The sequence below is a fragment of the Peribacillus sp. TH16 genome, from assembly GCF_016651095.1.
GTDB classification, from domain to species: Bacteria; Bacillota; Bacilli; order Bacillales; family DSM-1321; genus Peribacillus; species Peribacillus butanolivorans.
Genome location: NZ_JAEKEM010000009.1, coordinates 173,014 through 634,386 on the forward strand (window position 1 = coordinate 173,014; position 461,373 = coordinate 634,386).

The 461,373-nt window shown below is 37.0% G+C and carries 399 protein-coding genes, 21 pseudogenes and 7 riboswitches (2 of these 427 cut by a window edge); of the genes and pseudogenes, 90 read left to right on the forward strand and 330 right to left on the reverse strand.

The features are described 5' to 3' along the window. Positions 1–1,380: the 5' portion of a GMC oxidoreductase gene (locus JFV29_RS14960; protein WP_201184907.1), read on the reverse strand. It extends 165 nt beyond the left edge of the window; only the first 1,380 of its 1,545 coding nucleotides appear in the window; it begins with the start codon at positions 1,378–1,380; its stop codon lies off the left edge, out of view. Between the two features lie 442 nt (positions 1,381–1,822). On the opposite strand from JFV29_RS14960, the gene JFV29_RS14965 reads away from it, so the two are divergent. Next, the gene (locus JFV29_RS14965; protein WP_201184909.1) at positions 1,823–2,851 is read left to right on the forward strand and encodes a LacI family DNA-binding transcriptional regulator; all 1,029 of its coding nucleotides are present in this window, start codon (positions 1,823–1,825) and stop codon (positions 2,849–2,851) included. A 103-nt stretch (positions 2,852–2,954) separates the two neighbouring features. Here JFV29_RS14965 and JFV29_RS14970 read toward each other — a convergent pair whose 3' ends face one another. Both JFV29_RS14970 and JFV29_RS14975 read right to left on the reverse strand, forming a co-directional pair. Continuing rightward, complete coding sequence (locus tag JFV29_RS14970; RefSeq protein ID WP_201184911.1) at positions 2,955–4,121, reverse strand: MFS transporter; 1,167 nt, start codon at positions 4,119–4,121, stop codon at positions 2,955–2,957. A 597-nt stretch (positions 4,122–4,718) separates the two neighbouring features. Continuing rightward, positions 4,719–5,603, reverse strand: coding sequence for a GNAT family N-acetyltransferase (locus JFV29_RS14975; RefSeq protein WP_242486886.1), 885 nt, complete (start codon positions 5,601–5,603; stop codon positions 4,719–4,721). Between the two features lie 347 nt (positions 5,604–5,950). Here JFV29_RS14975 and JFV29_RS14980 point away from each other — a divergent pair, with 347 nt between their 5' ends. Together JFV29_RS14980 and JFV29_RS30575 are read left to right on the forward strand one after the other, a co-directional pair. After that, positions 5,951–6,898 carry an IS110 family transposase gene (locus JFV29_RS14980; protein WP_242485239.1) on the forward strand — a complete coding sequence of 316 codons (948 nt, stop codon included), beginning with the start codon at positions 5,951–5,953 and terminating at the stop codon, positions 6,896–6,898. 5 nt (positions 6,899–6,903) lie between these two features. Continuing rightward, the gene (locus JFV29_RS30575) at positions 6,904–7,107 is read left to right on the forward strand and encodes a hypothetical protein (protein WP_242486887.1); all 204 of its coding nucleotides are present in this window, start codon (positions 6,904–6,906) and stop codon (positions 7,105–7,107) included. Positions 7,108–7,290: 183 nt separating this feature from the next. On the opposite strand, the gene JFV29_RS30580 is transcribed toward JFV29_RS30575, so the two are convergent. From JFV29_RS30580 to JFV29_RS15085, 22 genes and pseudogenes are all read right to left on the reverse strand, one after another. After that, the gene (locus JFV29_RS30580; protein WP_242486888.1) at positions 7,291–7,800 is read right to left on the reverse strand and encodes a hypothetical protein; all 510 of its coding nucleotides are present in this window, start codon (positions 7,798–7,800) and stop codon (positions 7,291–7,293) included. A 412-nt stretch (positions 7,801–8,212) separates the two neighbouring features. Then, on the reverse strand, positions 8,213–10,009 hold the full coding sequence (locus tag JFV29_RS14990; protein ID WP_201184913.1) for a M3 family oligoendopeptidase: 1,797 nt from the start codon (positions 10,007–10,009) through the stop codon (positions 8,213–8,215). Between the two features lie 324 nt (positions 10,010–10,333). Continuing rightward, positions 10,334–10,519: a hypothetical protein gene (locus tag JFV29_RS14995; RefSeq protein ID WP_201184915.1), complete on the reverse strand. Its 186-nt coding sequence runs from the start codon at positions 10,517–10,519 to the stop codon at positions 10,334–10,336. Positions 10,520–11,432: 913 nt separating this feature from the next. After that, positions 11,433–11,617, reverse strand: a pseudogene (locus JFV29_RS31730) (IS110 family transposase); the annotation flags it as partial. 454 nt (positions 11,618–12,071) lie between these two features. Next, positions 12,072–12,941, reverse strand: a complete 870-nt coding sequence (gene purU, locus JFV29_RS15000) for a formyltetrahydrofolate deformylase (protein WP_201184916.1) — start codon at positions 12,939–12,941, stop codon at positions 12,072–12,074. A 207-nt stretch (positions 12,942–13,148) separates the two neighbouring features. Beyond that, positions 13,149–14,546 (reverse strand): dihydrolipoyl dehydrogenase, encoded by a 1,398-nt coding sequence (lpdA, locus tag JFV29_RS15005; RefSeq protein WP_201184918.1) that lies wholly within the window; start codon positions 14,544–14,546, stop codon positions 13,149–13,151. Between the two features lie 108 nt (positions 14,547–14,654). Further along, positions 14,655–14,960, reverse strand: coding sequence for an iron-sulfur cluster biosynthesis family protein (locus JFV29_RS15010; protein ID WP_201184920.1), 306 nt, complete (start codon positions 14,958–14,960; stop codon positions 14,655–14,657). Positions 14,961–14,999: 39 nt separating this feature from the next. Then, the gene (gene lipA / locus JFV29_RS15015) at positions 15,000–15,878 is read right to left on the reverse strand and encodes a lipoyl synthase (RefSeq protein ID WP_201184922.1); all 879 of its coding nucleotides are present in this window, start codon (positions 15,876–15,878) and stop codon (positions 15,000–15,002) included. A gap of 48 nt (positions 15,879–15,926) precedes the next feature. Beyond that, the gene (locus JFV29_RS15020; protein ID WP_201184924.1) at positions 15,927–16,121 is read right to left on the reverse strand and encodes a hypothetical protein; all 195 of its coding nucleotides are present in this window, start codon (positions 16,119–16,121) and stop codon (positions 15,927–15,929) included. Between the two features lie 4 nt (positions 16,122–16,125). Beyond that, positions 16,126–17,610 carry an aminomethyl-transferring glycine dehydrogenase subunit GcvPB gene (gene gcvPB / locus JFV29_RS15025; protein WP_201184926.1) on the reverse strand — a complete coding sequence of 495 codons (1,485 nt, stop codon included), beginning with the start codon at positions 17,608–17,610 and terminating at the stop codon, positions 16,126–16,128. Continuing rightward, on the reverse strand, positions 17,603–18,955 hold the full coding sequence (gene gcvPA, locus JFV29_RS15030; protein ID WP_201184928.1) for an aminomethyl-transferring glycine dehydrogenase subunit GcvPA: 1,353 nt from the start codon (positions 18,953–18,955) through the stop codon (positions 17,603–17,605). Before gcvPA ends, gcvPB begins: the two co-directional genes overlap by 8 nt. A gap of 1 nt (position 18,956) precedes the next feature. Beyond that, positions 18,957–19,352, reverse strand: a complete 396-nt coding sequence (gcvH, locus tag JFV29_RS15035; RefSeq protein WP_201184930.1) for a glycine cleavage system protein GcvH — start codon at positions 19,350–19,352, stop codon at positions 18,957–18,959. Between the two features lie 153 nt (positions 19,353–19,505). Then, positions 19,506–20,615 (reverse strand): glycine cleavage system aminomethyltransferase GcvT, encoded by a 1,110-nt coding sequence (gene gcvT / locus JFV29_RS15040; protein WP_053346222.1) that lies wholly within the window; start codon positions 20,613–20,615, stop codon positions 19,506–19,508. 20 nt (positions 20,616–20,635) lie between these two features. Next, the gene (gene sdaAA, locus JFV29_RS15045) at positions 20,636–21,517 is read right to left on the reverse strand and encodes an L-serine ammonia-lyase, iron-sulfur-dependent, subunit alpha (protein ID WP_201187856.1); all 882 of its coding nucleotides are present in this window, start codon (positions 21,515–21,517) and stop codon (positions 20,636–20,638) included. Beyond that, entirely contained in the window at positions 21,517–22,029 is a 513-nt protein-coding gene (locus JFV29_RS15050) for a serine dehydratase beta chain (RefSeq protein WP_201184931.1), read from the reverse strand. Before JFV29_RS15050 ends, sdaAA begins: the two co-directional genes overlap by 1 nt. Positions 22,030–22,048: 19 nt before the next feature. Beyond that, positions 22,049–23,299: a serine hydroxymethyltransferase gene (gene glyA, locus JFV29_RS15055; RefSeq protein ID WP_201184933.1), complete on the reverse strand. Its 1,251-nt coding sequence runs from the start codon at positions 23,297–23,299 to the stop codon at positions 22,049–22,051. A 119-nt stretch (positions 23,300–23,418) separates the two neighbouring features. Continuing rightward, a riboswitch (glycine riboswitch) is annotated at positions 23,419–23,524 on the reverse strand. A 316-nt stretch (positions 23,525–23,840) separates the two neighbouring features. Beyond that, positions 23,841–25,229, reverse strand: coding sequence for an amino acid permease (locus tag JFV29_RS15060; RefSeq protein WP_201184935.1), 1,389 nt, complete (start codon positions 25,227–25,229; stop codon positions 23,841–23,843). A gap of 365 nt (positions 25,230–25,594) precedes the next feature. Then, positions 25,595–25,651: riboswitch (glycine riboswitch) on the reverse strand. A 3-nt stretch (positions 25,652–25,654) separates the two neighbouring features. Further along, positions 25,655–25,757, reverse strand: a riboswitch (glycine riboswitch). A gap of 447 nt (positions 25,758–26,204) precedes the next feature. Beyond that, a riboswitch (glycine riboswitch) is annotated at positions 26,205–26,298 on the reverse strand. After that, positions 26,299–26,399: riboswitch (glycine riboswitch) on the reverse strand. Positions 26,400–26,565: 166 nt separating this feature from the next. Further along, positions 26,566–27,567, reverse strand: coding sequence for an agmatinase (gene speB / locus JFV29_RS15065; RefSeq protein ID WP_053346235.1), 1,002 nt, complete (start codon positions 27,565–27,567; stop codon positions 26,566–26,568). A 439-nt stretch (positions 27,568–28,006) separates the two neighbouring features. Next, positions 28,007–29,479, reverse strand: a complete 1,473-nt coding sequence (locus JFV29_RS15070; protein ID WP_201184937.1) for an aldehyde dehydrogenase family protein — start codon at positions 29,477–29,479, stop codon at positions 28,007–28,009. A 188-nt stretch (positions 29,480–29,667) separates the two neighbouring features. After that, positions 29,668–30,849, reverse strand: a complete 1,182-nt coding sequence (locus JFV29_RS15075) for an iron-containing alcohol dehydrogenase (RefSeq protein WP_242486889.1) — start codon at positions 30,847–30,849, stop codon at positions 29,668–29,670. A gap of 115 nt (positions 30,850–30,964) precedes the next feature. After that, the gene (locus JFV29_RS15080) at positions 30,965–32,437 is read right to left on the reverse strand and encodes an aldehyde dehydrogenase family protein (RefSeq protein WP_201184938.1); all 1,473 of its coding nucleotides are present in this window, start codon (positions 32,435–32,437) and stop codon (positions 30,965–30,967) included. 137 nt (positions 32,438–32,574) lie between these two features. Then, entirely contained in the window at positions 32,575–33,969 is a 1,395-nt protein-coding gene (locus tag JFV29_RS15085; protein ID WP_201184940.1) for an APC family permease, read from the reverse strand. A 151-nt stretch (positions 33,970–34,120) separates the two neighbouring features. Between JFV29_RS15085 and JFV29_RS15090 the strand changes: the two genes are divergently transcribed. From JFV29_RS15090 to JFV29_RS15100, 3 genes and pseudogenes are all read left to right on the forward strand, one after another. Next, positions 34,121–34,924: a MerR family transcriptional regulator gene (locus tag JFV29_RS15090; RefSeq protein ID WP_201184942.1), complete on the forward strand. Its 804-nt coding sequence runs from the start codon at positions 34,121–34,123 to the stop codon at positions 34,922–34,924. Positions 34,925–35,111: 187 nt separating this feature from the next. After that, entirely contained in the window at positions 35,112–35,681 is a 570-nt protein-coding gene (locus tag JFV29_RS15095) for an SMI1/KNR4 family protein (RefSeq protein ID WP_201184944.1), read from the forward strand. A gap of 200 nt (positions 35,682–35,881) precedes the next feature. Beyond that, positions 35,882–36,877, forward strand: a pseudogene (locus JFV29_RS15100) (IS1595 family transposase). On the opposite strand, the gene JFV29_RS15105 reads toward JFV29_RS15100, so the two are convergent. The 9 genes and pseudogenes from JFV29_RS15105 to JFV29_RS15140 form a co-directional block, all read right to left on the reverse strand. Then, positions 36,848–37,456 carry a hypothetical protein gene (locus tag JFV29_RS15105; protein ID WP_201184946.1) on the reverse strand — a complete coding sequence of 203 codons (609 nt, stop codon included), beginning with the start codon at positions 37,454–37,456 and terminating at the stop codon, positions 36,848–36,850. The pseudogene JFV29_RS15100 and the gene JFV29_RS15105 overlap by 30 nt on opposite strands. Positions 37,457–38,881: 1,425 nt before the next feature. Further along, positions 38,882–39,493, reverse strand: coding sequence for a HutD/Ves family protein (locus JFV29_RS15110; protein ID WP_201184948.1), 612 nt, complete (start codon positions 39,491–39,493; stop codon positions 38,882–38,884). Between the two features lie 320 nt (positions 39,494–39,813). Continuing rightward, entirely contained in the window at positions 39,814–41,253 is a 1,440-nt protein-coding gene (locus tag JFV29_RS15115; protein WP_201184950.1) for an MFS transporter, read from the reverse strand. Positions 41,254–41,650: 397 nt separating this feature from the next. Beyond that, positions 41,651–41,776, reverse strand: a complete 126-nt coding sequence (locus JFV29_RS31150; protein ID WP_274606974.1) for a hypothetical protein — start codon at positions 41,774–41,776, stop codon at positions 41,651–41,653. Between the two features lie 203 nt (positions 41,777–41,979). Next, positions 41,980–43,056 (reverse strand): Ger(x)C family spore germination protein, encoded by a 1,077-nt coding sequence (locus JFV29_RS15120; RefSeq protein WP_201184952.1) that lies wholly within the window; start codon positions 43,054–43,056, stop codon positions 41,980–41,982. Then, positions 43,053–44,069: a GerAB/ArcD/ProY family transporter gene (locus JFV29_RS15125; RefSeq protein WP_242486890.1), complete on the reverse strand. Its 1,017-nt coding sequence runs from the start codon at positions 44,067–44,069 to the stop codon at positions 43,053–43,055. Before JFV29_RS15125 ends, JFV29_RS15120 begins: the two co-directional genes overlap by 4 nt. Then, on the reverse strand, positions 44,035–45,642 hold the full coding sequence (locus tag JFV29_RS15130) for a spore germination protein (RefSeq protein ID WP_201184956.1): 1,608 nt from the start codon (positions 45,640–45,642) through the stop codon (positions 44,035–44,037). Before JFV29_RS15130 ends, JFV29_RS15125 begins: the two co-directional genes overlap by 35 nt. Positions 45,643–45,857: 215 nt before the next feature. Then, positions 45,858–46,045: pseudogene (locus JFV29_RS30585) on the reverse strand (hypothetical protein); the annotation flags it as partial. Between the two features lie 290 nt (positions 46,046–46,335). Then, positions 46,336–48,711 carry a M14 family zinc carboxypeptidase gene (locus JFV29_RS15140; RefSeq protein WP_201184959.1) on the reverse strand — a complete coding sequence of 792 codons (2,376 nt, stop codon included), beginning with the start codon at positions 48,709–48,711 and terminating at the stop codon, positions 46,336–46,338. A 931-nt stretch (positions 48,712–49,642) separates the two neighbouring features. Here JFV29_RS15140 and JFV29_RS15145 point away from each other — a divergent pair. Further along, positions 49,643–50,350 (forward strand): DNA alkylation repair protein, encoded by a 708-nt coding sequence (locus tag JFV29_RS15145; protein WP_201184961.1) that lies wholly within the window; start codon positions 49,643–49,645, stop codon positions 50,348–50,350. 169 nt (positions 50,351–50,519) lie between these two features. Here JFV29_RS15145 and JFV29_RS15150 read toward each other — a convergent pair. Further along, a pseudogene (locus JFV29_RS15150) lies at positions 50,520–51,632 on the reverse strand (IS110 family transposase). A gap of 499 nt (positions 51,633–52,131) precedes the next feature. Here JFV29_RS15150 and JFV29_RS31415 point away from each other — a divergent pair. After that, positions 52,132–52,215: pseudogene (locus JFV29_RS31415) on the forward strand (leucine-rich repeat domain-containing protein); the annotation flags it as partial. 145 nt (positions 52,216–52,360) lie between these two features. Here the strand turns inward: JFV29_RS31415 and JFV29_RS15155 are convergent. Beyond that, the gene (locus JFV29_RS15155) at positions 52,361–53,674 is read right to left on the reverse strand and encodes a haloacid dehalogenase-like hydrolase (RefSeq protein ID WP_201184963.1); all 1,314 of its coding nucleotides are present in this window, start codon (positions 53,672–53,674) and stop codon (positions 52,361–52,363) included. A 782-nt stretch (positions 53,675–54,456) separates the two neighbouring features. Between JFV29_RS15155 and JFV29_RS31735 the strand changes: the two are divergent. After that, positions 54,457–54,870: pseudogene (locus JFV29_RS31735) on the forward strand (IS110 family transposase); the annotation flags it as partial. A 339-nt stretch (positions 54,871–55,209) separates the two neighbouring features. Here JFV29_RS31735 and JFV29_RS15165 read toward each other — a convergent pair. The 23 genes and pseudogenes from JFV29_RS15165 to JFV29_RS15270 form a co-directional block, all read right to left on the reverse strand. Then, positions 55,210–59,649, reverse strand: coding sequence for a discoidin domain-containing protein (locus JFV29_RS15165; RefSeq protein ID WP_242486891.1), 4,440 nt, complete (start codon positions 59,647–59,649; stop codon positions 55,210–55,212). Positions 59,650–59,806: 157 nt separating this feature from the next. Continuing rightward, positions 59,807–60,061: an HPr family phosphocarrier protein gene (locus JFV29_RS15170; protein ID WP_201187860.1), complete on the reverse strand. Its 255-nt coding sequence runs from the start codon at positions 60,059–60,061 to the stop codon at positions 59,807–59,809. A gap of 401 nt (positions 60,062–60,462) precedes the next feature. Continuing rightward, positions 60,463–61,332: a class II fructose-bisphosphate aldolase gene (locus JFV29_RS15175; RefSeq protein WP_201184967.1), complete on the reverse strand. Its 870-nt coding sequence runs from the start codon at positions 61,330–61,332 to the stop codon at positions 60,463–60,465. Between the two features lie 260 nt (positions 61,333–61,592). Next, positions 61,593–62,531, reverse strand: coding sequence for a hexose kinase (locus JFV29_RS15180; protein WP_201184970.1), 939 nt, complete (start codon positions 62,529–62,531; stop codon positions 61,593–61,595). 274 nt (positions 62,532–62,805) lie between these two features. Further along, positions 62,806–63,954 carry an N-acetylglucosamine-6-phosphate deacetylase gene (gene nagA / locus JFV29_RS15185; protein WP_201184972.1) on the reverse strand — a complete coding sequence of 383 codons (1,149 nt, stop codon included), beginning with the start codon at positions 63,952–63,954 and terminating at the stop codon, positions 62,806–62,808. A gap of 25 nt (positions 63,955–63,979) precedes the next feature. Further along, positions 63,980–64,396: a PTS sugar transporter subunit IIA gene (locus JFV29_RS15190; protein ID WP_201184974.1), complete on the reverse strand. Its 417-nt coding sequence runs from the start codon at positions 64,394–64,396 to the stop codon at positions 63,980–63,982. 46 nt (positions 64,397–64,442) lie between these two features. Then, the gene (locus tag JFV29_RS15195; protein WP_201184976.1) at positions 64,443–65,258 is read right to left on the reverse strand and encodes a PTS system mannose/fructose/sorbose family transporter subunit IID; all 816 of its coding nucleotides are present in this window, start codon (positions 65,256–65,258) and stop codon (positions 64,443–64,445) included. Then, positions 65,248–66,024 (reverse strand): PTS N-acetylgalactosamine transporter subunit IIC, encoded by a 777-nt coding sequence (agaW, locus tag JFV29_RS15200; protein ID WP_201184978.1) that lies wholly within the window; start codon positions 66,022–66,024, stop codon positions 65,248–65,250. Before agaW ends, JFV29_RS15195 begins: the two co-directional genes overlap by 11 nt. 193 nt (positions 66,025–66,217) lie before the next feature. Next, positions 66,218–66,697, reverse strand: coding sequence for a PTS N-acetylgalactosamine transporter subunit IIB (gene agaV / locus JFV29_RS15205; RefSeq protein ID WP_201184981.1), 480 nt, complete (start codon positions 66,695–66,697; stop codon positions 66,218–66,220). Between the two features lie 572 nt (positions 66,698–67,269). Continuing rightward, positions 67,270–67,497, reverse strand: coding sequence for a hypothetical protein (locus JFV29_RS15210; protein ID WP_201184983.1), 228 nt, complete (start codon positions 67,495–67,497; stop codon positions 67,270–67,272). A gap of 154 nt (positions 67,498–67,651) precedes the next feature. Further along, positions 67,652–68,641, reverse strand: a complete 990-nt coding sequence (gene lacD, locus JFV29_RS15215) for a tagatose-bisphosphate aldolase (RefSeq protein WP_201184986.1) — start codon at positions 68,639–68,641, stop codon at positions 67,652–67,654. A 13-nt stretch (positions 68,642–68,654) separates the two neighbouring features. Beyond that, a pseudogene (locus JFV29_RS15220) lies at positions 68,655–69,581 on the reverse strand (hexose kinase). A gap of 361 nt (positions 69,582–69,942) precedes the next feature. Continuing rightward, the gene (gene agaS / locus JFV29_RS15225; RefSeq protein ID WP_201184988.1) at positions 69,943–71,109 is read right to left on the reverse strand and encodes an SIS domain-containing protein; all 1,167 of its coding nucleotides are present in this window, start codon (positions 71,107–71,109) and stop codon (positions 69,943–69,945) included. Positions 71,110–71,128: 19 nt separating this feature from the next. Next, positions 71,129–72,034, reverse strand: coding sequence for an ROK family protein (locus tag JFV29_RS15230; protein ID WP_201184990.1), 906 nt, complete (start codon positions 72,032–72,034; stop codon positions 71,129–71,131). A gap of 380 nt (positions 72,035–72,414) precedes the next feature. Next, positions 72,415–73,173 (reverse strand): carbohydrate ABC transporter permease, encoded by a 759-nt coding sequence (locus JFV29_RS15235; protein ID WP_201187862.1) that lies wholly within the window; start codon positions 73,171–73,173, stop codon positions 72,415–72,417. A gap of 89 nt (positions 73,174–73,262) precedes the next feature. Continuing rightward, complete coding sequence (locus tag JFV29_RS15240) at positions 73,263–74,183, reverse strand: carbohydrate ABC transporter permease (RefSeq protein ID WP_342366593.1); 921 nt, start codon at positions 74,181–74,183, stop codon at positions 73,263–73,265. Positions 74,184–74,266: 83 nt separating this feature from the next. Continuing rightward, complete coding sequence (locus JFV29_RS15245) at positions 74,267–75,511, reverse strand: extracellular solute-binding protein (protein ID WP_201187866.1); 1,245 nt, start codon at positions 75,509–75,511, stop codon at positions 74,267–74,269. A 357-nt stretch (positions 75,512–75,868) separates the two neighbouring features. Then, positions 75,869–77,143, reverse strand: coding sequence for a Gfo/Idh/MocA family protein (locus tag JFV29_RS15250; protein WP_201184993.1), 1,275 nt, complete (start codon positions 77,141–77,143; stop codon positions 75,869–75,871). An 84-nt stretch (positions 77,144–77,227) separates the two neighbouring features. Next, positions 77,228–77,755 carry a substrate-binding domain-containing protein gene (locus tag JFV29_RS30590; RefSeq protein ID WP_242486893.1) on the reverse strand — a complete coding sequence of 176 codons (528 nt, stop codon included), beginning with the start codon at positions 77,753–77,755 and terminating at the stop codon, positions 77,228–77,230. A gap of 35 nt (positions 77,756–77,790) precedes the next feature. Beyond that, positions 77,791–78,276, reverse strand: a complete 486-nt coding sequence (locus tag JFV29_RS30595; RefSeq protein ID WP_342366304.1) for a LacI family DNA-binding transcriptional regulator — start codon at positions 78,274–78,276, stop codon at positions 77,791–77,793. Positions 78,277–78,677: 401 nt separating this feature from the next. Further along, a complete protein-coding gene (locus tag JFV29_RS31155) occupies positions 78,678–79,430 on the reverse strand; it encodes a GntR family transcriptional regulator (RefSeq protein ID WP_274606976.1) in 753 nt (250 codons plus the stop codon). 820 nt (positions 79,431–80,250) lie between these two features. Then, complete coding sequence (locus JFV29_RS30610) at positions 80,251–80,382, reverse strand: DUF6254 family protein (RefSeq protein WP_242486894.1); 132 nt, start codon at positions 80,380–80,382, stop codon at positions 80,251–80,253. 114 nt (positions 80,383–80,496) lie between these two features. After that, positions 80,497–80,679, reverse strand: a complete 183-nt coding sequence (locus JFV29_RS15270; protein ID WP_056524041.1) for a hypothetical protein — start codon at positions 80,677–80,679, stop codon at positions 80,497–80,499. A gap of 158 nt (positions 80,680–80,837) precedes the next feature. Here JFV29_RS15270 and JFV29_RS15275 point away from each other — a divergent pair, with 158 nt between their 5' ends. Then, the gene (locus tag JFV29_RS15275) at positions 80,838–81,107 is read left to right on the forward strand and encodes a hypothetical protein (RefSeq protein WP_207205216.1); all 270 of its coding nucleotides are present in this window, start codon (positions 80,838–80,840) and stop codon (positions 81,105–81,107) included. A gap of 362 nt (positions 81,108–81,469) precedes the next feature. Here the strand turns inward: JFV29_RS15275 and JFV29_RS15280 are convergent, their stop codons facing one another. From JFV29_RS15280 to JFV29_RS15290, 3 genes and pseudogenes are all read right to left on the reverse strand, one after another. Beyond that, positions 81,470–82,189: a DUF4386 domain-containing protein gene (locus JFV29_RS15280; RefSeq protein ID WP_201184998.1), complete on the reverse strand. Its 720-nt coding sequence runs from the start codon at positions 82,187–82,189 to the stop codon at positions 81,470–81,472. Positions 82,190–82,389: 200 nt separating this feature from the next. Beyond that, positions 82,390–83,130, reverse strand: a pseudogene (locus JFV29_RS15285) (VCBS repeat-containing protein). Positions 83,131–83,736: 606 nt separating this feature from the next. Then, entirely contained in the window at positions 83,737–83,955 is a 219-nt protein-coding gene (locus JFV29_RS15290) for a hypothetical protein (protein WP_201185001.1), read from the reverse strand. 442 nt (positions 83,956–84,397) lie between these two features. Between JFV29_RS15290 and JFV29_RS15295 the strand changes: the two are divergent. The 3 genes and pseudogenes from JFV29_RS15295 (at position 84,398) to JFV29_RS31430 (ending at position 86,010) form a co-directional block, all read left to right on the forward strand. Further along, positions 84,398–85,336: pseudogene (locus JFV29_RS15295) on the forward strand (IS110 family transposase). 5 nt (positions 85,337–85,341) lie between these two features. Then, positions 85,342–85,620 carry a hypothetical protein gene (locus JFV29_RS30615; protein WP_242486895.1) on the forward strand — a complete coding sequence of 93 codons (279 nt, stop codon included), beginning with the start codon at positions 85,342–85,344 and terminating at the stop codon, positions 85,618–85,620. Positions 85,621–85,824: 204 nt separating this feature from the next. Then, positions 85,825–86,010 carry a hypothetical protein gene (locus JFV29_RS31430; protein ID WP_342366564.1) on the forward strand — a complete coding sequence of 62 codons (186 nt, stop codon included), beginning with the start codon at positions 85,825–85,827 and terminating at the stop codon, positions 86,008–86,010. Between the two features lie 268 nt (positions 86,011–86,278). Here JFV29_RS31430 and JFV29_RS15305 read toward each other — a convergent pair whose 3' ends face one another. From JFV29_RS15305 to JFV29_RS15330, 6 genes and pseudogenes are all read right to left on the reverse strand, one after another. Beyond that, entirely contained in the window at positions 86,279–86,572 is a 294-nt protein-coding gene (locus JFV29_RS15305; RefSeq protein ID WP_201185003.1) for an antibiotic biosynthesis monooxygenase family protein, read from the reverse strand. A 274-nt stretch (positions 86,573–86,846) separates the two neighbouring features. Continuing rightward, on the reverse strand, positions 86,847–87,587 hold the full coding sequence (map, locus tag JFV29_RS15310) for a type I methionyl aminopeptidase (protein WP_201185005.1): 741 nt from the start codon (positions 87,585–87,587) through the stop codon (positions 86,847–86,849). Positions 87,588–87,834: 247 nt separating this feature from the next. Beyond that, positions 87,835–89,167: pseudogene (locus JFV29_RS15315) on the reverse strand (IS3 family transposase). Between the two features lie 102 nt (positions 89,168–89,269). Next, positions 89,270–89,893: an FMN-binding negative transcriptional regulator gene (locus JFV29_RS15320; RefSeq protein WP_201185006.1), complete on the reverse strand. Its 624-nt coding sequence runs from the start codon at positions 89,891–89,893 to the stop codon at positions 89,270–89,272. 23 nt (positions 89,894–89,916) lie between these two features. After that, positions 89,917–90,434: pseudogene (locus JFV29_RS15325) on the reverse strand (GNAT family N-acetyltransferase). 21 nt (positions 90,435–90,455) lie between these two features. After that, the gene (locus tag JFV29_RS15330) at positions 90,456–90,908 is read right to left on the reverse strand and encodes a MarR family winged helix-turn-helix transcriptional regulator (RefSeq protein WP_098177371.1); all 453 of its coding nucleotides are present in this window, start codon (positions 90,906–90,908) and stop codon (positions 90,456–90,458) included. Positions 90,909–91,029: 121 nt separating this feature from the next. On the opposite strand from JFV29_RS15330, the pseudogene JFV29_RS15335 reads away from it, so the two are divergent. Next, positions 91,030–91,663 (forward strand): annotated as a pseudogene (locus tag JFV29_RS15335) (YczE/YyaS/YitT family protein). A gap of 120 nt (positions 91,664–91,783) precedes the next feature. Here the strand turns inward: JFV29_RS15335 and JFV29_RS15340 are convergent. Further along, positions 91,784–92,266 carry a DinB family protein gene (locus tag JFV29_RS15340; RefSeq protein ID WP_309559279.1) on the reverse strand — a complete coding sequence of 161 codons (483 nt, stop codon included), beginning with the start codon at positions 92,264–92,266 and terminating at the stop codon, positions 91,784–91,786. Positions 92,267–93,040: 774 nt separating this feature from the next. Beyond that, complete coding sequence (locus JFV29_RS15345) at positions 93,041–94,201, reverse strand: CapA family protein (protein WP_201185011.1); 1,161 nt, start codon at positions 94,199–94,201, stop codon at positions 93,041–93,043. A 430-nt stretch (positions 94,202–94,631) separates the two neighbouring features. Here JFV29_RS15345 and JFV29_RS15350 point away from each other — a divergent pair, with 430 nt between their 5' ends. From JFV29_RS15350 to JFV29_RS15360, 3 genes are read left to right on the forward strand one after another with little or no spacing between them, the layout of a single operon-like run. Then, positions 94,632–94,796, forward strand: a complete 165-nt coding sequence (locus JFV29_RS15350) for a hypothetical protein (RefSeq protein ID WP_201185013.1) — start codon at positions 94,632–94,634, stop codon at positions 94,794–94,796. Continuing rightward, positions 94,796–95,014, forward strand: coding sequence for a hypothetical protein (locus JFV29_RS15355; RefSeq protein ID WP_201185015.1), 219 nt, complete (start codon positions 94,796–94,798; stop codon positions 95,012–95,014). Before JFV29_RS15350 ends, JFV29_RS15355 begins: the two co-directional genes overlap by 1 nt. A 9-nt stretch (positions 95,015–95,023) precedes the next feature. Beyond that, positions 95,024–95,266 carry a hypothetical protein gene (locus JFV29_RS15360; protein WP_201185016.1) on the forward strand — a complete coding sequence of 81 codons (243 nt, stop codon included), beginning with the start codon at positions 95,024–95,026 and terminating at the stop codon, positions 95,264–95,266. Between the two features lie 496 nt (positions 95,267–95,762). Here the strand turns inward: JFV29_RS15360 and JFV29_RS15365 are convergent, their stop codons facing one another. Next, positions 95,763–96,317, reverse strand: coding sequence for a cysteine hydrolase family protein (locus JFV29_RS15365; protein ID WP_201185017.1), 555 nt, complete (start codon positions 96,315–96,317; stop codon positions 95,763–95,765). A gap of 356 nt (positions 96,318–96,673) precedes the next feature. Continuing rightward, entirely contained in the window at positions 96,674–97,321 is a 648-nt protein-coding gene (sigH, locus tag JFV29_RS15370) for an RNA polymerase sporulation sigma factor SigH (protein WP_201185018.1), read from the reverse strand. A 686-nt stretch (positions 97,322–98,007) separates the two neighbouring features. Here sigH and JFV29_RS15375 point away from each other — a divergent pair. Both JFV29_RS15375 and JFV29_RS15380 read left to right on the forward strand, forming a co-directional pair. Beyond that, the gene (locus JFV29_RS15375) at positions 98,008–98,184 is read left to right on the forward strand and encodes a homing endonuclease associated repeat-containing protein (RefSeq protein ID WP_200949504.1); all 177 of its coding nucleotides are present in this window, start codon (positions 98,008–98,010) and stop codon (positions 98,182–98,184) included. A gap of 987 nt (positions 98,185–99,171) precedes the next feature. Beyond that, positions 99,172–100,290: an NAD(P)/FAD-dependent oxidoreductase gene (locus tag JFV29_RS15380; protein ID WP_201253581.1), complete on the forward strand. Its 1,119-nt coding sequence runs from the start codon at positions 99,172–99,174 to the stop codon at positions 100,288–100,290. Positions 100,291–100,851: 561 nt separating this feature from the next. On the opposite strand, the gene JFV29_RS15385 is transcribed toward JFV29_RS15380, so the two are convergent. The 4 genes from JFV29_RS15385 to JFV29_RS15400 all read right to left on the reverse strand — a co-directional run bounded on the left by JFV29_RS15385 (position 100,852) and on the right by JFV29_RS15400 (position 105,176). Continuing rightward, on the reverse strand, positions 100,852–102,243 hold the full coding sequence (locus tag JFV29_RS15385) for a purine-cytosine permease family protein (protein WP_201185020.1): 1,392 nt from the start codon (positions 102,241–102,243) through the stop codon (positions 100,852–100,854). A 130-nt stretch (positions 102,244–102,373) separates the two neighbouring features. Further along, a complete protein-coding gene (gene speB, locus JFV29_RS15390) occupies positions 102,374–103,360 on the reverse strand; it encodes an agmatinase (protein WP_201185021.1) in 987 nt (328 codons plus the stop codon). Between the two features lie 99 nt (positions 103,361–103,459). Continuing rightward, positions 103,460–104,824, reverse strand: a complete 1,365-nt coding sequence (locus tag JFV29_RS15395) for a sigma-54 interaction domain-containing protein (protein WP_201185022.1) — start codon at positions 104,822–104,824, stop codon at positions 103,460–103,462. Between the two features lie 208 nt (positions 104,825–105,032). Continuing rightward, on the reverse strand, positions 105,033–105,176 hold the full coding sequence (locus JFV29_RS15400; protein WP_201185023.1) for a hypothetical protein: 144 nt from the start codon (positions 105,174–105,176) through the stop codon (positions 105,033–105,035). A gap of 8 nt (positions 105,177–105,184) precedes the next feature. On the opposite strand from JFV29_RS15400, the gene JFV29_RS15405 reads away from it, so the two are divergent. Beyond that, positions 105,185–105,301, forward strand: coding sequence for a YjcZ family sporulation protein (locus JFV29_RS15405; RefSeq protein WP_201185024.1), 117 nt, complete (start codon positions 105,185–105,187; stop codon positions 105,299–105,301). Between the two features lie 7 nt (positions 105,302–105,308). After that, positions 105,309–105,452: a hypothetical protein gene (locus JFV29_RS15410; RefSeq protein WP_201185025.1), complete on the forward strand. Its 144-nt coding sequence runs from the start codon at positions 105,309–105,311 to the stop codon at positions 105,450–105,452. 888 nt (positions 105,453–106,340) lie between these two features. Here JFV29_RS15410 and JFV29_RS15415 read toward each other — a convergent pair. The 9 genes from JFV29_RS15415 to JFV29_RS15455 form a co-directional block, all read right to left on the reverse strand. Continuing rightward, positions 106,341–107,300 (reverse strand): D-2-hydroxyacid dehydrogenase, encoded by a 960-nt coding sequence (locus JFV29_RS15415; RefSeq protein ID WP_201185026.1) that lies wholly within the window; start codon positions 107,298–107,300, stop codon positions 106,341–106,343. Between the two features lie 96 nt (positions 107,301–107,396). Next, entirely contained in the window at positions 107,397–108,023 is a 627-nt protein-coding gene (locus JFV29_RS15420) for a fumarylacetoacetate hydrolase family protein (protein WP_056529834.1), read from the reverse strand. A gap of 447 nt (positions 108,024–108,470) precedes the next feature. Then, the gene (locus tag JFV29_RS15425) at positions 108,471–108,629 is read right to left on the reverse strand and encodes a hypothetical protein (RefSeq protein WP_201185027.1); all 159 of its coding nucleotides are present in this window, start codon (positions 108,627–108,629) and stop codon (positions 108,471–108,473) included. A gap of 351 nt (positions 108,630–108,980) precedes the next feature. Further along, positions 108,981–110,474 (reverse strand): aldehyde dehydrogenase family protein, encoded by a 1,494-nt coding sequence (locus tag JFV29_RS15430; protein WP_201185028.1) that lies wholly within the window; start codon positions 110,472–110,474, stop codon positions 108,981–108,983. Positions 110,475–110,526: 52 nt separating this feature from the next. Further along, a complete protein-coding gene (locus tag JFV29_RS15435; RefSeq protein WP_242486896.1) occupies positions 110,527–111,492 on the reverse strand; it encodes a PDR/VanB family oxidoreductase in 966 nt (321 codons plus the stop codon). A gap of 5 nt (positions 111,493–111,497) precedes the next feature. After that, the gene (locus JFV29_RS15440; protein ID WP_201185029.1) at positions 111,498–112,019 is read right to left on the reverse strand and encodes a hypothetical protein; all 522 of its coding nucleotides are present in this window, start codon (positions 112,017–112,019) and stop codon (positions 111,498–111,500) included. Between the two features lie 13 nt (positions 112,020–112,032). After that, positions 112,033–113,022, reverse strand: a complete 990-nt coding sequence (locus JFV29_RS15445; protein ID WP_201185031.1) for a heme-dependent oxidative N-demethylase family protein — start codon at positions 113,020–113,022, stop codon at positions 112,033–112,035. A 47-nt stretch (positions 113,023–113,069) separates the two neighbouring features. Continuing rightward, complete coding sequence (locus JFV29_RS15450; protein ID WP_201185032.1) at positions 113,070–114,482, reverse strand: purine-cytosine permease family protein; 1,413 nt, start codon at positions 114,480–114,482, stop codon at positions 113,070–113,072. Positions 114,483–114,567: 85 nt separating this feature from the next. Next, the gene (locus tag JFV29_RS15455; protein WP_201185033.1) at positions 114,568–114,771 is read right to left on the reverse strand and encodes a hypothetical protein; all 204 of its coding nucleotides are present in this window, start codon (positions 114,769–114,771) and stop codon (positions 114,568–114,570) included. 193 nt (positions 114,772–114,964) lie between these two features. Here JFV29_RS15455 and JFV29_RS15460 point away from each other — a divergent pair, with 193 nt between their 5' ends. Beyond that, positions 114,965–116,797 (forward strand): sigma 54-interacting transcriptional regulator, encoded by a 1,833-nt coding sequence (locus tag JFV29_RS15460; RefSeq protein WP_201185034.1) that lies wholly within the window; start codon positions 114,965–114,967, stop codon positions 116,795–116,797. A 315-nt stretch (positions 116,798–117,112) separates the two neighbouring features. Here the strand turns inward: JFV29_RS15460 and JFV29_RS15465 are convergent, their stop codons facing one another. The 3 genes from JFV29_RS15465 to JFV29_RS15475 form a co-directional block, all read right to left on the reverse strand. Further along, positions 117,113–117,358 (reverse strand): AbrB/MazE/SpoVT family DNA-binding domain-containing protein, encoded by a 246-nt coding sequence (locus tag JFV29_RS15465; protein WP_201185035.1) that lies wholly within the window; start codon positions 117,356–117,358, stop codon positions 117,113–117,115. A 150-nt stretch (positions 117,359–117,508) separates the two neighbouring features. Continuing rightward, a complete protein-coding gene (locus tag JFV29_RS15470; RefSeq protein ID WP_242486897.1) occupies positions 117,509–118,867 on the reverse strand; it encodes a LysM peptidoglycan-binding domain-containing protein in 1,359 nt (452 codons plus the stop codon). A 992-nt stretch (positions 118,868–119,859) separates the two neighbouring features. Further along, complete coding sequence (locus JFV29_RS15475; RefSeq protein WP_201185036.1) at positions 119,860–120,033, reverse strand: hypothetical protein; 174 nt, start codon at positions 120,031–120,033, stop codon at positions 119,860–119,862. A 271-nt stretch (positions 120,034–120,304) separates the two neighbouring features. On the opposite strand from JFV29_RS15475, the gene JFV29_RS15480 reads away from it, so the two are divergent. Continuing rightward, on the forward strand, positions 120,305–120,955 hold the full coding sequence (locus JFV29_RS15480; RefSeq protein ID WP_201185038.1) for a 2OG-Fe(II) oxygenase: 651 nt from the start codon (positions 120,305–120,307) through the stop codon (positions 120,953–120,955). 1,118 nt (positions 120,956–122,073) lie between these two features. Here JFV29_RS15480 and JFV29_RS15485 read toward each other — a convergent pair. The 9 genes and pseudogenes from JFV29_RS15485 to JFV29_RS15525 form a co-directional block, all read right to left on the reverse strand. Beyond that, entirely contained in the window at positions 122,074–122,643 is a 570-nt protein-coding gene (locus JFV29_RS15485; RefSeq protein WP_201185039.1) for a hypothetical protein, read from the reverse strand. A 189-nt stretch (positions 122,644–122,832) separates the two neighbouring features. Beyond that, positions 122,833–123,033 (reverse strand): cytochrome P450, encoded by a 201-nt coding sequence (locus JFV29_RS31435; RefSeq protein WP_309557761.1) that lies wholly within the window; start codon positions 123,031–123,033, stop codon positions 122,833–122,835. A 534-nt stretch (positions 123,034–123,567) separates the two neighbouring features. Then, a complete protein-coding gene (locus JFV29_RS15495; RefSeq protein ID WP_201185040.1) occupies positions 123,568–125,118 on the reverse strand; it encodes a class I adenylate-forming enzyme family protein in 1,551 nt (516 codons plus the stop codon). Between the two features lie 309 nt (positions 125,119–125,427). After that, positions 125,428–126,786, reverse strand: a complete 1,359-nt coding sequence (locus JFV29_RS15500) for an IS1182 family transposase (protein ID WP_201185041.1) — start codon at positions 126,784–126,786, stop codon at positions 125,428–125,430. Positions 126,787–127,378: 592 nt separating this feature from the next. Continuing rightward, complete coding sequence (locus JFV29_RS15505) at positions 127,379–128,308, reverse strand: nucleoside hydrolase (protein ID WP_201185044.1); 930 nt, start codon at positions 128,306–128,308, stop codon at positions 127,379–127,381. 23 nt (positions 128,309–128,331) lie between these two features. Then, entirely contained in the window at positions 128,332–129,513 is a 1,182-nt protein-coding gene (locus tag JFV29_RS15510) for a NupC/NupG family nucleoside CNT transporter (RefSeq protein ID WP_201185046.1), read from the reverse strand. A 128-nt stretch (positions 129,514–129,641) separates the two neighbouring features. Then, on the reverse strand, positions 129,642–130,571 hold the full coding sequence (locus JFV29_RS15515; RefSeq protein ID WP_201185049.1) for a pseudouridine-5'-phosphate glycosidase: 930 nt from the start codon (positions 130,569–130,571) through the stop codon (positions 129,642–129,644). Continuing rightward, positions 130,572–131,665 (reverse strand): annotated as a pseudogene (locus tag JFV29_RS15520) (carbohydrate kinase). Between the two features lie 158 nt (positions 131,666–131,823). Beyond that, positions 131,824–132,723, reverse strand: a complete 900-nt coding sequence (locus JFV29_RS15525) for an EamA family transporter (RefSeq protein WP_201187874.1) — start codon at positions 132,721–132,723, stop codon at positions 131,824–131,826. 413 nt (positions 132,724–133,136) lie between these two features. Between JFV29_RS15525 and JFV29_RS15530 the strand changes: the two genes are divergently transcribed. Continuing rightward, positions 133,137–134,228 (forward strand): carbohydrate kinase, encoded by a 1,092-nt coding sequence (locus tag JFV29_RS15530; RefSeq protein WP_201185052.1) that lies wholly within the window; start codon positions 133,137–133,139, stop codon positions 134,226–134,228. 956 nt (positions 134,229–135,184) lie between these two features. On the opposite strand, the gene JFV29_RS15535 is transcribed toward JFV29_RS15530, so the two are convergent. The 9 genes from JFV29_RS15535 to JFV29_RS15575 all read right to left on the reverse strand — a co-directional run bounded on the left by JFV29_RS15535 (position 135,185) and on the right by JFV29_RS15575 (position 145,250). Further along, complete coding sequence (locus JFV29_RS15535; RefSeq protein WP_201185054.1) at positions 135,185–136,459, reverse strand: MFS transporter; 1,275 nt, start codon at positions 136,457–136,459, stop codon at positions 135,185–135,187. Between the two features lie 66 nt (positions 136,460–136,525). Next, positions 136,526–138,001, reverse strand: coding sequence for an aldehyde dehydrogenase family protein (locus tag JFV29_RS15540; protein ID WP_201185055.1), 1,476 nt, complete (start codon positions 137,999–138,001; stop codon positions 136,526–136,528). Between the two features lie 35 nt (positions 138,002–138,036). Then, positions 138,037–139,203 (reverse strand): acyl-CoA dehydrogenase family protein, encoded by a 1,167-nt coding sequence (locus JFV29_RS15545; protein WP_201185057.1) that lies wholly within the window; start codon positions 139,201–139,203, stop codon positions 138,037–138,039. 22 nt (positions 139,204–139,225) lie between these two features. Further along, on the reverse strand, positions 139,226–140,422 hold the full coding sequence (locus JFV29_RS15550; RefSeq protein WP_201185060.1) for an acyl-CoA dehydrogenase family protein: 1,197 nt from the start codon (positions 140,420–140,422) through the stop codon (positions 139,226–139,228). A gap of 39 nt (positions 140,423–140,461) precedes the next feature. Continuing rightward, positions 140,462–140,878 carry a Zn-ribbon domain-containing OB-fold protein gene (locus JFV29_RS15555; RefSeq protein ID WP_201185063.1) on the reverse strand — a complete coding sequence of 139 codons (417 nt, stop codon included), beginning with the start codon at positions 140,876–140,878 and terminating at the stop codon, positions 140,462–140,464. Between the two features lie 11 nt (positions 140,879–140,889). Beyond that, a complete protein-coding gene (locus tag JFV29_RS15560; RefSeq protein WP_201185064.1) occupies positions 140,890–142,053 on the reverse strand; it encodes a thiolase C-terminal domain-containing protein in 1,164 nt (387 codons plus the stop codon). A gap of 35 nt (positions 142,054–142,088) precedes the next feature. Then, positions 142,089–142,505 carry a MaoC/PaaZ C-terminal domain-containing protein gene (locus tag JFV29_RS15565; RefSeq protein ID WP_201185069.1) on the reverse strand — a complete coding sequence of 139 codons (417 nt, stop codon included), beginning with the start codon at positions 142,503–142,505 and terminating at the stop codon, positions 142,089–142,091. 95 nt (positions 142,506–142,600) lie between these two features. Next, positions 142,601–143,059: a MaoC family dehydratase N-terminal domain-containing protein gene (locus JFV29_RS15570; protein ID WP_201185071.1), complete on the reverse strand. Its 459-nt coding sequence runs from the start codon at positions 143,057–143,059 to the stop codon at positions 142,601–142,603. A 7-nt stretch (positions 143,060–143,066) separates the two neighbouring features. After that, positions 143,067–145,250 carry an acetate--CoA ligase family protein gene (locus tag JFV29_RS15575; RefSeq protein WP_242486898.1) on the reverse strand — a complete coding sequence of 728 codons (2,184 nt, stop codon included), beginning with the start codon at positions 145,248–145,250 and terminating at the stop codon, positions 143,067–143,069. A gap of 671 nt (positions 145,251–145,921) precedes the next feature. Between JFV29_RS15575 and JFV29_RS15580 the strand changes: the two genes are divergently transcribed. Next, a complete protein-coding gene (locus JFV29_RS15580; RefSeq protein WP_201185073.1) occupies positions 145,922–147,280 on the forward strand; it encodes an IS1182 family transposase in 1,359 nt (452 codons plus the stop codon). 147 nt (positions 147,281–147,427) lie between these two features. Here JFV29_RS15580 and JFV29_RS15585 read toward each other — a convergent pair whose 3' ends face one another. Then, positions 147,428–149,506, reverse strand: a complete 2,079-nt coding sequence (locus JFV29_RS15585; protein WP_201185075.1) for a helix-turn-helix domain-containing protein — start codon at positions 149,504–149,506, stop codon at positions 147,428–147,430. Positions 149,507–150,064: 558 nt separating this feature from the next. Here JFV29_RS15585 and rocF point away from each other — a divergent pair. Continuing rightward, positions 150,065–151,018: an arginase gene (rocF, locus tag JFV29_RS15590; protein ID WP_201185076.1), complete on the forward strand. Its 954-nt coding sequence runs from the start codon at positions 150,065–150,067 to the stop codon at positions 151,016–151,018. Between the two features lie 395 nt (positions 151,019–151,413). Continuing rightward, entirely contained in the window at positions 151,414–152,850 is a 1,437-nt protein-coding gene (locus tag JFV29_RS15595) for an amino acid permease (protein WP_201185077.1), read from the forward strand. Between the two features lie 470 nt (positions 152,851–153,320). On the opposite strand, the gene JFV29_RS31160 is transcribed toward JFV29_RS15595, so the two are convergent. Then, on the reverse strand, positions 153,321–153,455 hold the full coding sequence (locus JFV29_RS31160) for a hypothetical protein (protein ID WP_274606979.1): 135 nt from the start codon (positions 153,453–153,455) through the stop codon (positions 153,321–153,323). 341 nt (positions 153,456–153,796) lie between these two features. On the opposite strand from JFV29_RS31160, the gene JFV29_RS15600 reads away from it, so the two are divergent. Continuing rightward, on the forward strand, positions 153,797–155,161 hold the full coding sequence (locus tag JFV29_RS15600; RefSeq protein ID WP_201185079.1) for a C40 family peptidase: 1,365 nt from the start codon (positions 153,797–153,799) through the stop codon (positions 155,159–155,161). A 396-nt stretch (positions 155,162–155,557) separates the two neighbouring features. On the opposite strand, the gene JFV29_RS15605 is transcribed toward JFV29_RS15600, so the two are convergent. Then, positions 155,558–155,824: a hypothetical protein gene (locus JFV29_RS15605; protein ID WP_201185081.1), complete on the reverse strand. Its 267-nt coding sequence runs from the start codon at positions 155,822–155,824 to the stop codon at positions 155,558–155,560. A gap of 453 nt (positions 155,825–156,277) precedes the next feature. Between JFV29_RS15605 and JFV29_RS15610 the strand changes: the two genes are divergently transcribed. Continuing rightward, positions 156,278–156,742, forward strand: a complete 465-nt coding sequence (locus tag JFV29_RS15610; protein WP_201185082.1) for a GNAT family N-acetyltransferase — start codon at positions 156,278–156,280, stop codon at positions 156,740–156,742. Between the two features lie 497 nt (positions 156,743–157,239). Then, positions 157,240–158,571 (forward strand): oligosaccharide flippase family protein, encoded by a 1,332-nt coding sequence (locus tag JFV29_RS15615; protein WP_201185083.1) that lies wholly within the window; start codon positions 157,240–157,242, stop codon positions 158,569–158,571. 805 nt (positions 158,572–159,376) lie between these two features. Here JFV29_RS15615 and JFV29_RS15620 read toward each other — a convergent pair. The 3 genes from JFV29_RS15620 to JFV29_RS15630 all read right to left on the reverse strand — a co-directional run bounded on the left by JFV29_RS15620 (position 159,377) and on the right by JFV29_RS15630 (position 164,101). Then, a complete protein-coding gene (locus JFV29_RS15620) occupies positions 159,377–161,002 on the reverse strand; it encodes an acyl-CoA synthetase (protein ID WP_201185084.1) in 1,626 nt (541 codons plus the stop codon). Between the two features lie 306 nt (positions 161,003–161,308). Further along, a complete protein-coding gene (locus tag JFV29_RS15625; RefSeq protein ID WP_201185085.1) occupies positions 161,309–162,541 on the reverse strand; it encodes an acyl-CoA dehydrogenase family protein in 1,233 nt (410 codons plus the stop codon). Between the two features lie 243 nt (positions 162,542–162,784). Continuing rightward, positions 162,785–164,101, reverse strand: coding sequence for an MFS transporter (locus JFV29_RS15630; protein WP_201185086.1), 1,317 nt, complete (start codon positions 164,099–164,101; stop codon positions 162,785–162,787). A 332-nt stretch (positions 164,102–164,433) separates the two neighbouring features. Between JFV29_RS15630 and JFV29_RS15635 the strand changes: the two genes are divergently transcribed. Then, positions 164,434–165,309: a LysR family transcriptional regulator gene (locus JFV29_RS15635; protein WP_201185088.1), complete on the forward strand. Its 876-nt coding sequence runs from the start codon at positions 164,434–164,436 to the stop codon at positions 165,307–165,309. Between the two features lie 514 nt (positions 165,310–165,823). After that, positions 165,824–166,015 carry a DUF3934 family protein gene (locus tag JFV29_RS15640; RefSeq protein WP_201185089.1) on the forward strand — a complete coding sequence of 64 codons (192 nt, stop codon included), beginning with the start codon at positions 165,824–165,826 and terminating at the stop codon, positions 166,013–166,015. A 557-nt stretch (positions 166,016–166,572) separates the two neighbouring features. Here the strand turns inward: JFV29_RS15640 and JFV29_RS15645 are convergent. From JFV29_RS15645 to JFV29_RS15660, 4 genes are all read right to left on the reverse strand, one after another. Beyond that, a complete protein-coding gene (locus JFV29_RS15645; RefSeq protein WP_201185091.1) occupies positions 166,573–167,496 on the reverse strand; it encodes a Gfo/Idh/MocA family protein in 924 nt (307 codons plus the stop codon). A 618-nt stretch (positions 167,497–168,114) separates the two neighbouring features. Then, positions 168,115–168,741 (reverse strand): metal-dependent hydrolase, encoded by a 627-nt coding sequence (locus JFV29_RS15650; RefSeq protein WP_201185093.1) that lies wholly within the window; start codon positions 168,739–168,741, stop codon positions 168,115–168,117. Between the two features lie 828 nt (positions 168,742–169,569). Then, positions 169,570–170,487 (reverse strand): hypothetical protein, encoded by a 918-nt coding sequence (locus tag JFV29_RS15655; RefSeq protein ID WP_056523624.1) that lies wholly within the window; start codon positions 170,485–170,487, stop codon positions 169,570–169,572. A gap of 477 nt (positions 170,488–170,964) precedes the next feature. After that, positions 170,965–171,858 carry a selenium metabolism-associated LysR family transcriptional regulator gene (locus JFV29_RS15660; RefSeq protein ID WP_201185095.1) on the reverse strand — a complete coding sequence of 298 codons (894 nt, stop codon included), beginning with the start codon at positions 171,856–171,858 and terminating at the stop codon, positions 170,965–170,967. 126 nt (positions 171,859–171,984) lie between these two features. On the opposite strand from JFV29_RS15660, the gene JFV29_RS15665 reads away from it, so the two are divergent. Continuing rightward, a complete protein-coding gene (locus JFV29_RS15665) occupies positions 171,985–173,010 on the forward strand; it encodes a YeiH family protein (RefSeq protein WP_201185096.1) in 1,026 nt (341 codons plus the stop codon). Positions 173,011–173,143: 133 nt separating this feature from the next. On the opposite strand, the gene JFV29_RS15670 is transcribed toward JFV29_RS15665, so the two are convergent. From JFV29_RS15670 to JFV29_RS15710, 9 genes and pseudogenes are all read right to left on the reverse strand, one after another. Next, complete coding sequence (locus JFV29_RS15670) at positions 173,144–174,307, reverse strand: IS1182 family transposase (protein WP_446728254.1); 1,164 nt, start codon at positions 174,305–174,307, stop codon at positions 173,144–173,146. 253 nt (positions 174,308–174,560) lie between these two features. After that, positions 174,561–175,397 carry an adenosylmethionine decarboxylase gene (gene speD / locus JFV29_RS15675; RefSeq protein WP_201185097.1) on the reverse strand — a complete coding sequence of 279 codons (837 nt, stop codon included), beginning with the start codon at positions 175,395–175,397 and terminating at the stop codon, positions 174,561–174,563. A gap of 235 nt (positions 175,398–175,632) precedes the next feature. After that, on the reverse strand, positions 175,633–176,991 hold the full coding sequence (locus JFV29_RS15680; RefSeq protein ID WP_201181938.1) for an IS1182 family transposase: 1,359 nt from the start codon (positions 176,989–176,991) through the stop codon (positions 175,633–175,635). A gap of 310 nt (positions 176,992–177,301) precedes the next feature. After that, positions 177,302–177,973, reverse strand: coding sequence for an ABC transporter permease (locus JFV29_RS15685; RefSeq protein WP_053346307.1), 672 nt, complete (start codon positions 177,971–177,973; stop codon positions 177,302–177,304). 17 nt (positions 177,974–177,990) lie between these two features. Then, a complete protein-coding gene (locus JFV29_RS15690) occupies positions 177,991–178,908 on the reverse strand; it encodes an osmoprotectant ABC transporter substrate-binding protein (RefSeq protein WP_201185098.1) in 918 nt (305 codons plus the stop codon). A gap of 11 nt (positions 178,909–178,919) precedes the next feature. Continuing rightward, positions 178,920–179,574 (reverse strand): annotated as a pseudogene (locus tag JFV29_RS15695) (ABC transporter permease). Between the two features lie 12 nt (positions 179,575–179,586). After that, positions 179,587–180,741, reverse strand: coding sequence for a betaine/proline/choline family ABC transporter ATP-binding protein (locus JFV29_RS15700; RefSeq protein WP_201185099.1), 1,155 nt, complete (start codon positions 180,739–180,741; stop codon positions 179,587–179,589). 209 nt (positions 180,742–180,950) lie between these two features. Further along, positions 180,951–182,126, reverse strand: coding sequence for an acyl-CoA dehydrogenase family protein (locus JFV29_RS15705; protein WP_201185100.1), 1,176 nt, complete (start codon positions 182,124–182,126; stop codon positions 180,951–180,953). Between the two features lie 889 nt (positions 182,127–183,015). Next, entirely contained in the window at positions 183,016–183,441 is a 426-nt protein-coding gene (locus JFV29_RS15710) for a VOC family protein (RefSeq protein ID WP_201185101.1), read from the reverse strand. Positions 183,442–183,612: 171 nt separating this feature from the next. Here JFV29_RS15710 and JFV29_RS15715 point away from each other — a divergent pair. Beyond that, positions 183,613–183,732 (forward strand): annotated as a pseudogene (locus JFV29_RS15715) (IS3 family transposase); the annotation flags it as partial. 124 nt (positions 183,733–183,856) lie between these two features. Here the strand turns inward: JFV29_RS15715 and JFV29_RS15720 are convergent. The 8 genes from JFV29_RS15720 to JFV29_RS31445 form a co-directional block, all read right to left on the reverse strand. Further along, a complete protein-coding gene (locus JFV29_RS15720) occupies positions 183,857–184,285 on the reverse strand; it encodes a DoxX family protein (protein ID WP_201185102.1) in 429 nt (142 codons plus the stop codon). A gap of 70 nt (positions 184,286–184,355) precedes the next feature. After that, complete coding sequence (locus JFV29_RS15725; RefSeq protein ID WP_201185104.1) at positions 184,356–185,210, reverse strand: M56 family metallopeptidase; 855 nt, start codon at positions 185,208–185,210, stop codon at positions 184,356–184,358. Next, on the reverse strand, positions 185,210–185,626 hold the full coding sequence (locus JFV29_RS15730) for a BlaI/MecI/CopY family transcriptional regulator (protein WP_201185106.1): 417 nt from the start codon (positions 185,624–185,626) through the stop codon (positions 185,210–185,212). Before JFV29_RS15730 ends, JFV29_RS15725 begins: the two co-directional genes overlap by 1 nt. 198 nt (positions 185,627–185,824) lie before the next feature. Further along, positions 185,825–186,094: a hypothetical protein gene (locus tag JFV29_RS15735; RefSeq protein WP_201185108.1), complete on the reverse strand. Its 270-nt coding sequence runs from the start codon at positions 186,092–186,094 to the stop codon at positions 185,825–185,827. Positions 186,095–186,181: 87 nt separating this feature from the next. Continuing rightward, positions 186,182–186,850, reverse strand: a complete 669-nt coding sequence (locus tag JFV29_RS15740; protein ID WP_201185110.1) for an NAD-dependent epimerase/dehydratase family protein — start codon at positions 186,848–186,850, stop codon at positions 186,182–186,184. A gap of 92 nt (positions 186,851–186,942) precedes the next feature. Further along, positions 186,943–187,512, reverse strand: coding sequence for a histidine phosphatase family protein (locus tag JFV29_RS15745; RefSeq protein WP_201187876.1), 570 nt, complete (start codon positions 187,510–187,512; stop codon positions 186,943–186,945). Between the two features lie 28 nt (positions 187,513–187,540). Further along, on the reverse strand, positions 187,541–187,723 hold the full coding sequence (locus JFV29_RS31440) for a hypothetical protein (RefSeq protein WP_342366565.1): 183 nt from the start codon (positions 187,721–187,723) through the stop codon (positions 187,541–187,543). Positions 187,724–187,737: 14 nt separating this feature from the next. Then, positions 187,738–187,884 (reverse strand): hypothetical protein, encoded by a 147-nt coding sequence (locus JFV29_RS31445; protein ID WP_342366566.1) that lies wholly within the window; start codon positions 187,882–187,884, stop codon positions 187,738–187,740. 247 nt (positions 187,885–188,131) lie between these two features. On the opposite strand from JFV29_RS31445, the gene JFV29_RS15755 reads away from it, so the two are divergent. Both JFV29_RS15755 and JFV29_RS15760 read left to right on the forward strand, forming a co-directional pair. Then, positions 188,132–188,653, forward strand: a complete 522-nt coding sequence (locus JFV29_RS15755; RefSeq protein WP_056527290.1) for a DUF2179 domain-containing protein — start codon at positions 188,132–188,134, stop codon at positions 188,651–188,653. Between the two features lie 326 nt (positions 188,654–188,979). After that, positions 188,980–190,338, forward strand: a complete 1,359-nt coding sequence (locus JFV29_RS15760; protein ID WP_201180977.1) for an IS1182 family transposase — start codon at positions 188,980–188,982, stop codon at positions 190,336–190,338. 294 nt (positions 190,339–190,632) lie between these two features. On the opposite strand, the gene JFV29_RS15765 is transcribed toward JFV29_RS15760, so the two are convergent. From JFV29_RS15765 to JFV29_RS15910, 31 genes and pseudogenes are all read right to left on the reverse strand, one after another. Continuing rightward, the gene (locus JFV29_RS15765) at positions 190,633–191,028 is read right to left on the reverse strand and encodes a cytosolic protein (RefSeq protein WP_201185112.1); all 396 of its coding nucleotides are present in this window, start codon (positions 191,026–191,028) and stop codon (positions 190,633–190,635) included. A gap of 65 nt (positions 191,029–191,093) precedes the next feature. Then, a complete protein-coding gene (locus tag JFV29_RS15770) occupies positions 191,094–191,849 on the reverse strand; it encodes an exodeoxyribonuclease III (protein ID WP_201185114.1) in 756 nt (251 codons plus the stop codon). A gap of 74 nt (positions 191,850–191,923) precedes the next feature. Next, positions 191,924–193,429, reverse strand: a complete 1,506-nt coding sequence (gene cls, locus JFV29_RS15775; protein ID WP_201185116.1) for a cardiolipin synthase — start codon at positions 193,427–193,429, stop codon at positions 191,924–191,926. A gap of 115 nt (positions 193,430–193,544) precedes the next feature. Next, positions 193,545–194,984, reverse strand: a complete 1,440-nt coding sequence (gene glgA / locus JFV29_RS15780) for a glycogen synthase GlgA (protein ID WP_201187880.1) — start codon at positions 194,982–194,984, stop codon at positions 193,545–193,547. A gap of 36 nt (positions 194,985–195,020) precedes the next feature. Beyond that, positions 195,021–196,106: pseudogene (gene glgD, locus JFV29_RS15785) on the reverse strand (glucose-1-phosphate adenylyltransferase subunit GlgD); the annotation flags it as partial. A 17-nt stretch (positions 196,107–196,123) separates the two neighbouring features. Next, on the reverse strand, positions 196,124–197,290 hold the full coding sequence (locus JFV29_RS15790; protein ID WP_201185117.1) for a glucose-1-phosphate adenylyltransferase: 1,167 nt from the start codon (positions 197,288–197,290) through the stop codon (positions 196,124–196,126). After that, positions 197,290–199,230: a 1,4-alpha-glucan branching protein GlgB gene (gene glgB / locus JFV29_RS15795; protein WP_201185119.1), complete on the reverse strand. Its 1,941-nt coding sequence runs from the start codon at positions 199,228–199,230 to the stop codon at positions 197,290–197,292. Before glgB ends, JFV29_RS15790 begins: the two co-directional genes overlap by 1 nt. A gap of 243 nt (positions 199,231–199,473) precedes the next feature. After that, a complete protein-coding gene (locus tag JFV29_RS15800; protein WP_201185121.1) occupies positions 199,474–200,487 on the reverse strand; it encodes a glycoside hydrolase family 15 protein in 1,014 nt (337 codons plus the stop codon). Between the two features lie 333 nt (positions 200,488–200,820). After that, positions 200,821–201,147, reverse strand: coding sequence for an AzlD domain-containing protein (locus tag JFV29_RS15805; RefSeq protein WP_201185123.1), 327 nt, complete (start codon positions 201,145–201,147; stop codon positions 200,821–200,823). Then, positions 201,138–201,878 (reverse strand): AzlC family ABC transporter permease, encoded by a 741-nt coding sequence (locus JFV29_RS15810; protein WP_056527315.1) that lies wholly within the window; start codon positions 201,876–201,878, stop codon positions 201,138–201,140. The genes JFV29_RS15805 and JFV29_RS15810 overlap by 10 nt, the downstream gene beginning before the upstream one ends. A 32-nt stretch (positions 201,879–201,910) precedes the next feature. After that, complete coding sequence (locus JFV29_RS15815) at positions 201,911–202,429, reverse strand: mismatch-specific DNA-glycosylase (RefSeq protein WP_201185125.1); 519 nt, start codon at positions 202,427–202,429, stop codon at positions 201,911–201,913. Positions 202,430–202,720: 291 nt separating this feature from the next. Next, positions 202,721–203,887 (reverse strand): MalY/PatB family protein, encoded by a 1,167-nt coding sequence (locus tag JFV29_RS15820; RefSeq protein WP_201185126.1) that lies wholly within the window; start codon positions 203,885–203,887, stop codon positions 202,721–202,723. A 761-nt stretch (positions 203,888–204,648) separates the two neighbouring features. Next, positions 204,649–205,323, reverse strand: coding sequence for a C40 family peptidase (locus tag JFV29_RS15825; protein WP_056527327.1), 675 nt, complete (start codon positions 205,321–205,323; stop codon positions 204,649–204,651). Between the two features lie 778 nt (positions 205,324–206,101). After that, positions 206,102–206,377 carry a hypothetical protein gene (locus JFV29_RS15830; RefSeq protein ID WP_242486032.1) on the reverse strand — a complete coding sequence of 92 codons (276 nt, stop codon included), beginning with the start codon at positions 206,375–206,377 and terminating at the stop codon, positions 206,102–206,104. Between the two features lie 64 nt (positions 206,378–206,441). Next, entirely contained in the window at positions 206,442–206,591 is a 150-nt protein-coding gene (locus JFV29_RS30625; RefSeq protein ID WP_242486899.1) for a hypothetical protein, read from the reverse strand. 173 nt (positions 206,592–206,764) lie between these two features. Then, positions 206,765–207,607, reverse strand: coding sequence for a YitT family protein (locus tag JFV29_RS15835; protein WP_098175024.1), 843 nt, complete (start codon positions 207,605–207,607; stop codon positions 206,765–206,767). Between the two features lie 472 nt (positions 207,608–208,079). Continuing rightward, positions 208,080–209,648 carry a class I adenylate-forming enzyme family protein gene (locus JFV29_RS15840; protein ID WP_201185128.1) on the reverse strand — a complete coding sequence of 523 codons (1,569 nt, stop codon included), beginning with the start codon at positions 209,646–209,648 and terminating at the stop codon, positions 208,080–208,082. 173 nt (positions 209,649–209,821) lie between these two features. Then, the gene (locus JFV29_RS15845) at positions 209,822–212,014 is read right to left on the reverse strand and encodes a helix-turn-helix domain-containing protein (RefSeq protein WP_201185130.1); all 2,193 of its coding nucleotides are present in this window, start codon (positions 212,012–212,014) and stop codon (positions 209,822–209,824) included. Between the two features lie 893 nt (positions 212,015–212,907). Continuing rightward, positions 212,908–213,807, reverse strand: a complete 900-nt coding sequence (locus JFV29_RS15850) for a sulfite exporter TauE/SafE family protein (RefSeq protein WP_201185132.1) — start codon at positions 213,805–213,807, stop codon at positions 212,908–212,910. A gap of 163 nt (positions 213,808–213,970) precedes the next feature. Then, positions 213,971–214,600, reverse strand: a complete 630-nt coding sequence (locus JFV29_RS15855; protein WP_201185134.1) for an NAD(P)-binding protein — start codon at positions 214,598–214,600, stop codon at positions 213,971–213,973. After that, on the reverse strand, positions 214,581–215,342 hold the full coding sequence (locus JFV29_RS15860) for a sirohydrochlorin chelatase (protein WP_201185136.1): 762 nt from the start codon (positions 215,340–215,342) through the stop codon (positions 214,581–214,583). Before JFV29_RS15860 ends, JFV29_RS15855 begins: the two co-directional genes overlap by 20 nt. Further along, on the reverse strand, positions 215,342–216,118 hold the full coding sequence (gene cobA / locus JFV29_RS15865; RefSeq protein WP_201185138.1) for a uroporphyrinogen-III C-methyltransferase: 777 nt from the start codon (positions 216,116–216,118) through the stop codon (positions 215,342–215,344). Before cobA ends, JFV29_RS15860 begins: the two co-directional genes overlap by 1 nt. 18 nt (positions 216,119–216,136) lie before the next feature. Beyond that, on the reverse strand, positions 216,137–216,352 hold the full coding sequence (locus tag JFV29_RS15870; protein ID WP_053346353.1) for a DUF3906 family protein: 216 nt from the start codon (positions 216,350–216,352) through the stop codon (positions 216,137–216,139). Between the two features lie 21 nt (positions 216,353–216,373). Beyond that, a complete protein-coding gene (locus tag JFV29_RS15875) occupies positions 216,374–217,999 on the reverse strand; it encodes a nitrite/sulfite reductase (protein WP_201185140.1) in 1,626 nt (541 codons plus the stop codon). Positions 218,000–218,016: 17 nt separating this feature from the next. Beyond that, on the reverse strand, positions 218,017–218,616 hold the full coding sequence (cysC, locus tag JFV29_RS15880) for an adenylyl-sulfate kinase (protein WP_201185142.1): 600 nt from the start codon (positions 218,614–218,616) through the stop codon (positions 218,017–218,019). Between the two features lie 41 nt (positions 218,617–218,657). Further along, positions 218,658–219,806, reverse strand: coding sequence for a sulfate adenylyltransferase (gene sat / locus JFV29_RS15885; protein WP_201185145.1), 1,149 nt, complete (start codon positions 219,804–219,806; stop codon positions 218,658–218,660). A 28-nt stretch (positions 219,807–219,834) separates the two neighbouring features. After that, positions 219,835–220,512, reverse strand: coding sequence for a phosphoadenylyl-sulfate reductase (locus JFV29_RS15890; protein WP_309559283.1), 678 nt, complete (start codon positions 220,510–220,512; stop codon positions 219,835–219,837). Between the two features lie 214 nt (positions 220,513–220,726). Further along, positions 220,727–220,870, reverse strand: coding sequence for a YezD family protein (locus tag JFV29_RS15895; RefSeq protein WP_082527691.1), 144 nt, complete (start codon positions 220,868–220,870; stop codon positions 220,727–220,729). A gap of 178 nt (positions 220,871–221,048) precedes the next feature. Then, a riboswitch (SAM riboswitch) is annotated at positions 221,049–221,157 on the reverse strand. 331 nt (positions 221,158–221,488) lie between these two features. After that, positions 221,489–222,025, reverse strand: coding sequence for an NADPH-dependent FMN reductase (gene ssuE / locus JFV29_RS15900; protein ID WP_201185148.1), 537 nt, complete (start codon positions 222,023–222,025; stop codon positions 221,489–221,491). A gap of 422 nt (positions 222,026–222,447) precedes the next feature. Continuing rightward, entirely contained in the window at positions 222,448–223,035 is a 588-nt protein-coding gene (locus JFV29_RS15905) for a TetR/AcrR family transcriptional regulator (protein WP_201185149.1), read from the reverse strand. A gap of 173 nt (positions 223,036–223,208) precedes the next feature. After that, entirely contained in the window at positions 223,209–223,955 is a 747-nt protein-coding gene (locus tag JFV29_RS15910; protein ID WP_201185150.1) for an SDR family NAD(P)-dependent oxidoreductase, read from the reverse strand. 364 nt (positions 223,956–224,319) lie between these two features. Between JFV29_RS15910 and JFV29_RS15915 the strand changes: the two genes are divergently transcribed. After that, complete coding sequence (locus JFV29_RS15915) at positions 224,320–225,678, forward strand: IS1182 family transposase (protein ID WP_201185151.1); 1,359 nt, start codon at positions 224,320–224,322, stop codon at positions 225,676–225,678. Between the two features lie 144 nt (positions 225,679–225,822). Here JFV29_RS15915 and pdxT read toward each other — a convergent pair whose 3' ends face one another. Then, entirely contained in the window at positions 225,823–226,422 is a 600-nt protein-coding gene (gene pdxT / locus JFV29_RS15920) for a pyridoxal 5'-phosphate synthase glutaminase subunit PdxT (RefSeq protein ID WP_201187884.1), read from the reverse strand. Between the two features lies 1 nt (position 226,423). Then, on the reverse strand, positions 226,424–227,311 hold the full coding sequence (pdxS, locus tag JFV29_RS15925; protein ID WP_053346361.1) for a pyridoxal 5'-phosphate synthase lyase subunit PdxS: 888 nt from the start codon (positions 227,309–227,311) through the stop codon (positions 226,424–226,426). A gap of 252 nt (positions 227,312–227,563) precedes the next feature. Here pdxS and pdxR point away from each other — a divergent pair, with 252 nt between their 5' ends. Continuing rightward, positions 227,564–228,961 (forward strand): MocR-like pyridoxine biosynthesis transcription factor PdxR, encoded by a 1,398-nt coding sequence (gene pdxR / locus JFV29_RS15930; protein WP_201185153.1) that lies wholly within the window; start codon positions 227,564–227,566, stop codon positions 228,959–228,961. On the opposite strand, the pseudogene JFV29_RS15935 reads toward pdxR, so the two are convergent. The 9 genes and pseudogenes from JFV29_RS15935 to JFV29_RS15970 form a co-directional block, all read right to left on the reverse strand. After that, positions 228,927–229,795, reverse strand: a pseudogene (locus tag JFV29_RS15935) (D-serine ammonia-lyase); the annotation flags it as partial. The gene pdxR and the pseudogene JFV29_RS15935 sit on opposite strands and share 35 nt — an antisense overlap. A gap of 236 nt (positions 229,796–230,031) precedes the next feature. After that, positions 230,032–231,777, reverse strand: a complete 1,746-nt coding sequence (gene pabB / locus JFV29_RS15940) for an aminodeoxychorismate synthase component I (protein ID WP_201185155.1) — start codon at positions 231,775–231,777, stop codon at positions 230,032–230,034. A gap of 105 nt (positions 231,778–231,882) precedes the next feature. Continuing rightward, positions 231,883–232,905, reverse strand: coding sequence for an LLM class flavin-dependent oxidoreductase (locus tag JFV29_RS15945; protein ID WP_201187887.1), 1,023 nt, complete (start codon positions 232,903–232,905; stop codon positions 231,883–231,885). 89 nt (positions 232,906–232,994) lie between these two features. Further along, positions 232,995–233,993, reverse strand: a complete 999-nt coding sequence (locus tag JFV29_RS15950; RefSeq protein WP_201185157.1) for an LLM class flavin-dependent oxidoreductase — start codon at positions 233,991–233,993, stop codon at positions 232,995–232,997. Between the two features lie 308 nt (positions 233,994–234,301). Next, positions 234,302–235,639 carry an AAA domain-containing protein gene (locus JFV29_RS30630; RefSeq protein ID WP_342366567.1) on the reverse strand — a complete coding sequence of 446 codons (1,338 nt, stop codon included), beginning with the start codon at positions 235,637–235,639 and terminating at the stop codon, positions 234,302–234,304. Positions 235,640–235,680: 41 nt separating this feature from the next. Continuing rightward, entirely contained in the window at positions 235,681–236,547 is an 867-nt protein-coding gene (locus tag JFV29_RS31165) for an AAA domain-containing protein (RefSeq protein ID WP_274606986.1), read from the reverse strand. 245 nt (positions 236,548–236,792) lie between these two features. Further along, positions 236,793–238,589, reverse strand: a complete 1,797-nt coding sequence (gene pepF / locus JFV29_RS15960; RefSeq protein ID WP_201185159.1) for an oligoendopeptidase F — start codon at positions 238,587–238,589, stop codon at positions 236,793–236,795. 120 nt (positions 238,590–238,709) lie between these two features. Next, on the reverse strand, positions 238,710–239,351 hold the full coding sequence (locus JFV29_RS15965; RefSeq protein WP_397329003.1) for an FMN-dependent NADH-azoreductase: 642 nt from the start codon (positions 239,349–239,351) through the stop codon (positions 238,710–238,712). A 299-nt stretch (positions 239,352–239,650) separates the two neighbouring features. Next, positions 239,651–240,382, reverse strand: coding sequence for a YqcI/YcgG family protein (locus tag JFV29_RS15970; protein ID WP_201185163.1), 732 nt, complete (start codon positions 240,380–240,382; stop codon positions 239,651–239,653). A 354-nt stretch (positions 240,383–240,736) separates the two neighbouring features. Here JFV29_RS15970 and JFV29_RS15975 point away from each other — a divergent pair, with 354 nt between their 5' ends. After that, entirely contained in the window at positions 240,737–240,994 is a 258-nt protein-coding gene (locus JFV29_RS15975; protein WP_053346373.1) for an alpha/beta-type small acid-soluble spore protein, read from the forward strand. 464 nt (positions 240,995–241,458) lie between these two features. Here JFV29_RS15975 and JFV29_RS15980 read toward each other — a convergent pair whose 3' ends face one another. Beyond that, positions 241,459–242,346: a R2-like ligand-binding oxidase gene (locus tag JFV29_RS15980; RefSeq protein ID WP_201185165.1), complete on the reverse strand. Its 888-nt coding sequence runs from the start codon at positions 242,344–242,346 to the stop codon at positions 241,459–241,461. Positions 242,347–242,488: 142 nt separating this feature from the next. Here JFV29_RS15980 and JFV29_RS15985 point away from each other — a divergent pair, with 142 nt between their 5' ends. Continuing rightward, complete coding sequence (locus JFV29_RS15985; RefSeq protein WP_201185167.1) at positions 242,489–243,175, forward strand: response regulator transcription factor; 687 nt, start codon at positions 242,489–242,491, stop codon at positions 243,173–243,175. A 228-nt stretch (positions 243,176–243,403) separates the two neighbouring features. Here JFV29_RS15985 and JFV29_RS15990 read toward each other — a convergent pair whose 3' ends face one another. Continuing rightward, positions 243,404–244,492: a branched-chain amino acid aminotransferase gene (locus JFV29_RS15990; protein WP_057218925.1), complete on the reverse strand. Its 1,089-nt coding sequence runs from the start codon at positions 244,490–244,492 to the stop codon at positions 243,404–243,406. A gap of 757 nt (positions 244,493–245,249) precedes the next feature. Here JFV29_RS15990 and JFV29_RS15995 point away from each other — a divergent pair. The 3 genes from JFV29_RS15995 to JFV29_RS16005 all read left to right on the forward strand — a co-directional run bounded on the left by JFV29_RS15995 (position 245,250) and on the right by JFV29_RS16005 (position 249,397). Continuing rightward, positions 245,250–246,518, forward strand: coding sequence for an L-lactate MFS transporter (locus JFV29_RS15995; RefSeq protein ID WP_116820574.1), 1,269 nt, complete (start codon positions 245,250–245,252; stop codon positions 246,516–246,518). A 605-nt stretch (positions 246,519–247,123) separates the two neighbouring features. Then, complete coding sequence (locus JFV29_RS16000; protein WP_201185168.1) at positions 247,124–247,936, forward strand: formate/nitrite transporter family protein; 813 nt, start codon at positions 247,124–247,126, stop codon at positions 247,934–247,936. Positions 247,937–248,329: 393 nt separating this feature from the next. Then, positions 248,330–249,397, forward strand: a complete 1,068-nt coding sequence (locus tag JFV29_RS16005; RefSeq protein WP_201185170.1) for an AI-2E family transporter — start codon at positions 248,330–248,332, stop codon at positions 249,395–249,397. A gap of 176 nt (positions 249,398–249,573) precedes the next feature. On the opposite strand, the gene JFV29_RS16010 is transcribed toward JFV29_RS16005, so the two are convergent. Further along, complete coding sequence (locus tag JFV29_RS16010) at positions 249,574–250,026, reverse strand: YueI family protein (RefSeq protein WP_082527393.1); 453 nt, start codon at positions 250,024–250,026, stop codon at positions 249,574–249,576. Positions 250,027–250,250: 224 nt separating this feature from the next. Here JFV29_RS16010 and JFV29_RS16015 point away from each other — a divergent pair, with 224 nt between their 5' ends. After that, positions 250,251–250,997, forward strand: a complete 747-nt coding sequence (locus JFV29_RS16015) for a L,D-transpeptidase family protein (protein ID WP_201185172.1) — start codon at positions 250,251–250,253, stop codon at positions 250,995–250,997. A gap of 418 nt (positions 250,998–251,415) precedes the next feature. Here JFV29_RS16015 and JFV29_RS31170 read toward each other — a convergent pair whose 3' ends face one another. From JFV29_RS31170 to JFV29_RS16060, 10 genes are all read right to left on the reverse strand, one after another. Further along, a complete protein-coding gene (locus JFV29_RS31170) occupies positions 251,416–251,538 on the reverse strand; it encodes a hypothetical protein (RefSeq protein WP_255264044.1) in 123 nt (40 codons plus the stop codon). 117 nt (positions 251,539–251,655) lie between these two features. After that, entirely contained in the window at positions 251,656–252,081 is a 426-nt protein-coding gene (locus tag JFV29_RS16020) for a nucleoside 2-deoxyribosyltransferase (RefSeq protein WP_201185174.1), read from the reverse strand. Positions 252,082–252,567: 486 nt separating this feature from the next. Further along, positions 252,568–252,888, reverse strand: coding sequence for a type II toxin-antitoxin system HicB family antitoxin (locus tag JFV29_RS16025; RefSeq protein WP_201185176.1), 321 nt, complete (start codon positions 252,886–252,888; stop codon positions 252,568–252,570). 108 nt (positions 252,889–252,996) lie between these two features. Beyond that, positions 252,997–253,278 carry a DUF4190 domain-containing protein gene (locus tag JFV29_RS16030; protein WP_201185178.1) on the reverse strand — a complete coding sequence of 94 codons (282 nt, stop codon included), beginning with the start codon at positions 253,276–253,278 and terminating at the stop codon, positions 252,997–252,999. Between the two features lie 174 nt (positions 253,279–253,452). After that, positions 253,453–254,103, reverse strand: a complete 651-nt coding sequence (locus JFV29_RS16035; protein WP_053346383.1) for an amino acid ABC transporter permease — start codon at positions 254,101–254,103, stop codon at positions 253,453–253,455. Between the two features lie 14 nt (positions 254,104–254,117). Then, positions 254,118–254,756, reverse strand: coding sequence for an amino acid ABC transporter permease (locus tag JFV29_RS16040; protein ID WP_201185179.1), 639 nt, complete (start codon positions 254,754–254,756; stop codon positions 254,118–254,120). A 126-nt stretch (positions 254,757–254,882) separates the two neighbouring features. After that, positions 254,883–255,710: a transporter substrate-binding domain-containing protein gene (locus JFV29_RS16045; protein WP_201185181.1), complete on the reverse strand. Its 828-nt coding sequence runs from the start codon at positions 255,708–255,710 to the stop codon at positions 254,883–254,885. 22 nt (positions 255,711–255,732) lie between these two features. Beyond that, the gene (locus JFV29_RS16050) at positions 255,733–256,461 is read right to left on the reverse strand and encodes an amino acid ABC transporter ATP-binding protein (RefSeq protein ID WP_053346386.1); all 729 of its coding nucleotides are present in this window, start codon (positions 256,459–256,461) and stop codon (positions 255,733–255,735) included. A gap of 505 nt (positions 256,462–256,966) precedes the next feature. Then, positions 256,967–257,377, reverse strand: a complete 411-nt coding sequence (locus tag JFV29_RS16055) for a hypothetical protein (protein WP_201185182.1) — start codon at positions 257,375–257,377, stop codon at positions 256,967–256,969. 304 nt (positions 257,378–257,681) lie between these two features. After that, positions 257,682–258,344, reverse strand: coding sequence for a DUF421 domain-containing protein (locus tag JFV29_RS16060; protein WP_201185183.1), 663 nt, complete (start codon positions 258,342–258,344; stop codon positions 257,682–257,684). A 477-nt stretch (positions 258,345–258,821) separates the two neighbouring features. Between JFV29_RS16060 and JFV29_RS31175 the strand changes: the two genes are divergently transcribed. Beyond that, positions 258,822–258,944, forward strand: a complete 123-nt coding sequence (locus tag JFV29_RS31175) for a hypothetical protein (protein WP_274606993.1) — start codon at positions 258,822–258,824, stop codon at positions 258,942–258,944. A 400-nt stretch (positions 258,945–259,344) separates the two neighbouring features. Here the strand turns inward: JFV29_RS31175 and JFV29_RS16065 are convergent, their stop codons facing one another. Both JFV29_RS16065 and JFV29_RS16070 read right to left on the reverse strand, forming a co-directional pair. Next, entirely contained in the window at positions 259,345–259,662 is a 318-nt protein-coding gene (locus JFV29_RS16065) for a hypothetical protein (RefSeq protein WP_201185184.1), read from the reverse strand. Between the two features lie 49 nt (positions 259,663–259,711). Further along, positions 259,712–260,614: an AEC family transporter gene (locus JFV29_RS16070; RefSeq protein ID WP_056520588.1), complete on the reverse strand. Its 903-nt coding sequence runs from the start codon at positions 260,612–260,614 to the stop codon at positions 259,712–259,714. A 265-nt stretch (positions 260,615–260,879) separates the two neighbouring features. Here JFV29_RS16070 and JFV29_RS16075 point away from each other — a divergent pair, with 265 nt between their 5' ends. From JFV29_RS16075 to JFV29_RS16085, 3 genes are all read left to right on the forward strand, one after another. Continuing rightward, a complete protein-coding gene (locus JFV29_RS16075) occupies positions 260,880–261,332 on the forward strand; it encodes a nucleoside deaminase (protein WP_446728267.1) in 453 nt (150 codons plus the stop codon). Between the two features lie 27 nt (positions 261,333–261,359). After that, on the forward strand, positions 261,360–263,114 hold the full coding sequence (ade, locus tag JFV29_RS16080) for an adenine deaminase (protein WP_201185186.1): 1,755 nt from the start codon (positions 261,360–261,362) through the stop codon (positions 263,112–263,114). 151 nt (positions 263,115–263,265) lie between these two features. Further along, a complete protein-coding gene (locus JFV29_RS16085; RefSeq protein ID WP_201185187.1) occupies positions 263,266–264,330 on the forward strand; it encodes a lactonase family protein in 1,065 nt (354 codons plus the stop codon). A 175-nt stretch (positions 264,331–264,505) separates the two neighbouring features. Here JFV29_RS16085 and JFV29_RS16090 read toward each other — a convergent pair whose 3' ends face one another. The 6 genes from JFV29_RS16090 to JFV29_RS16115 form a co-directional block, all read right to left on the reverse strand. Further along, positions 264,506–265,303, reverse strand: coding sequence for an endonuclease I family protein (locus JFV29_RS16090; RefSeq protein ID WP_201185188.1), 798 nt, complete (start codon positions 265,301–265,303; stop codon positions 264,506–264,508). A gap of 93 nt (positions 265,304–265,396) precedes the next feature. After that, positions 265,397–266,011 (reverse strand): NUDIX hydrolase, encoded by a 615-nt coding sequence (locus JFV29_RS16095; protein ID WP_201185190.1) that lies wholly within the window; start codon positions 266,009–266,011, stop codon positions 265,397–265,399. A 280-nt stretch (positions 266,012–266,291) separates the two neighbouring features. After that, positions 266,292–268,304 carry a bifunctional metallophosphatase/5'-nucleotidase gene (locus JFV29_RS16100; RefSeq protein ID WP_201185192.1) on the reverse strand — a complete coding sequence of 671 codons (2,013 nt, stop codon included), beginning with the start codon at positions 268,302–268,304 and terminating at the stop codon, positions 266,292–266,294. 506 nt (positions 268,305–268,810) lie between these two features. Beyond that, positions 268,811–270,151, reverse strand: coding sequence for an aspartate aminotransferase family protein (locus JFV29_RS16105; protein WP_201185193.1), 1,341 nt, complete (start codon positions 270,149–270,151; stop codon positions 268,811–268,813). A gap of 68 nt (positions 270,152–270,219) precedes the next feature. After that, positions 270,220–271,677 carry a CoA-acylating methylmalonate-semialdehyde dehydrogenase gene (locus JFV29_RS16110; RefSeq protein ID WP_201185194.1) on the reverse strand — a complete coding sequence of 486 codons (1,458 nt, stop codon included), beginning with the start codon at positions 271,675–271,677 and terminating at the stop codon, positions 270,220–270,222. A 377-nt stretch (positions 271,678–272,054) separates the two neighbouring features. Continuing rightward, a complete protein-coding gene (locus tag JFV29_RS16115; protein WP_201185196.1) occupies positions 272,055–272,603 on the reverse strand; it encodes a GNAT family N-acetyltransferase in 549 nt (182 codons plus the stop codon). 122 nt (positions 272,604–272,725) lie between these two features. On the opposite strand from JFV29_RS16115, the gene JFV29_RS16120 reads away from it, so the two are divergent. Together JFV29_RS16120 and JFV29_RS16125 are read left to right on the forward strand one after the other, a co-directional pair. Further along, the gene (locus JFV29_RS16120; RefSeq protein ID WP_201185198.1) at positions 272,726–273,688 is read left to right on the forward strand and encodes a D-2-hydroxyacid dehydrogenase; all 963 of its coding nucleotides are present in this window, start codon (positions 272,726–272,728) and stop codon (positions 273,686–273,688) included. A gap of 185 nt (positions 273,689–273,873) precedes the next feature. Next, complete coding sequence (locus JFV29_RS16125) at positions 273,874–274,074, forward strand: cold-shock protein (RefSeq protein WP_029714163.1); 201 nt, start codon at positions 273,874–273,876, stop codon at positions 274,072–274,074. Positions 274,075–274,320: 246 nt separating this feature from the next. On the opposite strand, the gene JFV29_RS16130 is transcribed toward JFV29_RS16125, so the two are convergent. The 10 genes and pseudogenes from JFV29_RS16130 to JFV29_RS16175 form a co-directional block, all read right to left on the reverse strand. Then, positions 274,321–275,175 carry a crotonase/enoyl-CoA hydratase family protein gene (locus tag JFV29_RS16130; RefSeq protein WP_201185200.1) on the reverse strand — a complete coding sequence of 285 codons (855 nt, stop codon included), beginning with the start codon at positions 275,173–275,175 and terminating at the stop codon, positions 274,321–274,323. Positions 275,176–275,407: 232 nt separating this feature from the next. Continuing rightward, positions 275,408–276,400, reverse strand: a complete 993-nt coding sequence (locus JFV29_RS16135; RefSeq protein ID WP_053346400.1) for an ABC transporter ATP-binding protein — start codon at positions 276,398–276,400, stop codon at positions 275,408–275,410. A 13-nt stretch (positions 276,401–276,413) separates the two neighbouring features. Next, positions 276,414–277,427, reverse strand: a complete 1,014-nt coding sequence (locus tag JFV29_RS16140) for an ABC transporter ATP-binding protein (protein WP_053346401.1) — start codon at positions 277,425–277,427, stop codon at positions 276,414–276,416. Between the two features lie 50 nt (positions 277,428–277,477). Next, positions 277,478–278,407 (reverse strand): ABC transporter permease, encoded by a 930-nt coding sequence (locus JFV29_RS16145; protein ID WP_053346402.1) that lies wholly within the window; start codon positions 278,405–278,407, stop codon positions 277,478–277,480. Beyond that, positions 278,407–279,336: an ABC transporter permease gene (locus JFV29_RS16150; protein WP_053346403.1), complete on the reverse strand. Its 930-nt coding sequence runs from the start codon at positions 279,334–279,336 to the stop codon at positions 278,407–278,409. The genes JFV29_RS16145 and JFV29_RS16150 overlap by 1 nt, the downstream gene beginning before the upstream one ends. A 128-nt stretch (positions 279,337–279,464) precedes the next feature. After that, positions 279,465–281,099 carry a peptide ABC transporter substrate-binding protein gene (locus tag JFV29_RS16155; protein ID WP_242485407.1) on the reverse strand — a complete coding sequence of 545 codons (1,635 nt, stop codon included), beginning with the start codon at positions 281,097–281,099 and terminating at the stop codon, positions 279,465–279,467. An 842-nt stretch (positions 281,100–281,941) separates the two neighbouring features. Further along, a pseudogene (locus JFV29_RS16160) lies at positions 281,942–282,126 on the reverse strand (DUF1572 family protein); the annotation flags it as partial. Between the two features lie 218 nt (positions 282,127–282,344). Beyond that, a complete protein-coding gene (locus JFV29_RS16165) occupies positions 282,345–282,485 on the reverse strand; it encodes a hypothetical protein (protein ID WP_201185202.1) in 141 nt (46 codons plus the stop codon). A gap of 53 nt (positions 282,486–282,538) precedes the next feature. Then, on the reverse strand, positions 282,539–282,973 hold the full coding sequence (locus JFV29_RS16170) for a DMT family transporter (RefSeq protein WP_053346404.1): 435 nt from the start codon (positions 282,971–282,973) through the stop codon (positions 282,539–282,541). Between the two features lie 245 nt (positions 282,974–283,218). Next, positions 283,219–283,755 carry a GNAT family N-acetyltransferase gene (locus tag JFV29_RS16175; protein WP_201185204.1) on the reverse strand — a complete coding sequence of 179 codons (537 nt, stop codon included), beginning with the start codon at positions 283,753–283,755 and terminating at the stop codon, positions 283,219–283,221. Between the two features lie 367 nt (positions 283,756–284,122). Here JFV29_RS16175 and JFV29_RS16180 point away from each other — a divergent pair, with 367 nt between their 5' ends. After that, positions 284,123–285,016, forward strand: a complete 894-nt coding sequence (locus JFV29_RS16180; RefSeq protein ID WP_201185206.1) for a helix-turn-helix domain-containing protein — start codon at positions 284,123–284,125, stop codon at positions 285,014–285,016. 388 nt (positions 285,017–285,404) lie between these two features. Further along, positions 285,405–286,004: an exonuclease domain-containing protein gene (locus JFV29_RS16185; RefSeq protein WP_053346408.1), complete on the forward strand. Its 600-nt coding sequence runs from the start codon at positions 285,405–285,407 to the stop codon at positions 286,002–286,004. 45 nt (positions 286,005–286,049) lie between these two features. On the opposite strand, the gene JFV29_RS16190 is transcribed toward JFV29_RS16185, so the two are convergent. From JFV29_RS16190 to JFV29_RS16230, 8 genes are all read right to left on the reverse strand, one after another. Next, a complete protein-coding gene (locus JFV29_RS16190) occupies positions 286,050–288,434 on the reverse strand; it encodes a YhgE/Pip domain-containing protein (RefSeq protein WP_342366568.1) in 2,385 nt (794 codons plus the stop codon). A gap of 417 nt (positions 288,435–288,851) precedes the next feature. Beyond that, positions 288,852–289,850, reverse strand: a complete 999-nt coding sequence (locus tag JFV29_RS16195) for an NAD(P)H-dependent flavin oxidoreductase (RefSeq protein ID WP_201185208.1) — start codon at positions 289,848–289,850, stop codon at positions 288,852–288,854. Between the two features lie 171 nt (positions 289,851–290,021). After that, on the reverse strand, positions 290,022–290,765 hold the full coding sequence (locus tag JFV29_RS16200) for a Cof-type HAD-IIB family hydrolase (RefSeq protein ID WP_201185210.1): 744 nt from the start codon (positions 290,763–290,765) through the stop codon (positions 290,022–290,024). A gap of 296 nt (positions 290,766–291,061) precedes the next feature. Continuing rightward, positions 291,062–292,054, reverse strand: coding sequence for a cation diffusion facilitator family transporter (locus tag JFV29_RS16205; protein WP_201185212.1), 993 nt, complete (start codon positions 292,052–292,054; stop codon positions 291,062–291,064). Positions 292,055–292,417: 363 nt separating this feature from the next. After that, positions 292,418–293,176 carry a hypothetical protein gene (locus tag JFV29_RS16210; protein WP_201185214.1) on the reverse strand — a complete coding sequence of 253 codons (759 nt, stop codon included), beginning with the start codon at positions 293,174–293,176 and terminating at the stop codon, positions 292,418–292,420. 454 nt (positions 293,177–293,630) lie between these two features. Next, positions 293,631–295,049 (reverse strand): amino acid permease, encoded by a 1,419-nt coding sequence (locus tag JFV29_RS16215; RefSeq protein WP_207205146.1) that lies wholly within the window; start codon positions 295,047–295,049, stop codon positions 293,631–293,633. Positions 295,050–296,475: 1,426 nt separating this feature from the next. Next, positions 296,476–297,600: a histidine kinase N-terminal domain-containing protein gene (locus tag JFV29_RS16225; protein ID WP_201185215.1), complete on the reverse strand. Its 1,125-nt coding sequence runs from the start codon at positions 297,598–297,600 to the stop codon at positions 296,476–296,478. Positions 297,601–297,990: 390 nt separating this feature from the next. After that, complete coding sequence (locus JFV29_RS16230; protein ID WP_201185216.1) at positions 297,991–299,841, reverse strand: sigma-54-dependent Fis family transcriptional regulator; 1,851 nt, start codon at positions 299,839–299,841, stop codon at positions 297,991–297,993. 907 nt (positions 299,842–300,748) lie between these two features. Here JFV29_RS16230 and JFV29_RS16235 point away from each other — a divergent pair. Continuing rightward, entirely contained in the window at positions 300,749–302,230 is a 1,482-nt protein-coding gene (locus JFV29_RS16235) for an aldehyde dehydrogenase family protein (RefSeq protein ID WP_201185217.1), read from the forward strand. Positions 302,231–302,433: 203 nt separating this feature from the next. Further along, complete coding sequence (locus tag JFV29_RS16240; RefSeq protein WP_201185218.1) at positions 302,434–302,994, forward strand: cysteine hydrolase family protein; 561 nt, start codon at positions 302,434–302,436, stop codon at positions 302,992–302,994. A 327-nt stretch (positions 302,995–303,321) separates the two neighbouring features. On the opposite strand, the gene JFV29_RS16245 is transcribed toward JFV29_RS16240, so the two are convergent. The 6 genes from JFV29_RS16245 to JFV29_RS16270 all read right to left on the reverse strand — a co-directional run bounded on the left by JFV29_RS16245 (position 303,322) and on the right by JFV29_RS16270 (position 310,006). Then, positions 303,322–303,801, reverse strand: a complete 480-nt coding sequence (locus tag JFV29_RS16245; RefSeq protein ID WP_201185219.1) for an SRPBCC family protein — start codon at positions 303,799–303,801, stop codon at positions 303,322–303,324. Then, a complete protein-coding gene (locus JFV29_RS16250) occupies positions 303,801–304,241 on the reverse strand; it encodes an SRPBCC domain-containing protein (protein WP_201185220.1) in 441 nt (146 codons plus the stop codon). The genes JFV29_RS16245 and JFV29_RS16250 overlap by 1 nt, the downstream gene beginning before the upstream one ends. Before the next feature lie 393 nt (positions 304,242–304,634). Beyond that, complete coding sequence (locus JFV29_RS16255; RefSeq protein ID WP_201185222.1) at positions 304,635–305,339, reverse strand: TerC family protein; 705 nt, start codon at positions 305,337–305,339, stop codon at positions 304,635–304,637. 491 nt (positions 305,340–305,830) lie between these two features. Then, positions 305,831–307,327, reverse strand: coding sequence for a tagaturonate reductase (locus JFV29_RS16260; RefSeq protein WP_201185224.1), 1,497 nt, complete (start codon positions 307,325–307,327; stop codon positions 305,831–305,833). Positions 307,328–307,426: 99 nt separating this feature from the next. Beyond that, positions 307,427–308,440 carry a zinc-binding alcohol dehydrogenase family protein gene (locus JFV29_RS16265; protein ID WP_201185226.1) on the reverse strand — a complete coding sequence of 338 codons (1,014 nt, stop codon included), beginning with the start codon at positions 308,438–308,440 and terminating at the stop codon, positions 307,427–307,429. 60 nt (positions 308,441–308,500) lie between these two features. Next, entirely contained in the window at positions 308,501–310,006 is a 1,506-nt protein-coding gene (locus JFV29_RS16270; RefSeq protein ID WP_201185228.1) for a UxaA family hydrolase, read from the reverse strand. Positions 310,007–310,205: 199 nt separating this feature from the next. Here JFV29_RS16270 and JFV29_RS16275 point away from each other — a divergent pair, with 199 nt between their 5' ends. Next, positions 310,206–311,075: an AraC family transcriptional regulator gene (locus JFV29_RS16275; protein ID WP_201185230.1), complete on the forward strand. Its 870-nt coding sequence runs from the start codon at positions 310,206–310,208 to the stop codon at positions 311,073–311,075. Positions 311,076–311,279: 204 nt separating this feature from the next. Here the strand turns inward: JFV29_RS16275 and JFV29_RS16280 are convergent, their stop codons facing one another. The 8 genes from JFV29_RS16280 to JFV29_RS16315 form a co-directional block, all read right to left on the reverse strand. After that, positions 311,280–312,521: an MFS transporter gene (locus JFV29_RS16280; protein ID WP_201185232.1), complete on the reverse strand. Its 1,242-nt coding sequence runs from the start codon at positions 312,519–312,521 to the stop codon at positions 311,280–311,282. A gap of 172 nt (positions 312,522–312,693) precedes the next feature. After that, positions 312,694–313,695, reverse strand: coding sequence for a LacI family DNA-binding transcriptional regulator (locus JFV29_RS16285; RefSeq protein ID WP_201185234.1), 1,002 nt, complete (start codon positions 313,693–313,695; stop codon positions 312,694–312,696). A 219-nt stretch (positions 313,696–313,914) separates the two neighbouring features. Next, a complete protein-coding gene (locus JFV29_RS16290) occupies positions 313,915–314,751 on the reverse strand; it encodes an SDR family oxidoreductase (protein WP_201185236.1) in 837 nt (278 codons plus the stop codon). Continuing rightward, positions 314,748–315,824, reverse strand: coding sequence for a mannonate dehydratase (gene uxuA / locus JFV29_RS16295; protein ID WP_201185238.1), 1,077 nt, complete (start codon positions 315,822–315,824; stop codon positions 314,748–314,750). Before uxuA ends, JFV29_RS16290 begins: the two co-directional genes overlap by 4 nt. A 12-nt stretch (positions 315,825–315,836) precedes the next feature. After that, positions 315,837–316,457 (reverse strand): bifunctional 2-keto-4-hydroxyglutarate aldolase/2-keto-3-deoxy-6-phosphogluconate aldolase, encoded by a 621-nt coding sequence (locus tag JFV29_RS16300; RefSeq protein WP_201185240.1) that lies wholly within the window; start codon positions 316,455–316,457, stop codon positions 315,837–315,839. Positions 316,458–316,470: 13 nt separating this feature from the next. Beyond that, positions 316,471–317,490 carry a zinc-binding alcohol dehydrogenase family protein gene (locus JFV29_RS16305; protein WP_201185242.1) on the reverse strand — a complete coding sequence of 340 codons (1,020 nt, stop codon included), beginning with the start codon at positions 317,488–317,490 and terminating at the stop codon, positions 316,471–316,473. A gap of 8 nt (positions 317,491–317,498) precedes the next feature. Next, positions 317,499–318,509: an ureidoglycolate dehydrogenase gene (allD, locus tag JFV29_RS16310; RefSeq protein ID WP_201185244.1), complete on the reverse strand. Its 1,011-nt coding sequence runs from the start codon at positions 318,507–318,509 to the stop codon at positions 317,499–317,501. Positions 318,510–318,624: 115 nt separating this feature from the next. Continuing rightward, positions 318,625–319,581, reverse strand: a complete 957-nt coding sequence (locus JFV29_RS16315) for a sugar kinase (protein WP_201185245.1) — start codon at positions 319,579–319,581, stop codon at positions 318,625–318,627. Between the two features lie 565 nt (positions 319,582–320,146). On the opposite strand from JFV29_RS16315, the gene JFV29_RS16320 reads away from it, so the two are divergent. Next, positions 320,147–321,064: a DMT family transporter gene (locus JFV29_RS16320; protein WP_201185246.1), complete on the forward strand. Its 918-nt coding sequence runs from the start codon at positions 320,147–320,149 to the stop codon at positions 321,062–321,064. A gap of 461 nt (positions 321,065–321,525) precedes the next feature. Here the strand turns inward: JFV29_RS16320 and JFV29_RS16325 are convergent, their stop codons facing one another. The 25 genes from JFV29_RS16325 to JFV29_RS16445 all read right to left on the reverse strand — a co-directional run bounded on the left by JFV29_RS16325 (position 321,526) and on the right by JFV29_RS16445 (position 348,681). After that, positions 321,526–322,287, reverse strand: a complete 762-nt coding sequence (locus JFV29_RS16325) for an SDR family oxidoreductase (protein ID WP_201185247.1) — start codon at positions 322,285–322,287, stop codon at positions 321,526–321,528. A gap of 652 nt (positions 322,288–322,939) precedes the next feature. Continuing rightward, positions 322,940–323,416 (reverse strand): nickel insertion protein, encoded by a 477-nt coding sequence (larC, locus tag JFV29_RS31180; RefSeq protein ID WP_201185248.1) that lies wholly within the window; start codon positions 323,414–323,416, stop codon positions 322,940–322,942. Beyond that, positions 323,413–324,294, reverse strand: coding sequence for a LarC family nickel insertion protein (locus tag JFV29_RS31185; RefSeq protein ID WP_201185249.1), 882 nt, complete (start codon positions 324,292–324,294; stop codon positions 323,413–323,415). Before JFV29_RS31185 ends, larC begins: the two co-directional genes overlap by 4 nt. Continuing rightward, positions 324,275–325,042, reverse strand: coding sequence for a nickel pincer cofactor biosynthesis protein LarB (gene larB / locus JFV29_RS16340; protein WP_201185250.1), 768 nt, complete (start codon positions 325,040–325,042; stop codon positions 324,275–324,277). The genes JFV29_RS31185 and larB overlap by 20 nt, the downstream gene beginning before the upstream one ends. Continuing rightward, positions 325,039–325,854 (reverse strand): ATP-dependent sacrificial sulfur transferase LarE, encoded by an 816-nt coding sequence (gene larE, locus JFV29_RS16345; protein WP_201185252.1) that lies wholly within the window; start codon positions 325,852–325,854, stop codon positions 325,039–325,041. The genes larB and larE overlap by 4 nt, the downstream gene beginning before the upstream one ends. Positions 325,855–326,078: 224 nt before the next feature. Further along, positions 326,079–326,711, reverse strand: coding sequence for a bifunctional 4-hydroxy-2-oxoglutarate aldolase/2-dehydro-3-deoxy-phosphogluconate aldolase (locus JFV29_RS16350; RefSeq protein WP_201185254.1), 633 nt, complete (start codon positions 326,709–326,711; stop codon positions 326,079–326,081). Positions 326,712–326,725: 14 nt separating this feature from the next. Then, entirely contained in the window at positions 326,726–327,682 is a 957-nt protein-coding gene (locus tag JFV29_RS16355) for a sugar kinase (protein WP_201185256.1), read from the reverse strand. A gap of 23 nt (positions 327,683–327,705) precedes the next feature. Then, the gene (locus tag JFV29_RS16360) at positions 327,706–328,569 is read right to left on the reverse strand and encodes a fumarylacetoacetate hydrolase family protein (protein ID WP_201185258.1); all 864 of its coding nucleotides are present in this window, start codon (positions 328,567–328,569) and stop codon (positions 327,706–327,708) included. A gap of 14 nt (positions 328,570–328,583) precedes the next feature. Then, on the reverse strand, positions 328,584–329,543 hold the full coding sequence (locus JFV29_RS16365; protein ID WP_201185259.1) for a C-terminal binding protein: 960 nt from the start codon (positions 329,541–329,543) through the stop codon (positions 328,584–328,586). A 75-nt stretch (positions 329,544–329,618) separates the two neighbouring features. Continuing rightward, a complete protein-coding gene (locus tag JFV29_RS16370) occupies positions 329,619–330,566 on the reverse strand; it encodes a U32 family peptidase (RefSeq protein WP_201185260.1) in 948 nt (315 codons plus the stop codon). Continuing rightward, entirely contained in the window at positions 330,566–331,474 is a 909-nt protein-coding gene (locus tag JFV29_RS16375) for a dihydrodipicolinate synthase family protein (protein WP_201185261.1), read from the reverse strand. The genes JFV29_RS16370 and JFV29_RS16375 overlap by 1 nt, the downstream gene beginning before the upstream one ends. Before the next feature lie 19 nt (positions 331,475–331,493). Then, on the reverse strand, positions 331,494–332,642 hold the full coding sequence (dgoD, locus tag JFV29_RS16380) for a galactonate dehydratase (protein ID WP_201185262.1): 1,149 nt from the start codon (positions 332,640–332,642) through the stop codon (positions 331,494–331,496). A 67-nt stretch (positions 332,643–332,709) separates the two neighbouring features. Further along, positions 332,710–334,179: an alpha-ketoglutaric semialdehyde dehydrogenase GucD gene (gucD, locus tag JFV29_RS16385; protein WP_201185263.1), complete on the reverse strand. Its 1,470-nt coding sequence runs from the start codon at positions 334,177–334,179 to the stop codon at positions 332,710–332,712. A 21-nt stretch (positions 334,180–334,200) separates the two neighbouring features. Continuing rightward, positions 334,201–335,358, reverse strand: coding sequence for a UxaA family hydrolase (locus tag JFV29_RS16390; protein ID WP_056520625.1), 1,158 nt, complete (start codon positions 335,356–335,358; stop codon positions 334,201–334,203). A gap of 4 nt (positions 335,359–335,362) precedes the next feature. After that, positions 335,363–335,668: a UxaA family hydrolase gene (locus tag JFV29_RS16395; protein WP_053346444.1), complete on the reverse strand. Its 306-nt coding sequence runs from the start codon at positions 335,666–335,668 to the stop codon at positions 335,363–335,365. Positions 335,669–335,679: 11 nt separating this feature from the next. Further along, complete coding sequence (locus JFV29_RS16400; RefSeq protein ID WP_098176416.1) at positions 335,680–336,567, reverse strand: fumarylacetoacetate hydrolase family protein; 888 nt, start codon at positions 336,565–336,567, stop codon at positions 335,680–335,682. Between the two features lie 31 nt (positions 336,568–336,598). Continuing rightward, positions 336,599–337,366: an IclR family transcriptional regulator gene (locus JFV29_RS16405; protein ID WP_098176415.1), complete on the reverse strand. Its 768-nt coding sequence runs from the start codon at positions 337,364–337,366 to the stop codon at positions 336,599–336,601. Between the two features lie 61 nt (positions 337,367–337,427). Continuing rightward, complete coding sequence (locus tag JFV29_RS16410; protein WP_201185264.1) at positions 337,428–339,632, reverse strand: dihydroxy-acid dehydratase domain-containing protein; 2,205 nt, start codon at positions 339,630–339,632, stop codon at positions 337,428–337,430. Between the two features lie 64 nt (positions 339,633–339,696). Beyond that, positions 339,697–340,947 carry a lactate racemase domain-containing protein gene (locus tag JFV29_RS16415; protein ID WP_201185265.1) on the reverse strand — a complete coding sequence of 417 codons (1,251 nt, stop codon included), beginning with the start codon at positions 340,945–340,947 and terminating at the stop codon, positions 339,697–339,699. A gap of 27 nt (positions 340,948–340,974) precedes the next feature. Beyond that, positions 340,975–342,015 (reverse strand): TRAP transporter substrate-binding protein, encoded by a 1,041-nt coding sequence (locus tag JFV29_RS16420; RefSeq protein WP_242486900.1) that lies wholly within the window; start codon positions 342,013–342,015, stop codon positions 340,975–340,977. A gap of 62 nt (positions 342,016–342,077) precedes the next feature. Next, a complete protein-coding gene (locus tag JFV29_RS16425) occupies positions 342,078–343,355 on the reverse strand; it encodes a TRAP transporter large permease subunit (RefSeq protein ID WP_201185269.1) in 1,278 nt (425 codons plus the stop codon). Next, the gene (locus JFV29_RS16430) at positions 343,352–343,927 is read right to left on the reverse strand and encodes a TRAP transporter small permease (protein WP_201185271.1); all 576 of its coding nucleotides are present in this window, start codon (positions 343,925–343,927) and stop codon (positions 343,352–343,354) included. The genes JFV29_RS16425 and JFV29_RS16430 overlap by 4 nt, the downstream gene beginning before the upstream one ends. Before the next feature lie 31 nt (positions 343,928–343,958). Continuing rightward, a complete protein-coding gene (locus JFV29_RS16435) occupies positions 343,959–344,981 on the reverse strand; it encodes a TRAP transporter substrate-binding protein (protein ID WP_201185273.1) in 1,023 nt (340 codons plus the stop codon). A 1,468-nt stretch (positions 344,982–346,449) separates the two neighbouring features. Continuing rightward, entirely contained in the window at positions 346,450–346,668 is a 219-nt protein-coding gene (locus JFV29_RS16440; protein WP_201185275.1) for a hypothetical protein, read from the reverse strand. A 297-nt stretch (positions 346,669–346,965) separates the two neighbouring features. Beyond that, a complete protein-coding gene (locus JFV29_RS16445; protein WP_201185276.1) occupies positions 346,966–348,681 on the reverse strand; it encodes an ABC transporter ATP-binding protein in 1,716 nt (571 codons plus the stop codon). A 221-nt stretch (positions 348,682–348,902) separates the two neighbouring features. Between JFV29_RS16445 and JFV29_RS16450 the strand changes: the two genes are divergently transcribed. Further along, positions 348,903–350,105: an MFS transporter gene (locus JFV29_RS16450; protein WP_201185277.1), complete on the forward strand. Its 1,203-nt coding sequence runs from the start codon at positions 348,903–348,905 to the stop codon at positions 350,103–350,105. A 259-nt stretch (positions 350,106–350,364) separates the two neighbouring features. Here JFV29_RS16450 and JFV29_RS16455 read toward each other — a convergent pair whose 3' ends face one another. From JFV29_RS16455 to JFV29_RS16500, 10 genes are all read right to left on the reverse strand, one after another. Then, positions 350,365–351,627, reverse strand: coding sequence for a glycosyl hydrolase family 18 protein (locus JFV29_RS16455; protein WP_201185278.1), 1,263 nt, complete (start codon positions 351,625–351,627; stop codon positions 350,365–350,367). A 545-nt stretch (positions 351,628–352,172) separates the two neighbouring features. Beyond that, positions 352,173–353,531 (reverse strand): IS1182 family transposase, encoded by a 1,359-nt coding sequence (locus JFV29_RS16460; protein WP_201185073.1) that lies wholly within the window; start codon positions 353,529–353,531, stop codon positions 352,173–352,175. A gap of 285 nt (positions 353,532–353,816) precedes the next feature. Continuing rightward, positions 353,817–354,566, reverse strand: a complete 750-nt coding sequence (locus tag JFV29_RS16465) for a (S)-benzoin forming benzil reductase (protein ID WP_201185279.1) — start codon at positions 354,564–354,566, stop codon at positions 353,817–353,819. A gap of 82 nt (positions 354,567–354,648) precedes the next feature. Then, positions 354,649–356,106, reverse strand: a complete 1,458-nt coding sequence (cls, locus tag JFV29_RS16470) for a cardiolipin synthase (RefSeq protein ID WP_056520642.1) — start codon at positions 356,104–356,106, stop codon at positions 354,649–354,651. A 248-nt stretch (positions 356,107–356,354) separates the two neighbouring features. Next, positions 356,355–356,618: a metal-sensitive transcriptional regulator gene (locus tag JFV29_RS16475; RefSeq protein ID WP_053346459.1), complete on the reverse strand. Its 264-nt coding sequence runs from the start codon at positions 356,616–356,618 to the stop codon at positions 356,355–356,357. A gap of 185 nt (positions 356,619–356,803) precedes the next feature. Continuing rightward, a complete protein-coding gene (locus JFV29_RS16480) occupies positions 356,804–357,247 on the reverse strand; it encodes a CoxG family protein (protein ID WP_201185280.1) in 444 nt (147 codons plus the stop codon). A gap of 412 nt (positions 357,248–357,659) precedes the next feature. Then, on the reverse strand, positions 357,660–358,268 hold the full coding sequence (locus JFV29_RS16485) for a flavin reductase family protein (RefSeq protein WP_053348102.1): 609 nt from the start codon (positions 358,266–358,268) through the stop codon (positions 357,660–357,662). Between the two features lie 14 nt (positions 358,269–358,282). Continuing rightward, on the reverse strand, positions 358,283–358,897 hold the full coding sequence (locus JFV29_RS16490) for an alpha/beta hydrolase (protein WP_201187902.1): 615 nt from the start codon (positions 358,895–358,897) through the stop codon (positions 358,283–358,285). A gap of 5 nt (positions 358,898–358,902) precedes the next feature. Next, positions 358,903–359,850 carry a ring-cleaving dioxygenase gene (locus tag JFV29_RS16495; RefSeq protein ID WP_201185281.1) on the reverse strand — a complete coding sequence of 316 codons (948 nt, stop codon included), beginning with the start codon at positions 359,848–359,850 and terminating at the stop codon, positions 358,903–358,905. Positions 359,851–359,874: 24 nt separating this feature from the next. Then, positions 359,875–360,852, reverse strand: a complete 978-nt coding sequence (locus JFV29_RS16500; protein WP_201185283.1) for a ring-cleaving dioxygenase — start codon at positions 360,850–360,852, stop codon at positions 359,875–359,877. Between the two features lie 446 nt (positions 360,853–361,298). Between JFV29_RS16500 and JFV29_RS31190 the strand changes: the two genes are divergently transcribed. Beyond that, the gene (locus JFV29_RS31190) at positions 361,299–361,421 is read left to right on the forward strand and encodes a hypothetical protein (protein WP_274607004.1); all 123 of its coding nucleotides are present in this window, start codon (positions 361,299–361,301) and stop codon (positions 361,419–361,421) included. Between the two features lie 189 nt (positions 361,422–361,610). On the opposite strand, the gene JFV29_RS16505 is transcribed toward JFV29_RS31190, so the two are convergent. From JFV29_RS16505 to JFV29_RS16515, 3 genes are read right to left on the reverse strand one after another with little or no spacing between them, the layout of a single operon-like run. Next, positions 361,611–362,666 carry an alpha/beta fold hydrolase gene (locus tag JFV29_RS16505; protein ID WP_242486901.1) on the reverse strand — a complete coding sequence of 352 codons (1,056 nt, stop codon included), beginning with the start codon at positions 362,664–362,666 and terminating at the stop codon, positions 361,611–361,613. After that, the gene (locus JFV29_RS16510) at positions 362,659–363,186 is read right to left on the reverse strand and encodes a hypothetical protein (RefSeq protein WP_201185285.1); all 528 of its coding nucleotides are present in this window, start codon (positions 363,184–363,186) and stop codon (positions 362,659–362,661) included. The genes JFV29_RS16505 and JFV29_RS16510 overlap by 8 nt, the downstream gene beginning before the upstream one ends. Before the next feature lie 24 nt (positions 363,187–363,210). Beyond that, positions 363,211–363,972 (reverse strand): SDR family oxidoreductase, encoded by a 762-nt coding sequence (locus JFV29_RS16515; protein ID WP_201187906.1) that lies wholly within the window; start codon positions 363,970–363,972, stop codon positions 363,211–363,213. Positions 363,973–364,238: 266 nt separating this feature from the next. Here JFV29_RS16515 and JFV29_RS16520 point away from each other — a divergent pair, with 266 nt between their 5' ends. After that, positions 364,239–364,691 (forward strand): OsmC family protein, encoded by a 453-nt coding sequence (locus JFV29_RS16520; protein ID WP_201185287.1) that lies wholly within the window; start codon positions 364,239–364,241, stop codon positions 364,689–364,691. Positions 364,692–364,737: 46 nt separating this feature from the next. Here the strand turns inward: JFV29_RS16520 and JFV29_RS16525 are convergent, their stop codons facing one another. Then, complete coding sequence (locus JFV29_RS16525; protein WP_056520657.1) at positions 364,738–364,989, reverse strand: YkuS family protein; 252 nt, start codon at positions 364,987–364,989, stop codon at positions 364,738–364,740. 98 nt (positions 364,990–365,087) lie between these two features. On the opposite strand from JFV29_RS16525, the gene JFV29_RS16530 reads away from it, so the two are divergent. Next, positions 365,088–365,222, forward strand: coding sequence for a YuzL family protein (locus tag JFV29_RS16530; RefSeq protein WP_201185289.1), 135 nt, complete (start codon positions 365,088–365,090; stop codon positions 365,220–365,222). Between the two features lie 36 nt (positions 365,223–365,258). Here the strand turns inward: JFV29_RS16530 and JFV29_RS16535 are convergent, their stop codons facing one another. Continuing rightward, the gene (locus JFV29_RS16535; RefSeq protein ID WP_201185290.1) at positions 365,259–365,456 is read right to left on the reverse strand and encodes a hypothetical protein; all 198 of its coding nucleotides are present in this window, start codon (positions 365,454–365,456) and stop codon (positions 365,259–365,261) included. A gap of 64 nt (positions 365,457–365,520) precedes the next feature. Here JFV29_RS16535 and JFV29_RS16540 point away from each other — a divergent pair, with 64 nt between their 5' ends. Continuing rightward, the gene (locus JFV29_RS16540) at positions 365,521–365,715 is read left to right on the forward strand and encodes a hypothetical protein (protein ID WP_201185291.1); all 195 of its coding nucleotides are present in this window, start codon (positions 365,521–365,523) and stop codon (positions 365,713–365,715) included. A gap of 31 nt (positions 365,716–365,746) precedes the next feature. Here the strand turns inward: JFV29_RS16540 and JFV29_RS16545 are convergent, their stop codons facing one another. The 3 genes from JFV29_RS16545 to JFV29_RS16555 form a co-directional block, all read right to left on the reverse strand. After that, positions 365,747–366,685 carry a magnesium transporter CorA family protein gene (locus JFV29_RS16545; protein WP_201185292.1) on the reverse strand — a complete coding sequence of 313 codons (939 nt, stop codon included), beginning with the start codon at positions 366,683–366,685 and terminating at the stop codon, positions 365,747–365,749. A gap of 346 nt (positions 366,686–367,031) precedes the next feature. Further along, entirely contained in the window at positions 367,032–367,301 is a 270-nt protein-coding gene (locus tag JFV29_RS16550) for a hypothetical protein (RefSeq protein ID WP_242486902.1), read from the reverse strand. Between the two features lie 62 nt (positions 367,302–367,363). Then, complete coding sequence (locus JFV29_RS16555) at positions 367,364–368,443, reverse strand: nitric oxide synthase oxygenase (RefSeq protein ID WP_201185294.1); 1,080 nt, start codon at positions 368,441–368,443, stop codon at positions 367,364–367,366. Between the two features lie 273 nt (positions 368,444–368,716). Here JFV29_RS16555 and JFV29_RS16560 point away from each other — a divergent pair, with 273 nt between their 5' ends. Together JFV29_RS16560 and JFV29_RS16565 are read left to right on the forward strand one after the other, a co-directional pair. Beyond that, complete coding sequence (locus JFV29_RS16560) at positions 368,717–369,040, forward strand: winged helix-turn-helix transcriptional regulator (protein ID WP_053346472.1); 324 nt, start codon at positions 368,717–368,719, stop codon at positions 369,038–369,040. A 145-nt stretch (positions 369,041–369,185) separates the two neighbouring features. After that, positions 369,186–370,106 (forward strand): NAD(P)/FAD-dependent oxidoreductase, encoded by a 921-nt coding sequence (locus JFV29_RS16565; protein WP_201185295.1) that lies wholly within the window; start codon positions 369,186–369,188, stop codon positions 370,104–370,106. 116 nt (positions 370,107–370,222) lie between these two features. Here JFV29_RS16565 and JFV29_RS16570 read toward each other — a convergent pair whose 3' ends face one another. Beyond that, complete coding sequence (locus JFV29_RS16570; protein WP_201185297.1) at positions 370,223–370,363, reverse strand: lmo0937 family membrane protein; 141 nt, start codon at positions 370,361–370,363, stop codon at positions 370,223–370,225. A gap of 298 nt (positions 370,364–370,661) precedes the next feature. Here JFV29_RS16570 and JFV29_RS16575 point away from each other — a divergent pair, with 298 nt between their 5' ends. Further along, positions 370,662–370,991 carry a YckD family protein gene (locus JFV29_RS16575; RefSeq protein ID WP_201185299.1) on the forward strand — a complete coding sequence of 110 codons (330 nt, stop codon included), beginning with the start codon at positions 370,662–370,664 and terminating at the stop codon, positions 370,989–370,991. Positions 370,992–371,183: 192 nt separating this feature from the next. After that, on the forward strand, positions 371,184–373,160 hold the full coding sequence (locus JFV29_RS16580; protein WP_201185300.1) for a S9 family peptidase: 1,977 nt from the start codon (positions 371,184–371,186) through the stop codon (positions 373,158–373,160). Positions 373,161–373,200: 40 nt separating this feature from the next. On the opposite strand, the gene JFV29_RS16585 is transcribed toward JFV29_RS16580, so the two are convergent. The 8 genes and pseudogenes from JFV29_RS16585 to JFV29_RS16610 form a co-directional block, all read right to left on the reverse strand. Next, entirely contained in the window at positions 373,201–373,632 is a 432-nt protein-coding gene (locus JFV29_RS16585) for a CBS domain-containing protein (protein ID WP_201185302.1), read from the reverse strand. Positions 373,633–373,959: 327 nt separating this feature from the next. After that, a complete protein-coding gene (locus JFV29_RS16590) occupies positions 373,960–374,940 on the reverse strand; it encodes an ABC transporter permease (protein ID WP_201185303.1) in 981 nt (326 codons plus the stop codon). Further along, positions 374,933–375,847, reverse strand: coding sequence for an ABC transporter ATP-binding protein (locus JFV29_RS16595; protein ID WP_201185305.1), 915 nt, complete (start codon positions 375,845–375,847; stop codon positions 374,933–374,935). Before JFV29_RS16595 ends, JFV29_RS16590 begins: the two co-directional genes overlap by 8 nt. Then, on the reverse strand, positions 375,847–376,635 hold the full coding sequence (locus JFV29_RS16600; protein WP_053346478.1) for a GDSL-type esterase/lipase family protein: 789 nt from the start codon (positions 376,633–376,635) through the stop codon (positions 375,847–375,849). The genes JFV29_RS16595 and JFV29_RS16600 overlap by 1 nt, the downstream gene beginning before the upstream one ends. 45 nt (positions 376,636–376,680) lie before the next feature. Continuing rightward, a pseudogene (locus JFV29_RS30645) lies at positions 376,681–376,871 on the reverse strand (hypothetical protein); the annotation flags it as partial. Positions 376,872–377,149: 278 nt separating this feature from the next. After that, positions 377,150–377,440, reverse strand: a complete 291-nt coding sequence (locus JFV29_RS31450) for an MFS transporter (protein ID WP_342366569.1) — start codon at positions 377,438–377,440, stop codon at positions 377,150–377,152. Further along, positions 377,385–378,329 (reverse strand): MFS transporter, encoded by a 945-nt coding sequence (locus tag JFV29_RS16605; protein ID WP_342366570.1) that lies wholly within the window; start codon positions 378,327–378,329, stop codon positions 377,385–377,387. The genes JFV29_RS31450 and JFV29_RS16605 overlap by 56 nt, the downstream gene beginning before the upstream one ends. 65 nt (positions 378,330–378,394) lie before the next feature. Then, positions 378,395–380,578: a PAS domain S-box protein gene (locus JFV29_RS16610; protein ID WP_201185307.1), complete on the reverse strand. Its 2,184-nt coding sequence runs from the start codon at positions 380,576–380,578 to the stop codon at positions 378,395–378,397. Between the two features lie 387 nt (positions 380,579–380,965). Here JFV29_RS16610 and JFV29_RS16615 point away from each other — a divergent pair, with 387 nt between their 5' ends. Then, a complete protein-coding gene (locus JFV29_RS16615) occupies positions 380,966–381,874 on the forward strand; it encodes a YitT family protein (RefSeq protein ID WP_053346480.1) in 909 nt (302 codons plus the stop codon). Between the two features lie 106 nt (positions 381,875–381,980). Here JFV29_RS16615 and JFV29_RS16620 read toward each other — a convergent pair whose 3' ends face one another. The 4 genes from JFV29_RS16620 to JFV29_RS16635 all read right to left on the reverse strand — a co-directional run bounded on the left by JFV29_RS16620 (position 381,981) and on the right by JFV29_RS16635 (position 386,646). Further along, entirely contained in the window at positions 381,981–382,175 is a 195-nt protein-coding gene (locus tag JFV29_RS16620) for a cold-shock protein (RefSeq protein ID WP_053346481.1), read from the reverse strand. A 997-nt stretch (positions 382,176–383,172) separates the two neighbouring features. Beyond that, a complete protein-coding gene (locus JFV29_RS16625; RefSeq protein ID WP_053346482.1) occupies positions 383,173–383,379 on the reverse strand; it encodes a cold-inducible protein YdjO-related protein in 207 nt (68 codons plus the stop codon). A 134-nt stretch (positions 383,380–383,513) separates the two neighbouring features. Beyond that, on the reverse strand, positions 383,514–385,634 hold the full coding sequence (recQ, locus tag JFV29_RS16630; RefSeq protein WP_201185308.1) for a DNA helicase RecQ: 2,121 nt from the start codon (positions 385,632–385,634) through the stop codon (positions 383,514–383,516). A gap of 145 nt (positions 385,635–385,779) precedes the next feature. Then, positions 385,780–386,646 carry a 3D domain-containing protein gene (locus JFV29_RS16635; protein WP_201185310.1) on the reverse strand — a complete coding sequence of 289 codons (867 nt, stop codon included), beginning with the start codon at positions 386,644–386,646 and terminating at the stop codon, positions 385,780–385,782. A gap of 254 nt (positions 386,647–386,900) precedes the next feature. On the opposite strand from JFV29_RS16635, the gene JFV29_RS16640 reads away from it, so the two are divergent. From JFV29_RS16640 to JFV29_RS16650, 3 genes are read left to right on the forward strand one after another with little or no spacing between them, the layout of a single operon-like run. Then, on the forward strand, positions 386,901–387,134 hold the full coding sequence (locus JFV29_RS16640; protein WP_053346484.1) for a spore coat associated protein CotJA: 234 nt from the start codon (positions 386,901–386,903) through the stop codon (positions 387,132–387,134). Continuing rightward, complete coding sequence (locus JFV29_RS16645) at positions 387,135–387,401, forward strand: spore coat protein CotJB (RefSeq protein WP_053346485.1); 267 nt, start codon at positions 387,135–387,137, stop codon at positions 387,399–387,401. It begins immediately after the preceding gene. Positions 387,402–387,413: 12 nt separating this feature from the next. Beyond that, a complete protein-coding gene (locus JFV29_RS16650) occupies positions 387,414–387,983 on the forward strand; it encodes a manganese catalase family protein (protein ID WP_053346486.1) in 570 nt (189 codons plus the stop codon). A gap of 47 nt (positions 387,984–388,030) precedes the next feature. On the opposite strand, the gene JFV29_RS16655 is transcribed toward JFV29_RS16650, so the two are convergent. Beyond that, positions 388,031–388,903: a CvfB family protein gene (locus tag JFV29_RS16655; protein ID WP_201185312.1), complete on the reverse strand. Its 873-nt coding sequence runs from the start codon at positions 388,901–388,903 to the stop codon at positions 388,031–388,033. Positions 388,904–389,304: 401 nt separating this feature from the next. On the opposite strand from JFV29_RS16655, the gene JFV29_RS16660 reads away from it, so the two are divergent. Further along, the gene (locus JFV29_RS16660; protein ID WP_201185314.1) at positions 389,305–390,498 is read left to right on the forward strand and encodes an alanyl-tRNA editing protein; all 1,194 of its coding nucleotides are present in this window, start codon (positions 389,305–389,307) and stop codon (positions 390,496–390,498) included. Positions 390,499–390,617: 119 nt separating this feature from the next. On the opposite strand, the gene JFV29_RS16665 is transcribed toward JFV29_RS16660, so the two are convergent. Both JFV29_RS16665 and JFV29_RS16670 read right to left on the reverse strand, forming a co-directional pair. Further along, complete coding sequence (locus tag JFV29_RS16665; RefSeq protein ID WP_201185316.1) at positions 390,618–391,031, reverse strand: hypothetical protein; 414 nt, start codon at positions 391,029–391,031, stop codon at positions 390,618–390,620. A gap of 77 nt (positions 391,032–391,108) precedes the next feature. Next, positions 391,109–391,300, reverse strand: coding sequence for a hypothetical protein (locus tag JFV29_RS16670; RefSeq protein WP_056520676.1), 192 nt, complete (start codon positions 391,298–391,300; stop codon positions 391,109–391,111). 141 nt (positions 391,301–391,441) lie between these two features. On the opposite strand from JFV29_RS16670, the gene JFV29_RS16675 reads away from it, so the two are divergent. Next, complete coding sequence (locus JFV29_RS16675; RefSeq protein ID WP_201185318.1) at positions 391,442–391,963, forward strand: GNAT family N-acetyltransferase; 522 nt, start codon at positions 391,442–391,444, stop codon at positions 391,961–391,963. 48 nt (positions 391,964–392,011) lie between these two features. Here JFV29_RS16675 and JFV29_RS16680 read toward each other — a convergent pair whose 3' ends face one another. Continuing rightward, a complete protein-coding gene (locus tag JFV29_RS16680; RefSeq protein ID WP_242486903.1) occupies positions 392,012–394,339 on the reverse strand; it encodes a HelD family protein in 2,328 nt (775 codons plus the stop codon). A gap of 452 nt (positions 394,340–394,791) precedes the next feature. On the opposite strand from JFV29_RS16680, the gene JFV29_RS16685 reads away from it, so the two are divergent. Further along, positions 394,792–394,965, forward strand: a complete 174-nt coding sequence (locus JFV29_RS16685; RefSeq protein WP_201185319.1) for a hypothetical protein — start codon at positions 394,792–394,794, stop codon at positions 394,963–394,965. A 92-nt stretch (positions 394,966–395,057) separates the two neighbouring features. Here JFV29_RS16685 and JFV29_RS16690 read toward each other — a convergent pair whose 3' ends face one another. Further along, the gene (locus JFV29_RS16690) at positions 395,058–395,201 is read right to left on the reverse strand and encodes a hypothetical protein (protein WP_201185320.1); all 144 of its coding nucleotides are present in this window, start codon (positions 395,199–395,201) and stop codon (positions 395,058–395,060) included. Positions 395,202–395,842: 641 nt separating this feature from the next. On the opposite strand from JFV29_RS16690, the gene JFV29_RS16695 reads away from it, so the two are divergent. Beyond that, positions 395,843–397,462, forward strand: a complete 1,620-nt coding sequence (locus tag JFV29_RS16695; RefSeq protein WP_056520681.1) for an ABC-F family ATP-binding cassette domain-containing protein — start codon at positions 395,843–395,845, stop codon at positions 397,460–397,462. 207 nt (positions 397,463–397,669) lie between these two features. Next, positions 397,670–397,942: a hypothetical protein gene (locus JFV29_RS16700; protein WP_201185321.1), complete on the forward strand. Its 273-nt coding sequence runs from the start codon at positions 397,670–397,672 to the stop codon at positions 397,940–397,942. Between the two features lie 246 nt (positions 397,943–398,188). Here the strand turns inward: JFV29_RS16700 and JFV29_RS16705 are convergent, their stop codons facing one another. Together JFV29_RS16705 and JFV29_RS16710 are read right to left on the reverse strand one after the other, a co-directional pair. Then, a complete protein-coding gene (locus JFV29_RS16705; RefSeq protein WP_201185322.1) occupies positions 398,189–399,496 on the reverse strand; it encodes an MFS transporter in 1,308 nt (435 codons plus the stop codon). Positions 399,497–399,605: 109 nt separating this feature from the next. After that, positions 399,606–401,180: an AMP-binding protein gene (locus tag JFV29_RS16710; RefSeq protein ID WP_201185323.1), complete on the reverse strand. Its 1,575-nt coding sequence runs from the start codon at positions 401,178–401,180 to the stop codon at positions 399,606–399,608. Positions 401,181–401,624: 444 nt separating this feature from the next. On the opposite strand from JFV29_RS16710, the gene JFV29_RS16715 reads away from it, so the two are divergent. From JFV29_RS16715 to JFV29_RS16725, 3 genes are all read left to right on the forward strand, one after another. Continuing rightward, complete coding sequence (locus JFV29_RS16715; protein ID WP_053346544.1) at positions 401,625–402,230, forward strand: TetR/AcrR family transcriptional regulator; 606 nt, start codon at positions 401,625–401,627, stop codon at positions 402,228–402,230. A gap of 449 nt (positions 402,231–402,679) precedes the next feature. After that, positions 402,680–404,038 (forward strand): IS1182 family transposase, encoded by a 1,359-nt coding sequence (locus JFV29_RS16720; RefSeq protein ID WP_201185324.1) that lies wholly within the window; start codon positions 402,680–402,682, stop codon positions 404,036–404,038. Positions 404,039–404,340: 302 nt separating this feature from the next. Then, positions 404,341–405,609, forward strand: a complete 1,269-nt coding sequence (locus JFV29_RS16725) for a hypothetical protein (protein ID WP_201185325.1) — start codon at positions 404,341–404,343, stop codon at positions 405,607–405,609. A gap of 966 nt (positions 405,610–406,575) precedes the next feature. Here JFV29_RS16725 and JFV29_RS16730 read toward each other — a convergent pair. The 3 genes and pseudogenes from JFV29_RS16730 to JFV29_RS16740 all read right to left on the reverse strand — a co-directional run. Beyond that, positions 406,576–406,788, reverse strand: a complete 213-nt coding sequence (locus tag JFV29_RS16730; RefSeq protein WP_207205147.1) for a DNA methyltransferase — start codon at positions 406,786–406,788, stop codon at positions 406,576–406,578. Positions 406,789–407,249: 461 nt separating this feature from the next. After that, a protein-coding gene (locus JFV29_RS16735) for an IS3 family transposase (RefSeq protein ID WP_201187912.1) occupies positions 407,250–408,349 on the reverse strand; the annotation gives its coding sequence in 2 pieces (ribosomal slippage) (positions 407,250–408,151 and positions 408,151–408,349; 1,101 coding nt in all). 639 nt (positions 408,350–408,988) lie between these two features. Further along, a pseudogene (locus JFV29_RS16740) lies at positions 408,989–409,126 on the reverse strand (hypothetical protein); the annotation flags it as partial. Positions 409,127–409,222: 96 nt separating this feature from the next. On the opposite strand from JFV29_RS16740, the gene JFV29_RS16745 reads away from it, so the two are divergent. From JFV29_RS16745 to JFV29_RS16755, 3 genes are all read left to right on the forward strand, one after another. Beyond that, positions 409,223–410,416 (forward strand): hypothetical protein, encoded by a 1,194-nt coding sequence (locus JFV29_RS16745; protein WP_201185327.1) that lies wholly within the window; start codon positions 409,223–409,225, stop codon positions 410,414–410,416. A 73-nt stretch (positions 410,417–410,489) separates the two neighbouring features. After that, complete coding sequence (locus tag JFV29_RS16750; RefSeq protein ID WP_201185329.1) at positions 410,490–410,975, forward strand: hypothetical protein; 486 nt, start codon at positions 410,490–410,492, stop codon at positions 410,973–410,975. After that, complete coding sequence (locus JFV29_RS16755; RefSeq protein ID WP_201185331.1) at positions 410,968–412,008, forward strand: hypothetical protein; 1,041 nt, start codon at positions 410,968–410,970, stop codon at positions 412,006–412,008. Before JFV29_RS16750 ends, JFV29_RS16755 begins: the two co-directional genes overlap by 8 nt. Positions 412,009–412,043: 35 nt before the next feature. Here JFV29_RS16755 and JFV29_RS16760 read toward each other — a convergent pair whose 3' ends face one another. From JFV29_RS16760 to JFV29_RS16770, 3 genes are all read right to left on the reverse strand, one after another. After that, complete coding sequence (locus JFV29_RS16760; RefSeq protein ID WP_201185333.1) at positions 412,044–412,337, reverse strand: hypothetical protein; 294 nt, start codon at positions 412,335–412,337, stop codon at positions 412,044–412,046. Positions 412,338–412,450: 113 nt separating this feature from the next. Continuing rightward, positions 412,451–413,983 (reverse strand): flotillin family protein, encoded by a 1,533-nt coding sequence (locus JFV29_RS16765; protein ID WP_201185335.1) that lies wholly within the window; start codon positions 413,981–413,983, stop codon positions 412,451–412,453. Positions 413,984–414,004: 21 nt separating this feature from the next. Then, positions 414,005–414,523: a hypothetical protein gene (locus JFV29_RS16770; protein WP_201185337.1), complete on the reverse strand. Its 519-nt coding sequence runs from the start codon at positions 414,521–414,523 to the stop codon at positions 414,005–414,007. Between the two features lie 359 nt (positions 414,524–414,882). Here JFV29_RS16770 and JFV29_RS16775 point away from each other — a divergent pair, with 359 nt between their 5' ends. Then, entirely contained in the window at positions 414,883–415,452 is a 570-nt protein-coding gene (locus tag JFV29_RS16775; protein WP_056520693.1) for a biotin transporter BioY, read from the forward strand. A 411-nt stretch (positions 415,453–415,863) separates the two neighbouring features. Here JFV29_RS16775 and JFV29_RS16780 read toward each other — a convergent pair whose 3' ends face one another. The 5 genes from JFV29_RS16780 to JFV29_RS16800 form a co-directional block, all read right to left on the reverse strand. Next, complete coding sequence (locus JFV29_RS16780; RefSeq protein ID WP_201185339.1) at positions 415,864–416,349, reverse strand: YusW family protein; 486 nt, start codon at positions 416,347–416,349, stop codon at positions 415,864–415,866. Positions 416,350–416,463: 114 nt separating this feature from the next. Next, complete coding sequence (gene trhA, locus JFV29_RS16785) at positions 416,464–417,108, reverse strand: PAQR family membrane homeostasis protein TrhA (RefSeq protein WP_056520697.1); 645 nt, start codon at positions 417,106–417,108, stop codon at positions 416,464–416,466. Between the two features lie 233 nt (positions 417,109–417,341). Then, entirely contained in the window at positions 417,342–417,941 is a 600-nt protein-coding gene (locus JFV29_RS16790; RefSeq protein WP_201185341.1) for a cell wall hydrolase, read from the reverse strand. Between the two features lie 133 nt (positions 417,942–418,074). After that, positions 418,075–418,653, reverse strand: a complete 579-nt coding sequence (locus tag JFV29_RS16795) for a GNAT family N-acetyltransferase (protein ID WP_201185342.1) — start codon at positions 418,651–418,653, stop codon at positions 418,075–418,077. 42 nt (positions 418,654–418,695) lie between these two features. Further along, positions 418,696–419,094 (reverse strand): secondary thiamine-phosphate synthase enzyme YjbQ, encoded by a 399-nt coding sequence (locus JFV29_RS16800; protein WP_201185343.1) that lies wholly within the window; start codon positions 419,092–419,094, stop codon positions 418,696–418,698. A gap of 196 nt (positions 419,095–419,290) precedes the next feature. Here JFV29_RS16800 and JFV29_RS16805 point away from each other — a divergent pair, with 196 nt between their 5' ends. Then, positions 419,291–419,659: a VOC family protein gene (locus JFV29_RS16805; RefSeq protein ID WP_201185344.1), complete on the forward strand. Its 369-nt coding sequence runs from the start codon at positions 419,291–419,293 to the stop codon at positions 419,657–419,659. Between the two features lie 44 nt (positions 419,660–419,703). Here JFV29_RS16805 and JFV29_RS16810 read toward each other — a convergent pair whose 3' ends face one another. The 11 genes from JFV29_RS16810 to ku all read right to left on the reverse strand — a co-directional run bounded on the left by JFV29_RS16810 (position 419,704) and on the right by ku (position 437,607). Beyond that, positions 419,704–421,602: a PTS fructose transporter subunit IIABC gene (locus tag JFV29_RS16810; protein WP_201185345.1), complete on the reverse strand. Its 1,899-nt coding sequence runs from the start codon at positions 421,600–421,602 to the stop codon at positions 419,704–419,706. 4 nt (positions 421,603–421,606) lie between these two features. Then, complete coding sequence (pfkB, locus tag JFV29_RS16815) at positions 421,607–422,527, reverse strand: 1-phosphofructokinase (protein ID WP_201185346.1); 921 nt, start codon at positions 422,525–422,527, stop codon at positions 421,607–421,609. Further along, complete coding sequence (locus JFV29_RS16820) at positions 422,527–423,339, reverse strand: DeoR/GlpR family DNA-binding transcription regulator (RefSeq protein ID WP_201185347.1); 813 nt, start codon at positions 423,337–423,339, stop codon at positions 422,527–422,529. Before JFV29_RS16820 ends, pfkB begins: the two co-directional genes overlap by 1 nt. 223 nt (positions 423,340–423,562) lie before the next feature. Then, on the reverse strand, positions 423,563–424,831 hold the full coding sequence (gene odhB, locus JFV29_RS16825) for a 2-oxoglutarate dehydrogenase complex dihydrolipoyllysine-residue succinyltransferase (protein WP_098176342.1): 1,269 nt from the start codon (positions 424,829–424,831) through the stop codon (positions 423,563–423,565). A 1-nt stretch (position 424,832) separates the two neighbouring features. Then, entirely contained in the window at positions 424,833–427,685 is a 2,853-nt protein-coding gene (gene sucA / locus JFV29_RS16830; RefSeq protein ID WP_098176341.1) for a 2-oxoglutarate dehydrogenase E1 component, read from the reverse strand. A 362-nt stretch (positions 427,686–428,047) separates the two neighbouring features. After that, positions 428,048–428,815: a dioxygenase family protein gene (locus JFV29_RS16835; protein WP_242486904.1), complete on the reverse strand. Its 768-nt coding sequence runs from the start codon at positions 428,813–428,815 to the stop codon at positions 428,048–428,050. A gap of 77 nt (positions 428,816–428,892) precedes the next feature. Then, positions 428,893–429,657, reverse strand: a complete 765-nt coding sequence (locus JFV29_RS16840; protein WP_201185349.1) for a polysaccharide deacetylase family protein — start codon at positions 429,655–429,657, stop codon at positions 428,893–428,895. Between the two features lie 99 nt (positions 429,658–429,756). After that, entirely contained in the window at positions 429,757–433,206 is a 3,450-nt protein-coding gene (gene metH, locus JFV29_RS16845; RefSeq protein ID WP_201185351.1) for a methionine synthase, read from the reverse strand. Further along, positions 433,199–435,046, reverse strand: coding sequence for a bifunctional homocysteine S-methyltransferase/methylenetetrahydrofolate reductase (locus JFV29_RS16850; protein ID WP_201185353.1), 1,848 nt, complete (start codon positions 435,044–435,046; stop codon positions 433,199–433,201). The genes metH and JFV29_RS16850 overlap by 8 nt, the downstream gene beginning before the upstream one ends. A 103-nt stretch (positions 435,047–435,149) precedes the next feature. Next, a riboswitch (SAM riboswitch) is annotated at positions 435,150–435,248 on the reverse strand. A gap of 125 nt (positions 435,249–435,373) precedes the next feature. Further along, on the reverse strand, positions 435,374–436,009 hold the full coding sequence (locus JFV29_RS16855) for an MOSC domain-containing protein (protein WP_201185355.1): 636 nt from the start codon (positions 436,007–436,009) through the stop codon (positions 435,374–435,376). Positions 436,010–436,761: 752 nt separating this feature from the next. Next, positions 436,762–437,607: a non-homologous end joining protein Ku gene (ku, locus tag JFV29_RS16860; RefSeq protein ID WP_201185357.1), complete on the reverse strand. Its 846-nt coding sequence runs from the start codon at positions 437,605–437,607 to the stop codon at positions 436,762–436,764. Positions 437,608–437,756: 149 nt separating this feature from the next. Between ku and JFV29_RS16865 the strand changes: the two genes are divergently transcribed. Further along, positions 437,757–439,604 (forward strand): DNA ligase D, encoded by a 1,848-nt coding sequence (locus JFV29_RS16865; protein ID WP_201185359.1) that lies wholly within the window; start codon positions 437,757–437,759, stop codon positions 439,602–439,604. An 11-nt stretch (positions 439,605–439,615) separates the two neighbouring features. Here the strand turns inward: JFV29_RS16865 and dapF are convergent, their stop codons facing one another. The 5 genes from dapF to JFV29_RS16890 all read right to left on the reverse strand — a co-directional run bounded on the left by dapF (position 439,616) and on the right by JFV29_RS16890 (position 444,351). Further along, positions 439,616–440,602 carry a diaminopimelate epimerase gene (gene dapF, locus JFV29_RS16870; protein ID WP_098176333.1) on the reverse strand — a complete coding sequence of 329 codons (987 nt, stop codon included), beginning with the start codon at positions 440,600–440,602 and terminating at the stop codon, positions 439,616–439,618. Between the two features lie 249 nt (positions 440,603–440,851). Beyond that, on the reverse strand, positions 440,852–442,153 hold the full coding sequence (locus JFV29_RS16875; protein WP_201185361.1) for an NCS2 family permease: 1,302 nt from the start codon (positions 442,151–442,153) through the stop codon (positions 440,852–440,854). A 163-nt stretch (positions 442,154–442,316) separates the two neighbouring features. Continuing rightward, complete coding sequence (locus JFV29_RS16880) at positions 442,317–442,892, reverse strand: beta-class carbonic anhydrase (protein ID WP_201185363.1); 576 nt, start codon at positions 442,890–442,892, stop codon at positions 442,317–442,319. A 77-nt stretch (positions 442,893–442,969) separates the two neighbouring features. Then, complete coding sequence (locus JFV29_RS16885; protein WP_056520734.1) at positions 442,970–443,764, reverse strand: hypothetical protein; 795 nt, start codon at positions 443,762–443,764, stop codon at positions 442,970–442,972. A gap of 266 nt (positions 443,765–444,030) precedes the next feature. Continuing rightward, positions 444,031–444,351, reverse strand: a complete 321-nt coding sequence (locus tag JFV29_RS16890) for a DUF4870 domain-containing protein (protein ID WP_056520737.1) — start codon at positions 444,349–444,351, stop codon at positions 444,031–444,033. Positions 444,352–444,573: 222 nt separating this feature from the next. On the opposite strand from JFV29_RS16890, the gene JFV29_RS16895 reads away from it, so the two are divergent. The 4 genes from JFV29_RS16895 to JFV29_RS16910 all read left to right on the forward strand — a co-directional run bounded on the left by JFV29_RS16895 (position 444,574) and on the right by JFV29_RS16910 (position 447,530). After that, on the forward strand, positions 444,574–445,356 hold the full coding sequence (locus tag JFV29_RS16895; RefSeq protein ID WP_201185365.1) for an undecaprenyl-diphosphate phosphatase: 783 nt from the start codon (positions 444,574–444,576) through the stop codon (positions 445,354–445,356). Positions 445,357–445,708: 352 nt separating this feature from the next. After that, positions 445,709–446,263 carry a GNAT family N-acetyltransferase gene (locus JFV29_RS16900; protein ID WP_201185367.1) on the forward strand — a complete coding sequence of 185 codons (555 nt, stop codon included), beginning with the start codon at positions 445,709–445,711 and terminating at the stop codon, positions 446,261–446,263. 216 nt (positions 446,264–446,479) lie between these two features. Beyond that, a complete protein-coding gene (locus JFV29_RS16905; RefSeq protein ID WP_053346572.1) occupies positions 446,480–446,872 on the forward strand; it encodes a CidA/LrgA family protein in 393 nt (130 codons plus the stop codon). Continuing rightward, positions 446,847–447,530 (forward strand): LrgB family protein, encoded by a 684-nt coding sequence (locus tag JFV29_RS16910; protein WP_201185369.1) that lies wholly within the window; start codon positions 446,847–446,849, stop codon positions 447,528–447,530. The genes JFV29_RS16905 and JFV29_RS16910 overlap by 26 nt, the downstream gene beginning before the upstream one ends. A gap of 75 nt (positions 447,531–447,605) precedes the next feature. Here JFV29_RS16910 and JFV29_RS16915 read toward each other — a convergent pair whose 3' ends face one another. The 6 genes from JFV29_RS16915 to JFV29_RS16940 all read right to left on the reverse strand — a co-directional run bounded on the left by JFV29_RS16915 (position 447,606) and on the right by JFV29_RS16940 (position 452,919). Next, positions 447,606–448,097 (reverse strand): Ger(x)C family spore germination C-terminal domain-containing protein, encoded by a 492-nt coding sequence (locus tag JFV29_RS16915; RefSeq protein WP_207205148.1) that lies wholly within the window; start codon positions 448,095–448,097, stop codon positions 447,606–447,608. Between the two features lie 17 nt (positions 448,098–448,114). Further along, positions 448,115–448,774 (reverse strand): Ger(x)C family spore germination protein, encoded by a 660-nt coding sequence (locus tag JFV29_RS16920; protein ID WP_201185373.1) that lies wholly within the window; start codon positions 448,772–448,774, stop codon positions 448,115–448,117. Positions 448,775–448,776: 2 nt separating this feature from the next. Next, positions 448,777–450,249 (reverse strand): spore germination protein, encoded by a 1,473-nt coding sequence (locus tag JFV29_RS16925; RefSeq protein ID WP_201185375.1) that lies wholly within the window; start codon positions 450,247–450,249, stop codon positions 448,777–448,779. Continuing rightward, positions 450,230–451,333, reverse strand: coding sequence for a GerAB/ArcD/ProY family transporter (locus JFV29_RS16930; RefSeq protein ID WP_201185377.1), 1,104 nt, complete (start codon positions 451,331–451,333; stop codon positions 450,230–450,232). Before JFV29_RS16930 ends, JFV29_RS16925 begins: the two co-directional genes overlap by 20 nt. 304 nt (positions 451,334–451,637) lie before the next feature. Beyond that, positions 451,638–451,787 (reverse strand): DUF2639 domain-containing protein, encoded by a 150-nt coding sequence (locus JFV29_RS16935; protein ID WP_082527397.1) that lies wholly within the window; start codon positions 451,785–451,787, stop codon positions 451,638–451,640. A gap of 52 nt (positions 451,788–451,839) precedes the next feature. Then, the gene (locus JFV29_RS16940; protein ID WP_201185379.1) at positions 451,840–452,919 is read right to left on the reverse strand and encodes an undecaprenyldiphospho-muramoylpentapeptide beta-N-acetylglucosaminyltransferase; all 1,080 of its coding nucleotides are present in this window, start codon (positions 452,917–452,919) and stop codon (positions 451,840–451,842) included. A 201-nt stretch (positions 452,920–453,120) separates the two neighbouring features. Here JFV29_RS16940 and JFV29_RS16945 point away from each other — a divergent pair, with 201 nt between their 5' ends. Together JFV29_RS16945 and JFV29_RS16950 are read left to right on the forward strand one after the other, a co-directional pair. Next, on the forward strand, positions 453,121–454,230 hold the full coding sequence (locus tag JFV29_RS16945) for a mechanosensitive ion channel family protein (RefSeq protein WP_207196109.1): 1,110 nt from the start codon (positions 453,121–453,123) through the stop codon (positions 454,228–454,230). Between the two features lie 129 nt (positions 454,231–454,359). Next, on the forward strand, positions 454,360–455,715 hold the full coding sequence (locus JFV29_RS16950) for an MATE family efflux transporter (protein ID WP_201185381.1): 1,356 nt from the start codon (positions 454,360–454,362) through the stop codon (positions 455,713–455,715). Positions 455,716–455,777: 62 nt separating this feature from the next. Here JFV29_RS16950 and JFV29_RS16955 read toward each other — a convergent pair whose 3' ends face one another. Then, a complete protein-coding gene (locus JFV29_RS16955; protein ID WP_053346579.1) occupies positions 455,778–456,551 on the reverse strand; it encodes an SDR family oxidoreductase in 774 nt (257 codons plus the stop codon). A gap of 158 nt (positions 456,552–456,709) precedes the next feature. Here JFV29_RS16955 and JFV29_RS16960 point away from each other — a divergent pair, with 158 nt between their 5' ends. Beyond that, positions 456,710–457,177: an Hsp20/alpha crystallin family protein gene (locus JFV29_RS16960; RefSeq protein WP_201185383.1), complete on the forward strand. Its 468-nt coding sequence runs from the start codon at positions 456,710–456,712 to the stop codon at positions 457,175–457,177. A 243-nt stretch (positions 457,178–457,420) separates the two neighbouring features. Here JFV29_RS16960 and JFV29_RS16965 read toward each other — a convergent pair. The 5 genes and pseudogenes from JFV29_RS16965 to JFV29_RS16985 form a co-directional block, all read right to left on the reverse strand. Beyond that, a pseudogene (locus JFV29_RS16965) lies at positions 457,421–458,186 on the reverse strand (CAP domain-containing protein). 491 nt (positions 458,187–458,677) lie between these two features. After that, entirely contained in the window at positions 458,678–459,118 is a 441-nt protein-coding gene (locus tag JFV29_RS16970) for a FixH family protein (protein ID WP_201185385.1), read from the reverse strand. A 17-nt stretch (positions 459,119–459,135) separates the two neighbouring features. Beyond that, positions 459,136–460,551 carry a sensor histidine kinase gene (locus JFV29_RS16975; protein ID WP_201185387.1) on the reverse strand — a complete coding sequence of 472 codons (1,416 nt, stop codon included), beginning with the start codon at positions 460,549–460,551 and terminating at the stop codon, positions 459,136–459,138. Continuing rightward, complete coding sequence (locus JFV29_RS16980) at positions 460,544–461,233, reverse strand: response regulator transcription factor (RefSeq protein ID WP_201185389.1); 690 nt, start codon at positions 461,231–461,233, stop codon at positions 460,544–460,546. Before JFV29_RS16980 ends, JFV29_RS16975 begins: the two co-directional genes overlap by 8 nt. 5 nt (positions 461,234–461,238) lie before the next feature. Next, positions 461,239–461,373, reverse strand: the 3' end of a protein-coding gene (locus tag JFV29_RS16985; RefSeq protein ID WP_201185391.1) for a YncE family protein. 828 nt of this gene lie beyond the right edge of the window; 135 of the gene's 963 nt are visible here — the last part of the coding sequence; the start codon falls outside the window, past its right edge; it ends in the stop codon at positions 461,239–461,241.

Here is a 461,373-nt window from a genome sequence, read left to right on the forward strand (position 1 = left end):
GGCTCGACAGTATTGATTAAGGACTGAGGTAGCAGGGTCATTACCAAAACGAATCGTACCGCACTGATGGGAATTTGTTTCTATTCCCCCCATCGGCTGAGCCACTAAGATTGGATATCCAGCCCTCTTAAGCATTTTTTTTGTCTCTTTAATTAATTCTTTATGAGCATTCATGTTATTCACTTTATATCGAACCTGAATCTTACCGTCTTCGGTTAAAGTCACGCGATTTTCATTATCTGGGAGGTCTTCGGACATAAGTAAGAAATCTATACTTCGCTTTGCAACACCGTTCAGAATTGGGTAAGGGATGAACGGCTTTTTATCTTTCATCATAGATCCTTGCAGTTTCCCAAGCATTTGTACATTTCCCATAGGGTAAGGGAAAGTAGAGCTACCAAAGTAAAAGTCATTAAGTGCAAATGTTTTTTGGAAGACAGTCGGATTTTCCTTAGGCTCCAAAGCAATGACCGCAGTGTTAATATGCATCATATAATTACCTCCAACTAAGCCCGATTGGTTTGCTAATCCTTCAGGATGCTTGGCATTCGCCGAACGTAAAAGTAAAGCAGCTGAATTTACAGCACCACATGAAGCCACAATAGTGTCAGCCACTGCTATAAAAATTTTTCCATCCTTCTCAAATTCGACTGCAGTAGCACGACTTCCACTTTCATCAGTCAAAATTCGGTGAGCATAAGCATTTGTAATCATAGTTACATTCTGAGATTTAAGTGCTGGCTGTATACAGCACACATCCGCATCGCCCTTCGCATGGATATTACATGGGAATCCATCACATGTTTTACAGCGTATACATTTCCCGCCCTCGTGTAAGTCAACAGCCATAGGAAGATGAAGAGGGTTCAGACCTTGTTTCTTCAACCTAGCTGCAATTTTTTCTAATGTCGGTTCATGAGGAACTTCTGGAAAAGGAAAAGGTGAAGACCGCGGTGGATCCGTTAAATCTTCTCCTGATTTACCATGTACAAGATAAAGTTCTTCAGCACGAGCATAGTAAGGTTCTAAGTCTTCATAGTCTATCGGCCAAGCTGGCGAAATACCGCCCTCATGTTTAATCTCCTTAAAGTCTTCTTTTCGTAATCGGTACATAACAGCACCATAAACTTTTGTATTACCTCCTACACAATAATTAGTTCCTGGCGAGAAAGGATTTCCCTGTTCGTCGTACCAGTATTCCTTCGTCTTATAGCGTTTTTCTGTGAATACTGCTTTCGTATTCCAATTTTCTGGTTCCTCTGGCAGATAGTCGCCACGCTCTAAAATCAGAATTTTCATTCCGCTGTCTTTTAATGCGTAAGCCAAAGTCCCACCACCAGCACCAGTACCGATTATAATGATGTCGTAGTGCTTTTCCATTTCTTTTATCCTCCCATTTTTTTAGGTGGATGCCAATTAGGATAATAAATTTCTGTTATCCTACTAACACTCAATTACTTACGATGTGCAAACCTTAATAGACATCCGGGGATAATTGTTTCCCATCCACCCTTTCAAAATCTTGCTAAAAACATTAACTTCATTTTTGTTGACCGGTTCACTTGATACAAGAGGCTCAAACTTTCCCCATCTGTTATCAGGCTCACCATTTACTTTTTTGTTTGTTAACCGGTTAACCTTTCATGTTTTTTTGTATTGAAAATATTTCTTAATAAAATTAACATCTAATTACTTTTTTGTAAAGAAAATATTGAGAAAATTAAATTTATTTAGAAAATTAAATCTAACCAGTTCTTTGTGTTGCATTAGAACCAACCTATCTTTATAATTTATATTAAGTTAACCGGTCAACGGAGGGATTATGGAAAAAAAAGTTACTATTCGCGATGTAGCAGCATATACAGGCGTATCACGTACAACCGTTTCTAATATAGTTAACGGTATAAACAAAACTTCGGAAGAAACAAAAGAAAAAGTATTGAAAGCAATTAAAGAGCTTAATTATCAACCTGATTTCACTGCAATCAGCTTGTCCAAGAAAAAATCAAATATTATAGGTGTCGTAATTCCTACATTTGATGATTCTCTTGCCCCTATTTTTAGAGAAAACCATTACTATACTGAAATTTTGGGTGGAATGGAGTATGTCTTTAAGAACCATAACTATGACCTTTTCATCTCTGGTATGATGAATCCTATTGAATTCAAAAATTGGATTCAAAAACGAAATTTAGATGGTCTCATTTTTTTAGGGTTATTTCCTGAGAGTGTTTATAACGAAATAAAAACGTTAGATATACCGATTGTTTTAATAGATAATTATGAAAAACATGGAGTAAACTATCCTAATATAAGAATTGATGATGAACTGGGCGGGTATATTGCTACAAAACATTTAATTGATATGGGTCATAAACGTATTAGTTTTATGGGACACGATTTAAAAACGATCTCAGTAGATGAAAAACGACTTAATGGGTATATTAAAGCACTACAGGAAGCTAATCTTTCTTTGAATGAGGACCTATTATTTGATGGTACAGGTAGTTTTTATGAGGTTGGCTTTCAAATGGGGTTAAAGCTATTAGAATTAGGAGATAAGGCAACAGCTATTTTTGCAACTTCAGATATTTTAGCGGTTGGTATAATTAAAGCACTACTAGAACATGGAAAGAAGGTTCCAAAAGATTATTCTATCGTTGGATTTGATGATCTAGTAATTAGTCGTTATTCAATACCCAGTTTGACGACAATTAGCCAGAATGTATTTAATAAAGGAGTCCTTTCAGCTCAAACTATTTTAAATATAATTGAACATGGAACGTCTGATCCAGTAAGTATTAACCTTCCTATTGAACTTATAGTAAGAAAGTCTACATCATTTTTATAAATATTCATATATAAGTTTCTTGTCACCTATGTAGTTTATAATCGACTTTTTATGCAAAACAATCCACCACTATGTTAATAGAGGTGGATTGTTTTAGATCGATTTATATATTTTTATACCTTTTCTTAACATTTATAAAATCCTTATAGACTAAAACAGCAACAACAATAAAACTTAGACTAACAACCCGGAAGATCATCTCTAAACTAATCCATTCAGCTAAAATACCTAATACAAATGCGCTAACTCCAACACCAACGTCAAAACTGGAAAAAAAGGTTGCGTTGGCTGCGCCACTTTTTTCATCACTTACCTTTTGAACCGTCCATGTTTGTAAACATGGCATAACAGTTCCATAACCTGCCCCAAATAAAATCGCAGCAATAATAAGATGAAGATCATTTGTCGCATAAGACAGCATAACAAGTGACAAAAATCCTAACACAGCTGATATAATGATGATAGACCAAGGTCCTTTTTTGTCATACCATTTTCCGGTAAACGGACGTAGTAAAGTTGCTACTGTTGCATTGATAAGGAAGAATAGAAAAATATGATCTAATCCCTTTTGTTTCCCAAAAAGAACTAAAAATGTAATAATCGCTCCAAAACCAAGTGTTGTAATAACCGTCAGTAAAGCTGGGAACCATACGTCTTTTTCAAAAATCATATCTAAAAATCGAAATGGTTGCTTCTCACACTTTACAGTAGTAGGTGAATATACAAATTGAAGCGCAATTACTGCCAATAGGCTGAGTACTACTGATGACCAAATTAAAATATCGAAGGAAAAAGAGTCATAGATAAGGATACCTATACTCGGTGCAATGATAGCCCCGACCGTTGTTGAAATAGAAAAATACCCCATTCCTTCTCCTAACCGTGTCTTAGGAATTAAATCGACTACTATTGTACTATTCGCTGTGGTTGATACCCCCCACGCTGCGCCATGGAAAAGTCGTAACAATAGAAAAAGCCATATAATATTAAGAAAAGGATACAGCATTGTAATAATCATTAAAGCTGCACTTGCACTAATAGCTAGACTTTTCCGTTGGTTATCAATTAAATAGTACCCTACAAAAGGTCTGATTAGAACAGCGCCTATCGTAAATAATGATGTCACTAAACCTACTTGAATGGAAGATGCATTCATGCTTAACAAATAGGCTGGCAAAATAGGGAGCAACATTTCAAACCCTATAAAAACTAAAAAGTTGCTTATAAATAAAAAAAGAAATGATTTATTAAAGATTCTTTGATTTTTCATATAATTATTCCTCGCTTCTAAATTATTTATTTTTTCTAAGTTAGAAGCGTTTGGAACACTGAAACGTTTTTCAATTGCCTAAGTTTTTTAGTCAATTGACTCACCCTCTCTAAAACTCCATAAAAATTTATCAAATCATTATATCAGAATTCCCCATTATAAACAAACGACTTTTTTAAACAACTATAATATAACTTAAATGGATTTATTGTAAATGTAACAACTTTATTGTCACTCTACACCATAGTTGAATAAAGAAAAAGCTACCTTAAAGATAGCTCTGATCTTCAGCTTACGCACCCGTTAGTTCAATAAGAATTGGGTTAGAATAAATTCAGTTATCTTTTCTTCGAAGTATCTTTATAATAAGTGCGAAAATAACTATACCAGTTAAAGAACCCACAGCGTATGACCAAGAAAAGTAATCAAAGATAAAGTAAATTATTAACATACAAGCAAAATATCCTGCTGAAAAACCTATTAAATATTTTATCAATTTCACTTCCCTCATCTCTCAAAATATTACATATACTTTATCATAAAACATGTGTTTCTTGTTCAACAATCCTGCCCCGTTTGTTCATTAAGAACTTCAGACTATTCATAAGGAATTACAACAGCATTACATGCTTTTTCATAAAATTCTATCGGTCCTGCTGCTCCGATAATTGCATACTCATAACCAACATCACTCATATCCTTTAAACAATTATGGAGTAGCGAATAGCCAATCCCACTAATCCTATTAGATACCGATACGCCCATAGGACCAAAATAACATTTCTTATTCTTATATATATCAAAACCTGCAAAACCGACTATTTCTCCTTTATTATCTAAAGCTATATATATCGAAGGTTCACTTAATAAAAATGCTTCTCTAATAGTTTGTGACCATTCTTTTGAAAAATTATTTTCAACAAAGGGAACAAGGTTGGTTGCATCGTTATTATTCACTTTACGAATTATGTGCGAATTTATTTTTGGGAATATGTAATTGCCAAGATGAGTAATCATATCTCGCGAAGTAGTACCGAGGGTTAAAATTATTTTCCTGTCTTCATCTGATAAGAAACTGTCAATAACATTAGTTGTTATTAAAGCTTTAAGCAAATGACCTTCGTTTATATAGGTTTGGTTATATTTTTTCATATAACTAATTGCAACTTCGAAAACCTTTATTACATCGTCGGTTACGCCAACGGTGAAAAAAATACTGTTTGTTGTATCTTGAGTTGAAGGATTATCTATATTCTTATTCAAAGCTCTCAGAGAAGTTCTTTCTATGGTACATTTTAAAGATATTTCCCCAAGTACTCCTGTTTTTTCATTTAAACAAGCTATAAGTAAGTGTACAGGCTGTAACACTTTAAGATTAGAAAATATAGCTGCTTCATTTTCTGCACTCCTCATTATTCTTAGCATTCTACTAGTGAAATTTATATTGGAATTATTCAGTTTTAACTCCTCCTTTCCAGCCATTCTACCATATTAAACCATATATAAAGAATTCCTTGTTCAACTAACCTGCCCCGATAGTTGCATAAGAAACTCCTATGGCGGCGCTCCTCGCCGCCACCATCTACCACGAAAACCTGCTCTTTATCCAAAATAAAGTCTAACCCATTAAACCCTTGACAATAATGGATGATAACAATACAACCAGGCTGAACTTTTTTTGGTGGATCTTAAGGAAGATACCCTGTATAAGAAACTGGTTGTGACAGTATTGAAGAACCATTTAGTGTACTACAAGTACGTATACAAAAATTTTTGTAACAAATCTCCTGTCATATGTATTGTTAATCTTTTATTGAGGTGATTCTCCTATGGAAGCAATGATTGAACGGTGTGCTGGCCTAGATGTACACCAAGAAACAGTAGTAGCCTGTGTATTATTTGGTCCATTAGATAAAAAGCCAAAAACCTCTATTGAAACGTTTTCAACTACAACAACGGGACTCTTGGCTTTAAGTGATTGGTTAACTACCCTTCAGGTATCCGATGTTGTAATGGAAAGTACCGGAGTCTACTGGAAACCAATATGGAATATTCTCGAAGATTCTTTTCACCTTGTTCTTGCCAATGCCAGGCATGTCAAAAATGTTCCAGGGCGTAAAACTGATGTGAAAGATGCCGAATGGCTTGCCAAGCTTCTAAGATGCGGACTTATTGAAAGCAATTTTGTTCCACCGGAGGATATTCGTGATTTACGGGATCTTACTCGTTATCGAAAAAAATTGATTCATCATCGCACATCCGAGCAGAATCGCATTCACAAAATTCTTCAAGATGCTAATATCAAGCTAACATCCGTACTATCAGACATTTTTGGTGTATCGGGACGCCGTATCCTTGAAGCGATTCTAAACGGTGAAAAAATAGAGACCGATGGTCTTCGAAAAATGGTGGATTGGCGAACAAAAGCTAGTATTACGGACATTGCCAGTGCAATTAATGGACGTATTCGCCGTCATCATCGTGATATGTTGCGTTACCATTGGGAGCATATGAGTTATTTAGAAAAAGCCATAGAAGAATTGGAAAAACAAATCGATCAACTCCTGTCCCCCTATCGTAAGGAAGTAGAATTATTGGATGGAATACCTGGTGTGAACAAAGCTGCCGCAGCTACTTTTATTGCAGAGATGGGCGTGGATATGTCCGTATTTAAGTCAGCTAAACATCTTGCCTCTTGGGCTGGTGTGAGTCCTGGAAATTACGAAAGTGCTGGTAAAAAAAAACGAGTAAAACCACACAAGGTAACAAAGCTTTGAAAACGATGGCTGTAGAATGTGTACTAGCGACATCAAGACAAAATAATCGAATTGCTTCACATCGAAAAAGGATTACCAAACGGCAGGGAAAAATGAAGGGACGAATCGCTTCTGCTCATTTACTACTAACGATTGCTTACAACATCTTAAAAACAGGGGAACCCTATCAAGAACTAGGCTCAAATTATCTTGAAGAAAAAACAAAATAACAAAGAATTAAAAATGATCGAATACCTAAAAAAGAAAGGCTATACAATCGATCCATCTGAACAACAAACTGCATAACCAGTTAAAATAACGACATAGTACATTTACGTCCTTCAAAAAAATTAGAATATGGTGGGCTTATTTAAGTATGGCCTTTCACTAAAGTGTTTTCATACAAAAAAGTCCTATTTATAAATTACTTCATAAAAATCCAAAACATCTTTTTCCGCGACTCCATTTGGCATAAACCCACCTATTAATTTAACTATTTTACTGTCTTCATCAATTTCAACCTTATATTTTTGCTCTTCGTATATTTCAATACGTGGAGTTACATCAAATTTGCTAACCTCTGAAAGCATATTGTTTTCATAGAAGTATTCTTCGTAGTAAAGGGTTGCGTACTCCTGTGTGCCACATACGCTACGTTCATACTTAACAATTTTCCCATTATCATAAGTACATTTGGACACCACTTCAATGTGACCCATATTATTAAACTCTACTCCAAGAACAATATCATCGGAGTAAATCAAGAATTCTTCATCAAAACGGCTAACTGGAGTGGTAAACTCATTTACACCTTTTACCCTTATCAATCTATTGTCTGCATCGAAGCCGTATTCATAAGAATATTTCCCAAAATCCGGTTTTCTTTTAAGTAGTTTACCTCTTTTAATATTTCCTACGATCAAATCAAGTACCAGACTTGGACAATAATATCCTCTGTGAAGTGTTTCTCCACCTTTTGAATACTCAAAAGTGACAATTTCCTTTTCTTTTGAATTCTGTAATTGGGAAAGTTTACTCGCAAACTCGTTTCTAATGCTTACTAACTCTGAGATAATATCTTTGAACGAGTTTAATTTATTTTTGTCGATTGAATATTTGAATTTTTCATTTGTCCCATCGCTGATTGTTGCAATTCATTCAGCATACGTTCAAAGTTATCCATTTTATCACCCTACAGTTCATTAATTGCCTTTATTATTATTTATTTACTTTTTGTTTGTTTTGTTGCTTATTAAACTATCCTGCCCCGTTAGTGCCATAAGAAAAAGGCTGCCTCAGCAACCTTACTTATTTTGAAGTAAAGTACCCGTAAACTTAAGAAGATGTTAAGGTAACAAATTCTTCGGCATCTTTAACGCATAATTCAATTCCTTTTTCCCAAAAGGCTTCTGATGTAATATCTTCCCCTAAATGCTTCATTACTAAATCTTCTGTGGACATACTTCCTGAATCACGAAGCAAGTCTAAATAATCTTTTTCAAATTCTTTTCCTTTTTCCTTTGCCTTTGCATAAATACTTAGAGAAAATAAGTATCCGAATGTATATGGGAAGTTGTAAAATGGAGATTTGGTCATATAATAATGTGGTGTCCAAATCCACGAATGGATAGAAGCATTATCAAGAGAACCTTCATACCCTTCATCTATTGCTTCTTGCATTAGTTCATTTAAACGTGATGATGAAACAATCCCCTCTTTACGTTCCTCGTAAAATTTCTTTTCAAACAAGAACCTAGAATGTATATTCATGAAATTCATCACACTACGTTTTAATTTTTCATCAAGCAGAAACAATTTTTCTTTAGTGGATTCAGCTTTTTCCATTGCAGCATCTAAGATGATCATTTCGGAAAATGTTGAAGCAGTTTCAGCAATACTCATTGGATATTGTTTATTCATTCCATTAACCGGTTTCATCGCATGGTTATGAAATGCATGACCTAATTCATGTGCCAAGGTTAAAACATTGGTAATTCTACCACCATATGTCATAAAAACTCTTGATTCTCCTGAAAGTGGGAACCCCGCACAAAACGCAACAGTTGATTTATTTGGACGATCTTCAGCCTCTATCCAACCTTTATCAAATGCCTGCCGAGAAAAACTTTCTAATTCCGTTCCAAATTGACTAAAATGCTCCAAAATAAAATCCACAGCATCTTCATATTTTATCTTTTGATTACCTTTTGTAACAGAAGCCCAAAAGTTATACGAATGCATTTTTTCATCGCCATTCATTTTTGCTTTTTGATTTAGGTAATTTGTAAAAGGTTTTTTGTATTTACTAACGGCTTTCCACATTGCATTCAGTGTTTCCTCTTTGATGCGATTTTCAATCAAAGGAACTTTTAGTATATTTTCTAATCCTCGTTTTTTGTACACTTGTAATCGGAAACCTGCGATATGATTCAGTATTTTGGCAAATAGTTCTTCTTGCTCGTTCCATTTATCTTCCAAAGCCCTATGAGACTCTTTGCGAACCTCTTCATCAGGGTGTGAACGTAAATTTATCGCTTGACCAACAGATAATTCACTTTTTTCTCCGTCGATTTGAACATTAACTCTAATACTATTAACAAGTGAATTATAAAACTGCCCCCAAGCATGATAACCATCTACCATCAGATCTGAAACTAAGCTTTCTTCTTCATCTGAAAGATGCATCTCGGCTTTTTTACGCCATTCATTAAGTATGAACTTATAGTTATTTAAAACCTCAGTATCTAGTATACCTTCCCACAAATGTTGATTTGTGTTTACAAGTACTTTTTGTACTTTTTTAAAAGCAGACTCAAAACGAGCATTTATAGAAGATGTTTTTCCTCGTAGTGTTGTAGCAGTTTGATCCTTTGGGTTTTGTGCAAGAAGACAGGTTATAAAAGAATTGGCTTGTGATAGGTTCATTCGAATGTCTATTATGTATTCAATAATATCTACAACTTTTAATGATTCATTTAATTCTTTTGGAGTATGAAAAAATTTTAATTTTTCTTCAAATTTAGAAACTTTGGTTTCCAATTGTTTTAAATGTTCACGAAATTGAGATGATTGGCTCCCATCTGGAAACAATTTATCCAAGTTCCATACTTGCAGATACTCTGTTTCTTTCATTTGTTTGCCCCCTAAAAATTTTAATACTACGGTTCCTTAATAAAACGTACATTCTCAGTTTATCAAACTAAGGAATATTATGGGGGTTCTTTAACTAATCTGCACCGATAGTTGCATAAAGAAAAAGCTGCCTTAAGACAGCCCCAATCTTCAACTAACGCACCCGTTAGTTCTACAAAAAGAAAAATATAGAAAGCTAGTTTACCTTTAACATGCATATTCCGTTAATTAGGCTATCTAGGAACGTTTAACTTTGTCGGTATTTTTGTTTTGATTATTAATCAAGGCTGAACCATAAATGATTCAGCCACTGTTTTATTTTTCTTATTGTCCGTTTTCATCTGTTTGTGAATCGTCTTCAGTACCTTCTGTTTCAGCTCCATCATCAGTTTGATTATCTTCCGTTTCTGTATCTTCTGTCTCTGTACCCACACTACTGCAACCTTCGACAACACCAACCAACATGAAAGACGCCATCAATACCATAAGCCATTTTTTAAGGTTCTTCATCCTTTTCTGCCTCCATGATTGTTCAAATTTAGTTACAAGACTATCATACAGGCATTTCAGAAAATCAGAATCTTATTTACCATTTTTTAACAAAAATTCGCAATTTCTTTAAAGTCCCTTAACATTTCTACTATTTGGAAATCCATTTATTATAGACACCTTTTTTCATTTCTTTAATAATGTTTTCTTTCATTTTTTCAAACAGAAAATGGTTGCCTGTATCGATGAGGCATATTCAAGGACGACATTTGACCTGATTAAATTCTGAGACAAGAGTCATCTAGATGACTTGTTTCCACTTTTTTAGAATAAGCACTTATTGAATTCCAAAGCATGAATTTGCTGCATATCTCGATCTTTATATTTTTCCAATGTTATAAAAAAACCAACCTTTGGTAAAGAGCAAATTAGCTTAAATACTCAATGAATCTCGAACCCTTTTATAAAGCCTTTATGTTCTCTTGATCCTATAGACATAAGCGTAACATGTCTTCCCTCTAGTCCACTGTGAGAATAAAGTAGATCAAATTTGAAAATTCCCTTGAAATTAGGCTCAACAATCGAGCTTCGATTGAATATCGAAACTCGATGGCTTCCTAAACTTTTTTAGATGCTGTCTACTTGACGGTGTAAGTCCGCTATCTATGTCTTCTTTTACTACCTTACCTTTTCAAACCCCCTTTAATTAATCCATCCTTTTCTTTTTAAAAAAACAAAAACAATCAATGTGATTATGCATATATCAAATAGACTTTCTATTTCTATTCCCAAGTCTTCAAAAAAATCCTTCAACATCCTTTTTCAAACTCCCTTAGTATGATAGCTATATCTCTCGAAAGCTCACTTACTCGCAGGATTTCATAACCCCTGAAATTAATTATAAGTTGTTTGAATCTTATAGTCTTTTAATCTATTCTAGTAATCTAGTGAATACCCTTTGGCTATTTTCAAAAGTAAGAGAATCACCAACGACGATTCCACGAAAATTTACAGCTCGTGACACTTTTAATAGTTGTGAAATATTCACACCGACAACGAGATGACGATCCGAAATTTGTTCAATAGCTGATTTTATTTTTTTTGCATTTTATACTTCATAGTAGAGCTTCCACCTTATGATGCGTGTTGTGATTATGTATACTTATCGCACTGATGGGCTCTTTTTCGAAGTTAAAATCTAGCGTTCTACAGGAATGCTCCCTGCCCAATAAGTTTTTTCACGTAATCCAAAGCGTGGTTCATCGCCAAGAGATGAACTACTGAAAAACCGGTATCTCCTAGGGGAGTAATGCCAGACATATAGTATTCTTTAATACTTAAAAAGAGGTGGACATGTTGGTATTGATATAGGGAATAGCTAGTCATGGGAGGCACAAACTAGTACTGGCATCGCATTTGTGATAGAACAAAATACTTCCAAGTCTAGTATTCTGTCTGTTCTAATAGTATCAGCAAAAATTTATTTTTGAAATATTGAAAAAATTAAATAAGTTACTCAATTATCTTTAAAATTTTTGTCTATCTCCTATCTTTGCAACGTGTTAATATGAACTTAATCAAACACGATTGTTTTATTACCATGAACAATAACTTTATCTTCAATATGCCAGGAAACAGCTTCGGCAAAAACTTGTCTTTCAACATGACTTCCGGCAACCTTTAATTCTTCTATTGTATGTCTATGATTAACCCGCTTTACATCTTGCTGAATAATGGGTCCTTCATCAAGATCATTCGTAACATAATGGGCAGTTGCTCCAATTAACTTAACACCTCGGTTATAGGCCCTGGCATAAGGGTTTGCTCCGACAAATGCCGGTAAGAAAGAATGATGAATATTAATAATTTGATTGGGAAACTCGGAAATAAATTTAGGGGAAAGGATTTGCATATATCTGGCCAAGGCAATAGAGTCTACTTTCCCTTTCAGTAGTTCTAGAGCTTTCTGTTCAGCTTGTTGTTTTGTTTCATGAGTTATAGGGATATGATAATAAGGGATACCATAACTCTCTACTACTTCTTTTAAATCAGGATGATTACTGATTACCATTGGAATTTCCACTAGAAGTTCATTCGATTTCCAACGCCATATAAGCTCCATTAGACAGTGATCCATTTTAGATACAAAAATGGCCATTCGTTTTCTTTTCTTATTACCGCTTAAGCTCCAATCCATTGAATAAGCCTGAGCCAGCATATGTAAGTCTTCCTCAAGTTTTTCATAGGAAACATCAAAATCATTTAAATCAAATTCGATCCTCATAAAAAACATACCTGTTTGTGGATCCGTCGTATGTTGATCAAAATGAACAACATTTGCTTTGTTTTCTAATAACAGATTAGATACAACCGAGATAATACCTGGCTTCTCTGGGCAAGATATTAATAATTTAGCCCGGTTAACATTCACTTCTTTAATCAAGGTTCTTTCACCATCCTATTGAATTGTAATTAAAGCACTAAAAAGCTGCGGATTCAAAACTGAATATACTACTATCGATGATTGAACAATCCCTGTAACTGCAATAACGAATCCTATCATTCTTGAAATACGGTGAGGATGGGCGAAAGAATTACAAAGAATTTTGCAATCACAACACATATTTTCAGTTTTCACTAGAATTTTTATCTAGGCATGTATTTCTTTACCATACACAGCCAGGGCTGCTTCCCCAATAGCTTCCGCTAATGTAGGGTGCGGGTGTATTGTATGAGCGATATCCATTGCAGTTGCATTTAATACCTGTGCAAGACCAACCTCTGTGATCATATCGGTTACATGTGGCCCAACCATATGCGCTCCTAATATCTTATTAGATTCTTCTTCAACAACAAGTTTGACAAAACCATCTGATTCACCAAAAACAAGAGCCTTTCCAATCGCACGGAATGAGAATTTGCCTGTTTTTACTTGATATCCTTTCTGCATTGCTTCTTCTTCTGTTAGACCGACACTCGCTACCTCTGGACTGCTATATACGCATTTTGAAACAAGTGTTGGATCAAGAGGCACAGGGTTTTCTCCTGCCATATGTTCGATCGCGATAATTCCTTCATGTGAAGCAACATGAGCAAGCTGCAATCCGCCAATCACATCTCCAATTGCATAAATGTTTGGCTCATTCGTTTGATAATACTCATTTGTTTGAATAAAACGTTCGAATTCAACTTTCGTATTTTCAAGATGAATGCCTTCTACGTTAGGTAATCTTCCGACGGATACTAATAATTTTTCTGCTGTAAATGTCGTTTCTTTCCCCTTATATTCCGCCTTAATAGAGACACCATCCCCTTTTTCTAACGATTCTGGAAGAACCTTTGCCCCTGTTACAATTTTCACACCTTTTTTCTTCATTAGTCGCTGTACTTCCTTTGAAATATCTTTATCTTCCGTCGGTAAAATGCGCTCGGCATACTCTATCACAGTCACTTCTAATCCAAAGTCAATAAGCATCGATGCCCATTCAATTCCAATAACACCGCCGCCGACAATAATGATGGAATTTGGGAGCTCTTTCATTTGCAGTGCTTCATCCGATGTCATCACATATTCGCTATCCGCTTCTAAACCGGGAAGTGTTCTCGGACGAGATCCTGTTGCTATTAAAATATTTCTGGGGGTTAATATCATTTCCCGTTCTTCATTATTCAATTTCACCAAAACATCTTTTGACTGTAAAATACTTCCTTTACCCTCGTACACATCTATTTTTCCTTTTTTCATTAAATGTTGTACACCTTTATATAAACGTTCTGTAATTTCTTCTTTCCTGGCCTGTACTTTTGAGAAATCCAGTCCTACTTCCGGGGCAATAACACCGAATTTATCTGCATTCTTTGCATTTGAATATACTTCTGCACTTCTTAATAAGGCTTTACTTGGAATACAACCTGCATGAAGGCATGTTCCACCAAGTTTACCTCGTTCAACTACCGCTGTTTTTAATCCTAATTGAGATGCACGAATGGCCGCAACATATCCACCGGTGCCGCCTCCGATGATAACAATGTCATATTCTTGATTCATCTAATACTTCCCCCTTTTGTTTTCATAAACTTGGATATTTGAATATTGTAAGAAAAAAACCTTTCTAAACAAGATCTTCTATATAATAGGTAAGCTGTAACGATTCTATTAATCTATTTCAATGGCACATGCACTGGATGCAAAGCTATCACCGACAATAAAGCCACGATCTTCTAAATAATCAATTTGTGTCTCCTCATCTAAATAGCGTTTAGTAAAAAGATCTAATCTAAGCTGAACTCCCTCATATTCAATAATTGTATCGTTTCTGCGGGGCTCGTCCAATACGAGGGAGAACTTCACCGACACCCCGCAGCCGCCGGCAATATCGGCATCAATACGAGGAATTTGTGCATCCTTACGAGCCATTTCCTTCAGCTTAATTATGGCTGCCACTGTTATTTTGACTACCATCTGATTCTCCCCTTTCTTACTAGGTTTATTTAAAAATGATTACGCATTAGCCTTTGCTGCACGGACTTGTTCATCTGCATGATAGGAGGAGCGAACAAGCGGACCGGCTTCGCAATGACTAAACCCTTTTGACAAGGCAATGTTTTTCAGTTCTTCAAACTCTTCTGGACTCCAATATTTTTGGACCTTCAAATGTCGTTTAGTAGGCTGTAAATATTGACCAATAGTCATAATCTCCACATTGTTAGCACGAAGGTCATCCATCGTCTCCATAATTTCTTCTTTTGTTTCTCCTAGACCAATCATAATGCTTGATTTCGTCGGGATAGTGGCATTCATTAGCTTTGCCCGCCTTAAAAACTCTAGTGAACGTTCGTATGTTGCACGAGCACGAACTTGTGGAGATAATCGTTTTACTGTTTCAATGTTATGATTCAAAATGTCTGGCCTTGTATCCATTAATGTTTTTAAGTTATCATATTCTCCATTCAAATCGGAGGGTAGAACTTCAATGGTGCAAAACGGATTTCGCCGCCTTACAGCCCTTACAGTTTCTGCAAATATCTTTGCTCCACCGTCTTTTAAATCATCACGAGCAACAGCGGTAATCACGACATGCTTTAAGCCCATTTGCTCTACTGATTCTGCGACACGTTCAGGCTCTTCCCAATCAAGCTCTGAAGGTAGCCCAGTTTGAACTGCACAGAACCTGCAAGCTCGCGTACATACACTTCCTAAAATCATGAAAGTTGCCGTTTTTCGGACAGCCCAGCATTCATGAATGTTAGGACATCTTGCTTCTTCACAAACAGTATGCAGCTTTTTTTCACGCATCATTTTCTTTAAGCCCGTATACTGTTCATTGGTATTTAATTTAATTTTAAGCCATTCTGGTTTACGAAGATTACTGATGAACATTTTATTTCTCACTCCTATGAGCAGATGTAATTTTTGTTTTAAGGTTGTTCAATAGTCTATAAAAAGACCAATTGAATTTCTCCATTGCTCTGTCTTTTTAATTCTAAAGAATATTTCTTCTCGCCCTTCTTGTCTCTTTTTGTCATCCTTTTTACACGCGTTTACATCAAACCACCATGAATGAAATAATGAGACTTTCCTTTTTCTCTTTATTTTCATCCCTGGTGGTTCATGTTCAAGCATTTATTTATGACTTTACCGTTTCTTCCTCTACTACTTCCTCTTTGGAATAACGCAAAATTGGTTGTCTAGCTGCTTGGACCTCATCCAATCGCCCTATGACCGTAGTATGTGGTGCGTCTAAAACAACCCCTGGGTTTTCTTCCACTTCTTTGGCAATTTGAATCATTACATCCGCAAAAGCATCGAGTGTTTCCTTCGACTCTGTTTCTGTCGGTTCAATCATCAAACATTCCTCAACATTTAACGGGAAATAAATGGTCGGCGGATGGTAGCCGAAATCTAGCAGACGTTTTGCCATATCAAGCGTTCTTACACCCAGCTTTTTCTGCCTAGAACCGGATAGGACAAATTCATGCTTACAAATTTGTGAAAATGGCGCTTCAAAATATGGCACTAATCTTTTGCGAAGGTAATTAGCATGAAGTACGGCACTTTCAGATACTTGGCGCAGCCCTTCAGGCCCCATCGTGCGAATATAAGTATACGCCCGCAAGAGAATTCCGAAGTTTCCATAATACCCTTTTACCCGTCCTATAGAGTGCGAATGATCAGAGTTCAGCACATATTTATCCCCGGATTTTTCTATTCGCGGAACTGGCAAGAAAGGAATAAGTTTCTCTTTCACACCGACAGGACCTGCCCCTGGACCGCCACCGCCATGAGGCGTCGTAAATGTTTTGTGAAGATTTAAGTGCACGATGTCAAAGCCCATTTGACCTGGTGTTGTTTTACCTAAAATGGCATTGGCATTCGCTCCATCATAGTATAATAAGCCGCCAGCTTCATGAACAACCTGAGCGATTTCCACAATTTCTTTTTCAAAAAGTCCAAGGGTATTTGGATTTGTCAACATTAGCGCAGCAGTATCAGGGCCTACATGTTTCTTTAATTCTTCTAGGTTAACTAATCCATTTTTATCGGATGGGATCGTGATCGTTTGAAAACCAGCAACACTTGCACTTGCAGGATTTGTACCGTGCGCGGAGTCTGGAACAAGTACTTTCGTTCTGGTTTCACCTTTTTGAGCATGGTACGCCTTAGCCATCATTAAACCTGTCCATTCCCCTTGAGCCCCTGCAGATGGCTGTAAAGTTACAGCATCCATTCCTGTGATGACAGCTAGCTCTTCTTGTAATTCATATAAAACCTCTAGTGCACCCTGTACAGTTTCAACCGGCTGATATGGATGAATGCGGCTAAATCCTTCCAAACGTGCCACATCTTCATTTATTTTCGGATTGTATTTCATCGTACAAGAACCCAGCGGATAGAACCCATTATCGATCCCATGGTTTTTATTAGAAAGCGCTGTATAATGGCGGACAAGTTGCAACTCTGATACTTCCGGGAGTTCTGCCGGTTCATCACGAATTAAATGCTTTGGAAATTTGTCATTTATATCAACACAGTCAACGTCACTTTCCGGAAGACTTGAGCCCACACGTCCTGGTCGACTTATTTCAAAAATTAACTCATTATATTCAACCATTTACAATCGCCTCCAAAACATCAATAAATTGATCAATTTCTTCTTTTGTTCGCTGCTCAGTCACAGCTAGCAACATTTGATTTACAAAGCCGTAATCACTTTTTAAATCAAATCCACCGATAATACCGGCCTTAAGAAGTTTTTCATTGACTTCCTTTACCGGTCGAGGAAGCCCGACAACAAACTCATTGAAGAATGGTGCTTCATTGATTATGGTAAAGCCCTTCTGTTCTAAAGTTTTCGCCATGTAATCAGCTTTCTCAATGTTTAGCTGTGCCATTTGACGAATCCCTTGCTTTCCAAGTGATGTCATACAAATAGAGGAGGCAAGAGCATTTAATGCCTGGTTGGAACAAATATTGGATGAGGCTTTATCACGGCGAATATGCTGTTCACGCGCTTGCAGTGTTAACACAAACCCACGTTGTCCTTTTTCATCTGCTGTTTGCCCTACAATACGTCCTGGGATTTTGCGCATGAGTTTCTTACTTACCGCAAAATAGCCGCAGTGTGGACCGCCAAAGGACATCGGGATTCCTAATGGCTGCATATCACCGATCACAATATCTGCCCCAAGTTTCCCAGGAGCCTGCAAGAGTGCTAGTGCAAGAGGATTGGCGCTTACGATTAAAAGGGCACCTTTTTCTTCCGCAATTTTCTTAATTGCTTTTAAATCCTCAATGGAACCGAAGAAATTTGGATATTGAACAATTACGGCAGCAGTGTCCTTATCGATTTGTTCTTGCAGATTCCCTAAATCTGTAACCTCATCAGCAAGATTTACTTCCTCAGCTGTGTATCCCGGACCTCCAGCTACTGTATGTAAAATAGCACGGGATTCAGGATGTACCGCTTTGGATACAAGTACTTTTGAACGTCTTGTAGATGCAACGGCAAGTGATGCAGCCTCTGCAAGCGATGTAAAACCATCGTACATGGAAGAGTTAGCCACATCCATTCCTGTCAACTCACAAACCATCGTTTGAAATTCAAAAATCGCTTGTAATTCACCTTGACTGATTTCCGGTTGGTAGGGTGTATAAGCTGTGTAAAATTCGGAACGTGAAATCATATGATTTACCACACTTGGAATATAGTGATCATAGGTACCTGCACCTAGAAAAGTTGGGTAATGATTTGCATTTTTGTTTTTTGTAGCAAGCTGATTCATTTTTTTCAAAAGAAGCGGTTCAGGAACCGCCTCTGGAATGTTTAGCTCATCCTGCAGGCTAATTTCAGCTGGAATATCTTCAAATAACTCATCTATAGAAGAAATATTTAGAAATTTGAGCATTTCCTCTTGGTCCTGTTTCGTATCAGGGAGGTATCTATAAGTGGCTGTCATATTATTCCTCTCCTTCATTAGTAAATGCTTGATATTCATCTTCGTTTAGAAGTGAATCTAATTCTTCTGGATTGGACATTTCTACTTCGACTAACCACCCTGCTTCCAATGGATGCTCGTTAATCGTCTCTGGAGCGCCTTCTAACTCTTCGTTTACGGTAACTACCGTACCTGAAACAGGTGAATAAAGTTCGGAAACTGCTTTAACTGACTCGATCGTTCCCATCGATTCATTGACAGTTACTTCATCATCAATCGCTGGATTTTCAACAAAGACGATATCACCTAACGCCTTTTGTGCATAATCAGAGATTCCAATACGTACACGATTTCCTTCTAATTGTTGCACCCACTCATGTTCTTTGCTATATCGTAAAATTGATGTTACTTTTGTCATTGTTTTTTCTCCCTCTCTGTTTTTTGATTTTTGTTATAATTCAGATAATAAAAGACCGATTTTACTCATAGCAGGTTGTCGATTTCGGGCTGCATGTAAAGTAGCGGAAATCGACTTAAAAACTACACGATAACTCTATTAAAATATTTCCACTTATCTTTTGTAGAATGGTGCATTAACAATAACAGCTTCAATCAGTTTATTACGAATTTCCACTTTTATCGGCGTCCCCACTTCAGCTTGGTCGGCTGATACCAAGGCAAGACCTAAGCTTTTCTTCAAAGATGGTGATTGTGTTCCGGATGTAACAATACCTATTTCCTCTCCACCTTGAGAAATTACCTTGTAACCATGACGCGGAATCCCTCTGCCTGTTACTTCAATCCCTACTAATTTTCGTTTTAATCCAGCTTCTTTTTGTTCTGTAAGAGCAGATTTTCCGATAAAGTCACTTTCTTTGTTCGTCTTTACGACAAAGCCGATTCCTGCTTCAAGCGGGCTGATATCGTTACTGAGTTCTTGGCCATAGAGTGCAAGACGTGCTTCAAGTCGAAGCGTGTCCCGTGCACCAAGTCCACATGGTTGTAATCCATTCGTAGTTCCTGCTTCTAAGAGCTTTTCCCAGAGTACTACCGCTTTGTCTGCTGCTAAATAAAGTTCATATCCATTTTCTCCTGTGTAACCTGTACGGGATACAAGTATGTCGGTAATCCCGGAGATGTTGACATGTTGGGCGAATTTAAAAGAGCCAATTTCTGATAAATCTATTTCCGTTAACTTTTGCAAAATGCTTTCTGCCTTTGGACCTTGGATGGCAAGCTGAGCGATGTCTTCCGAAATATTTTGGAGCGCCATCTCTCCTTTTACATGCTGCTTCATCCATTCGTAATCTTTCTCAATGTTTGCGGCATTAATAACGAGTAAATATTTTTCATTCCCTAATTTATAAACTAATAAATCATCGACCGTTCCGCCGTCTGGATAACACATTGCGGTATACTGTGCTTGATTGATGCTAAGCTTTGTTACATCATTTGTAACAAGGTAGTTAATATAACTCTCGGCATCTTTCCCTTCCACAAGTACTTCTCCCATATGAGAAACATCAAAAAGTCCTGCTTCTGTTCGAACAGCTTCATGCTCTTCTAAAATGCTGGAAAACTGAACTGGCAGAGCCCAGCCACCAAAATCAATAACTTTTGCTCCGTATTTTTTATATACTTCAAAAAGCGGTGTTTGCTTTAATGCTGTTTCAGTACCCATGATCTACCCCCGATTATGATTCATGATTTCCTACAAAAAAGACGTTCTTTCACCCGTTTACCGGTTTCTGTCATTGCCAAGCCACCAAGAGCCGTTTCTCGAAGGGTCCTTGGCATATCATTTCCAACCTTATACATGGCTTCAATTACCTCATCACAAGGTATGCGGCTTTCAATCCCAGCTAGAGACATGTCGGCCGCTGAAAATGCAATTGAGGTTCCAATCACATTCCGCTTGATGCAAGGAACTTCCACAAGTCCTGCGACTGGATCACAAACCAATCCTAAAAGTGACTTCATCGCAATGGCTGTCGCATTCACGGCTTGCAGTGGTGTTCCGCCTTTTAACTCAACGATTGTCCCCGCTGCCATGGCCGTTGCGGAGCCCACCTCTGCTTGACAGCCACCAGCAGCCCCCGAAATGAAAGAACGGTTCGCAATGACAAGCCCGAGCATACTTGCCGTGAATAACCCCATGACTAAATCTTTATAAGGCGTGCCATCATTTTTATGAAGCGAAAACAGTACCCCAGGCAAAATCCCTGCTGCACCCGCAGTTGGGGTAGCTACAATGACCCCCATTCGGGCGTTACTTTCAGAAGTTGCCAATGAAAAGCTCATTGCATTGCTTATATAGCTGCCTGACAAAGATTTACCTTGTTGAACGTAATCATTCATTTTCAAAGCATCTCCGCCAGAAATTCCACTCGGTGCGGTTGAGGCATCCTTTATACCGTTATCAACGGCTTCCTTCATTTTTATCAATCGTTCTTCCATCATACTGATAATAACTTGTTGGTCTCTTCCTGACTTTTCTGCTTCCATCATTAGCATGATTTCGCCAATGCTTTTTTCTTCTCTTTGACAAGCTTCATTTAGTTCTTTCATGGTCTGGATTTCCATCATATAGCCTTGTCCATTACTTTCTTTCTTGGATGATAAGAACTAGCAAGGGCTGAAAAGTCATCACCTGCACTGAGACGAATCGCTACCATATCGTCGTCTATCATGAAAATCTTGGATAAACCACCACCAAGTGATGCTCCGCCTACCTTTACTACACAATCGCCGTGTTTTGCTGTCACGATTGTTGTGTTAGGATGGTCAAAATACTCGCAGCAGCTTTCAAATTCAATTTCGTACTGCATTCCATTCTCTTTTGCCCATCCCAATGAGTTTTTAATGCGTGAATCATCGGTATCCATCCCAAGTAATCCGCCAAGCAGTGCTTTATCTGTTCCATGTCCTTGATAGGTTTCAGCAAATGAATCATAGAATACAATTTTGACTTCTTTTGGATAATCTCCTAACAGTTCATGGATGAATTTACCGATTGACACTACTCCGGCTGTGTGGGAACTTGACGGTCCTACCATGATTGGACCTATTATGTCAAAACAACTTTGAAATTCCATTGAGTCCCCCCCTTTTTTCTTACACAGTAATTGGTTGTTGAAATAACGGATAAATATCACAAATTCCTTTGGTTGTTTCTTTTGCTGTCTCCAGAACGTCTTTATCCCCTTTACTCTTTAGAACAGCTGAAATCACTTTACCGATTTTCACCATTTCATCCTGCTTCATGCCTCGTGTTGTTAATGCTGCTGTTCCCATTCGGATACCACTGGTAACAAATGGCTTTTCTGGATCATATGGAATCGTATTTTTATTAGCGGTGATGCCTGCTTCTTCTAATAATTTCTCTGCTTCTTTTCCTGTTAAATTCCACGGACGTAAATCTAAAAGGACAATATGATTATCTGTTCCGCCAGAAACAAGAGCTGCACCTTCATTTTTTAATGTTTCACTAAGTGTTGCAGCATTTTCAATGACTTGTTTCGCATAGTCCTTAAAGCTTGGTTGTAATGCTTCGTTGAAAGCAACCGCTTTTGCTGCAATAATATGCATGAGAGGGCCGCCCTGAATTCCTGGGAATACAGATTTATTTATCGATTTGATAATCTCTTCATCGTTTGTTAAAACGATACCCCCGCGAGGCCCTCTCAATGTTTTATGAGTAGTACTTGTCACAACATCTGCATATGGGATTGGGGATGGGTGAAGACCGGCCGCTACCAGCCCTGCAATATGAGCCATATCCACCATAAGTTTTGCTCCAACTTGATCAGCAATTTCTCTAAATCGTGCAAAATTAATGGTTCTTGGGTAGGCACTTGTCCCTGCAATAATCAATTTTGGTTTTTCTTTCATTGCGATAGCTTCCAACTCATCATAATCAATTAATTGGGTATCTTCTCTAACTCCATAAGACACTACTTCAAACCATTTTCCTGAAACACTGACTGGACTTCCATGAGTTAAGTGGCCGCCATGTGAAAGGTTCATTCCCATTACTTTATCACCAGGCTGAAGCAGTGCGAAAAATACTGCGAAATTTGCTTGTGCACCCGAGTGAGGCTGAACATTTGCATATTTGGCACCAAACAGCTTTGTTAAGCGCTCAATAGCTGCTTGTTCTGCCACATCGACAAATTCACATCCGCCATAATAACGTTTTCCTGGATATCCTTCTGCATATTTATTCGTCATTACACTTCCCATTGCTTCTAATACATCTTGGCTGACGAAGTTTTCTGATGCAATCAACTCTAAGGTTTGATGCTGACGATTTTGCTCGTTTCTGATAGCTTGAAAAATGATTGAATCATTTTGCTGTAAACTCATTTGTACTCCCCCTTGAAAATTTTTGAATTAAAGGTTTGTTGCATAGCTAGTGACTACGAAACACTACCCTTTTTTGCGCACAAAAAAGAACAGAGAAGGGTAGCTTAGTTTAGCTTTCTCTACCCTTCTCTGTCCTTTTACCTGAGAGTTTAACCCTTTTATATTAAAAGGGCCTTTCCCCTTTGGTGGCGTACTACTTTATACGCGCTCTCCAGAGGTGCGTCCAGTTGTGGTTCCATCTACCTGAGAGATTTGTTCCAAGGGTCTTTTTGGAACTTGCTCCTTCGGTGGCGTGTCGCATTGCACTCTCCCACAACCGTCATTCGCTCATATTTAATTTTATTATGTTTAGAATAATTGGTGGAAATAAGAATGTCAAGATTTTCTTGTAAGCGTTAACATTATTTTTTTGAAAATTCTTACTTTATGAATATCACATATGGTCATCCAGGTTACTCACGGCTGCTTGTATCATCGTTTTTTGCAAGTTGACTATTTTGATAAAGTTAATAGTAGGTCCCTGACTTTTGTCCGTAGCCTCTTAATTTTCCGCTACCTCTTTCTGATTCGCCTGATCCGCATGATTTGCCTTCGTTTTCTGCATCTTATAAATCGCAATCAGCGAAATAAACCAAACAGGAGTTACGAACAAGGCAACACGAGTATCTTCCGCAAGTGCAAGCACAACAAGTACGAAAGCTAGGAAAGCAAGGATCAAGTAATTAGAAATTGGATAAAGTGGTAATTTAAATTTGTTCATTTTCGCTAGATCTGGCCTTGTTTTGCGGTATTTCAAATGACTGATGACAGTAATTCCCCAAATAAAGATGAAACATACTGTAGAAATACTTGTAATTAACGTAAATACTCCTTCTGGCATTAAATAGTTCAAAACAACGGAAGTCAGAATGACGACAGTTGAAAAGGCCAGTGCATTGGAAGGTACTTTACGGGCATTAAGTTTTGCAAATGGCACAGGTGCATTTTTATCTTTGGCAAGTGAGTATACCATCCGGCTTGTACTGAAGATTGCGCTGTTGCATGCCGAAGCAGCCGATGTTAGGACGACAAAATTGACGATACCAGCAGCTGCAGCGATACCAACAGCCACGAATACTTGGACGAATGGGCTTTCCGATGGGATGATTGCATTCCACGGATAAACACTCATAATGACAATAAGTGCGCCAATGTAGAAAATTATAATCCGAATAGGAATATTATTAATTGCTTTTGGGATAACTTTCTCTGGATCTTCTGTTTCACCTGCTGTAAGTCCTACAAGTTCAATACCAACAAACGCAAACACTACCATCTGGAATGAGAGGATAAATCCATTTATTCCATTTGGGAACATACCTTCGTGGCTCCATAGATTCGTGAAACTGGCTGCGCCTGAATCTGTGGAAAAGCCTTTAATAATCATGAAAATACCGATAACTATAAGTGCTAGAATAGCGATAACTTTAATTAATGCGAACCAGAATTCCATTTCGCCAAAAAGTTTTACGGTTGCTAGATTCATAAATAGCAAAATGACAAGCGCAATTAAACCTGGCATCCACTGTGGTATGGAGGGAAACCAATACTGGGTATAAAGACCAACTGCTGTTAAGTCGGCCATTGCGATTGAAATCCAGCAAAACCAGTAGGTCCAACCGGTGATAAATGCTGCCATATTACCTAAATAGTCTTTTACAAAGTCAACAAAAGAATTATATTCCAAATTGGTTAAGAGTAGTTCTCCAAGAGCGCGCATGATTAAAAAGCAAATGACGCCTGTAATCATGTAAGCAAATAAAATCGATGGTCCTGCTAAGTGAATAGATTTTCCTGCACCGAGAAATAATCCCGTTCCAATTGCCCCGCCAATAGCGATTAGTTGTACGTGCCTGTTTTTTAGGCCTCTCGACAATTTTTGTTCCTGCATATGATTTCCCACTCCCTAATTTCCAGATAATTGAATAATAATATTCCGATAAAATTTTGACATATTATTATTCAACCCAACAAAGAAAACGCTTACAATTTTAATATAATATTACTCAATATGTTGCTGATAAATATTCTGGTTCTGGTGCAAACCTCGACATAATCTACCAAGCCTTTGAAAAGATAAAGGTATTGCATTCAACCTATTGCAGATTCTCTCTAAGGTAAAAGTTGTAGTCAGGAAAATTGAATAGAAAGACTCATTCTTTAATAAATTTCATAGCACAATCCTCCTTTTTTCGTTTGTGCTATCTTTCCCAGCATAAAAAGGGCATAGGAAAGATAGGTGTTCTCCTATCTTTCCTCTGTCCTTTTACCTGAGAGTTTAACTCCTTTGGTGGCTCATAGCTCTCTCCAGAGACGCGTCCTATTGTGGTCCTTTTACCTGAGAGATTCATACCCAATTTTTTTGGGAATTGCCCCTTCGGTGCTAAACAATGCGTTTAGTCTCTCCCACAATTATCATCCGCTGATATAAAATCGCATTAACAGTTGTATAATAAATGGTTCTAATGGAAATTTCAATAAATATCTGAAAAAACTTTATTTTCAGAATTTTAAATATAGAGATAGAGCTTTCTGACAGTTCATAAATTATATGCCCCTAGTACCCCAAGTGAATTGTGAATTGAATAGGAGTAGATTGCTTTTTACAGTCGATAAACACCGTTCATAATAGTGTACTTTTACAAACTACTTATACCTTTCAAATATACACTACAGAGGATGCTTTCTAGATAAAAGCATCCTCTGTTTACGTAATCATTATTATTGGAAATCATAAAGAAAAACCTCCAATTCAATACCGAAGTTATCTTTAATGTGCTTAATAGTTTTAGTCACCTAACTTCACTTGTTTTGGTGTACAATTCAAACCAGAACAAAAACATTTAAAGTGATAACGTTGGCAACATTCCCTTCTCTGTCCTTTTAACTGAGAGTTTAACTCTATGCTAAAAAGAGTCTTCCTCTTTGGTGGCGTTTTATAAACGCGCTCTCCAGAGTTGCGTCCCATTGTGGTTCTTATACCTGAGAGATTTGTTCCAAGGTTTTTTTGGAACTTGCTCCTTCGGTGGCTGTCTACATTGCACTCTCCCACAATCGTCAACCGCTATACGTTTTTTTGAAATACTCTAAATATTCTAAATGGATAATTATTTACATAAGTGTTTTTTATGATATCGCCTCTATTTTTATACATATTCAGGAAACTAAGAAAAGATAAAACGGAGGAAAATCACTTTATATCAGCAAACGCTTTCAAATTTAACAGACTAATGCTTCTTTATGAAGTTCTGCTCTTGATGATCGCTGATTGCATCCTGGTTTCTCTCTTTTTCTTTTAAAACATAACTAAGCAAGTCTAATGAGAGGCGCGCTGCCACTTGTCCAGTTATTCCCGTATGATCGTAAGGAGTAGCAACTTCTACCATATCAAAACCGATTACTTCTCCTCTTTTTGCAATTCCATGGAGTAATTCGTTGACTTCATCATAAAGCAGGCCTCCAGGAGAAGGTGTGCCTGTCGCAGGGGCGATCGATGGGTCGAGGCCATCAATGTCCATGGTAATATAATATTTTTCACCTGCTGGAATAAGTTCCAAAACCTGTTCAAATCCCATCTTTCTCATTTGGCGGGGAGACAAGATGACACTTCCGTATTCTCTGGCAGCATCGACATCTTCTTTTTTACTGCTGCTGATTCCACGAATGCCCAATTGGAAAATCTTTTGAACATGATTCATTTCAGATAAGCGGCGGATGCAGCTTCCATGTCCAACCCGCATTCCTGAACGGTGATCTGCCCAGTCTAAATGCGCATCAATCTGGATCACATGAAATGGCCCGAGTTCACCCAAGCCCTTTCCTACTGGAATTGTAATGGAATGATCTCCACCTAAAACAACCGGCATTGCACCTTTTGAAACGATTTTTCGAATGGCTTCTTCGGTATTATCATGGGATTGCATCATATCCCCATGTACTATGTCTACATCGCCGCAATCAACAACTTTCCATTTCGGGCCAAGATACATGATATCATTTTCAATATCATAGGCTCCATCTAACCCGAAACTATATAATGTAGAGCCTTCACGAATTCCTCTTGGACCCATTCTTGCGCCTGACTTCCATTGTGTTCCCATATCATTTGGAACTCCAATGACAGCTACATCTGCATCTAGCTGGTCTAGATCCGGACATACGGGATATTTCCCGAAAGTACAGATTCCGGTAAAAGGTAAATTAAGATGTTGTTTTTCATTATTCGACATGTACTTTGCCTCCCACTTGTATTACGTTCTCGTTAATATATATGCAAGCTTTATGCCAACCTATAAAACTAGGCAAAACGGAATTGTGTAGTCAATAATGACTATCAGGAACCAACATATTTTCTGATTACTCGATTCTCCTTAGTAAACGCCACAGAGAAAGAGCGCGGGAGAATATAATTCATATATAGTAAAATATTATTTTCGTTTTATTAGGTCTTAAAAAAGACAAATCTTGATGAACTGGCTTTTTACTCGTAAAATAAAACAATTAGGCTGACAGCTTTCTTTCTATTAAAGCCCATCTTCAGAATTAATATTTGAAAATTTTTAATTTTTAAAATATTGGTGAATTCAAAAAAGTGCATCCTCTATTATTAGTCAAAAATTTCTTCGATGTAAGCATTACTCACTCTCTTTTATCTCTACTTCTCCATTTTTAATGATCAAACCACTTGGTTGGCTCCACTTCTAAATTAATGTTGATTTGTTTTACCTCACTAAACTCATCTAAACCATAAGTTCCTAACCCCCGACCAATCCCGCTCTGCTTGTAGCCTCCCCATGGTGCTTCATTGTAGGCTAGATTGTAGGCATTAATCCATGTAATTCCGGCTCTTATTTTCTTAATCACTCTTAAAGCCTTCGCACCGTCTTGGGAAAATACACCTGCTGCGAGGCCGTATGGAGTATCATTGGCAAGCTGGATGGCTTCCGCTTCATCTTTAAACTTTTGTACAGTCAGTACTGGCCCAAATATTTCTTCCTGAACAATTCTCATGTCCGGTTTGGTATCAACAAATATTGTCGGCTCAACAAAATAGCCCTTTTCAAGTCCATTGCTTGTGATACGCTTGCCGCCGCAGGCTAATGTAGCCCCTTCTTCTATGCCATGTTGAATATATTGGAGTACCTCATTCATATGTGCTTCACTGACAAGGGCACCCATTTCTGTAGATGGTTGATCACCAGGGCCGACCCGGATCTTTTTCGCTTTCTCTATCAGTCTATCGATAAACTTGTCGTGAATGCTCTCTTCAAGCAGCAAACGCGATCCTGCATTACAAACTTGGCCGGCGTTGACAAAAATTCCATATAAAGCATAATCCACGGCCGACTCAAAGTCTGCGTCGGCAAAAACGATGTTAGGTGACTTGCCGCCTAATTCGAGTGCAATGTTTTTAATATTTCCAGCTGCTTTTTGCATGACGTTTCTTCCTGTTGACGTGCTGCCAGTAAACGAAACCATATCAACTTTATCGCTTTCCGCTAGTTCATTTCCTACTGTTCCCCCACCACCCATAACTAGGTTTGCAACACCATCTGGTATGCCAACTTCTTTGATAATCTCGAACAATTTAGTGGTGGTAACCGGAGTTATCCCGGCTGGTTTAAACACGACCGTATTTCCTGCAGCAAGGGCAGGGGCTATTTTCCAAGCTCCCGTCAGTAAAGGAAAATTCCACGGAGCGATCAGTCCACATACCCCTACCGGCTCTCGAACAACCATAGCCTGTACAGGACCAGAAACAGGATACGTTTGGCCGTCAGGTTTAGTGACTAAGCCGGCATAATAACGAAAACAATCCGCTGCGTCAGCAATGTCAAACTCTGACTCTTTAAGAGGTTTTCCGGTATTGGCTGTTTCAAGTTGGCTAAGCTCAGATACATGTTCTTCAATTTTCTCTGCTATTTTAAATAAATAGGAAGCCCGTTCCGAAGCCGGTAAGTCCGACCAAATCCCGGAATCAAATGCGGTTCGTGCCGCATCAATGGCCATCCGGGCATCTTCTGCATTTCCGTTAGGAGCCTCTGCAATGATCTTGCCGTTTGCCGGATTTACAATATTTTTCTTCTGTTTACTTAAAGAATCCATCCACTCACCGTTTATAAACATTTTCAACTTATGCAATTTGAAAAACCTCCAGTTCGTTATTCTTACTTTATAGCAATCTCATATCCATAAATAGCTAATTATGTACCCGCAGCAAGTGGGCATACGCATGTTTTCTGTAAACCATGGCGGCCGCCCAATTAAAACTCCCATTAAGCCGACCGCCGATTCAAAAATTCTAGATCAACATTAATCTAGTTAAATTTTTAAATTAATGTTGTGTTTTTCGCCTCATAAGTCTTTTGAAATAATTCCAAATAATCTGCTGGTGTCACTTTTCGTGAATTAGTCTGTGTACACAAATGAACGGATGCTCCTTCAGCAAGGAATGGGAAATCTTCAGGATTGATATTATTTAAATCTCGGAAATCAGGAATGCCAATTTTACGTGCAAGCTCTTTTAACAATACAACACCTTCATAGGCAGTTTCCTCTATTGTTTTACCTTCTTTATTTGCTCCAAGCTTTTCAGCTACAATTGAATGCTTTTCAGGGTTTGAAGGAATATTAAATTCAAACACATGTGGAAGAAAGATGGAATTCGCTACCCCATGTGGAGTATCATAAAGACCTCCAAGTGGTTCAGCCATAGCATGTACAGCACCAAGATCCGCGTGATTAAATGCCATACCTGCAATTAAACTGGCTACAAGCATATTTTTCCTTGCTTCTAAGTTGTTCCCATTTTCTACAGCTAACGGAAGGTACTTAGCAATTAATTCAATTGCATAAAGACTGAGAGCATCTGAAATCGGTTCAGCAATATTGCTGGTATAAGCCTCTATAGCGTGTGTAAGTGCATCCATTCCGGTAGCAGCAGTAATAGATTTAGGCAGAGTTAGAGTTAATTCAGGATCCAAAATTGCTAGTTTGGGAGCCAGTCTAATGTCAAGTATAGCCTCTTTCTGTTTTGTAACTGTATCTGTAATGACAGAACCTGTTGTAACCTCACTTCCAGTACCTGAAGTTGTAGGAATACAAATAAGTGGAGTGATTTCTCTCTCTAGTAAATTAAAACCGTAACGATCTCTAAGCTCTCCTCCATGGGTTAAAAGTGTACCAATTGCTTTTGCTGTATCCATCGAACTTCCGCCGCCAAGACCTATCAAAAGATCTATTTCCTCGTCTTTAAATTGTTGATAGGCTCTATGGCAATCTACATCTTTTGGATTAGGAGTAATTTCATCAAAAACAATATAATTGACACCTTCTTGGTCTAACGAATCGGTAACCTTTTGTAAAATTCCAGTTTGCGCCAGTCCTTTATCGGTAATTAGAAGTGCCTTTTTTCCTCCTAGCTCTTTTGCTCTTTTCCCAATATTTTTAACTTTTCCGTTCCCAAACTCTATAGAAGTAGGAAGATTGAAATTAAAATCCCAGATCATCATTAATGTCCCCTTTCAATTTTTCAAACAGTGTAATAGTACAGTGACTCACTCTCTTTTACTCTTTTACTCTTTTACTCTTTTACTCTTTTACTCTTTTATATCTACTTATCCATTTTTAATGATCAAACCACTTGGTTGGCTCCACTTCTAAATTAATGTTAATTTGTTTTACCTCACTAAACTCATCTAAACCAAAAGTTCCTAATCCACGGCCAATTCCGCTCTGTTTGTAGCCTCCCCACGGTGCTTCATTGTAGGCTAGATTATAAGCATTAATCCACGTAATTCCGGCTCTTATTTTCTTAGTCACTCTTAAAGCCTTCGCGCCGTCTTGTGAAAATACACCTGCTGCGAGGCCGTATGGAGTATCATTGGCAAGTTGGATGGCTTCCGCTTCATCTTTAAATTTTTGCACGGTAAGTACTGGCCCGAATATTTCTTCCAGAACAATTCTCATGTCCGGTTTGGTATCAACAAATATCGTCGGCTCAACAAAATAGCCCATTTCAAGTCCATTGCTTGTGATACGCTTGCCGCCGCAGGCTAATGTCGCCCCTTCTTCTATGCCAAGTTGAATATATTGGAGTACCTTATTCATATGTGCTTCACTGACAAGGGCACCCATTTGTGTAGACGGTTGATCACCAGGGCCGACCCGGATTTTTTTCGCTTTCTCTATCAGTCTATCGATAAACTTGTCGTGAATGCTCTCTTCCAGCAGCAAACGCGATCCTGCATTACAAATTTGGCCGGCGTTGACAAAAATTCCATATAAAGCATAATCCACGGCCGTCTCAAAGTCTGCGTCGGCAAAAACGATGTTAGGTGACTTGCCGCCTAATTCGAGTGCAATGTTTTTAATATTTCCAGCTGCTGCTTTCATGATGCTTCTGCCTGTCGATGTACTGCCAGTGAACGAAACCATATCAACTTTATCGCTTTCCGCTAGTTCATTTCCTACTGTTGCACCACCACCCATAACTAGATTTGCAACGCCATCTGGTATGCCAACCTCTTCGATAATCTCAAATAATTTAGTAGTCGTAATCGGAGTGACCTCGGATGTTTTAAATACAATCGTATTTCCTGCAGCAAGGGCAGGGGCTATTTTCCAAGCTCCAGTCAGTAAAGGGAAATTCCACGGAGCGATCAGTCCACATACCCCTACCGGCTCTCGAACAACCATGGCCTGTACAGGACCGGAAACAGGATACGTTTGGCCGTCCGGTTTAGTGACTAAGCCGGCATAATAACGAAAACAATCCGCTGCATCCGCAATGTCAAACTCTGCCTCTTTTAGAGGTTTTCCGGTATTGGCTGTTTCAAGTTGGCTAAGCTCAGAAGCATGTTCTTCAATTTTCTCTGCTATTTTAAATAAATAGGAAGCCCGTTCCGAAGCCGGTAAGTCCGACCAAATCCCGGAATCAAATGCGGTTCGTGCCGCATCAATGGCCATCCTGGCATCTTCTGCATTTCCGTTGGGAGCCTCCGCAATGATCTTGCCGTTTGCGGGGTTAACAACATTACTCGTTTGTTTACTCAAAGAATCCATCCACTCACCGTTTATAAACTTTTTCAGCTTCAACAATTTGAAAAAACCTCCTGTTCGTTATTCTTACTTTAACAATCCCGCTTTAAAAATAGGTAACGCTTTCATTTTTCTTTATTTTCAAAATATTCACACCTCCTTTAGTTACATATACTTACTTCAGTGTAAAAAACGGATTAAAAGTCTTCTACCTTTTGGGAAAGAATTTTTTCATTCATATCTTCTACCTCTTGAGGAATGATCTCCTCATCAAAATGAAACTCAGGAAGAGGCTTGCGGAAAAAATTTGTCATATAAAGAAGATATGCTAAGCCACATATCACCCAAATGCCTCCAAGAATCAATGCCTCTATTTCTAAATGTGACCATAACCACATAGTAAATACTGCGCCAATGAACGGTAAAAATAAATACCTTATGCAATCGTTAAAAGATCGTTTCTGATTTTTTATAAAATAATGGGCGATGACAGATAGATTAACAGATGTAAAAGCAATGAGCCCTCCAAAATTGATAAACTTGATGACTTGCTCCAGAGTTAACACGACGCCTAGTAAAGAAATTATTCCTATCACGATAATTCCGTGTGACGGTGTTTTAAATTTGGGATGAATATAACCAAATAGATTTTCAGGCAATACTGAATCCCGGCCCATTGCATATAACACACGTGATGCGCTTGTAATTGAAGCAACTCCTGAAGAAAAGTTACCAATAATTACCGCAGTAATAAATAATGATTTAAATACGTTTCCTCCAACAAGTATAGCGATTTCCATGGCTGCTGAATCAGTGTTTTCAAATGAAAAACCCGGATAGACCAATTGTGCTAAGTAGGAAGAGCCAATATACAAAACCCCTATTAATAGCAACATTATGATAATAGCTCTTGGGATGGTTTTTTCAGGATTGATTGTTTCCTCTGACAAGGTAGTAAGTGAGTCAAAACCAAGGAAACTAAAACAAAGAATTGAAGAGCCTGCTAAGATTACTGACAAGGGAACCTCTGAATTGAATAATGGTTTACTCGAGAAAAGAGTTCCTGTCCCAACTCCATCTAATAAATTTTTGACGGTTAATATCCAGAAAAAACATACGAAAATGATTTGAGCAATAACGAAAATTTTACTTGCGGATGCTGATGTCTTTACCCCTAGTATGCTTGGTACAACTATGATAGTAGTTAAAAGAATAATCCACACATAATGTGGAATCCCTGGAAACACTGCACTTAAAAAGACAGTGGACATCAAACACGTCACCATAGGTGTTAAAATATAATCAAGCATAATTGTCCAACCTACAAGAAACCCAACTTCAGAATTAATAGACTTTTGAGTAAATGTATAAGCTGAACCTGAGATAGGATATGCTTTTGCCATTTTTCCGTAGCTGAGCGCTGTAAACAGTATCGCTAGAAATGCAATAATGTACGCACCCGTAATTACACCATGTGAGGTTACGGTAGCTATTCCATAGGTATTAAAAAATACCATGGGGTTATTCCAAGCAATCCCTAAAAAAACAACCTGTGACAAAGTAAGTGTTCTAGCAAGTTTCTTCCGTTTCATAATCAGCTCCCTCACATTTATAAAGAATACTCAGAAGATTTAAATTATTGTGTATTTTGATTATAAAGGTTGTTGTAACACAAAGGTCAACACCTGTATTATATTTTTTAAGGGGGCGATTATACTGAAAGAAAAATTAACAATTGGTGAGATGGCAAAGTTACGAGGGATGACTACGGAGACCTTGCGCCATTATGATCGGATTAACTTATTCAAGCCGCAATATATCGATTCACATTCGGGATACCGCTACTATTCTATTTTCCAGTACGAGGTTTTAGGAACCATCAAAGAATTACGACAACTTGGAATGAGTACGGACGAAATAAAGGATTATTTCAATGAACGCAATTTTAGTAAGTCTTTGGACATTCTTAAAGCAAAGCACGCAGATCTTGTTTCAAAGCTGAACGAATTAACTGACTTGGAGGAAAATATCCGGGAAAAAATTGTATATTTGGATCACGTAGCAAGAGAAACGGAACTTCAAACGGTTATGTTTCGTGAATTAGGACGCAGGAAGTTAATTACATTGAATGAAAAAATCAATAATAATTTGGAACTCTGTTATGGTGTTATAAGGCTAGAAAATATGCTTGCTGAGAAGACACCAATTCTGGCCAGTAACAGACTAGGCATTCTCATCCAGGAAGCGGATCTTAGAACTAAACGTTTTGAAGAACCATCAGTCATTTTCGTTGTGGCAAAAAGTAAAGAAAAAATACCAAAACAGTACCAACGGATCGTTCCGGCTGGGTTATTTGCGTGTATCCGATATAACGGAGAATTACTATGGAACCGAAGCGAAAGCTTGAGTAAAATATTTGATTATCTTGATGAAGGTGGTTATCAAATTACCGGCGATGCGCTGCAAATTATGCATGTTGATATTACGATCACAGATAAACCAAACGAGATTACCTTTGAAATTCAAGTTCCCGTTCAAAAGATCTGACCTATTTGCGCAGGACAAATGTTTATTTGTATGGTTTAGACGAAAGATCTACCGAGATACATCACGTTATTCCAATAAAATACAGTGGAACTAACGCATTTCAAAATTTATTTCCGCTTCCTGTAAAAATACACCGTAATGAAGTTAACACTTGGTGGAAAAACTACTAATTAAGGAGATTAACTATATGCCATTTATTAATCAAACTTTAACAAGTTTTAAAAATAGATTAGATGAAGACTTAAGTATGATTATTTCAGGTCCCGAAGGAGAAAATTCGAATATTGTTTGTTCCTTTAATAATCCGGCTACTAGAGAACAAATAGAGGAATTTGAAAAGAAAACAGATTGGATTTTACCGGAAGACTACAAGGCTTTCTTATTTATTCATAACGGTTGTATGCTTTTTGAACATATAGACGAAGATGGTGACAATGTAGGCGGAGGATTATGGCTTCATTCTTTAGAAGAAATCGAGAGTGCATATAAAGATATGCAAGCGGATGAGCCAGATAATCCCCTACCTTTTATTCCTATAGGTAGCGTACTAGACGGAACTTTGGCTATAAGTATTAAAAAACTCAATGCTAAAGAACCAAATTATTTACTTAATTTCGACATACCTTCTGAAGAATTTTCCGAAGACGAAGACATTCAACTTAACTTCGAATTGTTTCTTGATCGATATATTATTTCTCAGGGGAATGATTTTTGGAACTGGACCACTTATACAGCTGAAAATTATTATAACCTATAGACAAAAAGCGGAGTGTTATTCACACTCTGCCTTTTATTTAGGCTGTTTTTTCAAAGGCTTAAAATAAAGCAACAAAAAAAGATAGTAAGTTTAACCCTTACTATCTTTACTTTTTTTTAGGCTGTATAGATTGTTGCTCCTTTGAAATTACTGATTATAGTTTAATATAATCTAATACAAGTTCAAGGAGGCGTTTGATAATGTGGAGATATGTGTATGAAGTGGTCAGTGAATTAAAGAAAGCAGATCAACAAGCCTTATTTAAGGCACTAGAACAAGATCTATATCCAAAAGAAGTAAATAAAACAGAGAAGTTACTTACAAAGATTAGGGAGACTCGCTTTTCTGCCGGTTTAGGTTGTATTCATTGTGGAAATATCAGTAAAAAGAAACGGTATGTATCGTTCCAGACAACGTTATTTATGTAAGGATTGCGGACAAACCTTTAATGATATGACAAACACCCCCTTTTCAGGTTCACGTTATCCAGGAAAGTGGTTGAATTACATTGAAATGATGATACACGGTGTTACATTACCTAAAATCGCTGATTATTAAACATTCATATATCTACCTCATTTTATTGGAGGCACAAGATTTTAAATGCTTTAGGAAGTCACGGGTTCAATCAATTATCTGGTATCGTTGAAAGTGATGAGACTTTCTTTCGTGAGTCATTAAAAGGTCGTAGATTTACACATCGAAAACCGAAAAAACGGGGAGAAAAAGATGAAAAACGAGGGATTTCAAATCAAAAAATTGCTGTAATTGTAGCACAAGTTCGATATCACAATATTATTGCAAGAATCGCGGGAAAGGGTCGTGTAAAAGCAGAAGAAATAGATGCAGCTATTGGGGACCATATAGCCCCCTCATCTTTGTTATGCACTGATGCAGCTACCAATTACAAAAAGTTTGCTGTATCCAAAAATATTAAGCACGAAACAGTTAATCTAAATCAAAATCAACGAGTAAAAAAAGGAATATACCACATACAATACGTTAATAATTTCCATCGTCGGTTGAAAGGAATGATGGAACGGTTTCAAGGCGTTGGTACGTATTATTTAGACAATTAACCCTATTGGTATTATTGGCTTGAATTACATAAAAACTATGCATTTGAAAAGCGAGTAGAGCAAATGCTTATTTCAGCTTGTCAAAAATCAAACTATTGCACACAGTTGAATCATTAAGAGAAAATGAAAAATGTCTATTTGAAGTAAAGATGAAAAAGAAGAAACGGCATAAAATATCACACCAATACCTATGAACATCAACATCATATTATTCTCTCTCAAATCGCCCGTTTCTTTTTGCATCTCTTTGTAATATTTTGTCGTCACAAACACACCAGACATCAATAACACGGCACAAGCGATATACGAAACGATGTCCGCTCCATCCATCTTACCTATGTCGATGGCTAGTATCGCTATACAGTTTATAAAAAACACAAATAAATAAAGTGCTTTTTCCTTCAATTGTAATTTTCTACTTTTCTTTTTCGCCACTTTATACCAATGCTTCACATCTTCTCGCGATACATACTGCGCAACAATAGCTTCTACTTGTTCCGCATATTTTTTTCGAACTTCGACTGTATAAAACGCTTCGTATACTTCATCGTTTTTTTTCGAGCGGAATCTTTCAGACGACCGCTTTAAAATATCTTTGATTCCTATTTCAAATGGAACGTTATTTTTCACTAAGTGTTCGATAATTGACAGGACAGCATCCTCTGAATGTCCAATCAATATATTCTTTTTAAACAAACTCAGCACCTCTTACGAAACAAGTTAAATTACGCTTAATTATACTATTCCATTCGACCCCATAATCCAAAATATAACATACTCTTTTAAATATCTGATGCTTTCGTTTAGCAACAATCTTTGAGAAAACAGCCAATTTTTAATATTCATCTTTTACCCTCCACTACGAATTGTATTGGAAAACCTTGCTAGAATCAGGTTTCATCCGGAAGATTAGATCTGAAGAATATCCGAATTTATGTATGGTGTACCGCCAACATTTTGATGTAAACCTACGTTAAGAGTTTATATGGAATTAAAAAGACGATTTGTCCTACTCTATGTGAAAAAGTTGTATTTTTGTTTCTTGTTAAACTCCCTCAGTTAATTAAACAGCAATAAAAACTCACAAAATAAAATTAGCACGATTGAGGGCTAAACATAAGTGAATAATACGATGAAAATAAACATTGAAATTTTTAGAGACATGGTTAATAAATCCAAGGTAACTAAAAAGCTTCAAAATTTTCTACGTGAAAATGGCGACCCTTATAAATTTCTGAATCGAAGTATTCCTTTTGCATCCAATGGATACCTCCTCTATCTACTTGTGAAATCCAAACTTTTTATCAATCATTTCTTCTTTAAATAACCTATCCCTTTAGCTCCATGAGAAAAAGAGCTGCTGAAGCAACTCCCTTTTTGAAGTAAAGCACCCGTTAGCCATCCATGTAGCGCAAAAATCAGCGCTTCACCACAGAGAATGAAAATTGGTTTCTAGGTCGATAATGTTTTAATGGCTGGCGAAGAAGGTCGTTGAACTATGGTGCCTTTGAGCCCATCCGTTAGTCTGACTCCGACGACCACGGTGTACCACCGACTGTCGAGCCCTTTATGGGTAGCACTCATGGGAGATTAATCCTTTTTTGGTCGTCGCGCTAGCCTCTACTTAATTTGCTATAATTGGAGGTTTTTCTTTAACGATTTACCAAACTCAATCAGATCACTCATAAGGTTCGGCCTTTTTAAAAAGTCATTTTCTGGGTCTATTTTTGTATGCTCTTTTTTGGTTTTAAGAATATTTTAATTTTCATGGGAGTGAAATAAATCTTAGAGAAAAATCACAATAAATAGTAAGCCTATACCAATAAGAACTCCACCAACCAACACATAGTTGCTTAACAAGAAGAACAATTTACTTTTGTTTTTAAAATCGAATGAAAGAATCCTTTTTCTTAGCCAAAATCCAAAAATGCCAATAAAAAGAAATGCGAAAAGAAGTAACATTGGAGTATTTTTAATATATCGTTCACTCCCCATTTTTTACACTACCAGTAATCACCAAATAATAATGATTGATTTATTTGGTTTAGCCTCTTAACCCACAATTCGAAAGAATACTATACTTCTAGTGAATATTTTTGCACTAGAACCAAAATATCTCTATCAATAAAAAATACTTGCCTTAATAATTTTTGCAATTGAGTCATTGTGATTGGATAACTTTATATTTAAATTGTTGCATGAATGATCCATGTTTAAGATTACTACGTCACCTTGATCTAAAACAAAAGTCTCTTTTTCATCTATGCTCATTTTACTTGTTCCTTTGACACAATAAAAGGCTTCGGATCTATTCGTAGATTCCCTATTATCCAACACTTCATGTTGGATCCCATTATTAATATGAATCATGTTAAGGTCTCCCTCGCATCCTTCTGCTAACATCAAATTAAAGTCCGTAACCCTCCCAATACTTCGGGTTGTCCAGCCGCCATCAAACCGATCCTGTTCAAATGGCTTTAAATGCACATGGTGCTTTCCTTTATGTTGAAGCAACATTTCTCCATCAAGGATCATGATAATTCTCTGAATGCCTGGAAGATGAGTAAATAAGGATTCGTCTACCTCAACATCTGCGGTGCTTAACCGCCATTTGAAATCACGCTTCGAGTAATCTCCATTTTCAGGATAAATAGCAAGTTGAGCTGTTTTACCACCTGACCAAAGGCTTGTTATTTGTTCACTTTTTCTTATTAATTTTAGTAAATATGACAACTAATTTCTCCCCTTTTATTATTACATTACTTAAGTTTAAACCACGCCCAATGTAGTTCAAAATTGGTGTTATGTCAATAGGATGGATACGATAAACAGAGAGGAATAGCTGAGCTTAGCTGGATTAGTTCTATTAAAAAAAGGCTGCCGCAGCAACCCCTGTTTTTGAAGTAATGCACCTGTTAGCGAAATAAGGGAGCAATTTGTTATCATCAATATCGCCCGCCTATATAAAGCCTTAATGTGATACCTTTAAAATCATACTTATGGTTGACGACATCTACAACAAAATCCTGTTCTTCTTCTATACCAATTTTTGGTTAATGACTTGGTTCTGGCTCAGTATTGTTCCTGTAATCTATTTTTGTTGCTTTTTCGTTTGTTGTTTTTCCAGTATCTTTTGGTACTAATGCTATTATAGAAATGATTGAAAGTATACCGAAGATTACGTTTGCGATAATACCACCTGTTGCAGCAACTTCGACACTACTAACAGCTGCAATGGCACCATAAACAGTAGCAGAAATCGCAACTCCGAACGCTCCACCTAGTGAGCTTGCCATTTTGTAAACCCCTGCTGCTGCTCCAACTTTATCAGGAGGTGAATTAGATACAGAAGTATCTGTAGAAGGGGTTGCGTATATTCCAAGTCCAAGACCGAATAAAGCAAATCCAATGAATACGGCAACAGTATAGGAAAAACCAGGTAAGAATGTTAAGCCCATTAGTGCACAACCAACTGTCGTTATTATAGCTCCCCAAATCATTGGAGATTTTGCCCCGGATTTTTGTAAAATTTTCTCACCAACACGAATCATTGCAAGTACTGCTATTAAATACCCGATTGATAACAATCCAGATTGGAAAGCCGTAAATCCGCGACCAACTTGAACATAAGTATTAGCAACCACTAGTGTTCCAGCTACAGCGTTTAACAAGAAATTGGAATATGTGGCTCCTGCGTATGGTTTATTTTTAAATAAAGAGAAGTCAATTAGAGCTATGTCATTATTTCTTTCCACTTTGACGAATACGATAATCCCAATGATTGTGATAACCGCACAGACTAATGTAATAGTACTTGTCCAACCCCAATCTGCTCCGCGAGTAATGAAAAGGTTTAATGCAAGCATCGTAATGATAAAAATAACTAATCCGGTATAGTCAAATTTAAAAGCACCAGTTGATTCTGCTTTACTTTCTGGAGTGTCTTTAATAAGCCACATCGCAAGAAGAGCGAAAATAATCGAAAAGATGAAAATCCATCTCCAGCCCATATATGTTGCTATGGCACCACCAGCAAGTGAACAAACACCTGAACCACCCCAAGAACCAATGGACCAGAAACTGAGGGCACGTTGGCGATCAGCCCCCTCATAATAAGCTTTCACTAAAGCAATTGTTGCTGGCATAATACATGCTGCTGAAATCCCTATGAGGATACGTCCGATAATTAATAATGCTGCGCCTTGAGTCAAAACAATAAGCAAGGAACCGATAATGCTTAAAATTAACCCTAAATACGTAATTTTTTTACGTCCAACCTTATCTGCAAGGCCACCAGCTGCAACGATAAACATACCTGAGAACAAAGCAGATAAACTAATTGCTATGTTTAATGTGCCAAGTGAAATGCCTAAATCTTTCTGAACGGCCGGAACAACATTGACCATAGACTGGGCAAAGAGCCAAAATGTGATGACCCCAAATACAATTCCTGTAATCATTTTATTTGTGCCTTTATAACTTGTTGTTTCCATAATTCCACCTCCATTATTAGCGTGTTTGTCAAGGACGATTGCATGGCCTTTCCACCCAATAAATAGAAAAGAACCTACACGCTCAGTTAGTTTTCATAGAACTTTTTACACTACCATTTTTATCCGACTAAAAACGTGATTGATTATTTATATGTTCCTGTTTAAATATTTGCAGATTAATTCTAAAATATTCTGCAAAGGATCATTCATCCATAACTATGCTAAAGTGAGAATTCCCTTTATTCGCAAATTCACTTGCTTTTATTATTGAATAATAAACAAAAAATAAGACACCTTCTTACTTAAGAAGTGCGCCCTTTAATGTATTAACTAAAATATAGCCTCAGTTGTTGGTTTGGAAAAAAGGTTGATTAAAAAGATGTTTCAAACACTGATTTTAATAGAAATAAAAAGAACCTATTTTGAATAAGCCTAACCAAGCACCTACGAAACCATTGATATTACCAATGGAGTATCGCGTCCGATAATCATACCTGCTAACCAGCCAATAATTAATGACCATTTTTCTTCCTCCTTTAAATTTCCTTTTGAAAGAAATCGATCCGTGATGTACTTTAACCTTTGAACTTTCGGCTAAGTAAGTTTTGAAATCACTCCTATGCAATAAATGGTACACGGAATTTACTTTTAAAAGCATAATCGTATAAGCCTTCAAACATTTTTTAATTATCCTTTTTGAGTCACTCCCTTTTTTGACGTCACTTTCTATTCGGTGATGCCGGTGTTCACAATACGAACCTTCATATCAAATTCAACAGGAACGGTTGGGTAGCGGTCTTTCCATGCTTCTTTATCAAAGTTCCGAAAATGGCTCCGGACTTTTTCGCCGATTCCGAGCGGATCAATCTTTAGCTCCTGAAATTTCCTCATCATCTTTTCCGCTCTTTTCGTGGTTTCTTTGCTCCATTCCTGCTCCACTTCTTTCATGGTGTTCCCTTTCATCAACACGCTGGAAGCATCTTTAACCTCTCCTATCAACGAGACATGAACCGACACCCGCGGATTGTCTTGGCTGCCGGACACTTTATATTTCACTTTGGATCGAATATTTTCAGTAGCAATGTACTTTTTATTTTTGAAGCTTATTTCATACGTGCCTGTTTTAGTCTTTTCGTAAAAGAGTTTAAATACATAACTGTCCTTATTGGAAAGCTCTCCTACGTAGAGATCATCCTTAAAAAGAGCGAGACCTTTATATTGAATATGATCGTCTTTTTTCCCGATAATAGGTAGAAAAGGATCTTGAGCGAACCCGTCATATTGATCCAGGAAAGCATGAACAGTTGGTTCAGGAACAATGTCTTTCAGATTTCTCTCCATGAAATCGGAAAGATATTGAGCAGATGTCGGCGCATTAGGATACTTAAAAGTTAACAGCTCCTCGACGCTGCCGTCGACGACCGCCATGTAAACATCTCTGCCAATATCGGTAGAGCGGCCGAGTGGATCAGTAAGCTCGGCGACTCCGTGTTTTGCCAGATCTTTACTAATCAAAAAATTCTGCAAACGTCCCGTGGCAAGTCTTCTTTGGGACTCCATCTGCTGCTTTTGTAAGATGTCTAGAACGGTATGGCCGACCGCCGTAAAGAAGGCATTGAGCGGCTGAACATCTAACCCCGCAGGATAAAAAGGAGCGGCGGCTGTTCCCTTCATCCGGTCCTCGTCCACATAGTCATAACCAATGGCGGAAACGTGCTGGATATCTTCAAGTATCTTTGTTTCAATCGAATAATTGAACAGCAGGATGAGCGTAAAAATGCTCCAAAAGAGGTACCTTTTCATGACGTTCGCCTCATTTTACTTTTAATTATTTGGTAAAAGAAGAGAAATGGAATGTAAGCATAAATGACATAAAGGCTCACCAAGCCCATTACTGTATTTAGCTGCTCGATCTGCTCGCGGTTTTTCAAGAGAACAGCCACCACAGCTGTCATGATGATAACGAAAATAAGGCTATGTTTTTGCTTCACGGTAAACAGCTGCTTTAGTCCTCTCGTGCCGGCCCAAATAAATATACAAACACTATTAAGAGCGTTAAACAGCCAAAGGGAGAGCCCCATAAACTCAAACCTTTCAAGAAAAGGAAAATCAGCAATTTTCCAAATAGTTAATGTCGGCCAAATCGACTCAAGTAATTGAGCCTTAGTAAAGTACATAAGGGAAACGATCATTATTACTAAATAACTAAAAGTACTGAACGCCGCTCCATAATGCACCCACTTTTGCGAGCTTGGAGCATTTTTTATAAAAGGATAAAAGAAAAAAAGTGTTTCAAATCCCGTTAAACTATACGTCATCTTTTTAGAGGCGGATAAGAACTCAACTGCGGTATGATCCAAAATAGGAAAAAGATGAGAAAAATGCACGTGCCGTAAAGGGAACTCTAACATTATAAAAAATATAGGAGTCGTTAAGATGAAACTGAGGAAGCAAATCCCAACAACGACTCGAAAGCCTCCGATTACATACACATAAACGAGCGAAGAGAGAATCAGGGCCATATACCATGTTTCCAATTGCGGAAAGATCCAGACTTGAATCAATTCGATATAACTACGGAACACAGAGACAGCCAAAGTCAGCAAATAAACAATCAAAGCCAAACTGAGGAGCCCTCCAAGCCCTTTTCCAAACAGTTCCTTGTGGATAACAGTAATATCATTCGTTCCTTTATTTAATATTTGATAAATCATCCACAAGACAATGTGAATCGAGAGACCGGCGATAATAACAGCGATCCAGGCATCATTGCCCACGGCTTTAACAATATACCGTTGAAAGCTGAAAACGCCCAAGCCAAATTGCGCCGCTACTATAAGATAAAAAACAAAGAAAGGAGAGACTTTCCGGCTCTCCGGCGGTAAGGGCAGCATACAGCACCTCCATATGCAAATTAGTCGTCAATATCCCATTCTTTTTTTGCGGAGCCTCTTGCTGAAATCTTACACGGTCTTTTGCTCTTATTTGGAGGGGACGGAGTGCTTGCTTACTGAACGGCAGTCGAATAATAGAGTCTTTGAAATCCTTCACGCGCAAAGGATAGATCGGCTCAAGAAAAGGACGACCGAGAGAAGTCAGCTTTAATAAATGAGACATAAGAAAAGCAAAGCAGACGGCGACTCCGACAAGGCCTAGCAGCTGGGCAAGCAGGATAAATGGAAAGCGGATCAGGCGGATCACGTTGCTAAGTTGGTAGATAGGCGTAGTGAAAGAAGCAAGCGCGCCCGTGGCCACAACAATGAGCAGTACATTGCTCGTCAAGCCTGCTTGAACGGCCGCTGTTCCGAGCACTATACCGCCGACAATCCCAATCGTTTGGCCAATCTTTGTCGGCAGCCGGGCGCCTGCTTCCCGCAAAAGCTCAATCGCCAATTCAAGGAGAACAGCTTCCAAAAAAGGTGGAAACGGAATACTTCCCCGTGATGTAATCAGCAAGCTGAGTACATCACGGGGAATCATTTCATAATGATAAGTTAATATGGCTACATAAGTCGATGTGGCTAATACAGAGAAAAGAACCGCAATGAGCCGGAGGAGCCGGAAAGCGGATGCGACATTCCAAATGGAAAGATAGTCTTCAAATGCCGTGAAAAATGTAATGAGTGACACGGGACCTGATATCGCAGTGGGCGATCCGTCCGAAAAGATGGCAACTTTCCCTTCGGCGAGTAAGGCGGCCAGTCGATCAGGCCTCTCTGTGTCGACTAACTGTGGGAATGGCGAGTTTTTATTATCGGTAATCATTTGGCTGAGAAACGAACTGTCGGCAATTTCATCGTATTCAATCCCTTGAATCCGCTGGATGACCGTATTCACGTTGTCCGAGTCAGCGATTCCTTTCACGTAGACGACCGCGATCCGGGTTTTTGATAACTTTCCGACCATCAGTTCTTTTACCTGCAGTTCTGGAATCGGCAGACGTTTGCGCACGAGATTTAAATTTGTATCGAGTGATTCAACAAAGGCTTCCTTCGGACCAACGACTGAGTATTCCGTTTCCGGAGTGGCTACTTGCCGTTTTTCGACGGCTGGTGCCGGAACAGCCAGGCAGGCAGGCTTCCCTTCTTTCTTGTAAAAAATCAAGTTTCCGGTCATTAATTTATCTTGAATATCCGGTATATTGTCCGTAATAGAAAGGTCCTCGATCAACAGCTTTTCTTTTATTTCTTCTAAAGTAGAAAGCTCTTCTTTAACTATAGGGAGAATATCGTGGTGAATAATCTCTGGTTTAACTAAAGTTTTAAAATAGGCAATGAAGAAGGGCGAGTTTTCATAAAGACTGAAAGTAAGAAAGTCTGCTGACTCTCCGCACGCTGTTAAAAGCTTGGCAAGCTCGCTTTTTTGAAAAGCTGAATCGTTTTTCGGCATTGGAAATTTCACCTCCCTTTGCTATTACTCTGGGGAAAAGTAAATTCAATAATTTTAATATGGGTATAGCAAACAAAACTTATACACATTATCAATGTTGAATAACAATAAAATTGTTTTATTTAAATAAAGGGGTTTTACAAAATCCCCATCTAGCTAAGCGTCCATTTTTGTGTTAATTTAAAGTGTATTCTCTTTATTTTGCTACATTAATACTAAAATTGCGCATGACAAAAAAACCCATTAAATAGAGTTTTTAAATAATATTGGGCAACTTTGAGTTTTTGTGACATCGAATGATCATAGACAACACCTAGATATCAAAGACTGTTTTCTTGTTATAACGATGACATTTCCGTCCGTTTTTCTCCAAAAGGTAATACAGACGAAGAAAAGTCTTTGATATACGTTTTTATGGTTGGATGGAGGAGCTTTACCAGGTTTAGACTTCCAATTTTTTAATTTTTTTTCAAGTAATCCTTTAAAATGGTAGAAAACGCCTTTCAATCTGCTAAACAACCAATTCTTGATAATAATCGTCCTTCAGCGGTTTTTGCAACAGATGATTTAAAAGTAATGAGTATTTATATAGCAGTTGCTGAGATAATTGTTCAAAACTCAGTAGCAAGCGTTTAGCATTTTTCAAATAGCCAAAGCCGGATTCATTGCTGAATCCGGCTTTGGCTATTTCTACTATTTTTCGAAAATTGCATTTGATAGAAGACGGAACAAGTAATCCGGGTGGTCGCGGAAACCTGCTTCTAACCCAATAAGAGTTACATCTTTATTCTGTTCTTTTACGATTACGGCTTGGCCCTTGGCGGTAATGCTATTTTTCCAGTGACCAGCTACGAAGAAATTATCTGAATCTGCAAGGGTCGCGACGACTTCATCATTATCCGTACCCGTGAACCATGTTGGACGATAGACAAAGCCGATATCATCCTCTCCATATCCTGCTGTTAAACCGGTTCCCTCATAATCGACTTTTACGATACCATTACTGTTGGAACCTCCTACATTAATGATGTCGTCTGTAAGACCAAGTGTCTTAGTTGCTCTAGATGCACCAGCACCTACAGCTATATATTTGCCTCCTTCATTTAAGAAGCTTGTCACATTGTCTTTAAACGCATTAAGTTGCCCATCGTTCTGTAATCCAAATTCTTTATTAGCTTCAGATAGGTTGGTAGAAATGAGACTTTCCGTTCCACTATAGACAAAAATATCAAAACCGTTAAGGGTATTATTAGCCACTTCGACTGGCGTAACTTCTGTCACATCAAAACCTAGTCTTTTCAAAGCGAGCTTTGTTCCTGCGTGTGATTTCTGTTTACCCATACCTCCATCCTTTAATATAGCTACTTTTAAAGACGTAATAGCCACTGCATCTGCTGGTACCTTAGCAGTTCCAACCTGTAACCCAGATTCTTTCACCGCTGCTGACACCTGATTAGCTACTGCTTTTGCAAAGAAGTTGCCTTGTGCATCACGTACTATAGGTATTCCTTGCTTAAGCAATGCATTTACTAAATTTACCGATTGGACAGAGCTGTTCGGAATCAGAAACGGTCCTTTTCCTGAAACCGTTCCTTGACCTGTAATCTGTTTTACTTTCGTTGCATTGACTTTAATAGGCTTTTGTGTGGCTACTGCCTCGAATCCCCAAAGCTCCGGTAAACTCCATGCGGAAATGTCGTACATTGCTGGGGTATCGTTCGTGATGTCTTCCCCATCCCAGAGCATCGTGTTTGCTAATCCGGCTTTCGCCTGATCCATCTCAACGAGATAAGTTCCTTTTGGATATGACACTCCATCCGCTTCAAATGCATTCACAGCTTGAACAACTTCAATATCATTATTGATCAAATGATTTACTGCCTTATTCGTAACAGTAGGATCCATAGGGTCTAGTGGAAGTATGTAGTTTTTTGGAAATAACCCTTCCTTATGAAAAGGATGGTCAAAGTTAATTCCTCTTTTAAAAACTTCAATTTGATCAGTAATCATGGATTGCTTGTTAGCTGTTGCAAATTTCAGTGCCCCCATAATCGAATTATACATCCATCGTACGCCATCCCAATCATTTGTTGGAGCTTCTAATGTATGACCGTAAGCACCATGGTACATCGCATACATTGGTGTGAAAATTGGTGGGTAATCATCCCAGCCGGCGGAATCATCGCGCAGCGGAATATAGGTACCTTTCATGTTTTGATACAAGGATCCTGAATAGTTCTTATGATCCTTCATTATTTCCGCTTCCATCGCTTCTACCTGTTTATAGGCCCATTTTCCGTATAAGTCATACTCGTAATTAGGATTATGCGGTGGCGTACAAGGCTCAATTAACCCCTGCAGATTTGGCTGATAATTCTTCACATAACCATGAGTTTCAAGGAACACCATCGGGTTCCATTCTTTTATGAGCTCAACCATCTCTTTAGTTTCTGGCTGCGACTGGGTGATAAAGTCACGATTTATGTCAATTCCTTCGCCATTAAAACGGGTGGCATCAATACGTCCATCAGGGTTTTGTACGACATTGAAAATAAGAATATTATTCTCTAAAACGTCTTTGGTTGTTGCATCATTTCGGGTAGCAAAACGTTCAATTAATTGAAGGATTGCATCGCTTCCGACAAATTCAGTCCCATGAATAGAACCATTAATCATGATTGGAACTTTAAAGTCAGGATTATTGGCAACCCATTCTTGAGCTTTACCTGGATTCTTAAACATTTGCTTTCTAAGTGCCTTCACTTTTCCGAACTTCCCTTGCGTTGTTGGGTCAGCAATCGTGACAACGTAGAGTGGGTTTCCATCAGCTGATGTTCCACGGACTTCAACTTTCACACGGTTTGAAAGTTTTTCAATCTCTTTTAATTTGGAACCAATTTGTGAGAATTTCACAAAGTCATAGTTTTCGCTATTAAACTTGCTTCCGTCCTGTTCCTCATATGTATTCACATTTGTCCATTGAGGTTTCTCAGCATGTCCAGAACTCCACGGAATTACTGTTAGTAAACTCACAGCCATCAGGCCGGATAATGCTTTTTTCTTTTTCATCCTAAAACCTCCAGTATGTATATATAGTGATTTTTTTGTATATATTAATTTATTAATACATAGTTTAATTGAATACTAATGGGCGGAACAAATTCTATTGAAAGCGCTTTAATTTTATAACGTTGAACAAACCACATCGTTAAAAACATTCTGTATAAAATTTGATAAGCTCCCCCAGTAAGTAACGCTACCTAAAGTTGACCGTCCGAAACTAGTGCTGCAATAGGAGCGAATCCCAATAAAATAAACATTGAACGACTTGGTGGAAACGCAATACCTAAACCCGCATTCCCAGCGGCTACTGTAGCTGCTTTAATTCCTTTCTAGACTAATAAATTTCTCCTTTTCTGCATCCTACTAATATTTCCTTTTAAAAATAAATTTCCATACATGTTTAAGAGTATCGCCTCCTTATTAAGAAATAGTAACCCACAAACTTAAATAACTGTTTTATAATGTTATACACTTATTTTTGTGTAAATTAAGAATTTTTAGTTAATAAACAGCTGAATTTTTATCCTATTTTAATCACTTCAAAAGCAAATTAGTATTTATAAATAATTTCCATGCGCTTCTAAATCGGTAAAAAGCTCGTTTAACTGTTTTGTAGTTTGTCCCCAACGGTCAAGTTACATGGAAAAGCCCTCGAATTCTATGAAATTCATGGGCTTTTTGATTTCCTCTAATCTGTATTATGTGAACAAATGATCTCTTTTAGGTTTGCTTCATCCAAAAATCCTTGATATAAGGATAAATCTTTATAATCGAGTTTGAACTCACCAACATCCCATGTGTTTCCACTTACACTCTGCACATGTAGAGACTTTGGTTTTGCTGACAAATGTAAAGATTTGTTATAGGCTAATAGAGATGGATTTGAGGGTCTTAAATCTAGGGGGAAAAATCTCCAAAAGAAGGAAGTGCTAAAACGATGAATTTACAAATGGTTATGCAGGAGCTTGAAGTTCTCGGCAAGGAACGAACCAAGAAAATTTACGAATCCAATGGCGCGCACGAGCCGCTTTTTGGCGTGGCTACAGGCGCTATGAAACCGATCGCCAAGAAGATCAAAAAAAATCAACCTTTGGCTGAGCAGCTTTACGCCACAGGGAACTACGACGCAATGTACTTTGCAGGCATAATTGCAGATCCAAAAACAATGGCTGAGGCGGATTTTGAGCGTTGGATGGATGCGGCATATTTTTATATGCTGTCCGATTATGTGGTCGCAGTAACTTTAGCTGAAACAGATATTGCACAAGACGTTGCCGATAAATGGATCGCAAGCGGTGAAGAGCTGAGAATGTCAGCGGGCTGGAGTTGCTACTGCTGGCTTTTGGGAAATCGCCCGGACGGTGAATTTTCCGAAAGCAAGGTTTCCAATATGCTTGAAAATGTGGAAAATACGATTCACGATTCTCCAGAACGAACTAAATACGCTATGAATAATTTTATATACACAGTGGGGATTTCATATTTGCCGCTCCATGATAAGGCGGTCGAGACCGCAAAGGCAGTAGGCCCAGTAGAAGTCAAACGGGACAAGAAAAAAAGCAGTTTCCTACTCGCTTCCGAAAGTATTCAAAAGGAAGTAGATAAAGGGCAGCTTGGTTTCAAACGCAAAAATGTAAGATGTTAAATAATAGCCTTGCATCGCGAACTATCTTCAATTATCGGGCGCTTTAATAGAAGAAGGATCACAGAAATGATCAAACTTTTTTATTAAGCTACTTCTATTATTTTTGACCATGCCAAATATCCCTCCAAAAATTTTGGAAGGATTTTTCTCTGTTTCACAAAACCATTAATTAGGATAAATCTAGGAACGTTTCTTTTCTCTTTAATAAAGCGTAAATCCAATGAAGCAACTTATTAATACAGGCAACGATTGACACTTTGGCAGGTTTTCCTTCTGATTTTTTCTTATCATAGAATTCTTTAAGCTTTTTGTTCCTTGAACTTCTTATGCCGCATAGTACGGCAAGATACAGAGAATGACGTAGTCTGCTCGAACCTCTTTTAGTCATACGATTAATGGTTGCCGAGATAATCGTGGCTTCGATTTTTTCTCCTATACCGGGAATCGATTGGATGATCTTATATTTTTCCATTTCATTTGCCAGGGCCACTATACGATCTTCCAAATCAGAAAGGTGTCCCTGGTAATGAAAAAGCAACTCAATATACATACGAAGATTGATTACGTGACTTTCATATACGATTTTTTGAAATGGATTTCTATATGCGGAATCCATTATTTTTTTGCTTTTCCCCATGCCCATTCACCTGATCGGCTAGAACAGAACTCTATAACACTCTCCGCTAGCCTACTTTCTCCGGCTGTTAATACCGCCTCTGAAGTGGGATATTCCTTTAACATCAATAAAGAAACCTTCGAATATGGATCCCCAAAAATCTTCCGGTATTCAGGAAACACCTGATCTAAAATGGTGTGAAACTGAAGTCTAGCTTTCGCATACATATTCGTTACGATTTCCTGTTCCTGTTGTCTTGACAAATTCCGCAGATCTAAAAGCTTAATTCCTCTAATTTTATGAGGTTCAAAATCCTCTTTATAATACAGCACACACAACTGATACACATCGATTGCTTCTGTGTTTACCTTTCGTAAACTGGTCTTCTTTGCCTGATAAGAAATAATCGGATTTAGTAAGATATATAGAATCCCTTGTTTCTCCAAGTATTGAATAACAGGAGTATGGTAATGCCCTGTAGATTCTAAAATGACCATAGGCATCTGCCCTGTCACCTCTTCAATCTCTTTTAAAAAGTCTAAAAAATGATCTAATTCCTCTTTGATGCTTCATTGAAAAGCTCTTCCCATACGGTTTAGATTGATCTAAAAATGCCTGAACTTGACTCTCTCCCTTTGCCACATCCAGACCAACAACTGGATTCATTGTTTTTTCCTCCTCTACTTACTAACTTACTTACTTACTTACTTACTTACTTACTTACTTACTTACTTACCAGTACCCCTAGTCCTCCATGTAGTGTCATAGCCTCGCTTGTTATACGAGATCTACGTCCCAACCAGCCTCAAACATGTTTCTACAAATAGGGGGCGGACAGTTTAGTTCACGGGATCAAGTCCCATGCACCCGTACGTCCAACCCTGGCTACTGATATAATAGATTTTATAAGGTCAACCAGTAATTTTTACTGGTCGACCTTATAATACGAACGCACCCGTTAGCATTCCTGTAGATCGTTAAATATCAGGTTTAAAAAAAATAGAGCCCCCCCACATTCTCCACCAATATTAATATCCAGTTTTGTTTGTAAGTCTTATTCCATTAAATGGCCCTTAAATGTCAAAATGAGCGCTATCCTTCTTGCAGGAAAGCGCCCTTTTCTTGAATTTCAATTACTTTTATATAAATACTTTTGTTTGCTACCGAATTTGATTTAATTCTTCAATATATAAAACCCAAAATACTTTATGTTTACGAAATGAGAGTAGAAGATTTATCTTCATTTAAAATGGCTTAATGGGAATAGGGTGCATGATTTACACTGATTTTGGTTATGTTTTGGTAACTTGAATGTATAAAAGCGAGTCTAAGATGTCATCATCAATCTTTATTTTATACTCCGAGTGTGAGTGAATCTCCTGGGACGAATCTTTTTATGGATTCGCCAACAATTTTTCTTCATTTGACCCAAGCTTGATCGTGTATTCAGTCGGTATCCATAAGCCTGTATTCTCATTTCTTCCTTGGAGAACATATTTCGGGTTGTTTTTGCCCATCCGTTCTGTAGCTTTTTTCGCAAGCTTGCCGATATCACCTGTTTTGAGGCGGTTGATAATTAAACCGAGTTTCAAACTCTTAATTGTCAGCATTTCATAATCTGTGCTGCTGTCTCCCGCTACGAATATCGGACCGTATCCGCCCCGCGTTTTGGAGATGGCGTGTTCGATCACTTCCACCTTACCTTCTCGAGCAGTGATCGGCCAATTGTCTTCATATTCTGCTTGAGTAATTCCTTCCTTCTTTTTTAATCTCATCCCAAAGACATTTTCCTTAGGAAGGTTATAGCCATATTTTGGATTTGACGAAAATACCTCCACCACCTCTTCCATCGAAGCCGAAATAACATAAACGTCAATCCCATTCTCCATAAAAGTATGCATTAAGTTCGCGATTTCCGAGGCCAGACGCAGTCCTGTTGTATAGGTAACTTGAACAGTACCGGCTTTTCCTAACATGGCCCCAGGACTTATAAGCGTCACCGATGCCATTTCCGCCCCTAAATTATAATCATTTGAAGCCTCTGCAAGCTGCTGAACTTCTTCGGTCGACATGTTGGCAAATAAATAAAGCACCCATGGATATCCGATTTCAACACCGTATGTTTCCCCAATGGCTTCATACAGAAAGTACATTTTCGCTTTAAAATCTTTAAATTGATCAGTTGAATGAAGCGTTTCTAACCGCTCTTTTCCATTCATCCCATTATAGTTGGAATAAAGAAATTCGTAATCGCGCTTCAGATCCTCGGCAATTTCCTTGAGAGTGACCGCATCTCCTTGAAGGTTTTTAAACTCGTGTGAAAAGGGTCCATTTGGCACATTCTTTTTGATCACTTCATAAAACTCATGCGGTTGCATGTTATATGCCAAGTGATCGATTTGATAAAGAAAGAGGGCCTCCTCCGTATCATTCATGATGCTCGTATGATCCCAATCAAAAACAACATAAGGTTTTCGCTTTGGATCGTATCCTGTACTTCCAGCACCATGCTTATCAATTAGGTTTTGAACAGACTTATAGGTGTCAGGAGCCCATTTCCCTTTATCCAACACTTGAATACAATGGCCCTCCCTTTTTTGCGGAGTCGAAACTGCTTTTCCGCTTGCAGCCGCTCCTAAGGAAGCATACAAAAACAAGCAAATAACGATCATGCCAAATAAAGCTTTTAATTTGGTTCTATTATTCATATTATCCCCCCTGAAAAATGCAAAAGACGCCTGCCCAATAGCTCGTTATTAGCTATTGAAACAGGCGCCATTGCCGATTCATTCTTTTATGCGTAAATATTATCAAGAATTTTCAAAATAGTCAAATATTTATTCGTGGTTCTTTTCTTAACAATTGTAACTTTATAAAAAAGATTGATCATTTCTGTGATCCTTATTCAATTAAGCGCCCGTTTTGCTCAAAAATCACAAAAGAGCTACATTAATAAGATTTTTAAAATTATGGACGATAAAGTAATATTTAGCTGAATTATCCAAAGAAAAAATTTTATATATTTCACTCTATTTCTTTAATTAAATAAAAAAATATCACCTAAACAGTGGGATGATTATAAACAATTTAGATTAACTCATATAGTTTCCCTAAATGCCCTTGCCCTGGCTGGGAACACTATTATTTCAGAAAACTATAACTTTTCGTCTAATCAATTGAACACTACTAAAATTTCTAAGAATTTAAGTATATACAAAACATCGATTGGTCAAGTGAAGGAAGTTTAAAATATTTGAAAGTAGTAAGTGGTTCTAAACTCTTAGCGGAGGATTTATACTGATTCTATGGCTGGGTGAGGAAGGTCGATGAACTATGGTGCCATTAGAGCCCATCCGTTAGTCTGACTCCAACGACCTCGGTGCATCACAGACTGTCGCTCCCTTACGGGAAGCACTCATGGTAGATTAATTCTATTCTTTCTGGTTTTTGCACCAGCCTCTAATTTTTCGCCATAGGAAGGATGGTTTAAATGGAAGTTATCAGTGAACGAGTATGCGGAATGGATGTGCATAAAAACAACATTACCGCCTGCATTATGACCCCTGAAGGAAAGGAGATTCAAACATTTTCTACAAAAACGGTGTTTTTAATTCAACTGATGGATTGGATTTAATCACATGGTTGCACTAACGTCGCTATGGAAAGCACAGGTGTGTTTTGGAAGCCTATCGTGAACTTAATTGAGGCTGAAGAAATTTAATTTTTAGTTGTTAAACCACAACATATGAAAGCAGTCCCTAGTCGAAAAACAGATGCCAGGATGCTGAGTGGATTGCTCAACTTCTTCCGTCATGGGTTGTTGAAGGCAAGCTTTATCCCTGATAGAAATCAGCGAGAATTGCGTGAGCTTGTTCGGTATCGCAGAAGTATTATTAAAGATCGGCTAGTTTTTTTTCAAATGTAGAATATTTTACGTTTTTTTTGGACGGTGTGTGGAGGGCTGGGGATCCGAGAATTGCGGATACATAAGATCAGTTTAGAGGGTTAGAAATTGCCGGATATATCGGTATTATGCTTGCTGGAGCGTTTCCACTGGCCGAAAGTGTAATTAGTGTATTTGACTTTGCATACTAACTAATTAATTAAAAATAGCCACCCCCTTAAAGCTTAGAGAAGTGGCTGGTACACATTATTATTTATTTAATATCTTTTATCTGATTCATTTTAGGTGCCGCTCTTTGCTTATTGCCTCGGTCTCTTTTATTTTGCAATTCTAATGCCATTATTCCACATAAGCACTATTCTTAGCTGTAAATTGAACTTCAGCAACAGATAGCATAAGAGGACCGCTATGTGATTCCTCAAAAACAATACCTACCTTTGTAAGCTTAGTACCTTTTGGGATTTGTGTCTTAGCTTCAGCGATATTGAATGTTATAGATTTATCCTCTTTAGTAACCTCTTTAGTACCTAAATCATAAACTTTTCCAGCTTCATCATATGCTTTGGCACTTAACTTCTTGATTTTACCATTAGTGTATTGTGGACGGTTAAAAACTTCAAATCTAGTAATTTCTTGTGATTTATTAAAGTTAAACTCCACATTTAAAGGTAGTGAAATTCCATCTTCAGATGTTATGCTCCATTTCAATTCGGCCAATGAACCCTCGCTTAGATCTCCATCTATAAGCTTGTCAAAAGCCGCAGCTCCCCCTTGCATTTTTTCTGCTTCTCCTGTAACAGTCAGATCCCTTTTCGTTAATAATAATTCCTTTGGCTCTTCAGGTTGGTCTATCTCACCTGGTTCTTCACCTGAATTTAATACTTCTCCAATTTTATCAATTGTGTCAAAATCTGTATTAACCAGCAATGATCTTGTTATTGGCATATCAAAATCAATATCTTTCTTAGCCTTGAGCCTTATGGTGGCTAATGTATTTTTACCCTCTAATGTTTGTTGAGATCCTTTGTTGGAAAATGCCGCCATAATCCGTTGTTCAGTATTTCCTATACCTGCAAGTATAGAGTAATTTAACATACCCTTAGTTACATTGGTTGGTTGAACAATACTTGAATCACATTTACCATCTGGTTGACATTCTTTAACCAATTCATACTTATTCGGATCTAACTTCAACTCTAAATTAAAGGCATTGATATCCTTTAATCCTACTCCAATTATTTCTACTAAAAATTCTTCTCCTGCCTTTAACTGTTGTTTATTAGGTCTAATATCTAGTAAACCAGCAGTTGGCCTACCTGTTGCTTTAAGTGGTGTTTTTCCTAATTGTCCTGCTACATACATTAAATCATAAGCATCAATTACCCCATTGTAATTAATATCAACCTTTGATACCTGATCCCATGCTGTATCTGTGTTATCAACACCCATGTAGCTAGCAAAGAATAGTAAATCTTCATCATCAATTGCACCATTTGGTATATTTTCTCCCACAACAGTTCCTACTGTTTTATCTTTTTTATATGGTCTAAATTCTTGAGCAGAACCAAATCTTCCTACAGCATCAGTAATTGTCAACTTAATGTATCTAGCTGTCACGTTATCGTTAAAGGAAATGGTTTTAACATCTTTATTTCTTTCGAATGTTCCATTAGTGATAATATTTTTGTAAGTTTTACCATCTAAACTGACATCTAAATTATATTTTAAGATGGTTCCATTTCCAGCATCAGGTCTTGGAAGATACTCTAACTTATCTAATTGATAAGCTAACTTCATATCAATTTCAAAGGTATGAGGTAATACATTCCCATCTGACCATTTAGTATGCCATAAAGTATTATCATCACCATCTACAGCTTTAGATCCTTCGCTGCCTGGTTGTTCACTACTTGCTTTTGCTGTCATATTCTTAGGAACGTTTCTATATCGATCAAGCTTTGTTCTAACTTTAACTTCATCACTCCAGGATGATACTCCCTTTGAGTTTGCTGCTCTAACTTTGTAGGAATATTCTGTATCGGCTGTTAATCCTGAATGAACATAGAAAGGTACTTGTTCATTATCGGTTGCCTTAAACACATTTGTATAAATTACACCATTAATCAATAAATCATAAGTATTCTTACCATCAACTTTATCCCAATTTAATTTGATACTTTTATCCGTAATATTTGCATCTTTTGCTCCCAGGCCTGTTGGAACATTTGGTACTGCTTCATCTACTACATCCTTAACTTGGGTATTATTGAAACCATCTACCATTAATTTAATAGTATTTGCTGTAACATCCGTTTTCCCAACCTTAACATAGAGCTTAGGTGATGCAGTAACCTTAGTTTTTTCAAATTCTGAACCCGCTGTAGAATATTTATTTAAGTTTGGATTTTCATTAAAGAAATAAACATTATTAGAATTTTTGTATTCCTTTTCAGTTGTGACCTTTCTTAATACAACATCTTTGCCTCCAACCTTAATAGAAACTTTCTTTGGATTTTTACGTGTATTTACTATAAATTCTGTACCTCTTTTCTTAACCATGCCATTGTAGCCTTTTCCTTTTGCCTTCCCTACTGTTATAACAACTCTTTCACTTTTAACATCTGAAGTAATCTTGGTTTTAGTGTTTTTATCCTTTTTATATTCATTGGTTTTCCCATCATCTTCATATAATGTGAATTTCGACTTACCCGATGGGTACACGTCAAATACTCTATTTTCAGATCCATCTAATTGATTAATAGAATTGTTTTCAGGTGCCATTGGAATAATAGCTCCAGCCTTAACAAATACAGGGGTCTTCCATAATGGGGCACTAAAATTATTAATAACTGAACCACCCTTATACTGGTCACCTGTAAAATAATCGATCCAAACTTGATTTTCATCAGGAAGGTAAATTCCGTTTCTTACACCTGCTGTATGATCATTTTCATTATATACTGGTGCCACTAATAAATTAGGTCCCCACATATATTGATATTGTGTTTCTGTACCATACGTATATGGGTCATTAGGATATTCTAACATCATCCCTCTAATCATAGGCATTGATTTTGATGTTGATTCTTCTGCAATTGTATAAATATACGGCATCATTTGAGCTTTCAATTTTAGATACATTCTATTAATGGATGCATAGGGTTCTCCATAATTCCAAGGATTTTTCGATTTACTATAATCGTTACCTGAAGATGCCCATCCATCCATATCTATTTGAATAGGAGTGAATGCCTTCCATTGGTAATCACGTGTCTGAATGACCTTATCTCCTCCAAATATACCATCCATATCTGAACCAACATTTGGATTTCCTGATAAGCCTGCTCCAATGTAAGTTGGGATATGCATTCTTATATATTCCCAATCTCCGCCATATTGGTCACCAGACCACAATGACGCATAACGTTGCGTGCCTGCCCATCCATCAAGAGAAATGACGAAAGGACGTGCTCCTTGAGAGTTTTCTGCTTTTTGTATTCCTTCTGCTGCTTGACGTGTTGCATTTAAAGCCATTGAATAACCTTGTCCAACCCATGCAACATCAGTCTTTATTGCTCTTACACCAGCTTGAACTTCTCCGTCAAGGTCTCTGCGTAAAGGGCTATCCTCTGGTAAACTAGGATCTGGATATAGATTACTTTGTGTCCATAAGCCTACCTCAACATCTTTCGTATTAGCTTCATCGACAAAACTCTTTAAATTGTCTAATCCTCCATAACCGCACCCATACCCATCATTTGGTAAAAACCAACCTAGAGGCATATCATTATTGCCGTATTCATTTAAGCTTTTTAGTCCATTATTTAGTAGTGTTCTTTGGTCCTTATGACCATTATGAGTTCCATTATAGCAATCAGCCTTTCCTAAATAAAACCCATATTTCGGCATAAGAGCAGCTTTACCGGTTAATTCGGTATATTCACCAATGATCTCTGGAATTGAATCTTCTACAAAATAATAAGCATCAAATCTTTTTTCATTATGAGAAAAGGTAGCTGTCTTAGAGAAATTATAGACTCCTGGCTTAAATGTATTACGCATCACACCATAGCCTTCTGTACTTAAATAAAATGGAATTGGACTAGAAGCAGCACCTGCATCCCAACCACCACCAATCGCAATATTTATTGAAGTATTTCTATGCGAATAGTATCCGTTTTGTTGTCCGCCACCATAAAAATATTCATTCTCTTTTGTATCTAGAGTTTGCAATGTTTTTTCATTATTATATTTAAGTGGCACTTTTTCACTCCAAAGTACCTTGGATTTAGTTTTATCATATAAGCTCATCTTTGAAGTAGCTTTTTCAATTCTTAGCTCTACAGATTTTGTAGAAATCTTATAAAAATTAGCATCGCTTTTATTAACCTTTACATTTATTTTTCCGTATTTTTTATTGTAATCGCTCTCATTTTTGTCAATTATCTTTGTGACGTGATCAGGTTTATTAGGAGTCGGATATTCTGGAAAATCACCTGATGGGTCCAAGTGTAATCTAAATAGGTTATCCTTAAGGAAACTAATTTTTATTTTTTCACCTGTTGAAAAATCAAGATATACATTATTTCCGTCTTTTATGATTTTAGTTACTATGCCAATTTCTTTAAACGTTTCATTAGCAACAGCCGAATTATTTACACTATTATCCTCCAAGGCTTTACCAGTTAAAGGAACTACTGTTAACCATAGGATGACTAATACAAACAAGCTTGTAAGCTTTTTAAGATTATTAGAAATCTTTTTCTTTCTTTTTAACAAAATACTACACCTCCAAAAAATATTAATTATTCCCTTAAGCATTATTTTGCTTTTTTGCGACAAAACACTACTAAACTCTTTTCATAATACCCCTCCCTTCAAAAAATGTGATGCAACAATTTCCTAGATTGTCGGTGTACTTCGATTGTGTTTGCCTTTATTCCCCAAGCCCTTCTGTTTGCATTACTTGATTTACACATTTCAACACTTCCTCTTCATCGTCACCTTTAGCAATTACTTTTACTTGTGCACCTTCTGGAATGCCAAGTGACATAACACCCATAATTGATTTTAAGTTAACTTGTTTGTCTTTATACTCAATGAAAACTTCTGATGTAACTGCTTTAACCGCCCCCACTAATACTGTCCCAGGTCGAGCGTGGATACCTGAGTGACTTGTGAATATATAGATTTTTCAACCATAAGTAATCCTCCATTCTTATTAACATCTTTTTACCATTACGAAATCAATATTCTTTTTCTTATGGTCCAACATGTTCTAATCAGCTTCTCTTCTAAACGAGAAGAATGAAATTAATGGACCGATTTTTAATAACTAATCGATGACCCAACAAAGTTGGGGTTATCGAAACAGTTCTGGTGAAAAACTTGAAACTCTATCAAGAAACAACTAAAACTATCACCTAAATTCCGAACATTATATTAACATTAACCCTAATGGTAGTAATTACGAATAAAAGATCCCTTTTTATTAGTTAAGCTTCATGTTGGTATTTCTATTTTGATTATTTTTGCTCCAGAACCACCAATTATAAGTAAGTTAAGTTGTATTACGGAAATTAAGACTTTAGCTCATACAAACGATGGTACAACCTTCCCTTCGCTGCCTACCATTCTAATTTTAGATTTAGCCATCTCTTTGGCAGCCTCTTTTGCTTTTTGTAAGTAAGCACGTGGGTCAAGACTTTCCGACTCATCCTCAAAATGCTTACGAATTGCTTCTGAGTAGGCATTTTTCAATTCTGTTGATACGTTGACTTTCGCCATACCTAGAGATACACAGCGATATACGTCTTCGTCAGGAATCGCAGAGCCACCGTGTAGAACGAGTGGAACGTCTACAAGTTGCGCAATCTGGGCAATTCTCTCAAAATCAATCTCTGGCTTGCCCTTGTAAATACCATGTGCAGTGCCAATTGCTGGTGCAAGTGTTAGTACACCTGTCAATTCAACAAATTGTTTACATTCTTCTGGTACGGCTTTTTGAGCATCTTCCTCCGCTACCACGATATCGTCCTCTACGCCTCCTACTTTGCCAAGTTCAGCTTCAACATTAACGCCAAGTGACTTAGCGAGATTCATCACTTCTTTTGTTTTTTCGACGTTTTCTTCAAACGGATACATAGATGCATCAATCATGACCGATGTATAGCCAGCTTGAATGGCTTCTTTAATCACTTCAAAGTCCGTGCAATGGTCAAGATGCAAACCAGTTGGAATATGGTAGTGTTCGGAAGCAGCTTTCGCGACCTGAACAATGTTTTTAGCACCGAGTGATTTAACCGTACTAACCGTTGTTTGTAAAATAACAGGTGATTTTAGTTCAGCAGCAGCTTCTAGCACCCAAAAGATGCTATCAAATGAGTGAACATTGAACGCGACAATACCGTGCATATCTTGTTTTGCTTTCTCAAGCATTGGTGTCGTTGATATAAGTGTCATTATTAGTTTTCCTCCTAAATTGTGATTGCATTTTCATAAGTACAGCAATGGATTCCTTAGTTTTTGCATCGAGTAGTTCTTGTCGCTTGTTATCTTTTGACGTAAAATCTATGTTTAGGAACTTACTGGTAATTGAATACGTGTATTTTCTTACTCTAAGAGTGTTAAACTTACAAATACCCTTCATCTAACATTTCAGTAAAACCCTTAACCCTACTATTAAAGGAATCGACATTATTTATATAATTTAGTAGTGATCATCAATATAATAATATTTCTTCTACATGTATCTGCTCGATACACCAATTAATGTTTTCAGGATTAATATGTCCGGTGTTTTCTTCTAGTGCATTCAGTACTCCCATTGCTAGTCCAAATTTTATTAAATCTTCACCTTTGAGCTTACGGGATAGCCCAGCTGCGAAACCCGCAATTACGGAGTCCCCCGATCCAACTGGATTTACTGCTTTAACTTTAGGTATTTGCACACGATAAACATTTGCATTACTCTTGATCATTGCCCCGTCTACACCTAACGTGACAACAATCCATGGCACACCTTCAAACATAGGTGACTTTAGAGCTTCAATAATTTGATCCTCATTTTCAAATTTTCCACCTAGTAAATCGGCTAATTCTTCCTGATTTGGTTTAATTAAGAAAGGTTTATTTTTACTATTTAATGCATTTTCAAGCAACTCACCCTTTGTATCAAGTAAAACTAATGTGCTATTTGCCCCGGCAATTTTAAGCAAATCATCATAAAAATCATTAGGCAAACCTATCGGCAAACTTCCGGAAATTGTAATAATTTCAACCTGCTGAACATAGGAAGTAAAACTTTCTAAAAAGGAAGTAGCTTCTTCATTCTTAATTTCAGGGCCACCTTCCAAGATTTCTGTTTGATTACCTTCATGAATTACAGCAATACAGTTACGAGTGTCGCCAGTAACCCCTACAAAAAAGTCTTGGATCCCAAGCATAGAAATTTCATTTCGTATAAAATCCCCCAAATTCCCGCCTAAAAACCCAGTTGCAGCAACTTCTTCCTCAAGCTGATGTAATACCCTAGTAACATTTAGCCCCTTTCCACCTGCTGTTTTCGAAACATCATTAACTCGGTTAACTGTATCAAGTGAAAATTTATCAAGTTTATAACTAATGTCCACAGAAGGATTCATTGTAACCGTCAAAATCACTTATATCACCCCCTAATAGGTTTTTAGTAATGATATTGAATGTTAAACGAAAAAGGCCAGAGTGATCTTATTTCAATTGCATCTTCAATGACAGTTTGAATGGTTTCTAAGTTATAATGTTAAAGGCCGGTACAGCATAACCTTCCTTTCTAACTTTACTCCCACGATACTTTCTCATCATATGAAAATAGATTTTAGCTTTCTAGTTTTACAGGAAAATGAATATCACTATTATCCTAAATTTCTATCGGACGTTTATATACGTCACATCACTTCAATCTCTTCTATACCTAACTTCACCATTAACAGCTGTGGCTTGGACAATTAACTCCTCATCCAGGACTACGTAATCAGCTATTTTTCCACTTGATATGCTACCAAACTTCGTATCTTTTCCTATGCTTGCTGCTGGTGATAATGAGGCACTGTGCCATATTTTATACAATGGTTTATTGCTCCAACCTTGTAAATTCTTTACTCCATCAATAAGTTTCAGAGTACTACCTGCTAATGACCCTGTTTCTGTTCGGGCCATACCATCCTTCATTACAACAGTGAATTCTCCTAGTTGATATTCTCCATTGGGCATTAACCCTGCACGCATGCAGTCCGTAATTAGTACAAGCTTGTCCCCTTTAACACGTAATGCCAATGTTGCAATGTCTGGATGTACATGAAAGCCATCACAAATTAATTCCGAAAATGTGCGTGTATCCATTAATGCCGCACCCACCGCACCTGGGTTACGATGATGTAATCCTGACATACCGTTAAATAAATGAACAAAGTTTTGGGCACCCGCAGTAATTGCACTCTTACAGCATTCATAACTTGCTTCAGTATGTGCGATGGTGACAAATACACCATCTTTACTAACTTTCTCAATAAAATTTAAAGTGTTTTCTCGTTCAGGAGCTAGAGCAATTTTTATAATTTGCCCCTCCGAAAGCGATTGCCATTCTCGGAACTCTGAATAATCTGGATCTCGAAAATAAATAGGATTCTGTGCTCCTTTATGTTGTTCAGAAAAGTAGGGGCCTTCCAAAAAAATACCTTCTGATTGTGCGCCAGGTAGTCCTTGTCTGACCGCTTCTGTTATCGCGAAAATAGTTTGATCCAAATCTGTTTTAGACGATGTCAATGTTGTTGGTAAAAAACGCGTAACACCAAGTTGTAAGATTGCTTTCGAGATTTCATGAACTGCTTCCGTAGTTCCGTCCATTATGTCATATCCTTTAATTCCATGAATATGGGTGTCAAATAAACCAGGGGCAATTATATGTCCACTCCAATCAACCACTAAGGAACCTAATGGAATAGTCTCGGCAAATTCGCCGAATATTCCATTAATTATTTTCAAATATCCACCCGATTTTTCTTCATTTTCAAGTAAAAATCGATTTGCTTTTATATAGTATTCCATCTAGTATACGCTTCCTTTTTTCCACTTATATTCCAGCCACATCTTCTTCTGTTTGTTTTTGTTTTAATATAAATTCCTTAATATTTTCCCTACCATCTTTTAACATTTTATCGATAAACGTATCAAGACTGAGTTCTCGTTGAAATAAAGCACTTAACAACATTGGGGCATTTGTTCCACCTATCACTCGAACATTTTCTTTACCCGAAGCAATCTTGGAGCACACATTAAATGGTGTTCCACCCGCTAAGTCGGTAAAACATACAACACCTGCTCCTGTTTCAACATTGTCGATCGCTTTTACGACAATTTGCTTTAATTTTTCTACATCTTCTTCAAACGGAATAACCTCAACTTGCTTTATATCTCCTGCAATTAACTTAACTGACTCAAGCATACCAGTTGGAAAAGAACCGTGTCCTGTTATCACAATTCCAATCATTTACCTCATCCTCTCGCATCAACGATTTCTGTTTTTGTTATGAAATTTATAAAATATTAAAGAATGATCCAATCAAACCGACTACTACAGTTAGGCCAATCAACATTAAAGGTGAACGACCTTTTTTAAGTAACCAATACATTAATAACGTATATGCTAACGGAAGCATTGCTGGCATAATTTGGTCTAATACACCTGTTTGTATGTTTAATTTTGCCTCTCCAGATTTCCAAACATAATCAACTTTAAACGATACATATGTTGCAATTAATCCACCAACTACTGTTAAACCTACGATAGATGCAGCGCGGGATACAAATTTTGTACCTTCTTTTAACTTTGCAATTGCATTAACACCTGTTTTATATCCATACTTCATTAATCCAAACCGGACACCAAAGTGAATAATATTAAATGCGATTAAAAATACGAATGGTCCAAGGGGATTCCCCTCTACTGCTAATGAAGCACCAATACCCGCTGTAATCGGTAGTAAAGTAAGGTAAAACATTGCATCCCCAATACCACCAAGAGGGCCCATCATTGCAACACGAATTCCACGAATAGCCTCTCTATCTTCTTTCTTTTGTTCCATAGCTAAAATTACACCCATAATAAATGTTACTAAAAACGGATGGGTATTAAAGAATTCCATATGGTCTTTCATTGATTTACTTAAATCTTTTTTATTTTTATGAATGTGACGTAGACCTGGCAAAATGGAGTAAAGCCATCCAGCCGATTGCATACGTTCATAGTTAAAAGAAGCCTGCAATAGTAGAGAGCGCCATGCTAGGGTTCGTAATTGTTTCGGTTGTAAATCTGGGGCTTCAGTTACTTCTTCATATTGATTAGATGCCATCGGTAATCTCCTCCTCGCCAGGCTGATATTTATTTGGACCTTGTTTTTCTTTATTTTGGTAAAAATCATACAATGCGATTGCCAAACCGATTAATGCAATTGCCAGAATAGGCATTTTTAAATAAGCAGCTACTACAAATCCGATAATAAAGAACATGATATATTCGACTTTCATCATAATTTTCAATAACATTGCAAACCCAATCGCTGGCATTATGCCCCCAGCAATGGACAAACCACCAATAATCCATTGTGGTATTGTTTCAACAAATCCTGCTGCTTTTTCTGCCCCAAAGAAAATTGGTAAAAACGCAATTACAGCATAAAATGTAAACAGAATCGCCAAGCCTAAATAATTTATTCGCTCAATACCTTTATAATTTCCTTCAAGTGCAAATTGATCGGCTTTGTGCATCATTGGTGCAAATGCTGTAAAAAATAAAGTGATTAACCCTTGTACTGCTACAGCAAAAGGAATTGCTACCCCAACTGCAACGGTAGGATCCTGACCAGCAATAATACCAAATGCGGTTCCAATTACTCCACCAATAACAACGTTAGGAGGTTGTGCACCAGCAAGTGGCACCATCCCCATCCAAATTAACTCCAAAGTTCCCCCAACCATTAATCCAGTCTGGACGTCCCCTAAAATAAGACCAACTACAAGCCCCGTAACTACCGGACGGTGAATATGTGTCAACCCATTAAATAGATCGACACCGATAATCCCAGCCCATAAAGCAATTAATAATGCTTCAATTAACATAGGTTTACTCTCCCTTGTAAAAATATAGGTGATTTAATGTTATCCACGATGTTCTTGGTGGCACTAGAAAAGACGGGACCTCGCTAGAGATTGAAGGATCTTTGCTAAATTTATTGCTGATCCTACACATACCTAAAAATGCGGACATCCCGTTGTTCACACACCAGACTTTTCTACTTTAATCCAATTATTTTTAAAATAAATCTAATATATTCTGTCCCTTTTCGCTTGGTACTCTTCTTAAATCTAACTTCACACCTAGTTCGTCCAGACGTTTAAATGCAGCCATATCTTTTTCATCAACAGATACAGTAGATGAAATCTGTTTTTTTCCTTCTTCATAATGCATGTTTCCAATATTCAACTGATCGATTGGCACTCCACCTTCTTTTAGTGCCAATGCATCATGCACATCTTTTACAACTAAGAATATTTTTTGACGAGGAGACGCTTTATGAATGACGTCAATCGTTTTTTGTATTGAAAAATAGCGTGATTGAATAACATCAGGCAATACCATATCCATTAAATTTTGTTGAACTTCATCTGTGGATACCTTGTCATTCGCAACGACAATTAAGTTTGCCCCCAAATGGTTGACCCATGTAACCCCCACTTGTCCATGTATTAAACGATTATCAATTCTGGTTAATAAAATATTTGGAGCTGACATAAAAATTCTTCCTTTCATAAATGAAATTTTTTTCTGACATTTTAAGATTTGAATTTCAACTTGGATTTAAAGTACGAATATTCCATTATTTAAAGTCATGAATTGTTACACCCTTAACAACATGATTTATCCGACCATTTGGACTTGGATTATCTGGAGTAACACCGAGTTGAATTGACTTTTTCATAGCCAGCGCTTAAGCGAAAATAATATTAACAGCACAATGTGAAAATCACAAAGTTTACTGAAACCTGATTGTTCTGCAGCTAATTCTCTTAATCTATCAATCTTGTGACATAAATAATTCATTTACAATTGATATCGGACCATTACGAAAACCTAGTGATGAATCATGAATCGTGACAACTTGACTTGCAGATAGTTCAAGCATCTTCAATGCTGCTTCGTATGAAAGCTGCCCTAGTATTCCTGAAAGACAAATTCTAAAATTGCCTCAATACTCCCTGTTATAGAATCGACTAACCACTCAGCATTACAAATAATCCCCCCTCTTATTCGAAAGCGCTTCCATACCAAATAAAGAAAAGGCAGTCAATGAACTCATAGATATACTAGGTTGCAGACGCCGGATTCTGTTGAGGTTTTTCATAAAAAAACTGATTAACTGATGAAGGAATAGCGGCCAGAAAGTTCACAATTTTGCTTGAATAAATTTCTTTTTCATCAAAATAATCTTCTATAATCCCTGAGCACGCATGTTCAATCATTTCCTCCAGTAACTCAGGGATTTCACGGTAAGCACCCCCTCCCCCGGCAGCTTCCACTTCGTAAAAATACATGCAGGACGATAGGATTTGATTGAGGGCATTGAATCTTACCTCTCAATTAGCTGAGTGACAACCGCTTGATTCATTAATTGTTGAACCAGTTGATGAATCGCTTTTTTTACCTCTAATTCCTGTCTTCATTAAAAGACACAGCGCTTAAATTGAATTATTTTTTTACTTTCTCGAACCAGGAACTGGCTGTCTCTTTCAATACTACATTCAGTTCTTCAATATTTCTTTTACCTGTATCTTGTAACCAGGCACGTCCTGCTTGTTCTCCATTTATAGCAAATGATGCCACACCATCTTTCCAGGTTGCCCGGCCACATAACACACCGTTAAAGGTAGAACCGGATTCTTTGGCAAATTTCAATGTTTCTTGGAATAGTTTTGCACTTACCCCTGCACTTAAGAAGATAAACGGCAGTTCTGTTGCTTCACTCTGTTCTTTGAAAAGAAATGCAGCTTCTTCTTTACTGTAAACAATTTCGCCTTCCGCATAACCTTCCACAAAGTACATATCTACCGGAACTTCAACTTTCAACACATCAACTTGATATTGAGGTTTGGAGAACTCCTTCATGGCCCTGATCACTTTATTCGGTTTCACTTTTGCGTACTCTTTACTTTTCACATCATTATTTCCAGCATCATAAGAGACTATTTCCAAGAAAAATGGAATATCTTCAGCCGCACACTCGGATCCAACCCGTTCCATATAGACATGCTTATAGTTATTGATTTTCTCTTCTTCATCTACATCATAATAAAGTAAGAATTTGATAGCATCAGCGCCGGCTTCCTTCAAACGTTTTACTGAACATTCCGGTAATAAATCAGGCAACCGGCCCACTTCTGACGCATCGTAACCGGTTTTTTCATAGGCCACTAATAAACCTGCGTTCTTGTCGCGGACCTTTGCTGCCGGTAAACCATATTCTGGGTCCAATAGAATAGCAGTTGCAAGCGGTGTTAATTCCTCAGAAACCAATTCTTTGAAACGGATGATACCTTCATCTCCCACTTGATTTGCATCCCCAGACGCAATCATTTTTTTCAATGAGCCACGTTGATCAATGGCTAATGCTCCAATCACGCCATTTTCATCCGATAAACGTTTAAGAGCTTCTAATTTATTTTTGGTGAGATCTAACATTTGCATTCTCCTATCAATCTATTTTTTCAACTTTTACTAAATCAAAGTACTGTTTAAATTTGTTTATATTAATAAAACCGGTTACGGCTTCCATGGTATTTAACATTCCTGTGGTCATAGCCGTTTTCAGTACAGACTCCACCGTTTGATTTCGGTTCAGTGCCACAGCTAACCCAGCAACGTTCGCATCTCCGGACCCTACAGGATTGACCACATCTATTTTTGGAATCGTAACCTGATAATAATCGTCCCAATGCCTGACAAAGGCGCCTTTATCACCCATGGACACGACAACCCCTTTAAAAATCTCATGGTTTAACATTTGTTTCAAATCGATGATTCCAGCCTCAGCTTCGAAGCCCAACAGCTGAGACAATTCCGCAGTATTCGGCTTGATGGCAAATGGTTTTTTCTCATGTATCAAGACTTGTTATAACGATTCCCCTGACGAATCAACTATCACGGGCTTTCCCTTATTACGACTGATTTCAACCATTTTACGGTAATAGTGAGTTGGTAACCCTTTCGGTAAAATTCCTGAAATCGTAACAAGTGAAGCGGTTGTAAGCAGGCATTCGAATTTTTCTAAAAAAGCTGTCCCTTCTTCTTTGGATAACGTCGGTCCAGATTCTAAAATCTCTGTTTGCATTCCCTCATGAATAATAGCAATACAATTTCTTGATTCATTTTTGATTTTCAAAAAGTCATTGGGAATATTACTTTTATTTAATTCCTGAACAATGTAATCACCAATCGTTCCGCCTAACACACCTGTCGACAAGACCTCTTCTTCCATCTGTGCGATCACTCGGGCAACATTCAAGCCTTTTCCACCAGCCCTTTTTCGTACCGTTTCTACCCGGTTGACATCGTCAAACTTGAATCGATCAACCGGATAAGAAATATCGGCCGATGGGTTCATTGTTACAGCTAAAATCATCGAAATACTCTTTCTGGTTGTGTTTAGGTTTGATAACGACAAACACCATTCATGTAAGTCGCGATTAAATCAGCTCAGGATTAAACACAATATAGTCAGCAATTTTTCCCACATTCATTATCGAACTGAACACTCTTAGCAAGTGCAGTACATGCCATATAAATGGTTTCTGCGGCAGTGGCAATACCTCATTGCTGATCCATCGGGTCTATTTTCTTAATAAATATCGAATTCTCCATCTTTAATTTCCAGAAAACCAGGAACTACCACCTTCAAGAAAAACTTATCTGCGAAAATAAATGTTGACATGCTTCTTTCCCTTTATTCTATAAAACTACTTAAGCGTTCAAGTACATTCTATTTACTCATATTCGTATACGGTTACGCCTTTAACTACACGATTAACCGTTCCGGTCGGTGAAGGTGTATCCGGTTTATTACCGACTTTTACGGAAGCTAGTAGTGAGACAGTTTGCCCAATCATGACAAAAGGTAATGCCAGGTAAGCATCCGGTACGGATTGAGCATCTCTGCCGAATAAAAACGTGTTCCCAACAAATCTGGTTTTGCCTTCGACTTCAATGGCACAAATGTAGTTGGCAATGTTATCTCGCTGCAATTCATTTAACATATCCATATCATATTGACGTGTATAAGGATGATTGGAAACAAAAACAAAAACCAACGCCTTTTCATTGACAAATGATTTAGGACCGTGTCGGAATCCCAATGGCGAATCAAATGCGGTAACAATTTTACCAGCTGTTAGCTCTAATACCTTTAACTGCGATTCTCTAGCTAAGCCTTCTAAACTTCCTGAGCCCAGATAAATGATCCGTTCAAAATCACGATCGATGATTTTTTGGATATCCTTTTCTCTACGAATAACACTTTCACCCATTTGGCGAATCGTTTGGACAATTGGCCCTTTTTCCTCCAATGGAAGCGGATCAAAAACGAGTAATGTTGTTAGCGCCATGCATGAGTAGCTTCCGGTCATAGCAAATCCTTGATCATTGGCTCTTTCGGGCATCAATAACAAAAGATTGTGTTCATCACCTTTTGCCCTTATCGCTAACTCGCCATCATTTGCACAAGTAATCGTTAACTGGTAGAAGTTCGTTACGATTTGTTCAGCTAATTTTACGGCAGCCACACTTTCGGGGCTATTGCCACTTCGAGCAAATGAAACCAACAAGGTTGGGAAATTTGCTTTTAAAAATTCATAGGGGTTAGACACCAAATGGGTAGTCGGTACACTCAGCAATTCCCACTTTTTTTCATCCACTTTTCCTTTTAAATAAGGTGTGACCGTATCACCGACATAGGCAGAAGTTCCAGCACCTGTAAAAATGACACGAATTCGTTCATGTTGCTCAGCCAGTTTTTGCAAAAATGCTTGAATCTCTACGTGTTTCTTTGTATACAATGAATAGGTTTCATCCCATAAAACAGGTTGTTGCTTGATTTCCTCTGTTGTAATCGATGCACCTAACGATACTAATTTTTCTTTATCAAGTGTAAACATCTCCGACACTCCTCTTTTTTTATAATCTCTCGAATACTCGCAATCCTGCACCAACGACGCCATTGTCTTGCTTCAATGTGCTGATGCTCATTTGGCCTAAAATATGGTGTTGTTCAGGTAATTGGTAGCTTTTTAGCTTTTCTTTCATTAACTTAAGCAGAAAAGGATTGTTTACGATGACACTGCCTCCGAAAACCATTCTATGTGGATCCAATAAACAGGAAATCGTATAAAGTCCTTGAGCTAAGTTGTCAGTTACTTCTTCAATGATGGGTAGATATTCCCCAGTCCCATTTGCATAGCCTGCAAAGACTTCTTTAGTGGAAATTTTTTCAACTTGCAATTCCTTTTCTGCCAACTTTTCGATGGCAGGTCCAGCAGCCACTTTTTCCAATCGCTTATTTCCCTTATTGTCTGCCTTCGAAAGTACCGGTATCAACCCAAGTTCCCCGGCGAATCCGGCCCCCCTGAAAAATGAACCATTTTGAATGATGGAACATGAGATTCCGGTACTAATAGTCACATAGACAAATGTCTCATTCCGCTTTACCTGAGCAGCCTTCCACTCGGCAAATGCCGCCATATAGACATCATTGTCAATACTAATCTGCTCGAGTCCGAATTGCTCCCGTAAACGAGCAGTGATGGGGAACTGTTTCCACGGTAAATTATTTTGAAAAATAGCGATGCCATTTTCACAATCCACTTTACCTGGTACACCCACACCGATGCCCTCTATGTCAGCTAAGGAAAAAGATGATTTTTCAAGAACTTGTTCCACCGCTTCTATGACTCTAGCAAACATATTTTCCCGGTCTGAAGGATCACTTTTTACATCCTCGCGCTTTAGCAATTCTCCCGATTCCGTAATGATACCCGCTGCAATTTTTGTCCCTCCAATGTCAATGCCGATTGCCTTTTTCATTTTCCTGCACCTCTTATTCCTATCCATCGTCTACTTTGTGAACAAGCGATTCTCAACACTTCATAAACTTTTTCCCACTTCCACAAAGAAAATAGTCAATTCTTTCAGACTTTTTATATCCTCTTTACATAGTTGGGTTGTTGGTACAAGTTATATTTAATAAAAACTCATAGCCAAAATACTATGAGTTTTTTAAAACGTAAATTCAGTATAAAAGTGTCTACAATAAGCCTGCCTTCCAAAAACCATACTTACCATCTATACTTATTTATTTTATACCATCACTACTTGTTGGGTCAACCCAACATATTGCAATATTCTAGAAATATTTTAGATTTAGTTTAAAAGTTAGCCCTATTGAAGCATGTATATTTTTCTATTTATTTTCCGCCTGTTACTGCAATTCCTTCAATAAATTGTTTTTGCAAGATGATAAATAAAATCAGCATTGGCATTATCGCTAAAAAGGAGCCTGCCATAAGTATAGGATAGTTTGTTAAATATTGACCTTGGAGCGATGACAATCCGACAGAAAGTGTCATTGCTTCAGGAGAACTATTCACAATCATTGGCCACATCAATTCATTCCAGCTCCAAAGAGTAGTGAAAATACCCAAAGCAATCAAACCAGGTTTGGCGAGGGGAAGCATTATTTTCCAATAAATTTGGAAATGGTTACAGCCATCAAGTCTGGCTGCCTCTTCTAGTTCTTTTGGAAGCCCCATAAAGAATTGCCTTAGCAGGAACGTACCGAATGCACTAAACAGACCTGGGACTATTACCGCCTGTAATGTGTTTAACCAGCCAAGTTCCACCATAATCATATATTGCGGGAGTAAAAACACTTGGCCTGGTACCATTAATACCGATAAAGCTAACATAAACAGAATATTCCTGCCTGGAAATTCAATCCGAGCGAATGCATAGGCGGCTAACGAACACAAAAATAGCTGCCCTGCTGTCCGGACGACCGTAATTATAAAGGTATTAAACATAAATTTGAAAAAGGGCAGAAGTCCAAAAACCTCTATATAGTTCCCCCATTGGAAATCCTTCGGAATTATAACAGGCGGAACATGAATAGACTCAGCATAAGTTTTTAATGAGGTTAAGATCATCCATAAAAAAGGCATGACCATTGCCACAGATCCAACAATAAGGACGAAATGGATAAGGAATGTCTTACTTGTTACAAACTGTCTCGTTCTTTCCAATGGTTCTCCCTCCTTTAGTCATAATGAACCCATTTTTTCTGTAAGACCATTTGGATTGCAGTGATAATCAGGATTACTATTAATAATAGAACAGCGATTGCTGCTGCATATCCCTTATCGTTTAAAACGAAAGCGTGCTGATAGAATAAATAAACAACCGATTGTGTGCTTTCCAAGGCTGTACTACTTTTTCCAATCATCATGTAAATTAAATCAAACACCTGAAAAGCTCCAATTAAAGAAGTGATGCTTACAAAGAAAATAACAGGAGAGAGCAGTGGCAGTGTAATTTTAAAGAACACACTGATTGGACCCGCTCCATCCATTTCCGCTGCTTCATAATAGGACTTTGGAATTCCTTGTAGTCCGGAAAGGAAAATGACCATGTTATAACCAATTCCACTCCAGATTGCTACCACAATAATCGAATATAAGGCAATTTTCGGATCACTTACCCACTGTGGACCCTTGATCCCAAATAAAGACAAAAGATAGTTTAGCAGTCCGTAATCAGAATTATAAAGCCATTTCCAAACCATTGCGATGGCAGCAGGCATAGTAATTACGGGTAAGAAATATAATGTGCGATAAACGGATTTCCCTTTAATTTTCTGATTCAGGAGTACCGCTATTAGAATAGATAAGAAAATCCCAATTGGAACAGTAAAAATAATATAAATCCCCGTATTCTTAAACGATTTTATAAGGTTAGCATCCTCGAGCATCCGCTTATAGTTATCTAATCCCGTCCACTCATAATGACCAAATGCTCCCCATTCAGTGAAACTAAAGTAAAAGGTCTGAATGATAGGCCACAGGTAAAAAATGAACAAGCCTAACATGGTAGGAGCAATCATGACATAAGCCCAAAAGAAGTCTGAACTTTTCCTTGTCTTCGTTAAGTTAGAAACCTTAAGTTTTGTATTCGTTTTCACTTCAACCTGTAGAGGATGTTCCTTCACTGTATTCACTCCTTTTAAGGAAAGAAGAGAAGAAACATCTTCTCTTCTTCATTTTTCTATTTCTTAGATAGCGCCTCATTTGCCTTTTCTGTTAACTCTTTTACGGCATCTTCTACACTTTCTTCTTCGCTCCAAACCTTTTTAAGAACGTCCGTTTCATACTGCCATATTTCTCCTGTGCTTTTCACACTAGGCAGTGGAACAGAATAATCAACACCTTCAATAAAGGCTTGAAGATTAATATTTGGAACGGCTTGTATCCAAGCATCTTGTGTACCATTATAAGCTGGGATAACCGTCCCTGTTTTCGCAAATATCTCTGCTGCTTCTTTAGAGCCTAGGAACTGGACAAACTTCCATGCAGCATCTTTATGCTTTGTGTTAGCCGCAATAACATTGGCTAGCCCATGAATAGCAACCGCGCGCTGTTTTCCTTTTGGTACTACAGCAACATTTATATCAGGATTATTCTTATACTCTTGTACCATCCAAGGACCATCAAACATCATAGCTACTTTTCCTGAAGAGAATAATTCAGAAGCGGCTGTTTCTGTCATTTGAGCTTGTGTTGGAGATAATCCCTCCTTAATGAAACTAATATTATAATTAAGTGCATCAATGGCCTCCGGTTGATCAAAACCTACGGACTTGCCATCGTCAGAAATAATATAACCGCCATTTTGCCAAATGAAATCATAATAGCCACCTTGGTTACCCATTAATGCAGCATAGCCCCAAATACTTTTATCTTTATCTGTCAGTTTTTTAGCGACTTCCTTTAACTTATTCCAATCCCAAGTGTCATCTGGATATGGCACACCTGCTTCATCAAAAATTTTTTTGTTATACCATAAGCCTGTTGTATCAAAGTCTTTTGGAATACCAAATATTTCTCCTTTAACAGTATAAAGATCAATCAAAGATTTCGGATAATTATCTAAGCTAAGGTTTTCTTTTTTTGCAAGGTTAGTAAGTGGGAGGATTACCTTTCCTTCTGCATATTGGTCAACATGGGCACCATTCATCCACATAACATCTGGCAACGCCGCGCCAGTTGCAGCAGTTTCAAGTTTTTGGAAATACTGACCATAAGGAGTAATTTCCGTTTTCACTTTAATGTTCGGATATTTTTCGTTAAATAATTTGATAACTTCATCTATGGCAGTGACTTGCTTCTTATCCCAAAATCCATAAGTAATTTCAACCTTTCCGTCCCCTGATGCAGTGTCATCCTTACTACATCCGGCTAATCCTATTAATCCTAAAATTGCGGTTAAAAGCATTATTAGCCATTTTTTCATCATGTTACCCTTCTTTCAAATAAAGTTTAGTAGATTTCTAACAAAATACTCCTAGAACATGAATGGTTTTATGACAAGTTCCCCCATTATAGCCCTTACATTTATTTCATCCATTAAAACTTTTACTACTACATAACTGAGAAATAAGACGAATGCTGATTTGTATAACGCTTACCACCTCCACTAAATAAAATAGTCTCGGGAAATAATTTTTTTAATTTTTTAAAATACTTTAGTCATAAGACGATGGCTTTATTGTGTCAACCAGAACCCGGGATGTGAACAAACTTTCTTTATATTGAATTTACACTCCAAAGAAGATGGGAGATGGTACTTTTCTCTTAATATAGGGAACATTTATCTCTTGGTATTTTCTTCTAAACTATTAGAATAATCGTCAATATTAATGGATTGACCCTGTTTTAACCTTGACTCTTCAGCAGCAAATGCCATTAGGTGACTTCTTACTGAAGCGAATGCGGAAGAAACGCTATCTTGTTTATTTCCATTTTGAATTTCTCTCAAGAAAGTTCTAATGATGCTGTTATCTCCACCACCATGTCCACCAATGGGATTGTCAAATTTTATTACCGTTTCATGCTTGGTAAGAAAATTAAAGATCGAAATACTATTTTCCTCCATATTTCCACGTATTTCTCCTTTTGTTCCCATTATTTGAACAATACGTGTTTGCTCCTTTGTGAATCCGCACATACTAAACGTCGCTGTTGCTCCACCCTCGAATTCCATATTTACAACTTGATGATCCACCACATTATTATCTGAGCGATATACGCATTTTCCAAATGGAGTTTCATTTAATGCTTTTATGATTCCTTCATTCGTATAGTCTTCTGTAAATTTCCTTGCCCATCCTTTTCCTTCACCAAGATAATACCTTCCAGCATGAAATGGACATTCATGTTCAACAGGACAGCCGTCTAAACATCTCTTCGGCGCTCCAATTGGTGCATTATCTTCCTTAAAATGCATAAGCGAACCATATGAACTGACACGTTTACACGCCTTGCCTATCACAAAAGAAATAATATCCATATCATGACATGATTTTTGCAGAATCATCGGACTTGTTCTTTCTTTATTATTCCAATTACCACGAACAAAGCTATGCGACATATGCATCACTTCTACATTTTCATTTAATTGAAGAGATACTACCTCTCCAATTTCCCCTTTGGAAATAACCTTTTTAATCGTTGCCCAAAATTCTGTATACCTCAATACATGGCATATTGTAAGATGTCGATTATACTTTTGGGCTGCTTTTTCCATCGCTATGCATTCCATTGGATCTGGGGACATAGGTTTTTCCAACAGAACATGATAACCCAGTTCCAATGCTTTCATGGTCGGTTTAAAGTGATTGCGATCAAGTGTACATATAATAGCAATATCTGCAATTTTTCTTTCTAGATTGAATACATCTTCCCACGACTCATAACAATTTTCATTGGAAATATTATGTTCTAGTTGAAATTTAGTTCTTCTTTCTTTACACGGCTCAGCCACACCTGTGATCTTTAATTCATTAGGATAATCTAAGGCATAAGGTGCATAAGCTCTTACCCCTCTGTCACCTGCTCCGATAATTATTGCTGTCATTTGTTTCATGGTATACTCCCCTATCTTCCATTTTCCGAATGTTTTCCTGATTTACTCCAAACGTTTTCCAACAAGTTTCAAAAAAAGAACCGCTTAGGTTCGTTTAATGTTAGATGATTCCCGAAGGACTAATTCAAATGGCAATATGATTTTTATCGGAAGTTTAATTTTCCCTTCTACCATTTCCATAATGGTTTTAGCTGCAATTCTTCCCATTTCATATTTAGGGATTTCTACCGTCGACAGCTGTGGAGACGAATATTTGCCCATTTCAATATTATCGACCCCAAAGAAAGCGATATCCTCTGGAATTCTAAGTTTATTCTCTCTGACAGCTCTCATGGCAGGGATGGCCATCAAGTCACTCGCGCAAACCATTGCTGTTGGCAAATGCAATGGATCTCTTTTAATCAAACTTTTCATTTCCTCATAGCTAGTTTCCATTTTCCACTGTGTATTCTTTACCCATTCAGGTTGGATAGCTAGTCCGGCTTCTTCCATGGCATGTTGAAAACCTTTAAAACGATGTTCAGCATACATATCTTCAAAAGTTTCATTAACACCTCCACCAATAAACCCTATGTCCTTGTGACCTTGCTTAACCAAATACTGAACCACCATTTTAATAGATGCCTCGCGATCGTAGTCTACGATTGCTATATTTTTATCTGTATAAAAAAGTCCAATCCTAATAGAGGTATATTTTGTTGAATATATTCGATAATGCTATCATTAATCTTATCGATAAGAAGCAGTCCTTCAATCCCCGAATCATGTATAGTTTTAAGAAGTAGCGCCTCGTTTTCAAGTTCATCCCTGGTAATACTAATCAAGTTGTAATCATTAATTGTTAATTCATCACGAATACCTGTATAAATATTTGCAAAGTAAGGGTTAATTTCCGCTTGTTTTGGATTGGCTACCCATCCAATTTTCATTGTTCTTATGTTACTCTTTTCTTGCTTGTTAGCAACTAAATTTCGAGCATGCCGATTTGGTATATACCCTAACTCCTTAACAGCCTCCCAAATTTTCGCTTTTGTTTCCTGGTTAACATTTCGAGTCTGATCATTTTGAATTACTCTCGAAACAGTAGAAATAGAAACGCCTACATGTTCTGCAATATCCTTTAATCTTGTCACTAATAAAACACCTCTTAATTATGTACTTAAGCGCTTTCTTAAATAGGATAACAAATTTTTATCCTATTTAAGTAATACTTTTTGAATTTTTATAATGTTTTTAAGAGTAGTTTTACTTCGTTCAGCATACTCCTTTTCACTTAATAGTTAATGGGTTGTAGGTTCAACATTGATTAAAAAAAGTTTCCAAGCTCCGAGTTATTGACAGAAAATTATAACTAATACAAATATATACTTCTGCATGTTAACCTGTCAACCCAACAACTAAAAAAATAAAAAAACAAAATTTGATTCCTTTATACTGTAATATACTATTTTCTCGTATCTTTCATGTTAGCGGGTTTTGGGTATGAGTTGAACTAAAAAAACTCATAGACACAATGCTATGAGTGATTCAACCTTTACGTTAGTTCGGTGTAAAAGCGGCAGCGATCGCCCCGTACAATGGATATACAAAATTCAACAGGCATTCCATTGATATCATAGGCTGTTCGTTCAAGCAACAGTGCCGGACGGCCTTCTTCCGTTTGAAGGTACTCACTTTCTTCAGCACGAATGAGGACGGGTTCAAATGCCTCTTTTGCTTTGGTTACTACGATATTAAATTGTTGTGAAAATAAATCATATAATGAAATTTCGCCAACTTTTTTAAGTTGATCCGTATCAGAAACTACGTTTTTCGGAATGAACGATGATTCCAAAATATACGGCTCATCGTTGGCACAACGAAGGCGCTTCATTTCAATGACATTCTCATCTTCTCCAAGCAGCAACGCTTCCCTGATTTTTGCAGTTGGTTTAACTTCCTCTATTTTTAGAATGATATCTGTGGGGTTCATTCCTTTTTCTTTTAATACTTTGCTAAAGCTGTAAAACCCCATCAATGACTGTTGCAATTTTGGTTTTGCCACGAATGTACCTTTTCCTTGAATTCGGTAAAGGATGCCTTCCTGTACTAGTTCCTCAATTGCTTTTTTTGCTGTGTTCCGGCTCACACCGAATTGGTCCATTAATTGATTTTCAGATGGGATTTTATCACCAAGCGTCCAATTCCCCTCTTCAATAGAACCCTTCAGCCTCTCCATTAATTGGTGATAAAGTGGAATTACACTTTCGTGCTGCAGTGGTTTCATTAAAATAAGCCTACCTTCCATCCATACTTACATTCTTTTAACAAATTATATCATCGGCACTTATAGTGTCAACCCAACAAGTACAGATGGCTAAGGAATTGGATCTTCATTAAGCAGATATTTGAAGAGAAACAACGATAATCTTATCTGGATTGCAACCCAACTTATTATTAATCCTGATAGCCCTTTTTACAGCATCGGGCCTCTTATTGGTAAGAGAAATAAAGAAAAGCATATCACACTACAAAACATCCATAATTTTTTAAAATTATTGACAAGAAAGTTAGATTTAGCTGAATTACACTAAGAAAAAAATTTTATATATTTCACTCTATTACTTTAATGATATAAAAAATATATTGCCTAACCAATGGAGCGATTACAAAAAATATAGACTAACTCATATAGTTTGTTTAAATGCTCTATCCATCGCTGGAAATCACATTATTTCAGACAACTATAATTTTTCATCTAATCAATTGAACAATACTGAAATTTCTATGAGTTTAACCAATATTCAAAACATTGATTGGTCAAGTGAAGGAAGTTTAAAATATTTGAAAGGAGTAAGTGGCTCTAATCTCTTAGCAGCAGATATAATTACCTCATTTAAAAATTAATTGTTAAAGGTTGGTTTGATATGGAATTACCATTAATGAACTATAGGCCCGCTTGAAAGCATTCCGAACACTTGCCCGTTATGGGGGTTACTCGTAAGGTTAATCAGCTCACTAAAAAAAGAACAAACCCTGTAAAAGGAAGAGAGGGTACCCCAAGGGAGTGACCTCACTATTATGTGGGGCTCTGACCCTTTGGGATAGCCTCTCATTCTTAAACAGTTTTACTTAGTTTCAGATTCATTTTTGCCCATATCTTCAGCTAATTGTTCAAATGATCTGACCTTACCATGTGGAATCTGCGATTGTTTACGATCTTTCCATTGGCGTTCTTGTTGTCGCTTAGATTGAGTCATCTAAATAAGCTCCTTTACTTAAAGTTCAGTAAACAGTTTGAAGCATGATAAGCCTCCACCCTTTGTACTCGGTGCAGGTATCACTTATCATAAGTCGAGTCTGGCAAGTATTAATTAATGCATGCCTTTCCACTCACCTTGATTTTTAGAAGCTTTTTCTTTTTTTGCTTTATTTTTATGTGCTTGATTAGCGTTTGCACTGCCAAATTCTTGAGAGAATTCTGAATCAGTTTTGCTTGAATCAAATCCTTGTTTGTTCTTTTGGTCTGCATCATTTTTCTTTGTTCGTTTTGCCATGGATACCCCTCCTTCTTATCTTTAGTATGAGATCAGAAAGAAGAAATATACCCCGAATTAAAACCGATAGTAACTTGAATCTGTCATGTAATTCGGGTAAAAAACAAAGTGAATAATAAGTTCCAGTTCGGTTATTTTATAAGTTATTACCTACAATGTTGCCGTTTGTACATAAGATGTTTGAAATTAACTTAACACCAGAATTTCTTGACTTGGATTTCTACGAAACAATGGATACCCTAATGCACGAGATGGTTCACTTGTATAATCGGATACATGATGTTCAAGACGTTAGCATGAGTGGGACATATAAGGAATCCAAACTCATTTCCACTGCCAAAGTGTCAATCGTTGCCTGTATTAATAAGTTGCTTCATTGGATTTACGCTTTATTAAAGAGAAAAGAAACTTTCCTAGATTTAGCCTGATTAACGGTTTTGTGTAACAGAGGGAAATCCCTCCAAAAGGATTCTGGAGGGTTATTTGACATGGCCAAATAGTATATCATAAGGGAAATGAAAATTTTAGAGAAAGATATTGACATCCTATTAGCTGGTTTAGTTCTAAAAGGAATAACAAGGAGTGAGGTTTTCCTTCTGTATTCTATCTCATTTCTTGTTCAACAATCCTCCCCCGATAGTTGATAAAAGAAAAAGCTGCCTTAAAGGCAGCTCGGATCTTAAACTAACGCACCGTTAAGTTTAATAATAAGCAATCCCCGAAGTCGTCAGCTATAAAAGCAAATTCTTGCTCAACAACAGCAATTGATAGCCCTCCTTTTTTTGGATAACTATCGCCTCTGTTGAACCTTTACACCCTTAATCAAAAGCCAGAATGCTAATGAAAGCTCTCCAATCACACCGGGTACGGCTACAACCAGTAAGAATATCGTTTTGTAGTCGGTGTAGTTGGGTAGAAGAAAATGTGCAAAACTATCTATTAAATATCCAGCAGATGCAATGACCAAGAAGAACCCAATCATTCTTGGTATGTAGCCTCCTGACTTGATTATTAAATAACCAACGACAAACAAATGAAATCCAAAAAATACTAATCCAATAATCCATCCATTGTTAAAAGCATCGATTAGTAACATCACCTGAGCTTGTAACTGATTTGTTGTGAATACCGTCAAATATTCAGTACCACTTAGAAGTTGTAAAACATTCAAAAAATTATGCAAAGCGATACCAAAAATGGCGGTGTATACCAATCTAAACCACGCGGCGAGCATCGCAAGATTCTTATTAACGGGTTTGAGTAGAACATACAGTGCCCATGCTAACAGCACATCAAGAATAAGCACGATGACAAAGCTAATAAATCCACTTCTAAATAACATCTCATTAGTTATGATGTTATTAGCAGTTGTTGCTGCATCATCCGATATAATAAGACCATTAAAAACAGAAAAGTTAGAAAACATAGCAAGGATAGCCATAAGTAGAAGCCCGAACCCTGCGACTCTAGAATAATAAAGTGGTGAAGCTTCATTGTTACGGTTTGTCATTTCTAACTCCTCCTAATTTTTAACTATACATGAAGCTCTTGATACATTCGTAATTTCACAAATTCGATATGCCGATCGTTCTGACTCGAAATCAAATTCAGATATTGTAGACCGAAATTCAAATTGCGATGAAATATCGCCTATTAATCTCGTACACATGAAGAAGTTTCTTTAGATACCAAAAATAATGATTCCAGCTGCTATATTTCCCCGCCAAAGATTGCCACATTCTGCCGGTCAGGACCAAACACATGCCCGTTCCATTTCAATACGGTCTGTACAAATCCGAGTGAGTCAGCATTGTACCTCCCTGCTATCCTCTGATAGGCTTCGAGCTCATAAGTGCCGTCCTTGTTAAAATCGACCGGATATAAACCGGACAAAGGATTGACCCAGCCTTCTATCGATGCCTTCAAAATACCATTCTTATTATAAATTTCAGTTAAATATTCATTTCACTTGTAAGTAAGTTCAAGAATGTACTTTTCTTTTAGTTTATGACTAATCACAGTCGCTTTGTATTGATCTTGATAGGTCACACTGTACTTATAATCTTCATTGAATGCATCAGAATTAAAAATCTGCCTCATTTGACCGTTAATATAAGAAAATACATACGTATAAATCGTACCGGAGCTTCCTCCTGTATCCATGACTACTAAAATATCATCCACCTTGTTGTCTGTAAAATCACCAAGAAAGAGTGTGGGGTTGTATCCGAGGTTATCCTTTAAGGGGAATTGCTGATAGTGATTTGTTCGCCCATTTTGGATGACAAGAGTTATATTTTGCCATAGTGGACTATCAGGAGTTTTATTTGCTGTAAGAAGGACATTATCAATTATACCGTCTCCGTCAATATCTACCCGCTTTTCAGTTACAATTGAAGGGTTGTTCTGATTTATTTCTCTTGAAAGAAAATACTGGAGCTTCACCTTCATTTCCAGTAGCTCTTGCTTTGAAGGATACGGATTTGGGAACGACAAGGCGTTATCAATTGTTTCCAGTGCTTCGTCTGTTAATCCCACTCTTACCTGCGCATCAGCCAGAAAGAACCAATAATAAGGATCATTCGTTTCTTGTATTTTTGTTTGATAGTAATGGATCGCTTTTCTGAGATCATACATGTCCATATTCAGCCCACCTTCCTTTTTATCAATATAAAATTATATGCAGGAATTTGCGGCTATAGCCTTAAGATCTTTTTTATTGCACTATGAATGTACTACCCTAAATAAATAAAAAGCCAATCTTGCCTGATATGGTTAAAATCGCTCCGTTATTAATGATATGGTTCTCCGTAATGAATCTAAGTGTAGATGTTTATTTTTTCGCCGATAGACTTAGTGCGAATTTAAAGAAATGTCCAACAATCTGGCTCAATTGTTGAATAAAGGTCAAACAACACTCTTCAAGTATCCTGGCCCTTTAGTTCCACAAGAAAAAAAGGTTGCCGCAGCAACCCTTGTTATTGAAGTAAAGCACTGTTAGTGTAAGAAAACACAATCAGTACATAATCTGCCACAATGCAATTGCAAAAGAAAGATTTACATGCCCCTACTTAATAGGGCTTTTTCATGAATACAGGTCAGGTATTTTCGGGATACAGCATTAAAATATCCTACATCAATAATTGCTATTTCTCCTTTATTCGGGCATTGAATATGCGTCAGCTGAAGTGATTCATTGATTATGACCAAGTCAATTGCGTCCAATTCTTTTTTGCACGCCGAACATTTTACAGGTAGTAAGTTTTCTTTTTCCATTAAAGAAGCCCCCTTTTGATAATAGGTATTCTCTATGTCTAGTTGCTAATCCTACCTGTTCACATAACCGTCAAAAATCCCTTTTTCCATTACATATTAATTTTGGTGTCTACATAGCTTGATAAACTTACCTGCCCTTTTTGTTCCATAAGAAACTCCTATGGCGGCGCTCCTCGCCGCCACCATCTACCACGAAAACCTGCTCTTTACCCAAAATAAAGTCTAACCCATTAAACCCTTGACAATAATGGATGATAACAATACAACCAGGCTGAACTTTTTTTGGTGGATCTTAAGGAAGATACCCTGTATAAGAAACTGGTTGTGACAGTATTGAAGAACCATTTAGTGTACTACAAGTACGTATACAAAAAATTTTGTAACAAATCTCCTGTCATATGTATTGTTAATCTTTTATTGAGGTGATTCTCCTATGGAAGCAATGATTGAACGGTGTGCTGGCCTAGATGTACACCAAGAAACAGTAGTAGCCTGTGTATTATTTGGTCCATTAGATAAAAAGCCAAAAACCTCTATTGAAACGTTTTCAACTACAACAACGGGACTCTTGGCTTTAAGTGATTGGTTAACTACCCTTCAGGTATCCGATGTTGTGATGGAAAGTACCGGAGTCTATTGGAAACCAATATGGAATATACTTGAAGGTTCTTTTCACCTTGTTCTTGCCAATGCCAGACATGTCAAAAATGTTCCAGGGCGTTAAACTGATGTGAAAGATGCCGAATGGCTTGCCAAGCTTCTAAGATGTGGACTTATTGAAAGCAATTTTGTTCCACCGGAGGATATTCGTGATTTACGAGATCTTACTCGTTATCGAAAAAAATTGATTCATCATCGCACTTCAGAGCAGAATCGCATTCACAAAATTCTTCAAGATGCTAATATCAAGCTAACATCCGTACTATCAGACATTTTTGGTGTATCGGGACGCCGTATCCTTGAAGCGATTCTAAACGGTGAAAAAATAGAGACCGATGGTCTTCGAAAAATGGTGGATTGGCGAACAAAAGCAAGTATTACGGACATTGCCAGTGCAATTAATGGTCGTATTCGCCGTCATCATCGTGATATGTTGCGTTACCATTGGGAGCATATGAGTTATTTAGAAAAAGCCATAGAAGAATTGGAAAAACAAATCGATCAACTCCTGTCCCCCTATCGTAAGGAAGTAGAATTATTGGATGGAATACCTGGTGTGAACAAAGCTGCCGTAGCTACTTTTATTGCAGAGATGGGCGTTGATATGTCCGTATTTAAGTCAGCTAAACATCTTGCCTCTTGGGCTGGTGTGAGTCCCGGAAATTACGAAAGTGCTGGTAAAAAAAAACGAGTAAAACCACACAAGGTAACAAAGCATTAAAAACGATGGCCGTAGAGTGTGTACTGGCAACCTCAAGGCAAATTAATCGAATTGCTTCACATCGAAAAAGGATTACCAAACGACAGGGAAAAATGAAGGGCCGAATTGCTTCTGCTCATTTACTATTGACGATTGCTTACAACATCTTAAAAACAGGAGAACCCTATCATGAACTAGGCTCAAATTACCTTGAAGAAAAACAAATGAACAAAGAATTAAAAATGATCGAATACCTAAAAAAGAAAGGCTATACAATCGATCCATCAGAACAACAAACTGCATAACCAGTTAAAATAACGACATAGTACATTTACGTCCTTCAAAAAAATTAGAATTTGGTGGGCTTATTTAAGCATGGCCTTTCACTAAAGTGTTTTCATACAAAAAAAAGGTGCCAAAGCAACTCCCTTATTGAAGTAAAGCACCTGTTAGTAGAAGAGAAAAGATATAATTAAAATAGACAATGGGTCAAAAGGGAGGTAAAGAAATTGTTAAATCAAGATTTAGAGAAGATTTTAAGCAGATTTAAAGCACTCGAAACTAATGAGATTGAAATAAATTTTAAGAGCGTAGAAGAGGAAACGATCTCCGTTTCTTTTCATCTGTTTTCCAAAGATGAATTTGAAGAAGGACAACTAGGATATAGAGAAGATAGGAAGGTAACTCCTTTGTAGGCAATAACGAAGGCGATTGGAAAGAAAGTTGGTTTGTTATAGGTTACGATGAAGGTTTAGGAGACTCAATATTTGTGGATATACATAATAAAAATTATTCTATTCTGACTGCTAAACACGGCATGGGCGAATGGGAACCATCTGTATTTTATGATTCCTTAGAAGAATTCTTAAAGGATATTAAATAATCATCCGTTCGCCCATAAAAAAAGTTGTCGTAGCAACTCTTGTTCTAAAACTAAAGCACCTGTTAGTTCAAGAACAGCTATTAAAGTTTAACCTTCTCAAAATGTTCAACTGTTGGAAATGGGTCATAAAAATTATGTAATTTCTTTTTCCATTCTTGATACTCGTTGGATTGTCTAAATCCAATTGTATGGTCTTCTAATGTTTCCCACTGCACCAGTAGTAAATATTTCCCCTCAACTTCAATACAACGCTGTAATTCGTGAGATATGTACCCTTTCATTGAAGAAATAATTTCTGATGCCCCACGAAATGCTTCTTCATATTCTGCATCCAAACCTTCCTTAACTTGTAGCATAACAGCTTCCAATATCATTTAATTTCCCCCTTTTCAAAAGTATAACATTACTCTTTTTTAATGACTTTTTGTTGAACTAACCTGCCCCTTTAGCTCCATAAGAAAAGAGCTGCCACATCAACTCCCTTATTTAAGTGGGTTGATGTGGGATACACCAATCGAATCCTTCTTTTTTTAGATGCGAGTAACATTCTTTAAAAGTGTTACGAATTTATATGTTACTCCATTTTAGTTTCCTACACGGTAAGCGAACTACTTATATTTATACGAGTCTTTTCCGTCTATGCTTGAATTAAAGTGTGACAATAATCGGACCATTTTTAGTAAGGATAATCGTATGTTCCAATTGTGCTACATAGCTTTTTTCTGTAGCATAGGTCCAACCGTCTTCTTTTTGGAATACTTCTTCTTCAAAGGTTGAAATAAATGGTTCGAATGCGATAACCATCCCTTCCTTTAATATTTCATTATCCCATGGATCATTATAATTACAAATATGGTCAGGTGCTTCGTGTATTCTACGTCCAACACCATGTCCTGTAAGGTTTTTGATAACAGTGAATCCATGCTGTCTCGCTGTTTCGAATACTGCTTTTCCGATTCTGCTTTTTTTGGAACCGGGTTTTGCTTTCTTAAGACCTGCTTCAAATGCCTTTTTAGCAACGTCGCATATTTTCGTTAATACTTCTTCTCCTTCTCCTACTACAAATGAGATTCCTGTATCTGCGAAATAACCGTTCTTTGAAGCAGATATATCTATATTTACTAGATCCCCTTCATGAATAACCCGATGACCCGGAATACCATGTGCCACTTCTTCATTAAGACTAATGCAAGTATAGCCAGGAAAATCATATTCACCTTTTGGAGCTGAAACTGCACCTGCTTTTTCTAAAAGTTCTCCGGCTATATCATCAAGTTCTTTGGTCGTTATGCCAGGAATTGTTCTTTGTACCAATTCATCTCTAATGGAGGCAATAATTTTGCCAATTTCCTTCAAACCATTAAAATCTTCTTCTGTTTTTGCAATCATTTTTTTCCTACCTCATTATCTTTTATTATCAATAAACTATATAAGTATTAATTGTACCTTTATTTTCTCGAAAAATAAAAGCAATGTAAATTATTTGGTACAATACCCCTCAGCTGAATTTTTCTTCGATCAAGAAATAGACCACAAAAAGGATCTAGTACATATGACTATACTATTAATTGGATTTAGCTCCATAAGAAAAGAGCTGATCGTGAAGTGAATCCAAAAAGTTAGACACTTTATTTAATTAGGCAGCCTTGAGGGCATGAACCCGGAATTCTACCGGGCTCATGCCTTTTAATTTTACCTTGATTCGTTGATGATTGTAGTAATGGATATATTCTTCTAATTCTTGTTTGAAATTTCTTGAAGATAAAGTAACTCTGATTTTAATAGGCCAAAGAAGTTTTCTATGACCGCATTATCGAGACAATTCCCTTTACGGGACATGCTTTGTGTAATGTTATGTCTTTTCAAATCATGCGAATATTGTTTCATCTGGTAATGCCAGCCCTGATATGAATGAAGAATGGGTGAATCTTTCGATTCCAAGCGGTCAAAGGTTTTCTCCAGCGTTTTGGAAACGAGGGGATAAACAGGCCGAGATTCGACATTATAGGCGATGATTTCTCCATTAAACAGATCAAGAATGGCCGATAAGTATAGTTTCTCCCCAGCTAGATGGAATTCTGTGACGTCTGTCACCCATTTTTCATTTGAGTTTGTTGCCTTGAAATCACGTGCTAGAATGTTGGGTGCAATCTTGCCGATTTTCCCTTTGTACGAACGGTATTTCTTCATGCGAACTAAAGACTTCAATCCTAGTTCATTCATCAATCGGAGAACTGTTTTATGATTGATGCGAGCACCTCTGTTACGTAATTCTAGGGTGATACGCCGATACCCATAGCGCCCTTTATGCGTATGGAAAATCTCTTCGATAAGGGATTTCATTTCTGTGTATTTATCCTCACGCCCGAAGGCGTTTACCCAATAATAGTATGTACTCCGTGCCATGTTAGAAATGGATAGAAGCAGATTTAAATCAAATTGTTTCCTTAGTTCATGGACTACTTTCGCTTTGTCTTTCTTTGTAGGGCTTCCTTTTCTTGAACTAAGGCATTCAACTTTTTTAGATAGGCATTCTCTGCACGTAAGTATTCTAATTCGGCAAGAAGTGCTTCTTGAGAGCCTTTAGCTGGTGATGTTTTTTTGGTTTCTTTTTTCATGGATAGACGCCCCTTTTTCTTTGGTTTAAGGGCGTCTATACCTCCTTCCTTCAACTGATTTGACCATTTCAAAAGTGTAGAATCGGAAGGAAGATTATAGTGTACAGCGGTCTCGCTGATCGATGCCCCATATTCGTTCATATAATTAAGTACCTCTAGTTTAAAGGGCAGAGTGTAATTTGTATAGGATGAAGCAATTCCTTCCATCCCATGTTCTAGATAGCGAGCGACCCATCTCTTCAGAGGGGATAAACCTACATTTCTTTCTTGTGCGATGGATTTATAGGATTTTTTCCCTTTCATGTACTCTAAAACTGCATGTAATTTTTCGTCTATCGTATATTTAGTCAAAAAAACTGCACCTCCAATTGTTAGATGTTGTCTAACAATTGGGGTGCAGTTCATCGTCACAGCTCTTTAATTCTTGCATCTGAGGGTTGAATAAAAATTGTGTTATATGTGATTTTTTAATCTCTTTTCCATTAGTTCTGCCATTTGTTTCGAATTTGGATTTCCTTCATTTTGTAATTTATCAATGATGTTAATATAATCTGTTTCATTTCGGTTCTGACTTAATTTATCAGCAGCCTGAATTTCTCCCACCTTAATCTTAAATCCAACTATACCTTTCAGTTCACTTTCTAAGAGATAAGGAGAAAGTTTATCCCATAAAACAGGATTTTCACGATTTTCTTCATATTTTTCCAGCATTATTGTTAATTCTTCTATTAATTCATCTTTCTCTAAAATGCTTGCTTTACCATATACATGGACGGCTTGATAATTCCATGTTGGAACTTCTTCATGCCCATACCAAGAAGAAGAAATGTAAGCGTTCGATCCCTGAAACATTACAAGCACATCTTCACAGGTTTCAAATGTTCTCCACTGAGGATTTCCATATGCCATATGCCCAGTAATATAGTAATCATCACCTTTTTTATTTAACCCCAAAGGCAAATGAGTGGCAATTGGTTTCCCTTGTTCTGTTGTGACAATCGTGCCAAAAGAGTTTTTTTGAACAAAACCCCAAATTTCATCAACATTTTTGACCTTATAATATTTTGGAATATACATAATAATCCACCTTTCAAAAAAAGTTATATGAGTGTTTTGGTCATTATAAAGTCCATTTGTCTTTCATCACCCATATAAAAAGAGTGGGCTCCAGTTTGAACAAACCCCAGTTTCTTATAAAAAGCAATAGCATTTTCATTTTTTTCCCATACGCCTAGCCAGATTTTCTTTTTATTACGTTCCATCGCAATTTCCATAGCTTTATTTAGCAGATATTTACCAAGCCCATGTTTTTGAAATTTTTTCTTTATATAAATCCTCTCGATTTCAAGTGATTCAGCACCCATTTCTTCAGACTGAGCATCATTGGTATTGACCTTTAAATATCCAGCGACTACATTATCAAAATAAACAAAAAGAATTGCGAAGAAATATTGGATAATTCTTTTTCTAATTGTTTTAAGTTAAATGCCCTTTCCAAATAGACATTCATATTTTCGGGTGAATTCTGATGCTTAAATGTCTCATTAAATGTTTCATAACTAATTTCTTGAAGTTTGCGTGAATCTTCAAGCGTACACTTTTTTATATTTATAGTCATATATGCCGCTCCTTTATATAATCAATAATTTCTCTTGTTTCCCTTTTTTACAAATTCCCAGTCTTTTTCTATATTTTTTCTTACTCTTTGAAGAAGATTGAAAATGGTTTCTACTTCTCTTTCGGAAAATCCCTCTAATGCAACGATATTGGAATAATCATTTTCTCTTTTTATAAAAGGATAAACATTTTTCCCTTTCTCTGTTGGAAAGAGTTTTTTAATTTTTTTGTTATGTTTATCTTCTTTCTTTTCAATAAAGCCATTAATTTCAAGTTTTTTTATAGCACGAGCTGCTGTTGTTCGATCTACTTTTATCATCTCAGCTAACTTTTCTTGAATGATTCCTGGGTTTTCACAAATTCGCACAAGGTACAAATACTGCCCTTTTGTAAGGTCATATTCTTTAAATTCTATATTACTTATAGAATCTAATGCCCTTGCAATCATTCCAATTTCACGAAGAATTTCATTCATAATTAACTCCTTAGTACATATTTTTGTTGCAAATGCAATAAAAATAACATATATTAAATTTAACCTAACTTTGTTGCGTTTGCAACAAAAAAATAATAATAAAGAGGTCTAGTAAAGTGAAATATGTTTTTATTTATTAGGAATTTTAATATTAACCCTTGGTATTTCTTTCACTATACAATCAGACCTTGGAACTTCACCTTTTGATGCACTTTTAGGACTGTCTATAAATGTGAGGCTTACTGTGGGAAGTTGGGAAATAATAATAGCTTTAATATTGATATGTTGTAATTCATTTTTAAAAAGACAAAGACCATAAGTTTTGGGGTTGTTAACGGCATTTATAACGGGTCTTGGTATTGATATGTGGCTTTTTTATTGCACAATTTGATAACACCTGAACTATGGTACAGCAAAGATGTTTGTTTTGGAATCGGTTTAGTTGTTATAGGATTAGGAACTGCAACATATTTACATACAAATTTTGCACCGATTCCAGTTGTCCGATTAACATTAATCATACAAGAATTAACTAGAGCAAATATTTTTTTCGAGAACATTCATTTACCTCGTATTCTTGATAATGGCAATGATTTTAAATGGACCAATTGGCGTTGGAACATTATTAACCGTTTGTTAAAGGGGGGCTAATACTTATTTACTTTATGCCATTTACTGAAAAAGTATTAGACCGCATATTAACACACTCTAGTACATCACCAAATTATGATAAAGGTAAAAACCATTCAATATAGAATGCTTTTTATTTTTCTTGTTCAACTAACCTGCCCCTTTAGCTCTACAAGAAAAAACGACACTTCGTTATTGAAGTATCGCACTTTTTAGTTGAACAACAGAAATGTTTAATTCCATAACTACCTGTTTTTATTTTCATAGACTGGCCATGCACCTTGTAATTTTCGATTTACTATGATTTGCCCCGCATGATGAGCGTCATGACGGATTACACCATTAATATGTTTCCATAGGGGATGTTTAGATATATCATTTTCTAAATCTGTTATACTCAATTTTTGAACGTGCTCATATATTTCTTGATTGACTTGATGCATTCTTCTTATTAAAGCATCCCAATCTTCTTGAGAATCTCCCTCAAATGCAAAGGTATCATGGTTATTTGAAGTGTACTCTGCATTTTTTCCTTGTAACCGCAATAACAACCGCTCTTTGTAATATAGCAAGTGAACAGTAGTTTCCCAAATAGAATTTATTGTCTTGTTTTTAGGCTTCCATACTGCCTGCTCAACAGTCAGGTCATTTATTACAAGTTTTAATGGTGAGTACCAGTTATCTTGACTATAAGTATGTTCTATTTCATAAATTATCAGATTAATCACATTCAATGTTTTTCCCCCCTCTTAATAAACTCAATTTAATTTTTGGTCAAAGCAACATTAAATAAGAGCAAATAAACTACCACTTTTTGTTACACAAGTATATGTTTCTAGCATTTTAGAGAAAACCCTTCTTGAATAACCTGCCCCGATAGTTGTATAACAAAAAGCTACCTTAAAGACAGCTCTGATTTTCCTCCTCTTACTTACTTACTTACTTACTTACTTACTTACTTACCAGTACCCCTAGTCCTCCATATAGTGTCATAGCTTCGCTTGTTATACGAGATCTACGTCCCAACAACAGCCTCAAACATGTTTCTACAAGTAGGGGGCGGACAGTTTAGTTCACGGGATCATGTCCCCCGCACCCGTACGTCCTACCCTGGCTGCTGATATAATAGATTCTATTAAAAAAAGGTCAGCCAGTAATTTTTACTGGTCGACCTTATAATACGAACGCACCTATTAGTTGAACAAAGGGGTTAATATCTTGTTTTTTCTTATTTCTTAATAATACGGACTATGTTATCTAAATCCCACCACTTTCAACTTTAGATATAAGAGAAATAACCTCATATGACAGTTTTTCGTATATGTTTTGCGGAATAGGTTCTTTGTCAATGAGTCGTGTTCGTCTGTTGGTTCAAGCCGTTTAGCTGGAACAATAGTGTTTACCTTATTAGGAGGAATATGCGGTCCACCGGCTACATAGCCGGTGGCTTTTTCATTATGTAAAACAATTAGTTTTTTCCAAGTCCAAAGACTGTACCTTCATTAAAAATCAAATGACAGTTCAGGCATGAATTGATTCATATGTTTTTGGATTTCGTTATATTTGTCGGACTGATCACTCAAGGCTTTCATTGGAATGATCTCATATGGCCGGTTGACCCAGGTTGGCAGGAATTTTGGATTTTGTAGTTCGATTTTCACATCATCCCCGGTTTGGATTTTTTTTACGCCAATTTGCATAATACCGCCGATGTCTTTGTAATCTCCCTGCTGGCCGGATAAGAAATTCCCAAGTGAATAAGCAACAAATGCCCGTTCGCCGTTTGGTTTTGTAAGCCATGAAACAGGCTGCAAAACGTGTGGGTGGTGGCCAATAATAATATCAGCACCTGCATTAGCTGTCGTTTGAGCAAGCAGCTTTTGTTCATCATTAGGCAACCGTTCATACTCTTTACCGAAATGCAGACTGACCACAACGACATCTGAAACTTTCTCTGCTTCTTTAACTTCCGCCTGGATTCTCGAGGTATCAATTAAATTCACAAGATGCGGTTTCCCCGCAGGAACAGGAATCCCGTTCGTTCCATACGTATAGCTGAGAAACGAAAAGGTAATATCGTTTCTTTTTAATACCCGAATGATCTGCTGGTCTTCAGACGATTGATAAGCTCCTGTATAAGGCATCCCAATACTGTTCCAATGGTTAATCGCATTCAAAATGGCCTTTTCTCCCCGGTCAAGTGTATGGTTATTGGCGATTGTCACGAGATCAACCCCGTTTGACTTTAGAGCATCTCCCACCTCTACTGGTGAATTAAAGGAAGGATATGAGGAAAGCCCTATTTCTTTCCCGCCAATCATCGTTTCCTGATTAGCCACCGTAATATCCGTTTTTCCCAGATAGGGCTTCACAAATCGGAACATCGGATTAAAGTCATACGAGCCGTTTGACTTGCGGGCGGGTATATACACCCTATCGTGAATTAAAATATCTCCCACAGCGCCTATGGTTGCTGCCGTTACTTTTTGTTTCGGAACAGGTGTATGAGCGTGAGATGAAGCGTTTTCGGCTTTAAGTTTCTTTTTATTTTCAGCCTTTGTTTCCGATACTTTTGGTTCCTCTTGAAATTGACCTTTTACAAATGGTGCAAGGATCCATAACAAACACATAAATGTAGCTAGAAACACTAGTATTCTTTTCATGGCAAATGCTACCTCCCTACTATTATAGTAGAGTGTTTTTAGGAAATAACAACAAAAATATCTATTTGATATTTAAAATGAACACTTCATTCGTTTGAAACAGAGTACGAAATAGGAAAAAAAGTTAGGCATATCATGTGTTGCTATATCAGATGTGCTTGCTATCTCTGATATGCCTACTGTATCTGAAAACACTTGTATGTCACTTTAGGCGGTAATTTGCGTATATTTTAAGTACTATTTTGCACGCTAGATACATTCAAAAGCTTTAGTACGTTTGTTTGAAACTAAGCCGAGACTAATTAATTAGTCTCGGCTTTTGATATTTACGATAGAATAGAAGTAATAATATTTGCCTATAAGTTTCAGTGGATGAATCTTTAACACTAGGCAGAAAATTTTAAAACGAAGTGAGCAGGGAGGCAAATAGGTGAAGAAATGGATCATAATTTTAGTGGTGATTATAGCGCTAGGAACGTATTTCGCTTGGCCTAAAACGCATTTAAAAGAGCCAGTTGTCATGTCGGTTCAATTTGACGAAGCTCCTAAAACTCTAGCAGTCTCCTATATAGTTGAGCAAGATGATAGTATGTAATGGAAATTGCACACGATACAAAAGGTTTTTATCCGCCTCGTTCGAACGGTAATGGGGATGGGGAAACGGATTATACACAAGTATTAGCAAAGCAAAATGGCTATGAGCTGCGAGAAGATATTGTTGAACTGACAGACGATCAACTCGAGTATTTTCTATCTCTAGATGGACGTGCAGTACCCGTTGACATTTCGTTTGAAGCCTATTCACCAATTTAGACAATACTCGTGCTTTTATTGAAAGATGAGGGTGTTGAGGTAACAAAGCAAGATGAAGCACTTCTCTATACATATACAGCACCCGAAGATAAAACGATTGATTCGATTGGCCACTATGACAGCGTAGCGACGATTTCCTTTGAAGAAGCTGTGTTCCCCTTAACTCTTAAAAGAGGACAATCAGTCGATGTCTTCATATATGGCTTACCGTACCAAGTCCATCCAATTTCCAATCGCTTATTATTAAACTGAATATGTCCAAACCTTGTTGAACCAGCAATTTCATTGGTTCTTTTATCAATCACTATAAAAGGATATGAATAGCCCAACATTCTTTGATTAACGGTTTCATCTATGTACTTGTTGAGTTCTGCATCATTCTTACACTCTATTGTAGAGTAAACCTCTTCATCATAAATGATATTTTTTTACTGCTCTTTGTATTTTTCTTCAAATGGAATTAACTTAACAAGATGATTTTCTAAAATTATTTGGCTTTAATAAAATTCATTCACCACGTTTAACATTTCCCCTTAACCTTACATTTTGATTATTCCAAATTATAGCACATGCGACTTTATTCTTAATAAACCTATCCTGCCCCGTTATTGCCATAAGAAAAAGGCTGCCTCAGCAATCTTCCTTATTGAAGTAAAGCATCTGTTAATTCTATAAGAAAAGCGATTCTTATTAAAGAATCGCGCCCAATTGCTGAAGAACCCTAAATGAAAGGTTACTAGTCTATCCCTTATTTGGGGTTTACTTCATTTTTTATCCAGTCAAGATCTAGTGATTTTTCCAAAGTTATTGTTGCATTTGGACTCCAAAAATTCTTTAACGTTACATGGGTATGTTCGATAATGCGGGGGGCTGATAGGTGATCTGCATCACTCGTGGTATGAGCATCTGTGATGAGGGTGACGTTATAATCTAAATCAAAGGCTCCTCGACATGTAGAATCAACACAGAATTCCGTCTGTGCCCCACAAATGTAGATGTGCGTTGCGTCTAGCTTGTCGAGTGTTTGTTTTAAAGGTGTGTGAGTAAATGAATTTGGTACGGTTTTATAGATGGTAACCTCTTGATGGAGGGGCTTCTCAAGTCGCGGGTGAAACTGCCATCCAGGTTCGCCCTTACTCATCGGACCTTCTGGATATTCGTGTTGAATATATATAATCGGTATCTGTTGCTCTCTTGCACAACGAATTAATCGGTTGATTTTGTCAATTGTCTTATCGCGTTTATACCCGTGTTCAACAACGGCCGTTTGCACATCAATGACAACTAATACTTTCTTTTCCAACCGTAAACACCTCCTTATTTCACTTATTTTTATAGTAACAAAACTCTTATTCGTTAAATATTAAGAAGTGATTTTATTCATAGTTTATTTAGCTATACTGCCTAAATATACCTTAAATGACCTTAACATAAAGAAAGAACACAATTCTTGCTACAGAATTGCGCCCATTGCGGGAATAAGTAAAGCACAATTTCTTTGTTTGTCTATTTAACATAAAATTTCTTATGGGCAATGAAAAAACCACAGAAACTGCCTATGCCCTCCAAGTAACTTCTGGGGTTGAAAATAACGACGTTTTTAATTTTCACAAAAACAAATGGAACTATATATCAATTTGGGAAATTTAAACGAAGTTATCAGATAGCCATCCTTATCCCCAGATGCCGTTCAAGTTTTCTTTTTACTCGTTGGAGAGCATTATCAATCGACTTTACATGCGTGTTTAGTTCTTCAGAAATTTCCACATATGATTGTCCATCCATATATAAGGCCAACACTCTTCTTTCCAAATCACTAAGCAATTCTGATATTTTTAGTTCTATATCATCAGCTTTTTCTTGGTTAATGATTAATGCTTCGGGATTCGTTATTTTTTCTCCGGATATCATATCCATAAGTGTATAGTTAGATTCTTCATCATAAAGAGGCTTGTCAAGAGAAACATACGAATTTAGAGGTGCATGCTTTTGACGAGTAGCCGTTTTAATCGCGGTTATAATCTGTCTAGTGATACAAAGTTCAGCAAAAGCTTTAAAAGAAGTCATCCTGTCCTCTCTAAAGTCACGAATAGCTTTATATAGACCAATCATTCCCTCTTGAACAAGATCTTCTTTATCTGCGCCAATTAAAAAGTATGGGGTTGTCTTCGCACGAACAAAATTCTGATATTTATTAATTAAAAAAGCCAATGACTCGCTATCTCCACTATGAACCATCTTTACCAAAACTTTATCTTCTAATTTAGCATAATTTTCAATCTGCTGTACTCCGATGTTTACCCTCACTCATATCCCTCCGCCAAACTTAATTGAGTTCTGATGTTTAATATACTGATAGATTGTCTTTTCCTTAAGGCAACTAAACCAATATAGAAATAATGTATTCATTATGAAACTAGCGCTTGTTTAATCCACTTTAATATCTCTTGATCATTTCTCTATCAAATTAAAAGTATAAAGGACAACAAATGAAAACGCTGTCGAAATATGAAAAAGTTAAAAATGTTATTGATCTAAGTTAAGATTGATTAAACATTTTTGTTAAGATTCTTTTCTTATGCTAAAGGACGGCTTTAGTTTCATAACACATAGTGTATTGTTAAATGATCAAACACTTTTATAAACCAACATCATTTCTAGTAGGGGTAGGGCTTGTATATTCTTTTAGAGTGTGCTTTCTTACCTTCAAGCAAAATATCGATTGAATCCATTTCATCATTGCTAGTACTAGCTTCAGTCTTTGCTTTAGCTTTTTGTTTCAATCGTACGAGTTAAAGCAATTTCACTTTTACTTTTATTTATGGAGCAATACAGTTAGCAGTAATGCCATATTGACCAGGTTCAAGAGCAATCGATTTTGTAAATCCAATGACGCCTTCGTTTCGAACTGGGCAGTTCAGATAGAAAAAATGTATTATTTTTCTTTAATAGGAAAATATATATATAACTAAATCTCGAGAAGGAGGATACATATGGAAGTAAGTATGAGTGTTGAAGAAGTCGTGAATCAAATTTCTGAATTAGTAGAAAAAGAAGGAAAGCCACCTCGGAAGAAAGAGGTAAAGAAGTCAGATCCAGAGTTAATGAAAAATGCATTGTATTATTTTCCCAGTTGGGATAATGCAGTAGAACATAGCATTGGAACTTAACCATAAACGATACATAAACATTTATTTTCCAAATTGGGGTATAATTCTTTCGCTTTTGTAAAAATTACAAATGTGTTGAAACCAACCACAGAAGCTACCTGAGTTGAAAAGGCAGTTTTTGTGGTTTTTTATATTTGTTCATAAGATAATTAAAGCTCTTTTTTTGATCTGACAAATATCGGTGGCCGCATTAACGTTCATTATTTCCCAATTCCCTGTCCATTTGAATAGCGCTTGGTATCATGACAGGCTAAATCTCTTTGGATACGCAAACCATGTTTGGGGTAATACTATAATTCGAAACATCTATGGTTTACTGCAATTGCCTCTGTTACCAGCCTTAAAAAGTTGGGCAGGGGTTATTTTGTTTTTGCGTTAGTACTGCCCCTAGTACCCCAAGTGAATAGTGATTAGTGATTTGAATGGGAGTAGATTGCTTTTTACAGTCGATAAACACCGTTCATAATAGTGTACTTTTACGGAAAGTAGCAATAATGCTATACCGCCCTTTTCGGAAATTTTATACGCTAAGAGAATCCCAACAAAGTAGCCGTTTCGGCTGCTCTCCTTTTGTCTTTTATTCTTTTGATCTTTCAATCCTGATTTTCCGGTTTTCGGCTCGTTGGTATGGTGGCCTTAGCCGTAAATGGAACAGGAACCTACGGAATGTAGGCGTGAGCCGTACAGTCCGTGGTTATCGGTCCGAAGCGACACATTCGGAATGACAGAAAGATGCTTTTTTTATCAAGACCTAAATTGTAAAAAGTTATAAAAATAAAGGGTGATACATATTAGACATGTTTAATATGTATCACCCTTTAACTTCTTGTTCGACTAAAGCGCACGATTATTGAATATTAAAAAATCTAAGAGCTACAACAAATAAGTTATAAAACGCCTTAAATATATTTAAACGTGTAGAAATAAAACATAAATAGGCATGGTTTAGAAAAAACTAAAGAAAAAAGTGGAAGTGAAGTGAATGCGATGCGTATCGTTGTTATTGGTAGTGGATTTGGAGGGTTAAATGCTGCTGTTGAGATTAGAAAAAAATTAAAACATTCTCAACATGAGATCACCGTTATTTCTGATAAGGAAGAATTTATTTTTCGTCCATCCCTAATTTGGCTTCCATTTCACAAACATAGTATTAAAAAGCTCTCCTTTCCACTTCGTCCAACATTTGAAAAGATCGGTGTTAGGTTCATTGAAAAAAGTGTCAAATCACTTATGCCAAAACAAAATTATGTGATATGTAATGATGATGTAATCATTGAGTACGATTATTTAATACTTGCATCAGGCGCTTCTCCTGACTGGGCAAGAATAAAAGGATTAGAAGGGAAAAGTGCATCTATCTATGATGTATCATCTGCTCTTAAAACAAGAAAAAAGCTTGAAGAAATGGAAGAAGGTGAACCAATTGTTATAGGAGTTGCGCAGGAGAATCCGAACCAAGGTATTTCTTATGAGTTTTTATTTGAGTTGGATGCATATCTCAAAGAGCGTCGTATCAAATGCCCCATGACGTTTTTCACATATGAAAAAGAGCTATTTGACGGAAATGGAAAAGAGCCGACAGAGAAGCTTGAAGTATTAATGGCGGAAAAACAGATACCGTACTACTGTAATGTTTCTATTGAACAGGTTGATGATGGAAAGGTCTATTTGAATAACGGAGAACGACTTCCTTATTCATTTTTACTCGTTTTGCCTCCTTATAAAGGAAAGGAATGTATTCTATCATCGAAAGATTTTGAGCATGAAAATGGCATCCTACCTGTTCATGAAACTCTCCAATCCGTTCAATGGGAAAATATTTATGTTGTTGGTGATGCAAATAATATCAAAGGAACAAAAACAGGGCGTGCTGCTGAGCTCCAGGGCGAACTTGCTGTTGAAAATATTGTCAAACAAATGCATCATGAACCACTTCGATCATTCCAACACGAAACACTTTATTTTATGGAGCTTGGAAAAGAAGGTGCTATGTTTATTATGAATAAACCGTCTAAACAAGGAACATTAACATGCACAACGAGTGGCATTATGCCACATATGATGAAGCGAGCGTTTGAAAGTTATTACTTACTTAAATTCAGCTAACTTTATTATTATCTTTCTGTCAATCGTATCTGATTTTTATACATCGTTAATAAATCAATATTACAGGACACTCTGGTACTCCTGATGGCTGTATAAAAAGTGGGGTTTTATCCAACCTATTATTCCATTAAATGGCCCTTTAATGAAATAATATGACTAACGTTTTTAAACAACATATTAATAATGTGTAGCAACTTTATTTACTGGTTTAAACATCTTTATTGCCATTTAACAACAGTAATTTAATGTTTAATGTATTTTTCATGTTGTAGCTACTGTCAAAAGAAAACTTAATGACACGTTGGAAAACAGGTAATATTCCGTGTGTCATTAAGTATGTTTTTTCATTTTGAAACATTTCATATTATTGATATACTTTTTGACATAGATTAATAGTTTTTGGAGGGAGTGGCTATTTTTGCATCCAGATCCCCTTAACGTTGTATATCCGCGTTTTGCTGACGGTACCCCCATAAGAAAAAGAGTTGCCGAAGCAACTCCCATAATGAAATAAAGGACTTAACTAAAATGTGTCCATGAAACTATGCTTACTCCACTGTATTACCTAAGAAGATTTGTAGTTTTGCTCTCACTGAGTGAAACTTTTGGTGAATGATATAATTTTCTTTTCATCATTACATAGTAGAGTAAAGATGGAACAATCAGCCCTACAATCCATGCAAGATCAGCACCCCCTAAAGATTGGGCAATCGGGCCGACATAGATAGATGTATTGATAAAAGGTATTTCAACGATGATGGATATTAAAAATGAAAAGGTTGTAATCCAATTTACCTTTCCATACTGCCCGTTTAAATCAAACATGTCCTTAATATTGTACTCTCCTCTTCGAAGTACATAATAATCAACGAGATTTATGGCCGTCCAAGGGATTAAAAAGTAACTGATCAACAAAATAAAGTTGGTGAAATACTCCAAGAAATTCCCTTTTCCGATTATTGTTAATAAAGTTCCAATAATAGTGATACCTAAGACAAAAAACATTCTTACTTTTGGAGATACCTTTAATTTTGTAAAAGGCTCAATCGTTGATACTGTTGACATGAAAGAACCGTACAAATTAAACACGTTGATAGAGAGTTGGCCTAAAAAAATGGCCAGAAGCATAATAAACACAAATCGATTACCAAGCAATTGAGACAAATAAGTCCCGGAGTTTTCAAGGTAACCAGGAATGGCAACAGCTAAAAGGACTCCTAATAGCATCATCCATACGGTTCCTATGACTGATCCTGCGTACGTATACCAGAATGTTTTAGCTGGAGGGGTGTCAATCGGTAAATACCTCGAGTAGTCTGCAACATACGGAGCAAATGAGAGCTGCCAGGTAGCTACAATACTAACGCATAACATGAAAGTTGAAAATTCAAATCCAGCCGGAGACCAGCTTTCTGCTGGTATTGGCAAATTGAATACGACTATTGTCGCAGCTAAGAATATGATAAAAAAGAACCATGATAAATATTTCTGCATTTTATGAATTAAGTCATGACCTATCATCGTAACGATGAAAGTGATGCCATTCATAATAATAATACTCCATGTCAAATCAATTGATAATGAGTTGCTCAAGACTTGAGCACCTAGCAAACCGCTGCTCGCAAAGAATCCTAAGTACATAAATATGACAAGTATTAAGGGAATCACAGCACCAATAACACCAAATTGCGCCCGGCTTTGTATCATTTGAGGAATACCAAGTTTTGGTCCTTGCGCGGAGTGCGAGGCCATAAAAATGGCTCCGAGTAAATTTCCAGTAATAATTGCCATTACACTCCAGAAAAGATTTAATCCAAAACTAATGCATAAGGCTCCTGTAACTAGAGTGGTCAAATGCATTTGGGCACCAAACCAAACTGGGAATAGCCCTCTTGCTTTCCCATGCCGTTCATTTTCGGGAATATACTCAATGCTCCTTGTCTCTACTTTCATAGACACCCCTCCGGTTCTTTTTTGTAAGTTCCCTGTGATACGTCCGTCGAATCGATTGAAAAGATTTACATAGAAAGTCGTTTTCTATGTAAATCTAAGAGCCAAATAAACCAATGACATATTTTCTAAGTCATAAGGAAATTTTTTCTGTTTTAGTAGCACTCACTATTTCTCTTTCTTTTAAAATAAAACTCATTAAGTCTAAAGTAAGCCGTGCTGCTACTTGTCCAGTCATACCCGCATGGTCATATGGAGGTGCTACTTCGACCATATCAAACCCAATGACCTGCCCCCTTTTCGCAATCCCTTCGAGTAATTCATTTACTTCATCATAAATGAGACCGCCTGGAGAAGGGGTTCCCGTTGCAGGAGCTATCGAAGGATCCAAACCATCAATATCAATGGTAATGAAATAGCGTTCCCCGGCTGGAATTTGTTCTAAAACGCTTTCTATTCCCATTTTTCTCATTTGACGCGGTGATAATATAACACTTCCATATTCTCTTGCAGCATCGACATCTTCCTTTTTGCTGCTACTGATTCCTCGAATACCAAACTGAAAAATCTTATCCACATGATCCATTTCAGACAAACGACGTATGCAGCTTCCATGACCATACCGTTGCCCTGAGCGATGATCTGCCCAATCCAAATGAGCATCTATTTGAATAACATGGAAAGGTCCCGCTTCAGCTAATCCCTTTCCTACTGGAATCGTAATAGAGTGATCGCCACCTAAAATAACCGGCATCGCCCCTTTTGAAACGATTTTTTTTATTGCTTCTTCTGTATTCTCCATACACTGCAGTAAATCTCCATGTACCATATCCACATCGCCACAATCAACAACTTTCCAATCAGGACCTAAATACATAATATCTTTTTCGATATCATAGGCACCGTCTAATCCGAAGCTATATAATGTAGATCCTTCACGTATTCCACGCGGCCCCATTCTCGCTCCTGATTTCCATTGTGTACCCATATCATTTGGAACACCAATGACAGCTACATCTGCATCAAGTTGATCGAGGTCAGTACAAATCGGGTATTTTCCAAACGTACAGATTCCTGTAAAGGGAAGATTAAGAAAATCTTTTTCTTTTCTATTAGACATGTTAATTGCCTCCTTCAAAATGTAATTACACTCAAATAAAAGCAATTTCCATGCCATTTTGAAAAGTCAGTATTCATGAGAGGATATAGTCAAAAGTGACTAGCGCTCTTCTATGTACTTTTGTATCTTTCTATTTGCTGTAGACTGGCTAATATTCAATTTTTCTGCAAGCTTAATACTACTTGGGTATTTTTGATACATGCGCATAATAAACTCCTTTTCGATAGATTCCATATACGTTTGCAAAGTGGTTTCTTTCATTCTCTTTTCTGAAAATTGTTCAAAATCTTCACCATCAATCTCGAGGTCAATCTCATCTTCGCCCGAGGTGATAACTGCTTTTTCAATAAAATTACGCAACTCTCTAATATTACCCTTCCATTCTTGTTGACCGAGCCAGGCAAGCATGGCTGGTGTAAACCGTTTATTCATGTCATATTTCTTATTCATTTCTTTCGTTATATCGAAAATCAAGGATAGGATTTCGTCCTTTCTCTCCCTAAGAGGAGGGATAATAATTTTAACAATATTTATACGATAATAAAGATCTTCCCTGAACTGCTTTGCATTTACAAGTTCTTCTAAATTTTGATTCGTGGCACAAATTATTCTGCAAGAAAGCTGAACAGATTTATTCCCGCCTATTCTCATCAATGATTTGTTTTGTAAAACAGACAATAATTTCACTTGAAGGTTCATTGGGAGCTCTCCAATTTCATCTAAGATTAACGTCCCTTCCCCCGCAGCTTCAAAATACCCTTGTTTTCCACCCTTTTTTGCACCTGTAAAAGCACCTTCTTCGTATCCGAATAATTCAGACTCAATTAATGATTCCGGTATGGCACCACAGTTTACTTCAATAAAAGGGTGAATGCTTCTTTTGGACATTTCATGAATCATTCGTGCGATTCGGTTTTTACCGACCCCCGACTCGCCAACTAACAAAACAGTTACATCCAAATCTGTTACTTTTGAAATGACATCAAGTACTTTTCCCATTTTTTCATTATTAGGAAAATATGTGTTAATAGCCTGTTTTTTTAATTTTTCAATTTCTTTTTTGTATAATTGCACAGCTTTTGCAACCTGTTCGTTTTCATTTTTTAAGTATTCAAATTCTGTTATGTCCCTTGAGAAACTAAGTGCTCCAATCAAAATTCCTTTGTCATCATAGATAGGATAGCCAGAGATGATAGTTTTCCTATTATGTATAGTTTCTTGAATAAGGGTTTCTTTTCTTGCGCTTCTCAATACATTCGCAATGACGGAGGGAGAAAACACGCCATCTTTTTCGAGGTCAAAGATATTTTGATGCATTTTTGGTTTACATGAAATTCCAAACATTTTTTCGGTGGTTTGACTTGTGTATAAAATATTACCCAATGCGTCAGCAATAAAGATTTCATCAAAAGAATGTTCCAAAATATGTTTTAAAAGTATAGAAACGTCTTCTCTTAAATCCATGGTTTACCTCCTAGTCATTTCTGATTATCCATTATTCATAATTGACTGATAATTAAATCTATTCTTATACTAGCACAAAAATTAAATAAGCATTAATAACAGGTTACATCAGATAGTTCCCTACATTGCAAAGCAATAGAGTCGGTCTTTTATTAATGGAAAACCTTTTTTTAATGGGCTTCGGCGTCTCTGCATCGTAAGGGGGTTGTTAAGATCCACCAGTAGAGTGTGGGACATCTGAGATTGTGCCGGATGGGGGCGGATGTAGCTTTGAAACAAATACTTTCAAAAGGCCGCCTTTCCGATCTTCTGCTAACGCACCTGTCAGCTCATTAAGAGGTACCTCCAACATTTTATCCTATGAACAGAGGTGGAGGTTTTGCCTTTATAGTCATGTTGTTTATACTCTTGATCATTGTTGGAGCTAGCTTTGTTGGTGGATGCGACGGCGGTTACGGATATCGCGCCTTTTGTTAAAAATAGTATGAAAAAAATTGAAGTTGGACAAAAGCTTCGTGTACTAAGCAGTAAATCGGTAACTGCTCTTTTCTTCTATATTGGAAGAAAATTCCGTCCAGATTTTGGAGTATTAATTGATTGCTTCGTATTTTTACTAGCGGAGGCTTGAGTTGAAGATCCGGCTACTATTGGCCGGAATTGTTCGTCTGGGGAAAAGCGATTAAAAACTATGATGCGTAGCTGCGAGAAAAGGTAAAATCGCTCTTACTAGATGTTCATAAAGCGATGAATCAAGAATGTAGATATGCCGATGAAAAAATTTTTTTAGAAATTTTCAGATAGGAAAAATAGTGTCTGAAGATGTAGATTAGTCTACAAATCTACTCGTCTACATGTAGATTAAAAAATTAGAAAACAAAAAAATCCTTTTTGAATAAAGATTTTAAGAGGTCTATAATCGTCAGTAATTATTGTTTCGCACAAATAAAAAAGCCATTCCCTAATGTTTTAAGGGACAGGAATGGCTCTCAACAAAATATAGCTGCTCAGTTGTCTGGTAAACAACAAAGCAATGTTAAAGTAAATGCCGTTCTACGAAAAAGTAGAAAGACGTTGGTAATGTTGACCAAACTTCTATAAGGGGCCCCACCATCTTTTTGGCTAAAATGTACGCTAAGCGTTGAATCCTTGGTATAACAACAAAGTACCAATAACGTTCGTTTATGGTACTGTTCAAGATAAGCTTAATCCGGTATGGAAATTAGCTCCAAAAGTCATTTCAAAATCAAAGTGCCTTTATGGAACTGCCTTAGCGTTCGGAAATTCATCATTTTTATTGTCGAATAATACTTAGCGTACAGTATAACTTCTATCAAAATTTAGCCCATTTGAGTCTGATTATTTCTATTGTTGTGAATTCAAAGCAAGTGAAGTTTTTAACTTTGTCCTAGAAGTCTTTCTCAACGGTTGTTTAACAAAAGGAATATCTGAAGAGTTAATAGACGACATGAATAAACCGTTTGAATATTGATTCAAAGCGGTTTATTCATGCTTCTAGTTAATATCCTCGTTTCCGATCTACCATTCCATGTAACGGCTGTTCACTTAAAAATCGCTTTAAATTTCCAATAAAAAAACTGCTTACGCCTTCAATAGTACTCGGTCCTGACAGATGAGAAGTGACATATACATTCGGCATTGTCCAGAAGACATGGTCTTTAGGTAACGGTTCTGTCTCAAAAACATCAAGGATGGCTGTCTGAAGATGTCCTGATTGCATAATAGATATTAAATTCTCTTCATCAATTAATAATCCACGGCCAACATTGATAAGACAAGCTTTTGGTTTCATTGCTAAAAGGAGGTCCCTAGTCATAATATGATGTGTGGAATCCGTTAAAGGAAGGGTTAGGACCAAATAATCTAGATCTTTTACAAATTCACTCAATTGATCTGGAGTAAAGTGACAGTCCACTAATGATGCTTGTTTTCCGCTAAAGCTTAATCCATGTACATTCATATCAAACACTCGAGCTTTACGTACAATTTCGGCACCAATCGATCCGAGTCCGGCTACCCCGATTGTTTTCCCTTTCAGAGTTTCAGAAATGAAAGGATCCCATCTCCGTTCCATTTGTGATTGTCTCATACGGGGATTGTCTTTCACTATGTACAAGAGAAACGAAAATACATATTCAGAAATATAAGTACCAAATTGGTTGACAATTCGGGTTAATATAATGCTCTCAGGTATAGATTTGTCTTCAATTAAATCATTGACTCCGGCTCCCAATGACTGAAACCAGCGGACAGATGAGGCAATTGGTTTACTTAGTAGATGTGTGGGGAAGTTCCATCCCAAAATAACTTCAGTACCAGGTAAATATTTTTCAACTTCATCCAAAGTTGTAGCTGTCTTTACTGACATAAACCCATCATTGCGAATACTTTCAGCATAAGTCTCAACATCTGTTTGCATAGGGCTAAAGACAAGTATATTAGGTTGGATTATACTCATTAAATCGCTCCTTTTTAAATACAAATACGCCACACAGCGAGATCTAGAATCTCATATTATGATAAATTTAATAGTTAAAAATATAAGAAAACTGAATTAAGCTAATTTAATACAACATTCACCGAGAACTTTATTATCCCATACCAATGATAAATGATCTCCGTCTAAAACTGGTCCAACTCCTTCAGGTGTTCCCGTAAAGATTATGTCACCTTCACCCAATCCAAAGTGTAGGGCCGTGAAATCCACGATTGTCTGCAAATCAAAAATCATATTTTTAATATTTCCTTGCTGAACCTTCTCCCCATTTTTAATTAGCATGAAATCTACTTTTTTTATTTCTTCTATTCCTGGAAAAACAACGAATTCACTCACAATAGCCGAATTAGGGAACCCTTTTGCAAGTAACCATGGATGCCCCTTTTTCTTAAGTTCACTTTGAACTTCCCGTAAAGTAAAATCGATCCCAATCCCCATACTTTCTATCACTTCATCTACCTTCATGCCTACTTCATGTTGTCTTCCAATCTTTATGACAAGTTCAGTTTCGAAATGGACAGAACCACGATTGCCAGGCAGGTAAATCTCTTGACCATTTGCTTCCATGTAGGCATGGGTAGGCTTAGAAAATAGAAATGGGGAAGTAGGTACCTCATTATTTAATTCCTTTGCATGTGCTACGTAGTTTCGACCAACGCAATAAATATTTCTAATCTCATTCATGTTCTTTTCCCCTTTCTATAAATGTAGTGTTATAGCTTTTAATTCTAAAATGTTACTCTTTATCTAAGTTTCTCGTTAGAAAATAAGAGACAGTGTATGCCGATGTCTTTATTGTAACACACAAAAAAATCTAATAATTATGTGTAAAGACTACGAATAAGCGAATAGAAAACATGCATTGTTAAAGTCTTGAGCTCTGGCTACATGTTTGAATTTTGCGATACCGACACCGACAAAAAGTGTTTCAGAAGTAATTTAAGAGATTTTTTTATTTTGGTTATACTTCATATTTGGCCTCCTGGTTTTGATGTATTTATCCGTTTCGCTGGCGAGCTTTGGGACACTTCCATCATATCAAGAGGTCTTTTTGTGTTCAAATCTCATTTTCATTCATAACAGGAAAACTGCCCCTTTAATTGAAGAAATAAATTGTTTAGATTTCTTTTATCAATCGCCTATCCAAAAAAGGACTACCCCAGCTATAAAAAGAATAGGGAACATTATAGTTATCCCCCAAATGCTGTACTTCGATTTATTTGGTTTCTTGATACTTAGAAAAATAGCTATTATTATTCCAATTACTAAAATAATTACTGCGTATGTCATCTCTCATCCTCCTACCTTAACGTGAATTACCACGAAATCCCAATAGATTGTCGAACTATCCTGCCCCGATAGTTATATAAAGAAGTTAATGCCTTAAAGACAGCTCTAATCTTCAGGCCCGTTTGTGGAATAATTATCTTCTTAATAAGCTTATGTATGATTTTAAACTGAATCTAAAATACATATAGTTGCCCTCAGTTATTAATAAGATTAAGAAATATTAAGAACATCTTTAACTTCCTTTTTGAGGGCTTTAAAAGGTTTATCGACAATTTGAAAAAACCTAATCCGTATTTGGATTAGGTTTTTTGATTTGATTAAATTGATTGCTACTTCTCAAATTATATATACTTAATTTGGAAACCAGCCGACCGGCTTTACATCGAGATTAATGTTGATTTGTTTAATTTCTTGGTATTCGTCTAAGCCGTATTTTCCTAAACTGCGTCCAATCCCGCTCTGTTTGTAACCGCCCCATGGCGCCTCGACATATGTGGGATGATAATCATTTACCCATGTAATGCCTGCCCGTACTTTCTTGATCACACGAAGTCCTTTAGCCCCATCGTTAGAGAAAACGCCGCCTGCAAGACCGTAGTCTGTATCATTTGCAAGTTTAATAGCTTCTTCTTCATCTTTAAACTTTTGGATGACAACAACTGGACCAAAGATTTCCTCTTGTACGATGCGCATGTCAGGTGTTACATCGGTGAAGACAGTCGGTGCAATGAAGAATCCTTTGTCAAGGCCCTCATCAACAAGACGGCAACCGCCTGCTGCAAGTGTCGCACCTTCCTGTTTCCCGATTTCAATATAGTTCAAAATGCTATTCAATTGCGCTTCGCTGACAATTGCCCCCATATTGCTGTCTTCTGCAAGGCCAGGTCCAACTTTGATTTTATTTGCGCGTTCCACATAGCGTTTTACATATTCATCATAAATACTTTCTTCAACTAGAATTCGGCTACCTGATGAACATACTTGACCGGCACCGAAGAAGATGCCAAATAATCCGTAATCGACGGCTGTCTCTAAATCTGCATCTGCAAAAACGATGTTAGGCGATTTACCGCCAAGCTCAAGGGAAATTTTCTTTAAGTTGCCCGCGGCCGCTTTCATGATAGAGCGGCCAACATCCGTACTTCCTGTAAATGAAACAATGTCAACATCCTTACTTTCTGCAATGGTCTGACCGACAACAGTGCCGCGGCCCATCACCATATTAGCCACACCTTTAGGGATACCTACTTCCTCTAGGATTTCAAATAATTTCATTGCTGTTACAGGTGTCAATTCAGCCGGTTTATATACAATGGTGTTACCTGCCGCAAGGGCGGGTGCGATTTTCCAGACACTCATTAAAAGAGGGAAATTCCAAGGTACAATCAAACCGGCTACACCTACTGGCTCACGAACAACCATCGCTTGCACGGGACCGGGAACTTGGTAAGTTTCACCTTCTGGATGAAGGATTAAGCCAGCGTAGTAACGGAAACACGCGGCGGCATCGGCAATATCGAAGCCCGCCTCTGCTTTAAGTTTCCCGTTGTCCATTGTTTCAAGAATCGTTAACTCTTCCGCACGTTCATCAATTTTATCCGCAATTTTATATAGGTAGGAAGCACGCTCCTGTGCTGTTAGACCTGACCAGATTCCACTTTCAAAAGCTGCTTTCGCTACTGAGATTGCATTTTCTGTATCTTCCTTGGTAGCACGCGGAGCCCTTGCAATGACTTCCTGTGTTGCAGGATTAATTACCGGGATTACTTCATATGAAGATGAGGTCTGCCACTTACCGTCGATGTAATTTTTAAGCTCTAAAACTGCCGTTTCTAAAATTGTCATGTTTTATGCCTCCGGTTTTCATTATTTTTTAAATTTTACCTGTACGGAATCGTTAAAGTTTTAAGACAAGTCTGTCGTCCTTCGCACGTGAGCAGCAAGTCAGGATTGACTTGCGTGTTTGACGGTTTTCTTCGCTAAGGAAGTTATCCCGGTGATCCACTTCACCTTCTGCAACATCTATCTCACAACTTCCGCACCCGCCCACTTTACAAGAATAAGGTGCATCAATTCCTTCCCTTAAAAGCGCATCAAGCAGTGTTTCACCTTCATGAACGTGAATGGACCGATCGCTGTCTGTAAGATCGACAATGAAAGGTTCTTGCGGCCCATCATTTTTTGTCGCAAATAATTCGAAGTGGATCGCGTGTTCCGGATAACCATATGAACTGGCAGCTTTTCGATACTCTTGTACCATCTCGAGTGGTCCGCAAAAATATACATGTGTGCCAATGCGATGATCCATCATCGTCTCTGGTAACATTCTGCGTTTGTCTTCTGCCTGCGAAAAATAAAAGGTACATTGATCAGGATATTTGGCTTTCAGCAGATCATAAAAAGGACATAATTCCGGTGTGCGTGCTGCATAATGGAGTTCGAAGGTTTGCCCATCGGCAGCCATGTCTTCCATCATTGCCAGAAATGGGGTGATGCCAATTCCAGCTGCATAAAAAGCATGATGCTTAGCTCGAAAGCTGAGAGGGAAGTTGTTTTTAGGGAAACTGACTTCCAACCTGGAATCTACCTTTACATGTTCATGCCAGAAAGCAGAACCTCCGCGTGACGTCTCATCACGCCGAATGGAAATTGCATATTTTTTACGGTCCCTTGGGTTGCTGATAAGGGAATATTCTCTCTCGAAAATCGTATCCCCGGCCGGCATGAAAGTGGTCAAATGCGCACCGCCTGTAAATGCAGGCAACGGTTTTCCATCAACTGGAATTAACTCGAACTGTTTCACGAATGGAGTTTCTTGAATGATCTTATTTACTTTCATTTGAATATTTCCTACTACCCGCATGATGTTCAGCTCCCTACTTCTTCTTCTTTTCCGATTGGGATGAATGGGTAACCAATATAGCCTTCCCGTACGATTGAATAAAAAGGACCTATTTCAAGACTGGCTCTGCAATGGTCACATTCTGCAATCTCTGCTTCTTCTTCGACTTCCGACACTTCGAAACATTTCATGCAATATACGTAACGTCGTTTAGGCCCGATAATCACCGTCTGGATCTCAGCTTCAGATAGACCAGCTTCTACCCCCAGCGAGAAGACCATAACGGCATTGTTCCATGCAGCCGCAATATAAAATTGTGTGCCCATCTTTTGTGACAAGATGAATCTCTTAATCTCCTCTTTATCTTGCATTCCGTTAATAGAAAGATATTCGACAGGCACTGTACCTGCGATTTCAGAAGTGAAACTCTTAGCCTTTTCGTATCCGGCTTGATCTGAAATGACGACAAACTTTCTTCGTTCATTCCGAGGAGTAAATTGATTTACGATCGTAACAGATTTATCAAACAATACTGGACTATTGTACAAGGCCCTCTTCCTCCTACTTATTGTTTATTTTTGCTTTTTGTTCTTCATCAATGCGTCTCAAATATTCGACTGATTGCGGAAGAAACGGGGCGATCCCTTTGTATTCTGCCATAGGTTCTGGAATATCCTGCAGCACGCTATATGTCAGATCAAACCACTCCTTGCGCAATGTCAAATCTTCAAGTGGCAGGAACTGTGTGTTCAATACGAATAGAATGGCATTGCTTCGTGGCATGCGATAAAATTTTTGTTCTTCAACACGCAAACGAACCAGCTTTCCTGCATTTTCTGGTGTTATCTCAGAACGCTGCGGCTCCCACACATCCATCGTTTCATAGTTGACATCCCAACGGTTCGCCATCAGGTTCCAGTTGATGCGTGTCCATGGCTTTCCTGGCTCGATGGATAATAAAAACTTACGAACGCGATCTGCCAGTTCATCACCTTTCCGCGATACAAATGGAACAGGTGCATGGATTTCATCGAAAGACATGCCTTTATTCCAGTTAGCCGAGAAGAGTGCGGCGTATGAAACCTGCCCCACTTCCAAATAGAAATTACTATCGCGATGAACCATTAAAACAAAATCATTGTGGAAATGGCGGCCTATATAATCAAGCGGCTCATTTGGAAGTGTGCTGGCATCGCCATACACAAATGAATCGGATTCCCCGAAAATGTGGTTCTTGAAGGTCCAGTTGTCTCCATCTTTAATGACCTCGAAATGCTCCGGATAGCGATCAGTTGCCATGTCGATTAGCATTTCCAATACTTCCCATTGCATTTCTAATGTGTGTGAAAAAGATTGAAACCTTATATGCGGCTGTTCTTGAAGGAGACGACGCTTCGTTTCCACTTGGAGTTTGTATTCTGGTGTAACTTCAATACAGTTAATGTTTGAGAGTCTTTTCAAGTCGTTTGAATAACGATAGTTACCTGAAGTGAATGGAAATGGGAATGTATCTAAATCAGTTGTTTTGAAATCTAAACTTTGTGTAAACATTGAACAATCTCCTCTCGTTCCCTAGATTCTTTAAAGTGCGTTTTTTTCTATTTAGCTTCCTTTAATTCAACGGATGGACGCTCCATGTCAACTTCAAAACGGAAAATGTATTTAGATGAAACATAATAGGTGACTAAAGCGACAAAGTATGTTGGAATTCCGGCAGCCGTATAAAGGAAAAAGTCACTTGCTTCAAAAGTCAATGGATTATAGAGTGCCCAGTAAACGATCGTTCCTATGACCACCGTGAGAACGGCCGACGGGTTAATGCCTTTCCAATAGGTATAAGAGCCTTGCGTGTCATACAAATCCCTTATCGAAATGCGTTGGCGCTTTACAAAAAAGTAATCTGCAACGACAATGCCGCCAAGAACAGCCATAATAAAAGAAATGACAGCAATGAATGAACCAAATGCATCGTAGAACGTTGAGCTTAGAAGTAGGAATATAGTCGGTACCGTTGTACCCATCGCAATCATCCATGACTTTTTCGGGAATACAGTTTTAAAGCTGACAGCTTGTGAGTACATAAGGAAAATGGCTGCACCGACATTCCCTACCGAAAGTAAAATCAAGCCGATGAATCCGCCCCAACTTCCTGCAATTGAAAACATCCAGTCAGAAGGATTAAGTGATCCAGCGACTAATGCAGCAAGGGCCCCGACTAATGCAGCGATACAGACGATGATTCCAAAGCTGTAGAATCCTGCTTTAAATGCGCCTCCTTCTGTTTTAGATAAACGGCTGTATTGACCAAGGTACGGAAGCCATGAAAACCCGAGACCGATATTTAATTCCAGGGCTGTCGCGAATGATCGAGAAGTCATTTCAAACGGTTCAGAAGGAAGTATATTGGCAACTTTCGTGAATCCCTGTCCAAACAAGACTATTGCGAGAAGGCCAAACATGAGAACCATAAAAACCGGAACGGCTACTGCGGTATATTTTTGAATCGCTACCGGTCCCCTCACCGTTACAAGAAATGCACAGATAAAGAGTAAAATCGAGAAAAACGGCGCTCCCGTTGCTTGGCTTGAGAAAATGGCGGGCATCCCCATCCAATTAGCAGCCTCTGCTAAAGCCTGTCCAGACATAAAAAGCGCAATGGAAATGTAGCCGAGAGTTAAAATAAGAAAAACAAAGAAAAAGATATTGGATCCTAGATACCCTAGTGAACTTCGAAACCCTACAAAAGTGTCTATGCCATAACGCGCAAAATAAAGGGTAATGGGAACAATCAACAGCATAGGGAAGGCGTTACCGAATAAAATCGCTGCGAGTGACTGCTTCGCATCAAGCATTGTACCTGTGTATCCACCAGTTAACAGCCCAAAAGATGAGAGGCCAATAACAACCTGAACTAAAATTAAATCCCGAAGATTAAAAATCCGGTCATTTTTACTTGCCGGTAAAAAGCCAAAGGCCACATCCTTTGAAATGGAGGAATTCTCTTTACTCACACGCTTCTCTCCCAACTATAAAATAATGATTGTATTGCTTGTAAATAAGGCTGTTATTGTTTTGGGTGATCTAAACAAAACTACTTTAAACAAGTGAATAGATGAGGTAAACGATGATTAAAATCATGAAAAAAATAGAACCTGTCGCATCCTTCCATTTCATTTTGTCGATTTTCACGGCATCTTCCTGCTCATACGCATTGATCCGCTCATTCAAATCTGAATATAGGTTTTTAATAAAGGGATCTTCAGAATTGATATTCTGTTGAAACTGATTCTCTTTATTCAAAATAGTTCTCCCTCCTTTGCAAGCATGCATTTTAGTCCCTTCTCTTTACTTTATAGCAATTACCATGCCAATCAGAAACACTATGCTTACAGGGTTTTCAATAGGAAGAATATTCATTTTTGAAACTATTGAACAATTGTGAAATTTCTGTAATATAAAACTATGAAGTTTAATGAAAGGCAGGTAGACATAAATGGATCACTTCACCTCTGCACTCTTGTCTATTTACGATCAGCTTATTGTGACAGATAATAATGGCACCATACTGAAATCGATTGGAACAGGGAATTCATTATTCCATACAGTCAAATCCGCTAATGTCGGTGGTTCCATCAAGGATGTTGAACAAGATTTATTTTCTACAAGCTTGGCAGAAGAGGTAATGGGCAAAAATGAAAAAAGATCTTTCATGCAGCCCTCATGGCAGGGGCCAGAGATGCTGATGACGGCGTACCCGATTGAATTTGGGGCATGGGTCTGGGCCTACAAAGAAATTAAAGACTCTTATCCAGATACATCAATGAGGCAATCGGGGCCTTTGTTGGAATCAAAGAAGCCATCTTTTCCATTTGTGATCCGCAGTAAACCCATGCTTGATGTTCTTCATAAAATGCAAATGGTTTGTGATGTCAGCGCAACAGTCCTTTTATTGGGGGAATCCGGTGTAGGAAAGGAAATAGCCGCCAGGGCCATACATAATATGGGTAACAGAAGCGACGGTCCATTTATACCTGTCAATTGCGGCGCCATCCCGGAAAACCTGATTGAAAGCGAACTGTTTGGCTATGTAGAAGGGGCTTTTACCAGCGCACGGAAAGACGGCGCCAAAGGGAAATTCACACTGGCCCATAAGGGTATCTTATTCTTGGATGAAGTGGGCGAGTTACCGCTTAACGTACAGGTAAAACTGCTTCGCGTCCTTCAGGAACGCGTGGTCACACCAATAGGAAGTACGACCTCACACCCTGTTGATATTCAAGTGATTGCCGCAACAAATAAATCGCTCGAAAAAATGGTGAAAAAAGGTGAATTTCGAGAAGACTTATATTATCGTCTTCATGTCGTACCTATCCATCTTCCGCCGCTTAGGAATCGTGTAGATGAAATCCCTCACCTGGTTCAATTTTTTTTACAAAAGTACAATACACTGTACAATCGAAATGTAGCCGTCACCCCGGATGCAATCGACTTGCTATGTATCTATCAATGGCCCGGTAACGTGCGCGAACTTGAAAATACAGTTGAGAGGCTTGTGATTACAAGCGGAATACCGGAAGTGGATGTTGCTTTGGTTAAAGAGGTCCTCCCTTTTAAAGGGCCCAAACCCACTTCACTACCTGTTATCGATTTTCTAATGCCTTTGCAAGAAGCAGTCGAACTTGTGGAGGAACAACTGATCAACATGGCAATGGAACAATACAAATCATTAAAACTAGCGGCAAAGGTATTGGAAGTCAGCCAGCCGACGATGAGTAGGAAATATAAAAAATTACGTAATAAAATTGAAGAGGCACGCTTTTCACCAGTGAATAAACGGGCCATTTTGGAAGAACAAATAAATCAACGGCTTCGTTCCGTTGCCGCTGTAACCGCAGCTATCATTCCAGCTGAAGAGGTTATCAGTCTACAAAAAAATATGAACCGGCAAACTTCCTATTCCCAGAAATTAAAACAAAAGCTTACCATGATTCAAGAAAAGGAAGGCGTAATTGAATGGGTCTTTATATTTATCATGACGGAGGATGGACGTCTGATTCACCTCGTTGCAGACAAAGGCTTTGTAATTGAACCGGGGGAAGAATATATTGGTCCCCCGGAAATGGTTAATGTCGCTTACCAGGCGTTTAATGGTAAAGCGGGTGTTACTCCCATTTACGAAGACAGGTACGGTGAGTGGAAAACAAGCTTTGCGCCAATTATTGATGATGACGGCAATATCGTTGCTATTGTCGGATGTGATTACAGTAAAGCCTATTTTAATTCTGAAATGCAACGACTCCGTAAGCAACTCAATATACATGTTTGATTTCAGGATACAGTCATGTCGGAATTAATTCAAACTGGTTGGATGCTATAGCGAAAAAAGAAAAGCTGATTAAAGGAGCCGTCTTGACCGGGCTTTTGTAGTCAGCTTTTTCGTTATTAACATTCATATACAATATTAAGGGTATAAAGGAAATTAAGAGAGGTCTTAACAGTTTGTCTGGGTCTGCTCAATACAGAATCAAGGAAACCTGGATCTTTTACTCCGATTGATTCAGTAGGAGAATAAACTTTTATTGAATGGCATCGATAGCAATAATTTGATTAGTGGAAAAATAGATAATTATCCAACGTCATATTATCTATCCACCAATCCCTTGAATGCTTCGTCATGTCCTTTAATAACGTTTGGAAATATTTCCATAAATTCTACATCTACACCTTTAGGTAATTTCACATTTTTATTTTTCCTTAAAATGATTTCTTCACCCTTGAACTCAACTTCTAATTCGTCTCCAAAAGCTAAATTTGCAGTTTTCAACATTTCAACTGGAAACGTAATACCCAAGCTATTGGCGACTTTAGTTAATTTCCTAATGGCCATTATTCATTCCTCCTTCAAATTGTTTATACTACTTTTATCTGTAATTTGTTATTTTTAATTACACAAAAAAAGCTTGCAGATTTAGACCCTAAAAAGGACCGTATTCTACAAGCTGAACAGCCTCCATTATCCGAAGGTTTTTCTGTTACACTAATGATTAAAATGAAATACATCCCAAATGTCAGGTGTTTCTGATCCAATGTACCAAGCAGATACACCGCCTAAATGATTTTGTTTTACCAGATCAAGCCGAAGCTTCATCGATTTTTTATCTTCTATCCATATTTGATGCTTTTTCCCTTTGGAAGTATACTCCACGTAATTTTGTGATGTCTTTTTATCCCATACCTTTTTAAGTCCATGAGATGAAATGATTTTGTTGACCTCAGCCATGGTACGGTCATGACTTTTCACTTTATTGGTCGATAGATCGGTTACCCATTCTCTCGTATAAAATGGTACAGCCAATATTATCTTATGAGCAGGTACTTCTTTCATTAAAAGCTTAGTTCCTTCTTTGATCCAAGGTAACGAGGAAACGGACCCGGCTACTGGGCTCCCTCCCCAATGCTCGTCATAACCCATTATGATTATATAGTCTGCTATTTTGCCAAGTTCTTTCCTATCTAGACTTTTTGACCAAAAAGGGTCGTCATTTTCTCGAGTGACATCCACCGATAGTTTAATACCATGTGGTTTTAGGGCCTTTTTTAGTTCGCCTATGAAAAGTACAAAGTCCTTCTTATTTTTTGGATCGATGTTTTCAAAATCTACATTTATTCCATCACTTTTAGTTTTAACAAGTGAATCACGTAAAGCTGAAACTAATTTTTGACGTTTTTTTGTACTGCCTAGTATAGAACCAGTTAAAACAGGGTCAAATTTATTACCGATAAGTTGCCAAACTTGTTTTCCTTGTTTATGAGCGTATTGAACGTATTTTGTATCGACAGAAACGGATACGAAATTACCGGAATCCTTCAGCGTATAGGAACGAGGAGATACTACATTTAAATTGGGGTGTTTAAGTTGTTGGGTGTAGTTTTCTTTCGATCCATTATGCTTCCAGCCCATGACGATAAGGCTTTGCTTCTTTTTTTGAAGTAGAGATTTCTTTATCCATCCCTTTTTACCATCAAGCAGTTGAACCTGGTAGTAATAATCGGGAATCTTCAATTTTTGACCAACTTTAAGGGTAACTGTTCGTAAGTTATTTAATTTCGTCAAATCACTTGTGGTTACCTCATATTTAGTAGAAATCTTCCACAATGTATCTCCTGATACAACCTTATGGATCTTATACTTTTGGGGAATCTTCAGGTTTTGGCCAACATTAATTTCGGAAGAGGTTAATTTGTTTTCTTTCTGTAACTCACTTACTGAAACTCCATATTGATTTGCTACTTTCCATAATGTGTTTCCAGTCTTTACTTTATGTATAATAGGCTTCGTAGAATCTCCAACGACAGAAGAAATGATGGGAAACTCCTCACCTTTTTTTAAGGTCATTAGTATAGTGGAACCTAGTTTAGGAGAACTATAAACCTTTGTAGTACCCGCTTTAACAGAACCTATGTAAAGTGTATTACTTGATGCTTTACCACTGGTTGGAAAGAGACAAATACAAAGAAGGCAGAACATAATAAGACATCCAAAGAATTTTTTCACTATTATTTTATTCTCCTTAAATTTTGATAAATTTAACTTTACTAGTTTACTATGGAGAATAGTTATAAAATAGAGGTACTTTGTGGAAAAGTTATTTCCTATATTTTAAACTCTTTTTATTTACAATCCTGTACCGTTAGTACAAATAAAGAGCATTAACCGTTCTTGGATCAATGCCCCCATTTGTTTAAGATTCGAAGTTTCATAATCTATTACTATAAATTGGTCTACACATAATAAAAGCCACTATAGTACTTAACTCTATTTCTTTGAATTATGATTACTCTTTTAAAATTCGTATTTAAGGTTTTATAAATAAGGCAATTATTTTTCATAGAAGTATAGACTCCCCATTTTAAATTTCTTCGTGCATATGTTTACGGATAAAGAGTGAGAAAATTGTTGCAACAATAGCTAATCCAATTGTTACAAGTGAGGTATAGTTAATGGCATCCAGTAAAACTTGTTAGCCTGCTATTGCAGCATCCATTGTATGACTTAGTTCTGTCGTACGATCTGCAGCATACGTTGTCATTAATGTAACAAAAATAGCTGTACCGATTGCACCTGCTACTTGTTGTACCGTACTGTATACTGCTATTATTCAAGTTTGCTGTTTGCTGCGTCTTAAATACAATAAATTCAATAAAATAATGCCTTAGAGAATTAGAGTTCCTCACCACTTGGCCGGATTACATAAACAAAAATAATAGATAATATTCGGAAAGCAATTTAGAGTTATTACAAAGTTTTTTTCTTAACCAACTCTCCTTAAAAAACAAAGGATTTATGAGATTATTTACGAAACAATGGATTTCGAGATGCGGAGTCCATTATGTTTTTGCTAGTCTACTTTGCCCGGCTGTTAATCCGGCCTCTGAAGTGGGATATTCCTTTAATATCAATGTGCGAAAATGAAGTTTAGCTTCCACATACATATATTCGTTACGATTTTCTGTTGTCTTGACAAATTCCGAAGGTCTAAAGGTGAATTTCTCTAATTTCATGAGGGTCAAAATCCTCTTTGTAATAAAGCACACACAAATTAAACATCGCACGCACCCGTACGTCCTCCCCAGGATACTGATATCATAGAATCTATTAAAAAAAGGTCAACCAGTAATTTTTACTGGTCGACCTTATAATACGACGCACCCGTTAATTGAATAAGAAACAGTTATATAATGGGGTTCATGATATAATTATCATAGATAATCTCTTACAAACAAAACAAATTAATCATTCTGAAAATTAAATCTTTTAAGGAGTCGATGAAAGTTGACAATTGATAGTAAAAAATCAATTAGTAAAGAACAAACTATTTTTAATCACATTGGAAATAAAATCAAAACAGAAGATAGAGAAATTAATATAATTGCTAGATTAGAAGAACCACTAATAGTAATTTTAGGAAATGTTTTGAGTGACGAAGAATGTGACGAACTAATTAGATTGTCAAAAGACAAAATGCATCGTTCTAAAATTGGAGTTACACACGAAGTAAATGAGATAAGAACAAGTAGTAGTATGTATTTTCAAGATAATGAAAATGACATCATTACCAAAATTGAAAAAAGAGTATCATCTATTATGAATATACCCATTGAACATGGGGATGGTATTCAAATTCTTAAATATACTCCTGGTCAAGAGTATAAAGCTCATTTTGATTTTTTTACATCTTCAAGTAAAGCAACAAAAAATAATAGAATTAGCACAATCGTCATGTACTTAAATGATGTGGAGCATGGAGGAGAAACTTTTTTTCCTAAACTAAATCTTTCAGTATCCCCACGAAAAGGAATGGCGGTGTATTTCGAATATTTCTATACTGATAAAAACATAAACGAACTAACATTACATGGTGGAGCGCCAGTTATAACTGGCGAAAAATGGGTTGCAACACAATGGATGAGAAGACAAAAATAGTATATTTTTTACCTGAATTCTTTCGTTCCAAGACAGACACATCCTTTCAAAAATCATTGTAAGGACTAACTAAAATGTGTCCATGAAACAATATTAACTCTAAGTTTGTTGGGTATACACGAAACGATGGAAGGAAAGCCATAACCTACGGCGTGTCCTAGAGAAGTAAGTAAAGGTAACTCTTTACCATCAATATTTTCATTGAACGAAATTACATAACACTAGTTTCCTACACCATGTTTATTAGTAACTTGGAAAATTTCAATATGGTTTGAATTAGGTTTTGAAGTTTCAATCATATATTCTTCACAAAGCGTTTCTTTGAAATTATGGTTAAGTCAAAACAACTCAATCGAGAAGTAATGCGACTATACATCTAGAAAACTGGGCTTATATCTAAAAACCACAACCAACTTCTAGGGCGGCTGGTTGTAGTCTTCAGTTTTTGTTATCCCCAGCTAGAACTGACTCTTTACTTTATAGAGTCTCTTACTTTACGTAAGAATTCAATATGTTGATCAACAATACTCGAGTGAAGTAACTGGCTCTCTTTTAATAAACGAAAAAAAGGGTTTCTGATGCGAATTCTTCTTCTCATAAATAACACTCCTTTCATCTTTTCTTTATTTTATTAATGAATGTCCTTACTTGTAACGGCTAGTCCCTCAAGATGAAAAAAAAGTTAGTAATCTAGTTAATATTCCCTTACTTGTCCAACATCCATTTGTTTTAAATAAGACAAAACAACGCAAACACCTGTGAAGCCATCCCTAAGTCATGTGTTTCCAGCTGGATGATTCCATACCGGGTGAATAGATCAAGAACATTTTCCATCCCTACTTTTAAAACTAGGAAAACAGTAACCGGGGTTTCATTTCTTATTGGTGCCGACCTTTATGGGTATGAAGATGGATATACCAGCATGAATAACTATATTGTGGATTATATTCAAAAGGGCTACAGAAGTCGTTAAGGCATTCTAGAGCGGAAGAGATTCCTATTCTGGGATTCCTGTCTTGGAAGCCCAATGGCTGTCATCTATGCTTCATTTGCTAATGAACCGATAAAAAATCTTATGCTGTCAGCAGCACCATTTGATTGGGTCATTCCCCCCATCGTCAATCGAACCAACGCAACACAGGGCTTTTGAGATCCATGGTGAATAGGCCGTAATCAATGACAACCATTTCATTATCCTCGGAAAATGCGACATTATCTAACCGCAAATCTATTGGAATAATGCCGTATCTTAGGAATTTTAATTCCAACTCGATTAGTTTCGTATATTCCATGATTGCAAGTGGCACTTTTGTGCCCATCTTCTTCATAATAATCCAGCCAGACCCAAACTCCTTAACCGGACATAGGTACTTTTGGGCTTCCTCATTGCAGTTATAATAAATGTATGCTTCATTTGCGTTGCCTATTAATCCTACTTCACACAGTGCAATTTTTAAGATATAGCCATTATTGAGATCATAGACAATTCTGTTATAACCATATCCAATCATTTTATACTTGAATTTTAGAGTTTTTTTAGCAGTAACCATTTTTTGTTTTGCCGTTTTAAAAAATTGGTATTTTCCCATTTGAGATATCCAGGGTTCAATGGATTTTATCTCTTCACGGGACAACATAGAACTTTCATTAGACTGTATTCTTTCATTACCATTGTTAATTAGGCACATCCCCTAAACGTCTCCTTTTTTTAAAAATTTGTAACTATAGAATGATATTTCCAGGGATATTGAAAAACATATACTTAGAAGAGTCACTAAGTAAAAGATTGTGTTCTAGCTGTTTATATTGGAGCGTTGAGAAATTATTTATTTTGCTACTTGTTGATAGCCGACCGAATTCATTTCTTTTTTCTACGATCATGCGCAATCCTCGCTTGGCCTGAGGGTAATAGATGGATGGGGCTTTACTTCATGATGATTCGAAGCTACCCTTAGCTTGTACCGCTTTGCAATAGTCGCAAGCACAAGCACTGCTTTCATCAATGCAAAATTATTACCAATACAATCTCTCGGACCTTCGCAAAATGAAAAGTAGGCATATATCCGGATGGTTTCCACAAAATTAATTTCAATCGTTCAGGCTTAAAAGACTATATATTATAGAAATACTCGGGCTTTCGGTTCATTACATACTGGCTTACCAGGAACACATTCCTTTTTTTAATTGATACTTATTTATCTCCACCTCCTCTTCCACTTCACATCCAGTGACAAAGACAGGAGAAAAAAAAGCATCGATTCCTAGATGATTTTTTGAGTATAGGTAAATTTCATGAAATCCCCAGGCGAAAAAGGGCCGTAATATCGATCATATCCTGCCTTCTATACATGATATGACTTTTATATAAAATGGCTTGTATTGTAGTTGAGAAAAACTAGAGTTATTGACTAAAAAAATTCAACACTATAACTTTTTTTATAGGTGTTTATAAACTTATTTAACAGAATACTCCCCTTATCCTCTAAAACAGCCTTTTACTCACAAGGAGCAAAGGCTGTTATTTAAACCTATTAGCGATAGTCTATTTTATAAAAAAAGCAACTGCCTAATCAACGCAGTTGCTTTTCATCTTGTTTCGGTAATAGAAAAAATTAATTTATATGAAAGATTCCCTTTCTTTCGTTTGCAAAGGAATCCCGCAATGTTGTTTTTAATATTTTCCCCGATGGGTTTCGTGGGAGCTCATGTACAAAGTCTACTGATTTTGGTTTCTTATAGCCGGCTAATTTTCCTTCGCAGTAACCAATGATATCTTCTGCTATAAGATTAGCCCCTTCCCTTTGTACAACAATGGCTTTAACCGATTCCCCCCACACGGCATCAGGTACACCAATCACCGCAACATCGAGAATCCCGGGATGTGAATAAAGGACTTCCTCAATTTCACGCGGATAAATATTAACGCCGCCGCTGATCAGCATGTCTTTCTTTCGGTCCACAATATAGTAAAATCCATCCTCATCCTGTAGCGCCATATCTCCCACTGTAAAAAAACCATGATAAAACGAAGCGGCGTCAGCATCCGGATTGTTATAATAACCGTCTAAGTTGTACGGTGATTTAAAATATAGCTCCCCTACTTCACCGTTCGAAATCGGGTTCTTCTCGTCATCCAAAATTAAACATTCCACAAGAGGGAAAGGATGTCCCACTGAACGTTCCTTCCGGCGAATGTCACCTGGTTTAATGTTCAGTGTAATCGCACTTTCAGTCGAACCGTAAAATTCGTTCAAATCGGCATTTTTGAAAAAGTCCAGAATATCCAGTTTTGTTTGTGTCGGCAGCGGCGAGCCTGCTGAAACCAACACACGCATAGAGGAGATGTCATGCTTTGCTTTTATTTCTTCCTTCGTGTTGATCAAGAAATTGTACATCGTGGGTGCAAGGAACGTGTTTGTTATCTGGTATCGCTCAATGTCTTCAAGCACTTGTTCTGCATTAAATGATTCATGAATGACAAGGGTGCCACCCACGAGCAGCTGCATGACAAGAAAAATCCAAGGGGCTGCATGATATATGGGCCCTGCAACAAGGTGAATATCTGATTCGCCAATCTTGTATTCATAAGCTGCCGCCATTCCTGTCAGTATTCGGGACCGATGGGAAATGACCACTCCTTTTGGCTTTCCGGTCGTACCGGAAGTGTAGCCCAAATAGAAAGTATCTTTCTCATGAACCTCAATGTTCGGCTCCGCATCACAGCCTGAAGCAAGAAAATCTACATACCCTTCCAAAATTTCATTGGACGCACCGCCCACTACCAGTACGGTGTCTAATTGAGAGTTTCTTGGGAGCAACTCTTGTGCAATACCTTCATATTCTTCTGAAATAATGAATCCCCGGCTTTCAGAGTTTCTTAGTATATATTCTACTTCCTGTCCAACCAGGCGATAGTTTATCGGTACAATGATGACTCCGATTTTGGACAGCCCGGCAATGATCTCGACATAAGCAGCATGGTTCTTTAACATGACAGCTACTTTATCGCCTTTTTGAAAGCTACGATCCAAGAAAGCGTTTCCAAATTTGTTCGCGCGAATGTTTAACTCTTCATATGTATTGATCGTATTTTGAAAAATAACAGCCGGCTTATTTTTGTACTTACTTGCATTTTGCTTTATAACTGTACCAAATGTCAGCATACTCTCCACCAGTCCTTTTTTAAATAAATATAATTTTAAGAAAATTATATCATTTTTAAAAAAGATGGTAAAAAATATTTTTTTGGTAAAAATTAATTTTACCTCATATATATTATCGAGCATCTAATACCAACCATTATTTACTGAGACCCCTGCTTTAATTTAAAAACAGATAAAAAAAGCCTAATTTATAGGCTTTTCAGTTTGTAGACAAAAGGGGTTCGGAATGTTTTAATTCCGGACCCCTTTTGAAATTCCCTTTGAATTTTGCTCAAGATTAAGAGATTGGGCCTCTACGAGCCCACTTTATTAAGCCATTCTTGGACCTTGCCATGTCCAATTGGCTATCTTCTTTAAATTCATGGCAGCGAAAGTAAGCATCGCCTGCATCGACAATTTTTTAAGTCCCCTTAAAGTAGTCCAACGCATACCATGCTTTTCTTTTGCATCTGCGAATACACGCTCTATTGTTTCTTTACGTTTCGCATATATAGGTTTTACATCCTTGTGATGACGCAGATGATCTGCTTCTTCCATATAATTTTGCCAGATATGGCGTGTCACCACTTTTTGATGGTCTTTGCTTACTGTACACTGTGATAAAAATGAGCATGTCGCACAAGTGTGTTTGGGTGATTTGTACTCGCGATAGCCCTCTTTATTTGTTGTTGAGTACTTTAAAATCTCGCCCGATGGGCAGAGATAACAATCAAAATGTTCATCGTAAACATAGTCATGCTTGCGAAAGAACCCTTCTTTTGTTCGTGGACGTGTATAGGGTAAAGCTGGTGTGATTTCTTTCCCAAAAAGGTAGCTTGTAATGGCTGGTGTTTTGTAAGCTGCATCTGCGGCAACAGCTTCAGGTTTTCCAACTTTCTCAATCACTTGTTCAACAAGAGGCTCTAAGATATGACTATCATGCGTATTTCCCTTTGTTACAATCGTCCCCAGCACAAAACCGTTGCGGTCCGCAGCCGCATGAAATGAATAGGCAAACTGTTTTGTTCGTTCATCTTTTACATAGTAGCCACTCTCAGGGTCAGTTGTACTTTCTTTAATTTCTTTGGTTTCTTCTTTATCAAATTTATCCGGTGGAAAAGGCTTCTTTCCATTGTTTTCACGATCTTGATTTATTTCTTCTTGAAGGCGTCCTTGATATGCTCGTGTTTCCTTACGAACGATTTTCTTTTCGAATTTTCGCTTATTCGCACTGGCTTTCACATGTGTTGAATCAACGAATACGTGCTCTGCACTTATTAACTTTCTTTCTGAAGCTGTCATTAAGATACGATAAAAAATCCGTTCAAACAGGTCTGTATCTTTAAAGCGACGCTCATAATTTTTCCCGAACGTTGAGAAGTGAGGTACTTTATCATGGAAACCGTAACCTAAAAACCAACGGTAAGCCATATTCGTTTCAACTTCTTCAATCGTTTTACGCATCGAACGAATACCGAAGGTATATTGAATGAATGTCAATTTAACTAAAATAACTGGATCAATACTTGGGCGCCCTATCTCTGAATACATCTCTTTCACCAAGTCATAAATGAAAGTGAAGTCAATGGCCCCCTCAATTTTACGAACCAAATGGTTCGCTGGCACCAGTTGATCCAAAGTAATCATTTCAAGTTGATCTCGCTGAATAGAATTATGTTTCGAAAGCATCGTCATCACCTCAAGTTTTAATACTTCTATATTAAAACAAAAAGGACTGTAGGCAAAAGTGGTTATATATAATTGTTAAAACAAAGTTGATTGGAACGGAAGGTGCGAGACTCCTGCGGGAAATGCGTGTCCAAGGGAGACCCCACAGGCGCAAAGGCGCCGAGGAGGCTCCCTGACCGCCCGCGGAAAGCGAGTGCCTGGAGTGGAAATCAACGTCGAATTTTTACAACCCCTCAAAAAAACTGTAGACAAACTCGATTTTCATCGAGTTTGTCTACAGTCTGAAAAGCCTAATTTATAGGCTTTTCTACTGGATAATTGTCTACTTCTTCTTTTGAATATTAATTTCTTATTATTTCAAAACAATTTTAGCTGCTCATACTTTACTTTGAGTTGTTTTTGTTCCTTATGAATTTTTTTCAACGATGTTACTGGTACAATTTCATTTGCAAAGACTATCTGTTGAGCTGGGTGTATTTCTAAGATAGTTCTACCCGGGATAGTCACCGGGGTTTTTCTTTTGACTCTTATAATCTATCTAGGGTTTTATCATGAGATACTTCCGTTAATGTTTCAAGTACACCACTCAAATCTAGTATTTTTTAAGTGCTTCAATCATTAGCTTCCAAAAACCTTCTACATCAAGTTCTAATCCAAACTTAGCATTAACTTTTCTACCAGTGACCCCATGTAGATCAATTAACGTTGTTCCTGCAGTAAACTCTCCTTTAGTTTCCACTGTAATATTTACATCTTTCGTCTTAAACAATTCTGGTGCAACACAATATGCCACAGTTAATACATCGTGTACTGGTGCCCCATCAAAGTCGAACATCTCCTTATATGTTGATGCAAAAAACACTAATAATTCACCAACTATTTTAGCAACATTGTTATCAATTTTATTCACTTGATCGATAACTTCTCGTGTTGCTATGGCTTGATGTGTTATATCTAATCCCATAACTACTATTGGAATACCACTATCAAATACTTTTTTTGCAGCTTCTGGATCAACCCATATATTAAATTCAGCAGTTGGAGTCCAGTTACCAAATGTTCCACCACCCATAAGAACAATTTCTTCAATATTGTCCTTAATTTCTGGTGCTTTTGATAAAGCTAATGCAATATTTGTTAATGGTCCTGTTGGAAGAATTGTAACAGGCTCTTTTGACTCTTTTAACAGTCTTACGATTGTGTCAGCTCCATGCTCCTCACTCCAGCTACGAGAAGGTTCGGGCAATTCTGGACCATCCAGACCTGAATCTCCATGAATACCAGGTGCAGTTTCTCGTAATCGAATCAATGGCTCGCTTGCCCCTTTTGAAACAACAACATCCGTTAGTGAAACTAAATCACAAATTTTTAATGCATTCATAGTTGTTTTTTCAATTTCAGCATTCCCGGAAACTGTTGTAATCCCTAAAATTTCCAATTCTAGTTGTGCAGCAGCTAAAATAATTGCAATTGCGTCATCATGTCCTGGATCACAATCCATAATAATTCTTCTTTTAATCATCATATTTCACCTCTATCTAAAAATTACATGAAAATACCCATAATTGTAGCTGAAATTACAGATGCTAATGTCGCACCTAACAATAATTTCAATGAAAATTTTGCAACATAGCTCCCTTGTTTTTCACTGATTGATTTGATTGAACCTGAAACAATACCCACAGTTCCAAAATTTGCAAAACTAACTAAATAAACTGAAACAATAGCAACTGTTTTATCGGAAAGATGGTTTGAAATCTCACCAAAATTCAACATTGCAACAAATTCATTTGTAACTAGTTTTGTCGCCATTATTCCACCTGCTTGTACAGCTTCTGCCCAAGGAACACCTATTAAAAAAGCAATTGGTGCAAAAATATAACCAATAACCGTTTGGAAAGAAACATGAAATACACCTAGAAAAATCACATTGATCAATTCCATCAAGGAAATAAACCCTAATAGCATAGCAGCAACGATAATAACAATTTTAAATCCATCCATTACACTTTCTCCAACCATTTGGAAGAAAGGAACTCTTTCATTTTCTTCAATTTGAATTAGATCCTCATTATCGTCTAAATCATATGGGTTAATAATATTAGCAACTATGAGTGCACTAAAAATATTCAATACAACAGCAGTTACAACATATTTTGGCTCTAACATTGTCATATAAGCCCCAACCATCGCCATACTTACTGCACTCATTGCTGATGTACAAATTGTGTAAAGTCTTTTTGGAGATAAGAGTGGTATTTGCTTGATAATGGTTAAGAACACTTCTGGTTGTCCCAGCGCAGCTGTAGATACAGCAAAATAGCTTTCTAGTTTACCCATTCCTGTTATTTTACTTAAAACCAAACCGATATATTTGATTACGAATGGTAATACTTTTATATAATTAAGTATTCCTATTAAAACTGACATAAAAACCAGAGGTAATAACGCTACAAAGAAAAACGTTATTGCACCTTCATTCACCATTCCACCGAATACAAATTGAATTCCTGAATCAGCAATCGCCATTAATTTTTCAAAAAACACTCCTATTTTAGTAATCGCAATTAGCCCTATACTAGTATTCATAATGAAGTAAACTAAAATGATTTGCACAGCTAACATAATCAGAATACGTTTATATTGTATTTGTTTTCTATTGTTACTTACTAAAAAAGCAACAACAAAAACAAGTAAAATTCCTGTTATTAAGAAGATAAAATTCATTTTCAGGCTCTCCTTTTAAATGGAAACGTTTACATTTGTTATAAAAAACAACTTCTATAAAGTCTAGTTGTTAACAATAATCTGAGACATTTAACTTTATAGAAGTTGAGTTTATGCTAATTACGAACTCAGTTTAGTATTAGTTTAGTTTTGTTGTTGAAACTAACTGCTATTTCGGCTCCTACTTTAGCATTATGTTTTACTAATTCTATATTGGCATCAAGGCTTTTACCGCCGGTTAATTCTTTTATTTTTCCGAGCAGGAATGGTGTACTATCCTTACCAATAATATGATTTTCTTCTGCTTGCTTAATTGCTTGACTGATAATTTCATTGATATAATCTTCATCCATAGCAAATCTTTCAGGAATAGGATTAGCGATAACTGCTCCACCATTAAGATTTAATTCCCATTTCGTTTTTAATGTTTCAGCAATTTCATCGATTGAATCAGTGGAGAAGTTTAATAGATATTCACTATTTCTTGTGTAGAATGCTGGTAGGCACTCCGTTTCATATCCAATTACAGGCACCCCTTTTGTTTCAAGGTATTCTAGTGTAAGCGATAAATCTAGGATTGATTTAGCACCAGCACAAATTACCGCTACATTAGTTTGGGCTAATTCTTCAAGGTCAGCTGAGATATCCATAGTAGTTTCTGCACCTTTATGAACCCCACCAATACCACCTGTTACAAAGATTTTGATTTCTGCCAAATCAGCGCAAATCATCGTTGTAGCAACAGTCGTTGCTCCTAGTTGTTTTGTAGCAATAATTTGAGCTAAATCACGTCTTGATACTTTAGCAACATCTGAACTTTTACCAAATAATTCTAATTCATCTTCTGTTAAACCAATTTTAATTTTTCCATCAATGATAGCAATTGTTGCTGGAACAGCACCGTTATCACGAACAATTTGTTCAACTTCACGAGCCATTTTGACATTTTGAGGATAAGGCATACCATGTGAAATAATAGTAGATTCTAATGCAACGATTGCTTTTCCTTCCTCTTTTGCTTGTTGTACCTCTGCAGATAATTCAATATATTTTTTCATTTAAATTGCCTCCATATCTAACATTAATTGTTTTTTTGATAATTCTTGTCTAACTGTATACTTCGACATAATTGTTTTATGGGAATTGACCAAGCCAGCTTTTATTATGTAATCAATTTCTTTTTTTGTAACCAGGAATAAATAACGCCTGAACAAAATGAATCTCCAGCACCTGTAACATCAACAACAATTGGTGTTTCTATGGCAGGAAAATAATGAATCTCACCATTTTCACTACCTGTCATTACACCTTTTGAACCATTCGTTACAATAACATTTTTGACTCCTAAATCTAACCACTCTTTAACTGAATTTCCCCAATCTTCTTCATCATTGATTTTAATATTCATAAAAGTTTCTGTTTCATCTTTATTTACGATGAGCCAACTCACTGCATTCAAGGTTTTTGGAAGTCTATTCATTTTGGGAGACGAAACAGGAATAATGACTAATGGAATATTATGTTTAGATGTGAAAAAACAAAGAAAATCAATTGTTTCACTTGGACAATTTAAATCCACTACGATACATTTGGCTCTTCTAAGAATATTACTGTTTTTAATCAACAACTCAGGTGTAATATTCTCAAAAACGTCCATGTCTGCTAATGCAATTGATAAATCCCCATTCATATCTAAAACTGCTGTATAAGATCCTGTTGTCAAATTTTCATTTTGAGAGACATGTTCTAAATTCATAAAAGGTGACGATAAATCATAAATCTCTTTCCACTCTGAATCGAGACCACTTGCTGAAATTAATGTAACATCCTCACCTAATCTACCTAAATTTTCAGCAATATTTCTTGCTACTCCTCCAACCGATCTAGAAGATCTTACTGGATTAGATGTTTCATTAGTAATTTTATATTTTGTATAAAATTTCTTATCTACGTTAGCACCTCCTATGCAAACAATAGGAGCTATTTCATTTAAAACATAAGCCTTGCCAAAGACATACTCTTTCTTGATTAATCCAGAAATAATATTAGCAATAGACGACTTTGATATACCCACAATTTCCGATAACTCCTGTTGAGAAATAAAGGGATTTTCTCGAATCATATCTAATATCAACTCTTCTTTTTCATTAATATCATTAGCCATTTTTACACCTCACTTCTTTAAACAATTGTTTATTCTATGAACATACGTTTAGTATACGCTTACATTTTTAATTGTCAATAATATTTTAAATAATTATTCAATTACAAATGACACCATGTTATTTTATTGAAAATTTTATTTTGCGCCTAATGTTGTACTACTTTCTTTTTAATTAACAATATATTTCTATTAAGCATTGTTGGTAAGCTCATGCCTAGAAGAATGGTTACAATACCTACTATTTGCAGTGAAGTAACATTTTCACTTAACAATATGACTGACACCATCACTGCGATTGGCAATTCAATAGCACCCAATATTGATGACATACTCAATCCAACTTTAGGAACTGCAATAGTGAATAAGAAAACCGGAATAATCATCCCAAATAACCCCAATATCAAACCATAAATCCAAAGTCCTTCGCTAAACAAGGTTCCATTCCAAATAACTTCTGGAGACTGAAAAACAACCGACATCATAAAAGCAAAGAATGAAACCAATACTAAGCGATTAGTGGTATTCATATTTGTAGTTGCTCTACCGTTTACAAATAAAAATAGGGAATAACAAAGAGCAGCTGCAAAACCCCATAACCAACCTTGAAAAGGTATTTGAGATAAATCAACATCTATCAAACCCGCAGCTGGTATGGTCCCTGCAACCAATATTATTAGAGATATCAATTCAATTCGACTGGGAAATTTTCGTTTTGTTATACAAGAAATCAACATGCCTATCCATGTAAATTGAAACAATAGTACAACGGCCAAGGATGCAGGTAAATAGTTCAAAGAAAGACCATAAAAAATATTTGTCAACCCTGTAAATACTCCAGCTAAGATAAGAATTTTAACTCCATTAAAGCTAAATTTTGTTCGGTTTGTAAGAATGAAAATACACACTGCAATACAAAAACCGAAAAAAAATTGACTTGTAACAGCTTCAGATGCCGAAAAACCACTACGCATTGCTAGTTTTATGATAGTTGAAACTAAACCATAACTACTAGCTGCTATTACTACCAACAAGGGGTACAGATAAATCTTCATTATTCTAATTCCTCCTATCATTTTTTAATATTCATTGAGTTTTAAATATGATTTTTGAAAATCCAACAAAAAATCATAATCTTCAATATAAATCAAAGATAAACATTTTTACAATCTATTTTTTGTTTATTATTGATTGGCCAATCATTTGTCTGTAATATTTAGATAGCGTATAATTTATTTGTCGCTAGAAATGAGAATACTAAAAAATTTTAATATCTTTCAAAAAAATGAATTAATCCTATTGTTTTACTTGGGTTCGAAAAAAAGGGTATTTTGTATACTAAGAAATTTCGGCTATCTTGTAAACAAACAGAAGTTAAAGTTATTATGATTAATCTATTTAAACGTTTACAAACTTTTGTTTATATAATAAACTATCGTTTAATGAGAAGTGAGGCTACTTCATGGATAAAGAGAAACAAATTTTAGATTACATAAAAATAAATCCTTTCATATCACAGCAAGAATTAGCAAGTAAAGTTGGTTTATCACGACCTGCAGTTGCCAATTATATTGCTAACTTGACGAAACGTGGTGAAATAAAAGGACGCGCCTATATTCTCCGAGAAGAATCATCGATTGTCTGTATTGGAGGGGCAAACACAGACCGGAAAGCCCGATCAAATCAGGAGGTGCGTTTATATTCATCTAATCCAGTAAAAATTACTGAAGCTTGTGGCGGTATAGCACGCAACTTTGCCGAAAATTTAAGTCGACTCGGCTGTAGCACTACTCTAATGGCTTGTGTAGGGGACGACAAAGAAGGTAACTGGATACTGAATGAAACGAAAAGACAAGGAGTGGATGTTAGTCAAGTATGGGTTTTACCAACAGAGCGAACAGGGACTTTTACCACCTTATTAGATATTAATGGTGAAAGCATTGTCTCCATGGCTGATATGAATATATACGAAAAAATAACAACATCTATGTTTGAGGAAAAATGGTCCTATATCATTTCCTCCCAAGCTGTTTTTTTGGATACGAATATTCCTAAGGAATGTCTCAGTTATTTAATTAACCGCTGCCGTGATGAAAACATTCCTATGTACATTGACCCTGTATCTACAGCCAAAGCACGAAAACTTCCATTTCGTCTTGACGGTGTAGAACTGCTGATGCCTAACCGAGAAGAAGCAGAGATACTTGCTGAAATAAAAATCGAATCAATCAAGGATTGCCAATTAGCCTGTGAAAAAATTAGACAGCGTGGCGTTCAAAAAGTTATTATCACACTTGGTGATCAGGGGGTTTATTATTTTTCTACAGAGGAATCTGGACACTTGCCTCCTTTCAAAACTGACGTAGTTGATGTCACAGGGGCTGGTGAAGCATTTTCTTCATGTGCAATCTACGGAATCCTGAACGAAGAATCGCTATTTAGTGCTTGCAAACTAGGTCTTGCTGGTGCTGCTCTTACCATTCAAACTGAAGAATCTATATCATCATTTTTGAAACCTGAAAAAATTCATGAAATAGTAAAGAATTTTTCGTGATGAAATCATATTCTCACCTTAGAAATACTCCATTTCGTTACTTAAGGATGATTATTTCGTTGTGAATGTCATATCCACAAAAAATTAGTCCCCTTTTCTTGAAAGAGCATCTGCCTTTTCCTTAGCAGATGCTCTTTTTAGACGAGTTTCTTCTATATATAATCATCCTTTTTACATCTCTTTCGTATTCTTATGCCAACTTATAAAATGTCAGCTTTTTAACGTCTAATTCTCCCATCGCTTTAAGTTATTCAACCCTCCTGTTTTCCAACAATCAACATATTTTGAGTTCGATTACGGATATTAATATAGATATTGATACTGCGATGACGATTTTTGTGTTCGATATGCCTATTCAGCCTTAGTCTTTAGCTATACTAAAATAAATTAGGAGGTATAATCCATCGTTACAAGGATAATCAACCTTTACATAGAAAAAGCAGCCCGGCATACTTATGGTATTGTTCACAAATCCATGTTCGATAAAGATTTGTGTATGTATTTCCCATACAGATTCTCTTTTACTACTTCCACCTAAAAGTTTGATGATAAGGACGAACGACCTGATACTTTTTTCAGAATTGTTGGCGGATAATCGGACCTCCACGCTCTTTGGACATCAAGGTAATCGCTGTCACCTGCCACTGTGATACTCTCTGGATCCATGCCCTGTAATTGGATCCGATATTAAGGGACAAAAATCCCCTTCACAAATAATCCTAAACAGACACATGAATATTCTTAATATTTCTTGGATATTCTCATAAATGATGAATTTGATTACTAATTGACAAAATAGAGAATAACTCACCTTGGTTATGGATAAGAAAAAAGACACTACTCGTAAAGTTAGTGTCTTTTTTTAGAAAACATTCATTTAATAGGAATGGTACATTTTAAGTTGAAATGTCGTAGCAGTGATATTTCTTAGGATCTATTAACATGATTCAACAACTTTATATAATTTTTTGATTGGAAGTGTTTTTGAATTTTTCTTTCGTTGTTTTTTTCATACTGTTTGCTACTAACACACAGACCATACTGAAGATGAATAAACAAAGGAAGAAAATCCAAGCTACACGGTAGCTTTGAGTCACATCATAGATTAAACCAGAAACTATTACCCCAAAGGAACCTGCCGCTACAAAGAAAACTTGCACTATACCAAAAATAGATCCAAAATCTTTCTTTCCAAAGATATCATTAGTCATAAAAGGCGGACCTAATGTGGAAATGACAATACTAAAGCCAAATGCAATTGCAAATAAGAAAGCGAATGCTTGTGTCTTAGCTAACAGAAGCGCTACCATAGCAGTCGTCATACAAAATCCAACATAAATTGCACCACCTGCAGTACCGAACTTATCAAATACTGCACCTAAAATCAACTTCCCTACCGTATTTGCAAGGGAAAGAATACCAAAAATTGTGCCGGCAAAGATGGCTGGATGTCCGATATCCATTAGATAGGCTGGAATATGCATTTGAACGCCGCCTGCAACTAATGCAAAGCAAACGATTCCTAGGACAAAAATCCAAAACATAGCTGTCTTCTTTGCTTCTCCCATGGTTAGGCCACTCTGTTCAGACTCTAAATTCTCCGCAGATTCCATCTTGTCTGCTCCCAGTGGAACTAGTCCTTTTTCTGCAGGACTTTTCTTGGCAAATAGTAGTACTAAAGGCAACGTTAAAACAATGATAAGTGCACCAGCAATAACGTAGGCTGTTCTCCAACCGTAATTTGAGATTAATGTAGTTAAAATTGGACCTAACACTGCAGCTCCAATACCTGAACCCGCAAAGGCTAAACCCATTGCTTTTCCTTTTTTCTCATAAAACCAGTTGGTTACCATAATTGAAATTGGGATATTGGAGAATCCTGCCACACAGATACCTATCATAAATCCTACAATGCTAAAATATAGCGCTGAGTTTGCTAGTGAATATGACATAAATCCTACTCCGGCCATAATTACGCAAATTGACATAATCAATTTCATATTTCCTTTTGCTAACAGTTTACCCATGAATGGAGAAGCAACAGCCACTCCAAGGCCGGCAATCGAAAGTGCGATTGAAAAAGCGGTTCTGCTTATCCCTAAATCATCTGTAACAGGGACCATGAATAAACTATGTAAAGAATTTATTATAGAGAAGCCGGCGAACATAATAAAGAAGCCACACAACACAACATACCATCCATAAAAAACACCTTTAGACCCTTGTGCCATTTATTGAACCTCCAGTTTCTCTATTTACAACAAGTTCTTTACTAGCTAGATTACATAATGTGAGGTTCATCCGATTTCAATATAACAGGTCTTCTCACGGGTATATTCAAGGATGGAATCCGTTCCAAATCCACTGTCTTTTTGTCCTCCAAATGGAAGCTCTGGTCCAACTCTACGGAACAAGTTCACCCAGACATTTCCTGATTCTAATTGACGAATCATCCGGTGAGCTCGATCCAAATTCGATGTCCAAACGCCAGCTCCTAAACCAAATGCACTATCATTTGCAATGGCTATTGCTTCCTCTTCCGTATCGAATGGTATCACGGTTGCTACAGGACCAAAGATTTCCTCTTGGCAGATTCGAAGAGAATTACTATTGACCTTAATTAACGTAGGCTCAACCCAATAACCATCCGCTAATTGGGGATCGTCAGGTAATAGAGCGGCACCCCCATGACGACCGCCTATGATAACTTCTCCCCCCTCTTTTTTTCCTAATTCTATATACGAGCATACCTTGTCATATTGTGAGGAGTTAGCAATTGGTCCCATTGAGATTTTTGGATTCATTGGATCTCCTAATTGAATTTGCTGAGCTATTACTTCTTTCATTTTGATAATCATCTCATCAAAAATCGGCCTTTGAATAAGAATCCGTGATCCACCTACACAGAGTTGACCTGCGTTACCACTAAAGATTCCATAAATTGTAACTCCTTGTGCAGCTTTATCAAGATCAGCATCTGCAAAGACTATGTTTGGTGACTTCCCACCCAGTTCTAAAATCATCGGCTTTGGTTTCCGAGCTATTGATTGCGCAATCGCCCTAGCCGTTCCTCCAGATCCAGTTAGACTAATCTTATTTACTCCAGGATGACTGACTAATGTATCTCCTACTTCCACTCCATTTCCTGATACAACATTTAGAATTCCAGGTGGAAGGATCTTATTAATTAGTTCACCATATCGCAATGAAGCAATAGATGCCATTTCTGATGGTTTGATAATCACCGTATTTCCAGCAGCAAGCGCATAAGCTGCTTTAATAGAAAAAGTAAAAAGCGGGGAGTTCCATGGAAGAACACCTACTACGACCCCTAATGGTTCCCTCAATGTATATCCAACGCTTGTTGGACCCAATTGAACAGTTTTCCCCTTACTTCCAACAGCCGTTGCTCCTGCTGCATCATACCAAAGACTTGCTAAACTAGGGATTAGACCATAGCTCGTTTCTTTAATTACCCATCCATTATCTCTTGTTTCTAGTTCAGCTAACTCTTCACCATGTTGAATGATTAAGTCACCTATTTGTCTTAAAAAAGCAGCACGCTCCATAGCCGGTCGAGACGACCACTCCTCAAAAGCTGCTCGAGCTGCTTCTACTGCCGATTCAGCATCTTGGCTTGTGCTACAAGGAAATGTAGCCCAGACCTTTCCTGTTGAAGGATCAATACTCTCTATTCGGGTTCCCGAAGAAGAAGAAATCAGGTTTCCATTAATGATATTATGAAACTCTCTTATTTCATTTGCAGTTTTCAATGAAAATCTCCGCCCTTTCAAAATAAGTAAGCCTTTTAAACAGAAATAATAGCTTCATCTTTGTTAGACCAACCTAATGCTGTAGCCGCTTGATTATAATAATGCTCTGTACTGCCTAAATAATTTTCATAGAACCTAGCACGCTTGACAAAAAGATGGCAATCAATTTCTTCTGTAAATCCAATGCCGCCATGAATCTGAATATTATCGGAAGAAATACGGGTAAATGCGTCAGTTGCAAATAATCGAGCGCAAGAAATAGCCTGAACACGATCTTCTGCATTACTTTCCAAAGCCCAGTTTGCATAATAAGCTAAGGACCGAGCTGTCTCAAGATCCATTTTCATATCTACTATTCTATGTTTAATGGCTTGAAATCTTCCGATAGGCTGACCAAACTGTTCCCGAATTTTTGCATACTCTGCAGCCATCTCTACCACTTTCTCCATACTACCGACAATTACTGCGGAAAGAGCCGCATTGAAAGAGAGTAACCCTTCTTGAAGAGTTTTCCAGCCATGATGGAGAGGTCCAAGTATTTGATTCATTGGTATTTCAACATTAGTGAATGTTAGTTCTGCTAATCGTCGCGTTTCATCAATGTTTTTTTGCCTTTGGATAGTCATGTTTGTTGCTGTTCGATCAATAATAAATAATGAAATCCCTTCTTTACCATTACCAGTACTGGTGCGACCTAGTACAATATAATGATCAGCTAACTCCGCATCGGGAACTAATGATTTCACACCATTTAATACCAAATGGTTATTTTCTTCTTTTACTGCTAGATTAATACCAGATGGGTTATAACTTCCACCTGGTTCCAACCAAGCTAGAGAAAATAATTTTGTCCCATTCGAAATTTCAGACAAATATCTTTCTTTTTGTTCTTCCGTACCGAATTTCTCTAGTAATGGAACTGCAAGTGCATTCGTTTCTAAATATAAGCCTGGCAATAAAGAACGACCAGTTTCTTCAAGAACAGGTATTAAATCTAGAGGACCTAAACCCATTCCTCCGTAATTTTCCGAAATATTAATACTTGTACAACCTAATTCGGCCATACCAGTTAAAATTGATTGTAATGATTCTGTTTCACCTTTTATAAATTCACGGGCCGTTTTTGTTTGCCCGGCATCATCTAAATACTTTCGGACATATCCTCGAAACATCTCTTGCTCTTGATTTAAAGAAAAATCCATCTTTAATCACCCCTTTTTAGTCTTAACGTCCCATATCTTTCGGCAAACCTAGAATTCTTTCTCCAATTGTGTTTTTTTGTATTTCGCTCGTTCCTCCGCCAATTGTCTGGCCGAAGGAATAAAGATAATTATCTTGCCAGTATGAATTGGCAGTGATTGCATCTTCTTTCCACAAAACGCCTTGATGCCCCTGTAGAGATATCGATTGAGAAAGAAGCTCTTTGGTGAGTTCACTTACCATCAATTTATCCATTGAGCCTTCCGCTCCCGGGTGACCGTTTTTTAATGTTTTCGTTAAATTCCGATAATAATTTAATAGCGAACCACGGGTACGAGTATATAAATCTAGCATTTCTTTACGAACAAGCGGGTTAGCCATTAATGGCTGATCATCCTCTTTTAACTCTTTAGTCAAAGACACAAGCTCATTAAACTGCTGCTCTAGTGTAAAAACCTGTCCGCCGATTCCTGTTCTCTCGTGCATAAGCAGGGCGATTGTAACCTTCCAACCTTCATCCACTTCACCAACAATTTCAGCATCATACGCAATCGCATCATTTAAATACACTTCATTAAAATCATGCTGACCATCCATTTGAATGATAGGTCTAGTTTCTACTCCTGGTTGATTCATATCTAAAAGAAACACCGTTATTCCTTTATGCTTCTTATCGAAACGATTAGTTCGAGCTAGTAAAAAGCATCGATCCGCTAAATGACCAAAACTGGTCCATACCTTTTGACCATTTATTATCCAACGATCTCCATCTTTCACTGCGCTTGTTTGAATAGCTGATAAATCGGATCCTGCGTTTGGTTCGGAATATCCTTGACACCATACCTCTTCACCTGTGAGAATCTTTTGGATATACTTTGATTTTTGTTCTTCTGTCCCAATTTGCATTAGAGTCGGTGCTACCATATGAATGCCTACATAATTCACAAGTGCAGGCGCCTTAACACGAACCATTTCCTGTTGATAAACAATTTCCTCCATCAACGTTGCTTCTCGACCTCCATATTTTTCAGGCCAAGCAATCGCTGCCCAACCACCTTCATATAATTTTCTTTGCCAGTTTCTCAAAAAAATAGCATACTCACCTTCATTTTTAGATATTTTGCTAGTTCCATCTAACCAACCTTCAGGTAAATTTTCTTCAAGCCAGGTTCTCAATTCATGTCGGAATTCTTCTTCTTTTGTTGTAAATGAAAAATCCATAGTTTTCTTTCCTCCTTTTAGCTAAACAAAATTATTTTTCTACACTTGAGCCCATTGCGGAAGTGAGCGGTCTTCCATAATTTCTTTCCAAACCATCTTAACAGGCATTCCTATTTCAATATCATCAGGTGAACATTGAAGAATATTTCCGATTAATTTGACCTGTGGCAACTTATTTAATTCAACAATCGCAATAATGAGCGGTAAATCATCTTGAAACCCTGGAAGAAAAGGACGATAAGAAACAATATACGAATAGACTTTTCCATTTATATCACTGCCTTGGCTTTCCCAGCTTAGTTCAGTACTGCCGCATTTTGCACAACTCGGACCTGGAGGATGTGAATATTCATTACAACTTTTACATTTTTGTAGAATCAGTTCATGACGGTCTGCTCCATCCCAATACGGACTATTATCTTGTGTTTTCAGCGGAATTGGTTTTTGGAATTCCATTTTGTCCCCTCCTAATTTCTAAGAATCATAGCTCCAGCCATATCAGGACCAGCCCAGCCAGTACATATGCCTATTTCGCAATTTTCTACTTGACGATCTGATCCTTTATATTCGTGCCGAACTTGCCTAACAATTTCCAATACGTTATTCATCCCATGTGTATAGCCTTCTGACAGCATTCCTCCTGCTGTATTTGAAGGTAATTTTCCATCCATACGCAAGTTTCCTTCGGCTACAAAATTCCCTACTTCACCTCGTGGAGCAAATCCATATGCCTCTAACTGACGAAGGACAACCCAGCTATAACAGTCATAAATAGAAGCAACATTAATATCTTCAGGTTTTACACCAGCCATTTTATATACTTCAGGGGCAACATAGTCTGCTGCCACTTCAGATAAATCATTCCAATAATGTGCATGTGACACACACTGTCTAGCTGATAAACCCATGATGTATACTGGTTTGGATTTGCAATCTTTAGCTCGGTCTGCTGATGTAACAATAATCGCATTTGCTTCATCAGATTCCAGACAGAAGTCATGTTTTTTAAACGGATAACTTAAATATGGTGTTTTCTGATATTCCTCCATCGTTAAAGGTTTTCCGTAAAAGTAAGCTTTAGGATTCCGTTGAGCATGTTCATAAAAACTTAAGCAAACATGTCCAAGATGCTCCTGGGTAAGCCCAGTTTCATGCATATGACGAGTTGCAAAAAGTCCGAACCATTGAGCTGGACTACCAGCTCCGTAAGGAATGATAAAGCTTCCACCTTCAATGGCTGATTGAAGCATATTTACATCCCATCCGCCTCCGCCCATGCGCACACCAGAACGACCATTCATAGAACGATAAATCAACACTGTATTTAATTGGCCTGTTTCAATAAGTCCAACGGCATCAGCAATCAACATTTCCGTACTGCTTCCTCCACCCATAATATCTTTTACATATTTCGGACGGACCCCTAAATATGTTGCTAACTGATGTGATGTACAAGAATCATTTTCTGAATAACTCATAAAACCATCAATATCTTTCGCTTGAAGACCAGCATCATTCAATGCAGCTCGTGCTGCATCCAATGCCAAATGTAACGGAGTTGTGCCCGAATTCTTGGAACGCTCGCTTTCTCCTACACCAACTATGGCATAGCGATCTTTCATGCTTCCCATAAAAAATACCTCCCCTTTGATTGCTTAGAAACTACTTACTGAAACTGTAAAACTACTTGGCCTGAACCTACTACCTGCTCTGGTTCCTTTTCAGCAATAAGGTCAAGTCTGACAAACCGCTGACCTTTTTCTTCATACACATTATTTACAAACGCAGAACAAGTAATTTGGTCTCCTGGTATAGTTACAGCGCCAAATCTCATTCTAAAGTTAGACGGCACCGCTGTATCACCAGCTAGTTTCATTACATATTCACCTAAAAATCCCATTACCAGCATTCCGTGAGCAATCACACCTTGCATTCCGATTTCCTTTGCGAAGGCATCATCTGTATGTAGCGGGTTAAAATCTCCTGAAGCACCTGCATATTTGACTAGTTGCACCTTTGTTACTGCCGGCTTGATGAGGGACATAAGCTTTTGACCTTCATATAAACCTTCATAAATCAACATTTTCAATTCCTCCTTTCAGTGGCAAATTATCCTTCTGTCTTGGATGATTATTCCTCTCTTATTAATTTGCTTCTCACTTATAATTGATGATGTTTTCAAACAGGCGAATGACTGCCCCTTAAAGGACGGTAAATAATATTCGTTCTGCTAATAACAACCAACTCTCCAGATTCATCTTTCATTTCTGTATCAAGTACCAAGAACTGCATGGGTCCTTTTCTGCCTTCACGTTCGTACACATTAGATACTTTCATCTGGCAATATAAGATATCCCCGGGTCGAATTGGACGATTATAAATAAACTCCTGTTCCCCATGCAGCATTCTTTTTTGATCGAGACCCAAGTCAAGGCTTTCTCCACTATCTTGTCCAATTGCTATAGGGAAGGTTGGTGGTGCAATAATGCCGCCATATGACGTTTTTGCAGCATACTCTTCATCCACGTATAAAGGATTAAGGTCGCCTATCGCTTCTGCGAATTGACGTATATGCCTTTTTTCGACTTCAAATATAAATTCTGATCCCGTTAAACCGTTTAAATTTTCCAAATCCATTTGCTTTCTACCCCCTAATGGTTGCTTTTTCATCGACTTTGTTTCCTACTACAATCATGGCATCTGCCGCTTTGATCCCATTTTCGTAAACTATTAAAGGATTAATATCCAACTCTTCGATGGAGTCTTTATAATCAGTAACCAGAGCAGAAACCTTTAATAACACATCAATGATGGCTTCAATATCAATTGAAGATTTTCCGCGCGCCCCTTTTAGAATTGCATTTCCTTTAATATCTTCAATCATTTCAAGCGCATCTTTTCTCGTTAGAGGGGCTATTCTAAACGAAATATCTTTGTAAATCTCAACAAATATTCCGCCTAAACCAAACATAATAACTGGTCCAAATACAGGATCGTTACTCGCACCAACAATAACTTCAACGCCATCTGGTAACATTTCCTGAACAGAAATTCCATTGATTTTTGCATCTGGTTTATAATTTAGTGCATTACGTTTTATCTCATTAAATGCTTTCTTTACTTCTTGATCATTTTTTAGATTCAATCGAATGGCATCTGCCTCCGTTTTATGAGGAATATCTGGAGAATCAACCTTTAGCACAACCGGGTAACCGATTTTGTTTGCATGTTGGGAAGCTTTTTCTGCATTTTCAGCTATTACCCGCTTTGTTGTCGGAATCTGATAGCGTTCTAAAATATCACTTGCTTGAGATTCACTTAATGTAGTACCGGGTTCCAACAAGTTTTGTAATCTTTGTTTCTCTATTTTCTTTGAGGAATTGAAAACGTTTGCTTCCTGATTTTTCCGATAGTATTCACTGTACTCCACTAATTTAGCTAATCCTCTAATCGGATTTAGATTACCTGGTATAACTGGAATACCATTTTTTACAAGCTCTGGAGTTCCCGGAGGAAGGGACATACCATCTAACGGGAATGTTGTAATAAATACAAATTTATTTGAACGGCTACAAATATCTATAAACTCTTGCAATAATGGATTTTCAGCGGTCCAACTGAACGGAAATTCTGTGAAAATGATGTTATCGACATCTGGATCCTCAATAAGTGCTCGTAATGGAGCTATAAATAATTCTGGATTTGAAACTGATGCAGCAGCTGTTAAATCAACAGGGTTGGAAGCGCTTGCAAAGTTAGGTAAAAAGCGCTTAATCTCTGTTGTTGTCTTCGAACTTAGCGGTATGATATTAAGACCATAGGCCTCACAACGATCTGCTTCATTTATACCCCTGCCACCAGAACTAGTGATTATTACCGTATTCCTTCCATTTGGAAGTTTCTTGGAAAGGAAAAGCTTAGAAAAAGAAATGATATCTTCATAATCGTCGGCTCTAACCATGCCTGATTGTTTAAAAAAGGCATCATATACCTTATCTGATCCGGCAAGTGATCCTGTATGAGATGCAGCAGCTCTGCTACCGGCTATACTTCGTCCTGTTTTCATGACAACAATTGGTTTATTTCTATCCAACGCTTCTTTAGCTAAGCTTCTTAATTTATCTGGGTTTTTAGCTCCTTCTAAGTAGCCACTTATTACACTTGTTTTTGGATCATGAATCATATATTCAATAATATCTGATAATTCAGTTTCCATTTCATTTCCTACACTCACGAAGTAATTAAAGCTTAGCCCATTCTGCGCTGCTGCCATATAAGTTAATACACCAAACGCTCCACTTTGTGAAACATACCCCACACCTCTTTGATCATTTAAAGGTACAGATAGAATAGCAGGTGAAAAAGTACCTATTAAACCATTAGACAAATTCACTAAACCAACGCAGTTAGGTCCCACTATCCGTATGCCATTCTTTCTAGCAAGTTCAGTAAGTGTCTCCTGTTGTTTGACACCTTCTTCCCCGGTTTCAGAAAAACCTGCAGCAAAAATGATCGCTGCTTTTACTTTCTTTTGCGCACAGTCCTCTAAAGCTTGCTGTACCTGTTCAGCACCTAGGCAAAAAATAGCTAAATCAATATCGTTTGGGATATCTGATAAAGATGGGTAACATTTTAAACCCTCGATTTCTTTTGCTTTACGATTGATTGGATATATCTCTCCACTAAACTGGCCATCTAAAAGAGCTTTAACTTGTAAATATCCGATTTTGTATTTACTCTCAGAAGCACCTAGGATTGCGACAGATTTAGGATTAAATAATGGCTCAAGAGTTTCATAAGAATTATTTAACTTATTATCTTTTGTCAAAAATCTTCCCCCCACATATACAGAAAATATCTTTGTTGTAATCTTACCTGGAAGGCAATAAAAATCTTTAAAAATCACATTTGTTAAATTCATTTAAACATTAGGGTGTTAATAATTAAAAAATGCTGCAAAAAACTATATGCAGCAAGGTTTTCGAAAATCCTATTAAAAATAAATGTTCTCGATTACCCCGACTTTACGCACCGATAACCCCGACATTGGAACAAGATAAGCGCCATACTATTTTTCAGAGAACCATATATGGGAAATTCTTAAAATTAAAAAGTATAACAAAATATGAAAAATACATTCAGGATTTTTCCTTATCAAGAGTTCATGAATCTAGAAGAACATTCACATTTAATAACGAAAAAACCTCTTCCATATAGATGAAGAGGTTTCAGACTGTAGACAAACTCGATGAAAATCGAGTTTGTCTACAGTTTTTTTGAGGGGGTGTAAAAATTCGAACGTTGATTTCCACTCCAGGCACTCGCTTTCCGCGGGCGGTCAGGGAGCCTCCTCGGCGCCTTTGCGCCTGTGGGGCTTTTCCCGCAGGAGTCTCGCACCTTCCGTTCCAATCAACTTTGTTTTAACAATTAGAAATAAACACTTTTTCCTACAGTCTTTTTTGTTTTAATATAGGAGTATTAAAACTTGAGGTGATGACGATGCTTTCGAAACATAATTCTATTCAGCGAGATCAACTTGAAATGATTACTTTGGATCAACTGGTGCCAGCGAACCATTTGGTTCGTAAAATTGAGGGGGCCATTGACTTCACTTTCATTTATGACTTGGTGAAAGAGATGTATTCAGAGATAGGCCGCCCAAGTATTGATCCAGTTATTTTAGTTAAATTGACATTCATTCAATATACCTTCGGTATTCGTTCGATGCGTAAAACGATTGAAGAAGTTGAAACGAATATGGCTTACCGTTGGTTTTTAGGTTACGGTTTCCATGATAAAGTACCTCACTTCTCAACGTTCGGGAAAAATTATGAGCGTCGCTTTAAAGATACAGACCTGTTTGAACAGATTTTTTATCGTATCTTAATGACAGCCTCAGAAAGAAAGTTAATTAGTGCAGAGCACGTATTCGTTGATTCAACACATGTGAAAGCCAGTGCGAATAAGCGGAAATTCGAAAAGAAAATCGTTCGTAAGGAAACACGAGCATATCAAGGACGCCTTCAAGAAGAAATAAATCAAGATCGTGAAAACAATGGAAAGAAGCCTTTTCCACCGGATAAATTTGATAAAGAAGAAACCAAAGAAATTAAAGAAAGTTCAACTGACCCTGAGAGTGGCTACTATGTAAAAGATGAACGAACAAAACAGTTTGCCTATTCATTTCATGCGGCTGCAGACCGCAACGGTTTTGTGCTGGGGACGATTGTAACACCAGGAAATACGCATGATAGTCATATCTTAGAGCCTCTTGTTGAACAAGTGATTGAGAAAGTTGGAAAACCTGAAGCTGTTGCCGCAGATGCAGCTTACAAAACACCAGCCATTACAAGCTACCTTTTTGGGAAAGAAATCACACCAGCTTTACCCTATACACGTCCACGAACAAAAGAAGGGTTCTTTCGCAAGCATGACTATGTTTACGATGAACATTTTAATTGTTATCTCTGCCCATCGGGCGAGATTTTAAAGTACTCAACAACAAATAAAGAGGGCTATCGCGAGTACAAATCACCCAAACACACTTGTGCGACATGCTCATTTTTATCACAGTGTACAGTAAGCAAAGACCATCAAAAAGTGGTGACACGCCATATCTGGCAAAATTATATGGAAGAAGCAGATCATCTGCGTCACCACAAGGATGTAAAACCTATATATGCGAAACGCAAAGAAACAATAGAGCGTGTATTCGCAGATGCAAAAGAAAAGCATGGTATGCGTTGGACTACTTTAAGGGGACTTAAAAAATTGTCGATGCAGGCGATGCTTACATTCGCTGCCATGAATTTAAAGAAGATTGCCAATTGGACATGGCAAGGTCCAATAATGGCTTAATAAAGTGGGCTCGTAGAGGCCCAATCTCTTAATCTTGATCAAAATTCAAAGGGAATTTCAAAAGGGGTCCAGAATTAAAACATTCTGGACCCCTTTTGTCTACAAACTGAAACCTCTTCCATATAGATGAAGAGGTTTAGTATAATGCTATGATTTATTTTTATGTTCCTGTTTTTCCAGCCATTTTATCATTTTCGTTCGAATTTTATGTGATGGCCTTTTGATTCCTCTCTCAATGTTACTCACGTAAGGAGCAGATATTTCTAGTTCTTCTGCTAATTGATATAAAGAAAGATTAAGAATTTTTCTAGTGATTCTTATTTGTTCACCAATATTTTCACTTCTCTTTTGACTATTAGAATCCTGTTGTGAATGCCGAATGTCACTTCGAACTTTTTGTTTTTTTTCAATTGAACGATATTGGTCCTTAATAATCTCCGGTGGCTCAATTAAAATCATAGAATTCAACCAAATACTAGCCCATCCTTTATAATCCGCAATAGATTCATCCCATTTTTCATAATGCCATGACGCGATGACACCATCTTCTAATAATGTATCCATAGCTTTTTCAAAACGCTCTCTAGTACGAGAAGGTGTGCGATTATTCATTTTTTCGCCGATTGATTCCAATAGTGTACTTGTTTTATTTGGCTGTAAAAAGTCTCCTTTTCTAGCTTGAGTCCTCCAACGCCAGCTTAAATACCTTGTAAGTCTTTTCTCCCAAATTTGTCTATAAGGATTATATTGCAATGCCTTAATTGAAAGAAGAGCAACTTGCCTTGCAGAACCATTTAGATACTTAGCAAACACTTTATCAATTGTAAACGTTATCTTTTTTCTACATGTTTCTTCTGAAATACCATATTCTTCTCCCATATAATCTTTAAAAATGAACGTCCGCCCCTGGAGTGTTGTCTGAACAGGTTTACCTTTTTCATAGATGACAGCTTTGTTAATGTTAATCCATATGCTTTGAATATTTGTAAGCGATTTCAAAATTTGTTCGCGTTGTCTTGCTTCATATCCACCTCGACGCCCGTCTCCTCCAAGTTTAGGCTTTAACCCTCTAATTGATAGTAGGTCATTCAAATAGATTTCTACTATTTCTTCATTATGTCTTGCCTTGGATAAAAAAAGGCTGCAAAGTGCATCAAAAACATCCACATCCACATCAGACAATAATTGTACTCGGTTCCATGCTTCTTTAACAATTGCATGCTCAATAATTGATGTGTGATTGTTCTCTATAGGGATAATTTGTATAAAACCTTCTGTATTACCTTTTTGAATAGGTGTTGCAGGCCAAGGGATATCCCCATCATTTCCGAAATTTTTTTTATAGATTGCGTCTCTAACTGATTGGTACGGGGCGCTATTCATCACAAGCAGATGGTCTTGAATAGTTAAGTTGAAAGAAAAATCTCTTATTGTGGATAATAATAAATCTGATGTTTGAAAAGAATCTTTTTTAAAACAAAGAAGATTTTCTATTTTTTCAATCGTACTGGTTTCTAAATTAAATTCAAAAATAATTTTATCAACCCACTCTTGGGTATACCCATTTACTATATATGTTATTTTCGAAACAAATTCTTTGTTTTCAGCAAAATTTTTAGTGATAAAATGATAAAATAATTTATTCAATTCTTGAACATCAAGTCTTTCCATTTCATTAAAGCCAATTGATATGGCTATTTCTTCAAGGATACATTCTTTTATTTGAAGTCTAAACCAGCTATTGAATTCATCCCAAACAGGTTTTTCAACCAAAAATGTATCCTTTTTCAAAATTTTCTCCATTTGATATATTGAATCTTCTATTAACTGTTTTTCTTTTAAAATAGCATGACTTTTAGAAGAAATTCTTTCATATTCAGATAAAAGGTAAAACACAACATTTTGAGCTATTTGTGATATCGTTTCGTTTCTCGCCGTTAGCCTCAACTTGGCAAACAGTTCTTCATTTTCTTTATATGCATTCTCCCAAATAACAAAGCTTTTATTATTTAATCCATCTTTAAACGTTAGAAAACCTGTCGAACCCTCCAGCTTATATGATTTGAATACCTTATTGAAATCATGATATTGATTGTTTTGTTCATAAATGCAGAGTACCAAAAAATTATTAATTTTACTTGACCAACGATTCGATAGATACTCAATACTATCATTCGCTTCGCTACGATTCATTGTTTCACTGTGTTTATTATTACTTTTCTGCATAAATACCTCCTAGACAATACCTAAATCGATATACAAAAACACTCAATGTTTTAGATGATATATATGTAGTGAAATATGATTATTTTAACTATGTGAAATAAAAATCAGAATAATATACTATTAGAAATTTTTCTTATGCTGAAAAAAACTGTCTACCTAATATATTCAATATGAAGATATAAAATCCTTCCTTGGTTTATATTAGTAACTGCTCTAATTCCTGCTTGTATATTGATTTGTTCAAGGTATTTATTACTCCAGAAATCAATCATCTCTTCACTAGGAAGTCTAATTTGAAAGAACTGCCCCCTCTCATTAATGAGGTTTGCAGCTCTGTAAGCATCGTGATTATGTACTAATTTAAAACACTGTATTTAAACATAACATATAACCTCGTTAGAAAAGGTTTTGCATGATTCACGGATTGTCAATAGGATTTTTTTACCATGCCTTTCTCTCTATTCTCAATCGTATAAATATTCAAAAAAATGTCGAGTTGAGTCATCTATCCTTTTACCCTTATACTAGGGAAGAAAAATTGAAGGGGGAGAATTATACATGAAGAAAGAAATTTCAATTATTGGTGTTCCAATGGATCTTGGTCAAACTAGAAGAGGAGTAGATATGGGTCCAAGTGCTATCAGATATGCAGGTTTGAGTGAAAGACTTGAAAACATTGGCTATACTGTCCATGATGAAGGTGATATTAAAGTAGAGATACGAGAGAGAGCACAAAGTGATGCAGATACTAATTTAAAGAATTTACAGGATGTAGCAGAAGGCAATGAAAAATTAAGTCAAAAAGTTGCTGAAGTCACTCAATTAAATCGATTTCCTTTAGTTTTAGGTGGAGATCATAGTATAGCTATCGGAACATTATCAGGTTTAGCACAGCAATCTGAGAACTTAGGGGTAATTTGGTATGATGCGCATGGCGATTTAAACACAGCCGAAACTTCTCCTTCAGGAAATATACATGGTATGTCTCTAGCGGTAAGTTTGGGACTTGGCCATCCTGCACTGACTAACATTGGTGGATATACACCAAAAATAAAACCAGAGAATATTGTTATTATTGGTGCCCGTTCCTTGGACCAAGGTGAGAAAGAGTTAATTAGAGAAAAGGGTATTAAAGTATATACAATGCATGAGATTGATAGATTGGGAATGACAAGAGTAATGGATGAATCGATTGCCTATCTTAAAGAACGTACAGATCTTGTTCATTTATCCCTTGACCTTGATGGTCTTGATCCAGACGATGCACCGGGAGTAGGAACGCCTGTCATGGGAGGTATTAGTTACCGTGAGAGCCATCTTGCCATGGAAATGCTAGCTGAAGCCAATATCATTACATCCGCAGAGTTTGTAGAGATAAATCCAATTTTGGACGAGCATAATAAAACAGCTGAAGTTGCTGTCGCATTAATGGGCTCTTTGTTTGGAGAAAAATTACTTTATGGAGCGGACGATCACCTTATCACTCCTAATTTACTGGCTGATGTTAAATAGTCGAACTTTTTTTGAGTAACTGTTATTGATAGAAATATAGAGCGATTTTATTAATCTCAAATTTTTAAAAAGATGGTCCATTGAAAAAAGCCCATATTGTCATCTGCGGGCTTCTTCCCCATTGACGGATGGCCACATGAATCAATTTATATCCATAGTTTCCAGACGTTTGGCTTCTTTTTCTTTCTTAAGAGACGTCATCGAAATTATTTTTGCATTGGTACCTATGTTAACTCCTGTTTCTCTACATGCAGAAGCAATCTCTTATTCAAGGGATAATATCACCTAAGATTGAAATCAAAGCATAAAACTTGTTAATGGAGAAACATTAATTCCCTAAAAACGTCCTAACATAAATGAAACCGTTTGCACCCATCAGGTAAAGGAGTTTTTCAATGAAAACAGTAGAAAATCAACCAAATGAATTAAAACGGAGCATGAAAGCAAGACATTTATTTATGATTTCAATAGGGGGATGTATTGGTACAGGCTTTTTCATTGGTTCAGGCTACACCATTCATGAAGCAGGGGCCATCGGTGCTATTCTCTCTTACATAGTTGGCGGTTTTATCATGTATTTAACGATGCTTTGTCTCGGTGAACTATCGGTTGCCATGCCTGTTTCCGGTTCGTTTCAGACATATGCGACAAAATTCATTGGTCCTGGAACCGGCTTTGCCATTGGATGGCTATACTGGTTAGGGTGGGCAGTTACAGTTGCCTTAGAGTTTTTGGCAGCGGGACAACTTATGCAAAGATGGTTTCCTGAATCACCCGTTTGGATGTGGTGTGCAATCTTTGCTTTTCTCATCTTTTTACTAAACGCTTTATCAGCAAAGGCATTTGGCGAATCGGAGTTTGTGTTTTCAAGCATTAAAGTATTGGCTATTATACTGTTTATCGTAGTTGGCGGTGCTGCTATGTTTGGTATTATTGATATGAAAGGCGGACAGGAGGCACCGTTTTTCTCCAACTTTTTCAGTGAAGGCCTCTTTCCAAATGGGATATCGGCCCTACTTATTACAATGATTACAGTGAACTTTTCATTCCAGGGCACAGAGTTAATCGGAATTGCAGCAGGAGAAAGTGAAAACCCAGAAAAGGTCATACCTAAATCTATCAAACAAACAGTTTGGCGAACTCTTTTCTTCTTTGTGCTTTCAGTCTCTGTACTCTCAGCATTGATTCCAAGGGAAAAAGCAGGAATCGCTGAAAGTCCATTCGTTGTTGTACTAGATAGCATAGGAGTGCCTTATGCAGCGGACATTATGAACTTTATCATTCTCACGGCTTTGTTGTCAGTTGCAAACTCCGGCCTTTATGCGGCGACACGAATGCTGTACTCGCTTTCTAGAGAAGGAATGGCAAGTCCAAAGCTCGGTATGGTAAATAAGAGAGGAATTCCACTAAATGCATTACTTATCACTCTTGCAATAGCCGGGTTGTCTTTACTTTCAAGTGTAGTAGCTGCAAAAACAGTGTTTGTTTTTCTTCTCTCCCTTGCAGGATTAGGAGCACAAATTGGCTGGATTGCCATTGCGGCCTCTCTTCTTGCTTTTAGAAGATCATATATCCGTAAGGGTGGAAAGGTAGAAAATTTAAAATTCAAAGTACCACTATATCCATTCATTCCCATTCTTGCCTTAATAGCAAACTGCATCGTCATGATTAGTCTAGCATTTGTTCCTGAACAGCGGATGGCCCTTTATTGCGGCGGATCGTTCTTCCTTGGTTGTTATGCTGTTTATCACTTTAAGGTGAAGAAAAACAAGCAAGTAAATACACCTCAACAGGAAGTGGAATTAAATTCTGGTAAAAAAATGGTCATTTAATCTTGTCCAGATTATCTAGAGAAGAAAGTAAAGTAATGAAAAGCAATCTTTGTTAAATAAGATTGCTTTTCATACTGGGCATTACATAAAATCAACGCGAGAGTATTTACATAAAGAAAAAATACTCTGGAGATATCTCATTTCCAGAGTATTTTTACACTAAACAACTATTAAACAACTTCTTTTTTCCTTACCTGCTTTAAAAGCAGGAAATTTGTGGTTAAAATGAGAACCGATGATTCATACTACCTTTACTATGGTAACCCAGGTGTCTGAAAGATTGTCCTTTGCTGCAGTCATTACTGAGCGACTATAAATTCTCTTCGCCAAATTCTTTTTATCCATAAACGAAATACATAACTACGGCGTATAACATGACTGTCCATGCAAGATTAAATCTGCAGATCTTTTCCTTCCTCGAATAACAAGAGACTTTCACCCCATGAGTGTCCTTCCGCAAAATAGAGTTTCTATCCCAGCTTTGCGAATAGTGAAATCCCATCAGATGCAGAGGTGGTTGAAAAAGTTATCCCCAGGACCATTGTGAATACTACCAAACCAGTAAGTAATTTCTTCATTGTTCCATCTCCCTCTTTTTTGAGCATCCAAACCACCTTACTAGTTCCCCTCAGATTTTATATTCTCTATGCTTTATACCTCTTTTTAAAAGGTATTATTATCAACTTTATTTCTAAAACCCTTCAAAAGGATCTATCTCTACCGAAAATTACTATATTATCAATAGAAGAAACCTATAGATAACTATCATTGATACACACCAATTGTCCTAAAACACGACATCTAGCAATGAAACTGTAACATTAGAAATTATTTTGTAATCTTAGAAACACTTTTTTATTCTATTTGTCATGGTTTTTATATATTTCATAGCCCTATAATATAAAGGTTAAATATTTTTTTACCACATCAGGAGGAACTTTCCTATATGAAGAATTCGAAAAACTCTTTTATTCTCGCGGGAACTATTATAGGTACCCTATTTGCCAGCACTTCTGCTTATGCAAGTTCTTATCAAGTTAAATCGGGTGACACCCTAGACGAAATTTCTAAAGCGCATAATACAACTGTCCAAAAATTAAAATCTGAAAACAATTTGACTAGTAATCTTATTTTGCCAGGTCAAGTTTTAAAGATTAATGAATTCAACTATAATAAAAGTACAGATACAAAGGAAAAATATGTAGTTAAACTTGGGGATTCTTTATCTACAATTGCTAAAAGATATAATCTTTCTCTTAGTACATTGATTAAATTAAACCCTGAGATTTCTAATTCAGATCGTATTCATATTGGCCAATCTATCCGTGTATCTGGACAAGCCCCTACATCTAGTTCAACGGCTAGCAAAGGTAGTTCAAGTGATACCTATAAAGTCAAATCAGGTGACACCCTAGACAAAATTGCTAAAACACATAATACGACTGTCCAAAAATTAAAATCTAAAAACAATTTGACTAGTAATCTTATTTTTCCAGGTCAAGTTTTAAAGATTAATGAATTCAACAAATATACGAATAACACTACTAATACAACAGAAAAATATGTGGTTAAACTTGGGGATTCTTTATCTACAATTGCTAAAAGATATAATCTATCTCTTAGTGCATTAATTAAATTAAATCCTAATATTTCTAATTCAGATCGTATTCGTATTGGCCAATCTATCCGTGTATCTGGACAAGCCTCTACATCTAGTTCAACGGCTAGCAAAAGTAGTTCAAGTAAAACCTATACAGTCAAATCAGGTGACACCCTAGACAAAATTGCTAAAGCACATAATACAACTGTAAATTCTTTACTTTCTTTAAATCCAAGCATTTCAAATGCAAATACTCTTCATATTGGTCAGTCTATTAAACTTTCTGGAAAAGCTACATCATCTGTAGCTAAAAAAGAGTCCATATCAACTAATTCAGCACAAGCTGATAAAATATTAGCTGCTGGTGCGAAATATTTAGGGGCTAGGTATGTTTATGGTGCAAGCACATCACGTACAGATATATTTGATTGCTCTTCATTCACATTGAAAGCATTCCAAGCTGTAGGTATTTCCTTACCACGAACTTCATCGGCTCAATCCCAGGTTGGGAAACTTGTATCTTCGAACACCCTGCAAAAAGGAGATTTAGTATTTTTTGATACCAATAATGATGGAGTAATTAATCACGTAGGAATTTATGCCGGTAACGGTCAAATGCTTAATGCTTCAACATCTAAAGGTGTATCTTATGCAAACATTAACAGTTCTTACTGGGAACCTCGCTTTGTAAAAGCAGTTCGTGTTCTTTAACTAAATTCATATGTATCAAATAATAATTGTTAGCTACACTAAGTCCCCATTTTGATTTTAAATGGGGACTTAGTGTAAGATTCCAATTTAATTTGTAGAGTCAATGGATGTTCGGAAACAGCTAGCCTTATCGAGTCAGTAAAGCAACAAGGCTAATAGTATTGTATTGTCCAAAAGAAACAAACTCTTAGTTTCAGATAAAAAAACTTCAAATCAGTAGCTAAAGGTTTAACTCGTTTACTAAAAGTTGAAAATTCGTTTGCTTCCAGCAATTGTAGACTTTGCATTAAAACGGAATCCCTTTACCATTTCACCCTCAAAAATAACAGCAGCTTTTAATTTAGGATAACAAATATGTAATTAATCAAAAAAATAAAATCATCTTAAACGATGATTTTATTTTTTTGCATATTCTTTTAACCGAGGTAGGATTGGCTCCAAAATTTCCTTGGCTATGTAATCTGTTTCTAATCCAATAAACTGTTTGCCTTCTAAATCGACTGATCTAGCCTTTTCCGGATCATTGCAAAAAATAAACGAGATTATTCCGTTATCTTCTGTCATATCTACATATTTGAATGTAATATCATGTTGTGTTAAACAACTTTCAAACGCAATGCATAATTCATCAATGTCTGACTTACTAATAGATGTAAATTTCATTTTGATCATCTCCTCTGAATACAGAATAGCAAAATATAGGCTGAATTACAAAGTGAATATATCCTCTAGTAGAAGGCCTTTACTATTTATCCGGCATTTCTAATCTAGTGGAAAATTGAAAAACCACTAAATTTTTTTAACTAAGTTCATCTGGTTTAGCCAAAACTTTTAATAATAAAACAAAGGTCACTTTAAGAGTGGACATCATGAGAATGAAATAATCAGCAAATATAGATAAAGCTTTGGTTTTTCCGCAAAATATGCGATGACTTGAATTAGAATTAATTTTTAAAAAAACTATGTTCTCTAAGCGTCTATTGTGGCTTTTGGATAAAGTCTCATCATTTATAAAAAAAGAGGAATTAACATTATTAAGCTAACAGGTATGCGATAGTTTTTTTAAAATATATTATGTTTAATAGAAGAATTATCAATATATTAGGAGGGAATTAAATGGTTACATTAAAACCTATTAAAAAAGAGGATTTTAAGCAATATATTATTCATGCAATTGATGACTATGCAAAAGACAAAGTTGCTTCTGGAAATTGGAGTGAAGATGAAGCAATGGATCTTTCTAGGAAAGAATTTACTCAACTTTTACCAAAAGGTGAAAAATCCGAGTTTAATTTTATATTCTCTATCTTTCACGACCAACACATAGTCGGAACGATTTGGATTGCACAAAAATCACCTAAAAATAATGACGAAGGCTTTATTTATGATTTTATTATCTTTGAGCAATATCAAGGGCTGGGATATGGTAAGAATGCAATGAAAGAAATTGAAATTATCGCTAAAGAATTAGGAATGAAGAAGATTTCACTTCACGTTTTTGGCCATAACAAAATTGCACGTGGATTATATGAAAAGTCGGGCTATGAAATTACGAATATCACGATGACAAAATCAATTTAAATAAACTATTGCATAGTGCATAAAGGTAACTTCCTATATAACGGAGAGTATTCGTCGTACTTAAACCCTGAAAATGATCAAACTTTATTCTAAAGTAACATCTATCTATACGCTCACCATACGATAATGTGCCATTAGCTGAAATCCTAGAAAAATCTATGGATTAAATCAATGTGCCCCAAATAAAACAAAGATGATTATCAACGATAAAAATGAAAATTCTTAGCAAAATCCAACAGGGTTTCGTTATTTTTATTTCCGTACTTTTTTCTGAACGATTTAAGGGGAAAAATATTAGTATGAAAAGATTAATGTGAAGGTTAAACTATGCTCACTTCCAATAAGGTAGTTCTTAAAAAAACTTATATTCTTAATCTATATTTTTTTAGTAAAACCATGATAAGTCAATAAGTACCTCCGCTTTATGTCCTTCCTTATGAATATTCCATGGCATGTCTCATATCTTATACAAACACCTTTGTTAGGAGTGTGCCAACATGAAATCTTTCTATAAAGGAACGCTCATTTTGATTGTCGCAGCGTTTTTTGGTGAATGTATCGAATTTTTAGTGAACATGATCCTAGCCAGGGAATTACAAGAAGAAGGCATGGGGCTCTATATGTCTATATTGCCGATTTTCTTTTTGATATATGTGATTGCCAGTCTTGAATTACATATTTCCATTTCAAAATTCGTGGCAGAAAATAAACACACATTGCATTATAATCTTGTGATACATGCACTTAAAATGGCTATGGTTGTAGTGCTGGTTATGTGTGTCGTCATGCCTTTTATTCTTACCTTTTCATCCATAATGGACAGATACCACCCATATATAAAATGGCTGCTTATTACCTTAATCCCTATAGTCGCCTTTTCGTCGATTGCAAGAGGATATTTTATGGGCGTTCAGCAGATGGGAAAGATTGCATTTTCCAACTTTTTAAAAGATATTATTCAATTTGGCTTGCTGTTCTTCATCTTTACCTTATTTAATTTTAACCAGGAAAAGTCCCTGCTGATGGCCTTCTTTGTTTTAATAGGCAGTGAGTTCCTCGTCTTCTTATACCTGATTAGCCTATTGATTCTTCAAATGCGTATTATGAAGCGTGGTACAAACTCGCGTACCTCTGGTAGATATGCACGTCAAAAGTTGCTGGAGGTTTCACTACCTACTATGGGACTAAGAATCTTTCACGCAATAACAAATGCGATTCAACCTTTTCTGATTCATGCTGCCCTTCTCTCAGCAGGATTCGGCGCGGTAATGGCTACTGAACATTTTGGGATGCTCACAGGAGTTGCGATGACTATCGGCTTCTTCCCTGCTTTTATTGCTCATTCACTAATGATAATGCTTATCCCTAATGTATCGAATGCTTACAAGAGACAGGATGAGGAAAAATTGAGAGTTTTATTACAAAAATCGATGTCTTTTACAATCTTGTATGGGGTTCCTGCAGTGGTCTTTATTTATCTCTTTGCGGAACCTTTGACCTCACTCTTTTTTTCCTCCACTTCAGCTGCTTATTATTTAAAATTATTATGTCCTTATTTTCTTTTTCACTTTTTTGTTATTCCGATGCAAGCCTATCTTATTGGCTTAGGCTTAGTTAAAGAGGCTTTTTTCCATACTGTGTGGTCACATATCGTCGCCTTTGTGATGATGTATATTCTCGGCTCCCAAGCCTCTCTTAACATGGGAGGCATCATCTTAGGCATGAATACAGGTGCTGTATTATTAACCCTTATGCATTACTTAACTATATGTAAAAAAATAGGGATAAGCATCTGGTTAACAAAATCGAGATCTATAATAATGAAGTAACCTGTACTTATCTAGATAGTTAGTGAGTTTTCAACCTAATTTGATTTTAGTCAAGAATATTCTTTAAAATATCATACAATATTAATGAAGTGATATCATAAATAAAGCTAAGGCTAAGACCGGATAAACGTACGGGCAAGAAAGGTAAAAAAACCGAACGATCAACATAACATATGTTGTTAGACGTTAAACACTCGAATGATTCAAAATGTCAACAATAATAACGGTGACAAAACTCAAAACCTTTTTAAAATATTCAAATAAAATGTGAAGAAAAAGACACTCCTCAATCAGGCTGTGTCTTTTCAATTCTTATGAGGTTAATTAATGTAGACTGCAACTTAAGGTAATTTATTGGATTGATTCTCGTTGTCGTTATATCTGTATTAAGGTCATTAGGTGCTTTTTAACCGTGCCTGTTACTCAATGAAAAATCACATACCAACAATTACACAAATCAAAAGCTTGATTTAGGGCAGTTCATCATTATTTTACCTTCTTTCCAATAAAAAGGAGGAATACTTATATTTACTTTTCGATATTCAGGAGGTAATACTAGGCCTTTTAATCTCTTCAAGACTTGGTTTTAGATTACTCATTAAAATACAAGGTGATTATTAAACTAGATGTGTCCACTCTACCGGTCTGTCCAATTTATAGTAACGCATGGTCTATGTGAAGCACCTCAGCTCCCCCTTGACATTAGCGAGCTCATTACTGTTTAAAAAATTATGTTAATATATGCTACGACTACGGAAACAACATTCACTATCATCATTATTATTAGAATTATTAATTCATAATATTATTCATCCTTAGGGACAGTTTGAGTTTTTATGTTTTCTATTTGTTTTCTTTGTTTTTCTAACTGACGTAATTTCCCTCTTTGAATCTTACCTGAGACGGTTTTGGGTAGTTCTGAAACAAATTCAATTTCTCTTGGATATTTATAAGGAGCTGTAATTGTTTTTACATAATTCTGTAATTTCTTTACTAGGTTATCTGACGGTATAACTTTTTTATCTATGACAATAAAAGCTTTTACAACGGCTCCTCTAACTGCATCAGGACTTGGTACAACAGCACATTCTTTCACATTTTCATAACTTAGCAGAGCCTCTTCTATTTCAGATGGTCCAATGGTGTAGCCAGAGCTTATTATGAGATCATCTGAACGACCTTCAAACCAAAAATATCCGTCTTGATCCATCTTCGCAAGATCACCAGTCATATACCAATCACCATGGAATACTGATTTCGTGCGTTCCGGATCATTATGATACTCTTTGAATAAACCTCGAACACTTCGGTGTACTGCAATCACTCCCACTTCCCCAAATGGTAATGGATTCCCATTATCATCATTAACTCTTACCAGATCACCCAGAGTTGATCTTCCTAGTGACCCTGGTTTTACATTCATGTCATTTAATGATGTAATTAGTAGAGTGTTTTCTGTTTGTCCATAACCATCTCCAACCTTCACGTTGAAGTGTCTCTTAAACTTATCGATAACTTGGTTATTAAGAGGTTCCCCTGAACTTAAAGCATTTTTTAGACTAGAAATTTTAAAACGATCTAATTGATCGACATTAGAAATTTTGCGATATTCAGTTGCGGTAGCACATAAAAAGTTTACATTGTATTTTTCTATCATTTGTAAATATTTCTCCCCATCAAGATGACCGTTATAAGCTAATCCTGTAGCACCAGACCCTAACGTGTTAATAAAGGCATTGTGTACCCACTTTATCCATGCTGGACTAACAGTGCTCCAAATCAGAGTACCCGGTCCACAGTTAAACCCAATTTTTACGGATAACGCTCGATGTGCATAAACCCATCCATGATCATGTATTACTCCCTTTGGATTCCCCGTCGCACCAGATGTATAGCAAAGGAAAGCGCTATCATCAGAACGGGTTGCAACAGGGTCAAATTTTGATGGCATTCCTTTGATTAAATTCTCGTAGTTTTGCCATCCTTCCACTTCGCCGCCAACCGTGAGATAATATCTAAGGCTCACCGTTTCTGAACTAATTTTATGGATCCGATCTGTTAATGTATGATAACAAATGATTGCTTTAGCTTGTGATTGATTAATTCTATATAAAAGATCCTTAGGCATAAGCATATCTGAACCGGGAGATATAACTAACCCTAACTTTAAAGCAGCAATATAAGCAATATATGTCTCAGGAATTCTTGGAAGGACAATTAAAATCTTATCCCCTTTTGTTAAACCAATGTTTTTTAAGACATTAGCAAATTTATTTGATAAATGGCGGAGCTCTTGGTAGGTTAAGGTCCTTGTGATTCCTATTGCATCTTCCCAATAAATAGCTACTTGGGGCTCCCCATCAGCATAGCCATCGATGTCCCAAGCAATGTTATAGTATTCTGGGACAATTAGATCAAAATTTGTACCCATTTCATACCTCCCCTTAAAAAAATTATTGATATATACCTTAACTATTCGATTTGAAACTAAGAGGGCATTTCATTAGGGGATGCCCTCTCCAAAAATACTGATATAGTATCTTACTGCTTAGTATGAATCAATAATTGAAAGACAGTCTGACACTTATGTTCACACCACCCACCTTGAAGAGGAAGTAGACTAAAGGTATATCTTGTATTTCAACTCACTCTCATTTAGGATTTTATTTCAATAAATTTTATTACTCTCTTAAATGTAAACGCTTACTAATTTTCGGATCTTTTTCTAAAAATAGAGTTAATTCAAAACAAATTCACTACCTGCTTTCATCAATTCACCGACTTTTACTTTTTCTTTCAGTAAATTAGTAGCGATTGAACGGCGGAGCATTTCATCTGAACCTTCAAAAATACGCCAAATTCTTACCTCACGATACCAGCGCTCTACAGGCGATTCTTTTGTATAACCTAAACCTCCATGAATTTGTAAAACGCGGTCAACTACTCGACTTATCATATTAGTCGAATATAACTTTGAGATTGAGGACTGATGGCGGAATTGAATGCTATCTTGCCCAGTTTTCCATGATCCTTCTTGTTCAGCCATCCACGCAGAACGGAGAAAAATCCATTTTGCTGCTTCAATTTCGGTAGCAGAATCAGCGATCATCCATTGAATTGCTTGACGTTCAGCAAGTGGCTCTCCGAATGAAACACGATTATTTGCCCATTCTATTGCCATATTTAATAAACGTTCAGCACCACCAATAGCCCAAGAAGGAATAACCCATCCACGATTATGGTTAATGAACACCATTGCATATTTAAAGCCATCTCCCACTTCTCCAATAACATTTTCTTCAGGAACACGTACATTATCAAAAACTAGCGTTGCAGGTTCATGATGACTTCCAGACATCACCGGAATTGGCTCAGAACGGTACCCCAGTTCGCGGTCAACTAGGAAACAAGTGATTCCCCCATTCATACCTTTCTGTCTATCTGTTACTGCAAATACGATGGCAAAGTCTGATTCACTACCATGAGTAATAAATATCTTTTCCCCATTAATAATCCACTCATTTCCTTGTTTCACAGCAGTTGTTTCCATATTTGAAGCATCTGAACCAGAACTTGATTCTGTCAATGCAAAGCAAGCAATTTTCTCTCCATCAACAACTGGCAATAAATACTTCTTTTTTTGTTCTTCATTAAGTACTATATATAAAAGATTTGGTGCATGTCCTCCAAAATCAAAAGGAACAATCGTTCTACCTAATTCCATTTGTATTAAACTACTCATTACAGGACCCAAGTCGGCTCCTCCATATTCCTCTGGAGAGTTAATTCCCCAAAAACCTATGTCCTTAGCTTTTAATTGAAGTTTACGTAATTCCTCCCTAGTAATTCCAGGTTTACCTTCACGTTCATTTCTTAACACTTGATTTTCGAGTGGCGCTAATTCTTTTTCAACAAAATCTCGAACTGTTTCTTGTACCATTCTTTGCTCATCAGTTAATCTAAAATCCATGTCTCTTCCCCTTTTCCATTTTAATTTTGGTGGCTTTTATATTTATCTGAATATTCTAAATTTATTTTATCTTAGGTGATTTTAAGTGTAAATCACTTAAATTTTAAGGTTACTTCAATTTTTCCTAAAGAAAGAGTGAAGCGTTCAAGATTACCTAAATCAAAACATATATTTTTTACACTTTTAAATTTTAAGTAACATTAGCAATTTGAATCGAATAGTTTTCAATTATACGAGCAATATTTACATACGAGCATTATTTACTATGACTTCTGATTGATTATTTTTTATTCCTGGTTTAACAAAAATCATCAGGATGAATCCAATTAAGCAAACCACTACTGCTGCAATAAACATCGCTGGATAACCATTAGTCATGACAAGATAACCAGTTAAGGTCGGAGCGACTATAGCAGCTGCGTTAATTATGAAATGGTTAACCCCTGTATATGCTCCAACTCTTGTAGGTGCAGTGTCCTGAATGACTACCCAAAACAAAGCACCACCTAAAAATGAAGAACCAGTCCCCAATGACATTAAGAGTAAAATGACTAATGGAGAATTAACAGTAAGAATGAGTGTAAAGAACAAACCTGTTAGGATAAATGAAATCATGCATAGTCCCGATCTTGCTATCCACAAGTTGTTCGTCCTTTTAAATAGAATATCTGAGATTTTTGGTCCCAGTAGAACAGTAATACAGGCTAATGTCCAAGGAATCATCCCTAGATAACCTAACGCTTTTAAATCGTAATTGAAGACGTCCTGCAGGTATTTTGGAGCCCAGGTTAAAATTAAAAAATTAATGTAGTTCGCACAAAAGTGAGCAATCGAATTTAACATTAATGTTGGACTTTTAAAAAAATGATACCAGGGGGAAATGGTCTTATCTCCACCTTCATTCTTTTTTATGTCATTAGAATAACGAATTACTTCTAGTTCTTCTTTTGAAACAAGGGGATGATCTTCAGGATAATCTGTAAATATTTTGCGCCATATAATCGCCCAAATTATACCAATCGCTCCCAATACGACAAACATCATTTTCCAACCTACTGTAGAAATTAAAAATACGGCAATTGGGGCCGTAATTAAAGCTCCAAATGGGACTCCTAATATACCTATTCCATTCAAAAATGCTCTTTCTTTTACAGGTGCCCAATTTGCCAACGTCCGGGCATTGCCTACAAGAGCAGGTCCTTCTGCTAATCCAAATAAGATTCGAAATACAGCAAATCCTGCAAGTGCAGAACCTCCAAAAACGGCAATACCAATATCCCCTGAAACCCCCATACCCAAAGCAAATATAGACCAAGTAACAGCCGAAAGCATCCACACAAATTTAGGACCTTTTTTATCGGCTAATAGTCCTCCAAAAAAACCGCCAAAAATATATCCGTATCCAAAAAAACCTAATACATGCCCCCATGATTTAGCATTTAATCCATATTCATTTATTATATACTCCTGTGCATAAGCCATTATAGAGCGATCAACATAATTAATAATTGTAATAAAGGTAATCATCATCATTAAGAAATAGCGGTATTTTCCACTCATCTGTTTCACCTCTTTTTAGTATTTTTGTAGAGTTTCTTATTCATCATTACTTAGTGAAATAAATTTAAAATCCAATCAATTTGTAAGGGCTTTCATTTCTAATCATTGCTTTCTTATGAAAAATTCATTTAAAATATCTGTTACCAGCACCATACTTTATTCGTTGTGTACTCTTTCCATAATCACCTCTCCTCCTCACAATCGTATATTTAGCTGATAAATTATAATTATTGAAATATTCTAAATTTATCCTATAATGAATTTTAATAGGAGTATATCAGTTATATATTAAGGTTACTTTAGGTTTTCCTAAAGAAAGGAGGGAATATGCTATGCAAATACAACAAATTGAATATATTATTGAAGTGGCAAAAACAGGTTCGATTACTGAGGCAGCAAATAACCTTCATGTTTCTGTAGCTACTATAAGTCAGTCTTTATCAAATTTCGAACAGAAATTTGGATTAAGCTTATTTAAAAGATCAAGGTTGGGAACCAAACCCACAGAACAAGGAAAAAGAATAATAGAAAAAGCATATAAAATTAGCGATTTGTTAGTAGACTTAGAAAGAGAAGCAAAATTTCAGAGCACAAATATCGATAAAGAACTTAGAATAGTTGCTAGCCCGAGTACTTTACTTACTTTTTTACCTAAAGCTATTTCCGCCTTTAATAAAAAATATCCAAACACAGAGATTATTATTGAGGAAAATCAGAATGTAATTAGGGAAATTTCAAACAATGAGCATGATCTAGGTTTCATCACGGTTGATGAAATGACTTGGATTAAGTGGGGAAATTCAAATAAAAATGTATTGCATTTTGATACATTATTTCAAGGAAGAATGTATATTTGTGTATGCGAAAATTCTCCTCTTGCTTTCAAAGAAAGTATTACACCTGAAGAATTACTAAATCAAAAATTAATTTTACATACCATAACCAAACCTATTTTAGATGATATAATACGCCAATATGGACCCCTTAAGGTTTTATTTGAATCTCCTAATACGGAAACGATAAAAAACTCGATAGCCGAAGGGATAGGGATTAGTTTCCTCTCTGAATTTACTGTAATTAATGATGAAAGAGTTATTAATGGTCAAATTATTATAATTCCCTTAGTTAATTATGAACGCTCCAATTTAACTTGTGGTTTTATCCGTTCAAAAAAAGATATTTTTCAACATCAGCAAGAGGTTTCTTAAAAATTATTAAGGAGCAAAATGGTAAGGGGATTTTTTAATTTATCATAATTCTTTCAATTAGGATCTTATTAATATCTCCATCAATAGGCTATAATCAACATTCATTACTATTAACTTCATAAAGTAAACTACAAATCCCTATAATTTTTGAATATTTTTAGTCCATTTCAGTAACCGCTTAAAAAAATCATTAGCTAAGATATTACACCGTACAGATGCATATGTAAGCTTTTGTACTATACTAAATAACTTTTTCACTTTTTAAAAAGATCTTCCCTTCTGTTCTCTCTTTGTTAGCATTATTTCTAATCAAAAAGTACCCCTTATTCAGTTTTTTATGTCTTATGTCAATATCGGATTCCCTTTGTATTTTGGTGAAAAAAATAAATCAATTTAAAATTTATTGAGCCTTTCTCTGTACTTATCTCCATAGTTGATGTATATTTCAACATACTTGGATAATAATCAAGTAAAATGGTTTAAACTAACCATACAATATTAATGGAGTGATTTCATGAGTAAAGCTAAGGCTAAAACTGGAACAGGTAAAGGTACAGGTACGGGAACGGGTAAGAAGGGTTGGAATCGTTGGAAAACTAGTGCCAACAAGAAAAAGAGCGCAAAACCTTATGTAAGTAAAGGCGTTAAACACGCGAATGACTCAAAGACAACTACCAATAATACTGGTGATAAGTCTGAAAGATAATCATTATGTAATTCCTATGAGTTAAATTAAAGGTTACTAAATTATGTTCCATATTCTCATACAGGGTATTTAAAAATCTGTATGAGAGAAATGGGTCAAATAGATTAATAACTCTAACTTCCTTCACTCTATAGCTATTGAATTAACCAAGAGCATTTATATATAATAAAGAAAAAGACACTCCCAAACCGGTAGTGTCTTTCGTGTTCATTTGAGGTTTTTTTAATTTATACAGATACAATCACGAAATGTTCATCTAATCTGACTTTTATGTTTGTTGTGTTAACTTTTTTCGATGATAACTTTATTGTAAAACCGTTTGTAGCCCTTTTTAACAGAGTTTGTTTCTGAATGTATGGCTTCACCAACAACTTGAGCAGATTCAATCAAAGGGGCTACATTATAAAAATGTACTATCTGTTTAGTTTTATTCATAAGCTAAGTAATTTTCGCCATAAGAAGGAACGAATTTTCTACTCTAAGAAATTTTGTCTCTTTTTTGCTAGACTCTTTGTAAAAAGTTAGAAAGCGCTCCAATATCATTAAATTGATATTATTTATTTGGCTACTGCTTTTAATAATTGATTGACTAACAATTGAGATTTCAGACCTTCTAGTCCATCAATCAGTGGTTTCTCATCATTTTGAATACAATTAATAAAATGTTGTACAGCATCTTCAAATCCTCTTTGCTTTAACGTTGTATCCCAAGATGGAGAAAATGAAGTTGAGTGGCTGTTATTAGAAGCAATTTCTAAAGTATTCATGTTCCTAACACTTAAAATTGCTCCATCTGTTAATAGTTCAAGCCTCTCAAGATTAGTACCTGCTTTTCGATGCATGTCTGTAAAGAAAGGTATACCCTCCTTGGATTTATAAACATGTCCTGCATAAACAAGGTAATTCTCACTACTGATATTTACTGTTCCATGCAGCACATCTAAATCACCATTAGCTAACCATCTTGCAGTATCAACTACATGTAAATAATCATCTAACATTCTAAAATCATAAGAATAAGGTCCCATACTATCTGTTCTATGTTTTTCTATACGAACTGATGCTATGTTTTGAGCTTGTTGTTTTGCTTGTACATACATAGGAGCAAAGCGGCGATTAAATCCAACCATAAGCTTTCTTCGTGATTTTTCACTTAACTCTACTAATTTTTCAGCTTCAGCAACAGTTGCAGCTAATGGTTTATCGACATAAACATCTATTCCTTTAGTTAATAGAGAAGATACGACTTCAAAATGTGAGCTAGTGGAACTATGTACGAAAACAGCATCACACTCTGCAGCGAGTGTTTGTAAGCTATTAAAATCTTGAATACGATACTGATTGCAAATCATTTTTCGTTTATCTTTACTTGGTGAAAAAGCACCTACAAATGACCAATCCGTTTCTTTAGTAAGGATTGGTAAATATGCTTTTTGAGCTATACTTCCTAAACCTATCATTCCAATACGAGGTTTTTTCATGTTTGACATCCTTTGCATTGATATTGTTAATAACAAAATTAGTTTACACTGTTTCAGTTGTAAAGCCAAATGAACAAATTATTTTTGCATGTGGTCGTGTAATAGGAGTATCAAGTGAACATACTCGAGTCTGTCAAATCCCTTTGTTATTTTGTAGTTCAGATTCAATGCTACTATTTAATCAAGAACCTGGGGCGTACTACCATTTCATGTATGGTATTAACATCAAAACTCTCTTTTTCAAAATCTACGAGAACGCGAATAATTTTCTCTATTTTTTCTCCTTCTTGTTGCGTTATAAACACCAAAAACGATTCTTCCATACACTCCATCAATTTTTATTCTTCCATTTTTATACTTTTTCACTTTGTTTGATTGCATACATTAATACGAATTCATGCAATCTCCACTATTCTATCTAAGCGTCTGTCCAAAAACTCTAACTGATCAAGAGTCGTATCATCTGAAAATGAGGAAGATAAGTTAAATTTACCCTATAATAGTTACCATTTCCTATTATTTTATATTTAATATTTTTTTACTTTATCAAAAAATACCATATCTCATGATGAATAGTAAAAGAAACAGTGGTTCTGACAGAACCACTGTTTCTTTTACTTAAAATTCCTTTGAGAAAAATGGCAAGAATAACTTTACTCCTCGTCTATTAAAAGGTAAAAATTTCATATCCGCAATTAAATGACTTATGTAGCCTAATATACAAGTAGTGAAAATCCCCTCTATCCCCAAAGATGATTCGAATTGATGAGCAATGACGCCAAAGAAAACGATGCCAGCAATCGAATGCGTATAACTTCTATGAGGTGTGAAAGATGCTAGAATTATATAGATACCTAACAGCCATAACCAGTTTTCCTGTAAAGATAGGCCGCCTCCTAATACCCCTAATCCTGTCAGGGTCAGCATATGCCTTTGCGTTATAAATGTAGATATTATAATAATGCCAATTCCTGCTCCTACACCAACCCACTTTTCCGTTTCAGAACCTTCCAAAACGCTATAAATAATCATGAGAATCCCGATGGTTTGTGCTAAAGTTCGGATGAACTTGTGTGAAAAGGTAATTCTATTGCTTAACTTTCCGTCAATATCCATGTCGGGCATTAGACCTGAAACACCCCCAACCCCAACTAAGAATAAAGTAGTGGTTGGATCGGTTTGAAGTGTGTTTGCTGTTAAAAATCCCACTGCTGCTCCTAATGCCATATGCGCTGTCCCGTTCACTGTCTCTCTCCTGTTCTTCTAAGAAGTTATCTTCCATATCACAATCGAATGTTTGTTCGAACACCTTGCTTTTTAACTATACAATATTTTTTACTGAATTTCTTTATTTCTTTTAAAAAAATGGGATTATTCCTTGATTTCAAAATAAGAAGAACCTTATTCCCTCTTTGTAATGTTCTTAGAATCCTTTGAATTTTGTTCACTCACTTCTAGTCGTATCACCATTTTCAGGTTAAATAGTGATTGGGCTATCCTACTCGTGAAAATCATGAAAAACGAAGAGGCAATAAGTGCTAAAATTCAAAATAAATCATGAACAATATTACAAAGTACACAAAGAGGAATTGAAATAAAGAATATGGAAGCTCATCCTGGTGTCGCTAAGCTCGATGCAATAAGGCAGATTTCTCTTTTGAGAAAGAAACTCATAATGCTTAAGTAAATATAGCTACACAAAGCTAACCAGAAATGTTAGAGCCAAGTAGACTTCGTCTTGACTTACTCTATAAAAATATTATATTGAAATTAACCTTATTAAAGGCTCGTATTTATATACAAAACCTTTAAAATTTTTTTCTAACGAGACTTTTTTATTAGAAACTTTATCAATAATATGAATATACTAATCTATAAGGGGAGTGATCCAAATAGCCTTTCTAAACGCCTTCAATAATTTTAAAAAAGGGAAAAAGTCTAAGAAAATAAAAAACATGGATTTTAGAGAGCAACACGTAAAGAAATCTTCTGAGCTTATTGGTAATAATGTAATCGTTCAAAATATAATTAACAATCACCTTACAAAAAAAATAACCACTTGTAGGGTGGTTTTTATTTATTGTATGAAATTTCTTCATTCTTCACCATCGTCAACGTTACATCATATATATAGTTATATTGTAGATAATAATCGTATATGACATTGTGTAGAATTTTTATTAGTGATTTATCGAAGGTATCGAATTCCGTTTGATAACTGCTTAAAACCGTGACAAATTTGCCGTCTAGGTTTTCATAATAATGCAAGAGAAAATTCTTATAATATTCACTGTCACTGTTGCTTTTATTCGTTATACATGGATCACCAGTTTGGATGGACTTATCAAGCATCGATTTGATGGATTTAGGTAGCTTAGCTTTTTTGAATTGATTTAAGTTATAAATTTCATAAGTAAAGTCAAGTCCTAATTGATTGGAATAAAACTCGATAGTACTATCCAATGTATAAATTAAGGGAGCTTTAAAATCCTTGCTATTTGCAATCTCCTCTGATATCTCCAGCTGAAATTCCTCAGATGTTAAATATGCTGCAAATTTCATTTTTGAACTGCTCACGCTAAACACCTCAAAAACAGCTGCATCTTGTTTTTCAATCTCAATTTCTATATTAAAAAACTTAAAGTGTTTTAGCCGGTAAAAAGCAATCGGTGCTAATAGAAAAAGTAGTATCCACACTAGGTAAAGAAATAATGTGTTGAAGATTATTTGATAAAACTCAGATGTTACAATCGGTTCTATGATTAACGTTATCAATGTATGTTCAAAGCCTTCAGAAATAGCTGGATTCTGTGTATTTACGGGATTGACGACTTTATCAGGCTCCTTCCACGTTTGGATTCCTAATAGGGCCATCGCAACCAGTGTATAAACAAAAATCAAAATAGTCCCAATCACATATAATTTTGGCATGAATCCTATAATTCTGTCGAAAACAGAAATTCGCTTATTTTTCTGCTCCTCTATAGCCAATGTGGACGCTCCTTTTACAAATTAATATAAAATAGAAAAAGTCAATAAAGGGACAAAAAAAGCATCCTAGTCTTTTCCTATTTAATAATATGTTTGTAATCAAGCGAACATACGTAAATGTTGGTTGAGGGTAACTGATTTCCTTTTTTCATCCATTCCGAAACAGATACCTTCCCGTTTGGCTTGATATTTACAGCCATTTCTAGTGTCATCTATGAAGTTTCACTTTCTAGTTTTATCCACACCAACATTATGACGTGGGTATTATCATATGTCCTAAATGTAACAGGATCTATGTACCTAGTGTCACGACGATTGCACCCCGAAATTCGTGAACTTCCCTTTTACTTGAAATTAAGGCTATTACGGGTTCTTAAAAAAAAGGAATAATTCGAAAGCGCTTTCGATTAAATCAAAAATGCCAGGCTCCTCAATCGTGTAAATGAGGAGGTCAGCTTTTATACATAGAATTCCGTATCATTTTAGTTGTCCTTTTATCGCAAATTCTCTCACTTTATTTAAAAACATCTCCAATGCTTTTGATGCTTCGAAATCTTTCTTTTTCACCACTGAAAAAGGTCTAATAAAGGCTTCATTTTTCAAATGAAAGGTCTTCAATTCACCGGTTTTCAGTTCTTTTTGCACGGTTAATCGGGATAACAGTGCAATGCCAAGACCAGCCATAACTGCTTCTTTCACTCCTTGAATACTGGTAAAAATAAAGCTTCGTTTTATGTTTAGATCTAGTTTGTTTATAAGTTTATCTGAATACGTACGAGTTCCCGACCCTTGCTCCCTAAGTACCCATGTTTGATCCTGAAGCATGGCACCATCTATGATTTCCATTTGTGAAAGTGGATGATCAGGCGGAACGACGACAATCATTTCATCATTCATGAATGAGTTAACATCAATATCTTTATAATCCGTTTCCCCTTCAATCAGACCTATATCAATCTGGTTAGAACGTACGCCTTGAATAACTTCATTAGAATTTGAAATAATAATTTGAATATCAACTAGAGGATATAGGACAGAATATTCCGCCAAAACTTTCGGAAGATAATATTCTCCTATTGTAAAACTAGCCCCAATTTTTAGAGTCCCACTTACCACGTTATTAAAATCATTAATTTCTCTTATTGCTGTCTCATAGTGATTCAGCATTTGCTTTGCATGCCTATATAAGATTTTTCCAGGCTCTGTTATTTGAACCTGTTTCGGAGAACGGTAAATCAGTTTCGTCCCCAATTCATTTTCCAGATTCCTTATATGAAGGCTAACTCCCGGCTGTGACAGATTAAGAATATCACCTGCTCTTGAGAAATTTTTCTGTTCGATTACGGTTACAAAAACCTTTAAAGGATCCATAGTTACCTCCTCTTTATAATTTATTTTACCATAAGTAAAAGTGATTATTACAATAGCAAATATATATTTCACTTATTTTTAATTTACCCTTAAAGTAAAGGAAACAATAAAGATGGAGTGTTCAACTTGGGAAAAACAGCAAGAGAAACAATAAAGCTTGGCTTTATTAAAGGGATAGTTTTAACCCTACTAATTGCTATTGCAGCAAAATTCTTGGCAGAGCTCCCCTTCCTTCATATAATGGGGCAGCTCGTCATAGCGATATTAATAGGGGTGTTTTGGAAATCCATAGTCGGCTTGCCTGATTATGTGGTTGCAGGGACCAATTATTCTAGTAAGGTTCTTTTGCGATTTGGTATCATTTTGTTAGGGATGCGTTTGAACTTAAAGGATATTTTTAATGCTGGACCAAAAACTTTTGCTGTCGGAGCTATTAGTCTTGTATTTGCTATATTAATAGTTTATGGATTGACCCGTCTTTTTAAGGTCGAAAAAAAGCTGGGTATTTTGACAGCCTGTGGAACAGGAATTTGTGGAGCTGCGGCTGTCCTTGCGATTTCCACACAAATTAAAGCAAAAGAAAAAGATACAGCGATTGCCGTGGCAACGGTTGCGGTATTGGGAACAACCTTTACATTTGGTTACACCATTCTTTACCCATTCCTAGGTTTATCAGATCAGGGATACGGAATTTTCTCGGGAGCTACACTGCATGAAATTGCTCATGTAATTGCCGCTTCAGCACCAGGTGGAAATGAGGCAGTAGATATGGCAGTCATGGTCAAGTTAACAAGGGTTGCCTTACTCATTCCTGTTGCAATTTTTATTGGATTCATAATGAATTTGAAAGAGAGAACAGCTAATCCTGGGAAGAAATTTTCATGGAAATCTATCCAGATTCCTTGGTTTATTTTAGGGTTTTTAGCAACTAGTGCACTTTATTCTACAGGAGTAGTACCAGAAGCTATTGCTGAATACATTGTTTCACTTTCTTATATCCTCATGGCAATGTCTATGGCGGGACTCGGATTAAATATAGATCTTGTAATATTCAAGAAATATGGTGGAAAACCATTTGTTGCTGGTCTATTCGGTTCAATCTTATTATCAATTCTTGGTTATGTATTGGTCCGCGTATTACAATTAAATTAATATTCACAAAACAAGCATTCCTTAATTGGAATGCTTGTTTCAGTTTGTAGACAAAAGGGGTTCGGAATGTTTTAATTCCGGACCCCTTTTGAAATCCCCTTTGAATTTTGCTCAAGATTAAGAGATTGGGCCTCTACGAGCCCACTTTATTAAGCCATTCTTGGACCTTGCCATTATGGCGTGTCATCACTTTTTGATGGTCTTTGCTTACTGTACACTGTGATAAAAATGAGCATGTCACACAAGTGTGTTTGGGTGATTTGTACTCGCGATAGCCCTCTTTATTTGTTGTTGAGTACTTTAAAATCTCGCCCGATGGGCAGAGGTAACTATCAAAATGTTCATCGTAAACATAGTCATGCTTGCGAAAGAACCCTTCTTTTGTTCGTGGACGTGTATAGGGTAAAGCTGGTGTGATTTCTTTCCCAAAAAGGTAGCTTGTAATAGCTGGTGTTTTGTAAGCTGCATCTGCGGCAACAGCTTCAGGTTTTCCAACTTTCTCAATCACTTGTTCAACAAGAGGCTCTAAGATATGACTATCATGCGTATTTCCCGGTGTTACAATCGTCCCCAGCACAAAACCGTTGCGGTCCGCAGCCGCATGAAATGAATAGGCAAACTGTTTTGTTCGTTCATCTTTTACATAGTAGCCACTCTCAGGGTCAGTTGTACTTTCTTTAATTTCTTTGGTTTCTTCTTTATCAAATTTATCCGGTGGAAAAGGCTTCTTTCCCTTGTTTTCACGATCTTGATTTATTTCTTCTTGAAGGCGTCCTTGATATGCTCGTGTTTCCTTACGAACGATTTTCTTTTCGAATTTTCGCTTATTCGCACTGGCTTTCACATGTGTTGAATCAACGAATACGTGCTCTGCACTTATTAACTTTCTTTCTGAAGCTGTCATTAAGATACGATAAAAAATCAGTTCAAACAGGTCTGTATCTTTAAAGCGACGCTCATAATTTTTCCCGAACGTTGAGAAGTGAGGTACTTTATCATGGAAACCGTAACCTAAAAACCAACGGTAAGCCATATTCGTTTCAACTTCTTCAATCGTTTTACGCATCGAACGAATACCGAAGGTATATTGAATGAATGTCAATTTAACTAAAATAACTGGATCAATACTTGGGCGCCCTATCTCTGAATACATATCTTTCACCAAGTCATAAATGAAAGTGAAGTCAATGTCCCCCTCAATTTTACGAACCAAATAGTTCGCTGGCACCAGTTGATCCAAAGTAATCATTTCAAGTTGATCTCGCTGAATAGAATTATGTTTCGAAAGCATCGTCATCACCTCAAGTTTTAATACTTCTATATTAAAACAAAAAGGACTGTAGGCAAAAGTGGTTATATCTAATTGTTAAAACAAAGTTGATTGGAACGGAAGGTGCGAGACTCCTGCGGGAAATGCGTGTCCAAGGGAGACCCCACAGGCGCAAAGGCGCCGAGGAGGCTCCCTGACCGCCCGCGGAAAGCGAGTGCCTGGAGTGGAAATCAACGTCGAATTTTTACAACCCCTCAAAAAAACTGTAGACAAGCATTCCTTAATTGGAATGCTTGTTTTTCTTTAATAGATGCGGAACGTTAGCTCCATAAAAGATTTCATCCATCTCTGTTTGTAGTCTTTCTATAATTTCCTGTCGTTCCTCTGAATTTAATTTTTCTTCTGTGAAGCCGAATAAATAATTATTTATATCGAATCTTTTCAACTTACATTTCGTATGAAATATATTTTCCTGATACACATTGACGTCTATCATATCATATAAACTCTTTACTTCATCAGGGATGTAATTTTGAATGGAATTTATATCATGATCAATGAATAATTTCCGTCCATTTTTATCCCGTGTAAATCCTCGGACACGGTAATCAATAGTAATTATGTCAGTATCAAAGGAATGTATAAGATAATTAAGTGCTTTTAGTGGAGAGATTTCTCCACAAGTAGATACATCGATATCAGCCCTGAATGTACTAATGCCTTCATTCGGATGAAACTCAGGGTATGTATGAACAGTAATGTGGCTTTTATCCAGTTGCATGACAACATTATTGGGTAATGGGCCAGGGGATTCCTCATAGGTACCAGTCGGAACTTCGACGACAGGTCCTTCGGAAACAAGCATCGTTACACTTGCACCCTGTGGAATATAGTCCTGTTTTGCCGTATTCAAAACGTGTGCTCCAATTAAATCCGATACGTTTTGCAAAATCTTCGAAAGCCTTTCTGCATTATACTGCTCATCGATATATTCTAGGTAGGCTTCGCGTTCTTTCTTTGTTTTTGTAAAACAAATATCATACATATTAAAACTTAATGATTTCGTAAGATTATTAAAACCATGGAGTTCAATTCGTTGTTCTGGTGTAAGTTTCATGTTTGATCGATTCCCCTTATTTTTTTACAACTGTTCTTATAGTTACCCTTTATTAGAAATAAAAAACTAAAGGGAAGAATTTATGGCTAATAACCTTAATAAAAAAAGAGCAGTTGCAACTGCTCTCAGTTTGTAGACAAAAGGGGTTCGGAATGTTTTAATTCCGGACCCCTTTTGAAATTCCCTTTGAATTTTGCTCAAGATTAAGAGATTGGGCCTCTACGAGCCCACTTTATTAAGCCATTCTTGGACCTTGCCATGTCCAATTGGCTATCTTCTTTAAATTCATGGCAGCGAAAGTAAGCATCGCCTGCATCGACAATTTTTTAAGTCCCCTTAAAGTAGTCCAACGCATACCATGCTTTTCTTTTGCATCTGCGAATACACGCTCTATTGTTTCTTTACGTTTCGCATATATAGGTTTTACATCCTTGTGATGACGCAGATGATCTGCTTCTTCCATATAATTTTGCCAGATATGGCGTGTCACCACTTTTTGATGGTCTTTGCTTACTGTACACTGTGATAAAAATGAGCATGTCGCACAAGTGTGTTTGGGTGATTTGTACTCGCGATAGCCCTCTTTATTTGTTGTTGAGTACTTTAAAATCTCGCCCGATGGGCAGAGATAACAATCAAAATGTTCATCGTAAACATAGTCATGCTTGCGAAAGAACCCTTCTTTTGTTCGTGGACGTGTATAGGGTAAAGCTGGTGTGATTTCTTTCCCAAAAAGGTAGCTTGTAATGGCTGGTGTTTTGTAAGCTGCATCTGCGGCAACAGCTTCAGGTTTTCCAACTTTCTCAATCACTTGTTCAACAAGAGGCTCTAAGATATGACTATCATGCGTATTTCCCGGTGTTACAATCGTCCCCAGCACAAAACCGTTGCGGTCCGCAGCCGCATGAAATGAATAGGCAAACTGTTTTGTTCGTTCATCTTTTACATAGTAGCCACTCTCAGGGTCAGTTGTACTTTCTTTAATTTCTTTGGTTTCTTCTTTATCAAATTTATCCGGTGGAAAAGGCTTCTTTCCATTGTTTTCACGATCTTGATTTATTTCTTCTTGAAGGCGTCCTTGATATGCTCGTGTTTCCTTACGAACGATTTTCTTTTCGAATTTTCGCTTATTCGCACTGGCTTTCACATGTGTTGAATCAACGAATACGTGCTCTGCACTTATTAACTTTCTTTCTGAAGCTGTCATTAAGATACGATAAAAAATCCGTTCAAACAGGTCTGTATCTTTAAAGCGACGCTCATAATTTTTCCCGAACGTTGAGAAGTGAGGTACTTTATCATGGAAACCGTAACCTAAAAACCAACGGTAAGCCATATTCGTTTCAACTTCTTCAATCGTTTTACGCATCGAACGAATACCGAAGGTATATTGAATGAATGTCAATTTAACTAAAATAACTGGATCAATACTTGGGCGCCCTATCTCTGAATACATCTCTTTCACCAAGTCATAAATGAAAGTGAAGTCAATGGCCCCCTCAATTTTACGAACCAAATGGTTCGCTGGCACCAGTTGATCCAAAGTAATCATTTCAAGTTGATCTCGCTGAATAGAATTATGTTTCGAAAGCATCGTCATCACCTCAAGTTTTAATACTTCTATATTAAAACAAAAAGGACTGTAGGCAAAAGTGGTTATATCTAATTGTTAAAACAAAGTTGATTGGAACGGAAGGTGCGAGACTCCTGCGGGAAATGCGTGTCCAAGGGAGACCCCACAGGCGCAAAGGCGCCGAGGAGGCTCCCTGACCGCCCGCGGAAAGCGAGTGCCTGGAGTGGAAATCAACGTCGAATTTTTACAACCCCTCAAAAAAACTGTAGACAAACTCGATTTTCATCGAGTTTGTCTACAGTCTGAGAGCAGTTGCAACTGCTCTTTTTCCCTATTTTGCTTCGGATTGTATTAATTTCTTTCTTTTAATTGGTGAAAGTGCACGTTCTAACCACCCTAATAAAATGTCAGCCAGAATAGCCATTAATGCTGTTGGTATAGCTCCTGCGAGAATAATTGCGGTACCATTCGAAGCATTGGTTCCCCTGACAATGATATCACCCAGTCCACCTGCACCGACGAATGTGCCGACTGCAGTTACACCAATCGCAACGACAAGTGCCGTTCGTAGACCAGCCATGATGACAGACAGGGATAATGGCAGTTCGACCATTCCTAGTAATTGGAACTTCGTCATCCCCATAGCCTTACCCGATTCTAAATAGGCATGATCAATGTTTGTAATTCCTACATACGTATTTCTTAGGATTGGTAGTAAAGAATATAAAAACAATGACAAAATAACTGTGTTTGTCCCCAGTCCCATTACTAACATAAGGAGAGCAAGCATTGCTAAGGCTGGTGTGGTTTGTATGACATTAGTTATCGAAAACACCCAATTACTCAACTTTTTATGCTTTGCGATGAATATACCTAGCGGGATAGCAATGATTGCGGCAAATAGAACTCCGTAAGCAGACATTAAAAAGTGGCGATAAAATTCAGTAAGTACGTACATCCAATTCTGGGAGTAATACGTTCCCAGTTGTTCCAAGGTTTCCATTAGATTGCACCTCCCATTTATTCAAAATAATTATGTGCTTCAAGGAACTCCGTTGCTACAATCGATGGTTCTTTCAAGTTTCCATCAACTTCATAGTTCAGTTCCTGCATCGTTTCGGTTGTGATTTCTCCAATTAACTTAGTTAGTTGATTTTCTATTTCCGGATATCGTTCTAACGCATCTTTCGTGACAACGGGTGAACAATCATAAGGAGGGAAATATTGTTTGTCATCTTCTAAAAGCTGCAAATTATTCACCTTAATCCGTCCATCTGAAGAGTATGCGAGGACAATGTCCATCTGACCATTTTTGACAGCGTCGTAAACTAGTCCAATTTGCATCGGATAGGTTTCTCCGAATTCTAATCCATAGGTGTCTACGAATTCCTTATAGCCGTCCCCTTTTCTTTTCAGCCAAGCACTATCGACACCTAATCTCAAATTCCCTGCATCTTTTTCCAAATCGGATATTTTTTTATAGCCTTTTTCCTCTGCCAATTCATTTGATATCGTAAATGCATAAGTATTATCAAATCCATAAGAATCGTAAAATTTGAATCCATATTGTTTTTTAAATTCCTTTTGAACAATTTCCATTGCCTTTACTGGATCTTTTTCAATATCCTGAGCTAAAACACTCGTTAAATCCGTCCCCGTATAACGAGTTGCGGCTACATCAATATCCCCACTCTCCATTGCTTGTTGCTGTACGAAATTCGAACCTAAATTCTTAATAATCTTCGTATCAAGGTCTGTATTTCGTTCAAGTAGTTGTGCTATCATGTTTGCCAAGATTTCGGATTCGGTCATACTCTGCGCACCAATTTTAACCGTTTTTTCAGAAGATGACCCCAACCCAGGCAACGAGCAGCCGCTGATGAATAATGAAAACAATAAAAGGGTAGTAAAACTTATTTTTCTTATTTTTTTATACATGGTATTCCTCCTCAAGCAACTTCCTTCATACCTTTTAATCCTTTTGGTACGACTTTTCGTTCAATGATCGAGAAAACATAATCCACCAGGATAGCCATGATGATTACCGGTACTGCACTATGCGATGATATATTCTGTTTGGTATAAATTCAAACCAATAAATATGTAATCCCCAAGTCCTCCGCCTCCAATAAAGGAAGCCAATGTTGCCCAGCCAATTAAATAAACGGAGGCAGTGCGAATCCCAGCCATAATGACGGAAAGTGCAAGTGGAAATTCAACTAGACGAATTCTCTCCCAACTCGTCATCCCGATGCCTCTACCAGATTCAAGTAAATTTTTATTTACACCTTTAATGCCTGTATACGTATTCCTGAGAATAGGTAAAACAGAATAGAAAAATAACGCAATAATAGCAGGTGTCTTCCCAACACCGAGGAATGGAATGAAAAATGCTAGTACTGCCAAGCTTGGCAACGTCTGCATGATGTTTGCAATTCCAATAATTATAGATGCGCTTTTTTTCATACGGGTCAACAAAATGCCAAGCGGTACAGCAACTAGTATTCCAAGGAATACAGCAATCATAGATATATATAAATGCTCCCACGCCTTGTAAAGCAACTCTAGCCAATTCGTTTGTAAAAAATCGAGCAATGTTTCCATCTCATTCACCTCCTAAAACATCTCAGCCATTTCAGCCACTAGATTATCTTCTTCCCCCCAGATGCTGTCGTACACGATGTCAACCAATGTAGCTCTAGTAACAATTCCGACCAAATGTTTATTTTGGTCAACGACCGGCACATATTTAAATCCGCGTTTTAAAATCTTCTGAACTGAATCACGGATTAATGAGTCTTGTTTCACAGAATAGACTTCAGTATTGATTACTTCACTAATAAATGTAGCTTTTTTACGATATTCACTAATCGTTTCAACATCTACAAATCCTTTTAATACATTCTCTTCATCTACCACGAGCAGAGAATCAACTCGTTTTTCTCTCATAATAGTGATAGCGTTAGTAAGAGACTTTTCCTCAGTAATTGAAATGGGATTACGACTCATGATTTGTTCGACCAATTGCACGTTCGGTCTTGTTTGAAGCAATCGTTCTTTACCGATAAATTCTTCAACAAATTCATTGGCTGGATTTCTGAGAATTTCATCCGGGGTTCCCACTTGAACAATTTCCCCAGCCTTTAAAATCACAATACGATCAGCAAGTTTAATCGCTTCATCCATATCATGGGTAACAAAAACAATTGTCTTATTAAGTGTGCGCTGCAGATTTTTAAATTCCTCCTGAAGAGCATCGCGGGTGATCGGATCTAGAGCACCAAAAGGTTCATCCATTAATATGAGTGGTGGATTAGAAGCTAGAGCCCTGAGAACGCCAATTCGCTGTTGCTGACCGCCGCTCAGTTCGTAGGGATACCGTTCTAAATATTCGGGACCCATATCAACGAGCTGCAGCAATTCTAGCGCACGTTCTTTTTTCTCTTGATCACTCCATTTAAGTAGTTTTGGAACGAGGGTGATATTTTCAAGAATCGTCATATGAGGGAAAAGACCAATTTGTTGAATTACATACCCGATCTGTCTTCTAAGCTTAACCGGATCCTTTTCCATTATATTTTCTCCATTTATGAGTATCTTACCTTCGGACGGTTCAATCAGGCGATTAATCATTTTCATTGTCGTTGTTTTCCCACAGCCACTCGGACCAATGAAACAGATGAACTCCCCTTTTTTTATATCAAGTGTTATATTCTTTACAGCTTTCTTCCCTCCCTTATAGACTTTCGATACATTTTCAATTTTTAACACGACAAGCACCTCCATCATTCGCATACAATTACAAATTTTACAAATTCATTTCACTTTTCATATGCACAGTCTCTTATACCCATACGAAAAAATATTAAACCTTTTATTAAAATAAACTAGTTCAATGTAATTACATTGAAGAAATGGAATGAAAAAAACTACCTCATTTTAATAAAGGTAGTTAATAGATTTAAGTTTTTAACATTGAATTAAAACCCGATATTTTTAGCGATGAGGGTTTTCACTATTTCATCTGACCCTGTATAGAATGTTGTCAAACGAATGTCTCGATGACGCCGGGCAATTTTATAATCACCCATATTTCCGTATCCATCATGTAACTGCATGCACTTTTCAGATATTCGCTTTGACATCTCCGTAATCCAATATTTAGCCATCGATACTTCAGTTATGATATTCTCCCCATTCATATGTTTACAGATCAAACCATCAACAAACGTTCTACCCAGCTGAATATCGGTCGCTATTTCAGCAATGGTAAACTGTGCCTTATTAAATTTACTTATTTTATTACCAAATGCTTTTCGTTCTTTTATAAAATTCATCGTTAAGTGGAGCATGTCCTTAGCTGCCATTAAAGACCCAATCGCACACATAAGTCTTTCCTGCTGCAGTTTTTGCATTATATATGATAGGCCCTTCCCTTCCTCCCCAAGGATGTTCCCAGCAGGAACTGAAGCATCATCGAAAAATAGTTCGGCTGTTTCTGAGCTATTCTGGCCTGCTTTTTCAAGCTTTCTGCCTCGTGTAAGCCCTGGCGTATCTTTATCAATAAGCAACAAACTGATTCCATCATTGGAAGGATTAGCATCAAGATCAGTTTTACATGCTACAATCAATAAGTCAGCTTTAAAGCCATTTGTGATAAACGTTTTGGCTCCATTGACAATATAATACCCTTCTTTCTTGATGGCTGTGGTTTGGATATTCGCTAATTCTGAATCCATTCCTGGCTCTGTCATTGCAAAAGCAGAAATCATTTCTCCTGAACTGAACTTGGGTAAATACTTTTGTTTTTGATCTATTGTTCCGAATGAAGCAATATACGGGGCTACAACATCAGAATGAATTGAAATGCCTACTAAGGCTGATCCAACCATTTCCAATTCCTCTGCCAGAACAACTGAATATCCAAAATCTGCTCCTACCCCACCGAATTCCACATCAAGCCATGGACATAAAAATCCGTTATCCCCAATCTTTTTCCAAAATGAGCGAGGTACTTCCCTCTCTTTTTCCCACTTATCATAAAAGGGGATAGCTTCCTTGTCGAGAAATTCACGAATTGATTGTTTAAATAATAAGTGTTCTTCTGTGAGGAAGGAACGTGAATCATTCTTATTGAACGCCATCGTGTTAACCATGGGTTAACCTCCATTCGCTAATGATTTTGTTGAGATACATCAATGTGAAATATCTTGTAATCCACAACCATAATCAAGATAAATAGGCTAAATATATAGATGTAAACGGTTACAATAATAAAAATCATCAAACTGTCAAAATGGCCCATAATATTCATGTTCAACAAAAGTATTGAATTCCCTTTTAAAAATCTATTTTTCACCATTTTAAATTCATTTTTGATTATATTATTTGAAAAGCTACATGATTTAAGAAAATGATGATTGATACTTAACTGCTTAAATATGGGTTAATCTTGTATTCTGCCGAGGTTATTTTTGTAATATTAGGGTATTTTGGGATTTAATAATTCCTCACTTTCCGAATGCCTACATATTGCACAAACGTGGTCTTCTCTTCCTCTGATACATGATATGATTACTTTAGGCATAAGAAAAGGCGACCCTTCTTAATGAAGAATCGCACCTATCATTCCATAAGGAGTACCTCAAGCAAAACGCAGAGTTACAACGTTAAGAATATTCCAGAATAAAAAAAATCCCAATCTCTCAGTGATATAAATGAGAAATTGAGATTTAATTATTCTTCACCATTGCGCCTTAAGTTAGTTACCTTGGAAACGTTTTTAACCAATCATTTCCCTATTAGTGGAAAATTCAGTTATAATCTTTTGCCCCATCATATTCAATCATTAAATAAATTTTTTCGCCTTGATTGTTTCTTATTGATCTCATTCAAAATAACCGCTATTTCGTGCGAATTTTCAATATGATGTTCCAATTTGGATTTATACAAGCTCAACTATTGATTATATGTTGGAACGGAAAAGTCACCAAATCAGCTGCTTTGGGCTTCATACATGGGGCTATTTTTTATACTAGAAAAAAATTATTGTTGACCCTCTGTGTAAATTTGAAAAGTTACACCGAATTTGTCCGATACAATCCCATAAGCAGGGCTAAAAAAAGCTTCCTGCAGCGGCATTTTTACTTGTCCATCTTGCGACAAGTATTCAAAAATTTGTTTTGATTTTTCGATATCGTTAGTTGAAATACAGATCGTAACCTGATCTCCAGTTTGACTAGTTTGACCTGGAAACATATCTGAAAACATGAGGTCCGTTTCTCCAACCTTTAACATTGCGTGTGACACAAGTTCCTTTGCTTCTTCTGGTATAGGAAATTCCGGGTTTTCTGGCATTTCTCCAAAAGTTTGATTAAAAAGGACTTTTGCACCCAATGCTTTTTCGTAAAATTGGATCGCTTCCTTCGCATTTCCGTTCATCATTAAATAGGGAGATAATCGTATTGTCATAATTAAATAGCTCCTTTGGTTCTAATTTCTTTACAAATCTTGAGTAACTTCCAAGCTTCCTTTTGAACTTGTCAGTGATAATAACTACTATACCATTATTACCCATGATTGTATTTTATAATAAAGAACGTATGTTCGTCAATATATATTACTTGAAGACTAACAATTTTTGAGCATTTCAAACAAGAACTAGAAGATTATATCCATTACTACAATCACCAACGCATCAAGGTGAAATTAAAAGGCATGAGCCCAGTAGATTACTCGGTTCATGCCCTCAAAGCTGCCTAACTAACTAAAAAAAATTGTCTAATTTCTTGGGTTCTCTTTAATTGATAAGCTCTTTTTTTGACTTTAGTCTACCGTTTCAATTTGGTGAGCATAAAACTTAACACTTTGATATTGTATATCCTTATTAACTCGCTATTATTTCTGAATCTTGTCCTTTTTTATGGTTTGGTAACTTAGAATCTATCGATAGGAATCGGCTTCCATTTAATACTAGGTGAAGTGCAATAATCATAAGAATGAGGTCTAATTCGAATCCTGCACCTTCTCCATTCCCCATAAAGCCTGCTGGAAATTTCACATAAACAATTGCACCAGCCATAATGAATATAAGGAGGGCAGAAATTATTCTTGTTCCAAGACCTAAAATTAAAGCAATTCCTCCAACCAATTCAATTGTACCAACTACATAGGCCATAAATCCCGGAATGCCTATACTTTGAAACCATCCAGAAATGTTATCCAATCCACTTTGGAATTTTGACAAACCATGCATCAAAAATGTAAGTCCCAACATTACTCTTAATAAAAAGGTACCGATTTCTTGTTTTTTCATGACACATCTCCTTTTATTATATTTCACACTACAAAGTGTAGTGTAATGATATAAAAAAATCAAGTGAAAGTCATCCGACAATCACTATAGTCATTCCCAATAGTATAATCAAAACATATATAGAAACAAAAATCGTGGTAATATCAGCCCTTAAAGGAATTCTACTTTTAGGATCAACTAATTCCTGAAGTCTATAGTTAACTGATTCATTCGAGAAGTGGACAAGGACGGGAGAGGATTTATCAGAGCAAGAATGTTTAATTAACTTCAACAAAGCAGCGCTTATGCCTAATTCAGTCCCCATTTTATTAATCGCATATTCATCGGCTAATAGTTCACTAATTATTTTGTAATTTTCATAACACCATTTTGTCAGTGGGACAAACCATAACGCCTGTGAGATCAACTGTAAAATAAAGATTACTAATGGATCATATTTTTTTTGGTGAAAGGCTTCATGCTCTACTACTGCTTCTAGCTCATCAAAGTCCAATAATTGAATTAAACCAGTACTAAACACAATGAAAGGGCGCCTGAAACCAAGCGTAAACGCAAGAGGTTGATCAGCATTCACAACTAAGATATCTTTGTTGGCCCGTTTGAATGTTTCGTTTATAGACCTTGTCTTTTCAACGTTTTTGTAGTTAAAAAGCTTTTGTTTAAACCTTCTGGAAAGGAGATATTGCTCTGCAATTTTGAATAGTGTGATCAAAATACTATAGGATATTACTATAATGAGCAGTGTGATGACGACAAAGTAGTATACTGAACCTTCTTTGAATAGACTAAAGCAAAATTTAAAAAAGTTGGCTTTAATATTTACTCCAAAAAAGATGTGTACCAAAAACGCTCCCATTTGGCTCCATACTACACCGGCAATTAAAAGACTAAGGCTTATCACAAAATAAGACTTTTTCTTCCACATTATAATTTATCCTTTTTTAACGATTGAATTTTTTGTTCCAATTTTTCAATTAAAGCTTGGTCAGCGTCTTTCATGGCATCAAGCATATGGCTTATGACAGCACCACCAAATTCATCTAGCAAATTCTCAGTCAGTTTCTTTGACTGCTCTTCTAAAAACTCCGCTTTAGATTGCACAGGGCGAAATAATGAAAGCCTTCCTTCAGACCACTTTTCAAGAATGCCTTTTTCGACTAGACGATTCATGACTGTCATTACAGTATTAAAGTTGATAGGCTTTTCAAGCTCCAATGATTGCTGCACCGCTTTAATACTCTGTTCATTTTTATCCCATAAATATTCCATGATACTAGCTTCCAAGGGACCAAAGAAACGATTCAGTCCAACTTCATCATATTTAAAATTTTTAATATTCATCTTTTACCCTCCCACTACGAATTGTAGTGGAAATTCTTGTTAGAATCAAGTTTCATCAGGAAGATTAGATCTGATGTATATCCAAATATCTTTATGGGCGGCACAATCGAATTTGTAACCCTTCTTGGATTATTAATTGTTAAGCTTAATTGAGTCGAGTAATGCATACAAGATTGAAGTATGGTTGGAAATAGCGTGTTAATTACATGATGCCGACCATCGAAATGATTTTTCATGACCTGACAACATTTGATTAATTGCTTTAATAGCTTTTCTAGCACCAATATGGCCTACCAAATGATTATTTTGCCATTCATTACCTCCAACACTGGCCTGGCTTTTTCCAGTACTTCTGGATCTCCACCTGCTATTACAGTCAAAATTCCTTTCAGCTCCAAATGTTCCCCTGCTAACAGGTACATCCAAAACCCGGATCCTTTTTTCCTGATAAGCAGAATGAATCTCCATAATAATTTGTTTTCACATTAAATCTCAGTTTTTGCTTCGAATTTTAAAGAAACGAGCCTAATGAAGGCTCGTTTCACTAATTAATGATTAACTCCTTGTTGTAAGTTTTTCTATTTCATCAGAATTATAGAAATGATACCCTAGTGTCGGCTTTTGGGCCGCACCATACATTGCAGCAGCTACTTTGTTTGCTTCTATGGCACGATATGGACGTAAAGGGCCAACTAAGAGAAATTTAGCAAAAGAACCAATCATACCAGAAATCTTTTCACCTGCCCTAAATTCCTTTCGTTCACCAAGAAGTAAGGACGGGCGAAATATATGTACAGAATTCAATTCTAGTTGTTGTAGTGTTCCTTCCACATCGCCTTTAACACGACTGTAGAAAAACTTGGATTTGGAATTGGCTCCCATGGCTGTTATGACGAGAAATTTCTCAACATTAGAGGCTTTCGCCATTTTCGCCGCTTCAATAACAAATTCATAATCAACTTTACGAAAAGCTTCTTTCGATTTGGCTTTCTTAATAGTTGTACCTAAACAAATAAAAACATCAGTGACATTGAATAAATCTGCATATCTGACTAAATTATCAAACTCCACAATATGGACTTCGCAATTAGGTTCTTTAGATTCTATTTCCCTTCTAGTTAGCAAGTGGATTTCCTTATAATTATTGCTGTTACTTAACTCTTTAACTAAATGGGTACCAACGACTCCAGTTGCACCTAAAATCAATGCAGTTTTTATAGTCATGATTTCCTTCTTTCCTTTATAAGCTACTAAATAGCAGCTATACTTTTATTTCATTTTTTCTTCCTAAAGAACTTTTTGAAAATCATAGAGTATTAGGATAGATGATTTACTTGATTAAAATCCTCAATAATCCAGGAATCCATCTCAAATTTAATCGTACTTAAACAAGCATTAAATAACCTCATTTGTTTTGATACGATTGTCTCATTTGACATCAATCGTAAAATAAAATGAATCACTGCGCCATGTGCAACAAGGATCACTTTCTTCTCAGGATACCCCTGCTGAATCTCTTGAAGTCCTTTTACCAGCCTACCACGTAAAGACTCCTGACTCTCCTGATTAGGATAGACTTTATCACTGAATGCAGACTCTCTTTCATGCGCTGTCATTCCTTCAGCAGAGCCAAAGTTCTTTTCTATGAATTCTAATTTTTCAATCACTGGCCTATCAATATAGAAGCTAATGATTTCGGCAGTTTCTTTAGCCCTTTTTAGAGGGCTTGTAATAATTACATCCCAATCTGCTTTAGACAAAAATTCACCACACTTCTGTGCTTGTATCTTTCCTTGTTCATTTAGAGGGATGTCAGTCTGTCCCTGCAGTTTTCCCAGTGCATTCCAATCAGTTTGACCATGACGTACTAGACAAATAGTAGTAATTGTCCCCAAACCTCTCTATGTAAAATCTTTATTTTTTCACTTCTTCAATGATGGAATGACCTTCACTCTGCTCGAGATCTAACCATTTCCACTTTTCATGCAATCGGACTCGTCCATCAGGCAACATTTCCGGCGTGGAAAGACAGCTACCTCCTCTAATTTCACCTTTTTCATTAATATGATTGTACCTAAATTCCAGTGACCCATCCATATTAACAATACCTATTAAAGTCCCTTTAATAATCTCTCCCCTTCATAACTTGCTGTAAGAATATTTCCTTCTTGTGAATAGTAAAAGAATGTATTTGCCGATACTTCTCCATTTTCCGAATTATCTTTAGCTATAAATGTTCTTCCGTTATAATTAAGCATAGACAATCCCCCAGATAAATTATTTAGGATAATGATACCAAATTAAAGCAAAAAAGAGTATTATGAAATTCTCAAACACATTAAATTATAGGATTTTCTATGATTAGAAATGCTGAGAATAAATACATAATATTTCCATTGAATTCATCCATTGTCTTATGATTAGATTATGGAAGATGTTTCATATGGGAGGGCGATTCTATATGAAATATCAAAGAAATTATAAAAAAATTGGTGAGGTGCTCAATTGAAAGAAATTCTGCTCATTTTATTATTGCAACTTATTTATGTTCCAATTTATACACTACGGACTATATTTTTAGTGAAAAATATAACCGTACTGGCATCTATATTAGGCATTGCAGAAATGTTAGTATACGTTTTTGGTTTATCTCTTGTATTTGGCGGTGACCAAAGCATAATCGCCATGGTTGTATATGCAGTTGGTTTTGGTATCGGGATTATTTTTGGAACGAAAATTGAGCAAAAACTCGCCATCGGTTATATAAATGTAACCGTTAATACTCAAGCAAAAAATGAATATTTGATTGATACTTTAAGAAACATTGGATTCGGTGTCACTCTTTATACCGGTGAAGGAAGGGACAGCAACCGTTATCGGATGGAAATTTTAACAAAACGAAACCGAGAGCAAGAATTAATTGCAACAGTTGAAAAGTTTGAACCAAAAGCCTTCATTATTTCTTATGAACCAAGGTATTTTAAAGGTGGGTTTTTACTGGATCGGTTGAAAAATAAAGCAAGCTGAATAAAAAGACTGCAAAAGCCCATCTTTTTCAAGATGGGCTTTCAGACTGTAGACAAACTCGATGAAAATCGAGTTTGTCTACAGTTTTTTTGAGGGGTTGTAAAAATTCGACGTTGATTTCCACTCCAGGCACTCGCTTTCCGCGGGCGGTCAGGGAGCCTCCTCGGCGCCTTTGCGCCTGTGGGGTCTCCCTTGGACACGCATTTCCCGCAGGAGTCTCGCACCTTCCGTTCCAATCAACTTTGTTTTAACAATTAGATATAGCCACTTTTGCCTACAGTCCTTTTTGTTTTAATATAGAAGTATTAAAACTTGAGGTGATGACGATGCTTTCGAAACATAATTCTATTCAGCGAGATCAACTTGAAATGATTACTTTGGATCAACTGGTGCCAGCGAACCATTTGGTTCGTAAAATTGAGGGAGCCATTGACTTCACTTTCATTTATGACTTGGTGAAAGATATGTATTCAGAGATAGGGCGCCCAAGTATTGATCCAGTTATTTTAGTTAAATTGACATTCATTCAATATACCTTCGGTATTCGTTCGATGCGTAAAACGATTGAAGAAGTTGAAACGAATATGGCTTACCGTTGGTTTTTAGGTTACGGTTTCCATGATAAAGTACCTCACTTCTCAACGTTCGGGAAAAATTATGAGCGTCGCTTTAAAGATACAGACCTGTTTGAACGGATTTTTTATCGTATCTTAATGACAGCTTCAGAAAGAAAGTTAATAAGTGCAGAGCACGTATTCGTTGATTCAACACATGTGAAAGCCAGTGCGAATAAGCGGAAATTCGAAAAGAAAATCGTTCGTAAGGAAACACGAGCATATCAAGGACGCCTTCAAGAAGAAATAAATCAAGATCGTGAAAACAATGGAAAGAAGCCTTTTCCACCGGATAAATTTGATAAAGAAGAAACCAAAGAAATTAAAGAAAGTACAACTGATCCTGAGAGTGGCTACTATGTAAAAGATGAACGAACAAAACAGTTTGCCTATTCATTTCATGCGGCTGCGGACCGCAACGGTTTTGTGCTGGGGACGATTGTAACACCGGGAAATACGCATGATAGTCATATCTTAGAGCCTCTTGTTGAACAAGTGATTGAGAAAGTTGGAAAACCTGAAGTTGTTGCCGCAGATGCAGCTTACAAAACACCAGCCATTACAAGCTACCTTTTTGGGAAAGAAATCACACCAGCTTTACCCTATACACGTCCACGAACAAAAGAAGGGTTCTTTCGCAAGCATGACTATGTTTACGATGAACATTTTGATTGTTATCTCTGCCCATCGGGCGAGATTTTAAAGTACTCAACAACAAATAAAGAGGGCTATCGCGAGTACAAATCACCCAAACACACTTGTGCGACATGCTCATTTTTATCACAGTGTACAGTAAGCAAAGACCATCAAAAAGTGGTGACACGCCATATCTGGCAAAATTATATGGAAGAAGCAGATCATCTGCGTCATCACAAGGATGTAAAACCTATATATGCGAAACGTAAAGAAACAATAGAGCGTGTATTCGCAGATGCAAAAGAAAAGCATGGTATGCGTTGGACTACTTTAAGGGGACTTAAAAAATTGTCGATGCAGGCGATGCTTACTTTCGCTGCCATGAATTTAAAGAAGATAGCCAATTGGACATGGCAAGGTCCAAGAATGGCTTAATAAAGTGGGCTCGTAGAGGCCCAATCTCTTAATCTTGAGCAAAATTCAAAGGGAATTTCAAAAGGGGTCCGGAATTAAAACATTCCGAACCCCTTTTGTCTACAAACTGAAAGCCCATCTTTTTCAAGATGGGCTTTTCCTTACGTTATATTATTTTTTGGCTATCTCACGATTTGAATACAAGACGTGAATTTGTTTATGACACGATTTATAGAGAAGAACACGATCTTCCTAGGTGTTAATTGATAGTTGATCAAGCTCACAAGTACCTCACAGACCATAATCTAAAATCGGTTACGGTTTAACGGACTTTCCTTCTTCAACTACATGAAACATCAAGTGTGCAAGATGATGAATTGGTCCATAATCTTCATCCTCTTCCTCTTCCTCTTCCATTTCATCCATGCCTTGTAAATAAAGGGCCATGAATTCATAAAAATCATTTTTGGAGAACGAGTAACAATCACTAGGATCCTGACTATCTTCTTCATATTGTAGAACAAGATGTGATAAATCTCCTTCATCATCCTCTGCATCAAAAAAGACGAAAGATCCCATATTTGTATCCAGTTCAAATAACCTGCGGAATCCACGTGATGCTGATTTTTCAAATTCTGCGGTCGTCAATTTTTGTACCTGCATGCTGTCAACATTATCTTCTTGATGGAAACTCACAATAAATGTGTTCATAACGTTTTACCTCCTGTTGAGTATGGATAACCCATAGTATCCCCATTTTACCGAATTTATCCGAGTTAAAGAGCTGTTTCCAAAACAACCGGACAATGATCACTGCCCATAATATCGCAATGAATATTGGCCTCTATTAAAGAATCCACGAGACGTTGGGAAACAATAAAATAATCGATTCTCCATCCGATATTCCTCTCCCTTACCTTACTCATATATGACCACCAGGTATAAGCACCTTCCTGGTCAGGATAAAAATGGCGGAACGTATCAACAAACCCTGCATCAAGTAAATCAGTCATTTTACCTCGTTCTTCTAATGTGAAACCAGAATTCCCAACATTTGGTTTAGGGTTTTTCAAGTCTATTTCCTGATGTGCTACATTTAGATCGCCACAATAAATAACTGGTTTTACTAAGTCTAGCTCTCTCAGATAATTACGATTTTCATCTTCCCATTCAAGACGGTAATCAAGTCTTGATAAATCTCTTTTAGCATTTGGCGTATAAACATTAACCATATAAAATTTCTCATACTCGAGTGTTATGATTCTGCCTTCCGGTTCCTCACCTCGTTCCCCTACACCATATTTGACTGAAAGCGGTTTTTCCTTCGTGAAGATGGCTGTACCTGAATAACCTTTTTTCAAAGCATAATTCCAATATTGATGATACCCCTCTAGTTCAAGTGAAATCTGCCCTTCTTGAAGTTTAGTTTCTTGAAGACAAAAAATATCTGCGTCCACATCTTTAAAGTAATCTAAAAATCCTTTTTTTACACAAGCTCGAATTCCATTTACGTTCCAAGAAACCAATTTCATATTCTTTTACAATCTCCTTATAGCAAACTTTTCTTTTCTATCACAACTATACTATTGATTTGATTTTTTGCCCATCAGAGTACATTGGAAAATAACCGGGCAAAAGATTCTTTTGAACGTTCCAGCAAACCTCGATTATTATAACTTAATGGATCTAGTTTTTCGCTATCCTTCATATCCTCTTGATAATGAGTGACTAGATCGTTAATGGAACTGCTACCCATAAGGAAGACATTCACCTCGAAATTAAGATGGAAACTCCTCATATCCATGTTTGCCGTTCCAATTGAAGCAATATCACCATCCACAATGATAAGTTTTTGATGCAAGAAACCCTTTTTGTACGAGTAAACTTCTACACCAAATTGAAGAAGTTCACCGAAATAAGAACGACTCCCATATTGGGTTAAAAAACCATCATTTACCGCAGGAACCATAAGTCGGACTTGTATCCCTTTTAAGGCAGCATGCTTAATCGCTGCTTTGATCGCTTGATTCGGTACAAAGTATGGACTTGCAATCCAGATTGATTTTGTTGCACAAGTTATCAGAGAATAGTAAAAATCACTCATGATTCCCTGCTGTGTATCAGGGCCACTAGCAACAACCTGAACCGCTCCATCTCCTTTTTCAACTCTGGTATTGATCTCCGGACGTTCTTCTAAAACATCTTCTCCACTTACATATTCCCAATCTAACAGGAATACCGTATGAAGCATGTAAACGGCTTCCCCTTCAAGGACCATATGCGTATCACGCCAAAATCCAATGTTTTTATTTCTTCCTAAATACTCCTCACCAATGTTCAAACCACCCACAAAACCAATTTCCCCATCTATGATGATGATTTTTCGGTGATTCCTAAAATTAAACTTTTGATTGAAAAATCCGTGCTTTAACGGCGAAAATGGGTATGCTTTAACACCTGCCTTTTTCATCCGCTTAACTTCATTATTTGAAAGACTTAAACTACCTGCAGCATCAAAAATAAATAAAACTTCTACACCTTTTTTTGCCTTTTCAATTAGAATATCTATAATTTCTGTTCCAAGTCTGTCTGAACGGAAAATATAATACTCAATATGAATGAATTTTTCCGCTTTCTTTAACTGTTTAATGATTTCTGAAAACGTTTCATTTCCATTTTTCAACACTTCCGTTTTTGAAGCTGTACTTATAGTCGTCTCAGAAGCATTCTTGGCAAAAGCTGCAAAGGACTTCTGATGATTGTTCAAGAACGTAAGGTCTGGTGAAGATACATGAGTGACAAGACTTTTCCATTCTTCCCGGTCTTTTTTTCTTTTACTTTGGAACAAATACCCCTTTAAATAAAGTTGGCCCGAAAACAAGTAAAAGACATAGCCAAATACAGGGAAAAATAAAAGCACATACATCCATAGAAGAGTATCATGCGCAAATCTATTTTCTAGCATCAGTGAGTATATTGTAATAAACATAACAAAAACATATAACCCAATAAAAAATAGCCTCGTGTTGAAGCTAACCTGACTAAAAACGATCATATAAACCGATACGAGTAAAATAAATAAAAATACAAATTCCATTCTTCTTCTTCTCATTTTTTCATTCTCCTACACTGCAATATTTTATATATCTGTCATATACCCATATTTCATTGCAAAAGAAACAAAAACACTTACGAAGACAAATTTCGTAAGTGTTTTATCTTTTTCTTTATCTGATTTTTACAGGAATTAAGCTTTCATACAGGTCAAGATATTTTACGGATGACGAAGCCCAACTAAAATCTAGTTTCATTGTATTTTCAACCAACTTCTTCCACCTTTTCGGCTGGAATTTATACATTCCTACTGATTGCTCAATTGTATGAAGCATATCGTGTGCATTATAATTCGTAAAACTAAAACCATTTCCCTCGTCAGTAAATTGATTGTATGGAATCACCGTATCCCGAAGCCCACCGGTCTCCCTTACTATCGGTAATGTACCATACCTCATCGCCAAGAGTTGCCCGATTCCACATGGTTCGAATTGAGAAGGCATTAAAAATAAATCAGATCCAGCATAAATCCGTCTTGCCAATCCTTCATCAAAGTATGTATTCACCGAAACTTGATTTGGATATTGATCAGCCAGATTACGGAAGACCGATTCATATTGTTCATCACCGGTACCTAGTAGAATGAATTGAATTCCTTGGTTTATCATTTCATGAAAAACATGAAGAATAAGGTCAATTCCTTTTTGATCAACCAGCCTGGTTACCATTGATATAACAGGGATGCCATCATTGACTGGGAGATTCAATGATTCCTGTAACTGACGTTTATTTTCCATCTTTCCATTATAGGTGTTAAAGGGAATCGAAAGGAATTCATCTGTGACAGGATTATATTCTTCATAATCAATCCCATTAATAATTCCTCTAAGATCGCCACTTCGTTTACTCAAGAAACCATTCAAATTCTCACCATAATATGCAGTCTGAATTTCTTCTGCATAACTTGGGCTTACAGTTGTGATAATGTTTGAGAAAGCAATACCTGCTTTCAGATAACTGACATTTCCATGGAATTCTAGTCCGTCGATATTAAAATACAATTCACTCAAATCCAATAATTCTGCTAGAACAGTTTTTGAATAAACTCCTTGGTAGCGTAAATTATGTATCGTAAATACTGTTTTAATATCTTGGTAGAAAGGATGATTGTGATAATGAGCTTTCTTCAGGACACTGACCAGGCCAGTTTGCCAATCATGACAGTGAATGATGTCCGGCTTTTCTTCTAAATAAGGTAGAGCTTCTAAAATGGCACGGGAGAAAAAGGCAAATCTCTCACCATCATCGAAAAACCCATAACTTCCATGTCTTTTGAAATAATATTCATTATCAAGAAAATAATATGTAATTCCATTTGCAACAAGCTTTTCAATTCCGCAAAATTGCTGACGCCATCCAACAGGAACTTCGATACTCGTAATATGTCTCATATCCTGTTTAAAATGAAAAGGAAGATCCTCAAATTTTGGAAGAATAACACTTACATGGACTCCCTGTTTTTTTAGCGCTTTCGGGAGCGCACCTATTACGTCTCCTAGCCCTCCCGTTTTTATAAAAGGGGCGCATTCTGAAGCAGCAAATAAAACATTCATTGCCGCACCTCCTCTATTAAATAATTTCTGCTTTTTTATTACAGTCGGTTGTTTTATACCAATAACTGTTTTCTCACTAGTAATTTTTACTTCTTTGTCAGTAATAATATTTTCTACGATTGCCCCTTCTTCTATCTCACCTTTTTGCATGATGATACTATTCCTTATGATAGCACCTTTTTTTACCTTTACCCCACGAAAAAGTATACTGTTTTCGACAGTCCCCTCAATAACACAACCGTTGGCTATTAAAGAATTGGTAACCTTAGAGGATCCTGAATATTTGGTAGGTGCTTCATGTTTAATTTTTGTATAAACATCCCATGTATCACCGAAGAAAGAGCGGATAACTGAGGGATTCAAAAAATTCATATTGCTTGAATGAAAACTTTCAATCGAGTGGATAAATGGCATATCTCCGGTGAAATTGTAACCTTTAACATTAAAACGATGAAGGTTAGCTTTTACAGCATCTTTCAAGAAGTCATTTTCCCCACTAGCTACACAGCCTTTGATCAATTTCACCAAAAGGGTTTTACTAATAATGAAGGTTTCTAGACACACATGGTCTCCAGGTCTAGGGATCGTATAAAAGCTAATGTCCGTGATATCTTCATCTGAATCAACTGAGCAGGTGTGATAAATTGGTTTTTCTATCAATTCCCCTACATAATCTTTATAGACGACTGTGATATCTGCTTTATGTTTTTTATGATAAGCAAGTACTTCATTAAAATCTATTTTGCATACATGACTTCCAGGAGAAATGATAACTGTTTCTGCATCAGCCCTCTCAAAAAAGCTGAGATGATCATAAAACTGTTTCATATCACCTGTCACAGTTTCATCTGGATGGATAGGAGGCAAGATGAACAACCCTCCTGAACGCCGATCCAAATTCCATTCTTTCCCCGACCCAAGATGATCCATAACAGAAAGATATTTTTCCTTTGGAAAAACGGCTACCTTCGATACATCTGCATTTATGAAGTTCGACATCGTAAAGTCAATTAGACGGTAACGTCCACCAAATGGCACAGATGCTACATTACGATGAGCAGTCAACTCTTTTAAATGTTGTCTTTCATTGATTAAGTTAATAATTCCCAACACGTTATCCATAACATCGTCCCCTTTTTCTAGTTAAGAGTAATCTTTTTTTTGTTTGGATTTGTAATGGTCTGATTTTCGCCTATCAAGGTAATTTCAGAATTAACGGCTGAATTGCCTACTACAGCACCATCTTCTATAACACAATTGCTGGCAATAATACTTCTTTCTATATGAACGTTTTTACCAATCGTAACATTAGGCATAATGACTGAATCTTTAATCGTTGATCCATATCCCACCTGTACATTATAGGATAAAACTGAGTGATCAATGTTTCCATGTATCATGCAGCCCTCATTAATAAGCGATTGGCTGACCTCTGCTTCTGATGATATATATTGTGGAGGGTGATTTGCATTTCGAGCAAAAATCTTCCACTGCTGATCATCCAACTGGAAATTTGGTGTTTCCTCCAATAAATCCATATGTGCCTGCCAAAGGCTCTCAACGGTTCCAACATCCTTCCAATAATCATTAAAACGATAGGCAAAAAGTTTTTTTCGATCTTCCAGCATCTTTGGAATAATGTTGCTGCCGAAATCATTGGATGAATTCACATCTTTTTCATCGTTAATTAAGTATTTCCTTAAGGTCTTCCAATTGAAAAGGTAAACACCCATAGAAGCCAGGTTACTCTTTGGATATTTTGGTTTCTCATCGAATTGGGTAACCCTATCGGCCTCATTCGTATTCATAATGCCAAAACGGCTTGCTTCCTGCCAAGGTACTTGAATGACAGCTATTGTGGCCTCTGCATTTTTTTCGATATGATAATCAAGCATTTTGCTGTAATCCATTTTATAAATATGGTCACCTGATAGGATCAACACGTGTTCCGGATCATAGTTATCAATGTATTGGATATTTTGATAAACAGCATTGGCTGTTCCTTTATACCACTCGCCGCCTTCTTTCCCTTGATATGGAGGAAGAACAGAAACCCCGCCAACATCTAGATCTAAATCCCAAGCTTTACCGTTACCCACATAATCATTAAGTATCAAAGGCTGATATTGGGTCAGTACCCCAACAGTATCAATACCAGAATGAGTGCAGTTACTCAATGGAAAATCGATGATTCTATATTTACCCCCGAACGGAACAGCTGGTTTTGCCAGCCCAATAGTTAATTCACCTAATCTTGAACCCTGCCCTCCTGCCAATAACATTGCAATCCATTTTTTCGCTCCCATTAATCGTTCACTCTCCCGCGTCTTTTTTTGGTTTGCTTCATGTAAATCGATACGCCTAATGGAGGTACTGTTATTTCCATACTGAATAGTTGATTATGATAAGGCTCTTTTTTTACATTTATGGGTTCTTTATTAACCTGACCTGACCCTCCGAAAGCTACAGAATCACTATTAAAGACCTCTATATATTTCCCCTGAGATGGTACACCGATTTTATAATGATTATGAGTCTGAGCAGAAAAATTACAGACTACAATACAATAATCGCCTTTGCGTTTACCTTTTCTCATAAAGGTAAGAATACTCTGACTACTATTGTTAGGATCTATCCATTCAAAACCCTCCTGATCATGATCTAGTCTCCATAGGCAAGATGTTTCTCTATATAATTCTTGGAGGCTACGGAAGTAATGTGCTAGCTTTGTGTGTGATTCATATTCCAATAGCAGCCAATCTAATTGCTCCTCATCTTTCCACTCAATAAACTGACCAAATTCCCCACCCATAAAGAGAAGTTTCTTTCCAGGATGAGTCATAAAATAACCCAAGAGTAAACGCAAATTCGCAAATTTCTGCCAATAGTCACCTGGCATCTTATTCAATAAAGACCTTTTGCCATGAACTACTTCATCATGTGAAAAGGGTAATACGAAATTCTCTGAAAAAGCATAGAAAAATGAAAAGGTTAAAAGGCTGTGATGATTTGGCCTTTCACTCGTATCAAGTTTCATATATCGAAGAATATCGTTAGTCCATCCCATATTCCACTTATAATTAAAACCTAGACCGCCTATATCGGTAGGAGAAGTTATAAGTGGCCGGTCTGTTGCTTCTTCAGCCATCATTAAGGCGTTTGGATACTTCTTAAAAACCACTTCATTAAGTTTTTGCAAAAATTGTATTGCCTCAATGTTTTCTTCACCGCCATTTTGGTTTTTTAACTTTACCGGCAAAGGGTTATCATGATTTAAATACACCATAGAAGATACCGCATCGACACGAACCCCGTCGATATGGTAAACGTCCATCCAAAACAACACATTTGATATGAGAAAACTAATTACCTCTGGTTTAGTAAAATCGAAATTGTATGTTCCCCATATTGGGCGATCAGCTCTAGTATAGTCAATTGGTTCATAGAGAGGTGTTCCATCAAATCGGGCAAGACCATGCGCATCTTTACAAAAATGGGCGGGAACCCAGTCAAGAATTACACCAATACCATTTTGATGGCAGCGGTTTATAAAATACTTGAAATCTTCTGGTGAGCCATAACGGCTATTTACTGAATAATATCCAGTAACCTGATATCCCCAAGATTTATCGAATGGGTGTTCCAATATGGCCATGATTTCCACGTGTGTAAAACTATTATCAATCACATAGTCAACTAATCTATCAGCCAGTTCACGGTACGAATAAAATTCCCCGTCCTCTGTCTGTTTCCATGTTCCCGGATGAACTTCATATATCGACATAGGTTTATGATAAATATTTTCTTTTTTCCTATCGGCTATCCATTTCGAATCTTGCCATTCAAAATTATCCAACCTTTTAATGATAGAGGCTGTATTTGGTCTTATTTCCGAATAAAAAGCATAAGGATCGGCCTTTAGGATACGTTTATTTCCGGGTGTATGTATTTCGTATTTGTATAGCTCTCCTTCTTGTAATCCTGGTACAAACAACACCCAGATACCTGAACGCTCAATCCGCTCCATAGCATGATCATTTCCATCCCAATTATTAAAATTACCGACTACTGAAACTTGCTTGGCATGGGGTGCCCAAACGGCAAATCTGACTCCTGTTTTACCTGATGATGTAACAAAGTGTGCCCCAAGCATTTTATAACTTTCATAAAGGGTTCCTTCATGAAATAAATACAAATCAAATTCGCTTGGATAAATCTCTTGTAGCTGGTCGATAATTGTATTCAAATTTTACCCCTCCATCAACATGAACTCGATAGCATTTTTCCCTTCCTTCCCCAGATATTATATATATTCGATGGAAATTATATTAATCCTTCAAATGGAGGTGAAGTTATTGTAATTAATGCCCTTTTTTTAAATTTTAAAACATTTTTCGTAAAATATAACCATTTTATGTAAAAATAAAGTACAAAATTAAAGCCCTTCCCATATTTTAGGAAGAGCTCTAAGTAGCCATGTACGAAAACTTCATGTTACTTGTTCAGTACGTATCATTTTAGTTTTTGTTAAGAATAAATAAGATAAAGAAACGGACCATGCCAGAGGAGTATTTCCGTTAGGAATATTACTGCCTCCGATATATAATTCAGGAACTTCCCAGTTCTCTGGTATTATATTTTTTGTTTTCTCTATATATTCCTTTGCCTTGTTCATCATACCTAGTTCATGATAGCATAATCCCAGCCACGGAAGTCCGAAACACCACTCTGCTTCTTGACCTTCATTATAATAAAGGTCCCTTTCATACCGTATACAGCCGTTTGTTCTTTCAAGACGTTCTGAAACATTCTGCAATATTTTAAGGGCTGTATCTCGATCGACAAGCCGGTAAGGATAAATTAAAGATAGTAGGGCTAAGTCCGTCTCTTTCGTATAGCTTTCTCTTGGAAGCAAAAAACGAAGTGTTTCCTCACCCCTTTTAATTAATTCCTCTTTTACGTTGACCAGCATTTTAACGGAATTCAAACCAGCTACACAGGCACCGATACTGGAAGCGTGAATTTCTATATTTTCTTCCCACATGCCATTATCTTCTGATTGCCAATATTGAAGGCATTCCAAGTAGTTAACTAACTTTTGAACAATCCGTAAATCATGCTCATCTCTTAACACCTTTTTACCATGCCGATACCCTTCACCAACTCCCCATAAAAAGGCACCAATCGCATCATTTTGAGCATGCCCCCACTCTTCCGGAAGTTCTTTAAGATCAGTGGAATATCTAGAATGGATAAATTCAAAAAGATACTGGGGTTTCTGTTCAGTATGAATATCTATTTTCCATTCGTAGGTTCGAAATAACTCAAATAAAGCATGGTACGCTTTCTCATAACGATCGGATGTATCATTTAAAAAAGGCAATACTGTATATACGACATCCCGGATCCAGACATAATTATAATCATTGGAAACACTCGCTGTATACGCTCCATTGGAAAGACGCATACGATCAAGAACCTCTAGTGCACCGTTTACATTCATTAGTTATACACCTCCGAAGCTATTTGCTTATTCTCATTGTTGACAGCCTTCCATTTTCTAAACGTTTTGTCATTTATTTTAAATTAGAAGCGCTTTCAATTCAGTTATCAGAAACTACATTCTAGAAGTTCATTTACATTAGTTTATGTACTAAAGGTCTCTTTTGATAATCAAGCTTTCAATGTTCTCTAAAAAGCGTTATATGCCTATTTGATAAGAAAAAACTTTATATTTTTTGCTATTTATATATGAGCACAAAAAAACTAGTAATGATTACTCACTACTAGTAATATTGTCCTGTCGTTATAATGTTTAGTCTTTATTTTGCCTATTTTAAAAGAAAAATCTCATTACCATCAAAGATAGTACTCCTATTAGAACAGTTACTAATAAACTTCTAGTAAAAATGGCAACTATAAACGTCGGTATAGCCGCAGCTAAATTCAGTGCATTTTCCTTAATTGAAAAGACCTGCTCTGATAAAAGAAGTTCTTGTGCAAGCAAAGCAGCCATAACGGCTACTGGTACATGCTTTAACCAATTGATTCCCCACTCAGGAATCTCCATTTTGCTAAGCAGCATTAATGGAACGACTCTGGGGATGAAGGTTACAATTGAAGTACCTAAGATAACAAGAAGGATATATCCTGTTATTTCCATCTTTCAATCACCATCCCTATCGCTGAAGCTAATATTGTTGCAACTATAACGCCTGTACTTCCAGGAAAGATAAAACTTATAGCAACCACAATTAAAATGGCACTTAAAGCGACTACAAGATCTATGAAAAACTTTTTTTTACTTAGAATCTGTAAAACTAATAGACCAATAAACATAGCAGGCAAGGCAAAGTCCATCCCGTATTTTTCTGGATTCGGAATCCACTGGCCAAAATAACCCCCTGCCATGTTTGCAACAAACCAGTTTAAATAGGCTGCTAGATTCAGGCCTAACATCCATTTAAAATCAAGTTTTTTCTTTTTCTGCGCTTGGGTGACAGCCACTCCAAACGTTTCATCAGTTAATAAGGCTCCTGTTATCAGGTTTTGCCTCGAGGTTTGATGTCGGAAATAAGGTGCCAATGCTGCACTTAATAAAAGATGACGACTGTTAACGAAAAATATCGTGAAAATAATGGCCGATACCGGATGGCTTGCAGCAATCATACCTGCTGCTATAAATTGGCCGGATCCTGCATATAGTAAAAGAGACATAAGTGCCACTTCAATCATGCTTAATCCTGACGTTTTTTCGACTACCCCTGCTGCAAAACCAATGCTTAAGTATCCCAATAATGTCGGAATACAATCCTTAACGCCCTGCCAAAAGCCTTCACCTTCTTTAACATCGGAAAAAGTACCACTTTTCCATTCCGCACTATCCTGACTCATATAAAACTCCACCCTTGTTTTAGTATGTAACATTAACTATATTTTAAATTGTCGATAAGTACTGGCAACTCACTATATATTTCAATAATTTCTTCAATTCTCATTCTTACTAAACCGCTTGATGATGGAGCAACAAATTCCTTCGTCACGACATCGTCTGAATTTTTTTGGAGTCCCCATGCAATTTTTCGTATTTGCCGATATTCCTGATAGACACCCTTACCAACGAAACAGACTAGTAAAGGTTTGTATTTTTCAATTTTTTTCTTTAATTGTTTCCTGCCTTCTTTATACTCTTCTTTTGTGATTTCATCAGCAGCTTTGGTAGGCCTAGAAACGATATTTGTAAAACCATAGCCTAAATCTAGTAATGAAGAATCTTCAGTTGGGTGATATTTTCTAGGTGTAAGTCCAGATTCGAAGAGAATTTTCCAAAAGCGATTGTTGGGATTCGCATAATGATGACCTGTCTGTCCCGAACGGATACTTGGATTAAAGCCAACAAACAAAATATCTAGGTTTTCTTTCAAATGATCGGATATGCCTTCCATTGTAAAACCCCTTTTCCATTTTCTTATATATTATTGTACAAAACTGAAAAATATTTTCCTACCTTTTCCGACATTATTTTGCTGAAAATGTAATAGGTAACTAGGAGTGTTGGCGCCACCCATATAGTCCGAGGTTTTCGGGCCATATAATGCCGAATCGACACGCACCAGACTTTACAGAAAGGGTCTTTTCCTTTCTGGAAAGTCTGTAGTAACACCCGCCTAACACAATGGAAAGGTAGTGGATTTATTCATGAGTAAAATAAAGAAGAAACCTGCTAGCAAAAATCGTTAGCAGGTTTCTTCTTTTCCTTTTACTGCCGCTTTCATTCTAAGTAAAGCCTCAGTTAGAACCTCACGCGGACATGCAATATTTATACGTTCAAAACCATAGCCACCGCTACCGAACTTCATACCTTCATCGAGGCGAACTCTTACATTTTCTAAGAAGAACGAATGCAATTTGTCATGTGGAATTCCTAGATCTCGACAATCTAACCAAATCAAATGGGTTGCTTCTGGTTTCACAACTTTAATTGAAGGAATATATTCTTTTAAAAAGGAACAAACATATTTAAGATTCTCTTCCAAATACTCCTTTACTTCTTGTAGCCAAGGTAAACCTTTATAGTAGGCAGCAATCGTTCCCTCCACGGCAAAGGCATTTGGACGCATTAATCCATATCCTGTTAAAAGCGCCTCATACTTTTCTTTAACATCTCTATTCGGAATAATAAAAATAGAGCTTTGCATTCCCGCAATGTTAAATGTTTTACTCGGTGCAGCACATGTAATAGAAAATTTTAAATGGTTTGGATGAACCGTTGCAAATGGTATGTGTTTATAACCTGAGTAAGTTAAATCTCCATGCATTTCATCCGAAATAACAAAGACACCATGTTTATCACAAATTTCTCCTATTTTTCTCAATTCTTCAGGAGTCCACACTCTACCTACTGGATTGTGAGGGCTACACAAAATAAATACTTTCGTATTTGGCTGTGATGCTTTTTCCTCAAAATCTTCAAAATTCATTTCATAGGTACCATTCGAATAAATGAGAGAATTGTTTAAAATGGTACAACCTTGTGTTTCAATCGTAGAAAAGAACGGATAATATACGGGGTCTTGTACGATAACCCCATCACCCGGTTGTGTTAATGCTTTTAATAATAAATTAATTCCAGGAATGATTCCCGGGCTAAAAGAAATCCATTCTCGTTTTAACTCCCAATCGTATTGTGTTTTCCACCAATACTGAACAGCATCATAATAACGCTCACAAAACGTACTATACCCGTAAATTCCGTGCAGTGCCTTTTGACTTATGGCATTTACTATTTCTTCTGAAACTTGAAAATCCATATCGGCAATACATAATGGAATAATATCTTGATCTTCTATGTACCATTTAACCGAATGTGTTTTTCTTCGATCAATTAATTTTTCTAGATGCATGACTTTCTCTCCTATCTTTCATCCCCTATTGATAATCAATTCATATTATATAGGAGATTGAAGCACATATTTGGTATGACTTTGGCTTTAAATAAAGTCAGTTATTAACTTAGCAGCCTCGTCCATAAATCTCCTCCAACAAATAATAACATATCAAAAAATGCAGTAACTTTAAGAATAAAACTAAAAAAACAGGCATGCCAGTTAAGTAAGCGTCAATAACAAAGCCAGGAGTTTGTAGTGCCCAAAACATCCATATCTACTTAATTTTACTCGAAAAATTTATAACGCCTTAGATTAAACAACATAATTGATGATACTTAAAAACATACTACAGATCATAAACAAAATCCCTATTTTTTTGATGTCCCCATTTCAGAGCCCCTTCGAATTATTATTTGCTTCAATAACTGCATTAATAATTTTCACATCATACTCACTTTTTACTCTTTCTGACTTCCCACACCCTTTATCTTCCAAACACTAATCATTATGCTTCTAAACGGTCAATTCAGACTGGCGACGACTTTAGACTACCAGTAGACCTCATTTTCACAAGTTACGATGATGTTTACGAAAAAAGAGGAGCCGGCACGAACCTAAATATAAAAAAAGCAGAAAAAGAAGTTCATGAATTTTTCAATAAACCTAATGAAGTGGTCTATATAATAACCCTATTGTACTAAAAAAAGCAAAAGCCAGTCCTTTTTTAACAGAACTGGCCTTAAACTCTATATTTATATGTCAGAAAAGTAACCCTATCATTTATATGTTTTTGCTCCTATATATCTATCCGACCAATAACTATTATTCATCGAAGTAATTGATACACCTTTTGAGGAGGAGCTATGAATGAATTGGTTTCCACCGATATAAATCCCCATATGAGAGGCACCTGATTTATAGGTTTCAAAAAACACAAGATCCCCGGCTTTTGGGGAAGAAACCTTTTTCCCCTTCTTGTATACTTCCCCAACAGTTCGTGGCATAGTCACATTGGAACTTTCTTTAAAAACATATTTTACAAACCCACTGCAATCAAAACCTTTTGGCGAACTCCCTCCCCATACATAAGGGACATTCAAATGTTTTTTAGCGTTACTTACCAGCTTAGCAGATGAATAACTGTTTGCTTGTTGGGCGTTTTTTTTGGTTATCCCCAAAGCCTTATAGGTATTCGAACCGACAATACCATCTGCTTTTAGGCCTTTTCTTTTTTGAAATTTCACAACTGAGCTTTTCGTAACCGTCCCAAAATATGTAGTCGTGTTTTTACTAGTGAAGTATCCTTTTTTCTTCAGAACCCCTTGTAATTGTTTAACTTCGGTATGCGTCATTCCACTTTTCAACGTACGATCACCTAATGCAGCATTACTAACTAAAGGATTGGATAGCAACAAACCGGTCACAACACATGCAGCTATAATTTTTTTCATATTATATATTTTCCTCCAGAAAATCTCTTTTTTTAATTCTATCACTCATTCACGACACTTTTTTTTACAGTTTCATTACAAAATCATGCATATTTTGATCTTATATGACATAAACTACAAAACTTGGTAATATATTAGTAATTTTTGCTTACAGTCGAGAAAGTCAACAAATTGTGAACATACTATGTGGCTTTTTACCTTGTCTTTAGCAAAAATATCAAAATGACAAAAGGGGTGCTTCGTTAATTCTTCAAAATAAAAAAACACCAAATGGTAATAGGTGCTTTAATTTCTCTCTATTTTGACTATTTCTTAACGCCTAGATACATTTTTTCGCTCATTTCAATATAGGTCTGATTAGATTATAGTACTCTTGCCGATATTAACGAATGACGTCTCTGAACGATTAAATAAATAAATAAATAAATATAACGCTACTGATTTAGAGCTAAAAGTTGTATTTAACATATCATATCAATGCGCAAGATTTTCGCCAGCAACTTGTACTAATTCACCGGTCACAATTGGTGCAACTATACTTTAGTTAACATTTGCATCACTAACTTTTTTAGAAGTTTAAGAAGATTTATAATCTATCATAATAAAATCTGTGCCCTTTTCAGTATAAATAGTCAAAAAGAAATATTGGATATTAGAAACGTTGATTCCTTCATTTTTCTTCTTTTTGTTTCGGTTCAATGAGGTTTTTTCCGCAATTCCAAACGCCTCTCTCTTACCAGTGAATAGTATTTGCTTCCTTGAGCAAACCCTTCTTCTTTTATTGTCGAGTTTCTTTTATATATAAAATGCTCTTCTTAAAATCTTTTTCATATTCCTTAACCAACTTATAAAAAGTCGTCTTTATAATGTCTAGTTCTGACATGGCTTTAGCTTTACCAGCTGTCATCTCTTCTGCTTTCCAAAAATCATAGACTTCATTAAACTCTTCCGTTTCTTGAATTTTCGGTCGTCCGAATAGCACACCATTTTGCAAAGCCACATCAATTGCCCCATTCCGTAGTTTTCGAATACGGTCCTGTTCCACTTCCACCATCTAGGAATTGATTTGTAAAACAAGATCCGCAATGAATGTACCTTGGACCTTGGCTATCTTTAAATTAAGTAGTATCCAATAATGGAATATCCATGACAACGATATCCGCTTGGGTATTTTTTGTGATCTCATGCCAATCCTGAAGGATTTCTTCTTTGTTTCTGCCAAAACGATCTTGTGAATGAAAGTATAGAACATTCCTGTTCCCAATCATGGGCTTTAATAATTGATATTGAAATTACTTGAAATCCCCCTTTTTTTTCATAAATATGTCTCGTTCATTTAGTACTTTAACAAAAGGATAAAAAAACCATTTTATAAAAAAAGACCCATCCGCAAAGGTTTTACTTTTACGAACGGATCTACCCTTATATCTAATTCTTTTTTCTACCAGACATTTTTAAAATTACCAATGACTTTTTGAGCTGGCATGGCTGAAATAAATGCGTGATCATCTATACTTTGTACAGTTTGACATAATTCTGACCATTGAATATTCACAATCACACAAAGTATGACTTGTTTTTCACTATGTGAGTAGGCACCTAAAGCGTCCCAAGATGTAACACCGCGATGGAACGCTTGATTGAGAGCTTCAGATATCTCTTCTCCCTTATCCGTCACAATAATTACAGAACTTCTTTCCGCCATATTAAGTAAGGATTCATAAGTCTTAGCTCCAACATATAGCGAAAGAATGGTAAACATGGCTGCCTGTACATCAAAAATCACAGCAGAAATAGCAACAATAATCAGATTAACGATAAGACCAAATTTTGCAATGGACAGATTTTTGTGTTTAGCAATGATCCGTCCAAGAACATCTAATCCGCCATTTGAACCTCCTACACGAAGCATGATTGCTCCGCCAGCAAAAGAAATTATACCCCCGAAAATAGAAGCTAAAATAATATTATCCGTCCACATTAGACGAATGGGGATAAAATGAAGGAATATGGTGTCAGAAATGACAGCAAGAATTGTATAAAGGATAAATTTTTTCCCTAAATGGATATATCCTAATATTAATAGTGGGATATTATAGATAAAATATTGTACTCCCACTGACCAATGAAAAAAGTGGTACAAAATCATACAAATCCCTATGACACCTCCAGACAGTAAATTAGCTGGAAGTAACAATGTATTTGCACCAATAGCAATTAATAAGCTACCAAATATAATACTCAATATCTCAATAACAATCCGGTATTTTCCTTTATTTCTCATATTGTATCCCTTCTCCAATTGTTTGGTAAATTAGATTATTCTCATTCAGAATTATACAATAAAATTCGATTAAGCGTTTACTAATTTTAGGAAGAAACTCTTCAATAATCATGACTGTTTGATGCAAAATACGAAACCACTTCCTTTAAAAAAGCATCTGCTAGTCTGCAGACACTCCTTTTTGACTTGTTTCTTTTATTATTGAATATAAAGAAGCCTTGAGAATTAAATCTCTAGGCTTCCATTCAATAGAATACATCTTCCCATTCCCTTTAAGAGACACTTATATGACCGCTTTATACCATCAGTTTAGAAATCTTTTTTTATGACTATTTCAATGGTTTCTACATTTATTAGACCTGCTTCGTCCATGTATTTGCAACATTTTTACTGAGTTTAACTGAGCTCTTTTCAGTGTAGAAACAGGCAATAAAAATAATATTTAGTATCCACATCGAATAAGGAATTATATTTAGCGTAAAGTAGAATGCAATTTCGCTCTCAATTCTTCCTGTAACGCTAACTTTTTAATTTTCCCACTAGGGGTCATAGGCAGCTCATCTAAAAAGATAAAACGGTCAGGTACTTTATAATTTGCTATACGGTCTTCAATAAATTCCCGAATGGATTCCTCTGTTTCCTCTTTACCCGGTTTTAATTTGATAGCCGCACAGGCCACCTCACCCATAACAGTATCTGGCAGACCAATAATGGCCACTTCTAATACACTATGATGCTGATAAAGCAATTCTTCGACTTCTCGGGGATAGATATTATAACCTCCCCTAATAATCAGCTCTTTTTTCCTGCCTACGATTCGGAGGTTCCCCTGATCATCTATTGTTCCAAGATCCCCCGTATAAAACCAGCCATCTGAATCAACGGCTTCACTAGTTTTTTCAGGCATCTCAAAATAACCTTTCATGACCCCAGGGCTCCGACAGATTATCTCTCCAATTTCACCTGTAGGCATCTCTTTTCTGTTTGAATCAATAATTTTCACTTCTGAACCAGAAGTTGGCTTTCCAACTGTTTGAGAGCGGATTATATCATCATCTTCCAAGGATGTTACAGTAAGTGTAGAAGACGTCTCTGTAGAACCATAAGCAACAACAATATTACAACCCATTTCGATTCTTATTTTTTTAACAATTTCTTCGGGACATGGAGCTGCAGCAATAATCCCTGTTCTTAGTGAGGATAAGTCCATGTCTGCAAATTCAGGGTGATTAAGCTCCAAAATAAACATAGTTGGGACTCCTTGATGGACTGTTATTTTCTCTTGTTCTACTAGTCTTAAGGCTTTTAATGCTTTATACTCTTCCAACAAAACCATTTTTGCTCCAGCCTCAACGGCTGGCACAATCGATGCAGCCATCCCAAATATATGAAAGACAGGAACAGGAATTAAGAATACATCCTCCTTCGAACTTTCCAATGCTACATTGGTTAATTGAGCAGTTTTTAATACATTATAATGAGTCAGCATTACACCTTTTGGATTACCAGTCGTACCAGATGTATATAGAATCGAAAATATATCTTCTCGAGAATCAATCATGATTTTAGGGGTAGACTTTTCCCTACCTAGCTCGATTAATTCTTCTAAAGACCTATATCCTTCAGATTTACATCGAACCGTAAAGATTTGTTCAAGTCCTTTACTTACTGTTGTGTTATTTACTTTATTCTTAAAAATCTCTATATGATCATTATTGTCTATTAAAAACACTGCTTTTGACCTCGAATTTTCTAATATGTATGAGAGCTCATCTGCTTTATATCTTGTATTACAAGGAACAATGATCGCTCCTATTTTAGCAAGGCTGAATGTAATAGTGACGAATTCATGCCAATTTGGCAAGCAGACCATCACTCGATCTCCTTTTGTAATATTTAAATGAGCAAGCGCTGATGACAGATTTTCTACATCTGAATATAACTCCCTATAGGTAATTCTCCTATAACCATCGAATATAGCTTCCTTATCCGGTTCAGCCTTGTAAGCATTCTCAAGAATACTCTGTATGTCCTTCATCATATTAGCCCCTCCCTGTAACCGCTTTCATTTTTCTGTAAGTCTTATCACCAAACCTTTTAAAAACCACACTTGTTTTTTGTTTATTCTGTATTTTCATTATAAAAAAATAGGGCAGTCAAAAATACCTTGCACCGTGAAGGAAAAAGTATTTAGTTTTTCATCATCATGTCGAATTACAAATCAATGATGTCATTTAATTTAAATGCGAGCTGCAGATTAAATCGCTGTTCAGAACTAGTCAATTCGATATCCAACAGGCTCTGAATCTTTTCCATTCTGTACTGCAGTGTACTGCGATGAATGAAAAGTTCCTCAGAAGTTTCTTTAATGCTTCCATTATTATTTAAATAAGCTCGCAGTGTCTGAAAAAGGGTATTATTTTTGTCATCAGAGTCATTTAAAATAGGGCTTAGATATTTTTTTATGAACAATCGGGTCGATGTACTGTTCTTCAAATGATGAAATAAAGGGTATGCTCCTAAATCATCATAAAGAACAAAATTCGATTCTTTAAACTGGTTTATTATCACGTTTTGCGATTCCACAGCTTGTTGATAAGAAACAAAATAGTCACCGATTGCTGCTGTTTTTCCTCCTATACCTAAATAGAAGGGCTTTGCCAGTTCAGTCTTGCTCCACTTTTGGATATAGGTAAAGAGTTTAGTCCAAAATTCCCTCGGGTTATCTTTCTCTATTGAAATTGGGACGATTAATATAAATAATTCCCCTTTAGTTGCAAATAGAATTTCTTTATCAAATGCTGCAATCCACTCCCTCACCCGGTTAAATAACAAGGTTTTTTTCTCTTGAAACTCAATAATTCCATTTTCAGATTCAACTTTGTTTCCAAAATTAAAAGAAAGTACAGAAATACGGTGAGGTAAAAATAAATTCCAATTGAATACATTTGCATATTGAATGATTTCTTCTTCATTTATCAAATTAGGCACTAACAATTTATTGATAAAACCATCCTTAACCTGTTCTTTCGTATCAAACACAAGCTTTTGTTTAATAAATTGCAAATAGAATATATTTCTAGCGATATTGACACTGAGCTTAAAAAAGTCATCCATGTGATTTTGGTTTAGATGAATAGCCAAATGTCCGAGAAGATCTCCTCCGTGATTAATTGGCCAGATCATTAGTTTTTTTTCCGTGTCACCCATGGATGCCTGCCAAATTTCTTGATTACGCCCTTGAAATACCTGGTAAGTCGCCTGTTCAATAAGTAACTGAACGTCAGCGTTATCTAATGGATACATGGAATGGGCAATAGGTCTCATGAACCGATCAAAGAGTAAGACCGAACTAGAGAAAAGTTCGCTGACTGTATTGGTTATACCAATAAAACTATCTTGCTCAATCGTTTCTTTTACCAAAGCCTGCTGATAATCTAGCAGCATATGCAATCTTTGCTTATGCTCCTTTTCACTTTCAAATAATCGGATATTTTCAATTAATGCAGCCATATGTTGAGCCATTAATTTTAAAGTTTGTAAATCATCTGCTGTATATATTCCGTTGTTAGTTTCCTTCTCTTCTACGTGGAGCACACCAATCGTTTTTAAATTCATCGTTAAAGAAACTGTTAATGCTTTACCTCCCCATGCAGCAAGATATGGAAAGTAGTCGATAAGTTTATTATTCTGGGGAACGATTCTTTTTAGTGACAGTGGTTGGCCAAAGCATGGTTCTTGCAAAATGAAACTATTATCTTTTTCTATATATAAATAAACACAAGCTCTCTTTGATTGCGTTCCCTTTCCCGCTCTCTCTATTATTTTCCCAATAGTTTTTTCTATTGGCGAATTAACGGATAAACTTTCCGTAATCCACTCAATTCCAATTTTCTTTTGTTCTTCTCTTTGCTTTGCTAATTTGATTGCAACCGCAATATCTTTTCCAAAGTCAGTAAAAATCAATACCATTTCTTGATATAAAGGAACCAAATCTTTAAAACCAATTAAACAGACACCTGATACTCCGTAATCCCCTTTATAAGGAACAGTGAACCATGATTGTATCTTTTCTTTTCTAATCACATCCGAAAGTTCATGTATTTTCTCTACTTCCGAATCGGAAAACGCCAAGGGATATTCTAAAAGGTCAGAACTGTTATTCCTGATATTAATAGGGAAATTCTCTATGAATGAATCGGATTCACCGTTGAATACCTTTGGAATTAAATATCCATCTTCATTCAAAAGAATACAGACAAAGTCACAGTTTAAATCTGATTGAAACGAATCTATTAGAAACTTCAGCGTCTCTTCTTCTGTATCGAACATAATAAGTTGCCTAGCCGTTATACGAAGATGACGGTCAATTCTTCTTATCAATTTTTCTCTCTTTGTAAGCTCCAATCAATTTCTCCCCTTTTCATATACCTTTACAACAAAATCCTTTTATACCAATATTAACACATCACGATTTTACATTTTTCTAAATTAACAGAAATTTCAATTAATAACGAACCTCTTATTTGGAAGTTTTTCAGTTTAACGCCTTTTAATAATAATTATGTCGGCTCTTGTACCATGCCTAACTTGTTTGTTTCTATTCAGCATCATACTAATAAAGTTCTTGTAAGCAATACTTTACTTTTGAATACTACATCGAAAAAACTTGAAGATTGATAATTTATTGCGTTTAACGAACGGAATTCTGTCGATAAAGAGAAATCACTTTTTAGTTCACTCTGAAACTATCTGGAAAGCAGATTATGCAGCGGGGCTATAACATGGTTCATCAAATTCATTCGGTTGAAAGCAGTAAATAGAGATTGGAACGATATATTGGATCTATAATAAAGAATGGAATATTGAATGATGGAGAGTTGGGATGAGATTTTTATACATGTTCGTTTAATAATGTAGGAGCTGAATTATTCAATGAGGCGTTTAGCACGAACTCCAGAAATGGTCAAATCAGTCCTATAAAGTCTGAACAAGAATGAAACGTTAAGAACTCATCATGTCTGGTAGCCTTTTGGTTCGATAGTTTTAGTCGTGGTCTCTTTATTGCAAGGCGAATACGTCCCTTCCCTTTATTAATGAAAGAAGCCATTTCAATGTTTATTTACATTATTGCATTGTAACAGGTGTAAACTATACAGAAGAATACATAGGTAGATTTCATACTCAAAAACATATTGCTTTTATTAAAAGACCTTTCTCGTAGGTATTCTATGTACCTACGAGTTTTTCATTAGTTATTAAAACAAATCTGTAATATCAACTTCTGCCTTCTACCGCAATTAAGAAACATTCTGCTGTTGTTCCACGTAACCTTGTTTTTTCGCCGTAGACATCTTATTGATTGTAAAATAAATCCCTGCAATCCATCCAATGACAATAACTGCATAAATATAGATGTGTGCATCGTCTGGAACCCATGTAGATAAAAGGGTTCTTACATTAATTAAAATGATGAAACCACCTACTAAAACCCCCATTAATTGAGCAGGAAGCATACGAACAAGCCAGGCCGCAATCGGTGCGGCAATTACTCCACCGATAATCAGTGCTCCAACCCAAAGCCAATTAACCGCTTCCCATCCAAGAGAAATGATAAAACCAAGGCTACCAAAAAAAGCAATCGCAAACTCACTAGTATCAACTGTCCCGACAGCTTTCCTCGCAGTCATTCCTTTTTTGGACAATAGAACAGGCGTCGCTATCGGTCCCCATCCCCCTCCACCTGTTGCATCACAAAACCCTGCAAAAAGTCCTAGCGGGATAGATTGTTTCGCTGTTAATGGCTTTACGGTTTCATTTTCCTTAGACGGCTTGAAAATAAATAGAAAACGAAACAAAACGTATACTCCTAGGCCAAATAGAAAGATAGCAATATACGGTTTTGCTAATTCAGCTGGCAAATTGCTCAGAAAACATGCACCCACAAATGCTCCAACAGAACCTGGAATAATCAAACGATAGACCATATTCTTATCTACGTTCCCAAACTTGATATGAGATGCTCCAGAAACAGCTGTAGTTACTACTTCAGATAAGTGAACAGATGCTGATGCTACTGCAGGTACGATCCCGAATGTCAACAATAAGGAAGTTGAACTTACTCCATACCCCATTCCAAGTGAACCATCTATTAATTGGGCTAATAACCCGATAAAGGCTAAAACGATTAACTTTTTCATGACTTCCCCCTTTTTTTTACTTAGATAGAACCTAAATTACCCTCGACCCGACCTACATACAATTCTCTAGTAAATAGAACATTCAAAATTTATTTTCAGACACAAAGAGGCACCTAACCAAAATAATTGTTTCATTTTGATTAGGTGCCTTCAGTTTTTCTGATCAGCCCAATGATTTATATTCAGTTTCTACTGGCAAAAGCCTAGCTAAAAAACGATATCTTTCTTTAAGGGAATATTTATAAATATCCTCAATTGAATCTTTTAGTAACTGAGATTTTTCATCTTTTGATAATGAACTCTTTTTTATATGCATCCTTACTTCGAAAAGAAATTCAAGGTATTCTTCATATGACTCATCATAAACTTCCTGTAAATCATTTCGGATTTTTTTAGCGAGTTTTGGACTTGCCCCATTGGTAGAAACGCTAATTGTGAGCTTACCTCTATTCAATGTAGCTGGTATATGAAAGTTGCCCAGCTCTTGATTACTAATAACGTTAACAAGTTGGCTATGAGATGTGTTCTTATAGACTTGCTCGTTAATTTCTGAGGAGTTTGTTGCAGCTATGATTAAAAAAGCATCTTTATAGTCAGTTTCTTCTACTTCTTTAAGTAAAACATGGATTTTCCCTTCCTCTTGTAGCTTCTGGAAACCTTCGCATATTTCAGGACTTACAACAGTTACTTCAGCACCTGCTTCTAGTAAGGGGCCCGCTTTAAAGTAAGCTATTTTACCACCGCCGATAATGATACACTTTCTATTCTCAATATTAAGAGTAATTGGATACATAAGCACCCTCCTCAGACACTTCGTGAATTCGTTCTGATAATGCTTTTTCTATCTTCGGATGATAACCGAGATAACGGCAGAGAACAAAATTCTGTTTGCCTTTTTTCTGGATCTTTTTAATAGCTGTTTGGATGGATTGCATTAAAATACCAGTAAATAAAAGGTAAGGAATAATAAAAATTTGATCTGATTGGGAATCTTCAGCCATTTCCAATGCTTCTGCAAAAGTTGGTGAAGCAGCAGTCAGATAACAATCTTGTACTTGGCTTTTTGGTAACCTGCGCTTAAGTAAACCCGCTAATTGGCTTAAATCTCGTTTCACGTCGGGATCACTGCTGCCCCTTCCAACTAATAAAACTAGTGAATTCTCCGTTACCTTTTCGTTTGTCTCTTTCAATCTTTCTACTAAAATGTCAACCATTTTATCACTGACCCCTATGGGTCTTCCGTACTTCAACTCTACCTCTGGATACTGTTTTTTCATTTTACATAGAATTACTGGAATATCATATTTTGCATGTGCAGCAGTTAACAGAAGAACTGGAATAGCAATGATTTTCGTCGCTCCGCGTTGCACACATCGATCATAGGCATCTTCTATCGTAGGACTTTGTAATTCTAAAAAGCAATACTCCTGAATTGTGTTAGATTGTCCTTCCATGCATACATGAATAAAATCAATCGCTTGGGCAGATGCTTCTTTGACACGGCTTCCATGGCAAATATATAATATAGCTTCCATTAAAAGGCCTCATTTGCCAACAAATTTTCCGCTTGTTTTTGTTCAAACCATTTGATCTTCTCTCGTAAATTGACCACATCTCCTACAACTATCATGCAAGGATTGGAAATTTGCTCACTTTTGGCTGTTTCTACTACATTATCTAATGTACTGACAGCTGTCTTTTGTGTTTTTAACGTTCCCCAATGAATAAGAGCTACTGGAGTATTGGGATTTTTTCCATGCTCCAAAAGTTTCCCTTGAATATACGGTAGATTCTTCACTCCCATGTATATAGCTAATGTATCAATACCATTTGCAAGAGATCCCCACTTGATATTATCATCTTCGTCTTTTTTCCGATGGCCGGTAACAATGGCAAATGAAGAAGCATGATCTCGATGGGTCACTGGAATTCCAGCATAAGCTGTGGCAGCAATTCCAGCCGTAATGCCTGGCACAATTTCAAAACTTACGCCATTTTTTGCAAGGGCTTCAGCTTCCTCTCCGCCTCTTCCAAAAACAAAGGGATCGCCACCTTTTAATCGCGTAACAATTTTCCCCTTTTTTGCATATTTAACTAGAAATCGATTGATTGTATCTTGCTGCAACAAATGATAATCCGGCAGTTTACCGCAATTAATCAATTCGACTCCTTCTTTTGCATAATTCAACAGTTCTTTATTGACAAGACGGTCATATAAAATGACATCGGCTTCTTGAATGCACTTTAATCCTTTTATTGTAATTAAATCTGGATCTCCAGGACCGGCTCCTACTAGATATACTTTCCCCATTATGCAACCTGCCTTCCCTTAGAGAATTGTTTCGAATTCCGATAATACGTAACCTGTTCCATTATTAATTTTTCTTTTTTCGTATAATGATATATCATCCACTTCAGGCATTTTCAAAAAACGCTTTTCCAGCTCGATATCAACGAGCTGGAAGGCCTTTTCATCCGAATCTGCGGCGATGATGACATGAATTAGTTCTTCTTTAATAGTGACTTCAAAACGGTATAGATTCATATTCTTCTTACCTTCCGCTATTTAAACAGCAACCTCTGTTAAAATATTATCAAGTTTACTTTGTAATTCTGATTTTCCTACTCGCTCTACAAAATCCAAGAAAGTTTCAGACAATAGCTTTGTTTCTTTGAAAAACAGGATAAGCTCTTTTAATACGTCATAAAGCTTTTCAGCTTCCACTTTCCCTTTTAATTTTTCATTGAACTTCCCACCAGCATTAAGTGTTCCGCCTACGTATATTTCAAAAGCCTCGACCATTTTTTTGTCTTGGTTTTTCATTTTGATACCTTGCAACCCGATTTCAGCAATAGCTCGTTGACCACAGTTATTAGGGCAACCCACCATATGCATTCTTACCGGTACATCTAAATCAATTTCTTTATCCAGTTTTTCAGCAATAGTTTTCATCCGGTTTTTTGTTTCAACAAGTGCCAGGTTGCAATACTCAATGCCTGTGCAAGAAACGGAATATCCAATGAATTTTTTTGGTTGATATGGAAATCTTTCAAAAATTGATTCTTGTTTTAATTCTTCAAGTTTTGCATCCGGAACATTAGGAATAATTAGATTTTGCGAATTACAGTTGCGGATTTCACCATTTCCGTATTTTTTAGAAAGTTCAGCAAACTCAATAACTTCGTCTGGAGTTAAACGGCCAACTGGGATATTGACTCCAACATAGTTAAGTCCTTCTTGTTTTTGTTTATGGATACCATAGAAATAGCCAGCATTCCATTCCTTCAATGCACTTTCTCCCTTTTCTGGAAGTGGACCGGTGTATTCAAGCAATTTTTCCTTAAATTGCTCTGGACCCCAATCAGCAACAAGGAATTTCAAACGAGAGCGATGACGCTTTTCACGGTAACCGAAGTCACGGAAAATCGTTGTGATGGCGGCTGCCACTTCCACTGTTTTCTCCGGTAAAATGAATAAATCAAGTTCTTCTGCTAGCATAGGAACGGAGGATAATCCACCCCCTACTTTAACGTGAAAACCAACTTCTGTCTTTCCATCAATAACCTTCGTAGCTGGATTAAATGAAACGCAGTTAATTTCAGCATTGGCAGCATTATGAACATTAGCACTGACTGACATTTTATATTTCCTTGGAAGGTTTGAAAAATCTTCGTTAAGTCGGAAATACTCAAATACATTATAAAGGACGTCACGTGTATCAAAAAGTTCGTCAGGATCGATTCCAGCTAATGCATTTCCGATTATATTCCGTGTAATATCACCACATGCACCAGCAGTAGTCATCCCAACCTGTTCTAGACGGTTCAAAATATCAGGGACTTGTTCAATAGTCAACCAGTGAAACTGAATAGCTTGGCGAGTTGTGATGTCATAAACATCTCTACCGTAATCTTTCGCAATATTAGCAAGTGTGATTTGTTGGTCATAAGTAAGGATACCACCAGGAATAACGACACGCATCATCCAATAGCCCGCTTCTTTTGGTCGTTGCAAGTATAGACCTGCCCACTTGAACATATCCCACTTTTCTTTAGGAATGGATTCAAATCCATTTGCTGCATAATGAGGAATATCGTCAAAGATCTTCAAACCATCTTTTTCTAATTTCCAGACTTCAGTTTTGTTTTTAGCAATTACCGGATTTTCAGACCAAAACTTCTCATATACCACTACTTTTTCCTCCTCGATTAAATCGCTCTCTTAGTTGTCAAATAGTTGATTACCTGTTCGACGCACTCTTCAACACTATATTGGTTGGATTCTAAAACGATTTCCGGCTGTTCAGGTTCTTCATATGGAGAGTCAATCCCAGTAAAGTCTTTAATGATTCCCTTACGTGCCTTATCGTAAAGACCTTTTGGATCACGCACTTCACATTCTTCAATCGGACATTTTATGTAGACCTCAATAAACTCGCCTTCTTCAAGCAAATCGCGTACAATTTGACGGTCTGCTCGAAAAGGGGAAATAAATGCCGTTAATACGAACTGCCCGCTATCCACAAAAAGCTTGGAAACTTCACCGATCCGCCTAATATTCTCAGTCCGATCCTCTTCAGAAAAACCCAAATCTTTATTTAAGCCATGACGAATATTATCTCCATCCAAGACATAACTTCGAATATTTCGGTTATACAACTCTTTAGCGACTGCATTTGCAATCGTTGATTTTCCGGAGCCTGAGAGTCCTGTGAACCATAGAACTGTACTCTCATGTCCGTTTTGCTTACGACGGAGTTCCTTAGTCAAAGACGCTTCATGCCAAGTTACATTCGTGCTATTACTCATTATTATCCCCCTCTTACTACTTACATATATTTGAAACTAGTTTAGTTAAATACTTCATTCTTTTTCAGGCCTTCGATTAACACTTCGATGACTTCTTTACGACTGAAGGTAGCTGGTGGAATTTCACCATTACGCAACATTTCCCTAACCTTCGTTCCGGATAAGATAACATGATCTTCTTTACCATGCGGACATGTTTTAGCAGAAGCCATATTTCCACATGTTTTACAATAAAAGCTATGTTCAAAGAATAATAGCGTGATTCCTAACTCGTCAGGTTTGAAATTACCAAAGATTTTTTGTGCATCATAAGTGCCGTAATAATCGCCCACACCGGCATGGTCACGGCCAACAATAAAGTGGGTGCATCCGTAATTTTTACGAACCATGGCATGGAAAATGGCTTCTCTTGGCCCTGCATAACGCATGGCAGCAGGGAAAACTGCTAGGGAGACACGATCCTTAGGATAATATTTCTCTAGTAGTACTTTATAACTCTCCATCCGTACATCAGCTGGTATGTCATCTGATTTAGTAGCACCTACTAGCGGATTTAAAAATAAACCGTCTACAATCTCCAATGCAGTTTTTTGAATGTATTCATGTGCACGGTGAACAGGATTTCTTGTTTGGAATCCAACAACTGTTTTCCAGCCTTTTTCAGCAAAAGTTTTTCTTGTGTCAACAGGATCCAAATAATGATCTTGGAATAGTGGACGTTCGATTCGTTTAACTAATTTAATATCCCCGCCGACATATAATTCACCACGGTTATACAAATTTTTCACACCAGGATGTTTCTCATCATCCGTTTGATAAACTAATGTGGCTTCCAATTGTTTATCAGGTCTGAAGATATCAGAAACAATGAGAACTCCGTATGTTTCTCCTTCATGATTCAACTTTACTTCTTCTCCTAGAGTAAGAGCTTTTGCTACTTCATCAGTAATCGGCAAAGTAATCGGGATGCTCCAAACATGGCCGCTGCTAAGCCTCATATCCTTAACCACTGCTTGATAGTCATCTTTTGTAAAGAATCCTTTAATAGGACTATAGGCCCCAGTACCTATTAATTCCAGGTCACTTAAAGCAATCTCATCAATTTCGATTGAGTTGTTTATTTTAGTAATATCATAGTCTGGTTCCCAACGATTGATCAACGTTCCTCCGTGCGGTAAGCTAACTGTCATACTAATTTCCCCCTAAATTTTCTATTTATTAAGATAAATGTAATCCGCATTCTGTTTTTTGCGCGCCCTGCCAACGTCCTGAGCGTAAATCATCGGCATTGATAGCAGGTGCCGTACATGTTTTACAGCCAATACTAGGATATCCATTATCGTGAAGAACATTATATGGAAGTCCATTTTTATGGGCATAGCGCCATACATCTTTCCATGTCCAATGAATAAGCGGGCATATTTTAATTGATTTAAACTTATTATCTTGATTAATATATTCCGTTAATGCTCTTGTTTCGGATTGCTCCCTGCGTAGTCCCGAGAGCCAAGCAGTTGCCGTTGAAAGTACCTCAGTAAGCGGCGCGATCTTACGTATGCTGCAACATTTATTTGAATCACGGAGCCATAACTCATCTCCATATTCAGTTGCTTGTTCCTCGAGCGTCAATGCCGGCTTTTTCATTTCAATTGAAAGCTGCGGATAGCGCTTTTTAACTTGTTCAATTAATTTGTAAGTCTCTTCAAAATGAACATCCGTATCCAGAAAAACAATTTTGGCTGAAGGATTGACCTTTGCCAATAAATCCGTAAGTACTATTCCTTCAATGCCGAAACTACATGCATAAATGAGTTTGTTACCATATTGGGAATTTGCCCACTCAAGAACTTCTAAAGCACCTTTTGTCTCACTGTCCTCAGGAAATGCAGGCAAAATCTCTGTGTCGAAATTTTCATAGTTTACTAATGCAGACAATCTTAAAGCCCCCTCTAAAAACTTGCTAAATGTTTCACAGAATAGAGTAACTTGCGATTAATACTCGCTGTTGTTTTTTAACGCTTAAAAGACCCTAGAAAAAAGAGACGAATTTAACTAATACTCTCTTTTATATCAGTTAAATCCACCTCTAGTTTTCTAGTCAGCAGATACCTTATTTAATTCTCAGCTTTTCATTTCTTTCCATTTGAATAATTTTACCATCCTGGACGATAAGTGTTATGGATCCATATTTCATCGACTTAAGCATTTCTTGTAGGCGTTCAAATATTTCCTCCAGCTGATTCTCTTTTTCCAAGCCAGTTCCTCCTTTAAGAAAATCCGAGACTAGCTTATCGTATAGCTGACCCGTTTATAAAATGCATTTTCTTAAATTTATATATTCCAAAACATCTTACAATGCTATGGTTTGCAAACGAATTTTACAGAAATAAAAACCCTTCCATGATGGAAAGATTTTCAAGGTAATATTTTTTACCTTATCTTCCAAAATGATCAACATTTTGTTGGATGTAGCACCTTGCATCCATCATGCAGGTTGCTGGACTTCAAAGGGCCAATTCCCTCCGTCGCTCTGGATAAGTTTTATTATTTTAAATATTAACATATATTTATTCCTTGTCAATGGAGTTTTCTTATAAAATAACTTGGATTAATAAAATGGGTGAACTGTTATTATTATACACACTTTTCCTTGAACGGATATTGTATAAGTTAAATATGAAAATAGACTCATTTTCAAGAGAAACTCTTAAAAAAATGAGTCTATTTCATTACTTACCTCTTTTTACAATTGTTTAAGGCCTAATTGTTAAGGTTAATTAGTTTTAATGATTGTACATAAATAATCTTTAATCTCATGAAAATAAAAATAGTTCAAAACCTTAAGCCTTTACTTTTAGTCTATTAACAGCATTTAATTATTTCTTAATTGAATCGCTTCAACAAATTCTTGCACCTGACTTTGCACACGATCAACTAATTCGCCATCTTTAATTGGGCTTTCTGGATTCTGCTTATCTATTTCCTTATCTACAAAATATAAGCCCTGCAACGGCTCACCTTTTAAAATTGAAATTAAAGGTTTAAGTGCGTAATCAATCGCCAATAAATGCCTGTTACTTCCACCAATCATAATTGGCAGAACAGGCTTATTTTTAAATGCACCCTCAGGTAGCAAATCAATCAAAGCTTTTAACACGCCTGTGTAAGATGCCTTATATACTGGTGAACCAATAATGATACCTCTAGCTTCCTGAATTTTTTCTGAAAGCTTTATTATATCTTCACTATTATACCGGCCTTGGAATAGATCATCTGCGGAAAAATCCGTTATAGAGTAATAAGCAGTGGTAAACCCCACTTGTTCAACTAGTGATCGTACATGTTTTAAAGAGATGTCAGTTCTTGATGGACTCGCTGGACTGCCTGATAAAATTACGATTTCGCTCATATAAATTCCCTCCTATTATTTTCTTATCTGCGATAAGACTTGCTGATTCAATAAAAATCACTCAATCACTAATAAATCGGATAAGAACCCTGCCTAGGTAAAGTCATGTATCATATAATCATCGTAATATTCAGAAAAATAAAAGTCAAGTGTTTAACTCGGGATTAATATGAATAACCTATTCAGAAACTTTCATCAGTTATCCCCCTCTATTTTTCCTGAAATTTAAATCTGTTTCTTCCTTGACCTTTTAATTTTTGCATCTCCATAATAACAGGTATAGTTCCATTCTTCGGATTACACTAGTTTGCACAATGTATCGTCAAGTCTAGAGGTACAAGCTTGAATAACTAATACTAATAGTAGATAAAGCAACGGTCATATTTGCGGCTTGTTGACTCATACGCCTTATGACCGTTTATTTATGTATTATTGCTTTTTCCATGAATCCCATATACTAAAAGCTGAGCAATACTCTTTATTCGTTCCTCAGTAAAATACGGTTCCGTTTTCTGTTGATGAATCTCATAATGGGTCGATAAAGCTAATGTAAAAGAAATAATTCCTACATTAAATAAGATAATATCGGAAATATAGTGAATCTCTCCAGTATCAATTCTCTTCTGAAGTTCAATAAGCTTAGCATTTGGCTTGAAGATTTGCTCAACATATTGTTTAGAAATTTCTTGATCGTATTGAGTTTCTCGAAATAATATCGAATACTGTTCTTTATTTTCAAGAATTTTTTTTATCAATGTGATAACGTGATTCTCTACAAGCTCATCCGTAGAAAGGTGGCTAGTCTCAACTTCCGCATCTTCTTTTTCACTAGGAGTAATCGTAGCCAAAAGCAAATCTTTTTTGCTGTCAAAGTATTTGTAAATCGTAGCTTCGGAAACATTACAGGCAGAAGCGATTTCATTCGTTCTGGTCATGTCAAAACCTTTACTGGCAAAAAGAGTCCGGGCTACATTAATGATCCGTTCTTTTGTTTGCTGCCCTTTTTTCAAAAATATCAACCTTCTTTTAAAAAAGATAAGACCGGCTTGTCCGATCTATTTTCCATAATAGCCTGATGATACCAATCGGTCAATATAACCTTTGGTCTATGAGACTTGCATTAGTCATATAAGACATAAAAAGAAAACATCGTCGGATTAGGACGCTGTTTTCTTTTTCAAAATTATTTAAAAGATGCATAGCCATCATCAACCATAACAATACTGCCATTAATCGCATCAGCTTCATCTAATGATAGTAGATAAACAGCATTCGCAATTGCTTCCGGCATAATTAATTTGCCGCGCATTTGGCTTGCATTCAATTTATCGATGATTCCCATATCTTTATATCCTTGGATAATTGGAGTATCCACACCGCCTGGTGCGATACCTACTACTCGTATTCCATAAGCACCCAATTCCAAAGCCGCTGTTTGTGTCATCATTCTTACAGCGCCTTTAGAAGCCTGGTATGCGAAAGTCCCATGTGAAGCTAAATAGCCAAACACCGAAGCAGTATTTATAATAACTCCCTTACTTCCTAGTTCCTTCATTTTACGTCCGGCTGCCATGATGCCAAAAGCCACACCGTGTTGGTTTACTCCGATCGTTTTAAAGTACCCTTCCATATTTTGTTCAAGAATCATGCCACCCGCACCTATGCCAGCGTTATTGAACATTATATCAATTCTTCCATAAACATCTACAGCGATATTGACCAATGCTTCCACATCTTCTTGCTTTGAAACATCAGTTTTAACAAAAATAGCTTCTCCGCCTTCTGCCTTAATCAGTTCAACAGTTTCTTCTGCCATGGCCTCGTTAAAATCCGCAACAACGACTTTGTCCCCTTTTTTTGCAAATTTTAGACATGTTGCACGGCCTATTCCACTTGCTCCACCTGTAATAACTGCCACTCTTGCTGTCATATAAATTCGAAATGATGTTTTTTTAAAGTTCCCTTTATATCTTATTGCATACAAAAAGCTGCCCTATTAAAATAGGACAGCTCAGACTGTAGACAAACTCGATGAAAATCGAGTTTGTCTACAGTTTTTGAGGGGTGTAAAAATTCGAACGTTGATTTCCACTCCAGGCACTCGCTTTCCGCGGGCGGTCAGGGAGCCTCCTCGGCGCCTTTGCGCCTGTGGGGTCACCCTTGGACACGCTTTTCCCGCAGGAGTCTCGCACCTTCCGTTCCAATCAACTTTGTTTTAACAATTAGAAATAAACACTTTTTCCTACAGTCTTTTTTGTTTTAATATAGGAGTATTAAAACTTGAGGTGATGACGATGCTTTCGAAACATAATTCTATTCAGCGAGATCAACTTGAAATGATTACTTTGGATCAACTGGTGCCAGCGAACCATTTGGTTCGTAAAATTGAGGGGGCCATTGACTTCACTTTCATTTATGACTTGGTGAAAGAGATGTATTCAGAGATAGGCCGCCCAAGTATTGATCCAGTTATTTTAGTTAAATTGACATTCATTCAATATACCTTCGGTATTCGTTCGATGCGTAAAACGATTGAAGAAGTTGAAACGAATATGGCTTACCGTTGGTTTTTAGGTTACGGTTTCCATGATAAAGTACCTCACTTCTCAACGTTCGGGAAAAATTATGAGCGTCGCTTTAAAGATACAGACCTGTTTGAACAGATTTTTTATCGTATCTTAATGACAGCCTCAGAAAGAAAGTTAATTAGTGCAGAGCACGTATTCGTTGATTCAACACATGTGAAAGCCAGTGCGAATAAGCGGAAATTCGAAAAGAAAATCGTTCGTAAGGAAACACGAGCATATCAAGGACGCCTTCAAGAAGAAATAAATCAAGATCGTGAAAACAAGGGAAAGAAGCCTTTTCCACCGGATAAATTTGATAAAGAAGAAACCAAAGAAATTAAAGAAAGTTCAACTGACCCTGAGAGTGGCTACTATGTAAAAGATGAACGAACAAAACAGTTTGCCTATTCATTTCATGCGGCTGCAGACCGCAACGGTTTTGTGCTGGGGACGATTGTAACACCAGGAAATACGCATGATAGTCATATCTTAGAGCCTCTTGTTGAACAAGTGATTGAGAAAGTTGGAAAACCTGAAGCTGTTGCCGCAGATGCAGCTTACAAAACACCAGCCATTACAAGCTACCTTTTTGGGAAAGAAATCACACCAGCTTTACCCTATACACGTCCACGAACAAAAGAAGGGTTCTTTCGCAAGCATGACTATGTTTACGATGAACATTTTAATTGTTATCTCTGCCCATCGGGCGAGATTTTAAAGTACTCAACAACTAATAAAGAGGGCTATCGCGAGTACAAATCACCCAAACACACTTGTGCGACATGCTCATTTTTATCACAGTGTACAGTAAGCAAAGACCATCAAAAAGTGGTGACACGCCATATCTGGCAAAATTATATGGAAGAAGCAGATCATCTGCGTCACCACAAGGATGTAAAACCTATATATGCGAAACGCAAAGAAACAATAGAGCGTGTATTCGCAGATGCAAAAGAAAAGCATGGTATGCGTTGGACTACTTTAAGGGGACTTAAAAAATTGTCGATGCAGGCGATGCTTACATTCGCTGCCATGAATTTAAAGAAGATTGCCAATTGGACATGGCAAGGTCCAATAATGGCTTAATAAAGTGGGCTCGTAGAGGCCCAATCTCTTAATCTTGATCAAAATTCAAAGGGAATTTCAAAAGGGGTCCAGAATTAAAACATTCTGTACCCCTTTTGTCTACAAACTGAGCTGCCCTATTAAAATAGGACAGCTCATTAATATTTAGCACATTTTTACTTCAACTTTACTGATAGTTTCTTTCACCATTTCGATGAAGAGTTGTATAAAACGATTATCCCCTGTTAATTCTGGATGAAAAGCACTAACCAGGACATGTTCTTGTCTCGCAGCAACAACATGATCTTCATAAAGAGCTAATACCTCTACGTCTTCACCAATTTCTTCAGCGAATGGTGCCCGGATGAAGACAGTTGTAAATGGTTCTTCCATTCCTTTGATCGAGAGTTGTGCTTCAAAACTATCCCGCTGACGTCCAAATCCGTTCCTTTTCACGGAAATGTCCATTAATCCAAGATAAGCCTCTTCATCCCCAGTCAATTTCTTTGCGGCCAATACCATTCCCGCACATGTACCGAAGACAGGTTTTTTTAGTTCAAAAAAGGTTTTGATGGGTTCCATAAATCCGTAACGATCCATGAGCTTTCTCATCGTAGTGCTTTCTCCGCCTGGAATAATTAAGCCATCAATTTCTTTTAACTGTTCAGGTTTTTTAACAATTATAGCTTGTTCACCTGCAGCTTTAATTTGATTTAAATGTTCTTCAACAGCACCCTGTAAACCCAAAACACCGATGGTTATCATATTACCAGCCACGTTCCTGCATCCGTTCTGATGGAGCAAGCTTAGAAATATCAATACCTTTCATTGCACTGCCTAACTCTTTTGACAGCCGGCCAATCAATTCATAATCAGTATAATATGTAGTCGCTTGAACGATTGCAGTTGCAAATTTTTCAGGATTCTCTGATTTAAATATACCTGAACCCACAAATACGCCATCTGCGCCCAGTTCCATCATCAGTGCTGCATCTGCTGGAGTAGCAATTCCACCTGCTGCAAAGTTAACTACAGGCAATTTACCTGTCCGCTTAATTTCTCTTAGAATCTCATAAGGAGCACCTAAGATTTTTGCTTCTGTCATTAATTCATCGTCACTCATTACGCTCACTTTACGAATTTGGGACAAAACCTTTCTCATATGTCGAACAGCTTCCACAATATTTCCTGTTCCAGGTTCTCCTTTTGTACGAAGCATCGATGCTCCTTCACCAATCCTGCGTGCAGCTTCGCCTAAGTCACGGCATCCACATACAAAAGGTACTGTGAAATCGCTTTTTAACAAATGATATTCTTCATCAGCAGGCGTCAGCACTTCGCTTTCGTCAATATAATCAACACCCATTGATTCCAGAATCCTTGCTTCAACAATGTGACCAATCCTTGCTTTAGCCATGACCGGAATAGAAACAGCATTCAATACTTCCTCAACGATACGAGGATCTGCCATTCTTGCTACACCACCAGCTGCACGAATATCAGAAGGTACCCTTTCTAAAGCCATGACAGCAACAGCACCCGCTGCTTCGGCGATTTTTGCTTGTTCTGCATTAATGACGTCCATAATTACGCCACCCTTTTGCATCTGTGCCATTCCTCTTTTTACTGTGTCAGTTCCTAATAATTTTTCCATTACTTTTCCTCCTAATATTTGCATTTTTTAGATTTGTTAATTAGTATAAAAAATAGATGACCGTATTGAAAGTGTCAGTTTTCAATAATTTAATGGGGTCAGTTCCTAATAATTTTCCCTCTACTTCCCCCTAATATTTGCATTTTTTAGATTTGTTAATTAGTATAAAAAATAGATGACCGTATTGAAAGTATCAGTTTTCAATAATTTAATGGGGTCAGATACGAATTATTTAAAAAAGGCGGAAGCAAAATGAATATGTTAACCTGTAACTTAAATCGTATGAGTGAAGAACCATTATACGAACAATTATATTCGCATATTAAAAAAGAGATAATTGATGGACGTCTTCTCTTTGGAACGAAGCTGCCATCGAAGCGAAAATTAGCGGAGTTTCTGCAGATTAGTCAAAATACAGTCGAGACTGCCTATGAACAATTAACTGCTGAAGGATACGTTGAAGTTATTCCCAGAAAGGGATACTACATACAAACATTTGAGGATTTAGAGTATACTCAAACTGACAATGTTCCCTTAGAACAGAATGATAATAAAGTAAGGGAATTGCTCTATCATTTTCACCCAAGCCAAATTGATACTGAGAACTTTCCATTTGAAAAATGGCGAAAGTATATTAAAAATAAAATCGATGAATCTCATCAAGACCTTCTTTTACTGGGAGATTCTCAAGGTGAATATGAATTACGTTGTGAAATTGCCCACTATCTATATCATGCTCGTGGGGTCCAATGTGTCCCTGAACAGATTATCATTGGTGCGGGACTGGAAATTTTACTACAGCAGCTTGTTCTTCTTTTTGATAAAACCACCATATACGGAGTCGAAGATCCCGGTTATCACTTGATTTATCGTATTTTACGTAGCTATCCAAATGATGTATATCCATTAGAAGTTGATGAAGAAGGGGTGAAGGTCAACCCTATTGAGCAGTCTTCAATTGATGTAGTTTATGTAACCCCTTCCCATCACTTCCCCTATGGAACAATTCTGTCTGTTAACAGACGTACACGATTGTTGAATTGGGCCCAAGGGGCAGCAAATAGATATATTATCGAAGACGATTATGATAGTGAATTTCGTTATAGTGGAAAAACGATTCCTTCTTTACAAAGTATGGATGTTGGAGAAAAAGTGATTTACTTAGGATCGTTTTCCAAATCATTGATGCCTTCGATTCGTATCAGTTATATGGTTCTTCCAGCTCCGTTATTACAGAGGTATCAAGAGGAATTATCTTTCTACCATTCAACCGTATCAAGGATTGACCAACATGTTTTAACAGAGTTTATGAGGGAGGGAGATTTTGAAAAACATTTAAATCGTATGAGGAAAGTTTACCGCCGTAAATTAGAAAAAGTGATTGATTTGATTAAACCCTATCATCAACAAATATCAATCATTGGTGAACGATCAGGACTGCATATTGTTCTCACCGTGAAAAATGGGATGGATGAACAAACACTAATTCAAAAAGCGGCTGATGACGACATTAAAATATACGGACTTTCCACTTATTCCATTGAGAAAATAGATGAACATCCTCCTAAAATTATATTAGGCTTTGCAGGGATACCTGAAGCAGAATTAGAAAAAGCTATTCATCTTTTATTGAACTCCTGGGGGTTTTAAAAAGAAAAAGGAAGTTCACAAATGTAAACTTCCTTTTTCTTTTTAAACTTTTAGTTAAATATTCTTCCATCATGACCTTTGGTACCATACTGCCACCTGTAGCCCAAATAATATGTGTGGACTGTTTCATTTTTTCTTGAAGTTTTTGATCCTTGAGATATTGTTTTCCTCTTCGCTACTGAACAATTGAACTGGTCCATATACTCCTGCGAGGGCAGACGGCTCTAAATAATATCCTTCTGTCTCAGCCAACTCTCGAAGCAAGTCAAATAATCTTTTGTCCTGTATTGTATAGCTGCCGCTTAGAATTGATGTCATCATACTAGAAACTAATTCAGATGACCTTCCGACCGCTAGTCCATCTGCTTCCGTTTTGTTATCAATTCCAAAATCCTGTACCGAGACTTTGTCATGAAGTTCCGTTGCCAATCCAAGCAACATACACGGCGAATGTGTTGGCTCTGCAAAAAAGCAATGGACATCGTCTTCGAAGGCCAATTTTAGCCCATATGTTATACCGCCGGGGCCACCACCTACTCCGCATGGTAAGTAAACAAATAAAGGATGATCTTCGTCAACCGGGATCGACATTCCTTTTAATTGATTTTTCAGACGTGTTGCAGCTGTCGCATAGCCTAGCAACAAATCTTTTGAATTTTCATCATCAATAAAATGGCAATTTTGGTCAAGAGATGCTTCTTTTCGCCCTTCTTCGACGGCTTTACTGTAATCGTCTTCATATTCCTTTACAATGACACCAAGGTTTCTTAGTTTATCTTTTTTCCACTGCTTGGCATCTGCCGACATATGTACAGTAACCTTAAATCCAAGCGATTGAAATGCCCTGATTGCTTCCATAATTGGGATTCAACCAAAAAACTTCATCTGTCTTTATAAGTTTTTTTAGTAAAGGATATTTCTCTTTCCACTCTATCAAAGATAAATCATGCGATTTTTTGTTTCTCCATAGCATTTCCCTCCTAGTCATATGTAACAATATTTATCATCTACTATAACTTAGCAAATTGCTATGTACGAATACAGTACTCTTTTACTAGGACAATTTTGGTTTAAAATGTAAGATTCACTTTTAATCCCCTTCGCACACTATTAATAAACCAAACTTCCTCAGCATTATGAAGATCAGCCTTTGTTATTAATTTTTCTTTTATTTCTTTCTTCCTTAATAGCTCCTGACGGAAAGTCCCTGCAAGCAATCCTGATTCTACTGGAGGGGTGAACAGATCTCCATTTATCTTTACTACTACATTTCCGTTCGTGAACTCTGTAATATATCCTTGTTCATTCCAAAGTAAAACGTCATAGAACTCAGGGTGCCTAGTTTGAAATTTTTCATAAACTTCCCGGTTAGTCGTCTTATGATAGAGAAATGGATTTTCAGTTGATATTGGACTTTCGGCTATGATAGCTGAAATTTCTGCTTCCATTGTCTTGATTATTTGTCCTGAAACTTCAAAATCTCCATTTTCAAAAAGCAGAACCCGTACTTTTTGCATCGAATCATAATGTGAATCTGCATATTTTTGGAGCTTATTTCTAAGTTCTGTTTCAGAAAACGGATAGTCAAAGTATCCAGCTGACTGCATCATTCTATCAATATGCTCATCCAATAAAAAATACTGGCCACCTTCAAGCTTAATCGACTCTAACAGCTGATAGGTAGGTCTTTCCTCTGACAATAATTTAGCTTTTAAAAAGGCTTCGTCATACTCCTCAAGTAAGACAGAATCCCAGGTTATTCCCCCTCCTACCCCATATTCAGCTTTTCCTGTTTCCTTTTCGATAACAACCGTCCGAATAGGTACATTGAAAACTGCTTCACATTCCGGGGTAATAAAGCCGATTGCACCGCAATACACTTCACGTGGAGAATTCTCAAGTTCAGTGATAATTTTCATCGTTTTGATTTTCGGTGCTCCTGTTATCGATCCACAGGGAAAAAGCGCCTTGAATATATCAATAATCGTTGTTTTTGGTTTCGTTTTAGCTGTGATGGTTGATGTCATTTGCCACACAGTCGGGTACTTTTCAATTTCCTTAAGTTTCGGTACCTGAACGCTCCCTTGTTCAGCAATCATTCCTAGGTCATTCCTGAGCAAATCAACAATCATTAAATTCTCAGCCTGATTTTTTTCAGAACATGCTAACCAGTCCGCATTTGCCTGATCCGTTTTCACGGTAATCCCACGCTTGACTGTCCCTTTCATTGGACGAGTAATTAGCTGACCATCCTCCCAGCGGAAAAATAACTCGGGAGAAGCCGACAGAATTCGATGTGTCCCGATATTCAAATAAGCACTATAGTTCGATCGTTGTGCTCTCTTTAGCCGATCATAGAAAGCAAAGTCGTCCCCCTCGAACATAGATTGCAATCGCATCGTATAATTCACTTGATAGGTATTGCCTTTCTCGATTTCAGCTTTTATCGTTTGAAACCCAGAATGATATGTATGGGAATCCGTTTCTGATTCCCAATCATTTAATTGAAATGAACCAGTTATTTTTCCCGGGAACTCTTCCGGTTTCTCAAAGATACCGAACCACAATAACGGCATTTTTGCTCCTTCTTTTACTTTAAAAGACTTTTCAAAAGCAGGCGCCGCTTCATAAGATACATAGCCTGCTGCATAATATCCCTGCTCGATTGCTGCCTGGACCTTTTGGAATTGAGGGAGGACATCCTGTAAAGAATGGGCGATAAAAACTTCTTTCGGTTCCGTAAAATATAACGGTTTTTTAACATCTTGTTTATCTGTGAAGTGAAATAATAGTGATAAAGGTTCTTCCTGTTTCATGCTTCTCTCCTTACTTTATTTATAAGATTCTAAGTAATTAGATATGGTATGTAATTGAAAATGAGCTTGCAGACACATAATCTGCAAGCTCATTCACATTTACACTTATTTCATTCCAGTAACTTCTGCAATGATTTCATAGGAACGAAGGCGTGCGTTATGATCATAAATGGCAGAGTTAATAATCATTTCATCCGCCTGAGTCTCATCTAAAAAGGTCTGTAATTGTTCTTCAACTTCTTTCGGGTTTCCGACAATAGAAGCGTTCAGTTGTTTCATGACAATGGCTTTTTCATATTCTGTCCAAATACCTTCCATCGTATCAACTGGCGGAGCCATTTGTCCAGGTGTATTTCGAATCAAGTTTAAAAATTGCTGCTGATAAGAGGTAGCAATTCTTTGTGCTTCTTCAGTAGTATCCGCTGCAAATACATTGACACCGACCATCACATACGGCTTATCTAAAACTTCTGATGGCTGAAAATTATTACGATAACGTGCTAAAGCCGGTTGAGTATTTTCAGGTGAAAAATGGCTTGCAAATGAGAATGGTAATCCCAGCTGTGCTGATAGTGCCGCACTGAAGCCGCTTGAACCAAGCAGCCAAATCGGGATATCTTGCCCTTCACCAGGAATAGCACGGACTCGATTATGTTTTGAATCAGCATCTAAATAGCTGCGGAGTTGCGCTAACTGCTCAGGAAAATCTTGGCCATTATTACGGACATCGCCACGGAGAGCCATTGCAGTATATTGGTCACTTCCTGGAGCACGACCTAATCCTAAATCTATTCTACCAGGATACATAGCTTCTAACGTTCCAAATTGTTCTGCGATGACGAGTGGTGCATGATTTGGAAGCATTATGCCCCCAGAACCCACACGTATTTTTTCTGTCCTTCCAGCAACATAACCGATTAACACAGAGGTCGCAGAGCTAGCGATTCCAGGCATGCTATGGTGTTCTGCTACCCAGAAACGGTTATAATTCCATTTCTCCACATGCTGAGCTAAATCTACTGTATTTTTAAAGGCTGCTGATACTGTACCACCCTCGACAATAGAAGCTAGGTCCAGTACGGAAAAAGAAATGTCTCTAAGTTTTTTTGCAGGCTGATCAGCATTCATATCTTCAACTTCTTTCAATTATGATTAATTGGACGCAAAGTCATCATATAGAAAATGCAGATAAATTGCACACAAAATGCTCTACCTGATTATTTGAGCAGAAGTTCCTTAGCAATCAAACGATACGACTTCAGACGGTCCTCCAACTTATGAGTTATAGTAATAAGCATGATTTCATCTGCTTGATATTTCTCCTGTAACTCCAAGAGCTGGTGCTTTACTTTTGAAGGTGTGCCCATAATCATTTTTTTATCCATCTTTCCCTTCAGTTCTTTTTCTTTTGCATTCCATGCATACTCCCTCGCCTCTTCTATACTTGGGACCATTTTTCTTTCCCCAAAGCCACTTTGGATTTTCCAGAGTGTATTGCTTAGTGCTATCTCTTTCGCTTGTTCCTCGGTTTCGGCACAAAGGGCCGAAACCGTTAATATTGTTTTAGGCGCATTCAGGATCCCTTTTGCTTGAAAATGTTCACGATAATACTGAAGACTCTTAATCCCATCATTGTCGCTCATGAATTCACCGAATGCGTAAGAAACCCCATTTTCCGCCGCGAGTTTTGCACTTTTTTCACTTGTTCCAAGTACCCATGGTACAGGTGGAATTTTTGGGATTGGTGCAGCAGAAGTATTTTCAAAAAGGTGATCTTTTGGAAATTCCTCTCGAAGAAAATACAATAGTTCCTTTACGAGGTCAGGCATTTTGTATACATTTTGCAGATAATTATCGGATAATGCCATAGTCGCTTCTGCCGATCCTCCTGGAGCACGTCCTATGCCGATATCAATTCGGCCCGGAAAAAGTGTTGCAAGCATATTATAGGTCTCTGCAACGCGATATGGCTTGTAATGCGGAAGCAACACAGCCCCTGCTCCAATTCGAATGTTTTTTGTTTGCGCACCAATATAGCTTATCAACACCTCCGGAGCTGAACAGGCTAATCCTGGTAAATCATGATGTTCCGTAAACCAAACCCTGCTATAGCCAAGTCTATCTCCCTCTTGTGCGAGTAAAAGTGAATCGTTCAATGCCTGCTGCGCGGTTTGACCGGATGCGATTGGTGATTGATCTAAAATGCTTAGCTTCATTAGGGTTCCCTTCTTCCCATTTCTCTCTTAGTTATATAATCGTAAAACATTGAATATAAAATGTCGCCTAATACGCTTGTTGTTAGTTTAGTTTGTAACTCTTAGCTGAAATAATAAGTGGATATTCTGGATTGGTAAATAGGAGTGAATTGTAAATTCTAACGAGGTTATTTTTAAAATATACATTTTTTATTACTCTTATAGATGGAACCCGATTTGTTTTTACCATATATTCTAAAGAGATGTTTTAAGGAATATTTATTGAATAAAAAAATAGAAAGACCCTAAAATTGGGCCTTTCCTTTAAATTATTCATTTTTTTTAAACTGAGATAAGATTTCTTCTGCAATAATAGGTGAATCCAAGCGAGCCGCTACAAAGGGAGGTTGCACTCGATTATTCGATTCTACAGGCAATCCTAACCAGACAACATGACCATCGATGATAATAAAAGAGAAGGAAACTGGCATACAAATGAAATAATCTGTAAAAATTTCCGGATTTCTATTCCCTGAAATGATAGTCAATTTGACTTCAGGGTCTCTTTTCATTAGAATCAGCTTCCATTCCTCTGACAAATTTTTAAAATCTGGCACGGCCACAATAATTTCTTGTTTAGAGGAATCTATATCTGCTAATAAGTTGTCCAACTTACGGGCATGCATCCATTGCAGTCGGGGATGCTGAAGTTTCACCCATTTTCCAATATCTTTCCTTGCGACCATCTGACCGTTTTGGATTTGATGATCAACAAGCTGACGAAGTGTTTTGCTACGATAAACATGCTTATTAACAAAAGAAGTATCACAAACATGTACGAACTTCCCTTTGGTCCTTGTTATCGCCACATTTATTAGCCTTTCACTTTCTCTTCCGGTCAGCAACATTCCTGCACGATTTTGCGGATAACTATCAACCGTGTCAAAAATCATGACATCCCTTTCACTGCCTTGGAAACGATGTACAGTTGCAGCTATGATGTCTGCTGTTTGCCTTTCTTGACTATACAAGTCATCCAAAAGTTTTTCCATCAAGTTAGCCTGGGCACGATATGGAGCAACATAACCAATGGATCGAGCCCCGCCAACATACGATTCATGAATCAGCTGAAAGGACAAAAGCAACTGCCATGGATTCATTCTCGAATGGGATGTGCGTTCCGTCATGCAATATTCACCTGAAAAGCTAGTATCGACAAGTGCAGCTGCCTGATTTGCAAACGGTTCCGCTGATCTTATGCTATCTCTACTTGTCAAAACACTTTCATGGTCTCCAACAAAATTGTTATAGACCACACGATTCGTAAATGCCGAAATTTCTGGATGCATACGGCGCTGTTCTTTTAAGAGAAATAAATGAGGATGAAGTTCCCCCTCTTCTACTGATTGTGCAACCCCCGCGCGATGAAAGATGTCTTCTTTCAGCCAAAGTTTCACTAGAGAATCACGTGCAGAAGCAATTGGTGGCAATTGTTTGAAATCACCGCAAACGATAATATGTTTGGATAAGGCTGCCGCAAAAGCTACTTGCGGTACGTAAGCCATGCTGGCTTCGTCCAAAATGATTAGATCATATTCTTTTTGGTATACCGTTTCATCGCTAGCAGCTTTAGCCAAGGTCATTCCAATAATTTTAGCCTCTTTCACAAGTAGCATCTCTTTTTGACGAATTTTCTCTAATACTTTAGCTAATTTTTTTCTAATTCAATTAAATGATTGGTATCTCTTTTGCTAAATGAACCAGCTAAATCCTGCTTTAACAACCTCTTTTCTTCTGCAAGTTGCTCTTTTTCTTTCATCAAGTCCGGTTCATGCTTCCCTAATAGTTGACCTGTAACAATATCATCATGGATAGCTAGAGAATCACCTATTTGTGAACCATAGCGAAGCACATCCCCTTCATGGAAACGGTCTTTCTTTTTAATAAATGTAGAGATTTCAGCCATCAGTACATCGACAGCTTGATTGCTATGTGACAGCACCAGGATATTTTTATCTTGGAAATAATGATTTGCAACCGTACGTGCCAATGTATAAGTCTTTCCTGTTCCTGGAGGTCCCCAGACAAAAGTGACAGGATTAAATTTTGAACGTGCATATAATTCTTTTACACTGCTTTGTTTTTCATTTACCGGATGTTTTTGGGGCATAGATGGATCCATTAGACGCTTAATCCGTAGCCTTTTCTTTTTGCTTCTCTTGATTTCATCTAGACGGGTAATCAATTGTTCTAGTAATTCCCAGGGATCATGGTATAAAAAAGCTTCCCCGATTAAATCACCTAATGATCGTTCAAAAGCGATGATTATACTTTTCCCTTCAGATGATAAGACCCTCCCATCCTGTTTTATTCCTCCCCATTCCAATCGAATAATGGAACCTATAGGAATTTTTATCGAGGAGCTTGTTTCAAAATAGTAGGTGAAAGAACCATCACTTGTAAGTAAATGGCCATTCGAAACAAGGTATTTTGTGCTTCCGTATTTTTTCAAATGCAAAATTTCAAGTTGAAGTGCCTGTTGCCATTCTTTTATATAGTTAACCGTTGAATTCATTTTTCACTTTCCTCACAAAATATGCCTTTGGATGTATAAAGAACTGGCCCATTAGCTAGGCGCTATTGCGATGAATAACCAAGGCTCTAGGCTTTTTATGCAAAACCTGTCCCGTGACAATATCTCTTCTTTAACATATAAAATAAGGCCCAATCAAAAGATTGGGCCTCTCATTTGCCAATAGTCTTACTATAGCATTTTTTATTTCATCATACCATGGGCTCTTTTGGAAGAAATGGTTTACATTAGCCCTTTGTCAGCTCTGTGAATTGTTCTACTAAATCACTGAAAATCCTCATAGCATTTTCAATAGGCTCAGGTTTAGTTAAATCTACGCCTGTTTTCTTGAGCAGGTCTAACGGGAAATCAGAACTGCCGCTTTTCAAGAAGGTCAAATAACTTTCGAGGGTTTTTTGATCTCCGGAAAGAATTTTATCTGCAATTGTAATAGCTGAAACGTAACCTGTAGCATATTTATACACATAAAATGGACGATAAAAATGCGGAATGCGTGACCAGCCATACTTCACTTCTTCATCGAAAACTATTTCATCACCATTATATGTTCGGAAAATTGTTTCATAAGCTGTGTTAAACACCTCGGCATTTAGTGGTTCATCATTTTCTGCCTTCTCGTGAACGATCTTTTCAAATTCTGCGAACATCACCTGTGTGAAGAAAGTTCCCTTAAAGCTATCGATAAAATGGTTAAGTAAGTGCTTTTTCTTTTGATCGTCTTTTGTTGTATTAATTAAATGGCGAATCAGCAGAATTTCATTCACCGTAGAAGCAACTTCCGCTACAAAAATGGAATAGCCTGCTGTTATTTGCGGTTGATATTTTGAGCTATAGTATGAATGCATCCCATGGCCAGATTCATGCGCAAGTGTAAATACGCTGTCAAGATCATCACGGTGATTTAGTAAGATAAATGGATGAACACCATAAAGTCCTAAGTTGTAAGCCCCAGACCGTTTTCCAGGTGTTTCTCTGACATCAATATAGCGTTTTTCTTTAAAGGTTTTTAAGATAGAAGTATATTCTTCACCCAGCGGTTTCAACGCCTCAATCATTAAAGCAAAACTGTCATCATATGATATTTCTTCTTTTGCACCTTCGACCAATGGCACACTTAAATCGTATGCACGCAATTCATTTACACCCAAAAGCTCTTTCCGCAGCTGGATGTATTTATGCATCGGTCCTATATTTTGTTTAGTAGACATAATTAAGTTATCATATACCTCTTTTGGAACTTGATCACCGAACAATGATTTTTCTAATGCAGAAGGGTAGTTCCTTAGTTTAGAGAGATTCACGTTATTCTTGATTGCTGTTGAAAGTGTTGAAGCAATCGTATTTTTCAGTTGTACATATGGCTGATAATACGCAATGTATGCCTCTTTTCGAATATCACGATTGTCATCTTCAATCAATTTTGAATATAATCCTCGGGTCAGCTCTACTTTTTCGCCGTCTCCATTTGTCACTTCACCAAACTTAATGTCAGCATTGTTGATCATCCCGAATGTTTTTTGTGGTGCTGAAAAGGCTTCACCTATTTGGGAAAGGACCTCTTCCTGTTCTTTCGTTAACACATGGGTTTTATATCGATAAGAATCTAGTAAATCTTCTTCAAAATATTTCAAACCCTCGATTTCTTTTATGTACCCTTTTAGCGTTTTTTCTTCTAGGCTTAAAAGAAATGGCATGAAGAATGAAGAAGCATTGCTAATTTTCTGACCTAACTGACTTGCCCGATCAAGCAAAGCCTGTGATGAAGTAACCCTTGTATCCAAATCTGTTTGCAGCATTGCAAATACATAGAGTTTATTATAAATGTAACCAAGTTCCTCACTTGACCGTAAATACTCAAACAAGTCTTGAGCTGTCTGAATTTGTCCATCATAGGTTTTTAATTTTTCTGTCATCTTAAGGACTTCTTGATAATCCTTTTCCCATTTATCCTTGTTATCGTAAATATCATTTAGATTCCAAGTTTCTTCCTCTTTGATTTCGTCACGTGTTTTGTACGTTTGCATTTTATTGGCACTTCCTTTCATACTTATAGGCTTACCCTCTATTATAAGCGACTTTCAGAAAAACCTGCATAAAAAAACCAGTATGCTAAAAATACATACTGGTTATTACATAAAATATAATTAGAATTTAGCTGCAGCTTCTACAACTTTCGTCAATCCTTCAGCAATAATGTCTTGTGTGCGGTCTGGATATTGATTGTGCCCTTCGATAACAACTGTTTCTGGGTTCGTTATCCCCCATAGGTTTAGATTCATTGTTACAAATTTCACTGCCATTTCAGCAGCATCCATTCCTGGTAAAGCATAATCTGAACCACGAGCATTAAGTACAGCCACTTTTTTCTCTGGAATAAGACCAACTGGGCCTTCCGCAGTATATTTAAATGTTGTACCTGCTTGAGCAAGATAAGAAATATATGTTACAAGAGGAGCCGGTACCGTAGCGTTCCATAACGGGAATGCAAATACTACTTTATCAGCAGCAAGAAACTGGTTCAAGTATTGTTGCACGTTATCCGCTTCTTTTGATTCTTCTTCAGTCAATTCCATACCTTGGTTGCGTTTGAATATCGCTGTAATTGCTGTGTTTCCGTAATATGGTAAGTTGAGTTTGAATAAATCCAATTCAGTAATTTCATCGTTAGGATTTGCTTCTTTATATGTGCTTAAAAACGATTCATACATTTTCACGCTGATTGCTTGCTCTGCTGGACGGTCGTTTGCTTTGATTAATAATACTTTAGACATAGTTGGTTCCCCCAATTGTAATTAATATGTGTATGTGAATAGCACAGTTTAAACCGAAATATTTAATCAAGATATCTCGAAGTAACTGCAATTCCTACATACACATTATAATTGTGTTAATAAAATAAAACAAGATATATGTTTTTGGGGTTATATACTATATTTTGTGTTTTAGATACTTTTACAGACATATAAAGAAATAAATATCGGAGTTCTCGAGTTATGGTGAACTTTCTAAATCCCCTTTTTAACAGTTACAAGCATATAATATAGAAGAAAAGAGCAAATAAATAAACGAGAGCAAATACTCTCGTTTATAACTCTTTATGATTGAAAGGACATTTTCCTTTTATCGGTTCAATATCATCACCAATAAAAAATTGTTTCCATTCATTATGATTTACATCGCCAAAGTGGCTGATATCCGGATGTTTCGGGAGATTATCCCATTTTTCTACTCGTTCACGCACCTTTTCACGTGACATGATTCCGCCTTTTTCTGTACCTTCTAATCCTTCAAAGATCATTCGGGGTTGGAAGCCTAGTACAAGACTATTTCCTAAATCACGGGTTTTACGCTGTTTATATGCAGGTGCATTACCAAAGATAAAAATTGGTTCCCCTGCAAAATGGTAATCCCATAAATAATGATCCGGATCTTTTGGCTTTTCATTTGGCCAAGGTTTCTTATCATTTATATGAAGATACTGAAGGATTTCCCAAAATCGTTTTCGATATAATTCTAAATCTCCCTCTTGCTTTTCTGGCTCCATAAAAACAAACAAACCATGTCTGACATATGGAGGTTCCTGGAATAAGTCTAGAAAGCTTTCCACAGCTTTTGGGAGATTGGACCAATCTTCCTGTGTAATATATGCATAACGAAGCTCACCTTTTTTTTCCGCGTTCATACCAAAATAACAAGGAAATGTTTTATCCATCACTGTATTGTGGAAAGTTTGATATTCCTTGATTAACCATCGAGGTACTCGATCAGGATTTTTCATATCTTCTTTCGTTAACAAACATGAATTCGCAGTCAGCATCTCTTTTCTCCTTCAAATTGATATACTATCTTATACCCAGAATTTGATAAAGTAAACGTCCATAACAGCTAATTCTCTCGTCATATTAAAAGATGCTGCAATAGATTCAAATTTTTTTGATTTCATCTGTATCAGCCTGAGCTAGTCTGCAAAAAAAAGCAGAGTGAATCCAATCTCATGAATTATTATAATGGACTGGTCTGTGGCAAAAACTCCTAGAAATCAAACTAAAGCAAATCTCCCTATAATGTTAAGGTAAATACAAAGTAGAACCTAAATAAAAGATTAAAATAAAGAGGTTAATGATCATTTTCTATACTTTAGGATAACCTAAAAACTAAGGAGTGATTATATATGACAAGAAGAAATAAAATCCTAGTAGCGGGAGCTAGAAAAGGTCTTGATGATTTAAAAGCCAAAGTAGCTGGTACGAAGAATCATGAAGATGCAAAGTTTGAAGTTGCAAAAGAAGTTGGCGTACCACTGAAAAAAGACTATAACGGTCAACTGACATCAAAGCAAGCTGGAAAAATTGGTGGAAAGTTAGGAGGAGGTATGGTCAAGGAACTTATACAGATGGCTCAGGAAAACTTAGGAAAAAACAATAACTAATTCATTGAATCACGATTGCTTAACAAATATAAACTCAAATCTGTTTAACATATAGAAGGAGACGGACATTTCCTTATACCCGCCTCCTTTTTGCTCAAATTTCAAATATATAAATGATTTTCATAAATTTTAAGTTAAAAATTTATTCATTACATCTCGGTTTAGTTGATCATTAGTACCTGCAAAAACAACGGACCTTTTATCAAAATTGATCGACTAGAAGTATTGTCGTTCCTGCTGCCTTTAATTGTTTTATAATTTTAATGACTTATTGAACCATAATTGGAGACACCCTGTGGTTTATGTTAATAGATTAGACTTTAATGCTAAAAATAAAAAGCAGCCAGGAATGTTAAGATTCCCAAACTGCTTGAAAAATTATTGCGCCGTATATCCACCACCTATTTAAATGAATAAATTTCTTTACATCATCACGTACAGTCATATCCTATTTTTCATTCTTTTTACAAAACTCCATATTCCTTTTCGTTACTTTGATAGATTTCTTCAATTTTCTTACCCTTGGCCCGTGCCAATACTTCCATCCGAACAGCTAATTGTTTCATGGTGAAATCTAAAACAGCTTGTTTATCATTATCAAATGGATTGCCAAACCGATCATATCCTTCCATATTTAACGCGATGGCAAGTGGGGCAAGTTCTGCCATTCTTTTTTCAACTTGTCTAAAAATATGTTGATGCTCACTGATAATCCTCTGGAGCAAAAAAGTGCCATATGCAATATGGCGCGATTCATCTTTTTTCAAAAGGCCTACCCCTTTTAATAAACCAGGCATCATATTATTGTTTTCGAGTGTCTGATAAAACCCAAAATACCCGGTTTCAGCAAGTACTCCCTCGGTAAACATATTATATACAGTGGCCGCTTCCGCCAATGCTTCAGGAGACTGATCGTGTATTAGTTTCTCCATCGCCTCAGGCAGTATTTCGTAAAAAATAGATTTGTATGTTTCTGAATGATAAACTGTTAGATCACCTGTTTCACCAATTTGATCTAAAGTATAACGGAAAAATTCCATATGCTTTGCTTCCTCGAATAAGAAAGTTGTTAAGTACATTTCCTCTTCAATTCTACCTTCCTTTGCTATAGCCATAATAAGCGGAAGTAAATCCAATGTTACGGCTTCTTCTCCGCCCTGGAAAAGCGAAATAATCCGTAATAAAACTTCTCTTTCAATACTAGTAAACGACTTCCAATCTTCTATATCCTGACTGAAATTAATGTCACGCGGATTCCATACACCGAATTTTTTTGCCTTTTGATAGAGTTTAAACGGAAGGGTATCTTCTCTAAAACTTCGGCTGCTGGTCGTCAAATTCGTTCTTTTCATTTTTTATCCTCCTTAAAATAGAGAATCGTAAACTTGTAAACACTTAAGCATAGATAATCAAATTTGTAAGGCCCTACCTTATATTGTAAGATATTAGTAAGTTTTTACCTATCACTGAAAAAGTAGGGAGGAATAAAGTCGAATGCTTGAGGAAACCTTGTTGAATCATGTTAAAAATATTTCCATACAAAAAGATATGAGAAATAAATCCAAAATGATTGTAAAGGGCTGTGTAGATTTTTTTTCATTTCAACGTGCCTCTTTGTTCAGTTACTCTTGTTTAAGTGGTATGGGTGAAGGTATTTACTCATGCACAAGTAAAGAAACAATTTCGTTACATCATGTCAAAGAAAATATTCATGATATATACCCCATCCACCAAGCTCTCATAAATAACAAACCAGTATATTTAACAATTAAACATACGAAATCATCCATACCTGCAAAATACGTTAAAAGATTTGCAATCTCTTCATTAGCTGTAATTCCGGTTATGGTCAATGAAATGGTTATTGGTTTTGTTTTAGTTGACCCAATACAGACCAACGAACCTGTTACAAAGCATGATTTAATGAAGCTTTCCCATTATTTAGAACTGGCAGTCAGTACAACTTTAGAATCCTCCCCCCCCTCATACCTTCTTAGTAATCGTGAAGTCGAAGTCCTACAATATTTAGCTAATGGTCTAGGGTTAAAACAAATGGCACCAAAGATGAGGGTAAGTGAATACACTGTTAGGGATTATATTTCTTCTGCCATTAGGAAATTAGGAGTCAATCATCGTACAGAGGCTGTAGCTGTCGCTATCCGGCACAAGATAATTATTTAAAAGAATATAAAACAAAAAAACCTTCATAGAAGGTTTCAGAGTGTAGACAAACCCCTTTTCCCAAAGAATTGTTGGAGAAAAAGGGGGTTTTTATCTTTTAATTAGCATACTTAGTTGTAAATTTGAAAGAAGGACACAATATATTGTTGCTAAACTTTTTATAAAAAACAGCCGTCGACTTTGTCGACAGCCTGAAACCTTCATAGAAGGTTTTTTTGTTTTAAAATATTATTGAGTGACTTTTTCTTCAACTTTCGTAGTCCAGTTTAATTCATCTTCAACCTTACCTGTTTGGATACCAGTTAATGTATCATAAAGTTTTTTAGATAATTCACCAGTCTCTCCGTTTTGAACTATCATTTCTTCACCATTCCACAAGAATTCACCAATTGGAGAAATCACAGCAGCTGTACCAGTACCGAATGCCTCTTCTAATTGTCCTGATTTAAAGGCTTCATAGACTTCCTCCATAGAAATACGCCGTTCTGTTACTGGAAGATTCCAATGCTTTAACAATTCAATAATAGAATCCCGAGTAATTCCTGAAAGGATGCTACCATTTAATGCTGGAGTAATGATTTCACCATTGATTTTGAAGAAGACATTCATGCTTCCTACTTCTTCAATATATTTTTTTTCTACTCCGTCTAGCCAAAGCACTTGAGAATATCCCATCTTTTCAGATTCCTCTTGAGCTTTAAGGCTTGATGCATAATTACCACCTGTTTTAGCTTCTCCTGTACCACCATTTACGGCACGTGTAAAAGCTGATTCCACCGCTATTTTAACAGGGTGAATTCCCTCTTTATAATAAGAACCTACCGGTGACATAATGATGATAAATTGATAGCGATCTGATGGAGAAACTCCGAGATAAGGTTCAGTAGCTATAATGAAAGGTCGAATATATAAGGACGTCCCTTCTGCTCGAGGAATCCATTCTTTATCAACGCTAATTAAGGTTTTTAAGGCCTTTAACGCGAAATCCACATCAACATCTGGTATACATAGGCGACTATTTGAATTATTTAAGCGTTCAAAATTCTTTTTCGGGCGGAATAAAATAATTTCATCATCTGATGATACATATGCTTTTAATCCTTCAAAAACAGATTGGCCATAGTGAAAAATCATAGCTGACGGCTCTAATGCGAGCGGTTGATAAGGAACAATTCTTGGATCATGCCACCCTTGCCCTCGTGTGTAATCCATAATAAACATATGATCGGTAAATTTCTTACCGAACTCAAGCTGGTCCGCTTGTGGTTTTTCTTTCTTTGTTGTACTAAGCGTGATTTGCATGTCATGTTCCTTCATTACCAAAACCCCTTGTTGAATATTTTTACAAGATTTCACTTCCATAAAATCTATCTTAACTTAGTTTACTCCTATCAGGAATCATAGTTCAAGCCCTTATGACTAAATTTTCGGAATTTTTTCAAAATAATTTGATTTTTTTGATTACTTTACGTATGATTCCTGAAAAAAGACTCTAATATTCCTTTTTTGTAAGAAAAAAACTTTTATTATCCCTATTAAAATCCTCTAATACTAATGGCTTGATTGGAATTCTGAAGATTCTTTTATAAAGTCTTAAGTTAATTTTAACAAATATCATTGAATAATGCCAATGTGCATCTTTTCCGTTTGCCGTTGAAGATTACCATCTTGATTACATAAGACCTACAATAGCGAAGGGAAATCATTACCGATTCAAAATAGATAGAATGGAGCGAATTAAGGGCATTTGCCACATTCAAAATGCCAATCACATTCAAGATACAAGAGATTCTTATATAACATTCTACAGCTGCTAATTTATGCCTCTCATCTAAAATTGGCTTCCTATTCCCTATGTGAGTAAGATATAAAATAAATATTTTCCCTAAGCCGATTCGGATTTGTACAAGAATGTTATAGCAACATTTTTTTTAGTAAAATTTAATTTAGTAGTTTACTACTAAATAATAATCTTATATACTTATCCCACGAGATAGATAAAATGCATGCAACTCATATTATTATAGATAAAACGCATGCCACTCTCTTATAATTCACGAAAAGGGGTAACAATATGACAAAAAACAGGTGGTTAATTGCTTTATCAGCTATTGCTATTCACCTTTCCATTGGTGGTGCATACGCATATAGCGTATACAAGAAACCTTTAGTTGAGACTATGGGGTGGTCAGAAACTGAAGTAACTTTAGCATTTACAATTATGATGGCGCTTGCAGGAACCTCTGCAGCTTTCTTTGGGAAATTTGTTGAAAAGAATGGTCCAAGAAAATCAGCCTTAGTTGCTGCTGTATTATTCGGTTTAGGACAAGCCGGTTCTGGTTTGGCTGTCATGATCGATTCACTTCCACTTTACTTACTAACATATGGAGTATTAAGTGGTCTTGGTATGGGTATTGGATACATTTCACCAGTATCTACTCTTGTCAAATGGTTCCCTGATAGAAGAGGACTAGCAACAGGAATGGCTGTACTCGGTTTTGGTGCTGGAGCTCTTATTACAGCCCCAGTTGCAGCAAGCCTTATGGAATCCGTTGGAATTTATTCTACTTATTACATTTTAGGAGCAGGCTATTTCATTCTTATGTTTTTAGGTGCTTCATACATTGCACCACCAAAAGCGAATTGGATTCCTGAAGGTATGAAAAAAGATATTGAGTCAGGAAAAAAAGAAATTAAGAAAGATCTAAGACAATTAACTGCAAAAGAAGCGGTTAAAACAAAACATTTCTGGATGCTTTGGTCGATGAAATTAATTAATACTAGTGCAGGGATTATGATGATTTCTGTGGCTTCTCCTATGGCTCAAGACGTAGTTGGATTGTCTGTAGCTGGCGCAGCAACTCTGGTTGGTATCATGGGAATCTTCAATGGTGGAGGCAGACTTGGTTGGGCAGCAGCCTCTGATTATATTGGTCGCCCAAATGTTTTCGTCATTTTCTTTATTATTCAAATCGGAGCGTTCCTCTTACTTCCAACTACTACAAATTCGTTATTGTTCCAAGGTCTTATATTGTTAGTTGTTAGTTGTTATGGTGGAGGTTTCTCAAATCTTCCTGCATTTGCTGGAGATTTATTTGGAACAAAAGAAATTGGTGCTATCCATGGTTATCTTTTAACAACATGGTCTCTTGGAGGAGTTTGTGGACCAATGCTGGTTACCGCAATTAGAGAAAGTACAAACAGTTATATTCCAGTGTTCTATGTTTTCGCTGCATTAATTGCAATTGCTTTCTTGATTTCCATCTGGCTGCGTTTAGATATCAAAAAAATGCAAAGAGAACAGAAACAAGGATTTACTAATAAATTAAGTAAAATATCATAAATTTAGAGAGTAGTTTTTCTGACTATTTTGTTCGATAAATATACTAGATCAAGGCATTATCAAGGTAACTTCCTTATTGGGAATTTTCTTGTGATAATGCCTTTTTCATTTTATATTTTACTCTTTATTATATTTCATCAGAATTTACATTTTATAAAAATTGAAAACAATTACTGAATGGCACTTTTCAGGAACTTCAATATAAAACTTCTAGAAACCTCAGTAAATTCATAATCCCTCCCTTCCCTTTCATACATATTACTATCTACCCTACTCCCCCTATTGCACTCAAACTCAAAAGTATAAAATCGTTTTATCATATTTAAAAGGCAGTCTATAATTTACACTTTTAAAAATTCAGGCTTTATATTATTAGCATTTTCTTTTTGTATTATATATTTTTGAACCACCCTAAACTGTGATAAAGGCTTAGTTTTTTCTATAAAAAAATCCTAAATTAGTTATTTCGTTATAGCATATTTTTAAAACTAATGTATAATAACTGTTGGTAATCTTTGTTTAGTAAGTATTTTCAAGGGTTTTTACTACTAAATAAGTAACACATTCTAACAAATTTTTTTGAAACATCAACTAGGGGGAGCAATATGAGTTATTATAACCCGCAACAAATGGCGAAAATTGCAATCAAAGCAGGAACTAAGAAAGCAACATTGCCGCTAACTAGTCTAATAATACTAGGTTTCCTAGGTGGGGCCTTTATCGCTTTGGGCTATTTATTTAACATAAGGGTCACCGCAGGCTTACCACATGAGTGGGGTACACTGAATAACTTAATAGGTGGTTTAGTATTCCCGTTAGGTTTAATACTTACTGTAATTGCCGGCGGAGAATTATTAACTGGAAATATGATGGCTGTATCGATGGCTGCGCTTGCTAAAAAAGTATCTGTTAAACAATTATCAATAAACTGGATCTTAATTGCTATAACCAACTTCGCAGGTGCCATTTTTGTTGCTTACTTTTTCGGACATCTACTTGGATTGACCGAAACTGACATCTTTTTGAATAAAACGATAGCTGCAGCACAATCAAAGGTTGATGCCAATTTTATCGAAGCATTCATTTCAGCTGTCGGCTGTAATTGGCTGGTAGCCCTGGCTATTTGGATTACATACAGCGCTGAAGATACTACAGGAAAAATCATTGGATTGTTCTTGCCGATTTGTGCTTTCATTACACTTGGATTCCAGCATATTGTTGCCAATATGTTTGTCATTCCAGCAGGAATTTTCGTTGGTGCCGTTACTTGGGGTGAGTATTTTATGAACTTTATCCCAGTCTTCCTTGGAAATGCTGTTGGTGGTGCCATTCTCGTAGGCGGTCTGTATTACGGAGCTTATGCACGTCAGGACAAAAAAGTTGTAGAAGAAATAAAGTATATAAAAAAATCATCATAATTTTTTTAATACAAGGCCTTCATTTTCCAATGGAGGTTTGTTTTTCATTTTAACCAAAGAATTTTGGTATTTTAATATGAGGTTTCAGCTGCCTCTTACTTGAAATATATTGGTTTATTAAAGAACTTCAATGATTCTGTGAAGTAAATGAGATGAATGCATCTGCCCTAAATTAGAAATTACTTTAGAATACACCCTTTGTTCCGAATTACGAAATATTTGAATTCTAATTAAAGGTAGAATCAACATCTCGCTTGAAAACAGTCTGTACTTGAACCATCTAATGTCAAATTACATCTATTTCCCCCTAATCATTTATTACTGTTGGTATTATTGTTTAACTCTAAGCCTAACAAGGGTATTAAGTAGCAGATGAGATTTAGGGGGATTGTCTTGTGGATAAACAAACCATTTTTTAAGTATGCATGTGGAATTATCTTAATAATTTTAATTATTTTTTTGCTAGGCAAGATTGATTATATTCTTTTGCCGATTCAAAAAATCATTACAGCAATGTTTTTCCCAATCATTGTGGCTGGACTCTTATACTATATATTACGACCTGTCGTTAACTTTTTAACTAAATTTATACCAAGGACAGTCAGCATTTTCATTGTCTTCTTGGTTATATTTGGAATAATCGGGACAGGCAGCTACTTTGGAAGTCCTGTAGTCATGGATCAATTCCAAAATTTATCTGCTAACCTTCCAAGCAAAGTCAAGGAATTCTCTAAGGAATCTGAAGACATGATAGAACAAAATGATTTTGGTATGGTTAATATAAAAGACTTGAAAGCAAATGGCATATCTCATTTTAAAAATTATTCTGAAAAACTTATAGAAAATGTTAATACCATATTCTCTGCGATTACAAGTGTTCTAACTGTACTGGTTATTACACCATTTATCTTATTTTATTTCTTGAAGGATGGAGATAAGCTAAGACCGTTTTTATTAAAGTATATACCGAATGAAGTTGAACCAGAAGGGAACGCGATTTTAAAAGATGTAGATAAAACCCTTTCAACTTATATCATCGGCCAATTCATCGTTTCAATCGTAATAGGGGCTTTTATGTATGTGGGGTACCTAATTATTGGACTCGATTATGCACTCGTATTAGCCCTTTTCGCAATGATTTTTACCGTTGTACCCTTTCTAGGTCCATTAATCAGCGTTATTCCAGCCCTTTTCATAGCCTTACAGCAAGATGTAGGGTTGGCTGTAAAAGTACTCATTGTCCTTACTGTCGTTCAACAAGCAGAAGGCCACCTCGTTACTCCGAATATTATGGGGAAACGACTTAATATTCACCCATTAACCATTATCTTATTGCTACTTGCTGCCGGTTCAATATACGGATTCATTGGAATTCTTATAGCCATCCCTGCTTATTCTGTGGTTAAAACGATTATAGGAAACTTCAGAAAGTTTTATAGGTTAAGGAAGATGAATACATAATTAACAGATTTGCTATCTGATCAACTTTTCCAACTGATAAAACAAAAAGTGGCCTATACATAAAGCAGATAGGCATCCTTTTTATTTTATTTAGGTAATTGAATATAACTTCATTAATCACTCATGAATTTCAACAACCCTATAGGAGTTTACTAAAAAAACGCTGATTGAATTTTTCAGCGTTTTTTTATAAATTTTCTAACCAATTGTTTGATAAATGCTTTGACACTGTTTTTCTTTTTAACTTGATTGAACTGCTTCTTCTTCTCAATATAAATCTCTTCTTTATTTATGGCATTTTTTTCTGCTAGTACTAGGCCTAATTCGGAGTTATGGTCTTTGTTTAGGACAATTTTGTAAGGTATATTATGTCGATTAGCTAATTTAATATATTTCCCTAGGTATTGATAGTCCATTTGACCATTTAAAAACAAATTTGACAGAGGAAATTGCTTCATCATTTCCTCAATCTCTGGATATACATTTAGTTCAAATACTTGAGGTTTTTTTAGGACGACAATAACGCGCTCTCGTAATGTGCCAAGGAATTCCCTTCGTTCACCAGGCTTTATTTCTTTTGGACCGTACATTCCTTGTTCAAGGTAGTCCTCTACTTTTAAGCGTGACAATCTTTTCCCACCTCCGGTTTCACTTCAATAATGTATGTAATGTGACCACAAACAGTGCCCTGCTTTCTTTTTAGTAATTTTGCAACGATAAAAATCCGATTTGAGTAAATCCTTCTTATTTTAAGTTTACCTTTCCTTTGAAAAAATGTCACTTTAGCTTCACTTCGTGCATAGGATAGTATATGCGTGAATATGCAGGTACTTAAATAAGGGACGGGGAAAACATGAAAAAATTTATCGTATTTGTATTAATGTTCTTTTTTTGTTTTGGTGGATACAGTAATTCTTCAAATGCAGCATCAAAACAGCTGATTATCATCAATAAGTCCAATAATCAGCTTGCCTACTATGAAAATAATAAATTAGTGAGAGTATTTATTGTAGCGACTGGAAAAAAATCCTCCTACACTCCTGAAGGAAAGTTTAAGGTAGTTACAAAGATTGTCAATCGCCCCTATTATAAAGGTAAAATTAGAGGAGGAGATCCTAAAAATCCTCTAGGCAATCGATGGTTGGGGATTAATGCACGAAATACACCAGGAAATACGTATGCAATACATGGAAATAATGATTCAAAGTCCATTGGAAAATATATAAGTGCCGGCTGTGTTCGTATGTATAATGAAGATGTAAAGTGGTTATATGGTAAGGTTAATATGAACACAACCGTCATAATTACCAGTTCCAGTAAATCATTTGCTTCCATAGCGGCTACAAATGGATATAAGGTTAACGGATCAGAGAGTATCCCAGTGGGGAACACAATTTCAATTTTAAAGAAAGGAAGCAACGGACCACAAGTACGTGAACTTCAAAAAAGATTAACAACTCTTGGATATAGTACAAAGGGAATAGATGGGGTATTTGGAAATAATACAGAAATAGCTGTAAAGAAATTCCAGAAGAATAACAAACTAACACCTGATGGGGTAGTTGGACCAAAAACGAAGAAAGCCCTAGGAATTAAATAATCGATCATTGATATCATCTGTTATTGATGATATCTTTTTTTTGGCTAGATTTTAGTCTAAAATGTAACAATTATTACATTATCATACATTTCGGTTCCTTTTTCCCACCTTCACTTGTAAAATTTATGTTATAATTTATACATAAACAGCTAATCATAACCGCATTGTCTTTCATTACATACAAGGAGGGAATACAAATGTACGATGAACTACTCATAAATATAATTAAAGTAACTTTTGTTGCCGGTACTATATCAATGTTTGTGATTTTAGGATTCGTTAAAGGGCGCCATTTTTAATTTTTTTCCCACTTCTTAATATGAACTTCATTGCCTGATTACTTTATATTTCTTTTTATAATGGTAATCAGGTTAATTTTCCCACAGAAAAGAAGCATATCCTCTAGGCATGCTTTACTTTACCAGTTATCCGTTTTATCTAATAATTGATCAATGTCAAATGTATAGAGATGGAATGGAACTGACTCTTCGGCAATCTCTTCTGTAGCTAGCAACAATTGGTCGATATCTATAATAGCCAAAACAGTCTGCCTCCCTTTTAGTTTAAGTAACTTTTACCCTCATGTTTAATATATTAAACATTACGTTCAAAAGATATTTTATTTGAGGGTATCTTTACCTTTTTCTACATTTGAGATTTATTTAAGGTGCAGTGAACTTGTTTCATCTACTCCTTGTGAAGAAAGCGTATTTATCAATTTAACAAGCTTATATAACGTTCCACTACAGATAGTTACACCGGGTAGATTATGGAAAATTGATTTTTTATTAATGTGGTAATTGTCTTTCTCTGGAGAATATACAACAATTTTCTTATTTAAAGACAAAGCATATCCAAGCTCATAAAGATTTCCTTTACCTGCAGTAAGAAAAATTAGCATAAAATCTGCATCCTCAATTCCCTTTTTTTCGTACTCCCCTATACTATCTATAACTCCTTGTTTATCGTCGTTCTCGATTAAATTCCAGTCATTTACACATGTAAATCCCTTGGCATTCAATTTCTTTATCAACGATCTAACTTGCTTCAAATTTTTTTCGTCTGATGCTATATAATATTTCATTCATATACCTCCAAATCTTTAACTATTGATACTTTTTACCTAGATTACCTTTACTATACATATTCGTTATAGAGAACGCAATATCCTTTCCAAAAAAATATTAATTTTAATAAATAAGGATTATTTCTTTAAGTATTTGTTTTTCATGGTTTTATTTAATTTTAAAAAACAAAACCATCATTCCTCTATAGGTAATGATGGTTTTGTTTTCAATAGTCTCTTTCCCCTTTGCTCCCATACTATAACTCAATAATCGGATGCGCTCTCCATGCCTTCAGGAAAAAAGGTCTCATCTTATATCTCTTCATTTGCTATCATTGTTTTCCTGGTTTTGCGAAACAAGTAAGCCTTTTTAGGCTCGAAAATGCAAGACCCAATATCTTTGTAACGGTTTTTACATACCTTCCGTTTTTACAACTTCTAAAGGACTCATAGATGTTATTATTATCAAACAAAAAACCTTGTCTTCTACCAGGCAAGGTTTTTTTATTTCTCATATATGATATTTTCTATTTCAATGCGAAATGGAGCAGCCTCGCATATATTAATACCTCTATCTAAATTCACTTTTTCCATTTCACTGGCATCAGGGATTGTTTTTTTGTCGTGAATAAAATGTTCGACCATGGATTCTAACAGTTCTTGAGCACAAGCTAAAGCTTCGACCCGATTTCTGCCGCTAACGGTTGAGATAAATCCATTTCGCTTAAAATCTGGAAAACAAACTTGAACGGAAAATGAGTCTAATATTAAGGGGTGTTTTTCGTAATAAAAAACGGCTGGATACTCATAGATCTGAACGGTCAAAAATATCATCCCTCCTATGAATCTTTAGGTTTTTATGTTAATTATAGCACAAAATTCCACCTAAAATAGTTTCAACTTATTTTTCTTTGTCAAGTTTGCATTTGAAATTTAATAAACCATACTGTCCGTATTTACTGTGAAAAAAAATAACACTAGAAAAATAAGAATCATAATCACATTTAGGATTATTCCGATAATACTACATATTTTACCAGCAGTCACCAAACCATTTCCAGATTCCCCCGATTGGGCCATTTCTTTTTTACTCTTTGAAGCAAAAATCAAACCTAGAATACCTAATATAATTCCGATGAATGGAATAAGAAGAGATAAAATCCCCATAATTAATGATACAATTGCTTTACTATTACTTTGTTTAATTTCAGACAATTATTCCACCTACTTTCTTTTTTACTTATATATACGGTTTATGTCAGTAAAAGATTCATTTATTGAGTAATTCATTACAAACTACTTTTTGATACAATGCCAATTGAGTGGATTGAATCCTCCAAATAAAACATGAATGTTAAAAAAACCGACTCAAATAATGAGTCGGATTTTTTAAGTTCGTTTCAATTCAAGTCTCTGTGCTACTATAGACAAACTATAATTAACGACGAAATACATGAGAGCAACGAGAATTAAAATTGGTATTAAAAATTTTTGACTTTGCCCATAAATAATTTGGCCATGATGAGTTAGCTCCGGTAATGATATAACAACCGCTAAAGAGGTATCCTTTAATAAAGATATAAATTGACTGACAATAGGAGGTACCATGCGGCGCAAAGCCTGAGGGAGGATGATATGTATCAATGCCTGTACATAGCTCAAACCTGATGAACGCGCAGCCTCCATTTGGCCTTTATCAACGGATTTTAATCCACTTCGAATTACCTCAGAAAGCATGGCTGACTCAAAAATTGTCAAGGCAACGATAGCAGCCGGAATGATCTCTAATTTTATTCGTACCTCTGGTAAAGCAAAATACGTAAAAAATATAATTAATAGCAATGGTAAATTACGTACTGTTTCCACAATCATTGCTAATATTTGTGATAACACTGGCACTTTTGCATACCGGATTATTCCCACAAGCCCACCAATAATGAAACTCAAAATAATAGATACAAAGGCCACCTGTATTGTTACCCAAAAACCTTCTAATAAAAATTTGATATTATCTGGTGTATAGGCACCTGCAAAATCCATGTCTTATACCTCCCTCAATTACTCTTAGCCAGACGTTTTTCTAAATAACCAACGCCAAGACTTAAAGGAATGGTAAGAATTAAGTAAAAAGCTGCGACGAAAATATAGACATCGAATACAATAAATGTCCTTGAAGAAATCAAATCACCATGGTACATAAGATCAAGCCCAGCAACCACGGCTAAAATGGAAGAATTTTTAACAAGATTGATAAATTGGTTTCCGAGCGGGGGAATAACTATTTTTACTGCTTGTGGCAGAATGACAAGTCTCATTGCCTGCCCATAAGTCAGTCCTGATGAACGCGCAGCTTCCATTTGGCCCTTTGGTACAGAAAGTATACCAGCTCGAATGGCTTCTGCTATAAAAGATGACGTATAAATAGTTAAGGCTAAGGTTCCTGCGTATATTCCACTTAATTTAAGACCTAAAAAGAAGAAAAATGTAATAATCAATAACGGAATATTTCGAATAATCTCGACATAGGCGGTTCCAAACCAGTTTAGTGGCTTTAGCGGGGCTATCCGCATAATAGCAACAAGCACACCAAGAATCAAACTCGCTACTAACGCTATCAAACTCGACATGATTGTATTTTTGAAGCCTACTAAATACATATCTAGATTCTCTGTTAAAATGGAGAAATCAAGCACGGCATACACTCCCCTAACTAATCAGGATGAGTAATTTGCTCATCCTGACAGATGACAATGTTTAAACTTCAGAATTATTATAAAAATCCAATTTAAACTTATTCACCTTTTTAAAAGGTAAATGTATTAATGTTTAATCCATTTATCATGGATTTCATCATACTTGCCTGAATCTTTAAGAGATTTAAGTGCCTTATTCAATTCAGCCACAAAGTTTTCATTTCCTTTTTTAACAGCAATTCCATAAGGTTCGTCTGTAAATGTACCACCAACAAGCTCATAATTCGGATCTTCATCTGCCATTCCATAAAGGATGGAATCATCTGTAGTTAAGGCTTCGCCTTGGCCAGACTTAAGTGCAGCAAATGCTTCAGAATAGTTTTCAAATTCCAGTACTTGTGCGTCAGGAGCTTTTTCACGGATATTTATGGCTGAAGTAGAACCTTTTACAGCCAATACCTTTTTACCTTTTAAACTATCAATACCTTCAATATCGCTTCCTTTTTTAACAAGTAAAGATTGTCCAGCATCAAAGTATACATCAGTGAAATCAACTTCTTTTTTTCGATCATCTGTGATTGTCATAGTAGCTACAATCGCATCGATATCTCCATTATTCAATAATGCCATTCTTGTTTTCGAAGTTACTTCTTTGAATTCAACTTTCTTTTCGTCACCAAGAATCTCAGCTGCAAGAGCTTTAGCAATATCAATATCAAAGCCTTCTACCTCACCTGTACTCGGGTTTTTCAAGCCGAATAACCGTGTATCATTTTTTACGCCGAAAACAATCTTATCATTATCCTTTACCTGTGTTAGAACGTCTTTATCTTTGTCTTTGCTTCCGCTTTCTTTACCATTATTGGACACTTTGTCCCCGCCACAGCCAGCTAATAAAATTACAGCCAGTACTGAAAGCAATGATAATTGCAACCACTTTTTTTTCTTCAACATGTTATTCACCCCTGTTTTTTATTTAATGATTTAATATACGGCTAAGAAATAATCGAGCCCTCTCTTCACGAGGATTTGCGTAAAACTCAGCCGGTATTGCCTCTTCTAAAACCTTGCCCTCGTCCATGAAAACGATTCGATCTGCGACTTCACGGGCAAATCCCATTTCGTGCGTTACTACGACCATCGTCATTCCTTCATGGGCAAGTGCCTTCATTACATCCAGTACCTCGCCAATCATTTCTGGATCCAAGGCTGAGGTTGGTTCATCAAACAACATGATTTCCGGTCCCATAGCCAAGCCTCTGGCAATGGCTACCCGCTGCTGCTGTCCACCTGAAAGCTGCGAAGGAAAAGAATTTGCTTTATCTGCAATTCCCACCTTTTCCAAATACTTTTGCGCGATTTTTTTCGCTTCAGCATCTGTTTGTCCTAAAACCTTCTTAGGAGCAAGCATGATATTCTCAAGCACGGTTTTATGAGGATAGAGATGAAAATGTTGAAAAACCATACCAATATTTCGGCGCAGCTTGTTTATATCTGTTTTTTTATCCGCTACATTCAAACCGTTAACCGAAAGTGAACCTTCTGATATCGTCTCTAAGCGATTAATACAACGAAGCAGTGTACTTTTTCCAGAACCGGATGGACCAATGACAACAACTACTTCCCCTTTGTTAATTGTAAGATTAATATTTTTCAAAACATGAAAATCACCATAATACTTATTAACTTGATCAAAAACAATCATAATTAACCTCCCTAAGCCTATAAGATATGTAAAAGTGATTAAAGTCCGAAAATTAATAATAATCAGAATTCTAAATATATAAAGTTGCAATCTGTTGGGTAAAAAATCTTCTTTTTAATATCTATCTGAAATCATAAGTTAAAACTTCATCTTCTATTATTTCCCTTGAAACGATGAAAATATATAAGACGATTATTAAAGCTATATTAAACTAGTAATTTAAATATCATATTCTATCATTACATTTTTATTATATCTAATACTTCTTAAAATTACCATATAAACTTAAAATTGTTAAAAACCTCATTGTGTTTCATGATATTATTGCTATATTTCATAAATTTCACCTAATTAGGTCCATTTTACCACTCGTTTTTTTCCTCCATAATCAAAAAAGTATTTATTTCCCAAAATACCAGTCAGTGGTACGTACGTTTTAGCGGAAGACAGCAAATGTTAATAAAACAAGTAGACCAATAAAAAAGACAGCAATACGCTGTCTTTTTTATTCCTTTATAGCATCTTCAAACGGCGCTGAAAATAGACCTTTTGGTCCCAACATATCCGTTTCCGATTCACGACTTTCCCCATCCACAATATAATAACCTGCAGGAAAAAAATCAAACAAATTACTTTCCTTATGCAGCTTTAAGAAATACTCGTATAGATCATCCATAAGTTGTTGGTGTTCTTCTAACTTTATGATTTCACCACATTCATCAATTTCAAAATTTTCGTTAATCGCATCTTGAAGTTCTTCATGATTTGAAGCGGCGATATAAAGATCCACATCTCCACATTCCATACATAGCAGAAGTCTTTCTTCCCGCACCTCTTCATAGGAGTTTTGAACAATTTCTTTTAAAACGGAATCAATTTTGTCAGGATTAGCTAGTTGGATTTTAGTCTGAAACACAAAATCTCCTCCCCAGTTTTTTTAAAAATAATTGTATAGAAAATTATAAACTAGCTGCGCAGAAAATAAAAAAGTAAGCTCAGCTTTAAGATTTTATGCTAAATTCCACATGCCAGACTGCCCGATTTTTCTTTAGTTGAATCATTCCAATACACTATAGCTACGCATCCTGTAACAAGATCCTGCATCATTCCAAACTTCTCCAGGAAGTTTTCTTTTTTTATTTTTGAAGTTAAATTAGCATATAGGATTTTATGAATCTTGTGGTGTTAAAATATCCTGAATGCCGCATAATTATCTCCTATCAATTCATTACATAAAAAACTCCATTCCTGCCGACGACTCCATATCGAACATCCTTAGCCGTTATTTTGCGATCTTTGCATTGTTTCATAACCCATTCTTTGTTGTAGACAGAGGTTAAATTTTTTGTAATAATTACACCATTAAATATGAGTTCAATGGGAATTTCGGAAGATAATAGATCTTTATCTTTCTTCAATAATGGTTGGTATTCTTCTTTTTTTTGAATCGAAAGTTTACCACTAACTTCGAGTATTGCTGTTTCAATTTGATCTATCTTAAATACCCCTTGTTCCCTGATTTGCTGTTTTAAATCATCGATAGAATATTTAGCTTTTCTCATGTTGAACTCATTGATTTCCCCTTTTTCAATAATAATAATAGGCTGTCCTGATAAGTATTTTCGAAAACCTCTTTGTTTGAAAGAAAAAATAGAAGATAGAAAAAAGATAAAAATCAGTGTTAGAAAAGAAGCGAGTGTTGGAAAAAATTTAAGGTTTGTATCAAATCCCATATTTGCAATATAGGAGCCAACTGTTACGGATAAAGCAAAACTATAATAATTTAGTTGGGAATTCATGCGTTTACCAAACAAGTATGTAAAAACAAGTAAGACTATATAGGAAATACCTGTACGAATAATTGGTTGCATTAAGTCTTCCATGAAAAGCTCCTTTTAGTATGTTTCAAATTTCATTGAGATTTCTTATTCCAATAAATACAACAGATCTAAATTAAACCCGTATACTTTTCGTGGTTTTCTCCTTCCATATATAAAAAAATCCCCTCACTTTATTTGCTCTATAAACCATCATAATTATTATGTCCATTTTTTTCAAAGCCTTAATGATTGATAATAGCTGCATTTGTCATAGACAGCTTAATTCCTTAGTTTGAGTTGTTCTACTAATGCTATTTCTATTTACCCTTGCCGCTACTAAGTTCAGACAGAGTAATACCGTTACAATTATTAAGTAACTTTCCTAACTTAGGCCTTTTCTATTCTTTCCTACCCATAACTTTAAATCAGATCTCTTAGCTATTTTTCGTTCCCTATTATTGACTGATCTTTACGTCTTTATTCACCATCTATTATTTGGTTTTCGCAAAAATATTGTGAAATATGAAGAAGCATTTTCCATTGGCAATTACCCCATCCTTAATAAGCGTTATTCTCTTGAATCTTGCAGTTATGATTAATCCAGTCTTTATCGGAATCGCTGCAGGTCTTCTCCTAATTGCGCTAATTGGGGTACCGTTCTGAAAATGCGGTTTTACAACATTAAGTATATCTTTCTAACGATTCCCACCTATACAAAGAAGAAAAATGTATCATTGATGAACATATTCAAAAATAGTCATTGGGCAACCTTTTCTGAAATCCCTTTATAGTAAAATTAACATTTCGAAAGGATGGTTAACTTGATGCTAACTAAAGAGAAAAAAACTGTACTCACCCACTTATCTATCATCTATTATCGTTCTTAATTTCTTTTTGATGGGTATTTATTTATTAGGGTTTTTGTTTTTTTTCCATCTACTTGGATGGATGCATTGCTTTTTAATCCACGTATCTCTTATTGCATAATAGTAATTATCCTTATACACTTTTGCAATGTAAAAAAACTTGTACAGTTTATTCATGTACAAGTTTTTCACACATCTTATTCATGGCCAAGAGGTTTAATCAGATTTAATCTTGACGCCTTTTTCGCCGATAAAATATCAAATACAATTCCTATTGCAGAGAAAAAGAAGCTCCAAGAATATTCTGCCACAAAATAAGAAATGGCTGTACTATATATATACGTATTCATAGCGAATAAAGCTTGAAGCTCACTTCTGAATTTGCTATTTTTTTCAACAGTCATTAATACTTCAAGAGTAATAAAAACCGATATAATTGGGGACAAAATCCCTGTAATAATCAAAGTAATATTTCGGTTTGTTTTTTGTAGGTACGGAAAGATTTTAAGTTTCATAATAAACTAATGTTTCCTAATTAATTTTCATAAATATTAAAATATTCATCTATAATACAAAGAAAAAGACGATAGGAAGCGTAATCAAACTTAAGGATGTACTAATGAACGTGGCACTTGATACAAATTCAGGCTCCGTATTAAATTGAAGCGCGTACATCGTGGTGTTAGCTGCCGTCGGCATAGCAGCTACGATAATCATAATATGCCTGACCATATCATCTACCGGCAAAGCAAGTGATAATAGGAAAGCAATGGCTGGAGATATAGCAAGCTTTACCAGCAACGAGATAGAGAGCTTTTGTAGCGCGATTTTTTTTAGTGAGATGTTGGCAAGCTGCATTCCAAGTGTAATCATAATTGTCGGAATTGCCGCATTTGCAACAAGGTTGACGGCTTCCATAACCGAATTGCTTAAAGGAATGTTCACAAACTTAAAAACTACACCTGCAATTGCTCCGTACACAATCGGCATCCTACACACGGCTTTAAGTGCAGAATGTACTCCGTTACCTTCCGGACTTCCCTTTGCAGCAAAATATATACCTATTGTACACATGACTAACTGCTGGCCTACCATTAGAATGATGGCATAATCAAGTCCTGCTGCTCCAAATAGAAGGAAAATGACTGGTGTTCCGTAATTTCCATTATTCATGAATGCGGACGCTAAGATCATCCCACTCGTTTCCGTTACTGTATAATTACGAAAAAACGAAATGATATAGACAACTAAAATAAGAGAAAGACAGAGTACAATCGTGAATAAAAACAGATAAAAATAATTAACATTAAATTCAGCTGTATAAAACGTACGGAACACAAGAAAAGGTGACATTAAATATAATGCTGCCGTCGAAATGGATTTTGTATCAAGTTGAAACTTTTTCTGACCGACGAACCCTAAAACAAAAATACCGAATATCGGTAAAAGAACTCCCAAAAACCCCATACATTTCACCTTCATAATCTTAATGATTTTCTTCTAACAATATCAGTTTTAAAATAATTTGTAAAAATACTTCTCAATAATTTTAATATTATCGACGTTATATTTACTAACACAAAAGTATTTTTCATTATTTTCTGAAAATATTATTCAACTTTTATCCATATATGTTATATTATTTATTGTATTTACGTCATTAAATATCACACAAACTCTTTACTGTTTATCAAAAATCTTTTAAGGGGTGTTTTAATTGGATGTAAAATTCATGGAGATGGCAGTTCAACTTGCATATGAAAATGTATTGGCAAAGAACGGAGGACCATTTGGGGCTATTATTGTAAAAGATGGCGTGATTGTTGGAAGAGGTTGTAATAATGTGACAACAGCCAATGATCCGACCGCTCATGCTGAAGTACAAGCGATTCGTGATGCTTGCAGAAATCTTAACAGTTACCAGCTTACTGATTGTGAAATATACACAAGCTGCGAACCGTGTCCAATGTGTATCGGTGCTCTTTATTGGGCCCGTCCAAAAGTGATTTATTACGCTTGTACAAAAGAGGATGCTGCCTGTATCGGCTTCGATGATCATTTTATATACCAAGAACTCGCCCTACCAATGGAGAACCGTTCTATTAAAATGCAGCAAATACCTTTCAATAACCATGATTTACCGTTCCGTACATGGGAGACATATTCAGAAAAAGTGAATTACTAATCGGAAAGTTTTTTTGAAAAGGAGGGTATGATAATGAAAAAAAGTTTGCTTCAAAGGAGAATCGAAGTTGCGTCAGGAAGAAAGCCTGCTGATTGCGTCATTAAAAATGGTCGGATTATTGATGTATTTAATGGTAATACCTATACTGGCGACATCGCAATCGTGGACGGTTTTTTTGCCGGTATTGGAAGTTACGAGGGCAAATCAGAAATTGATGCCGCTGGTAAATATGTTTCACCCACCTTTATCGATGGTCATGTCCATATTGAATCCTCAATGGTTCGTCCTTCTGAACTAGCAAAAATACTGCTTTTACATGGAGTGACCTGCATTGTTGCAGATCCGCATGAAATTGCCAACGTTTCAGGAACAAAGGGCATTCAATACATGATCAAACAATCCAATGACCTTCCTTTTGACTTCTACTTTATGATGCCATCTTGTGTACCGGCGACAAAATTCGAACATTCAGGTGCTGTCTTAAATAGCGAAGATCTAACTTCATTCTATCAAAATCCAAGGGTGCTTGGTTTAGCCGAAGTGATGAATTTTCCAGCCGTCTCCAATACAGAAGAGGATATGCTGCAAAAATTAAACGATGCAATAAAACATGGCAAAAGCATTGATGGCCACGCCGCGGGCTTAACCGAACAACAGCTCAATATTTATATGTCTGCAGGTATTAAATCCGATCATGAATGCACAACAGCAAAAGAGGCAAAAGAGAGACTTCGTAAAGGAATGTATCTTATGATCAGGGAGGGAACTGTTGCAAAAGACTTAGTAAACCTGGTTCCAGCCATAAACGAGAGAAATTCCCGTCGTTGTTTATTTGTCACAGATGACCGACATCTGGATGATATTGTGTCAGAAGGAAGCATTGACCATAACGTTCGACTTTCCATAGAAAATGGCATTCCCCCTCTGACCGCAATTCAAATGGCGACCATTAACGCGGCCGAATGCTTTGGGTTAAAGGAACACGGGGCAATTGCACCTGGATATAGGGCAGACTTTCTTCTATTTGATGATCTTGTTTCTCTCCAAATTCACTCCGTATTTAAAGATGGAAATCTTATTGTACAAAATAATCAACTAATAAACTTTCCGGAAAGCAAGGAATGTATTATGGAAAATGATTTAAAACATTCTGTAAACCTTCATAAAATAACAGAGAAAGATTTATCCATTCAGCTCAAAAATAAATTGGCTAATATTATTGAAATAACACCAAACAGCTTGATTACAAAGCACCTTATTGAACCGGTTTATCTTAATAATGGCCTATTCCAGTTTTCTGAACGAAATGATCACATTAAGCTCGCAGTTATTGAACGGCATCATATGACAAAACAAATAGGGCTCGGAATTGTCAAAGGACTTGGCTTGCAATCAGGTGCGATTGCCACGACAGTCGCCCATGATTCACATAATTTAATCATTGCGGGCACGAATGATCAGGATATGCTCATAGCAGCAACGGAAATTAAAAAGATGCAGGGTGGATTAGTCGTAATCCAAGATGGAAGAACACTTGCTTCCCTTCCTCTCCCTATTTCCGGATTAATGAGCACAGGTACTTATAATGAAGTTGTTGATTCCTTAAAAAGGATCGACGAGGCGTTATTAACACTCGGTGCTAATCGCCATTTCAATCCTTTCCTGACTCTCGCCTTTTTAGCACTTCCTGTTATCCCGGAAATTAAACTGACAGACCAAGGCTTATTTTCGGTCTCCTCTTTTATGCACATCTCTATCGATGCAGTTTTACCAGTCAATTGAATGGAAATTAATTAATTCCCTACAAGGGGGATTTTTATTCATTCAAAACCTTTTACATAATAAAGATTCCAACCCCACATAAACCGGGAAAAAGGTATATATGTGCTTTCTATGTTAAAATAAACTCAAATCTTTCTTGGAGGGGATAAATATGGTAAAACAGAATCAACAAACCATTATAGGATATATAGGAACATACACAAAAGGAAACAGTAAGGGCATTTATCGTTTTACTCTCGATACAGTTGAAGGAAAAATAAGTACACCTGTACTTGCAGCAGAATTAACCGATCCAACATATATCACAATTAGCGAAGACAATAAGCATCTATATGCCATATTAAAGGAAGCAGGAAGCGGCGGTGTTTCTGCCTACTCCATCAATGAAGATTCAAGCGATCTTACTTACCTAGGCAAACAACTTACACCTAATGGGTCTTCTTGCCATATCAGTATTGATAGCGAGAAACACATTTTAGTTACTTCCAATTACGGAGACGGCATTATTGAAGCTTATCAACTTCAGAAAGATGCGACCCCCCTACCTGTATCATCCACTATCCGCCATGAAGGAAAAGGACCGAATAAGGATCGTCAGGAAAAAGCACATTCACACTTTGCAGGATTCACACCGGATGAAAAGTTCATAGCGGTAGTCGATCTCGGAATTGATAAAGTCATCACCTATAAAATACATAATGGAGTCTTGGAAGAAGTAAATAGTCTATCAGTAGCTCCCGGCAGCGGCCCCCGGCACCTGACCTTCCACCCTAATGGAAAATTTGCATTTGTGATGGCAGAGCTAGTACCCGAAGTTATTGTGTTAAGCTACGACAGCTTAAACGGGCGCTTTTCTGAATTACAAACAGTACGGACTGTTCCAGAAGATTTTAGTGAAAATAATCAAGGCAGTGCCATTCATATTTCAGCGGATGGACATTTCGTATATGCCGCAAACCGTGGACATGATAGTATTGCTGTTTTCCAAACTAATCATGCAACCGGTAATCTTACATTAGTTGAACTGGTATCAACCGAAGGCCACTGGCCACGGGACTTTGCAATAGATCCTAGCGGAAAATTCCTTGTTGCTTCTAATGAAGAATCAGGAAACTTGACACTATATTCTCGGAATGAAAGTACTGGAAAATTAACATTACTTCAAAAGGATGTTCAAGTTCCCTTCCCTGTATGTGTGAAATTTCTTCAAGGCTAATCTTATTGGTAATACCTAAAAAAGGATTGGAGCTAAACTACAGCTTCAATCCTTTTCTTTTTCAATAAACAAATGCATTATTATCTAATATATCCATTTGTAAAATTGATTTTTTTAATCTATTTTTACGACAGACTTTCAAATTTGATAATAATAAATGAATAAATTTATTTCTCTACTTCCATACCTCCGCCATTTCTGGGAAATCAATAAATGGATTTCGGTTACCCTGCACTTCAAATATAGCTTGGTTTCTATGCTTTTCATAAAGACTGACTGGAAAAAGCTGATGCCATTCTAACAATAGTTCCATGTTAACATTGGCGCTATCAATGATCCCCTCATATCGGAGTAAAAAATACAGAGTCGCCCTGGCCACAATACCTTTACCATATTCTGGCTCGAATTTTCCTTCCTCTGTCTTTCCGCAACCCTCTTTTATACCTCTAGATGATACCTCAGGCACATAATCCTTGAAGTCATGATATGGATAGTTCCCTCTGCTACTGTTACAAGTTGGTTCACAGGCAAATAAGTGATGCAAATCCCCCCTCATCGGTTCTTTTTTACTAAACCATGATTGAGGTACGACATGTTCGCAATTAACGATAATATTTTCAACATTTGATGTTTGAATGTCTTTTGTCAAAATTTCAAGGATACGAATATCTTCCTCAATGACCTGCACAGGGTCCATCCTTTTCCCGGAATACAAACTTTTCAGCTTGCCGTTTTCCTGTAAATCAACCCATGGATAAACATGACGATGTGGGGAGTAGTTCAGCTGGTTTTTGTGGGTGGTTACAAGCAGGTTGTTCAGTCTTTCTCTGTCCCAAGAGCCAGCCTGATAGTATTCTTCCTGAATTTTTCGATCTTTTTTTTCATCGTAGTATTCACGGTTTTCACTGAATTTCACAAGTTCAGCCAATGACAATTCTCGTTCCCTTTCAAGTAATTCCAAACTATTCTTCATCCACTCATCCCCCCGCCTTTTATTAAACCTAACTTTTACCATATTTAAAGTTTAATAGATTTCTATTCAGAATAAAAGGTGCTTTAGAAGTGTCTAACGTAGAATTTCAATAAAATGGGTAAGAATTTTCGCCGTCATTCCCCAGATTACTCGGCCGTTATACAAGTAGAAATATTCTTCCATTTGTCTAGGCTGCCATTTATAATTTTCCCCGCCAACTACTAATTTGTGGGGGAAGTTTTCGGGTGGTTCGACTCTATAGTTCACATGATAGATCTCTGGCGGTTTTTCCATAAAAAAAGACAGGGGTACCGTAAAAATTGTTTCCACTTCAGAAGGGTTAGGTGTTATTTGATGATGGTTACGGACAAATCCTGCATAGGGATAAACAATCATCCCAAACGGAGAAACCAGATAATCAATCGGAAAGACATTATATATATCTTCCTTTTTCAAACCAAGTTCTTCATGTGTTTCCCTGAGAGCTGCTGCCTGCTCATTACTATCCTGTTTATCGATTCTTCCGCCTGGAAAACAAATATCCCCTGGCTGCCTTCTTAGTTTGTGTGATCTCTCTTCAAAAAGAACATGTATGCCATCTTCTTTTTCTAAGAGAGGTAAAAGCACTGCATACTTTGAGAAATTCCCACTCCCTAAAATTTCGGGGTTATGTAAAGTTAATTTTTTGGTTATGTCTTCATTTTTCATGTCCCACACCTCTTTTGACTGATAATAATAAAGATGAGATCTTTTGTTCTCCAATCATTTATTATAATTCTATTTTCAAACATCTTGTATAACTAAGCAAGGAAAACGATTCCATTGTATTATCTTTAATATGTACAATGTTTATCATTCATTTAAACAATAAGGTAGCTATTCTTTTTAGTTTTAGTTGTTTTTCAGCATCCGTATGCTAAACAATATTTTTGACTGCCTGTATTTACGACTCGACCAAACTAAGCTTCTAGTAAAAGCAACCTCCTCTTTATTTCAGCTTGTTATTGTTTCTGGTAGTGCGCTGATTAAATTGATAGCTGCTGACATTGCCATATCCTTCAGATCCAAGACTTGAATTCATAATTGTGGAATCAATCAAATCATTTACATAAATATACGTTGATAATCCTTTAGATGAGAGAGCTATTGAATGTGGTCCTGATTTGATATGACCAATAGTCAAAATCCCTTTTTCATCTGTTTTCCCCTTAAATGCTTTCCCTTTATCAATCGTATACACCACTTCACTATTAGCGACAATCTCTCTGCCTTTTTTGATTGTAATAGCTGCAGTATAAGGATAGTACACATGAGAAGTAACTGCCCTTGACCTTCTTTTGCTTACCGGATAGTAAAAAACTCCATCCCCCGCTTTGGTCAACTTTGTAATGTACTCTTCAAATATTATATCCAATGAAGCACCTTCACCAATATTAGTTAGGCTTTTTAGCATTGTATAGCCATCTCCACCGGCTGTTTCAAAATTATTTGTAGCAAGTACGATTTTTGTCGTAGTGTCTGAACGATTTAATACTTCGCCATCTGACCCTTCTGCATCAAGTAAAATGATTTTAGTGACCCGTTCGCCTTTTGTAAACGGCTTTGTAGTGTCTTTCGTATTGGCAGCGGTTTTGGATGGATCAAATTCAAATCGCATTCCTGAAATTTGTGGATACCTTCCATCCACACCGGTAATAAACCCAGTTTTCGGATTAACGCTCTCTATTTTTGAAACACCATTTTCCAGTACATCATATAAAATAGCAGGACTAACTTCTTTGAGAAATAAAATATTACCAAAAGGGAGGATTGAAATGACTTGTCCTCGGTTAATAATACCCTCAGGTATCGAATCGCGTATGCCTCCCCCATTTATCAAGGAGACAATCGGCTGGTTTTCATAACTGGATTCTTTAACCTGTGACGCAGCAGACCAAACCATTGAATCCGCAATCAAATCTCCTAGGTTAGTTTCACTAATCCTGCCGATAGCAATCCCATTTACTGTCGCACCCCAAAGAGGGGTTTCAGTTCGGCCAACAACTTGATTAAAGCTCGTACCTTGTGATTCACTGATTTTTTTAGTGAAGTTAGCCACTTCGACTTCAGACTTGTAGGTCACAGATTCTGTTTTGGATATCAAGGTTTCTTTTGCTTCGACTATTTCATCATTTTTTAGAGTAATGTCCACTTTGCCTACATTTGCACTTGCACTGCCGGTTTGAGCAATCAACGTTCCATTCACATGCTCATTAATGAGAGTATGACTGTGACCATCTAATATAACATCAATTCCATCTACTTCAATTGCAATATCTTCACTTTTCAGTTTACTGGAAGTTTCATTGCCTAAATGAACAATACCGACAATAACATCTGCTCCTGCTTTTTCTAACTTGTCGACCTGATTTTGGGCAGTTTTTATAGGATTTTCAAATGTAACTCCCTTCACATTATTCGGGTTAGTTTTATACGCGGTTTCTTGAGTGGTAATTCCAAAGAACCCTACTTCTACACCATTAATTTCTTTAATGAAGAACTCCCCGTTATTTCCGTTTATACCTGCAAGAAGTGGTTTGCCCCTATATATCGTGTTGGCTGAGATAACAGGAAATTTAGCAAGTGCCACATTCTTTAACACTTGTTCCAAGCCAAAATCAAATTCATGATTCCCCAAAGTCATACCATCATAACCAGCTGCATTCATTAAGGTAATCACATCTTTACCTTTTCTTAAATTAGCAAAAGGAAGGCCTTGGGTTGCATCCCCAGCATCAATCAGCAGAGAATTCGACTCCATATTTTTCATACTTGCAATAATATCAATACCAATCTGATTCGAATTATTCAGCAAATGGCCATGCATGTCATTGGTGTGAAAAATCGTGATTTGCTTGTTTCCATTCTCTGCTGTTGCCACCAGCACATTATTTGGTAATAACGATAAAACGATTACCAATGAACTAAGCATAGATAAGGTGCACAAAATTGATAACTTCAACCCAGATCCTCCCCTTATTCACCATTACAGTTCATTAAAGAACAACCAACCATCTTAAATTAGGAATATTATTATTTATTGCCTTTAATTAAAAAAATAATAAGTTCTATAACAATAGGAAAATAATGTGAAACAGTGATGGTTTTCGTATTCTTGAAACATGCCTTGTTTGATTCCCTAAAGATAAGAGTTTCAAGGTCTAAGAACAATATCCGTCTAAAGATAGACAATAACAAAACCTCGCAGTACATCAGAAATACTTTGGGATTTTTTCGTAATTTGCCAAGGTTTTAAGGAAAAAAAAGAATCTGTAAAATTAGAGCGCTGATTGCATCTGAATTTCCTATAAATTGGTGATATAAATCATATAACCCTACAATCTTTAGTGCATTCTAGTTTTTCAGCACTCCTCTAGTACTTTTCAAGGAACGGAGTTAACATACTTTTATATACAAAAAAGGAACAGAAGAAAAATAGATTCTGTTCCCACTGTTTATTAATATTTATTACAGTTCAGCTAATACTTGCTTTACCGTCATTACAATAAAAGAAAAATCCTCTTCAGTAATACTTAACGGAGGTGCGAGCGTCAGGACATTATTGAAACCAGCTACGGTATCACCATTCTTGCCGATGATGAGTCCTTTATTTTTGCACGATGCAATTACTTTATTGATTTTGGAAATATCAATCGGTTGTTTTGTTTGTTTATCTTCCACAAGTTCAATTCCAACCAACAAACCTTTGCCACGGACATCTCCAACATTTGGATGAGACTTAATTTCATCTAATTCTTGTAGAAAACGAAGACCTAAATCTTTGGACCGTTCAATTAGTTTCTCCTTTTCATATATCTCCATATTTTTCAAAGCCAAGGCACAGGAAGCAGGATTGCCACCAAATGTATTTACGTGTCGGAAGCGGTCATATTCTTCGGAACCAGCGTACGCTTCATAAATTTCACGTTTTACAGCTGTAGCGGAAAGCGGCAGGTAAGCGCTAGTAATCCCTTTTGCCATTGTAATGATGTCTGGTTGAACATCATAATTCATAAATCCAAACTTCTTCCCAGTACGGCCAAAACCGCAAATAACCTCATCTGAAATAAGAAGAACTCCATTTTTCTCACAAATTTCTTTAACCCTTTTCATATATCCATCAGGAGGCATCAGAATCCCTCCGCCAGTAATAATCGGTTCCATAATAACTGCTGCTACCGTTTCACTTAATTCCCATGTTATGGCACGATCAATTTCCGCAGCACTTTTTTCACCGCTTTCGTCTTCTGGATTACGGTATAAATCAGGAGGTGAGACATGAAGAAACCCTGGCGCAAGCGGTTCGTATTTATACTTCCGTTGTGCCTGCCCAGTCGCTGCAAGCGCTCCCATTGAATTTCCATGATAAGCACGATAACGGGAAATGAATTTATAGCGTCCATGTTCACCCTTTTGCTGATGATACTGACGGGCAATTTTAAAAGCGGTTTCATTTGCTTCTGAACCACTGTTCGAGAAGAAAATTACATAATCTCCTCCCAGCCAATCATTTAACTTCTCTGCAAGCTTAATAGCGGGAATGTGACTGTTTGTTAAAGGAGAATAAGGAAGTTCCTTCAGCTGCTCATAAGCTGCTTCTGCTAGTTCTGTCCGTCCATAACCAACATTGACACACCATAATCCTGACATCCCGTCAAGATAACGATTTCCATCAACATCCGTGATCCATGCCCCTTCCCCTTTTTGAACGACCATTGTCCCAGGATTCGGTCCAGCTCCTTTCATATGATGCCAAACATATTTTTCATCTATTGTCTTAAGATCTTGACCTTGTTTTTCAACCTGCATAATCCCCACTCCTCTTATAATTGTATAAAGGAAGGCCGACCATAAATAGCGTCGACCTCCTTTCTATATCAGTATCTTGCTGTTAGCATTTTTTTCCTTGTGTAAAATTCTACGCCGTCTCTTCCATTTGCATGCAGGTCTCCATAAAATGAGCTTTTATAGCCGGAGAATGGAAAGAATGCCATCGGAGCAGGTACACCAAGATTCACCCCTAGCATTCCTGCATCAATTTCTTCACGGAATTCACGGACAGCTTTCGCGCTATCTGTATAGAGACAGGCACCATTAGCAAATTCGGATTGGTTAGTTAATTCAATTGCTTCCTCAAGTGTATTAACCCGCACTATTGATAAAACAGGAGCAAAAATTTCATCCTTCCAAATTTTCATATCTGTTTTAACATGATCAAATAATGTTGGTCCTACATAATAGCCGCTTTCCTGATCACCTTCATTTCGACCGTCACGAAGGAGAACAGCCCCTTCTTTTTCACCAATCTCAATATATTGTTCCGTCCTCTTTTTATGAGTATCACGAATGACTGGGCCAAGGAAAACTTCTTTATCCATTCCATTTCCAATCTTGATTTCATCAGCTGCTGCCTTTAATCTTTCTACAAGCAGATCTCCCACTTCTCCTACTGCAACAACTACTGAAGCGGCCATACAGCGCTCACCTGCAGATCCAAAAGCAGCGTTGGTAATGTTGGTTACTGCATTATCCAGATCTGCATCAGGCATTACAATTGAATGATTTTTTGCTCCTGATAAAGCCTGAACGCGTTTTTTATTAGCAGCTGCTGTTTTATATACATACTCAGCAACTGGCTGGGAGCCAACAAAAGATACTCCTTTAATGTCTTCATGCTCCAATATCCCATTCACCACATCGTGTGCCCCATGGACAATATTTACAACACCATCTGGAACACCTGCTTCTGTTAATAACTCAACAAGACGGTTGGCTAGAAGAGGCGTTCTTTCAGAAGGTTTTAGAATAAATGTGTTTCCACAGGCAATCGCAAGCGGGAACATCCAACATGGAACCATCATTGGGAAGTTAAATGGAGTAATGCCTGCTACTACTCCCATTGGATAACGGTACATGCCCGATTCAATACCCGGAGAAATATCCGGAAGCTGGCTGCCCATCATTAAGGTTGGCGCACCTGCAGCGAATTCCACACATTCTATGCCACGTTGAACTTCACCATATGCTTCTGTATAGCTTTTTCCATTTTCAATGGTGACGAGCTTCGCAAGCTCATCCCAGTGTTCAATCAACAATTGCTGGTAGCGGAATAAGAAGCGAGCTCTTTTAGGTACAGCTACCTTTTTCCATTCTTTATAAGCATTTTTTGCCACCCGAACTGCTTGATTGACATCTTCTTTTGTGGAAAGCGGTACAATCGCCAACACTTCTCCTGTTGCCGGATTAGGCACCTCTTCATGTTTTGACGTTGTGGATTCTACCCACTTGCCACCTATATAATTTTTCAACGTTTCTACATCATTAATAACTGCCATTAATACACCCTCCATTTCAACCCGATTTCATAGTTTTATTATATTTTTTAAACGGACTTTTTACATTAGACGTTTTGTATAGTTTTTGAATGATTATTTGCACATTTTGTTTGTTTTTAAATTTCATATCTTCATAGTGCCAGGGAATATTCCTCGTCAAAATTTGCGAGAGCTAAAAATGCAAATCGAAGGCTATCAGTTTCCTTTCTATTATTCTTGATAAAATGGGAAATGAGTGTTTTCCAGAATTTTCACATAGACGGAAACAGTGAGCTTAACCTAAGATTGGGTTTAACTTCTTCAACATTTATAAGTCCATCCCCTTAAAAGTACAGCAACCCTTATAGATTTTTCGTAATCCGTTCATTAATGTATGATCATTTGATAATTGAATATAATTTCAGGTCCTCATGCTTACCTTTAACAAACATACCTTTTCGCAAAATACCTTCAAAAGACATTCCAGACTTTTGCATGACCCGTTCTGAACCAAGATTATCCACAAAGCAGCGGGCCTGAATACGAACAAGATTCATATTTTCGAAACCAAACTCTATTACCTTTTTGGCAGCCTCCGTTATCATGCCATTTCCCCAATATTGTGGAGCAAGGACATACCCTATTTCAGCGATTTGATGATTCAAATGCCATGAAACAAAGTCGATAGTACCAATAAACTCACCATTGTCCTTGTATTCAATTCCCCATGGAGCAAGCTTATTATCTTCATAATTCTGTAACACGAATTGGATAAAATCTCTTGTATCAGATAGTGAACGATGCGGTTCCCACGTGACAAAACGAGATACTTCACTTTCGGAAGCATATGCATACATATCTTCAGCATCCTTCATAGTGATTTTCCTCATAATTAAACGTTCTGTTTCTAAAGTTGGTAACTGCCCATATATATCCTTCACCTTCATGATTACACCCCATCCTTGTTAGATATTTGTATTATATCAAGATTGCTTAGTAATCACTGTTTCCAATTGAATTATTCTCAAAACTTACGTATAATTCAGAAAAATGATAGAGGATGATGATTATGCCAAATAAAAAACTCATTATTACCCAAAACCTGAATGAACATTTATTGCAGCAAGTTAAAGGAGTGATTCCCGATTGGACTGTGATTACAGGAAGAGCCCCTGCAATATGGCAGGATCATATAAACGATGCAGAAATAATCGCTGGCTGGAAATCAGAAATGTACGAATCTATTTTATATGAAGCAAGTGAATTGAAATGGATCCAGACATGGAGTGCTGGAGTGAATGCTTTGCCACTGGAAAAGTTAGAACAAAAGAATGTGCAGATTACGACTGCAAATGGTGTCCACGCATATCCCATTTCAGAGACCATTTTCGCCCTAATGCTCGCCTTTACAAGAAAAATAGATACATATGTTAAGCAACAGCAGGAAAAGACTTGGCACCACGCTGATATGAAGCAGGAAATTCATGAAAAGACTATAGGCATCATTGGGGTTGGAAAAATCGGGAAGGAAACAGCTAAAATTGCCAAGGCTTTTGGAATGACCGTATTAGGGGTTCGTCATTCTGGTAAATCAGAAGAATATGTTGATGAGATGTTCACCCAGAAACAATTGAATGATCTTCTCCCTAAGTGTGATTATGTTGTCGTGACATTACCTTTGACTCCAGAAACACAGGATATGTTCGGCACAAACGAATTCAAGTTAATGAAGCCTTCCGCTTTTTTCATTAATATTGGAAGAGGATCTCTCGTTGTTCAAAATGAATTGATTCAAGCGCTTAAGGACCAGCAGATTGCAGGTGCAGGACTAGATGTGTTTGAAACTGAACCACTTCCGGAAAGTAGCCCTTTATGGGAAATGAACAATGTCATCATCACGCCACACACATCCGGAAACACTGAATATTACGACAAACGATTGATTGAAGATATTTTCATTCCCAATTTGAAGAACTATCTCAACGGTAAAAACCCTACAATAAATTTACTTAATTACAAGAAAGGATATTAACGAATCTTCATAGCAATTTCACAAAAAATAATCTTACTATGTTAGCTTGCAGATTCCGACATTATCTGTTATATTTAATAAGAATTATTTTTGTTCGGGAAGATTGATAAGTGAAACACTTTTCGTCTGAAGATTGAGCAAGGGTAGTAACACATTGTGTGGATTCACACTAGGAGGCAACAACAATGGAACAAGGTAAAGTGAAATGGTTTAACGCAGAAAAAGGATTTGGCTTCATCGAACGCGAAAACGGAGACGATGTATTCGTACATTTCTCAGCTATTCAAAGCGAAGGATTCAAATCATTAGACGAAGGTCAAGAAGTTACTTTTGAAGTTGAGCAAGGTCAACGTGGACCCCAAGCTACTAACGTTCAAAAAGCATAATTTTAAATACAATATATAACGGACTCTACTTGTAGAGTCTGTTTTTTTTTGAATAAAAATATTCTTTATAGAATATCTTTTTTTGAAAATAAAAAAACCCCTATTCACAAGGAATAGGGGAATATGAAACAAGTTTAGTAAATGGTAAACACAGTATAACACACTAAGAAAAGAAACCCTAATTTATCCGAAAAGTGAAAATTCTCACACAGTTCCTAAGAATGATTTCAATACAGAATTAATCATTTATTTTTTATCTGATTCGTATGTTCGATCCAGACCCCACGGGTAAAACGGCGGCATATCAGAGCTGCTCTTCATTGTAAATTCAGCTTTCCGTTTTTCTAAGAAAGCTTCGATTCCTTCTTGTGCATCAGCTTGCTTTCCGGTCCAATGAAGCATTTTCGATTCTATTTTATGTGAATCAACTGGATGATTTGCTCCAAGCATAGTCCACATTAGCTGCCGAGATAATGTCACAGATACGGAAGAGGTATTTTCCGCTATTTCAGATGCGATTTCCATTGCAGTTGGCATCAATTCATCAGGCTCTACAATCTTGTTAACTAGTCTCCCCTCATAGGCCTCCTTAGCTGAAATCATTCTTCCAGTAAAAATCCATTCGGATGCCTTCCCCATTCCGACAAGTCTAGGCAGGAACCAACCACTGCAAGCCTCCATTGTAATTCCTCGCCTTGCAAAAACAAACCCCATTTTCGCATCAGTTGAAGCAATTCTAATATCCATAGGCAAAGTCATAGTTATACCAATACCAACCGCTGCTCCATTAATGGCTGCTATTATAGGTTTCTTCATCTCAAAAATCCTTAATGATAAAACACCACCTGCATCACGGTACTCAACTAAAGGAGTGTGATCCATAAAAGTTTCTGCACCTTTTTCCAAATCCATGCCAGCACAGAAAGCCTTCCCTGCCCCAGTTAAAATAATGGCTCGTACGTCATCATTTTCATCCGCTTCATCAAAAGCACGAATCATTTCCTCACACATTTTTTCATTAAAGGCATTCATTCTTTCAGGACGGTTAAGTGTAATAATCATGACATGATCGACAATTTCACTAGTTATTGTGGAATACAACATTATTCCTCCTTATCTCACAAAATGAAGCCATTTCTGGGTAATTTTAATTTTACATATAATTACATTTTATATGTTTTATTTTCAAATTCCTAGATTTAATTATTATAAATCTATAAAAAATATTTTCTAAAAACCTAGTGGCATCTTTCCTGAAAATAAAAAGTTTTTTTAATGTGTATTTTCAAAAAAAGACCAGCCGCAGATTTTGCAACTGGCCTCATTATTTTATTTACCAATATAAATGACAAGCAACGTAGTGCCCAGGTTTTTGTTCTTTCCATTCAGGCACAGCGCTAGAACATATCTCCATCGCTTTCGGACAACGAGTACGGAATACACAGCCGCTCGGCGGATTGATCGGACTTGGTACATCGCCTTTTAGTACGATCCTTTCCCGTTTAATAGTGGGATCTGGTATCGGCACTGCAGAGAGCAAGGCTTGTGTGTATGGGTGAAGCGGATCCTTCGTTAAAGAATCACTATCTGAAAGTTCCATCATTCTCCCAAGATACATGACTAAAATACGATCTGAAATATACTTGACCATCGATAAATCATGGGCGATGAATAAATAAGTCAAGCCCATTTCTTTTTGTAACTCTTTTAATAAATTTACTACTTGAGCTTGGATTGAAACATCAAGTGCAGAAATTGGTTCATCACAAACAATGAATTTAGGATTCAAAGCCAGCGCCCTTGCAATTCCGATACGCTGACGTTGTCCGCCACTGAATTCATGCGGAAAACGAGTGATATGTTCCGGACTTAAACCAACCAGTTTTAACAGGTCTTCCACCCGTTTTCTTCTCTCTTTACCTTTTGAAATCCCATGAATGGCAAGTGGTTCACCAATTAATTCTTCTACCTTCATCCTTGGGTTTAAGGAAGCGTAAGGATCTTGGAAGATCATCTGGATTTCACGGCGAATATGTGACATTTCACCAGGTTTGTAATCAAAAATATTTTTCCCTTGAAAAAGAACTTCTCCTTCTGTCGGTTCATAAAGGCGGGTTATCGTACGCCCAGCAGTAGATTTTCCACAACCGCTTTCCCCAACAAGTCCGACAGTTTCCCCTGCGTAGATTTTGAGATCCAAACCATCTACCGCTTTCAACGACTGTGAACCAACAGGGAAATATTTCTTCAGATTCTTTATTTCAACAAGAGGAGAATTTTCGTTGACTGTCTTTTCTTTTACTGACTTATTCTTTAGTGAAACCATTGGTTCTCCTCCTTTAAACATTAGTCGGTGCTTGAACGCGTGTTGCTTTTGCCATTGGATGGTGAAGCCAGCATGCAGCTGTCTGTCCCTCTTCTACTACCTCAAGTTCCGGGTCATGTTCTTTGCACACTTTCATTGCAGATTCACATCTTGGATAAAATGGGCATCCTTTAGGCGGATCTAACAAATCAGGTGGTGATCCGATAATGGGTACCAACGGAGCCGTTTTTTCCATATCCAGCCTTGGCACCGTTTTAAGCAATCCTCTTGTATATGGGTGTTGCGGGTTTGCAAATATTGCTTCAACTGTACCTGTTTCCACAACTTTACCTGCATACATGACTACTACCCTTTCGCAAGTTTCCGCAACCACACCTAGATCATGAGTGATTAAAATGATGGAAGTATCCATTCTACGTTGGATATCTTTCATCAGTTCTAAAATTTGCGCTTGTATCGTTACATCCAATGCCGTTGTAGGTTCATCCGCAATTAACAATTTCGGTTCACAGGCTAGAGCCATCGCTATCATCGCCCGCTGGCGCATGCCCCCTGAAAACTCATGTGGATATTGCTGCATCCTTTTTTCCGGCTGAGGAATACCTACCAGTTTAAGCGTTTCTAACGCTCGTTCATATGCATCTTTTCGAGAGATATTATTATTATGCTTTAAAATACCCTCCATAATTTGGCTGCCGATTTTAGTCGTTGGATTGAGCGAAGTCATTGGATCCTGGAAAATCATACTGATTTCATTTCCACGAATCTTCTGCATTTCCTTTTCACTCATTTTAATAAGGTCTTTACCACCAAATGATATTGACCCTGTTCCATACTCTGCTGGAGGTGTTTCCAATAATCGCATGATCGATTTTGCAGTAACGCTTTTTCCGCATCCGGACTCTCCTACGATGGCGACTGCTTCCCCTTTTTTCACTTCAAAGTTCACGCCGCGAACAGCTTGTACTTTTCCTGCATACGTATGGAAGGTGATGTGTAAATCGTTAACTTCTAATAGGTTCTCCATCATCGTCCCTCCTATTCTAGTATTATCAAAATCTTTATGTTATGACTCATTTATTTCCGTAGTTTTGGATCTAGGGCATCCTGTAGTCCATCACCAGCCACATTAAACGCGAACATGGTTAATGAGATCAATATCGCCGGGATTAAAAGTTGATAGAAATTCCCTACCAAAATGCTTCCCAGAGCATCACTGGTCAATGTTCCCCAACTTGCCTGAGGTGCTGGCACACCCAGTCCCAAAAAGCTTAGAGTAGCTTCGGCAAAAATCGCCGTAGGTACAGTCAACGTTAAATTGACAAGGATCGGTCCCATTGTATTTGGAATCATGTGTTTTCTTAAAGTCCAGCTCGTATTAGCACCAGAGATGGTTGCAGCATGAATATATTCATTCTCTTTTAATTGTAAAACCTGCCCTCTTACCAGTCGGGCCATAGGAATCCATCCTGTAATCGACATGGCTATGATTATCGGCAATATACCAGGTTTTAATACAACCATCATCAAGATAACCATCAATAGGTAAGGGATCGCATAGATCACTTCAGCAAACCTCATCATTATATTATCGGTGCGTCCGCCACGAATAGCTGAAATCCCGCCATATAGGACACCAATTAAAAAGTCTATTAGCGCCGCCATCAAGCCAATGAACAAGGATATCCTTGCACCATACCAAGCTCGCGTAAATAAATCCCTTCCTGATGAATCCGTCCCAAACCAATGCTCGGCATTGGGGCTAAGATTCTTTTTCTCGAAATCTTGACCATAATAAGTATATCCATTAATATACGGACCAAAAATAGCCAGCAAGACCAACAGGATAATTAGAACAAACCCCGTCATTGCTAGTTTATTTTCTTTAAAGCGACGCCAGACGTCAGACCAATATGAAACCGTTGGCCTAGCAATTTTTTCAGCTTCCTTAAAGTTTCCTTCAGCGGGTAGGAACATATCTTCGGTTAAATGCACTTTATCTGCCATTATTTTTTCTCCCCCGTCACTTTAATTCTAGGATCAATCAACGTATAGGCTATATCAACGATGAATATCAATAGGATAAGCACTGCACTATACACAATTGTGGAACCAAGAATGACCGGATAGTCTCGATTGGATATTCCCTTTACAAACATATCTCCCATGCCCGGAATACCAAAAATACGTTCAATAATGAAGCTTCCTGTCACGATATTAGCCGTTAGGATACCAAGAATCGTGATAATCGGCAATAACGCATTTCGGATCGCATGTTTGATTATGACACCGCTACGTTTTAGCCCTTTTGCCTTTGCGGTCAAAATGTAATCTTGTCCCATTACTTCAAGCATGCTTGTCCGCATCAATCTGGCAATGAAAGCAAGAGGCATCATCGACAGGGCAATGGATGGTAATATGGTATGCTGCCATGTCGCCCATGTAGCAACAGGGAATATATGCCATTTTATTGCAAAATAATTGATTAAAATAGTCGCCAAAATAAAGTTCGGAACAGATATCCCGACGATAGCAATGACCATTGATAAATAGTCAGGCCATTTATTTCGTTTCAGTGATGCCACTACACCTAAAATGAGCCCAAAAAAGATGGCAATCACCAGTGCTTGCGCTCCTAAATGCAAGGACACTGGGAATCCCTTTAAAATGTAATCATTCACAGAAATGGATGAGGATTTCAAAGAGGGACCAAAATCAAATTGAACGACTTCCAACAAATAATTTCCATATTGGGTCAACAAAGGCTTGTCCAATCCATAGTGGACTTGAAGATTTTCATAAACAGCGGGAGGCATTGCTCCTTCTTTCGCAAATGGATTTCCCGGAATCGTATGCATTATGATGAACGTTAATGTAATAACCGCCCATAAAGTAATAATCGCCCATTTAAAACGATTTAATGTATATCTCAACATGGTAATCACCCCAATCATCGATTTTCTAAGGAGTTGAAAACGGAAATGAATTCATGAAATATTCAAATTCGCAATTGAAAAATGGGGTATGTCCATAATCGGACATACCTCCTATTTTCATCCTTCTTTTATTTTTTATCCGCGTAAATAAAGTTCGGATAAGCGTTTATTGGTGCATAAACCCCAGTAACATTCGATTTAACCATATATGGTTTTGTATAGAAGTAAACCGGGAGAATCGGCATTTCATCAATCAGAACTTCCTCTGCTTTATGCAAAGCAGCCATCCGTTCTTTTGGTTCCATTGTAGATTTCGCCTCTTTTAAATATTTATCATATTCTTTGTTGGACCAATCCGCATCATTATAGGCACCGTCTGTCTCCCAAAGCATGAATGTCATCGGATCTACATAGTCACCAACCCATCCTGCACGGGAAATCTCGAAGTCCCCAGCTTTTTCACGGTCAAGTTTAACTTGGAATTCAGCATTTTCAAGTGTAACTTCAACACCTAGGTTATCGCGCCACATTCCTTGAACGGCTTCAGCAATTTTTTTATGAGAATCTAATGTATTATATAAAATTGAAAAATCAGGAAGTTTTTTCATGCCTTCTTCAGCAAGTCCTTCTTTTAACAATTTCTTAGCTTCATCAACATTTTCCGCAAACAGATCTCCTGTATTTTCTTGGAAATCTCCAGTTGCATCAGGAATACCCGGCGGGATTACTCCAAATGCAGGCTTTTGACCACCTTGAGCAACATTATCCGTAATTTTTTTACGTTCGATAGCCATTGATAACGCTTTTCTTACTTTAGGATTATTGAAAGGTTTTACTTTAGTATTAAAGTTGTAATAGTAGACAGCAAGTTCTGCTCCATTTTTGAATTCTTTGTCGCCAGAATTAACCAATTGACCTTGTACATCTACTGGTAGTGGATAAGCGATGTCCAATTCGCCACTCTGATACATTTGCCATGCAGTATTTTCATCTTCAATTAGAGCAAAATTAACGGCATCCAATTTGATTTTGTCTTTATCATAGTAATTTTCATTCTTTTCGATTTTCAGACTTTCTTTATGTTTCCACTCCGTTAACTTGAATGGACCGTTTGATACATGTGTTTTGGCATCCAAAGCCCATTTCGGATTTTCTTCTTGTACCTTTTTATCGATCGGGTAGAAGGTATAGAAAGAAGTCAAATCAAGGAAATATGGTGTAGGCTGTTCCAATGTAACCTCTAACGTAAGGTCGTCTGTTGCTTTTACTCCTACATCCTCTTCCTTGCCTTTTTTACTGTTGTAAGCTTCCCCGCCTTTAAGATAATAAAGTTGGTAAGCATAATCAGCAGCTGTTTCTGGTTTCAGTGCGTATTTCCAAGCATATTCGAAATCATTCGCTGTAAGCGGATCTCCATTTGACCATTTTAATCCATCTTTCAATTTAAATGTCCATTTTAATCCATCTTCACTGATCTTCCATGATTCTGCAGCACCTGGTACGATTTTACCTTCTTCTGTTTTCTTGGTCAGTCCTTCAAACGTATGTTCAAGAATCCATGATTCATGAGTACCTTGCGCATTGGCAGGATGAAGCGAACCAGGTTCACTTGAGTTGTTTACGTTTAATACTTTTGATTTGGCTGAGTCACTCGAGCCACCTTCTTTTTCATTCGAAGTTTCCTTCGAACCGCTGTTACATGCTGCAAGCACAAGCATAATAGCCATTAGAAGCGCAAGCACTGAAAATTTAGACTTTTTCAAAAATATTCCCCCTCATCTTTAGTCTATTCTGGAGTATCCCTAGTTTAAGAGATTATCCTTCTGCCATCTATTAACTTCTGGTTTAGTACACTAAAATATTCTGCGAGGATAGTTAGAAGTATTCATAGCAGAAACTCACCAAAAATAACTAGCGAAGCGTTTGCATAAATTTACGTTTTTTCTCAAAAACCCAAAATCAGTAGTTTTATAGCTTAAAACCACCTTCCTTTCAACCTCGCAAAAGGGTACTATACTTTGAATTAAAGATGTTGAATATTAAGTATATTACGAATAAATTAAAAAATCAATAAACCAATGAGTACTTTTTCACAAGATAGGTATTAAACTCTAGTAATTTTGATTTATATAGTAGGTAAAAAGAATTGAAACATTAACTTATATCAATTTCAAACCCCTTCATTATGCGTTTCATTATAGACTCACAAGTACAAATCACTATATTTATATCAACTTGATTGGAAGCTATATTTGATCATCTTATTATACATATTTTTCTCATTATTCAGAAGAGGTTGAATTATTAAGTGACTCAACTTCCCAAGTTAACCACTTTTTATTAGATTCCATTTTTGAATAAGGGTCACAGAAGTGATCAAACTTTTTTCAAAACAAGCTCTTTCTATTTGTTATTTTTAAGGTCATTAGTATCATTTGAGCAAACTTTATTCTAAAACAACACCTGTGGTCTTTAGTACGTCTTAATGAACCAAGGTCGTTCACCCAAAAAAACACAATTCCTTGTAAAAGGATTGTGCCTGAATACTTAATTCACTTAATTCACTTAAAAAAGCCTCTATAAATGGTTAACTCAATAGCTGCTTTCACTTATGTTTTTTAAGCTTGTGTAGCAAGTATTCTTCCGATTTTCCTTTCTTGATAACTAAGGGGCTTCCCAATTCTCATCTTTTAATTGATTACCAATATAAAAAATTTGGCCTAATGTCTGTCTCTCTATTGCTCCAAGTACTGTATGACTTTCACCACGAATATAAATATTCTTTAATAAATCTAGTTCTCCTAAATTAGGGGGCGGACAATTTAGTTCACGGAATTATGTCCCACGCACCTGTACGTCGTCCTACCCTAGCTCCTGATATAATAGATTCTATTAAAAAAAGATCAACCAGTAAAAACCGGCTAATCATAAAATACGAACGCACCCGTTAGCTTAATAAACCAACTTGTACATAATAATGTCATCGACATATTCACTTTCATTACCCACTAGCTAATCAAATACAAAAATTGGATAATTAGAGAAATTATGATCGCACTGTTGATGTCAGTCACGCTGCCCCACAGGATCCATGTCCGAAGTTTAGTTGCTTTAATGACTAATCCGTGCTTCAAATGTCCAATATCCATTTTATGCCCTCATTAAAACATAATAATTCTAAGTATTTTATTTCTGTTCTACTTCACTTATGATTAAATAAATACAATGACACAAAGAGTAAACAAATACCTGCTATCTTTTTCGCATCCAATGGAATACGTACCCCACCCAATAAGCCAAAATGATCAATGACAGCTCCAATCAGTATTTGTCCTAAGATAACCCCAACTAAAGTAGGGGCCACTCCAATTTGAGGGACTACTAAGACGATGACTATGACATAAATAGCCCCTAAGAGACCACCTATCAGTTGCCATTTAGGTACAGAAGTGACAGCTGATATATTTCCATTTCCTGCAAACAAAACAATAAATAATAAAGCAAGTGTCCCGATTCCAAAAGAAATGAAAGAGGCTTCAATGACCCCTACTTTTTTTCCTAAACCGCCATTTATCTGTCCTTGAATTGCTATTGTAATGCCGCCTAGGACTGCAAGTAACGGAAATAAAATTTTCACAATAAATATGCTCCTTTTCATGTCCAATGGACGTGATGATGAATTCATTTAATTTTATCATGAAAAATATGTATAGATTCCCTTTTTTATCAAAACAAATAGTAATATGCAGATTCTTTCTTTATAAACAAAAAAAGGCCCAAATGGGCAGCCCCGATATACTTTTACATCTTTTTATTAAACTATTTATCAATGATTCTGCCTTATTTAATTGGGGAAACTGACTAAACTAGGTGATGTATAAGCTAAAACTCCGTATATAGCAAGGAAAATATCACGGCATCATGCGATTGATTACGAAGAAATATATAATTTCTAAGATTCCCCTCTTGCTTAAAACCAAATTTCTTTAAGAGGTTTGTTGATGCAATATTATCAGGGAAGGTTAATGCAGCGATTCGATGTAAGTTTAATTCTTCAAATGAATAACGTAATACTTCTCTGACAGCTTCCGATGTAAAGTGTTTCCTCCAATAATCCGGATGGATTTCATACCCGATTTCAGCACGTTTATTAGATATGCTCAAATGATTAAGGCCAACAGTACCAATAAATTTCCCGGAATCTTTCACCACTACTCCCCATCGAATCCCCCTTTTGTTTATATATGCACTTTTAAACGAGTCTATTAATCGACGAGCCTCTTCCACTCGAATTAAGCTTTCTATCCCATCATATTTAGTTACTTCATCTTTTGAGAGAATTTCAAACAGACTTTCCGTATGCTGGTGACCTATTTCGATTAAACGCAGCCTCTCTGTTTCTAACTCTTGAAATCTCATCCTACAATCCCCCCGTGGATTCACTATCTTCTTTATTCTATTTGTGAAAAAGAGATACCTGTATTAATGGACAAAACTTTTCAATAATTTCCTTTCCTTAAGGTATAATGCAGAATCGGGATGCCCGCCCTTAATAATCAAATCTCTAATAATTTGTGAGAGAATAACACTGTAAACCGTTCCGTTCCAACCATACCCGCCCGAGATGCGATAGTAAGCTTTCCCATTAAAAAGGAAGGATAGGGATTTCAAAGGATGCAGCAGTTTAAAAGTAGTTACATAATACTATCTTTTCAGTAATCATATTGAAAAAAAAAAATTATGTTACAATAGAAAATCTAGACATAGGTATAAAGGGGCAATTGCAATGAAAATAGAGGTTGGCTCTGTTATCAACGAATTAAGAATAAAACAAAATCTCACAAGAGAAGAATTAGCAAAAGATATTTGCGAGCCTATTACCTTGGTAGATTATGAAAGAAGCATCTCATCACCAACAATTGATGAGTTGGGACTATTAGCAGATAAACTTAAAGTTGATCTTTCGTATTTTTTCACTACCAAAAATGAACCGATTTATAATTACATAGAAACTATTAAATTATTAATAAACAGATATAAACGTACACGTAATTATGAAGCAATCTATGAAATCGTCCAAAAAGAAATGACAACGGCACCGGAAAAATCCATATCATTTTATCAATTCTTAAAATGGCATGAGGGTATGTCTTTTTTTTATTTGTTCAAGAATAAACAAATGGCTATTGATCTATTAAATGAGGCCATTCAGATTACAATGGGCAAACGGGTAATTCTTCATCAACAGGAAATAGAAGTTTTAAATAGTATTGGAATTATTCACTTTAAAACAAAGGATTACGATGAGGCTATAATCATCTTCAATGAAGCATTGGAATTTATCGAGAATATTCCTCATGTGAATCAGGAAGGTACAATTTTAGTAAAAATCATTCATGGATTAGCTCAAACCTTAACCGAACTTCATTGCTATCAAGAGTCATTAAATTATACGCTAAAAGGCATTAATATTTGTAATTCTATCGAATCTTTATATTTATTTGCAGAACTTCATTTTCTTACCGGGAAAAATCTGATTCATCTTCAACAACAGAATGAAGGACTGCAATATTTAAGTCACTCCAGAACCATATTCAGTATTCAAAAAAACGAAGAATATGTACAAATAATCGACCATGAATTAGAAAGAATCTTACAATCTATACTAGTCCTGAATTGAATTATACAAAGGTAGAGAGTGCTTTAAAAAGCATTTCTCCCCTTTTTTAGTTTCCTATTATTTCATATCAATAAGAAAGTGTTTGAAAGTGATCTTCTAATATTTAGTGATTAAGCATAGAAATTACACTAACAATCGTAGATCTAACTGAATTTTTTCGCATAAAAGTTAACCGATTACTCCGTCACCTCTATGCTTCCCATGAGCATCTTCAATAATTTTTCCTTTATTACTCAAATTCATATGTACCTAACTATAGTCTGTAAAATTTTAACAATAAATTAATTGAAATCTCAAAGGAACACTATCATTTAGAAATACGGCACTTTCAATAGGCAACCAAAATCAGATATAATAGATAAAAGTAGCCAAAATGGAGGAAAATTAATTGTCTAATAGATTAGGTTTAGTACTAGACGTAGAGACAACTGGATTGCGTCCTACTTCTGATGAAATTATCGAACTTGCCCTTATTCTTTTTACCTATAGCAGCGAAACCGGTGAAATTATTAACCTTGTTGATCAAGAATCGTTTTTAAGAGAGCCCCTCTCTTATCAAGCAAGAAGGAATTATGATCAAGCATACAGGGTTCATGGAATTCCATATAGCTCTGTCGAAGGAAAAAGCTTTCACGATGAAAAAATAAAATCTTTTATAGATCGTTCTGACTCAATTTTTGCCCATAATGCTTCATTCGACAGAAGTTTCCTCTACCATATGTATCCAGAAATCAATAACCATCAGTGGTTCTGTACAATGCGCAATGTCCCATGGAAACAATACGGTTTTGTAAATAGTAAACTCTTAACATTGCTGCGGGCTCATAACATCACAAATTTCCAAACACACCGGGCAATGGACGACATTTCTTATCTAATGGAGCTGCTGCGAAAACCTAGTCCTTCGGGCTATCCCTATTTAAAAGATGTTATTGCTAAAAATCCTATGAAAAAATATGCCCCTTCGTCTCAAAAATCTTGGGTATAATAGAAAAAAACAGCGAACCCTATTCGAGTCGCTGTTTTTTCATTATTATTTGCCTGCATCTTCCGTAAATACGTTTTTCATCTTTTTATATCTATAAATGAAGTATACGAAAGATAGTATTAATGCCACTACATGGAAAATGGCAAGTATACTAAGGTTATGCCACATGAATCCAAAGTCTCCAGTTGAGATTACTGCTCTAAAAGCATTAATCGAATACGTCATCGGTAAGAATGGCGTGAACCCTTGCAGGAAGCTAGGAACTAATTCATTTGGGAAAGTTCCGCCGCTGCTGGTCAGCTGTAGAATTAATATGAGTAACGCTATAAAACGACCTGGATTATCAAAGGCTGAACCAAGAAATAGAATGATAGCCATAAATGTGCAGCTAGCAAGAATGCTTACTACAAAAAATAATGGCAGACTAGTGACTTCAATTCCAAGTCCTAATATTAATATCAAATCCACCAATATAGCCTGACATATTCCTATTATAGCCATGACCCCGTATTTACTAATAAACCAGCTGAATCCATTTGCAGGAATAACAGCAGGATCTCTTAATGGGAAAATGATTGTCAGAACGATTGCCCCAATAAATAAACTCAATGAAATTAAATACGGTGCAAAGCTAGTTCCATAGTTTGGCACATTATTAATAGGCAATTTATCAACCTTTACTGGACTTGCAAACATGTCATAAACATCTTCATCGGCTTTTATATTACCTGCTTCGCTTGCTCCGTCTTTCAATTCGTCATGTAATTCTTCCGAACCATCTGAAAGTTTGGCGATTCCATCTTGAAGCTTAATAGCTCCATTCGCTAACTCTCCCATGCCACTTGTAAGACTTGATGTACCTTCTTTTAACTTATCTGTTCCAGTAATCAGACTTTTCGAACCTTCTGATAGCTGAGAAGTTCCATTTGATAATTGCTTCGACCCATCTTCTAATTGATCAAGCCCACTGACCAAATTATTGCTGCCTTCCGTTAATTGTCCAAGTCCACTCTGTGCTGAATCTATACTTTCGCCAAATGTTGTCAATCCAGCTACTAATTGACCCTGTCCGCTTTGCAGATCATTCGCTCCATTGGCAAGTTTATCTTGAGCTTGTTTTAATTGAGTAAAACCACCGCTGAGCGCATTGGTACCATTTCCTAACTGATTTGCCCCTTCACTAAGACTAGTGCCTCCCTTAGCAATTTCAGAAGCACTTGCGGATAGTTTTCCTACTCCTTCAGCTACTCCTTTACTTCCTTCACTAATTCCAGATAGAGAAGCAATTAATCCTTCTAAACGAGCTTTCTCTGAAGGATCATCTGCAGTTTGAGATTGTTGTTTTAAACCGGAAATAACTTCTTCCAATCCGGCCGCAACGTTCGATGCTCCTGCTTTTGCTTCACTCGTAGCAGCACTCCAATCGGACAAAGAACCTGAGAGCTGGCTGGCACCAGAAGCTACACCATTTGCCCCCTCGGTCAGAGTAGGAAGCTTTTCTTCAATCTGATTGAACCCTTCTAAAGATTGTTGCAGTCCTGAAGCTAATTCCCCAGAACCTGCTTCAGATTTTTTGGCTCCTTCTAAAAGTTTTGATTGCCCATCTTTCATTTGTCCAATCCCAGAACTAAATCTTTGCAAGCCTTGATTAAGTTCTTTCGAGCCAGAAGCTGCTGAACCCACTCCATCCGAAAAGGTCAAGGACTTTTCAGCTAATGTTTCCAGGTTTTTATGGATTTCAACTGAACCTGAATGTAGAGAACCAATTCCTTCATCTACTTTTTGTGAACCTTCTTTAGCAGAATTAATTCCCTCTCCTAGTTCGTTAGAACCGTCTTTCACCTTATCGGTCCCGTCTTTCAGTTCGCCTGCTCCATCACTGGCCGATCCAAGTCCATCAGCAACTTCTTTCAAATTATCAAACATTGACTCAGCATAGGTTTTTGTAACGGCCGCAGAAACCTCACCTTTAATTTTCTCGGAAGCTGCGTCACCTATCTTAGTAGAAATATAGTTATACCCTTCATTTGATGTATATATTAAATCAAGTTTTTCCGGATTTTCTTCTTGCAAGGTAGTTGCATTTTCCGAAAAGTTTTTCGGAATTTCAATCTTCATGTAATAGTCCTGGTTCGCCAGGCCTTCATTCGCTTCTTTTTGACTGACAAAATGCCAATCAAAGTCCTTTTTCTCCTTTAACTCTTTCACTAAGTCTTTCCCAATGGTAAGTTCTGATTCGTTAAGCTCGGCTCCTTCATCCATATTGACAATGGCAACCGGCAATTGATCGACCTTACCATACGGATCCCAAAATGCCCATAAAAATGTCCCGCTATAAAGTAAAGGAACACTAATAATTCCTAATATAGAAATGAGAATTATTGGTTTTTTTATAATAGCCAATAATTCTCCTTTCAGCGATTTTAACACACCTATCAAATCCTCCTATACGACAAACATGTCGTTTATTTACTCTACTTCGGTGTAAAGCGAATTGAAAATACATTCATGACTGTTTATCATCTAAAATATATATATTTTATTTCTTTATTATAAATATATATTTTCTTCTAGAAAAATTATGACTATATTGTTCATCCGGTCATTATCACGAAAAATAATATAACATTTCTACTGTTGGATATCAAATTTATTTACTTTATAAAATCACATAATTTTTCTTCTTATCTAGTATTTTTGAATGGTTATTTATACAAGATTATGTAATCCATTAAAATAATGTATTCTAAAATAGTATGTAGCACTAAAAAAAGGGTACCCATAATGGATACCCTCTTCAAACAAAAAAACAACAAATTTCGAACAACTTGATAAAGCGCTTTCAAATCACTTTGATATAATACCCTTTAATTTACCCGCCTGCTCGGTTAATCTCTCAAGGGATTCCTGATACTCTTTTTCTAGCTGTTTGATGATACCAGCAGTGGTATCTATTTGTTTTATCGCCCCTACTCCATGTCCCGCGGACCAAATATCACGCCATGCTTTAGAATCTGATGATTTAGACATGCTGTCAAAATCGACATTTTCTTTTTTTGCTAATTGATCTGGATCCATACCTGCCTTTTTAATACTTGGTTTCAACATATTACAATTAACCCCGGAAAATGCATCAGTCAAGATAATGTCATCATGATTCGACTCGACAAGCATTTCACGATATTCATCATTTGCCCTGCTCTCTTTTGCCACGATAAAACGTGTACCCATATAAGCAAGATCCGCTCCGGCAGCTTGAGCAGCTAAGATGCTGTGACCTGTACTAATGGATCCAGCAAGCAAAATGATTCCATCCCAGAACGTCCTTACACTGTCAACGAAAGCAAAACTATTTATCTCACCCGCATGTCCGCCAGCTCCTGAAGCAACTAAGATCAATCCATCCACACCTGACTCTGCAGCTTTTTTGGCAAATTCCACGCTGCTGACATCTGAAAAGACCAACCCACCATAGCTATGTACGACATCTACAACATGTTTTGGAGATCCAAGAGATGTAATAACGATGGGAGGTTGGTGCTTTTTGACTAATTCCAATTCTTCTTCAAGACGGCTATAAGTTCGGTGAACAACCATATTCATTGCCCATGGAGCAATTTTCTTGCTGGGTTCTTTATCTCTTGCTGCAATTAGTGTTTTTTTTATATCACCCATCCATTGATCCAGTACTTCTATCGGCCGAGCATTCGGTGCTGGAAAAGAGCCAATTACTCCATTCAAACAGCATTCTTTCACTAATTCAGGACCAGAAATTAAAAACATAGGCGCTGAGATAACTGGTAAAGATAATTGATTCCACCAGTGTTCAGGTACAGTTCTTCTCATCTATAAAACCTCCCATTTTTAATATATTACCAAAATATAACACTATAAGATTATCATACTTCTTAAAGACAAAATTTTCAAGAAATTATTTTCAGCGGCAAAATACCACTCTTAACGAGTTAAATTTAAATAAAAAGCTGTATATGGATTAAATCCACATACAGCTTTCAATTAATTGGAGAGCACCCATTTTTGGATTGCTTTAGCCACTCCATCTTCTTGGTTAGTTGCAGTGACCCAATCTGCTTTTTCCTTAACTATCTTTTGAGCGTTACCCATCGCTACACCCATCTTTGCTTCTTGAATCATGGCAAGGTCATTTAGACTATCTCCTACTGCCATTACATTATCCATTGTAATATTGAGCAATGAACAAACAACGTCAATTGCTTTCGCTTTATTGACTCCAAGTGCATTCACTTCAATATTCGTTGGACTTGAATTGCTTATTTCAAGATTTCCTTTTGATTTAAGTTCGTCCATAATAGTTTGGCGAATGGCTTCATCTTTTGTATCAAAGCCGAATTTAAGCCATTGCGAGTCATGAATTCGTTGAGGCATTTCAGCCCTATATATACTATCACAGCTAATTGCCCAAAAATGCGTACTATGCTTTTGGCTTAATTCCCACATCCACTGTATGGATTCACTATCGACTATATTTCTTTCCACCAATTTCCCTTGATTGTCGTAAATTTCACTACCATTAACCGTAATAAGATATGACTGCAGCTCCATTGACTTTGCAAAATCACTGCAAGTCGCATAGGATCTTCCAGTGCTTAGCACCACGAAAACCCCCTGATTTTCTGCTTCTTTAATTGCTTTCCGATTTTCCGCAGAAATCTCTCCCGCTTCATTTAGAAGTGTCCCATCCATGTCGAGCGCTACTAGTTTAATTTCTGGTTTATTCATTCTTATTCACCCTTTCTGAATTCTTCTCTATGTACATAATTCCATAATAGCGTATATTGCTTATCCAAGGAAAGAACGTGATTCAATGAACAGGTTTCAAGGTCACAAAAAATTTTGTGACCTTTTAGCATTTTATTTAGATTTATATTTTATTAATTTTAACTATTTTGCATAAATAAATGTTACTTTTTTATTTAATATTATCCTAAATCAAACCTAATTAAATTTTCTATTTTCAAAAGAAGCCCCTACACCAATTAGACAAGATTCACATTTTGGAGATATGACACTCCCTTCTATTTATCTTGTTTCCTTTCATTTAGTTCCTTATTAAGTCCACCTTCCCAATTAGCAACGCCGTCATTTTCATCAAATTCTATAATGACATCCGTTACCCCTCTTTCCTTGAAAATTTCATCAAAGAGCCGGTCTTTAATGTCATCAGCCTGGGCGATAGAAATGTGGGCATCAAGTTCTACCTCTAATTCCACATGAAAATCTTCTCCTTCTTTTAATACCGCCAGTTTTTGGATATCTCTCACATCCGGATCACTCATGACCATAGTTCCTATTTTCTGACGCATCTCAATATCAGCTTCACCAAGAGCTCCCGCTGCATTATCAAGAAAAACCCTTCCAACCACATAAAACATACCGAGACCAATCATGACAGAAGCAACACCTTCTGCTTGAATAAAGGGTGTGAAATTCGCCAACAATATGGCTACTAACGCCAGTATACCGCCACCTGTTGCGACCATATCTTCCATAAATACTAATTTCGTTGCTGGTTTTGCACGTTTTAAACCAGCGAAGCTTTTATAGATGACTGCAGTTCCTTTCGCCTCTATCCCCGCTTCATGTACTACTTCTTTCATCGCTTTAAATAATACATATGATTCCAACACAACCGCTAACGAGAGAACGGACAAATTAATTATCATCCCACTTGACTCTACTGGATGCAAGATGTGATGAAATCCTTCTTTTATCGTTTCATACGACATGATCCCAACAACCAACACAGCCCCTAAAAGAACTAGGTTAACCAGTCGTCCTAATCCATCTGGAAAACGATTTGTTGGTGACTTTTTACTTAATGCGGAACCAATGAAAACGAAAAACTGGTTCGCAGCATCCCCCAAGGTATGCAATGTTTCCGCAAACATAGCCACATTCCCCGTCATGAAATAAGCTATCCCCTTTAACACAGCGATAATACTATTCACACAAGCGGCAATAAATGCCGATTTATTGCCTTGTTTTAATAACCGGAATAATTCTTTCACAATAGAGGCCCCCTTTACTTTTAATAAGCTTTTATAATATTGTATTATCCCCAACGCTGTATTATATGAAACCAAAAAAGGGAAAAAGCTCTATCTATTTCAATTGAGTTCAACATTCTCGTCATGAATGAATTGCCAACGTACATTTCAAAAGTGCCCCTTCATCCTTCAGATCACTGATGAGTTCAGCAGTTCTCCATATTCATGATTTTATTCCACTTCTAAACATCAATTACTAAGATAAAAATCGAATCCCTCTGTACATTTTTTGCTATAAATACCTGTCACTTGGAGCAAACAATCCATACAAAAAGGCAGTAAGCAATAGCCTACTACCTATTTTACTAAGGTATAAAGTTAGAATTAAGCTTCCGTTTTTTTTAACTTTGATGGATTGTTCACTTTATAACGAATTTCTTTATCGTATTTCTTGTCAACCACTTTTCCGTCAAATTCTATTTCGTCGCCTTCTTCAAGTTCTGCCTTTTTTAATGTTTTGCTATATCCACACCAGGCATCACCAATGGAGAGTTCTGGATCTGTGGTCACTTTGACATTCTCTAACAGGATTACCTCATCTTCTTCACCGGTGAAATGGTTCATTTTTGCAGTAAATTCCTTGACGGTTGCTGTGAAATGGACTTTGTCTGCTGGTAAGTCCAGTTTAGGTTTCGCTGGTGCCTTTTTACTCTTTGACTTTGCCTTTTTTGGTGCTTCACTTAGCTGCTCAGGACTTTCTGTCACTTGGACAACTGTTACTTGTTCACCTTCAGTTAAAGGTGCTGATGCTTCAGCAACTGGCCCACTCAATAGCTCTTTACCGAAATTCGAACTTTGCATTTCCTTTAAATATGAAGGGTGAATGCAACTTAGCTTACCATTTTCAAATTCAACAACAATCGTATCAAGACCGTTACCATATTGTTCATAACCAGCCAATTTCACTTTTCCTTGATAGCTTCCGCTTTTATATAGTAGTTCTCTTTTTACTGAACGAGCAGTGAATAATTTCCATTCTAAACCTTTAGCGATATAATCCGCCTCATCTAAAAAAGAGATAAACTCTCCCTTTGGTTCAATATAGTGAATTAAATCCTTTACTTCAGCTGGAGTTTCAGCCACAGTCACCACTCCTATTTTTTTCTTTATGCTTATATTCTAGCAAAGGAATGCAAAGTTGCAAATGAATGAGCATAATTAAGTTTAATTCAACTGACCACTCCTAACTAACTCCTGCTAATTCCTATAAAAAATAATTATTCAGTTTTTACGTAGAAATGTAAGTAGTCTGCCATGATAGTAGTTACTATACCAAAGGATTGTAAAGATGTAGTCATTCCGCACACTTTTATCTGAAAATATCAACTCTACATCCTCCCTTTATTTATGGATACAGAATAAAGACTACTCATCAAGAGTAGCCTTTTTACATTAATCAATTTAAAAGCAATGAATAGATCTAAACGGATTTAAATAAGAATAATTTGTAATTTGTCTATAAAAGCTGCACTAAGAGCTAGAAACTACTGTAAGTATTTATATAAATATGTTATAAGTCATTCAGAAAAAGACTTCTTTACACTTTTTTAAAGAATTTTTTTAGTTTTTCTTCTTGCTTTGGAGTTATTACCTCTTTCTTATGATAAAACAGAAAGTAGGAACCTATAACGAGAATCGTGAGAAGAGAGGTGAGAAAGAATTGCAAGCGCATGGAATCAATGAAAGCCTGGGCAACAAAAATAGCAAATAATACTGCAATAGTTGCGTAGGTTAAATAAGGGAATAACCACATTTTCACTTTGAGTGTCCCTGGATTTTCTTTTTCAATCTTATTTCTTAAAAACAGATGAGAAAAAGCGATAAAAATATACATAATCATCGTAACTCCACCCGAGCTATTAGCTAGAAAAGCAAATAATTTATCAGGAGACACAAATTTAAATGTCGTGCACACATAAGCAAAGAAAACACTTGCCATTAACGCCCAAATTGGGATGCCTCTCTTATTCACACGGGATAAAATTCTAGGAGCATCTCCCTTTTTTGATAGGGAGTAAAGCATACGTGAACTTGTATATAGCCCTGAATTTAAAACAGAAAGCAATGATATGAAAATTACAATATTCATTACTTGACCAGCACCAGGAAGTCCTGCCATGTTAAATACGCTAGCATAGGGAGTTTTAAGTAAACCTTCAGCCCCCTGCGGGATTAGTATAACTAACACAGCTACCGAACCAACAAAGAATAGAAGAAGACGCCACACTACAGCGTTTATTGCTCTTATAATATTTTTTTCGGGATTTTCAGACTCTCCTGCTGCAATAGCCGCTACCTCACTCCCAGATAATGAAAAGGTAATAAATATTACACTAAGGAGTACAGGTAGAAAACCATTCGGAAAGAATCCGCCATTTCCAATAATATTAGAAAGACCTGGTGTTTCAAATCCAGGAACAAATCCAAAGATCATTGCTGCACCTAAGCATAGGAATATTACAATGGCAGCTACTTTAATAAAAGCTAACCAGTATTCAAATTCTCCATAAGCTTTGACAGAATAGATATTTGTAAGTGTCATCAAAATAGGGAATGATAAACTTGCTATCCACATAGGTATAGAAGGAAACCAATCATGAATCATAGTACCCAATAAAGTGGCTTCAATCGCAATAATGATTACCCAGTTAAACCAGTATAACCAGCCAATCGTGTAACCGGCCCAAGGACCAATCGCTTGATGTGCGTAAGTTGAAAAGGACCCACTATCAGGATTCACAACAGCCATTTCACCAAGCATGCGCATAATAAGAACGATCATTAATCCTGCGATTATATAAGATAAGATTGCACCAGGTCCTGCTGAATCAATAATATTCCCGCTCCCTATAAATAAGCCTGCACCGATAACCCCACCAATAGAAATCATTGTTACATGTCTAGTCTTGAGACCATGTTTCAGTTCATTTGGTTGATAAGCCACTATTGTCACCATCCCTTAAAAATTGTCACTGTTTTTAATAGCAGTAAAAAACTCAATTGCTGCATGTCCTTGTTCACGGGTAACGGAGCTGGACTCTTTCATTCCACCAATTATTTCTTCGGTTCATCCTCACCAGTTTCTCCATTAATTTGAACAAGTCCAAATTCACTGTTATTGATAAAATGAAAAGCCTTATCTAGATATGTTGCAAAAAGCGAAGCTCATAAACCATAAGTAGTATCATTCGCTTTTTCTAGTGCTTTTTCTAGTGCTTCTTCATAAACAGCCACCTTTTTATATCAGCAACTACTGATCCGGAAACTTACTCTTTAATAATCATCATCAGGCCTTAAACGAACCGCACAGATGGCACTATAAATCCGCCTTCTCCTTGCACTGGTTCCATAATAACGGCTCCAACTTCTTGGTGATGCCTTCCGCTATAAAGAAATCTCTTAATTTATTAAGAATTTGATCATCTAATTGATCAATAATCATGTTACCTTCACTGCGGTATAATTGAATTTAACAGACGGCTACTACTTACAAAGCGACGGCTTTTGATGTATAAATCATTATATATCTGACTCTATCAATACTCTCATTACCTCACCTTTTTTTATATAAAGCATCCTCTCTTAATGAAAATTTGTAATTATATATAAAAATAAAAGCAATATCCATGCCAAAAAAAGGATTGTTAGTATATAAGGATTTAAAGGTTTCATGACTTTTATTCGATTCAAAATTGAATCAAAATCTTAATTTTTGATTCATAAATTAATTATTAACACCTTTTGATTCATATTCGAATCACAAAATGACAATTTAATTGTTTTCTTTTAGAATTTCGACATAACTTTTATGGTGAACTTCTAAGTATATTGCATCCGTTCATTCCGGGTGAAAATGAATTGATCGTCATACCAGGACAATTTATTGAAAATGTCTAAAGATCTGACACTTGTAGTAAATGCTTAAATCCGTAAATATTCAAACATGTCCGTAGTGAAAAATATCAGACTAGAGGGTTAATAATTTAAATGAAAAGAAGATGCCTAAATTTCCATTACTAATTTAGGCATCTTCTTTAAATATTATTTTAAATTCTTAGGAAAGACGAAATCACCTTTATCCGATTAATCGCTTTCATCACTCCGCCGCCCTTAGAAATCATTCTTGCCCTGTAAACTCGTACACCTAAAACCTGTAAAAGTAAGAGAATCTTGATTTTCGGGGTATATTGGCCATACAGATTTTGGTCCTCTCCCTAAAAATAACCGTAAGTTTAGTGATGTGGCTTCAACTATTTAGCTAGATACAACACTACAGTTTCTGCTGTAAAATATGTGAATATGTATTAAGGAAACAATGGGTCTTTATATTCCTAAGATATGTATTAATCCCCATGAACTTGAACTTTTAGGTCACTAATAATTTAACTATTGGGGAAATGTATACTGAATGTTGTTAAATTGTCATTAGACACACAATTCATATAACCATCATTACTTTCTATAATCTTCTTACATACGTAAAGTCCAATTCCTGTACCTAACTCTTTTGTTGTGAAAAACGGCTCAAAAATTGATTCTATCATTTCACTTGCAATAGCAGGTCCATTATTTGATATTCTAATAACCCGTTCATTTGGCTCAGTCATTGTATGTATTTTTAATGTTCTAGGCTGGTCTTTCCCCTTTAAAGCATCAATTGAATTTATAAAAAGGTTAAGAAATACCTGCTTTAGTCCATCCTTGCTCGCTGTTATGACAAAGTTCGGATAAATATCTATTTCTACATTAACGCTAGCATCGACAATACTCGCATATGTTAGTTGTTGGATTTCTTCAAGTAATTCCAACACAGAAATTTCCTCTCTTTGTTCCTCGTTAAAATCAGATTTAGAGGTGTGGAGGAATTGGGTTATTCTAAAATTCAGCTGATTTAGTTCATAATCTATTATATCTAAATATTTTAGATTGGGGTTCTCCCTTATTAGTAATTTATTAAACCCCATAATAGCTGTAAGAGGATTTCTGAACTCATGTACAAAGCTTGATGATATTTGTCCCAATACCGCTAATTTATCTTTGTGATTTTCACTTATAAAAGATTGTTTTTCCTCAATCACTTCATTTGTTAGATTTGTATACCTCGTTACGGCATGATAACTGAATGTATCGAAGTGTGTGTTGATTTCATCAATAAACTTCTGTATATATTTAATGGGGATATTTGCCCCAAAAACATTTCTGACAATGATATTTCTACCTAAATTAATATTGTACAAAAAATCTCCAATATTAATATTTGCTTTAAGGCGTTCATTTGCTACCTGGTAAGCCAATTTTGTTAGCACGTCATTTGACAATGACCCATTAAAAATATTAATGACTAGGGAGTACATCCCATATCCATTTTCTTTTATTTTTTCTTTGTAGGGGTCGATTTCATTTACTTTGATGGTCTCGTTCCATTCATTTAAAAACAGTGATTGATTTTCTTCTAAATATTGAATCAATACTTTTTTATACTTCTTTTGTTCTGATAACAATTCCATACTATTGACCACCACATTCTCTTTCGGAATTTTAGTTTATTATATTAATAACATTATTCTATATGATGTTTTAATTTCCTGCACTTCACACGATATATATATATATAAGTACGATAAGCCTATCATTGTTTTATTCAAGATCTGTTAATCTTCTTATGATACGATTTTAGAATAGAAAAAACAAACTCCAAAAGGAACAAACACATGAAAAAACAGCTCGTAAAGTAGATGAAATGTTGATAGGTGACAGGGAAAATAGTCTGGAGACCACAAGTATGATTGGTGGATAACAAAGAAACCGACCAAAATAGGTCGGGGAAGTTGGTGATTGGTTAAAAAGTATCATCAGTTAAATACTTCAAAAACACTCTGAATCACCTACTTTTTGAGTTATCGCATGATTTTGTAGGTTCTCATCTTTCTATAAAGAGTATTACGGCCAATTTTAAGTTGTTTTGCTGCGTTGCTAATATTTCCATTTGTTCGTTCCAACGCTTTTTTTATAAGTTGGATTTCTTGATCTAGCATGCTTGTAGGTTCTTGCTCCTTTGTTTCTTCTACATTTCTTGACGGAGATGAAACTGGACAAAGTGAAACGAGCAAAGCCTTTGTAATCGGATTCTGATTGGCTAGAAAAGCAGCCTGCCCTAGCACGTTTTGTAATTCGCGGAAGTTTCCTGGCCATTCATATTCAAAAATAAATGTTTTAGCATCTTCTGTTAACTCTGTACTTTCATTTCTATATGGTAAATGCGATAAAACATGTTCAGCTAACATTAATAAATCTGTACGATTCTTTAATTTTGGAAGTTTTAAGGTTAACCCATTCAGACGAAAAAATAGATCCGCACGAAACTGTCCTGCTTCTATTTCTTTCTGTAAGTCTTTGTTAGTTGCTGCGATTATTCTCACATCGATGGGGCGCGAAGTATTACCGCCGACACGTGTAACACAACGTTCCTGAAGCACCCGAAGTAAAGTCGCTTGAGCAGTAAGCGGCATATCCCCGATTTCATCTAAAAACAAGGTTCCACCATTTGCCGCTTCAAACTTCCCCTTATGTCCACCGCTATTTGCACCAGTAAAGGCACCCTTTTCATACCCAAATAACTCACTTTCTAATAAATTTTCAGGTATTGCACTGCAATTAATCGCGATAAATGGTTTATCTCTTCTAAAGCTGACACCATGAATAGATTGAGCAAACAGCTCTTTGCCTGTGCCGCTTTCACCAGTGATAAGAAGACTAATATCAAGTTTCGCAGCCCTTTTTGCTATAGATATCGTTTGATTCATTTGAGAATCATTACTGATGATATCAGAAAAATGATAACGATTTGTTTGTTCATCTTTCTGTTTTAGTTTCTCTAACCGAAGAATCACATAGGACAGATGTTGGGTATCTTTAATAAGGGGCTGAGCTGTAAACTTCTGATTTTTTATTGCAACCTTTTGTTCTAGTCCTTTAATTAATGCAAGAGTATCTAGTCCTGATATTATACTCGATATCGGTTGCCCCGTTGTGGTTTGTTCTAAACTGCCAATAGCACGGGATGCTGCGATATTAAGACTTGTAACGTTACCTTCTTTATTAATAGTAAATAGAGGGTCAGGATGCTGATCATATATAAAATAAAGATTTTTCTCTCGTTTTTGTGTTTGGGCTAATAAGAGGGCTTGTTTAATACTATCTGCCACTCTTTGAACTAAACTTATAGAAAACGGATGATAATCCTGTTGATGACTGCTTAAGTTTAAAACACCAAGAAGATGTCCATCAGGATGATAAATGGGAGTTGCGGTACAAGTAAGGAAATGGTTATCCTGATAAAAATGTTGGCTGCCGTGAATAAGTACTGTTTTTTTCTCAACTATAGCTGTACCTATTGCATTTGTCCCTTTTGATTCCTCCAGCCAATTTGCCCCTTTTCTAAGGGCAACATTGTCAGCATGCCGAATAAATGATGGATCTCCGACAGTTTCAATGATGTATCCTTCAGGAGCAGCAAGTAATAGAATAGATTCCATGCCATGTATAGAGCTATACACGTCTTCTAAAATGGGTGAAGAATAATATAGGAGCTCTGCATATTGATCCTGGAATTCGGCCAGCTCAAATTCACCCAGCATATTTTCCTTGTCCATTATTCTAGGTTGTAGTCCTTTTGAATGGCAGCGCTTCCAGGATTCTTGAATGAAAGTAGGAATGGTTTCTTTAGGCGCGCTAATATTGACTGACATAGAATAACTCCTCCCATTTGTAAAATACTCTTTATGTAATTTTGTTGATTCACTATCTTAACTTTGAACACATAGAACAACAAAATTTTTATAGGATAAAAAGGGTTTGTCCATACAACTTCATTATAGCAGAAAATTCAGAAACTAAACCAACGAATTCTACCTTTCGTTCGATTTTGTTCTAATATGGAACATGTAATTGTTCCATACTAGAACAAAAACTATTTTTCTAAAAACTATCCAATCATTTTTTACGGTTTTCATAGGGTTTTTGTTATTGGCATGAGTCTTGCATTATAACCAGTTGAGTACCTTATTCCAATTTTTTTTAAAAGGAGGATTAAATAACCAGGAAAGATAGATAAATAGAAAGAATGAATGGCAGCACAAACCTGTTTTAAACATGAGTTGCATCCGAAAATTGGATAAAAAAACACAGATTCGTCACGAAGCATTGTGGTACTAACTGAACATCAACAGCTCTTGAAGGTCTTAAAAATGCCCGATTCAGCACTAGCTGCAGATGATTTGTCGTAGAAATTGCATGCAAGGATAAATATTTTTGTTGATTCGGTCTAAGTATCCCCTTTGTTATTGGACACAAATTTCGTGCAGTAATTGATGAAGTTGGTAGTCACGTGTTTATGAGTCATACTCTTAATCTCGCGAAGGAATTAGGTACTGCCGTTTCAATAAATGGTAAGGCTAAGAATTCTGAATAAAGGATAGTTGAATTAACAAAAGGTAGCGCACATATATCGATTGATAATCTAGGTATAACATCTATATGCCAAAATTCTAATAGCAAACTGAAGTTTGATAGGTTTCATGGATAGACTTTCATATTATCTGAGCGAATTTGCCAGAATAAACATTTACTTATACCAAATGAAAAGGGGTTTTATAAATGGAACAAACAATTCGACTTAATCCACGTGTACAAGAATTCTTAAAAGGTACTAAAAAGCTTTTGATTAATGGGGAATTGGTAGAAGCTACTTCTGGTCAAACTTTTGAGACCCTTGATCCTTCCAACGGGAAAGTTTTAGCAATTGTGAGCGAAGCCGGACCAGAAGATGTTGATAAAGCAGTCAAAGCAGCCCGCCAAGCATTTGACAATGGTCCTTGGAAAAAAATGAGTGCTTCTGAACGCAGTCGCCTCATTTATAAATTAGCGGATTTAATGGAAGCCCACAAAGAAGAGTTAGCACAATTGGATACACTAGATAACGGGAAGCCTATTGGTGAAACAACTAATGCGGACGTCCCTCTTGCCATTGATCACTTCCGTTATTATGCTGGGTGGACTACTAAGATTGTCGGTCAAACGATTCCTGTTGCAGGGAATTACTTCAACTATACTCGCCATGAAGCAGTAGGTGTAGTTGGACAAATTATTCCTTGGAATTTCCCTCTTCTTATGGCAGCGTGGAAATTAGGTGCAGCCCTTGCAACCGGATGTACAATCGTTTTAAAACCAGCAGAGCAAACACCACTTTCAGCATTGTATTTAGGTCAACTCGCACTCGAAGCCGGGTTTCCTCCTGGTGTTCTTAATGTTATACCAGGATTTGGTGAAACAGCAGGCTCACCACTTGTAGATCATCCGGATGTGGATAAAATTGCTTTTACAGGTTCTACCTCAGTAGGTAAAATGATTATGCGCCAAGCTTCAGGTACAGTGAAAAAGATTTCACTAGAACTGGGTGGGAAATCACCAAATATCATTTTACCAGATGCTGATATGACTAAAGCGATTCCCGGTGCTTTATCGGGCATTATGTTTAATCAAGGACAAGTTTGTTGTGCTGGCTCTCGCCTTTATATTCAGAAGAAGTCCTATGATAATGTGGTAGCTGATTTAGTTTCCCACGCAAAAAACATTAAACAAGGGGCTGGCCTTGATCCATCTACACAGATAGGGCCATTGGTATCTAATGAGCAACTAGAACGTGTGGGTAGTTATATTGAACAAGGAAAATCAGAAGGTGCAGAAGTGGTTACAGGCGGTAGTTATGGACAAGGCGATGGCTATTTTGTAGCACCTACAATATTTGCTGGTGTCAATGATGAAATGACTATTGCTAAAGAAGAAATCTTCGGACCTGTTGTAGCTGCCATGCCGTTTGACGATTTAGACGATGTGATTCGCCGTGCAAATAACACCGAATATGGATTAGCAGCAGGTTTATGGACACAAGATGTAAAAAAAGCCCATTATGTGGCCAATGAATTAAAAGCAGGTACAGTTTGGGTAAACTGCTATAACGCTTTTGATGCCGCTTCTCCTTTTGGAGGGTACAAACAAAGTGGAATTGGTCGAGAAATGGGAAGCTATGCGTTAGATAACTATACTGAAGTTAAAAGTGTATGGATTAACTTAAACTAATAAAACTTTATAAACCACTTAAAACAGGGGCATCTTTGTCCCTGTTTGCTTATATATTTTATTTATGTTACACGCAAATAAACTTAATTTGTAATTTATCCCTTCTATATTATTAAGAGATAGGTAGGATTTGCAGAATCCCTAAAACCAACACTTAATACTAACAGATTTTATCTAAATGGAAGAATAAGGAGAGAGATTAAATGGAAAAGACAGCTTTAATTCTTGTTGACGTTCAGAATGATTATTTTCCAAATGGTCGGATGGAGCTATTTGAACCTAATAGAGCAGCAAATAACTCCCGAAAGTTGCTAAATTTTTTCCGCAACCAAAACATGCCAATATTTCATATTCAGCATATATTCAATGATCACAACGCTCCATTTTTTGCTCCAGGAACAGAAGGTATCACGATTAACGAGGCTGTTACACCACTTGAAGGAGAAACTATCATTCAGAAGAATTATCCGAATAGCTTCCGAGAGACTCCCCTCCTTAATCAACTTCGTCAAGCTGGCACCGAGCATGTTGTCATATGTGGCATGATGAGCCACATGTGTATCGACGCAACTGCCCGTGCCGCCGTAGACTATGGGCTCACGTGCACCGTCATTGAAGATGCCTGCACATCTCCTGACCTATCTTTTCGCGGACGCAACATACAAGCCACCGATGTCCATGACGTATTTATGGCAGCGCTTGGAAGCCTCTACGCTACAATTGAAACAGCAACTGCTTATTTAGAAAAAGCAAAAGTAAAGTAAAAATAAGAGTGATCTAGACTTGATTTAGGTTAGGCTTTAAAAATGCCTTTCCAGTATGGTTTAAAGTTTGTTGATTTATCTGGCATTTTTCCAAATCAACAAACTTTCCATTTCTCTCTTACACATTCCTATTGTAATAGCCCGATAAAAGATTACGGAACCAGAATACATCTTTTAATTTTCAGATTTTTTACTCCATCTTCATTCCAAATTGCCATCCCTTTTTTGTGTGATCATTCATCGGAAACAAAAGCCGTTTTCTTAGACTGAAGAAGGGAGTATCGCTGCATTATTATGATATCTCCCTTTTACTAACGGGGCTATTCTTTATTCTTGGGTGGTACTTGCCCTCATTCGCTTGTCTAATTCTTCAAGCACAATCGGCCAAGCCTGTTCGTGCTGATTTCTCGACTCCTCATCTAGAAAGCCAGCATGAGTAAGACGCAAATGCGTACCGTTTGTGTAAGATTCTAGTTCAATCGTAACAACCGTTTCAGCTCCTCTTGTTCCCTCAGCCCCGGTAACCCACGTTAATTCGATGAGTCTATTGGGTTCAAGCCTAAGAAATCGGCCGTAATGGGGATGACGCTTTGCCTTTCTTTCGGTCTCGAATTCGTAGATTGTCTCAAAGAAGAAAACCGAGTTGACTTCTCCATTCATTAACACCGATCCTGGAGATGCAAACCAGAGGTCAAACTGTTTAGTCCACGCTAGGAAAAGAGCATCAGGCAATGAATCAATTATACGGTCCACCGTTAGAGAAAAAGGTCTTGATGAAAGGTCTGGTATTGAAATAGGCATTATCATCAATTTGTCTTTGATACCGAGCGTAAATTGATACCAAATTCAAGAAAAGCCTTCATACATAAGATCATATCAACCCAGCCTTGCGTCTGTTGTCCGTAACATTTTATTCCTTGTTCATTTCCTTCCCAGCCATCCTCACTCACCTTTACCAAGGTTGAGGTTGCGTCTAACCACTCTAGCTTGAATTCTACATTAGTTTCTACTCCACTAGCCGACCACAGAAATGTTATATAGTGCTCTTCTTCGCTTACTTTCTTAACAGTAATAGGAAACTCTGCACCAACATCGTCCCATCTCCAAGTAATAGTTTTATTGCTTTCAATGCGACTAGTCCCGCTAGATATAAAGTATTGAGACATTATTTCAGGATCAACAATTGCTTCAAAAACCTTGTCAATTGACTTAGAGATTTTTCTTTCAATTTCAACTTTTAGTTTCATCTACTAATTCTCCTGTTATAACATGTATTTGTATCCCATTGGTAATATACCTTAACGCAGTTTTTTTCTTCTCATATAAAATATTTCTGTTTTTCTTATGATATCCCTTTAATTTTTTTCTTGTTTAGTTACGATGCAACCACTATAGTATGACTCCCGATTTGTTATTTTATAATGGGTTTTCTCCCCTTCATTATTAAAAGGGGGCTAGTTATTTTCCAACTAAGGACCATTATCCGTTAAAATAAAAAAATATATACTAGTATAGTACATCAGCTGTCGACACACTCCATAATGGTTTCAAATTAAAACTCTGAAAGAATTAACTAGTACTGGCCAAATAGACGAAAAAAAGAGACCTTTCTTTTACGAAAAGTCTCTTTGGATTACCGTTTAACCATTCTGTTCGATTTGGATTTTATTTCTGATAGCTTTTTCTTTTTCTACTTTTTGTTGTCTAAGGTTACCCGCCACTAAAATCCCAATCACGACTATTGCTTCAAATCCGTATTTTACGAAGGGATTAGCAAAGTAGTTGTGCATGAAAGGTTCAGCTACGATCATCTTAGCAGCTGTCCAGCCTAGTATCCCGGCTCCAATTACTATGATGAATGGGTAGCGTTCAATCAGTTTCAGGATCAAAGTGCTTCCATACATCACTACTGGAATCGACACAAGCAATCCAATCACAACTAATGTGAAATTTCCATGTGATGCGCCAGCTACAGCTAGAACATTATCCAATCCCATTAAAGCATCTGCAATAATAATAGTTTTAATGGCAGCCCACATTGAGTCAGCGGGTTTCACATCATGTTCTTCCTCATCAATAAGAAGCTTATAAGCAATCCATACCAGCAGTAATCCTCCAATTAAATGAAGGCCAGGCACCTCTAAGATTACAACAACCAATAGCGTTGCAATAATCCTGATAACAATTGCCCCGACTGCTCCCCAAATGATCACCTTTTTTTGCTGATCTTTTGGAAGCTTTCTTGCAGCCAATCCAATAAGGATCGCATTATCTCCAGCAAGAACCAAATCTATCATAATGATTGCTAAAAGACCTGAAATAAATTCACCTGTTAAAAAATCCAACACATCTTCCTCCTTTTAAACAAAAATAAAGAGACCTCTGCCATAAATGGCAAAGGTCTCGCTAAGCACTAATTGATTAGGCCAATAAAGCCGGTGGAGAAATTCCACGTAATGACGACTTTATTTCAGGTAACACCTGACGCTACTCCCCTTCACGGGATAAGTATTATGAAATTTTTCCCTAAAATCTAAGTATCTTGCATTATAGAAAACTTAAAGAAATCTTATTGCAATTCTATTATACCAAATATATGAATAAAATAAAGTAAAAAATAATGATTAATTTTCTGGACTTTCCTAGGAAATAATTGGTTTATCAGCTTATAGATAGAATATATTGTCTTGGTCTATCTTCTGGCTTGGTATATTCATCATATTTCCGCTTAGTTTTTCTTTGTAAAGAGCTATTAAAATTCTACATCATACAAATACGATAAGGAAACTATTAGAGAAAACTTGATATCTTGCAACTGAGCCTGGGTTACCTAACCTTATTGTTTCCTAAGCATCACTTCTAAGTGGTAGCATAATTCGTCAACAAGAGCAGTGAACTTGTTCAAATCCTTCCCCCATAAATGTTGATTACCTAGAAAGGTCTCAACCAATTGTTTAAGTGAAATTTCTTCTGCCTCATAACGAAGCCACTGTTCTCTAAAAAATTCAATTGTTTTTACATCATCTTTTACAACATACTCTTTACCACCAAAGCTTTCCCCTACATAATTCCCTTTCACTTTCTGTACCTTATAAAATCTGATCAGACCAGCAAATGCTCGTACAACGCAAACAGGCAACCTATCTTTCTTCTCAAAATAATCTTCTATAGTCGGCAGAAGACGAACCTTAAACTTCGATACACTATTCAATGAAATGTCGGCCAGACGATGATGAACAAAAGGGTTCATAAAACGCTCCATAACGCTTTCTCCATATATTATCATCTCATTACGATCAAATGGTAATGAGGGAATTATTTCCTCATTAATTGCTTGTCGCAGAAATTGATTAAAATCAGGGTGATCGATTACCTGTTTCACTTCTTCCAATCCAGATAATATACCCAGAGGAGCCATTAACGTATGTGAGCCATTTAGAATACGTATCTTCCTCATTTGATAAGGAACTAAATCCTTTACCCAATGCACGTTTAAGCCTGATTGTTTCAAAGGAAGACGCTGGTCAAAAGAAGGGGCACCTTCTATAGCCCATAAATGATACGGCTCAGCTGTATTTAATAAAGAATCCTCATATTCCCACGATGCAAATAATTCATCCGCCTCTTTAGCAGGAAATCCTGTTACAATACGATCTACAAGGGAGTTAAGGAACAGATTATTTTGGTCTACCCAATCCATAAATGACTTCGGTAATTCCCAGTCCCTACTGTGCTGAAGGACACATTGCTTCAACATATCACCATTTCTCTCCAAAAGCTCACATGGTAACATGATGAGACCTTTTTCTGTTTCTCCGTTAAAATATAAATATCGCTGATATAAAAATGCTGTTAGTCTCCCCGGAAAAGATTCAATCGGTACTCCCTCTTCCCAGGGAATATGCTGGTATTTTAGCCCAGCCTCTGTCGTGTTAGAGACTACAAATTCCAATGTAGGGTTTTGGGACAACGCCAAAAACTCGTCCCATTCTTCATACGGATCAATTGCCTTCGAAAAAACGGAGATAATCTCTTTATTATCTACTTTCTCCCCATTCTTAAATCCCCGTATCATCAACGTATATAATCCATCTTGTTGCTTCAATTTCTCTATTTTTCCTTTTCCAGTGGGGCGAGGCTGGGTAACGACAATACTTCCCTGGAAATGCCCTTGTTTATTACATTCAGAAATCATCCAATCAAAGAAGCCACGCAGAAAATTCCCCTCTCCAATTTGCAGCACTTTTACTGGGTAATCCTGCATCATATGTCCAATTTGCACAGCTCCTGTTTCTTTACTTAGGCTCTTCACATGACTTTGATTTTTATTCATGATTATAAACTCCCTTTCATAACAGAAAATTTCTCTCTACAGAAGATGAACAAAGCAACCACATCACACGGTTGCTTTTATTAGACATGAAACCATCGTTTAAATTTCAACAATAGCCTTAATGACTTTAGCATCTGGAGTTAACCATCCTTCAAACTGTTGGATCATTTCATCCAAATGCGTACGGTGTGAAATATACAAACTTAAATCCACTCCACCATTTTTCACCGTATTCACTACATAATCAAAATCTTCTCGAGTAGCATTTCGGCTTCCCATTAGGGTAAGCTCTTTGCTATGGAAGTCAGGGTCATTAAAGGAAATATCAGACTTCACTAAACCTACATAGATCAGTCTTCCTCCGTGAGCAGGGTATTTAAACGCCTCCATCATCGACTTCGCATTACCAGTTGCGTCAAATACAACGGTAGGCATTTCTCCATTTGTCAACTCGGCTAATTTCTCTAATGGTTGATCCAAAACGTTCAACGAATAATCTGCCTTTGCCCATTTACCAGCAAACGCAAGGCGCTCATTGTTTACATCCATTGCAATTACTTTCGCTCCTTGTTCTTTAGCAAATGCCATAACTCCTAATCCTATTGGACCTGCACCAATAACGAGTGCAAACTCCCCTTCTTGAATCGCAGCACGTCTAACCGCGTGAGCCCCTATACTTAAAGGCTCTATCATAGCTGATTGATCAAGGGTAAGCCCTTCAGTTTTCACTAAATGATCATAAGGAACCGTAATCCATTCACGCATTCCACCTTCCATATGTACACCCAACACTTTCATACTCGTACAGCAGTTCGTTTTTCTGTTTTTACAAGCAATACATTTTCCACACTCCATATATGGAATGATCGAGACTTGATCACCAATTTTTAGTCCCGATGCATTCTCAGGGATGGATTCAATATGCCCAGATAGTTCATGACCAAGTATCCGTGGATAGCTAAAAAATGGTTGATTACCTCCATAGGCATGAATGTCCGTTCCACATATTCCAATGCGCTTCACACGAATTAAAGCTTCTCCTGAGTTTGGAACAGGTTGTTCAGCCTCTATCATTTTAAATTGATAAGGTTGCTCACAGACTATACTTTTCACAAAATAACACTCCTTTTTTTATATTTTTAATCTACTTAAAAGATGAGAAAATTACCTATTTTAAAGAATGACTCCCTCTTTAAAAATACTTATCTCCCTATAGCCGAATTTTTCATTATTGGTTTTCTTTTCACCAGATGCAAGCTCAAGAATGTAACGGAATAAATCATGCTTTAATTTATCTATGTTTTGACCTTCAATTAACTGTCCCGCATTATAATCAATCCAATGCTTTTTGCGTTTGGCTAAATCTGAGTTTGTCGCTATTTTCACAGTTGGCACCGGGCCGCCAAATGGTGTTCCTCTTCCTGTGGTAAATAGAACGATATGAGCCCCTGATGCTGCCAAAGCCGTAACCGATATCAAGTCATTACCAGGAGCATTGACCAAATTCAGTCCATGTTTAACTACTCGTTTGCCATATGGATTGACATCTACAACCGTAGCATGACCGCCTTTTTGCGTACATCCAAGTGATTTTTCCTCCAGTGTACTAATACCACCTTCTTTATTTCCCGGTGAGGGATTTTCATAAATTTCCTGATCATGCCGAATGAAATATTGTTTAAAATCATTAATAAGATGAACGATTTTATTAAATGTTTCTTCATCTTTTGCCCGGTTCATTAATATAGTTTCCGCTCCAAACATCTCTGGAACCTCTGTCAAAATTGTTGTCCCACCATTTTCAACAATAAGATCGGATACCGCTCCAACTAATGGATTGGCGGTAATACCTGAAAAACCATCAGATCCTCCACACTTTAATCCTATTTTCAACTTTGAAACCGGTATCGGCTGACGTTCAAATTGTTCCGCGTATCCCACTAATTCTTCCAATAATCGTAAGCCGCACTCTAATTCGTCATTAACCTCTTGGGCTTTGAGAAATTTAATACGATTCGGGGGATACTCGCCAATGACTTCTTTAAATGCTTCAATTTGATTATTCTCACATCCTAATCCCACAACCAACACTCCGGCTGCATTCGGGTGTTGAGCCAAGGATGCTAATAGCTTCTGTGTATTAGTCAAGTCATCCCCTAATTGAGAACAACCGTAGGGATGAGGAAAGTGATGAATTCCATCAATTTGTCGCTCCTTAAACTGCTCATTGCCCATTTTAGCAAGCACTTCACATGTTTTATTGATACAACCAACCGTATTGATAATCCATATTTCATTACGGATGCCCACATCCCCGTCTTCACGAATATATCCTTGGAATGTATGTTTTGAGTCTTCGACTTCTGTATTTTGAATGCTTGGTTGATAGGAATATTCCAATATCCCCTGCAAACCGGATCCTAGGTTATGAGTATGAACCCACTCCCCAGCATCCAGATCTTTTTTGGCTTTCCCAATCGAGTAGCCAAACTTAAGAACATCTGCCCCCTGCTTTACCGGGTTTACTAATATCTTATGTCCTTTCGGAATATCATCACGAGCCTTTATATTGATAATTTCATTGTCTCCCGATTGAATTTGAAGGCTCTCCCCTTTTCGGATCTCATGCAAGGAAATAACCACATCATCTTTTGAATGCAATTGAACAATCTTATTCATTTTGTCCCCTCCTATTTTGAGTGTTGGCGTACAACACCTAAACGGTAATTACTATTAGAAAACCCTTTCATTTTCAAGCATGAATTTATTTCCTTATGAATCTATTATCATTTTAACATCAAGAATTGAAATATAAATTGCATTTTTTGATATATATATACTCATTTTTGTTGTAATATACAATCAGGTGATGAGCGAAATGAAAAAATATCAAAAAGTGTCCAATCATGATTTACTGTTCCCTTTATCTTTTGTCTATCAAGATACTAAAAGTCCTCAGAAAGAACTATCTGATCATATGCATGATTATTATGAAATTGTTTATGTTTATAGCGGTAATGGGACCTTTTTTGTCGGTGATGTGTTTTATGATATGCAACAAGGAGATGTATTCCTAATCCCTAACGATACGATTCATAGAGCAATGCCGAATAAGGACGACCCTGTTACTTCTACGATTATCTTTTTCAGCCCCACATTAATATATAAGGACATTGTTGATGATTCTTTTTCATATTTAAATTTGTTTGACCTGACAAAAAAGAGTAAGAATTATAAAATATCCTTACCACCAAAGAAACAGGTAAAAATGGAAGAACAGCTTCTACACATTTATCAAGAAACATCAGAAAATGCATTAGGCGCAAGGCATGCCACTTTGCTGATTGTTCACCAGATTATGCTTGATTTATGCCGTATACGAATAAATAACGAACAGGATATGTCGGAGACTAATACCTATAGTTCAGTATGGATTAAAGATATTTTGGCATATATTAATGACCATTTAAGTGAACCATTAACCTTGACGATACTTGCTAATAAATCCTTGGTCAGTCCCTCTCATTTCAGTAGAGTCTTTAAAGAAACAACTGGAATCGGGTTAATCGTGTATCTGAATACGAAAAGAGTCATTAAAGCAAAGGAACTGTTATTGGAAACGAATCACACAGTTTCGCAGATTGCTGAAATGTGTGGTTTCGAAAGTATGCCCCATTTTCATCGTATCTTCAAAAAATACAATGATAGGACTCCAGCTAATTTTCGAAAAGCACACCATAAATCTTAGATTCAGAAAAATTGAGTAGGTGCATGATGATTCATACAGCTCCCTTGAACTCGTACAGATTACCGCATAATTCCTTATTTGGATAAAATATAAGCTAACTAAACTTTCGATATTGTGTAGTTGCAAAAATATGTATCCTATTAAAATAGAAGTGTCCCTCCATAGATAATTCCATTGGGGGGACACTTCTATTTTATTAATCTATTACGCGGGTTTAACTATCGGACGTACAAAGCGAATTACTGCAAGCGATGCAACAATAGCTAATCCACCTGCAAGCAAGAAAGCTACTGTGTATGTGCCTGATGTATCAACAATGTATCCTGTTAAAGTTGGTCCGATAATTCCTGCTGTATTTGCTAAGAAATGCATAAAACCACCAACTGATCCAACGTTATCTGGGTCTACGACATCATTAATAATCGCCCAGTATATTGCACCTGTTAAATATAGGAAGAACACAGAAAGTGCAACTAGAGTTACTGCACTTAATGTTGTCGATACAAGGCCGGCAAATCCGATACAAACAGCCGATAAGAACAAACAAGTAACAAGCACGAGCTTACGTGAGAATAAAACGCCTTTTTGTGCGAACTTTTTAAAGAAGAAATCCGACACGAAACCTCCCAAAGCAAGACCAATAAACCCAAATATCCACGGAATTACTGTGATGATACTCATATTTTCTACGCTTAGTCCGCGTGCATTTACCAAATAGCTTGGGAACCATGTTAAGAAAAAGAACAAGATATAGTTGTACGAAAAAAATGCAAGTGCTGTAAATAATACAGTTTTTTGTTTTAAATAGAAGGTGAATTTCAATTTTCCTTCCGATGCTGCTGCTACATATTCTTTTCCCATATTTTCCTGTTCAGTTGACTCTTCTGGTTTTTCTTTAGCAAATTTCCACCAGCACACAGCCCATATAAGACCAATCACCATGATAGCAATAAATGAAACTCTCCAACCATATGAGATTGCTATAAAGCCAACAATCGGTCCTGCAATGGCTCCACCAAGTGGTGTCCCGCTATTAGTCAAACCAACAACAGATGCCCGTTGATTAGAAGGAAACCAGTTATTTACCATTTTATTAATTGTTGAGGAGAGTGGACCTTCACCCATCCCGAACAAAATACGAATAACAATCATACTGACAAACCCGACAGCCAGTACAAGTGCACCACTGAATATAGACCAAACAATCATAGCAACGAAAAGTGTCAGCTTCGCACCATATTTATCGGATGCCATTCCTCCAAGAAAGTTAAATATCGCATATCCTACAGAAAAACTACTAAAAATAATCCCCATCTGTGTCGCTGTTAACGATAAATCATCTTGAATAAACGGCGCTGCTATAGACAATGCAGAACGGTCTAAATAATTTATTACACCTGCTAAGAACAAGAAAAGAATGATCATTCCTCTACCTTTTGTAAACATAAAGAACCCCCCTAGATGTTTCAATAAATGTAAAAGTACCTTTGAAAACGTTTCCAATTTATAACCAAGAACCAACACATATAAAATAAACCCCTAAAAAACATGAAAAAGTAAATCGGTTTAGTAAACTCTAGTAAAAAAAGCGCTTTCTTTTTCACTTAAAATCTTGCGTCTAGCAAGAATTTCTTGACAGCAAATTCGGTTTCAAACGATGCACGCTTGTGTCTTCTTTTCCAGTTTTATTTATCTGCCTAAGCAATAACTCTGCTGCCTGATTTGCCATTTCAATTGCTGGCTGATTAACCGTTGTTATAGTCGGTGTATAGAAGTTAGCGTACGGGACTTCATCAATTCCAATAACCGCAACATCCTCAGGAATATTCATATCGTGTTTTTTCATATATCGCAAAATTTCATTAAGTACGATATCATTTCCTGCTAATATGGCTTGAGGCGGTTTTTTTAATTCGAAAAATTCTGAAAGTGCATTCGGGATTTCTTCTGCATTCACTGTTTTAATATAATCTGCATTGAATTGTATTCCATGTGACGCGAGTGTATCTTTGTACCCTTGGATACGTTCAATTCGAGGACTGATATTATGGATTATAGAAGTGGTTATGATTGCAATTTTTTCATAACCTTTTTCTACAAACCGATCAACCGCTAACTTTGACGCAAGATGATTATCAAGCATAACAGTCGCAATATTTAATTCTTCTATCGTCCGATCCATAAATACAATTGGAAACTGATCACTCTTCATACGTTTATATAAATCAAGATTGTCCCCTGTGGGGAAAATGATGATTCCATCAACTTGCTTTGCTCTTAGCATTTCAATATAATTCTTTTCCTTCTCAGGATTATCATCTGCATTACATACAATAATATGAAACCCTTGTTTATAAAAGTAGTTTTCTATTGCACGTATAATTTGTGTGGAAAACGTGTGAAGAATATTGGCAACCACTACTCCAACCGTAAAAGTCGATTTTTGTTTTAAACTGCGCGCTATAATATTAGGTTGATAGTTCAACTCTTCAATAGTCTCTTCAATTTTTTTTCTAGTTTTTTCACTCATGTACTCGTATCGCTTATTCAAGTATTGGGAAACAGTGCTTTTCGATACTTTCGCATGTTTGGCGACATCAGTAATTGTAATAGTTTTCATTTCATTCATTCCTGTCTCGTGTTTTCATTTCTGTGCTTATCACCATTTAACAAAGTGGTTTATGATATATAAGAAATATTCTATTATATTAAGAACAGCTTTACAATCACCTTCTGTTATACCGAAAATGCACATCCCAATACCATCCCATAATCAGTGAGCTATCATAAAAAGACCAGTCGCCTGCATGGCTTCTTTATTTTAAAAAAAGAAATTTGTTCACACTCCTGAGTAGGCCATGAAACCGCCATCAACTGGCACCGTAATTCCTGTGACAAAACCCGAATAGGATTCATCAACAAGCCAAAGCAATGTACCAAGCAAATCTTCAGGTTGCCCAAAGCGTTTCATAGGTGTTGCTGTAATAATTTTATTGGACCTTGCCGTAAGACTACCATCTTCATTAAGCAAAAGGTCTCGATTTTGCTTCGTCAGAAAGAAACCTGGTGCAATAGCATTCACACGTAAGCCCTCTTCAGCAAAATGAACAGCCATCCACATTGTAAAGTTATTTATCGAAGCTTTGGCAGCACTATATGCTGGTACTTTAGTCATTGGAGCGTAAGAGCTCATGGAAGAAATATTTAATATAACTGGTGCTTCCACTTGTAATAACGCTTTCCCAAAAACCTGACTCGCCAAAAATGTACCTGTGAAATTACTGGCAAAAACTTGAGAAAAACCATTTTCATCTAAATCGAAAAATGACTTTCCATCTACATCTTCCCCATATTTCTCTGGAGCTGTAATGGCATCAGGGTGATTGCCTCCAGCACCATTTATTAATAGGTCCACTCGTCCGAACTTTTCCAGTATTTTCTCTCTTGCATTCTCTAATGAGATTCTATCCAAAACGTCTGTCGCGATGGATATTGCAGTTCCGCCTGTTTGGCCAATGATATCGACTATCTGTTGTCCTTTTTCAGCCGTTCTGTTCAATATAGCTATTTTGACACCATGACGGGCTAACTCTACAGCCATTTTGGAACACAATACACCACTGCCGCCGGTGATTACTGCCACCCTATTTGTTAAGTTTTCGTGGATAGGCATCATGATTGCTTACCAACTTTGGAGGCTTCATATGCATCCCACAATCCAAGTAAATACATAATACCTAATGCCCTGTCGTATAATCCGTAACCTGGGCGACAAACCTCTCCCCAAATGTGACGGCCGTGGTCAGGTCTTACATAGCCAGTATAATTTTGCTTGTTCAATTCTTCTACAACACCCTGCACATTAATGGATCCATCCTGTGTATAATGCGATGTTTCCACAAAGTCACCGTTTTCATAAATTTTCACATTACGGATATGCGAGAAAGGAGCACGGTAAGCATACTTTTTAGCTACTTGTACCATATCATTTTCAGGGTTCGCACCCATCGAGCCTGTACACATCGTAAACGCATTCGATGTCGAATCCGAAATGGCGATTAGTTTTTCATAACTTGATTCTCCCGTGATGATTCGTGGCAAGCCAAAAATGGACCATGGTGGATCATCCGGATGTATCGCCATTTTAATGCCGCATGCCTCGGCAACAGGTAATATTTCCTTAAGGAAAATTTCTAAATTCGCCCATAGCTGATCTTCATCTATACTTTTATATGCTTCGAATAATTCAGAAATCTGCTCCATCTTTTCTGGTTCCCAACCAGGCAATGTTAAATCTGAAGCTTCTGCTACCGTACGAATTAACTCTTGTGGATCTAACGTATCTACTTTTGCTTTTTCATAAAATAATGCAGTTGAACCATCTTCTAATGGATGGAACATTTCTGTTCGAGTCCAATCAAAAATCGGCATAAAATTATAACAAATGACTTTTACGCCAGCCTCTGAAAGGTTACGGATCGTCTCTTTGTATTTCTCGATATACATCATACGATCTTCATTTCCTAATTTAATCGATTCATGAACATTTACACTTTCAACAACATCTGTGTGAAAACCAAATGATTGGATATACTCAATTTCTTTTTTAATTTCTTCTTTTCCCCATACCTCACCAACAGGTTTTTGGTGCAATGCCCAGACAATCCCCTTAACTCCAGGGATTTGTTTAACCTGCTCCAATGTAACGGTATCATTGTCTTTCCCATACCATCTAAATGTAATATTCATTGTGCACCCCCATTATTCTGCAATTTTCTGCATGTATTCTCTACTTAATTCAACTACGGCTTCATAGCCACCGCTTCTATAGGCTTTGTTTAAGTCACTACCAATTCCTGCAGCTACTGCACCTGCATTCAGCCAGTCCTTCATATTGTCCAAATTAATTCCGCCGGTAGGCATAATCCTTACATTAGGTAGCGGACCATTAACGGACTTGATGAAAGAAGGTTCAAAGTGGTTTGCCGGAAATAGTTTCAGAACATCACAACCTGCTTCAAGTGCTGTAGCCATTTCTCGAATTGTCATACAACCAGGCATATATGGAATGCCATATCGATTACAAAGGATAGCAACTTCTTCAACAAAATAGGGACTTACAATAAAACTGGCACCAGCTAAAATGGCATGGCGAGCTGTTTCAGAATCCAATACCGAACCTGCTCCTATAAGTGCATCTGTATTTTGCAGTTCCTTGAAAGCTTCTTCAATTCGTGGTGTTGTATAAGTCAATTCGATTGACCGTATACCACCTTCAACAGCTGCTTTAGACAGTTGTGCCGCTTCCTCTGCATCCTGTCCCCGGATAACAGCTACAACTTTCGTTTCTGTTATTTGGTGAATTATTGAATGTTTATCCATTACGTCAACCCCCTTAATTAAATACGATGATCGCTTTTCGAACCTGTTCTGGATGGTTTTCAACAAAATTAAATGCCTCTTGTACATCATCAAGGGAAAATGTATGTGTAACTAAACCTTCATGTCGTAGATTACCTTCATTTAACAGTTTCACTACTTTTGGGAACTGGTTGGTTTGCAATCTAGAACCTTTCACCGAAACTTCCTTTTTAGTGATTGGAAGCTGGGAAACCGCTGCAGTTCGCTCATCAAAACCTAGCACGACTATCCGTCCTGCAGTAGAAACTACTTCAAAGGACAATTCAAAAGTCATGGGCAAACATACGGCATCAATGACAACATTGGCACCTTCGCCATTCGTCCATTCCTGTACACGCTTTTGAACATCTTCACTGCCCGCATGAACAGTAATATCAGCGCCATTTACTTTAGCAAAAGCCAAGCGCTCATCACTTAAATCCGTGATCATTACCGATGCCCCTTGAAGCTTGGCCATCTTTAATATACAAATCCCAATAGGACCTGCTCCTTGGATAAGTACTGTGTCCCCTTTCTCTACTTCTCCTCTCCAAACCGCTTGTGCACCGATTGTATAAGGTTCAGCTAATACTATTTCTTCCCAAGCTAAAGCGGAATCCACAACATGTAGTTGTTTTTCGGGAAGAACACACCATTCCCTCATCCCACCATCTTCATGTACACCAAAAACAGACAATGTTTCGCATACATTTTGGCGACCTTTACGGCAAGCATAACACTCTCCACAATAACTGATAGGCTCAATAACCACGTGGTCTCCCACTTTAATACCTGTGACATCTTGACCAATCTCCACAACTTCTCCAGCTACCTCATGCCCTACAACTCGGGGCAATGTAGCAAGAGGATTTGTACCATGGTAGATATGCATATCTGATCCACAAATCCCGACTCTTTTAACTTTAACAAGGACATCTGTTGAGTTCGAAATCTCGGGTTTTTCTACTTCTTGAATAACAAGTTCATGTGCTTTTCGTACTTGAACCGCTTTCATTTCTCCACCTACTTTGTAAGAAATTCATACACACTCGACGCTATCGTAATACCTTGTACTAGGTTTCTTTCTTCATGAAGCTGTTCTATTTCACCCGGTACATATACTCGGTCGAACCCTGGAGCTGGTTGAACCTGTTGAAGCTCTTCTATCATCCGATCCATCTGCTCCAAAAACAGGTCAGAATCAGTGAAGAACGAAGGATTAATTACACAGAAATAGTGACCAAGCTTTCTTTTCTTTTCAAGATCATCATACATTTTTCCAATGTGTGGACCAAATGCCGCACCTGCTAATAATCCAGAAAACACATCCACTATGACAGATAACCCATAGCCTTTTGGACCTCCAAAAGTGGAAAGGGAAACGACTTTGTTTGGATCTGTGACAGTAGCTCCATTTTCATCGACTCCCCAGCCTTCAGGGATTGCCTTTCCTTCTTCTCGTGCTTGAAGGATTTTGCCCAATGCTACATTGGATGTCGCCATGTCTAGGATAAAGGGTTTCTTTGTCTTTGTAGGTACTCCATAAGCAATAGGGTTTGTTCCAAGAAACGATGTCTTACCTCCAAAAGGAACCACGATTTTATCTGTATGTGACATCGCAATCCCGATTAGTTTTGCATCCGTAGCTTTTTGAACGAAATAGCTTAATGCTCCGCAATGGCTACTATTTACAACAGTCACCATACCCACTCCATTGTTACGAGCCATTTCGATTGCATGATCCATAGCTACTTCCCCGATAACATGCCCAAATCCATCATCCCCATCAACTACTCCCGTTACAGGTCCGCTCGATTGAAAGGAAATCTGCGCATCAGGGTTAATTCCTCCTGCCTGTAAACGGTTTATATAATGCTCTGTCCGCAATACCCCATGGGAATTCACATTTCTAAGGTCAGCATGGACCAATACCTCTGCGATTTTCCCTGCATGCCCTTCACCTAAACCCGCTTCTGTTAACTTCTTAATAACTAGTTGTTTAGCTTCCTCTGCTTGTATTGTTACTGTTGTCATTTTCTCCCCCCTACTCTACATTTGTATGTTTCGCTCTTAGTGTATCGTTTGTTTGACCCTCTGATAAACTATCTTTAATTGCATTGATTGACGGTAGACATGCTCCTTCTCCACCTTATCTTTCAATAACAGCTTCATTCTGTATGAAAGGCCATACCTCTTCCAAATAGGGTAACCCCTCATTATCTCCCGAAACGGTCGTTACAAGAGCTCCAACGCCATTTGCGAATTCCAATCGTTCTTCGATAGATAAACCATGAAGATATCCGTATATATAGCCGGCATCAAAGCCATCTCCCGCACCAACAGTGTCTATCGGGGTAACAGGGAATGCTTCTTTTTTATGCCAAACACTATTTGTATATAGTTTTGAGCCATGTTCCCCGTCCTTGATGACAAGCTGATCTATATTATTTACATTTGCGAATTCCGCCAATGATTCTTCAGAGTCAATCCCGATAATCAATCGTATTTCGTCTAGACCTGTTAGCAAAATATCAACAGATGGAAAAACTTCTAAATAAACAGATCTCGCTTCTTCGATAGACCATAGCTTTAGGCGGATATTCGGATCAAATGAGACAGGGATATCTTTTTGTTTAGCGATTTCTATAACCCTCTTAGCAATATCTACATTTTTAGGATCTATAGCCAAAAAAACACCAGTAAGATGGACAAGGTCAATATCTTCAAACATCCGATCTGTGATATCTTCCGGTTTTAGAGTTAATATGGGTGACTGATAGCGATAATAAAAAGTCTTTCCGGAACCATCCTCTCGAATTTCTTTGAAATTTAGGGATGTTGGATAACCATTTACAAAGGCAACATCACTCATATCCACCCCTTCCCCACGTGCAAAATTATAAATAACACGACCAAACTCATCCTTACCCAAACGGCTTAACCACTTTGCCCTCATACCAAGCCGAGCACAACCAATGGCAAAATTCAGTTCAGCCCCTCCTACTTTTCGCTCAAATCTGTTCACGAATCTTAAAGGCCCAGTTTCTTCTGGGTTTAACGTAATCATGGCGTCACCCAGTGTTAAAACACCAAATTTTGATGACAATACAGTACCTCCTTTTTTCGAACATTCACAAATAAAAGGTAATATATTTGATCATATCCAACATTTTTAAGGTAAATCGATTTAGTTTTTTACTAAACCGGTTTGGTAAATCATAAGGAAATTGTAATTGAAAACCCTACCAAAAACAATAGAAAAATTTAATAATTTGTAATTTTATTTCTATTCGTGAATTTCTCACACCATTAAACCTCACATATTACCAAATATACCTAAACATCCCCAATAATCTCTACATAAAAAGTTTAGTTCAATACTTTTCACTCCTCTTGGTAACTCTGCCAGAGGATCCATATGGATTTATTTTGGGACAATCTGAACAGGACAACTTAAGTTAGTATGTTTTAACACACTATCATTTCCATAATCTATAATCTTTTAACCATTCCCCCTTCACCACACATGTACTACATAGGTTCTAATTGATTAGCAGTTTCGATTTTCCCCTTCCCCCTTTTAGTATTATCAAAATTTACTTTTTTGCTATTAATTTGGGGATAGTTGTATAATATATCAATTGTTAAATTTGTTTGAAAGGTTGTTTTGAATGAGCTATTTAAAAATCTACATCTTACTTATCGGAATCATGATTACTTGGGGGTTAAACGTTTCTGTTATTAAAATTTTAGTTGAACATACCCAACCTGTGACAATTACCTCTTTAAGAATTTTTGCGGCTTCTTTAATAGTTTCCCTTATCCTCTACTTTCTTGGTCTAATACGTCTCCCTAAAAAAAACGAACTTTTTTACGTTTTCGGAGGCGCCCTTTTAAGTGTGGTTTTTCATCATTATTTTTTAGCGGAAGGGTTAACAAAAACGTCAGCTACAAATGCTGGATTGATTTTGGGAATGGGGCCAATTTTGACAGTCATATTATCAATGATATTTTTCCGTAAAAAGCCGACCATTATCCGATTTCTTGGTTTTGTTTGTGGTGCTCTTGGTGTGAGTTTTACCGTTTTGGCAGGAAGTGGTGGTATTCATTCTATTAATCTGGGAGATGTGGATATCTTACTCTCCATTCTTTCACAAGCGTTAAGTTTTATTTTAATTAATCAAGCTTCAAAAACAATGGATCCACGCTTATTAACCGGTTATATGATGTTAATAGGATCTTTTATTCTTTTCGCCATCAGCTTATGGAAGGAACCAGATGGCTTAGCATTACTAGCTTCTGCTCCACCTTCCATATGGGTAGCTTTCATTTTCTCAGCAGTGATTGCCACGGCACTTGGGCATCTGGGCTATAATTACGCCATTGGTAAGGTTGGTGCGGCCGAATCCTCTATATTTCTTAATTTAAACACCTTATTTTCTTTAGTCGGGGCAGCCATTTTTCTTAATGAAGCCATTGTTCCTGCACATTTCTTGGGTCTTATCTTCATTATTTCAGGAGTCCTGCTTGGATCGGGGGCATTAGAAATATGGATTCTTCAGAGAAAAAATAAAGGTATATCTGCATAGTTGCAATCAACTTAGATTGAAGATGTTGCTAGTCTATAATCCTTGAACAGACTTCGAACTTATACAAGAGGGGTCTGGGGGCTAACCTTATATATTGAGAGACCATTAACCTTCCAAAATAGTACAATAATAAAGTACATATATTGAAAGTTAATGGTCTCAAAATGTTTAATTCACCTTTACGTATTTTGTCCCCTCGACACTTAATATTTATTGCGGATTCATTCAGCAGGTAATTTCAATAATTTTTAATCTTAGGAAAATATACTGATTTTTGAGCCATCCTTCATTTACAAACCTTCTGGAAATATAACTTCATTTCAATAATATCCCTATTTTTTTGTTTTTGTAATTTAATTTCAACATCATAATTTTATTAGGATTCTAAAACGGGTTAAGCAAATACATAACTGTCTTTCTACTAAAATATAAATATTCGCCAGATATAACACATTTGAAGATTATCTGCCTAACCATCCACCATCAATAGATAATAAATGACCATGAACATAACCTGCTGCCTCCGAAGCTAAGAATACAACAGCCCCCTTAAAATCTTCCGAGTTTCCCCAGCGCCCCGCTGGAATTCGTTCAAGTATTTGCCTGTTTCTTGCAGCATCATTGATTAGAGCCTCATTCATATCTGTAGCTATATAACCTGGAACAATGGCATTTACATTCACATTGTATTGTGCCCATTCATTAGACAACGCTTTTGTTAGCTGTGCTACTCCGCCTTTTGCTGCTGCATACGCTGGGACGGTTAATCCCCCTTGAAAAGAGAGCAGAGAGGCCATATTAATAATCTTCCCTTTTCTTTGTGGTACCATATAGCGACCTGCCATCTGACATAAAAGCCAAACTGTTTTTAAATTCACCTGGATCACATCATCCCAATCGGATTCTGGAAAATCGACTGAAGGTGAGCGGCGCTGAATACCAGCATTATTAACTAAAATATCAATCTTTCCAAAATGCGCGACGACACTAGGAATTGCTTCCTTTACTTGATTTAAATCTTCTAAATCACAGGGAATAATCAAGCATTTTCTTCCTAATTTTTCAATTTCGTACTTTACATCAACTTGTTCAACCGAACGCTGAAGTAGTGCAATGTTTGCACCCGCTTCTGCTAATGCTATAGCCATAGAACGTCCTATTCCTCTAGTAGCCCCTGTCACCGCTGCAACTTTTCCCTCTAATCCAAATAAATTAACTACCATATCTTCACCTCTTTCGTTTAATCCGGCCAAATAATATCTTTAAAGATACATCCGGGATCTCCATTAATCCAAAATCCTGCACAATTTCTTCAAGCGGCAATTTCACTGAACTGAATGGCCTCAATCATTCCTTTTCCTATTAAGGGAATAGGCTTTTCAAAGTCCCCCCGACTGTAGCATCTTGTCGTCGTTCTGAACTCATGGCACATAGCACGAGGGGCTTTTGCTATTGGGTGCTTTCCAAAATAAATCACCGACGAGAAAACATCTTTACCTTGATGAGGGCTTCCCAGTAATGTTGTGTACTTATCGACAATCTTAATAAATAAATATAAAAAGAGACTGCCTGGACGTTACCGACAGTCTGTACTACCCTGGTTTCCTTTTTAAAGAGAAAACATGTTACTCATGCTCATGATCGTGCCTGATATTCTGACGGTATGCAAAAAAACAGCTTAGTCCAAATATTACTAGCCTAATACAAGGCAGGAACAGAGTACAAGTATGGCCGAATCCCCAATACACGCCCGTAAGTGTGGACCGCAATATTTTTTTCTTATTGCCTGCTGTAGTTGCCTCTGCAATAACATTCTCCGGTACTAACGCATGTTTTTTCCCTAATAAGAATCCAATGTAAGAATCGACACAAGACTCAATTTTCTTTCTCCTCCCCAAGACACTTCCATACTTCTTCATACACTTGTTTAAGTGGTATATTGTTCTCAACAGCAATTTTCCGACAGTCCTCAAATTCAGGTGCTTGTTGCACGAGCTGCCCGCCATATACCCCTTTTTTTACCGTTACCGCGCCCCATAGTGAATGTACTTTGGAAAATGAGCGTTCAAGCCTGTGCACCGTAAGCGGATAGTAGCGGATACCAAGAGTCGTTGTTTCAGCAAATAATATCTTTTTCATTTCGGGAATCATCTGTTGTGAACAGAGAAGCTGCAACAATACTCCCGGTCGATTTTTTTTCATAAAAATCGGCGTGTAAAAAACATCATTTGCCCCTGATTCAAACAGCAAATCCATTACATAGCCTAGCCATTCACCGGAAATATCATCTAGATTAATTTCCATTTTGATCATTTGGTCATCGATATGCTCGTGATTAGGTGGGTGGTTCATTGCATCTCTCCTATGATAATGCGAAGGACGTTCGGATGATTTTTAAATGTTTTTGTTCCTGCACCATAGCCGATTGATTCGACAGTCATGGTCGGGAGCGGACAAAATGATTCTGCTAAAACAGCTGCGATTGCAGCCCCTGTGGGCGTAGCCAATTCCGATCGAATGTCGCTTGCGGCAATCGGTACACCTTTTAATATTTCCAGTGTAGCAGGTGCAGGAACCGGGTATATACCGTGATCAATATGAATATGTCCAGACCCAGTTGGGATGGCTGATGAAAGTACCGATTGAACACCGAGTTGATTGATTAAAATTGCTGCTCCAATTATATCTATAATCGAATCAACCGCTCCTACTTCGTGAAAGTGAACTTTCTCGAGGGGAAGCCCGTGGATGTGCCCTTCAGCTTCACCAATCTTCTTAAAAATAGCAAGTGACATGTTCTTAACCGATGCATTAAAGTTAGCCTCATTGATTATCTCGACAATTTGTTTGTATGTGCGGTGATCATGATGGTGATGGTGTTCATGGCTATTACTGTTGGAGTGACTATGTTCATTGTGATCAAGAATATAACTTTTCTCGTGATTATGGCTATGGTCGTTGGAGTGACTATGTTCGTGATGGTGATGGTGTTCATGACTATGGATGTGTTCATGAAGGTGCTCCGGTTTTCTGGAAAGAATGACATCAAATTTTGTACTAGCAATACCATTTTTGACAACTTTTTCCCAGGACAGAGTATATTCTTCTTCTATATTTAGCTTTTTTAACTCTTCTTCCATTTGAAAAGGATCGGCACCTGCATCAATCAAAGCACCAATTATCATGTCGCCGCTTATGCCAGAAAAACAGTCAAAATATAATGTCCTCATCATTGACCTCCTTTTTATGTACGAGTTTGTAAATGAGCGCTGCGTTGTATGCCGCACCAAATCCATTATCAATGTTGACAACGCTTACACCTGATGCGCATGAATTGAGCATCGATAAAAGTGCCGATAATCCATTGAAATTCGCACCATATCCAACACTTGTTGGCACAGCAATAATCGGATTCATGACAAGGCCTCCTAGCACGCTCGGAAGCGCTCCCTCCATTCCCGCGACGCATACCGAAACAGTCGCATTTCGTATTTCGTCAATATTATCAAGAAGTCGGTGCAGCCCTGCGACACCCACATCGTAAATACGCCTGACTGGAATACCTAAAGTTTCGGCCGTGACAGCTGCTTCTTCCGCAACGGGCAAGTCCGATGTCCCAGCACACACAATCGCGATATATGAACCATTAGTTTTCTTCTTTTCTTTAACCCATGCGAGTGTCCGTGCAATCTCGTTGTACTCAAATTCCTCACATTCTTTTTGTACAAATAACGCTTTTTCTTGAGAAATACGTGTCACTAGTACAGAATCATTCCTTGCCCGTAACGATTGAACGATCGTTAAAATTTGTTCTGCTGTTTTCCCTTCTCCAAATACAATTTCGGGAAAGCCTTGTCTTTTTTTACGATGATGATCAATTTTTACAAAACCTAAATTTTCATAGGATGCAAGTTTTGTTTTTGCTTCCGCTGCTGTCAATGTACCATTTTGTACCTGCTCTAGAATATCGTCAATCATACCATTTCTTCCTTTTTAAGCGCTAAATTCATACTCCCGCTTGTATAGCCCGTGAGATCCAAAGAGACATATTTATAACCAAATTGCTTCAGACGTTTCGTAATTAAAACGTGATATTCAAGCACAAGTGGCATATCAGCAGGATCTACTTCTATACGGGCGGTATCCTCATGGGTCCGAACACGCACCTGGTGAATATCTAATGATTTTAAATAAGCCTCTGACTTATCTACTTTCGTCAATTTTTCTTTCGTAATGATTTCGCCGTAGGCTATACGTGATGATAGGCAGGCAAATGATGGTTTATCCCAAGTTGGCAATCCTACTTCTTTTGACAACACTCTTATTTCTTCTTTGAATAAATTCGCTTCTTGAAGAGGTCCCCGGATGCCTTTTTCTTTTGCTGCTTTCATGCCTGGACGAAATTCATTCGCATCATCAGCAATAACCCCATAAATAATATTATTAAATTCATAATCTTTAAGAATAGGAAGCAAGTGGTCAAATAAACTACTTTTACAAAAGTAACAGCGATTTTGGTTATTTTCTGTATATCCTGGAATGGCTAACTCTGATGTTTGAATGACACGATGGCTGGCACCGATCCATTTTGAGAGCATAATGGCTTCTTCCAACTCGCTCGACGGATAAGTTTCCGAATCCGCTGTAATGGCTAACACGCTGTCATATCCCAAAGTATCAATTGCAACTTTAAGCAAAAATGTGCTGTCTACCCCTCCTGAAAATGCGACCACAACAGTCTCCATCTTTACAAGAATATCCTGAAGTTTTTTGTATTTTTCTTGTATCATGCCAAATTGTTCTCCTTTCTTGATAAAACAATTCTAATTTTATCCTCCTGTACCGCTAACAGGAACACCTGTAAGGGCCACATAAAGATTGAACAGAAGCTCTACAGGAATTTTTTTAAGTTGCCAATGACAAAATGGGGAAGGTGGAAATGGCTCCAGTTTTTTATTCGTTTCATTTCATCCCTATTTCCCTATAAAGCCCCGCGTATTAGCTTCGGCATACTCTAATTATTTTGTACAATAGCAGAGAATTTTTTGGCTGTTTCTTCCAGATCAGTGTAATCTTCCTCTGAAAGCAATTTCTTTGGGTTGATTAAAGAACCGCCGATTCCCGCTGCAACCGCACCTGCCTTTAAAAAGGAACCGAGGTTATCCAAATTAACACCGCCAGTCGGCATTAAAGGGATGTGAGGCAGCGGACCTTTAAGATTTTTAAAGTAACCAACCCCAAGTGTATCTGCCGGAAATACTTTAATAACGTCGGCTCCATGCTCGTAAGCTGTCAAAATTTCTGTTGGTGTAAGCGCACCGGGGATGCTAATAATGCCATAGCGCTTTGCCATTTTAATCGTTTCAATATTGACGGTTGGCGAAAAGATAAATTCCGCTCCAGCCATGATGACCGAACGAGCCGTTTCTGGATCCAATACAGTACCGGCACCCACTATGATATCATCGCCGAACTCCTCTTTTACTTTATCAATTAACTCGCAAACTTTTGGTGTTTCTACTGTAATTTCGAGTGTTCGGATTCCACCTTCATTCAGGGCTCTAGCGATTGGTACAATTTGATCGGGACGTGCACCACGAATAACGGCGACTAGCTTCCCTTGTTTCAGCTCTTCTAGTTTAGTCATTCTTTTCCACCTTTCTACCTAGTCACATCTTCTTCTCCGCCACTCATAAATAAATCGAGGTCGTCACGTATCGGCAAACCCTCTACATCGCCATTTACCATCGTTACCATTGCTCCCATTGCATTTCCGCGCCGTGCAGCTTCTTCTAGCGCCAGTCCATCAAGAAGGCCGGAGAGTACACCAGATGCAAAAGCGTCCCCAGCACCGATTGGGTCTATGACACGATCTACAAAAAATCCTGGTACGTGTGTTTTCGGTACAGACGGGGATGAAATTAGAGAACCTTCTTTGCCCAATTTCAACAAAACTGTTTCGACACCGAGTTCATGAAAGTGATCGATAAACTGCTCCGGTGTGTAGGAACCGAATAAAAATTCAGCTTCGGACACACCCGGCATGACGATATCACTTTCCGATGCGTATTTTGTAATGAAGTGACGTGCTTCATTTTCATCCGTCCATATTTTCAACCGAATATTCGGATCGAAGACGATTTTTGTTCCGGTTTCCTTGGCAATGCGGATCGCTTTGTCTATGAGCAACTGGCACGACTCACCAAGTGCAGGAGTAATACCGGTAATGTGTAAGTAAACGGCGTCTTGAATCGCATGTTCCGGCAGTAATTCTGCTGTCATTTTGCTAGCCGCCGAATCTTTACGGTAGTAATAGACTCGCGTATCATTTAGCCGCCTGAATTCTTTGAAAAAGACTCCGGTCGGCGCATTAGCATCACGTGTTACATATGAGACATCTACACCTTCACCGCGAATAAACGAGTGCATCGCATCGCCAAATTCATCCTCACCGAGACGGCTTATCCAGCGTGACCTGTGACCGAGACGGCTTAACCCGATCGCGACATTGGATTCCGCACCGCCGAACTTCATTGAAAAAGAGCGGGCGTGGCGAAGGGGTCCTTCTTCATTCGGGGTAAATACTGTCATCGTTTCTCCGATTGTTACAACATCCATTTCATCAACTTCTTTCTCTCATGTTAGGCTTTAACGTGATTAGAAAGCGTACCGATTCTTTCAATACTGACGTTCATCCGGTCACCGTTTTTCAACCAGACTTTCGGATTACGTCCCATTCCAACGCCAGGTGGTGTACCAGTTGCAATCAAATCACCTGGCTTTAGCGTCATGGACTGTGATAAAAATGAGATGATTTGCGGAACGGTAAAAATTAAGTTACTTGTATTGGAATCCTGCATCATTTCTCCGTTTAATTCAAGGGAAATCGCCAGCTCATGGGGATCACCCACTTCATCATGTGTAACGACAACAGGACCTATTGGCGCAAATGTGTCCGCCGTTTTGCCGCGTGACCACTGGCCATCCTGAAATTGCAAATCCCGCGCGCTAATGTCATTCATAATTGTATAGCCAAAGACGTAGTCATTCGCCTCTTCTTCTGACACATTTTTCGCTTTTTTTCCAATGACAATCGCAAGCTCTGCTTCAAAATCGACTTCTTTTGAATTAATTGGGATTTCAATAACATCATTTTGACCGACAATCGCATTCGCATATTTTGAAAAAATGACCGGTGAAGCCGGCGGCTCCATCCCAGTTTCCGTGCAATGATCTATATAGTTCAGCCCGACGCAAATGATTTTTTCCGGCTGTGCGATCGGTGGGAGGAATTTTACTTCTGATAGTGAGAATTTTGCATCGTCATTACCCCGTTGCTCGATTAACTGTTCAGCACGTTTACGCAACTCGCTTCCTCGTTCTATAAACGTTTTCATACAAGCAGGAAAATCATCTGGACCGAGTGCCGTTAAACTTATGATTTGATCATCTTGTACGATGCCGATATGATGGTCGGATTTTACCGAAAAAGATGCTATTTTCATATTTTTATCCTTTCTTACGTCAACGCGTATGGTGTTTTTTCGCCGTTTAAGACCTGAACGATATTTTTCGCTGCTTTTTGACGAAGTTCAATCATCGCTTCCTCAGAATACCAGGCGCTGTGCGGTGTGATGATGACATTGTCCATTTTGAGAAGCGGGCTATCGATGCTGACCGGCTCATCTTCTGTAACATCAAGTGCGGCACCTGCAATTATCCCTTTTTCAAGTGCTTCAGCGAGTGCTTTTTCATCGATTATCGGCCCACGAGCTGTGTTAATGATGACCGCGTTTCTTTTCATTTGTTTTAAGCGCTCCTCATTGATCAGATGAAACGTATCATCAATTAGCGGTACATGTACTGACAAATAATCAGCTTCACTAATAATTTCTTCGAGATTCATTTTTTGAACGCCGACGGCTGCCATATCTTCTGCCGATACGAATGGATCGTATGCAGCCGTTTTAAAGCCGAGCGGTTTCACCTTTTCCACGAAACGACGCGGAATACGACCAAAACCAAGAACCCCAACCGTTTGCTCGTTAAAACGATGAATCGGCACACAAGCTTTAAAGTCCCAGTTACCTTTTTTTACCTCATTGTTTAACAGCGTTACTTTGCGCGCCCATGAAAGCAAAAGCGCCAATGCATGGTTCGAAACTTCTTCCATACCATAATCAGGTACATTGGCAACAGTAATCCCCTTTTCTTTCGCCGCATCGAGATCAATTGTATTGACCCCGACACCGTAGCGGGATATGATTTTTGTGTTTTCAAGTGATCCAATGACACGGCGTGAGACAGGAGCATATTGATTTAAAATCGCATCCACTTCTTTTGCCAACTCAATAACTTCTTCTTCTGTTTTGCATTGCGCTTTTATGAAATCAATGTCCAATCCGCTTTCTTTAAAAACGTCTTCTTCATATTGCAAATGCTCAAATTCATAATCCGTTAATAATATTTTAAAGGCCATTTAGACTCCACTCCCACATATGGTATTAAACCCCTTTAGGTCAGGGGGATTCCTCCCGTTTCAGGTGAAAATCATTTATTTCGCAGCTGCTTTTTCGACTTTCGCAATTCCGAGGCCTTCCGCACCAAGTTTCGATGTTTTCGCTTCTGGATAATATCGTTCAATCATTTGAATTCCAATTGCGGCACGGCGTACACGTTCATGTGCAAGTGAGATGTTCGTACTCTCCCATTGTTTCCCAGATGGGTATACATCAGGGTGATTACGAAGACCAAATTTGATGTAAACTGGCGCCAATACACGGATAATTTCCGGTATTTCATAATAGCGCAAAAAGCCGCCAAATGTATCCGGTACCTCGACATACAAATCAATTGGAATGTCTATTGCTTGACGAATCGCTGCAAGTTTAGAAAGCGTCAATGCAGGTGGCACGTTGTACGTATCCGCTCCGATGTCTTCCATTAATTTAACGGATACTGGATTGGCTGACCCCATTTGGACCGAAACTTTTACAACAAAATCTTCCGGCAACTGTCGGTGCTTTTTCATTTCTTTCGTTATAAGAAGAAGTCCTTCATCTGCAACTAACGCACCCCGTAGACCAAGAGCTGCTCCTCTTTTCAAATCTTCCATTGCATAAACAAGCTGGTCAGCACCTTCATGGCGTATCCCCTGTGATTTGCCCCCAGGTGTAAGCGGTCCCGCACTGACATCCCATGAACCTCGGGGACCGACAAACAAACTAAGCTCCATTCCACGTTCTGCTGTCATTTCACACATTTCTTTAATTTCTTCATCCGTTTGTAGCATGATGCCGCTTCCTTGAGATATTCTGTGAATCGTTAAGCCTAAGCGGTCAATTTCTTTCAATGTTTCTTTTAGTGCAACTGGACCTTCTACACTTGGAAGCTCAATGCGGTATTGCGCCCCGTCTGGAAATGTTTTCGTTGATGTCGGAAGTTCTTTAAGATCAGTTGATGGGTAGCCTAATTGCTCGAGCAAGTCGCGTGATTCTTTCATTATTGGACACCTTCTTTCATATCAATATTTTTTAAAAGAGCCGTTACTTTGTCACGCAAATCAGCCGGGAATACATCACACGGAGCACGGTGTCCAGCGGATACGTCAAACCAGCGCTGATGAACGGCTTCTTTCATGGCAGTAAAAAATGTCGGTCCGTACGTGTAGATATCCATCAGCTTTGAAATCATTTGATGATTTTTCTGTGCTTTTTCCAGATCACCTTTTTGATATGAATTATATAAATCAACGGATATTTCAGGTGCAAAAACAGCGCTTCCGTTAATGCTACCCGCTGCACCAATCATTTGAGCTGGAAGTAAATGCTCATCAAATGCAGAAAAGACACGGAAATCACTGCGAACTTTTTTCACTTCGGTCAGGACTTGCCGCAGGTGGCCGAAATCACTGACTGTTTCTTTAATACCGGCAATATTTGAATGATCTACTACTAATCTTTTAATCAATTCTACCGATATATTTTGTCCTGTTAAAAGTGGAATGTTATAAATGAACACTTGTAGATTTGTGTGATCAGCTACGCTGGAATAATAACGGTATAATTGTTCGTCAGACAGTTTCCAGTAATATGGGTTGACTACAAGAACCCCATCAGCTCCATGCTCTTCTGCATAAGAAGTTAATTCATGTACCTCTTTTAATGCGGTATGTCCAACGCCAACCATAACCGGCACTCGACCGTTAATGTGCTTAATCATTTCGCGTACGTATAGCTTTCGTTCTTCTGTTGTAAGTGATGAGAACTCACCTGAACTTCCCATCAATAAAATACCGTCAATATTCCGTGAAATTATTTGATCCATATAGCTTCTGTTCAGCTCTATATCTAAATTTCCCGCTTCGTCAAAAAGAGTGACTACCGGCGGAATGATTCCATGAAAATTCATTGTTTTGACCTCCTCTTTTTTACCATTCAGCGATACTTCCGTCTTCATGACGCCAAATTGGGTTTTTCCAATCATGTCCTATTTCTGCTGCCTGCTTCACTTTTTCTTCGTCAATTTCTAACCCAAGACCCGGTTTATCCGGAATGTTCACATAACCATTTTCATAGTCAAATATTTCAGAATTTTTAACATAATCGAGAATATCCATCCCTTTGTTGTAATGAATACCAAGGCTTTGCTCCTGAATAATGAAATTCGGCGTCGTAGCATCCAGATGAATCGATGAAGCGAGTGTCATTGGGCCGAGCGGACAGTGCGGCGCAATGGCTACATCATACGCTTCTGCCATCGCGGCAATTTTTTTCCCTTCTAAAATACCACCTGTGTGAGACAGATCCGGCTGAATAATATCGACATAGCCATCTTGAAGAAGCTGCTTAAAGCCCCAGCGAGTATACATCCTTTCACCCGTCGCAATCGGGCACGTCGTGTGCCAGGCAATCTCACGAAGTGCTTCATTATTTTCTGGCAGCACCGGCTCTTCAATGAACATTGGGCGGTATGGTTCGAGTTCTTTCACGATCGTTTTTGACATCGTTTTATGAATCCTCCCGTGAAAATCTACACCAATGCCAAAGTCTTTCCCTACCGCTTCCCGAATTGACGCTACGCGTTCAATGACCGCTTCTACTTTCGAAAAGCTGTCTATGTAGTTCATTTCTTCTGATGCGTTCATTTTGACAGCGTGAAAGCCCTCGTTCTGTTTTTCTTTTGCGGCAGCAACGACATCCACTGGACGATCGCCGCCGACCCACGAGTACACTTTAATTTTTTCACGTGCTTTGCCCCCGAGCATTTGGTATACAGGAATATTAAAGTATTTTCCTTTAATGTCCCATAATGCCTGCTCAATGCCAGAAATGGCACTCATTAAAATAGGGCCTCCTCGGTAAAATCCCCCTCGATAAAGCGTTTGCCAAATGTCTTCAATGTCGTTCGGGTTTCTCCCGATTAAATAATCGGTCAGTTCGTTAACTGCTGCTTTTACCGTTTCAGCACGGCCTTCAACGACAGGCTCCCCCCAGCCAGAAATGCCTTCATCCGTATCGATTTTTAAAAATAGCCAGCGGGGTGGAACTTTGAATAGAGAAATTTTTGTGATTTTCATTTGGCACCTCGCAATGTTTTTTTGGAAGTAGAGAGATCTTCAAATATGAAAACCTCTCTTTCTTTTGTTAAGAACCTTTAATAAAAACCGTTTTTAATGCTGTATAAAATTCTTTCGCCGCTTCACCTTGCTCTCGAGAACCTGTGCTTGATGCCTTCATGCCGCCGAAGGGTGCTTGCAACTCAACGCCTGCGCTTTCTGCGTTAATGCGGACAAGCCCTACTTCGATTTCATCGATGAATTCTAAAATTGAGCTAATATTTGAAGTAAAGATCGATGCACTCAATCCGTATTTCGTATTATTTGCCATGTCAATTGCTTCGACAAGATCGGTTGCTTTTATAAGTGCAATAACTGGTCCAAAAATTTCTTCCTGTGCAATCACCATATCCGTCGTGACGTCTTCAAAAATCGCTGGAGTAATGAAAAAGCCCCTATCGTAATCTCCGCCAGTTAATATCTCTCCGCCATGTATGAGTTTTGCGCCTTCCTGCTTGCCTTTTTCAATGTATTCTTTCACCGTATTAAACTGGCTTTCGCTTGCACACGGACCCATCCAAATACCCTCTTGTAGACCATTGCCAACGGTAATTTTTGCAGTTGCGTCTACAAGTTTTTGTTTAAATTCATCATAGACTTTTGATTCAACGACCACACGACTTGAAGCTGTACATTTTTGGCCAGAAGAACGAAATCCACCGCTGATGACTGCTTCGACTGCTTGATCGATGTTCGCATCTTTCGTCACGATAACTGGATTCTTGCCACCCATTTCAAGCTGATATTTAATGCCACGCGCGGAAGCTGACTTCGCTACACCTTGCCCGACACTTTCAGAACCGGTAAATGTGATTGCATTTAAAAGCGGATGATCGATGAGTCCTTGGCCGATGATAGATCCTGTACCGGTAATGAAGTTCACAACACCCTCTGGGAAGCCGGCTTTTGTGAAGCATTCCATCACTTTTGCTGCTGTAACAGCTCCCTCCGTAGCAGGTTTCCACACGATGGAATTGCCATATACAAGGGCCGGAGCCATTTTCCATATGGGAATCGCAACTGGGAAGTTCCATGGCGTGATAACGCCGACAACACCAAGTGGTGTACGTTTTGTAAACATAAGGGCATCTTTATCAGATGATGGAATAACATCGCCATCTTTGCGCATTCCTTCCCCTGCATAGTAACGTAAGATCGCAACACCTCGTGCCGTTTCGCCTTTTGCTTCGGGTAATGTTTTACCCATTTCGCGGGTCATTGTTTCAGCAATTTCATCGAGGTTTTCTTCTAAGATATTGGCCGTTTTGAAAAGAAGTTGGCCACGTGCAGACTGTCCAAGCTTACGCCAAGCTTTCTTCGCCTTATCCGCAGATACTACCGCTTTGTTCAAGTCATCTTCCGTTGAGCTCTGAACGTAGCCAACCGGTTCTTTATCCGCCGGATTAATGCTTTTAATCGTCTCCATAGAAGATGAGTTTACCCACTCATTGTTAATAAAATTTTTATATGTTTTCGTTGCAAATGTAGTTGATATCATTGTTTTTGGCTCCTTTTTAAATTAAAATGTTGGTCCAATTCTCCAAATCCCAAAGTCATGCTGCTTTAATATTTCTGCTTTTGTGAGTTTTCCGTTTGAAACGTGTTGAATTTCATCCATAATGCGCCGGCCCACTTCATCAACGGTTTCTATACCATCGACAATCGTACCTGCATTTAAATCCATATTTTCATTCATCCGCTCAAACATTGGCGTATTCGTTGAAATTTTAATAACAGGTGCAATCGGAGAACCAGTTGGCGTGCCTCGTCCACTTGTAAAGAGAACGATTTGGGCACCGCCTGCGACCATGCCCGTCAATTGCTCAATGTCGTGGCCAGGCGTATCCATCCATACGAGCCCTTTTTTCGTCGGTACCTGTGCATAATCAATGACTTCCTCCAGCCGGGTTGTACCTGATTTTGTCGCAGCCCCTAGTGATTTTTCTTCGAGTGAGCTGAGACCTCCCTCAATGTTGCCCGGACTTGGATTTCCGGTGCGAATGTCTACGCCCATTTGAATCGAGCGGTTTTCCATCATTTTAATAACCGCATAAGCTTTTTTAGCTACCTGGTCGTTTGCTGCCCGGTTAGCTATCAAATGCTCTGCTCCGATGAGTTCAGTCGTTTCTGCTAAAATAGCCGTTCCCCCCTGTTGGACAACCAAATCGCTCGTACGCCCGACTGCCGGGTTCGCCGATAATCCAGAGCATGCATCCGACCCACCGCATTCTGTGCCGACAATCAGCTCGCTAAAATCACATAATTCTCGTTGTACCATCGAGGCATCCTGTACCATTTTGACTGCAATTTTAGCTACTTCTGCAATGGTTTGAAGTGTGCCGCCATGATCCTGAATCGACACCGTTTCGACTGGTTTGCCGCATTTGGCAATCTCATCTCCAATTCGATGCGCCTGATGTGTTTCACAGCCAAGGCCAAGTACAATGACACCGTATACATTTGGATTCATACCCATTCCCGCATAAGTTCTGGCCGTTTGATCATAATCAGTGCCTACTTGCGCACAGCCATGCTGGTGAATAAATGTGACTGTTCCGCTTACCAGCTCTGTTACGCGCTGAGCTGTTTGCGTTGCGCAAGTAATCGTAGGTAAAATCAGAACATGATTCCGGACACCTACGCGTCCATCCTGACGGCGGTAGCCCCAAAACTGCATTTTTTCATTCAGCAATCTTGTCACCCCTTCCTCTTTTGCCTTCTAAATTGTGTACATGAACGTGTGCTCCAGCAGGAATAAAAGCGGAGGCAGCACCGATGACTTCACCGTATTTAATGATGTCTGCTCCATGTTCGATCGCTTTAACTGCGAACTTATGACCAAAGCGAATCGGTTCAAGAATGGTTACGGTTACAGCGAGGTCATCTTGACCTACTTTCACAACCACTGATGTCTTTTCAGGAATTTCAGATAAGGCAACAGCTACACTATCTTCCTTACTTAAATACAGGGTTTTATATTCGCTCATTTTGTCACTCCTTAAATTGTTTGTACGGCATTACTTTGGATGACGGGGTTATTCAAAATTCCAATGCCTGGAATTTCAATTTCAATCCGATCGTTGTCATACAATGTAAATTCATTCGGCGGAACCACACATGTACCTGTGAGCAGAACTGTTCCGTCAAAAATAATGTTATCTAACACTAAAAACTCCACAAGCTCTTCCAGTGTACGTTTCAGTTGGTTTACTTTTGCTTCTCCGTCAAATACCTTTTCTTCATTTCGATAGATACGGCACATTATTTTAAGGTCATATGGATCCGAAACAGCCTCTTTTAATAAGATGGCCGGTCCGATAGAGCAAGAATTTTTCCATACTTTTGCCTGTGGAAGATAAAGTGGATTCTCACCTTCAATGTCCCTGCAGCTCATATCATTACCTGCGATGTATCCGAGTATCGTCCCTTCTTTGTCGATGACAAGACCTAGTTCTGGCTCCGGGATTTGCCAGTGTGAATCTGAACGTAAGTAAACTGGATCATTCGGTCCTACGGTTCTTGCTGCAGTCGATTTAAAGAAAATCTCGGGACGCACTGCATCATAAACTTTGTCATAGAACGTTTGGCGGTCAAGCTTTCCTTGCGTTGCTTCGTAATTACGTGCTTCCTTGCTTTTTTTATACGTTACACCAGATGCCCATACTTCTGGTGCGTCGATGGGCGTTGTTAATTTAAGACCTTCTAATGGCTGTTTTTCTTCTTCTGCAACTATTTGTTTTACAATATCAAACGCAGTTTTGTTTTTCTGACGTGCCGTTTCAATCAACGACATAAAATCTATAAACGGAAGATCCACCACCTTGTTTTCGTTTGTCACGGCAGCAAGTTGTTTCTCGTTTTCTTTTACATAGCGAATAATTCTCATTTGCTAGTCCCTCCTAAATGGCAGTCACGTTTTATATTTTTTGATATTCATATCCAAGCTCCTGCGAAATTTTACTGCTGCATTCCTTTAAGATACGTACATAATACTCGTGTGTTTCTTCATTTACTTTCGATGAAGGCATCGATACGCTCATAGCGGCTATTACTTTGCCTGAATAATCTTTTATTGGCACAGCCAGACAGAAAATTCCTGGTTCGTTTTCTTCATTATCCATTGAATACCCAGCAATACGTGCTTTTTCGATTTCAACTAAGAACTGTTCTTTTGACCTTATTGATCTTTCAGTTGGTCCTGTATATACATAGCCGTCCAAGAGCAAATCTAGTTCACTATCGGTTTTAGTTGCCACTAGTGATTTACCTACTGCACTTGTATGTATCGGGACACGGCGGCCAATGCGAGAATACAAAACCGTAACCCCTCTGCCTTCCACTTTATCGATATATACACCTTCCTGCCCGTCTAATATGACGAGGTGGAGCGTTAAATTTGTGGTCTCGGAAAGCCATTCAAGATGCTTTCTTGCGACATTACGCAAATCGAGATGGGTCACCACCACGCTCCCCCTCTCTAATAGCTTTAAACCTAGAGAGTATTTGCCATTTTCTTCACCTTGTGAAATATATTGATGCAACTGTAAGGTTTTTAAAAGTGAATGAACCGTGCTTTTATGCAAATTCATTCGTTTGCTTATTTCTGTGATAGTTAATTCCCTGTCACGCTCGTCAAATAAATCCAATATTTTCAATGCGCGCTCCACTGATTGGATGATAGGCATTGTTCCTCACTCCTTCATTTTCTGTCTCTCTTTATTTTATCGGATTTATGACGAGCGTTCCTTACTTTATTACTATGTTTTTTTCCAGAAGCAAAATATCCTGTTCATAATCAAGTACAGCATCTTCTACGACGGCGATTGGTACAACCCCATTTGCCGCATCTGTATGTCCATACATCCGGTTGCTGGCCGCAACCATTTTTTGACGATTTTTCATTCGTTGTTTACGTTCCGTGACCAATGATTGTCTTTCTTCTTTTATATAATCCTCAAACTCATGCACAACCTTTCCGGTAAGAAGTTGAGCGGCATCGACAAAATCAATGCGGCCCTCGCGAAGCTGAAGGTGAACAACATCACCCGTTTGGAGGAAACCAATGCCTCCATCTTCATATGCTTCTGGGGTCATATGACCAATAGCGGCGCCGTAAGTGACACCCGAATAGCGGCCGTCGCTAATGATTGTTGCGAGTTTTTTCATAACACGGTTAGCATTAATATGTTGCATCGGTGTAAACATTTCTGGCATACCGAAAGCAATGGGACCTTGCCCTGCGATAATGACGGCAATTTTCAAAGTACCTTGATCAGCCATCTCGTCAAATAATTCCTCGTAAGGTGCATCTTTTATTCGTGACCATTCAGGCTCATTATTGTATTTAAGTGACGCAAGAAGATGATCATGCTCGAACAGCTTTTGCTCTTTTATTTTCGAGAGCAGGCTTGAATCAAGCAGGCTTCTATTGGCATCATCCTCATTTTCGTAATACAGAACAAATGCTAGCTTATCATCGAACTGATTAAGCTGCGGTGTCGGCATCCCGCTAATTTTCACAACAGCACTTTCAAAAAAGTTTCCTTTTAATACATCTACACCGCTGAATCCACGGCGTGGAGTGGATAAAATAACTTGATTATTCTTTACATTTACTGCCTGAAGGCTGCGTGTAATCGCAAGACGTTCTTTCCACGTTTTTGCGGCGACTGTTGGCGCATCCTGATCCATTGGTACACCATTTTCAATAAGTTCGTAAACAAGCGTTTCCATACCACGGCTTGTGCCACTGCAACACTGCATTGCAAGTGAATAAATGTCACGTCCTTCAGTCAAGCTGTAATCAAATAAATCAGGAATCGGATGTAAATGGTGAATGCGGTCAAGATCCCATAAGCTGAATTTGTATCCTGCATATAGCATGGCAGCTACGATATGCATCATTAAGTTCGTAGAACCACCCGAAGCGCTGTGAATGCGTATTGCATTTTTAATATTCGCCGCGACAATGTTGGCCACTCCGTATCGCTCGTCGTTAATCATTACAGAAAAGCTATCAAGCACGGCGTTAATCTGGCGCTGTGATGGTGGATCTGTTAATAGCTCAACTGCTGGATGAACGAGTCCCATGCCTGCAACTAGATGACGTGAACTATTGCCCGTTCCGTTAAAGGCACACACGCCTCCCTGACCATCACAAGTAGCTACAGCAAGCCTCATTTCAAAATATTTATGCTGTTCTTTCGTCAAGATGCCACGTTCATATGCACGTTCGAATACACCCTGAAATGCAGTATTCGATGAACATTGCAAGATATACGCCATCGTATCTCGTAAATCAACGGCTACATCAGCTGCACCTTCACTTTCGGCTTTTTTCGCCAGTGCTTCCAATTCTTCTATCACGTCAGCAGGAATCGAACCACCTTCTAATACGTGAGCAGGTGCGAATGTCGCGAAAAAGGGCGCTTCACCGCGGTTGCGACGCACACGGTCGACATGCGCAAGCGCGCTTACAACACCAAGAGGCTGTTTATCACACCCCTGAATAACGAATGCACCATGATAACTGTGAGCTTCAAGCTGATTGACAACCATTTGTGCAACCGCATTTCTGCTTTGCAGTGAGTAACTCATCCCTTGATTGCTTTGTGCAGTTCCATCACACATTACCGGTGTCGAGAAGTGAAACGGCACACCGCCATTTTGCCAGATGCGGATTGCTGCCCGTGCGGACGTTTGGTAATCCATAATGTGCGCCGGGTGATCGGATGAACCGCCGATAATCGCAATACGCGGCGCATTTCTTTCAAGCCGCATATAAATTTCTTCCAGCGTCCAGTCCGGCTTGCCACCTTCATAGGTAGAACCAAGTGTCAATTTGGAGCGGTCAAGCAGACCCGCGACCGTAATCGGTTCATTTGCTTTTCCCTGTACGTTATCTCGGTAAGGGTTAACTTCGTTATCAATGAGCGGATATAGGTGAGTCATTTAAAGCACTCCTTTTCACTATTTTCAAATGAAATCTATTAAAAGAAATAAAGAAGGGTATCTATTAGTCTAAAACCAAGTCTTCTAATTCTGACAAGATTTCTAACTTGCTATTTCTTTCAGCCTCTTCCATCATGCTTTCAGAAATCCAAATTTCACCGATCTCAAGTGTATTTTTTATTCTTACGACTCTTACTTGATTTAAATCGAAGGCATTGCACGTTTTAATTGCAGCTTTTACAGCCAATTCCTGAGTATCTAAAAACATAGGGAGCTTTACAACATCTGTCACGGTGCTTGTGAGTGCATTGGCATACCCTTTTTCCCATTCAATTTCATTCATGACCGCTTTCGTCGTCATATCAGCCATACCGATGCCGTTTGCATTCCCATGAGTTTTCTCGGTAAGTCCAAGGACAACGGTCCGTTTAACTTCTGGACCGCCAGAAGCATAAGGAGTGGCGAAGTTGCCCGTTATGTTTGGATCCATTCCATCTCCGGAAATGTCTTTTCCTAGTTCATTTACAATAAGTACATCCATCTTATCGAAATGAATCTTTGGCATTAACGATTTCGCTTCTATCAACAGTCCCGGCTCAACCTTTTCTAAATCCTCCGCCGGTACAGCTACGATTTTCGCAGGTTTATCGTAGGCATTCTCAATAGTCGCAATGCCGAATATAATCGGAGCTTTCGATAAGGAAATTTTCGCCATCTCAGGTACATGCTCAGCCATATACTTAAAACTATATGCATGAGCTGCTTCGGCTCCTTTTTGTTTACCTAAACCAATTGTGATCATTTTCATTAGACCACTTTCAACCGGCCCACGAAATGCAGTGTGTGGTTTTATCCGATTAATGACTATAATTTTGTCCGATTCATAGGCAAATTTATCGATATATATAGGGAGCCCATTAGGCAACTCATCCAGTTTCACCACTTCCATTGAAGACCTTATTGGCGCTCCAACCACTTCTTCTGTCACACCCAGCTGATGCAACACGTCAATTTGCCCTTCCGCTGTTGCTCCGCCATGGCTCCCCATTGCAGGTACAATAAATGGATTGCCTCCTGCATTCTTAACTGCAGCTGCTGTTTCTCTTACCAATATAGGGAGATCTGCTAGCCCCCTGCTTCCTACAGCAATAGCCACATTGTCATTTTCAATTATTCTTGATAAGACCCCAGCTTCTTTTATCGCCTTTTGCACCTCACCCGCTACATCAGCGAGTTGAGGTGCATGAAATACCTGCCGCACTTTGACCATTTTCGGTAATTGAATTTCTCGTAAAAGCTCAGTGATAATATTCATTATCATTCCTCCATACTGCAGTGCTGTTTAATTACCGCGCACTTTTTCAACTTCGGTCATCATTTCTTCAACAAGATCCGGGCCGAATTTTTGGGCAAACTTGTCCGTCACTGGTTGAATAACTTCCTTCATTTTTGCCATTTCTTCCGGCTTTACTTCGTTGATTTTCATTCCTTCTTCTTCTAGATATTTAAGTGCTTTCTCATTTTCCTTTCTATTAAGTGCCCGTTGGTACTCTCCAGCCTCTTGTGCAGCCTCACTCATGATTTTTTGTTCTTCTTCCGATAAGTCATCCCAGAACTTTTTGCTGACAAGGAATACAAATGGTGTATAAACATGCTTTGTAAGGCTTAAGTAGCCTTGTACTTCATTGTATTTTTGCGTTTGAATTGTCGCGAGAGGATTCTCTTGACCATCAACAGTGCCTGTTTCTAATGCGGTGAATACTTCAGAGAAAGCCATGGGAGATGGATTAGCCCCTAACTTTGAAAATGCATCTAAGTGCACTTCATTCTGCATAGTACGTATCTTAAGGCCCTTGAAATCATCAGCTGTTACAACTGGGTGTTTGCTGTTTGTTAAGTTTCGGAAGCCGTTTTCCCAATATCCCAGACCTACTAAATCATGTTCCGGTAATTTATCCAAAAGCTTTTTACCTATAGCACCATCAAGTACTGAATAGGCTTCTTCTTCATTATTAAAGACAAATGGAAAGTCATAGATTCCAAATTCCTTTATCATCCCCACAAGTGGAGAAGTTGAAGGAACTGTTACTTCCTGTAAGCCTCCTTGAAGAGCTTCTGTCATTTTTTGATCATCTCCAAGGGTGGCATCAAAGAAGTTTTGGACTTTCATTTTCCCTCCACTTTTTTCTTCAAGCAGTTCTTTAAATTTGACCATCCCCTGCCCTTGTGGGTGCATTTTACTATTTCCGATACCTGCTTTGATTGTTCTTTCCTGGATACCGTCTGTTGTAGCGCTTTCATTTTGTGCACTTCCACAAGCACTTAAAAGTAATATTCCTGGCAAAATCACACCAGCTGCCAAACGCTTAAGCCAATTATTCATCATATTTCCTCCTAAAATGTTATAACTCTGAGCATACAAATCCAATTACTGGTTTCATTCCATTAGGATGTAAACCATCCTAGGGGGGCTAACACTAAGGATGGGAACAAGATTAACAAAATCAAAACAATTACTTCAACGAGCAAGAAAGGCCATATCCCTTTCATGATGTCTTCCATACTGATTTTACTTATCCCACACATGACATTTAAAACGGTTCCAACCGGTGGTGTAAGCAAACCAATGGCATTATTCAGGATAAACAGGACACCAAAGTATACTGGGTCAATTCCTGCTGCTTCAACTAGCGGCATCAAAACAGGTGTGAGAATTAGGATCGTCGGCGTCATATCCATCGCTGTTCCAACTACAATAACTAGCAAGTTAATCATTATTAATAGAAGGAGTGGATGATCCAAAAATGGTTCCAACAAGCCAATTACCTGACCAGGTAAATCAGCTACAGTAATCAGCCAAGATGACACGAGTGCTGCTGCGACCAGAAACATGACCACACTTGTCATTTTTCCGGCATGAACAAAGACATCGTACAAATCTGTCACTTTCATTTCACGATAGATTACTAGACCGACAAATATTGCGTACACTGCAGCCACGACTGCAGCTTCAGTCGGTGTAAATAATCCGAATTTCAATCCCCCAATGATAATGACGGGTAGGAATAGAGCCCATATCCCTTGACGAAGTGAAATAAGTATTTCTTTTATAGAGGCACGAGGTTTAATGGCTACATTATCTTTGCGTGCTATAATGGCCCAGGTAATAGTAAGTCCGACCGCAAGCAGAATCCCCGGAACGATCCCTGCCATAAATAGCTTTGTAATGGACACACCACTGGCTACACCGAAAATAATAAAACCAATACTCGGTGGGATGATTGGGGCAATAATTCCACCAGATGCTATCAACCCGCTTGAACGGTTCACATTATAGCCTGCTTTTGTCATCATTGGTATTAAGATAGCACCAAGAGCTGCTGTATCAGCAACGGCTGAACCTGATAAACTTGCAAATAATACACTCGCAATTATTGCAACATAGCCAAGTCCTCCTTTGATATGCCCAACCATAGACATTGCCATCTCAACGATACGCCGTGACAATCCACCCCGATTCATTGCCTCCCCCGCCAACATAAAGAACGGAATCGCCATGAGTGGGAAATTATCAGCACCACTGATTAAGTTTTGCGCGATGATTTGACTGTCAAAAATACCAAGAGCGTACATTAACACTACGCTACTTACGAGTAAGGCAAAAGCAATAGGCATTCCCAAAGACATTGCTCCTAGTAAAGATCCGACAAATACACCTATCATCCTTGTTTCTCCTCCTTCCCTTCTATAATTCCTTCTGTTATAAATTCATCACCATGGAGAGAGATTAGCTCTTCAGACTCACTAATACTGACTAATTCTTCGTCCTTAATCTTATTGAAAAAGATCCTATATAAATTGTTAATGATCAATAAACCCATGGAAACACTAACAAGGATACCTGTCCCATATACAAATGCTAATGGCATACCAGTAGCAGGCGCTGTACTATCAATGTTAATCAAAGTCATTTTCCAGCTACCATCCAGGACAAGGAGAAGGACAAACAATATCATCAAATCACTAATAACGAGCACCACTTTTTTCATCTTATTTGGAAGCCTTTTAATGACCATGTCAACACCCAAGTGTTCTTTGTTTTTATAAGCACCAATGGCACCGAGGAACGTCAGCCAGATAAAAAGGTACCTTGACATTTCTTCTGACCAAGTGATACCTGAATTAAAGAAATATCGAAGAACTACATTGCCAAAGACGAGAACAACCATGATCGCTAATGCAGCAGCCATAACAATGTTCAAAGTATTTTCTAATAGTCTGGATATTTTACTCATCTTTACATCTCCCCCTTCCTATGACCTTGCTTTATTCTGCTTTAATTTTTCCAACTAGCTCTTTTGCCCAATCATTTTCTGCAAAGACTTCATCATATACAGGTTGAGACGCCTCTACCATTTCTTGGGTAAATCTTTCGTCAGGCGTAGTAAATTTGATTCCATTATCCTGGAGGAATTTTTTATCATCTTCATAGCTTTGTTCCAGTAATTCAAACTCATATGCTGCTGCTTCTTTTGCTGCTGTTTCAATAATCTTTTGTTGTTCCTTAGTCAAACCGTTAAAGAATTTGCTATTAATAATGTAAATATTAGGGCTAAACATATGCTTTGATTCTAGTACATCACTTTGTACTTCATTCCATCCTGAGGATCTAAGAGTAGCAATAGGGTTTTCTTGAGCATCTACTACCTTTTGTTCAAGAGCAGTAAATACTTCAGAAATAGGCAGTGGACTAACGTTTGTTCCGAGCGATTCACCTAGTTTTATGTAGTTTGGAATGTTGGGCATTCTAAGTCGAAGACCATCAAAGTCATCCATACTTTCTATCGTACGATTGCTCGAAAACATTCTAAATCCATTTGCACTCCATGCTAGTGGTGTTACTCCATGTTTTGGATTTAGGTCAGCTGTCAATTCTTCACCGATCGGGCCATTCAGTACCGATTTTACATGTTCGAAATCTCTAAATAGGAATGGCCATTCAGGAACCCCCATTTTAGGAATGTCAGCCTGCATTATTAGACCTGGGATACCCATTTCGATTGTTCCGTTTCTGACACCATCATAAAATTCTTTTTCCGCTCCTAATGTACTGTTAGCATAAATTTGGACCTCTAATTCTCCATTGCTTTCCTTTTCAACCTGTGTTTTGAATTTTTCTTTTAATGCAATATTTTGAGGATGATCTTCAGCAAAATAATGTGCAACTTTAATGGTTTTCTTTTCAATCCCACCGCTAGTCTTTTCTCCCTCACTTCCACATCCTGAAAGAAGTAATACCCCAGCAAGAGTTACGCTTGTGGCAAATCCATAAAACTTTCTTTTTTTCATTTAAAACACCCCCTATAGTTTTTGTAAGCGTTATCATTATAGACTGATATTAAGAACTTCCCCTTACTATTTCTTGTTAGTTTCACAGAATTTTGTTTTATAATATAAAACTCCGTTTTGTTTTAACCGGATAAAGGAAGATCATTTACCAATAAATACCTTTTTTAATTATTTCTGCAATTTTTAGACCTGAGTTTTTCTTCAGTATTAAAATGTAGATTAAATGTGTTCTATAATGTAAAACTCGGTTTCAAAATTAGAACTTACGTTGATTATAAGCTTCTGTTTTTATCCTTGTCAAACCATTTTTTGATTTTTTTAACAACTTAACAAAATACAATAGATACTCTTCTTTCTAGTCTATATTTAAACATATCCTAAAGGAAATAAAAGCATAATTCTGTTGCCCTATCTGTCATTTTCGGTTCGGTGGAGGAAGTTATTTCAACTGAGCCCAAGCACAAAGATTTTTACTCACAGGGGGAATAACAACATTCTGGAAATTTCACTAAATTAATTAAACAATAAATATTTAAACCATTTGAAGAATGAATGAATAGAAGTTTCATTTTTTCTATATTAGGATATTTTTAAGATTTCTTAAGACATTGATTAGTCGACATTAAAGTCGCTCTTTCCTACTCTCTTTAACAGAAACCTTCTTGACGTTATTTTTGTTGTCCATAGCATCAATCAATTCTCTAGCAGAATCCCATGTTTCTAAAAAGATGAAGTTTTGGTATATTCAGAATGTAGGCTGGGGAACATCCAGAACACATGTTTTGACAATCGTTTAAACCTCTTTCGACCTAAGCGTCTTGGAGAGGTAATGGGTTACTATAGGGTATGTCTGGTAATTATTCTCGCATTCGGACCTCCCCCCGAGTTAATTTTGGCGGAGATTGACATTATGATAATTTTTCATAATATATAGAGCTATCGGGGATTATCGGCATCCTCCTAGCCTTATCGATTCAAAAAAGTATTCCTATACCTGTTAGTAAGTTACGATTTATCGATCCATTCTTTTATTTTTCATTATGGTGACATTCGGAGGTACTTAACTTCACCTTCCTTCGCACTATTCCAATGAATCTGACATGGACGGAGTTTTCTTGAACTTTTTATATTTTACGATAGCTCTCATGCTTAATCGCCGGATTTTTGATGAAGCCATTTTAATAGTTAATCTTGCCTTCTGAATTCAGGGTTCCGGTTACTTAACACTTAACGCATGATACTTTACGTTTTTTAAGCACTAATATCGAAAAGTCAGTTTCTCTTTTAGGTATGCAACAATGCTCAGCAACTTGATGAAGTTTCCGCTACTTTCGATATGGCCTTAATCTTAGGCCTATAAAGCAAATCAAAAAGCATCAGTAACCCCTTTTATTCAAAGAGATTACTGATGCTTTTTTTACTTGCGGGAGATTCTTCTTTAAATAAATCTTGATATTTGAGCAAGCTATCATCCTTCCAATTGTTTCTGCACATGATTCTTCCATTTTTCAATTTCGATTTGCTCTTGCATAAAAAGTGAGTCCTTAAGGGTGTATAAAGTTGTTTGGAACCTTTTTGAGATATCCTCCTGAAATTGTACTTTATCAAACTCTTTATCCATTGCCCCCCATTTTCCCTCCATTTCATTCATGAAATCTTCCATTCTTTTAATGATATCCGTAACCAATCAACGCACCCCTACATGTTTATATAGTAAAAATTTATATTTCCCTTGCAAAGAAAGCAACTAAGAAACCGTTACTTTTATACTATAATGAATGTATAACAGCCCCTCAAACCATTCTTTATTACTTATATAATAACGGATTAAGTGATAATTTTCATGAATTTTAAATAAAATAGAACTTTTTTCCCGCAACTTTGTTATCATTAATTAAAATTACTTCAATAACTGAGGAATAATTCAAATAAATTAAAAAAGCTACATATCCTCAATGAATGGACATGTAGCTTTAGATCACTATTATTTTTGAAATTGTAATTTATGCAGATTAGCAAAGATACCACCTTGCTTAAGTAAGTCTTCATGGCGGCCCTCTTCAGCAATTCCTTCTTCTGTAACAACAATAATTTTGTCGGCGTTTCGAATCGTTGCTAATCGGTGGGCGATAATGAGTGTAGTTCTATTTTCAGCAAGTTCGGTAAGTGCCTGCTGGATGATTCTTTCGGTTTCAGTATCAAGCGCAGATGTTGCCTCATCGAGAATTAATATCGGCGGATTTTTTAAGAACATCCTGGCGATTGCAATTCTTTGTTTCTGTCCTCCCGATAACTTTAAACCTCGCTCACCTATTTGAGTTTCATATCCTTCTGGTAATCCTTCAATGAAAGCCTCTAGATGGGCTTTTCTTGCTGCTTCTTGAATTTGTTCATGCGTTGCATTAAGCAATCCGTATGAGATATTCTCTTTTAATGTTCCTGTAAAAAGAAACACATCTTGCTGGACTATGCCTATTTGTGACCGTAGTGATTTTTTTGTCATCTCTCGAATATCAATTCCATCAATAGAAATTGAACCGGAAATAACATCATAGAATCTAGGGATTAACGAACAGATAGTCGTTTTTCCAGCTCCGGATGGACCTACAAAAGCAATGGTTTCACCAGCTTTGATATTCAAATCAATGCCTTTTAAAACAGTTTTTTTGTCTTCATAATTAAAAGTGACATCATTAAAAGAAATATCACCTAAAAGAGCATTAACGGCAAATGCATTCTTTTTATCCTCGACATCTGGCTCTATATCCAGAAGTTCAGTAAAACGCTTAAATCCAGCCATCCCTTTCGGATATATTTCCATCAACGCACTGATTTTATCGATTGGCTTAAATAAAACGTTCACATATAAGACAAACGCGACTAGTTCCCCATATGAGAGCTGTCCATGAAAAGTAAGCCAAGCACCCATTACTAACACTGCGAGTGTCATAAACCTTGTCATCATGTAAATGCCTGATAAGCTGAAGGACATTACCTTATATCCAAGTAACTTCGCCTTACGGAATCTGCGATTATTCGTCGAAAATCGTTCCATTTCATATGTTTCATTAGTAAAAGACTGAACGACCCTAACACCTGAGACGCTGTCTTCCACACGTGCATTAACATCTGCAACTTCTTTGTACATTTGCTTCCATGCTTTATTCATCTTTAAATTACTTATAACAATTAGCAAAACAAGGAATGGCAATATACAAACGGATATGAGCGCCAACTTCACATTGATCGTCAACATAATCCAAAAAGCTCCAATAAAGGTCATAATAGCAATGAATAAATCTTCGGGACCATGGTGTGCTAGTTCTCCGATATCAAACAAATCATTCGTGATTCGGCTCATGATATGGCCAGTTTTTGTGTTATCGAAAAATCTAAAAGACTGTTTTTGAACATGTTCAAATAGCTCTTCGCGCATATCAGTTTCGATATTAATCCCCAGTTTATGCCCCCAGTAACCTACGATAAACTGCAAGAATGTACTAATAATATAGAGAAGTAATAAGCCCGCACTCACAGAAACAATTGCCGACCAATCGTCCCCCGGCAACAGTGTATCTATAAACCATTGAACAGCTAGCGGAAAAGCAAGTTCAAGCACAGCAACAACCACTGCACTGAAGAAATCAATAATGAATAACCGCTTATGTGGCAGGTAATATGAAGCAAAACGTCGAATCATCAAATTATTCTCCTTTTAAACATATATAAAGGAGTATAATTCCATATTCATTAATATTCAAGTATTTCGGATTACGAAGCTAAAATTATGGTAAAATTATCTATATTAAACAGCCACTAACCCGGCTCATAAACCTATTAATTTTAAGGAGTGAATCCAGTGTAATTTTAAAAATCCATTCTAATACCATATAACATTATTCATTCAAAAGGATGGTAATCATGAAGAACAAATCGTTTCGCCACCTTTGGATTGGTCAGGCGTTTGCTAATCTTGGAGATATATTTTATGTAGTCGGGTTGATTTCACTTATATATGCCTTAACAGGATCGGCTCTTTATTTGAGCTTGCTTCCGTTCACAACAACGATTTTTCGGTTTATCAGCAGTTTACTTGCACCTCTCATTATTGACAGATTTACTTTAAAACGAATCCTTGTACTATCACAATTGTGGAAAACTATCTTACTCATTATACTAGGAATCAATATAACTAATTTTAATCAAGCTTTTGCTGTGGTAGCTCTAATCTTTATCGCCATGATTTCATTATTAGATGGAGTAGCTGCCCCGGTAAGTGCAGCTTTGACTCCTCAATTAGTTCCAAAAGAAGAATTGATAAGGGCAAATGGTTTTTTGAATGTAATCACCCAGACAATCTTTGTCTCAGGGTGGCCACTTGGTTCTGTTTTATTAATATCCACCAACAGTAGCTTTATTATTTGGATGACAGTTATACTTTATGCCGTTTCAACAATCTGTACCATAAAAATTGAAATCACTGAACAAACAGCAGAAACCATTCTTTCATCAAGTCGGGATTCGATTAAATCCGGATGGGTGGCGATCCGAAAAAAACCAACTATCCGTACACTCATCTCCCTTGATTTTATAACAACTTTAGCATCTAGCGTCTGGATCGCTGCTATTATATATGTATATGTCGAACAGAACTTAAAACTAGGAGAGCAATGGTGGGGGTATATTAACACAAGCTACTTTATCGGCATGATTGTTAGTGGATTGCTTGTCATCCGTTTTGCAAAGTTACTAGAAAGATATATCTGCTTTTTCATTGTTTTCGGACTATTTCTCAGTGCCCTACTGACACTGCTATTCGGTGCCAACACTAATCCAGCAATTGCTTTGCTGCTAGCATGTCTGTACGGCCTCCCAGAACAAATTCGGGATGTATTTTACACCAAGCTTATCCAAGATCAAGCATCGGAAAAAACATTAGCAAAAATATATGCGGTTTGGGGAGCTGTTATCAATCTTACCTTTGCAAGTTCCGTTCTGCTTCTAGGCTATATAACGGAAACATACGGTGTCAAAACAACTTTCCAATTCTCTTCAATTTTAATATTCATTGCCTTTCTTTATGCGATTTGGAAAAGGAAGGACTTTCAAGGGAAAGAAATATAAAATCCTCACTGCAAGCCTTCTTGTCTGTGTAACTGTACCTCCATTTGTTTCTGTATTTGAAAGGAGCTTTCATTTCGTAGCTCCTTTCCCTTTTTATGACACCCAAGGCTGTGTTGATCATGATTGGCTGTCCTGTCCTCATATTTTTCCTCGGTAGGAACTTGCTTGGACCCGTTAACAGCATGCCAACAGAACGATCCAAAATTGCACGGTTGATCGATATTCTCTTTTTAATGCTCATTACTTACACCAAAACATTCTATTTTATAATTATAATATTCTGTTCCATATACGCCCAATTCTGCGGAAATTCCAAACCAATCTGCCAATAGGTGGCACCTATCAGTTCATAGGAATCAATCACTTCATATTTTGCGCTTATCGAACGGATATCTTCAAACCAAACGACATGATCCAAGTTTTCTTTTCTATAAGAATAGGTAGGTGATGCCGCTGACGTGTCGAAAGAGATTTCCGAGCCAGTCGCAATGGCAAGATTTTGTGCATTTTGCGCTGATAATGCCTTCGTCTCATTGCTTGGTACAATCCAATCGTATCCATACATAGGAAATGCCGACTGCAATTTATACGCAGGGATATTCGTTAAAGCGTAACGAAGAACCTCGACCATCCACCAAAGTGGAGAAATTGGTTCGGGTGGGCCCGTTGGATACCCAAAATCAATTGTCATCACGGCAACAAGGTCGGCTACCTCTCCAATTCCCCGATAATCATGACCGCCTACAATTCGATTGTCAGGATTATCTGAAGTTTTTGCATGTACGTTAACATGAAGAATTAGTTCGTTCAACCCCTCTTTTAATTCTTTTAAAAAAAGCACATAATCAGACCGTCTTGCAGGAGGGATGAATTCGATGTCCATACTGACCCCCCCATAGCCTTTCTCCCTTACGATATTCAGCATACTATTAATCAAATTCCCTCTGTAAATCGAACTAGTGAGAACTTCACCCGCCAAGTCAGCATCAAAATCACCGTCTTGAAAATTCCGGATCATCAATAGTGGCGTCACCCCGGTCTGTTCGCATTTCGCGATAAGAGGGAGATCATCACCATCAACGAATGCATAGCCTTCCTTGGTAAAGGAATAAGCTACAATTGCTAAATAGGATAACTTATCACCATTCTCCTCAAGCGTTTTAAACACTACTCCACCTGAAGTTGGGAAGGCAAACCCAAGCGTGATCAATTGATTTTTATAAGGAGACGGAATCAAAATTTCCGTGTCGACCTTAAGTGAGCTTGCAACAAGCCCTGGATTTGCTTTCATGATGGCCGCTATACTTGTTCCAAAACGTCGGGCAATTTCAGAGAGCGTATCACCATTTTTTATAAGATACGTTCGATTCACCACTTTGTCATCCGGGATATACAACGCCAGACCCGGAACCAGTGCTGTTGATTCCAATCCGTTAACTTCGACTATCCTCGATGGGTCAACCTTATTCATTTTAGCAATTTCCCATAGGCTAGCACCTTTTTTCACAATAACGATCGTCATTCAAAACCCTCCCACTCCCTCGAAAAAGTGTATGTTATTCGGGCATTTATATAGAACGAATTATCAAATTTTCATCGTGTTGCATATTCTGAATATATTGACACTCAGAGTCGCCATGTTATTAATCTATACTGATTGATTTGTAAATAAAACTTACAATATTCCAGTCTCCCCGCACTTTTATACATGACGCAAAAAAACAGTCATAGGAGGCTAATTTAAAGGAATTATCAAATTGTCAACAAAACCATTTCTATTGGTCTGGCTGCAAACTACTTACACTCTTTATGAAATGTACTTCGAAAATCATATGAAGCAAAGAAAATTGGTTTACATGGAGAGAACCTTGTCAAAATGGTAAAAAGTGTACAAAGAGAAAAATATATTATCATCACTGCTTTAAAATGAAAAGAGGCTGTCCAAAAGGACAACCTCTCAGTTTGTAGACAAAAGGGGTCCAGAATGTTTTAATTCTGGACCCCTTTTGAAATTCCCTTTGAATTTTGATCAAGATTAAGAGATTGGGCCTCTACGAGCCCACTTTATTAAGCCATTATTGGACCTTGCCATGTCCAATTGGCAATCTTCTTTAAATTCATGGCAGCGAATGTAAGCATCGCCTGCATCGACAATTTTTTAAGTCCCCTTAAAGTAGTCCAACGCATACCATGCTTTTCTTTTGCATCTGCGAATACACGCTCTATTGTTTCTTTGCGTTTCGCATATATAGGTTTTACATCCTTGTGGTGACGCAGATGATCTGCTTCTTCCATATAATTTTGCCAGATATGGCGTGTCACCACTTTTTGATGGTCTTTGCTTACTGTACACTGTGATAAAAATGAGCATGTCGCACAAGTGTGTTTGGGTGATTTGTACTCGCGATAGCCCTCTTTATTTGTTGTTGAGTACTTTAAAATCTCGCCCGATGGGCAGAGATAACAATTAAAATGTTCATCGTAAACATAGTCATGCTTGCGAAAGAACCCTTCTTTTGTTCGTGGACGTGTATAGGGTAAAGCTGGTGTGATTTCTTTCCCAAAAAGGTAGCTTGTAATGGCTGGTGTTTTGTAAGCTGCATCTGCGGCAACAGCTTCAGGTTTTCCAACTTTCTCAATCACTTGTTCAACAAGAGGCTCTAAGATATGACTATCATGCGTATTTCCTGGTGTTACAATCGTCCCCAGCACAAAACCGTTGCGGTCTGCAGCCGCATGAAATGAATAGGCAAACTGTTTTGTTCGTTCATCTTTTACATAGTAGCCACTCTCAGGGTCAGTTGAACTTTCTTTAATTTCTTTGGTTTCTTCTTTATCAAATTTATCCGGTGGAAAAGGCTTCTTTCCATTGTTTTCACGATCTTGATTTATTTCTTCTTGAAGGCGTCCTTGATATGCTCGTGTTTCCTTACGAACGATTTTCTTTTCGAATTTCCGCTTATTCGCACTGGCTTTCACATGTGTTGAATCAACGAATACGTGCTCTGCACTAATTAACTTTCTTTCTGAGGCTGTCATTAAGATACGATAAAAAATCTGTTCAAACAGGTCTGTATCTTTAAAGCGACGCTCATAATTTTTCCCGAACGTTGAGAAGTGAGGTACTTTATCATGGAAACCGTAACCTAAAAACCAACGGTAAGCCATATTCGTTTCAACTTCTTCAATCGTTTTACGCATCGAACGAATACCGAAGGTATATTGAATGAATGTCAATTTAACTAAAATAACTGGATCAATACTTGGGCGGCCTATCTCTGAATACATCTCTTTCACCAAGTCATAAATGAAAGTGAAGTCAATGGCCCCCTCAATTTTACGAACCAAATGGTTCGCTGGCACCAGTTGATCCAAAGTAATCATTTCAAGTTGATCTCGCTGAATAGAATTATGTTTCGAAAGCATCGTCATCACCTCAAGTTTTAATACTCCTATATTAAAACAAAAAAGACTGTAGGAAAAAGTGTTTATTTCTAATTGTTAAAACAAAGTTGATTGGAACGGAAGGTGCGAGACTCCTGCGGGAAAAGCGTGTCCAAGGGAGACCCCACAGGCGCAAAGGCGCCGAGGAGGCTCCCTGACCGCCCGCGGAAAGCGAGTGCCTGGAGTGGAAATCAACGTTCGAATTTTTACAGCCTCTTACTTTTAATACTATTTGCTAAGTTTCCATCCCAGCTTTTCTTCTATACCTCAAAGTAAACTTTTAATATCGTAAAACTTCCCATTTTCCAACTCATCCACTTCGAGTAGCTCCAATAGTTTTTCCGCAACGAATTCTGGGCTTCTTAGATTGCCTTTTTCTTTATAGTCATGAAATTTTTCCCTGTCGGAAAAGTCCTGTTCATTAGCTGAACGAATTGTTTCTTGCATCCCTGTGTCCATTACACCTGGTGAAAAAGATATGAGAGTCATAGGGAAAGGCGCCTTATCCTGTTCCAATCCTGCAACACGGGTGAACATTTCAAGTCCCGCCTTTGTACTACAGTAGGCAGCCCAGCCATGATAGGGATTTTTCGCTGCTCCTGAAGAAATGTTGACCATAACCTTCTTTCGGTCCCAATGGTTTGTTCGTTTAACGAATGCATCTGCTAATACTACTGGTGCCATAAAATTTACTCGCATGCTGGTTTCCAAACTTTCCTGTCCCAGATTTCCTACCGGCTTGATTGGTTCAATTACACCAGCATTATTAACAAAGTAAATCTCGCTTTTTTCATCGACCTCTTCAAGAATCTTATTGACTAACGAAGTAAGCTGCTCAATTTCAATTAAATCAACGGAAATAAAAGTAAGTTTTGTTCCGGATTGAGCAGCTATTTCCACCATTTCAGGATGAGCTGTACGGGATAATAAAATACAATGGTCACTTTTCTGCAAGCATTGCTTAGCAATAGCTGCACCTAATCCTCTCGAAGCTCCTGTGATTATAAAAGTCTTCACCACAATTCCTCCCTTTCATTGATTATTATTTATTGTACCAAAAGAAGCAGCCCGTATAGTGTTTGGCTGCTCCGAATAAAAATTATAAAATGGGTGATAACAGCCTTGCTATGGACTCTTTAAAACGAATCCACTTTGAACGTTTTTCAAACTCTTCAATTGTTAGTTGTCTACAAACTTCTACATCATTATAAAAATTTTTCGTCAGCGTTTCGGCCATTCCTTCATCATAAATAAAGGCATTGACTTCAAAATTCAATTTAAAACTCCGGACATCAATGTTAGCAGTACCGACCGAAGAGACCTCTTCGTCCACAACAATCATTTTCGCATGTATAAAACCGTTATCATAGATGTATACCTTAGCTCCCGCTCTTAATAACTGCCCTGCATTAAAGGTTGTTGCCCAATAAACGAAAAGATGATCAGGTTTATTTGGAATCATGATTTTCACATCCAGCCCTGACAAGCTGGCAATCCGGAGTGCATCCAATAAACTAGCATCCGGTATAAAGTAAGGTGTTTGAATCAGAATCGATTTCTTTGCTGAAGAAATTAATTTAATATAGCCATTTTTTATTTGTTCCCATTCAGAATCAGGACCACTTGTCACAATTTGCAAATCAATATTACCCTGAGGCTTCAAATTAGGAAAATAATGTGGCTGATAAATAATATCATGATTTTTTGAAGCCTGATTCCAATCAAGAATAAAACGAGTTTGAATGGCTTTGACCGCAGATCCCTTTATTCTAAGGTGTGTATCACGCCAATAACCGAACTTTGGATTAAGCCCCAAATATTCATCTCCGACATTAAAGCCCCCAACATACCCTACTTTTCCATCTATGATGACGAGCTTTCGATGATTACGGAAATTCAAACGTAAATTAATAAATTTTAACTTGGATGGAAAAAATGCTTCCACTCTGCCGCCTGCCTGCCTAAAGTCCTTGAAAAAACTTTTTGTCATTCCCCTTGACCCTAATTCATCATAAAGCAGGCGGACTTTGACACCTTCATTTGCTTTTTTCGTCAAAGCCTCAATGAACCGTTTTCCGAGACCGTCTCTTTGAATAATATAATATTGTATATGTATATGGTTTTCTGCCTCTTCGATATCTTTAAAAAGCTGTTCAAACTTCTTTCTTCCATCCGAAAAAATATCGACATGATTATCTTCCGTCAGAACTGCATCATTATTTCGAAGGTGCATATAAATCAAATCACGGTAATTGCTCGAAGAGGTATTTCGAAAAGGAAAGTGATCCGTAGAAAGCTCTTCCATCTGTTTATCAAGGATTTCTTCAATCCCAATTTTTTTCTTATCCTCCCATTGGAATAAGTGAGCGTGCCTCAAACTTGTTCCAAAAAGAAGATATAAAATAAAACCGACTACAGGTAAAAAATATAACACCAATAACCAAGCCCAGGTCGTGCTCGCTTCTCTTCTTTCAAAAAATATAACAATCGTTGCAAATAGAATATTAAGAATAATAACGAGGCCTAACAAAACCGATGTAACATGCGTAAATTCCATAGCATACCCTCACTCAACTTTTATCCCTTTAAGGATAACATGCAAATTCTTTATATCAAAGGATTTGCCTATTAGAAAAAAGAAAACAAAAATTCGCAAAAATAGGCCCCTTCCTGTAGGGGCCTATCTCTATTTAAGTATTTTCGAACCAACCCTTAAAACATCCATAACTGCCAGGGTGACTTTTAATCTTCTTATACAAACTTTCATTGCAATATACAGGATACATTGTATTTAACTCATTTATTTTATCGGCTTTTCACTAATAAATTAACTGCCTCTTTAACAAGTTCTTCAGGGTTCTTTTCACCTGTCTCATTAGCTTCCCGGACACATTCTACAAGATTGGAGCTCACAATTACACCAATTGTACGGTCGATTGCAGATCGAGTGGCAGATAACTGTGTTACGACATCTCTACAGTCTTTATTTTCTTCCATCATTTTCAAAATCCCTCGAAGCTGTCCTTCAATTCGTTTAACTCTATTTTTCATTTGCTTTTCATATTCCATGTGTGAGGTTGACCTCCTATCCCTTGTAACTTATTATTCTTATCAGGCATACCATCCAACGTTTAGTCCCATATGGAATGAATGTATAGAATAAATCTTATCGCCTTACAATTCATAATACATACCTCTCAGGTATACTTGTCAAGTATTTATATCAAATACCCCTTATTCGATAGGTAAATACTCTATTTTTGTACAAGGAGATTTTGTGCAATAGCCTCTGAAAATTCAATAGTCATTTGGGGAACGTAGGATTTTAACAAAGCATTTACAATCGGTGCTTTAGCTCCTTTAGCCATTATCGCAAGACAACCAGTCATCTTAGTCTGTCCTTTCCCGATCTGTTCAGCAAAAAAGTAACCATATCCATCAAATTTTTCATTTAATCCCCGAAGGTTAAATGTTACCTTATTAGGTTCGTTCCATTCTAATATATCAACTTCAAGTTTAATTTTCTTTTTCATTAATCCCAAATCGCTTTTAAACTCCCATACGAGTGTCTCATCATTTATTATCTCATGACTAATATATCCTGGGACCAGAGGCGCCCATAGATCAATGACACTGACAAACCCCCATACATTTTCAATTGAAACGGGTAAGATGATACTATGTAATCCTTCTGACAACTGAGTTCCCCCTTAATCATTTTACTTACATCTTTTTAATGTATTCATTGCAGCTTTTAGGTTAGACCTGATATTAGAAAAGAGTCCGAAACAAATTTCTCAATATCGCTTGCAATTTTGACCATTTAAAAAGAAGGACTGTAATGACAGATGATACGTCAAAAGATGAGCCTAAAATGAAAATGTTGATTTAACAGGGTTACTTGTTATTACAAAAGATATAAACGCACTTGCATTCAGCATCCCATTAGGTCCTGTCGGCATTAGGCATTAAGGGTCTACTTGCCCCACTAAGGGACAAACAAAAAATACATGTAACTACATGAATAAAGTCTTTATCTTAAAAAATAACAGTAAGAACAATGGCGACATCTAAAAAAGATGTCGCCATTGATTTATCCAAATGTGATTTTTAAGGACGTTCAAGATCAAATAACTCGCCTAGTTTAGTATACGTATGACCAGCTAACCGGGCTACAGGTTTGAGTCCATTCTGGTCAATTCGACCATTGTGATAGATGTCTTGCTTGATATGGTAGCACACTACTTTCCCTATCAACAAATCACAACCTGGTTTATCTGATGAACCTGCTAATGGTATAGCCCGTTCAAGTTTGCATTCAAGGCGTACCTTCGCTTCTCGTAACCCAGGAACCGCAACCTTATCACTAGCCGTCGTCGTGAAATTAGTTAGCCTTAATTCACTTTCCTCAGCTGGGAGTTCTGCTGCCGTTTGATTTGCATCTACAACATTGTCTTCATCAGTGATGTGAACAACAAATTCACCGGTTTCAATCGCATTTCGTGCAGTATCTTTTGACACTCCTTTTTTCCTTTGAACGGATACTGAAATCATTGGAGGATTAGAACTGACTATATTAAAAAAACTAAACGGCGCTATATTGAATACTCCAGTTTCAGATTGTGTGGTAACAAGGGCTACGGGTCTTGGAATAATACTTCCAGTCAAAAATTTATAATTTTCCCGTTCACTTAGACCTTCAGGATTTACTGAAATCATCTTCTCTCCCTCTTTCAATCTTTCAATAAATGTTTTTGAAACCATGAACTAGCTGCTTCGACCTCTGATCGTGTTAACTGATGTCCGTGATTTTCCCAGTGAATGTCGACTGTCGCACCTGCTTGCTGTAAGAGTTGCAAAAGTTCACCCGTTTCTTGAGCCGGGCAAATCGGATCGTTTTTCCCAGCGGCAATAAAGATAGGTACATCGGAAAGTGACGGCAAAGTCATCCCTCGTCTAGGAACCATTGGATGGTGAAGAATTGCCCCTTTTAATGCCCCTTCAAAATGAAACATCAAACTTGCAGCGATATTCGCACCATTAGAATAACCTAATGCTACCACATTCTCACGGTCAAAATCGTACTTTTCGGCTGCTATATCCAAGAAGTCATTAAGCTCTTTTGTACGAAAAATCAAATCCTCTTCATCAAAAATACCCTCAGCCAACCTTCGAAAAAAACGGGGCATACCGTTTTCAAGAACATTTCCGCGCACACTCAATACGGATGAACCTGGTGAAACCATTTCTACTAATGGTAAAAGGTCTGTTTCCGTTCCCCCTGTACCATGCAAAAGCAAAAGTAACGGAGCTCCTGGATTACTTCCTTTTTCAAAAATATGTTTCATTAACATTATATATCCTCCTTAAGAACCCTTGGTACAGCCGGAAGTAACGTTTTTTCCATAATTTCTCGCTTTTCTTCCAACCATTGTGGCAGCATTAATTTACTTCCCATTGTTTCCTTCGATTCATCGTGAGCAAATCCGGGTGGATCTGTGGCAACTTCAAAAAGAATGCCGCCTTCTTCACGGAAATAAATGGCATCGAAATATTGACGGTCCGTAAAAGGTGTCACTCCATAGCCAAAGCTTCCGATATGCTCTCTCCAATCCTTATGATCATCAAAATCATTCGCACGCCATGCGAGATGATGTACTGTCCCTACTCCTATTTTCCCAATTGGCATAATAGTTTTTTTGATATCAATCAAATTCCCGATGTCTGAATTGGATTTGAAGCGAATAAAGTCCCCTTCTTCTGCAATTCTCTTCAATCCCATCACTTCTTCTAATAGTTTCATCGTTTTGTCCGGTTTTGCCGTCAATAATATCGCGCCACCGAACCCTTTGACCGCCTTATCAGCAGGCACACCGCCAAATGACCACTCGCTATTTTTACCCTCTTTACGAGCGACAAGTTCAAGGTGCAAACCATGAGGATCGTTAAATTCGAGATATTCCTCTCCGAAACGGGTGGCTTTCTCGAATTCAATATTAAATTTGGATAAACGTAGTTCCCAGAATTCAATAGATCCTTCTGGAACGACATATGTCGTAATCCCTACTTGTCCGGAACCAATTCTTCCTTGGTATGCATCAGGCCACGGAAAGAAAGTGATGATGGAGCCAGGTGAACCTGATTCATCTCCGAAATATAAATGATAGGTACCTGGATCATCAAAATTCACAGTTTTTTTCACCATTCGCATTCCCAATACCCCTGCATAGAAATCCACATTCTCTTGCGGATTACCTACTATGGCGGTTATATGATGAATTCCTTTTGTCTGCTTTCGCATGGTGTCAACCACCTTTCAATTCAATTAAAATGTAGATTTTGTATTTAGTGGTTTTAAATTCGCCTCTATATCCGCTCTTTTTGATTCTAAAAAGGGTGGCAAGGCCAAAGACTCTCCTAGGTATTGCTCTTCTTCATCCGTTGCAAAACCAGGTCCGTCTGTTGCTAGTTCAAACAATATACCATTTGGTTCCCTAAAATAGAGGGAACGAAAGTAAAAACGGTCAATAAACCCAGAGTTTATTAAACTTGAATCATTTAATTTTTCTATCCATTTTCTCAGTTCTTCTTCGTTATCGACACGAAAGGCAACATGGTGTACGCCTCCCCTTCCTAGTCGTTCACGCGGCAAGTCATTCCGCTCTTCAATATGAATTTCTGCACCACTTCCACCTTTGCCTGTCTCATAAACGATAATCTTGCTTTGACCCCTTATAGATGATGAATAAGCGCCTGATTTCCTGAACCCCAACACCTCAGTAAGTACTCTTTCAGTCGGTTCAATATTAGGAACTGTAAGCTTAACTGGTCCTAATCCAAGGATAGAAAATTCCTTCGGTACCGGGCTCTTATCCCATGGCACTCCTCCGTGAACGCCTTTATTATCCTGATCGGAAACCAGTAGTAGTCTCTGCCCTTCTGGATCTTTAAATGCAAGTACCTGTCGTTGAAAACGAGTCGTTACTTCGTCGTGCTCAACATTATATTCTACAAACCGTTTTTTCCAAAAATCCAGCGCTTTATTATCTTTCACTCTTAGAGCAATTTCTGAAATACTATTGTTCCCCTCATGTGTACGGGCAGCCTGAGGTATTTCAAAAAACGTTAGTTCTGTCCCCGGAGAACCTGCCTCGTCTCCGTAAAATAAGTGATACACACGAATATCATCCTGATTCACCGTTTTTTTGATTAATCGCAACCCTAACGTTTTCGTGTAGAAATCAAAATTCCCACCCGCTCTCGCCGTAATCGCCGAAACGTGATGCAATCCTTTTAATTCCATCTGTACCACTCCTTTATATATATATCTCCCCTTTAGAGAGATAAATTAACCTGTGATTAATATCTCGACTTCGAGGTATCAGCATAAAGAACAATACTTTTAATCCAAATATCTTGATTTAAAGATAAACTAGAGTGATATTTTTGTCAACCATTCTTGCCTTTCACTTATAGAAAATACTATGAAAAAAATACGACCATTTATTTCTACTTATTATAAAAAAATTTCAGACAATCAGTAGATGAAAATGGATATGGTAAGTTTTTATTTGTTGATTATCAGGCTTTTATTAAAGGTCTTCAAGAGCCATTTAAATTGTATGCTGAAAACTTCCCGATTTGGTCCAACTAATCGTCAGGGATTTTTCAGTTTGTCGTTTGGACAGCCTTAGAAATTAAAGGGTTCAGAGCAGCCTTCAGCACTATAATCCCTAAATTAGTGTCGAAATGAGCAAGACATTGAACATTCATCAGAATTGGAAGCTGATTGCACCGATGCCATTTGGAAAACCCACTGCCTACCCAGGTGATAAAACCTTCTCCCTACTTGAAGATCGAGTAAAAATATAACTCATAACGTAGTAGGGCTGGCTCAACTTCCGAGCCAGCCCTACTATTTTCAACCGATATAATCTGGAATTGTTCCAAAAAATCTTGTGAATACTACAGGCGCATACCCTAAATAACCTATAATTGGCATAATTTTAAAATTTTCATATTCATTTACCACGTACATCATACATCTCCCTTCAAAAACTGTTAATTATTTATTGGAGAAGATCGCTTCGGAAGCCATTCCTTAAGGTAAAGTGGGAGTCCACTCACATACTCCTTGGAAGCATGTCCACTTGGTAGGAGAATGTACGTCTTATCCTTACAAGTCAAATGCTTCATAACCGGATTAATCATTTCCTGCGGTACCAGACGGTCATTTTCATTTGCTGATACTAATACACTAGCGTCAATATTGGATAGCCTAGCTTTTTTTCCTCTGATTCTTAAACTCCCCTTAACCAAACGATTGTTTATCACAAGATCTTCACCTATCTGTTTTGCAGTCGCTCCAGCTAAAGGCACGTGTCCATTTGTCCACGCATTGAATCGACGCCAATGTTGAACATATTCTTCATCATCAGCTTGATTTAATAAAGACAGATAGGGTGATATATAGATAGGTGATGTGATCAAGCGGATTCCATATTTAACCTCACTAGCTGGGATCGTTTTAAAAATGTCAATCGTCTCGTCAAAATCTGCGGTACCATCTTTTATTGCAGCTTGCCATTGATCAAAAGATTGGGAGGCACTAAAATCTATAGGTGTAACGGAGAGAATTAAATTCTTAACAGGCTCGTCTGCAATAGCCGCATACATAGCAGCTATTGTACCTCCAAGACAAAAACCCATCACAGTTATCTCTGACGCTCCGGAGTGTCGCAATGCGCGCTGGACTCCTTTTTGAATGTAATCGACGATATAATCATCAATCGAGATGTCCCCATCTTCATAGCCTGGACTTCCAAAATCAAGCAAATACACTTCAAACCCTTCATTTACAAAAGCTTCTATTAAACTATTACCTGGAGCTAAATCGAGAATTAACGGGGTATTGATGAGTGAATAAATTAGAAAAACCGGCACGTTATATTTTTTTTTTACCGCCGGATAATACCAAAGTGTAGATTTATTTTTTTTCCACACCGAAATTTTTGGTGTTAATCCCATTTCCGGCATAGGCTGATTGGGAATATCCGAAAAATGTTTCCATTTAGAAATCAATTCAGGTTGATTTTTTGGCACTTTTCGTTTAGACATTTCTATTCCCCTGTCCAACAAACTTTAAATCTTGTAATTGGTTTATTAAATCTAAAATCCTTTTTCTATTCTCTTCCTTTTTGTTAGATTCCCCTCTTGAGTTCATTTTTTTACTAACTTCCTTTTTATTAGATTCCTCTCTTGATTTCATTTTTTTACTACCTAATGAATAAACGACCCCTAAATCACTCAAAGAAGGTTGACTTCTAAGAAACCCATCCCTTTGTGGAATTACAGTGGAAAGTAGCTCTTCTAATTTGTCAATTTTTTCTTCGAGCTGGAGGACTAATTTCGCAATATTGGCTACATCTTTTTTTGTGGGATAATTCATGATAATGGACCTTCTTTCTGAGGCCTCCTGCATCTTTATTATCTCTGGAACCTGCATTTGTGAACTTCTACTAACTGATTCTATTAACTCCCTATTATTTATTAACTCCTGAATTTTACTATTCAACTGTTGCTCTTTTTGTTTGCCAAACACTTTTAGCTCTTTATATAAATCTGATTTTTCTGCCATATATATCGTTCCTCTCTTCTCGGATTATGCTAATGCTGCTATACCTCCGTCAACGATTAAAACATGTCCAACCAAATAATCGGACGCTTTCGAGGCTAAAAAAACGGCGGCTCCTTTTAAATCCTCTTCATTACCAAACCGGCCAGCCGGAGTTTGACCTACGATGTCAAAGTTGGATTCTTCAAGGATTTTTTTTGTGATTTTAGTCGGGAAAAAGCCTGGTGCTATCGCGTTGACTTGAATCCCGTGTCTAGCAAGTTTAACCCCTAGATCCTTAGTCATTGTTATCACAGCGCCCTTACTTGTGTTATAAGCAATGGTATCCAATACTTCAGGTATCGAACCGCCAAGACCCGACACAGATGCAATATTAATGATTTTACCGGACTTTTGCTGTAACATGACCTTTGCTACAGCTTGCGAAAACAAGAACGTACCCGTAACATTTACCTTCAACACTTTCTCCCATTTATCCTCAGGAACATCCAATAGCGGGCCTGACCAAGATGTACCGCTATTATTGACAAGAATATCAATGGCACCGAATTGAGAAACAGTTTCTTTTACAACGTGCTCGATGTCACTCTTATTGGTAATATCACATTCAAAGGCGATCGCTTTAATTCCTATTGATTGTAAGTGGTCACAAACCTCTTTACATACAGAAAGATTGCGTGAGGCAATAACAATATTAGCTCCTGCCTCTGCCAGCGCCAAAGCTATCTGTTTGCCTAGCCCTCTACCGCCTCCAGTAATAATAGCCGTTTTATTCGTTAAATCGAACATATTACTTAATGTTGTCAACTTATCAACCCTCCCGTAATGAAATATCTATCTTTTTATAAAGCGATTTATATTATTATAGAAAAGCCTATCCATTATGGTGCTTAAAATAGCCTAATGCCTCTGCCTTTTTGTTTCACTAGCTTTATTAATTTTTGCTTTCCATATGAATTCAATATGTATGAGATTACTTCCTGATTTACGAGCAAAATCGAATACATACCCTGTTTATTCGTTTACACTAAAAGAATATTAAGGAGGTTTTAGATATGACGATGCATCACTTTCATTTAAGCGCGGAATGGCCAGGCGGAAGAAATGATATCGGCACGATTCAATCGGGGAATCTTCAGACCCAAATAAGCGTGCCAACCGAAATGGAAGGACCTGGGATTGGAACTAATCCGGATGAAATGCTGCTCGGAGCAGCTTCGACTTGCTATATCATTACCTTTGCTGCCATGTTAGAGCGAAGTAAAATTGAAAAGGTCAGTTTGACTATGCAATCAGAAGCCTTAGTGGATGTTACGAATGGTGTATTCACTTACAAGAAAATCATTCATCGGCCAACTCTCGTATTAGCATCCATTACATCGGAAAAGGAGGCAGAAAAAGCCCGGAAACTTGCAGTAAAAGCGGAATCAAGTTGTATGATTTCCCGAGCCATCAAAGGCAATGTAGAAGTTGAATTAAACGCTGCTATTTCAATAGCTCAGCCCTGAACAGAAGAAGTGCCTAACCCTATAAGAGGGTTAGGCACTTTTTGTACTATTGAATAGAGTTAATTTTATTTTCAACCTCGCGGCACACTTCATCAGCCGATAAACCATTTGCCTCTATGATAGAAGCTTTAGATGAAGTATCGATTATTCCCATCACATTAGTTTCCAAACCTGTTACCACACAACAGTCCAAGTTTTTTGCGTCAGCTTCTTGTTTAATCTCCACAACATCAAAACCTTTTTCACGAAGTGCTTCCTGAATATTCGTTAATGATTCTTCAACACCGATTTTTGACATCAACACACACCTCCTCTACTTGCTAAGCTGTCCTTTTTACCTTCAATATATGTATAGGATGCAAAGGAAATAGGAAAAGTAATGTCGAGGTGATAAATATGAATGGAAAAAATAAAAAAGACGCATCGCAAACTCGTTTAGGTTCTTCACAAATAGAGGGACAAGGTACAACAACGAAAGAAACTGGTTCCTTTACCCGATCCTCATCACAAAAAAAGCAGAAACGTTCATAATAACAAAATGGGCCTAAAACTAGGCCCCTTTTGTTATTATATATTCTGATTCATGATTTCCTGTTGAATTTTCACATCATTCAATTGATCTTCATCAATGATCATTGTTTTCGATTTTGCTTTTACAGCTCTTTCTGGTTTTATATCAGTTGCCTTTAAATTATTATCAGGAGCTGCCTGCTCATTCCATGTAGTCATCATAATCTCCTCCTCTTGTTCTTTTATGATTTCCATCAACGAGCATATTCATGAATACATTGCATCATTTTTTGCAAAGATACAAGTGGAGGTGATTTTTTTGGAACCAAACAATCCCGGCAATAAGGAGTTACCAGATTTTAAGGACTTAAATGACCGTATCATTGCTCAATCATCACAAAGCCCCAGACTAGTCATTAAAACAAATTTAGATACAAAGAATGTAACGGATAAGAACCCCTATACCGATAGAATAAGCAGTGAAGGCTTTGAAGAATATTTTGAGGATTCATAACAAAACCGGCTTACGTGTAAGCCGGTTAACCTTAAAAATATTTCTTTTTCCAAAAAATAAATGCTGTTGTACCCGCTAAAGTAATAGCAATTAATAAAGTAAAGATAAATGCAAACGAACTATGTTCAAACGGGAGTTCTACATTCATTCCGTAAAAACTTGCCACCATGGTTGGGAGTGTTAATATTATCGTAACTGATGTTAGGAACTTCATAGCATTATTAACATTATTGGATATAATCGAAGCGAACGCATCCATCATCCCGCTAAGAATCGATAGATACACTTCTGCCATTTCAATAGCTTGTGCATTTTCGATAATTACGTCCTCTAGTAAATCTTTATCTTCCTCATACATTTTCAAATAATTAAAACGGAGAATTTTATCAAGAACAACCCTATTAGATTTCAATGATGTCGTAAAATAAACCAGGCTTTTTTCCAATGCTAAGAATGTATATAGTTCTTTGTTTTTCATTGACTGGTGCAATTCACGTTCCGCTTCATTAGTCATCTTGTTAATTTGTTTTAGATAACGTAAATAATAAGATGAAATTTCAAATAATAATTGCAAGGCAAACCTTGTCTTCTTGTTTGTAAAAAAACCTTTGATTTTATTGTTTTTAAAGTTTGTTAATATTGGGGTATCTTTTAATGATACTGTAATAAAACAGTCTTTGGTAAAGATCATCCCAATGGGAATCGTTTCATAGATAGGCAGGTTCGCTTCGTCTTGAGTCAAATAAGGAAAATCGACGATAATTAACACATTATCATCTTCTTTTTCGATTCGTGGCCGTTCCTCATCATCTAGCGGATCTTTCATGAAATTAATCGGTAATTGCAAAGTCGTACATATATATTCAATTTCGGCTTCTGTTGGTGCAACAATGTTCACCCAAGAACCTTTTGTCATTTCCCCGGTTTTATTCAGAATACGGTTTTCATTCGTCTTGTAGATTTCAATCATTTAGTTGACCTCCTCTTCTATAGAGAAAGCACTATTTACCTTCTTCGAGCAGATACTCAGGAAGAATAACAGTCTCGACGTCTAGCATCATATTGGCTTCCTCTTGCTTTCTGGGTTCAGGATCATAAGAACTGCTGCTCACTTGTATCCACTTCCTTTCGATTCTTTTATCTTAATCCTTATTCTAATAAAGCACAATAACGAATTTCCCACCTTGAAACTACCTAATATAAATTCAAAATTTTCTGATTGTTTACTTTAAAAAGCAAGAAATTTTATAAAAATGCCAAAGAATAATATCATAAAAAAATCGCTTGGGGACATCCCCAAGCGATTCTTCACTTAATTATCCATGCTTCGCATTATTATAGTAGTTCACACTGTACATAGCACCTTCGTCAACCATTTTATTATCTTCATGATCATATGGATCCGGGTGACCTGCCTTTTCAATTAAAGGATCCAAATCTGAATGTTTTTTTTGCCATAAGCTCATAGTCTTATCTTTTGCATTGGACCATATATCCTTCACTTTTCCTCTGTTCGTTTTTGTTGATAAAAACGAGACTCCGGCAACTCCGACTCCTAGCAATACTACGTTTCTTCCTAATGCCATCATTACCTTCCTCCTTACGTTGGATTAATATAAATATACCCAGTGTAAGTTAACGTAAACCTCTAATTATATGGAGGCTTTTGATAAAAGAAATTCGGCTTTATTATTTCATTGTTATACGGTTTATGAAAAACGTGTGTCGTAGCTGGTGAGACTGGGGGAATTAACCATGTCCAATCCCCCGTTACTTTTCGGTTACAAGAGGATTCTCTTTCCTCAAATTTCTTGAACTGTTTAGCGGCTGTATGGTGATCCACAATGCTAACGCCATATTTTTTAAAGGAATAAAGGACCGCTTCATTTAATTCAATCAAGGCTCGATCTTTCCATAGATTAGATTCTCGTTTAATATCCAAACCCATCTTCTCGCCTATTTTGGGAAGCATATTGTAGCGATCCTCATCTGCAAGGTTTCTCGCACCAATCTCCGTCCCCATATACCAGCCATTAAATGGTGCAGCAGTATATGTAATACCGCCGATTTCAAGTCTCATGCCTGAAATGATTGGAACTGCATACCATTTAATCTCAAGATCTGTGAACCAGGAAAATTCAGGATGGCTGATTGGAACTTCTTTAACTAGCTCTTTAGGAATTTCATAAAGTTTCGGTTCTTCTCCGTCCAACTGGACTACAAGTGGTAAAACATCGAAAGATCCAAATTTCCCTTCCCACCCTAATGCTTGGCATTGCTTCGTAAATTCTACTGAACTTGGATCTCCAATAACACCATGTTCTGTTTCATACCCTGCGTAGCGGATAAGCTGGTGATTCCAAATATCCACCTTTTTTTCATCATCTTTTTGTTTGAAAATCGTAATCACAGGTCTGATGTTTCCATTATTCGTAGCGTAACCAATATGTTCAAAAAGAGCGGATGAAATATCTTCTTCGCTTTGAAGCATCCTTTTATCAATCACTCTCAACGATTCCCAAAAAAAGCGACCAATGCAGCGATTGCTATTACGCCATGCTAATTTAGCACCATGTTCTAATTCTTCTAATGTATGTTCATATCTACCTGTATCTATAATTTCCTTTTTAATATGTTCAATTCTACTATTCGTTTCTTCTTCTGTTTTTACTAATTCTGAATAGCATTTCCTGATAAAGGATACGGCCTCTTGCAGTAAATCACTCATCTATCCCACGAATCCTTCCATTTACACAAACTTTTAGTTCACTAATAAAGTACCACATTTCTCATTTTATCTCTAAAGGAACTTCTTTTTGAATGATCATTTCTTTTAAAATGTGGCATTTTCGAGGCGAAAATTTTTCTAACATCTTATATTATACCTTAAGTAAGCTAATATATTTTTTATACTAAAACGTCTCTAGTAACTAAATAATATTCGGTAAAGTTGTTACAGAAGCGGTAAATGCATTATAATATATAATAATGGGGTGATATGATGAATAATACGACACTTTGTCCGCGATTTGAAAAAGGCATGCAAATCTTGAGTAAACGTTGGACTGGATTGATTGTCAATCAATTGCTTACTGGCCCTCAACGGTTTTGTAATATTGAATCTGCCTTCCCAATCAGTGGCAGGATTCTTTCTGAACGTTTAAAGGACTTGGAATTTGAAGGTATTGTAAAAAGAGACGTTTATCCAGAGACACCTGTCAGGATTGAATATTCTTTAACAGAAAAAGGCAAAGCTCTTGCGCCCGTAATGACTGAAATTCAACACTGGGCACAAGAATGGCTCGAACCAATACAGAATCAATAGCATATGCAAGAAAAAGAGGAAGGTCGCAAATGGCGATCATCCTCTTTTTATGTCTTCCAATAGTTTACCGATCTATGTCTGGTGGTATATTTTTTACAGAAAGAATAAAACTAGGTTTATTCCTAAAATTATGGGCGGTGAATTTATGAAGCAAGCAGACTGCATTATTATTGGCGGGGGAATCGCCGGTATCCAAGCAGCCATTCAGCTCGGTAGATATAAACATGATATTATCGTAATTGATTCTGCACACGGCCGATCTACAATAGCTAAGGCTTACCATAATATACTTGGATGGCCAGACGGAGTGAGCGGCAGCCAATTAAGACGTCTCGGCAGACAGCACGCAGAAAAATTCGGTGTCGAATTCTTTAATGATTCTGTGACATTACTGGAAAAAAGACAGGACAAGTTTTTCATTCGTACAGCGAATAGCCTGGAATACCAAGCAAAAACAATTTTTCTCGGAACAGGCATTACCGATAACATCCCTCCGATTAAAAACCTCTATCCCACTCTTGGAACATCCACCTATATTTGCCCCGACTGCGATGGTTATGAAATTATGAATAAGCAAACGGTGGTTCTCGGCGGGGGAAATGTGGGTGCAGGTATGGCCCTTACTCTATTATATTGGTCAAAAGATATCGTTTACGTAAATCACTTAAAATCAAAAATTGATGATAAGTATAGAAAAAAGCTGGAGGAAAATAAGATTCCTGTATACGAAGAAGAAGTACAAGAAGCAATTATTGATGCTAAACAACAGTTGACAGCGATTCAATTAGTAAATGGGAAAATAATTGAAGCTGAAAAGGCATTCACCGCTTTTAAAGGTAACAAACTGAATAATAATCTTGCCTTGCAATTAGGTGTGAAGGTAAATGATAGTAATCACGTCGTTATCCATCCACGTACAAAAGAAACTAATATTAACGGTGTCTGGGCTGGTGGCGACCTTGTTGCCCATTCCGAACAAGTCACCATTTCCATGGGAGACGGGACTCAGGCCGCAATATGGATACACAAAAGACTGATGGGTGAACCACCTCCTTACATGGATTAAAGCAAGTTAACTTATAGAAAACTCAAAAATGCGCCCTATATGCGAGGGCGCTCTTTGTATTTGTACACTTATAAATGCTATTGCGTATGACCATCGAATCGCAAGTAAATCTACACTCATCTTCTCCCTTGAAAAACCTTAACAAGTATAAGAATGACCGCTATGATAAGCAATATATGAATAAAGCCCGCGGCCACTTTAAACACTAAACCAAGTACCCATATTAATATTAATGCCCCTATTATCGTCCAAAACATTATAATCTTCCTTTCTTCTCAGTCATATTCATCATCTGACTCAATAAATTTCACTTCCGTGATGATGAGTTCCTGCAAAAGTTTCAACCTTAAATTTACATTACCCATTTCAGCCTCTTACAAACCATCTAGCGAATGAACAGAAAAATATTACATATATCTGTTAATGCTGTAAAAGATAAAAAGGTATAAAGTAATTCTTCCTGCAGCTGAGAAACCTATTAGAAGGCACAATAGTAAGTTTTTTAAATAGGTTCCACAGCTTTAATAAGACAAATAACAAAGGAGACGTTTATTCATGAAAAAGTTTTTAGTCATTTGTTTTGCCGTTTGTTCTCTATTCTTTTTAAGTTTGAATCACCCGGCTTCAGCAATGGATACTCAAAAATCTGATAAACCAGAAAGCGTACAATTCACCGATGCCCAAAAGGCAGAACTCGCAAAAATCCAACAGCAGATTCTGGCGGACAAAAAGAAATTAATTGAAAAATACGTAGAGTTCGGGGCACTTTCCAAGGAAGAAGCCGATAAAATGTTTTCACACTTTGAAAAGCATTATAAAATGATGGAAGAACACAATTTCCAAATTCCGCCTCACCGTCCACATACACAACACAAGTCTAATTAATCAAGGAAACAACCTATTAACAATTTATTTATCCATATATCTTGATCAATCCGTCCATTATAAAAAGGTCGGATTTTTTTCAAATCCTTCGTTTCTCAATAAATAATACTTAAGAGTTAAATATTTACTAAAGGGTTTATATTTCTCTTTAGCGAAATACATAACTATGAGAAACATGAAAGGGTGAAAAGCATGAACAAAATAGGAATAGCAGCAAAAGACTTATTCCACTTGAAATCAGCGACCGATCCAAAGTTATCACCTGATGGTAGCATGGCGGTTTATGTTCAAACAAGAATTGATGAAAAAACAGAAAAATACGTTTCCAACTTGTATATGTTCAGCTTGATTACGAATGAAACACAGCAATGGACATTTGGAGAAAACCGAGACACATCTCCATGCTGGTCCCCAGATGGAAAGAATATAGCCTTTATATCAGACCGGTCAGGAAAAAAACAAGTCCATTTAATCTCTACCGTTGGCGGGGAATCTCAACAAATAACCCATTTTATCAACGGAGCAACAAATCCGATTTGGTCCCCGTGCTCTACAAAGCTGTTACTTTCAACCGGGTTAAAGGAGGGTGAAGCCCTTTTTACTGTGGAAGAAGAAAAGGACCTGTCCAAAGAAGTTCAGCGCTATGACCAACTTAAGTATAAATGGGATGGCAGAGGCTATTTTGATCAGCTATATCAACAGCTTGTTATAGTAGATATAGAAAAAGACGAAACCATCTTGCTAACAAAAAATAACATCGATTATCGCCCAAATGCCTGGTCTCCTGACGGGAAGCAGATTGCTTACATATGCGGAGAAGCTGAAAAAAGCGATGACGATCTTTTCAGCGATATTTTTATCATGGATCTTGAAACAAAATCTTCAAAGAAAATAACGGGCAGTTCTGGTTTTTTTAAAGATCCGAAGTGGTCTCCAAATGGTCAGTATCTCTCCTTCATTGGTCATAACAAAGAGTTTGCCGGGGCTACCTTTTCAAAAATTTGGCTATACTCTATGTTTGATCAAACCATACAGTGCCTGACGGAAGGATGGGACGTTCAAATAGGAGATTCTGCAATCGGCGATTTCCAAATCGGGGCAGTAGACCCAGGAATTTTATGGACAAACGATAGCCAAGGCTTTTATTTTTTAATAAGCGATTATGGAAATACCGGAGTTTATTATGGATCGATTGAAGGAGCCATGTATCCATCAATCCTTGACCCACAGCATATATACGGTCTAACCATAGATCCTGAAAGTCACCGTGCCATTGTCGCCATCAGTACACCTGTTCATCCCGGTGACCTTTTTGTTTATAACCTTACGAATGGAGAAAAAGCACAAATCAGTTTTGTGAATGATGAATTTTTACAGCATAAATATTTATCACAACCTGAACCTATTTCTTTTCCATCTGTTGATGGGCTTACCATCCACGGCTGGATTATGAGACCGACCGAATTTAAAGACAACCAAAAGTATCCACTCATTTTAGAAATCCATGGCGGGCCACATATGATGTATGCTAATAGTTACGTTCACGAATTCCAGACATTGGCTAATGAAGGTTATACTGTCTTATTCACCAACCCACGTGGGAGTGTGGGATACGGTCAGGACTTTGTTAATGCATGTCGAGGAGATTATGGAGGAATGGATTATAAGGACTTAATGGCCGCTGTAGACTATACTCTAGCGACCTATGATTTTATAGACCATGAAAAATTAGGAGTATCCGGCGGCAGTTACGGAGGGTTCATGACAAACTGGATTGTCGGTCATACGAACCGTTTCAAGGCAGCTGTGACTCAGCGCTGCATCAGTAATTGGCTAAGCTTTTATGGCGTAAGCGACATTGGCTATTATTTTACGGAGTGGGAAATTGAGGGTGATATTTTTGACTCGGCGGATAAATTGTGGCAACACTCGCCCTTAAAGTATGTCTCTAATGTGAATACCCCTTTGCTTTTACTGCATGGCGAAAAGGATCATCGATGCCCAATTGAACAGAGCGAACAATTTTTTGTTGCTTTAAAACGACAAAAGAAAGAAGCTCAACTCGTTTCATTTCCAGGAGAAACCCATGAAGTATCGCGAAGCGGTTCTCCAAAGATGCGTCTTCAACATGTTGAAGAAATCAAAGGTTGGTTCAATAAATATTTTTAAAAACAAAACTCTGTTAGCAAAAGCTAACAGAGTTTTGTTTTTAGTGTTGAATTTGATCTCTGTCCTCGGAAATTGAACTTAAAGCATTTCCCGCAATTGAATTTGTCTGATGGTGTACAGCAAGATCACCTAATGCTACAACTCCGACCAGCTTGTCATTTTCAACTATAGGGAGCCTTCTGATTTGTTCATTCCCCATTAAATCCTCTGCTTCTTCTACAGACATATCAGGGGTGCCTGTTACAAGATCCGTGGAAATAACATCGGTTATTCTAGTTGAATTCGGCTTTTTCTCGGCAACACAACGGATAACGATATCCCTGTCTGTAATGACACCAATTAAATGGTTATTCTCCAATACAGGAATGACTCCAACATCAGCATCCTTCATTTTGACTGCTGCTTCATATATATTATCTTCCACAGTGCAACAGTCCACGTCTGTTGTCATAATTTCTCTTAGTGTAGTCATAGAAACCCCTCCATTTAGCAATAGTTGCTTGATTATTGTTGACAATTTAAAAGATATTATTCAAAACCCCAATAGCATTCAATTCACATACTTACCATAATCCGGTCTAGCTATTTTCATCTTTTGGGGAGCCTACAAAAATAATTTTAACAATTTGAATCGGGAGACAATAAATATCATCTTTAACAATTTTAACTTCTCACTGGAAACTGAAGTCATTGGAAGGAATTTTTCATTCAAATGAAGATCATCCATTTTATCTACTTAAAAGGATACCCTGTAAAAAAAAATAAAAGACAGCCTTGATTTTTACAAAGCTGTCCTTCCTTAATAAACATCCCTTCTGGTAAATACTGCAAAAGAAACAATCAAAGCAAGCGCCCACCAGACTAAAAGAGTAATGACGGAGGATAATAAGGTCATTCCCTCAATAGGTGGTGCTGTTCCGCTAACATAAGTGGTTAATTTTAAATTTACCATAAAGAAGTACTTCGCCGATTCCCATGACGACACCATATTGTTCAAAATAGCCCCTGATATGAGTGCCGCAAGCATTATGCCCATACCCGCAGGTGTACTTCGAACTAAAACCGATAACATGAAAGAGAGAGTCCCTACAACTACTGCTACCAGCCAGACAAGCCCCATATCCATTAATAGAAATCTCCATTGCTCAACTATTCTAACCTGACTGACATCCACATCGCTGCCATTCAATCCAAAACCGGTTATTACAGGGGCTTCCCATCCATGATACCCAAAAACAAGTCCCGATAAAAAATACGACAATAACGCTGTCATAGCCACGATAATAGAAACGGACAATAATAATGTCACATATTTGCTCATTAGTATTTTCCAGCGATTCACTGGTCTTGTAAGCAGAAGTTTAATCGTGCCCTGACTGTTTTCGAAAGAAACCATATCGCTTGCTACAATCATGACCAGCAGTGGGATGAACAAATCAATAGCATTTTCTAAAAACATACGCGTAAATGTCGTGGCCCCTGGTTCTGAAGGGTTAATGTCATGATCTAGGTAATATTGCTGCTGTTTTAAACTTACCTGGAGCTGTTCACGCCACTCATCTAGCATCCTGTTTGATCCTAACCGATTTTGGGTATCAATGATTTGCTGCTGAAGAGCTGCACGCCAATCATCAGTACCTAACTTCTCCTGTTGCTCTTTCACTTGTTTGTATTGCGCATATGTAAACATCAGCACTAAAACACCCACAATGATACCAATGATGACTAACCGTTTCTTTGCCAGAAGCTTCATCATTTCATTTTGGATCAGGTTATTCAATACCAGCACCTCCGCCACCGGTTATTTGTAAAAATAACTCTTCCAATCCCGGAAGCTTACGATTCATTTCATACACCTTTACACCAGCTTCGTTAAGTGCAGCATTCCACTTAGGCGTTTCATGTTCATTAAAAGCTGTAATGATATTGTCCTGATCTACGGTAATTTCCGTAAAACTGCTAAGAATTTCTTTTCCCTTTTCTAAAGGCCACACCCGCCAAATTAACCGCTCTTGAGTGGTTAATAAACTTTCCACCGTATCGGTTTGAATAATCTCTCCACTTTTAATGATGGCCACCCGGTCACATAGGAGCTGGATTTCACTTAATAAGTGGGAAGAAACCAGAACACTCATCCCTTCTTCTTCCGCAAGCTTTCTAATGAATTGGCGCATTTCACGAATTCCAGCAGGATCTAGGCCGTTAGTTGGTTCATCCAAGACCAATACCTTTGGACGGTTCAGCATTGCCTGAGCTATCCCTAGACGCTGCCTCATACCTAAGGAATAGGTTTTCACTTTATCGTAAATTCTCGATTGTAGACCGACGAGTTCCACTACCTCATTGATCCTTGACTCTTCAACATCAGGTAGCATTCGTGCAAAATGAAGCAAGTTATCCCAGCCGTTCAAAAAAGGATATAGCTCTGGATTTTCAACTATACATCCCAGATGTTGCATCGCTTTCGTGAAGTCCTGGCGCACATCATACCCACATATTTGAATGGATCCTGAAGTTGGCTTTATCAAACCGACCAACATGCGAATCGTCGTCGTTTTTCCAGCTCCATTCGGTCCAAGAAAACCAAAAACCTCTCCTTCATTTAACTCAAAATCTATTCCCTTAATAATTTCCCGTTTACCAATCCTTTTTTTCAGGCCCTTAACAGACAATGTCACATTACTCATTATTTCTCATCCTCCCATTGTATTAAAGGAGCAACCCTATCAGCAATTAAACGATATCCTGCCTTGTTTGGATGAAATTTGTCTGAATACAAATAGTCATTGACCGACAATTGAAACAAATCAAATGTAGGAACAAAAATAGCATTTTTATAAAGAGCCACCACTTCAGCGGTTTCATTATTCCAGTCCCGGACAATTCGGTTTGTATCAAAATCTTCATCCAACTCTATGAATGGATTATATAAGCCAATCAATAAAATGGCTGCCTTATCATTGACATTATTGATTTCTTTAAAAATGGTATTCAAGTTTTCCAGATAATTCTCTTGTAACTCAGAAGTCGCAGTAAGGTCATAATCAAACAGGGTTTGGCCTTGTTGAAATAAATCGTTCCCGCCAATAGTAATTAAAATAACATCAGCTGTATGCAATTGGCGTTTCACTTCCGTTTGTTTCACCTGCTGCACCAATTCTTGAGACACTTGTCCATTAATCCCAAGATTATGAATAAGCGGTTTGCTATTATATTTACTTTCCAAATCTTCCACGACAAGGCCGACATAGCCCTTCCCTGTTTCATCACCAGTTCCGCGCGTCAACGAATCCCCTAATGCAACTACTGTAAAGTCTTCGGGTAGGTTCTTTTCAATGGGGTTTGTTTCATTTAAACCTATATCAGAAGCCTTTTTTCCATAATAATCAATTATCGCCCATCCAAGACAAAATAAAAAAAACAGTCCGATAACTACTGATACAACGGTAACAGCGAGCACTTTGGTTTTGCTCAATAACACTCATCCTTCCATACATTCTCTTCCTTCCATTAAAACATATTATTTCCAAAAATAAAAAACTGAATGGGTCTCATTACAAAAACAGAGGAAATCACCACACCGTAATTCTGCTCTTTTTGACAAATACGTTGTAAGCAAGTGTTCGAAAATATTATGCCAGGCACTGAAGTTAGCCCTATAGGAACTGCAGCAAGAGGTGAAAAATGAGCAGTGGCCAACGCAACACCTAACTTCTTTTGTCCCCAGATTTACTTTTTCTTTAAAAATAAAATTAACGATAAGAACTAATTTCTTTATCTTTTTAATACTTTTTTTATTTTTCTTAGCTACATCAGACGCTGAATCAAATACACAATTATACATTAATAATCTCTATGGGATTTTCAGTAAAATACTAAACCTTTTTGCAATAAAATATTTCCACTGAAAATAGACCTATTCGCTATAACGAATAGGTCTATTTAATAAACAAAACAATATATAAAATACACCTTCATGCTGAACAAAATTATTTCCAAAAAATAGTTTTCATTCTTCCAGGTACTTTCTCAAGCCTCATGAGCCACACTGTTAGAAGCATCCCCATAAGTGTGAGCAAACTGTAAAATAAGTACACCATATAAATCCCTGATTTATCCAAGATTATTCCGCCGCTAAAGGTACTGAACCAGTTACCTAACCCATTACCTATTGCAGAATAAAGCGTTACTGCAGTAACTGTTATATGAGGTGGGACGACTTCTCTAATATATTGTAAAGCTGCAGGAATGAATAACCCCAGTGAAAAACCTTGGATCATGGAAGTCACATATACTATTGCCAAACTTGGTTCCGTAAAATAAAACAACCAACGAAGCAATTCCAGCTAATAATGTGATTGGCAGCAGGCCTAATTTATTTATCCAGCTGCCTGCCATTCTCATAAATGGTATTTCCGACAATACAGCTAGCAGGAACGCAATACCAATTCCTGTATATGTCCCGCCCCTTGCCTCAACAAATAGGCCATAATAGACATTATTAGCAAGGTTAGGGCCGAAGATTAGAAATGTTACAGCAAGAAAGATTAGGAAACGTTTCATTGTTAACAGTTCTTTCATCCCACTGAAAAGTTTTGCCTTTACTTGAGGAGGCTCTTCAGGCAAGCGTAAAGCTAGAAGTGCCGCAATTAATAGGCCGATAAAAAAGGCGTAAAATATAACAGAAGGACCAATAAATGATTCCGATAACTTTCCCATTACAAAAACAGCCACACCAAAACCAAGCGAACCGAATAAACGTATTTTTCCATAATTCGATTTGATTCTTGTTGTATATTGAAGGGTAATACTATCTGAAACCGGTATAATGGCACTTTGAAAGATTGCCAATACAACTGCGACAGATACTAAAAGTAAATAGGGTTCGAAGAGCAAGTATCCTAAGCCAAACAAACCAGCGAGCAACGATGTCATTGCAAGAATTTTAGCAGGTTTTCCGCTCCAATCACAGACAATACCCCAAATTGGCTGAAAAACGATCATTACTATCGGCCCGACAGACATAATAGTACCTATTTCAATTCCATTTAACCCTGCCTCATTTGCTAAATAAACACTTAAGAGCGGTGTTAAACTTCCCACAGCAAAAAACGAAAAAAGATAAAAAATCTTCAAACTTAAGATATTAGCTTGTTTTTGTTTTTCCAAATCCAGTATCCCCCATGCGGTCATCTTCTTCAAAATTATCATATACATGCATCAAATACCAGATATTATACAAGCCCCACTTTTTCGATTCCATCATTGGAAAAATCCTTTACTATTTCCATAGGAAGGACAATATTAAAAACTGTACCTTTGTTAACTTCGCTTTCTACAAATACTCGCCCTAGGTGGCTTTCAATGATTTTAAAGCTAATCATAAGTCCTAACCCATTACCGGATTTTTTCGTCGTGAAAAATGGTTCTCCAATCCTCCTGAGCTGATCGGGTGGCATACCAACTCCCGTGTCGATTATGGAGATATGTACTTTCTCTTCTTTAAGTTCTGTAACGACTTTTATTTCTCCCCCGTCAGGCATTGCTTCTATCCCATTTATAACAAAGTTCAATAAGACTTGTTTTAAACGATTCTCATCACATCGAATTAGGATTTCCTCGTGATAACAATCAAAGAAGAGAATAACATTCTTCTTCCGTGCATCAAACTCTGTTAGAGATAAAACATTTTGAATAATTGGTACTATATTCTTCGTTTCCAAAATCAGGGACTGCGGTTTGGATAGTTCTAAGAATTCTTCAACTATCTCATTTACACGGTTAATCTCATCCATAATAATTCCCAAATACTCAAGTCTATTTTCATCTTTTTCATCTAATTGTAAGTATTCAGTATACCCTTTCATCGAGGTAAGTGGATTCCGAATTTCATGTGCGACACCAGCAGCAAGCTGGCCGACTGCAGCTAGTTTATCCTGTCGATGAAGCATCTCTTCTGTTTGTTTACGCTCCGTTATATCATACCTAAGCGCCAAAAACTGAAATGGTTTACCTTCCACAGTGTAAAATGGAACGATTGTTGTATCGACCCAATAATAACTGCCATCTTTCGCTCTGTTTCTAATTTCACCATTCCATACTTTACGATTTTGAATGGTCTTCCACATATCATCGAAGAATTCCTTTGAGTGATATCCGGAATTAACCAATTGGTGAGTATGACCAATTAACTCACTTCTCTTGTACCCGGAAACTTCTGAGAATTTATCGTTTACATCGACAATGATCCCTTTCTCATCGGTAATCGCCACTATGGATGATTGGTTAATAGCATAATACATATCCTCTAATTCCTTAATTGAGACCCTTAGGTCGCTTTCCGCTCTTTTCCGACGGGAAATATCCGAACGAATTGAAATATATTGATATGGTTTTCCCTTTTTCATAAATGGTACGATTGTAGTATCCACCCAATAAATCTCGCCATCTTTTGCCCGATTACAGATTTCCCCATTCCACGTTTTTCCTTGTTTGATTGTGCACCAAAGGTCAGCGAAAAACTCTTGAGGATGATAACCCGAATTAATGATAGAATGACTTTTTCCAATCAGTTCATGTTCTTCATATTGTGAGATTTCTATAAATTTTTCGTTAACATATGTAATGAGTCCTTCTGCATCAGTTATAGCTACAATAGAAGATTGATCCAAAGCATAACGGATATCACTCACTGTGCTATCACTCTTTGCCAAACGCCTTCCAACAATCGTGCTAGAACCAATTAAACTGGCAAGGATAAATAACGAAACAAAACTGACTAGATATAAAATAAACGGGCTAAGTTGAACAAATTCATTTTTCTCCTTTTCTCCAGTAACCGGAAACACTCTCAAAAAAAGAAAATACCCTTCGATGATTGCCGCACTCATAATCAGTGTACTGACTGGCTTAAGGGAAGATTGACTTACTTTATTTATATAAAATAAGACTAACAGTGAGATTAAAAATAAGCTAAAAATAATGAGTAGCGTAATAACAAGTAACAAAGGGTTAAATTGCACAGAGTTGTTTAAAGCAAACATGCCCATTATATAATTCGACAAAATCGCCATGGTAAACATAAAACTGCAAAAAATCATTTGTAGTAACTGTTGTTTATAAGAAATAGCTAATAATCCTACCCCTGCAAGAACAACCCCTATTGCTAATGAAAGCATTATCGAAGCAAAATTGTACGATGCCATTCCCGTATTCTCAAAAGTAAAAATGACCACAAAATTAAGCGTCCAGATAGCTACTCCCATAGAGCAAATGCTCCCTACATACAAAAGACGTTTGTATTTTACTATTGTAATTAATGTTGTCAGTAAATCTAAGGCTGTATAACACGCCATAAATACCAACAGTACGGCAATCATAAAAAGGATAGGATTAAATGATACTATTGATTGTTCCATTGTTTACATTGTCACCTCTGTCATTCTATTCTCCTATATTGTAATGGAAATATGTTGTACCTTAAAGACTTTTATTTCCTAATACCTATCTATTTACATATACTATCTTCCTGCTCATCATTTTTCTAAAGAAAAAGAGAAGTTTTTTTAATAAATGCAGTAAAATGAGAAATACTATTCTTCTGTATAGAGTAAAATAGAAAGGGCTTGTGAATTGACAAGCATTCATATACGGTTTTTTATTGCATGAAACACTTAAATGTACAATTACACTGGTTATTATTTAAAAAGTATATTAATTAAGAATGTTAATTTCTTTATTTAATTATACCTATAGGTTTATAATTAAATAGTACATATATAGAGAGAAGGAGTGGGGGCATGATTATGTCAGACTTGGCAAATACAAATACAACAGAAATTATGCAAAAGAAGACCCAGCATAAAAAATTAACACTAAGGCAAATATTACAAAGAGGTCTTTTAATTACAATCGGTGCTGTTTTAATGGCTGTCGGCCTCGAGATTTTTTTAGTACCAAATAATGTAATAGATGGTGGTATAACAGGTATATCTATTATGCTATCTTATATCACGGGCTGGAAGCTCGGTATCTTTCTTTTTGTTTTGAATCTCCCTTTCTTTTTTATCGGTTATAAACAAATTGGAAAAACCTTCGCATTATCTACTCTATATGGGATTTTAGTCCTTTCCATAACCACTACATTGCTTCACCACGTACCAGCTTTCACTCAAGATATCCTCCTTGCGTCCGCTTTTGGCGGAATGATTCTTGGAATTGGTGTTGGAATGGTTATTCGATATGGCGGTTCTCTAGATGGAACAGAAATTCTAGCTATTCTAGCTAGCAAGAAGCTTCCTTTTTCTGTTGGAGAGATTGTCATGTTCTTTAATTTATTCATCCTTGGCAGTGCTGGCTTTGTTTTTTCATGGGACCGTGCCATGTATTCGATTATAGCGTATTTCGTAGCTTATAAAACGATGGATATTGTTATCGCTGGTTTGGATGAATCTAAATTTGTTTGGATTATCAGCGATGAGTTTGGAGATATCGGTGATGCAATTATGAGTCGGCTTGGTCGAGGTGTGACCTTTTTAGCTGGCGAAGGTGCTTATTCGGGAGACGATAAAAAGGTTATCTTTTGTGTAATAAATCGCCTTGAGGAAGCAAAGCTTAAAGATATAGTCAAAAGCTTTGATCCATCTGCCTTCCTTGCAGTCGGAGATATTGCTGAAGTTCGTGGGGGCCGGTTCAAGAAAAAGGATATTCACTAATCTTCCTTATCTTTAATTTTTCTGGCTTTTTGCTACATCTACTTAAATAAGCAAAAAGATAAAAAACGCTGAAGGGGAATCCCCCTTCAGCGTTTTTTATAAAGACTTAATAGTTTCTTGGATTGTTGATTGCTTGAAGCATTCTAGTGCCGGGTTTCATTTCGCTGCCACATAGTGGACAAACGTGCTCATCATTACTTGTAAAGTTATCGCGGATCCAGCCTTTACAATCTTCTGATGTACATTCCCACACCTTTGTTTCTTCAGGAATGATTTCTTCCGTATTATTTCTTCTATACATGTATCTCACTCCTTAGAATTGAATTGACTCCGTCCTGCATAACAGATCCCAAGCCATAAAGATAAAAGAAGAATAGATGGCGATTAATCTAAATAATTGTGAGTAAACACTCATTCACTTATCTAAGATTTGTTGTTATTCTATACACTCAAACTCATTGAGTGGAAAGAACTTGAGATCACAACCATGAATTTTTAGTATCCCAGAAACCATTATATCATATATATGCATATTATAATTGAGTAAAACTTCTTATGAAGAAATGAAAGCCATTATTCTTTATATCCTCGTATCCATAGATCAGATAATCATGAAACACAGTCTCTGATTTCCCTAAGGCAATCAAGACTGCGTTATTGAAGAATCAATTTCACATGATTCTTCCTGCTCATTCGAATGAATAGAATGCGAATTAAGCATGAGAGTAATTTTAGTGCCAAAACCTAAGGCAATCAAGACTGCGTTATTGAAGAATCAATTTCACATGATTCTTCCTGCTCATTCGAATGAATAGAATGCGAATTAAGCATGAGAGTAATTTTAGTGCCAAAACCTAAAACAATGAAAGCCCTGCCTCTCTCCCATCCATACGGTTCCTAGACCGTGCCTGATAGAATCAGATAAAAGCTTGTAAGTACATGTTTATTAATTAAAACCGTCCGTAATTCCAATTGGGAAACTTAAATTCCAAAAGATAAATGGTACATAGAAGTAAGTTAATGAAGAACAAAAATGGATCGAGGAAAATACTTGGTGATTAGACGTATTTCTTTTTCTAGATGTGTTTAACTTGATTCTACTCCATCATAAAGATGATGAAAAATATTTTATTAATAAAAATGTTACTTTAAATTACCCTCCAGTGTTTACTCTTAATAACACTGAATCTCTATCATACCACATATGATTTTATATGTAAAGGATGCGACTAAAACAGAACACCGCGTGATACTCATACTATAAAATAAAAAATAAAAGAGGCAATAATTCACCTCTTTTATTTAAACGCATTATATTCATTTTCAATTTTTGGCAGTTCCCTTACTTCTTCAACTAATTGACTGCCGCACATTGGACAATCATAGTTTTCAGAGGCAAAATCTTTCCTCATCCATCCATTACAATCTGCTGATCCGCATGCATATACAATTGTATCTTCCATAATGATTTCTGGTTCCTCTGAATTCTTTTTACCAAAATACATGAGCAACCTCCTCTTTTTTATATAAAGATTCTGATTAAAGGCACTGAGTTTTTTACCTTTTTTCATTCCTAGTATACGCATCAAATCAAATTCTTATTTATCCAATGAAAAAATTATCCAAAAACCTTATTCTATTAGTTTTTTAATCCTGCTTTTACCATGATTGCTTTTATCATAAAGTATGAAAAATGGTCAGGAAGGGCCTCTTTCAATGGTTTTAGTTTCTCAGAATCCAATTGTTTGGCTGTTTCCAGTACAAGGTCATACTCCTCATCTAAGAAAAACTCTTCCCACTTGATCTCCAAACGTTCTTCTGCACACTTTAATAGATGATTTTCAATGGAGATCGAAGACAGTCCTCTTAATGTCGCAATTTCTTTGAAGGATTTGCCTTCCTGATAGAAACGGTAGCTTTCTAGATGAGATGGTACCGTGGTTCGCTTTGTTGTTTCTTTTTTAACCATTGTATTCACTTCTATTTCAGGATGTGCTTGTAAATAATGAGAAATCACTTCTAAGAACACTGCTCCAAAGCGGTCGTATTTCTGAGTGCCTACACCCTTAACATCAAGGAATTCCTGTTCTGTTCTCGGCAGTTTTGCTGCCATATCTTTCAAGGATGCATCGGAAAAAATAATGAAAGGCGGTACATTTTCCTTGCTTGCGATTTCTTTTCTTAAATGTCTCAATTCTTCGAACAATCCATGATCGATACTAATGCTGCTTACTTGTTTTATTTCTTTTCGCAGGACTTTTTTCTGTCCTAAAAGCACTTCTCGTCCAGCATTGGTTACTTTAAGAACTGGATATTGCCCGCCTGTCATTTCGATATACTGTTTAGCAGTCAGGAAATCAATGAAGTCAGCAACATCCTTTGCCGATTGATTTTTGATAATTCCATAAGTTGAAATCTTTTGAAAGCCAAACTCTTCAATTTTCTTATTCCGGGAACCGGTGAGTACCTGACTAATCATCGTTTTGCCAAATCTTTCACCCATTCGTAACATACACGAAAGAACCATCTGTGCCTGAGTCGTTACTTCAACTGAGTCACGTTTATCTGTACAGTTTTCACAGTGGCCGCAATCTTCAGGATTCTCTTCTCCAAAGTATTGAAGAATATAGGCTTGTAAACAACCTTCAGTAAAGCAATAATCCTTCATTCTATTCAATTTCTTCAGTTCTTGTGCCTGCCACTCTTGCGAAGGGTTCGATTGATCGATTAGGAAGCGTTGTATCTGTATATCTTGAGGGGAGTATAAAAGAATACATTCGCTATCCAAACCATCTCGACCTGCACGACCTGCTTCTTGATAATAGCTCTCCATATTCTTAGGTGTTTGATAATGAATGACGTAACGAACATTCGACTTATCGATACCCATTCCAAAAGCTGATGTCGCTACTATCAAAGGAACATCATCACGAATAAATTGCTCCTGCTGTTCCGAACGGTCTTGTTCATTCATACCAGCGTGATATCTGCCTGTTTTGAAGCCAGCTTTATTAAGCTTGGCGTACAATGAATCGACTTCTTTCCTTGTTGCTGCATATATGATACCCGACTCATTTTTGTTTTTTTCAATATAGCGCATTAAAAACCGTCCGCGGTTCTCTTCCTTGACGACGGAAAAAAACAAATTATCTCTTGCAAATCCTGTTGATATTGTATGTTGTTCAGATATTCCAAGTGACTGACAAATGTCCTTCGTCACATGTGGTGTGGCTGTCGCCGTTAATGCTAGAACGGCCGGAGCTGAGGGCATTTCTTTCAACAAGTTTTTGATTTTTAAATAGCTTGGTCTGAAATCATGACCCCATTGCGAGATACAGTGAGCTTCATCAATGGCCACCAATGAAATATCAACATTAGCCAGTTCCCTCTGAAAAGCAGGGTTTTCCAATCGTTCAGGTGCCACATAAACAAGCTTGTACCTTCCCTGCTTAATATCGTTCATTCTATTGGAAGCTTCTATCCCTGAAATAGAGCTGTTAAGTAATGTGGCATCTATACCATTTTGTTCGAGGGCATCTACTTGGTCCTTCATCAAGGAAATAAGTGGGGATATGACGAGGGTGACACCAGGCAATAGAAGAGCTGGAATCTGATAGCATATTGATTTGCCTCCGCCAGTCGGCATGATTCCTGCTGTATTTATTCCTCCTAAAACTTGTTCAATTATCTGTTCCTGACCGGTACGGAATGACTCATATCCAAAATACTTTTGTAAATAATCACGTGCTTTTTCTATCAATGTACTACTCCTCCTATTTAACTTGTAAGGATTTATTACTTTCATTGTACCTGCTTTTTCCGTGAACCAAAAGGACAAAAAAAGTAGACACATGAAAACTCTGTGCCTACTTTTTCTATATATAAACATGTTTTACATGACTAAATTAGTTTAAGATTTGTAATTTAACGTTTTTAACGCCCCAATTAATAGCATCCTGCTCATTTGGAATAAAGATGTCTACTTTATTTCCCTTTATGGCACTGCCTGTATCAGCCGCTGTTGCGTAGCCATAACCCTCCACATAAACTTTTGAACCAAGTGGGATAACTGATGGGTCTACTGATATAACTTTTGTATCCGGATTTGCTTTTAAGTCGATTCCAGTAGCTGTAGTACCGCTACAACCTTGACAATCAGCAGTATATGCAGTTGCTCTTACAGTAATCTCTTTTTCTATGCCTGATTGATTCGTAGATTCACTGTTAGATACTGTATTTTCTTTTTCTGCTTTTTCAGCTGGTGCTGCTGGCTTTGCTTGCTCAGCTGGTGCTGCTGGTTTCGTTTGCTCAGCTGGTACTGCTGGTTTCGCTTGCTTAGTTGGCGCTGATGGTTTCGCTTGCTCAGCTGGCGCTGATGGCTGTTCAGGCTTAACGCTCGCTGCCTCATCTTTGTACGTCGCAGGTTTAATAACTAGTTCCTGCTTTGGATGGATTGTATCTGAATTTAAACCGTTCCAAGATTTAAGGTCATTTACTGATACATGATATTTGCCTGCAATTTCCCATAACGTGTCCCCGGACTTGACCTTATAATGCTTTTCTTGAGAAATATGTAATGTTTCTCCTGAATAAATCGTATCTGAAGACAAATGGTTCCAATCCTTAATATCTTCTATTGATACTTTATATGTTTGAGATATCCCCCATAATGTGTCTCCATCTTTCACATTGACATCTTCTGCTTGTACCGGAATAGTGAATGCACCGGATATTGCAGCCGCTGCCGCTAACGATAAGATTGATTTTTTCATATGTTGTTACCTCCTTGTGAGCTTTTTCATAAGCTAACGTTTTCAATATTACCATAGTTATTTCCTATACAAAGAACAAACAGATAAAGAATAGATGACAAACATCACAGTAAGATAACGAGCCGATAACAAATAGTCTGAATATTACAATGAATAATGGCTTGTATTTAACTGATCCCCCCCTTTTTGGGTCATATTTTTTTTATCCAAGCATAATTATTTAAGGATGTACCTTTTAAAAAGGAGGTTTCAACTTGACACGAGCAAAGACTTTCACCCTAATCAAGTCTTATAAACCGTTCCATAGCAAATTCGATCCCTGCCCACCGATTGGAAGAAAGTATTTCAGTACACCTCCACAATTGTATATAAATTTCCAGCCACCAAATCTAGAACAGTTCACACCAGAAGAGGCACTCAAATACGGTACCCTTTGGAAATTCTTTTACGATTTTTATGATAATCCTTATCGCGAAAGGGAGACGTAAATGAATAAGAAACTGGATGATGAATATTATCAGTTGCTTGAGCAAATACAGGCTGCAGATTTCGTACTTGTCGAACTAACCCATTATTTAGATACACATCCCACTGACCAGCAGGCACTGCAGCAATTCAATCAATTCCAACTGTACTCCAAACAATTGAAAGCAGTATTCGAGCCTAAATATGGGCCATTACTTGGATTCGGAAATAGTCCTGGAGGGGAAAATAAATGGGAATGGGGCCAAGGCCCTTGGCCATGGCAAGTATAAGGAGAGATATCTATGTGGGTTTATGAAAAAAAGCTACAATACCCAGTAAGGGTTAGCAACTGTAACCCCAGACTGGCAAAATATTTAATAGAACAATATGGGGGAGCTGATGGTGAGTTGGCTGCCGCACTCCGATACTTAAATCAACGCTATACAATACCTGATAAAGTCATCGGATTACTTACGGATATCGGAACAGAAGAATTCGCTCACTTAGAAATGATTGCCACAATGGTTTATAAGCTTACAAAGGACGCCACACCACAGCAGATGGTTGCAGCTGGTCTTGGCGAACATTATGCGAATCATGATGGTGCCCTTTTCTATCAAAATGCAGCAGGTGATCCATGGACAGCCACATACATCCAAGCTAAAGGCGATCCTATTGCTGATTTATATGAAGATATTGCCGCTGAAGAGAAAGCCCGTGCAACCTATCAATGGTTGATTGACATCTCGGATGACCCGGATATTAATGATTCACTAAGATTTTTAAGGGAAAGAGAGATTGTACATTCCATGAGGTTCAGAGAAGCTGTAGAAATTCTAAAAGAGGACAAAGGGAAAAAAAAGTTTTTTTAATAAAATCCATATAAAAAAGGCAACGGAAATTTCCCGCTGCCTTTTTGTCATTTTCGGTCTGAAGAATAGGTCCATCCATCTTCCTGATAAATCTTTTCTTCTTTCATCAGTTTGCCCAGAGCACGTTTGAATGCTCCCTTACTTAATCCGAAGTGGAACTGGATATCATCAGGTGGAGTCTTATCGCCATAAGGCATCGCGCCACCACGGTTCAATAAATAAGTGAAGATGACATCTGCATCTTCTTCCATTAAATCTTGCTTAAACGGAAATAAAGAAACATTGAGGGTACCATCTTCTTTACTATCAATGACACGCCCTTCAACTAATTCTCCTAAGCGGGGCTCCTGTTTGCGTTCACTTTCGTGAATAAAGCAGCGATACCCTTCTTGTGAAACAAAGAAAGAACCAACCATTAGCAAACGATAGACATTCCCTTTCACGGTCGTGTTACGGACTCCTTTTAAAGGAGCTTTAACAGCAATCTCTTGAATTACATCTTCTGTTGCAAGTTTACCGAACAACCGTTCATTACGATCGGTTTTCAGGGAAACATATAGTCGATCACCAACTTCAGGCCATAAATGGTCAATGTTTGGCAGATCATCCAGTGATACCAGAATATCTTTGGAAAGGCCGATGTTGACAAAGACCCCTAGTTTCTTTTTCACATTGACTACTTCTGCCCAGCCATACTGATCGATCTGAATTTCAGGAATTTTCATTGTTGCTGTCAACCTGGCTTGTTTATCATGATAGATAAATACCGTTACTTCATCACCAATTTCAAGCTCAGTTTCTTCATTCATTTCATTATGATGAAGTAAGACATCTTCCGAACCATCCGTCAAGAACCAACCGAAATCTGCCTTACGTTCTACTTCTAACTCTACAGCCAAACCGGCCTGAATTTTTTGCATGTATAAAAATCCTCCTGTAACTTACCTTTACCTACAATTGTACCCAATTATTTATTTTTCCAACATATTTGAATTTATCATTTTTTTGTTGTTCTGTATACCTATTACGGTTTTTTATTTTTTGCTCCTTGTCAACTTCCATGGTTGTTTGAGGAACTAAAATTTGAACTCGTTTTCCATTACCACAAAGTTTGCATAATGAATTTTGAAAAGTGACTGGGTTTGTATGGTTTAACTAGTGTTCCGAAATACCTTTTACGTCGTAATAGTCTTGGATTCGTCCAACTCTAACACACCTACTAACCATAAAAACCTTTGCCAATCTACAAACCTTGCTTTTTCATAAAAATGACTTGCGATGTTATAATTTAATGACCAACTGAAAGGGAAAGGAATTATTCATGACTAGAAAATTGTATTACACGTCATCAAAGACATCTCAATGGGATACAAAAATCCAGCAGATTTTCGAAGAAAATGGCTTTTATTACATCACTCTTGAAGAAACTGCTTTTTATCCAGAAGGAGGTGGTCAACCTTCCGATACAGGCAGTATAGAAGGAATCACTGTCCTTGACGTTACAAAAAGCGAGGATGGAAATATCCTTCACAAGCTTGAATGTAGGCCAGGTTCTGAATTTGTTCATTGTGAACTCAATTGGGAACGCCGCTTCGATCATATGCAACAGCATAGCGGTCAGCATCTACTCTCGGCTGTCTGCCGGGAACTGTTTGATGCGAATACTATCAGTTTTCATCTTGGAACGGAAAATATAACTATTGATATAATCGCGCCCCAATGGACCGAGGAACATACGATAGCTACTGAAAAGCAGGTTAATCAATATATCTATGAGAATCGCAAGCTTCTCACATATTTTGTGACAAAAGAGCAAATACAGGCACTTCCTGTCGTCAAAATGCCAAAGGTGTCAGAGAATATCCGTATTGTTGAAATTAAAGGGATTGAGTATAATCCTTGTGGCGGAACGCATGTAGAACAAACCGGGGAGATTGGCCTAATTAAAATCCTCAAAACGGAGAAACAAAAAGAACATACACGTCTATATTTCAAATGCGGATTAAGGGCATTGAACGATTTTTCTGATAGTCTTAATGTTCTTTCAGCATTATCAACTAAATTTAATACCGGACGAAAAGAAATAATCAACAGGGTGGAAAAACTAGAAGATGACTACAAACAACTAGCAGCAACACATGAAAAACTCAAACTTGAAAATGCAAAGTTCCTTGCTGATTCCCTGCTTGAAAATAATGGGGATGGGTTCATATCTCATATTTTCGAAGACAGCTCATTGAAAGAACTCCAATTTCTTTCAGCTACAATGGTTCAAAAAGAAAAAGTGCTCGTGTTATTTGCATCATATAAGGAACAAAAGATCCTGCTCGCGCACAATGGGTCCTCCTCCATTCATTGCGGACAATATTTTAAAGAAACACTCAGCTCGTATAATGGTAAAGGCGGGGGTAATGAAAAGTCTGCTCAAGCGGGGTTTGCTTCACAAAAAGATTTAATGGCTTTTTACGAATTCACAGCTGAACAAATCCGCTCAAAATTTGGTCATGATGAATAAAAAGCTTATGTGGTAAAAAAATCATTATAGTGGTGGAATTCATATTATTTTCACTTCGAAGTTATAGAACCGAAAATAAAGGAGAGAGGACAAATAATGCCCTCTCTCCCTTTCACCCCTTATTCTTCTATCTTTAGATTCTCTAACCCACGTTCTTCAATATGAAGGTGATATTTTTCTTCGAGTTCCATAATTCGTTTAAATGCTTCCTCTTGAGTATACTCTTGAAGGTTCGATTCCTTTGCAAACTCTTTTCTTGCCATATGATAGGCAAGCTTATCCCTGAAAACCCCTTCTTCATATTCATCTATAACTTCATGAAGTTTATTTTCCAAGTCATGACTTAAATCATATATTTCATATTCCTTCACAAAGTGGATTCCTTCCATGCCAAAATCCTTTGCATAGGAATTCAGGTATTGTTCTAAGTCACTAAACTCTTTATTATTTTCAATATCGGAAGCAACCCAATATCCATACTGAACCATTTTGAACAATGTTTCATATTGTTTTTTCGTAAAATTAATTTTCATTGTTTACTCCTTTTCAGGTCATCTCTACAACAAAAAGAATAAACCGTATTGGAACAAAAGTCCAATACGGTTTATAATCAATCCAATATTTCAGTTACAGAAAAATAAGCTGCTTTTTCAGTATCTACGACATAATGGCAATCGCCTTTAACTAAATTATAATAGCGGTGTTTTTGAATATTTGAAATCATTTGAGTTGAGTCATCGCCGTCTACCTCATGCTCTATTTCTTTGCCGCCCGGAAAATAAAAACTAACTTTCAATTTCATCTTTCTCATCCTTCCCTTCATCTGGTTGAATCACTCTCTTATTTCTTATCCTTTTTAGAGTAGTAATAAACATAAATTAAATGCTTATTCACTTTTTACATGATATTCTAGAAAAAATAACGAAATCAGAAGGTGATTTTTATGAAAATAAGGAAGGCTACAGAAAAAGATGTAACCGGAATAGCCTATGTACATATAAACAGTTGGCAATCGACGTATAAAGGAATCCTGCCGAATCAATATCTGACTTCTTTGAATCTAGAAACCAGAAAAAAAAATTGGCTAAGAAATTTAAAGATGCTGCATAATGCCACTTATGTAGCTGAAAATGGTGAAGGACAAATTATTGGTTTTGTAGCTGGTGGCCCCGAACAAACTAATGATTCCCATATTCAAGGAGAAGTATATGCCATCTATTTATTAAAAGAGTATCAAAGACAAGGAATTGGTCGAAAAATGATTAAAACGGTTGTTGATGAACTCATAGATAAAGAACATAAAAATTTAATTATCTGGGCTTTAAAAGATAATCCTTCATGCGGTTTTTACAAAGCTCTCGGTGGTCATGTAATCGCTGAAAAAACTGTTAAAATGGCCGGAATTGAGTTAATCGAAGTCGGTTATGGATGGGATGACATTCACGAAATTCTTTTGCATTTGTAAGAAAATCATGGCAATAGGAGGTAGATTAAAATTAAAATCCCCCTCCTATCATTTCCTCAGAAGGAAATCCTCTTTTTCACTTCCCAAAAAATAAAGCCGGTGTAATGGTCTTGTCATTGTGACGTAAAGTAGTTTAATATCGAGTTCATTCTTCCGACTATAAATTTCCTCCAGAGATATCGCAAAGACTACATCGAATTCTAGACCTTTTGCTTGATATGAGGGTACAATTAACGTTTTATCTTTCGGAATAATTCCTGCTTCATCTACTAAATGGAAGCCATTATGACATCTACTCAATTTCTCGTTTGCTAGCTTACAATCTTTCATCGTTTTGGCAATAACGGCAAACGTTTTGAAACCTTCTCCTTTTAATTCTTCGATATGTTTAATCAACTCTTCTCCCCAATCATCCTTATCGATAGAAATGAATTCTGGTTCTGTCCCATGGCGGACTACAGGCTCAACTTCTGGGAAATCATATTGTAACAATTGAAGAATTTGATTAGCCTGTTTCATTATTTCAACAGTCGTTCTGTAGCTTTTTTGTAGTTCTGTGTATGTCGCCCTCGGAAAAATACGACGATGGACCTCTTCCCATGTTTGAAGTCCTCGATATGAGTGGATACCTTGAGCAAGATCACCTACTAGAGTGAACATATCAGTATCTACTGCCGTTTTTAGCGCCTGCAATTGCATGAAGCTATAATCCTGAGCTTCATCTATGACGACATTTTTTGCTTTGTTATCTTTATCCACACCAAAAAGTAGCTCCTGTAAATATAATAATGCACCCAAGTCCTCCAATTCATAACTTTTCTCATGAATTAACTTTTGATTATAATTACATAAAGCACATGCATCTTCACGACTAAGTTTACCGCTACTGTACGAAGCCAGTTGCTCGGGATCTTGGTACAATTCCTGATAGTATTGAAGAAGGTTTTTATTTTTAAAATGCTTAAAATAGCCTTTTACAGAGGAACGGATTGCTTTTTTAATCTGTCCGATTCGTTCCTCCTTTTTATCGAGACATTTTGTTACAAATTCCTTGCGTATTACTGGATCAATATTCTTATAGAGGGCCTTTTCTATTTTGACGTCATAAAAATCCGTTACTCGTTCAAGCATTTTTTTCTTTTTCAGCTTCACTTCATTTTGTAAAATGGCCTTTAGCTTGTCGAGCCTGCTGTATAATGGTAAATACCAATAATCCTCTTCCAGTAGCCTAATGAACTTCTTCGCAGAATAGAGGCGATATTTGTCACAATAAAAATCTTCTTCCGGATGAAAACTCCTGAAAATATCCTTCACATATTCGTCCAAAATTAATTTAAATAATGGAGAACCCTTAAATCCAGATATCCAGATCGCTGCTTTTGTTTCTTCATCATCCTTTTCCAACAAACGTGTCAATTTATTATCAGCTACTAGCTTCAGTTGCTTTCCGATTGCTACCTGAACATACTCGGCGAATGTGAATTGTTTTACTTTTTCAACACCTAATTCCGGCAATGCTTCAGAAATGTAATCAATGAATACCCGGCTCGGGGCAAGAATCATCAACTGGCGTGGGTCAATCAAGTCTTTATAATGGTATATAAAATAAGAAATCCTATGTAAGGCTATTGTTGTTTTACCACTGCCCGCAGCTCCCTGAACAATGATTGGTTTATTTAAATCAGCTCGAATGATTCTATTTTGTTCTTCCTGTATCGTGGTAATGATATCGGTCAAACGATTGCTCGAACTTTTGGAAAGGGATTCCTGTAATAATTCATCCGTTGTTGTTAAATCAATGTCCCTGACCTCTTCTAACTCACCATCTTCTATCATTAACTGCCTCTTTAAAGTGATGTTCCCGCTAAATGTTTCCCCTTCTGCTTCATATTCAATTTCACCAATCCGACCCTCGTAATAAAGATTAGCTATTGGAGATCTCCAATCGACGATAATCTGTTCCTGGCTTTCCCTCTGATAAAGGGAAGTTTTCCCGAAATAAAGTACTTCGCCTAGATCACCATCATTTCGTTCAAAATCAACTCTTGCAAAATAAGGCTTTTTGCTTGCCTTGCGTAAGCTTTCCAGTTCAGACCTAGACATTTCAAAAAAGTTGGCAGTTGTCAACAACTGAGAATATAGGCCCGACTCAGACCAATCCGCATCACCAAAAGCCTCTTGCATATTCCGTTGAAATTGATCTTTGCTGGTTTCTGATGTTTTGATGACTACATCTATATAGCGCTTAGTGAAATCCAACCTCTGACGTTCTTGTTCAAAATCAGGATGTCTTACCAAAAGAACCATTCTCCTTCCTACATTTGATTGATTAAACGGGAGAAAAAATACCGATACAACGATGAAATGGACATTCATACTATCAGAAAACCAATGGGTTGACAAATCCCTTAACATAGATTTATTTTTCAAAACAAAAATCCCAGAATATTACCCAATATTTGAAGGATAAATGATATATTCCTGATTGAATTTTGTTTTTATATGTTGACTTATGAAAGAGCATCTAAATGCTCTCAGTAGGCAATTAATTGAATACCTTTCAGAAATTCAAGAGATAAATATATAAAAACTACATCCCAGGAAATTCATTACCATGTTGGGAGGCGGAAGTTTATTATTGTTTCCGTCCATTGTATATCTCTTTATCAGAAATTAGTGAACATCTTGCTTATCAAAAAGATGTTAAGCCAATCAAGCTTGAATTGTAACAGATAAACCCTTCCTTTCTTGCTTCCCTTCAAACTGCTTACGCGACTGCACAAAATTCCTTATTATTAGCAAGAAGACGAACTTACATTGTATACTATTTGGGAGCAACCATACCTACTGTATTACTTGCAGGAGATGTAGAAACGACAAAATTTAGCCGTCCAGATATAAAGACATTTTCGGATGCACAGTTAAGTCGTTCTTTAACAAGGTTGAAAAGGATATCTGGATTGACAGGTGCTTTTTTTCTCAAAGAATCGATTATGATTTAATCTATTAAAAAAGCACCCATTTATTCGGATGCCTACATACTAAATTCTCATCTGCAAACTCACCCATACTAGTTTAATAGCTTTTTTGTAAATTATAAGATAAATAGAAACGATTTTTTTATATTTGTGTTAGAATTTCCATTCCCATTTCCATTTAGATTTACATTTGTGCTCACTTTTACATTTGTGTTCGAATTCACAATGTATTTCAGGAAACCAAAACGGATTTTTTTCATCCTAACAACCTCCTTTATACTGTATATGTATATTTTGATAGAAGGTGTGGACAAGTATCTGTTTTCACTTAACTTCTCTTTTTGCAAAATATTATCTTCATATTTCCTTGCATTAATTTGTGTAGCTTAACTTCTAATTGCTCAGCAATTTCTTTATTTGCAGATTAGTTAACGCGCTAAAGTAATCTATTTGCGTGAAAGGAATAAACATATTAGAAATGATTATTTATTAACCTCATTTTATTTAACTTATTATGCATAATTCGGAAAGCATCCAACCTCATACCGACATCAAATATCTCTTCCACTACTACATAAAAATATAAAAAAGTGGCTACGATTTTCTCATGTCGATTGAATTTTGTGTGAATGACGAAAAATATACATGTATGTCAAAAATATTTGATGAAATTTTTCAAATTATATCTTAAAACAAAAATGCTCGTTAAATTTTTGCCCCTAAGCGTTTGTTTTTGCTAATCTAACTTTAATTTTCCTCTGAAATAAGATACAATCTAACGGACGGCAAAGTTTTAAAAATATACAAGTGTAAATTTCTGCTCATGTTATTCAGTGTCTTAAAAAAATAAAAAGTTGCTAAAAACGTTGATGCAAACATAGTTTTGGAGGAATGTAAATAAATGATTACTGTAAATAATGTTGGTTTACGCTATGGCGATCGTAAACTGTTTGAAGATGTTAATATAAAATTCACGCCTGGTAACTGCTACGGACTAATTGGGGCAAATGGTGCCGGTAAATCCACGTTCTTAAAAATTCTTTCCGGTGAAATTGAAGCACAATCCGGTGATGTTCATATGGGGCCTGGCGAGCGCCTAGCCGTTTTAAAACAAGATCACTTCGCTTTTGAAGAAGAGGAAGTTCTTAAAGTAGTTATAATGGGGCATGAAAGATTATATGAAGTCATGCAAGAAAAAGATGCAATCTATATGAAAGAAAACTTCACTGATGAAGACGGAATGAAAGCAGCCGAACTTGAAGGTGAATTTGCAGAATTAAACGGTTGGGAAGCTGAACCTGAAGCTTCGATCCTTTTGAAAGGCCTTGGTATTACTGAGGACCTTCATACAAAGAAAATGGCTGAATTAAACGGTGGCGACAAAGTTAAAGTATTACTTGCTCAAGCACTATTCGGAAAACCAGACGTTCTTTTACTAGATGAGCCTACCAACCATTTGGATTTAAAAGCGATTAAATGGTTGGAAGAGTTCTTAATCAACTTTGAAAACACAGTTATCGTAGTTTCCCATGATCGTTACTTCCTTAATAAAGTTTGTACGCATATCGCGGATCTTGATTTCGGTAAAATCAAAGTTTATATTGGTAACTATGACTTCTGGTATGAATCAAGCCAGCTTGCTCTTAAATTAACACAAGATGCCAATAAGAAAAAAGAAGAAAAAATCAAAGAACTTCAAAATTTCATCGCTCGATTCAGTGCCAATGCATCTAAATCGAGTCAGGCAACTTCCCGTAAGAAATTATTGGATAAAATCAGCTTAGATGATATTCAACCTTCTTCCCGCCGCTATCCATATGTTGGCTTTACACCGGAGCGTGAAATCGGAAACGACTTGCTTCGTGTAGATGGAATTACAAAAACAATTGATGGTATAAAAATATTGGAAAACGTCAGCTTCACGATGAATAAAGGTGACAAGATTGCTTTTGTCGGTAAAGATGAAATTGCAAAAACCACCATGTTCAAGATCTTAGCAGGTGAAATAGAGCCGGATAGCGGATCTTTCAAATGGGGTGTTACGACTTCTCAGGCATACTTCCCTAAAGATAACGCTGAATTCTTCGATGGTGTTGACTTAACTCTTGTCGATTGGCTGCGTCAATATTCTCCTAATGATCAGAGCGAAAGCTTCCTTCGCGGCTTCCTAGGCAGAATGTTATTCTCTGGTGATGAAGTTACGAAAAAGGCTAGTGTTCTTTCAGGGGGCGAAAAAGTCCGCTGCATGCTTTCTAAAATGATGCTAAGCGGTTCAAACGTTCTAATGCTTGACGAACCGACTAACCATCTTGACTTAGAGTCAATTACGGCATTGAATAATGGATTAATCAGCTTTAAAGGGTCTATGATTTTCTCTTCTCATGATCATCAATTTATTCAAACGGTAGCAAACCGAATTATTGAACTTACACCAAAAGGTACTATCGATAAGCAAATTAGTTACGATGAGTACCTTGAAGATACTCAATTGCAAAAACAAGTTGCTGAAATGTACAAATAATAGATTAATGAAAGCAGCACATCCTTTTATAATGGATGTGCTGTTTTCATTTCCTCAGTTCCCCTACCATACAGTTCTTTTTTTATCCTACGTATAGAAGATAAAAAACAATCTTCAATAATTATTAATCAATAGTAATCTTTTCCTTTTAGCACTGAATAATATTGAGAAGTAAAAGGTATATTGTTAAGAAAGGAGTGAGTAAAATTGGATGAGATTTCAGTAAAAAATGCTTTTGAGGAGACAGGCTATCTTTTTTTATATGATAAATTCAGTTATCAATTTTATGTAACCGGAATATTTGACCTAGTGGGTCAACAAGCTATTATTGTTGATTTTTTAAATTCCTATAGCTTTGATGATAAAGGTTCACTCTTTTTTGACGATTTTTCATTTTTCTTTAATTGTTTTCATTATTCCTATCAAAAACAGAAGTGGTCAACTTTCCTAAAACCCGATTATGATGAACATATTAGTTGAAATCAAAAAACCGGGTTATAGACCCGGCCATATAATTAACATTTAAAAAAAGATAGGAGATGGGGGAGTAAGGATAGGCTTATCCGTAGCCGCCAAAAGCAGGACCAATTAATAGGCCCGCAGGCAAACCTCCTAACAGTGTGCAAACATAAAGACGTCCAAAACCAATGCTGAAGCCCCCTGGTTCGAAAATAATGATTGTTAAAGAAATTGACACTATAGCTTTTACCAGTATTCAGATAATAATTAAATTTGAAGTGAATTATCTTTTTTAAACTTTTCTTTACTTTCTTCATATTGTGATATTTTTTTAGTGTTGGGAACAAACAGGCTTAATACCAAAGAAAGTGTAAGCCCTCCCATCATGAATCCTCCAAATACCCAATGCGATGGGCCAAATGAATCTACCATTGTTGTCCATAACATAGGACCAAAACCTACTATAGCTGCGGCCATTTGATAGCCGAAAGATAGCCCAGTATAACGAACTTTAGCTGGAAAGAGTTCAGAGAACAATGTTCCTTGTGTAGCGAAAATTGCCGCCCAAATTATACCGAGCATGGCAGCCTGCATATAGTACAACCAAGTCGCTCCTTGTTCAATCATGAAAAAGTAAGGTATTGCAAGAAGAAACATAAGTACCAATCCACTAATATAGATAACTTTCCTACCGATAAAGTCAGAAATATATCCCACCACTGGAATCGTAATAATCATCGTAGCACAGCCAATTGTTAGAGCCGTTAAGGCTATTTCGTTTGAATAACCCAAATAGGTAGTAGTATAGACGAGTACAAAAGACATAAGAAATACATTGAAGAACCCATCTCCAATTTTGAGTCCAATCACATGAAAGAGGCTTTTACGATGATTGCGGAATGTTTCTACAATAGGTACTTTCGCAATTTCTCCGCTTTCCTTCTGTTTTTGGAAAGCCGAAGTTTCCTCTATCCCCCCTCTGATCCAAAGAGCCAAAACGATTAGAACAGCACTAAAAAGGAAAGGAATCCGCCAACCCCAGGCTAAAAACTGGGCATCGGTAGTCAAGTAGGCTATAAGAGTAAGACTGAAAGAACCCGCTACCAAACCTAATGGAACCCCTAATTGTGGAACAGAACCGTAAAGTCCCCGACGACCCTTCGGTGCGGATTCGGTCGCCAGGAGGACTGCTCCTCCCCATTCTCCTCCTAAGGAGATTCCCTGAATAAGCCTTAGGACAACCAATAATATAGGTGCTAGCAGGCCAACTTGATTATACGTAGGGAGTAAACCAATAAGAAATGAACTACCTCCCATACCGATAAGAGTCCACATTAGTGTAGCTTTTCGTCCTATTCTATCTCCAAAGTGTCCAAAAATAATACTTCCTATTGGTCTCGCAGCATAACCTATCCCAAAGGTGGCGAATGCAAGAAGAAGGGCAATTGATGGATCTTGACCTGAAAAAAAGAGAGTTGAAAATACTAAGCCCGTAGCGGTACCGTACAAGTAAAAGTCATACCATTCAATAACTGAACCGGAAAGACTTGCCAATAGAACTCGATTCTTATTCATATAGAACATCCCCTTTTGACGACCTCTGTCTTTTTCAAATAACATTGACCCAATTCTATTAATTTATAAAATCTGTTGGTATTTAAGTTTCGTTATAATTAACAAATCTTTAGGAATGAGTTTTAAATCTTTGATTATGCATTTGTCTTAAGATGTGTTTCTGCACTTTTCCCACTGCAGTTCTAGGAAATTCATCAACAAATTCTATTGTATCAGGGACTTTAAATTTGGCTAAGCGTTTGCGACAGTAAAGAATAAGTTCATCTTCTCTAACATTGGAATTTTTATGTAAAATAACATATGCCTTAATAGCTTCGTCGCGCATCTCATCAGGAATGCTGATTACAGCAGCCTCATAAACCCCTTCATAATCTGCCAGAGCACTTTCAACCTCGTTTGCCGCAACATTTTCGCCTGCCCGTTTAATCATATCTTTAATTCGATCAACAAAATAAAAGTAACCATCATCCCCGATTCTGCCATTATCGCCTGTGTACAACCAACCATCTCTTAATGTTTCTTTCGTTGCCTCTAAATTTTTATAATACCCCTTCATTAATGAACGACCCGGAATCCCTTTAACTACGATTTGACCTGATTGTCCATTTTGTACTTCATTTCCTATTTCATCGACTATTTTTACTTCATAACCAATGGTAGGCTTTCCAATACTATTATTATTGCGAATCCCATCTAATGGATTCATTAGTGGTACTCCCACAGTTTCAGTCATCCCATACATCTGTAGTAAAGAGACATTATACTTCCCTTCAAAATCCTTTAATTGTTCTTCCGCAACCGACTGAGCAAACCAGATAACTCTTAAAGAATGATGAATATCAGTTTGGTCGAATTTCTGTGCAAGAATCATTCTTATAGGTGCAGCGAATAAGGAACCTACCGTTGCACCTAAGCTTTTGGCTTGTTTGAAATAACGCGAAGCACTAAATCGTTCGGTTATTGCAATACTGCCCCCTACTACTAGAGCAGACATTGTAGAATAATACTGTGCATTTCCATGAAACAATGGAAGAACGATTAATTGCCTATCATTCGGAGCTAAGCGAATTGATTTTGACATAACTTCCCCTGTGAATAGATAGTTCGCGTGTGTAATCTGAACCCCCTTTGGTTTTGATGTTGTACCTGATGTATAAAGTAATGCAGCCACATCCTCGGAATCTACATAAATATCCGGTAAATCAGATTTAGCTTTTGCTATTAAGTGCTTTAAGTCTTTATCCACATATTTCTCACTTTCACAACGAACTAGCAATATTTCCTGTAAATACGGTAGACTTTCACGTGTGTTTGTAAATTTGTCTAAATATTTCTCTTCCGTAATGAGAAGTATTGACTCCGAATGATTCAGTAGATATTCCATTTCATCTTTAGTAGATAAAATGTTGGTTGGGACCATAATAGCTCCGATATTAGCCAATGCAAACCACGAAGTCATAAACTCTAGACAATTTGGGAGATGCAATGTTACATGTTTACCTTTCGTTACACCTAAATCAATAAATACGTTACTTAAACGATTTACTGTATCAGCAAATTCACCATAAGTTAATTCAAATCTCTTCTGTTCTATATCTTCAAAAAGTAGAAACGTTTTATCTTTGTGCCTAGCTGCTTGCTCGTTTAATAACTCTTTCAATGTTCTATTTCCGACAATATCCATCCATTTTCCCCCTTTAAATCCCAGCATGTTTGACACACCCAAATAAAACGCTTACATTTCTCACCAAAGAATACAAAATAGAGACTATATCCACAAACTACAGTCTTCGATTTCATTATAATTATACATCGCATCACAGTCAATTAATTTTCAGAATATTTATAATTATATTATAATTATGATAATTCGATATTCCCAAGCTCTATTGTATCAAGGTATTTAAGAAATAAATAAAGAACATCTCCTCAAATCCTGTATAATTAACCTTATTAAAAAACTACCAACTGACTCGAGTGAGGCCCTATTCCTTATTATAGCGGCTGATAGATATAAATTAACAAAGTTGTTATTCATTGTAATCGCCAAAATAAAATGAGGTTTATAGTTATGAGAAGTTCTTCGAATGGCAATTTTTAAACCACCTTTTAAAAAGGAGAGATATAAATGGCACGTTCTACCCCAAGACAAATTAAATCCCAACAAACTAAAAAGAAAATTTTAGAAGTTGCTCTGGATCTTTTTAGCAAAAAAGGATTCAATCAGGTTTCAGTTGATGAAATTGTAAGTGTTAGCAATACATCAAAAGGTGCGTTCTACGTGCATTTTAAATCTAAGTATGAAATCTTCATTGAAAAGTTTAAAGAGATTGATGATTTTTATGCCTCTTTCACTAAATCAATACCTAAAGACCTTAGCTGTAGTGAGAAAATTCTTCTCTTAACCAAATCTCAAATGGTTTTTTTGAGAGATGACTTAGGAAAGGATTTGATGAGAACAGTTTACGTTAGTGCATTGATTCCAAATCAACCTAAATCTCTTTCAGACACAGATAGAACCCTATACAGAATCGTTCATTCATTTGTTCAAGAAGGACAAGATGCAGGAGAATTTAGAAAAGAGATTCCATCTGAAGAAATTACTATGCTGATCACACGTTGCATGCGAGGAACACTTTATGATTGGCTTATATTTGGAGGGGATTTTGATCTTGTAGAGGAAATTCAAAAATTTATTCGTACCATTTTAGTTGAAAACATATCGACAAAGTAATAGAAATTTCACACTTATTGTTAACATGTCATATTTTTACTAGCCTATTAAAAGCTAAATAAAACCACAGAAACCTATAAAACCTTTTAGACATATAGAAAGTGCGCTTAGACATCCTAACACCACTCCACAAAAAAAGGTAAGAGCATAATTATGCTCTTACCTCAGACTGTAGACAAACTCGATGAAAATCGAGTTTGTCTACAGTTTTTTTGAGGGGTTGTAAAAATTCGACGTTGATTTCCACTCCAGGCACTCGCTTTCCGCGGGCGGTCAGGGAGCCTCCTCGGCGCCTTTGCGCCTGTGGGGTCTCCCTTGGACACGCATTTCCCGCAGGAGTCTCGCACCTTCCGTTCCAATCAACTTTGTTTTAACAATTAGATATAACCACTTTTGCCTACAGTCCTTTTTGTTTTAATATAGAAGTATTAAAACTTGAGGTGATGACGATGCTTTCGAAACATAATTCTATTCAGCGAGATCAACTTGAAATGATTACTTTGGATCAACTGGTGCCAGCGAACCATTTGGTTCGTAAAATTGAGGGAGCCATTGACTTCACTTTCATTTATGACTTGGTGAAAGATATGTATTCAGAGATAGGGCGCCCAAGTATTGATCCAGTTATTTTAGTTAAATTGACATTCATTCAATATACCTTCGGTATTCGTTCGATGCGTAAAACGATTGAAGAAGTTGAAACGAATATGGCTTACCGTTGGTTTTTAGGTTACGGTTTCCATGATAAAGTACCTCACTTCTCAACGTTCGGGAAAAATTATGAGCGTCGCTTTAAAGATACAGACCTGTTTGAACGGATTTTTTATCGTATCTTAATGACAGCTTCAGAAAGAAAGTTAATAAGTGCAGAGCACGTATTCGTTGATTCAACACATGTGAAAGCCAGTGCGAATAAGCGGAAATTCGAAAAGAAAATCGTTCGTAAGGAAACACGAGCATATCAAGGACGCCTTCAAGAAGAAATAAATCAAGATCGTGAAAACAATGGAAAGAAGCCTTTTCCACCGGATAAATTTGATAAAGAAGAAACCAAAGAAATTAAAGAAAGTACAACTGACCCTGAGAGTGGCTACTATGTAAAAGATGAACGAACAAAACAGTTTGCCTATTCATTTCATGCGGCTGCGGACCGCAACGGTTTTGTGCTGGGGACGATTGTAACACCGGGAAATACGCATGATAGTCATATCTTAGAGCCTCTTGTTGAACAAGTGATTGAGAAAGTTGGAAAACCTGAAGCTGTTGCCGCAGATGCAGCTTACAAAACACCAGCCATTACAAGCTACCTTTTTGGGAAAGAAATCACACCAGCTTTACCCTATACACGTCCACGAACAAAAGAAGGGTTCTTTCGCAAGCATGACTATGTTTACGATGAACATTTTGATTGTTATCTCTGCCCATCGGGCGAGATTTTAAAGTACTCAACAACAAATAAAGAGGGCTATCGCGAGTACAAATCACCCAAACACACTTGTGCGACATGCTCATTTTTATCACAGTGTACAGTAAGCAAAGATCATCAAAAAGTGGTGACACGCCATATCTGGCAAAATTATATGGAAGAAGCAGATCATCTGCGTCATCACAAGGATGTAAAACCTATATATGCGAAACGTAAAGAAACAATAGAGCGTGTATTCGCAGATGCAAAAGAAAAGCATGGTATGCGTTGGACTACTTTAAGGAGACTTAAAAAATTGTCGATGCAGGCGATGCTTACTTTCGCTGCCATGAATTTAAAGAAGATAGCCAATTGGACATGGCAAGGTCCAAGAATGGCTTAATAAAGTGGGCTCGTAGAGGCCCAATCTCTTAATCTTGAGCAAAATTCAAAGGGAATTTCAAAAGGGGTCCGGAATTAAAACATTCCGAACCCCTTTTGTCTACAAACTGAAAGCTCTTCAATTTTGAAGAGCTTTATTTATTTATTTATTTATTTATTTATTTAACTAAAAAATAAAAAGTTCGAAACAACACTCGTTCTATATAATGGTGCTCTTCGAGGGGATAATTATTTCGAGTCACTTTAGAATATTAATCTTATGATATAGTTAATTTAAAAAAATAATTATAATAAGGAGGAAAAATGGATAAACAAGGACTTCTTAAAGCATGGGGGAAAGAGCAAGACGAATGGCTAATTTTATCTATAATATCTACATTATATTCCTTATTAATATCTCTAATTACTAAAATCAAATTTGACGAAAATACTGCTTCAATAATGTTCGGTGTTAGTGGCGGACTCCTCTCTTTAATGGGGCTTATTGCCATATTTGTTTCTTTGAATAGCCAACATAAAATTCAGAAATGCAGAGAACTACTTTGGGAACTTAGAAGTCTTACCCGAGAAGCAAATGACGCTGTTGCAGATAAATTAGTGGGCATTACCGCCTCAATTCAGAACAAATACAGAGATTATGCAATTGTATATCAGAGTGATGATGAATTTATTATCACTGTTACGAATATCTGTCAAAAAACAATTATTGCAATTTGCCTACTATGGGCAATATATATAGGTTTTACGGATATTTCTTGGAGGCAAAAATGGTATGTAATGATTATTGTCTATTCTGGCATTTTTATCTTACTACAGTTTCATAATATACTTGGACGATTAACTAACATAGGATCAATCGGGGGATTACCCGATGTTGCGAGTTTATTGGATACAAGGAATAGTAATGATGTTCAACCACTGTACTTGCTAATTAACGATACAAAAATCCGTGCGTACGATAGACTTGATCTAAATAGTAATTTTAAAGCACCTAATTTTATGGAAGTCGAATTTAAATTTCCTCCAGTTAATAATTTCTTGTTTTACATAGATAAAATAGAGGGATATCGTGTAGATACAAAACAGGCTGAAGTAATTAATGATTTACCTTTTGATGATATACCCTATTTCTTATTTGAAAAAGATGGTAGTGAAAGATTAAAAATAGTAGAAAAATGGACACAACATGGTTCCTACCATGTCCATCATCCTTGGTATATCATATGGTCTGACGAAAAGCGAGGAAAAGAGTTTTCTCACAAGGAAATTAAAAGTAGAATTCAAGATACAGAGAGAATTAATAAACTTCAAGAACATGGCGTATATCTTGGAGTACAAATTAGATTTGAACCTGATAACCCGATTATTTTTATTGATTCAAATAAATATTACAGACTTAAACTACACATAATTTTGTCAGATAACGTAAACAATATAATTGATAATAGTAATCTCTATAATTTCACTTGTGATATTTACAATGGTTCTCGCCCTTATAACCAGCTGGACTATAAAGGTACCTCTGACGAACTTAGTGGTTCCGTAAGGATTCCTCCTAATCCCAAAATTTAAATAAATACTCTGCTTAAATAGGATCAGATCCTGAATTTTCTTTCTACCGGGATTGGGACACTTTTAAAAAATCAAAATATTTTACATAAAGCTATCAAAGTCTATTGGGTAAGCATATTCCATAGGTTATAATTGAAGGTGTGTCGGACTAAGGACGAAGCAGAACCCAGATTATTTTAAATAATCTGGAGTGATGCACCTTGTTAATATATATATTAAATGAAAACTTAATAGTCTTTTGGATTGAGTTCTTTGTAATGTATTACATACTGGAAAATTACGTAAAACCTCGTTATAAGGCTTCTTGTAATTCTTATGTGAACGAGAAGACTACATTCGAGAATCATTTTAAAAAAGTTGTTCTACTTGTTGTGTGCCTACCTATCGTTTGGTTAGGCATGGATTACCTTCTTAAATTTTTGTACAGTTTTTTCGCGTAAACAAAGCTTCAAAGTTTGGGTTCTGATAATGCGATGATGAAGTAAGATACGGGCAGGGACCGACACCCCTACCGCGGATTTACCCTATTTTGGGGAGGTTGGCAATATGCCAACCTCTTTTTTATTTTCCATCACTAAACTGATTAATATTGAAAGGGGGATACAGTCATTTTATTTATCCCCAATCTTGATTTGCAACCTCCATTACAATTTCTTTATGTTCAGGTAAAATCAAAGCTGCCTGCCACTTTAGAATTCCTCTGTCACGAATTGACATATGAACATCTCTATTCATACTATAATTTTTATTATAGAACGAACGTTCTTGATTATACATAGGAATTTTTATCCTTAGTTACCTAACTTAACCACCTCATCTTTCTTATCCAAAATAAAAACACCGCGGGAAACGGTGTTTTACTCGAATCGTTAAGTTCGAGGTTAAAGTCTTGAGTAGCCAAGTTCGTAATTGTCACAAAAACGGGTAATCCGTCGTATTCAGGAGGTTTCAACAGAATAACATCATTTAACTTGCCGTACCTCTATGTAAAGCATTGGAAGCTTCGTTAAAGTAAGTCTTATCTAATTCAAAGCCAATGAAGTTCCGATTTAGATTTATAGTAGCTTGTCCTGTTGATCCTGAAGCCATAAAACAATCCAATACTGTTTCACCTTCATTCGTATGAGTTGCAATGATTTTTAGGGCGTTAACCGGAATGTCAGGTTGTGTAATGCACAAACCACGTAATATCACCGCTTTTAAATACCGCCAAATCCTACAACAACAAAGACACGCACAAGGATGACATGCGGATTACACACAAAAAAAAGAAAAAGCCTCATGCATCTACGAATAAAAATAAGTTTTTAACATTTCAATGTGAGAGGTGATATATGATTACAAATCTTTGTCCTTTTCTTGACCATTTAATTTATGTCATCATTCAATAAAAGCAGTTACAGTACAATCTGAATTTGCTTTTAAGCAGTTTTCCCTTTGAGTGCTATTTATTTCAAGACCCTAGACACTCCCATTTAAGCAAAAGTTTGGATTAGGTATTCATGATAGGTTCTATTATCTAATTTTAGTGCCATAAGAAAAAGAGCTGCTGAAAAGCTCCTGATATTGAAGTAACGCACCCGTTAGTTTAATAAAATAGTGGATTTGAGTCAATATTTTGGACACTAATAAGTTAAATCTTAAGCTGTATTCCTAATTCGATCTTCAATGGCTTGTGGGGTTTGATAGCCCAAGCTGCTGTGAATTCTTTTTCGGTTATACCAGCCTTCAATAAATTGGAACATTGCTAATTTAGCTGTTTGATAGTCTAGATATTGTACGTGGTTGACTTCTTCCTTTTTTAATAGCGCATGAAAGGATTCAATACAGGCATTATCGTACGGGCAACCTTTCTGACTAAAGGATTGCTTAATATGATGGTTTTGGATATGTTGAGTAAACTCACTGCTTGTATATTGTGAGCCAAGATCCGTATGAAGAACTAAGCCCTCCGAGGGCTTTTGTGATAAGTGTGCGTTATTGAAAGCTTTTATGACCAGTTCTGTCGTCATTGAACGAGAAAATGAATACCCTACTATTTTCTTAGAATTAAGGTCCAATACCGAAGCTAAATAACACCATCCGTCTTTTAACGTGTGGATATACGTAATATCTGCTACCCATTTCTCATTAATGGTTTGAGTAGTGAAATCTCGTTTTAGCAAATTATCCAGTTGAATAACCTTTTCTTTATATGGATAGGGACGGTATTTTTTCTTAGTAATAGAACGAATTCTCGCTTTGCTCATTAAACGTTGAACACGCTTAAGACTTAGGGAAAAACCCTTGGTTAATAAGCTTTCATGAATCTTTGGAGCCCCATACCGTCCCTTGCTTTCCAAGTAAATGAGATGAATTTCCTTCGTTAATTCTTTGTTTTCCTGTTCTCGATTTGATACGACTATTTGAAGGGACTGATAATGGCTGCTTCTTGGGATTTCTAATATTTCACACATTTTCTGTACGGGATATTGTTTCTTGTGTTCCTCAATAAATTCGGTAAGATCTGTCTCGGTTACTTTTTCGCGAATATGGCCATAGCCTTTTTTAAGATTTCAACTTCTTGCTTTAACCGAAGGTTTTCCTTCTGTATAGCTGCTAATTCCTTTGGAGTCATGGAATCTTCCCCTAAAACGATAGGAGTAAATTCCTTAACCCATTTATAAATGGTAACTTCTGATACGCCATATTCGCCGCTTAATTCTTTGACCGAATTACCCGAGTGATAAAGATCTACAATAGTCTTCTTTGAGAAACATTCATATCTCTAATCCAACTTATCGCTTTTTCGGCAGTCTTCTCTCCTGCTTACCATTGTTTGTACACTTCTTTAAACCTTCCCTAGGGACACACCATTTCTCAAATCCACTTAACTGTCACTTTGACTACTTTGACTGATAATTCCATATATTTTAAGTGTAATTTGCACATCCAACTTTTAAAACCCAGCTATCTTCACATGAGAAGATTTGCGGGGGTTCTTTATATTTACATCCAATCATCTTTCACATTCTATATTCAAATTAAATGCTGAAAGACAAAATTCTTTCTTCATGAATAAAAACATCTTCATCCCTTCCATTGTATTCACTTCGCGCTTTACCTCTTCGATAATAAACTCAAGGAACTGGTTGTGAAAAGATAAATTTGGTTTGCTTCTACGGTTAGAAGAAGATAATCGAATAAAACCAGCAGCATAATTGAGTTTGTCTCTCCAGTAGCCAGAAAAAATTCGTATAGTCAATTTGAGGATTTAATTAATAGTTTTATTCTATTACCCCAGACAGTGGACAAATTGGGATTGAAAAATAGGGCATACACCAGTATCCTCGCAATCTTTTAGTATTTAAACTTAATAAACCCCGACTATACCTATACAACCCTCAAGTACCTCACGTGCTTCCTGTTCACGATCATCCTTGGATTTACCAAGAAATTGCTCCGCTGCAGTGGCAATATCAGTGATTGAACCACCAATTTTTATTATTGATACACCATCAGCCATGACCGGAACACCATTACTAACAGTGTAGAACAAAAAAACAATAGTGATTTAACTGTTTTACTGATAAAATAGATGGTACAAAATGTTATTAAATCTAGGAGAATGACAATGAATCTTGAACGGTTTACAGATTATTATCAAAGGAAAATGAGATTTAATCTTCATATTAATAAACGTCTTGAGGCGGTATCAGACTATTTTCAAAATGAACATGAAACTTCAATTTCATTTAGTACTAAGGGTGATTGTTATACATATATTGTTAATTTCATTAACGAACGTGAAGATGATGCTGAGGAAATTTTGGAAGAACTATACTACGTTCTTGAACACTATTATTCTTCTCAAAATCCTTATTATATTAACAATCTAGAAACATCTGTTCATAAAAATGATTTTGCACGTAACATAGGAAGATTATTTGGTAATGAAATTAGATACGGGGATTTTACTTATCAACTAAGAGAAAACGTTGAGTACGATGCAAATGATGAAATTATTCAATGCAAGTTAGATTTTGAAGAATCAATGGTCGATTTTATTACTAATGAAAGAATAAGAAAGTCATTAGGTACAATAAAAATCACTTTCGATTTAAAGAACAAAAAATTCATTTCATCAGAATCACCCAATGAGAAAAGTCACAAGAATATTCTTGATTATCTTTCATCACAAGGCTACGCCATACGCCCTTACTATATATTAAAAAGGGCACTAAAAATTAAAAATAAAAACTTTACTGACTTTTCACCAACCACATTGCTAATTATAAACTTACTACTTGATACTCTACCTTCTTTGGAATATAGAATTACTTTAGATTCAATAAATTTTACCAATATTGATTCTCGAGACATTCAGAGAATGACATTAAATGGTACAGATTTATTGTCATCTAATGAGGTTCTTCAAAGAATACACAACGGAGATACAGTACATACTTTAAAAGTCTCACTTGCAAAAATTCATAACATACTTGGAAGTGAAGTACATCATGGCGCAAGCTTTAAAATTGACCTAAGGGGACGACTAGCCTTTATCTTTGGAGATGGGGAAGACGACGAAGTAAGAAATCGGGAAATATGTATTAATATTCAAAACAGTTTAATGGACCTTATCTACGAGGATGATACCGTTGAAAATGGATTAAGGTTAATAACTGAAAATTTACCAAAGCCAAAAACTTTACTAGAATTAGTTTCTAATATTCAAGCTGAATTATTAGAGATTATTGAAAATCAAGATGATAGAATTGCAATAAAAAAATATTTTATTGAAAAATATGCAATTGCTACCAAATAAAAATAAGGAGGAGTTTGATGTTCTTTTCTAACAGTGCGATAGTAATCCGCGTTAACAACATGACTGAAAAAAATTGAAAAACTTCTCCTTTTTTGAAAATAACAATACTGGGAATCTTTCAAGGAAATTCTATTCAATAAATTTTTACACCCCTGAAAATGATGTTGGAGAAATACATTATTCTAATTCATTTGAATATGGGAATATGAATGTAATAAATTTTATACGAAGATCAAATTTGTTCTTTTTATTTACCTCAAGTGTACAACATTCAAAATTCTTTAAAAAGACATTAAAGTTGCTTTTAGATGAAGAGGTCACTTTCGAGATCTTAAAAATTCCCATAAAAGAAAATTTAATACAAACAAATACAGGAAATAATCTAAACATAATTGAGGCTGATGAAATTTATGGAATTGTTGGTATGTTAAAGTTCAATGACGTTTCAAATCTAATAAAAATATATAATAATGGATTAATTACATTCCCCTTTACAAATAATATGGATTTAATAAAAGAAGTAATAAACTCTTTTTTAGAATTAATAAAAAATGATTAGAATATTTTATAATAAAATTTATTCATTTATTGATGGAATTACGATAACATCAATTAATTATCTCACTTGGACTTCTGCTGTAGTAGTAGCCCTGTTAGCATTAACTACCATAATATTTAGCCAATATAATGAAAGACAAATAATAAAATCCAATGATATATCAAGACAAATTAAAGAAGCAATAAAAGAAGTTACCACCCCAGAACTAACTATTCAAGAGTTGGTTAACGAACTGATATACGTCCTATCAAATCAAAATGTTTATAAGCTGACATTACGTTTCTTTTTTATAATATCTTATTTATCTGGTTTAACATGGCTAATATCAGGAATTGGTTACATTTTATTAAAAGATAAACTTAGTTCAGGTGATTTTATTGTTATTTTGTTATCTCTAATAACTATAGTAATTACATTTTTTATTTTACCTTTAATTTTGATTAAATTTAATAATAAACCCCCTATCGATATAGATACTAAAAACAGGGTTTCATATGGTGCGCTTATAAGATATTTAAAATCTATCACTTCTATTTCAGCGGATCAATTAATAAAAAAATATATCAATCCAACTATAGAATTTTCACTTAGTTACTCAAATAATTTAACGATAGCTTTAAAACAACAAATCCCTCTTAATAATATTTACTATGTATTTAAATTTGTAGGTGTAGATAATCAAGCTCAAATTATATGTATTAACAACTTAACAAATGATGATTATGTTGAGTATTCAATAATTTCTAAGGATAAGAATGAAAATAGTTTTCGTGGACTTTTAAATATGATTAGAAACAGTACACACCAACAATTATTTGTTTTTTCAAAGGATAAGACTCTGATTTCAACGTATAAGATGACATCGTCACAAATAAGTAATAACCAATTTTCTTTTAAAATTAATAGTTCAATGCAATTAAGTACAGATGATCAAATAGATAAAGTTTTAAGTGCATACAAATATAAGTTTAAAACATTTAGTAATAGCGAAACAAAAAACCAATATAAGCTTTTATTAAAAAATAAAAAATAAACAACCAATTAAGTTTCATCCTTGGTTGTTTATTTTTATTTAAACCCTATTAAACTCTCCAGCACTACTCTATTTTCAAATAAAACATCGATTAATGAGCCATATTGTTTTACCAAATTTAATAAATAATTATACCTTGGAATCTTTTGTTCTATTTCAACTTTTTCATTCAGTAATATATCAATTTTATTGGTCGATTGATATATATCTTTCTGAAAATGACTCTCTGTTATTTTATTCTCAATAAGTAAGTTCAATAACCATTCTGTATTGGTTTTGAGCTGCCTAATCTTAATCCAATTATTTGTTACTTGTTTTTTAATTTTCAATATTATTTATTTTATTTAAATACTGATTTGTCTTTTGCAGTACTTCTTGTTCTAATACATCAGCTTTAATTTTAAGTGATGAACAGTATGATTTCCTTTTATTTTCTTCACCGTTACTCTTCCTTACTTGCTGCCATATTCAGATTCGCTTCACCATTCTCCTGATTGATAGTGGATAATGGTAAATTACGCTTACCTGAGAAATTCTCAAGTAAGTCTTTGACATCAATGCCTGAAGAAGCCTTTAATGACTCCTGCAATGTTGCCATTAAATTTGTTGCATACCCAGTCACTTTATTCGCACCACCATTCGCACCACTTCCACCCGTATCCACTACGGTAATTTTGTCGATATTACTAAGTGGACCTGCTACTTGTTTAGCATATTCCGGTAGCATTTTCAAAATCATATCCATCACTGCCGCTTGCCCAAACTGTTCAAAGGCTTCAGCTATCTTCTGCTTAGCTTCCGCTTCTGCCACCCCTTTTAACCGGATAATTTCTGCTTCCGACGTACCTTGGGCCCTTTGTGCATCCGCTTTTGCAAGTCCATCCATTCTTACACGTTCTGCTTCTGCTTTCGCCATAGCTTCAATTTTATATTTATCGGCATCCGCTTCTGTAATCTGTTTCATCTTATTAGCAGAGGCTGCTTGCTCTACCGCATAGCGGTCAGCATCCGCCTTTTTCTTCACCTCAGAATCATATTGCTTTTCACGGCGGAGAATTTCTTTTTCTTCAAGCTCGATTTGCTTTTGCCGCTCGATGATTCTGATTTGCATTTCCTGTTCCGTAACTTCCTGTTTTGACCTTGCAGTTTCTAGGTCATAAGCTTGGTCAGCTCGGGCTTTGGCAATATCTTGCTCGCGTCGGAACTCGGCGACCTTTAGCTTGTTGATTTTTTCGGCTTCCGCTATTTCTGTAGCCCGTTCGACTTCAGCACGCTGGGCTTCCTTTGAAGCTTCTGCACGCTTGATTCGCGTTTCTTTCTCTGCCTCCGCTGTTGCAATATCTGCATCTCTCTTTACTTGTGCAATTCTTGGTTTACCAAGGGATTCAAGATATCCATTTTTATCTCGGACATCTTTAATTGTGAACGATACGATGATGAGTCCCATTTTCGCCAAATCTTGTGAAGCCACCCTCTGTACTTCCTGGGAAAATTTTTCGCGATTTTTATAAATCTCCTCGACTGTCATCGAGCCAAGAATGGAACGAAGATGTCCCTCAAGTACCTCACGTGCTTCCTGTTCACGATCATCCTTGGATTTTCCAAGAAATTGCTCTGCCGCAGTGGCAATATCAGTGATTGAACCACCAATTTTTATAATTGATACACCATCAGCCATGACCGGGACACCCTGCTCTGTGTACACTTCGGGAGTAGAGACTTCAAGTTTGCTTGACAGCAAGCTCAATGGCTCTGCTTGCTGGAACACTGGTAAAACGAATGCCCCTCCACCACGGACAATCTTAATTTTATTCCCTGATTCATCGATATGAACATTTTTGCTACCTAAGTAGCTTCCAGTTACGATCAATGCTTCATCAGGACCAGCCGTACGGTATTTCGTAACAAAGACAGCAATAAGTGCAATAAGTAAAAAAGCAACAATAGCAACAACAACCCAAATTAAACTAAACATAAACTACCTCCGAACCTTTTATTAATTTTGATGAGGCATCACATAGACAACCCCATTTTTGACTTCAATAATTAAGACTTTAGTATCTGATGCAATTCCTTCATTTTTAAAACTGGCAGCGGTCTTCGCAATGCTGCCACTAATACTCTCAATTAAGACTTCGCCAAACCCGTCAACTGGGATGGATGTCAGCACCCTTCCAACCCTTCCTCTCAGGTCATTATCATGAAATGCTAAACTTTCCTCTGCTGATGAGATGGGAATCAAAACAAATACATTCAATAAGGTGACAGTGGACAATGATATAAGCAAGGAAATCGCCGCAATCACTCCACCATTAAGAGCTGTAACCGATTCAAACAAAAAACCACTTGCAAAAAATACAGTTAAAAAACTAAAAATGAGAGTTGGATTAAATTGGTCCGGTAATTCTAATCCGGAAAATATATCATTAAACAAAATAAATAAAAAAGTTAGTACACCGGAAATAATTAATCCATATAAATAAATTGTTTCTAATGGAACCCCAAATAACTCCATCTCTTTCATCCTTTAAATTGGATTTTTTATGCCCCAATACCTAAACAGCTTGAAGTAAGCTTCTAACTGATTAGTTTATGTATTGTTCTAACCTATATATGCAAAAAAGTATTGTTATATTCCCCCTTTAAATACTTTCCCTACCAAATTATACGAATTAAAGCTTTAAAGGTTTCATTTTTTTATCATTCTCTTTTAAATCCGGACACTCCTTCTCAGTACATTTTAATACTTAATCTTTTAAAAACAGCTTTATAAAAAGAAAAATTCAAAATATTATTGACAGCGTTTACTTATCATATTAAAATTCTTATATGTTAACTTAACTAACGGATGGGTTTACAATAGGAGGCAACATTATGAAGGAAAGTCATGAAAAATTAAGAATGATGATGGTTACAGCCTTATTTGCAGCACTAATAGGAATATTCGCCCAAATTACTATCCCACTGCCTTTAGTTCCGATTACAGGTCAGACTCTGGCCATTGGACTGGCGGCTACTATACTTGGTTCACGTTATGGAACCTCTTCAGTTTTATTGTACTTGTTTATTGGGGCTGCAGGTGTACCGGTATTTGCTGAAATGTCTGGAGGACTTGCAAAAATATTCGGTCCGACTGGCGGTTATTTATTATCCTATATACCAACAGTCTATATTACCGGTCTGATTTTAGAAAAGACCCGTTTTACAGTTGCAATAGCTTTCCTTGCAAATATCATCGGGATGATTATTACCTTAATCATAGGGACGGTATGGCTAAAATATATGGCTTCATTAACATGGACAGCAGCCATAGCTAGTGGATTTGCTCCATTTGTAATTGTCGGTACCCTAAAAGCCTTCCTTGCCTCATGGCTTGGCATTACGATTCGTTCAAGGTTAGCATCTGCTAAACTGCTACCTAAAAAAAATGCAACAATCTCATAATATTTCTATCCAGGTAATCATAAGAGAGGATACCACAATTGTGGTATCCTCTCTTACATTTTAAAAAAGAATAATATCAACCCCTGAATTCTTGAAGTTCCTGTCTGTTATATCTCTATAAATACTATTTCAAGTAAGTCGCAAATAATCCATCTTGATCAAGTTTTTTTGAAGTTAAAGGAAGGAAAAAAAAAGACTCTTTCTGAAAAAGAATCTTTTTTTACAAGTAATTATTGCGGTCCTATCCCCATAAGTCCGAATATGAATAGCAAATGTATGTTAACCCCTTTGCTAACCGTAATCATTTTACTATAGTAATAGTGTTTTGACAACTATTGAAGGAACATGAATTCGCTACGATATTGGGCAAAAAAATACTATTTCATATAGGATTATGTAGCTGATATTGAATTATTTATTATACACTTTATATTCTTTTTTCGTACCATCATCGTAAGTCACTTCTAAGTCGAATTCTTCATAATCATCTTTCAAATTAAAAGCCTTTGTTACATCTTGAATGACCTCATCATCAGAAGAATCTTTGGTGAATGTCAACTTTTCTAATATCGGCGTTAGCTCTTCCAACGCTTCTTCACTGTGGACTTCGTGTTTATTTAGTTGGTCATCAATAGAGGCTTCTGTTTGGACTCCCATCGCATCATATTCTGCTTCATATTCGTTGTCATTACCTGCATAGTCAACTTCTAATTGAAAATCCTTAAAAGTAAAAGGCAGCTTTTTATTATTATCCGTTCCTGTTTCAGAATTGGTTTCTGCTTGGTTTTCATTTTCCTCAACCGGTCGATTCTTAACTTCATCGTTATCTTCCCCGCACCCAGCCATAACAAGCATGGCTGCAAATGGGAGTGATAGTACTTTTATTGTTTTTCTCATAAGTCATTTCCTTCCTTAGTCTGTATAGCTTATTTATTTCCTAAAAGAATGCAATTAAAACCTCTTCCAAGTGTCATAAGGTAGAGCAGATTAAAGAATAAAGTCCTTCTAGGATTAAAGGGGAATGATATAAAACAATACAGCAAAGAAGTGCGCGACAGAGCCTGCAAGCACAAATAGATGCCAAACAGCATGATGATAAGGGAAACCGCGCCAAACATAAAAGACAGCCCCAAACGTATAAAGCAATCCCCCTGCAACCAATAGCTGGATACCTGTTGAAGGCATTGCTGCTGATAGTGGCCCCCATGCAATAACAATCAACCACCCCATCGCGATATAAAGAATCGTAGAAAGGAAAAGAAACTTCTTCACAAAGAAAGCTTTGAATACAACGCCTATAACTGCCACTCCCCATACAATTCCAAGCAGTGTCCATCCTAGTGTCCCTTGGATTACAAGCAGCATGATAGGCGTGTACGTTCCTGCTATGAAGAGATAAATTGCTGAATGATCAAAGATTTCAAATAGGTCCTTCGTTTTCCCTGCTGGAAAGCTATGAACTAAAGTTGAAGAAACATATAAGAGTAGCATGGAAACCCCATAAATGACTGAAATCACTACATGCCAGGCCGACCCTTTCTGAACTGAGAAAATTATTAAAAACACAAGAGCGGCAATACTTAACAAGACACCTACTCCATGAGTAATTGCATTTACCACTTCTTCTTTTTTTGTATAAACATGTGTATTAGCCACGTTACAGCTCCTTAATCTAGGAAAAAATTATTGTTTTGAAATTCTTCTCAATTATACATCAGTTCTTCAAAGCAATATAGGAAAGTAATTTAATCTTTGACTTATATATATGTAATTATCAAGAAAAAGATTTTCCACCATGTCGTTCCACCACCAATTATCGTCTAACTGTAGCCGGTATAGAAAAAAGGACCGGCTCCATTAAATGGTGAGCCGGTCCTTGAGAATTTTAGTTAAATGGCAAAATGGTGGCCGCCAATAATTTTGATTACCTCCAATTGTTTCATCCATTCGCTGTCCGATATACTTGGGTTCCAGAAATACAAGGCATCATTTGTGTAGCCATGGATCGCTATAGCTTCATTTACAGCTCTCTTTGCATCAGCTCCTGCTGCTTTATTAATACTACCATCACCAACAGGGGAGAATTGATTTTTTTGATAAATCACTTCACGGATCGTATCGGGAAATTCATTGCTATCTAGGCGATTCAAAACAACTCCCGCAACCTCGACCTTTCCTCGGTATGGCTCTCCTTTTGCTTCAGCATGCACCAGCCTAGCTAATAGATCTTTATCATTTTCACTCATTACATGAGGAATAATCAATGTTTTACCTGGATCGGCAACATTATTTTCATTATGATTGACTTCTTTTAACGTACCAATTGGCACTCCGTATTGCTTCGCAATATCCCATATCGATTCACCTTGCTTAATGACATGTTTTTTTGCGCCATTAGAAGCTTTACTTATGGTTCCAAAAGGGAATGCTATTCCAAGTACGATGACGCTTAGAGTTATTATCACTGTTAATAATGCTGATAATTTCATCCTGTAACCTCCTTGTTAAGCATCTACCTAGGATAACAGACCCAATTGGAGAAAACAGTGCTAAATTATTTCCAAGGGAATCCAGGTAAAATATTACACACTTTGAATTTTTATTTAACTCTTTCAAATCCGCTTAATTATTTATTTTTTGAAGGGATTCCCATTCTTCACGTAAAATTCCCATCCTTATGGAATCGTAATAATAACCATCAAAATAACGGCATTTCCTCATTCTTCCTTCAAGTTGCATACCTACTTTTAATGCAACAGCCATCATCCGCTCATTTCCTGACCAGGTCGTCAGTCCAACCCGTTCGATTTCAATGTTTTCAAATAAATAGGTGATAAACAACTTTATGGCTTCCGTGCCATATCCGCCATTCCAATAATTGGTCTCAAAAATAGTAATACCGATTTCAAGCCAACGCGATGGTTCATGTTCCCAATAATATACAATTGATCCGATTATTTGATGATCCTTTTCCATTATTAACTCGGAGTATACTCCCATTTTCTCATCATAGTTCCGATGTTTCTCTTCTTTATCGATATACGTATTAAAATCAATGAGTTCGTGAGGATAATATGGTGCATCCCATTTTTTCCACTCTGGATTCTCTTCCCCATACTTTAAGCTCCACAAAAGTTTTAAATCATCTTTTTTTACGTTTCTCAATACTACATTTCTTCCTTTAATCCAAACATCATCCAATCTGATTCCTCCTATTTTACCCTTACCTGACTATTCCTAGCCTTAACTAGTCAATTTGATAAAGTACTGCCTCTCTCTAGGACCATCGAATTCACAAAAATAAAGACCCTGCCATGTACCCAGAATCAAACTTCCTTTATGAATAATCACTTGTTGTGACGAACCTACCGTACTTGATTTCAAATGGGCTGCAGTATTCCCTTCCATATGTAGATCTAGAGTATGATTCCATGGATATTGCTCGTCCAGCCTCCTTAGCATATCCTTTTTGACGTTTGGATCCGCATTTTCATTAATCGTGATTCCAGCAGTAGTATGTGAACAATATACAAGAGCTATGCCCTCTTGAATACCAGTTTCCGTGATAAATGCCTGCACTTCTGTTGTAACATCAATCATATCATCCCTTTTAGTAGTTTTTAATGAATTTTTCTTCAGCATGAACGTTCCACTCCTTTAATACCTTTTTATACACATACCCAAAAACATTTGAAAACATGCTTTTGTTCGTTTAATTATGCAGAATTAAATAGTAAAAATAAGAATAACTTATCGACATTAATAAATAGATTAATCTGTTCTTATTAACAGTATTGCATTAAAATTGGATATATAAGGAATGAGGAGGCGTATTAAGATGAGCTTTAATTTTATATCCATCGATCATTTCCAATTAGCATCTCCTAAAAATACAGAAGAGATAGCAAGGAAGTTTTTCACTAATGTATTAAAGTTTCAGGAAATTGATAAGCCTGAAACTTTAAAGTCCAATGGAGGAGTATGGTTTAAATCTGGATCGATCCAAATTCATATTGGAACCGAAGATCATTTTATTCCAGCACGGAAAGCCCATCCAGCTCTAGAAGTTGAAAATCTAGTAGACCTTAAACAACATCTAATAAGTAATCATATACCTTTTATTGAAGATAAAAAGCTACCAGGAGCAAATCGAATTTATGTATCCGACCCCTTTGGTAATCGAATTGAAATTTTAGAGTGGATATGAAAAAAGCGGGTTCAATGATTATTGAACCCGCCTTTTTTCGTGATTTATTTCTGTTTCTTTTTCCAGATTCCCAATATAAACGCAGTAATAAGAGAACCTATTAATATTGCCAGCATATAGCGAAATGGATGATTGACTAGCGGGATAACAAATATACCGCCATGTGGTGCCGGAAGAGTGACGTTAAAAGCCATCGACAGTGCACCAGCTGTTGCAGCCCCGATTACACTGCTTACGATAACTCGAAAAGGGTCAGCTGCCGCAAAAGGAATAGCTCCTTCTGTAATGAATGATGCACCCATAAAGTAATTAGTGAATCCAGATTTTCTTTCCATTTCACTGAATTTACTTTTAAAGAATGTAGTCGCAAAGGCAATTCCGAGAGGAGGTACCATTCCACCTGCCATTACGGCAGCATGAGGCCCGAAACTTTGTGCTTCAATAGCTGCAAGTCCGAAAGTGAAAGCGGCTTTATTCAGGGGTCCACCCATATCTACAGCCATCATACCTCCTAAAATCAATCCAAGCAAAATAGCATTCGTACCTGATAAACCTTGTAGCCAGTTGGTTAAGCCTATGTTTACTGCAGTTACTGGCTCATTTATTACAAATATCATGATTAAACCTGTAATTAACATGCCGAATACAGGATAAAGTAAAACTGGCTTAATCCCTTCGAAGTTCTGTGGCAACTTGGAAAACAATTTTTTCAATAATAAAACGACATATCCGGCAAGAAAACCAGCAATTAGACCACCTAGAAAACCAGCATTAGCTTGTGCTGCCAATAACCCTCCAACCATACCAGGAGCAAAACCTGGACGATCAGCGATACTTGAGGCAATGAAACCGGCTAGTACCGGGACAAGCAAGAAGAAGGCACCGCTAGCCCCTCCGCCAATATCACTTAATGCTTTGGCAATGGGATTAAATTCAGGCTTTGTTGGATCTGCTGCTTCAATTCCGAAAAAGAAAGAAAGCGCAACCAAGATTCCGCCTCCTACAACAAATGGAAGCATATTACTTACACCGTTCATTAAATGCTTGTAAATCCCAAGCCCTCCTTTTGATGAATCACCATCCTCACTTCTTTCATTCCCGGTTCCTTTATAAACTGGTGTATCCTGATTTATGGCCCGATTTAGCAGTTCTTCAGGCTTCCTAATACCATGGGCAACTGGGACGATAATGACATGTTTTCCATTAAAACGATCCATCTCGACCTGCTTATCCGCAGCAACAATAATCGCATCAGCATCTGCAATATCTCTAGCTGTTAACCCATTTTTGATTCCCGTTGAACCATTTGTCTCTACTTTGAAATCGATTCCCATTTCTTTTGCCTTCGCCTTCAAGGCATCGGCCGCCATATAAGTATGGGCAATCCCGGTTGGACAAGCTGTAACGGCAAGAACTTTTCCTTTGGTACTTATAGCAGTGGCACTTGTTCGTTGTTCTTCTTGTTCTTCTCTTTCTTCTTCATCCGCTTCCTGTTCTTTTTGATTGATTATGCCTAGCACTTCCTCTTTGGAAGTAGCAGAAATCAGACGGGACCTGAAGTTTGTATCCATTAGTAATGAAGAAAGCCGGGAGAGTGTCTCTAAGTGGTCTGTATTGGCCCCTTCGCTAGCTGCAATCATAAAAAATAGATGTGCTGGCTGACCGTCAAGCGACTCATAATCAATACCTGATACCGATTTACCGAAACAGATAGCCGGTGTTTTCACAGCACTTGTTTTTGCGTGTGGAATAGCTATTCCCTCACCAATCCCTGTGGTGCTTTGTTCTTCACGTTTTAAAATGGCTGCTTTGAAAGTATTTTCATCATTTAATTTGTCGGCTTTGGCTAACTTCCCAGACAATTCATCAATAACAGCTTGCTTTGTATCACTTTGTAAATCGATAATAATTGTATCTAATTTCAACAAGTCTGTAATTTTCATAGAGTTAGCCCCCAGTTATCTTATTTATTTCAATTTGCGGTAATAATTCTTCGATTTTATCCAATGTACAGAGATCGGATGAAAAGGCTGTAGCACTTCCTGATGCAAGACTGAAACAAAAAGAAGAGAAAATATCCTCTGTTTTTTCATATGTTCCAATAAACCCAGCCACCATGGAATCACCGGCACCCACCGAGTTTATAACTTTTCCTTTTGGAACATTAGTGGTATATGAATCGCCATCTGTGCAAAGTACAGCACCGCTTCCTGCCATTGAAACTATTACGTGCTGAGCACCGGATTCAACCAATTTAGATCCGTATTTGCTTGCATCCTCAACATTTTTAATTTTAGTAGAGAAAAGTTCACCAAGTTCATGATGATTAGGCTTAATAAGAAAGGGTCGATGTTGAAGTACGCTCAACAACTCTTTTCCGCTCGTATCCACTACTAATTTAATGCCATTATCTGAACACGTTTTAGCCATAGATTCGTATACATCAGAAGGAACGCTTGATGGAATGCTCCCTGATAAAACAAGAATATCGTTGTTTTTCAGCTGTTCGATTTGACTAAATAACTGTTGATAATTCGCCTTTGAAATAACTGGTCCTTGGCTATTAATTTCCGTCTCCATTCCCGTTTTCAACTTAATGTTGATTCTCGTATCTCCTGCTATCTCTGTAAAGTCCGTAAAAATCTCTTCTTGTCTTAAATACCTTTTTACAAACTCTCCAGTTTGTCCGCCAATGAAACCAAAAGCTGTTGTATCATTTCCAAGTCTTTTCAGCACCCGGGAAACATTAATTCCTTTCCCACCAGGAAATTTAACTTCATAGCTTGTTCGATTCACCTTGCCCATTTGAAAATTTTCCACCTCAACCAGATAATCGATGGATGGGTTGAGTGTTACTGTATAAATCATTAAATAGTCACGACCTTTATCTTGGGATTTTTTTTGAATTGAGCAATAGCATCTTCATTATTCCTATCAGTTAGGATTATGGCATCGCTTACATCCGCAACCTTAGCGAAAGTAGCTTCATTCAATTTAGAACTGTCAGCAAGCACGTAACTTTCGTTAGAGAGTCGCAATGCTATTTTCTTCAACAAAGCTTCCTCAGGGTCTGGAGTGGTGAAACCCATTTCTTGATGGATACCATTCATACCTAAGAAACATTTATCGAAGCGATATTCGTTTAGAAACTGTACAGCGGTGCTGCCTATAACTGCATTAGTGGAGAATTTAATCGTTCCACCTACTAAAACAGTTTTGATTTCTAACTCGATCAATTTTGGAATATGCATAAGGCCATTTGTTAAGACCGTTACATTTTTATCTTTTAAATAGGGAATCATTTCTGATATGGTCGTACCTGCATCAAGGTAAATACAATCATTCTTCTCAACAAATGATGAGCCTAACTTGGCTATACTTTGTTTTTCAACTATTGCTTTATTTTGCTTTTCCATTGTTGAAGGCTCCAGGCCTTTTCTTTGAAGCAATGCCGCTCCGCCATGCACACGTTTTAATGCCTTCATTTCTTCGAGCTGCACTAAATCTCTTCGAATGGTTGATTCTGATGCATGTAACAGATCTACAAGCTCCTGCAACTTAATCGTTCCTTGTTTCTTAAGAAGCGATATGATGAACTGGTGCCTTTCTGTTGTCAACAATTCGCCCACCTCCCGTTTAATACCATCATCATATATGAAAAAGATAGAATAATCAATCATAAACGTTTAAATTTATTCAATTTCATTCACTTTTCTCCATCCAATTCATTCAAAAACATTCATTTAAAGATTAAAATCAAAATCACTATTCATTTACCCTTTCAAGAATTTCATTTCCTATTACCCTGATTAGACGGTTCTTCCCTATGAAAATATGTATTTATTTTCCTGCATCAAAAAAACCCTCTGTCATGATGACAGAGGGTTTTAATAATTTTACTAATTAACCTTGAAGTAAAAGTTGTTCTGGATCTTCAAGCATATCCTTGATTGCTACTAAGAAACCAACTGCTTCTTTTCCATCAACGATACGGTGATCATATGATAATGCAAGATACATCATTGGTCTGTTTTCGATTTGATCTCCAACAGCGATTGGACGTGTCTTAATTGTATGCATCCCTAGGATACCAACTTGTGGAGCATTCAAAATTGGTGTAGATAAAAGGGAACCGAAAGTTCCACCGTTTGTGATAGTAAAAGTACCACCAGATAAATCTGAAAGTCCTAATTTGTTGTTACGCGCTTTAACAGCTAAATCCGAAATGTTTTGTTCGATTTCAGCAAAGCTTTTACGGTCAGCGTCTCTTACTACAGGAACAACTAATCCTTCATCAGTGGATACTGCTACACCGATATCATAGAAGTTCTTTTTCAGAATATGGTCGCCTTTGATTTCAGCATTCAATAATGGATACTTTTTCAAAGCTCCAATAACAGCTTTAGTAAAGAATGACATAAAACCAAGTTTAACATCATTAGCTTTAACGAAAGAATCTTTATGACGGCTACGTAATTCCATAACAGCAGAAAGGTCGACTTCGTTGAAAGTTGTAAGCATGGCAGCTTCAGATTGAACTTGAACTAGACGTTTAGCGATAGTTTGACGACGGCGAGTCATTTTCACTACTTCAATACGGTCATCGTTCACTTCAACAGGAGCTGCTGCTTGTTTAGCTGCAGGAGCTGCTTGCTTAGGTGCTGCTACAGGTGCAGGGGCATTACTTGCTGCTTCTACGTCTTGTACACGTACACGACCTAGTGGATCAACAACAGGCACTTGAGTTAAGTCAATTCCTTTTTCACGAGCCAATTTTCTTGCCGCTGGTGAAGCAATAACTTGCTGAGTTGAAGATGCTTCTTTCGTTTCTGCTTTAGGAGCTTCTTGTGCAGGAGCAGCTTGTTCCGCTTTAACTGGTTCTGCTTTCACTTCTTCAGTCTTAGGAGCTTCCGCCTTTGGCGCTGCTGCTGCTGTTCCATTTTCATCAACGATAGCGATAGATTGTCCAACTTGGACTGTATCGCCTTCTTCTGCTAAAAGTTCTGTAAGCGTACCAGTATAATCTGAAATGATTTCTACGTTTACTTTATCAGTTTCCAGTTCAAGGACATATTCACCTTTTTCAACACGGTCACCGGGTTGTTTTAACCATTGCGCAATAGATCCTTCAGAAATTGATTCTGCTAATTCAGGTACTTTTACTTCAGCCATTTTATTTCTCCCCCTCATTATTGCGTGTTATTGCTTGAGTCATAATCCGTTGTTGTTCGTTTTTATGGACTAGTGGATCTCCCTCAGCCGGACTGGATCTGCGTTTTCTGCCGATATATGTTACAGAAAGGTTACCTGGTGCCGCTGCATTTAAGCGAGGTTCAACAAATGTCCAAGCTCCCATGTTTTTCGGTTCTTCTTGTGCCCAGAAGATTTCTTTTAGGTTCGTATATTTTTTCAATGCTTCTTGAACGCCAGTGAACGGGAATGGATAAATCTCTTCGATACTGATGATTTGCAACCAATCCGTATTTTTTTCAGCTGCTGCTTTTTCACGAAGTTCAACAACCAATTTACCTGTTGCAAAAACAATGCGCTCTACTGCTTTTGGTTTTTTGCCCAATGCTTTTGTTTCAACGAATGATTCAAAACTACCTTCACTGAATTCTTCAGCTGTAGAAGCCATCACCTGATTACGAAGCATACTCTTCGGTGTCATGATGACAAGTGGACGTACTTGCTCTTGTTCCAGTATCTTAGCTTGTCTTCTAAGGATATGGAAGTATTGAGCTGCCGAACTTAAGTTAGCAACTGTCCAGTTGTTTTCAGCTGCTAATTGAAGGAAACGTTCCAAGCGGGCACTTGAATGCTCTGGTCCTTGTCCTTCATATCCGTGTGGAAGCAACATAACAAGACCTGATCTTTGACCCCATTTTGCACGGCCTGCCGCGATAAATTGGTCAAAGATTACTTGTGCTGTATTTGCAAAGTCACCGAATTGACCTTCCCAAAGAACAAGTGTTTCAGGTGCGAATACATTATAACCATATTCATACGCTAGAACTGCTGTTTCAGTAAGCGGGCTGTTATGAACAGCGAAAGAAGCTTTAGCAGTTTCAAGTGTGTGAAGTGGTGAATATGTTTTTCCATTAACACTGTCATGCAACATAATGTTACGCTGTGCGAATGTTCCACGCTCTGAATCTTGTCCAGTTAGACGAATTGGAGTACCGTCATTCAAAATGGATGCAAATGCAAGTGTTTCAGCATGCGCCCAGTCAATTTTACCGTCATCTCCAAATGAATCTAAGCGACGTGATAGGATTTTTCCTAATTTTTTATTAGGTGTAAATCCTTCTGGCCATTTAACAAGTTCTTCATTAATTGAAACAAGTTCTCCTTTTGATACAGCTGTTTCAATAGTAGGAAGTCCTTTTTCAATAATGCCCGGCGGGTTACATTCTTTAGTAGCTTCTGGTTTATTTCCAGAAATTCTCGCATAAGCATCTGCCAGTTTTGTATCTACTTGCTCTGCCACTGTTTTAACTTCATCTTCTGTGAACTCGCCAGATTGAATTAGTTTTTTAGCATAAAGTTCTTTAACTGTTGGATGCTTATGAATCAATGCATACATTTCAGGTTGAGTAACCAATGGCTCATCCATTTCATTATGACCGAAACGTCTGTAACCGATTAAATCGATCAAGAAATCTTTATTATATTTTTCGCGATATTGGTTAGCAAGGTTTACTGCAGCCATACATGCTTCTGGATCGTCAGCATTCACATGCACGATAGGCACTTCAAAGCCTTTAGCCAAATCACTAGCATATTTAGTTGAGCGTGAATCTTCACTTTCCGTTGTAAAACCAATCATGTTATTAGCGATGATATGAATAGCTCCGCCAACTTGGTAACCGCGCAGACGGCTTAAGTTAAACGTTTCCGGTACAATTCCTTCACCAGGGAATGCTGCATCACCATGAATCAGGATTGCAAGTGATTTTGAAATATCTTGAACCGGGAAGCCTTTTTCTGTACGGTCTTCTTGGGCCGCACGAGAATACCCTTCCACGATTGGACCAACTACTTCCAAGTGACTTGGGTTATTGGCAAGAGTAATTCTTGCTTTTTGTATATTTGCTTTAGTAATTTGTTTATCCAGACCTAAATGGTATTTAACATCTCCTGTCCATCCGTAATTAATGCCGGTTGAACCTTCGGAAGGAACTAAATCTTTATTAGGTGAATGTTGGAATTCTGAAAAAATAACCTCATATGGTTTTCCTAGAACATGTGCAAGTACATTTAAACGTCCTCGGTGAGCCATCGCAATATTTACATTTCCAGTTCCATTTTGAACAGTCTGTGAAATCATTTCATCTAAAATCGGTACTAAAGTATCTAGTCCTTCAATAGAGAAACGTTTTTGCCCTACATATGTGCGATGAAGGAATTTTTCGAAACCTTCAACTTCATTCAAGCGTTTAAGTAATAATGCTTTTTTCTCTTTAGCCACTTCCGGGAACATGTTTCCGGATTCGACCATATCAGTAAGCCATTGCTTTTCGTCCAGGTCATTAACATGGTGAAATTCAAAGGCTATCGTTTTTGTATAAAGTTGTTTTAGGTATTGTACGGCTTCGTATCCGTCTTTCACATCATTAGGTGATTCGGGACAAATAAAGTCAGCCGGGATTTTTCTTAAATCATCTGCAGTCAACCCATATTTTTCGAAGTGAATTTGTTCCGTGTCTAATGCTTCTTCTTTTAAAGGATAAATATTTGCAGCTAGATGTCCATATGCACGGATATTTTCCGCTAATTTTACTGCAGACATTATTTTCTTCATAGGAAGAACTTCTCCAGTTTGTACAGTTGGTGCATTTCCGATAGTTACTTCAGCCGATACATCTAATGAAGGAGGACCTGATACTTCAAAAAAGTTTCTCAGTTCCGGATCTACTTCTTCCGGATTGGCTTGAAATAGATCGTATTGCTCCATGACATACCCAAGGTTTGGACCTGAAAAAGTTTTCCATGGGTCGTATGCCTTAGCGTCCTTGATGGTCATTTTGTAAACCCCCAAATTTTTCTCATAATTTTTTTCATTTCGTTTTATCCATCCCCAAATTCTTACTTCTAAATTTTCCCCAAATATATAATATATAATAAACAAATTTGGTTATTGAATAATAAAATTTTAAAGGATAAAACGTTTTCAGATGTTATATTAACATGTTTTTGTCGAAATATCCAAAGGTTAAAACACTTTATTCACCCTTTTTGAAACTATTTTTCTGCTTAATTCGTCATATTACGCCTTTAACAGACTTTATTGCTCATTTAAGTCCTTTTTCGCTAAAAAAAGATTTTTGTATTTTTGCATTTTGATTATTACCAGGTATATTTTACCATACCAAAAACCCTTTAAAATCAGTCAAACTGCCAAGCTGTTAAACTCAGATTCCCATATTGGAAAGTCCGGTGTAACAGCTTTGGCTTTTTGTTGTCATCCCCTGATCCCATGGCGATGACTAATGGAATAAAATGCTCTTTTGTAGGTACAGCATCTTTACTATAAGGAGCCATTTGCTCATAGTTAACCAAAGTCTCCATATCCCAATTCATGATCCTTTCTTCTACCCACTCCTCAAAACTGATTGCCCATCCCTCTGCCACATGCATATCTTCCTGAATATGGTTAAAGTTATGGACAATTCCACCGCTCCCGATAATAAGGACATTACTTTTCTTAAGATCCCCCAATACTTTGCCGATCTCATATTGCTTCACAAATGGAAGATCGGGACTAATAGACAATGATACGATAGGGATATCGGCTTCAGGGTACATAATATGCAAAAGTCCCCATGCCCCGTGATCGAGCGGACGCCTATCATCTAGTTCCCCTAATACCCCTATTTTTGACAATAGGGTTAATATTTTATCGGATAACTCTAGACATCCAGAAGCGGGATATGTCACTTGATATATTTCTTCAGGAAAACCGGCAAAATCATAAATAACTTCATGTTTACTGACTGCTGAAATCAACTGCTCCTTACTTTCCCAATGTGCTGACAGGATAACAATTGCAGTTGGTTTATTCATAACTTTCATATATTCCTTTAAAAAAGAAGTGTAGCTGTTCTTTTCCAATGCTAATAGAGGTGTTCCATGTGATAAAAACAATGATGGCATCATAGAAACGATATATCCTTTCCCATGTAATCTCTTATCCCTATACCTTAATTTACTATATATAAACACTGAGTTCATCATTTAAATTGTATTTTAGGAGTTGTCTCATCAATCGTATCAAAGGTATACCCTTCTCTTTTTAGGTTTTCTATAATATCCGGCAATGCTTTTACCGTATTTTTCATACTATTGATATCATGTAATAAGATATTAACATGCTTTTGATCTTTCAATCCTCTTTTCACAGAGGTAATGATTTGTTGCTCACTTATCGACGGACTGATGCCATCTGTTGAATCGATGTTCCAATCAAAGTAAATATAACCTTTTTCTGATAATTGTTGAAGGATTCCATTAATGATTGGTCTAGTTGTAACCTGATGTCTAAGATGATTATTTGAACCACCCGGTATACGTACAATACGGCTCTTTACCCCATACTCTTTTTCAAGCATGGTTTCAAGCCTATTCAGATCTTGAAAAAAACTTTCCGTTGACCGATAAACAATAGAATAATCATGTGTATAGGAATGGAGGGCGATTTCATGACCCCGGGAAATCATTTCTTTATAGCATTGTTTTGCGTAAGGTTCTTCATTACCTTTTACAAAAAAGGTAGCTTTAACATGATATCGATCTAATATATCTAAAATATCCATCGTATTCGTAGACGGTCCATCATCGAATGTCAAATATGCAATTTTCTGATCTTCTTTACTTTTTACAAGCGGTGTTATTTCTTCCGGAATTGTTGCGTGTACTAGAACTGGCGGTTCACCTGTCATAACCAAGATAATGAAAGCACCCATTATGAAAAGATATAGTCGGAATAGACTCCTCATATAGTTGTATCCCCTTCCTTTTGACCATTAAGGTGTACTAATTCAGGGGTTTCATGCGCAATAAGACAGCGGTAAAAAATACCGCTGTCTCCTCACTGCTTATCGATCGACATTAAAGTAACGCGCTTCAGGATGAGCAAATACAATAGCTGAAACAGAAGCCTCTGGTTCCATCATGAATCCTTCAGTCAATTCTACTCCAATATCCTGCGGTTGTAACAAACGGAATAGCTTTTCTTGGTCTTCCAGATTTGGACAAGCTGGATAACCAAATGAAAACCTTTGACCGGTATACTTGGCTGCGAACCGCTCTTTCATTGACATTTCTATAGGATCGCTTATACCCAGGTCATCTCTCATCAATTGGTGGATTCTTTCTGCAAATCCTTCTGCAGTTTCAAGAGCCAGTGATTGAAGAGCATGGTTTTTCAAGAAATCACCTTCAAGTTTTAGTTGTTCTGCCCATTTTCTGATACCTCTACCAGCTGTAACGAGAAAGAAACCAACATAATCCATTTCCCCGGAAGAAACCGGCTTCGCAAAATCTGCCAAACAAAGGTGTGGACTTGTATCTTGTCTAGGAAAATCAAAAGTTTCCAATACTTCCTGATGATTATCCGGATTATAAATGAATAACTGGTCTCCATCACTTTGAGCAGGGAAAAATTGATAAATAGCATTTAACCCGTAGTCTGGTTCTGCCTTTAAGAATTCAATCAGCTCATCAACCAAATCATTCAGTTGAATTGCTTTTTCATTCCCTTCCTTCACCAGCTCAGCAACTTTACCTTTTAATCCTAAATGATGACCAATTAACATTTGCCTATTAATATATGGTTGGATGACATCTAATGGATAATTTTTCAAAACATGTCTTTTGATGTCACGCGGTTTTTGAACCTGGACATTGCTTAACGGAGCTGCTGGTGTTTGCTTGCGAACTGGTTTTTCCATGGTTGCTGCAATTGCCGCATTGGCTTTCGATTTTTCCCGTTTTGCAACTAACTCCTCTAAGTAGACAAACTTTTTGTTGGAATCATGTAAAATATTCGTGACAGCTAATCCATCCATAGCATCTTTGGAATATAAAACAGGACCGCCATATTCTGGTGAAATTTTGAAATCAGTGAATTTACGGGATAATGCTGCTCCCCCCACTAATATTGGAGTATCAATCCCTGCCTGTTTTAAATCCTGGGCAGTTAAAACCATTTGCTGTGCTGATTTTACAAGTAATCCAGACAGGCCTATGATAGTAGGCTCATGTTTTCGGACCTCTTCAATAATTTGTTGTGGTGCGACTTTAATTCCAAGGTCAATGACTTCATAGCCATTATTGGAAAGAATGATATCCACTAGGTTTTTACCAATATCATGTACGTCACCCTTGACAGTCGCTAAAAGGATCTTACCTTTCTTAGCACTATCTTCAGCATTTTCCATGAGTGGTTCAAGATGTGAGACAGCAGCCTTCATCGCCTCGGCACTTTGAAGTACTTCCGCGACAATGAGCTGATTATCATTAAATAACCTACCCACTTCACTCATCCCATCCATCAATGGTCCATTGATGATTTCTAATGGAGCGTCCCCACGCTCGATTGCTTTATTTAAATCTTCAATTAAGCCTTCTTTCGTTCCCTCAATAATATAGTTACCTAAACGTTCGTTTAACGGAAGGATAACACCATTATCTTTCTTCTCCGCTTTTTTTCCACGATAAAATTCAGTGAAGATAGCTAATGTTTCTGTGGAGGTATTAAACAGGAGTGCTTCGGCCAGTTTCACTTCCTCTTCCGGTATCAAAGCAAAACGTTCAAGTTTTTCCGTATTCACAATTGCGTAGTCAAGACCAGCCTTTGTACAGTGATATAAGAAAACGGCATTTAGAATTTCCCTTCCGCGTGATGGGAGGCCGAATGACACATTTGAAATTCCAAGAATCGTTAAGCATTCTGGAAATTTCTCTTTGATTGCCTTAATTCCTTTAACCGTTTCTAAAGCAGAGCCTATATATTGCTCATCTCCCGTACCTACAGGGAAAACAAGCGGATCAAAAATGAGGTCGCTTTCGTTTAGGCCATATTTATTTACTAGCAAGTCCACAGAGCGGGTAGCCACTTCAATTTTCCGTTCAGCATCAACGGCCATTCCAATCTCGTCAATTGTTCCTACCACAACGGCAGCACCGTATTGATGAACGAGTGGAACAATTTTTTCAAAGCGCTCTTCACCATCTTCAAGGTTGATAGAATTAATAATTGACTTTCCTTGAGAATGCTTTAAAGCCTGTTCAAGAACGGCTTCATCTGTAGTATCAATGACTAATGGTACTTTCACTTTTTTGACAACTTCTTCGACGAATTCCTTCATATCACCTAACTCATCACCATCAGGATCAGCAAGACAAATATCAATGACATGGGCGCCTTTCTTCACCTGAGCACGAGCAATTTCGGCAGCTGGCTCATAATGCTTCCCACGAATTAACTCCTTGAATTTACGAGATCCGATGACGTTCGTTCTCTCACCGACGAACAAGGGACGCATTGAATCATCATAAATAAGTGGCTCAATTCCTGATACGGCATGACCATGTGCTGATTCCTTCATTTCACGGGGCTGTACGCCTTCTAGAACCTTAGAAAGCTCTTTAATATGTTCTGGTGTTGTTCCACAGCAGCCCCCAATGATATTGACCCAGCCTTTTTCTGCAAATTGCTTCATTTTCTCTGCAAGGGAAGTCGGGGATTCATGATAATGACCTTCTTCATCAGGTAGGCCTGCATTCGGATAACAGCTAATGGCGCTGTTTGATATATCTGCAAGCGTCCGAATATGGTCTATCATGAACTCTGGTCCTGTCGCACAGTTCAAACCAACAGCCACAGGCTTCATATGTTCAACTGATAAATAGAACGCTTCAATGGACTGACCGGCTAGGGTCGTACCCATCGGTTCGATTGTCCCCGAAATGATGACAGGCACTTCTTTCCCTGTTTTAGCAAAGGCCGCTTTTATTCCAGAAAAGGCAGCCTTAACATTAAGCATATCCTGACAGGTTTCCACTAACAACAGGTCCACACCACCGTCTAATAGACCGAGTGCCTGTTCTTCATAAGAATCGGTTAAAATATCAAATGTGGTTCCTCCTGTAACAGAAAGTGTTTTTGTTGTTGGTCCCATTGAACCAGCAACATATCTTGGCCATTTATCATTTGAATATTTTTCACAAGCTTTCACGGCAAGTTCAGCTGAAATTTTATTAAGCTTATAAGCAATCGTACTTATTTGGTATTCCTCAAGAACGATGCTCGTGGCTCCGAAGGTATTTGTCTCAATAATATCGGCACCTGCTGCTAAGTATTTTTCATGGATGGTTTGGATGATTTCAGGTTGCGTCAGTGATAAATATTCATTACATCCCTCGAATTGTTCTCCCCCAAAGTCCTTTGCTGTTAAATTCTCAGCTTGTAGCATGGTTCCCATTGCACCATCAAGAAGGAGAATCTTAGACTTTAACTGTTCTTGAATCGCTTTTTTATTCATGTACTGCCACCTCTGATGTATGTTTACTATCGACTTCTCTAATATATTTTGTAAGTTCCGCAGTCATTTCATAGCGAAGGAATGGTGTAATTAAATAAATCCCCTTGAATTTTTCTCTTGCGGCGTCCACCAGTTCTCTGGCGATATTCACACCTTCCATTCTTGACTTTATCGGGTCATCCCCAGCTAAAGCCATAGCCCGCCTTACATTATCAGGTAATTTAATACCCGGTATTTCGTTATGGATAAATTCCGCATTTCGTGTGCTCGTTAACGGCATAATTCCGACGAAAATCGGAGTATCTATATGTTTTGTCGCTTCATAAACCTCTTCAATCTGATCAACTGAATAAATTGGTTGGGTCAAAAAGGACTGAGCACCGCAAGCAATCTTCTTTTCCATCCGCTGAACGGCCTTATTCAAATATTTCACATTTGGGTTAAAGGCAGCCGCAATTTTAAAATTTGCCCGTTGACCAAGACTTTGACCGGAATAGGAAAGACCTTCATTAAATTGTTTTACCATACTAATTAAGTCAAATGACGATAAATCATAGACTGAAGTTGCACCTGGGAAGTCCCCTATTTTTGAAGGATCACCAGTGATAATCAGAATCTCGTTCAACCCCACCGTTTGAAGCCCCATTAAATGTGATTGAAGGCCAATTAAGTTCCTATCACGGCACGTAATATGCACCATTGGATTTACATCTAATTGGTTTTTCAACAAATTGGCCAGCGCCTCATTAGATATCCTCGGCGAAGCAAGTGAATTATCAGCTAATGTAATCGAATCAACACCCGCATTTTTCAATGCCTCCGCACCAGCCATAAAACCTTCAATTCCTAATTTTTTCGGCGGATCAAGTTCAACAAGAATCGTTCTTTCAGTTTTGGCCTGCTCATGCAGGGGTAGTTCCAGTTCTCTATGATTCACTTCAATTATTTCGATTTCACGTGCTTTCGTCATTTTTTCTTCTACTGGAACTAAACTCCCAATCGCATTTTTCACAGATTGAATATGAAGTGGTGTTGTTCCACAACACCCACCGATTATCGTGGCACCCTGCTCACGAAGCTCAAGGGCACTTGAGCCAAAATATTCAGGCACTGCTTTATAAACTAGTCTTCCATCCACGTAATCCGGTAGGCTAGCATTTGGATAGATAGCGATAGCCGCATGCTTTGGCAAAGTCACTTCTTCCAAGGCGCGAATCATATGATGTGGACCTAGACGGCAATTCACACCAACAACATCAGCACCCAATTGCTCGAGTTTTTGAAATGCTTCATTTAAATGGATCCCATTTTGAAGATTACCTAATTCATGCATCGATACATTTGCAATAATTGGCAATTCCGTTTCTTTTTTAGCAATTTGCAACACGGTTTCAAGTTCTTCCAGATCATAAAATGTTTCAAGGAGAATCCCATCAGGATTTTCTATAAGCAGACTATATAGCTGCTCACGAAAACCTCGCTTAATTTCTTCCATGCTTAAATCCGATTTACGGATACTTCGCTGAGCCCCTATAGTACCAAATACAAATGCATTGCCTTTTGCAGCTTTTTTAGCAAGGATAACTCCCTGTCGGTTAATTCGGCTTACTTCATCTTCAAGACCATGCCTTTTCAATTTATTAAAGTTGGCTCCGTAAGTATTCGATTGTAGAATATCAGCACCTGCTTCTAAATAGGCACGATGAATGGATTCAATTTGATCAGGATTAGTGCAGTTTAATTCCTCATAACATTGATCGATTCCATATGAGTATAATAATGTTCCCATTGCTCCTTCTCCAACCAGCATTCTTTCTTTCAATTCTTTACGAAAATCCATATGTACACCCTCTCTCAAAAACAATTCTGTTTTTGTCGTTTTCTATGAGTATGAGAGAAAAGAAAAAAAACCTTCTCAAAGAAGAAGGTTTTTTGAAACATTCTCCTCATCTATCAAGCTCTGCTTGCTGGATTTAGCACCTTTGCCTAAGCTGGTTGCTGAGGTTTCCTCGGGCCAGTCCCTCCACCTCTCTCGATAAGATCCATTATAAAGTTTTCTTAACATTTCAAAATTTGTTTATATTTAATTTACATTAATAATCTGTCAATTTCAATAGTTTGATAGTCATTTTTTTCTTTTCTACTAAGATCATACATCCTTCAAAGTTTAAACTCTCTTTAATATCCTTTGTTTCCAGTCCTCCGCTAACGAATCTACAGAAAGTAGAGCATGAGCTCCATCCTGTCCGTCTCGATTATGCAGGATCACTTCAGTTGCATAATATACAGAGATGTTTTCTTGAAGTCGATCTAATAAAACAATTTCATCTTGTTTTTTAATAACTCCTTCTTGAATGACCTTTGCAAAATAACCAGTAAAACTTGTTTTCATCACTGATGTCAAAAACTTAGGTTCTTGGTTAAAATGAGAAATAGTCGAGCAAGGAATTCGTACTTGGGTGATCTGAACAATTGTCCCACCTATTTGATAGATATCACCGATATACGTTTGAGTTTCCATCATCCCAGCTACTGTTAAATTCTCACCAAAAGCAGGGATATCAAGCTGTTTAGAGAATTTTTCATTCCAAAATGAGTAATGCTCAAAAGGATAAATGCACAATGCACGGTCAGGGCCTCCATGGAACTTTAGATTCCCTACTCCGTCTCCAACTATTCCTGATTTTGTTACGGTCACATTATCCAAAGTTTTTTTATCCATAGCTGATAAAATCTTAACATTCGAAAACATTTCCTGTTTAGGCTTTCCGGCTTGAAGGGACACGATTTTTCCATTTTCCAATTAACATCTTCCAATCCTATTTACTTTATATCATCCTTATATAAATACATTATACTAAAAATTCATTTTATTCTGCATCTATTTTAATTACTTTACTATTTCAGAGAAGATAAAAACGTCTACTTCCGGGAGAAATGGTGGAAAATTACTGATTTTCAGAAAAATCGTACTATAGTTTCGGTAATTTGGTTGCTATTTCAGAATTAAATATGGTAGAATATGAACACAATATATAGTCGAAAAACAAAATTGGTCGCCTATATGTTGATTTCACGATTAATTTCCTCTTTGTCGCTCTTCAGGGAGCGAATTTTTTTGCCTTCTTCAAATCCACTACTCAATCCCTACAATAAAGATCAGCCATATATCGCCTTACTGAATGACACTATCATCTTCAGAATAATATTTTGCTCTGCTCAGAATCACTCCATTAAAACACATCAGCCTAAAACACTACCTTTTCTTTTTAAATTCTCAGCTTCTTCTCTGTCAAAAAGAACCATTTCGTTTTTCTTACTAAAAAAACCAAGGGTTTTAATTCACATTCTTCCTCTACCGCATAGATTAGTCCTACAAATATCTCCACGGGCAACCCAATTATCTATACAAAACACAAACTTTATTAATATGTATTCCGTTTAAACTCTTCAGCTATGTGTACCTCTTTAACCACTGTATTCACTTTGTTCCCCTTCTGAAAAAACAAAAAGAAGCTGAGAGACATTGGTTCGTCTTCCACTCAGCTTCTTTTTTTACGCTTGTTTCTTTTTTTTCGGTGCCGCTTTTTTCCGGGTCGTCGTTTTTTTCCCTTCCAGTTTATCAGGTTTCGTTCGATCAATGGATGCTTGTAAAGCTTCCATTAAATCGGTAACATTGTTGGACACTGTTACTTTTGTTTTGGCTGTAATCGTCTTCTGTCCTGTCTTCTTTGATTCAATCAGCTCAAGTAACGCCGTTCGATAATCATCATTGTATTTTGTCGGATCGAAAGTCGTCGTTAATTGATCTATTAATAAAATTGCCGTATCAATTTCTTTTTTTACAATTGTATCATTTGCAGGGATATTCGGAACATCTGCTGCGGAGCGTACTTCATCTGGATAATGAATCGTTTCCATCAACAAGGTGTTATCTACAACCCTTATAACCGCCATTTGTTCCTTTGAACGGATGATGATTTTTGCTAACCCAACTTTATTCGATTCCTTGAGTGCTTGCCGCAATAGGGAATAGGCTTTTATGCCACCATCATTTGGAGACATAAAATAACTACGGTTAAAATATATCGGATCTATTTCTTCAATTTTAACAAAATCCATGATTTCCACTGATTTTTCTTCATTTTGTTTTTTAAGTTCTTCTAGCTCATTGTCTTCTAATACAACAAACTTTCCTTTTGTATATTCAAAAGCACGAACAATGTCTTCCTTGCCTACTTCCTTCTGGCAGACCGGACAAACTTTTTCGTATTTAATTGGTGAGTGGCATTCCTTATGCAACGTTCGCAAGGATATGTCCTTATCTTCCGTTGCGGCATGAAGTTTTATCGGAATGTTCACCAAACCGAAAGAAATGCTTCCCTTCCAAATGGTATGCATATTCATCACCTCATAACTTTTTATAAATAGAAGTACAGGCTTATTATTCCCTCTTGTCTAAAATAATTCGAAAAAACATTTGCCAACTCTAACACCTCATTATTTTGGCAAAAATAATGTCAATCACTTATTGCGGAGGTACAAATAAAATGAAACCGATGCTGCCAACATATTACCCCGAAGCCCCGAAATCCACGGATTGGCGTTATGAAGTCAAATATGACGGTTTTCGTGCCATTTTAACAATAGATGCCCATACGGTAAAAATTACGAGTCGAAACGGGAAGGAATTATCTTCCCTTTTCCCAGAAATCAGTACATTTATTAATGACCTAGATCTTAAAAGTTTTCTACCACTGCAGTTAGATGGTGAATTAGTCTGGCTCACAAATGAAGCAAAAGCAGACTTTTTTGAGGTACAATGGCGTGGCCGCCTACGGAAACAATCCCTGATTTCTGAAAAAGCTAATTTTACCCCATGCCGGTTTATCGTGTTTGACCTGCTTAGGATCAACGGAAATGACCTTACCACTAATTCAATGTCAGAACGAAGGAAAATGATTAAAAACCTTGGAGAAATACTTGAATTGCCTATGCCTCCTAATCCAAATGATAAGGCTTTAATTCAATTGATTGAGAGTTATGTCGATTTAGATAAGGCAATAAATAAAGTCATCCTCTTAGATGGAGAAGGGATAGTCGCCAAGGAAATTCAAAGTACTTGGCAAGAAGGAAAACGTTCCACTTCCTGGATCAAAGTGAAAAATTGGAGGGCTGTTTCCTGCTTCATCACAGCTTTGAATAAAGAAAACGGATATGTTTCCCTCGCAGTATATAAAGGGAATGAAATCACGAAAATTGGTAGTGTCAAAAATGGGCTTAGCGCTCATGATAAAAGTATCTTACACGAACTGATAAAACAAAATGCTTCAGAAGAAGACGAACAATTCTTTTATATACATCCGTCCATTTGTATTGAAGTTCAATTTTTACATGTATACGAGGAAAATGAATTACGTGAACCTCAGTTTTCACAATGGCTTTTACAGACATCCCCCAATGAATGTACTTGGGAAAAATTCGTAATCAGCCAATTTACATTTCCAGATTCAATACAAATATCTTCCCGGGATAAACCACTTTGGATAATCGATGACAAACAGGTGATAAAAGTTGAATACCTTCAATATTTACGAGAGGTTTCTGCATTTTTCTTACCCTTTTTAAAGGATAAACTGCTAACAACGATTCGTTATCCCCATGGATCTATGGACAATGAAAAATTTTTCCAAAAAAACAAACCAGATTATGCGCCTGCATCTATTAAAACGTTCTGGGATGAGGATATTGAGTATATGTTGTGTAATGATATTGAAACATTGCTGTGGTTTGGCAACCAACTTGCACTAGAGTTTCATACTCCATTTCAGAAAGCGGGAAAAGTAAAACCTGATGAAATCGTCCTGGATTTAGATCCACCCTCGATTGAATTTTTTTCTTTAGCAATTAAAGCTGCACTTGAAATAAAGAAGGTAATGGATTCTTTAAATATCAAAGCATTTGTAAAAACTTCCGGAAACAAAGGACTGCAAATTCATATTCCACTACCGGAAGACATCTTTTCCTATCAAGAAACACGTATGTTCACCGATTTTCTCGGTCATTACTTAATAAGCTCTTACCCAGATGATTTTACAATGGAACGATTGAAGAAAAATCGGCAAAATCGACTCTACCTTGACTTTGTACAGCATAGTGAAGGGAAAACCATTATTGTCCCTTATTCCCCGCGCGGTAATCCGTTTGCTGGTGTTGCTACACCATTATATTGGGAAGAAGTGGGCGAAAGACTTCAGCTCAAAGACTTTACGATTGAAACCGTACCAAATAGAATTAAAAGATTGGGGTGTGCCTTTAAGGATTACAGACATGTCAATAATGGCCCTGCTTTTCTTGAGGTTTTGTCCTTTCTCAAACAAAAAAAGACCAACTCATAGTTGGTCTCGCTTTATAGCGTAGTTTTTAAATAGCTTTGTACTTCTGCCTGCAACTTAGCATACAGACTTGTTTCCGCGTCATAGTCATGTTTTTCAAGTAGTTCAAACTTTTCCGGCTGATTTAAGTCAATTTCAATCAACGCCTTATATTCATAGGTTGCGTTCCCGATTAAATCAATCGAATATTTTTTGCTTTCTTTATCATAATGCACAACACATTTAACTTTCCCGCCATTATTATAAACGGAAATTTCACTTTCTAATGAGTTTAGTCCAACAGAACATGTAATCAGACTAGAAGCCGACATCGCTGTTCCGCAGGCATTTGTGAATCCTACGCCTCGTTCAAATGTCCGTACATAAATACTACCTGGCTCCAGTTCTTTCACAAAACTGACATTGACACCATCAGGGAACAGCTCGTTCGGCTGATTGACCTTCATTGAAAGTTCTGCCTGCAATTCACTTTGCAGCACATCACTATCGACCAAAGTGATTAAATGTGGATTAGGAACTGCCAATGCCGAAAATAAAAGGGAATCATGTAGCTCCGGCAATGGTTCATTTTGCAATTGCTCCTTTTCAACGACAAGCGGAAGGTCCTTTACCTTAAAACTGACTGGGGAAATTTCCACCTTGAAAGTTGGAATCCCTTTATAGATATCTTCCGTTTTTTCAACGAGTAAATTTGCTTTCATCGTCTCCACAATCATTTTATCAAGCCCTAAAACGTCATTTGCATAACGAGCCACACAACGAAGTCCATTACCACACATTGATGCTTCCGACCCATCCGCATTAAAGACACGCATTCTTGCATCTGCATGTTCACTTTTCATTACAAATAAAATACCATCCGCTCCGAGCTTTTCCCTATTACAAAGAGTCTGGGCTAAATTTTTGCGCTCTTCTTCAGTAAACGTCAAGGTTGTTGTTAATTCATCAATGATTAAAAAATCATTGCCTGATCCATGGCTTTTTAAACCTTCAATAATCATCCTGTCACTTCCTCAATTTGCTGCTTTTATATATCATTATTTTAATATCTTTTATCATAGCATTTTCAGAACAGATGTGTCATTGCGAAATTTACAATAAATCGAAATTTCCTTCAGGAGTTTTTTTCATCTCACCTATTAAAGCCACAAAGTGTAAGCAACATTATAGTCCACTCCATTTTAGTTACTATATGCAATAAAGAGCGGCTAGAATAAGAAGTTTCTTATTCCAACCGCTCTTCCAAAATGTCAACCAATCATTCCGATAATAAAATAGACGATAAACAATCCCGCACTCACATACATCGGAGTTGAGACCTCTTTTGCTTTTCCAGTTACCAGTTTCAAGAACGGGTAAAGGATGAAACCAAAAGCCATTCCATCTGCAATACTGTAAGTAAATGGAATGATTGTGATAATTAAGATTGCCGGTATACTTTCGGTAAAATCGCTAAAATCTAGCTTTTTAATATTTTCTAGCATCAGAATGCCAATAATAATTAATATTGGAGCAATGGCACTGTCTGGGATCACTTTAATTACCGGTATAAATAATAGGGAAAGAATGAATAACAGACCTGTCACTACTGATGTCAAACCAGTTCTGCCTCCTGATGCGATTCCAGCTGCTGTTTCGACAGTTGCAACCGTAGGACTAGAACCGAAGATACCTGAAAGAAGAACGGAAACACTTGTAGCTTGCAGTGACTTTTTATAAGCTTCAGGACGGTTGATACTTTGTACATGTCCGTGTACAAGACCAATATTTTCAAAGACAAGGACCATTGTCATAGCAAAGACGCTTATCCAGAATTCTATTCTGCCTGCCTCAATGAACGATAATGAAAAGAAGAGATCACTGTAGGAGGCTGTGTCCAAACCTGAAAATTGGATATCCGAGAGTTGAACTGTACCAAACCAATAAGCAATAAGACTACCTGCTATGATGGTAATCATAAAATTACCAGGAACATTCTTGATAAATAACGTGATGGCCAGTAAAAATGTCAGCACCGTTGAAAGCACAGCTGGATCACCTAAATCTCCAAGGGCAACAATTGACGACGAACCGCCTGTTATAATCCCGCCCTTTTCGAGACCGATTAGCATCAAAAATAAACCTAGACCCACAGAGATGGCATCTTTTATCGAACTTGGGATTGAATCACTAATTAATTTCGAGTATTTTGTAAAAGCGATGACTACAAAAATAAACCCCGAGATAAAAACAGCACCAAGTGCCGATTGCCAAGACAGACCCATTCCTTGAACCATTGTATATGCAAAAAGGGCATTGACACCCATGCCTGGAACGATAAGGATTGGAACATTTGCCCAAATCCCTATCATGATACAGCTTAAAGCTGATAGAAGAATTGTCGCAATTACTGCACCATTAATCGGTATGCCCGCCTCTGATAAAATCAGAGAATTCACGACGAGAATATACACTATCGTAAAATAGCCGACAACTCCGGCGAGGATTTCACGTTTTCCATTCGTTTCATATTTAGAAAAATGAAAAAACGCTTCCAAGTTTTTTTTATTCATGTTGTATCCTTATTAAATTTATCCCTCACCCACCCGTTTGTATCTGTGACAAACTACACTTGGCGATTTTAACAAAAAAACTGATAAAAATAAATAGAATTTCTCAAACTTAAAAAAACTGTCGGAAATAATTCCGACAGTTTTTTCAACGAACCAATTGTTTTTATTGGTTTTCTTCTACCGCATAACCATCAACAACCAATTCTAATTTACCTGTATCCGGCGAAATAATCAGTCCATGTACAGGAATATTCTTTGGAATTAAAGGATGGCCTTTGATTACTTCCACGCTTTTTTTAACACTTTCATATACATCATCAAATCCGCGAAGCCAACTACGGATGTCTATTCCCGCAGCTCCAAGTGTATCAATGGTACTTTTCGGAATATCACGATCAATCATCTTTTCAACTACAGAATCAGCATCAACTGATGCCATTCCACAGTCATGATGAGGTATAACAAAAACTTCATCTGCTTTTAGCTCATAAATAGCTACAAGAATACTCCGCATGACGCTTCCAAATGGATGGGAGACGATTGCGCCAGCAGTTTTCAATATTTTCACATCGCCATTTTTGACATTCATAGATTTTGGCAATAACTCGACAAGCCGAGTATCCATACAACTAATAATGACCATACGTTTCTCAGGGAACTTATCAGTTGTGTACTTAACATATTCACCTTCTTCTACAAACTGTTCATTAAATTCAAGAATTTCATTAAGTAAACTCATAATTACCACCCTTTTTTCTATGTATTTCACTTTTATTATATCAAATATTTCGAAGATTGGTTAAAAAGATATTTTAGTCAATTAGAGCGATGGTTTAGAGTAGCTGCACAAAACCCAAATATGATGATCTTTGGACTTTCTTCAACGTTAGATGAAAAGGTAAGTATAGGTGTATTTGTCTTAAATCTTTTCCCCCACTCTAATGGCATCCACCCTTCTTGGTACGAAACAACCTTTTCTCCTTCTTTTGTCTTAATCTCAAAAGAAGTTAAACTTCCCGATGTTTGAACAGGCATCCATTCTGTCCCGTCAAACTTATAAATCATTCCATTAATTTTCACGAGTGACTTATTTTCTTGATAAAACCCAATAACCCCACCTTGATGATCCAAAATCGTAACCTTATTAAAAAGACCTCTTTTAATATAGTACTTAGCAAGTAAATGCCCCTCATGGTCGACCAATTCATATCGCTTAGGCAATAGCATCGATAAGAAATTCGGAACCATCCACATGAACCACTTCATATTTAAATCTCGAATTTCGCCCAAAAGAGACCCATTAGGCGCAAATAGGAGTAGCCGTAAAGTTGGAGCAGGCATAAAAGTCAGTAATACATGTTCAGTTTGTAATAAACCTGTATTCGTTTCAATTAGTTCGATAGGCAATTCCTTTATTCTATTTTCATAAATCCGATGACTTACAAATTGGGCAATACTTAAAAAAATAAATGGAGCCGTTATCAATAAAATGTTACCAGGAATTATTGTAAAAGCATGACAAATAAAAAAAACAATGGCCAATACAAGAGAGATCCAAGATGCATGAAAATTTGAATTGCTCGTTTTTTGATAATATTCGCGAATATTCATATTCTGCTCCTTACTCCTTATATAGAAGAATCACCGTCTGAATTGACAATTATCGGCAAGGTGTCAAGCAGCCTGTCATTCATTTCTCTTAAAGGTTATTGAAGGAAATATTATAATACTTTATTCGCTTTAATGTGACCTATTCCCTTTTTTAATAATAAGGCAATTATCGAACTAAACACAGCGTCGTAATTATTTTTCCTAACAAAGTAAATATTCCCAGATGATAAAAAGGGACTCGTGTATAACGAACCCCTTTTTACATTCTATAAAATTCTAAAAATTAGTGGAAAGCGATAGTCTGTTCCTTCATAGGCCCTGACTGCAGCAATGATAGTAAATACGATTAAAGCTATTCCGATAACCGGCAATAGTAAGAATCCAATCAGTACCAGTGACAGAATCCCTGCAACAATCGAATATACGGTGTAGGAAATAAAAAAGTTCAGATATTCCCTTCCGTGATAATCTACAAATTGTGACGAGTCCTTCTTAAGTAGCCAAATGACCAAAGGACCGACAAAAGCTGTAAAAAAGCTGATGACATATATAAGGGCAGCAAACACTCTTTCATCTTTAGTAGGCATAGTGTCTTCTCCTCCTCTCTCATATGAATAATTACGAATCAAATAACAAATAGTTTCATTTTCCTTTCATTATATTCGAAAAAAGTTGAAGAGGACTATCTTTTCCTTCACAAATCTTGTTGGTAATTTAATTTCCAAAAAATCTGAACATTTTCATCCTTCTTGTGCATACAGATAAAATAAAGGATTGTCCTAAAACACCTAGACTGGGGTGATGTTTTTTTGCTAAATCAATTTCAAGCCTTTATCCTTGGAATCATTCAAGGCTTGACTGAGTTTTTACCTATTTCAAGTACAGGACATTTATATTTAGGGCGGCATATATTCCATCTTGACGAGGCAGGCATTTTTCTGGATACCATGCTTCATATCGGAACCTTGCTTGCCTTATTAGTTGTCTACAAGGATGACATTATTTTCTTACTGAAAAACCCTTTCTCCAAAATGACGCTGCTCTTGATTGCAGGAACGTTCCCTGCTGTGGTTGCCGGCCTTTTACTAGGCGATTGGTTTGACGGCCTATCAAAAACAGGAGTGACAATCGGCTGGGAATTTTTAGTCACCGGACTGATTTTATGGTTAGCAGACGGGGTAAGAAAAGGGAGCAAATCGCTGAATGAAATTTCCATAAAAGATGCCCTTATTATCGGGACATTTCAAGCCGCTGCCATCATGCCTGCCCTATCACGTTCTGGATTGACCATCGCCGCTGGACTTTTCTGCAAGCTTGACAGAGCCACTGCCGCCTATTTTTCCTTTTTGTTATCGATTCCTGCAATTACAGGGGGCATCGTATTTCAGATGAAACCCATTTTTACAGGAGATGTTGAACGGCTTCCAATCACAGCCCTTTTTGTCGGTACCCTGGCCGCAGCAATCTTTGGCTATATCGCCGTTGTGTGGATGATTGATTTTTTAAAGAAGCGTTCACTGAAAATATTTTCTATTTATGTTTGGGCACTCGGTACGATCATTTTATTCATGCAAATTACAGGGAAATATTAATAAAAACAAAAGCATTTCTCAAAAATATAGGGAATAAAATCAATTTTTCTAAAGAAAAAAGCACGCGTTTGCCTTCCAATTTTAACCTTCATAAAAAAGTTGAAATTTGACGAAAAAAAAAGGCAAAAAACCTATTCCCAAACCGTTTTTTTTTTAGTATTATACCTTCGTAAGGTTCTTTAGATTTATATATTTTCAGACAATAAAAATAGGGAAGGCAAATGGTGCGCCACCGGTTTCCGGTTCTAGTGGGTTCGATTCCCACCCCGAAATTTTTTGACGAACGACTTAAAAAATTTCGAGGGTGGGCAGCGACTACGCATAAGAACTGCCCTCAAACGGAGGGACGGAAATGTTAAAAAAGAGAGATTTTACAGATTGTTTTTCTCTTTATGAACAAATGACGCATCCAGATGTCTTCCCTTTCGTGCGCCATAAAGTAGATTCATATGAAGAATATGTATTCGTTACTAAGCAAACGATCGAGGCCGAAGAAACTGGTGAACTCATTTCACGAACAATTTTAGATGAATGGGAAAACCCCATCGGTTGTATTTCTTTATACGATATTGAAAATGGTGCAGGTTTCCTTGGCACGTGGCTTGGCAAAACCTATCATGGTAAAGGATATAATGCCATCGCAAAAGATGCTTTCTTTAAAGAGCTTTTTTTCGAGCTCGGTATGGAAACAGTCTTCATGCGTATTCGCAAAAAAAATATCCGCTCTTTGAAAGCCGCTGAAAAGCTCCCCTATGCCGTCAATGCTAACGAAACAAGAAAGTCCCTTTATGATCAAATTAATCATGGTGAAGATATCTTTGATTTGTATGAAATTCCTAAAGATTTATACACCTTTCACATCCTTAGACAGAACGATGATGACGAACAGCAGTTACTTGAAGCATAAAAGAAATAACGCAAGTTAATATTCTTGGATAAGATAGGTTACTTATTATTCATATAAGATAGGAGCTTCCTAAATTGGAACGCTCCTTTTTCAATTTTTACAGGAAGTTATAAAAGAATGTTGCAATACCCTATTATTTTTAGGATTATTTTTTTATAATGAATACACTTGACCCATTCACAAATATATTCAAACCGTTTTTGAAAGGAACTAATCATGAAAAAATCATTTACTTTTATCATGCAACTTTTAATGTTGCTTATCCTTTGCAAGCTTGGCTATTATTTATCTGATCACCTTCAATTGCCTATTCCAGGTAATGTAATCGGCATGATTCTTTTATTCATTTTGTTACAGACAAGAATTCTAAAAGTCGAGTGGATTGAACTTACTTCAGGATTTCTGGTGAAGCACCTTGCCTTTTTCTTTATCCCTATTTCTATTAGCTTAATGACCATGGGGTGGCTTTTCATAAAATTTGGTCTGCCGTTAGCACTCACATTGGGCGTCAGTTTAATTTTTGGATTTATCGTTTCAGCCTGGACGGTTCAGAAGTTATCCCATAGAGGAGAGGTTAAACAGCATGACAACGCTCATTACCATTTATAGCATATTAATAACAATCCTTGCCTATTTTATTGGAAGGAAAATATATGCTAAACATCCATCACCCTTTACGACTCCCGTATTTTTTAGTACGGTAACAATTATTCTTGTGCTTCTGATCAGCGGTTTAGATTTCAATGATTATTCAACAGGTAAAGACATCATTACCTATTTCCTGGGCCCAGCTACCGTTGCCTTGGCCGTACCACTTTATAAAAATAGGACCATAATTGTTAAATATGGAATTCCTGCTATTAGCGGCATGCTTTTAGGGCTTACGGTAACATTAATTCTTGCCTTCGTCATCGCCAATGCCTTTTCTCTTCCACAGTTCATTCTTCAAGGATTAGCGGTTAAGTCAATTACAGTACCAATCGCTGTAGAAATCACCGAACTTTATGGAGGTAACCCTAATGTTTCAGCCGCCTTCGTTATTTTGACCGGAGTATTAGGTACGATGATTGCCCCTAGAATGATGGATAAACTTAACATTACTATGCCATTCGCTCGCGGCATTGCTTATGGTACTATTGCTCATGGTCTCGGTACTGCGCAAGCTACACAGGAAAGTGAATTTACTGGTGCTGTCGCAGGAGCAGCCATGGCTATCGCCGGTATCCTTATTTCCTGCTTCTTTCCTCTAATAGATAATTTTTTATAAAATAAAAGAACCGCAACGTCAAGAGACGTTGCGGTTCTTTTGAAACTGCCAGTCCCTGCTTTTTTAATGCTGAACTTAGTTATTAGGCAGTTTTTCATTTTTAAACGGATTGTATTCGAGAGTACCAGCATTGGCAAGGTTAACATTTATGTTAATTTGTTCGAAAGAATTTGCATGCAAATAATCCTTCGGTTCATTAATATTGTTGTTCTTCCAAAATCGCAAGTCTTTTCGGTACAATTTTTGGCCAAGACCAAGTGGATCCCCATTGCGTTTTAAGCCAATTTCAAATGTTTGTTCAATGTCTTTTTTTATATAATCTTGAACAAATTTTTCAAGGTTTTTCAAGCTATCGTTTGTTGATAATTCTAAAATACTCCCCTTAATGTCAACATCTAAGGTGAATTTAGCCTCATTATTTTTCACAATCGGTTTAATTTTTACATGAGGGTGAGTTAACGAAATATAAGTTGTCCCATTCGCTTTTGTGAATTCGATTGGTGTTCTATTCGTTTTCTTTGTAATCCAACGCGATCCTTTCAAGTCTTCAACTGAATACCAATTCATGGATTTTTTATAATAAATCACATAAGCCCCGTCAATTGTAAAGGTCTTCCGCTTTTTTTATCTTCAGTCCAATCATTGCCACTCCATGAAATAGTTGGGAGTGTTGTTGTGATAGATACATCCCTGTAGGTGGAAATAAAGGTTCTCAATGTAATCGGTTCAATATAGGAAAGGTTTTCATAGATAGGTTTTGGAAAATGCAACTCTGAGTATAAAGGGGTTAAATTAAAAAAACCTTTTATAGAAAACAATTCATCCAAAGGTTTTTTTGTCGCAAAAATATTACTTGAATACCTGATTAAATTAAACCTGAAGGCGGCATCCACTATATCATTAATATTATGCTCTATTGCTTTATCTGTGAGCACAAAAGTTGAAACTTGTCCAAGATATAATCGCTGTTGAGCTGTTTGATATAAGTGATTAATGGCTTCTGATATGGATTTTCCACTATGTTTGCCTATATAAACTTTTGTTGGTTCCGAACTTTTAGCTTCAGTTTTGGCAACAGCAGACAAATCAACAAGTTGCACATACACAACATACTTACCGTCTTCATAATCTACTCCTAAAGCAGTTACATAATGGATATCCTGAATGTCTTTATAATCCCAGCAACCTGTTAAAATGAACAAGACCGAAAAGATAAGGAAAAGCTTCGACAAACGTCGTGTCATTGTTACTCCCCCTTTTGCGTGCGATCAAGAGCACCTTCATTTTTTTTCTTTGAATACCACGGTCTTTTGAAAATAGCATCTGTGAGTTTTTGGAAATTAGGCGGTGAAAATTCATTCATATATGGAACTCCAAATGACTCAAGACAAGAGACCCAACAAGTAACAATTAAGAAACCAACAAGAAGACCATAGATGCCTAGGACAGAACCTAATATTAAGATAAATAAACGAAGCACAGAGACAGTCCCCGTTAAAGATTGATTAACTAATGTATAGGATGCGACTGATGTGACCGAAGCGATAACAAGCATCGTTGGGGACGTCAAACCGGCACGGATAGCTGCATCACCGACAATTAAACCACCTACAACCGCCACAGTTTGACCAACTGCTTGTGGCAGCCTTACTCCAGATTCTCGAAATAGCTCAAATAAACCGAGCATAAGGAACATTTCAATGGCAACAGAAACAGGAAGGCCCAACCTTGAGATGCTGACTGTTGCAAGTAAAGGAAAAGGCATCTGGTCAATGTTATATGCTGATAAAGCTACCCAAAACCCTGGAAGTAAAATAGAAAAAATCAAACCAAATACTCGAAGAAACCGTTCAAAAGAAACGAATAGAAAAGGAAGACTCGAATCTTCAGCTGCTTTAATCTGAAGCAATAAAGTGGTCGGGGCTATGATAACAGTAGGTGCACCGTTCATAAGTACTATAAACCTGCCTTGGGTTAATGATCCGACACAAAAATCGGGTCTGCTTGTATAATGAGTCAAAGGAAATAATTTGAATTTCCCTTTAGAGATGAGTTCCTCAAGCTGATGGCTACTAATTAACACATCAACATCTAGAGTATTCAGTCTTTCACGGACGAGCCTAACAAGTTCAGGATTGATGATGTCATCTATATACATCAGTGCTACTGTAGTTTGACTGCGATTCCCAATAATAAACTCTTCGTAAGAGAGGGAACCTGTTCTCAGCCGTTTACGAATGAGAGCAACGTTTGTCGAAAGGTCTTCAACAAATCCATCACGTGGTCCACGAAGGGATACTTCAAATGAAGATTCCTCTGGCTTCCGGTTGGGAACATCAGACAAAGGTAATGAAAATAGCTGTTGTGATAGTTGAAAGAAAATTAACACTTCGCCGCTAAAAATCCGTCTATTTACATCGTCGTTGTCAATTGGACTGCAAGAAATTTCTGTCAATGCTAATGAAGGATGAAATGCCGTTATCATATTTCTAATATTATCTTTCTTATCTAACATTGATTTGAGGTTTCGTAATACATTGCCATTCAACTCAAGAGTATCTACCATTCCAGGATAAAAAAATAAAGTGATTTTAGCTGTTTCGTCATTTTCACCTAATATCACCTTAAATGATACGTCCGGACTATTGCTGAAAAGCTGCCTGAAGAACTCTTCGTTATAAAATGACTGTTCAATTTGTTTATTTTTGAATAGTTTCATCAGAAACCTCCTTCCGTTTAGGTTGTATAACTGCGGTAACTGTAAACAAAAGAATTAGGATTACAAGGAAAAAGAAAGTTCCTTGAAAATAATAGTTCTTTAAAAAATCATAAAAAATGATATTACTAAGAGGAATAATAGTGATGATAACCATCATAATGGCAAGACTCATGAGTATCCCCTTTTTAATGAGCAGTGATTTGACTCTTAATAAATCAGGAATTAAAAACATGGCTATAGAAATTCGAATAAATGCGCCTGAAAGCCATTGATATATGGAAAAGAAGTCAGTATGGGCAATATATTTTCCAATTGTCAACAGTCGCCATTGTTCATAAGCCGGATAGCGCATTTCATTAGACAGGACGGGTCCAAACTCAACAATGGCACCAGTAAGCGGCCCGAGAATTAATATAGTTACAATAACCATCATTCCAATAACTGTTTTCAGCTTAATGGAATCCCCATTAGATAGGTGATGCTGGAACAATATAATGATAATCAACTCCAAATATCCATTTGCTATGTAGTACATTGACTTAATGCCATGAAAATAGCCTTGTTCGAATAGAGGAAATAGAAAATCATAATTTTTTTCGGGAATATTACCAGTGGCTACAAAGATACCAAGGATAATGACAAAAGGTAATAAAATAGCTGAATTAATAGCAATTGATCTAAGATTCGAGTAAGAAAGTGCAGCACATATCAACGCAAAAGGAATAATAATGGCAAATGGTGGTGTTTGATTTAAAGAAGTTGTATTGATCCAGTCAACCATATCTTTAGCTGTCGTCAAGATGATCGTAATCAAATAAATTACGAGGAAAAAGAATATCAGCTTGGTAAATCGTTTACCAATCCGATTTTCCAGCCAGGGAAAGAGGTGTTCTTTTTTTTTCTTTTTTAATATCCAATATAAAAGGAACCCCCAAGCTATTGATAAAAGTCCTGTAAGAGCGGCAAATAACCAAGCATCTCTTCCCGCTACCTCTAGTACGAGAGGAATAATCATAACGTGATTCAGCAATCCTACTGAAAGGACAACAATATTTAGTGAGGATTTGGAATTAATCTTTGTCATGTTTTAAACTCCGAACTTAAAGTATTTTATATAGGAACCAGCAACTGCTGTTTACTGTTTATTATTGAGGTTTATCTTTTGCTGAATATAGGGTTTATATCCAAGGATTATTTTTCATACAAAAAAAAGCCGATCCTCTAGTTAGAAATTCCCAAAAAGAGTCGGCTTCTTTATTATTTATTCTAGTTTCGTACTATTCTACTATTATAGACTTTTCACAAATTTTTTTAGGTTTACTAATCTCCTTACAAAAAGTTAACGAAGTTTAGAAAAAAGAACCGCAACGTACTAAGTTACGGTTCTTTTATGGTTTCTCTTTTTGCAGGTCTTCGTATAAACGTCTCAAAATATGGGTTTTATAAAGCTCCAGCTTTCTTCGCTCAATTGGATGGTATCTTATTTCTGCATCTTTTAATTGTTGAACGAACCAACCTTTGGAATATTTATAAGCCATACTACCCCCTCCTCTGTTCGAAAAAGATATGCTTTGAAGAGGGAATTGATACTTATTTTTTTGCTGTCATTACATCAATTAATAAATCATACATTTCAGCCGCCGTTTTGAATGGGCGCTTTTGACGCATTTTCGCTTGATACTCATCTGATTTATTCACTAAATCAGCTAATGTGCTATTAAAGATTAGATCATTTAAATCTTCTTCTTGAATGACTTTACAAAAACCTTGTTTTTCAAAGCTTGAAGCATTTAAAATTTGATCCCCACGAGATGCATTGGCACTTAGCGGAATGAGCAACATTGGCTTTTGCAGACCAAGGAATTCAAAGATTGAATTTGAACCAGCCCTTGAAACAACTACATCAGCCGCTGCTAAAAGGTCAAATAATTCTTCGTGGACATATTCAAAAGGAGCATACCCTCTTTGTTTCAATTCCGTTTGGACATTCCCTTTTCCACAAATATGAATAATCTGGTAGTCCTTCAATAATGGTTCAAGGTTTTCAGTAATCAATTTATTGATTTTTACAGCTCCAAGGCTGCCACCCATAACGAGTAACACTGGCTTGTTGTTCGTAAAACCACAAAATGCTTTTCCACTCGAAGCGTTTCCAGAAAAAATCCCATCCCGTAATACTGCTCCAAGATACATGGCCTTCTCTTTTGGCAAGTCCTTTTCTGTCTCCTGGAACGTGGTGAAAATTTTCGATGCAAGCGGCATTGCAATTTTATTAGCTAGGCCAGGTGTATAGTCCGATTCATGTATGGCAATCGGGATTCTCAGCATCCTTCCCGCCAATACGACTGGTACGGATACGAACCCGCCTTTTGAAAATATGAAATCAGGCTTTGTCTTTTTTAAAATTTTTCGTGCATCAAAAATCCCTTTAATGACTCGGAACGGATCTTTTAGGTTCTCCGCTGATAGGTATCGTCTGAATTTCCCAACTGAAATCGTTTCATAACGGATTTCAGGAAATTCCTTTTCGATAATATTTTTTTCTATACCTTTTTTTGAACCAATATAAGTAATATCCCAATCATGCTCTAAAAATTCCGGGATAATGGCTGCATTAACAGACACGTGGCCGGCTGAGCCGCCTCCGGTAAACACTATTTTCTTAGTCAATATTTCCACCTTCCAAACTTAAAAAATCACTTTGCATCCATATTACCATATATCCCTAACATTAATAACTTGAAAAAGTATTCAGTGAACCGTAATGTAACGTAATAAATGTAATCATCGATTAATTTTCCTTTTTCATTATGATTATATTATAATCTTAGTATTCTACAATACTACAAGATACATTGGAGGAGTAATACATTGCAAGAAGTTTCTCAATCTCTCCATCAATTTGATGGAATAGAGGCATGGACCAAACTAGGAATTTCAATAGGTATTTTTCTAATCGTCCTTTTGCTTCGGAAAGTATTTACCACCTATATATTCAAGTTCTTTCTACGAGTTGCAAAAAAACGCAAAGTTGAATTTGCAGCCAACTTAATGCTTGCCTTAGAACAGCCGATGAGATGGCTTATCGTTTTGCTCGGTGTGATTCTATCGTTGTATTATTTTCCGATTGACATACCTTCGGATGAATTAAAATCGAAGATATACCGTTCATTTTTTGCTTTCTTATTCTTTTGGACGATGATCAATATCAGTTCGATCTTAACCATCCTTTTTCCGAAATTGGTCAGTAAATTCGGTCTTGAGGTAGATCTAATTGTCATGCCATTCTTTACAAAAATCATTAAAATAATCATCATGGCTTTGGGCTTCTCTATCATTGCGGAAGAGTGGGGATTTAACGTCAATGGATTTGTTGCCGGACTTGGCTTAGGAGGATTAGCCTTTGCACTTGCCGCTAAGGATACCGTCAGCAATTTCTTTGGAGGAATTGTCATCGTTACAGAAAAACCCTTTACCATTGGTGATTGGATCAAAACACCAAGCGTGGAAGGAACCATTGAAGATATCACATTTCGAAGTACCAAAGTACGGACTTTTGCCCAAGCTTTAGTTACTGTCCCGAATGCTACCCTTTCGAATGAACCTATCATCAACTGGTCAAAAATGGGTAAAAGACAGATTGCTTTTCATCTAGGTATAAATTTCACAACACCAAAAGATAAGTTGGAAAACGTCATTAAGAGAATAGAAAATATGCTCATTGAACACCCAGAAATACATCCAGAAACGATTCTTGTGAAATTTGACGAGTTTAGTCATTCTGGTTTCAATCTCTACCTATATTTCTTCTCAAATGCAACAGACTTTGGGGGATATCTATCACTCAAAGAAGATGTTAACTTTAATATAATGGAGATACTTGAAAATGAAGACGTTCAAATCGCCATCCCTTCACAAGCATTCATCCTTCAAAAAGACTCAACCGCGGACATGAATGAATTTGAATCCATGCGCGACTGACAAAAAGACTTGCCGTTTTTACGGTAAGTCTTTTTTGGTATCAAATAAAAACTTAAACCAACACAAGCTTATGTGATATAATTCTTTCATTGTGTGGAAAATTTCAAATATTGATATTGAGGTACATCGATGAATCAGACTTATACAAAATCACAAAAGATCCGCCTATTATTTTATATATTAATCCCCATTCTGATCACTCAAATTGGCCTTTATGCCATGACATTTTTTGATGTGATGATGTCGGGACAGTACAGTACGCAGGACGTTGCTGGCGTTTCAATCGGTAGTTCACTTTGGACACCTGTTTATACGGGGTTGAGCGGGATTTTGATTGCCTTAACGCCGGTGGTCTCACAGCTCGTCGGTTCCAAGCAGTCGAAATCCGTTTCCTATTCAGTAATGCAGGCAGTTTATTTAGCCGTCACTTTAGCTTTAGTCATTTTAATCATTGGGGCGTTTGCATTAAACCCCATATTAAATGCCATGAATCTTGAAGATACTGTCCACCGGGTAGCCCATGACTATTTGATCGCCCTTTCAATCGGGATTATTCCCCTATTCGTTTATAATGCGTTGAGAGCCTTCATTGATGCGCTTGGCCAAACTAGAATTTCTATGATAATAACCTTATGTGCACTGCCAATTAACGTCGTATTTAATTACCTGTTAATATACGGAAAGTTTGGATTCCCCGAACTTGGCGGCGTTGGTTCAGGGTATGCAACAGCAATTACTTATTGGTTAATTGCCCTGGTTGCCATCCTTGTTGTGGTGAAAATCAGCCCATTTTCAACCTATAAAGTTTTCCGTGAGTTTTTCCGGATTTCCTGGAAAGAGTGGCGTGCACTATTAATAATTGGGGTGCCTATCGGGCTGGCTATCTTTTTTGAAACAAGTATTTTCTCAGCGGTTACCCTTTTGATGAGTAAATATGATACCGTGACAATTGCTTCGCACCAGATTGCAATGAATTTTGCATCATTGCTTTATATGATGCCGCTAAGTATATCAATGGCATTGACAATTGTAATTGGATTTGAAATCGGGGCAGCTCGATACAAAGATGCCAAAGAATACAGCTGGATTGGGATTACCATGGCATTAACGATGTCGCTTGTTTTGTCGGCCATTCTATTTCTCTTCCGTGAACCCGTCGCGTCGGCATACACAAAAGACTATAATGTAATGATGCTGACATCACATTTTTTAATATATGCAATCTTCTTTCAGATTTCTGATGCACTCCAGGCACCTATACAAGGAATACTACGAGGATATAAAGATGTAAATGTTACCTTCGCTATGTCTCTAGTATCCTATTGGATTCTAGGGCTACCCATCGGTTTTATATTTGCAAAATATACAGGTATGGGAGCCTTCGGATATTGGATTGGCTTAATTTCCGGTTTGGCTCTTGGAGCTATAGGTTTGGCAGCACGTTTAAGGTATATACAGCAAGTAAAATATAAAAAAATGGTTTAAAAAAAGGTGAGGCCGAATTAACGGACTCACCTTTTTCCATTTTAATAACCAAATTAAACAAACTAAGCTTTGTGAATTTTCCCCAAAACATCTTTTCCACCTGTAACCGGAATGATGCTTCCGGTAATAAAATCGGATTGTTCATCACATAAGAACGTGATGACTCGAGCTAAATCTTCTCCCGTCCCCGGTCTGCCAATTGGAACAGTTACATCCTTTTGTCCTTTTGCAACTATTATCTCTTCTTCCTTCCATTCACCAATAATATCGCCGGGACAGACCATATTCACGGTGATTCCATTTGTTGCTTCTTCAACCGCTAAAGTTCTAGTTAAGGAAGTCAATCCGCTTTTGGCTGCGGCAAAAGCGGAACGATAAATCCAACCTGGTGCCGTCTCACAGCGGTCAAACCCTAAAGTAATGATCCTACCCCAACTTCTTCTGCGCATATGAGGAATAATTTCCTTAGCAAAATAGAAAAAACCATTTAAATTACCGTTCATAATGTAATTCCACTCATCACTGCTATATTCAGTCATAGGCCTACGTTCATGCATATATGGCCCAGCATTATGAATGAACATGTCAACATGTCCGAAGGCTTCTATGACCAATTCTGTTACCTGTTTGCAATCTTTCTCACTTGAAGCATCACCTTCAAGAGCGAGCGCCTTAATATGGTACCTTTCCTGCAATTCAGTCACCAATGCTAAAGCTGCTTTTTTACTTTTTCGATACGTAATGATAATAGACACTCCATTATTTGCGAGTGAATAGGCGATTCTCTTGCCGATTCCCGTTGCTCCTCCAGTTATAAAAGCTACTTTATCATCCACAGGCTTTCCCTCTTTATCTAATGGATTTTACTTAATTATACATAAGTTTGATTCATTTTCTATAATTTAGCAAATATACAAATGAACATCTAGGCTTCAGCCTGCATAAAATAACAGAAATAACCCTGTCAGTTGATTGCAGGAGAGAGGAATTCAACATGTTTCCTTGGAATTCACTTTTTTCTTTAAAAAATAATTCAAACCAAAAGGATTTCATGAAAAATATGCAGCAAAGTGATGTACAGTCGTTCATTGAAAAGATATTTTCGCAGATGATCCCTGAAAATATGCAAGGAATGATGCAACAAAACGATACTAGCTCACAAAAAGAAAATACTAGAACTGAACACCCTTTACATGCCGAGGTATTTGAAACCCATTTATTTGTCTTTGTAAGAATTCCCATAGAAGATGAAGCATGGCTAAAAAAAATGAAACTTTACCATACATCTAATCAATCCATCGTTGAGGGAATCCCAGAAGCGACGGACCGGCATGTAATTACATTGCCTGCTCTTGTAAAGAAGAAAGGAGCATCCGCACAATTTAAAGAATCAACATTGGAAATCCGTCTGCAGAAAAGTTTCAATGCCCAGTATTCGGAAATTGATGTATCTGATATTTAATTTGGCGCTACTGGAGCCTCACTAATGAATAAGTGCGGTTCCTGCTTTTGTGTTGATGCGAGTATTTGTAAAATCGATGCTATTTATAGCAGTATCGACTAAAATTATATTCGGATTTGATGGAATTCATTCTATTTAGAATCAATTCCCTTATCTATCCTATATATTTCAACGACTTAATAAAAAAAAGAGTGCACCCATATGATTCCCAGGGTACACTCTACTATTAATCTATCATTCTTATTATTTTCCGATGAACTGTTGAGTCCAGTAGTTACCAGATTCTACGTAGCCTACTCCGATATGAGTAAAACTTGAGTTCATGATGTTTTCACGATGTCCTTGGCTGTTCATCCAAGCTTCAACTACTTCTTCAGGTGTTTTTTGACCTTGTGCGATATTTTCCCCAGCTGATGTGTAGCTGATTCCAAATTTTTTCATCATATCAAATGGAGAGCCGTAAGTTGGGCTATTATGATCAAAGTAATTTTTGTCTTTCATATCTTGAGATTTCAAACGAGCAACCTTGCTCAATTCTGTATCTATTTTAAGAGCTGCCAATCCTTGTTTTGCACGCTCTGCATTAGTTAATTTAACCACTTGTTGTTCAAAAGCGCTTAATTCAGAGCTTGTCTCTGTTTTTTCATCAGTATTTTTTTCAGGTTGTGAATTCGTAGTTCCAGCTGGTTTTTGAACTGGTTTTTGAACTGGTTTTTGAGCTTGTTCTTGAGCTGGTTGTTGAACTGGTTTTTGAGCTGGTTTTTGAACTGGTTGTTGAACTGGTTGTTGAACTGGTTGTTGAACTTGTAAGGATTGTGAAGCGAGGTAATGTTATGTTGTATTTAGTTAAATATTGGTTAAGGACTTTTTGCATATCTTCTTGATTAATAGATTTATATGTTACTTGTTTAACAGTATCACAGTTTGCTGCTTCTGCTTGGTTAGCTCCCACTCCAGTGAAAATTATAGCTGCTGCTGCTGCTGCTGACATAAACATTTTCTTTTTCATTTGTAATTCCTCCTGTAAAGTTCATTGGTGTTTTGTTTCTGGATTCATCATAACATGCGTTTTTTGTAATATAGGAACCATCTATTTCCATATGTTTTACAGGTAACGAATGTGAAAAAATTTTGATCCAAGTTTCAGAGAAAGTAATCAAAAAAGCTTTCTCTATCGATGTTTTGGGATCTAGTACATATACTCATATTTTTCCAGACAATCCTTGTCAATGGTAGTTACATAGAACCATTTCCATGGAATACTAATAACTTTTAGTTGACATCTCGTTGCCAAACCCTTTAGTATGACTTTCTTTACTTTTATGTTACAAATTTATCGATTTAAAGTTGATTTTCGTCATTTTTATGTGTACTTTTTTCTTAAGTAATGAGAATTCAAAATTCATATACTCTAAAACTATTTTAAAACCCTTAATTTTTACAAAAATAAAAAACAATCCGGGTAAACCCCGAATTGTTTTAGTTTTATCAGTAAAATTATTATTTCTTTTCTTCATCATTCATCTCGTCCATTTCCTTTTTACCTCCGTTTTCTTCAGGCTGACTTGGTTTGCCTATGACGAATTCCTCTTTAGGCATGTTGTGCATATTCCTTGCCGTTACATGAGCATAAACATAATAGGTTCCTTCTTTATCAAAGGTTTTTTCCAATTCATAGATACCTTTTCCTTTATGTTTTACAGCCGTTTTGTCGTGGTCATCACTATTTGCAAGCCATATTTCAAAACTGACATCATCCGCATCCGTCACTTCTTCATCCCCATAAGTCACTTTTGCCTGAAACTTTACCGGCTCATTTATTTCTCCTTGAACAGGATCGACAGTTAACTCGACATTTAGCATTTTCGGAATTTCCTCTTCCTTGCCACATCCTGCCAACAAGATTAAAGCTGTACATAATAACATTATCTTTTTTATCATTGAACGTTTCCCCTTTTTTATGAAGTCCAATCTTCTTTTATGGTCGGAAGCACAATGCTGACTTTTGTACCTGTATGTTCCCTGCTTTCTATTTCAATTTTACCATTTTGTAGCTCCACCAATTTTTTCACGATGGAAAGACCCAGCCCCGATCCGCCATCAAATCGGCTTCGTGCTTTGTTTACTCTATAAAAGCGATTCATTACATAAGGTAAATCAGCTGCAGGAATCCCGTTGCCCGTGTCAGTGACTATGAGCTCGCAATCTCCTTTATACTGTCTTAAAGTAATTTTGATGAATCCATCTGGATTCGTATACTTAACGGCGTTATCAAAGACATTATGAAGGATTTGCTCTATCCTTCCTTCATCTCCTAGTATAATTGGATCCGGATCTAGTTCGAGCTCTAAACCAAGCTGCTTTTCTTTTAATATCGGTTCATATTTGGCAAGTACATCTTCAATGAATTGTGCATAGGCAATCGGAGTTTTATTTAAAGTGAATTGATCACTGTCCAATTTAGATAAGTCCATCAAATCACCTACAAGCCGCTGTAGCCTAAGTGCTTCCCTTGAAATAAGTTGAAGATATTTTTGCTCTTCTTCCTCATTTTTCACAACACCATCCAATATAGCCTGCGTGTAACCTTTCACGTAACTTAGCGGCGTCCGGAGTTCATGGGCAACATTTTCGAGAAACTCTTTTTTTCTTTCTTCCTCTAAATGAATGGATTTGGCCATTTCATTAAAAGCATGTGCTAGATTCCCTATTTCATCATGGCTCTTTACCTGAATCTGTATGTCATAATCTCCCTCTGAGACACGATGGACAGCTGTCTCGATTTCCTTAATCGGACTGACTAGCTTTTTCAACCATTTTGTTGTCAATAAAATGGAAACAATTAAGAATAAGAGAACGGCTGCCATCCATTTTGCAGCAAATTCCTTAAGTAAATCTGTAATCGAGTCTACAGGAATATATGTATAGATGATACCTTCGAGGCGGTCTTCATCAATCAAGGGAATGATAGCCGCTACGATGTTCTTTTCAAACCTTTTCTCATACCCCTCTTTTTCAACAACCTTTCCATCTAAGAGCATTTGCCGTTCTTCTGCAGAAATGAGGGTGTCATAATTGATTTCAAAGGGAAGGCAGGCACTTAATTCCCTTGGATTATTGACGACAAAGACCTCGCTGTCACTTTTACTGTTAAACCATTCAACTTGTTGTTTGAAGTCATCACTGATCTCACCTCCGAAATAGTCCGCTCCAAGCAAGGAAGCTTCATTGACTAGATCGGTTTTCAACTTTTCCACATACAAATTTTTATAATAATATTGAGAAAGAGAATAAGCGAACAACACTGAAAGAATGATTGCTGTAATAATAGTTAGCCATAGTTTAAAAGAGAGTGATGACCACTTATTACTCATTTTTTTCCTCAATCTTATAACCAATTCCCCAGACAGTTTGAATATAATCGGCCGCCCTCAATTTCATCCTAAGCGTTTTGATATGGGTATCGACCGTACGTAAAGATCCTCCATATTCTCCGCTCCAAACATTTTCAAGTAGTTGTTCACGGCTGAGTGCCTGATTTTTATGACGCATAAGAAATAGAAGCAATTCAAACTCTTTCAAGGTCAAATTGATTGGCTTCCCATCTAGCAGAACCGTTCTTGATTGGAGGTTTAAATTGATTTTACCGAATCGGACGGAAGTTTGATTTTCTTCATTCAATGAGATTTTCCCTGTTCTTCTTAATACCGCTTCCACCCTTGCTACGAGTTCACCCGGATTAAATGGCTTTACAATGTAATCGTCCCCACCGAGCTTCAACCCTTTTACCTTATCCCATTCTTCACCTTTCGCACTAACAAAAATTACAGGAACATCCGAACTTGAACGGATTTTTTCACAGACGCAAAAACCGTCCATTTCTGGCATCATGATATCCAAAAGGATTAAATCGACTTCATATGTTTCAACCAGACTTATAGCCTCTTTACCATTTGCAGCTTGAAGGCATCGATACCCTGAGTTAAGCAAATACATTTCAACTAAATTACGCATATCTTCTTCATCATCAACGACTAAAATGGTGTAACCGTGCATGTTATCTACTCCCTCAACATCAATTGAAATGGACCTTGACCGACTTTGATGGTTTTTTTAACCTCGACTGTTTCAGCATCCATTACATACACTTCATCACTATCATATCCCGCCACAATCACGTCTTGTTTAAAGTTCGC

What these genes read in the sequence shown, in the direction of transcription:
- JFV29_RS14965 (WP_201184909.1), top strand. Translation starts at nt 1,823, where the DNA reads ATGGAAAAAAAAGTTACTATTCGCGATGTAGCAGCATATACAGGCGTA.
- JFV29_RS14970 (WP_201184911.1), bottom strand. Translation starts at nt 4,121, where the DNA reads ATGAAAAATCAAAGAATCTTTAATAAATCATTTCTTTTTTTATTTATA.
- JFV29_RS14975 (WP_242486886.1), bottom strand. Translation starts at nt 5,603, where the DNA reads ATGGCTGGAAAGGAGGAGTTAAAACTGAATAATTCCAATATAAATTTC.
- JFV29_RS14980 (WP_242485239.1), top strand. Translation starts at nt 5,951, where the DNA reads ATGGAAGCAATGATTGAACGGTGTGCTGGCCTAGATGTACACCAAGAA.
- JFV29_RS30575 (WP_242486887.1), top strand. Translation starts at nt 6,904, where the DNA reads ATGGCTGTAGAATGTGTACTAGCGACATCAAGACAAAATAATCGAATT.
- JFV29_RS14990 (WP_201184913.1), bottom strand. Translation starts at nt 10,009, where the DNA reads ATGAAAGAAACAGAGTATCTGCAAGTATGGAACTTGGATAAATTGTTT.
- JFV29_RS14995 (WP_201184915.1), bottom strand. Translation starts at nt 10,519, where the DNA reads ATGAAGAACCTTAAAAAATGGCTTATGGTATTGATGGCGTCTTTCATG.
- lpdA (WP_201184918.1), bottom strand. Translation starts at nt 14,546, where the DNA reads ATGAATCAAGAATATGACATTGTTATCATCGGAGGCGGCACCGGTGGA.
- JFV29_RS15010 (WP_201184920.1), bottom strand. Translation starts at nt 14,960, where the DNA reads ATGGTAGTCAAAATAACAGTGGCAGCCATAATTAAGCTGAAGGAAATG.
- lipA (WP_201184922.1), bottom strand. Translation starts at nt 15,878, where the DNA reads ATGTTCATCAGTAATCTTCGTAAACCAGAATGGCTTAAAATTAAATTA.
- JFV29_RS15020 (WP_201184924.1), bottom strand. Translation starts at nt 16,121, where the DNA reads ATGCTTGAACATGAACCACCAGGGATGAAAATAAAGAGAAAAAGGAAA.
- gcvPB (WP_201184926.1), bottom strand. Translation starts at nt 17,610, where the DNA reads ATGGTTGAATATAATGAGTTAATTTTTGAAATAAGTCGACCAGGACGT.
- gcvPA (WP_201184928.1), bottom strand. Translation starts at nt 18,955, where the DNA reads ATGACAGCCACTTATAGATACCTCCCTGATACGAAACAGGACCAAGAG.
- gcvH (WP_201184930.1), bottom strand. Translation starts at nt 19,352, where the DNA reads ATGACAAAAGTAACATCAATTTTACGATATAGCAAAGAACATGAGTGG.
- gcvT (WP_053346222.1), bottom strand. Translation starts at nt 20,615, where the DNA reads ATGGGTACTGAAACAGCATTAAAGCAAACACCGCTTTTTGAAGTATAT.
- sdaAA (WP_201187856.1), bottom strand. Translation starts at nt 21,517, where the DNA reads ATGGAAATCCAGACCATGAAAGAACTAAATGAAGCTTGTCAAAGAGAA.
- JFV29_RS15050 (WP_201184931.1), bottom strand. Translation starts at nt 22,029, where the DNA reads ATGGAATTTCAAAGTTGTTTTGACATAATAGGTCCAATCATGGTAGGA.
- glyA (WP_201184933.1), bottom strand. Translation starts at nt 23,299, where the DNA reads ATGAGTTTACAGCAAAATGATTCAATCATTTTTCAAGCTATCAGAAAC.
- JFV29_RS15060 (WP_201184935.1), bottom strand. Translation starts at nt 25,229, where the DNA reads ATGCAGGAACAAAAATTGTCGAGAGGCCTAAAAAACAGGCACGTACAA.
- speB (WP_053346235.1), bottom strand. Translation starts at nt 27,567, where the DNA reads ATGTCGAATAATGAAAAACAACATCTTAATTTACCTTTTACCGGAATC.
- JFV29_RS15075 (WP_242486889.1), bottom strand. Translation starts at nt 30,849, where the DNA reads ATGATGATCTGGGATTTTAATTTCAATCTTCCTACTTCTATAGAGTTT.
- JFV29_RS15085 (WP_201184940.1), bottom strand. Translation starts at nt 33,969, where the DNA reads ATGAAACGGAAGAAACTTGCTAGAACACTTACTTTGTCACAGGTTGTT.
- JFV29_RS15090 (WP_201184942.1), top strand. Translation starts at nt 34,121, where the DNA reads ATGGCAAAGTTACGAGGGATGACTACGGAGACCTTGCGCCATTATGAT.
- JFV29_RS15095 (WP_201184944.1), top strand. Translation starts at nt 35,112, where the DNA reads ATGCCATTTATTAATCAAACTTTAACAAGTTTTAAAAATAGATTAGAT.
- JFV29_RS15115 (WP_201184950.1), bottom strand. Translation starts at nt 41,253, where the DNA reads ATGGAAACAACAAGTTATAAAGGCACAAATAAAATGATTACAGGAATT.
- JFV29_RS31150 (WP_274606974.1), bottom strand. Translation starts at nt 41,776, where the DNA reads ATGGTCATTAATTATTGGCTGGTTAGCAGGTATGATTATCGGACGCGA.
- JFV29_RS15120 (WP_201184952.1), bottom strand. Translation starts at nt 43,056, where the DNA reads ATGAAAAGGTACCTCTTTTGGAGCATTTTTACGCTCATCCTGCTGTTC.
- JFV29_RS15130 (WP_201184956.1), bottom strand. Translation starts at nt 45,642, where the DNA reads ATGCCGAAAAACGATTCAGCTTTTCAAAAAAGCGAGCTTGCCAAGCTT.
- JFV29_RS15140 (WP_201184959.1), bottom strand. Translation starts at nt 48,711, where the DNA reads ATGAAAAAGAAAAAAGCATTATCCGGCCTGATGGCTGTGAGTTTACTA.
- JFV29_RS15145 (WP_201184961.1), top strand. Translation starts at nt 49,643, where the DNA reads ATGAATTTACAAATGGTTATGCAGGAGCTTGAAGTTCTCGGCAAGGAA.
- JFV29_RS15155 (WP_201184963.1), bottom strand. Translation starts at nt 53,674, where the DNA reads ATGAATAATAGAACCAAATTAAAAGCTTTATTTGGCATGATCGTTATT.
- JFV29_RS15175 (WP_201184967.1), bottom strand. Translation starts at nt 61,332, where the DNA reads ATGACACTTATATCAACGACACCAATGCTTGAGAAAGCAAAACAAGAT.
- nagA (WP_201184972.1), bottom strand. Translation starts at nt 63,954, where the DNA reads ATGGAATACTATATAAAAGCAAATCGATTTTTACTTGAAAATGAAGAA.
- JFV29_RS15190 (WP_201184974.1), bottom strand. Translation starts at nt 64,396, where the DNA reads ATGATTGGAATTGTGATAACAGGACACGGTTCTTTTCCAACTGGTATG.
- JFV29_RS15195 (WP_201184976.1), bottom strand. Translation starts at nt 65,258, where the DNA reads ATGGCATCTAATCAATATGAAGAAGTAACTGAAGCCCCAGATTTACAA.
- agaW (WP_201184978.1), bottom strand. Translation starts at nt 66,024, where the DNA reads ATGTTAATTGAAGCATTATTAATTGCTTTATGGGCTGGGATTATCGGT.
- agaV (WP_201184981.1), bottom strand. Translation starts at nt 66,697, where the DNA reads ATGTCAGCTCCAAATATTTTATTAACCAGAATTGATAATCGTTTAATA.
- JFV29_RS15210 (WP_201184983.1), bottom strand. Translation starts at nt 67,497, where the DNA reads ATGTATTTTTACGAAGTGGAAGCTGCCGGGGGAGGGGGTGCTTACCGT.
- lacD (WP_201184986.1), bottom strand. Translation starts at nt 68,641, where the DNA reads ATGTTAGATCTCACCAAAAATAAATTAGAAGCTCTTAAACGTTTATCG.
- agaS (WP_201184988.1), bottom strand. Translation starts at nt 71,109, where the DNA reads ATGTTTACACTTGATAAAGAAAAATTAGTATCGTTAGGTGCATCGATT.
- JFV29_RS15230 (WP_201184990.1), bottom strand. Translation starts at nt 72,034, where the DNA reads ATGAAAAAGGCAATCGGCATTGACATTGGAGGGACAAAAATTGCAGCG.
- JFV29_RS15235 (WP_201187862.1), bottom strand. Translation starts at nt 73,173, where the DNA reads ATGGTCATGCCTTTTTTATGGATGATCTTAACCTCATTAAAAACTTAT.
- JFV29_RS15245 (WP_201187866.1), bottom strand. Translation starts at nt 75,511, where the DNA reads ATGAAAAAATGGCTAATAATGCTTTTAACCGCAATTTTAGGATTAATA.
- JFV29_RS15250 (WP_201184993.1), bottom strand. Translation starts at nt 77,143, where the DNA reads ATGAAACAAATGACAGCAATAATTATCGGAGCAGGTGACAGAGGGGTA.
- JFV29_RS30590 (WP_242486893.1), bottom strand. Translation starts at nt 77,755, where the DNA reads ATGGTGGTTCAGTATTTGGTTAAGCAAGGTCACAAGGACATAGGGTTT.
- JFV29_RS31155 (WP_274606976.1), bottom strand. Translation starts at nt 79,430, where the DNA reads ATGGAAGGTAGGCTTATTTTAATGAAACCACTGCAGCACGAAAGTGTA.
- JFV29_RS30610 (WP_242486894.1), bottom strand. Translation starts at nt 80,382, where the DNA reads ATGACTCAATCTAAGCGACAACAAGAACGCCAATGGAAAGATCGTAAA.
- JFV29_RS15270 (WP_056524041.1), bottom strand. Translation starts at nt 80,679, where the DNA reads ATGGCAAAACGAACAAAGAAAAATGATGCAGACCAAAAGAACAAACAA.
- JFV29_RS15280 (WP_201184998.1), bottom strand. Translation starts at nt 82,189, where the DNA reads ATGACAAACCGTAACAATGAAGCTTCACCACTTTATTATTCTAGAGTC.
- JFV29_RS15290 (WP_201185001.1), bottom strand. Translation starts at nt 83,955, where the DNA reads ATGGAAAAAGAAAACTTACTACCTGTAAAATGTTCGGCGTGCAAAAAA.
- JFV29_RS30615 (WP_242486895.1), top strand. Translation starts at nt 85,342, where the DNA reads ATGGCCGTAGAGTGTGTACTGGCAACCTCAAGGCAAATTAATCGAATT.
- JFV29_RS15305 (WP_201185003.1), bottom strand. Translation starts at nt 86,572, where the DNA reads ATGATATTGGAAGCTGTTATGCTACAAGTTAAGGAAGGTTTGGATGCA.
- map (WP_201185005.1), bottom strand. Translation starts at nt 87,587, where the DNA reads ATGATTGCAAAAACAGAAGAAGATTTTAATGGTTTGAAGGAAATTGGC.
- JFV29_RS15320 (WP_201185006.1), bottom strand. Translation starts at nt 89,893, where the DNA reads ATGTATATTCCAAAATATTATAAGGTCAAAAATGTTGATGAAATTTGG.
- JFV29_RS15330 (WP_098177371.1), bottom strand. Translation starts at nt 90,908, where the DNA reads ATGAATGAAATTCTTCGTGAAATTGGAATGATTGCAAGGGCATTAGAT.
- JFV29_RS15345 (WP_201185011.1), bottom strand. Translation starts at nt 94,201, where the DNA reads ATGAAAAGAATACTAGTGTTTCTAGCTACATTTATGTGTTTGTTATGG.
- JFV29_RS15355 (WP_201185015.1), top strand. Translation starts at nt 94,796, where the DNA reads ATGGAAATTGCACACGATACAAAAGGTTTTTATCCGCCTCGTTCGAAC.
- JFV29_RS15375 (WP_200949504.1), top strand. Translation starts at nt 98,008, where the DNA reads ATGGAAGTAAGTATGAGTGTTGAAGAAGTCGTGAATCAAATTTCTGAA.
- JFV29_RS15380 (WP_201253581.1), top strand. Translation starts at nt 99,172, where the DNA reads ATGCGTATCGTTGTTATTGGTAGTGGATTTGGAGGGTTAAATGCTGCT.
- JFV29_RS15385 (WP_201185020.1), bottom strand. Translation starts at nt 102,243, where the DNA reads ATGAAAGTAGAGACAAGGAGCATTGAGTATATTCCCGAAAATGAACGG.
- speB (WP_201185021.1), bottom strand. Translation starts at nt 103,360, where the DNA reads ATGTCTAATAGAAAAGAAAAAGATTTTCTTAATCTTCCCTTTACAGGA.
- JFV29_RS15395 (WP_201185022.1), bottom strand. Translation starts at nt 104,824, where the DNA reads ATGGATTTAAGAGAAGACGTTTCTATACTTTTAAAACATATTTTGGAA.
- JFV29_RS15400 (WP_201185023.1), bottom strand. Translation starts at nt 105,176, where the DNA reads ATGTTGGAGGTACCTCTTAATGAGCTGACAGGTGCGTTAGCAGAAGAT.
- JFV29_RS15405 (WP_201185024.1), top strand. Translation starts at nt 105,185, where the DNA reads ATGAACAGAGGTGGAGGTTTTGCCTTTATAGTCATGTTGTTTATACTC.
- JFV29_RS15410 (WP_201185025.1), top strand. Translation starts at nt 105,309, where the DNA reads ATGAAAAAAATTGAAGTTGGACAAAAGCTTCGTGTACTAAGCAGTAAA.
- JFV29_RS15415 (WP_201185026.1), bottom strand. Translation starts at nt 107,300, where the DNA reads ATGAGTATAATCCAACCTAATATACTTGTCTTTAGCCCTATGCAAACA.
- JFV29_RS15420 (WP_056529834.1), bottom strand. Translation starts at nt 108,023, where the DNA reads ATGAATGAGATTAGAAATATTTATTGCGTTGGTCGAAACTACGTAGCA.
- JFV29_RS15425 (WP_201185027.1), bottom strand. Translation starts at nt 108,629, where the DNA reads ATGACATACGCAGTAATTATTTTAGTAATTGGAATAATAATAGCTATT.
- JFV29_RS15430 (WP_201185028.1), bottom strand. Translation starts at nt 110,474, where the DNA reads ATGACAATTTTAGAAACGGCAGTTTTAGAGCTTAAAAATTACATCGAC.
- JFV29_RS15435 (WP_242486896.1), bottom strand. Translation starts at nt 111,492, where the DNA reads ATGCGGGTAGTAGGAAATATTCAAATGAAAGTAAATAAGATCATTCAA.
- JFV29_RS15445 (WP_201185031.1), bottom strand. Translation starts at nt 113,022, where the DNA reads ATGTTTACACAAAGTTTAGATTTCAAAACAACTGATTTAGATACATTC.
- JFV29_RS15460 (WP_201185034.1), top strand. Translation starts at nt 114,965, where the DNA reads ATGGATCACTTCACCTCTGCACTCTTGTCTATTTACGATCAGCTTATT.
- JFV29_RS15465 (WP_201185035.1), bottom strand. Translation starts at nt 117,358, where the DNA reads ATGGCCATTAGGAAATTAACTAAAGTCGCCAATAGCTTGGGTATTACG.
- JFV29_RS15470 (WP_242486897.1), bottom strand. Translation starts at nt 118,867, where the DNA reads ATGACCTTAAAAAAAGGTGAGGAGTTTCCCATCATTTCTTCTGTCGTT.
- JFV29_RS15475 (WP_201185036.1), bottom strand. Translation starts at nt 120,033, where the DNA reads ATGAAATTAGAGAAATTCACCTTTAGACCTTCGGAATTTGTCAAGACA.
- JFV29_RS15485 (WP_201185039.1), bottom strand. Translation starts at nt 122,643, where the DNA reads ATGTGCCTAATTAACAATGGTAATGAAAGAATACAGTCTAATGAAAGT.
- JFV29_RS15495 (WP_201185040.1), bottom strand. Translation starts at nt 125,118, where the DNA reads ATGCTGACATTTGGTACAGTTATAAAGCAAAATGCAAGTAAGTACAAA.
- JFV29_RS15500 (WP_201185041.1), bottom strand. Translation starts at nt 126,786, where the DNA reads ATGCTTTCGAAACATAATTCTATTCAGCGAGATCAACTTGAAATGATT.
- JFV29_RS15505 (WP_201185044.1), bottom strand. Translation starts at nt 128,308, where the DNA reads ATGATTAAAAGAAGAATTATTATGGATTGTGATCCAGGACATGATGAC.
- JFV29_RS15510 (WP_201185046.1), bottom strand. Translation starts at nt 129,513, where the DNA reads ATGAATTTTATCTTCTTAATAACAGGAATTTTACTTGTTTTTGTTGTT.
- JFV29_RS15515 (WP_201185049.1), bottom strand. Translation starts at nt 130,571, where the DNA reads ATGAAAAAATATATTGAATTATCTGCAGAGGTACAACAAGCAAAAGAG.
- JFV29_RS15530 (WP_201185052.1), top strand. Translation starts at nt 133,137, where the DNA reads ATGGATAAAGAGAAACAAATTTTAGATTACATAAAAATAAATCCTTTC.
- JFV29_RS15535 (WP_201185054.1), bottom strand. Translation starts at nt 136,459, where the DNA reads ATGGCACAAGGGTCTAAAGGTGTTTTTTATGGATGGTATGTTGTGTTG.
- JFV29_RS15545 (WP_201185057.1), bottom strand. Translation starts at nt 139,203, where the DNA reads ATGGATTTTTCTTTAAATCAAGAGCAAGAGATGTTTCGAGGATATGTC.
- JFV29_RS15550 (WP_201185060.1), bottom strand. Translation starts at nt 140,422, where the DNA reads ATGGATTTTTCATTTACAACAAAAGAAGAAGAATTCCGACATGAATTG.
- JFV29_RS15555 (WP_201185063.1), bottom strand. Translation starts at nt 140,878, where the DNA reads ATGGAATTCCAAAAACCAATTCCGCTGAAAACACAAGATAATAGTCCG.
- JFV29_RS15560 (WP_201185064.1), bottom strand. Translation starts at nt 142,053, where the DNA reads ATGGGAAGCATGAAAGATCGCTATGCCATAGTTGGTGTAGGAGAAAGC.
- JFV29_RS15565 (WP_201185069.1), bottom strand. Translation starts at nt 142,505, where the DNA reads ATGTTGATTTATGAAGGTTTATATGAAGGTCAAAAGCTTATGTCCCTC.
- JFV29_RS15570 (WP_201185071.1), bottom strand. Translation starts at nt 143,059, where the DNA reads ATGGATTTGGAAAATTTAAACGGTTTAACGGGATCAGAATTTATATTT.
- JFV29_RS15580 (WP_201185073.1), top strand. Translation starts at nt 145,922, where the DNA reads ATGCTTTCGAAACATAATTCTATTCAGCGAGATCAACTTGAAATGATT.
- JFV29_RS15585 (WP_201185075.1), bottom strand. Translation starts at nt 149,506, where the DNA reads ATGCAGAAAAGTAATAATAAACACAGTGAAACAATGAATCGTAGCGAA.
- rocF (WP_201185076.1), top strand. Translation starts at nt 150,065, where the DNA reads ATGAAGAAAGAAATTTCAATTATTGGTGTTCCAATGGATCTTGGTCAA.
- JFV29_RS15595 (WP_201185077.1), top strand. Translation starts at nt 151,414, where the DNA reads ATGAAAACAGTAGAAAATCAACCAAATGAATTAAAACGGAGCATGAAA.
- JFV29_RS31160 (WP_274606979.1), bottom strand. Translation starts at nt 153,455, where the DNA reads ATGCTCAAAAAAGAGGGAGATGGAACAATGAAGAAATTACTTACTGGT.
- JFV29_RS15600 (WP_201185079.1), top strand. Translation starts at nt 153,797, where the DNA reads ATGAAGAATTCGAAAAACTCTTTTATTCTCGCGGGAACTATTATAGGT.
- JFV29_RS15605 (WP_201185081.1), bottom strand. Translation starts at nt 155,824, where the DNA reads ATGAAATTTACATCTATTAGTAAGTCAGACATTGATGAATTATGCATT.
- JFV29_RS15610 (WP_201185082.1), top strand. Translation starts at nt 156,278, where the DNA reads ATGGTTACATTAAAACCTATTAAAAAAGAGGATTTTAAGCAATATATT.
- JFV29_RS15615 (WP_201185083.1), top strand. Translation starts at nt 157,240, where the DNA reads ATGAAATCTTTCTATAAAGGAACGCTCATTTTGATTGTCGCAGCGTTT.
- JFV29_RS15620 (WP_201185084.1), bottom strand. Translation starts at nt 161,002, where the DNA reads ATGGGTACAAATTTTGATCTAATTGTCCCAGAATACTATAACATTGCT.
- JFV29_RS15625 (WP_201185085.1), bottom strand. Translation starts at nt 162,541, where the DNA reads ATGGATTTTAGATTAACTGATGAGCAAAGAATGGTACAAGAAACAGTT.
- JFV29_RS15630 (WP_201185086.1), bottom strand. Translation starts at nt 164,101, where the DNA reads ATGAGTGGAAAATACCGCTATTTCTTAATGATGATGATTACCTTTATT.
- JFV29_RS15635 (WP_201185088.1), top strand. Translation starts at nt 164,434, where the DNA reads ATGCAAATACAACAAATTGAATATATTATTGAAGTGGCAAAAACAGGT.
- JFV29_RS15640 (WP_201185089.1), top strand. Translation starts at nt 165,824, where the DNA reads ATGAGTAAAGCTAAGGCTAAAACTGGAACAGGTAAAGGTACAGGTACG.
- JFV29_RS15645 (WP_201185091.1), bottom strand. Translation starts at nt 167,496, where the DNA reads ATGAAAAAACCTCGTATTGGAATGATAGGTTTAGGAAGTATAGCTCAA.
- JFV29_RS15660 (WP_201185095.1), bottom strand. Translation starts at nt 171,858, where the DNA reads ATGGATCCTTTAAAGGTTTTTGTAACCGTAATCGAACAGAAAAATTTC.
- JFV29_RS15670 (WP_446728254.1), bottom strand. Translation starts at nt 174,307, where the DNA reads ATGACGATGCTTTCGAAACATAATTCTATTCAGCGAGATCAACTTGAA.
- speD (WP_201185097.1), bottom strand. Translation starts at nt 175,397, where the DNA reads ATGAAACTTACACCAGAACAACGAATTGAACTCCATGGTTTTAATAAT.
- JFV29_RS15680 (WP_201181938.1), bottom strand. Translation starts at nt 176,991, where the DNA reads ATGCTTTCGAAACATAATTCTATTCAGCGAGATCAACTTGAAATGATT.
- JFV29_RS15685 (WP_053346307.1), bottom strand. Translation starts at nt 177,973, where the DNA reads ATGGAAACCTTGGAACAACTGGGAACGTATTACTCCCAGAATTGGATG.
- JFV29_RS15690 (WP_201185098.1), bottom strand. Translation starts at nt 178,908, where the DNA reads ATGTATAAAAAAATAAGAAAAATAAGTTTTACTACCCTTTTATTGTTT.
- JFV29_RS15705 (WP_201185100.1), bottom strand. Translation starts at nt 182,126, where the DNA reads ATGGTTAACACGATGGCGTTCAATAAGAATGATTCACGTTCCTTCCTC.
- JFV29_RS15710 (WP_201185101.1), bottom strand. Translation starts at nt 183,441, where the DNA reads ATGACAATACGATTATCTCCCTATTTAATGATGAACGGAAATGCGAAG.
- JFV29_RS15720 (WP_201185102.1), bottom strand. Translation starts at nt 184,285, where the DNA reads ATGAAAAAACAAGAAATCGGTACCTTTTTATTAAGAGTAATGTTGGGA.
- JFV29_RS15725 (WP_201185104.1), bottom strand. Translation starts at nt 185,210, where the DNA reads ATGTGGAAGAAAAAGTCTTATTTTGTGATAAGCCTTAGTCTTTTAATT.
- JFV29_RS15730 (WP_201185106.1), bottom strand. Translation starts at nt 185,626, where the DNA reads ATGAATATTAAAAATTTTAAATATGATGAAGTTGGACTGAATCGTTTC.
- JFV29_RS15735 (WP_201185108.1), bottom strand. Translation starts at nt 186,094, where the DNA reads ATGGAGATTCATTCTGCTTATCAGGAAAAAAGGATCCGGGTTTTGGAT.
- JFV29_RS15740 (WP_201185110.1), bottom strand. Translation starts at nt 186,850, where the DNA reads ATGACTATAAAAACTGCATTGATTTTAGGTGCAACTGGAGTCGTTGGT.
- JFV29_RS31440 (WP_342366565.1), bottom strand. Translation starts at nt 187,723, where the DNA reads ATGGATGGGTCACTGGAATTTAGGTACAATCATATTAATGAAAAAGGT.
- JFV29_RS31445 (WP_342366566.1), bottom strand. Translation starts at nt 187,884, where the DNA reads ATGCTTAATTATAACGGAAGAACATTTATAGCTAAAGATAATTCGGAA.
- JFV29_RS15760 (WP_201180977.1), top strand. Translation starts at nt 188,980, where the DNA reads ATGCTTTCGAAACATAATTCTATTCAGCGAGATCAACTTGAAATGATT.
- JFV29_RS15765 (WP_201185112.1), bottom strand. Translation starts at nt 191,028, where the DNA reads ATGAACACATTTATTGTGAGTTTCCATCAAGAAGATAATGTTGACAGC.
- JFV29_RS15770 (WP_201185114.1), bottom strand. Translation starts at nt 191,849, where the DNA reads ATGAAATTGGTTTCTTGGAACGTAAATGGAATTCGAGCTTGTGTAAAA.
- cls (WP_201185116.1), bottom strand. Translation starts at nt 193,429, where the DNA reads ATGAGAAGAAGAAGAATGGAATTTGTATTTTTATTTATTTTACTCGTA.
- glgA (WP_201187880.1), bottom strand. Translation starts at nt 194,984, where the DNA reads ATGAATGTTTTATTTGCTGCTTCAGAATGCGCCCCTTTTATAAAAACG.
- JFV29_RS15790 (WP_201185117.1), bottom strand. Translation starts at nt 197,290, where the DNA reads ATGGGAGCGAAAAAATGGATTGCAATGTTATTGGCAGGAGGGCAGGGT.
- JFV29_RS15800 (WP_201185121.1), bottom strand. Translation starts at nt 200,487, where the DNA reads ATGAATGTAAACGGTGCACTAGAGGTTCTTGATCGTATGCGTCTTTCC.
- JFV29_RS15805 (WP_201185123.1), bottom strand. Translation starts at nt 201,147, where the DNA reads ATGGAAATAACAGGATATATCCTTCTTGTTATCTTAGGTACTTCAATT.
- JFV29_RS15810 (WP_056527315.1), bottom strand. Translation starts at nt 201,878, where the DNA reads ATGAGTCAGGATAGTGCGGAATGGAAAAGTGGTACTTTTTCCGATGTT.
- JFV29_RS15815 (WP_201185125.1), bottom strand. Translation starts at nt 202,429, where the DNA reads ATGGAAGGCATATCCGATCATTTGAAAGAAAACCTAGATATTTTGTTT.
- JFV29_RS15820 (WP_201185126.1), bottom strand. Translation starts at nt 203,887, where the DNA reads ATGCATCTAGAAAAATTAATTGATCGAAGAAAAACACATTCGGTTAAA.
- JFV29_RS15825 (WP_056527327.1), bottom strand. Translation starts at nt 205,323, where the DNA reads ATGAAAAAAATTATAGCTGCATGTGTTGTGACCGGTTTGTTGCTATCC.
- JFV29_RS15830 (WP_242486032.1), bottom strand. Translation starts at nt 206,377, where the DNA reads ATGGTGGAAGTGGAACAGGACCGTATTCGAAAACTACGGAATGGGGCA.
- JFV29_RS30625 (WP_242486899.1), bottom strand. Translation starts at nt 206,591, where the DNA reads ATGATTGGGAACAGGAATGTTCTATACTTTCATTCACAAGATCGTTTT.
- JFV29_RS15835 (WP_098175024.1), bottom strand. Translation starts at nt 207,607, where the DNA reads ATGAGAAATAAAGGAAAATACCGGATTGTTATTGAGATATTGAGTATT.
- JFV29_RS15840 (WP_201185128.1), bottom strand. Translation starts at nt 209,648, where the DNA reads ATGATGAAGGACATACAGAGTATTCTTGAGAATGCTTACAAGGCTGAA.
- JFV29_RS15850 (WP_201185132.1), bottom strand. Translation starts at nt 213,807, where the DNA reads ATGAAAAAGTTAATCGTTTTAGCCTTTATCGGGTTATTAGCCCAATTA.
- JFV29_RS15855 (WP_201185134.1), bottom strand. Translation starts at nt 214,600, where the DNA reads ATGTATCCAATTACTCTTAATATTGAGAATAGAAAGTGTATCATTATC.
- JFV29_RS15860 (WP_201185136.1), bottom strand. Translation starts at nt 215,342, where the DNA reads ATGGAAGCTATATTATATATTTGCCATGGAAGCCGTGTCAAAGAAGCA.
- cobA (WP_201185138.1), bottom strand. Translation starts at nt 216,118, where the DNA reads ATGGGGAAAGTATATCTAGTAGGAGCCGGTCCTGGAGATCCAGATTTA.
- JFV29_RS15870 (WP_053346353.1), bottom strand. Translation starts at nt 216,352, where the DNA reads ATGAATCTATACCGTTTTGAAGTCACTATTAAAGAAGAACTAATTCAT.
- cysC (WP_201185142.1), bottom strand. Translation starts at nt 218,616, where the DNA reads ATGAGTAATAGCACGAATGTAACTTGGCATGAAGCGTCTTTGACTAAG.
- sat (WP_201185145.1), bottom strand. Translation starts at nt 219,806, where the DNA reads ATGACAGTTAGCTTACCGCACGGAGGAACGTTGATCAATCGTTGGGAA.
- ssuE (WP_201185148.1), bottom strand. Translation starts at nt 222,025, where the DNA reads ATGAGCGAAATCGTAATTTTATCAGGCAGTCCAGCGAGTCCATCAAGA.
- JFV29_RS15910 (WP_201185150.1), bottom strand. Translation starts at nt 223,955, where the DNA reads ATGACAGCAAGAGTGGCAGTTATTACAGGTGGAGCAAGTGGAATAGGC.
- JFV29_RS15915 (WP_201185151.1), top strand. Translation starts at nt 224,320, where the DNA reads ATGCTTTCGAAACATAATTCTATTCAGCGAGATCAACTTGAAATGATT.
- pdxT (WP_201187884.1), bottom strand. Translation starts at nt 226,422, where the DNA reads ATGATAACCATCGGTGTTTTGGGTTTACAGGGTGCTGTTGAAGAACAT.
- pdxS (WP_053346361.1), bottom strand. Translation starts at nt 227,311, where the DNA reads ATGGAAAAATTATTAGGAACTGACACAGTAAAAAGAGGAATGGCACAG.
- pdxR (WP_201185153.1), top strand. Translation starts at nt 227,564, where the DNA reads ATGAATATGTTAACCTGTAACTTAAATCGTATGAGTGAAGAACCATTA.
- pabB (WP_201185155.1), bottom strand. Translation starts at nt 231,777, where the DNA reads ATGAAACAGGAAGAACCTTTATCACTATTATTTCACTTCACAGATAAA.
- JFV29_RS15945 (WP_201187887.1), bottom strand. Translation starts at nt 232,905, where the DNA reads ATGAATGCTGATCAGCCTGCAAAAAAACTTAGAGACATTTCTTTTTCC.
- JFV29_RS15950 (WP_201185157.1), bottom strand. Translation starts at nt 233,993, where the DNA reads ATGAAGCTAAGCATTTTAGATCAATCACCAATCGCATCCGGTCAAACC.
- JFV29_RS31165 (WP_274606986.1), bottom strand. Translation starts at nt 236,547, where the DNA reads ATGAATTCAACGGTTAACTATATAAAAGAATGGCAACAGGCACTTCAA.
- pepF (WP_201185159.1), bottom strand. Translation starts at nt 238,589, where the DNA reads ATGCAAACGTACAAAACACGTGACGAAATCAAAGAGGAAGAAACTTGG.
- JFV29_RS15970 (WP_201185163.1), bottom strand. Translation starts at nt 240,382, where the DNA reads ATGCTGACTGCGAATTCATGTTTGTTAACGAAAGAAGATATGAAAAAT.
- JFV29_RS15975 (WP_053346373.1), top strand. Translation starts at nt 240,737, where the DNA reads ATGACAAGAAGAAATAAAATCCTAGTAGCGGGAGCTAGAAAAGGTCTT.
- JFV29_RS15980 (WP_201185165.1), bottom strand. Translation starts at nt 242,346, where the DNA reads ATGAAAAGAACGAATTTGACGACCAGCAGCCGAAGTTTTAGAGAAGAT.
- JFV29_RS15985 (WP_201185167.1), top strand. Translation starts at nt 242,489, where the DNA reads ATGCTTGAGGAAACCTTGTTGAATCATGTTAAAAATATTTCCATACAA.
- JFV29_RS15990 (WP_057218925.1), bottom strand. Translation starts at nt 244,492, where the DNA reads ATGAAGGAACATGACATGCAAATCACGCTTAGTACAACAAAGAAAGAA.
- JFV29_RS15995 (WP_116820574.1), top strand. Translation starts at nt 245,250, where the DNA reads ATGACAAAAAACAGGTGGTTAATTGCTTTATCAGCTATTGCTATTCAC.
- JFV29_RS16000 (WP_201185168.1), top strand. Translation starts at nt 247,124, where the DNA reads ATGAGTTATTATAACCCGCAACAAATGGCGAAAATTGCAATCAAAGCA.
- JFV29_RS16015 (WP_201185172.1), top strand. Translation starts at nt 250,251, where the DNA reads ATGAAAAAATTTATCGTATTTGTATTAATGTTCTTTTTTTGTTTTGGT.
- JFV29_RS16020 (WP_201185174.1), bottom strand. Translation starts at nt 252,081, where the DNA reads ATGAAATATTATATAGCATCAGACGAAAAAAATTTGAAGCAAGTTAGA.
- JFV29_RS16035 (WP_053346383.1), bottom strand. Translation starts at nt 254,103, where the DNA reads ATGGATTTTGCAGGTGCCTATACACCAGATAATATCAAATTTTTATTA.
- JFV29_RS16045 (WP_201185181.1), bottom strand. Translation starts at nt 255,710, where the DNA reads ATGTTGAAGAAAAAAAAGTGGTTGCAATTATCATTGCTTTCAGTACTG.
- JFV29_RS16050 (WP_053346386.1), bottom strand. Translation starts at nt 256,461, where the DNA reads ATGATTGTTTTTGATCAAGTTAATAAGTATTATGGTGATTTTCATGTT.
- JFV29_RS16060 (WP_201185183.1), bottom strand. Translation starts at nt 258,344, where the DNA reads ATGGAAGACTTAATGCAACCAATTATTCGTACAGGTATTTCCTATATA.
- JFV29_RS16065 (WP_201185184.1), bottom strand. Translation starts at nt 259,662, where the DNA reads ATGAAACTTAAAATCTTTCCGTACCTACAAAAAACAAACCGAAATATT.
- JFV29_RS16070 (WP_056520588.1), bottom strand. Translation starts at nt 260,614, where the DNA reads ATGGGGTTTTTGGGAGTTCTTTTACCGATATTCGGTATTTTTGTTTTA.
- JFV29_RS16075 (WP_446728267.1), top strand. Translation starts at nt 260,880, where the DNA reads ATGGAGATGGCAGTTCAACTTGCATATGAAAATGTATTGGCAAAGAAC.
- ade (WP_201185186.1), top strand. Translation starts at nt 261,360, where the DNA reads ATGATAATGAAAAAAAGTTTGCTTCAAAGGAGAATCGAAGTTGCGTCA.
- JFV29_RS16085 (WP_201185187.1), top strand. Translation starts at nt 263,266, where the DNA reads ATGGTAAAACAGAATCAACAAACCATTATAGGATATATAGGAACATAC.
- JFV29_RS16090 (WP_201185188.1), bottom strand. Translation starts at nt 265,303, where the DNA reads ATGAAGAATAGTTTGGAATTACTTGAAAGGGAACGAGAATTGTCATTG.
- JFV29_RS16095 (WP_201185190.1), bottom strand. Translation starts at nt 266,011, where the DNA reads ATGAAAAATGAAGACATAACCAAAAAATTAACTTTACATAACCCCGAA.
- JFV29_RS16105 (WP_201185193.1), bottom strand. Translation starts at nt 270,151, where the DNA reads ATGCAGGTTGAAAAACAAGGTCAAGATCTTAAGACAATAGATGAAAAA.
- JFV29_RS16110 (WP_201185194.1), bottom strand. Translation starts at nt 271,677, where the DNA reads ATGGCAGTTATTAATGATGTAGAAACGTTGAAAAATTATATAGGTGGC.
- JFV29_RS16115 (WP_201185196.1), bottom strand. Translation starts at nt 272,603, where the DNA reads ATGAAGGTGAAGGATATATATGGGCAGTTACCAACTTTAGAAACAGAA.
- JFV29_RS16120 (WP_201185198.1), top strand. Translation starts at nt 272,726, where the DNA reads ATGCCAAATAAAAAACTCATTATTACCCAAAACCTGAATGAACATTTA.
- JFV29_RS16125 (WP_029714163.1), top strand. Translation starts at nt 273,874, where the DNA reads ATGGAACAAGGTAAAGTGAAATGGTTTAACGCAGAAAAAGGATTTGGC.
- JFV29_RS16135 (WP_053346400.1), bottom strand. Translation starts at nt 276,400, where the DNA reads ATGGTTTCACTAAAGAATAAGTCAGTAAAAGAAAAGACAGTCAACGAA.
- JFV29_RS16140 (WP_053346401.1), bottom strand. Translation starts at nt 277,427, where the DNA reads ATGGAGAACCTATTAGAAGTTAACGATTTACACATCACCTTCCATACG.
- JFV29_RS16145 (WP_053346402.1), bottom strand. Translation starts at nt 278,407, where the DNA reads ATGGCAGATAAAGTGCATTTAACCGAAGATATGTTCCTACCCGCTGAA.
- JFV29_RS16150 (WP_053346403.1), bottom strand. Translation starts at nt 279,336, where the DNA reads ATGTTGAGATATACATTAAATCGTTTTAAATGGGCGATTATTACTTTA.
- JFV29_RS16165 (WP_201185202.1), bottom strand. Translation starts at nt 282,485, where the DNA reads ATGGATATTGGACATTTGAAGCACGGATTAGTCATTAAAGCAACTAAA.
- JFV29_RS16175 (WP_201185204.1), bottom strand. Translation starts at nt 283,755, where the DNA reads ATGAGATTTCAAGAGTTAGAAACAGAGAGGCTGCGTTTAATCGAAATA.
- JFV29_RS16180 (WP_201185206.1), top strand. Translation starts at nt 284,123, where the DNA reads ATGAAAATAGAGGTTGGCTCTGTTATCAACGAATTAAGAATAAAACAA.
- JFV29_RS16195 (WP_201185208.1), bottom strand. Translation starts at nt 289,850, where the DNA reads ATGAGAAGAACTGTACCTGAACACTGGTGGAATCAATTATCTTTACCA.
- JFV29_RS16200 (WP_201185210.1), bottom strand. Translation starts at nt 290,765, where the DNA reads ATGAATAAACCAGAAATTAAACTAGTAGCGCTCGACATGGATGGGACA.
- JFV29_RS16215 (WP_207205146.1), bottom strand. Translation starts at nt 295,049, where the DNA reads ATGGTGACAATAGTGGCTTATCAACCAAATGAACTGAAACATGGTCTC.
- JFV29_RS16225 (WP_201185215.1), bottom strand. Translation starts at nt 297,600, where the DNA reads ATGGAATTGTTATCAGAACAAAAGAAGTATAAAAAAGTATTGATTCAA.
- JFV29_RS16230 (WP_201185216.1), bottom strand. Translation starts at nt 299,841, where the DNA reads ATGTCAGTCAATATTAGCGCGCCTAAAGAAACCATTCCTACTTTCATT.
- JFV29_RS16235 (WP_201185217.1), top strand. Translation starts at nt 300,749, where the DNA reads ATGGAACAAACAATTCGACTTAATCCACGTGTACAAGAATTCTTAAAA.
- JFV29_RS16240 (WP_201185218.1), top strand. Translation starts at nt 302,434, where the DNA reads ATGGAAAAGACAGCTTTAATTCTTGTTGACGTTCAGAATGATTATTTT.
- JFV29_RS16245 (WP_201185219.1), bottom strand. Translation starts at nt 303,801, where the DNA reads ATGATAATGCCTATTTCAATACCAGACCTTTCATCAAGACCTTTTTCT.
- JFV29_RS16250 (WP_201185220.1), bottom strand. Translation starts at nt 304,241, where the DNA reads ATGAAACTAAAAGTTGAAATTGAAAGAAAAATCTCTAAGTCAATTGAC.
- JFV29_RS16260 (WP_201185224.1), bottom strand. Translation starts at nt 307,327, where the DNA reads ATGAATAAAAATCAAAGTCATGTGAAGAGCCTAAGTAAAGAAACAGGA.
- JFV29_RS16270 (WP_201185228.1), bottom strand. Translation starts at nt 310,006, where the DNA reads ATGAATAAGATTGTTCAATTGCATTCAAAAGATGATGTGGTTATTTCC.
- JFV29_RS16275 (WP_201185230.1), top strand. Translation starts at nt 310,206, where the DNA reads ATGAAAAAATATCAAAAAGTGTCCAATCATGATTTACTGTTCCCTTTA.
- JFV29_RS16280 (WP_201185232.1), bottom strand. Translation starts at nt 312,521, where the DNA reads ATGTTTACAAAAGGTAGAGGAATGATCATTCTTTTCTTGTTCTTAGCA.
- JFV29_RS16285 (WP_201185234.1), bottom strand. Translation starts at nt 313,695, where the DNA reads ATGAAAACTATTACAATTACTGATGTCGCCAAACATGCGAAAGTATCG.
- JFV29_RS16290 (WP_201185236.1), bottom strand. Translation starts at nt 314,751, where the DNA reads ATGATGCCTATCCACGAAAACTTAACAAATAGGGTGGCAGTAATCACC.
- uxuA (WP_201185238.1), bottom strand. Translation starts at nt 315,824, where the DNA reads ATGAATATTACATTTAGATGGTATGGGAAAGACAATGATACCGTTACA.
- JFV29_RS16300 (WP_201185240.1), bottom strand. Translation starts at nt 316,457, where the DNA reads ATGGATAAACATTCAATAATTCACCAAATAACAGAAACGAAAGTTGTA.
- JFV29_RS16305 (WP_201185242.1), bottom strand. Translation starts at nt 317,490, where the DNA reads ATGAAAGCGGTTCAAGTACGAAAAGCACATGAACTTGTTATTCAAGAA.
- allD (WP_201185244.1), bottom strand. Translation starts at nt 318,509, where the DNA reads ATGACAACAGTAACAATACAAGCAGAGGAAGCTAAACAACTAGTTATT.
- JFV29_RS16320 (WP_201185246.1), top strand. Translation starts at nt 320,147, where the DNA reads ATGAGCTATTTAAAAATCTACATCTTACTTATCGGAATCATGATTACT.
- JFV29_RS16325 (WP_201185247.1), bottom strand. Translation starts at nt 322,287, where the DNA reads ATGGTAGTTAATTTATTTGGATTAGAGGGAAAAGTTGCAGCGGTGACA.
- larC (WP_201185248.1), bottom strand. Translation starts at nt 323,416, where the DNA reads ATGAACCACCCACCTAATCACGAGCATATCGATGACCAAATGATCAAA.
- JFV29_RS31185 (WP_201185249.1), bottom strand. Translation starts at nt 324,294, where the DNA reads ATGAGGACATTATATTTTGACTGTTTTTCTGGCATAAGCGGCGACATG.
- larB (WP_201185250.1), bottom strand. Translation starts at nt 325,042, where the DNA reads ATGATTGACGATATTCTAGAGCAGGTACAAAATGGTACATTGACAGCA.
- larE (WP_201185252.1), bottom strand. Translation starts at nt 325,854, where the DNA reads ATGATACAAGAAAAATACAAAAAACTTCAGGATATTCTTGTAAAGATG.
- JFV29_RS16350 (WP_201185254.1), bottom strand. Translation starts at nt 326,711, where the DNA reads ATGACTAAACTAGAAGAGCTGAAACAAGGGAAGCTAGTCGCCGTTATT.
- JFV29_RS16355 (WP_201185256.1), bottom strand. Translation starts at nt 327,682, where the DNA reads ATGGATGTTGTAACAATCGGAGAAACGATGACAGTATTTACCCCGAAT.
- JFV29_RS16360 (WP_201185258.1), bottom strand. Translation starts at nt 328,569, where the DNA reads ATGAAAATAGCATCTTTTTCGGTAAAATCCGACCATCATATCGGCATC.
- JFV29_RS16365 (WP_201185259.1), bottom strand. Translation starts at nt 329,543, where the DNA reads ATGGCCTTTAAAATATTATTAACGGATTATGAATTTGAGCATTTGCAA.
- JFV29_RS16370 (WP_201185260.1), bottom strand. Translation starts at nt 330,566, where the DNA reads ATGAAAGAATCACGCGACTTGCTCGAGCAATTAGGCTACCCATCAACT.
- JFV29_RS16375 (WP_201185261.1), bottom strand. Translation starts at nt 331,474, where the DNA reads ATGAATTTTCATGGAATCATTCCGCCGGTAGTCACTCTTTTTGACGAA.
- dgoD (WP_201185262.1), bottom strand. Translation starts at nt 332,642, where the DNA reads ATGAAAATCACAAAAATTTCTCTATTCAAAGTTCCACCCCGCTGGCTA.
- gucD (WP_201185263.1), bottom strand. Translation starts at nt 334,179, where the DNA reads ATGATATCAACTACATTTGCAACGAAAACATATAAAAATTTTATTAAC.
- JFV29_RS16390 (WP_056520625.1), bottom strand. Translation starts at nt 335,358, where the DNA reads ATGCAGTTTTGGGGCTACCGCCGTCAGGATGGACGCGTAGGTGTCCGG.
- JFV29_RS16395 (WP_053346444.1), bottom strand. Translation starts at nt 335,668, where the DNA reads ATGAGCGAATATAAAACCCTGTATTTAAGTAAGGAAGATAGTGTAGCT.
- JFV29_RS16400 (WP_098176416.1), bottom strand. Translation starts at nt 336,567, where the DNA reads ATGAGAATTATTCGCTATGTAAAAGAAAACGAGAAACAACTTGCTGCC.
- JFV29_RS16405 (WP_098176415.1), bottom strand. Translation starts at nt 337,366, where the DNA reads ATGCCTATCATCCAATCAGTGGAGCGCGCATTGAAAATATTGGATTTA.
- JFV29_RS16410 (WP_201185264.1), bottom strand. Translation starts at nt 339,632, where the DNA reads ATGACTCACCTATATCCGCTCATTGATAACGAAGTTAACCCTTACCGA.
- JFV29_RS16415 (WP_201185265.1), bottom strand. Translation starts at nt 340,947, where the DNA reads ATGAATATTATCACTGAGCTTTTACGAGAAATTCAATTACCGAAAATG.
- JFV29_RS16420 (WP_242486900.1), bottom strand. Translation starts at nt 342,015, where the DNA reads ATGAATAATTGGCTTAAGCGTTTGGCAGCTGGTGTGATTTTGCCAGGA.
- JFV29_RS16425 (WP_201185269.1), bottom strand. Translation starts at nt 343,355, where the DNA reads ATGATAGGTGTATTTGTCGGATCTTTACTAGGAGCAATGTCTTTGGGA.
- JFV29_RS16430 (WP_201185271.1), bottom strand. Translation starts at nt 343,927, where the DNA reads ATGAGTAAAATATCCAGACTATTAGAAAATACTTTGAACATTGTTATG.
- JFV29_RS16435 (WP_201185273.1), bottom strand. Translation starts at nt 344,981, where the DNA reads ATGAAAAAAAGAAAGTTTTATGGATTTGCCACAAGCGTAACTCTTGCT.
- JFV29_RS16445 (WP_201185276.1), bottom strand. Translation starts at nt 348,681, where the DNA reads ATGATTCGACGTTTTGCTTCATATTACCTGCCACATAAGCGGTTATTC.
- JFV29_RS16450 (WP_201185277.1), top strand. Translation starts at nt 348,903, where the DNA reads ATGAAGAACAAATCGTTTCGCCACCTTTGGATTGGTCAGGCGTTTGCT.
- JFV29_RS16455 (WP_201185278.1), bottom strand. Translation starts at nt 351,627, where the DNA reads ATGACGATCGTTATTGTGAAAAAAGGTGCTAGCCTATGGGAAATTGCT.
- JFV29_RS16460 (WP_201185073.1), bottom strand. Translation starts at nt 353,531, where the DNA reads ATGCTTTCGAAACATAATTCTATTCAGCGAGATCAACTTGAAATGATT.
- cls (WP_056520642.1), bottom strand. Translation starts at nt 356,106, where the DNA reads ATGGAATTTACGCATGTTACATCGGTTTTGTTAGGCCTCGTTATTATT.
- JFV29_RS16475 (WP_053346459.1), bottom strand. Translation starts at nt 356,618, where the DNA reads ATGGAATATGAAAAGCAAATGAAAAATAGAGTTAAACGAATTGAAGGA.
- JFV29_RS16485 (WP_053348102.1), bottom strand. Translation starts at nt 358,268, where the DNA reads ATGATTTCAGTAAATCCTGAAGGTCTAAGTGAACGGGAAAATTATAAA.
- JFV29_RS16490 (WP_201187902.1), bottom strand. Translation starts at nt 358,897, where the DNA reads ATGAAACATATTTTTGAAAAAGGAAGTAATCCAGGAGCTCCGTTACTT.
- JFV29_RS16495 (WP_201185281.1), bottom strand. Translation starts at nt 359,850, where the DNA reads ATGCGAAAGCAGACAAAAGGAATTCATCATATAACCGCCATAGTAGGT.
- JFV29_RS16500 (WP_201185283.1), bottom strand. Translation starts at nt 360,852, where the DNA reads ATGGAATTAAAAGGATTGCATCACGTTTCGGCGATTACGGCGAGAGCG.
- JFV29_RS31190 (WP_274607004.1), top strand. Translation starts at nt 361,299, where the DNA reads ATGAGCAAGACATTGAACATTCATCAGAATTGGAAGCTGATTGCACCG.
- JFV29_RS16505 (WP_242486901.1), bottom strand. Translation starts at nt 362,666, where the DNA reads ATGTCTAAACGAAAAGTGCCAAAAAATCAACCTGAATTGATTTCTAAA.
- JFV29_RS16510 (WP_201185285.1), bottom strand. Translation starts at nt 363,186, where the DNA reads ATGGCAGAAAAATCAGATTTATATAAAGAGCTAAAAGTGTTTGGCAAA.
- JFV29_RS16515 (WP_201187906.1), bottom strand. Translation starts at nt 363,972, where the DNA reads ATGTTCGATTTAACGAATAAAACGGCTATTATTACTGGAGGCGGTAGA.
- JFV29_RS16520 (WP_201185287.1), top strand. Translation starts at nt 364,239, where the DNA reads ATGACGATGCATCACTTTCATTTAAGCGCGGAATGGCCAGGCGGAAGA.
- JFV29_RS16525 (WP_056520657.1), bottom strand. Translation starts at nt 364,989, where the DNA reads ATGTCAAAAATCGGTGTTGAAGAATCATTAACGAATATTCAGGAAGCA.
- JFV29_RS16530 (WP_201185289.1), top strand. Translation starts at nt 365,088, where the DNA reads ATGAATGGAAAAAATAAAAAAGACGCATCGCAAACTCGTTTAGGTTCT.
- JFV29_RS16535 (WP_201185290.1), bottom strand. Translation starts at nt 365,456, where the DNA reads ATGGAAATCATAAAAGAACAAGAGGAGGAGATTATGATGACTACATGG.
- JFV29_RS16545 (WP_201185292.1), bottom strand. Translation starts at nt 366,685, where the DNA reads ATGATTGAAATCTACAAGACGAATGAAAACCGTATTCTGAATAAAACC.
- JFV29_RS16550 (WP_242486902.1), bottom strand. Translation starts at nt 367,301, where the DNA reads ATGGCATTAGGAAGAAACGTAGTATTGCTAGGAGTCGGAGTTGCCGGA.
- JFV29_RS16555 (WP_201185294.1), bottom strand. Translation starts at nt 368,443, where the DNA reads ATGAGTGATTTACTGCAAGAGGCCGTATCCTTTATCAGGAAATGCTAT.
- JFV29_RS16560 (WP_053346472.1), top strand. Translation starts at nt 368,717, where the DNA reads ATGAATAATACGACACTTTGTCCGCGATTTGAAAAAGGCATGCAAATC.
- JFV29_RS16565 (WP_201185295.1), top strand. Translation starts at nt 369,186, where the DNA reads ATGAAGCAAGCAGACTGCATTATTATTGGCGGGGGAATCGCCGGTATC.
- JFV29_RS16570 (WP_201185297.1), bottom strand. Translation starts at nt 370,363, where the DNA reads ATGTTTTGGACGATAATAGGGGCATTAATATTAATATGGGTACTTGGT.
- JFV29_RS16575 (WP_201185299.1), top strand. Translation starts at nt 370,662, where the DNA reads ATGAAAAAGTTTTTAGTCATTTGTTTTGCCGTTTGTTCTCTATTCTTT.
- JFV29_RS16580 (WP_201185300.1), top strand. Translation starts at nt 371,184, where the DNA reads ATGAACAAAATAGGAATAGCAGCAAAAGACTTATTCCACTTGAAATCA.
- JFV29_RS16585 (WP_201185302.1), bottom strand. Translation starts at nt 373,632, where the DNA reads ATGACTACACTAAGAGAAATTATGACAACAGACGTGGACTGTTGCACT.
- JFV29_RS16595 (WP_201185305.1), bottom strand. Translation starts at nt 375,847, where the DNA reads ATGAGTAATGTGACATTGTCTGTTAAGGGCCTGAAAAAAAGGATTGGT.
- JFV29_RS31450 (WP_342366569.1), bottom strand. Translation starts at nt 377,440, where the DNA reads ATGATCCAAGGTTTTTCACTGGGGTTATTCATTCCTGCAGCTTTACAA.
- JFV29_RS16610 (WP_201185307.1), bottom strand. Translation starts at nt 380,578, where the DNA reads ATGGAACAATCAATAGTATCATTTAATCCTATCCTTTTTATGATTGCC.
- JFV29_RS16615 (WP_053346480.1), top strand. Translation starts at nt 380,966, where the DNA reads ATGTCAGACTTGGCAAATACAAATACAACAGAAATTATGCAAAAGAAG.
- JFV29_RS16620 (WP_053346481.1), bottom strand. Translation starts at nt 382,175, where the DNA reads ATGTATAGAAGAAATAATACGGAAGAAATCATTCCTGAAGAAACAAAG.
- JFV29_RS16625 (WP_053346482.1), bottom strand. Translation starts at nt 383,379, where the DNA reads ATGTATTTTGGTAAAAAGAATTCAGAGGAACCAGAAATCATTATGGAA.
- JFV29_RS16635 (WP_201185310.1), bottom strand. Translation starts at nt 386,646, where the DNA reads ATGAAAAAATCAATCTTATCGTTAGCGGCAGCGGCTGCAATATCCGGT.
- JFV29_RS16645 (WP_053346485.1), top strand. Translation starts at nt 387,135, where the DNA reads ATGAATAAGAAACTGGATGATGAATATTATCAGTTGCTTGAGCAAATA.
- JFV29_RS16650 (WP_053346486.1), top strand. Translation starts at nt 387,414, where the DNA reads ATGTGGGTTTATGAAAAAAAGCTACAATACCCAGTAAGGGTTAGCAAC.
- JFV29_RS16655 (WP_201185312.1), bottom strand. Translation starts at nt 388,903, where the DNA reads ATGCAAAAAATTCAGGCCGGTTTGGCTGTAGAGTTAGAAGTAGAACGT.
- JFV29_RS16660 (WP_201185314.1), top strand. Translation starts at nt 389,305, where the DNA reads ATGACTAGAAAATTGTATTACACGTCATCAAAGACATCTCAATGGGAT.
- JFV29_RS16665 (WP_201185316.1), bottom strand. Translation starts at nt 391,031, where the DNA reads ATGAAAATTAATTTTACGAAAAAACAATATGAAACATTGTTCAAAATG.
- JFV29_RS16670 (WP_056520676.1), bottom strand. Translation starts at nt 391,300, where the DNA reads ATGAAATTGAAAGTTAGTTTTTATTTTCCGGGCGGCAAAGAAATAGAG.
- JFV29_RS16675 (WP_201185318.1), top strand. Translation starts at nt 391,442, where the DNA reads ATGAAAATAAGGAAGGCTACAGAAAAAGATGTAACCGGAATAGCCTAT.
- JFV29_RS16680 (WP_242486903.1), bottom strand. Translation starts at nt 394,339, where the DNA reads ATGAATGTCCATTTCATCGTTGTATCGGTATTTTTTCTCCCGTTTAAT.
- JFV29_RS16690 (WP_201185320.1), bottom strand. Translation starts at nt 395,201, where the DNA reads ATGAAAAAAATCCGTTTTGGTTTCCTGAAATACATTGTGAATTCGAAC.
- JFV29_RS16695 (WP_056520681.1), top strand. Translation starts at nt 395,843, where the DNA reads ATGATTACTGTAAATAATGTTGGTTTACGCTATGGCGATCGTAAACTG.
- JFV29_RS16705 (WP_201185322.1), bottom strand. Translation starts at nt 399,496, where the DNA reads ATGAATAAGAATCGAGTTCTATTGGCAAGTCTTTCCGGTTCAGTTATT.
- JFV29_RS16710 (WP_201185323.1), bottom strand. Translation starts at nt 401,180, where the DNA reads ATGGATATTGTCGGAAATAGAACATTGAAAGAGTTATTAAACGAGCAA.
- JFV29_RS16715 (WP_053346544.1), top strand. Translation starts at nt 401,625, where the DNA reads ATGGCACGTTCTACCCCAAGACAAATTAAATCCCAACAAACTAAAAAG.
- JFV29_RS16720 (WP_201185324.1), top strand. Translation starts at nt 402,680, where the DNA reads ATGCTTTCGAAACATAATTCTATTCAGCGAGATCAACTTGAAATGATT.
- JFV29_RS16725 (WP_201185325.1), top strand. Translation starts at nt 404,341, where the DNA reads ATGGATAAACAAGGACTTCTTAAAGCATGGGGGAAAGAGCAAGACGAA.
- JFV29_RS16745 (WP_201185327.1), top strand. Translation starts at nt 409,223, where the DNA reads ATGAATCTTGAACGGTTTACAGATTATTATCAAAGGAAAATGAGATTT.
- JFV29_RS16755 (WP_201185331.1), top strand. Translation starts at nt 410,968, where the DNA reads ATGATTAGAATATTTTATAATAAAATTTATTCATTTATTGATGGAATT.
- JFV29_RS16765 (WP_201185335.1), bottom strand. Translation starts at nt 413,983, where the DNA reads ATGTTTAGTTTAATTTGGGTTGTTGTTGCTATTGTTGCTTTTTTACTT.
- JFV29_RS16770 (WP_201185337.1), bottom strand. Translation starts at nt 414,523, where the DNA reads ATGGAGTTATTTGGGGTTCCATTAGAAACAATTTATTTATATGGATTA.
- JFV29_RS16775 (WP_056520693.1), top strand. Translation starts at nt 414,883, where the DNA reads ATGAAGGAAAGTCATGAAAAATTAAGAATGATGATGGTTACAGCCTTA.
- JFV29_RS16780 (WP_201185339.1), bottom strand. Translation starts at nt 416,349, where the DNA reads ATGAGAAAAACAATAAAAGTACTATCACTCCCATTTGCAGCCATGCTT.
- JFV29_RS16790 (WP_201185341.1), bottom strand. Translation starts at nt 417,941, where the DNA reads ATGAAATTATCAGCATTATTAACAGTGATAATAACTCTAAGCGTCATC.
- JFV29_RS16800 (WP_201185343.1), bottom strand. Translation starts at nt 419,094, where the DNA reads ATGCTGAAGAAAAATTCATTAAAAACTACTAAAAGGGATGATATGATT.
- JFV29_RS16805 (WP_201185344.1), top strand. Translation starts at nt 419,291, where the DNA reads ATGAGCTTTAATTTTATATCCATCGATCATTTCCAATTAGCATCTCCT.
- JFV29_RS16810 (WP_201185345.1), bottom strand. Translation starts at nt 421,602, where the DNA reads ATGAAAATTACAGACTTGTTGAAATTAGATACAATTATTATCGATTTA.
- pfkB (WP_201185346.1), bottom strand. Translation starts at nt 422,527, where the DNA reads ATGATTTATACAGTAACACTCAACCCATCCATCGATTATCTGGTTGAG.
- JFV29_RS16820 (WP_201185347.1), bottom strand. Translation starts at nt 423,339, where the DNA reads ATGATTGATTATTCTATCTTTTTCATATATGATGATGGTATTAAACGG.
- odhB (WP_098176342.1), bottom strand. Translation starts at nt 424,831, where the DNA reads ATGGCTGAAGTAAAAGTACCTGAATTAGCAGAATCAATTTCTGAAGGA.
- sucA (WP_098176341.1), bottom strand. Translation starts at nt 427,685, where the DNA reads ATGACCATCAAGGACGCTAAGGCATACGACCCATGGAAAACTTTTTCA.
- JFV29_RS16835 (WP_242486904.1), bottom strand. Translation starts at nt 428,815, where the DNA reads ATGCCATCATTGTTTTTATCACATGGAACACCTCTATTAGCATTGGAA.
- JFV29_RS16840 (WP_201185349.1), bottom strand. Translation starts at nt 429,657, where the DNA reads ATGAGGAGTCTATTCCGACTATATCTTTTCATAATGGGTGCTTTCATT.
- metH (WP_201185351.1), bottom strand. Translation starts at nt 433,206, where the DNA reads ATGAATAAAAAAGCGATTCAAGAACAGTTAAAGTCTAAGATTCTCCTT.
- JFV29_RS16850 (WP_201185353.1), bottom strand. Translation starts at nt 435,046, where the DNA reads ATGGATTTTCGTAAAGAATTGAAAGAAAGAATGCTGGTTGGAGAAGGA.
- ku (WP_201185357.1), bottom strand. Translation starts at nt 437,607, where the DNA reads ATGCATACCATTTGGAAGGGAAGCATTTCTTTCGGTTTGGTGAACATT.
- JFV29_RS16865 (WP_201185359.1), top strand. Translation starts at nt 437,757, where the DNA reads ATGAAACCGATGCTGCCAACATATTACCCCGAAGCCCCGAAATCCACG.
- dapF (WP_098176333.1), bottom strand. Translation starts at nt 440,602, where the DNA reads ATGATTATTGAAGGTTTAAAAAGCCATGGATCAGGCAATGATTTTTTA.
- JFV29_RS16875 (WP_201185361.1), bottom strand. Translation starts at nt 442,153, where the DNA reads ATGAATAAAAAAAACTTGGAAGCGTTTTTTCATTTTTCTAAATATGAA.
- JFV29_RS16880 (WP_201185363.1), bottom strand. Translation starts at nt 442,892, where the DNA reads ATGAGTTTACTTAATGAAATTCTTGAATTTAATGAACAGTTTGTAGAA.
- JFV29_RS16885 (WP_056520734.1), bottom strand. Translation starts at nt 443,764, where the DNA reads ATGAATATTCGCGAATATTATCAAAAAACGAGCAATTCAAATTTTCAT.
- JFV29_RS16890 (WP_056520737.1), bottom strand. Translation starts at nt 444,351, where the DNA reads ATGCCTACTAAAGATGAAAGAGTGTTTGCTGCCCTTATATATGTCATC.
- JFV29_RS16900 (WP_201185367.1), top strand. Translation starts at nt 445,709, where the DNA reads ATGTTAAAAAAGAGAGATTTTACAGATTGTTTTTCTCTTTATGAACAA.
- JFV29_RS16905 (WP_053346572.1), top strand. Translation starts at nt 446,480, where the DNA reads ATGAAAAAATCATTTACTTTTATCATGCAACTTTTAATGTTGCTTATC.
- JFV29_RS16910 (WP_201185369.1), top strand. Translation starts at nt 446,847, where the DNA reads ATGACAACGCTCATTACCATTTATAGCATATTAATAACAATCCTTGCC.
- JFV29_RS16915 (WP_207205148.1), bottom strand. Translation starts at nt 448,097, where the DNA reads ATGAATTGGTATTCAGTTGAAGACTTGAAAGGATCGCGTTGGATTACA.
- JFV29_RS16920 (WP_201185373.1), bottom strand. Translation starts at nt 448,774, where the DNA reads ATGACACGACGTTTGTCGAAGCTTTTCCTTATCTTTTCGGTCTTGTTC.
- JFV29_RS16925 (WP_201185375.1), bottom strand. Translation starts at nt 450,249, where the DNA reads ATGAAACTATTCAAAAATAAACAAATTGAACAGTCATTTTATAACGAA.
- JFV29_RS16930 (WP_201185377.1), bottom strand. Translation starts at nt 451,333, where the DNA reads ATGACAAAGATTAATTCCAAATCCTCACTAAATATTGTTGTCCTTTCA.
- JFV29_RS16935 (WP_082527397.1), bottom strand. Translation starts at nt 451,787, where the DNA reads ATGGCTTATAAATATTCCAAAGGTTGGTTCGTTCAACAATTAAAAGAT.
- JFV29_RS16950 (WP_201185381.1), top strand. Translation starts at nt 454,360, where the DNA reads ATGAATCAGACTTATACAAAATCACAAAAGATCCGCCTATTATTTTAT.
- JFV29_RS16960 (WP_201185383.1), top strand. Translation starts at nt 456,710, where the DNA reads ATGTTTCCTTGGAATTCACTTTTTTCTTTAAAAAATAATTCAAACCAA.
- JFV29_RS16970 (WP_201185385.1), bottom strand. Translation starts at nt 459,118, where the DNA reads ATGATAAAAAAGATAATGTTATTATGTACAGCTTTAATCTTGTTGGCA.
- JFV29_RS16975 (WP_201185387.1), bottom strand. Translation starts at nt 460,551, where the DNA reads ATGAGTAATAAGTGGTCATCACTCTCTTTTAAACTATGGCTAACTATT.
- JFV29_RS16980 (WP_201185389.1), bottom strand. Translation starts at nt 461,233, where the DNA reads ATGCACGGTTACACCATTTTAGTCGTTGATGATGAAGAAGATATGCGT.